The sequence below is a fragment of the Streptomyces sp. ML-6 genome, assembly GCF_030116705.1.
In the GTDB taxonomy this organism is placed as follows: Bacteria; Actinomycetota; Actinomycetes; order Streptomycetales; family Streptomycetaceae; genus Streptomyces.
This window is the reverse complement of the sequence record NZ_JAOTIK010000001.1, coordinates 400,214-861,586: the sequence shown is the minus strand read 5'-3', so window position 1 is coordinate 861,586 and position 461,373 is coordinate 400,214. Positions and strand designations below refer to the sequence as shown.

Annotated in this window: 369 protein-coding genes, 13 pseudogenes and 1 riboswitch (2 of these 383 only partly in view); of the genes and pseudogenes, 193 read left to right on the top strand and 189 right to left on the bottom strand. The window is 72.4% G+C overall.

Going from position 1 to position 461,373, the window contains the following annotated elements; translation table 11 throughout:
* Positions 1-994: the 5' portion of a DUF8017 domain-containing protein gene (locus tag OCT49_RS03730; RefSeq protein WP_283850473.1), read on the bottom strand. The gene continues 71 nt to the left of window position 1, outside the view; 994 of the gene's 1,065 nt are visible here — the first part of the coding sequence; its start codon is at positions 992-994; the stop codon falls past the left edge of the window.
* Positions 995-1,137: 143 nt separating this feature from the next.
* Here OCT49_RS03730 and OCT49_RS03725 point away from each other — a divergent pair, with 143 nt between their 5' ends.
* Together OCT49_RS03725 and OCT49_RS03720 are read left to right on the top strand one after the other, a co-directional pair.
* Positions 1,138-1,575, top strand: a complete 438-nt coding sequence (locus OCT49_RS03725; RefSeq protein ID WP_283855656.1) for a DUF4442 domain-containing protein — start codon at positions 1,138-1,140, stop codon at positions 1,573-1,575.
* A gap of 158 nt (positions 1,576-1,733) precedes the next feature.
* On the top strand, positions 1,734-2,393 hold the full coding sequence (locus OCT49_RS03720; protein WP_283850472.1) for a DedA family protein: 660 nt from the start codon (positions 1,734-1,736) through the stop codon (positions 2,391-2,393).
* Positions 2,394-2,465: 72 nt separating this feature from the next.
* Here the strand turns inward: OCT49_RS03720 and OCT49_RS03715 are convergent, their stop codons facing one another.
* A complete protein-coding gene (locus OCT49_RS03715; protein WP_283850471.1) occupies positions 2,466-2,996 on the bottom strand; it encodes a gamma carbonic anhydrase family protein in 531 nt (176 codons plus the stop codon).
* A 181-nt stretch (positions 2,997-3,177) separates the two neighbouring features.
* Between OCT49_RS03715 and OCT49_RS03710 the strand changes: the two genes are divergently transcribed.
* Positions 3,178-3,933, top strand: coding sequence for an acyltransferase (locus OCT49_RS03710; RefSeq protein ID WP_283850470.1), 756 nt, complete (start codon positions 3,178-3,180; stop codon positions 3,931-3,933).
* 68 nt (positions 3,934-4,001) lie between these two features.
* Here the strand turns inward: OCT49_RS03710 and OCT49_RS03705 are convergent, their stop codons facing one another.
* Positions 4,002-4,853 (bottom strand): AAC(3) family N-acetyltransferase, encoded by an 852-nt coding sequence (locus OCT49_RS03705; RefSeq protein ID WP_283850469.1) that lies wholly within the window; start codon positions 4,851-4,853, stop codon positions 4,002-4,004.
* Positions 4,854-4,942: 89 nt separating this feature from the next.
* Positions 4,943-5,353 carry a CoA-binding protein gene (locus tag OCT49_RS03700; protein WP_283850468.1) on the bottom strand — a complete coding sequence of 137 codons (411 nt, stop codon included), beginning with the start codon at positions 5,351-5,353 and terminating at the stop codon, positions 4,943-4,945.
* Positions 5,354-5,411: 58 nt separating this feature from the next.
* Between OCT49_RS03700 and OCT49_RS03695 the strand changes: the two genes are divergently transcribed.
* The 3 genes from OCT49_RS03695 to OCT49_RS03685 all read left to right on the top strand — a co-directional run bounded on the left by OCT49_RS03695 (position 5,412) and on the right by OCT49_RS03685 (position 10,578).
* Positions 5,412-6,038 (top strand): YigZ family protein, encoded by a 627-nt coding sequence (locus OCT49_RS03695; RefSeq protein ID WP_283850467.1) that lies wholly within the window; start codon positions 5,412-5,414, stop codon positions 6,036-6,038.
* A 224-nt stretch (positions 6,039-6,262) separates the two neighbouring features.
* On the top strand, positions 6,263-7,429 hold the full coding sequence (locus tag OCT49_RS03690) for an exonuclease SbcCD subunit D (RefSeq protein WP_283850466.1): 1,167 nt from the start codon (positions 6,263-6,265) through the stop codon (positions 7,427-7,429).
* Complete coding sequence (locus OCT49_RS03685; protein ID WP_283850465.1) at positions 7,426-10,578, top strand: AAA family ATPase; 3,153 nt, start codon at positions 7,426-7,428, stop codon at positions 10,576-10,578. Before OCT49_RS03690 ends, OCT49_RS03685 begins: the two co-directional genes overlap by 4 nt.
* On the opposite strand, the gene OCT49_RS03680 is transcribed toward OCT49_RS03685, so the two are convergent.
* Positions 10,568-10,882, bottom strand: coding sequence for an AfsR/SARP family transcriptional regulator (locus tag OCT49_RS03680; RefSeq protein WP_283850464.1), 315 nt, complete (start codon positions 10,880-10,882; stop codon positions 10,568-10,570). The two genes, OCT49_RS03685 and OCT49_RS03680, sit on opposite strands and share 11 nt — an antisense overlap.
* A 404-nt stretch (positions 10,883-11,286) precedes the next feature.
* Between OCT49_RS03680 and OCT49_RS03675 the strand changes: the two genes are divergently transcribed.
* The 6 genes from OCT49_RS03675 to OCT49_RS03650 all read left to right on the top strand — a co-directional run bounded on the left by OCT49_RS03675 (position 11,287) and on the right by OCT49_RS03650 (position 16,085).
* Positions 11,287-11,481, top strand: a complete 195-nt coding sequence (locus tag OCT49_RS03675; protein ID WP_283850463.1) for a hypothetical protein — start codon at positions 11,287-11,289, stop codon at positions 11,479-11,481.
* A gap of 87 nt (positions 11,482-11,568) precedes the next feature.
* Positions 11,569-12,108 carry a MauE/DoxX family redox-associated membrane protein gene (locus OCT49_RS03670; RefSeq protein ID WP_349632778.1) on the top strand — a complete coding sequence of 180 codons (540 nt, stop codon included), beginning with the start codon at positions 11,569-11,571 and terminating at the stop codon, positions 12,106-12,108.
* An 8-nt stretch (positions 12,109-12,116) separates the two neighbouring features.
* A complete protein-coding gene (locus OCT49_RS03665) occupies positions 12,117-12,671 on the top strand; it encodes a thioredoxin domain-containing protein (RefSeq protein ID WP_283850461.1) in 555 nt (184 codons plus the stop codon).
* Between the two features lie 130 nt (positions 12,672-12,801).
* Entirely contained in the window at positions 12,802-14,553 is a 1,752-nt protein-coding gene (locus OCT49_RS03660; protein ID WP_349632777.1) for an ABC transporter ATP-binding protein, read from the top strand.
* A gap of 17 nt (positions 14,554-14,570) precedes the next feature.
* Positions 14,571-15,239 (top strand): S26 family signal peptidase, encoded by a 669-nt coding sequence (locus OCT49_RS03655; RefSeq protein WP_283855655.1) that lies wholly within the window; start codon positions 14,571-14,573, stop codon positions 15,237-15,239.
* Positions 15,240-15,734: 495 nt separating this feature from the next.
* Entirely contained in the window at positions 15,735-16,085 is a 351-nt protein-coding gene (locus OCT49_RS03650) for a hypothetical protein (RefSeq protein WP_283850459.1), read from the top strand.
* A gap of 167 nt (positions 16,086-16,252) precedes the next feature.
* Here OCT49_RS03650 and OCT49_RS03645 read toward each other — a convergent pair whose 3' ends face one another.
* The gene (locus tag OCT49_RS03645; RefSeq protein ID WP_283850458.1) at positions 16,253-17,938 is read right to left on the bottom strand and encodes a DUF885 domain-containing protein; all 1,686 of its coding nucleotides are present in this window, start codon (positions 17,936-17,938) and stop codon (positions 16,253-16,255) included.
* A gap of 49 nt (positions 17,939-17,987) precedes the next feature.
* Entirely contained in the window at positions 17,988-18,485 is a 498-nt protein-coding gene (locus tag OCT49_RS03640) for an Lrp/AsnC family transcriptional regulator (RefSeq protein WP_148837810.1), read from the bottom strand.
* A gap of 59 nt (positions 18,486-18,544) precedes the next feature.
* On the opposite strand from OCT49_RS03640, the gene OCT49_RS03635 reads away from it, so the two are divergent.
* Positions 18,545-19,795, top strand: coding sequence for a trans-sulfuration enzyme family protein (locus OCT49_RS03635; RefSeq protein ID WP_283850457.1), 1,251 nt, complete (start codon positions 18,545-18,547; stop codon positions 19,793-19,795).
* 154 nt (positions 19,796-19,949) lie between these two features.
* Here OCT49_RS03635 and OCT49_RS03630 read toward each other — a convergent pair whose 3' ends face one another.
* From OCT49_RS03630 to pdxR, 5 genes and pseudogenes are all read right to left on the bottom strand, one after another.
* Entirely contained in the window at positions 19,950-21,446 is a 1,497-nt protein-coding gene (locus OCT49_RS03630) for a GNAT family N-acetyltransferase (RefSeq protein ID WP_283850456.1), read from the bottom strand.
* 252 nt (positions 21,447-21,698) lie between these two features.
* A complete protein-coding gene (locus OCT49_RS03625) occupies positions 21,699-24,353 on the bottom strand; it encodes a DUF6493 family protein (protein WP_283850455.1) in 2,655 nt (884 codons plus the stop codon).
* Positions 24,350-25,723: an SWIM zinc finger family protein gene (locus tag OCT49_RS03620; RefSeq protein WP_283850454.1), complete on the bottom strand. Its 1,374-nt coding sequence runs from the start codon at positions 25,721-25,723 to the stop codon at positions 24,350-24,352. Before OCT49_RS03620 ends, OCT49_RS03625 begins: the two co-directional genes overlap by 4 nt.
* Positions 25,724-25,792: 69 nt before the next feature.
* Entirely contained in the window at positions 25,793-27,373 is a 1,581-nt protein-coding gene (locus OCT49_RS03615) for an alkaline phosphatase D family protein (protein ID WP_283850453.1), read from the bottom strand.
* A gap of 229 nt (positions 27,374-27,602) precedes the next feature.
* Positions 27,603-28,946, bottom strand: a pseudogene (gene pdxR, locus OCT49_RS03610) (MocR-like pyridoxine biosynthesis transcription factor PdxR); the annotation flags it as partial.
* A 119-nt stretch (positions 28,947-29,065) separates the two neighbouring features.
* Between pdxR and OCT49_RS40020 the strand changes: the two are divergent.
* Positions 29,066-29,482, top strand: a pseudogene (locus OCT49_RS40020) (EamA family transporter); the annotation flags it as partial.
* A 495-nt stretch (positions 29,483-29,977) separates the two neighbouring features.
* Here OCT49_RS40020 and OCT49_RS03600 read toward each other — a convergent pair.
* A complete protein-coding gene (locus OCT49_RS03600) occupies positions 29,978-30,808 on the bottom strand; it encodes an alpha/beta fold hydrolase (RefSeq protein ID WP_283850452.1) in 831 nt (276 codons plus the stop codon).
* Positions 30,809-30,960: 152 nt separating this feature from the next.
* Here OCT49_RS03600 and sigJ point away from each other — a divergent pair, with 152 nt between their 5' ends.
* Together sigJ and OCT49_RS03590 are read left to right on the top strand one after the other, a co-directional pair.
* Positions 30,961-31,854 (top strand): RNA polymerase sigma factor SigJ, encoded by an 894-nt coding sequence (gene sigJ, locus OCT49_RS03595; RefSeq protein ID WP_283850451.1) that lies wholly within the window; start codon positions 30,961-30,963, stop codon positions 31,852-31,854.
* Positions 31,855-32,158: 304 nt separating this feature from the next.
* The gene (locus OCT49_RS03590) at positions 32,159-32,926 is read left to right on the top strand and encodes a GntR family transcriptional regulator (protein WP_283850450.1); all 768 of its coding nucleotides are present in this window, start codon (positions 32,159-32,161) and stop codon (positions 32,924-32,926) included.
* Positions 32,927-33,131: 205 nt separating this feature from the next.
* Here the strand turns inward: OCT49_RS03590 and OCT49_RS03585 are convergent, their stop codons facing one another.
* The 3 genes from OCT49_RS03585 to OCT49_RS03575 all read right to left on the bottom strand — a co-directional run bounded on the left by OCT49_RS03585 (position 33,132) and on the right by OCT49_RS03575 (position 36,215).
* On the bottom strand, positions 33,132-34,289 hold the full coding sequence (locus OCT49_RS03585; RefSeq protein WP_283850449.1) for an ROK family transcriptional regulator: 1,158 nt from the start codon (positions 34,287-34,289) through the stop codon (positions 33,132-33,134).
* Between the two features lie 98 nt (positions 34,290-34,387).
* Positions 34,388-35,038 (bottom strand): response regulator transcription factor, encoded by a 651-nt coding sequence (locus OCT49_RS03580; RefSeq protein WP_283850448.1) that lies wholly within the window; start codon positions 35,036-35,038, stop codon positions 34,388-34,390.
* 4 nt (positions 35,039-35,042) lie between these two features.
* Positions 35,043-36,215 carry a sensor histidine kinase gene (locus tag OCT49_RS03575; protein WP_283850447.1) on the bottom strand — a complete coding sequence of 391 codons (1,173 nt, stop codon included), beginning with the start codon at positions 36,213-36,215 and terminating at the stop codon, positions 35,043-35,045.
* Positions 36,216-36,322: 107 nt separating this feature from the next.
* Here OCT49_RS03575 and OCT49_RS03570 point away from each other — a divergent pair, with 107 nt between their 5' ends.
* Positions 36,323-37,261 (top strand): ABC transporter ATP-binding protein, encoded by a 939-nt coding sequence (locus tag OCT49_RS03570; protein WP_283850446.1) that lies wholly within the window; start codon positions 36,323-36,325, stop codon positions 37,259-37,261.
* Positions 37,262-37,263: 2 nt separating this feature from the next.
* Positions 37,264-38,001, top strand: coding sequence for an ABC transporter permease (locus OCT49_RS03565; protein ID WP_283850445.1), 738 nt, complete (start codon positions 37,264-37,266; stop codon positions 37,999-38,001).
* A 68-nt stretch (positions 38,002-38,069) separates the two neighbouring features.
* Here OCT49_RS03565 and mug read toward each other — a convergent pair whose 3' ends face one another.
* The 7 genes from mug to OCT49_RS03530 all read right to left on the bottom strand — a co-directional run bounded on the left by mug (position 38,070) and on the right by OCT49_RS03530 (position 44,725).
* Positions 38,070-38,639: a G/U mismatch-specific DNA glycosylase gene (gene mug / locus OCT49_RS03560; protein ID WP_283850444.1), complete on the bottom strand. Its 570-nt coding sequence runs from the start codon at positions 38,637-38,639 to the stop codon at positions 38,070-38,072.
* Between the two features lie 19 nt (positions 38,640-38,658).
* A complete protein-coding gene (gene purB / locus OCT49_RS03555; RefSeq protein WP_283850443.1) occupies positions 38,659-40,101 on the bottom strand; it encodes an adenylosuccinate lyase in 1,443 nt (480 codons plus the stop codon).
* Positions 40,102-40,160: 59 nt separating this feature from the next.
* On the bottom strand, positions 40,161-41,009 hold the full coding sequence (locus OCT49_RS03550) for an SGNH/GDSL hydrolase family protein (protein ID WP_283850442.1): 849 nt from the start codon (positions 41,007-41,009) through the stop codon (positions 40,161-40,163).
* Positions 41,010-41,185: 176 nt separating this feature from the next.
* Positions 41,186-42,205 carry a hemolysin family protein gene (locus OCT49_RS03545; RefSeq protein ID WP_283850441.1) on the bottom strand — a complete coding sequence of 340 codons (1,020 nt, stop codon included), beginning with the start codon at positions 42,203-42,205 and terminating at the stop codon, positions 41,186-41,188.
* On the bottom strand, positions 42,202-43,536 hold the full coding sequence (locus OCT49_RS03540; protein ID WP_283850440.1) for a hemolysin family protein: 1,335 nt from the start codon (positions 43,534-43,536) through the stop codon (positions 42,202-42,204). The genes OCT49_RS03545 and OCT49_RS03540 overlap by 4 nt, the downstream gene beginning before the upstream one ends.
* A 173-nt stretch (positions 43,537-43,709) precedes the next feature.
* A complete protein-coding gene (locus OCT49_RS03535) occupies positions 43,710-44,159 on the bottom strand; it encodes a GNAT family N-acetyltransferase (RefSeq protein WP_283850439.1) in 450 nt (149 codons plus the stop codon).
* A gap of 71 nt (positions 44,160-44,230) precedes the next feature.
* Positions 44,231-44,725 (bottom strand): transglycosylase SLT domain-containing protein, encoded by a 495-nt coding sequence (locus OCT49_RS03530; RefSeq protein WP_283850438.1) that lies wholly within the window; start codon positions 44,723-44,725, stop codon positions 44,231-44,233.
* 431 nt (positions 44,726-45,156) lie between these two features.
* Here OCT49_RS03530 and OCT49_RS03525 point away from each other — a divergent pair, with 431 nt between their 5' ends.
* Both OCT49_RS03525 and OCT49_RS03520 read left to right on the top strand, forming a co-directional pair.
* Positions 45,157-45,384 carry an antitoxin gene (locus OCT49_RS03525; protein ID WP_093551072.1) on the top strand — a complete coding sequence of 76 codons (228 nt, stop codon included), beginning with the start codon at positions 45,157-45,159 and terminating at the stop codon, positions 45,382-45,384.
* The gene (locus OCT49_RS03520; RefSeq protein WP_283850437.1) at positions 45,381-45,752 is read left to right on the top strand and encodes a fic family toxin-antitoxin system, toxin component; all 372 of its coding nucleotides are present in this window, start codon (positions 45,381-45,383) and stop codon (positions 45,750-45,752) included. The genes OCT49_RS03525 and OCT49_RS03520 overlap by 4 nt, the downstream gene beginning before the upstream one ends.
* Positions 45,753-45,964: 212 nt before the next feature.
* On the opposite strand, the gene OCT49_RS03515 is transcribed toward OCT49_RS03520, so the two are convergent.
* The 4 genes from OCT49_RS03515 to bioB form a co-directional block, all read right to left on the bottom strand.
* Complete coding sequence (locus OCT49_RS03515) at positions 45,965-46,642, bottom strand: class I SAM-dependent methyltransferase (RefSeq protein ID WP_283850436.1); 678 nt, start codon at positions 46,640-46,642, stop codon at positions 45,965-45,967.
* Positions 46,643-46,828: 186 nt separating this feature from the next.
* A complete protein-coding gene (gene bioD / locus OCT49_RS03510) occupies positions 46,829-47,518 on the bottom strand; it encodes a dethiobiotin synthase (protein ID WP_283850435.1) in 690 nt (229 codons plus the stop codon).
* Position 47,519: 1 nt separating this feature from the next.
* A complete protein-coding gene (locus tag OCT49_RS03505) occupies positions 47,520-48,824 on the bottom strand; it encodes an adenosylmethionine--8-amino-7-oxononanoate transaminase (RefSeq protein WP_283850434.1) in 1,305 nt (434 codons plus the stop codon).
* The gene (gene bioB / locus OCT49_RS03500) at positions 48,817-50,013 is read right to left on the bottom strand and encodes a biotin synthase BioB (RefSeq protein ID WP_283850433.1); all 1,197 of its coding nucleotides are present in this window, start codon (positions 50,011-50,013) and stop codon (positions 48,817-48,819) included. The genes OCT49_RS03505 and bioB overlap by 8 nt, the downstream gene beginning before the upstream one ends.
* Positions 50,014-50,155: 142 nt before the next feature.
* Between bioB and OCT49_RS03495 the strand changes: the two genes are divergently transcribed.
* A complete protein-coding gene (locus OCT49_RS03495) occupies positions 50,156-51,298 on the top strand; it encodes an 8-amino-7-oxononanoate synthase (RefSeq protein ID WP_283850432.1) in 1,143 nt (380 codons plus the stop codon).
* On the opposite strand, the gene OCT49_RS03490 is transcribed toward OCT49_RS03495, so the two are convergent.
* Together OCT49_RS03490 and OCT49_RS03485 are read right to left on the bottom strand one after the other, a co-directional pair.
* Positions 51,291-51,497, bottom strand: coding sequence for a DUF397 domain-containing protein (locus OCT49_RS03490; protein ID WP_283850431.1), 207 nt, complete (start codon positions 51,495-51,497; stop codon positions 51,291-51,293). The two genes, OCT49_RS03495 and OCT49_RS03490, sit on opposite strands and share 8 nt — an antisense overlap.
* Positions 51,498-51,521: 24 nt before the next feature.
* The gene (locus OCT49_RS03485; protein ID WP_283850430.1) at positions 51,522-52,382 is read right to left on the bottom strand and encodes a helix-turn-helix domain-containing protein; all 861 of its coding nucleotides are present in this window, start codon (positions 52,380-52,382) and stop codon (positions 51,522-51,524) included.
* A gap of 202 nt (positions 52,383-52,584) precedes the next feature.
* Here OCT49_RS03485 and OCT49_RS03480 point away from each other — a divergent pair, with 202 nt between their 5' ends.
* Complete coding sequence (locus OCT49_RS03480) at positions 52,585-53,016, top strand: ATP-binding protein (protein WP_283850429.1); 432 nt, start codon at positions 52,585-52,587, stop codon at positions 53,014-53,016.
* Positions 53,017-53,101: 85 nt separating this feature from the next.
* Here OCT49_RS03480 and OCT49_RS03475 read toward each other — a convergent pair whose 3' ends face one another.
* The 3 genes from OCT49_RS03475 to OCT49_RS03465 form a co-directional block, all read right to left on the bottom strand.
* Entirely contained in the window at positions 53,102-53,575 is a 474-nt protein-coding gene (locus OCT49_RS03475; RefSeq protein WP_283850428.1) for a C40 family peptidase, read from the bottom strand.
* Positions 53,576-53,578: 3 nt separating this feature from the next.
* Positions 53,579-53,751: riboswitch (cyclic di-AMP (ydaO/yuaA leader) on the bottom strand.
* A gap of 397 nt (positions 53,752-54,148) precedes the next feature.
* On the bottom strand, positions 54,149-54,457 hold the full coding sequence (locus OCT49_RS03470) for a hypothetical protein (RefSeq protein WP_283850427.1): 309 nt from the start codon (positions 54,455-54,457) through the stop codon (positions 54,149-54,151).
* A 7-nt stretch (positions 54,458-54,464) separates the two neighbouring features.
* Positions 54,465-55,103: an ATP-dependent Clp protease proteolytic subunit gene (locus OCT49_RS03465; RefSeq protein WP_283850426.1), complete on the bottom strand. Its 639-nt coding sequence runs from the start codon at positions 55,101-55,103 to the stop codon at positions 54,465-54,467.
* An 88-nt stretch (positions 55,104-55,191) separates the two neighbouring features.
* Between OCT49_RS03465 and OCT49_RS03460 the strand changes: the two genes are divergently transcribed.
* Complete coding sequence (locus OCT49_RS03460) at positions 55,192-55,476, top strand: type II toxin-antitoxin system Phd/YefM family antitoxin (RefSeq protein WP_283850425.1); 285 nt, start codon at positions 55,192-55,194, stop codon at positions 55,474-55,476.
* A 648-nt stretch (positions 55,477-56,124) separates the two neighbouring features.
* Positions 56,125-57,636 (top strand): alpha/beta hydrolase, encoded by a 1,512-nt coding sequence (locus tag OCT49_RS03455; RefSeq protein ID WP_283855654.1) that lies wholly within the window; start codon positions 56,125-56,127, stop codon positions 57,634-57,636.
* 63 nt (positions 57,637-57,699) lie between these two features.
* Here the strand turns inward: OCT49_RS03455 and OCT49_RS03450 are convergent, their stop codons facing one another.
* The 5 genes from OCT49_RS03450 to OCT49_RS03430 all read right to left on the bottom strand — a co-directional run bounded on the left by OCT49_RS03450 (position 57,700) and on the right by OCT49_RS03430 (position 62,900).
* The gene (locus OCT49_RS03450; protein WP_283850424.1) at positions 57,700-58,749 is read right to left on the bottom strand and encodes an NAD-dependent epimerase/dehydratase family protein; all 1,050 of its coding nucleotides are present in this window, start codon (positions 58,747-58,749) and stop codon (positions 57,700-57,702) included.
* 43 nt (positions 58,750-58,792) lie between these two features.
* Positions 58,793-59,533 (bottom strand): lysophospholipid acyltransferase family protein, encoded by a 741-nt coding sequence (locus tag OCT49_RS03445; protein ID WP_283850423.1) that lies wholly within the window; start codon positions 59,531-59,533, stop codon positions 58,793-58,795.
* 217 nt (positions 59,534-59,750) lie between these two features.
* Positions 59,751-60,410: a CoA transferase subunit B gene (locus OCT49_RS03440; RefSeq protein ID WP_283850422.1), complete on the bottom strand. Its 660-nt coding sequence runs from the start codon at positions 60,408-60,410 to the stop codon at positions 59,751-59,753.
* 1 nt (position 60,411) lies between these two features.
* The gene (locus OCT49_RS03435) at positions 60,412-61,188 is read right to left on the bottom strand and encodes a CoA transferase subunit A (protein WP_283850421.1); all 777 of its coding nucleotides are present in this window, start codon (positions 61,186-61,188) and stop codon (positions 60,412-60,414) included.
* 227 nt (positions 61,189-61,415) lie between these two features.
* Complete coding sequence (locus tag OCT49_RS03430) at positions 61,416-62,900, bottom strand: extracellular catalytic domain type 1 short-chain-length polyhydroxyalkanoate depolymerase (RefSeq protein WP_283850420.1); 1,485 nt, start codon at positions 62,898-62,900, stop codon at positions 61,416-61,418.
* A 391-nt stretch (positions 62,901-63,291) separates the two neighbouring features.
* On the opposite strand from OCT49_RS03430, the gene OCT49_RS03425 reads away from it, so the two are divergent.
* From OCT49_RS03425 to OCT49_RS03415, 3 genes are all read left to right on the top strand, one after another.
* A complete protein-coding gene (locus tag OCT49_RS03425; RefSeq protein ID WP_283850419.1) occupies positions 63,292-64,740 on the top strand; it encodes a 3-hydroxybutyrate oligomer hydrolase family protein in 1,449 nt (482 codons plus the stop codon).
* A gap of 228 nt (positions 64,741-64,968) precedes the next feature.
* Entirely contained in the window at positions 64,969-65,760 is a 792-nt protein-coding gene (locus tag OCT49_RS03420; protein ID WP_283850418.1) for a 3-hydroxybutyrate dehydrogenase, read from the top strand.
* A 68-nt stretch (positions 65,761-65,828) separates the two neighbouring features.
* Entirely contained in the window at positions 65,829-67,196 is a 1,368-nt protein-coding gene (locus OCT49_RS03415; RefSeq protein WP_283850417.1) for an MFS transporter, read from the top strand.
* Between the two features lie 241 nt (positions 67,197-67,437).
* Here OCT49_RS03415 and OCT49_RS03410 read toward each other — a convergent pair whose 3' ends face one another.
* Genes OCT49_RS03410 through OCT49_RS03390 form a run of 5 tightly spaced genes read right to left on the bottom strand, consistent with a single transcriptional unit; the run spans position 67,438 to position 77,553 of the window.
* Complete coding sequence (locus OCT49_RS03410; RefSeq protein WP_283850416.1) at positions 67,438-71,517, bottom strand: hypothetical protein; 4,080 nt, start codon at positions 71,515-71,517, stop codon at positions 67,438-67,440.
* Between the two features lie 9 nt (positions 71,518-71,526).
* A complete protein-coding gene (locus tag OCT49_RS03405) occupies positions 71,527-72,399 on the bottom strand; it encodes a carbohydrate ABC transporter permease (RefSeq protein WP_283850415.1) in 873 nt (290 codons plus the stop codon).
* Positions 72,396-73,352, bottom strand: a complete 957-nt coding sequence (locus OCT49_RS03400; protein WP_283850414.1) for a carbohydrate ABC transporter permease — start codon at positions 73,350-73,352, stop codon at positions 72,396-72,398. Before OCT49_RS03400 ends, OCT49_RS03405 begins: the two co-directional genes overlap by 4 nt.
* Positions 73,349-74,656 carry an extracellular solute-binding protein gene (locus OCT49_RS03395; protein ID WP_283850413.1) on the bottom strand — a complete coding sequence of 436 codons (1,308 nt, stop codon included), beginning with the start codon at positions 74,654-74,656 and terminating at the stop codon, positions 73,349-73,351. The genes OCT49_RS03400 and OCT49_RS03395 overlap by 4 nt, the downstream gene beginning before the upstream one ends.
* Entirely contained in the window at positions 74,653-77,553 is a 2,901-nt protein-coding gene (locus tag OCT49_RS03390) for an alpha-L-rhamnosidase (protein ID WP_283850412.1), read from the bottom strand. The genes OCT49_RS03395 and OCT49_RS03390 overlap by 4 nt, the downstream gene beginning before the upstream one ends.
* 315 nt (positions 77,554-77,868) lie before the next feature.
* On the opposite strand from OCT49_RS03390, the gene OCT49_RS03385 reads away from it, so the two are divergent.
* Both OCT49_RS03385 and OCT49_RS03380 read left to right on the top strand, forming a co-directional pair.
* Entirely contained in the window at positions 77,869-79,467 is a 1,599-nt protein-coding gene (locus OCT49_RS03385; protein ID WP_502963447.1) for an alkaline phosphatase D family protein, read from the top strand.
* Positions 79,468-79,628: 161 nt separating this feature from the next.
* Positions 79,629-80,726 (top strand): MerR family transcriptional regulator, encoded by a 1,098-nt coding sequence (locus OCT49_RS03380; RefSeq protein ID WP_283855653.1) that lies wholly within the window; start codon positions 79,629-79,631, stop codon positions 80,724-80,726.
* 128 nt (positions 80,727-80,854) lie between these two features.
* Here the strand turns inward: OCT49_RS03380 and OCT49_RS03375 are convergent, their stop codons facing one another.
* The 5 genes from OCT49_RS03375 to OCT49_RS03355 form a co-directional block, all read right to left on the bottom strand.
* Positions 80,855-81,013 carry a hypothetical protein gene (locus OCT49_RS03375; protein WP_283850410.1) on the bottom strand — a complete coding sequence of 53 codons (159 nt, stop codon included), beginning with the start codon at positions 81,011-81,013 and terminating at the stop codon, positions 80,855-80,857.
* A 66-nt stretch (positions 81,014-81,079) separates the two neighbouring features.
* A complete protein-coding gene (locus tag OCT49_RS03370) occupies positions 81,080-82,030 on the bottom strand; it encodes a cytochrome c oxidase assembly protein (RefSeq protein WP_148837868.1) in 951 nt (316 codons plus the stop codon).
* 111 nt (positions 82,031-82,141) lie between these two features.
* Positions 82,142-83,170 carry a 6-phosphofructokinase gene (locus tag OCT49_RS03365; RefSeq protein ID WP_283850409.1) on the bottom strand — a complete coding sequence of 343 codons (1,029 nt, stop codon included), beginning with the start codon at positions 83,168-83,170 and terminating at the stop codon, positions 82,142-82,144.
* 143 nt (positions 83,171-83,313) lie between these two features.
* Positions 83,314-84,042 carry a type 1 glutamine amidotransferase gene (locus tag OCT49_RS03360; protein WP_283850408.1) on the bottom strand — a complete coding sequence of 243 codons (729 nt, stop codon included), beginning with the start codon at positions 84,040-84,042 and terminating at the stop codon, positions 83,314-83,316.
* Positions 84,043-84,076: 34 nt separating this feature from the next.
* A complete protein-coding gene (locus tag OCT49_RS03355) occupies positions 84,077-85,315 on the bottom strand; it encodes a Mur ligase family protein (RefSeq protein ID WP_283850407.1) in 1,239 nt (412 codons plus the stop codon).
* A gap of 114 nt (positions 85,316-85,429) precedes the next feature.
* On the opposite strand from OCT49_RS03355, the gene def reads away from it, so the two are divergent.
* The gene (gene def, locus OCT49_RS03350; protein WP_187438754.1) at positions 85,430-85,978 is read left to right on the top strand and encodes a peptide deformylase; all 549 of its coding nucleotides are present in this window, start codon (positions 85,430-85,432) and stop codon (positions 85,976-85,978) included.
* Between the two features lie 17 nt (positions 85,979-85,995).
* Here the strand turns inward: def and OCT49_RS03345 are convergent, their stop codons facing one another.
* Positions 85,996-86,646 (bottom strand): TetR/AcrR family transcriptional regulator, encoded by a 651-nt coding sequence (locus OCT49_RS03345; RefSeq protein WP_283850406.1) that lies wholly within the window; start codon positions 86,644-86,646, stop codon positions 85,996-85,998.
* A gap of 172 nt (positions 86,647-86,818) precedes the next feature.
* Between OCT49_RS03345 and OCT49_RS03340 the strand changes: the two genes are divergently transcribed.
* Positions 86,819-88,045, top strand: coding sequence for an acyl-CoA dehydrogenase family protein (locus tag OCT49_RS03340; protein ID WP_283850405.1), 1,227 nt, complete (start codon positions 86,819-86,821; stop codon positions 88,043-88,045).
* A 143-nt stretch (positions 88,046-88,188) separates the two neighbouring features.
* On the opposite strand, the gene OCT49_RS03335 is transcribed toward OCT49_RS03340, so the two are convergent.
* The 3 genes from OCT49_RS03335 to OCT49_RS03325 all read right to left on the bottom strand — a co-directional run bounded on the left by OCT49_RS03335 (position 88,189) and on the right by OCT49_RS03325 (position 90,184).
* On the bottom strand, positions 88,189-88,677 hold the full coding sequence (locus tag OCT49_RS03335) for a glutathione peroxidase (protein WP_283850404.1): 489 nt from the start codon (positions 88,675-88,677) through the stop codon (positions 88,189-88,191).
* A 303-nt stretch (positions 88,678-88,980) separates the two neighbouring features.
* A complete protein-coding gene (locus tag OCT49_RS03330; RefSeq protein WP_283850403.1) occupies positions 88,981-89,532 on the bottom strand; it encodes a GNAT family N-acetyltransferase in 552 nt (183 codons plus the stop codon).
* A 70-nt stretch (positions 89,533-89,602) separates the two neighbouring features.
* Entirely contained in the window at positions 89,603-90,184 is a 582-nt protein-coding gene (locus tag OCT49_RS03325; RefSeq protein WP_283850402.1) for a helix-turn-helix domain-containing protein, read from the bottom strand.
* A 162-nt stretch (positions 90,185-90,346) separates the two neighbouring features.
* On the opposite strand from OCT49_RS03325, the gene OCT49_RS03320 reads away from it, so the two are divergent.
* Positions 90,347-90,778 (top strand): DUF7144 family membrane protein, encoded by a 432-nt coding sequence (locus OCT49_RS03320; RefSeq protein ID WP_283850401.1) that lies wholly within the window; start codon positions 90,347-90,349, stop codon positions 90,776-90,778.
* A gap of 24 nt (positions 90,779-90,802) precedes the next feature.
* Here the strand turns inward: OCT49_RS03320 and OCT49_RS03315 are convergent, their stop codons facing one another.
* A complete protein-coding gene (locus tag OCT49_RS03315; protein ID WP_283850400.1) occupies positions 90,803-92,248 on the bottom strand; it encodes a DUF2252 domain-containing protein in 1,446 nt (481 codons plus the stop codon).
* 208 nt (positions 92,249-92,456) lie between these two features.
* A complete protein-coding gene (locus OCT49_RS03310) occupies positions 92,457-93,161 on the bottom strand; it encodes a hypothetical protein (RefSeq protein ID WP_283850399.1) in 705 nt (234 codons plus the stop codon).
* A 68-nt stretch (positions 93,162-93,229) separates the two neighbouring features.
* Between OCT49_RS03310 and OCT49_RS03305 the strand changes: the two genes are divergently transcribed.
* Positions 93,230-93,478, top strand: coding sequence for a DUF6011 domain-containing protein (locus OCT49_RS03305; protein WP_283850398.1), 249 nt, complete (start codon positions 93,230-93,232; stop codon positions 93,476-93,478).
* A 10-nt stretch (positions 93,479-93,488) separates the two neighbouring features.
* Here OCT49_RS03305 and OCT49_RS03300 read toward each other — a convergent pair whose 3' ends face one another.
* Together OCT49_RS03300 and OCT49_RS03295 are read right to left on the bottom strand one after the other, a co-directional pair.
* Positions 93,489-94,361: an acyl-CoA thioesterase gene (locus OCT49_RS03300; protein ID WP_283850397.1), complete on the bottom strand. Its 873-nt coding sequence runs from the start codon at positions 94,359-94,361 to the stop codon at positions 93,489-93,491.
* Between the two features lie 46 nt (positions 94,362-94,407).
* Positions 94,408-96,981: a DEAD/DEAH box helicase gene (locus tag OCT49_RS03295; RefSeq protein WP_283850396.1), complete on the bottom strand. Its 2,574-nt coding sequence runs from the start codon at positions 96,979-96,981 to the stop codon at positions 94,408-94,410.
* 79 nt (positions 96,982-97,060) lie between these two features.
* Here OCT49_RS03295 and OCT49_RS03290 point away from each other — a divergent pair, with 79 nt between their 5' ends.
* Positions 97,061-97,852 (top strand): metal-dependent hydrolase, encoded by a 792-nt coding sequence (locus OCT49_RS03290; RefSeq protein ID WP_283850395.1) that lies wholly within the window; start codon positions 97,061-97,063, stop codon positions 97,850-97,852.
* A gap of 137 nt (positions 97,853-97,989) precedes the next feature.
* On the opposite strand, the gene OCT49_RS03285 is transcribed toward OCT49_RS03290, so the two are convergent.
* The 5 genes from OCT49_RS03285 to OCT49_RS03265 form a co-directional block, all read right to left on the bottom strand.
* On the bottom strand, positions 97,990-99,771 hold the full coding sequence (locus OCT49_RS03285; protein WP_283850394.1) for an ABC transporter ATP-binding protein: 1,782 nt from the start codon (positions 99,769-99,771) through the stop codon (positions 97,990-97,992).
* Positions 99,768-101,690: an ABC transporter transmembrane domain-containing protein gene (locus tag OCT49_RS03280; RefSeq protein ID WP_283850393.1), complete on the bottom strand. Its 1,923-nt coding sequence runs from the start codon at positions 101,688-101,690 to the stop codon at positions 99,768-99,770. Before OCT49_RS03280 ends, OCT49_RS03285 begins: the two co-directional genes overlap by 4 nt.
* A 171-nt stretch (positions 101,691-101,861) precedes the next feature.
* Entirely contained in the window at positions 101,862-103,316 is a 1,455-nt protein-coding gene (locus OCT49_RS03275; RefSeq protein WP_283850392.1) for a Gfo/Idh/MocA family protein, read from the bottom strand.
* Between the two features lie 450 nt (positions 103,317-103,766).
* On the bottom strand, positions 103,767-106,718 hold the full coding sequence (locus tag OCT49_RS03270) for an FAD-binding and (Fe-S)-binding domain-containing protein (RefSeq protein ID WP_283850391.1): 2,952 nt from the start codon (positions 106,716-106,718) through the stop codon (positions 103,767-103,769).
* A 77-nt stretch (positions 106,719-106,795) separates the two neighbouring features.
* The gene (locus OCT49_RS03265; RefSeq protein WP_283850390.1) at positions 106,796-107,239 is read right to left on the bottom strand and encodes a MarR family winged helix-turn-helix transcriptional regulator; all 444 of its coding nucleotides are present in this window, start codon (positions 107,237-107,239) and stop codon (positions 106,796-106,798) included.
* A 144-nt stretch (positions 107,240-107,383) separates the two neighbouring features.
* Between OCT49_RS03265 and OCT49_RS03260 the strand changes: the two genes are divergently transcribed.
* Positions 107,384-109,195, top strand: coding sequence for an ABC transporter ATP-binding protein (locus OCT49_RS03260; protein ID WP_283850389.1), 1,812 nt, complete (start codon positions 107,384-107,386; stop codon positions 109,193-109,195).
* Between the two features lie 568 nt (positions 109,196-109,763).
* Here the strand turns inward: OCT49_RS03260 and OCT49_RS03255 are convergent.
* From OCT49_RS03255 to OCT49_RS03240, 4 genes are all read right to left on the bottom strand, one after another.
* On the bottom strand, positions 109,764-110,873 hold the full coding sequence (locus OCT49_RS03255) for an NAD(P)-binding domain-containing protein (protein WP_283850388.1): 1,110 nt from the start codon (positions 110,871-110,873) through the stop codon (positions 109,764-109,766).
* A gap of 189 nt (positions 110,874-111,062) precedes the next feature.
* Positions 111,063-112,295 carry a cytochrome P450 family protein gene (locus tag OCT49_RS03250; RefSeq protein WP_283850387.1) on the bottom strand — a complete coding sequence of 411 codons (1,233 nt, stop codon included), beginning with the start codon at positions 112,293-112,295 and terminating at the stop codon, positions 111,063-111,065.
* A 342-nt stretch (positions 112,296-112,637) separates the two neighbouring features.
* Positions 112,638-112,949: a hypothetical protein gene (locus tag OCT49_RS03245; protein WP_283850386.1), complete on the bottom strand. Its 312-nt coding sequence runs from the start codon at positions 112,947-112,949 to the stop codon at positions 112,638-112,640.
* Between the two features lie 176 nt (positions 112,950-113,125).
* Positions 113,126-113,539 (bottom strand): hypothetical protein, encoded by a 414-nt coding sequence (locus tag OCT49_RS03240; RefSeq protein ID WP_283850385.1) that lies wholly within the window; start codon positions 113,537-113,539, stop codon positions 113,126-113,128.
* Positions 113,540-114,067: 528 nt separating this feature from the next.
* Here OCT49_RS03240 and OCT49_RS03235 point away from each other — a divergent pair.
* The 3 genes from OCT49_RS03235 (at position 114,068) to OCT49_RS03225 (ending at position 117,114) form a co-directional block, all read left to right on the top strand.
* Positions 114,068-115,297 carry a hypothetical protein gene (locus tag OCT49_RS03235; RefSeq protein WP_283850384.1) on the top strand — a complete coding sequence of 410 codons (1,230 nt, stop codon included), beginning with the start codon at positions 114,068-114,070 and terminating at the stop codon, positions 115,295-115,297.
* Complete coding sequence (locus OCT49_RS03230) at positions 115,281-116,051, top strand: alpha-ketoglutarate-dependent dioxygenase AlkB family protein (protein ID WP_283850383.1); 771 nt, start codon at positions 115,281-115,283, stop codon at positions 116,049-116,051. Before OCT49_RS03235 ends, OCT49_RS03230 begins: the two co-directional genes overlap by 17 nt.
* A 271-nt stretch (positions 116,052-116,322) precedes the next feature.
* A complete protein-coding gene (locus OCT49_RS03225) occupies positions 116,323-117,114 on the top strand; it encodes an SDR family NAD(P)-dependent oxidoreductase (RefSeq protein ID WP_283850382.1) in 792 nt (263 codons plus the stop codon).
* Positions 117,115-117,205: 91 nt separating this feature from the next.
* On the opposite strand, the gene OCT49_RS03220 is transcribed toward OCT49_RS03225, so the two are convergent.
* Positions 117,206-117,610 carry a hypothetical protein gene (locus tag OCT49_RS03220; RefSeq protein WP_283850381.1) on the bottom strand — a complete coding sequence of 135 codons (405 nt, stop codon included), beginning with the start codon at positions 117,608-117,610 and terminating at the stop codon, positions 117,206-117,208.
* A 455-nt stretch (positions 117,611-118,065) separates the two neighbouring features.
* Here OCT49_RS03220 and OCT49_RS03215 point away from each other — a divergent pair, with 455 nt between their 5' ends.
* From OCT49_RS03215 to OCT49_RS03195, 5 genes are all read left to right on the top strand, one after another.
* Entirely contained in the window at positions 118,066-120,333 is a 2,268-nt protein-coding gene (locus OCT49_RS03215; protein WP_283850380.1) for a serine/threonine-protein kinase, read from the top strand.
* 451 nt (positions 120,334-120,784) lie between these two features.
* On the top strand, positions 120,785-121,816 hold the full coding sequence (locus OCT49_RS03210) for an SMI1/KNR4 family protein (protein ID WP_283850379.1): 1,032 nt from the start codon (positions 120,785-120,787) through the stop codon (positions 121,814-121,816).
* A 155-nt stretch (positions 121,817-121,971) separates the two neighbouring features.
* Positions 121,972-123,234, top strand: a complete 1,263-nt coding sequence (locus tag OCT49_RS03205; protein ID WP_283850378.1) for a hypothetical protein — start codon at positions 121,972-121,974, stop codon at positions 123,232-123,234.
* Positions 123,231-124,382, top strand: a complete 1,152-nt coding sequence (locus OCT49_RS03200) for a hypothetical protein (RefSeq protein WP_283850377.1) — start codon at positions 123,231-123,233, stop codon at positions 124,380-124,382. Before OCT49_RS03205 ends, OCT49_RS03200 begins: the two co-directional genes overlap by 4 nt.
* 489 nt (positions 124,383-124,871) lie before the next feature.
* Positions 124,872-125,966 carry a baeRF3 domain-containing protein gene (locus OCT49_RS03195; RefSeq protein WP_283850376.1) on the top strand — a complete coding sequence of 365 codons (1,095 nt, stop codon included), beginning with the start codon at positions 124,872-124,874 and terminating at the stop codon, positions 125,964-125,966.
* A 52-nt stretch (positions 125,967-126,018) separates the two neighbouring features.
* Here the strand turns inward: OCT49_RS03195 and OCT49_RS03190 are convergent, their stop codons facing one another.
* A complete protein-coding gene (locus OCT49_RS03190) occupies positions 126,019-126,615 on the bottom strand; it encodes a TetR/AcrR family transcriptional regulator (protein WP_283850375.1) in 597 nt (198 codons plus the stop codon).
* 43 nt (positions 126,616-126,658) lie between these two features.
* Here OCT49_RS03190 and OCT49_RS03185 point away from each other — a divergent pair, with 43 nt between their 5' ends.
* Complete coding sequence (locus tag OCT49_RS03185; protein WP_283850374.1) at positions 126,659-127,909, top strand: oxygenase MpaB family protein; 1,251 nt, start codon at positions 126,659-126,661, stop codon at positions 127,907-127,909.
* A gap of 106 nt (positions 127,910-128,015) precedes the next feature.
* Here the strand turns inward: OCT49_RS03185 and OCT49_RS03180 are convergent, their stop codons facing one another.
* The 5 genes and pseudogenes from OCT49_RS03180 to OCT49_RS03160 all read right to left on the bottom strand — a co-directional run bounded on the left by OCT49_RS03180 (position 128,016) and on the right by OCT49_RS03160 (position 134,005).
* On the bottom strand, positions 128,016-129,575 hold the full coding sequence (locus OCT49_RS03180; protein WP_283850373.1) for a mucoidy inhibitor MuiA family protein: 1,560 nt from the start codon (positions 129,573-129,575) through the stop codon (positions 128,016-128,018).
* Between the two features lie 8 nt (positions 129,576-129,583).
* Positions 129,584-131,604: pseudogene (locus tag OCT49_RS03175) on the bottom strand (DUF4139 domain-containing protein).
* 132 nt (positions 131,605-131,736) lie between these two features.
* Positions 131,737-132,381 carry a low temperature requirement protein A gene (locus OCT49_RS03170; RefSeq protein ID WP_283850372.1) on the bottom strand — a complete coding sequence of 215 codons (645 nt, stop codon included), beginning with the start codon at positions 132,379-132,381 and terminating at the stop codon, positions 131,737-131,739.
* 143 nt (positions 132,382-132,524) lie between these two features.
* Positions 132,525-132,944, bottom strand: a complete 420-nt coding sequence (locus tag OCT49_RS03165; RefSeq protein ID WP_283850371.1) for an SRPBCC family protein — start codon at positions 132,942-132,944, stop codon at positions 132,525-132,527.
* Positions 132,945-132,994: 50 nt separating this feature from the next.
* A complete protein-coding gene (locus tag OCT49_RS03160; protein WP_283850370.1) occupies positions 132,995-134,005 on the bottom strand; it encodes an aldo/keto reductase in 1,011 nt (336 codons plus the stop codon).
* 476 nt (positions 134,006-134,481) lie between these two features.
* Here OCT49_RS03160 and OCT49_RS03155 point away from each other — a divergent pair, with 476 nt between their 5' ends.
* Entirely contained in the window at positions 134,482-135,435 is a 954-nt protein-coding gene (locus OCT49_RS03155; RefSeq protein WP_283850369.1) for an AraC family transcriptional regulator, read from the top strand.
* Positions 135,436-135,897: 462 nt separating this feature from the next.
* Complete coding sequence (locus OCT49_RS03150) at positions 135,898-136,671, top strand: SGNH/GDSL hydrolase family protein (RefSeq protein ID WP_283850368.1); 774 nt, start codon at positions 135,898-135,900, stop codon at positions 136,669-136,671.
* 190 nt (positions 136,672-136,861) lie between these two features.
* Here the strand turns inward: OCT49_RS03150 and OCT49_RS03145 are convergent, their stop codons facing one another.
* The 9 genes from OCT49_RS03145 to OCT49_RS03105 all read right to left on the bottom strand — a co-directional run bounded on the left by OCT49_RS03145 (position 136,862) and on the right by OCT49_RS03105 (position 157,836).
* Positions 136,862-138,757: an ABC transporter ATP-binding protein gene (locus tag OCT49_RS03145; protein ID WP_283850367.1), complete on the bottom strand. Its 1,896-nt coding sequence runs from the start codon at positions 138,755-138,757 to the stop codon at positions 136,862-136,864.
* A 279-nt stretch (positions 138,758-139,036) separates the two neighbouring features.
* On the bottom strand, positions 139,037-140,215 hold the full coding sequence (locus tag OCT49_RS03140; protein ID WP_283850366.1) for a glycosyltransferase: 1,179 nt from the start codon (positions 140,213-140,215) through the stop codon (positions 139,037-139,039).
* Positions 140,212-141,021: an alpha/beta fold hydrolase gene (locus OCT49_RS03135; protein WP_283850365.1), complete on the bottom strand. Its 810-nt coding sequence runs from the start codon at positions 141,019-141,021 to the stop codon at positions 140,212-140,214. Before OCT49_RS03135 ends, OCT49_RS03140 begins: the two co-directional genes overlap by 4 nt.
* 249 nt (positions 141,022-141,270) lie before the next feature.
* On the bottom strand, positions 141,271-141,609 hold the full coding sequence (locus OCT49_RS03130; protein WP_502963330.1) for an acyl carrier protein: 339 nt from the start codon (positions 141,607-141,609) through the stop codon (positions 141,271-141,273).
* Positions 141,599-146,224, bottom strand: coding sequence for a type I polyketide synthase (locus OCT49_RS03125; protein WP_502963329.1), 4,626 nt, complete (start codon positions 146,222-146,224; stop codon positions 141,599-141,601). The genes OCT49_RS03130 and OCT49_RS03125 overlap by 11 nt, the downstream gene beginning before the upstream one ends.
* A complete protein-coding gene (locus tag OCT49_RS03120; RefSeq protein WP_502963328.1) occupies positions 146,221-153,096 on the bottom strand; it encodes an SDR family NAD(P)-dependent oxidoreductase in 6,876 nt (2,291 codons plus the stop codon). The genes OCT49_RS03125 and OCT49_RS03120 overlap by 4 nt, the downstream gene beginning before the upstream one ends.
* Positions 153,097-153,846: 750 nt before the next feature.
* A complete protein-coding gene (locus OCT49_RS03115) occupies positions 153,847-154,662 on the bottom strand; it encodes a hypothetical protein (RefSeq protein WP_283850363.1) in 816 nt (271 codons plus the stop codon).
* A gap of 115 nt (positions 154,663-154,777) precedes the next feature.
* Positions 154,778-155,518, bottom strand: a complete 741-nt coding sequence (locus tag OCT49_RS03110; RefSeq protein WP_283850362.1) for a class I SAM-dependent DNA methyltransferase — start codon at positions 155,516-155,518, stop codon at positions 154,778-154,780.
* 107 nt (positions 155,519-155,625) lie between these two features.
* Complete coding sequence (locus OCT49_RS03105; protein ID WP_283855650.1) at positions 155,626-157,836, bottom strand: HelD family protein; 2,211 nt, start codon at positions 157,834-157,836, stop codon at positions 155,626-155,628.
* Between the two features lie 465 nt (positions 157,837-158,301).
* On the opposite strand from OCT49_RS03105, the gene OCT49_RS03100 reads away from it, so the two are divergent.
* The 3 genes from OCT49_RS03100 (at position 158,302) to OCT49_RS03090 (ending at position 160,634) form a co-directional block, all read left to right on the top strand.
* A complete protein-coding gene (locus OCT49_RS03100) occupies positions 158,302-159,117 on the top strand; it encodes a peptidoglycan DD-metalloendopeptidase family protein (protein ID WP_283850361.1) in 816 nt (271 codons plus the stop codon).
* A gap of 173 nt (positions 159,118-159,290) precedes the next feature.
* Positions 159,291-159,926, top strand: coding sequence for a histidine phosphatase family protein (locus OCT49_RS03095; RefSeq protein ID WP_283850360.1), 636 nt, complete (start codon positions 159,291-159,293; stop codon positions 159,924-159,926).
* Positions 159,927-160,013: 87 nt separating this feature from the next.
* Positions 160,014-160,634, top strand: coding sequence for an L-threonylcarbamoyladenylate synthase (locus OCT49_RS03090; protein ID WP_283850359.1), 621 nt, complete (start codon positions 160,014-160,016; stop codon positions 160,632-160,634).
* A 33-nt stretch (positions 160,635-160,667) separates the two neighbouring features.
* Here OCT49_RS03090 and OCT49_RS03085 read toward each other — a convergent pair whose 3' ends face one another.
* Positions 160,668-161,066, bottom strand: coding sequence for a CbiX/SirB N-terminal domain-containing protein (locus OCT49_RS03085; protein ID WP_283850358.1), 399 nt, complete (start codon positions 161,064-161,066; stop codon positions 160,668-160,670).
* On the opposite strand from OCT49_RS03085, the gene OCT49_RS03080 reads away from it, so the two are divergent.
* The 3 genes from OCT49_RS03080 to OCT49_RS03070 all read left to right on the top strand — a co-directional run bounded on the left by OCT49_RS03080 (position 161,049) and on the right by OCT49_RS03070 (position 163,661).
* Positions 161,049-162,014, top strand: coding sequence for an IMP dehydrogenase (locus OCT49_RS03080; protein ID WP_283850357.1), 966 nt, complete (start codon positions 161,049-161,051; stop codon positions 162,012-162,014). The two genes, OCT49_RS03085 and OCT49_RS03080, sit on opposite strands and share 18 nt — an antisense overlap.
* A 23-nt stretch (positions 162,015-162,037) precedes the next feature.
* A complete protein-coding gene (locus tag OCT49_RS03075) occupies positions 162,038-162,169 on the top strand; it encodes a hypothetical protein (RefSeq protein WP_283850356.1) in 132 nt (43 codons plus the stop codon).
* 178 nt (positions 162,170-162,347) lie between these two features.
* Complete coding sequence (locus tag OCT49_RS03070; protein ID WP_283850355.1) at positions 162,348-163,661, top strand: MFS transporter; 1,314 nt, start codon at positions 162,348-162,350, stop codon at positions 163,659-163,661.
* Positions 163,662-163,711: 50 nt separating this feature from the next.
* On the opposite strand, the gene OCT49_RS03065 is transcribed toward OCT49_RS03070, so the two are convergent.
* Both OCT49_RS03065 and OCT49_RS03060 read right to left on the bottom strand, forming a co-directional pair.
* Complete coding sequence (locus tag OCT49_RS03065) at positions 163,712-164,365, bottom strand: GntR family transcriptional regulator (RefSeq protein ID WP_283850354.1); 654 nt, start codon at positions 164,363-164,365, stop codon at positions 163,712-163,714.
* Positions 164,366-164,403: 38 nt separating this feature from the next.
* Positions 164,404-164,808 (bottom strand): DUF5997 family protein, encoded by a 405-nt coding sequence (locus OCT49_RS03060; protein WP_283850353.1) that lies wholly within the window; start codon positions 164,806-164,808, stop codon positions 164,404-164,406.
* A 58-nt stretch (positions 164,809-164,866) separates the two neighbouring features.
* Between OCT49_RS03060 and OCT49_RS03055 the strand changes: the two genes are divergently transcribed.
* Positions 164,867-165,697, top strand: coding sequence for a LysR family substrate-binding domain-containing protein (locus OCT49_RS03055; protein WP_283850352.1), 831 nt, complete (start codon positions 164,867-164,869; stop codon positions 165,695-165,697).
* Positions 165,698-165,878: 181 nt separating this feature from the next.
* Positions 165,879-167,366 carry an esterase gene (locus tag OCT49_RS03050; protein ID WP_283850351.1) on the top strand — a complete coding sequence of 496 codons (1,488 nt, stop codon included), beginning with the start codon at positions 165,879-165,881 and terminating at the stop codon, positions 167,364-167,366.
* 53 nt (positions 167,367-167,419) lie between these two features.
* On the opposite strand, the gene OCT49_RS03045 is transcribed toward OCT49_RS03050, so the two are convergent.
* The 4 genes from OCT49_RS03045 to OCT49_RS03030 all read right to left on the bottom strand — a co-directional run bounded on the left by OCT49_RS03045 (position 167,420) and on the right by OCT49_RS03030 (position 171,533).
* Positions 167,420-168,748, bottom strand: coding sequence for a geranylgeranyl reductase family protein (locus tag OCT49_RS03045; RefSeq protein WP_283850350.1), 1,329 nt, complete (start codon positions 168,746-168,748; stop codon positions 167,420-167,422).
* Between the two features lie 171 nt (positions 168,749-168,919).
* Complete coding sequence (locus OCT49_RS03040) at positions 168,920-169,555, bottom strand: response regulator transcription factor (RefSeq protein ID WP_283850349.1); 636 nt, start codon at positions 169,553-169,555, stop codon at positions 168,920-168,922.
* Positions 169,552-170,601, bottom strand: a complete 1,050-nt coding sequence (locus OCT49_RS03035) for a sensor histidine kinase (protein WP_349632776.1) — start codon at positions 170,599-170,601, stop codon at positions 169,552-169,554. The genes OCT49_RS03040 and OCT49_RS03035 overlap by 4 nt, the downstream gene beginning before the upstream one ends.
* A gap of 269 nt (positions 170,602-170,870) precedes the next feature.
* A complete protein-coding gene (locus tag OCT49_RS03030; RefSeq protein ID WP_283850348.1) occupies positions 170,871-171,533 on the bottom strand; it encodes a DedA family protein in 663 nt (220 codons plus the stop codon).
* 735 nt (positions 171,534-172,268) lie between these two features.
* On the opposite strand from OCT49_RS03030, the gene OCT49_RS03025 reads away from it, so the two are divergent.
* Positions 172,269-173,705 carry a helix-turn-helix domain-containing protein gene (locus tag OCT49_RS03025; protein WP_283850347.1) on the top strand — a complete coding sequence of 479 codons (1,437 nt, stop codon included), beginning with the start codon at positions 172,269-172,271 and terminating at the stop codon, positions 173,703-173,705.
* A gap of 59 nt (positions 173,706-173,764) precedes the next feature.
* Here the strand turns inward: OCT49_RS03025 and OCT49_RS03020 are convergent, their stop codons facing one another.
* From OCT49_RS03020 to OCT49_RS03010, 3 genes are all read right to left on the bottom strand, one after another.
* The gene (locus OCT49_RS03020; RefSeq protein ID WP_283850346.1) at positions 173,765-177,259 is read right to left on the bottom strand and encodes a M28 family peptidase; all 3,495 of its coding nucleotides are present in this window, start codon (positions 177,257-177,259) and stop codon (positions 173,765-173,767) included.
* Positions 177,260-177,531: 272 nt separating this feature from the next.
* A complete protein-coding gene (locus tag OCT49_RS03015; RefSeq protein ID WP_283855648.1) occupies positions 177,532-178,725 on the bottom strand; it encodes a serine/threonine-protein kinase in 1,194 nt (397 codons plus the stop codon).
* Positions 178,726-178,972: 247 nt separating this feature from the next.
* Positions 178,973-179,458, bottom strand: coding sequence for an Lrp/AsnC family transcriptional regulator (locus OCT49_RS03010; protein WP_283850345.1), 486 nt, complete (start codon positions 179,456-179,458; stop codon positions 178,973-178,975).
* Positions 179,459-179,686: 228 nt separating this feature from the next.
* Between OCT49_RS03010 and OCT49_RS03005 the strand changes: the two genes are divergently transcribed.
* The 7 genes from OCT49_RS03005 to OCT49_RS02975 all read left to right on the top strand — a co-directional run bounded on the left by OCT49_RS03005 (position 179,687) and on the right by OCT49_RS02975 (position 188,269).
* On the top strand, positions 179,687-180,691 hold the full coding sequence (locus OCT49_RS03005) for an alpha/beta hydrolase (RefSeq protein WP_283850344.1): 1,005 nt from the start codon (positions 179,687-179,689) through the stop codon (positions 180,689-180,691).
* Positions 180,684-181,844 carry an acyltransferase family protein gene (locus OCT49_RS03000; RefSeq protein ID WP_283850343.1) on the top strand — a complete coding sequence of 387 codons (1,161 nt, stop codon included), beginning with the start codon at positions 180,684-180,686 and terminating at the stop codon, positions 181,842-181,844. The genes OCT49_RS03005 and OCT49_RS03000 overlap by 8 nt, the downstream gene beginning before the upstream one ends.
* A gap of 25 nt (positions 181,845-181,869) precedes the next feature.
* Positions 181,870-183,219: a sensor histidine kinase gene (locus OCT49_RS02995; protein WP_283850342.1), complete on the top strand. Its 1,350-nt coding sequence runs from the start codon at positions 181,870-181,872 to the stop codon at positions 183,217-183,219.
* Positions 183,216-183,887, top strand: coding sequence for a response regulator (locus OCT49_RS02990; protein WP_283850341.1), 672 nt, complete (start codon positions 183,216-183,218; stop codon positions 183,885-183,887). Before OCT49_RS02995 ends, OCT49_RS02990 begins: the two co-directional genes overlap by 4 nt.
* Positions 183,888-184,149: 262 nt before the next feature.
* On the top strand, positions 184,150-185,292 hold the full coding sequence (locus OCT49_RS02985; protein WP_283850340.1) for a glycosyltransferase family 4 protein: 1,143 nt from the start codon (positions 184,150-184,152) through the stop codon (positions 185,290-185,292).
* A gap of 271 nt (positions 185,293-185,563) precedes the next feature.
* Positions 185,564-187,072 (top strand): FUSC family protein, encoded by a 1,509-nt coding sequence (locus OCT49_RS02980; protein ID WP_283850339.1) that lies wholly within the window; start codon positions 185,564-185,566, stop codon positions 187,070-187,072.
* A gap of 126 nt (positions 187,073-187,198) precedes the next feature.
* Positions 187,199-188,269, top strand: a complete 1,071-nt coding sequence (locus OCT49_RS02975) for a lactonase family protein (RefSeq protein WP_283850338.1) — start codon at positions 187,199-187,201, stop codon at positions 188,267-188,269.
* 100 nt (positions 188,270-188,369) lie between these two features.
* On the opposite strand, the gene OCT49_RS02970 is transcribed toward OCT49_RS02975, so the two are convergent.
* The gene (locus tag OCT49_RS02970) at positions 188,370-189,293 is read right to left on the bottom strand and encodes a sirohydrochlorin chelatase (RefSeq protein WP_283850337.1); all 924 of its coding nucleotides are present in this window, start codon (positions 189,291-189,293) and stop codon (positions 188,370-188,372) included.
* Between the two features lie 119 nt (positions 189,294-189,412).
* Positions 189,413-190,462 (bottom strand): N-acetylglucosamine kinase, encoded by a 1,050-nt coding sequence (locus OCT49_RS02965; protein WP_283850336.1) that lies wholly within the window; start codon positions 190,460-190,462, stop codon positions 189,413-189,415.
* A 183-nt stretch (positions 190,463-190,645) separates the two neighbouring features.
* Here OCT49_RS02965 and OCT49_RS02960 point away from each other — a divergent pair, with 183 nt between their 5' ends.
* Positions 190,646-191,323 (top strand): uracil-DNA glycosylase, encoded by a 678-nt coding sequence (locus OCT49_RS02960; protein ID WP_283850335.1) that lies wholly within the window; start codon positions 190,646-190,648, stop codon positions 191,321-191,323.
* Positions 191,324-191,593: 270 nt separating this feature from the next.
* Here OCT49_RS02960 and OCT49_RS02955 read toward each other — a convergent pair whose 3' ends face one another.
* Positions 191,594-192,685: a WD40/YVTN/BNR-like repeat-containing protein gene (locus tag OCT49_RS02955; protein ID WP_283850334.1), complete on the bottom strand. Its 1,092-nt coding sequence runs from the start codon at positions 192,683-192,685 to the stop codon at positions 191,594-191,596.
* Positions 192,686-192,866: 181 nt separating this feature from the next.
* Between OCT49_RS02955 and OCT49_RS02950 the strand changes: the two genes are divergently transcribed.
* Positions 192,867-193,583: a cupin domain-containing protein gene (locus OCT49_RS02950; RefSeq protein WP_283850333.1), complete on the top strand. Its 717-nt coding sequence runs from the start codon at positions 192,867-192,869 to the stop codon at positions 193,581-193,583.
* On the opposite strand, the gene OCT49_RS02945 is transcribed toward OCT49_RS02950, so the two are convergent.
* On the bottom strand, positions 193,571-194,164 hold the full coding sequence (locus OCT49_RS02945; protein WP_502963327.1) for a GNAT family N-acetyltransferase: 594 nt from the start codon (positions 194,162-194,164) through the stop codon (positions 193,571-193,573). The genes OCT49_RS02950 and OCT49_RS02945 overlap by 13 nt on opposite strands.
* Before the next feature lie 258 nt (positions 194,165-194,422).
* Between OCT49_RS02945 and OCT49_RS02940 the strand changes: the two genes are divergently transcribed.
* The 5 genes from OCT49_RS02940 to OCT49_RS02920 all read left to right on the top strand — a co-directional run bounded on the left by OCT49_RS02940 (position 194,423) and on the right by OCT49_RS02920 (position 198,078).
* On the top strand, positions 194,423-195,199 hold the full coding sequence (locus OCT49_RS02940) for a methyltransferase domain-containing protein (RefSeq protein WP_283850331.1): 777 nt from the start codon (positions 194,423-194,425) through the stop codon (positions 195,197-195,199).
* A 165-nt stretch (positions 195,200-195,364) separates the two neighbouring features.
* Complete coding sequence (locus OCT49_RS02935; protein WP_283850330.1) at positions 195,365-195,766, top strand: hypothetical protein; 402 nt, start codon at positions 195,365-195,367, stop codon at positions 195,764-195,766.
* A gap of 119 nt (positions 195,767-195,885) precedes the next feature.
* Complete coding sequence (locus OCT49_RS02930; RefSeq protein ID WP_283850329.1) at positions 195,886-196,983, top strand: NADH:flavin oxidoreductase/NADH oxidase; 1,098 nt, start codon at positions 195,886-195,888, stop codon at positions 196,981-196,983.
* Between the two features lie 103 nt (positions 196,984-197,086).
* Complete coding sequence (locus OCT49_RS02925) at positions 197,087-197,503, top strand: acyl-CoA thioesterase (protein WP_283850328.1); 417 nt, start codon at positions 197,087-197,089, stop codon at positions 197,501-197,503.
* Positions 197,504-197,697: 194 nt separating this feature from the next.
* Complete coding sequence (locus OCT49_RS02920; RefSeq protein ID WP_283850327.1) at positions 197,698-198,078, top strand: ArsR/SmtB family transcription factor; 381 nt, start codon at positions 197,698-197,700, stop codon at positions 198,076-198,078.
* 264 nt (positions 198,079-198,342) lie between these two features.
* Here OCT49_RS02920 and OCT49_RS02915 read toward each other — a convergent pair whose 3' ends face one another.
* On the bottom strand, positions 198,343-198,993 hold the full coding sequence (locus tag OCT49_RS02915; RefSeq protein WP_283850326.1) for a DUF305 domain-containing protein: 651 nt from the start codon (positions 198,991-198,993) through the stop codon (positions 198,343-198,345).
* Between the two features lie 197 nt (positions 198,994-199,190).
* Between OCT49_RS02915 and OCT49_RS02910 the strand changes: the two genes are divergently transcribed.
* On the top strand, positions 199,191-200,681 hold the full coding sequence (locus tag OCT49_RS02910; protein WP_283850325.1) for an LVIVD repeat-containing protein: 1,491 nt from the start codon (positions 199,191-199,193) through the stop codon (positions 200,679-200,681).
* A gap of 162 nt (positions 200,682-200,843) precedes the next feature.
* On the opposite strand, the gene OCT49_RS02905 is transcribed toward OCT49_RS02910, so the two are convergent.
* The 7 genes from OCT49_RS02905 to OCT49_RS02875 form a co-directional block, all read right to left on the bottom strand.
* Positions 200,844-201,023 carry a hypothetical protein gene (locus tag OCT49_RS02905; protein ID WP_148837920.1) on the bottom strand — a complete coding sequence of 60 codons (180 nt, stop codon included), beginning with the start codon at positions 201,021-201,023 and terminating at the stop codon, positions 200,844-200,846.
* Between the two features lie 69 nt (positions 201,024-201,092).
* On the bottom strand, positions 201,093-201,794 hold the full coding sequence (locus OCT49_RS02900; protein ID WP_283850324.1) for an HAD family hydrolase: 702 nt from the start codon (positions 201,792-201,794) through the stop codon (positions 201,093-201,095).
* A gap of 95 nt (positions 201,795-201,889) precedes the next feature.
* Complete coding sequence (locus tag OCT49_RS02895; protein WP_283850323.1) at positions 201,890-202,603, bottom strand: phosphatase PAP2 family protein; 714 nt, start codon at positions 202,601-202,603, stop codon at positions 201,890-201,892.
* Between the two features lie 32 nt (positions 202,604-202,635).
* Positions 202,636-203,571, bottom strand: coding sequence for a M56 family metallopeptidase (locus tag OCT49_RS02890; protein WP_283850322.1), 936 nt, complete (start codon positions 203,569-203,571; stop codon positions 202,636-202,638).
* 85 nt (positions 203,572-203,656) lie between these two features.
* The gene (locus tag OCT49_RS02885) at positions 203,657-204,253 is read right to left on the bottom strand and encodes a DUF5134 domain-containing protein (protein ID WP_283850321.1); all 597 of its coding nucleotides are present in this window, start codon (positions 204,251-204,253) and stop codon (positions 203,657-203,659) included.
* Positions 204,254-204,391: 138 nt separating this feature from the next.
* Complete coding sequence (locus tag OCT49_RS02880) at positions 204,392-205,216, bottom strand: phosphoenolpyruvate hydrolase family protein (protein WP_283850320.1); 825 nt, start codon at positions 205,214-205,216, stop codon at positions 204,392-204,394.
* Positions 205,217-205,327: 111 nt separating this feature from the next.
* Positions 205,328-206,581 (bottom strand): Tm-1-like ATP-binding domain-containing protein, encoded by a 1,254-nt coding sequence (locus OCT49_RS02875; RefSeq protein ID WP_283850319.1) that lies wholly within the window; start codon positions 206,579-206,581, stop codon positions 205,328-205,330.
* Between the two features lie 104 nt (positions 206,582-206,685).
* Between OCT49_RS02875 and OCT49_RS02870 the strand changes: the two genes are divergently transcribed.
* Positions 206,686-208,101: an aminotransferase-like domain-containing protein gene (locus tag OCT49_RS02870; protein ID WP_283850318.1), complete on the top strand. Its 1,416-nt coding sequence runs from the start codon at positions 206,686-206,688 to the stop codon at positions 208,099-208,101.
* Between the two features lie 21 nt (positions 208,102-208,122).
* Here OCT49_RS02870 and OCT49_RS02865 read toward each other — a convergent pair whose 3' ends face one another.
* The gene (locus tag OCT49_RS02865; protein WP_283850317.1) at positions 208,123-208,509 is read right to left on the bottom strand and encodes a VOC family protein; all 387 of its coding nucleotides are present in this window, start codon (positions 208,507-208,509) and stop codon (positions 208,123-208,125) included.
* 125 nt (positions 208,510-208,634) lie between these two features.
* On the opposite strand from OCT49_RS02865, the gene OCT49_RS02860 reads away from it, so the two are divergent.
* The gene (locus tag OCT49_RS02860; RefSeq protein WP_283850316.1) at positions 208,635-209,186 is read left to right on the top strand and encodes a GNAT family N-acetyltransferase; all 552 of its coding nucleotides are present in this window, start codon (positions 208,635-208,637) and stop codon (positions 209,184-209,186) included.
* A 12-nt stretch (positions 209,187-209,198) separates the two neighbouring features.
* Here OCT49_RS02860 and OCT49_RS02855 read toward each other — a convergent pair whose 3' ends face one another.
* Entirely contained in the window at positions 209,199-209,882 is a 684-nt protein-coding gene (locus OCT49_RS02855; protein ID WP_283850315.1) for a glycerophosphodiester phosphodiesterase, read from the bottom strand.
* Between the two features lie 284 nt (positions 209,883-210,166).
* On the opposite strand from OCT49_RS02855, the gene OCT49_RS02850 reads away from it, so the two are divergent.
* Genes OCT49_RS02850 through OCT49_RS02840 form a run of 3 tightly spaced genes read left to right on the top strand, consistent with a single transcriptional unit; the run spans position 210,167 to position 213,416 of the window.
* Positions 210,167-211,564, top strand: a complete 1,398-nt coding sequence (locus tag OCT49_RS02850) for a DUF6421 family protein (RefSeq protein WP_283850314.1) — start codon at positions 210,167-210,169, stop codon at positions 211,562-211,564.
* A gap of 26 nt (positions 211,565-211,590) precedes the next feature.
* Positions 211,591-212,358: an SDR family NAD(P)-dependent oxidoreductase gene (locus OCT49_RS02845; protein ID WP_283855647.1), complete on the top strand. Its 768-nt coding sequence runs from the start codon at positions 211,591-211,593 to the stop codon at positions 212,356-212,358.
* On the top strand, positions 212,337-213,416 hold the full coding sequence (locus tag OCT49_RS02840; protein WP_283850313.1) for a threonine aldolase family protein: 1,080 nt from the start codon (positions 212,337-212,339) through the stop codon (positions 213,414-213,416). Before OCT49_RS02845 ends, OCT49_RS02840 begins: the two co-directional genes overlap by 22 nt.
* A 155-nt stretch (positions 213,417-213,571) precedes the next feature.
* Here the strand turns inward: OCT49_RS02840 and OCT49_RS02835 are convergent, their stop codons facing one another.
* A complete protein-coding gene (locus OCT49_RS02835; protein WP_283850312.1) occupies positions 213,572-214,294 on the bottom strand; it encodes a lysophospholipid acyltransferase family protein in 723 nt (240 codons plus the stop codon).
* 218 nt (positions 214,295-214,512) lie between these two features.
* On the opposite strand from OCT49_RS02835, the gene OCT49_RS02830 reads away from it, so the two are divergent.
* The 5 genes from OCT49_RS02830 to OCT49_RS02810 all read left to right on the top strand — a co-directional run bounded on the left by OCT49_RS02830 (position 214,513) and on the right by OCT49_RS02810 (position 219,079).
* Positions 214,513-214,839 (top strand): TlpA family protein disulfide reductase, encoded by a 327-nt coding sequence (locus tag OCT49_RS02830; protein WP_283850311.1) that lies wholly within the window; start codon positions 214,513-214,515, stop codon positions 214,837-214,839.
* A 196-nt stretch (positions 214,840-215,035) separates the two neighbouring features.
* Complete coding sequence (locus OCT49_RS02825) at positions 215,036-215,542, top strand: flavin reductase family protein (RefSeq protein ID WP_283850310.1); 507 nt, start codon at positions 215,036-215,038, stop codon at positions 215,540-215,542.
* 201 nt (positions 215,543-215,743) lie between these two features.
* Positions 215,744-216,529 carry an electron transfer flavoprotein subunit beta/FixA family protein gene (locus tag OCT49_RS02820; protein ID WP_283850309.1) on the top strand — a complete coding sequence of 262 codons (786 nt, stop codon included), beginning with the start codon at positions 215,744-215,746 and terminating at the stop codon, positions 216,527-216,529.
* A gap of 123 nt (positions 216,530-216,652) precedes the next feature.
* The gene (locus tag OCT49_RS02815; protein ID WP_283850308.1) at positions 216,653-217,615 is read left to right on the top strand and encodes an electron transfer flavoprotein subunit alpha/FixB family protein; all 963 of its coding nucleotides are present in this window, start codon (positions 216,653-216,655) and stop codon (positions 217,613-217,615) included.
* A gap of 165 nt (positions 217,616-217,780) precedes the next feature.
* A complete protein-coding gene (locus OCT49_RS02810; RefSeq protein WP_283850307.1) occupies positions 217,781-219,079 on the top strand; it encodes a DUF6986 family protein in 1,299 nt (432 codons plus the stop codon).
* 27 nt (positions 219,080-219,106) lie between these two features.
* On the opposite strand, the gene OCT49_RS02805 is transcribed toward OCT49_RS02810, so the two are convergent.
* Positions 219,107-220,135 carry a LacI family DNA-binding transcriptional regulator gene (locus OCT49_RS02805; RefSeq protein WP_283850306.1) on the bottom strand — a complete coding sequence of 343 codons (1,029 nt, stop codon included), beginning with the start codon at positions 220,133-220,135 and terminating at the stop codon, positions 219,107-219,109.
* 263 nt (positions 220,136-220,398) lie between these two features.
* On the opposite strand from OCT49_RS02805, the pseudogene OCT49_RS02800 reads away from it, so the two are divergent.
* Together OCT49_RS02800 and OCT49_RS02790 are read left to right on the top strand one after the other, a co-directional pair.
* A pseudogene (locus OCT49_RS02800) lies at positions 220,399-221,319 on the top strand (ROK family protein); the annotation flags it as partial.
* Between the two features lie 814 nt (positions 221,320-222,133).
* The gene (locus tag OCT49_RS02790) at positions 222,134-223,171 is read left to right on the top strand and encodes an NUDIX hydrolase (RefSeq protein WP_283850305.1); all 1,038 of its coding nucleotides are present in this window, start codon (positions 222,134-222,136) and stop codon (positions 223,169-223,171) included.
* Here the strand turns inward: OCT49_RS02790 and OCT49_RS02785 are convergent.
* The 4 genes from OCT49_RS02785 to OCT49_RS02770 all read right to left on the bottom strand — a co-directional run bounded on the left by OCT49_RS02785 (position 223,130) and on the right by OCT49_RS02770 (position 227,771).
* Positions 223,130-223,840: an MBL fold metallo-hydrolase gene (locus OCT49_RS02785; protein WP_283850304.1), complete on the bottom strand. Its 711-nt coding sequence runs from the start codon at positions 223,838-223,840 to the stop codon at positions 223,130-223,132. The two genes, OCT49_RS02790 and OCT49_RS02785, sit on opposite strands and share 42 nt — an antisense overlap.
* Positions 223,841-223,969: 129 nt before the next feature.
* A complete protein-coding gene (locus OCT49_RS02780; RefSeq protein ID WP_283850303.1) occupies positions 223,970-225,157 on the bottom strand; it encodes a DUF1266 domain-containing protein in 1,188 nt (395 codons plus the stop codon).
* Complete coding sequence (locus tag OCT49_RS02775) at positions 225,154-226,287, bottom strand: DUF1266 domain-containing protein (protein WP_283855645.1); 1,134 nt, start codon at positions 226,285-226,287, stop codon at positions 225,154-225,156. The genes OCT49_RS02780 and OCT49_RS02775 overlap by 4 nt, the downstream gene beginning before the upstream one ends.
* A 119-nt stretch (positions 226,288-226,406) precedes the next feature.
* Positions 226,407-227,771, bottom strand: a complete 1,365-nt coding sequence (locus OCT49_RS02770; protein ID WP_283850302.1) for a dipeptidase — start codon at positions 227,769-227,771, stop codon at positions 226,407-226,409.
* Between the two features lie 184 nt (positions 227,772-227,955).
* On the opposite strand from OCT49_RS02770, the gene OCT49_RS02765 reads away from it, so the two are divergent.
* On the top strand, positions 227,956-229,170 hold the full coding sequence (locus OCT49_RS02765; protein WP_283850301.1) for a geranylgeranyl reductase family protein: 1,215 nt from the start codon (positions 227,956-227,958) through the stop codon (positions 229,168-229,170).
* Positions 229,171-229,404: 234 nt separating this feature from the next.
* Here the strand turns inward: OCT49_RS02765 and OCT49_RS02760 are convergent, their stop codons facing one another.
* Positions 229,405-229,899: a nitroreductase/quinone reductase family protein gene (locus OCT49_RS02760; protein WP_283850300.1), complete on the bottom strand. Its 495-nt coding sequence runs from the start codon at positions 229,897-229,899 to the stop codon at positions 229,405-229,407.
* A 128-nt stretch (positions 229,900-230,027) separates the two neighbouring features.
* Here OCT49_RS02760 and OCT49_RS02755 point away from each other — a divergent pair, with 128 nt between their 5' ends.
* The 3 genes from OCT49_RS02755 (at position 230,028) to OCT49_RS02745 (ending at position 232,983) form a co-directional block, all read left to right on the top strand.
* Positions 230,028-230,753, top strand: a complete 726-nt coding sequence (locus tag OCT49_RS02755; RefSeq protein WP_283850299.1) for a TetR/AcrR family transcriptional regulator — start codon at positions 230,028-230,030, stop codon at positions 230,751-230,753.
* A 299-nt stretch (positions 230,754-231,052) separates the two neighbouring features.
* A complete protein-coding gene (locus tag OCT49_RS02750; protein WP_283850298.1) occupies positions 231,053-232,321 on the top strand; it encodes a sensor histidine kinase in 1,269 nt (422 codons plus the stop codon).
* Positions 232,318-232,983 carry a response regulator gene (locus OCT49_RS02745; RefSeq protein ID WP_283850297.1) on the top strand — a complete coding sequence of 222 codons (666 nt, stop codon included), beginning with the start codon at positions 232,318-232,320 and terminating at the stop codon, positions 232,981-232,983. The genes OCT49_RS02750 and OCT49_RS02745 overlap by 4 nt, the downstream gene beginning before the upstream one ends.
* Positions 232,984-233,165: 182 nt before the next feature.
* Here the strand turns inward: OCT49_RS02745 and OCT49_RS02740 are convergent, their stop codons facing one another.
* On the bottom strand, positions 233,166-233,921 hold the full coding sequence (locus OCT49_RS02740; RefSeq protein WP_283850296.1) for a maleylpyruvate isomerase family mycothiol-dependent enzyme: 756 nt from the start codon (positions 233,919-233,921) through the stop codon (positions 233,166-233,168).
* Positions 233,918-235,207, bottom strand: coding sequence for an MFS transporter (locus tag OCT49_RS02735; protein ID WP_283850295.1), 1,290 nt, complete (start codon positions 235,205-235,207; stop codon positions 233,918-233,920). Before OCT49_RS02735 ends, OCT49_RS02740 begins: the two co-directional genes overlap by 4 nt.
* A gap of 132 nt (positions 235,208-235,339) precedes the next feature.
* On the opposite strand from OCT49_RS02735, the gene OCT49_RS02730 reads away from it, so the two are divergent.
* From OCT49_RS02730 to OCT49_RS02720, 3 genes are all read left to right on the top strand, one after another.
* Positions 235,340-236,554 (top strand): ROK family protein, encoded by a 1,215-nt coding sequence (locus OCT49_RS02730; RefSeq protein ID WP_283850294.1) that lies wholly within the window; start codon positions 235,340-235,342, stop codon positions 236,552-236,554.
* A 256-nt stretch (positions 236,555-236,810) separates the two neighbouring features.
* A complete protein-coding gene (locus tag OCT49_RS02725) occupies positions 236,811-237,101 on the top strand; it encodes an SHOCT domain-containing protein (protein ID WP_283850293.1) in 291 nt (96 codons plus the stop codon).
* Between the two features lie 228 nt (positions 237,102-237,329).
* Positions 237,330-237,788 carry a MarR family winged helix-turn-helix transcriptional regulator gene (locus tag OCT49_RS02720; RefSeq protein ID WP_283850292.1) on the top strand — a complete coding sequence of 153 codons (459 nt, stop codon included), beginning with the start codon at positions 237,330-237,332 and terminating at the stop codon, positions 237,786-237,788.
* Positions 237,789-237,954: 166 nt separating this feature from the next.
* On the opposite strand, the gene OCT49_RS02715 is transcribed toward OCT49_RS02720, so the two are convergent.
* Together OCT49_RS02715 and OCT49_RS02710 are read right to left on the bottom strand one after the other, a co-directional pair.
* Complete coding sequence (locus OCT49_RS02715) at positions 237,955-238,476, bottom strand: ATP-binding protein (RefSeq protein ID WP_283850291.1); 522 nt, start codon at positions 238,474-238,476, stop codon at positions 237,955-237,957.
* Between the two features lie 187 nt (positions 238,477-238,663).
* Positions 238,664-238,981, bottom strand: a complete 318-nt coding sequence (locus OCT49_RS02710) for a hypothetical protein (RefSeq protein WP_283850290.1) — start codon at positions 238,979-238,981, stop codon at positions 238,664-238,666.
* 194 nt (positions 238,982-239,175) lie between these two features.
* Between OCT49_RS02710 and cds1 the strand changes: the two genes are divergently transcribed.
* Complete coding sequence (cds1, locus tag OCT49_RS02705; protein ID WP_283850289.1) at positions 239,176-240,309, top strand: L-cysteine desulfhydrase Cds1; 1,134 nt, start codon at positions 239,176-239,178, stop codon at positions 240,307-240,309.
* Positions 240,310-240,352: 43 nt separating this feature from the next.
* Here the strand turns inward: cds1 and OCT49_RS02700 are convergent, their stop codons facing one another.
* From OCT49_RS02700 to OCT49_RS02685, 4 genes are all read right to left on the bottom strand, one after another.
* Positions 240,353-240,832: an SRPBCC family protein gene (locus OCT49_RS02700; RefSeq protein WP_283850288.1), complete on the bottom strand. Its 480-nt coding sequence runs from the start codon at positions 240,830-240,832 to the stop codon at positions 240,353-240,355.
* A gap of 61 nt (positions 240,833-240,893) precedes the next feature.
* Positions 240,894-242,441: an SDR family oxidoreductase gene (locus OCT49_RS02695; protein ID WP_283850287.1), complete on the bottom strand. Its 1,548-nt coding sequence runs from the start codon at positions 242,439-242,441 to the stop codon at positions 240,894-240,896.
* Between the two features lie 95 nt (positions 242,442-242,536).
* Positions 242,537-242,989, bottom strand: coding sequence for an SRPBCC family protein (locus OCT49_RS02690; RefSeq protein WP_283850286.1), 453 nt, complete (start codon positions 242,987-242,989; stop codon positions 242,537-242,539).
* 100 nt (positions 242,990-243,089) lie between these two features.
* Positions 243,090-243,926, bottom strand: a complete 837-nt coding sequence (locus tag OCT49_RS02685; protein WP_283850285.1) for a DeoR/GlpR family DNA-binding transcription regulator — start codon at positions 243,924-243,926, stop codon at positions 243,090-243,092.
* A 188-nt stretch (positions 243,927-244,114) separates the two neighbouring features.
* Between OCT49_RS02685 and OCT49_RS02680 the strand changes: the two genes are divergently transcribed.
* On the top strand, positions 244,115-246,493 hold the full coding sequence (locus tag OCT49_RS02680) for a hypothetical protein (RefSeq protein ID WP_283850284.1): 2,379 nt from the start codon (positions 244,115-244,117) through the stop codon (positions 246,491-246,493).
* Here OCT49_RS02680 and OCT49_RS02675 read toward each other — a convergent pair.
* The 7 genes from OCT49_RS02675 to OCT49_RS02640 form a co-directional block, all read right to left on the bottom strand.
* A complete protein-coding gene (locus OCT49_RS02675; protein WP_283850283.1) occupies positions 246,463-248,901 on the bottom strand; it encodes a right-handed parallel beta-helix repeat-containing protein in 2,439 nt (812 codons plus the stop codon). The genes OCT49_RS02680 and OCT49_RS02675 overlap by 31 nt on opposite strands.
* A gap of 613 nt (positions 248,902-249,514) precedes the next feature.
* On the bottom strand, positions 249,515-249,997 hold the full coding sequence (locus OCT49_RS02665) for a DUF6643 family protein (RefSeq protein ID WP_283850282.1): 483 nt from the start codon (positions 249,995-249,997) through the stop codon (positions 249,515-249,517).
* 506 nt (positions 249,998-250,503) lie between these two features.
* Entirely contained in the window at positions 250,504-251,721 is a 1,218-nt protein-coding gene (locus OCT49_RS02660; RefSeq protein WP_283850281.1) for an argininosuccinate synthase-related protein, read from the bottom strand.
* A 21-nt stretch (positions 251,722-251,742) separates the two neighbouring features.
* Complete coding sequence (locus tag OCT49_RS02655) at positions 251,743-253,122, bottom strand: KamA family radical SAM protein (protein ID WP_283850280.1); 1,380 nt, start codon at positions 253,120-253,122, stop codon at positions 251,743-251,745.
* Positions 253,119-254,984 (bottom strand): non-ribosomal peptide synthetase, encoded by a 1,866-nt coding sequence (locus OCT49_RS02650; RefSeq protein WP_283850279.1) that lies wholly within the window; start codon positions 254,982-254,984, stop codon positions 253,119-253,121. Before OCT49_RS02650 ends, OCT49_RS02655 begins: the two co-directional genes overlap by 4 nt.
* A gap of 25 nt (positions 254,985-255,009) precedes the next feature.
* Positions 255,010-257,985 carry a non-ribosomal peptide synthetase gene (locus OCT49_RS02645; RefSeq protein ID WP_283850278.1) on the bottom strand — a complete coding sequence of 992 codons (2,976 nt, stop codon included), beginning with the start codon at positions 257,983-257,985 and terminating at the stop codon, positions 255,010-255,012.
* Positions 257,986-258,094: 109 nt separating this feature from the next.
* Positions 258,095-258,859, bottom strand: coding sequence for a thioesterase II family protein (locus OCT49_RS02640; protein WP_283850277.1), 765 nt, complete (start codon positions 258,857-258,859; stop codon positions 258,095-258,097).
* A 222-nt stretch (positions 258,860-259,081) separates the two neighbouring features.
* Here OCT49_RS02640 and OCT49_RS40015 point away from each other — a divergent pair.
* From OCT49_RS40015 to OCT49_RS02615, 6 genes and pseudogenes are all read left to right on the top strand, one after another.
* Positions 259,082-259,435 (top strand): annotated as a pseudogene (locus tag OCT49_RS40015) (acyl carrier protein); the annotation flags it as partial.
* Positions 259,436-259,561: 126 nt separating this feature from the next.
* A complete protein-coding gene (locus tag OCT49_RS02635) occupies positions 259,562-262,717 on the top strand; it encodes an AMP-binding protein (protein WP_283850276.1) in 3,156 nt (1,051 codons plus the stop codon).
* 202 nt (positions 262,718-262,919) lie between these two features.
* Entirely contained in the window at positions 262,920-264,224 is a 1,305-nt protein-coding gene (locus OCT49_RS02630; RefSeq protein WP_283850275.1) for an MFS transporter, read from the top strand.
* Between the two features lie 2 nt (positions 264,225-264,226).
* The gene (locus OCT49_RS02625) at positions 264,227-268,111 is read left to right on the top strand and encodes a beta-ketoacyl synthase N-terminal-like domain-containing protein (protein ID WP_283850274.1); all 3,885 of its coding nucleotides are present in this window, start codon (positions 264,227-264,229) and stop codon (positions 268,109-268,111) included.
* Positions 268,108-269,406, top strand: a complete 1,299-nt coding sequence (locus tag OCT49_RS02620) for an ACP S-malonyltransferase (protein ID WP_283850273.1) — start codon at positions 268,108-268,110, stop codon at positions 269,404-269,406. The genes OCT49_RS02625 and OCT49_RS02620 overlap by 4 nt, the downstream gene beginning before the upstream one ends.
* Positions 269,394-270,503 (top strand): cytochrome P450, encoded by a 1,110-nt coding sequence (locus tag OCT49_RS02615; RefSeq protein WP_283850272.1) that lies wholly within the window; start codon positions 269,394-269,396, stop codon positions 270,501-270,503. The genes OCT49_RS02620 and OCT49_RS02615 overlap by 13 nt, the downstream gene beginning before the upstream one ends.
* Before the next feature lie 249 nt (positions 270,504-270,752).
* Here OCT49_RS02615 and OCT49_RS02610 read toward each other — a convergent pair whose 3' ends face one another.
* Positions 270,753-271,631: a ParB/RepB/Spo0J family partition protein gene (locus tag OCT49_RS02610; protein ID WP_283850271.1), complete on the bottom strand. Its 879-nt coding sequence runs from the start codon at positions 271,629-271,631 to the stop codon at positions 270,753-270,755.
* A gap of 1,366 nt (positions 271,632-272,997) precedes the next feature.
* Between OCT49_RS02610 and OCT49_RS02605 the strand changes: the two genes are divergently transcribed.
* The 10 genes from OCT49_RS02605 (at position 272,998) to OCT49_RS02560 (ending at position 288,589) form a co-directional block, all read left to right on the top strand.
* On the top strand, positions 272,998-273,816 hold the full coding sequence (locus OCT49_RS02605) for a thioesterase II family protein (protein ID WP_283850270.1): 819 nt from the start codon (positions 272,998-273,000) through the stop codon (positions 273,814-273,816).
* Positions 273,813-276,008 (top strand): type I polyketide synthase, encoded by a 2,196-nt coding sequence (locus OCT49_RS02600; RefSeq protein ID WP_283850269.1) that lies wholly within the window; start codon positions 273,813-273,815, stop codon positions 276,006-276,008. The genes OCT49_RS02605 and OCT49_RS02600 overlap by 4 nt, the downstream gene beginning before the upstream one ends.
* A gap of 88 nt (positions 276,009-276,096) precedes the next feature.
* Positions 276,097-279,102, top strand: a complete 3,006-nt coding sequence (locus OCT49_RS02595) for a condensation domain-containing protein (RefSeq protein ID WP_283850268.1) — start codon at positions 276,097-276,099, stop codon at positions 279,100-279,102.
* Complete coding sequence (locus OCT49_RS02590) at positions 279,102-280,475, top strand: class I SAM-dependent methyltransferase (protein ID WP_283850267.1); 1,374 nt, start codon at positions 279,102-279,104, stop codon at positions 280,473-280,475. Before OCT49_RS02595 ends, OCT49_RS02590 begins: the two co-directional genes overlap by 1 nt.
* A complete protein-coding gene (locus OCT49_RS02585; protein ID WP_283850266.1) occupies positions 280,475-280,738 on the top strand; it encodes a phosphopantetheine-binding protein in 264 nt (87 codons plus the stop codon). Before OCT49_RS02590 ends, OCT49_RS02585 begins: the two co-directional genes overlap by 1 nt.
* Positions 280,735-283,050, top strand: coding sequence for an amino acid adenylation domain-containing protein (locus tag OCT49_RS02580; protein ID WP_283850265.1), 2,316 nt, complete (start codon positions 280,735-280,737; stop codon positions 283,048-283,050). The genes OCT49_RS02585 and OCT49_RS02580 overlap by 4 nt, the downstream gene beginning before the upstream one ends.
* Positions 283,047-283,793 carry a thioesterase II family protein gene (locus OCT49_RS02575; RefSeq protein ID WP_283850264.1) on the top strand — a complete coding sequence of 249 codons (747 nt, stop codon included), beginning with the start codon at positions 283,047-283,049 and terminating at the stop codon, positions 283,791-283,793. Before OCT49_RS02580 ends, OCT49_RS02575 begins: the two co-directional genes overlap by 4 nt.
* Positions 283,794-283,937: 144 nt before the next feature.
* Positions 283,938-285,152 (top strand): NAD(P)/FAD-dependent oxidoreductase, encoded by a 1,215-nt coding sequence (locus OCT49_RS02570; RefSeq protein ID WP_283850263.1) that lies wholly within the window; start codon positions 283,938-283,940, stop codon positions 285,150-285,152.
* Complete coding sequence (locus OCT49_RS02565; RefSeq protein WP_283850262.1) at positions 285,149-287,122, top strand: elongation factor G; 1,974 nt, start codon at positions 285,149-285,151, stop codon at positions 287,120-287,122. Before OCT49_RS02570 ends, OCT49_RS02565 begins: the two co-directional genes overlap by 4 nt.
* A gap of 147 nt (positions 287,123-287,269) precedes the next feature.
* Positions 287,270-288,589, top strand: coding sequence for a TerD family protein (locus OCT49_RS02560; RefSeq protein WP_502963446.1), 1,320 nt, complete (start codon positions 287,270-287,272; stop codon positions 288,587-288,589).
* Between the two features lie 51 nt (positions 288,590-288,640).
* Here the strand turns inward: OCT49_RS02560 and OCT49_RS02555 are convergent, their stop codons facing one another.
* Positions 288,641-289,813 (bottom strand): glycosyltransferase, encoded by a 1,173-nt coding sequence (locus tag OCT49_RS02555; protein ID WP_283850260.1) that lies wholly within the window; start codon positions 289,811-289,813, stop codon positions 288,641-288,643.
* Between the two features lie 58 nt (positions 289,814-289,871).
* Here OCT49_RS02555 and OCT49_RS02550 point away from each other — a divergent pair, with 58 nt between their 5' ends.
* From OCT49_RS02550 to OCT49_RS02535, 4 genes are all read left to right on the top strand, one after another.
* Positions 289,872-290,657: a glutamate racemase gene (locus tag OCT49_RS02550; RefSeq protein ID WP_283850259.1), complete on the top strand. Its 786-nt coding sequence runs from the start codon at positions 289,872-289,874 to the stop codon at positions 290,655-290,657.
* A 59-nt stretch (positions 290,658-290,716) separates the two neighbouring features.
* Positions 290,717-291,280, top strand: a complete 564-nt coding sequence (locus OCT49_RS02545) for a hypothetical protein (RefSeq protein WP_283850258.1) — start codon at positions 290,717-290,719, stop codon at positions 291,278-291,280.
* A 146-nt stretch (positions 291,281-291,426) separates the two neighbouring features.
* On the top strand, positions 291,427-293,022 hold the full coding sequence (lnt, locus tag OCT49_RS02540) for an apolipoprotein N-acyltransferase (RefSeq protein WP_283850257.1): 1,596 nt from the start codon (positions 291,427-291,429) through the stop codon (positions 293,020-293,022).
* A 30-nt stretch (positions 293,023-293,052) separates the two neighbouring features.
* The gene (locus tag OCT49_RS02535; protein WP_283850256.1) at positions 293,053-293,532 is read left to right on the top strand and encodes an NUDIX hydrolase; all 480 of its coding nucleotides are present in this window, start codon (positions 293,053-293,055) and stop codon (positions 293,530-293,532) included.
* 84 nt (positions 293,533-293,616) lie between these two features.
* On the opposite strand, the gene OCT49_RS02530 is transcribed toward OCT49_RS02535, so the two are convergent.
* Entirely contained in the window at positions 293,617-296,007 is a 2,391-nt protein-coding gene (locus OCT49_RS02530) for an ATP-binding cassette domain-containing protein (RefSeq protein WP_283850255.1), read from the bottom strand.
* 630 nt (positions 296,008-296,637) lie between these two features.
* Here OCT49_RS02530 and OCT49_RS02525 point away from each other — a divergent pair.
* The 7 genes from OCT49_RS02525 to OCT49_RS02495 all read left to right on the top strand — a co-directional run bounded on the left by OCT49_RS02525 (position 296,638) and on the right by OCT49_RS02495 (position 306,455).
* The gene (locus OCT49_RS02525) at positions 296,638-297,726 is read left to right on the top strand and encodes a polyprenyl synthetase family protein (protein ID WP_283850254.1); all 1,089 of its coding nucleotides are present in this window, start codon (positions 296,638-296,640) and stop codon (positions 297,724-297,726) included.
* A 95-nt stretch (positions 297,727-297,821) separates the two neighbouring features.
* Complete coding sequence (locus OCT49_RS02520; RefSeq protein WP_283850253.1) at positions 297,822-298,430, top strand: PadR family transcriptional regulator; 609 nt, start codon at positions 297,822-297,824, stop codon at positions 298,428-298,430.
* A gap of 177 nt (positions 298,431-298,607) precedes the next feature.
* Complete coding sequence (gene htpG / locus OCT49_RS02515; protein ID WP_283850252.1) at positions 298,608-300,548, top strand: molecular chaperone HtpG; 1,941 nt, start codon at positions 298,608-298,610, stop codon at positions 300,546-300,548.
* A gap of 340 nt (positions 300,549-300,888) precedes the next feature.
* On the top strand, positions 300,889-302,364 hold the full coding sequence (locus tag OCT49_RS02510) for an MFS transporter (protein WP_283850251.1): 1,476 nt from the start codon (positions 300,889-300,891) through the stop codon (positions 302,362-302,364).
* Positions 302,365-302,507: 143 nt separating this feature from the next.
* Positions 302,508-303,911, top strand: a complete 1,404-nt coding sequence (locus tag OCT49_RS02505; protein WP_283850250.1) for an MFS transporter — start codon at positions 302,508-302,510, stop codon at positions 303,909-303,911.
* Positions 303,912-304,002: 91 nt separating this feature from the next.
* Positions 304,003-305,148: a glycosyltransferase gene (locus OCT49_RS02500; RefSeq protein ID WP_283850249.1), complete on the top strand. Its 1,146-nt coding sequence runs from the start codon at positions 304,003-304,005 to the stop codon at positions 305,146-305,148.
* 101 nt (positions 305,149-305,249) lie between these two features.
* Positions 305,250-306,455: an FUSC family protein gene (locus OCT49_RS02495; protein ID WP_283850248.1), complete on the top strand. Its 1,206-nt coding sequence runs from the start codon at positions 305,250-305,252 to the stop codon at positions 306,453-306,455.
* A gap of 237 nt (positions 306,456-306,692) precedes the next feature.
* Here OCT49_RS02495 and OCT49_RS02490 read toward each other — a convergent pair whose 3' ends face one another.
* Positions 306,693-308,498 carry a DUF8769 domain-containing protein gene (locus OCT49_RS02490; protein ID WP_283850247.1) on the bottom strand — a complete coding sequence of 602 codons (1,806 nt, stop codon included), beginning with the start codon at positions 308,496-308,498 and terminating at the stop codon, positions 306,693-306,695.
* 261 nt (positions 308,499-308,759) lie between these two features.
* Between OCT49_RS02490 and OCT49_RS02485 the strand changes: the two genes are divergently transcribed.
* From OCT49_RS02485 to OCT49_RS02455, 7 genes are all read left to right on the top strand, one after another.
* Positions 308,760-310,142 (top strand): extracellular solute-binding protein, encoded by a 1,383-nt coding sequence (locus OCT49_RS02485; RefSeq protein ID WP_283850246.1) that lies wholly within the window; start codon positions 308,760-308,762, stop codon positions 310,140-310,142.
* Positions 310,143-310,199: 57 nt separating this feature from the next.
* Positions 310,200-311,219, top strand: a complete 1,020-nt coding sequence (locus OCT49_RS02480) for a carbohydrate ABC transporter permease (protein ID WP_283850245.1) — start codon at positions 310,200-310,202, stop codon at positions 311,217-311,219.
* Positions 311,219-312,145 carry a carbohydrate ABC transporter permease gene (locus tag OCT49_RS02475; protein WP_283850244.1) on the top strand — a complete coding sequence of 309 codons (927 nt, stop codon included), beginning with the start codon at positions 311,219-311,221 and terminating at the stop codon, positions 312,143-312,145. The genes OCT49_RS02480 and OCT49_RS02475 overlap by 1 nt, the downstream gene beginning before the upstream one ends.
* A 174-nt stretch (positions 312,146-312,319) precedes the next feature.
* Positions 312,320-315,115, top strand: a complete 2,796-nt coding sequence (locus OCT49_RS02470) for a hypothetical protein (protein WP_283850243.1) — start codon at positions 312,320-312,322, stop codon at positions 315,113-315,115.
* Positions 315,116-315,215: 100 nt separating this feature from the next.
* Complete coding sequence (locus OCT49_RS02465; protein ID WP_283850242.1) at positions 315,216-316,190, top strand: acetylxylan esterase; 975 nt, start codon at positions 315,216-315,218, stop codon at positions 316,188-316,190.
* Positions 316,191-316,298: 108 nt separating this feature from the next.
* Entirely contained in the window at positions 316,299-317,009 is a 711-nt protein-coding gene (locus tag OCT49_RS02460) for a hypothetical protein (RefSeq protein ID WP_283850241.1), read from the top strand.
* Positions 317,006-317,647, top strand: coding sequence for a hypothetical protein (locus OCT49_RS02455; protein WP_283850240.1), 642 nt, complete (start codon positions 317,006-317,008; stop codon positions 317,645-317,647). Before OCT49_RS02460 ends, OCT49_RS02455 begins: the two co-directional genes overlap by 4 nt.
* Positions 317,648-317,676: 29 nt before the next feature.
* Here the strand turns inward: OCT49_RS02455 and OCT49_RS02450 are convergent, their stop codons facing one another.
* From OCT49_RS02450 to OCT49_RS02400, 11 genes are all read right to left on the bottom strand, one after another.
* A complete protein-coding gene (locus OCT49_RS02450) occupies positions 317,677-319,428 on the bottom strand; it encodes a serine/threonine-protein kinase (protein WP_283850239.1) in 1,752 nt (583 codons plus the stop codon).
* Between the two features lie 55 nt (positions 319,429-319,483).
* A complete protein-coding gene (locus OCT49_RS02445) occupies positions 319,484-322,498 on the bottom strand; it encodes an alpha-mannosidase (RefSeq protein ID WP_283850238.1) in 3,015 nt (1,004 codons plus the stop codon).
* Between the two features lie 120 nt (positions 322,499-322,618).
* Positions 322,619-323,332 carry a polysaccharide deacetylase family protein gene (locus tag OCT49_RS02440; RefSeq protein ID WP_283850237.1) on the bottom strand — a complete coding sequence of 238 codons (714 nt, stop codon included), beginning with the start codon at positions 323,330-323,332 and terminating at the stop codon, positions 322,619-322,621.
* Complete coding sequence (locus OCT49_RS02435; RefSeq protein ID WP_349632775.1) at positions 323,329-324,432, bottom strand: Gfo/Idh/MocA family protein; 1,104 nt, start codon at positions 324,430-324,432, stop codon at positions 323,329-323,331. Before OCT49_RS02435 ends, OCT49_RS02440 begins: the two co-directional genes overlap by 4 nt.
* A 118-nt stretch (positions 324,433-324,550) precedes the next feature.
* Positions 324,551-326,185 carry an FAD-dependent oxidoreductase gene (locus OCT49_RS02430; protein ID WP_283850235.1) on the bottom strand — a complete coding sequence of 545 codons (1,635 nt, stop codon included), beginning with the start codon at positions 326,183-326,185 and terminating at the stop codon, positions 324,551-324,553.
* A gap of 14 nt (positions 326,186-326,199) precedes the next feature.
* Positions 326,200-327,372, bottom strand: a complete 1,173-nt coding sequence (locus OCT49_RS02425; RefSeq protein ID WP_283850234.1) for a LacI family DNA-binding transcriptional regulator — start codon at positions 327,370-327,372, stop codon at positions 326,200-326,202.
* Between the two features lie 236 nt (positions 327,373-327,608).
* Entirely contained in the window at positions 327,609-328,679 is a 1,071-nt protein-coding gene (locus tag OCT49_RS02420) for a LacI family DNA-binding transcriptional regulator (RefSeq protein ID WP_283850233.1), read from the bottom strand.
* A gap of 88 nt (positions 328,680-328,767) precedes the next feature.
* Positions 328,768-330,006: a mandelate racemase/muconate lactonizing enzyme family protein gene (locus OCT49_RS02415; RefSeq protein WP_283850232.1), complete on the bottom strand. Its 1,239-nt coding sequence runs from the start codon at positions 330,004-330,006 to the stop codon at positions 328,768-328,770.
* A gap of 12 nt (positions 330,007-330,018) precedes the next feature.
* Positions 330,019-330,981 (bottom strand): D-2-hydroxyacid dehydrogenase, encoded by a 963-nt coding sequence (locus OCT49_RS02410; protein ID WP_283850231.1) that lies wholly within the window; start codon positions 330,979-330,981, stop codon positions 330,019-330,021.
* Positions 330,978-331,967, bottom strand: coding sequence for a DUF6807 domain-containing protein (locus OCT49_RS02405; protein ID WP_283850230.1), 990 nt, complete (start codon positions 331,965-331,967; stop codon positions 330,978-330,980). The genes OCT49_RS02410 and OCT49_RS02405 overlap by 4 nt, the downstream gene beginning before the upstream one ends.
* Positions 331,968-332,145: 178 nt before the next feature.
* Entirely contained in the window at positions 332,146-332,337 is a 192-nt protein-coding gene (locus OCT49_RS02400; protein ID WP_283850229.1) for a DUF6381 family protein, read from the bottom strand.
* A 130-nt stretch (positions 332,338-332,467) separates the two neighbouring features.
* Between OCT49_RS02400 and OCT49_RS02395 the strand changes: the two are divergent.
* Both OCT49_RS02395 and OCT49_RS02390 read left to right on the top strand, forming a co-directional pair.
* Positions 332,468-333,186: pseudogene (locus OCT49_RS02395) on the top strand (ribonuclease H family protein).
* 235 nt (positions 333,187-333,421) lie between these two features.
* A complete protein-coding gene (locus tag OCT49_RS02390; protein WP_283850228.1) occupies positions 333,422-334,195 on the top strand; it encodes a CDP-alcohol phosphatidyltransferase family protein in 774 nt (257 codons plus the stop codon).
* On the opposite strand, the gene OCT49_RS02385 is transcribed toward OCT49_RS02390, so the two are convergent.
* A complete protein-coding gene (locus OCT49_RS02385; RefSeq protein ID WP_283850227.1) occupies positions 334,161-334,610 on the bottom strand; it encodes an FAD synthase family protein in 450 nt (149 codons plus the stop codon). The two genes, OCT49_RS02390 and OCT49_RS02385, sit on opposite strands and share 35 nt — an antisense overlap.
* 237 nt (positions 334,611-334,847) lie before the next feature.
* On the opposite strand from OCT49_RS02385, the gene OCT49_RS02380 reads away from it, so the two are divergent.
* From OCT49_RS02380 to OCT49_RS02370, 3 genes are read left to right on the top strand one after another with little or no spacing between them, the layout of a single operon-like run.
* Positions 334,848-336,113: a glycosyltransferase gene (locus tag OCT49_RS02380; protein ID WP_283850226.1), complete on the top strand. Its 1,266-nt coding sequence runs from the start codon at positions 334,848-334,850 to the stop codon at positions 336,111-336,113.
* A complete protein-coding gene (locus OCT49_RS02375) occupies positions 336,110-337,798 on the top strand; it encodes a lipopolysaccharide biosynthesis protein (protein ID WP_283850225.1) in 1,689 nt (562 codons plus the stop codon). The genes OCT49_RS02380 and OCT49_RS02375 overlap by 4 nt, the downstream gene beginning before the upstream one ends.
* Complete coding sequence (locus OCT49_RS02370; RefSeq protein ID WP_283850224.1) at positions 337,795-339,048, top strand: MATE family efflux transporter; 1,254 nt, start codon at positions 337,795-337,797, stop codon at positions 339,046-339,048. The genes OCT49_RS02375 and OCT49_RS02370 overlap by 4 nt, the downstream gene beginning before the upstream one ends.
* On the opposite strand, the gene OCT49_RS02365 is transcribed toward OCT49_RS02370, so the two are convergent.
* A complete protein-coding gene (locus OCT49_RS02365; protein WP_283850223.1) occupies positions 339,008-340,522 on the bottom strand; it encodes a hypothetical protein in 1,515 nt (504 codons plus the stop codon). The two genes, OCT49_RS02370 and OCT49_RS02365, sit on opposite strands and share 41 nt — an antisense overlap.
* A 105-nt stretch (positions 340,523-340,627) precedes the next feature.
* Between OCT49_RS02365 and OCT49_RS02360 the strand changes: the two genes are divergently transcribed.
* Entirely contained in the window at positions 340,628-341,785 is a 1,158-nt protein-coding gene (locus tag OCT49_RS02360; protein ID WP_283850222.1) for a glycosyltransferase, read from the top strand.
* 4 nt (positions 341,786-341,789) lie between these two features.
* Here OCT49_RS02360 and OCT49_RS02355 read toward each other — a convergent pair whose 3' ends face one another.
* The 4 genes from OCT49_RS02355 to gmd are packed head-to-tail and all read right to left on the bottom strand — an operon-like array spanning position 341,790 to position 346,621.
* Positions 341,790-342,617 (bottom strand): glycosyltransferase family 2 protein, encoded by an 828-nt coding sequence (locus OCT49_RS02355; protein WP_283850221.1) that lies wholly within the window; start codon positions 342,615-342,617, stop codon positions 341,790-341,792.
* On the bottom strand, positions 342,614-343,306 hold the full coding sequence (locus OCT49_RS02350) for an Rv1352/Rv1906c domain-containing protein (protein ID WP_283850220.1): 693 nt from the start codon (positions 343,304-343,306) through the stop codon (positions 342,614-342,616). Before OCT49_RS02350 ends, OCT49_RS02355 begins: the two co-directional genes overlap by 4 nt.
* Positions 343,303-345,564, bottom strand: coding sequence for a LamG-like jellyroll fold domain-containing protein (locus OCT49_RS02345; RefSeq protein WP_283850219.1), 2,262 nt, complete (start codon positions 345,562-345,564; stop codon positions 343,303-343,305). Before OCT49_RS02345 ends, OCT49_RS02350 begins: the two co-directional genes overlap by 4 nt.
* 43 nt (positions 345,565-345,607) lie before the next feature.
* Positions 345,608-346,621 carry a GDP-mannose 4,6-dehydratase gene (gene gmd, locus OCT49_RS02340; RefSeq protein WP_283850218.1) on the bottom strand — a complete coding sequence of 338 codons (1,014 nt, stop codon included), beginning with the start codon at positions 346,619-346,621 and terminating at the stop codon, positions 345,608-345,610.
* A gap of 129 nt (positions 346,622-346,750) precedes the next feature.
* Between gmd and OCT49_RS02335 the strand changes: the two genes are divergently transcribed.
* Positions 346,751-347,737 carry a GDP-L-fucose synthase family protein gene (locus OCT49_RS02335; protein ID WP_283850217.1) on the top strand — a complete coding sequence of 329 codons (987 nt, stop codon included), beginning with the start codon at positions 346,751-346,753 and terminating at the stop codon, positions 347,735-347,737.
* A 56-nt stretch (positions 347,738-347,793) separates the two neighbouring features.
* Here the strand turns inward: OCT49_RS02335 and OCT49_RS02330 are convergent, their stop codons facing one another.
* The 3 genes from OCT49_RS02330 to OCT49_RS02320 form a co-directional block, all read right to left on the bottom strand.
* Positions 347,794-349,329 (bottom strand): exopolysaccharide biosynthesis polyprenyl glycosylphosphotransferase, encoded by a 1,536-nt coding sequence (locus OCT49_RS02330; RefSeq protein WP_283850216.1) that lies wholly within the window; start codon positions 349,327-349,329, stop codon positions 347,794-347,796.
* A 677-nt stretch (positions 349,330-350,006) separates the two neighbouring features.
* Positions 350,007-351,002, bottom strand: coding sequence for an MASE1 domain-containing protein (locus tag OCT49_RS02325; protein WP_283850215.1), 996 nt, complete (start codon positions 351,000-351,002; stop codon positions 350,007-350,009).
* A gap of 68 nt (positions 351,003-351,070) precedes the next feature.
* Entirely contained in the window at positions 351,071-351,901 is an 831-nt protein-coding gene (locus OCT49_RS02320; RefSeq protein WP_283850214.1) for a PP2C family protein-serine/threonine phosphatase, read from the bottom strand.
* A 259-nt stretch (positions 351,902-352,160) separates the two neighbouring features.
* Here OCT49_RS02320 and OCT49_RS02315 point away from each other — a divergent pair, with 259 nt between their 5' ends.
* Positions 352,161-352,460, top strand: coding sequence for a DUF1876 domain-containing protein (locus OCT49_RS02315; RefSeq protein WP_283850213.1), 300 nt, complete (start codon positions 352,161-352,163; stop codon positions 352,458-352,460).
* A gap of 172 nt (positions 352,461-352,632) precedes the next feature.
* Here OCT49_RS02315 and OCT49_RS02310 read toward each other — a convergent pair whose 3' ends face one another.
* Together OCT49_RS02310 and OCT49_RS02305 are read right to left on the bottom strand one after the other, a co-directional pair.
* The gene (locus OCT49_RS02310) at positions 352,633-354,336 is read right to left on the bottom strand and encodes an acyl-CoA dehydrogenase family protein (protein ID WP_283850212.1); all 1,704 of its coding nucleotides are present in this window, start codon (positions 354,334-354,336) and stop codon (positions 352,633-352,635) included.
* A 93-nt stretch (positions 354,337-354,429) separates the two neighbouring features.
* A complete protein-coding gene (locus OCT49_RS02305) occupies positions 354,430-355,041 on the bottom strand; it encodes a TetR/AcrR family transcriptional regulator (RefSeq protein ID WP_283850211.1) in 612 nt (203 codons plus the stop codon).
* Between the two features lie 274 nt (positions 355,042-355,315).
* On the opposite strand from OCT49_RS02305, the gene OCT49_RS02300 reads away from it, so the two are divergent.
* Positions 355,316-357,031, top strand: coding sequence for a PHP domain-containing protein (locus tag OCT49_RS02300; protein WP_283850210.1), 1,716 nt, complete (start codon positions 355,316-355,318; stop codon positions 357,029-357,031).
* 52 nt (positions 357,032-357,083) lie between these two features.
* Here OCT49_RS02300 and pgm read toward each other — a convergent pair whose 3' ends face one another.
* On the bottom strand, positions 357,084-358,724 hold the full coding sequence (pgm, locus tag OCT49_RS02295; protein WP_283850209.1) for a phosphoglucomutase (alpha-D-glucose-1,6-bisphosphate-dependent): 1,641 nt from the start codon (positions 358,722-358,724) through the stop codon (positions 357,084-357,086).
* Positions 358,725-359,009: 285 nt separating this feature from the next.
* On the opposite strand from pgm, the gene OCT49_RS02290 reads away from it, so the two are divergent.
* Positions 359,010-359,510, top strand: a complete 501-nt coding sequence (locus tag OCT49_RS02290; RefSeq protein ID WP_283855644.1) for a GNAT family N-acetyltransferase — start codon at positions 359,010-359,012, stop codon at positions 359,508-359,510.
* Positions 359,511-359,638: 128 nt separating this feature from the next.
* Entirely contained in the window at positions 359,639-359,956 is a 318-nt protein-coding gene (locus OCT49_RS02285; protein ID WP_283850208.1) for a cupin domain-containing protein, read from the top strand.
* On the opposite strand, the gene OCT49_RS02280 is transcribed toward OCT49_RS02285, so the two are convergent.
* Entirely contained in the window at positions 359,946-361,208 is a 1,263-nt protein-coding gene (locus OCT49_RS02280; RefSeq protein ID WP_283850207.1) for an MFS transporter, read from the bottom strand. The genes OCT49_RS02285 and OCT49_RS02280 overlap by 11 nt on opposite strands.
* A gap of 78 nt (positions 361,209-361,286) precedes the next feature.
* On the opposite strand from OCT49_RS02280, the gene OCT49_RS02275 reads away from it, so the two are divergent.
* The 7 genes from OCT49_RS02275 (at position 361,287) to OCT49_RS02245 (ending at position 369,577) form a co-directional block, all read left to right on the top strand.
* Positions 361,287-362,171, top strand: a complete 885-nt coding sequence (locus OCT49_RS02275; protein ID WP_283850206.1) for a LysR family transcriptional regulator — start codon at positions 361,287-361,289, stop codon at positions 362,169-362,171.
* Positions 362,172-362,299: 128 nt separating this feature from the next.
* A complete protein-coding gene (locus OCT49_RS02270) occupies positions 362,300-363,181 on the top strand; it encodes a substrate-binding domain-containing protein (RefSeq protein WP_283850205.1) in 882 nt (293 codons plus the stop codon).
* A gap of 332 nt (positions 363,182-363,513) precedes the next feature.
* A complete protein-coding gene (locus OCT49_RS02265) occupies positions 363,514-364,455 on the top strand; it encodes a carbohydrate kinase family protein (protein ID WP_283850204.1) in 942 nt (313 codons plus the stop codon).
* A 188-nt stretch (positions 364,456-364,643) separates the two neighbouring features.
* Positions 364,644-365,921 carry a beta-ketoacyl-[acyl-carrier-protein] synthase family protein gene (locus OCT49_RS02260; protein ID WP_283850203.1) on the top strand — a complete coding sequence of 426 codons (1,278 nt, stop codon included), beginning with the start codon at positions 364,644-364,646 and terminating at the stop codon, positions 365,919-365,921.
* Between the two features lie 13 nt (positions 365,922-365,934).
* Positions 365,935-367,800, top strand: coding sequence for an acyl-CoA dehydrogenase family protein (locus OCT49_RS02255; RefSeq protein ID WP_502963326.1), 1,866 nt, complete (start codon positions 365,935-365,937; stop codon positions 367,798-367,800).
* Positions 367,801-368,081: 281 nt separating this feature from the next.
* Complete coding sequence (locus OCT49_RS02250) at positions 368,082-368,357, top strand: acyl carrier protein (protein ID WP_283850202.1); 276 nt, start codon at positions 368,082-368,084, stop codon at positions 368,355-368,357.
* On the top strand, positions 368,354-369,577 hold the full coding sequence (locus OCT49_RS02245) for a beta-ketoacyl-[acyl-carrier-protein] synthase family protein (protein ID WP_283850201.1): 1,224 nt from the start codon (positions 368,354-368,356) through the stop codon (positions 369,575-369,577). Before OCT49_RS02250 ends, OCT49_RS02245 begins: the two co-directional genes overlap by 4 nt.
* Positions 369,578-369,748: 171 nt before the next feature.
* Here the strand turns inward: OCT49_RS02245 and OCT49_RS02240 are convergent, their stop codons facing one another.
* Positions 369,749-370,771: a PRC and DUF2382 domain-containing protein gene (locus tag OCT49_RS02240; RefSeq protein ID WP_283850200.1), complete on the bottom strand. Its 1,023-nt coding sequence runs from the start codon at positions 370,769-370,771 to the stop codon at positions 369,749-369,751.
* A 289-nt stretch (positions 370,772-371,060) separates the two neighbouring features.
* On the opposite strand from OCT49_RS02240, the gene OCT49_RS02235 reads away from it, so the two are divergent.
* Together OCT49_RS02235 and OCT49_RS02230 are read left to right on the top strand one after the other, a co-directional pair.
* Complete coding sequence (locus OCT49_RS02235; protein WP_283850199.1) at positions 371,061-371,777, top strand: adenosylcobinamide amidohydrolase; 717 nt, start codon at positions 371,061-371,063, stop codon at positions 371,775-371,777.
* 55 nt (positions 371,778-371,832) lie between these two features.
* Positions 371,833-372,741, top strand: coding sequence for an NAD(P)-dependent oxidoreductase (locus tag OCT49_RS02230; protein WP_283850198.1), 909 nt, complete (start codon positions 371,833-371,835; stop codon positions 372,739-372,741).
* A gap of 54 nt (positions 372,742-372,795) precedes the next feature.
* On the opposite strand, the gene OCT49_RS02225 is transcribed toward OCT49_RS02230, so the two are convergent.
* Complete coding sequence (locus OCT49_RS02225) at positions 372,796-373,776, bottom strand: RNA polymerase sigma factor SigF (RefSeq protein WP_283850197.1); 981 nt, start codon at positions 373,774-373,776, stop codon at positions 372,796-372,798.
* Between the two features lie 370 nt (positions 373,777-374,146).
* Entirely contained in the window at positions 374,147-374,824 is a 678-nt protein-coding gene (locus OCT49_RS02220; protein ID WP_283850196.1) for a TetR/AcrR family transcriptional regulator, read from the bottom strand.
* A gap of 167 nt (positions 374,825-374,991) precedes the next feature.
* Here OCT49_RS02220 and OCT49_RS02215 point away from each other — a divergent pair, with 167 nt between their 5' ends.
* The 7 genes and pseudogenes from OCT49_RS02215 (at position 374,992) to OCT49_RS02185 (ending at position 382,554) form a co-directional block, all read left to right on the top strand.
* The gene (locus tag OCT49_RS02215) at positions 374,992-376,422 is read left to right on the top strand and encodes an amidase (protein ID WP_283850195.1); all 1,431 of its coding nucleotides are present in this window, start codon (positions 374,992-374,994) and stop codon (positions 376,420-376,422) included.
* 187 nt (positions 376,423-376,609) lie between these two features.
* Complete coding sequence (locus OCT49_RS02210; RefSeq protein WP_283850194.1) at positions 376,610-377,530, top strand: NADP-dependent oxidoreductase; 921 nt, start codon at positions 376,610-376,612, stop codon at positions 377,528-377,530.
* On the top strand, positions 377,527-378,249 hold the full coding sequence (locus OCT49_RS02205) for a GNAT family N-acetyltransferase (protein WP_283850193.1): 723 nt from the start codon (positions 377,527-377,529) through the stop codon (positions 378,247-378,249). The genes OCT49_RS02210 and OCT49_RS02205 overlap by 4 nt, the downstream gene beginning before the upstream one ends.
* 270 nt (positions 378,250-378,519) lie before the next feature.
* A complete protein-coding gene (locus OCT49_RS02200) occupies positions 378,520-379,737 on the top strand; it encodes a PP2C family protein-serine/threonine phosphatase (RefSeq protein ID WP_502963445.1) in 1,218 nt (405 codons plus the stop codon).
* Between the two features lie 82 nt (positions 379,738-379,819).
* Positions 379,820-380,261: pseudogene (locus OCT49_RS02195) on the top strand (hypothetical protein); the annotation flags it as partial.
* Between the two features lie 248 nt (positions 380,262-380,509).
* Positions 380,510-381,778, top strand: coding sequence for a cytochrome P450 family protein (locus tag OCT49_RS02190; protein ID WP_283850191.1), 1,269 nt, complete (start codon positions 380,510-380,512; stop codon positions 381,776-381,778).
* Positions 381,775-382,554: an SDR family NAD(P)-dependent oxidoreductase gene (locus OCT49_RS02185; protein WP_283850190.1), complete on the top strand. Its 780-nt coding sequence runs from the start codon at positions 381,775-381,777 to the stop codon at positions 382,552-382,554. Before OCT49_RS02190 ends, OCT49_RS02185 begins: the two co-directional genes overlap by 4 nt.
* An 83-nt stretch (positions 382,555-382,637) precedes the next feature.
* On the opposite strand, the gene OCT49_RS02180 is transcribed toward OCT49_RS02185, so the two are convergent.
* Entirely contained in the window at positions 382,638-382,892 is a 255-nt protein-coding gene (locus tag OCT49_RS02180) for a hypothetical protein (protein WP_283850189.1), read from the bottom strand.
* Between the two features lie 190 nt (positions 382,893-383,082).
* Here OCT49_RS02180 and OCT49_RS02175 point away from each other — a divergent pair, with 190 nt between their 5' ends.
* Complete coding sequence (locus tag OCT49_RS02175) at positions 383,083-383,595, top strand: hypothetical protein (protein WP_283850188.1); 513 nt, start codon at positions 383,083-383,085, stop codon at positions 383,593-383,595.
* A 396-nt stretch (positions 383,596-383,991) separates the two neighbouring features.
* Positions 383,992-387,420 carry a phosphodiester glycosidase family protein gene (locus OCT49_RS02170; RefSeq protein WP_283850187.1) on the top strand — a complete coding sequence of 1,143 codons (3,429 nt, stop codon included), beginning with the start codon at positions 383,992-383,994 and terminating at the stop codon, positions 387,418-387,420.
* 238 nt (positions 387,421-387,658) lie between these two features.
* On the opposite strand, the gene OCT49_RS02165 is transcribed toward OCT49_RS02170, so the two are convergent.
* From OCT49_RS02165 to OCT49_RS02140, 7 genes and pseudogenes are all read right to left on the bottom strand, one after another.
* Positions 387,659-388,069, bottom strand: coding sequence for a PTS-dependent dihydroxyacetone kinase phosphotransferase subunit DhaM (locus OCT49_RS02165; RefSeq protein ID WP_283850186.1), 411 nt, complete (start codon positions 388,067-388,069; stop codon positions 387,659-387,661).
* Positions 388,066-388,698 (bottom strand): dihydroxyacetone kinase subunit DhaL, encoded by a 633-nt coding sequence (gene dhaL, locus OCT49_RS02160; RefSeq protein ID WP_283850185.1) that lies wholly within the window; start codon positions 388,696-388,698, stop codon positions 388,066-388,068. Before dhaL ends, OCT49_RS02165 begins: the two co-directional genes overlap by 4 nt.
* Before the next feature lie 53 nt (positions 388,699-388,751).
* Positions 388,752-389,738: a dihydroxyacetone kinase subunit DhaK gene (gene dhaK / locus OCT49_RS02155; RefSeq protein WP_283855643.1), complete on the bottom strand. Its 987-nt coding sequence runs from the start codon at positions 389,736-389,738 to the stop codon at positions 388,752-388,754.
* Between the two features lie 738 nt (positions 389,739-390,476).
* Positions 390,477-390,733: pseudogene (locus OCT49_RS02150) on the bottom strand (ISL3 family transposase); the annotation flags it as partial.
* Positions 390,734-390,778: 45 nt separating this feature from the next.
* Positions 390,779-391,531: pseudogene (locus tag OCT49_RS02145) on the bottom strand (transposase); the annotation flags it as partial.
* 23 nt (positions 391,532-391,554) lie between these two features.
* Positions 391,555-391,695 (bottom strand): annotated as a pseudogene (locus OCT49_RS40010) (hypothetical protein); the annotation flags it as partial.
* 65 nt (positions 391,696-391,760) lie between these two features.
* Entirely contained in the window at positions 391,761-392,771 is a 1,011-nt protein-coding gene (locus OCT49_RS02140; protein ID WP_283855642.1) for a glycoside hydrolase family 113 protein, read from the bottom strand.
* A 116-nt stretch (positions 392,772-392,887) separates the two neighbouring features.
* Here OCT49_RS02140 and OCT49_RS02135 point away from each other — a divergent pair, with 116 nt between their 5' ends.
* Positions 392,888-393,544 carry a TetR/AcrR family transcriptional regulator gene (locus tag OCT49_RS02135; RefSeq protein ID WP_283850184.1) on the top strand — a complete coding sequence of 219 codons (657 nt, stop codon included), beginning with the start codon at positions 392,888-392,890 and terminating at the stop codon, positions 393,542-393,544.
* Between the two features lie 377 nt (positions 393,545-393,921).
* On the opposite strand, the gene OCT49_RS02130 is transcribed toward OCT49_RS02135, so the two are convergent.
* Positions 393,922-394,851, bottom strand: a complete 930-nt coding sequence (locus tag OCT49_RS02130) for an LLM class F420-dependent oxidoreductase (protein ID WP_283850183.1) — start codon at positions 394,849-394,851, stop codon at positions 393,922-393,924.
* A gap of 331 nt (positions 394,852-395,182) precedes the next feature.
* Here OCT49_RS02130 and OCT49_RS02125 point away from each other — a divergent pair, with 331 nt between their 5' ends.
* From OCT49_RS02125 to OCT49_RS02105, 5 genes are all read left to right on the top strand, one after another.
* Complete coding sequence (locus OCT49_RS02125) at positions 395,183-397,405, top strand: NADP-dependent isocitrate dehydrogenase (protein WP_283850182.1); 2,223 nt, start codon at positions 395,183-395,185, stop codon at positions 397,403-397,405.
* Positions 397,406-397,609: 204 nt separating this feature from the next.
* On the top strand, positions 397,610-398,356 hold the full coding sequence (locus OCT49_RS02120) for an SDR family oxidoreductase (protein ID WP_283850181.1): 747 nt from the start codon (positions 397,610-397,612) through the stop codon (positions 398,354-398,356).
* A gap of 250 nt (positions 398,357-398,606) precedes the next feature.
* Complete coding sequence (ctaD, locus tag OCT49_RS02115; RefSeq protein WP_283850180.1) at positions 398,607-400,337, top strand: aa3-type cytochrome oxidase subunit I; 1,731 nt, start codon at positions 398,607-398,609, stop codon at positions 400,335-400,337.
* Between the two features lie 29 nt (positions 400,338-400,366).
* Positions 400,367-400,708: a hypothetical protein gene (locus OCT49_RS02110; RefSeq protein WP_283855641.1), complete on the top strand. Its 342-nt coding sequence runs from the start codon at positions 400,367-400,369 to the stop codon at positions 400,706-400,708.
* 131 nt (positions 400,709-400,839) lie between these two features.
* On the top strand, positions 400,840-402,201 hold the full coding sequence (locus tag OCT49_RS02105) for an NAD(P)/FAD-dependent oxidoreductase (RefSeq protein WP_283850179.1): 1,362 nt from the start codon (positions 400,840-400,842) through the stop codon (positions 402,199-402,201).
* An 88-nt stretch (positions 402,202-402,289) separates the two neighbouring features.
* On the opposite strand, the gene OCT49_RS02100 is transcribed toward OCT49_RS02105, so the two are convergent.
* Together OCT49_RS02100 and rho are read right to left on the bottom strand one after the other, a co-directional pair.
* Positions 402,290-403,288, bottom strand: coding sequence for an aldo/keto reductase family protein (locus OCT49_RS02100; RefSeq protein ID WP_283850178.1), 999 nt, complete (start codon positions 403,286-403,288; stop codon positions 402,290-402,292).
* Between the two features lie 52 nt (positions 403,289-403,340).
* The gene (gene rho / locus OCT49_RS02095) at positions 403,341-404,516 is read right to left on the bottom strand and encodes a transcription termination factor Rho (RefSeq protein WP_283850177.1); all 1,176 of its coding nucleotides are present in this window, start codon (positions 404,514-404,516) and stop codon (positions 403,341-403,343) included.
* A gap of 380 nt (positions 404,517-404,896) precedes the next feature.
* On the opposite strand from rho, the gene OCT49_RS02090 reads away from it, so the two are divergent.
* Entirely contained in the window at positions 404,897-405,778 is an 882-nt protein-coding gene (locus tag OCT49_RS02090; protein ID WP_283850176.1) for a GNAT family N-acetyltransferase, read from the top strand.
* Positions 405,779-405,833: 55 nt separating this feature from the next.
* Here the strand turns inward: OCT49_RS02090 and meaB are convergent, their stop codons facing one another.
* From meaB to mutA, 3 genes are read right to left on the bottom strand one after another with little or no spacing between them, the layout of a single operon-like run.
* Positions 405,834-406,823 (bottom strand): methylmalonyl Co-A mutase-associated GTPase MeaB, encoded by a 990-nt coding sequence (gene meaB, locus OCT49_RS02085; RefSeq protein ID WP_283850175.1) that lies wholly within the window; start codon positions 406,821-406,823, stop codon positions 405,834-405,836.
* Positions 406,824-406,835: 12 nt separating this feature from the next.
* Complete coding sequence (gene scpA / locus OCT49_RS02080; protein ID WP_283850174.1) at positions 406,836-409,037, bottom strand: methylmalonyl-CoA mutase; 2,202 nt, start codon at positions 409,035-409,037, stop codon at positions 406,836-406,838.
* On the bottom strand, positions 409,037-410,896 hold the full coding sequence (gene mutA, locus OCT49_RS02075; RefSeq protein WP_283850173.1) for a methylmalonyl-CoA mutase small subunit: 1,860 nt from the start codon (positions 410,894-410,896) through the stop codon (positions 409,037-409,039). Before mutA ends, scpA begins: the two co-directional genes overlap by 1 nt.
* A gap of 207 nt (positions 410,897-411,103) precedes the next feature.
* Here mutA and OCT49_RS02070 point away from each other — a divergent pair, with 207 nt between their 5' ends.
* The 8 genes from OCT49_RS02070 to OCT49_RS02035 all read left to right on the top strand — a co-directional run bounded on the left by OCT49_RS02070 (position 411,104) and on the right by OCT49_RS02035 (position 418,340).
* Complete coding sequence (locus OCT49_RS02070; RefSeq protein ID WP_148836071.1) at positions 411,104-411,499, top strand: TOBE domain-containing protein; 396 nt, start codon at positions 411,104-411,106, stop codon at positions 411,497-411,499.
* Between the two features lie 47 nt (positions 411,500-411,546).
* Positions 411,547-412,335: a molybdate ABC transporter substrate-binding protein gene (modA, locus tag OCT49_RS02065; RefSeq protein WP_283850172.1), complete on the top strand. Its 789-nt coding sequence runs from the start codon at positions 411,547-411,549 to the stop codon at positions 412,333-412,335.
* A gap of 106 nt (positions 412,336-412,441) precedes the next feature.
* A complete protein-coding gene (locus OCT49_RS02060; protein ID WP_502963325.1) occupies positions 412,442-414,388 on the top strand; it encodes an ABC transporter permease in 1,947 nt (648 codons plus the stop codon).
* Positions 414,389-414,703: 315 nt separating this feature from the next.
* Complete coding sequence (locus OCT49_RS02055; protein ID WP_283850170.1) at positions 414,704-415,501, top strand: tyrosine-protein phosphatase; 798 nt, start codon at positions 414,704-414,706, stop codon at positions 415,499-415,501.
* Positions 415,502-415,651: 150 nt separating this feature from the next.
* Complete coding sequence (locus tag OCT49_RS02050; protein ID WP_283850169.1) at positions 415,652-416,626, top strand: DUF8832 domain-containing protein; 975 nt, start codon at positions 415,652-415,654, stop codon at positions 416,624-416,626.
* A gap of 75 nt (positions 416,627-416,701) precedes the next feature.
* Entirely contained in the window at positions 416,702-417,106 is a 405-nt protein-coding gene (locus OCT49_RS02045; protein ID WP_283850168.1) for a DnaJ family domain-containing protein, read from the top strand.
* A 57-nt stretch (positions 417,107-417,163) separates the two neighbouring features.
* Positions 417,164-417,706: a GNAT family N-acetyltransferase gene (locus OCT49_RS02040; protein ID WP_283850167.1), complete on the top strand. Its 543-nt coding sequence runs from the start codon at positions 417,164-417,166 to the stop codon at positions 417,704-417,706.
* 112 nt (positions 417,707-417,818) lie between these two features.
* Positions 417,819-418,340 (top strand): DUF6328 family protein, encoded by a 522-nt coding sequence (locus tag OCT49_RS02035; protein ID WP_283850166.1) that lies wholly within the window; start codon positions 417,819-417,821, stop codon positions 418,338-418,340.
* Positions 418,341-418,392: 52 nt separating this feature from the next.
* On the opposite strand, the gene OCT49_RS02030 is transcribed toward OCT49_RS02035, so the two are convergent.
* Complete coding sequence (locus tag OCT49_RS02030; protein ID WP_283850165.1) at positions 418,393-419,232, bottom strand: VOC family protein; 840 nt, start codon at positions 419,230-419,232, stop codon at positions 418,393-418,395.
* Positions 419,233-419,273: 41 nt separating this feature from the next.
* A complete protein-coding gene (locus OCT49_RS02025) occupies positions 419,274-419,606 on the bottom strand; it encodes a DUF6479 family protein (RefSeq protein ID WP_283850164.1) in 333 nt (110 codons plus the stop codon).
* A 361-nt stretch (positions 419,607-419,967) separates the two neighbouring features.
* On the opposite strand from OCT49_RS02025, the gene OCT49_RS02020 reads away from it, so the two are divergent.
* The 7 genes from OCT49_RS02020 to OCT49_RS01990 all read left to right on the top strand — a co-directional run bounded on the left by OCT49_RS02020 (position 419,968) and on the right by OCT49_RS01990 (position 428,875).
* Positions 419,968-420,399, top strand: coding sequence for a hypothetical protein (locus tag OCT49_RS02020; protein ID WP_283850163.1), 432 nt, complete (start codon positions 419,968-419,970; stop codon positions 420,397-420,399).
* Positions 420,400-420,483: 84 nt separating this feature from the next.
* Entirely contained in the window at positions 420,484-421,050 is a 567-nt protein-coding gene (locus OCT49_RS02015; RefSeq protein ID WP_283850162.1) for a 2Fe-2S iron-sulfur cluster-binding protein, read from the top strand.
* Positions 421,047-422,033: an FAD binding domain-containing protein gene (locus tag OCT49_RS02010; RefSeq protein WP_283850161.1), complete on the top strand. Its 987-nt coding sequence runs from the start codon at positions 421,047-421,049 to the stop codon at positions 422,031-422,033. The genes OCT49_RS02015 and OCT49_RS02010 overlap by 4 nt, the downstream gene beginning before the upstream one ends.
* Positions 422,034-422,075: 42 nt before the next feature.
* The gene (locus tag OCT49_RS02005; RefSeq protein WP_283850160.1) at positions 422,076-424,175 is read left to right on the top strand and encodes a xanthine dehydrogenase family protein molybdopterin-binding subunit; all 2,100 of its coding nucleotides are present in this window, start codon (positions 422,076-422,078) and stop codon (positions 424,173-424,175) included.
* A 165-nt stretch (positions 424,176-424,340) separates the two neighbouring features.
* Complete coding sequence (locus OCT49_RS02000; protein ID WP_283850159.1) at positions 424,341-424,871, top strand: ATP-binding protein; 531 nt, start codon at positions 424,341-424,343, stop codon at positions 424,869-424,871.
* Positions 424,872-425,054: 183 nt separating this feature from the next.
* The gene (locus OCT49_RS01995) at positions 425,055-426,491 is read left to right on the top strand and encodes an NADP-dependent succinic semialdehyde dehydrogenase (protein WP_283850158.1); all 1,437 of its coding nucleotides are present in this window, start codon (positions 425,055-425,057) and stop codon (positions 426,489-426,491) included.
* Positions 426,488-428,875, top strand: a complete 2,388-nt coding sequence (locus OCT49_RS01990) for a phosphoketolase family protein (RefSeq protein WP_283850157.1) — start codon at positions 426,488-426,490, stop codon at positions 428,873-428,875. Before OCT49_RS01995 ends, OCT49_RS01990 begins: the two co-directional genes overlap by 4 nt.
* A gap of 47 nt (positions 428,876-428,922) precedes the next feature.
* Here OCT49_RS01990 and OCT49_RS01985 read toward each other — a convergent pair.
* Positions 428,923-429,030 (bottom strand): annotated as a pseudogene (locus OCT49_RS01985) (plasmid stabilization protein); the annotation flags it as partial.
* Between the two features lie 518 nt (positions 429,031-429,548).
* Positions 429,549-430,373 (bottom strand): endonuclease I family protein, encoded by an 825-nt coding sequence (locus OCT49_RS01980; RefSeq protein ID WP_283850156.1) that lies wholly within the window; start codon positions 430,371-430,373, stop codon positions 429,549-429,551.
* A gap of 249 nt (positions 430,374-430,622) precedes the next feature.
* Between OCT49_RS01980 and OCT49_RS01975 the strand changes: the two genes are divergently transcribed.
* From OCT49_RS01975 to OCT49_RS01945, 7 genes are all read left to right on the top strand, one after another.
* Positions 430,623-430,823: a hypothetical protein gene (locus OCT49_RS01975; RefSeq protein WP_148836055.1), complete on the top strand. Its 201-nt coding sequence runs from the start codon at positions 430,623-430,625 to the stop codon at positions 430,821-430,823.
* Positions 430,824-430,900: 77 nt separating this feature from the next.
* The gene (locus OCT49_RS01970) at positions 430,901-432,058 is read left to right on the top strand and encodes a methyltransferase (RefSeq protein WP_283850155.1); all 1,158 of its coding nucleotides are present in this window, start codon (positions 430,901-430,903) and stop codon (positions 432,056-432,058) included.
* A gap of 175 nt (positions 432,059-432,233) precedes the next feature.
* Positions 432,234-433,412, top strand: coding sequence for an acyl-CoA dehydrogenase family protein (locus OCT49_RS01965; RefSeq protein WP_283850154.1), 1,179 nt, complete (start codon positions 432,234-432,236; stop codon positions 433,410-433,412).
* Positions 433,413-433,612: 200 nt separating this feature from the next.
* Positions 433,613-434,119, top strand: coding sequence for a GNAT family N-acetyltransferase (locus OCT49_RS01960; protein ID WP_283850153.1), 507 nt, complete (start codon positions 433,613-433,615; stop codon positions 434,117-434,119).
* A 176-nt stretch (positions 434,120-434,295) separates the two neighbouring features.
* The gene (locus OCT49_RS01955) at positions 434,296-434,460 is read left to right on the top strand and encodes a hypothetical protein (RefSeq protein WP_283850152.1); all 165 of its coding nucleotides are present in this window, start codon (positions 434,296-434,298) and stop codon (positions 434,458-434,460) included.
* A 43-nt stretch (positions 434,461-434,503) separates the two neighbouring features.
* Positions 434,504-435,091, top strand: coding sequence for an SMI1/KNR4 family protein (locus OCT49_RS01950; protein ID WP_283850151.1), 588 nt, complete (start codon positions 434,504-434,506; stop codon positions 435,089-435,091).
* 456 nt (positions 435,092-435,547) lie between these two features.
* Positions 435,548-436,102, top strand: a complete 555-nt coding sequence (locus OCT49_RS01945; RefSeq protein ID WP_283850150.1) for a nitroreductase family protein — start codon at positions 435,548-435,550, stop codon at positions 436,100-436,102.
* Positions 436,103-436,295: 193 nt separating this feature from the next.
* Here OCT49_RS01945 and OCT49_RS01940 read toward each other — a convergent pair whose 3' ends face one another.
* Together OCT49_RS01940 and OCT49_RS01935 are read right to left on the bottom strand one after the other, a co-directional pair.
* The gene (locus tag OCT49_RS01940) at positions 436,296-436,958 is read right to left on the bottom strand and encodes a CBS domain-containing protein (RefSeq protein WP_283855640.1); all 663 of its coding nucleotides are present in this window, start codon (positions 436,956-436,958) and stop codon (positions 436,296-436,298) included.
* A 223-nt stretch (positions 436,959-437,181) separates the two neighbouring features.
* The gene (locus OCT49_RS01935; RefSeq protein ID WP_283850149.1) at positions 437,182-437,859 is read right to left on the bottom strand and encodes a CBS domain-containing protein; all 678 of its coding nucleotides are present in this window, start codon (positions 437,857-437,859) and stop codon (positions 437,182-437,184) included.
* 493 nt (positions 437,860-438,352) lie between these two features.
* Here OCT49_RS01935 and OCT49_RS01930 point away from each other — a divergent pair, with 493 nt between their 5' ends.
* Positions 438,353-439,057, top strand: coding sequence for a helix-turn-helix domain-containing protein (locus OCT49_RS01930; protein WP_283850148.1), 705 nt, complete (start codon positions 438,353-438,355; stop codon positions 439,055-439,057).
* Positions 439,058-439,154: 97 nt separating this feature from the next.
* Here the strand turns inward: OCT49_RS01930 and OCT49_RS01925 are convergent, their stop codons facing one another.
* Positions 439,155-440,072, bottom strand: a complete 918-nt coding sequence (locus OCT49_RS01925) for a universal stress protein (protein ID WP_283850147.1) — start codon at positions 440,070-440,072, stop codon at positions 439,155-439,157.
* Positions 440,073-440,258: 186 nt separating this feature from the next.
* On the opposite strand from OCT49_RS01925, the gene OCT49_RS01920 reads away from it, so the two are divergent.
* On the top strand, positions 440,259-441,164 hold the full coding sequence (locus OCT49_RS01920; protein ID WP_283850146.1) for a universal stress protein: 906 nt from the start codon (positions 440,259-440,261) through the stop codon (positions 441,162-441,164).
* Entirely contained in the window at positions 441,161-442,081 is a 921-nt protein-coding gene (locus OCT49_RS01915) for a universal stress protein (protein WP_283850145.1), read from the top strand. The genes OCT49_RS01920 and OCT49_RS01915 overlap by 4 nt, the downstream gene beginning before the upstream one ends.
* Before the next feature lie 625 nt (positions 442,082-442,706).
* On the opposite strand, the gene OCT49_RS01910 is transcribed toward OCT49_RS01915, so the two are convergent.
* From OCT49_RS01910 to OCT49_RS01895, 4 genes are all read right to left on the bottom strand, one after another.
* Entirely contained in the window at positions 442,707-443,324 is a 618-nt protein-coding gene (locus tag OCT49_RS01910) for a CBS domain-containing protein (RefSeq protein ID WP_283850144.1), read from the bottom strand.
* 107 nt (positions 443,325-443,431) lie between these two features.
* Positions 443,432-444,766, bottom strand: a complete 1,335-nt coding sequence (locus tag OCT49_RS01905; protein WP_283850143.1) for a nicotinate phosphoribosyltransferase — start codon at positions 444,764-444,766, stop codon at positions 443,432-443,434.
* A 53-nt stretch (positions 444,767-444,819) separates the two neighbouring features.
* Positions 444,820-445,473: a CBS domain-containing protein gene (locus tag OCT49_RS01900; protein WP_283850142.1), complete on the bottom strand. Its 654-nt coding sequence runs from the start codon at positions 445,471-445,473 to the stop codon at positions 444,820-444,822.
* Entirely contained in the window at positions 445,470-445,835 is a 366-nt protein-coding gene (locus OCT49_RS01895; protein ID WP_283850141.1) for an MBL fold metallo-hydrolase RNA specificity domain-containing protein, read from the bottom strand. Before OCT49_RS01895 ends, OCT49_RS01900 begins: the two co-directional genes overlap by 4 nt.
* Here OCT49_RS01895 and OCT49_RS01890 point away from each other — a divergent pair.
* The 5 genes from OCT49_RS01890 (at position 445,807) to OCT49_RS01870 (ending at position 452,748) form a co-directional block, all read left to right on the top strand.
* Entirely contained in the window at positions 445,807-446,328 is a 522-nt protein-coding gene (locus OCT49_RS01890) for a hypothetical protein (RefSeq protein ID WP_283856032.1), read from the top strand. The genes OCT49_RS01895 and OCT49_RS01890 overlap by 29 nt on opposite strands.
* Positions 446,325-447,095 (top strand): HAD family hydrolase, encoded by a 771-nt coding sequence (locus tag OCT49_RS01885; RefSeq protein ID WP_283850140.1) that lies wholly within the window; start codon positions 446,325-446,327, stop codon positions 447,093-447,095. Before OCT49_RS01890 ends, OCT49_RS01885 begins: the two co-directional genes overlap by 4 nt.
* The gene (locus tag OCT49_RS01880; protein WP_283850139.1) at positions 447,092-449,482 is read left to right on the top strand and encodes a glycoside hydrolase family 65 protein; all 2,391 of its coding nucleotides are present in this window, start codon (positions 447,092-447,094) and stop codon (positions 449,480-449,482) included. The genes OCT49_RS01885 and OCT49_RS01880 overlap by 4 nt, the downstream gene beginning before the upstream one ends.
* A 319-nt stretch (positions 449,483-449,801) precedes the next feature.
* Positions 449,802-450,674, top strand: a complete 873-nt coding sequence (locus OCT49_RS01875) for a universal stress protein (RefSeq protein ID WP_283850138.1) — start codon at positions 449,802-449,804, stop codon at positions 450,672-450,674.
* 328 nt (positions 450,675-451,002) lie between these two features.
* Positions 451,003-452,748 carry a sensor histidine kinase gene (locus tag OCT49_RS01870; RefSeq protein ID WP_283850137.1) on the top strand — a complete coding sequence of 582 codons (1,746 nt, stop codon included), beginning with the start codon at positions 451,003-451,005 and terminating at the stop codon, positions 452,746-452,748.
* Here the strand turns inward: OCT49_RS01870 and OCT49_RS01865 are convergent.
* The 6 genes and pseudogenes from OCT49_RS01865 to OCT49_RS01845 all read right to left on the bottom strand — a co-directional run bounded on the left by OCT49_RS01865 (position 452,745) and on the right by OCT49_RS01845 (position 458,615).
* Positions 452,745-453,494 (bottom strand): response regulator, encoded by a 750-nt coding sequence (locus tag OCT49_RS01865; protein WP_283850136.1) that lies wholly within the window; start codon positions 453,492-453,494, stop codon positions 452,745-452,747. The genes OCT49_RS01870 and OCT49_RS01865 overlap by 4 nt on opposite strands.
* A 51-nt stretch (positions 453,495-453,545) precedes the next feature.
* Entirely contained in the window at positions 453,546-454,184 is a 639-nt protein-coding gene (locus OCT49_RS01860; RefSeq protein WP_283855639.1) for a CBS domain-containing protein, read from the bottom strand.
* 499 nt (positions 454,185-454,683) lie between these two features.
* A pseudogene (locus tag OCT49_RS39800) lies at positions 454,684-455,371 on the bottom strand (transposase); the annotation flags it as partial.
* Between the two features lie 27 nt (positions 455,372-455,398).
* Positions 455,399-456,109 carry a hypothetical protein gene (locus OCT49_RS01855; RefSeq protein ID WP_283850135.1) on the bottom strand — a complete coding sequence of 237 codons (711 nt, stop codon included), beginning with the start codon at positions 456,107-456,109 and terminating at the stop codon, positions 455,399-455,401.
* 261 nt (positions 456,110-456,370) lie between these two features.
* A complete protein-coding gene (locus tag OCT49_RS01850) occupies positions 456,371-457,696 on the bottom strand; it encodes a tetratricopeptide repeat protein (RefSeq protein ID WP_283850134.1) in 1,326 nt (441 codons plus the stop codon).
* A gap of 364 nt (positions 457,697-458,060) precedes the next feature.
* Positions 458,061-458,615: a hypothetical protein gene (locus OCT49_RS01845; protein WP_283855638.1), complete on the bottom strand. Its 555-nt coding sequence runs from the start codon at positions 458,613-458,615 to the stop codon at positions 458,061-458,063.
* Positions 458,616-459,239: 624 nt separating this feature from the next.
* Here OCT49_RS01845 and OCT49_RS39795 point away from each other — a divergent pair.
* Positions 459,240-459,593 (top strand): annotated as a pseudogene (locus tag OCT49_RS39795) (FAD-dependent oxidoreductase); the annotation flags it as partial.
* A 190-nt stretch (positions 459,594-459,783) separates the two neighbouring features.
* On the opposite strand, the gene OCT49_RS01835 reads toward OCT49_RS39795, so the two are convergent.
* Positions 459,784-460,914 (bottom strand): carboxylate-amine ligase, encoded by a 1,131-nt coding sequence (locus OCT49_RS01835; RefSeq protein ID WP_283850133.1) that lies wholly within the window; start codon positions 460,912-460,914, stop codon positions 459,784-459,786.
* Positions 460,915-461,124: 210 nt separating this feature from the next.
* Here OCT49_RS01835 and OCT49_RS01830 point away from each other — a divergent pair, with 210 nt between their 5' ends.
* Positions 461,125-461,373 carry the start of a serine/threonine-protein kinase gene (locus OCT49_RS01830; RefSeq protein ID WP_283850132.1) on the top strand. It continues 2,007 nt past the right edge of the window, so only the first 249 of its 2,256 coding nucleotides appear in the window; it begins with the start codon at positions 461,125-461,127; its stop codon lies beyond the right edge, outside the window.

The window sequence follows — 461,373 nt, the reverse complement described above, 5'->3', positions numbered from 1 at the left end:
CGTCCTTGACGGAGTCGGCCCCGTAGAGGATCCAGGACGCGAATTCACCCTTCTTGTTCTTGAAGGTGAAGGCGGTGGCCTTGCCGTCGCTGTCGCACTTCTTCCGCTTCGTGACATTGGGAGCGGTGGCCGTGACGACCTGACCGGTGAGGCCCGACTTGGTGGTGTACTGCTTGGCGGGGGTGAACTTGATGGTGCTCTGCGGCATGTGCTGCGCGTAGGCGGCCCACACCCAGGTGCCGGCCTCGCTGTGCGCGTTCTTGGCGGCGTCGGTGGCGCCCTGGGCGCCCTTGGTGCCGGCGCTCGCGAGGCTCATGTCCTCCGTGCTGCCGTCCTTGTCGGGGTCGTCCACGCACCATTTCTTCTGGTAGAACGACGGCGCGGTGAAACCGATGAGGGGCGAGCCGTCACCCTTCTTGTCGTCCTCGAAGTACGAGAGCGTGCCGGGCTTCCCGACCTCCCAGTCGCCGGGCACGTCGAACCGGGTGCCCCACTTGGGGTTGGTGACGACCTTCCAGCCGGGGATGAGGGGCTTGGCGTCCTCGTCCTCACCGCGCGGGTTCGCCTCGGGGGAGGCGGACCCGGACGGCTTGGCCGGTGCCGAGGAGTTGCCGCCGCCGGCGACGTCGTCGGTCTTGTCGTCGTCCTTGTTGAGCACGACGACACCGGTCACCACGGCGGCCACGACAACCGCGGTGGCCGCGACGATCGCGACCACGGTGGTTTTCTTCCGGCCGTTGTCGCCGGGCTGCGGAGCGCCGGGCGGGCCGGGCACCGAGTACTGCGGCACGGTCGGCTGCTGGTACGGGTTCGGCTGCTGGTAGCCGGGCTGCTGGTACCCCGGCTGGCCCGGCTGCTGACCGGGCTGGCCCTGCTGCTGGTATCCCGGCTGCTGATAGGGATTCGGCTGCTGGTACCCCGGCTGCTGGTACGGGTTCTGATTCTGGTCCTGCGGGTTTTGCTCGCCCCCGGGCGGCTGCTGTCCTGGCCACATGGCGAGTAACGATAGAGGGGTGGTGGCCGGTCTGCTAAGCCCGCCCCCGTGTGCGGACGGTGAAGGATGCGTTCCGGTGGGCGGGGCCCGGGGTGGCCAAAGATTGTACTCGCAAGTAACATCCGGCCATGAGCGCTGAACAGATGTCCGTCGGCGAGATGCTCGTCGCGACGGTTCCGATGGCCCGGACCCTCAATCTCGAATTCCTGGAGACGACCGCGGAGCGCGCGGTGGTCCGGCTCCCGGACCAGGCCGGCTACCACAACCACATCGGCGGACCGCACGCCGGGGCGATGTTCACGCTGGCGGAATCGGCGAGCGGCGCGATCGTCATCGCCGCCTTCGGCGACCAGCTGTCGCGTGCCGTGCCGCTCGCCGTGAAGGCGGAGATCGGCTACAAGAAGCTGGCCAAGGGCGTCGTCACCGCGACGGCGACCCTCGGCCGCCCGGTGGCCGAGGTCGTGGCCGAACTCGACGAGGGCAAGCGCCCGGAGTTCCCCGTGGTCATCGAGATCCGGCGCGAGGACGGCGCCGTGACCGGCGAGATGACGGTCGTCTGGACGCTGCGGCCCAACGCCTGATTCCGGCCCGTTCCGCACGGGGCCGCCACACCTCCCGGAAGGGGGCGCGTGGCGGCCCTTCGCGTTGTCCGGACGAAGACCGGTACGGGTAGGCTGCCCGCCGCGCGCCGAGGAGTTGCCCGGCGGGCAACAGGACATCCGTACGGAAGGAACCGGCATTGCACATCCAGGAATGGCTGGTGACCGTCCCCGCGATCAGCGTGTACGCCCTGGTGGGCGTCGTCATCGGGCTGGAGAGCCTCGGGATTCCGCTGCCGGGCGAGATCGTCCTGGTCAGCGCGGCGCTGCTGGCCGCCGGACACGACGGGATCAACCCCTGGATCCTCGGCGCCTGTGCCTCGGCCGGCGCGATCATCGGCGACTCCATCGGCTACGCCATCGGACGCAAGGGCGGACGGCCGCTGCTGGCGTGGCTCGGCGGGAAGTTCCCCAAGCACTTCGGCGAGAGCCAGATCGCGCTGGCGGAGCGGTCGTTCCAGAAGTGGGGGATGTGGGCGGTCTTCTTCGGCCGCTTCGTCGCACTGCTGCGGATCTTCGCGGGCCCCCTGGCGGGCGTGCTCCACATGCCGTACTGGAAGTTCCTGACCGCCAACGTCTTCGGCGGCATCGTCTGGGCCGGTGGCACCACGGCCGTCGTCCACTCGGTGGGGATCGTCGCCGAGGCGTGGCTCAAGCGGTTCTCCTACCTCGGCCTCGTGGCCGCGGTGCTGATCGGCGTGACCTCGATGCTGATCCTGAAGGGCCGGGCCAAGAAGGTGGCGGCACGGACCTCGCCCGCCCCCGTGGCCGACGCGGGGATCGTTCCGGCCGCGGACTGACCGCGACCGGACGGGGGCGGGTGGCGCGGCCCGCGGGACCGGCCGCCCCGCGCCCGGTGCAGTCCCTCCCGCTCAGCCCTCGTGCGCCCGGCGGTGGGCCCTGGCCAGCTCCACGTAGCCCACCGCGTTGAACTTGATGCCCTCGAGCTCCTCCTCGGTCAGCTCCCGCTTGACCTTGGCGGGGACGCCCGCGACGAGCGAGCCCGGGGGCACCCGCATCCCCTGCGGGACCAGCGCCTGCGCCGCGATCAGCGAACCGGCCCCGATGTGGGCGCCGTTGAGGACGGTGGCGCCCATGCCGACCAGGACGTCGTCCTCGACGGTGCAGCCGTGCAGCACGGCGTTGTGCCCGACGGAGACGCGCTCGCCGACCGTGACCGGGAATCCCGGGTCGACGTGGACGCTGCAGTTGTCCTGGATGTTGCTGTCGGCGCCGATGACGATGGGGCCGCAGTCGGCCCGCAGCACGGCCTGGTACCAGACGCTGGAGCCCGCGGCCATCGTGACCTCGCCGATGACGACCGAGGTCGGCGCCGTGAAGGCGTCCGCGTCGATGTCCGGATCCTTGCCGCCCATTCCCGTGACCAACGCCCGCTCTGCCATCGCCCGTCCCTCCGTGCTCAGGTGTCGTGCGGCCGGGCCCGTACACTCCGGTCGGCCGGCCGCGGTCGTTCGACCGCTTCGGAGGAACGGTATGCGACGGCCGGGCGTCCACCGGCCGGTGGGGCGAACATCACAGGTCGTCGCGGGGATCGGGGCCGGCGCCGACGACTACCGTGTGCGGGTGCCGAAGAACAGGAACGCGTTCTCATCCCTTGCCGCCTGGCGGCGGCGCGCCCTGTCCGGGGCCGTCCACCGCGGCTGGCGATGGGTGCAGGAGGCGGGCGCGGTCACCGCGGAACATCCCGGCAGGCTGCGCTTCGGCCGGATCGGCCCCGGAACCCGGCTGGCCTTCCCGCAGGGCACGGTCTTCGGCGAACCGTGGATCGAACTCGGCGCGCACTGCATCATCGGCGAGCAGGTCACGCTGACGGCCGGCCTCATGCCCGACCTGGACCTCGGCCCCGACCCCATCCTGACCCTGGGGGACGGGGTCGTGCTCGGCCGGGGCAGCCACGTGGTCGCCGACACCACGGTGACCATCGGCCCGGACACGTACTGCGGACCGTACGTCTACATCACGTCCACGAACCACAGCTACGACGACCCCCACGAGCCGGTCGGCCGGCAATGGCCCCGCATGGAACCCGTTTCCATCGGACCCGGCTGCTGGATCGGCACCGGAGCGGTGATCCTCCCCGGCGCCAGACTCGGCCGCAACGTGGTGGTCGCCGCGGGAGCGGTGGTACGGGGCGAGGTGCCCGACCACGCGGTGGTGGCCGGTGCCCCCGCCCGCGTCGTGCGCAGCTGGGACCCGGAGAAGGGCTGGCAGCCGCCGCTGCGCACCCCGGCCCCGGTGCCGATCCCGACGGGGGTCACGCCCGAACAGCTGCTGGCCCTGGCGGAGCCGGGCGAGACCCCGGACCCGCCCGACGCCTGACGGGGCACGGGCCGCCCCGGCGGTCCCGCTTCCGCCCGTACGGTGAAAGGGGCCGCCGGAACCCGGGCTCAGCCGGGCGAGTGGCAGAGCGCCCGGGCCCGCGCGCCGCTGCGGTGCGAGGACAGCCAACGGGTCGCGAAGTCCACGGCGTGGTCGAGCCGGAAGAGCCTGCTCGTCGCCGAACCCACCGTTCCGGTACGGACGCACGCCCCCGGGTCCGACCGGACGAAGTCGGCGCCCAGGGCCGCGAAGTCGCTGTCGTCCAGGGCGACGTCCTCGTACTCCCACCACTGGCGCCGCTCCCCGGCCGTCACCACGCAGCGGTAGGCGCGCCGGGGCGGGGCCGCTACCCGGTACTCGCCGAGGTGGAAGGCGGTGCAGGTGTCGAAACCGGTGCCCAGCATGAGCACATGGGCCCTCCGGTCGTAAAGACGGGCCAGCGGCGAGGCCTCGCCGAGGTGGCAGTCGGGGGAGTGACGCGCCATCAGACAAGGGGCCAGGGGGCCGAGCGCGGCGAAGGACGTCTGCGGATGGAGACTGCGCACCGCCCCGTCGGAGAGCCGCACGGCCTCCGGGAGGACCCCCATCGACGGGGCCGCCGACGTCGCCGGGTCGAAGGGCGGCATGCTCGCCCGCACCGCCTCCCGGGCCCGGTCCGTGAGGCCGCGCACCCGGGCGAGATAGTGCGGGGAGGTGTCGGAGTTCTCCGGTGTGAAGGCGGGTACCACGAGCGTGCCGTGGCTCCCGACCGCCTCCCGCAGGGCGTCGACCACCGCGCGGACGCCCCCGCTCACCGGGCCGACCGCGCGCATCGAGGAGTGCACCAGGAGGATGCCGTTGCGTTTCACGCCGAGTGCGGACAACTGGCCCGCCAGCCCGCTCCGGGCATGGGGGAGGGGTGGCGCGGTCGTAGTGCTCACAGTGGGCCATTCTCCCAGCCCCGGGCCGAACGTGATACCGGGCACATCCGGCCGGGTGAGGCGCCGCGGCCGGATTCCGGCCGTCGGTTTCAGGCCGGCAGGGCGGGGATCTCGATGGCGGGGCACCGGTCCATCACCATGTCGAGCCCGGCGGCGCGCGTCCGGTCGTACGCCTCCGGGTCGATCACGCCGAGCTGGAACCAGACGGCCCTGGCGCCCACCGCCACCGCCTCGTCGGCCACCGCGCCGGCCAGGTCGCTGTTGACGAAGACGTCCACCACGTCCACCGGGAACGGGATGTCGGCCAGCGAGGCGTACCCCTTCTCGCCGTGGACCGGCTCCGCCTTCGGATGCACCGGAACCACCCGTTTGCCGAAGCGCTGCAGCACCTCGGCCACGTGGTGGGCCGCGCGGGACCGGTTGTTGGACAGGCCGACCACCGCCCAGGTGTCGCCACCGTCGCGGAGAATCCTGCGGATCGTCTCTTCGTCTGCGTACATGACCCGGACAACGGGCGGCGGCCCCGGACCATTCCCCTCCGGGGCATAGGCTGGCCGGATGCAGGAGCAGTACCGGACAGTCGCCCGAGCGGGCGTGCACGAGACCGAGATCAACCGATCGCGCTTCATCTGCGCGCTCGCCCCCGCCGCCACCGAGCAGGAGGCCCAGGACTTCGTCGCACGCGTCCGCAAGGAACACCCCACCGCCACCCACAACTGCTTCGCCTACGTGATCGGCGCCGACGCCTCGGTGCAGAAGGCGAGCGACGACGGGGAGCCCGGCGGCACCGCCGGCGTACCCATGCTCCAGATGCTGACGCGCCGCGAGATGCGCTACGTCGTCGCCGTCGTCACCCGCTACTACGGCGGCGTCAAACTCGGCGCGGGCGGACTGATCAGGGCCTACGGGGGAGTGGTCGGCGAGGCCCTCGACGCACTCGGCACCATCACCCGCCGCCGGTTCCGCCTCGCCACGGTCACCGTCGGCCACCAGCGCGCGGGCAAGCTGGAGAACGACCTGCGCGCCACCGGCCGCAGCGTGCGCGAGGTCCGCTACACGGACGCCGTCGTCATCGAGATCGGGCTGCCGGACGCGGACGTCGAGGCGTTCCGCGGCTGGCTGGCCGACGTCACGGCGGGCGAGGCGGAACTCGAACTGGGCGGCGAGGCGTACGGCGACGCCTGAACCGGCACAGGGGGCATTCGGTCATACGGGATGAAAGGTCACGGAACGACCCCCTGTCGCAGGGCGGATCGATCTTCCCGCCCGACGGCACCGGTGGTGATGGAAGACTGTCGGAGGCGAAGCAAGGAGCCCCGTCGACGGGGTCGCCGACAGGGCACGGCGGTATCGCGGCCGACACGGGCCCGGGGGGCGAGGAAGGGAACGATGAAGGTCGGAGCCGGCTCTTGAGAATCCTGCACACGTCGGACTGGCACCTCGGACGGTCGTTCCACCGGGTATCCCTGATCGAGGCCCAGGCCGCTTTTCTGGACCACTTGGTGGCGACGGTGCACGCGTACGAGGTGGACGTCGTGCTCGTCGCGGGTGACGTGTACGACAGAGCCGTTCCGCCCCTGTCCGCGGTGGAACTCTTCGATGACGCGCTGCACCGCCTCGCCACCGCCGACGTGCCCACCGTGATGATCTCCGGGAACCACGACTCGGCCCGCAGGCTGGGCGTCGGCGCGGGACTGATCGAGCGGGCCGGAATCCACCTGCGCACCGACCCCGCCGACTGCGCCACCCCCCTCGTCCTGTCCGACCCGCACGGCGACGTCGCGTTCTACGGACTGCCCTACCTGGAACCCGCCCTGGTCAAGGACGTTCTCGGGGCCGGGCGCGCCGGGCACGAGGCGGTGCTCGGCGCGGCCATGGAACAGGTCCGCGCCGACCTCGCGACCCGCCCCGACGGCACCCGCTCCGTGGTCCTCGCCCACGCCTTCGTCGCGGGCGGCGAACCCAGCGACAGCGAACGCGACATCACCGTCGGCGGAGTGGCCGCCGTCCCCGCCGGCGTCTTCGACGGCGTCGACTACGTGGCACTCGGCCATCTGCACGGCTGCCAGACCGTCACCGAACGGGTCCGCTACTCGGGTTCGCCGCTCGCGTACTCCTTCTCCGAGGCCCACCACCGCAAGACCATGTGGCTGATCGACCTCGGCGCACCGGGCACGTTCGCCGCCGAACGCGTCGACCTCCCCGTGCCCCGCCCGCTCGCCCGGCTCCGGGGCCGCCTCGACGACCTCGTCGAGGACCCCGCGCTGGAGCGGCACCGGGAGTCCTGGATCGAGGCCACCCTCACCGACCCGACGCGCCCGGTCGAACCGATGGCCCGGCTCGCCGAGCGGTTCCCGCACACGCTCAGCCTCGTGTTCGAACCCGACCGGGCCCCCGAGGACCCGCTCGCCTCGTACGCACAGCGTCTCAAGGGGCGCGACGACCAGCAGATCGCGGAGGACTTCGTGGCACACGTGCGGGGCGGATCGGCGGCCGACGAACAGGAACGGACGGTGCTGCGCGGCGCCTTCGACCACGTACGGGTGGACGACGCGGTGCGCGAGGTGAACCGTTGAGACTCCACCGGCTCGCCATCACCGCCTTCGGGCCGTTCGGCACCACCCAGGACATCGACTTCGACGCGCTCTCCTCGGCCGGGCTCTTCCTGCTGCACGGGCCGACCGGCGCGGGGAAGACCTCGGTCCTCGACGCAGTCTGCTACGCCCTGTACGGCGCGGTGCCCGGGGCGAGACAGAGCCCCGGCACCTCCCTGCGCAGCGACCACGCCCCGGTGGACGTCGCCACCGAGGTCCGGCTGGAGCTGACCGTCGGCGGCAGACGCCTCGAGATCACCCGGCGCCCGGCCCAGCCCCGCCCCAAGCGGAAGGGCAGCGGCTTCACGACGGAGAAGGCACGGAGCGAGCTGCGGGAACACCGCCCGGACCGGGGCTGGCAGCCGCTCAGCCGCTCCCACCAGGAGATCGGCGAGGAGATCACCCAGCTCATCGGGATGAGCCGGGAACAGTTCTGCCAAGTGGTGCTCCTGCCGCAGGGCGACTTCGCACGCTTCCTGCGCGCCGACGCCGAGGCGCGCGGCAAACTGCTCGGCAGGCTCTTCGACACCCGCCGCTTCGCCGCCGTGGAGGAGCGCCTGGCGGAACTGCGCCGTACCGCCGAGGCCCAGGTCAGGGCCGGGGACGAACGCATCGTCGGGACGGCCCAACGGATCGCCCAGGCCGCCGGACCGGTCGCCGGGACGCCGCTCCCCGACACCCGGCCCGGAGAACCCGGCCTCGCCGACGGCGTCCTGGAATGGGCCGCGACGGCGCGCAGCGGCGCCCGCGAACGGCTCGACATCGCCGCGTCCGCCCTGACCATGGCCGACAGCCGACGGGCGGCCGCCCTGGAAGACCTCGACCGGGCCCGCGCACTCGCGGCACTCCAGCAGCGCCACGAGGAGACGCTGCGCCGCTCCGCCGCGCTCGAGGCCCGCCGTCCCGGCCACGAGGAGAACCGCGACCGGCTCGCCCGCGCCCGCAAGGCGGACCTCGTCGCCCCCGCCCTGGACCTGCGCGACGAGGCCGAGCGCGCGTACCAGGCGGCCCTGGCGGCCCGCGACCGTGCCCGCGCGCCGCTGCCGGCCACCCTGGCCGACGCCGGTGCCGAACAACTGGCGGAACTGGAAGGGCGGCTGAGACAGGAACTCGGCGGCCTCGAGGCCGCGCGCGGCGCCGAGCGGCGCAGCGCCGAGATCGACGTCGAGCGCGCCGGACTGGAACGCCAGGCCAGGGACGACGACGAGCTGATCCGCGAGGCGGACGGCTGGCTGGCCGGCTGGGAGGACGTCCGGGACGGCCTGCGGGCCCGCATCGAGGAGGCCCAGGAGGCCGCCACCCGGGCCGAACAGCTCGCCGGCCGCCTGGAGCCCGCCCGTGCGCGACTGGAGGCGGCCCGCCGCCGCGACGCGCTCGCCATCCGGGTGTCGGCCGCGGCCGAGCGGCTGGCCGGGGCCCGCGAACACGCCGCCCACGCCCACGAATCCTGGCTGGAGCTGCGCGAACGACGGCTGCGCGACATCGCGGCGGAACTCGCGGCGGAACTGGTGGACGGCGAGGACTGCAAGGTCTGCGGCTCGGCCGACCACCCCCGACCGGCCCGCGCCGCCGACGGGCACGTCGACCGGGCCACCGAGGAACGGGCCCTCGACGCGTACCGGCGCGCCGAGGAGGCGCGCACCGCGGCGGACCGGGAACTGGGCGTCGTACGCGAACAGCACGCGGCCGCGCGCCTGGCCGCCCGCACGGCGGAGCCCCGGCCGGAGGACGGGGCGAAGGACACCGGTCCGGCCGGGCAGCAACGGCCCGGGACCGCGCCGGAGCCCGTCGCCCCCGATCCCACCGCCTTCGATTCCGCCGTCGATCCCACAGCCCCCGAGTCCGTTGCCGTCGATCCCACCGTTTCCGAACTCGGCGCGTTCGTCGACCGGCTGACGCGCGATCACGCCGAGGCGCACCGCACCGCGGCCAGCACGCACGCGGCGCGCGAGGCCCTCGCGGCCGCCGAGCGGGAGCAGGCCGAACGGCTCGAGGACCGGCAGCGGGCCGAGCGCCGGGCCGCCGCCCGCACCTCGCTGCGGGAAGGACTGGACCGTGAACAGGCGGTGCTGGAGGCCGGGTTGGTGGCCGCCCGCGGCGAGTCCGGCAGCGTGGCCGAGCACGCCGCACTGCTGGAGCGCCGGATCGGCCTGCTCGCCGAGGCCGCCGCGGCGGTGCGCGCGGAGGAGGAGGCCGCACAGCGCCGCAAGGAGGCCGACGACCGGCTCGCGGACGCCGCGTTCCGGGCCGGTTTCGACACCCCGCGGGCCGCGGCGCTGAACCTGCTCGACGAGACCGCACAGCGCGAACTCCAGCGCCTCGTCGACGACTGGCAGTCCGAGGCGGCCGCCGTGGCCGACCGGCTCGCCGAGACGGACACCCGGGCCGCCGCGCAGCTCCCGCCGGCCGAGGTGGCCGCCGCGCAGGCCGCGTACGACACGGCCGAACGGCTGCTGCGGGACGCCTCCGCCGTGCTGGCCGCCGCGCGCGAGCGCTGCGCCGAACTCGGCCGGCTCTCGCGGGACGCCGAGCGGGAGGTGCGCGGACTCGGCCCGCTGCGCGAGGAGTACGACCGGGTGGCACGGCTGGCCGGGCTCACCGCCGGAACCTCCGCCGACAACGAACGCAAGATGCGGCTGGAGTCGTACGTGCTCGCCGCCCGGCTCGAACAGGTCGCCGCCGCGGCCACCGCCCGGTTGCAGCGCATGTCGTCCGGCCGGTACACACTGGTCCACTCCGACGCCCGCACCGGGGGCCGCAGGGCGGGCCTCGGACTGCACGTCGTCGACGCCTGGACCGGCCGGGAGCGCGACACGGCCACGCTCTCGGGCGGCGAGACGTTCTTCGCCTCGCTCGCCCTCGCGCTCGGCCTCGCCGACGTCGTCACCGACGAGGCGGGCGGCGTACGGCTGGACACCCTCTTCATCGACGAGGGCTTCGGCAGCCTGGACGACCAGACCCTCGACGAAGTGCTCGACGTACTGGACTCGTTGCGCGAGCGGGACCGCAGCGTCGGCATCGTCAGCCATGTCGCCGACCTGCGCCGCCGCATCCCCGCCCAGCTCGAGGTGGTGAAGGAACGGCACGGATCGGCGGTCCGGCACCGCACCGCCGATCCGCTCAGCGGCTGACGGGGCACCGGGGGAGCTTCAGATCCGGTTCGGTCGCGAGTCTCTCCCGGTGCCACGGCTCGCGCAGGACGTTGAACCAAGGAGTGTCCAGATCGCCGAAGGCATCGCCGCGCCACAGTGCAAGCGCTTGTGCGAACAGCACCGCAGCGTGGCTGTCGTCCGCGGCGCGGGCCTGCCCAACCAGGCCACGAAAGCGGTGCAGGTCCACGGCTGGCGAATCGACCGTGAGGACGTACGAGCCCGATTGCCGTGGGATGCGCACCTCCTCGGCCGCCGTGGCCAGGACCCGGCGCAGGCGGGACACATGGCTGTAGAGCGTGGCGTGGGCTCGTGGCGGAGGACGGTCCCCCACCCCCGGTCCACGATCCTGGCGGTCGGGACCGGAGCATCGGCATCGACCAGCAGCCCCGCCGGAACCGACCGCTGACGAACATGGCCCAGGTCAACCGCAGCACCATCGACACGTGCCTCGATGCCGCCGAACAGAATGAAGTCCACGGACCTCCTCTCCCCCCGGGGCGAAGACCCGATGTCGGGACAACGGGACCGGCCTGCGAATTCAAGGCCCTTCCAAGGTTTTTCCAACATGCGCCAACCAGTATCTCCAACGGCCGAAGGGCTGGGCATTCTCCCTGACGCTCCGAGAGCGTAGGGGAGGGGCTCCATCGCGAGATTCATCGGGAGAACGACCGAGAGAAGGAGTCCGACGTGTTCAAGACGATCGAAGAGCTGGGAAGCAAACTGCTGGAGCGGTTCGTACCCGGGGTCGACGCCGCGGCCGCGGCCCCCTGCTACAAGTGCTTCACCGGTTCGGGCTGCGACGACTGGAACAACCACTGGTGGGCGTACAGCGACAACTGCTCGACCGGCTGGGTGTTCATGTACTGCGACGACTGCCGCTGACCAGCGTGCAACCGACCTCGCTGATCCTCTGAGACCCGGGCCGCACACGGCGGCCCGGGCCGGGACCGGCCTTGGGAAAGGGTCCTCATGGTGGACGTAGTCGCTGCCGCCTGTGCTGTATGCCTCGTGGTGGTGTTCGCGGCGGCAGCGGTCGGCAAGGTGCGTACCGCTGCCGCGTTCTCGGGGTTCTGCCGATCGCTGAAGGCCATGGGCCTCGTCCCGGATGGCTGGGTACGCGTCTGCGGTGCGGCCGTGGTGATCAGCGAGGTGTCGGTTGTCCTGCTCCTGCTCGCAACGCCGCTGGGCGACTGGGCGGGATCAGCGGGTTTTGTTCTGGCCGCTTGTCTGTTGGCGGTCTTCACCATCGGCCTGGCGCGCGCCCTCACAGGGCGGCGCCAGGCCGTATGCCGGTGCTTCGGCGCTTCGGAGTACCCGCTCGGTGCCCGGCACATCGTGCGGAACATCGTGCTCTGGATGATCGCGCTCTGCGGCGTGGCGGCCCACTCGGCTGCGGGCCATCTCAGGCCGGCCGAGGCACTGCTGGCGGCATGCTCCGGCGTGTTGGTCGGAGCGCTGGCCGTCGTCTCCGACGACCTCGTCCAACTATTCCGTCCTATAAGACGCTAGGAGGCACAATGCCCGTCCTCGCCGGACTGGTCGTGCTCGTGGGGTTGCTCTGCGCACTTGACCTGGTCCTCACGGTGGGTGTCATCAAACGACTCCGGGAGCATTCCGAGCAAATCGCCCGCGTCGGCCGGGGCCCGGCATCCTCCATCACCAAGGGTGAGAGGGTGCACCCGTTCCGGACCGTCACAACCGAAGGTCAACAGCTGGACCAGGAACAGCTCGTGGACAACACGGCGGTCGCCTTCTTCACGCCCGACTGCAAGATGTGCCGGGAGACGATGCCCAAGTTCCTGGAGTACGCACGTGCCCTCCCCGGTGGGCGCCGGCAGGCCCTGGCAGTTGTGGTCGGTGAGGAGGACGAGACGGCCGCGTACGCCGCACAACTCGCCCCCGTGGCACAGGTGGTCGTCGAGGAGCGAGGTGGGCCGATGTCGCTGGCCTTCGCCGTCATTGGCTTTCCGGCGCTGCTCCAGGTCGCCCGCGACTCGAGGGGCACGCTCGTGGCGACCACCGACAACCTGGACCTCGGTCACGCCGGTGCTGCGGTCTCCAGTGCGGCATGAGTCCGCTTGAGGACTCCACAGATTCGGTGGAAGGTGCACGCAGATGCGCGTGACCGTACGACGCGCGGCGTCGGCATGTGCGTTGACATGCAGGGCAGCACCAGGCCCGGTGGCACTCTATGCCGGGTTCATGGTCGTCACCGGAATACTTCCGGTAGCTACCGCGTGGCTGACCAAACTGGTACTGGACCTTCTGACCACGGGCGCTTCGGCAGCCAAGCTGATCGCCGTGGCCACGGCGCTTGCCGGAGCCGCCGCCACCACCAGCATCGTGCCGCACCTGGTCCAGTACGTGCGCACGGAGATGGACCGCAGAGTGGCGCTACTCGCCCAGGAGCGGCTGTTCACGGCTGTCGGGAGTTTCGCCGGACTGCGCCGGTTCGAGGATCCGCGCTTTCTGGACCAGCTGCGCCTGGCAGACCAGGCCGGCCGAAGCACCCCGAGCCAGACCGTCATCAGCATGCTGCAAATCGTCCGGTTAGCCGTCACCGTTGTCGGATTCCTCGGCTCACTGCTCCTGCTCAGTCCGCTGATGGCCCTTCTCGTGTTGCTGGCCGGGGTGCCCATGCTGCTCGCCGAGCTCCGGCTGTCGCGGCACAGGGCGCACATGTTCTGGGCCGTCGGCCCCGCCGAACGGCGGGAAATCTTCTACAGCCAGCTGCTGACCGGGGTCGACTCCGCCAAGGAGGTACGGCTTTTCGGTATCGGTGCCTTCCTGCGAGGACGCATGTTGAGCGAGCGCCGTGCCACCGACGCCGCGAAGCGGAGCGTGGACAGGCGCACCGGCCTCGTGCAGACAGGACTAGGATTGCTGGCCGCGCTGGTGAGCGGTTCCGGCCTGATATGGGCGGTGGACGCCGCGCGCACCGGAGCCCTCTCGGTCGGCGGAGTGACCATGTTCGTCGCTGCAGTGGCAGGTGTTCAGAGTTCGCTGGTGGCGCTCATCGGCCAGGTCGCCGGCACGCACCAGGCTCTCCTCATGTTCGATCACTACATGACGGTGACCTCCGCAGGCCCCGACCTGCCGGTGCCCGCCGTGCCGCGTCCGGTCCCGACCCTGCGACACGGGATCGAACTGCGGGACGTCTGGTTCCGGTACTCGGACGAGCACCCCTGGGTACTGCGCGGCGTCGACCTCTTCATCCCCCATGGGACCGCCGTGGCGCTCGTCGGCCTCAACGGCGCGGGCAAATCCACATTGGTCAAGTTGATGTGCCGGTTCTACGACCCCACCCGTGGAGCGATCCTGTGGGACGGGGAGGACCTCCGCAACTTCGACCCTGCGGAGTTGCGCGAGCGCATTGGCGCGGTGTTTCAGGACTACATGCACTACGACATGACGGCCGCCGAGAACGTCGCCCTGGGTGATCTGGCGGCGCTCGGCGACCGCGACCGGCTCCAGGGGGCGGCTCGGCGCGCGGGGATCCACGACACACTCGAAGATCTGCCGCAGGGCTACGACACTCTGCTGTCCCGTCTTTTCTTCATGGAGTCGGACAAGGACGATCCGGAGACCGGAGTCGTGCTCTCTGGCGGGCAGTGGCAACGGCTCGCGCTGGCGCGAGCGTTCCTCCGCGACCAGCGCGATCTGCTGATCCTCGACGAACCGTCCGCCGGCTTGGACGCCGAGGCCGAGGCCGAGATCCACGCCGCGCTCCGAGAGCACCGCTGCGGGCGGACCAGCCTGCTCGTCTCGCATCGCCTGGGCGCTCTGCGGGACGCCGACTCGATCGTCGTACTCGCGGACGGCCGGGTCGTCGAACAGGGCGACCATGCCGCGCTGATGGCCGCCGAAGGCGCGTATGCCCGGCTCTTCCTGCTGCAGGCGTCCGGTTACCAGGACGAAGCGGACGCCCCGGTTGTCATGGGAGGACTGACGTGACCCACGAACCACCGACAATGGGAACGCCCGTCGGGGAACCTCGCACTTCCCTGCCCGCGCACGTCCTGGCGGCGCTGCCGGCAGGGGGCACAGCCGAGCCGCGGGCCCGCCCTCCGCGTCGGCCGTGGGTGGCCCGCACCGGAGTATGCGCGGGAACGGTCGCAGCGTGGGCCGGCGCACTCGTCCTTCTCCTTGCGGGGGCCGCCGGCCCGGCCCTGACCTGCGGACTGGCAGCCCTTGCCCTCACCGTGAGGAGCGTCGCCCCGGTGTGTCTCGGGCGCAGGGTGGTCGCGGTGACCGTGCACGGGGAGAGCATGCGCCCCACCTACCGTGACGGGGACCGAGTGCTCGTACGCCGGAGCCGCACGCCCAGGCCGGGGCAGGTTGTCGTCATCGAACGGCCTACGGCCGGTGCTCGCTGGAGCACTCCGCCGGTAAGGCGCACTGCTGGGGCCTCAGCCATCGCCGACCGTAGGTGGCTGATCAAGAGAGTGGTGGCCGTCGAGGGAGACCCGATACCTCGCGATCGTGTCCCTGGTATGGCCGACTCGGCGACGGGCCTGGTGCCGCCCGGGAGCTTGGTGCTGCTCGGCGACAACCCCGTCAACAGCCTGGACTCGCAGCTGGTGGGGTACTTTCCCGCCGAACGCGTTCTGGGCACCGTGTGGCGCTCTCTCCCACACTGACGTCCCGGTAGGTCATGCGCCTTGCCGAAGCCCTGCCGGGAGCCCGGACGCCGACCGGGTTCCCGGCCCGGTTCCAGCCCACCACGGAGCGGCCGAACGTGAGCGGCAACCCAGCCGTGCACGGTACTGTGCCGGCATCATCAGCCGGCTGGAAGCTGGGCAGCCCGCCCCTGACCTCGCCGCCGATCGGATCGGCCAGGCCGTGCACGGCATCATCAGGACCGCCCGGCCCGGCAGTGCCTGGCTCTGTGCGGCGAGTTACGGAGCCCGAAGGCGGGTCACGATCTTCTCCGCCGGCCCACACCGGCGGCGTAGGCGGCCCAGTCCTCGGCTGATGCCTGCTGCCACTGGACGGCGGCCTTGATGTGGACCCCGAGAATCGCGGCGGGGAATTCGGCCGCGAGGGTGAACAGCGCGGTGGAGCGGTCCTGTTTGGGCCGGATCCCGATCTTGCGGAGGCGAGCCCATCTGGCTGTCGGTGAGGGGGCACCCCGGATGCCCTCCTGGGAGCAGCCAGGGAACGTCGTCCGGGGTTCCGATCCTGGCCTTGCCGTAGCGGACGTTGAGCGTGTCGTAGCGACCGAACTGCCGAGCCTGCGGATTGCGCCCGAAGCCGACAACATCCAGCTTGGAGGTCTCCGTCCGGCGAAGGTCCCAACCGTGGACGACCTTGAAGAGGGTGGCGTCGTGGTAGGCGGCAAGGGCGCCCGTGCACTTGGACTTCACGGGGCGGACGACCCGGTCGTCGGCGTAGTCGAGGAACCGCTGCAGTTCCTCACGGGTGAAGGGCCTGGCCTCCGGGTCGCCCTCGTAGTCCTGGAGGTGGGGAAGGCGTTCCACTCGTGAGCGCTCGCCACCGGATGGGTGCCGAAGCCTTCTTCGCGAGCCGTCCCCCACCCGTAGCGGCCGTCGATGAGCAACTCGCTGAACAGTCGAACGTCGCCCCGGTAGCTGCGGAGCGTGGACGGCACTCTCCGACCCTCTCGCCGGAAGCCGGAGGGTCGGAGGGCCGGTCAGAGAGCGGACAGCTCGTCCACGAGGTCGTCGAGCCCCAACGGCCCCTGGGACAGGGCTGCCATGTGCCAGGCCTTGGCGTCGAACGCGTCGCCGTGCGCCTTGCGGGCGTTCTCCCGGCCGAGCAGCCAGGCGCGTTCGCCCAGCTTGTAGCCGATGGCCTGCCCCGGCATCGACAGATAGCGGGTCAGCTCGCTCTCCACGAAGTCGGCGGGACGACCGCTGTGGTTGCCGAAGAACTCCTGTGCCAGATCGGGGGTCCACCGCTCACCGGGGTGGAACGGGGAGTCCGCCGGGATCTCCATCTCCGCGTGCATGCCGATGTCCACGATCACCCGGCAGGCCCGCATCATCTGCGCGTCCAGATAGCCGAGACGGCGCTCCGGGTCGGGCAGGAAGCCCAGCTCGTCCATGAGCCGCTCCGCGTAGAGCGCCCAGCCCTCGCAGTTGGCGCTGACCCCGCCGATCGACGCCTGGTAGCGGGACAGGCTGTCGGCCACGTGCACCCACTGGGCGATCTGCAGGTGGTGGCCGGGCACACCCTCGTGGTACCAGGTGGACACCAGGTCGTACACCGGGAAACGGGTCTCGCCCATCGTGGGCAGCCAGGTGCGGCCGGGGCGCGAGAAGTCCTCGGACGGGCCGGTGTAGTACGGCGCGGCGGCACCACCGGGCGGGGCGATGCGGGATTCCACCTTCCGCACCCGCTCGGCGAGTTCGAAGTGCGTGCCGTCGAGCGCCTCGATCGCCTCGTCCATCAGGCCCTGGAGCCACTCCCGGACCTCCTCGACCCCCTCGATGTGCGTCCCGTGCACGTCGAGGTGGGCGAGCGCCTCCCAGGGGTCGGCGCCGGGCAGCACCTTCTCGGCCTCGACCCGCATCTCGGCGAGCAGCCGGTGGTACTCGGACCAGCCGTACGCGTACGCCTCGTCGAGGTCCAGGTCGGTGCCGTTGTAGTAGCGCGACCAGCGGGCGTACCGCTCGCGGCCCACCGTGTCCGGCGCGCCCTCCACCGCGGGCGCGTACACGTCGCGCATCCAGTCGCGGAGCGCGGCGACCGACTCGCCCGCCAGCCGGGCGCCGTCGTCCAGATCGGCACGGAGCCCCTCCGGACCGGCGGCCACGAAGTCCTGGAAGAAGCCCGTGCCGTTCTCGCCGGCCCACTCGTCGAGCTGGCCGATGAAGGTGGCGGTGGCGCGCGGCCCGCCGTACAGCTTGCGCTCCAGGCCCAGCGCGAGCGACTCGCGGTAGCCCTCCAGCGCGGCGGGGACGGCCCGCAGCCGGTCCACGACCGCCGCCCACTCCTCGTCGGTCCCGGTCGGCGTCACCGTGAACACCTCACGGAGGCTGTGCGCCGGGGAGGACAGGTTGGAGACCGTGCGCAGCCCCTCTTCGGCGTCGTGGACGGCGAGTTCCGCCGTGAGGCGCTCGCGCAGCAGACGGCCGCAGCGGCGCTCGGCATCGTCGTCCGCGCCGGGCAGCCGCTCCGCGGCGTCGAGCTTCGCCAGGGTGGTACGGGCCAGCTCGGCGAGGGCTTCCTGGCCGGCGGGGGAGAAGTCGGGGAGACGGCGCGAACTCTCCGCGACGCCCAGGTACGTACCGGCGATCGGGTCGAGTGCGACGTAGGCGTCGACGTAGGCGTCGGCGACCTGGCGGGGCAGCGCGCTGCTGGAAGTGTCTGGCATGTGGACATCCTCGTACGGCAGGGGGCTTTCGCGCCATCGTCATTCGGCTTCAGCGGCCGGACTCCGCCGGTTCCGCGGCCGGCGGCAGCAGCGGCCCGCATTCCCACTGCTGGAAGATCAACCGGGTCTCGACCCGTGCCACTTCGCGGCGCGAGGTGAACTCGTCGAGCACGAGGCGTTGCAGATCGGCCGTGCCCGTGACCGCCACATGGACCAGATAGTCGTCCGGGCCGGTCAGATGGAAGAGCGCACGGGACTCCGGCAGCGTCCTGATGCGTTCGACGAACGGGCCGATGAGCTCCCTGCGGTGCGGGCGGACCTGCACGGAGAGCAGCGCCTCCAGGCCGCGGCCGAGCCGCGCGGGGTCCAGACGCAACTGGTGGCCGAGGATGACGCCGGTGCGCCGCAGCCTGGCCACCCGGTCCAGGCAGGTCGACGGCGCCACGCCGACCTCGGCGGCCAGCTCGCGGTAAGTGGTCCGGGCATCGTTCTGCAACAGCCGCAGAATATGCAGATCCACCGGATCAAGAACGACGGAATCAGCCATTTGGCGAACGTAGCACGGGACATTCCCGCATACACCCGGTGAATGTTCAGAGTGATGGCATGGACACCGAAACCTCGATGGCGCCCCCGACGGCAACCCGGTCCAGGGCGCTGGCCACCGAAGCCGTGCACGCGGGCCGCGACGATCTCGCGGCCCTCGGACTGCACGCCCCGCCGATCGACCTGTCCACCACCTACCCCTCGTACGACGCCAGGGGCGAGGCCGAGCGGATCGACGCCTTCGCCGCCACCGGCGCCAAGCTCGAAGGGCCGCCGGTCTACGCCCGGCTGGACAACCCGACGGCGGCCCGGTTCGAGACCGCTCTGGCCCGACTCGAAGGGGCCGAGAGCGCCGTGGCGTTCGCCAGCGGAATGGCGGCGCTCACCGCCGTGCTGCTGGTCCGGGCGAGCGCGGGACTGCGCCACGTGGTCGCCGTCCGCCCGCTCTACGGATGCAGTGACCACCTGCTCGGCGCCGGTCTGCTGGGCACGGAGGTGACCTGGACCGACCCGGCGGGAATCGCCGACGCGATCCGCCCGGACACCGGCCTGGTGATGGTGGAGACGCCCGCCAACCCGACGCTCGCCGAGGTCGACATCCGTGCGATCGCGCACTCCTGCGGCTCCGTGCCGCTGCTCGTCGACAACACCTTCGCCACCCCCGTGCTCCAGCGGCCCCTCGAGGACGGCGCGCGGATCGTGCTGCACAGCGCCACCAAGTACCTGGGCGGACACGGCGACGTGATGGGCGGGGTCGTCGCCTGCGACGAGGAGTTCGCCGCCGGGCTGCGGCAGATCCGCTTCGCCACCGGCGGGGTGCTGCACCCGATGGCCGGATACCTGCTGCTGCGCGGCCTCGCCACGCTTCCGGTACGGGTGCGGGCGGCCTCCGCGAGCGCCGCCGAGCTGGCCCGCAGACTGACCGCCGATCCGCGCACAGCCAGGGTCCACTACCCGAAGGTGGGGGGCGCGATGGTCTCGTTCGAGGTCCACGGGGACCCCCACCGGGTGATCTCGGCCGTACGGCTCATCACGCCCGCGGTCAGCCTCGGCAGCGTGGACACCTTGATCCAGCACCCGGCCTCCATCAGCCACCGCATCGTGGACGAGGGGGACCGGCAGGCGGCCGGGGTCGGGAACCGGCTGCTGCGCATGTCGGTCGGGCTGGAGGACGTCGAGGACCTGTGGGCCGATCTGTGCCAGGCGCTGGACGCATCGGCGGACGGCGTCCCGCAGGAGGCCCGGGACCGCGAGGCCCAGGACCGTGAGGACGCCCGCCGGAACGCCCTGCCCGAACAGGTTGCCGGGTAGGGCCTCCCTCCTGCACAGGTTGCCGGGCCGGGGGTCCCGTGCGGAGCACCGGAAGGGTGTTCCGTACGGGACGTCGGGCATGGTGTCCCGTGCGGACCGTCGGAGGGGTGCTCCGTGCGGACCGCCGGGCAGGACGTCCCGGGGCCGGGCGGTGTCAGCGCCCGGCCTGCTCGTACGGGGGCAGCGAGCGGACCGCGGTGGCGTCCAGCCGGGCGGTGACGACCAGGGTGCCCTCCTCGATCTGGTAGTCCAGCGGCAGGGACAGCGCGCGCATCGCGGCGACCATGCCGGTGTTGGAGGCCCGGGTGACGGCGTAGACGCTCTCGCATCCGGCCTCGGCGGCGAGCGCCACCAGGCGGCCGAGCAGTTCGGAACCGATGCCCCGGCGCTGCCACTCGTCCTCGACGAGGAGGGCCACCTCGGTCTCGTCGCCGTCCCAGAGCAGGTGGCCGAGGGCGACCAGCCGGCCGGACTCCGTTTGCGCGGCCAGGGTGCGGCCGAACCGCGGACTCAGCAGGTGGTCGAGGTACCGGTCCGCATCGCGGACCGGGCCGTGGTAGCGCAGCCGCAGCGTCTGCTCGGAGCAGCGGCCGTGCATCGCGCGGGCCGCCGGCAGGTCGTCGTGGTCCGCGCGACGGATGGTGATCTCGTTGCCCTCGGGGAGGGTGAGGACGTCCTTGCCGCGCGGGACGCGGGGGCCGAGCCGGGCATCGAGCTCGACCAGGGCGCGGACCCGGGCGAACTCGGTCGGGGTGAACGGGAGATGGGGGCGCTCGATGGTGAGGGTGCCGCCGGACGGGTCGCGCAGTCGTATCACCGTCTCCTCCAGCACTCCCTCGACCGGTGCGGTCTCATCGGTCGCGCGGCCGGTGACCGAGACGGCGGGCGACGAGCGGATGGTGCAACGGCCGAGCAACTGACGCAACGCCAGGGGGAGTTCGGCAGCATCCAGGGCCGTGCGGGTGGCGAGGCCCAGGACGCGCGTCGGGGCGTCCACCAGATCGTGCGCGTCGGCCCGTTCGATCCAGGTCGAGCTGCCCCCGGCCGCGGAGACCGCCCGGCTCAGCTGCCGGGCCGGGAGCCGGGCGGGTGCGCGCAGCAGGAACTCGTCGACCGTGCCCCGCGACAGCGGGTGCGTCTGCAGGGTGAGGATGTCGACCCGGTGCCGGGCGAGCGCGCCGCACAGCGCCGCCAGACTGCCGGGAGCGTCCCGCACGGTGGTACGCATCCGCCACAGCGCCGTGCCCTCGGCGGACGGTGCCGGAGTCGGCGCCGGGGCCGGAGTCAGGGCCGATGCGGGCCCTTCGGCGACGGGTGCGCCCGCGGGTGCTTTCCCCTCGACACCGGCACCGGTGCCGATGTCGCTGACGACCTGGAGGGAGGCTTCCGTGTCGCCCCCGTCGGGGCGACCGGAACCGGTCGGCGGCGGTGCGTGGCTGTGCCGCCGTGCCCACCAGGTGTGGAAGCCGGCCGTCACCGCCAGCACCACGGCCGAGGCGACCAGCAGGAACGGCCCGTCCGGCTGGTGCCCGATCAGATTGGCGAGGGCGTCGGCCACCGCGACCGCGGTGAACAGCGCGGCCAGTTCGGTCACGTCCCGCCGCCAGTGGTGGGAGCGGCGGACGGTCTTCGTGGAGGTCGCATCAGTCATGCATTCACTCTGACCGAGCGTTGTTGCCTGATCACGAACAGCCTGTGACCGATGGGTTAAGTGCGAATCTGATCCCTTTCCTGTCGTTTTCGGTCACTGTTGTCCCTGTCGGGGCCCCAGCCCATGGCGGTCCCGCTGCCCGTGGGCCCCGTCTCCCGCTCCGGAGCATCCACCGTGCCGGGCGCGGCGGCTGGCGCGGCGGTCCGGAACACCGCTCGTCACGGTGCCCGGGACCGCCACCCCGCCACACCGTCACACCCGTTCCGCACTCCGTTCCCAGGCGTCCTTCAGGCGTGCCGCCTGGCGCACCAGCTGCGACGTCCCGCCGCGCCCCGCCGTCTCGGCGAGCCCGGGTATCGGCTCGGCCCCCGTCGCGCCGCAGTGCTCGACGCACTCGGCGGCCACGGAGAGCAGGTCGCTCAGTCCGCGAGGCGCCTTCTCCTGCGCCAGCAGCACGGGCAGAACACCGGTCAGCATGGACAGCACCGTCCGGTACGCGCCGGTGGTGGCGGCGGTACGGGCGGAATCTGCGAGGCGGTTGGGCTTGATCAGGCCATGCCCGAGGAGCATCGCCAGCTGTTCGCCGAGCAGCGCCGCGTCGAGCTGCTGCCGGGTGGCGAGCATCAGCAGGGCGTCCACCGCCGTCAGCCGGTCCTCCGGGAACCGGGAACCCAATCCGTACGCCGCCGCCAGATGAACGGCCTCGCCCGCGGGCGAGTCGAGTTCGGCGAGCAGCAGGAGCGGTCGGATCGTGTCCCGTATCTCGTCCGTCACACCGGTCGCGATGTTCGGCAGCAGCCAGGCGGCCATCGTCTCGGCGTCCTCGGGCAGGGTGGCGACCCAGTGCTCCGGGTGCTCCCCCCAGTGGTGACAGAACTGATGTGCCGGGGTCTGGGCCCCGCCCAGGCCACGGAAGGAACGGGGGAACTCCTCCAGAACGAGCGGGCGTTCCCGGCTGGCCATCAGGGGGCGGTTCGACCGGACGACCGACTGGCCCTTCCGGGTCCTGCTCTTCAGATCGAACCGGTACACCTGAGTGAACGGCTCGTCGGCCCGCAGCCATGCCGCCAGCCGGTCGCCCTCGGGGGTACCGAGCAGGGCGGCCGCCCCGGCGGCCTCGTGCTGATCGCCGCGCCGCACTCGCAGCAGGGCCTGGGCGAAGTCGGCCTCGCCGGGCCGGATGTCCAGTTGCTGATACGTGCGCAGCCGCTCGACGAGCACGGCCGGCTCGAGCGAACCGGTGTGCCAGGTGGGGACGGCCAGCAGGAACGGGAGGCTGCCGGTCAGCATCGCGTGGGCCGCCTCCCACAGCCGTGCCTTCATGACCCCGTTCAGCGCGGCGTGGGAGCAGGTTCCGGCAGCGGTCCAGGAGGCGCGCTCCTCCTGCACGGCCCGCACCGACACCTGCCCGAACAGCGTGGCCAGGACGGTCCTGAGGCTTGCCTCCGAGCGGAGCTGCCGCTCGGTCTGCGCCTGCGGCCCGCCGCCGAGCCACCACTCACCCGTCAGCGCCTCACGCAACGCTTCGGTCAACGCCGCCCGGTCGGAGTGGGCGTGGCGCACCAGCCCGTCCAGCGCCCGCTCGAAGGCGGTGACGTCCGGCGTCGTCGATCTGACCAGGGTCACCACCTCCTCGACCAGCTCGGGCAGCGTCGCGGGTGCCGGATCGAGAGGCTGCGGGACCGGCACCGGAGGCAGCACCTCCTCGTACTTCGCCGTGCCGGGCTGCTCGGCCACCGGACCGCCGAACACCTCGGCCACCATCGTCCGGTGCGCCGGCCCCAGCAACGCGGCCGACGCGGCGAGCCCTTCCCGCACCGATGCCCCGGCGGCGGGCAGGTACCGGGCCAGGAGCTTCAACGCCCGCTCCTGGATGTCGATGTCCTCGTGCTCGAAGGCACCCCCGACGGCGGGCAGCAGTTCGTCGACCGCCGACGGATCACGGCGCAGCACCTTGCCGAGCAGCACGAGCTGGGACCGGACCAGTTTCTTCTCGGTGCGGAACAGCACCGACTCCGAGACCTCCGCCAGGGTCCGCACGGAGAGCTCACCGCGCCCGTCCAGCCGGGTGAGCACCCCCTGGGCGTGGCCGGCCACGGTGGAGATGCCGTCCGCGGCCATCCCGGCCCAGTCCGGGATCCGTTCCGCCTCCTCCTGTTCGGTCAGGTCGAGCTCCCGCAGCACGGTCAGGAAGAAACGCATCTCGCTGGAATTGCCGCCGCGCAGCAGCCGGGCCACACAGCCGTCGACGACCACCGACCGCTCCAGCAGGCCCTCCTCCGCGAGCGCGGCCAGCGTGGCGCCCCACCGGCACGGGCTGTCCGGGTCGTCGCTCCAGGGCATCTCCGGAGGAAGTTCCGTCATCTCGAAGATCCGCGGCAGGAGGTCGACCGTGTACGGATCGGCGCGGAGCACCTCGACGAGAGGCGTTCTCCGCTGCCGCTGCCATTGCGCCCTCGACACCATGCTGACCCAGCCCCGCACGAAACCCTCCGTCGTGGGCAGGGGGCACTGCGCCTTCTTGACCAGGGCGGAGATCAGCTCGTACGCGACCTCCGCCGTCGCGGTCCGGGCCGCCAGCCGGTGTGCGACGTCACCGAGCCACTCCGGATCACGGTCCGCCAGGACCGCGAGGATCAGGGGGACGGGCGGACGGTCCCAGCCGATCAGGTCCCGGCCGCCGAGCCAGGCGGCACATCCCGCGGCGCCCGTGTGGCAGCCCGCACCGGCCACCAGCAGGGCCCTGCGGACCTTGCCCTGCTTCTCCCAGCGCCAGCCCCGGACCTCCTTCCGGAGCGCCTTCAGCTCGGCCAGCGCCGCCCTGCGCTCCGCCCGGTCCATCCCGGCCAGCAGGGGCGGCACGTGGTGCGCGGGCGATTCCCGTACGGCGATGAGGAGCTCCTTCATCGCACACCCCCGGCGACCGGCGCACCACGGCGGACCATCCGGACGGCCAGGGCGTGCTTGCACGGGCCCCGCCGCCCCCGGTAGTCGACCCACCACTGGCAGGTACAGCTCAGCATTCCGTCCTTCTCCCTCACCTGATAACGGCGTTCTCCCGAGGACACGGCAGCCACGTCCCCATCGAGCACCACCGCGCCCGAACCTGCCAGTTGTCGCGCCGCCACCAGACGCGGATTGTGGCGCTCGGCCCGGTCGGCGTCGTACGGCAGCTCGCGGTGGAAGTAGGCCGCGTCGGCGAGGTCGTAGCCGACCCGGCCCGCCGTGCCCAGCCGGGTGAGCGCGGCCCGTACCCGTTCCACCGTGAGACCGGACTGCTCCGCCAGATCGGCGGGGTCGATCCGGGGCTCCCAGGCCAGCAGCACCGACACCAGCTCGGCGTCGGCCGCCGCGTCGTCGGTGGCCAGGGCGTCGAGCACCCCGCCCTCGCCCGAGAAACCGCGCGCGGCATCGGGCGAGAGCGTCAGGGTGAGACGCATGCCCGGCAGCACGACCTCCCAGGCGCTCGCGGTGGCCGCCCCGTCGGTGACCGGCCCGTACACCCGCAGCGACGTGGCATGACGCAGCACCCGCTGCAGTGCGGCGAGCCGCTCCGGGCCCGGCAGGCACACCGCACCCGCCACCGGCCGGGTCGTCGGTCGAAGCGTCTTCCCGGCGGGTATCACCCAGCGGGCGCCCCGCGAGGCGTTGCCCGACGAACGCGGCAGCGAACGCAGGAACCGGACGGCCTCGGCGGCCGGGAGCTCGGCCCGGAGATCGAAGCCGGCGGACACCACCTGCGCCTCGGCGAAGCCGCGCAGCCACCGGTCGGGCAGCGGCACCTTCTTCTCCACGACCGGACCGTCCAGCGTGGTCACGGCCATCTCGTCCGGGCCCACCCGCAGATGCAGCGGATCGTCCCCGGCCATCCGCGAAAGCGCCTGCCGCAGCGGATTGTTGACGTCCACGTTCGTGGTGCCGTGACCCGTCCGCTGACCGTCCAGACCTTCCCGCAGCACGTCGAGGCGCGCGTACACACCGCAGCAGCCGGAGAACGACTCGAAGCGCAACCGGTCTCCGTTGCCCGTCACCACCGGGTCGAGCGACGCGGGCAGCGTGCGCTGGTAGTAGCGCGTGGACGCCACGTCCGCCACGGCCAGGAGACCCTGGGCCGCGATCCTCGGCGAGGTGAGAAAGCCGGAGAAGAACCGGGGGTGGAGCTCGGCGCCCCGTGGGGTGAGGCCACCGGAGGTCTCCAGCCCGAGGAGCTGCCCCGTCTGCGAGGACTCCAGGGCGGACGGGCGCGCGTAGGCCAATGCCTGAACGGATCGGGTCATGGAAAAACCGTAGAACCCACCACTGACAATCGGCCCCCGGCCGTCACCGGGGGCCGATCGCCGACGGGTTCACTGTCCGACGCGCCCCGGCCGCAGCACCTTGCTGAACAGCACCGCCCCGCCCTGCGCCCGCAGCCGCACGGTCAGTTCGCCGCTGTCGCCGTCGATGTCCACCTGCCCGAAGTACTGCGGCGACTCCATCGGCGACACGTTCGCCCGGTCGGGAGCCCGCACGAAGACCCGGTCGGGGCCGAACGTCGCGTCGAGGGCGTTGGCCGGGAACTGACCGGCGGCCAGCGGCCCCGACACGAACTCCCAGAACGGCGCGAAGTCCTTGAACGCCGCACGCTCGGGCGCGTAGTGCTGCGCCGACGTGTAGTGCACATCGGCCGTCAGCCAGACCGTGCCGGTGATCCTCCGGTGCTTGATGAACCGGAGCAGTTCCGCGATCTGCAGCTCACGCCCGAGCGGAGCTCCCGGATCGCCCTGGGCGACCGCCTCGAAGTCCGTCGCGCCGTCGGGGACCACCAGCCCCAGCGGCATGTCCGCCGCGATCACCTTCCACACCGCGCGGGACCGGGAGAGCTCGTGCTTGAGCCACCTCAGCTGCTCGGCACCGAGGATGCCCGTCGTGTCGTCGGCCTGCCGGCCGGGCGAGTTGGCGTTGCGGAAGGACCGCATGTCGAGGACGAACACGTCGAGCAGCGGACCGTGCCGCACCACCCGGTGCATCCGGTCCTCCCCGGCCGGACCGTGCGGCGTGGACACGGGGAAGTACTCGCGAAACGCCCGCGTCGAACGGGCCGCCAGCACGTCCACGTCCTTCTCGGTGTACCGGGCGTCGTCGAGGATCTGCCCGGGGTACCAGTTGTTGCGCACCTCGTGGTCGTCCCACTGGACGATCGAGGGAACCTGCGCGTTGAACTCGCGGAGGTTGCGGTCGAGCAGGTTGTAGCGGAAGTTCCCGCGGTACTCGGCGAGGGTCTCGGCGACCTTCGACTTCTCCTCGGTGGTGACGTTGCGCCAGACCCGTCCGTCGGGCAGCGTCACGCTCGGTTCGATGACGCCGTCCGCGTAGATGTTGTCGCCGCTGCAGAGGAAGAAGTCCGGGTCCAGGCGGCGCATCTCGTCGTAGACCACGTAGCCGCTGATGTCCGGATTGATGCCCCAGCCCTGTCCCGCGATGTCCCCCGACCACAGGAAGCGCACCCCGTCCCTGCGCCGGGCGGGCGCCGTCCGGAAGGTCCCGTGCACCGGCTTCCCGCTCCGGCGCGGGTCCTGGGGATCGAGGAGCGTCACCCGGTAGTGCACCTGCTCGCCCGGCGGCAGTCCGTACAGAGGGGTCGTCCCCGTGAAGTCGCTGCCCGGGCCGAGGAGCGGCCCCTGCCAGGTGCGCGCCCGCCGGAAGGACTCGGTCGCGGAGGTCTCCACGACCATCCGCGCCGGGCGGTCCGAGCGCACCCAGACCAGTGCGGAGGACGAGGTGACATCGCCCACCTGCACACCCCACGCCGCGCGCGGCCGGCCGGAGAGCGCGAACGCGGGGGCCGAGGCGCCCACCACGGGGAGCGTGAGCGCGGCGGACGCGGCGATCGAACCGCGCAGCACACTGCGGCGGTCGGGGGACGGAACACGGGGACGGTACGACATCGAGGCGCCTCCGGGGCACTGGTCGGTGGGACTCGGGACCCGGTCCGGACGGGGCACCGGACCCACGACCGGCACGATCCGGACAGGAGGCCCCGAGGGCGGCTGGTCGGCCGGTGCCACCCTCGTGCCCGTCGGCGGCGCGCACACCAACCTCAGGTGAACACCCGGCCCCGGCCCTCCCGGGCGTCCGGCCCGTCCGGGTCCCGCAGGGCCGCCGCCAGCAGCCGCACCCCCGCTCGATCTCGGAAGGGGCCAGATGCGCGTAACCGAGGACCAGATTCACCGCACGGTCCCCGGAGGCGGTGGTTCCGGCGGCGGTGAGCGGCCGCAGGGCCACTCCGGCACGGGCCGCACGCGCCAGGAGCACCGACTCGGGGCCGTACCGTCCGGGCAGCCCGGCGATGATGTGGAGCCCGGCGGCGATCCCGCTCACCGCGGTGCCGGGGAAGCACTCCGCCAGCATCGACGTGAGCGTGTCCCGGCGCTCGCGGTAGGCGCGCTGGCAGCGGCGCAACTGCCGGTCGTAACCGCCTCCGGTGATGAAGTCGGCCAGGACCGCCTGGTCGACGGAGGGATTGCCCAGGTCCATGGTCCGCTTGCGGGCAACGATCTCGTCCGTCATGTCCGCCGGAGCCAGGAGCCAGCCCAGTCGCAGCCCGGGAGCCAGCGACTTGCTCACCGAACCGGTGTACGCGACGTGCCGCGGGTCGAGCCCCTGCAGCGCGCCCACGGGCGCGCGGTCGTAGCGGAAGTCGCCGTCGTAGTCGTCCTCCACGATCAGCCCGCCCACGGCACGCGCCCAGTCCAGCAACTGGCTGCGACGAGTGGCGGAGTAGGCGATTCCGGTGGGGAACTGGTGGGCGGGGGTGGTCACGACCGCGCGCACGCCCGAGCGCACGAGGGGCTCGACCGCCAGCCCCTCGTCGTCGAGCGGCAGACCGGTGGTGGCGAGCCCCGCGGAGGCGAACAGCGCGGAGTGTTCGTGGCTCCCGGGATCCTCGACGCCGACGGTCCGCAGCCCGCGCCCGTGCAGGACGAACCCCAGCAACGTCGTCGCCTGCGCCACGCCGGAGCACACCACCAGGCGCTCGGGATCGGCGACCACGCCACGGCGCCGCGCCAGCAGGGCGGCCAGGGCCTCCCGCAACACGGGCAGCCCCCGAGGATCGGGATAGCCGAGCGCGTCGTGCGGCAGCCGGCCGAGCACCGAGCGGTGCGCGGCGGCCCAGGCGGCACGCGGGAACAGTGACAGGTCCGGCGTGCCCGGCCGGAAGTCCACGCGTACGCCGGGGGCGCGCGGCGCGAGATCACGGACCTCCGGCGCGGCGGCCCGGACCGCTTCGCCCACCCAGGTGCCCGCCCCGCGCCCGCTGCGCAGATACCCCTCGGCGGTGAGCTGCTCGTACGCCTCGGTGACCACCCCGCGCGACACCCGCAGATCGGCCGCGAGCGCGCGGCTGGACGGCAGCCGCGTCCCCGGAACGAGCCGGCCCGAGCGCACGGCCTCGCGCAACGCCGCCTGCAGCGCGCGACCGCGCCGACGGGCGGGCTCCTCGACGGCCGGGAGCAGCAACTCCCAGGCGCCGGAGCCGACATCGGCACCGGCCGAGCGGTCCGACGGCGGATTGGTCCCCGAAGACGTCATGGAAGTGGACCTTAAACCGGACCGCCCGGCTGCCTAGCGTCGGTCCCATGAACGCCACTTCTCTGCGCGGCTCGCTTCTCGCGGCCTTCGCCTGCGTCCTCGTCGGCGCCTCCTTCACCGCCAACAGCGTTCTGGGGGACTATCCGTACGCGGGTGGCCAGGCGTTGCGCTACGGCCTCGCGGCACTGCTGCTCGTACCCGTCCTGGCCCGCGACGGCAGGGCCCGGACGGCCACCGTGCTGCGCGCCCTCACCCCGCGGCAGTGGGGAAGACTCGCCCTGCTGGCAGCCGTCGGCATGGTCGGCTTCAACCTGGCCGTCCTCGCCGCGGAACGATCCGCGGAACCCGCTGTTCCGGGGGTGTTCGTCGGCTGCGCCCCGATCCTGGTCGCCGTTCTCGTACCGCTGCTGGACGGCCGCCGGCCGACGCGCCCGGTGCTGTACGCGTCCGCCCTCGTCGCCGCCGGGGCCTTCACGGTGCAGGGCTGGGGCCGTACGGACCTGGCGGGCGTCCTCTGCTCGGCAGGGGCCCTGGCGGGCGAGGTCGGCTTCGCGGTCCTCGCCGTCCCCGTGCTGCGACCGCTCGGGCCGCGGCTGCTGTCCGCCACGGTCTGCGCCGTCGCCGCCGTCGAGTCGGTGCTGCTGGGCGTCGTCCTGGACGGCGGCGGCGTGCTGCGGACGCCCACGGCGGCGGAGGCCCTCGCGCTGGTGTGGCAGGCGGCGGTGGTCACCGTGGTCGGCTTTGTCTGCTGGTACATGGGCATGCAGCGCATCGGCGCCGAGCGCGCCACCCTCTTCTCCGGCCTGATCCCGGTTTCCGCCGCGCTCACCGCACCGCTGGTCGGCGCCGGTTCGTACGGCGTCGCGCAGGCCGGCGGCAGCCTCCTGGTCGGGCTCGGGGTCGTCCTCGGGTCGGGCGTCCTGACCCGGGGAGCGGCGGGCGGGTCCGCCGGGGCCGACTCAGCGGCTGGTGTCGAGGATCACCCGGGACACGAGGGCGGGATCGTCGTTCATCGGCACGTGTCCGCACCCCGGAAGCCGGACCAGCCGGGCGTCGGGGATGACGCGCTTGGCCCTGACGCCCTGTCGGCGCAGCAGGATCCGGTCCCGGCTGCCCCAGGCGACGGTCACGGGCAGCCCCGGTACGTCATCGGTGAACAGGGCGTCCCGGCCGGCGGCGAGCGTCTGGTGAAAACCGGTCGCCTCCCGCAGGGCGACGGTCTCGGCCACGACGGCGTCGGGTGAACGACGGCCGGGCCGGGCGTAGATGGTGCTGGTCAGCGTCGTGCGCCCGGCCGCGCTGCGCGACAGCCGCTCGATCAGCGGCACCGGCATCGACAGGGCGGCCCGCCGCATGGCCCGCAGCGTCGTGAACGCGTAGCGCCGCTCTCCCGGGGCCCAGAAACCCGCGGGCGACAGCGCCGTCACCGACCGGACGAGCTTTTCCCTGCCGAGCCCCAGCGCCAGCAGACCGCCGAGCGAGTTGCCCGCCACGTGCGGCCGGTCCACGCCGACCACCGAACAGAACGAGCCGAGCACCGTGACCACGGTCGGCAAGTCGTACGGCAGACCGTCGGGTAGCGCGGGGGAGCCGCCGAAGCCGGGGAGGTCCACGGCTATCACGTCGCGCTCCCCGGCCAGGACGGGCAGCACCGGGTCCCAGGCCTGACGGTGGTGACCGATGCCGTGGAGCAGGAGCAACGGCTCGCCGGTCCCGGTCCGTTCGTACTGCACGGACACGGTCCGGGGCCCTTGTGGTGATTCGACGCTGAACGAGACCGTGGTGGCCATGCGGTGCTCCCCGGGTGATCCGGCATGAAGAGGCCATGCCTGAAGGTGACTTAGACGTCTTGTCAACAACAATTACCGTTCGGTAGCCCGGGGTTCAAGGGGGTGGGCGATTCGCGCTGGACAGGGTGCGACGGGTCGGCTGGGATGGAGAGGTGACAGCCGACACCGCGACCGATGTCTTCGAGGACCACCGCCCCGTGCTCACCGGGGTCGCCTACCGCATGCTGGGAAGGATCGCCGACGCCGAGGACGTGGTGCAGGAGGCATGGCTGCGCTGGTCGTCCGCGTCCCGCGCGGAGGTGCGCGAACCACGTGCCTTCCTCGTCAGGATCGTCACCCGCCTGGCCATCGACCGGCTGCGACAGGTGCAGTCGCGCCGCGAGGCGTACGTCGGCCCATGGCTTCCGGAGCCCGTGGTCACCGACTTCGGACCGGCCGTGCCCGACACGGCGGAACAGGCCGTTCTGGCCGACTCCGTGTCGATCGCCGTGCTCGTCGTCCTGGAGTCCCTCTCCCCGCTGGAACGGGCCGTCTTCGTGCTCCGCGAGGCGTTCGGCTTCCCGTACGCGGAGATCGCCGCCGCCCTGGACCGGAGCGAGGCCGCGGTGCGCCAGCTCGCGGGGCGCGCCCGGCACCACGTGGAGGAGCGCAAGCCCCGCTACGACGTCGACCCGGCGCACCGCCGCGACCTCACGGAACGGTTCCTCGCCGCGGCGGCGGGCGGTGACATCGAGGGGCTGCTGGCCCTGCTCGCGCCCGATGTGCGGCTCGTCGGCGACAGCGGCGGGAAGTCCAGGGCTCCGCTGCGGGTCATCGAGAGCGCCGACAAGGTGGGCCGGTTCCTCGTCGCCGTCGCCCCCGACCCGACGGCGGACTTCGACACCAGGCTCCTGGAACTCAACGGCGGGCCGGGCCTGCTGGTGCTCCTGGACGGAAAGGCCGACTCGGTCCTCCAGGTGGACATCAGGGACGGGCTCGTCCAGTGCGTGTACATCGTGCGTAACCCCGACAAGGTCGCCCACCTCTCCGCCGCCACGACGCAGTAGCGGGCCCGGCCTTCCAGTCCCCCGGCCGACACCCGACCGGTCGGCACCGGCGGGACGGCCCGTCCCACCGGCGTCTTTGCATGAAGCCCCACGCCCCGGCCGGCGTGGGGCTTCGTGCTGCGCCCGGTGCACGGGGCCACGAACATCCTGTGAACGCTCTGCGGCAGAGTGCCGTTCCGCTGCGTGACCGACTGAGGATTGGTCTTGACCAAGGGGGTATCCCGTTTTATCGTCTCACCGTTAAGACAGGAACCTTTAATAAATAACGTCGCGGAAAAGCCGCTGGGCGATTGCGGAGGACAGGGTGGGGACCACGCAGCTGGAATCGGTGCAGGAGCCGAAGTACTGGCACCTCAAGACCGTGCTCAGTGAGGCACTCGACTCGGACTTTGCGGTGGGCGAGATCCTGCCCAACGAGCGTGAGCTCGCCGCCCGGTTCGGAGTCGCCCGAGCCACGCTCCGACAGGCTCTGGAGCAGCTCGAACTCGAAGGAAGGCTCCAGCGCCGCCGCGGCGTCGGAACCACCGTCGCCCCGCCGCGTGTCGGGGTCGCCGTCTCCACCGCGCAGCGGGACTGGTCCGGCGGCGGTACGGCCGAGGCATGGCAGCCAGTGGACTGCACGACGGCCGTCGCACCGGCGTCGGTGTCGGCCGCACTCGACGTGGACGCCGACGAGCCGGTACACATCGTGCGCCGGATCCGGGTGACCCACGGCCAGGCGGTCGCGGCGGAACTCCTCTACGTCCCGGCCTCGTCCGTGCCCGAACTCTCCGCGATCGACACCCCCTCCGGCGCCGTCCGGGCCCGCGGCGTCCTGCGCGAACTGCACCGCCTCCGCCTCGAAGGCCAGGACCGGTCGGTGGAGCTCGGATCCGCCCGGGTGGACGACGCCAAGGAACTCGACCGGCTTCCCGGCGCCCCCGTGCTCGTCGTCACCACCCGCTACCTCGCCGCGGGCGGCACCGCCGCGCTCTCCGTCGCCACGTACCGGGCGGACACCTGCCGGCTCACCTTCGGCGACTCGGGCGACCTGGAGATCAGCCACCATACCCAGCAGCGCCAGGCGTCCTGAGACCCCGCCCGGTCCCGGAGCTCCGGACCCGGGAGCTTCAGGTCATCCGGACCCGGCCCAGGAACACCGGACGCCCCGAAGCCCCGTCCCGGGGCCAAGAGCCTGTGCCGGGGACAACAGTCCGTTCCGGGAGCCCCGGGGCGAGTCCCGGCCCCGGACGCCCCGGACCTCTCACCGGGACACCGGCACGCACGGCCCGTCGCACTCAGCGGCGGGCCGTCGCCGTTCCCTCCACCGCGAAGAGCTGCTCCTCCACACGGTCGAGAGCCAGCCGCAGTGCGCCGGTGGCCACCGCCGTCTCCCCGAGCAGCGACAGTGTGACCCGGGGCGGCCGGAGGCAGTAGCGGGCCAGCTCCCGACGGAGCGGCTCCAGCACGTCGTCCAGCCCGGTGGCCCAGCCGCCCACCACCACCAGCTCCGGATCCAGCGCCAGCACCAGCGCCGCGACATCGTGCACCAGACGCTGGATGAACCGCTCGACCGCAGCCTGGGCCCGGATGTCACCCTGGCGTGCCTTCGCGAACACATCGGCCACGGCGGGCTCGTCCAACGGGTCCAGCGGCGTGCCCGTCGTGGACAGCAGGCGTTCCGGAGTGGCCTCGCGGCCCAGCAGATGCAGTGCGCCGATCTCGCCCGCCGCACCGCCGAAGCCGCGGTGCAGACGCCCGCCGATCAAGGACCCGGCACCGGGGCTCAGCCCTGCCAGGACGAAGACGACGTCGTCGGACTCGACGGCGGCGCCCTTCCAGTGTTCCGCGACCGCTGCCGCATTGGCGTCGTTCTCCACGAGGACGGGACAGCGGAAGGACCGTCTCAGCCGCTCGCCCAGCGCCAGCCCTGTCCACCCCGGCAGCGCGGTGCCGAGCCGTACCGTCCCGTCGGCCTCCACGATGCCGGGACTGCCGATCCCCACCGCCCGCAGACTGCTCCGGGCCACCCCCGTCCGCCGCAGGAGGTCGGCCACCACGGCCCTCACCTTGTCGAGCCGGTCATCGGCGCTCGCGGTCTCCGACACCTTGCGCGAGCCGGAGCCGATGATCCGGCCGTCCAGCCCGGACAGCAGGGCGGACACCCGGTGCGGGCCGATCTCGATGCCGAGCAGATACCCGGCCTCGGCCCGGAACCTGAACCGGCGGGCCGGCCGGCCCTGCCGCCGGGCCCCGGCCCCGTCGGGCACCGACTCGACGACCAGCCCGGCCTCGAAGAGCCCCTCCATCACGCCCTCGACCGTCGGCCGGGACAGGCCCGTGATACGGGTCAGATCCGTGAGAGTGGGGGAGTCGGCGCCCCGGAGAGCGTGCAGCACCACTGCGGAATTGATGCGCCGCAACAGTGACGGGTCTCCACCGGTCAGCCGGCCCACGAGGTGTCCTCCCTGCTCGAGCGCATGTCAGGCGGATGGTACTCGCTGGCCGGGTGCGGGGCGACCGTGGGCCGCGATGGACGTCCGGGACGGGGCCGTCACCCCGGAGCGACGAACCCGGACTCGTAGGCCGCGATCACCGCCTGGGTGCGGTCCCGTGCCCCCAACTTGGTGAGCACGGCGCTCACATGGGTCTTCACCGTCTCGACCCCGACCACGAGTTTGGCGGCGATCTCCGCATTCGACAGGCCGCGGGCCATCAGACGCAGGACGGCGGACTCCCGGTCGGTGAGCGCCGCCCGGTCCATGACCGCTCGCGCCTTGCTGGTGCCGTACTCGGCGGCGAGCTGCCGGACCGCCGCCGGGAACAGCAACGACTCGCCCTCGGCGACCAGGCGCACCGCGTGCACGATCTCGGCGGGACGGGAACGCTTGAGGAGAAAACCGTCCGCGCCGGCCCGCAGCGCCTCATAGACGTACTCGTCGTTCTCGAAGGTGGTGACCACCAGGATCTTCGGCGGGTCCGGCACCGTGCGCAGCACCACCCGGGTGGCTTCGATGCCGTCCATCAGTGGCATTCTGACGTCCATGGCCACCACGTCGGGGTGCAGCTGACGCAGCAACGGGATCACGGCGGCCCCGTCGCCTGCCTCGCCCACCACTTCGATGTCGGGCTGGGAGTCGAGAACCGCACGCAACCCCGCCCGGACAAGGGGTTCGTCGTCCACCAGAAGAACACGGATCGGCATCGGATCACCTCAACCCGTTCAACGGAAGACTCGCCCGCACCCGCCACTCGTCGCCGTGCGGACCCGTCTTCGCCTTTCCACCCAGCAACGCGGCCCGTTCCCGGATTCCCCGCAACCCGCTCCCCCCGCCCGGTTTGCGTGTCGTGTCCGTGAGCGGATTGGTGACTTCCAATTCCAGCCGCCTCTTCGTGATACTGATCCGCACCCGGATGGAAACCGCCCCCGAGTGGCGCAGCACGTTGGTGAGGGACTCCTGAAGGATGCGGTATCCCTCGCGGGAGACGGACCCCGGCAACTGCTCCAGCGGGCCGGACACCTCCGCGTCGACCTCCGCGCCCGAACTGCGCGCGGAGTCCAGCAGCCGGTCCGCTTCCACCAACGTCGGCTGTTGCCCCACCGGTCCTCCCGATTCACGCAGCACCCGCAGAACCCGCTCCAGGTCGTCGAGCGCGTCGCGGCCGGTCTCCTCGATCGCGGTCAGCGCCCGCTCGGTGAACTCCGGGTTCTGCGCCGCCCGGGCCGCGCCCGCCTGCACGACCGCGACCGTCAACGCGTGCCCGATCGAGTCGTGCAACTCACGGGCGATGCGATTGCGTTCCAACAACTGTTCCGTACGCTCCTCCAGCGCGGTCAGCCGCTGTACCGGAGAGAGACCGAGGAACCACCGGGCGGCCGCGGTGATCAACCGGCCGCTTGCCACGACGAGGGCGAGCAGAACCAGCAGGGGAACCGGAACGACCAGGGCGTACCACCAGTGCGCCTCCACCCCGCGGACCAGCCAGTCGCCGCTCGGACGGAATCCGGACGCGGCCATGGCGAGGTCGACCGCGGTCGCGGGCAGCCACACACTGGCCATCCCTACGACAGCGGCGAACACCAGCCGTATCTCCAGCCACGCCACGGTTCTCCAACGATCCGCCCAGGTGGTTGCGGGGCTCGCGGATATCGAGGCATCGGGCCTGCCCCGCTCGCCGGGGGTGAGCAGAAGCTGTGCCTGGACCCCCTCGGCGAGCCGCATCCCCGGCAGCAGCCCGGCCGGAACAGCGAAGAGCATGGGCGCCCACGGCGTGTCCGGTGAGATGAACATCCACACGCTGCAGACCGCACCCGGGATGACGATGTGGAGCCATCGGGTGTAGGTCACGGACGAGGCGAGCGGGCGGAGAAGACGGAACATGCCGCCATCGTGTCAGCCCGCGCAGCCCGACGGCTCCCCCGAGCGAGGGAGATCGTCCCCACTCGCGGGGGAGGCGGGGCCCGGGGCGCGACCGCGAGGCTGAGGACATGACCAACATCGACGTCCAGCAACTCACCAAGGAATACGGTGCGAACCGCGCCGTGGACGACCTCACGTTCAGTGTGGGGCCCGGACGCGTCACCGGTTTTCTCGGCCCCAACGGCGCGGGCAAGTCCACCACCATGCGACTCGTTCTCGGCCTTGACCGGCCCACCGCCGGCAGGGCCACGATCGGCGGGCGGCCCTACACCACGCTCGACAACCCGCTGCGCCGCGTGGGCGCCCTGCTCGATGCCCAGGCCGCCCACGGCTCGCGCACCGCCCGGAACCACCTGCGGGCCCTCGCCGTCAGCAACGGCCTGGGTGCGCGCAGGGTCGAGGAGGTTCTGGAGGAGGCGGGCCTCAGAGAGGTCGGCGGAGCACGGATCAAGACCTTCTCGCTCGGCATGCGCCAGCGGCTGGGCATAGCTGCCGCCCTGCTGGGCGATCCGGAGGTCGTGATGCTCGACGAGCCGTCGAACGGTCTGGACCCGGAAGGCATCATCTGGATCCGGGAGTTGATGAAGAGACTCGCCCGGGAAGGGCGGACGGTCCTGGTCTCCAGTCACCTGATGAACGAGACCTCGTCGTTCGCCGACCACCTGGTGGTGCTCGGCCGGGGCCGGCTCCTCGCCGACCTGCCGATGCGGGAATTCCTGGAGTCCCGCAGCCGGCCCCGGGTGCGGGTGCGCACGACCGAGCCCACCAGGCTGCGCGACATATTGCTCCGCAAGGGGTACGAGCCGGCGCGGGACGGTGACGGCCGCTGGACCGTGGAGGGTGCGAAGGCCGGGGAGATCGGTGCGCTGGCCGCAGCCGAGGGCATCGCCGTTCTCGAACTCGTCGATGAGCAGGTCACGTTGGAACAGGCCTACCTCGACCTCACCGCCGATGCCACGGAATTCGCATCGGCGTCCACCTCGACCACCGACCCTCGGGAGGGCTGACCATGTCGACCGCCGCAGTGCTGCACTCCGAGTGGATCAAGATCAGATCGGTGCGGTCCGTCGCCGGTTCCCTGGCCGCGATCCTTCTCGTGACACTCGCCATCACCGTGCTGGCCTTCGCCACCGTCGGCCAGGCCGAGGCGGACAACCCGGGAGCCGATCCGGTCTTCAACGCCTTCTACGCGCTGAACTTCGGTCAGATCGCGGCCATCAGCTTCGGCGCGACCGCGATCTCGTCCGAGTACCTCAACGGCGCTCTGCGCATATCGCTCGCCGCCGTGCCGCGCCGCAACCTCTTCTACACCGTCAAGATCGCGCTCATCGGAACGATGGCACTCGCCGTCGGCCTGGTCACCAGCCTCAGTTCCTTCCTGGTGGGCCAGATGTTCATGGGCGAGTACGCGATCGGCCTCGGCGAGCCGGGCGCCCTGCGAGCAGTCGTCGGAGGCGGGACGTACCTGGCCCTGATGGCTCTGTTCGCCGCCGGACTGGCAGTGGTGCTGCGCAGCGCCGTCGCCGTGCTCAGCCTGCTCATCCCGTTCATACTCATCGTCTCCTTCGTGGTCGGAGACGTCGCGGGCAGCGTTGCGCAGTATCTGCCGGACCGCGCGGGACAGCTGGTGCTCCACCAGAACCCCGAGGGAGCTCTCGGACCATGGGCCGGGCTCGCGGTGGCAGCGGCCTGGGCGGCGGTCGCGGTGCTGGCCGGCTGGTGGGCGATCAGACGCCGGGACGCGTGACCCGCCGATCCCTTACCTCGCGGAACACCGTGCGGCCGAAGGCTCCTGAGTGCTGGAGGAGGCAGGGGTCAGGGGGCTTCGGAGGAAAAGGGCTGGGGCTCGTCGTGGTCGACTGCGGCGCGGAGGCGTGCGTACTCCTCCGCCATGGTCAGGGTGGTCCAGTGGGCGTTCAGGCCACTGGGGTTGGGCAGGGCCCAGACACGGGCGACGCCGATGGTGTGGTCCTGCGGACCGATCCGGGCGGTTCGCCGGTTGAAGGCGGTGCGATACGCCGTGACTCCCACGACCGCCAGCCACCGCGGTCGCAACTGCTCGACCTTGGCGGCCAGGATCCGGCCGCCCTCGCGGAACTCCTCGGCGGACAGCTCGTCCGCCCGGGCGGTGGCGCGGGCGACCACGTTGGTGATGCCGAGCCCGTAACGCAGCAGTTCGGTCTGCTCGGCCGGTTTCAGCTGGCGGGGGGTGAAGCCGGACCGATGGAGGACGGGCCAGAAACGGTTGCCGGGATGGGCGAAGTGGTGGCCCGTGGCGCCGGTCGTCAGACTGGGATTGATTCCGCAGAACAGGACCCGCAGACCGCCCGCGACCACATCGGGAACGGTGTGGTCGCGGGCGGCGCGGAGCTCTTCGGGAGTCATCCGGCTGTGGGCGTGGCCGTCACAGGATGGAGCCCGGCGTGTACGCGGCAGCCTCGGGGTGCTGCTTGACGATCTCCTCGATGCGGGAGACCAGCGAGGCGACCTGGTCGCCGGCGGCCCCGGTGAAGGAGAGCTTGTCGGCCATCAACGCGTCCAGCTCCGCGCGGTCCAGCGGGATGCGCTCGTCGGCGGCCAGCTTGTCGAGCAGCTCGTTGCGCTCGGCGCCCTGCTCGCGCATGGCCAGTGCCGAGGCGACCGCGTGCTCCTTGATCGCCTCGTGGGCGACCTCACGGCCGACCCCCGCACGCACCGCGCCCATCAGGACCTTGGTCGTGGCGAGGAACGGCAGGTAGCGGTCCAGCTCACGGGCCACGACGGCCGGGAACGCCCCGAACTCGTCGAGCACCGTCAGGAAGGTCTCCAGCAGACCGTCGAACGCGAAGAAGGCGTCCGGGAGCGCCACCCGGCGGACCACGGAACACGAGACGTCGCCCTCGTTCCACTGGTCGCCCGCCAGCTCGCCGGTCATCGACGCGTAGCCGCGCAGGATCACCATCAGGCCGTTGACACGCTCGCAGGAGCGGGTGTTCATCTTGTGCGGCATCGCGGACGAGCCGACCTGGCCCGGCTTGAAGCCCTCGGTCACCAGCTCGTGGCCGGCCATGAGACGGATCGTCTTCGCGACCGACGAGGGCGCAGCGGCCAGCTGGACCAGGGCGGTCACCACGTCGTAGTCGAGGGAACGGGGGTAGACCTGGCCCACCGAGGTGAAAGCCTGGGTGAAGCCGAGGTGTGCGGCGATGCGCTGTTCGAGGTCGGCGAGCTTGTCGGCGTCGCCGCCCAGCAGGTCGAGCATGTCCTGCGCGGTGCCCACGGGGCCCTTGATGCCGCGCAGCGGGTAGCGGCCCAGCAGGTCCTCCAGCCGCCCGTACGCCACCAGGAGCTCGTCCGCGGCCGTCGCGAAGCGCTTGCCGAGCGTGGTCGCCTGTGCGGCGACGTTGTGGGAGCGCCCGGCCATGACCAGCTCGCGGTACTCGCCCGCCAGCTTGCCGAGCCTGGCCAGAACCGCCACCGTGCGGTCGCGCATCAGCTCCAGGGAGAGCCGGATCTGAAGCTGCTCGACGTTCTCCGTGAGGTCCCGGGAGGTCATGCCCTTGTGGACCTGCTCGTGGCCGGCGAGGGCGTTGAACTCCTCGATCCGGGCCTTGACGTCGTGGCGGGTCACCTTCTCGCGCTCGGCGATCGAGGCCAGGTCGACCTGGTCGACGACACGTTCATAGTCGGTGAGCGCGGCCTCCGGCACCTCGATCCCGAGGTCCTTCTGAGCGCGCAGCACCGCCAGCCACAGCCGGCGTTCCAGCTTCACCTTCTGCTCGGGGGACCAGAGGACGGCCAGCTCCGTGGAGGCGTAGCGGCCGGCCAGGACATTGGGGATGCGAGGCTTCGCAGACACAGCAGTCACGTGTCCGGATTCTACTGGCGATTTGTGCAGGCCAGCGCCGCGGTCCGGTTTGTGGGTTGCTACGAGAGCGGATCCGCGTCCACTCGGCGCCATCCCGCCACCGGACCGGGGTCCCGGGTGTCCTGGGGGGTGACCCAGAAGGCTCTGCCCAGTTCGGGGCTGTACTGGGCGCCCGTCCGGCCGTCTCCGGACGAGCGGCCGGTCAGCCGACGGCCGATCCACGGCATCAGGTGTTCACGGGCGAAACGGAGGTCGTCGACGCGTCGCCTCGCCCACTTCGGCGGCACTGCGGCCGACAGGGGGCTCCGCCAGTCGTCCTCCGGCGGCAGGCCCAGCGTCTGCCAGACGGCCTCGGCGACCCGGCGGTGCCCGTCGGCTGTCAGATGCAGCCGGTCCACGTCCCACAACCGGGGGTCTCCCAGGGCGGGTGCCCCGTACAGATCGACGACCACCGCCCCGTGCCGGGCCGCCAGCGTGTCGACCAGGGAGAGCAGCTCCTCCATCCGCGGCCGGAAACGCTCCATCACCGGCCCGTTCCGGCCGGGGCTCCGCATGAGCACGAGCTTCTTGCAGGAGGGGGCGAGACGCTCCACGGCCTCTTCGATCCGCCCCCGGACCATGCCCATGTCGCACTTGGGGCGCAGGGTGTCGTTGAGCCCGCCGACGAGCGTGACGACATCCGCGCCCATGGCCGCGGCCGCGTCGACCTGCTCGTCGACTATCTGGCCGATCAGTTTGCCCCGCACGGCGAGGTTCGCGTAGCGGAACCCCGGAGCGCGGGCGGCGAGCCGTCCGGCCAGGACATCGGCCCAGCCGCGGTAGGAACCGTCGGGCAGCAGGTCCGACATGCCCTCGGTGAACGAGTCGCCGACCGCGACGAGACTGTTGTAGGAGGCATTCATTTCCATGGCGATGCGATCGTATCGCGGTGGCTCCGGCCTTCCCCGGGTTCTCGGTCACCCGCAGCCCACAGCCCGCAGCTCGCGGGGCCGGAAACGGACCGGTGCCGGAAACGGACCGGGCCGGTGACGCCCCGGGGGGAGGCGTCACCGGCCCGTGCGGTGCTGGTGACCGGAGTGGCGGTTCAGCGGGCCTTGGGGCGGCCCACCAGTTCGCGGAGCACGTCCTCCATGGTGACCATTCCGGCCAGTCGCCCGTCCTCGTCGAGGACCGCCGCCAGGTGGGTACGGCTGCGCCGCAGCGCGGTCAGTACGTCGTCGAGCGGGGTGTCGGCCCGGACCCGGGCGATCGGCCGCATCGACGCCACGGGGAACGGGACGTCGCGCGGTACGGCGTCGAGGGCGTCCTTCACATGGAGGTAGCCCAGGATCCGTTCCGCGCTGCCCATCACGGGGAAGCGGGAGAAGCCGGTCTCGTACGAGAGGCGTTCCAACTGCTCCGGCGTGGTGCCGACCTCGGCGTACACGACGCGGTCCACCGGCATCACCACGTCCCGCACCGGGCGGCGGCCCAGCTCGAGGGCGTGGTGCAGTCGTTCGGCCGAGCGGTCGTCGACCAGCCCGGCGTCCCCGGCGTCCTTCACCAGGCGGGCCAGCTCGTCGTCGGAGAACGTTGCCGCCACCTCGTTTTTCGCCTCGACGCGCAGGATCTTGAGCAAGGCGTTGGCGAAGGCGTTGATCGTGAAGATCACCGGGCGCAGGGCCCTGGCGAGCGCCACCAGAGGCGGTCCCAGCAGCAGCGCGGCCCGTACGGGCTCGGCCAGGGCGATGTTCTTCGGCACCATCTCGCCGAGCAGCATGTGCAGGTACGTCGCCAAGGAGAGCGCGATCACGAACGAGATCGGATGGATCAGTCCGTGCGGCACCCCCACCGCGTCGAAGACGGGCTCCAGCAGGTGCGCGATGGCCGGCTCGGCGACGATGCCGAGCACCAGCGTGCACAGCGTGATGCCCAGCTGGGCCGCCGCGAGCAGCGCCGATACGTGTTCGAGGCCCCAGACGACACTCCGCGCCCGCCGGTTCCCGGCCTCGGCCTCGGGCTCGATCTGGCTGCGGCGCACAGAGATCAGGGCGAACTCCGCACCGACGAAGAAGGCGTTGACGACCAGGGTCAACAGTCCGATGAGGAGCTGGACGGCGATCATCGTTCGTCCTCCGTCCGCTCGTCGTCGGGCAGCGGCGCGTGCAGCAGGGCCCGCGCGACACGGCGTCCGGACGCGTCGACCACGTCGATCCGCCAGCCCGCCATCTCGACCGAATCACCCACGGCGGGAATGCGGCCCACCTCGGTGGCGACCACTCCGGCGAGGGTCTCGTAGGGGCCGTCGGGCACCCGCAGTCCGATCGTCCTCAGCTGGTCGACGCGCGCGGCGCCGTCGGCCGACCACAGGGTCCGCCCGTCGGCGTCCTCACCGGCCGGCGCGAGGTCCGGCGTCTCGTGCGGGTCGTGTTCGTCACGCACCTCGCCGACCACCTCCTCGACGATGTCCTCCAGCGTCGCGACCCCGGCCGTGCCGCCGTACTCGTCGATGACGACGGCCATCGTGAGCTTGCCGGACAACCGGTCCAGGAGCCGGTCCACGGTGAGGGTCTCCGGTACGAGCAGGGGCTCGCGCAGCATCTCCGAGACGCGCGTACGGGGCCGCTGTTCGGCGGGTATCGCCAGGACGTCCTTGATGTGCGCGACACCGATGACGGTGTCGAGGTTGCCGCGGTAGACGGGGAAGCGGGACAGGCCGGTCGCCCGGGTGGCGTTCGCCACGTCCTCGGCGGTCGCCTGCGCGTCGAGGGCGGTGACCTGGACCCGGGGGGTCATCACGTTCTCCGCCGTCAGCTCCGCCAGGTTGAGGGTGCGGACGAAAAGCTCCGCGGTGTCCGCTTCCAAGGCGCCCTCCTTCGCGCTGTGCCGTGCCAGCGCGGCCAACTCCTGGGGGCTGCGCGCCGACGCGAGCTCCTCGGCCGGTTCCAGGCCGAAGCGGCGCACGATCCGGTTCGCGGTGTTGTTGAGGTGGCTGATGAAGGGCCGGAAGATTGCGGTGAAGATCCGCTGGGGGGCCGCCACGGTCTTCGCCACGGCCAGCGGGGAGGAGATCGCCCAGTTCTTCGGGACCAGCTCGCCGACGATCATCAGGAAGACGGTGGACAGCGCGGTTCCCAGGACGAGGGCCACGGAGGATGCCAGGCTCGGCGGCAGCCCGATGGCCTCCATCGGGCCGCGGATCAGCTTCGCGATGGACGGTTCGGAGAGCATGCCGACCACCAGGTTGGTGACGGTGATGCCGAGCTGTGCGCCGGAGAGCTGGAAGGTGAGGCTGCGCACAGCCTTCATGGCGCTCGCCGCACCACGCTCGCCCCGCTCGACGGCCCGTTCCAGCTGTCCGCGCTCGACCGTCGTCAGCGAGAACTCCGCCGCGACGAAGGCACCGCAGGCGAGCGAGAGCAGGACCGCCACGAGCAGAAGAAGCACTTCGGTCATCGGTTCACCTCCGTCCCATGATCGGGCAGGGGCAGGAGGATCGCTCGGTGCCTGTGGCAACGGCTACTGGGAGGCTCGCCCATGGAAGGACGCTCACACCTTTCGGAAGGGGCGGACAGAAGGACACCCATAGTAAAGGATCGGCAAAGTCGACCACTCTTTCGGTGATCGTCTCACTCTGTGAGCGGCTTTACCCAACGTCGCCAGTGATCCTCGCGGTGGTAGCCGACCGCGGCCCATGCGTGGTGCGCCCGTTCGTTGGCCTCCAGGACCATGGCGTCGACGCGGCGCCCGCCCAGAGCGGTGAACCTCTGCTCCGCCGCCGCCATCAGTGCGGCGGCGATGCCCTGTCGGCGCGCGTCCGGGTGTACGGCCAGGCGGTAGGCGGAGCACCGCCAGCCGTCGAAACCCGCTATGACCGTTCCGACGAGCCGCCCGTCCCGCTCCGCCAGGAGCAGGGCTTCGGGATCTCTCGAAATCAGTCGGGCCACTCCGTCGTGGTCGTCGCTGATGCTCGTCCCCTCCGCAGCCTCGCGCCAGAAGTCCAATACGGCGTCGATGTCCGGGAGGCCGGCATGGCGGATGCGGAGGTCGTTTCGGTGATCGTTCCGGTGCTCGTTCATCGGGCGAGCCAAGCAGAGTGCCGGTCCGCTCGGCGAACGGTTTGTGCCGAGGGTGACCCGTGATTCGGTTGTCAGTAGGCGGAGTTGACGTTGTCGATGGAGCCGTAGCGGTCGGCGGCGTAGTTGGCGGCGGCGGTGATGTTGGCGACGGGGTCGGTGAGGCTGTGGGCGGTGCCGGGGACGTGGTAGGCGTCGAAGGTGGGCTGGATGACCTGGAGCAGGCCCTTGGAGGGGGTGCCCTTCTGGGCGTTGATGTCCCAGCCGTTCTGTGCGTTGGGGTTGCCGCTGGACTCGCGCATGATGTTGCGGTGCAGTCCTTCGTAGGTGCCGGGGATGCCCTTGGCCTTCATGACGGCCAGGGCTTCCTTGATCCAGCCGTCGAGGTTGTTGGCGTGGCCCTTGTCGCCCTGGGTGCCGGTGGCGGTGGTGGTCTTGGCGGCGGGGGCGGCCTGGGGGGTCTCGGCGGCCTGGGCGGAGGTGGAGGTGAGAGTGAGGGCGGCGGCCGCGGCGGCGGTGGTGGCGACGGTGGCGGTCAGGGCGCGCAGACGGGTGCGGGTGATCATCATGCGGGTGGGTGCTCCTGGTGTGGGGGTGCCCGGTCCCGGGCACGGGGGTGCCGGGGGGTGGGGCGGGGGCGGGTCCTGCGGTGCGGGGGTGCGGCGGCCTGGTGGGTGTCCGGCCGGTCCGGCGGTTTCCGCGATGACAGCCATGGTTAGCGGCGGCCGCGGTGGGGGTCAACGATGTGACGTACTACCCGGACCAGGAGAGATGTCCGGAATGAGAGTTTTGATGGCTGTTTGGAGCCATTGGGGAGGGTTCGCTGCTACTAAGCAGCTTGGTATGTGACCCAGCTCCTATGGGTGGCATCACATTCACGGGCCCTGACGGACCCCTCATCACGGGCCCCGACGGACCCCTCATGGGGGCGGTCGACGGGTGTACGGGGCATCGGGAGCAGCTGTTGCCGGTGCTAGCGCAAGCGCGCTAGCGTGGTTTCGTGCCCAAGACTCAGCTGAACGTGAGAGTGGACGAGGCCACCGCCGAGGCCGCGCGGCAACGAGCGCTGCAAAGGGGGATGAGTGTGAACCGCTACATAGAGGAACTCGTGCGGCAGGACGCGGGGGAGGTCGGACACACCTTCGTCGAAGCAGCGGCCGACTTCATGAAGCAGTACGAGTCGGTGTTCGCCGAGGAGTTCGGCCCGGAGCGCAAAGGTACGCGTTGAACCTCCAGATCGACCTGTCCTGGCTGCTCATGGTGGCCGAGCACAAGACCCCCGGCGATCCGCAGGTCGTCGACTGGGGTGCGCTCGTGGCCGCGGTGGCCCGTCACGAGGCCGAGATCTTCGGCAGCCCCGTCTACAGCGACCCGCACATCAGGGCCGCCGCGCTCCTGCAACTGCTGCTCCACGTCCCCGCGCTCGAACACTCCAACGCGATGTTCTCCTCAGCCGTTGCGTACGGCTACCTCGTGGCCTCCGGCCTCAAGGTCGTCACCTCGCCCGAGCAGGTACGCGACCTGGCCAGGCTGGTCAAGGAGGGCAAGGCCGACGTCCGGGCCATTGCCGACGAGCTGCGCCACTGGAGCCTGTGACTGCAGTTGCAGTGCACTGCAACTGCACTGCATGGCGGCACTGCACTGCATGGCGGCACTGCACTGCATGGCGGCACTGCACTGCATGGTGGCGCCGCACCGTACGGCGGTATCCGCGCCGCACGACGGCACGGCACGGTGGGCGACGCGCTCGCCCCGGCCCGTGACGCTGCGACGGCCGGGCGCCTCGGACCCGGAGGCGGCCCGGGGCGTCAGCCCGCCCCGCCCGGTCGCCGCGCCGTGCCCAGTACGCACGACGAGGTGGGCAGCTGGACACCCCGCTCCGGCATCCTGACCCTGCGGTAGGACTCCACCACGAACCCGGCCCCCTCGATGGCCGCCAGGGTGTCGCGCGCCGTATGGCACCCGCCCGTCAGCAGCGGCCAGACCGTACGGTCCAGCGCCCGCTGCGTCAGCGCCATGGCCCGGCCCTCGGCCCGCACGTGCTCGAAGAAGCACAGCGCACCACCGGGCCGCAGCACCCTCCTGATCTCCGCGAGCGAGCGCTCCACATCCCGTACGGTGCACAGCACCAGCGACGCGACGGCTCCGTCGAACGCCTCGCTCTTGACCGGCAGCGCCTCCGCCGTGCCCGGCACCACGTCCACCGGGAGGCCGACGCGCAGGGCGGACCGCACCGCCAACCGCCGCAGGCCACACTCGGGTTCGATGGCCACCACCTCCGCCACCCCGGGCGGGTAGTGCGCGAAGTTCAGCCCGTTGCCCGCGCCCACCTCGATGACCCGGCCGGACAGCCCGGCCAGCAGTTCCGCACGCACCGCGCCCAGCCCCGCCCTGGTCTCCGCGATCACGCTCACCCGGGCGTAGAACCGGGCGAAGACGGGGTGGTGCACCGCGTCCTGCGGGATTCTCGTGCTGCGCAGACGCATGACGGACCTCCTCGGCCGGGCGCACGAGCGAAGAGTGCGGCTCTTCTAGGATTCTTCCCGCTCCGCACGGCAAATTCTCCCCGCGCGGTCGTTCCGCCCGGCCCGGCCCGGCCCGGCCCGTTCCGCCCGTTCTGCAGCTCCCTGCCCGTTTCACCCGGCCCGTTCCGTTCCGTACGGCCCGGCCGCTCAGCCGGGCGGCCGGGTCCCGCCCAGTTCCGCGGCGAGCCAACTCCCGGACCGCGCACGGAAATCGGCGGGCGCCAGCGCGCCCGCGCCGGCCGGGACCGCGCCCAGGAGCGGCGCGCCCGTCACCACTGGTAGGTCCACCAGATTGCAGCGCGCCGCCAGGTCCGGCTCTGCGGGCATGCTGCCCACCACCAGGCCGCGGCATTCGAGCCCCCGGGCCCGCAGCGCCTCCGAGGTCAGCGCCGCGGTGTTGAGCGTGCCCAGCCCGGCGGGTGTCACGACCAGCACCGGGGCGGCCAGCAGCCGGGCCGCGTCGGCGAGGGTCGCGCCCTCGTCGTCGAACCGCACCAGCAGACCGCCCGCGCCCTCGATCAGCACGAGATCGTGCTCGGTCGCCAGCTTCTCCGCCGCGTCGGCGATCTCGTACGGCCGCACCGGAGGCAGCCCCGCCCTGCGGGCAGCCGTGGCGGGCGCCAACGGTTCGGGGAAGCGCGCCAGTTCGACCGCGGTGACATGATCGCCGGCCAGCCGCGCCGCCTCGGCCGCGTCCCCCGGCTCATCCGGCGCGAGCCCCGTCTGCGCGGGCTTGAGCACCGCGACGGACCGGTCCGGGCGCACCGCCGCCACGGCCGCCGTCACGATCGTCTTGCCGATCTCCGTGCCCGTGCCCGTCACCACCAGAACGGTCATCTCAGCCCTCCCGCGCAGCCGCGCCCACGGCACGGCAGATCCGCGCCACGTCCTCGTCGTCGGTCACGTACGGCGGCATCGTGTAGACGAGGTCGCGGAACGGCCGCAGCCACACGCCCTCCCGCACCGCCGCCCGGGTCGCGGCCGCCATGTCCACCTCGTGGTCCAGCTGTACGACGCCGATCGCGCCCAGCACCCGTACGTCCCGCACCCCCGGCAGTTCCGCCGCCGGGGCGAGGCCGTCCCGCAGCCCCGTGCCGATCCGCTCCACCTCCCGCCGCCAGTCCCGGCCGAGCAGCAGGTCGACGGAGGCGCAGGCCACGGCGGAGGCGAGCGGGTTGCCCATGAACGTCGGGCCGTGCGCGAGCACCGGCACCTCGCCGCGCGAGATGCCCTCCGCCACCCGGGAGGTGCACAGCGTCGCCGCCATCGTCAGATAGCCGCCGGTCAGGGCCTTGCCCACGCACATGACATCGGGCGACACCCCCGCGTGCCCGGCGGCGAACAGCTCGCCCGTGCGGCCGAAACCCGTGGCGATCTCGTCGAACACCAGCAGGACGTCATGGGCGTCGCACGCCTCGCGGAGCACCCGCAGGTACGCGGGGGAGTGGAACCGCATTCCGCCCGCGCCCTGCACCACCGGCTCCACGATCACCGCGGCCAGCCGGTCGGCGTGCTCGGCGATCAGCTCCCGCAGGTGCCGTGCGTACGCGGCGTCCGGTTCCGCCTCGAAACCGGCCGGGGGCGCGTCGGCGAAGACCTGCCGGGGCAGGACGCCCGACCACAGCTCGTGCATCCCGCCCTCCGGGTCGCACACCGACATCGGCTGCCAGGTGTCCCCGTGGTAGCCGCCCCGCCAGGTCAGCAGCCGCTGCTTGGCCGGTCGCCCGGCCGAGCGCCAGTACTGCAGGCACATCTTCACCGCGACCTCGACGGAGACCGACCCGGAGTCGGCCAGAAACACGTGCCGCAGCGGCTCCGGGGTGATCTCGACCAGCCGGGTGGCCAGTCGCACGGCGGGCTCGTGGGTCAGCCCGCCGAACATCACATGGCTCATCCGGTCCAGCTGGCCGCGGGCCGCCTCGTTGAGCACCGGGTGGTTGTAGCCGTGCACCGCCGACCACCAGGACGACATGCCGTCCACCAACTCGCGCTGCCCGTGGACCGGTTCGGCCAGCCGCAGCCGCACCCCGGACGCGGACTCCACGACCAGCGGTTCCTGCCGGCCCGGCATCGGGCCGTACGGATGCCAGACGTGGGCCCGGTCCAGGGCGCGCAGCTCGGCCGGGGAGAGGGACTCACGCATTGGGGGCGAGATCCGTCCCCGCGCCGCGACGGCGGACCGCCACCAGGTCCGTGCGCGCGGCCGGCGTCTCCGGGGCAGCGGCCGGGCCCTTTGCGGTCCCGGCCTCCGCGCCCGCGCTCTCCCCGGGCGCGTCGCCGCACGGCGCGCAGCCGCCCCCGTGCGAACCGCAACCGCCGCCGGGCTCCGCACGGTGCGCGGGCAGCGTCGTCGTGTCCGTCCCCTCCACCTCGAAACCGGCGTCCGCGATCATGTCCAGGTCCGCCTGGCCCGCCTGCCCCTCGCTGGTGAGGTAGTCGCCCAGGAAGATCGAGTTGACCAGGTGCAGGGCGAGCGGCTGCATCGAGCGCAGATGCACCTCGCGCCCGCCCGCGAGCCGTACCTCCACGTCCGGGCAGACGAACCGGACCATCGCCAGGATGCGCAGGCAGCGCTGCGGGGTGAGGTTCCACTCCCTGGCCAGCGGCGTCCCCTCGAACGGGATCAGGAAGTTCACCGGCACCGAGTCCGGGTCCAGCTCGCGCAGCGAGAAGACGACATCGACCAGATCGGCGTCGCTCTCACCCATACCGGCGATCAGCCCGGAACACGCCGACAGCCCGGCGGCCTGCGCCTGCTGCACGGTCTCCACCCGGTCGGCATAGGTGTGGGTGGTGGTGATCTCCCCGTACGTCCCCTCGGACGTGTTGAGGTTGTGGTTGTACGCGTCGGCGCCCGCCGAGCGCAGCCGCTCGGCCTGCCCGTCGGAGAGCAGACCGAGACAGGCGCACACCTCGACGCCCTCGTTCTGTTCCTTGATCGCCTCGATGGTCTCCGACACCCGGTCGACGTCACGGTCCGTCGGACCGCGACCGCTCGCCACCAGACACACCCGCTTGGCACCGCCGGCCACGCCCGCGGCGGCGGCCTTGGACGCCTCGTCGGGTTTCAGCCAGGTGTACTTGAGGATGCCGGCCTTCGAACCGAGCCGCTGCGAGCAGTACGAGCAGTCCTCGGGGCACAGACCGGACTTGAGGTTGACCAGATAGTTGAGTTTCACGCGCCGCCCGAACCACTGACGGCGCACCTTTCCGGCCGCGGCCACCACTTCGAGCAGGTCGTCGTCCGGCGTCGCCAGTACGGCGAGTGCTTCTTCGCGGGTCGGCAGCTCGCGCCGCAGCCCCTTGTCCACCAGCGTGTTCAGGAGGTCCATGGCGTTGATCCTGGCCTACCGCACGGCCCGCAGCCAAGGAGGAACCGGACAACAGAGCCTGTCGAGGGTGTGTGTATTGCCACACCATGACCTGTGGCGCCCGCGGTTAGGGTCTGTGAGCTGCCTACAAAAGGGATCGCTCATGCCCCTCGACCCGTTCGACTGGATCGACGACGAGGCGCGCCGCCGCGCGGACGCCGGGCTCGTCCGCACGCTCCGCCCCCGGTCCGCCGGGTCCGGCCTCCTGGACCTCGCGAGCAACGACTATCTGGGGCTGACGCGACACCCCGAGGTCACCGCCGCCGCGGCCGAGGCCGCACACCGGTGGGGTGCGGGCGCGACCGGATCCAGACTTGTCACCGGCTCCACCGCACTGCATGCCGAACTGGAACGTGAACTGGCCGATTTCTGCGGTTTCGAAGCGGCCCTGGTGCTGTCGTCGGGCTACGCGGCCAACCTCGCGGCCGTCACGGCGCTCACCGGACGCGGTTCGCTGATCGTCTCCGACGCGGGCAACCACGCCTCGATCGTGGACGGCTGCCGGCTCTCCCGCGCCGAGACCGCCGTGGTCACACACGCCGACCCCGACGCCGTGCGCAAGGAACTGCGGGCGCACGACGGCAGGGCGCTGGCCGTCACCGACTCGGTCTTCTCCGTCGACGGCGACGCGGCACCGCTGCCCGGCCTGGCCGACGTCTGCCGCGCGGAGGGCGCCGCGCTGCTCGTCGACGACGCGCACGGACTGGGCGTACTGGGGGAAGGCGGCCGAGGCGCGCTCGCCGCCGCCGGTCTCGCGGGCGGCACGGGGATCGTCGCCACGCTCACCCTCTCCAAGTCCCTCGGCAGCCAGGGCGGAGCCGTCCTCGGCCCCGCCCGGGTCATCGAGCACCTGGTCAACACGGCCCGTACGTTCATCTTCGACACCGGCCTCGCACCGGCCGCGGCGGGCGCCGCGCTGGGCGGCCTGCGGCTGCTGCGCCGGGAACCGGAGCGCGCCGGCCGGGCCCGCGAGGTCGCCACCGCCCTGTACGAGCGGCTGACGGCGGCCGGTCTGACCGCCGTGCGCCCCGACGCCGCGGTGGTGTCGGTGCGGGCCCCGTCGGCGGAGACCGCCGTGCGCTGGGCGGCCGACTGCCGTGCCGCCGGGGTCCTCGTGGGCTGCTTCCGGCCGCCGTCGGTGCCGGACGGGGTGTCCCGGCTGCGGCTGACCGCGCGCGCCGACCTGACCGAGGAGCAGATCGACACGGCCGTGGCGACCGTGCGGCGGACCGCCCCCGTCAGCTGAACGGATCCCGGCACAGATCGGAGACGAAAGAGGTCCAGGCCACCGCGGAGAATTGCAGCGGTGGCCTGGACACGTCCTTGGAGTCCCGTACGACCAGCCGCCCGTCCGTGAACGGAGCGGCTTCCACACAGTTGTTCATACCCGTGCTGCGGCTGCTGCGCCGCCACCGTAAGTCGTGTTGTGCGAGGCAATCCGACATGACGTCCTCTCGGGCGGTCCGAAGTCACCGGTCGCCGCGGTCGATCGCGGCGATGAGGTCCAACGAGTGCTCGGGCGACAGCGCGTGTGCCTGCATGGTGCGGAAGGCCGAGCCGTACGCCTCAAGGTCTTCTTTCCGCTCCAGGTAGAGGCTACTCGTCAAATGGTCAAGAACAATCACGTCGAGATCAGAAGTGTTCGGAAAGGAGAAAATAACGAAAGGGCCGGTGAGGCCGGCGTAGCCACCGACCGAGAACGGAAGCAACTGGAGTTGCACATGGGGGAGTTGGGCCACCCGGGCCAGATGACGCAACTGATCCCTCATCACCCGGCGCCCACCGACCTCCCGCCGCAGGACCGCCTCGTCGAGCACCGCGCTCAGCCGCAACGGCGGATCGCTGCTCAGCACCCCCTGCCGGGCGAGGCGCACCTCCACCAGTGAGTCCAGCCGGGCGGCGGGCAGTCCGTCCAGCGAAGCCCGGGTCACCGCACGCGCGTAGTCGGCCGTCTGAAGGAGCCCCGGCACCACCGAGGTCTCCAGGGTGCGCGCGGTCCGCGCCTGGGACTCCAGACTGATGAAATCGCGGTACTGGGGCGGGATCAGGCCGCGATAGGCGTGCCACCACCCGGTGCCGCCCCCGCCGGCCGAACCCGCCAGGGTCGCCAGGAGATCCCGCAACTGCGTGTCGTCCACGCCGTAGGCGTCCAGCAGCCGGGTCACATCGGCCGGCCGCACCCCGCTGACACCGGTCTCGATCCGACTGACCTTCGACTGGTGCCAGCCGAGTATCCGCGCGGCGTCCCGGCTGGTCAGCCCCGATGTGTGGCGCAGGCTCCGGAGCTCCTCCCCGAGCTTGCGACGCCGTACCGCAGGACCGTGCCGCATCCACGGCCTCCCTCCCTCGCCCGCCGGACGGACATTGTCGCCCGCGCACGGTTTCGCGTGAGGGGGTTCACCGCATCGAGCGACAGATATATGCATATCTTGGTGGATCACCGTTGCAGAGGGCAGCATCGGTGGCAATCTGGCGCGAAGCACGACCCGGAGCGACAGCCGGTCGGTCCGGGTGGGAAAGGGGCGGCTTGCCATGGCGGATCATCAGGAAGCAAGCGTCACTCTGCCGAGCGAGCCGGTCTCGGTCGCGGCGGCCCGGAAGTACGTGGCCATGGTGCTCACCGAATGGGGCCTGACCGCCGACACCGAATTCGCCGACGGCATCCGGCTCATCGTCTCGGAACTCGCGACCAACGCCGTTCAGCACACCTTCGGGCAGTCGCCCACCTTCACGGTGGACCTCCGGCTGGACCGGGAGGAACAACTGTCGCTGGGGGTGACGGACAGTCATCCCCGGTGGCCCCGGCGACTGCCAGCGGCCGTCCAGCAGGACAACGGACGAGGCATGGTCATCATCCGGACCCTGGCCAAGGAATACGGAGGACGGCTCGCGGTCACCCCCACCGCCGCCGGCGGCAAGACGGTATGGATCGTGCTCCCGTGGCCCGGTCCCGTGCACGCCTGAGGAGGGGCCGGACGGGCGGTGGACGCCGCCACCGCCCGTCCGGGGCACGGCCCGCGGAAGGCGGTCCCGGGCCGCTGGGCGTGCCTCAACGGACCCGCCCGTAGTAGACGCTCCTCGTCCAGATCTTCTCCAGCCGGACCACCGCGCCGGTCCTCGGCGAGTGCCAGATCTTTCCCTTCCCGGCGTAGATCCCCACGTGGTAGACGCTGCGGCCGGAGTGGAAGAAGACCAGGTCGCCACGTTGCCGGTTCGAGGCCGAGATGTGACGGGTCTTGTTGTACTGCTGCTGGGCCGTGCGGGGTAGCTTCTTGCCCGCCTTCTTGAACGAGTAGAGCGTCAGGCCGGAGCAGTCGAAACGGTGGGGGCCGGCGGCTCCCCAGCGGTAGGGCGAACCCTTCTTCGACGCGGCGATGCTGAGTGCCTTCATCGAGCGGGTCGCTGCCTGGGCCTCCGTGGTGGCACCCGGGGCGAGCACGGTGCCGCCGACGGCGGCGAGCGTCAGAACCGAGGCCGTACCGGCCCGGGCGATCAGAGACGGGACATGAACCTGCGCAGTCATGCGCAACCCTTCGTCAGCCGCCTGTGAAGGATGACCTGTCGGGTTCGGGCTGGCGAAGTTGCCCGGCCGCTTTCGGCGGCTTCACCCCGAGGGACGACCGATGTTCCGGCCGACCCGTTGTGCTCGGGTCCTCCACTCCTGCCGATCCACTTCCGTCGACCAGGCATCCGGGCGGCGGCAGGACTCGGCGTCCGCCCGGACCGCCCCGCCGCGGTGGCGGGGGCTTGTCGTCCCAGGGATCTTGACGCACTCACTGCCGGATTTCCGAGCCGAAACAGGGATATGTGAGGCTCCTCACGACTGACCCGTTCGAGTGGACGTGGCGATTCCGATGGCTGTTCGGGATATTCGGCCCGGTCCCGTACCAGGGGCGGAACAGTTGATTCCGCCCACTGGTCACGCGGAAAACGCAAGTTGGAAAGTCCCTCGCGCGAGGGACTTCCTACGCCGAACGAGCGAGGAATTTCGCCATGCGCTCCGGGCGTGTCGAGTACGGGAGTTGGGTGACGCCCGCCGCGCTCCGGAGCGGGGGAGTTGCGCACCCTCCGGCGGTCACGAAGGGGCGGGCGCCGGTCAACTCGCCGGAGCGGGCGGTACGGTGACGCGCCCGGCCCGCCGCTCCCCGTCCAGCACGCGCAGTGCCCGGGCCAGGGTGGCGGCATGGATCCGGGCCTCCCCGCGCTCGTGCATCAGCGCCAGCGCGTCCCGCAGGTCGCCGGCCCGTGAGACCAGTGCCTGCGCGGCGCGCAACGCCCCGTAGGTGTCGCTGCCCCGGGCCGGGTTGATCCGGCCCAGCTGGTCGAGGACTTCGAGGTAGCGGTCGATGAACTCCCCCTCGGCGCGGGTCAGTGCGGGGAGCGGCGGGAAGTCGGGCGGCTGCATCGGGCGTTCACCGCGCGCCGTGCGGAGGGAGCGACGCCCTGCGGCTCGTCATGATGTGGTCGACCAGGCCGTACGCCTTGGCCCCCGCCGCGTCGAGGACCAGGTCGCGCTCGATGTCGGTGGCGATGTGTCCGGCGTCGCGGCCGGTGTGACGGGCCAACAGGTCGATGAGCATTCCCCGGACCCGTTCCAGCTCCCGCGCCTCGATCTCCAGGTCGGACGGCTGGCCCCGCAGGGGCTCGGGGAGTGCGGGCTGCTGCACCACCACCCGGGCCCCCGGCAGTGCGTGGCGGCGGCCGGGGGCGCCCGCGGCGAGCAGTGCCGCCGCGCAGGAGCCGGCCTGGCCGAGGCAGTAGGTCTCCACCTCGCAGCTGAGGTACTGCATCGTGTCGTAGATCGCCGACATGGCCCCGAACGAGCCCCCGGGGGAGTTGATGTAGAGCGAGACGGGCCGGTCCGGGGCGTCGTGCTCCAGGTACATGAACTGGGCGATCAGATCGGAGGCGGCGGCATCGTCGACCGGGGTGCCGAGGAAGACGATCCGCTCGGAGAGCAGCTTGGAGTACGGGTCGAGGGTGCGGGTCCCGCTGCTGGTGCGCTCGGTGAACTCGGGCAGCACATGGCGGGCGGTGGGGCGGAACGGCATGGCGACGCCTCTCTTCCGGGTCTGCACGGTGACCTGTACATGTGTCTGTAAAAAATGTACAGGACGTACAGAAGGTTATGATGGGAGCATGGCCTATGAGATTCCGGTGACGCAAGCACGGGCTGAGCTCGCCGAACTGATCAACCGCGTCGTCTACGGCGGCGAACGTGTGGTCGTGACCCGGCACGGCAAGCCGTTGGTGGCGCTGGTCTCGGCCGCTGACCTGGAACGACTCGAGAACGACGAGGCGGCGGCCGAGGAGCGGGCGATCAGTTCCGTCTCCTCGATCGGCTCCCCGCCGTCCGCTCCCGGCGAACGGCAGCGCTTCGGCATCGCGGCGGAACACACCCGGCACCGAGGGCCGGGCAGCTGAGGGTCACGGCGGGGGCGGCTCGTCGCTTCCCCGGCCCGCGGTGCCGGAGCGGCGCCTCGCCTCGCCTCGGCTCGTGCGCCATGGCCTGCGCGCCGGTCGCACGACCATGGACCGGCAAAGGGCCGGCAACGCACTGGAAGACTTCGGCCCCGAGGTGCACCACCTCGTCGCAGGACACCCGTAGCGGGACACCCGTACGGCATTCAACGGCCTGTTGGGTGCGGCCGGTGCCCCGCTGTGCCCGGGGCCGGCCCGGGACGAGGGGAAGGAAGCGTGCGACTGACCCCGCCCGGGCAGGAACGCCTGCTCATCCACAAGGCCGCCGACGGGGCCCGGAACGCCGGGCACGCGGACTGCGGCTCCTGGACGAGGCGCTGAACACGTACGACGGGGAACCGGACGCGCACGGAGCGCCCGGGGGCTGAGCACCGGTCAGCGGGACACCGGTGTCCGGTTATCGATTCGATAAAGAAGTGGACGGGTGATCTGTTCTCAGGAACCTCACAGGCGACAGGATCCGCGAAAGGTCCCGAATGAACCGCGCCGCCACCGGGGGCGCTTCGGATCCGATGGGGGTTCCACTTGAGACGCACCGCAGTGCTCGGCCCGGCCGGCGCCCTGATCGCGGGCACACTCGTGGCGAGCGTGATGTCCACGCCCGCGGCAACCGCCGAGAACCGTCACCACCGTGGTTCGGAGGCACGTGGCGTCGAGCTCGCCGCGGCACGGGCAGCCAGGGCAGGCATCGACTGGAAGGACTGCCCGGCCGACTGGGGCATCGCCGCACCCATCCAGTGCGGCTGGGTGACCGTGCCGCTCGACTACGCCAGGCCCGACGGCAAGAAGATCCGAATAGCCGTCGACCGGCACGTCAGCACCGGCACCCCCGACGAGCGGCAGGGGGCGCTGCTCTACAACCCGGGCGGCCCCGGCGGGTCGGGCATGGCGTTCCCCAAGCGCGTCGTCACCAAGAATCCGATCTGGGCGAACGCCGCGAAGGCCTACGACTTCGTGGGCTTCGACCCGCGGGGCGTCGGCCACTCCGCGCCCATCTCCTGCGTCGACCCGCAGGAGTACGTCAGCGCCCCCAAGGCCGACCCCGTGCCCGACTCCGAGGCCGACAAGCGCGCCCAGCGCAAGCTCGCCGCCGAGTACGCGGCCGGCTGTGCCGAACGCAGCGGCGACATGCTGCCGCACATGACCACCCCCAACACCGCCCGCGACATGGACGTCATCCGCGCCGCGCTCGGCGAGAAGAAGCTCAACTTCCTGGGCGTCTCCTACGGCACCTACCTGGGCGCGGTCTACGGCACGCTCTTCCCGGACCACGTCCGCCGCATGGTCGTCGACAGCGTCGTCAACCCGGCGAAGGACAACATCTGGTACCGGGCCAACCTCAACCAGGACATCGCCTTCCAGAAGCGCTGGGACGACTGGAAGGCCTGGGTCGCCCGGAACGACGCCGACTTCCACATCGGCGACACCCCCGAGAAGGTCGAGCAGGAATGGCTGAAGCTGCGCGCCGAGGCCAAGAAGAACCCGATCGGCGGCGTCGTCGGCCCCGCCGAACTCATCGGCTTCTTCCAGCGGGCGCCCTACTACGACTCCGCCTGGGTCTCCACCGCCCGTACCTGGAGCGACTACCGGAGCGGAAACACCCAGGCCCTGATCGACGCCGCCGGCCCGGACATGTCGGACATCGCGGGGAACATCTCCTCCGAGAACGGCAACGCCGTGTACACCGCGGTCGAGTGCGCGGACGCCAAGTGGCCCACCGACTGGCGCACCTGGGACCGTGACAACACCCGGCTGCACAAGGACTACCCGTTCATGACCTGGGCCAACGCCTGGATGAACCTGCCCTGTGCCACCTGGGGGGCCAAGCAGCAGACCCCGCTGAACGTGAAGACCCGCAAGGGCCTGCCGCCGGTGCTGATCGTCCAGTCCGAGCGGGACGCCGCCACCCCGTACGAGGGCGCCGTCGAACTGCACCGGCGCTTCAAGGGCTCGCGGCTCATCACCGAGCGGGACGCCGGTTCGCACGGTGTCACCGGCATCACCAACCCCTGCGTCAACGAGCGGGTGGACACCTACCTGCTCACGGGTCGGACCGACCGCCGCGACGTGACGTGCGCCCCGCACGCCACGCCGAAGCCGTAACGGACCGCGGACACCGGCGCGGGCGGCCACGGACCATCGGCCGCCCGCGCCCCGCGCCCCTCCTCACGCCTTCCGGTCGTACGCCTCCAGCCAGGCGTCCTCCGCCGCGTAATCGAACAGCTCCCTGCCGTAGGCCCGCAGCATCTCGGGGAACACCTCCGTCCAGTCCCCCTCCGCCAGCCGCGCGGCGAGCCACTCGACCGTCTCCGGCAACGACTCCACGTAATCCGTCACCGGCCGGTACCCGAGTTCCCGCTCGGCGGCCGTCATGTCGTACACGATGGGGTGGGCGGAAGTCCACGGCGTCGAGCCGACGAAGCCCTCCCCGGGCGCGCCCGCCATCAGCACCGTCTCGGTGCTCCGGCCGAGCACCGCGTCGATCGCCGCACCGATCTCGGCGACCGTCGGCGCCTGCGGATCCCCGGCGTTGAGCACCCGCGAACCGGGCCGCAGGGCGGCGAGCCGGATCAGCTCCGCCAGGTTGGACACATGGACCGGGTGGAAGCGCGACCGCCCGTCGAAGGCGAGCACCCGGCGCGTCCGGCCGTCCAGCAGCCGCTTCACGAAGTACAGCTCGCGCGGCGTGCGGCAGTACGGCCCGTGGATCGCCCCGGCCCGCAACAATGTCACCGGCAGCGCCTCACCGGCCGCCAGCAGATCCCGTTCCAGCCGCACCTTCCGCGTCCCGTACGTCGCGTCACCAGGCTCCACGGTGCGCTGCGACTCCGGGATCGGCACGGGGTAGCACGGGGCACCGTCGGGCTCGCCCTGCGTGTCGAAGCTGCGGCCCCGGTCGTCCTCGTACACCGCACCGCTGGAGATGACCACCGCCGAACCGATCCGGTCGGCGAGTCCGGCCAACTGCCCGGCGTGGTCCGCGCCCTGCGCCACCATGTCGACCAGTACGTCGCAGCCGTCGCCCAGCGCCGCCGCGAGCGCCCCCTCCTCGTTCCGGTCGAGCGCGACCGTGCGCACCGCACCGTCCCACCGGTCGTCCCTGCCGCCGCCGAGCGAGGCGGCCGTCACCTCCCAGCCGTCCTCGACGAGCGCCCGTACGGCCACCCGCCCGATCTGTCCCGTCGCTCCCAGAACCCATGCGTGTCCCTTGGTCATGGCAGGGACGCTAGGCCGGGACCGCGACCCGGAACAGCGGAGTTCACCGAGCGCGGATCCGCCGTCGGCGTCGCAGTTTCGGGAACTTTTCCGACGGACCGGCCTGTTCGGCCTGCTCCGCCTTCACCTTGGCCGCGTACTCGTCGACGTACTCCTGTCCCGAAAGCCCCAGGATCGCGTACATGATCTCGTCGGTGACCGCCCGGACCGCCGCCTTCTGGTTCTCCAGGCCCGCGTAGCGGGAGAAGTCCAGCGGTTCGCCGAAGCGGATGGTGACCCGCTTGATGCGCGGGATGGTCTGGCCGGGCGGCTGGATCTCGAACGTCCCCACCATCGCGCACGGCACCACCGGAACCTGCGCCTTGATCGCCATGACGGCCACGCCCACCTTGCCCTTGTAGAGCCGGCCGTCGTGCGAACGGGTGCCCTCCGGATAGATGCCCAGCAGCTCGCCCCGGCCCAGTACCCCGAGCCCTTCCCGGATCGCGGCCTGTCCCGCCTCCTTCCCCGAACGGTCCACCGGGATCTGCCCGATGCTGTGGAAGAAGGCTGCGGTCAGCCGTCCCTTCAAGCCCGGGCCGGTGAAGTACTCCGCCTTGGCGAGGAAGGTGATGCGCCGTCCGAGCATCGCGGGCATCAGGAAGTGGTCGGAGAACGACAGGTGGTTGCCGGCGATGATGGCCGCGCCGTCCTGGGGGACGTGCTCCAGGCCCTCGATCCTGGGGCGGAAGAACAACCGCAGAAGTGGTCCGAGGACGACGTATTTGAGCACGTAGTAGAACACAGGGCGGCTCCTAGCTAGCTCTGCCGGGTCGGCTCCAGGGCTGCATTCTGCCAGGGCGGTGCATGCCTCCCGGGAGGGTGGTCCCGGTACAACTGCCGCCCCGGACAACCGTGTTCGAGCAGACGGCGGCACCGGGGCGCCGCCGGTCCGGTGGCCCAGGGGGCCGTCCGGAGCCCGGCGGCGACCGGTAGGAGCGCGCGTGGGGGAGAGAGCCCCCTCAGCGCACCGGTACGGCGCCGAAACCGGCCGGCACGGTCAGGTCCGCCGCCGTGGCGGCCCGGACCTCGTCGACGGTGACGCCGGGAGCCAGCTCGGCCAGGACGAAGCCCTCCGGGGTGACGTCGACGACCGCGAGATCGGTGATCACCCGCTGCACGACGGCCCGGCCGGTGAGCGGCAGGGTGCATTCGGGCACGAGCTTCGGACTGCCGTCCTTGGCGGTGTGCTCCATGAGGACGATGACCCGGCCCGCACCGTGCACCAGGTCCATGGCACCGCCCATGCCCTTGACCATCTTGCCGGGGATCATCCAGTTGGCGAGGTCGCCCGAGGCGGAGACCTGCATGGCGCCCAGCACGGCCGCGTCGATGTGGCCGCCGCGGATCATGCCGAAGGACAGCGCGGAGTCGAAGAAGGACGCGCCGGGCAGAGTGGTGACGGTTTCCTTGCCGGCGTTGATGAGGTCGGCGTCGAGCTCGTCCTCGGCCGGGTACGGGCCCACGCCCAGAATGCCGTTCTCGGACTGCAGGACCACCTCGATGCCGGGCGGCAGGTGATTGGGGACAAGGGTGGGAAGGCCGATGCCGAGGTTGACGTAGCTGCCGTCGGTCAGTTCCCGGGCGGCCCGGGCCGCCATCTGCTCACGGGTGAGGGCCATGTCAGACACCGCCTTCCCGCCGGACGGTACGGCGTTCGACGCGCCGCTCGGCCGCGGGGTCGCCGGGATCCACCCGGACCACGCGCCGGACGAAGACACCGGGGAGGTGGATCTCGTCCGGGTCGAGCTCACCGGGTTCGACGAGCCGGTCCACCTCGGCGACGGTGATCCGGCCCGCCATGGCGGCCAGGGGGTTGAAGTTGCGCGCGGACGAATGGAACACGAGGTTCCCGTGCCGGTCGCCGACCTCGGCACGGACCAGCGCGAAGTCGGTGGTGATGCCGTGTTCGAGCAGGTACGGGCGCCCGTCGAACTCCCTGGTCTCCTTGGCGGGCGAGGCCACGGCGACCGATCCGTCGGCGGCGTGCCGCCAGGGCAGCCCGCCCTCGCCGACCTGGGTACCGGCGCCCGCCGGGGTGTAGAAGGCGGGGATGCCGGCGCCACCGGCCCGCAGCCGCTCCGCCAGCGTTCCCTGCGGCACGAGTTCGACCTCCAGCTCCCCGCTCAGGTACTGGCGGGCGAATTCCTTGTTCTCCCCGACGTACGAACTCGTCATCCGGGAGATCTGCCCGCCGGCGAGCAGGATCCCGAGCCCCCAGTCGTCGACGCCGCAGTTGTTCGAGACGATGTGGAGGTTGCCCACCCCACGACGCCGGAGCGCGTCGATCAGCGTGCCCGGTATGCCGCACAGACCGAAACCGCCCACGGCGAGCGAGGCCCCGTCGGGGATGTCGGCCACCGCCTCCATCGCGCTCGCGACTGTCCTGTCCAGACCCATACGGTCCCTCTCCCTCGGGCAACCGGGACGACCTCGCAGGTCGGAGCCGGTGCCAGTACAACCGACGGGCAGTGAGCCTAAGAAGGCGCGAGGGGCACGACCATGGGTGCCGGGCACACTTCACCCGGGGAACAGGTGTTGATCACCCACTCCTTCGGCGGTGCGGCGGGGGCGGCGGTTCCGCCCGCGGCCCCGGTGCGGAACCCGCCCGGGACCGCGGGCGGGGGTCAGGCGGGACAGCCCGGGTCGGCGATCACGTAGTGGCCGGGCGAGGTCTGTTCGAGGGTGTGCGTGACGGAGGTGTTCCACAGCCCCATGGGCTGGCCGGACCCCAGGGCGTAGGTGTACCCGCCGTTGTGCCGGGCGCGTCCGGCGACCGTGTGCGCGTAGTTGTCCGCCGTGTGACACGTGGGCCTGAACCCGGTGGTGGTCGCGGTTATCGGGGCGGAGGCCGCGCCCCGCGCGCCCGAGGAGTCGACCGCGGCCACGGTGTAGCGGTACGCCGTGCCGGTGGCCAGACCGGTGTCGGTGTAGCCGGTCGACGTGGCGGTGCCCACCTTCGTGCCGTCGCGGTGGATGTTGTAAGAGGCCGCGCCGGTGACCGCGTTCCAGCTCAGGGCGGCGGTGGTGTCGGTGGTCCCGGTGACGGTCACCCCGGTGGGGGCCGGCAGTGTCCCGGGAGGCTCGCCGCCGCCGTCCAGCCCCCAGAACCGGGCGGTGCGGTAGCTGGAACAGATGGTGTCGAGGTAGTACGTGGCGGCGGTGCCGCACTGCTCGGCGCCGCTGCCGGGGTCGACCGCGAGCCCGTGGGCCATGCCCGCGACCGAGTAGACCTCGACCGCGGGTGCGCCGGAGGCGTCGTCGTAGACGCTCAGCGTGGTGCCCCCGGGCAGTTCCTCGGTGCGGGAGGGGATCTGCCCGATGCCCCACACGTCGGTCCACTGGTCGCGCAGCTCGATGGCGTTGGCGGGCCGGACGGTGGTGTCGGCGGTGCCCTGCCAGATCGCCACCCGGGGCCAGGAGGCGGTCCCGGCGGGAGCGGCGGACCGCACGAGGTCGCCCCACTGGCCGGGGGTCCTGTCGGGCGGGGCGTACATGCAGGTGTAGGCCGCGGCCACGCTGTTCGCGCAGTGTGCCGGCAGACCGGAGGCGATGGACCCCGCCGCGAAGACGTCGGGGTACGCGGCGAGCATGTTCGCGGTCATGCCGCCGCCCGCCGACAGGCCGGTGATGTACACCCGGGCGGGGTCGCCGTCGTACCGGGCGACGGCCTCGTCGACCATCTGCTTGATCGACAGCGCCTCGCCCCGCCCGCGCGTGCTGTCGCCCGGTTCGAACCAGTTGAAGCAGGAGTTGGCGTTGTTGGCGCCGCTGGTCTGCGGGAAGACCAGCGAGAAGCCGTACCGGTCGGCGAACTCCGGCCAGCCCGAGTGGGTGTAGTAGTCGTTCGCGCTCTGGGTGCAGCCGTGCAGGGCTACCACGACGGGCGCTTTGGCCGGCAGTCCGTCGGGCGCGTACGCGTACATGGAGAGGTTGCCGGGATCGGTGCCGAAACCGGTGATCTCGGTGAGGCCGGCGGCGGACGCCGACGGGGCGGCGGTCAGCAGACCCGCGGCGAGGACCAGGGCGCCCGCCGCGACCGCGAGCAGGCGGCGGACACCTCCCGTGCGGCGGCTTCTCGCGGAGCGGTGCGGGGAGTTCGGCTGTCGCATGTGGACTGCCTCCTGGGACGACGAGTACGTTCTCCGGGCCGGTACCGGGCGGGGCCGCCCGTCGGCGTGGCGCCCATCATCTGGGCGCCCGCGCCCGGGTCGGCATGGGCGCGGCAGCCAGGCTTGGCGGACCCCCTGTGTGACGGCCATCCATGGCCGCGCCCCGAACAGGCAGGTAGGGCGGCGGTGCCGGGCGGCGCCCCCTGCCCGTACACCTGCCCAGTTTCCTGACGGAGCGTCATCCGCCCTCCCTCCCGGCCCCACCGCACGGCCCGGGGTGGCGGCCCGCACCACCGCCGGGAGCCGGACGGTGGTCCGCGGACCCATGGAACCGGCCGAAGGGGCGGCATAGCCTCCGCGCGTCCCACCACACGACCCCGGAGGCAGCCCGATGCGCCGCTCCACCGACTCCCCGCCCCGCTTCTGGAAACGGGGCGCCCCGGCCGTACTCGCCCTGGCCGCCCTCGCGTTCACCCCCTCCGCGGCGACGGCCGACACCGGTCACCGCGACGGCCGCTGCGCCAACGCCGCACACCTGCGGGTCCCCGGCGCCGAACACCAGCAGACCGCCTGCCTCGACGAGTTGACCACGGCCGGCACCGTCGCCTCGGGACACACCGACGAGGCCGACTGGGCCGGGCTGACCCCGAAGGACCTGCCCGTGCCCACCGGAGTACCCGGCACGCAGATCGACGGGTACTTCCCCGACACCTCCACCACCAACACCAACCACGGCTGGAAGCACGACGCCCAGTTCGTCATCCGGCTGCCCGACAGGTGGAACGGCGGCCTCGTCGTGGCCGGCACCCCCGGCAACCGCGAGCAGTACGCCAACGACCGGGCCATCGCCGACTGGGTGCTCTCCCGCGGCTACGCCTACGCCGCCACGGACAAGGGCAACACCGGCCTCGCGTTCCACCGGGACGGAAAGGCGCCGGGCGACGCCATCGCCGAATGGAACGACCGGCTCACCCAGCTCACCAGGGCCGCCCGCGCCACCGTCGCCCAGCGCTACCACCGGCCCCCGGCCCGCACCCTGGTGACCGGACTGTCGAACGCCGGCTACCTGGTGCGCTGGCAGCTGGAGAACCACCCCGAACTCTACGACGGGGGAGTGGACTGGGAAGGCACGCTGTGGCGCTCCGACGGGCCCACGCTGCTGGACTTCCTGCCCGAGGCGATGCGCCACTACCCGGTGTACGCGGCCGGGGGCGAGGGCGCCGGGGCGGCCCGGGACGCCCTGCACGCCGCCGGCTACCCGGCGGGCTCGGAGTTCCTCTGGCCGTACCACCACCAGGTCTACTGGGACCTGACGCAGCGCATCTACCGCGAGGAGATCGACCCGGACTTCGACGGGGCACTCGAAGCGGGCACCCCGTACTGCGCGCCGGGAACACCGGCCTGTGACGCCGACTACGACTACTCGGCGCGCCCCGACGAGGTGCGCCGGGCCGTCCGGAAGATCGGGCTCACCGGACGCATCGGCAAACCGCTGATCACCGTGCACGGCACCCTCGACGTCCTGCTGCCGATCAGCCGGGACTCGGACGTCTACGCCCGCATGGTGAAGGAGTCGGGCCGCGGTTCCCTGCACCGCTACTACCGCATCGAGGACGGCACCCACACCGACTCCCTGTTCGACGCGTTCCCGGACCGGCTGCGGCCGCTGACCCCCTGCCACCGCTCGGCGTTCACCGCGCTGGAGGGCTGGCTCACCGAGGGGCGGCGGCCCCCCGCCTCCCGGACCGTGGCCCGGCCCGCCGGGGCGGACGCCGCGGCCCTCGTCGACAGCTGCTCCCTCGGCGGACGGGGAACCGGCCGTCCCGCACCCCGGACCTGACCGGCACCACCGCGCCGCCACCGTCCCGACCCGGCCGGATCGCCCTTCGCGGTCCGGCCGTCGTCGCTCCGGCTGTGGCCGATCCGCGGGAAGGACGGAACCGACGGACGGCGCCCCGCCACGCACCGCCTCCGGCCGGACTGTGGCGGAGAGCCCCATCGAAGGCCATTGCTTTGTAGCGGTCCATCACATGGGACGAACCCGGGGCGCTCCTTACTGTTTCCGGCCATGACGAACACATTTCCCACCCCGGCCCCGCTGCCGCCGCCCGCCGCGGTCGACCTGAACGGACGCACGGCCCTCGTGACCGGCGGCGGCAGCGGCATCGGCCGGGCCTGTGTGCTCGCCCTGGCACAGGCGGGAGCCACCGTGCACGTGGTCGACCGGGACGCCGCGGCGGCCGGTGCGGTGGCGGAGCTCACCGGCGGCCCGGTCCACGTGGCCGACCTCGCGGACCGGGCCGCCGTCGACCTCCTCCCCACCGAGGTCGACATCCTGGTCAACAACGCCGGTCTGCAGCACGTGGCCCCGCTCACGGAGTTCCCGCCGGAGCGTTTCGAACTGATCCAGAAGGTGATGGTCACCGCCCCGTTCCTGCTCATGCGACGGGTCCTGCCGCACATGTACGGACGGGGCTGGGGCCGGATCGTCAACATCTCCAGCGTCCACGGGCTGCGGGCCAGTGCCTACAAGTCCGCCTACGTCGCGGCCAAGCACGGCCTGGAGGGGCTGAGCAAGGTCGCCGCGATCGAGGGCGCCCCCCACGGCGTCACCAGCAACTGCGTCAACCCCGGATACGTCCGCACCCCGCTCGTCGAGGGCCAGATCCGGGACCAGGCCGCCGCGCACGGCATCAGCGAGGACGACGTGCTCTCCGACGTCATGCTGGCCCGCTCACCGGTCAAGCGGCTCCTGGAGGCCGAGGAGGTCGCCGCCGCCGTCCTGTGGCTGTGCGGTCCCCACACGAGCTGCCTCACCGGGGCGTCCCTGCCGCTCGACGGCGGCTGGACCGCCGGCTGAACCGCTTCCCGTCCCGTACCACCCCGCACCACGCCCTTCCGTCCCCACTCGTGAAACCCGGTGAATCCATGTCTGACACCCCCAGGCCGAGAGGCGGCATCGGCCGCATCGTCGCCGCGAGCCTGATCGGCACCACCATCGAGTGGTACGACTTCTTCCTGTACGGTTCGGCCGCCGCGCTGGTGTTCAACACGCTGTTCTTCCCCTCCGCCGACCCGCTGGTGGGTACCCTGATCGCCTTCGTCACCTACGCGATCGGATTCCTGGCCCGGCCGCTGGGCGGCATCGTCTTCGGCCACTTCGGCGACAAGATCGGCCGCAAGAAACTGCTGGTCGTCAGCCTCCTGATGATGGGCGGCTCGACCTTCGCCATGGGCCTGCTGCCCACCTACGAGACCCTCGGTGTCGGGGCGCCGATCCTGCTGACCGTGCTCCGGCTGGTGCAGGGCTTCGCGCTGGGCGGCGAGTGGGGCGGCGCCGTGCTGATCGTCTCCGAGCACGGCGGGGACAAGCACCGCGGTTTCTGGGCGTCCTGGCCGCAGGGCGGCGCCCCGGGCGGGAACCTCCTGGCCACCGGGGTCCTGGCGCTGCTGGCCTCGTTCCAGTCGGAAGCCGCCTTCCAGTCCTGGGGCTGGCGCATCCCGTTCCTGCTGTCCGGGCTCCTCGTGGTGATCGGGCTGTGGATCCGGGTGTCGGTCTCGGAGTCCCCGGTGTTCCTGGAGGCGCAGGCCAGGGCGGAGGCGGAAGCCGCCCGGGGGGTCAAGGAACAGGCCCCCGTCGTCCAGGTGTTCCGGCGCAGCTGGCGCGAGGTCCTCTCGGCCATCGGGGTCCGCTTCGGCGAGAACATCTCGTACTACATCCTGACCTCCTTCGTGCTCGTGTACGTCACCACGCACCTGGAACTGCCCAAGAGCACCGCGCTCAACGCCGTCCTGATCGGCTCCGCCGTCCACTTCGTCACCATCCCGGCGTGGGGCGCGCTGTCCGACCGGATCGGACGCCGCCCGGTCACCCTGATCGGCTCCGTGGGCATGGCCGTCTGGGCGTTCGCCTTCTTCGCCCTCGTCGACTCCGAGTCGTTCGCCGTGATCACCCTGGCCGTCACCGCCGGCCTGGTGCTGCACGGCGCGATGTACGGGCCGCAGGCCGCGTTCATCTCCGAGATGTTCGACACCAAGGTCCGCTACTCCGGCGCCTCCATGGGCTCCCAGCTCGCCTCCATCGTCGCCGGGGCCCTCGCACCGATCATCGCCGTCGAACTCCTCCGCGAATTCGGCTCCTCCACGCCCGTCAGCCTCTACCTCTGCGCGGCGGCCGTGGTCACCACGGTCACCGTGGCGGTCACCCGGGAGACCCTCGGCCGCGACCTCACCCGCAGCCGGGACGAGGAGCGGACGGTGAAGCGGTCCCCGGTCGCCGCGGGCGACCCGGCGTGACCCCGCCCCGTCCGTGAACCGCCCGGTCCACCGGTGGCAGGAGCCGTCCGGCGGACCGGGCCGCACCCCTCTCACGGCGCACGCCGGCGCACGGCGGGGAACACGGGTCGGCCGCAGCGGTACGGGCTGTCGCGGGGTCGCCGACCCCGCTGCCGTACGCGGCGAAGCCCGGGAGGGGACCGAACGGTTCCCGCCCGGCGCACGCCGTCCCGCACCGGGCTCTGACCGGCCCACCGCCCCGTCACCTCCCTTCCACTCGCAGCCGTACGGGGCCCCACAGTCCGCTCATGCGCTGCCCGGGGAAGACGAAATGCGTCGGGCTCGTCGCGTCCAGCCGGGGCGCCAGCGTCCCGAACACGGTGATGTCGACGGTGTGGGTGCCGGGACCGGCCAGTCCCGTCAGATCGAACACGTACGGGGAACACACCCGCACCCCGGCGGCCGCTCCGCCGATCCGCACCTCCGCCGTCCCCCGGACCCGCCCGAGGTCGAGCAGGACGCGTCCCCCGGCGGCCCCCTCGGGCACCGTCATCTCACGGCTGTAGCGCACCCCGCCGCTGTACTCGGCCAGGCCCAGGGTCTCCCAGTCGCCGAGGCGGATCAGCCCGGGACCGACCGTGCAGCGCAGCGGGCCGGCCAGCGCGGCACCGCCCTCCCGGCCGGGGCGGGTGCGCAGGCGCAGGGCCGCGGTCCGCGGTCCGTGCGGCCCGTCGGCCGGCAGCTCGACCGTCACGGTGCGCACCCCCCGCTCCCCGACGGCGCCCACCTCGGCGGCGTGCTCGACGCCGTCCACGTACACCGTGACCCCGCCGTGCACCGGCACCGCCAGCCGGGTCGCGCCGGGCGGCAGCAGGCACCACAGCCACTCCACGGCGGCCCGGTGGCCGGGGACCGCGAACCGGACCGGCACCACCGTGCCGTCGTCCGCGTCCGGGTCCAGCCAGCGGGCCCCCGGCAGCGGGTGCGGGCGGCGGCGCAGATGCAGGGCCGCGGGGTCGCCCACCGGCTCGCGGCGCACCGCGACCGGCTCGCGCCCCCGGGCTCCTCCGCTCCACCACGTGGCGTCGCTGTGCAGCGTCACCACCCGGCCCCCGGCCCCGTCGTCGAGGACCGCGTCCACGAGGACCGCGCGCTCGCCCTCGCCGGACGTCTCCACGGTGATGTCGTTGTCGCCGGGGCGCAGGGCCGCCGCCACGTCGTACCGGCGCACCCGGGGGACCGCGTGCTCGGCGTACGGGTCGAAGCCGCCCTGCCTGCCCACGAGCCGCCCGTTCACCCGCAGCGCGCAGGGCACCCGGGAGGCCAGCTGGACCACGGCCCGGACGGGGAGGACCGGCAGGCGCAGCGTCGTGCCCACCGTCCCGGGGGCGAGGATCCACTCCGGGCGCCCGTAGCGCTCCGGGTCGCGGACGAGCGCCAGGTGCGCCCGCAGCACGCAGTCCCGGTCGGGGACCAGGTCGAGGCGGAGCGGCCGGGGGCCGGCCGCCGCCCGCACCCGGCCCATCGCGAGATGACCCCGGTCGTCCAGGGGCACGGGCACGCCGTCGAGCCGGACGCTCTTCGCCGCCGCGGCCCCGACCGCGAGGTGCCCGTCGAAGTCCTCGTCGAGGTGCAGCACCGTACGCAGCCGCACCGGCTCCCCGGCGACCGCGTGGCCCAGGTGCGCGAACTCCTCGGGCACATGCCCCTTCGGCCCCAGCACGGCGCGGTGCACCGGGTCCTTGCGCACGCCCAGCGAATCGGACCATTCGAGGACCGACGGGCGGCCCCGCCCTGGGGCCCCGCGGGAGACGACCGCCCGCGGACCGAACGTCGCGTGCACCGTGGCCCGTGCCCGGCGGGCCCCTTCCGTCCCCGCCCAGCCATCCCGCACACCGTCCTCGCCCGCCGCCTCCACCCGGTGCCCGAAGGTCCGGTACTCGGTGACCGCCGGGCCGGCGCGCGGCGGACCCGTGGCGGGGCGGGCGAAGTCGCCCCAGGTGTCGTCGAGGGTCGGGACGAGCGTCATCCGCCAGTCCGCGTCCGGGGGGACCTCGACGGTGACGACGGCCGCGTCCGCACCGGACCCGGCGGGGGAGGACGGGGGCAAGGGGGCCGCCGGGGGCCCGTTCCCGGCCGGGAAGACCAGCAGCGCCGCCGGTCCCGTGTCGAAGGGGACCTCGACCTCCACGGCGCGGGCGTCGTCGGCCGAGGGCACCGCCGGCAGGGTCCGCGGCGCCCCGCCGAACGGGTCCAGCAGGACCGCGGGCCCCGCCACGTCCCGCACCCGCACCCGGGCACTTCGCGCGTAGCGGCCGGGATCGAAGTCGTAACGGGCGTCCAGCCAGCCCAGCGCGGCACCCCGCTCGTCGGGGGCGGCGACGCCCGCCCGGGTCGCCCGGGGGCTGCCCGCGGTCAGGAACACCACCGTGGCACCGTCCACCCGGCGCGCGAGCGCGGGCACCGGGGCGCGGACGGCCTGGACCGCCCCGGCCAGCGCGGCGGCCAGGGAACCCTCCGGGTCGTCCGAGGCCGGTACGTGCACGGCCCGGCCGTCCGCGAAACAGGCCCGCAGCCCGGCCGCGGTGACGGCCGCCGGACCCGGGCCGACGAGATGCTCGGGAAGCGCGCCGAGCGCGATCAGCCGACCGCCGGCCGAGGCGAACTCGACGAGCCGGTGCGCCGTCTCCCGCTCGACGACGGTGCACGCGGGCAGCACGACCGTGCCGTACGCCTCGTCCGCCACCTCCAGCCGCACCCCGTCGGGGGACCGGGAGAGCCGGGCACGGGCCAGGGAGGCGTCGTCGACGACATCGGCGTCCAGCCCCAGCCGGTCCAGGGCGCCCGGCCGGGTGCGGAACCAGGACATCTCCCCCACGAGGCCGAGATACACCGACTGGGCCTGCGCCGCCGCGTCGGTGACCCCGTCCAGGGCGGTGCCGGCCTGGGCCGTGGCGGTCGGCAGCAGGATCGCGACGTCGCACAGGTGGCGGCCCGGGCTCAAGGCCGCGCACAGCCGGGCCACCGCGTCGGCGAGGACCCGGTGGTGGCGCCAGTACGGCTGCCGCCAGTCGGTCGCGGGCGGCGCCCACTCCCACCAGCCGCCCTTGGTCGTGTAGTAGACCGCGTGCGGGTTGTAGAGCGTCGCCCCGGCCCGCAGCCACGGCAGCAGCCAGTCGAACGTCTCCTCCAACGTCCCGCCCCAGCCGGTGGAGTGGAACGCCTCGATCCAGGTGCGGGGGCGGCCGTAGAGGTGGGCGAGCGAGGAGTGGACGCGGGCGTCGCCGTGGTGGTCGCAGCCGGGGGCCGAGAACCAGCGGTGGGTACGGGCGTAGTCGGCGTACAGCCGCACGCCCCCGACGGGGTGCCCGGCCCGGGCGGGGTCCTGCTGGTCGCAGCCGACGAGCAGGCCGTGCCGCTCGTGCCAGGCGGCCAGCGGCCGGAAGAACGCCGCCTCGGCCAGTTCGGCACGGGTGTCGTGGTAGTCGCGGCGGACCCGGTGGGCGTCCGGGTCCGTGCCGTCGGTGTACAGGGCGTCGAGCCGTGCGGTGACGTCGTACCCGTGGCGGTGCAGGAACGACGCGGCGAAACCGGTGGACCAGGTGGGCAGGGCGGGCAGCTCGTCCTGGAACGAACCGACGACGACGGTCCCGAGGCGGTCGCCGAGCCGGCGCCCGAACTCCCCGTGCACTCGGTCCAGCAGCGCCGCGCACGCCTCCTCGCCGAGGTAGTCAAAACCGAGCGCGTCGTGGTGATGGAGGGTCAGGCGCCAGCGTCCGGGGCCGGGCGCCCGCACCACCCCGTCGGCCACCGGAACCGGCACCGCGGGGCCGGTGCCCCGGCCCTCGCCGTCGACCGGTTCGGCACCGCCCGCCAGGGGTCGGGCGCCGGGGGGACAGCGCAGCTGCCCGGGCCGGGCGGCCGAGGACTCGACCACGGCGCGGGTACGGCCGAGCCGGCGCCCGGCGCGGTCGGGCCGTTCGTCGACGAGACGGGCCTGGAGATCGGCGCCGGAGAAGCCGAGCTGGTCGTAGAACCAGAGCCCCACCCCCAGTTCGCGGGCGTCCTCGCACACCCCGTCGAGCAGCGCCCACCAGGCGTCGGAGAGGAAGGGCGGATCATCGGCGTCGGAACCGAACAGCGGGCCCGACGGCGCCAGGTTGAGCAGGACGAGCTGGTGCACCCCGCCCTCGGTGAAGCGCTCCAGCTGGGCCCGCAGCCGGGACCGTTCGAGCCGCTCCCCGCTCCACCACCAGATGGCGACGGGGGAGAAGGCGCGCGGCGGATCGGCGAACGCGGCCGCCAGGCCCGGCGGGAGGGGCCGGTGTCCGGGATGTGCCATGGGAGGTCCTCACCCCTTGAGGCCGCCTGCGAAACCCTTGATCACGTAGCGCTGGAGGAGCACGAAGACCACCAGGATCGGCAGGGCGGCGAGCACCAGCCCCGCGAAGACGAGGCCGTAGTCGGAGACGTACTGCCCGACGAAGGCGAAGATGCCCACCGGCACGGTCTCCCGGCCGGAACCGCCCAGGTACAGCAGCGGGGTGAAGAAGTCGTTCCAGACGAACACGGCGTTCAGGATGATCACGGTGCCGGTGATGGGGCGCAGCAGGGGGAAGACCACCCGGGCGAAGGCCTGCCGGTGGTTGCAGCCGTCGATCAGCGCGGCCTGGGCGTAGTCCTGCGGCAGCGCACGGATGAAACCGGTGTACAGGAAGACGGTGAACGGCAGCTGGATGCCGGTGTAGAAGAGCACCATGCCGTGGTACGTACCGAGCCAGCCCAGGTCGTCGACGAGTTTGTAGAGCGGGATCATGCCGAGCTGGAACGGCAGCACGATGCCCAGCAGGAACAGGACGTACAGCCCGTAGCCGAGGCCGCGGGCCCGGCGCGCGAGGTAGTGGGCGCCCGTGGAGCCGAGGACGACGAGGAGCAGCAGACTGACGGCGGTGATGACCGTGCTGCTGAGCAGGGCGGGCCCCAGCGACGCGGAGGACCAGGCGTGGCCGAAGTTGTCGAAGGTCGGCGGCGAGGGCGGTGCCAGGGGCGAGTCGGCGATCTGCCGGGGGTCCTTCATCGCCAGGGTGACCAGGGCGTACACCGGGAAGAGGAAGACGACCGCGACGGCGATCATGACCAGTTCGAGGGCGTACCGTCCGAAACGCGGGCCGCGGCCGCCGCGGGGCCGCTCTCCCACCGGTCCGCGGGCCGTTGCGACGCTCACGCGGTGACCTCCCTCGCGCGCAGGTAGCGGAGCTGTACCAGGGACACCGCGGCCACGAACAGGGCGAGGACCAGGGCCACCGCGGTGCTGTACCCGAACTTCCCGTAGACGAAGGCCTCCTTGTACAGCACGGTCGACAGCGTCTCGCTGGAGGTGCCGGGGCCGCCGTTCGTGGCGGCGTACACCTGGTCGAAGAGTTTGAGGCCGCCGATGGTCGACAGCATGAGGTTGATCGTCAGCGCCGGGGCCAGGAGGGGCCAGGTGACGTAGCGGAAGCGCTGCCAGGGGCCCGCCCCGTCGATGCGGGCCGCCTCGTGGAGCTCGGCCGGCACGCCCTGGAGTCCGGCCAGGAAGACGACCATGGAGTAGCCCGCGTACTGCCACACGACCATCGCGGCCACCGACCACAGGGCGAGCGAGGGGTCGCCGAGCCAGTCCTGGCGCAGCCCGCCGAGCCCGATCGCGCCGAGGACCCCGTTGAGCCCGGCGCCGTTGTCGGGGTTGTAGATGTACTTCCACAGGATCGCGACCATGACCGGGCTGACCACCGCGGGCGCGAAGAAGACCAGCCGCAGCACGGCACGGGACCGGATGCGGGCGTGGACGCCGAGGGCGAGCAGCAGCCCGATGCCGTTCTGGACGACGACCACGGCGACGGTCAGCAGCAGGGTGTTGCCGACGGACTCCAGGGCCCGGTCGTCGTCGAGCAGGGTGCGGAAGTTGTCCAGGCCGGTGAAGGAGAAACCGCCGATGCCGGACCAGTCGGTGAAGGCGTACATCACCCCGGCGAGGCTCGGATAGAGGACGACGACCGCGTAGACGAGGAGCGCGGGCACGACGAAGAGCCGGGGCGGGAGGGTGTGGTCGCGGCGCCGGGCCGGACGGCCGGAGCCGGGGCGCGGCCCCGGCCGCTTCCCGGCGACCGCGCGTTCCTCGGCGGAGGTGCTCGTCACAGTGCCTTCCCGTAGGCCTCGTCCATCCGGGCCAGCGCGCCGTCGACGTCCGTCTTGTCCGCGAGCAGTTCCTGCACGGCGGCGAAGTGGGCGGGCTGCACCTCGGCGTTGGGCCAGCTCTGGTCCATGAAGGGGACGGCACGGTTGTCGTCGATGAGGGGCAGGAAGGAGCCGAGGACCGGATCGATCCTGGTCGAGGAGTCGCGCTTGAACGGGATCGCGGCCACGGACTGCGCCCAGCGGTCGACGTTCTCCTGCTTCCCGAGGAACTCGACGAACGCCTTCGCCCCCGCCGACTTCTTCGACCGCGCGGAGATCCCGACCCCGACGACGATGCCCGCCGGGATCCACAGCTTCCCGGCGTCGTCACCGCCGGGGAAGGGGAACATGCCGAGGTCGTCCGGGTTCCGGGCGGCCTGGCGGAAGTTGGCGAGCACGGCGGAGACCTGGACGGCCATCGCCGCCCTGCCCCCGGCGACCATCGAGGTCTGCTGCTCGTACGTCGTCCCGTTGGGGTTGTCGTTGAAGAAACCCCGGCGCTGCAGCTCCTTGTACCTGCCCATCGCCTCGGCCCATCCGGAACCGCGGAAATGTGCCTTGCCGGAGGCCATTTCGGCGTCGAATCCGGGATTCTTCGCGTAGACGGCATTGGGGACCAGGGCGTAGGTGATCAACTGGGTCACCCAGGGGGTCTGGGCGCCGAGCGCGATCGGGATCACGCCCTTCGCCTTCAATTTCGCGCAGACGGCGAGGAGTTCGTTCCAGGTCCGGGGTGGTTCGACCTTGGCGTCGGCGAAGACCTTCTTGTTGTGGATGGCGCCGATGACACTGCTGCCCGCCGAATACAGATAGGTCCTGCCCTCGTGCCGGTAGGCGGGGTGGAAATTCTTCGGGACCTCCTCGGTCCAGCTCTGTCCGCTGAGATCGGCCAGCAGCCCGGCCCGGGCCAGCTCGACCATGGACATGGCACTGCCGCTGCCGGGATAGAGCACGTGCACGTCCGGGGCGTTGCCGCCGGCGAGCTGGGTGCGCACCACCGTCTGGACCTGGTCCGTGGGCGCGAAGGAGGTGGCGAACGAGGCGTCGGGGTGGGACGCGCGGTAGCGCGCGACCATGTCCTCCATCGGCTTCTGCTGGTCGGCGACGCCGACGACGCGCAGCTTCCCGGAGCCGCCGCCCGAATCGGAGCAGGCCGTCAGGACGGGGGGAAGCGCGGCGAGCGCCGCGGCCCCGCCGCCGATGCGGAGAAAGCCGCGGCGGCCGACCGTGCCCCGGCCCGGCCGGGGATGGGAACGCGTCGTCATGGTGTGTCCTCCTCGTGCTGACGGACGGGCGGGTTCGATGTGCCGAGGCCGGGGACGGGCGACGGCCGGACCGTGCCGGGCGCCCCGGAGAGGGCGTCCGTCGGAGCGTAGGCGGCGGTGAAGCGGTACGTGCCCGAGGACACGCGGTGGAACACCTGGCCGGAGGCGGACACGACCGGTGCGACATGGGGGTCGCCGGCCCCCGGCGCCACCCCCGACTCGCGGACCGAGCCGGGGTCCGTGGTGGGCACGTACACGTCGGCGGTGGCGCCGGGCGGCACCCGTACGCACAGGATGATCCTTTCTTCATCCCGTTCCCAGGAGACCGCGACGGTGCCGCGGACCGATTCGTGGCGGGCGCTCGCGCGGCGGAGGGGGCCGGGCCGCGGCCGGATCAGCAGCCGCCGGTACCCCGTGGAGTCCGGCGTCTGGTCCAGCCCCGCGACACCCCGGTAGAGCCATTCGCCGATCGAGCCGAGCGCGTAGTGGTTGAAGGAGTTCATCGAGGGGGCGCGGAACCCCGTCTCGGGCGTCCACCCGTCCCAGCGTTCCCAGATCGTGGTGGCGCCGTGCCGCAGGGGGAAGCGCCACGACGGCACCTCGTCGCGCAGCAGGAGGGCGTGGGCGAGGTCGGAGTGTCCGTGGGCGTCGAGGACGGGGGCGGCGAGCGCGACCCCGAGGAAACCCGTCAGCAGGGCGGGACCGGCCGAACCGACGAGCTCGGCGAGCCGGGCGGCGGCGGCACCGGTCAGGCGGTCGGGCAGCAGCTCGAAGGCGAGCGCGACGAGGTAACCGGTCTGGGTGTCCCCGGCGACGCGCACCCGGGGGCCGTCCGCCCCGGCGTCGTCGACCGTGACGAAGCGCTCGGCGAACACGCGCCGGACGTCATCGGCCAGCCGGTGGTACCGCCGGGCGGTGTCCTCGTGCCCGAGGACACCGGCGGCCTTCGCGGTGAGCCGGGCACTGTGCGCGAAGTACGCCGTGGCGATGACGTCGCGCGGGGTGGGGGTGCCGGGGGCGAGCCAGTCGGAGAAGTGCGGGCCCACCCGGTGGCGCCAGACCAGGTCGGGGTTGTGACGGCGGATCAGGTCGACCCAGGCGCACATGCCGTCCAGCGCCCGGGAGAGGAAGCGCGGATCGTCGTAGACGCGGTGCAGGTGCCACGGGACGATCACCCCCGCGTCGCCCCAGCCGGGCGCGCCCTCGTCGGCCACCCCCACGAGCCGCGGGGCGACGTTGGGGAATCCGCCGTCCGGGGTGCGGGCGTCGTCGATGTCGCGCAGCCACTTGGTGAAGAACGCGGCGACGTCCGCGTTGAGCGCGGCGGTGGGCAGGAACACCTGCGCGTCCGCCAGCCAGCCGAGCCGCTCGTCGCGCTGCGGACAGTCCGTGGGCACGCTGACGAAGTTCGAGCGCTGCCCCCACGCCACGCAGTCGTGGAGCCGCCGCAGCTCGGCGTCCGAGCAGTCGAACTCCCCGGCCCACGGGGTGTCGCTGTGCAGGACGACGGCGACCGCATCGTCCTCGGACAGCTCCGGCAGACCGCTGATCCCGGCGTACCGGAACCCGTGGTACGTGAACCGCGGCTCGAACACGACGGGCCCGCGCCCGTCCCCGACGAGCACGTCGGTCGCGGCGGCGGTGCGCAGATTCGCCGTGTACAGCTGCCCGGACCCGTCCAGGACCTCCGCGTGACGGATCGTCACCCGGGCCCCGGCCGCGAGCCCGGCCACCCTCAGCCGCACCCGGCCGGCGATGTTCTGGCCGAAGTCGACGACATGGGTGCCCGGCAGGACGCGGCGGACCGAGCGCGGGCGCAGCTCCCGCGTCGCCCGCACGGGCTCGTCGACGGACGCCACGAGCAGCCGGTGGTCGGTGTCCGTGACCAGGGCCGGGGACCAGCCGGAGTCGTCGAAACCGGGCAGCTCCCAGCCGTCGCGCGCGTGGCGCAGGTCGTGGCACTCGCCCATCAGCAGATCCGCGTGCCGCACCGCCCCGGTGGCGGTGCGCCAGGTCCCGTCGGTGACCACCGAGGCCTCGGTGCCGTCCGCACCGGTCATCCGGAGTTCCGCCAGGAACTGGGGGAACGAGCCGTAGTGGGCCCCGGCCCGGCGCGGTTCGAAGCCGACGAACCCGCTCCACCAGCCGTCGGCGAGGGTGGCCGCCAGCACGTTCTCCCCGTCGCGCAGCGACCCGGTCACGTCGTACGTCTGGTACTGGACCCGGTGGCGGTAGTCCGTCCAGCCGGGTGCCAGTTCGGCGTCGCCGACCCGTACGCCGTTGAGCCGCACCTCGTACAGCCCCCGCGCGCTGACGTACAGCCGGGCCCGGGCGCCGGCCGACGCGGTGAAGGAGCGCCGCAGGACCGGGCACGGGGCGAGCCCGTGGTCGTCGAGGGCGAACTCGCCCTCGGTGGGCGCGTCCATGACATCCACCGGGCCCGGTTCGTGGGCGATCCACGACGCCCGCCACCGGGCGGCGCCGGTGAACGCCGTCTCGAACCAGGACGTGGCCTCGGCGGGGACGTCCGTCCCGGCCCGCCACACCGACACCCGCCAGTGACAGCGCGTCAGGGGCGGCAGGGCCGGCCCGGCGTACTGCACGGCCGTCGCGCCGCGGGCTGCCAACCGGCCGGTGTCCCACAGGAGTTGGCCACCCCCGTCCAGGTCCTCGACGCGTTCGGCGACCCGGACCCGATGGGCCACGGGATCGTCGCCGCGGAGATCGGACACGAGCCGCCAGGACAGCCGGGGCGCGGCCTCGTCGATCCCCAGCGGGGTGGTGCGGTGCTCGCACCGCAGGGCGTGGGGCCGCAGCGTCGTGGTTCCGGAACGGCTGTGCGCCGCCCCTTCGAAGGGTCGGGGGACGGGCGGATCGGCTGCCGGGGAACCGGACACGAGCACGTCCTTCCGTCGCACCGAATTTCCCGATGTGAAATCTAACGTTAATTCTGTGGCGTGGAGACTATGAGTCGCCCCGGGGGGTGTCAAGGGTGTTGCCGACCTGTCCCCCGGTCGCCCCGGAAAAGGGGTGATGTTGCCCCAACTAGCCGTCTGTGAACGGTATTGCGGGCGTCGGTGGGTGGTCTTGTGGCGCGTGATTCCCTGTGATATTCACCCTGTGATTACCACATGGACGGACGTGAAATCACGTGCCGCTCCCGGCTCGTACCGGACGGAATTCCGCCCGACGAAGGGACGAGTTTCATGCAGATGGACAGTGCGTCAAGTGGTACCGGAGCATTCGGCAGACGGATGATGCTCGGCGGAACGATCGGCCTGGCCCTGGCCGCGGCCGGGGCCTCCGCGGGCAGGGCATGGGGTGACACGCCCTTCCGCGAGGACCCGTTCGCCCTCGGGGTCGCGTCCGGCGACCCGTGGCCGGACGGGGTCGTGCTGTGGACCCGTCTCGCCCCCCAGCCCCTCGCCCCCGACGGAGCCGGGGGCATGCCGCCGTACGCCGTCGACGTGCAGTGGGAGATCGCCCGCGACGAACGCTTCCGATCCGTCGTGCGCCGGGGACGCACCCGTGCGGTGCCCGAACTCGCCCACTCCGTCCACGTCGAGGTCTCCGGACTGCAGCCGGGCAGACACTACTACTACCGCTTCCGGGCCGGCGGCGTGCACAGCCCCGTGGGGCGCACCCGCACCGCGCCCCCGCCGCACAGCCGGCCCAAGGAGCTCGGCTTCGCCTTCGTCTCCTGCCAGGCGTGGTTCGAGGGCTTCTACACCGCCTACCGGCACCTCGCCGAGGAGGACGTCGACCTGGTCCTGCACCTGGGCGACTACATCTACGAGAACCCCATCGACGCCATGGGCGGCGTGCGCAACGTCCCCGTCGCCGCCGAACTGCGCCCCGAGCCGATGAACCTCGCCCAGTACCGCAACCGCCACGCCCTGCACCGCTTCGACCCCGACCTCATCGCCGCCCACCGCGCCCACCCGTTCGCCGTCGTCTGGGACGACCACGAGGTCGAGGACAACTGGGCGCGCGACAGGTCCAAGGTCGACACCGAACCCGACCAGGACCCCGCGGTCTTCCGCGAACGGGCGGCGGCGGCCTTCCAGGCGTACTACGAGCACCTGCCGCTGCGGCTGCCGAACCGCCCGAACGGCTTCCGGACACGGATGTACCGCAGCCTGCGCTACGGGCGGATGGCCACCTTCCACATCCTCGACACCAGGCTCTTCCGCGACGACCAGCCCTGCGGCGACGGCTCCAGGACCGGCTGCGCCGACCGGCTGACCCCCGGCCGCACCATCCTCGGTCCCGAGCAGGAGCAGTGGCTGTACCGCGGCCTCGGCCGCTCCGACGCGACCTGGAACATGATCTCCCAGCAGATCCCGGTGACCCAGGTCGACACCGACCCCGGCCCCGGTCAGACCTTCGTGATGGACTTCTGGGACGGCTACGTGGACGCGCGCCAGAGACTGTTCAAGGAGATCACCGACCGCAGCGTGAACAACCCGGTGGTGCTCACCGGCGACATGCACCGCCACCTCGCCGCCGACCTCAAGCGGGACTTCGACGACCCGGAATCGCCCACGCTCGGCGTGGAGTTCGTCGGCTCGTCCATCTCCACCAGCAAGGACGGGATGGACCTGGACCCCTCGGGAGCCAGGCTGCTCGCCGCCAACGAGCACATAAAGTTCACCAACTTCCAGCGGGGATACGTGCGTTGCGCGTTGACCCGGGAGACCTGCCGGGCCGACTTCCGGGTCCTGCCGTACGTGACCACCCCCGGCGCACCCGTGTCGACCCGGACCTCCTTCGTGACCGAGGCGGGCAGGCCCGGAATCCAGCAGGCCTGAGCGGGCGGCGGGCCTGAGTGGGCAGTGGGCCTGAGCGGGCAGTGGGCCGCCCCCGCCGGGAGAGCGGCGGGGGCGGCCCGGACCTGGAGGAACCGACCTCGGCCCTTGACCCTCACGTGACGTCAGGCCGCATAGTCGGACCCGTGGAAGATCACTGGACCGTGGGACGCGTGGCAGGGCTGGCCGGCGTGACCGTCCGCACCCTGCATCACTATGACGAGATCGGGCTCGTGCGCCCTTCGGCGCGGACCGCGGCCGGATACCGGGCCTACTCGGCGCGTGACGTGGAGCGGCTTCGGGAGGTGCTGGCCTACCGGCGGCTGGGCTTCGGTCTGCGAGAGGTCGCGGAACTGGTCGGCGACTCCTCGACCGACGCGGTCGCGCACCTGCGCCGGCTGCGCGGCCTGCTGCTGGAGCGACGTGACCGCGCCGATGCCATGGTGGCGGCCATCGACAGGGAACTCGGGGCACGGGCGAAGGGACTGACAGTGACACCGGAGAAGCAACTGGAGATGCTCGGTGCGCGGCTGTACGACGCGATCGGCGGCGCCTACACCACGACCCGGCGGACCGAGCCCCGGATCGCCGCACAGATCCTGGACGCGCTCGGGGACGCGCAGAGGGTGCTGAACGTCGGGGCCGGCACCGGCTCCTACGAGCCTGCCGGCCGTGACGTGACCGCGGTGGAACCATCGGCGGTCATGCGGGGACACCGGCCCCCCGGCTCGGCGCCGTGCGTGGCCGCCGCCGCGGAGAACCTGCCGTTCGAGGACCAGTCCTTCGACGCCGCGATGGCCGTCTCCACCGTTCACCACTGGGGGGACCCGCTGGCGGGGCTGCGCGAGATGCGGCGGGTGGCCCGCCGGGTGGTGGTGCTCACGTTCGACACCGACGAGCCCGGCTGGCAGGACCGGTTCTGGCTCACCCGGGACTACCTGCCCGAGTTCGCCGCCGTCCTCGCGGGATTTCCCTCGCTGGCCGGGATGGCCGACGCGATCGGCGCCCGCGCCGAGCCGGTCCCCGTCCCGTGGGACTGCGCCGACGGCCTGTTCGAGGCTTACTGGCGCCGACCGGGGGCGTATCTGGAGGAGCACGTGCGCCGCGCGATGTCGGTGTGGACGAGGGTAGGTCCGGAGGCCGAACAACGGGCGGTACGAAGCCTCGGCGACGACCTCGAATCCGGCCGGTGGGCCGAGCGCAACAGCGCCCTCGCAGACCTCGACGCGGCAGATCTCGGCCTCCGCCTGCTCGTGGCCTGAACGGCCGCCGGTCGCGCCCGGGCCCCACCGGGCCGACCAACCCCGGCAGGCGCGGGGGGGCCACCGGGCCCTCGGCGGATTTCCCGTAGGCCCCGGCATCCGGCATCCGATGGCCCCCCGGGGCCGCCTCAGGACTCGCGGGTCGCTGCCATCCCCAGCGTGATCAGGCCGAGCACGACCCAGCCGAACCAGAGCCAGCCGCTGCTCCCCAGTGCCACCGTGTACGCGGTGACCACCACCAGGGCTCCCAGCGTGAGCATTCCCATGGTCTTCGTGGATCCGGACATGCCCGCACCCTCCTCGTCGGCCGCACGGCCGTGGATGCCATCGTCACCCCTGAGGCATGCCCACCGCTACCGTCCGCGCGCCTGCAAAGAGGCGAGATAGGCGTTGTACGCCTCCAGCTCCTGGTCCCCGTTGCGCTCCGCCGCGCGGTCGGAGCGCTTCGCCGTCCGCTGCTCGGAGCGGTACCACTGGAAGACCAGCGCGATCAGCACCAGCACCGACGGGATCTCGCTGAAGGCCCAGGCGATGCCGCCCGCCCAGTTCTGGTCGCTCAGCGCGTCGATGCCGAGCGAGGCCGGCGGATGCTGGTACGTCTCCACCATCGGGGTGGACGCCATCATCAGCGCGATGCCGAAGAACGCGTGGAACGGCATCCCGGCGAACAGCTCCAGCATCCGCATGACGTAACCGGGCCGGTGCGGCCCCGGGTCGACGCCCATGATCGGCCAGAAGAACACCAGGCCGACCGCGAGGAAGTGCACCATCATCGCGATGTGGCCGGTCTTCGAGCCCATCAGGAAGTCGAAGAGCGGGGTGAAGTACAGCGCGTACAGGCTGGCGATGAAGATCGGGATCGTGAAGGCCGGATGCGTGATGACCCTCATGTACCGGCTGTGCAGCAGCATGAGCAGCAGCTCGCGCGGGCCGGTGCGGCCGCGCCCGGCGACCGGCAGCGCGCGCAGGGCCAGGGTCACCGGGGCCCCCAGCAGCAGCAGGATCGGCGACAGCATGCTGATCACCATGTGCTGCACCATGTGCACGCTGAACATGACCATGCCGTAGTCGTTCAGCTTGGTGCACATCACCAGGGCGATGCTCAGCACGCCGACGACGAAGAAGACGATCCGGCCGACCGGCCACTCGTCCCCGCGTCTGCGCAGCCGCACCACGGCGTACCCGTACAGGGCCAGGCCCAGCACACAGCCGATGAGGAAGAACGGGTCGGCGGAGAATTGAAGCCCCCGTCCCAGCGTGAACGGCGGCAGGTCCATGTTCATGCCGTGCCCGCTGTGGTCCATCTGTTCACTCCCGCTGGGGACGTCCCCGTTTCGCGCCGGTTGTCCCGACCAGAGTAGAACCGCCCCCGGCCGCGGTTGCGGCCGGGGGCGGTTCCGGGGACGGGGCGGCGCTCAGAGCACGCACTCCGCCTCGGCGTACCGCTCCGTCGGAACCGTCTTCAGGGTCTCCACGGCCTGGTTCAGCGGCACCATCACGATGTCCGTGCCGCGCAGCGCCGTCATCATGCCGAACTCACCGCGGTGCGCGGCCTCCACCGCGTGCCAGCCGAAGCGCGTGGCGAGCACCCGGTCGTACGCGGTCGGCGTGCCGCCGCGCTGCACGTGGCCGAGGATCACCGGGCGGGCCTCCTTGCCCAGGCGCTGCTCCAGCTCGGTGGAGAGCCGCGTGGCCATGCCGGCGAAGCGCTCGTGCCCGTAGATGTCCTTGCTGCCCTGCTCGACCTCCATGGACGAGCCCGCGCGCGGCTTCGCGCCCTCGGCGACGACCACGATCGCGAACTTCTTCCCGGCCGAGAAGCGCTTGCCGACCACCTCGGTCAGCTCGTCTATGTCGAAGGGGCGCTCCGGCACCACGATGGCGTGCGCACCGGCCGCCATGCCCGAGTGCAGGGCGATCCAGCCGGTGTGGCGGCCCATGACCTCGACGATGAGCACCCGCTGGTGGGACTCGGCGGTGGTCTTGAGCCGGTCGAGCGCCTCGGTGGCGACACCGACGGCGGTGTCGAAGCCGAAGGTCACGTCGGTGGACGCGATGTCGTTGTCGATGGTCTTGGGCACACCGACGATCGGCAGTCCCGCCTCGGACAGCAGATGGGCCGCCTTCAGCGTGCCCTCGCCGCCGATCGGGATGATCGCGTCGAGACCGAGGTCGGAGACGTGGCCCCGGGCCTGCTCGACGCCGCCGCGCAGATGGGCGGGCTGGACCCGGGAGGAGCCGAGGATCGTGCCGCCGCGGGCGAGGATGCCGCCGACCGCGTCGAGGTCGAGCCTGCGGTAGTCGCACTCCAGCAGGCCCTTCCACCCGTCGTGGAAGCCGATGACCTCGTCGCCGTGGTCGACCACCGCGCGATGTACGACGGAACGGATGACGGCGTTGAGGCCGGGGCAGTCGCCGCCGGAGGTGAGAACACCAATTCGCATTGCCCGGGAAACCTTTGCAACGTGGGCCGACGACCGGACCCCGTCGTCCGGCTGGTTCCCCGCCACCCTACCGGCGCAGGGTGGCGGGACCGAACCGGGCGTCCACCTGCTGGAATCCGCTCAGACGAGCGAATCGGGCCTCATCAGGCGGGCTGGGTCGCGGCCGCGATGCGCTCGGCGCGCAACGCCTCGTACCAGCGGTCGTCGGTCGGCGGCAGGGCGTTCACATCGAGGGCCAGCTTCAGCAGCAGGTCCGCGATCTGCGGGTTGCGCGCCATGACGGGGCCGTGCATGTACGTGCCGAAGACGGTGTCGTTGTACGCGCCCTCGGTGCCGTCACCGGTGCCGTTGCCCCGGCCGAGCTTCACCCGGGCGAACGGCCGTGCCGTCGGGCCGAGATGGGTGACGCCCTGGTGGTTCTCGAAACCGGTCAGCGGCGGCAGGCCGAGGTTCGGGTCGATGTCGGCCAGCACGTCACCGACGCACCGGGCCCCCTCGCCGCGGGTGGAGACCACGTCGAGCAGCCCGAGGCCGGGCTCGCGCTCGCCGAGGTCGTTGATGAACTCGTGCCCGAGGATCTGGTAGCCGGCGCAGACCGAGAAGATGATCGCGCCGTTGGACGCGGCCCGGCTGAGCCCGCCGTCGCGGCGCAGCCGCTCCGCGGCGAGGCGCTGCGGCCGGTCCTCGCCCCCGCCGATCAGGTAGATGTCGCCGGACGTCGGCACCGGCTGGTCGCTGCGCACGTCGACGCGCTGCACGTCGAGCCCGCGCTGCCGGGCCCGGCGTTCCACCACCAGTGCGTTGCCCTGGTCGCCGTAGGTGCTGAGGAGGTCGGGGTAGACCCAGACCAGACGCAGACCGTTGTTGCTCATGCTTCGTCCTCTCCGGAGATGGCCGGGCCCGGGGTCAGTTGCCGACACGACGGCGCAGATCCTGGAAGGCGGTGTAGTTGGCGATGACCTCGATACGGCCGGGCGGGGCCTGCTGCACGGCCTCGTCGAGGGTCTCGCAGACCCGGAAGTCCAGACCGGCCACCTCGAGGCGGACCGCCAGGTCCAGCTTGCGGTCGCCGAGCACGAAGATCGGGTGACCGGCGAGCTGGGTGTAGTCCACGTCCCACAGCCAGGAGGTGTCCGTGCCGTCCGCGCCGCGGGCGTTGACGGAGAGGATCACCGGCGTCGGCGGCGGGTCGATCAGGGAGAACGTCTCCAGCCAGCCCGCCGGGTTCTTCGCCAGCAGCAGCCGCAGCTCACGGCCGAGGAAGCTCACCACGTCGTAGCGGCCGGCGACGGCCTGCACCTGGTACATCCGCTCCAGCGCGACCTGCGGCGGCACACCGAAGACGGCGGCCACGGCGGCGGAGCTGGTGGCGTTGGCCTTGTTGGCGCGGCCGGGCAGCTGGAGGTGGATCGGCCACGCCGAGCCGTGCGGGTCCAGCACGTAGTCGCCGTGCAGCACCCAGCTCGGCGCGGGGCGGCGGAATCCGCACTCGCCGCAGAACCAGTCGTCGCCCGGACGCTGCATCACACCGCCGCAGGCGGGGCAGGACCAGGCGTCGTCCTTCCACGCCTGACCGGCCGCCACCCACACCACGTTGGGGGAGGAGGACGCCGCCCAGACGATCAGCGGGTCGTCGGCGTTGGCGACGATCACGGCCTTGGAGCCGGACAGTCCCTCACGCCACTTCTCCGCCAGCATCCGGGTCTCCGCCGCGCGGTCCAGCTGGTCGCGGGAGAGGTTGAGCAGCGCGATCACCTTGGGCGTCGTGTCGCGGGCGACCCCGGCCAGATACTTCTCGTCGACCTCGATCACGCCGTACTGCGCGTCCGAGCCGCCGGCCAGCGCCGAGGTGATGCCCGCGGGCATGTTGGCGCCGAGCGCGTTCGACACGACCGGGCCGGCGGCCCGCAGTGCCTCGGCGATCAGCCGGGTGGTCGTCGTCTTGCCGTTCGTCGCCGACACGAGGATCACGTCCAGGTGCTGCGCCAGCCGCCCCAGCAGGTCGGGGTCGAGCTTGAGCGCCACCCGGCCGCCGATCACCGATCCGCTGCCGCGCCCCGCGGCGCGCGACACCGCCGCCGCGGCCCTGCCCGCCGTCACGGCCAGCTTGGCCCGTGGCGACAGCGGCTCCGTGTTGCCTGCCATCGTCCTAGATCCTCCTTGCATCGGTCCGTGCCCAGCCTATCGATGTCCGGCGCGACGACCGCACCCTGGCACCGCCGGAGAGGCCGTGGCCACGCGGAACGTACGATTGCGGCCATGCGAAACCGCCCGATCCCCGGCAGTTCCGGCCTGATCCGCGCCATGAGCCTGCTCGGCGATCCGGTGCTGCACGGCGCCTGCGAGCCCGTCACGGACTTCGGCCCCCCGCTCGCCCGGCTCGTCGAGGACATGTACGCCACCATGTACGCGGCCGAGGGGGTCGGCCTCGCGGCCAACCAGATCGGCGTTCCGCTGCGGGTGTTCGTCTACGACTGCCCGGACGACGAGGACGTCCGCCACCTCGGACATCTCGTCAACCCCACGCTCGTCGAGGCGGACGGCATCACCGTACGCGGCCCGGAGGGCTGTCTGTCGCTGCCCGGCCTGGAGGCCGGCACCCCGCGCTTCGACCGCGCCGTCGTCGAGGGCTTCACGGTGGAGGGCGAGCCGGTGCGGGTAACCGGCACCGGTTTCTTCGCGCGCTGCCTCCAGCACGAGTGCGACCACCTCGAAGGCACCGTCTACACCGACCGGTTGACCGGATTGCGCCGTCGTAGGGCGCTGCGCGCGGCCCGCCGGGCGCCCTGGGCGCGCACCGCCGGCTGAGCGGCCGTCGGCCGGCCTCAGAAGCCCGGCCCGCCGGGCCGGTCCTGCGCGGCGGACAGCCGGCCCCACAGCAGGTCCGCCAGGCTGCGCACCAACTGCTCGCGGGAGCAGGGGCGTTCACCGAGCCACCAGTCGCCGGCCGCGTGCATCATGCCGACGATGCCGTGGCCCCAGATGCGGGCCGTGGCATCGCTGTCCGGGCCGAGGTCCACCCGCTCGGCGATCACCAGGGCGAGTTCCTCGCCGAGCCGGCGCAGCAGCGGCGCCGAGTGCCGCCCGACGTCGAACCCCTGCTCCGTCGCGGGGGCCGCGTCCTCGGCGGGGTGCATCAGGAAGCGGTAGACCTGGGGCCGGGCCTCGATCGCCGCGAGATAGGTGTCGAGCGTCGACTCGACGCGCTGCCGGCGCTCGGCGGGGGCGTCGAGCGCGGCGCGCAGGGCGATCAGCAGGGCGTCGGTGTGGCGCTTGGCCAGGGCGCGGTAGAGACCGCCCTTGTCGCCGAAGTGCCGGTAGAGGATGGGCTTGGTGATCCCGGCCTCCGCCGCGATGGCGTTCATCGAGGCGCCGGGACCGTCCCTGAGCACCACGCGGTCGGCGGCTTCGAGCAGCTCGCGACGGCGGTTTTCGGCCGCCGTCCGCTGCCGCTCGGCCTGTCGTGTGGTCTCCATGTCGCTTCTCCCCGCCCTGCCCGTGCCATTACGTCCTGCCTGCGCAACGTAACACTCTGCCCAGGGGAGCGCGGATCGGAAGCAGTGTGGTTGACAGTGGCTACTTGTCGGTAACAGACTGCGGTTACCGCAAGTAACGAGTGGTTTTTCACGGCAGTACCTGGAGGGGAACATGGCGGAGTTCACGCTCGAACTCAACGACGACCAGAAGCAGGTCCGTGACTGGCTTCACGGCTTCGCCGCGGACGTGATCCGGCCGGCGGCCTCCGAGTGGGACGAGCGTGAGGAAACTCCCTGGCCCGTCATCCAGGAGGCGGCCAAGGTCGGCATCTACTCCCTCGACTTCTACGCCCAGCAGTTCTTCGACCCCACGGGCCTGGGCATCCCGATGGCGATGGAGGAACTCTTCTGGGGCGACGCGGGCATCGCCCTGTCGATCGTCGGAACGGGCCTCGCGGCCGTGGGCGTCCTGGCCAACGGCACCGAGGAGCAGATAGGCACCTGGATCCCGCAGATGTACGGCGACGCCGACGACGTCAAGGTCGCCGCCTTCTGCTCCTCCGAGCCGGACGCGGGCTCCGACGTCGCCTCGATGCGCACCCGCGCGGTGTACGACCGGGCCAAGGACGAGTGGGTGCTGAACGGCACGAAGACCTGGGCGACCAACGGCGGCATCGCCAACGTCCACGTGGTCGTCGCCGTGGTCGACCCGGAGCTGGGCTCCAAGGGACATGCCTCGTTCATCGTGCCGCCGAACACCCCCGGCCTCTCCCAGGGCCAGAAGTTCAAGAAGCACGGCATCCGCGCCTCGCACACCGCCGAGGTGGTCCTGGAGGACGTCCGCGTCCCCGGCCACTGCCTGCTCGGCGGCAAGGACAAGCTCGACCAGCGCCTGGCACGGGCCCGCGAGCGGGCCGCGTCCGGCGGCGAGCGGGTGAAGAACGCCGCGATGGCCACCTTCGAGGCGTCCCGGCCCGCGGTCGGCGCCATGGCCGTCGGCACCGCCCGCGCGGCGTACGAGGTCGCGCTGGACTACGCGAAGACCCGCACCCAGTTCGGCCGGCCGATCATCGACAACCAGGGCGTCGCCTTCCAGCTCGCCGACATGCGGACCCGGATCGACGCGGCCCGGCTGCTGGTCTGGCGCGCCTCGTGGATGGCGACCACCGGAAAGCCGTTCACCTCGGCCGAGGGCTCCATGTCCAAGCTGTACGCGAGCGAGACGGCGAAGAAGGTCACCGCCCAGGCCGTCCAGATCCTCGGCGGCAACGGCTTCACCCGCGAGTACCCGGTGGAGCGGATGCACCGGGACGCGGCGATCTACACGATCTTCGAGGGCACGAGCGAGATCCAGCGCCTGGTCATCGCCCGCACCCTGTCGGGCATGCCCATCCGCTGACCCGGGAGGGAACGGGGCGGGGCGGACGGCCCCGCCCGTCGGCCGCCGGGGACGGGACCGCCGTCGGGCGGGTCCGCCGTCGGGCGGGTCCGCCGTCGGGCGGGTCAGGCCGAGAAGCCCGGCCGGACCCGCGACGGCACGGGTCAGGCGGGCAGCAGGGCCTCGATGGCGGCGACGAGTTCCGGGGCCTCCGGCTCCACGCGCGGACGCAGCCGGGCCACCGGCACGCCCGCCGGGGAGATGAGGAACTTCTCGAAGTTCCACTGGACGTCGCCCGCCTCGCCCTCCTCGTCCGCGAGGGCGGTCAGCTCGGCGTAGAGCGGGTGGCGCCCCTCACCGTTCACCTCGGTCTTCTCCAGCAGCGGGAAGCTGACCCCGTACGTCGTCGAGCAGAAGGTCCGGATCTCCTCCGCGCTCCCCGGCTCCTGGCCGGCGAACTGGTTGCACGGGACGCCGAGCACGGTGAACCCGCGTTCCTGGTACGTGTTCTGGAGCCGCTCCAGCCCCGCGTACTGCGGGGTGAGTCCGCACTTCGACGCGACGTTCACCAGCAGGACCGCCTGCCCGGCGTACTCGGCCAGGGAGGTGGGTTCGCCGGTGAGGGTGCGCAGGGGGATGTCGTGCAGCGTCATGAGGGCCTCCTCGTAGATGTGGCTACCGGCGGCCATTGTCGCGCCCCGGCCGGCCGGCACGAAACCGGTGGCGGGACCGTTCGAATCCCGCGCACGCCGCCGACCTGCGGGAGCCCGGCCCCGCACCGGACGGGGCGTGCCACCGACGGGCGACCCATGACCGGATAAGACCCGGACCGCCGGGCGGCTTCACGCGGAGGGAACGTCGCCGGACGGCTTCCCGCGGAGGGAACTCCTCCTGCCGGTCGGAGGGTTGGCCGCCCGCCCGGACCGCGCGCGACGGTCCCGCCCGGCCGGCCCGGATCATGCGCCCTCCTGCGGGAGTTCCGGCCGGGCGGGGCCGATGGCCTTGTAGTAGAGCGTCGTCGGCTTCAGCACCCCGGCCGGGTCGCCCGCGTAGTCCGGGATCGAACCGCACCGCGTCCAGCCCGCCGAACGGTAGAGCCGCTCGGCGGGGCTGCCGCTCTCGGTGTCCAGGACCAGCAGCGTGACGCCCGCGTCGGCGGCCGACCGCTCGGCGGTGTCGAGCAGCGACCGGCCGAGCCCCCGGCCGCGGGCCGACGAACGGACCATCAACTTGGCCACCTCCGCGCGATGACGGGCATTGGGCAGCCGGGCCCGGGCCAGCGTGATGGTTCCGACCACCCGCTCCGCGTCGCGGGCGATCCAGACCTGGAGGAGACCGGCGTCGACGGCCTCGGCCTGCTCCCGCCACCAGGCGGCGGCCACGCCCCGGTCCAGCGGCGCGAGGAAACCCACCGACGCACCGCCGTCCACGGCATCCACCAGCAGGGCTGCCAACTCATCGGCGTAGGTGACCAGTTCGGGCCCGGACGCACAGACGATCGCGGTCATGGGCGGAGTCCCTTCACGGTGTTCACAAAGGTCACGGGCTTCTTCCCGGCCGTCGAGGCCGTCGGTGCGGTCACGGCAGGACGATCATCAGGGCGTAGCGGACCGGCTCCGGCCCGGGGCAGTGGAAGTGCGAGGGGCCGTGCAGCCGGAAGCGGAGACAGTCGCCGCTGCGCACCGTGTGCGCGGTGCCGTCGACGGTGATCTCGACCGTTCCCTCCAGCACCCAGACGTGCTGCTCCATCCCCGGCACGGGCGCGTCCTCGTAGGCGATGGCGGCCCCCGCGCCGAGGGTGCCCTCGACGACCTCCGCGCGCAGACCGGCGTGCGGAGGTGAGACCGACCGGCGTACAAAGCCCGACGCCTCGTCCCGCCACACCGGTTGCCGTCCCGCGGGGACGAGTTGCGGAGCCTCCGCCTCCACCTCCAGCAGCAGCCGGGACATCGTCCGTCCGTAGACCGTGCACAACGTGTTGAGCAGGGCCGCCGTCGGGCTCAACTCGCCGCGCTCCAGCCGGGACAGCGTGGAACGGCTCACCCCGCTGCGCCGCGAGAGTTCGTCCAGCGACCAGCCGCGCTCGGCACGCAGCCCGCCCAGCCGGGTGGCGAGCCGGGCATCGACGGAGCCGGGCCCCGTCTCCTCGGTTTCTCTCATGATGGAGACAATATCCCGGTCTTGAGACGGATCGGGTCGTGGCGGCGCAGCGCGCCCCGGCCGTTCTGCCGAACGAGTGGTGACGTGCCAGGCTTGTTCGAGGGAGGTCCCGGTGGCCCGCCCCGGGCCTGCCGGGCTGCTCTGCTACTCGAGGAGGTCGCAATGGCCAGTACCGGCCACGCACCGAGAGCGGCGCCGGACGCCGCGAGCTCGAACCACCCCTTCCGGATCGGCTGGGCCGCTTTCGCGGCGGTCCTGATGATCTTCGGCGGGGCGATGATGATCTTCGAAGGCATAGCTGCCATCGCCAAGGACGACGTGTTCGTCGTCGCGCGCGACTACCTGTTCCGGTTCAACCTCACCGGCTGGGGCTGGATCCACCTCATCCTGGGCATCGTCATCCTCATCGCGGGCTGCGCGCTGTTCACCGGCGCCGCCTGGGCGCGCGTCGTCGGCATCGTGATCGCGGGACTGTCGGCACTCGCCAACTTCCTGTGGCTGCCCCACTACCCGTTCTGGGCGCTGGTGCTCGTCGCCATCAACGTCTTCATCATCTGGGCCCTGTGCGCCCCGTACAAGGAGAGAACCACTTAGGTCGGAGGAGGGCGGCCGGGCGTCTCAGGACGCCTCGGCCGCCGGGAGCCGGCCCGCGCGCACCGCGTCGACGAGCGCCCGGTGGTCCCGCTCGTTGCGGTCGGCGTACTTCTCGGCGAAGCACGCCACCGCACGGTCGAACGCGGGCCCGCGCCCCAGGTACGCGGCGATGGCGATCCGGTCCCCGGAACGCGCGTGGGCCCGTGCCAGCGTGGCGCCGCACACCTCGCCGAACACCCGCATGCCGGACGGCACCATCTCCTCCGGCTCGGCGATCCCCTTCCAGTCGCGCAACTGGCGCACGTAGAAGTCGCGACGCCGGCCGTCCAGCCCCTCCACCCGCTCCCAGCCGAGGAAGATGTCGCTCGCCGCCTGCATCATCCGCTGGCCCGAGACCACGCGCTCGCCCTGGTTGTCGCAGGAGGAGGCGCCGAGATGGGGCGCGAGGACCGAGACGCCGGCCTCCTTGGCCTGGAGGAGGAGCGGGTCGTCGCCGTCCCGCCCGAGCATGAGGATGATCCAGCAGCGCGTCCCGACGCTGCCGACCCCGACCACCTTGCGCGCCATGTCCACGAACCGGAAGTCCGAGAGCAGCGCCCGCCGGTCCGAGGACAGACTGCGTCCGTAGCGCGTGATCAGCCCGCGGAACAGCTGCTGCACCGCGTCGCGCTCGACGTCCGGGAGCAGATCGGCCACCGGCACCAGCAGCGGCGGGTCCGCCGCGATGCGCGGCCGCCCGTCCACCGTCTCGGTGAGTTTGCCGAACGCCTGCAGACTGTCCCGGGTACGGGCCTTCGCCGCGGCCCGGTCCAGCCGTGCGCGGCCGCGCTTCGCCAGCTGCCCGGCAGCCAGCTCCTTGAGCCGGCCGATGTCGATCCGCGAGTACCAGACGTCGAGATTGCGCATGCCGGCGAACCGGTGCATCGCCTCCCGGTACGACCTCAGCGTGGTGAGCACGATGTCCGCGCGCTCCTTGTCCGTGAAGCCGTTCGCCCGCCCCGCGATGACGAAGCTGGTCGCCAGGCGCTTGACGTCCCACTCCCAGGGGCCGGGCAGCGTCTCGTCGAAGTCGTTGATGTCGAACAGAAGGTTCCGTTCCGGCGAGGCCAGCAGCCGGAAATTCAGCAGATGGGCGTCCCCGCACAGCTGGGCCCTGATCCCGCTGTTCGGGGTGGTGGCCAGGTCGGAGGCCATGATCGCGGCGGCGCCCCGGTAGAAGCGGAACGGCGACTCGATCATCCGCCCGTAGCGGATCGGTACGAGTTCGGGCACCCGGGCGGCCGACTGGGTCTCGAGGATGCCCAGCGGATCGGGCCGGTCCACCGGTGGTACGAACTCGGCGTGGCTCGAACGCGGGGAGGCCCGCCTGGCCGCCTTGCCGCGGGCCGCCCGCTGCTCGGGCGTCGCGTGCGGCGCCGTCCGGAGCAGCCGGCCCGGGTCCTGGGGCGTCGAGCCCGGCTCCTGGGGCATGGGGACCCTCCTGCCGCTGTACGGGCGCCGCGCCGTACGGCGCCGGGGCACGGGTCCGCGGGACGGACGCCTTCTCGGCAGGTGCCCGCGGCCCCGAGTCCGATCATCGCGGTTCGACGGGCTCCCGGCACTCCGGGCCTCCCGCCTGCCGCTGCCGGGAGGCCCGACGGCGCGACGACGTCATCGGGGCGGCACCGCGCGGCCCGGCTCAGTTCCGTTTGTCGTCCCAGGGCGTGCCCAGCCAGCTGTCGAAGGTGGGGATCAGCGCCGCCAGCGCGGCCGCCAGCCGCCAGTCGACCCAGGGCGCGTGGACATGGACCTCGTTGTCGTCCGAGAGGAACTCCAGCGGAACCTCCCGGCCGGCCCGCCAGATGATGCGACGCGGCCCGCGCGCCACGTCGCCGCCCCCGCTCAGGACACTGCCCACACCGATGGCCGTCTGGAGGGGCAGCAGCAGCCACCACACGAACCACCAGAAGATCCGGCCCTTGAAACCGACCGCCTCCGGGCAGCCGGGCTGCGCCACCGTCCACCGGGTCCGCAGCCCCTTCCCGGAGAGGGCCTTCTCCCGCACGAGCACGCCGATCGTCTCGCCCCCCGCCCCCAGCACCCGGTAGACGCAGACGCCGTCGGACGCGGACTCGGTGACCAGCGTGGCCAGCCGCTCCCGGCGCTCCGGATCCGCCCACAGCACGAAGGAACGCGCCCCCGACTTGCGGGCCGCCAGATACGCGGACACACCGCCCGGCGGCAGCTCGCGCTCCACGTGCGCCACCTCCCGGCGCCCGCCGTCGGCCTCGTCGGTCGCCTCGACGACATGACCGACGGGCACGACCGCCCCCGGGACCGCGGCCCTCGCCCCGCCGCCCTTCCCGGGCCGTACCACCGGCTTCATCGCCAGTACGTTGCTCACCGGGCAACCCCCTCCGTCATGTGCTCGGAAGTCGCACAGTAGACGGGCGCTCTGGAAAGATCGATTCCGTGGTGTCCGCCGAACTCTTCCCCGAGCCCCTCCCCGCCCCGGCCCCCGGCGCCGAGCCCGCGCCCGGGGACGGCCCGGCCGCCCGGCGACGGGTGGTGCGCTGCCGCCTGTGCGGCCGTCCGCTCACCGGTACCGAATCGCGCCGCACCGGCCTCGGCCCCGCCTGCGACGCCAAACTGCACCCCGCGCCCCCGGACATCCGCACCCGCCGCCACGAGGTCGAGCAGGACCCGCTGCCCGGCGTCTGAAGAGGTACGGCTACGAGCCCAGGGCCCGGAACAGCCCCTCCTGCACCACGGACACCAGCAGATTGCCCGCGCGGTCGTAGATCCGGCCCCGGGCCAGCCCCCGACCACCGGTCGCGATCGGCGACTCCTGGTCGTACAGGAACCACTCGTCGGCCCGGAACGGCCGGTGAAACCACATGGCGTGATCCAGGGACGCCATATCGAAACCGCGCGGCCCCCACAGCGGCTCCACCGGGATGCGGACCGCGTCCAGCAGCGTCATGTCACTCGCGTACGTCAGCGCGCAGGTGTGCACCAGCGGATCGTCACCCAGCGGGCCGACCGCCCGCATCCACACCGCGCTGCGCGGATCGGAGCCCTTGACCTCCTCCTTCGTCCAGCGCAGCCGGTCGACGTACCGAATGTCGAAGGGCTGCCGCCGAGCCATCCTCTCCAGCGCCTCCGGCAGCACGCCCAGATGCTCGCGCACCTCGTCGGCGACGGTCGGCAGCCCCTCCGGGTCCGGGACCTCCCGGGCCGGCGGCAGCTGGTGCTCGAACCCCGCCTCCTCCGGCCGGTGGAAGGACGCCGTCAGATTGAAGATCGTCCGGCCCTGCTGGACGGCCGTGACCCGGCGCGTGGTGAACGACCGGCCGTCCCGGACGCGCTCCACCTCGTAGACGATCGGCACCCCCGGCCGCCCCGGACGCAGGAAGTACGCGTGCAGCGAATGGACCGGGCGGTCGCCCTCGGTGGTCCGGCCGGCCGCGACCAGCGCCTGCCCGGCGACCTGCCCGCCGAAGACCCGTTGCAGGGACTCCTCGGGGCTGCGCCCCCGGAAGATGTTGACCTCGATCCGCTCCAGGTCCAGCAGGCCGACCAGGCGATCGGCAGGGTTCGTCATGCGGTTCTTCCCCACTCTCGCTGCGGTGTCCCCACGGCGGACGCCCTCACAACTGGCCCACGGAGGTGACCTTGACGACGGCCCGGCCCTCCTCGTCGGAAGCGGCCAGGTCGATCTCGGCGCTGATGCCCCAGTCGTGGTCGCCGTTCGGGTCGGCGAAGGCCTGCCGGACCCGCCACAGCCCGTGCGCCGGGTCCTCCTCGATCTTCAGCAGCTTCGGACCGCGGGCGTCCGGGCCGGTGCCCAGCTCGTCGTACTCGTCCCAGTAGGCGTCCATCGCCTCGCCCCACGCGTCCTCGTCCCAGCCCGCGTCGCCGTCCAGCTCGCCGAGCTCGCCGACCCGGTCCAGCGCGGCCAGCTCCACCCGGCGGAACATCGCGTTGCGCACCAGCACCCGGAAGGCGCGGGCGTTCGCCGTCACCGGCTTCACCTCGTCGGCCTTCTCCTGCGCCTGCTCGGCCGTCTCGATCTCCGGGTTGGCCAGCTGCTCCCACTCGTCCAGGAGACTGGAGTCCACCTGACGGACCAGCTCGCCGAGCCAGGCGATCAGATCCTCCAGGTCCTCGGACTTGAGATCGTCCGGAATGGTGTGCTCCAGCGCCTTGTACGCGCTCGCCAGATAGCGCAGCACGATGCCCTCGGTCCGGGCCAGCTCGTAGTGCGAGGTGAACTCCGTGAACGTCATGGCGCGTTCGTACATGTCACGGATCACGGACTTCGGCGACACCGGGTGGTCGCCCACCCACGGGTGGCTCCTGCGGTACACGTCGTACGCGTGCCACAACAGCTCGCTCAGCGGCTTCGGGTACGTCACTTCCTGGAGCAGCTCCATCCGCTCCTCGTACTCGACCCCGTCCGCCTTCATCCGCCCGACCGCCTCGCCGCGCGCCTTGTTCTGCTGCGCCGCGAGGATCTGCCGCGGGTCGTCCAGCGTCGACTCGACGACGGAGACCATGTCCAGCGCGTACGAGGGGGAGTCCGGGTCCAGCAGGTCGAACGCGGCCAGCGCGAAGGTGGACAGCGGCTGGTTGAGCGCGAAGTCCTGCTGGAGGTCGACGGTGAGCCGGACGATGCGGCCCTCCGCGTCCGGCTCGTCGAGCTGCTCCACCACGCCGCCGTCCAGCAGCGAGCGGTAGATCGCGATGGCCCGGCGGATGTGCCGCAGCTGCGCCCGGCGCGGCTCGTGGTTGTCCTCCAGCAGCCGCCGCATCGCCTCGAAGGCGTTGCCGGGGCGCGCGATCACGGACAGCAGCATCGTGTGCGTGACCCGGAAACGGGAGGTCAGCGGCTCCGGATCGGACTGGATCAGCTTGTCGAAGGTGGTCTCCGACCAGGCGACGAAGCCCTCGGGGGCCTTCTTGCGGACCACCTTGCGCTTCTTCTTCGGGTCGTCGCCCGCCTTCCTGACGGCCTTCTCGTTCTCGATGACGTGCTCGGGCGCCTGGGCCACCACGAAGCCCGCCGTGTCGAAACCGGCCCGGCCCGCCCGGCCCGCGATCTGGTGGAACTCACGGGCCCGCAGCGTCCGCACCCGGGTCCCGTCGTACTTGGTGAGCGCCGTGAACAGCACCGTGCGGATGGGGACGTTGACGCCGACGCCGAGCGTGTCCGTACCGCAGATCACCTTCAGCAGACCCGCCTGGGCGAGCTTCTCCACCAGGCGCCGGTACTTCGGCAGCATGCCCGCGTGGTGCACCCCGATGCCGTGCCGCACGTAGCGGGAGAGGTTCTTGCCGAACTTGGTGGTGAAGCGGAAGTTGCCGATCAGATCGGCGATCTTCTCCTTCTCCTCCTTGGTGCACATGTTGATGCTCATCAGCGACTGCGCCCGCTCGACGGCCGCGGCCTGGGTGAAGTGCACGATGTAGACCGGCGCCTGCCGGGTGTCCAGGAGCTCGGTGAGGGTCTCGGTGATCGGGGTCAGCCGGTACTCGTAGCTGAGCGGCACCGGCCGGGTCGCTGAGCGGATCACGGAGGTGGGACGGCCGGTGCGGCGGGTCAGGTCCTCCTCGAACATCCGGACGTCGCCGAGCGTGGCCGACATCAGGACGAACTGGGCCTGCGGAAGCTCCAGCAGCGGGATCTGCCAGGCCCAGCCGCGGTCCTGCTCGGCGTAGAAGTGGAACTCGTCCATCACGACCTGGCCGATGTCGGCGTACTTGCCGTCGCGCAGCGCGATGGAGGCCAGCACCTCGGCCGTGCAGCAGATCACCGGGGCGTCGGCGTTGACCGAGGCGTCGCCGGTGAGCATGCCGACGTTCTCCGTGCCGAACAGCTTGCACAGGTCGAAGAACTTCTCCGAGACCAGCGCCTTGATCGGCGCGGTGTAGAAGGTGACCTTGTCCTGGGCCAGCGCGGTGAAGTGCGCGCCCGCCGCGACCAGGCTCTTCCCGGAGCCGGTCGGGGTGGACAGGATCACGTTCGCACCGGAGACCACCTCGATCAGTGCCTCCTCCTGGGCCGGATAGAGGGAGATGCCCCGGCTCTCGGTCCATGACGAGAAAGCCTCGAAGAGGGCGTCGGGGTCGTCGGTCGGGGGCAGCTGATCGATAAGGGTCACGCCCCCATCTTGCCTGCCTTCCGCCCGGATGAGGGAACCGGACGACCGTATGAAGATCATGGGCGATACGCTGCCCACTCAACTCGGCCGTGCCACAACGGCAAACGGCGGCAGGACGATTTTGGGGGCGGGAAGCACCATGATGGGACCGGCACACTCGCTGTCAGGGGCGGCGGCCTGGCTGGGGGTGGGTGCCGTGGCGGCCGCCACGGACCACGCGATGCCGTGGCCCGTCCTCGTCGTGGGCGCGCTCATCACCGCCGGAGCCGCGCTCGCCCCGGACCTCGACCACAAGTCCGCGACCATCTCGCGCGCCTTCGGACCGGTCTCCCGCGGGCTCTGCGAGATCGTCGACAAGCTCTCGCACGCCGTCTACAAGGCGACGAAGATGCGCGGCGACTCGCAGCGCAACGGCGGTCACCGGACCCTGACGCACACCTGGGTCTGGGCCGTCCTGATCGGCGCCGGGGCCTCCGCCGCGGCGGTCACCGGCGGCCGGTGGGCGGTCCTGGGGATCCTCTTCGTCCACCTGGTGCTGGCCGTCGAAGGACTGCTGTGGCGGGCCGCCCGGATGTCCAGCGACGTCCTGGTCTGGCTGCTCGGCGCGACCAGCGCCTGGATACTGGCGGGCGTCCTGGCCGAGCCGGGCAACGGCTCCGACTGGCTGTTCACCGCCCCCGGCCAGGAGTACCTGTGGCTCGGGCTGCCGATCGTGCTCGGCGCCCTCGTCCACGACATCGGTGACGCGCTGACCGTCTCGGGCTGCCCGATCCTGTGGCCCATCCCGATCGGCCGCAAGCGCTGGTACCCGGTCGGCCCGCCGAAGGCCATGCGGTTCCGGGCCGGCAGCTGGGTGGAGCTGAAGGTGCTCATGCCGGCCTTCATGGTGCTCGGGGGAGTGGGCGGGGCAGCGGCGCTGAACATCATCTGACCGCCGGGGCCGGGACACCGCACAGTGCCCCGGCCCCGACCGCTCCACAGCCCCCCGCCGGGACCGCACGCCTTCCGGCCGGGGGATTTTCATCGCCCCGGCCGGAAGGCGTGCGGTCCCTCGGCCGCGGTGGTCCCTCAGCCGTGCCAGGACCGCCACAGCGCCGCGTACGCGCCGTCCGCCGCCACCAGTTCGTCGTGGTTGCCCAGTTCACTGATCCGGCCGCTCTCCACCACCGCGATCACATCCGCGTCGTGCGCGGTGTGCAGCCGGTGGGCGATCGCCACGACCGTGCGCCCCTCCAGCACCCGGGCCAGCGACCGCTCCAGGTGCCGGGCGGCCCGCGGGTCCAGCAGCGACGTCGCCTCGTCCAGCACCAGCGTGTGCGGATCGGCCAGGACCAGCCGGGCCAGGGCGATCTGCTGGGCCTGGGCCGGGGTCAGCGCCAGACCCCCGGAACCGACCTCGGTGTCCAGCCCCTCCTCCAGCGCCCTCGCCCAGCCGTCCGCGTCGACCGCTGCGAGCGCCGCCCACAGCTCCGTGTCCCCGGCACCCGCACGGGCCAGCAGGAGGTTGTCCCGCAACGAACCGACGAACACATGGTGCTCCTGGTTGACCAGTGCCACATGCGCACGCACCTGCTCCGCCCTCATCCGGGACAACTCCGCCCCGCCGAGCGTCACCTCACCCGCGCGCGGCGCGTAGATCCCGGCCAGCAACCGGCCCAGCGTGGACTTGCCGGCGCCCGACGGGCCGACCAGCGCCATCCGGGTGCCCGGCGCCACGTCCAGCGACACCCGGTGCAGGACGTCCAGCCCGGCGCGGTAACCGAAGCGCACCTCGTCGGCCCGCATCTCCCGACCGTCCGGTACCACCTCCGCGTCGCCCGCGTCCGGCTCGATGTCCCGTATGCCGACCAGCCGGGCCAGCGACACCTGGGCGACCTGCAACTCGTCGTACCAGCGCAGGATCAGGCCGATCGGATCGACCATCATCTGCGCCAGCAGCGCACCCGTCGTCAGCTGCCCCACGGTCAGCCAGCCCTCGATGACGAACCAGCCGCCGAGCATCAGCACCGCGCCCAGGATCGTCACATAGGTGGCGTTGAAGACGGGGAAGAGCACGGAACGCAGGAAGAGGGTGTACCGCTCCCACGCCGTCCATTCCTTGATCCGCCGGTCCGACAACTCCACCCGGCGCGCGCCCAGCCGGTGCGCCTCCACGGTCCGCCCGGCGTCCACGGTCTCCGCGAGCGTCGCCGCGACCGCCGCGTAACCGGCAGCCTCCGAGCGGTACGCGGACGGGGCCCGCCGGAAGTACCAGCGGCCGCCGACGATCAGGACCGGCAGCGCGACCAGCACCGAGAGCGCCAGCGGCGGGGCCGTCACGGTGAGCGCGCCCACCAGCAGCCCCACCCACACCACACCGATCGCCAGCTGCGGCACGGCCTCGCGCATCGCGTTGGCCAGCCGGTCGACGTCCGTGGTGATCCTGGACAGCAGATCACCCGTCCCGGCCCGCTCCAGCACCCCCGGCGGCAGCCTCACCGACCGCACGAGGAAGTCCTCGCGCAGATCGGCCAGCATCTCCTCGCCGAGCATCGCGCTGCGCAGCCGCATCATCCGGGTGAACACGGTCTGCACCACCAGCGCGAGCGCGAACACCCCGGCCGTGCGCTCCAGATGCAGGTCCCGGACCCCCTCGGAGAGATCCTCGACCAGCCCGCCCAGCAGGTACGGGCCGACGATCGAGGCGATCACCGCGACGGCGTTGAACGAGATCAGCACGGCGAACGGCCCGCGATGGCGCCGCAACAGCTCCCGCACATAGCTCCGCACGGTGGCGGGAGTACCCACCGGCAGGGTCGTCGCCGATTCCGGCGCGGCCGGGTCGTACGCCGGTTCCGCGACGCCGATCATGCCCGTTCCTCGATTTCCTCGATCGTCCTGAACGCGTCCCCGGCACCCGGGGCGGCGATCTCGTCGTCCGTCTCGCGTGTCACGACCGCCCGGTAACGGGGCTCCGTGCGCAGCAGCTCGCGGTGCGAACCGACCGCGACGACGGTGCCCCGGTGCGCGAGCACCACCCGGTCGGCCAGGTCGAGCAGCAGCGGCGACGAGGCGAGCACCACGGTGGTGCGGCCCCGGCGCAGCTCCTTGATCCCGGCGGCCACCCGGGACTCCGTGTGCGAGTCGACGGCGGAGGTCGGCTCGTCGAGAACCAGCACCTCCGGGTCGGCCACCAACGAGCGGGCCAGGGCCAGGCGCTGGCGCTGGCCACCCGAGAGCGAACGGCCGCGCTCGGTGATGCGCGTGGTCATCGGATCGCCGCCCGCATCGGCGGACGCCTGCGCCAACGCGTCCAGCACATCGCCGCACCGGGCGGCGGCCAGCGCGTCCTCGGCGGCCACCAGACCGGACGACGGCACGTCCAGCAGCTCGCCCAGCGTGCCGGAGAGCAGCACCGGGTCCTTGTCCTGGACGAGCACGGCGGTACGGGCGGTCTCCAGCGGGAGTTCGTCCAGCGGTACGCCACCGAGCAGGACGGACGGGACCGTTTCCGGCTTCGGCACGGCTCCGTCCGTCCCGTCCTTCGCCGTACCCCCGTCCCCGTCCTTCGCCGTACCCCCGTCCCCGTCCTTCGCCGTACCCCCGTCCCCGTCCGTGGCCGGGCCGGGCTCCGGCTCCGTCTGCGCGTGCCCGCCCAGGCGCTCGGCCAGCCGCCCCGCCTCGTCCGGGTCGCCGCAGACCACCGCGGTGAACAGGCCGGCCGGGGCCATCAGCCCGGTGACCGGGTCGTACAGATCGCCGGCCGGCGCGGTGTCGAGACTCGCGGGCCGGTCCGCGCGACTCAGCGACAGCACACGCACCGCGCGCTTGGCGGAGGGCCGGGAGAAGGAGTACGCCATCGCGATCTCCTCGAAGTGGCGCAGCGGGAACAGCAGCAGCGCCGCCGCGCTGTACACCGTGACCAGTTGGCCGACCTCGATCCGGCCGTCCCTGGCCAGCGCCGCCCCGTACACGACCAGCGAGATGAGCAGCACACCGGGCAGCAGCACCTGGATCGCCGAGATCAGCGACCACATCCGCGCACTGCGCACCGCGGCCTCGCGGACCTCCTGCGAGGCGTGCCGGTAGCGGTCGAGGAACAGCTCCTCGCCGCCGATCCCGCGCAGCACCCGCAGCCCGGCGACGGTGTCCGAGGCCAGCTCGGTCGCCCGGCCCGCCTTCTCCCGCTGGAGGTCGGCGCGCCGGGTGGCCCGGGGGAGCAACGGCAGCACCGCCAGGGCCAGCAGGGGCACGGAGAGGGCCACCAGGAGGCCCAGCGACGGCAGGTAGAGCAGGAGCCCCGTACAGATCAGCACGAGGGCGGCGGCGGCCGAGACGAAGCGGGACAGCGCCTCGACGAACCAGCCGATCTTCTCGACGTCGCCGGTGGACACGGCGACGACCTCGCCCGCGGCGACCCGGCGGGTCAGCGCGGAGCCGAGCTCCGCGGTCTTGCGCGCCAGCAGCTGCTGCACGCGCGCCGCGGCGGTGATCCAGTTGGTGATGGCGGTGCGGTGGAGCATGGTGTCGCCCAGGGCGATCAGCACGCCCAGGACCACGATCAGACCGCCCGCCCACGCGAGCCGGCTCCCGGAACGGTCCACGACGGCCTGTACGGCGAAACCCGCGGCGAGGGGGAGACCGGCCAGCGAACACTGGTGCAGCAGGCCCCAGGCCATCGACATGAGCTGTCCGCGGAGTTGATTGCGGCCGAGCCAGAGCAGAAACCGTGGGCCCGACCGGATATCGGGGTCGCCGGGATCCGAGTACGGAAGATCGCGAATCTGCATGACGTCCCATGGTTCGATGTGCCGGTTCGTGCAGCGAATGCCGCGAACCGTCCCAGGTTCGCCCCCGAACGTCAGTCGGAGCAATTGATTTTCTGGACGATCCGGACGGGGCCGCGGTGTCCGGAACGGTTCGGCCGAGCAGCACCGGACCCACGGCCCCGACCTGGGACGTCAGGCCTTTTCCGGATTCTCCGAGTCCATTCCGGGGCGGGCCTTCTTCCACTCGCCGCGGGTGAAGTCGGGGATCTGCTGCGGCGCGCCCTTCGCCTTGATCGACAGGTGGCTGAGCGGCACGGGCGCCGTCCACGTCGCCGCGTCGTACACGTCGAAGTCGGGGACGAGACCGAGCCGCATGCACTGCATCAGCCGGAACACCAGCATGTAGTCCATGCCGCCGTGCCCGCCGGGCGGATTGGCGTGCTCCTTCCACAGCCAGTGGTCCCAGTCCTGGTATGCGGAGAAGTCGCCCCAGCTGTCGTTCGTGTGGTCGGGCTCGATGTAGATGCGCGCGGGATAGTCCTCGAAGACGCCCCTCGTCCCGCCGAGGCTGTTGATCCGGGAGTAGGGGTGCGGGGTGGACACGTCGTGCTCCAGCCGGATGACCCGTCCCTTGGCGGTCTGGACGAGGCTGATCGTCCGGTCGGACTCGATGTAGGTCTCCTTCCAGCTCGGGTCACCGGCCGGCATGTGCTTCTCGCGGTACTCGGCGAGCCCGAGCGCCGGGGATCCGACGCTGGTGATGCTCACCGCGCGGTCACCGCGGTTGATGTCCATGTAGTTGGCGACCGGCCCGAAACCGTGGTTGGGGTAGAGGTCGCCGCGCAACCGGGTGTGCCACAGCCTGCGCCAGGGCCCCTCGTAGTAGTCCGGGTCGAACATCAGGCCGCGCAGATCGTGGTTGTACGCGCCCGCGCCGTGCAGGAGGTCGCCGAAGAGCCCGGCGTGCGCCATGCGCAGCACCCGCATCTCGTTCCGCCCGTAACAGCAGTTCTCCAACTGCATGCAGTGGCGTCTGGTGCGCTCGGAGAGGTCGACCAGCTCCCAGAGCTGATCGAGCCGGAGCGCGATCGGACACTCCACACCGACGTGCTTGCCGTTCAGCATGGCGGTCTTCGCCATCTGGAAGTGGGAGTCCCAGGGCGTCGCCACGTAGACGAAGTCGATGTCCCCGCGCCTGCAGAGGTTCTCGTAGTCGTCCTCGCCGTTGGTGTAGACGGCGGGCGCCGGCCGGCCCGCCGCGGTCACCTTCGCCGCGGCCCGCTGCGCCTTGTCCTTCACCGGGTCGCAGACGGCGACGACCTGCACGCCGCTGACGGAGAGGAAGAGGTCGATCATGCTGCCACCGCGGTTGCCGAGGCCGACGATGCCGACCCGGACGGTGGAGCGCCGGTCGAAGGGCACGCCCGCCATGGTGCGTCCCTGGCGCTTGGGGACGGACGTCTGTTCCGCGGCGGTGTCCTCGGGGCCCCGGGCAGGGGTGGCGGCGGAGGCGGTACCACCGGCGAGGGCGCCGAGCCCGAGCCCGGCACCGGCCACACCTGCGGTCGTGCGCAGGACCGAGCGACGGCTCATCGAGCCCTCGTCGCCGCCCTGAGTGCCGTCGTCCTGCTGTGCTGCGTCGTTCATCGATCCTCCGGAAGGGGGTCTGACGTGCGCGGCTTCTGAATGAACCTCGGTAAGGACCTTGGTAGTTGGCACTGTTGGTGCGCAAGGGGAGTGATTGGACTCCTGCTTTGAAACCATGGACTTTTGTGCGCGCAGGAAGGACTTTTCGTGCACGTGCGAACTTTCGTGCGCGCATGCACTTCCCTGTACCCGGACCTGCCCGCACACGAACCTGCCCCGTGCGCGGTCCTGCCGCGGGCGCGAATCTGCCCTGTACACGGCCCTGTCACGGACACGGCCCTGCCGCGTACGCGGTCCTGCCCGTACACGAATCTGCCATGTACGCGGAGCTGCTACGCATGCGAACTCTTCGCGCCCACACGGAAAAGCCGGACGGGCCCGACAGCACAGGCCCGTCCGGCGGGTCGGTCCGCGGGTTCGCCGCCTACCGCTGCCCGGGGTACGGGGGCGTCACCGCCCGACCGGCCCCGGCCGCGTCGCCCGTTCCAGCTCCATCAGGACCGAGTAGTACGAACGGCCCGTGGCCCGGTCCATCCCGATCTCGCACATCCGGTTGGCCGAGAGATGGGCGTCGTACTCCCGCTGCTTCACCTCGGCGGCCTCCTTCGCCGTGGCGGACTGCGTCAACTCCTTGTGCAGCATGCCGCGGTCGCCCGCGAAGGCGCAGCACCCGGCGTCGTCGGGGATCACGACCTCCTCCGCGCACGCCTCGGCGACCGCACGCAACTGCTCCACATCGCCCAGGTGTTGCATGGAGCACGTCGGGTGCAGCACCGCTGAACCGGTCTTCCGCAGCACGGTCAGCTCCGGGAGCAGTTCGTCGGCCGCCCAGACGAGGGAGTCGACGACGGTCAGCTCCCGGTGCAACTCGAGGTTGTCCTCGGTGAGGTACGGCACCACCTCGTGGGCGATGCCCAGGGTGCACGAGGAGGCGTCCACGACCAGCGGCAGCTTTCCGCCCGCCGTCCAGCCCCAGGCGGCCTCCACGATGCGGTTGGCCATCACGGTGTTGCCGTCGTCGTACCCCTTGGAGTGCCAGATCGTCGCGCAGCAGGTCCCCGCGACGTCGTCAGGGATCCACACCGGCTTTCCCGCACGGGCGGAGACCGCGACGACCGCCTCCGGCAGCGACGGGCCGCGATGCCCGTCGGGCCCGCCGAAGATGCGGTTCACGCACGCCGGGTAGTAGACGGCGCTCGCCCCGGTGCGGGAGGTGCGGGGCAGCTGCCGGGCGGCGGCGCCGGGGATCTCGGGCAGCCACTCGGGCACCAGATCGGGGCGCACGGCCCGGCGGGCGAGCCCGGTGATGGTCTCCAGCGGCCCGTCGCCGATGCGGTCGCCGATCCGGTCGGCCGCGGCGACCGCGAGCCGGGCCGCGGCCTCCACCGCCTTGAAGTTCTTCGCGGTGAGCGCCGCGATCCGCTCCTCGCGGGGCGAGTGCCGGCGGTGGCGGAAGTCCTTCATCATGGCGCCGGTGTCGATGCCGACCGGGCAGGCGAGCTTGCAGGTCGAATCGCCCGCGCAGGTGTCGACGGCGTCGTAGCCGTACGAGTCGAGCAGCTGCGTCTGCACGGGGGAGCCGTCCGGCTGCCGCATCATCTCCCGGCGCAGCACGATCCGTTGGCGCGGCGAGGTCGTCAGGTCGTGGCTGGGGCAGGTAGGTTCGCAGAAGCCGCACTCGATGCAGGGGTCGGCGACCGGCTCGACCTCGGGAATGGTCTTCAGTCCGCGCAGATGGGCCCTCGGGTCGCGGTCGAGCACGATGCGGGGGGCCAGCACCCCGTCGGGGTCGATGACCTGCTTGGTGCGCCACATCAGCTCGGTCGCCTTCGGACCCCACTCCAGCTCCAGGAAGGGGGCGATGTTGCGACCGGTGGCGTGCTCGGCCTTCAGCGAGCCGTCGAAGCGCTCCACCGTCAGGCGGCAGAAGTCGTCCATGAACGCGGCGTAACGGTCCACGTCGGACGGCTTCGCCGCGTCGAAGGCGAGCAGGAAATGCAGATTGCCGTGTGCGGCGTGGCCCGCCACGGCGGCGTCGAAGCCGTGTTCCTCCTGGAGCGCGAGCAGGGCCTCGCAGGCGTCGGCCAGCCTGGAGGGCGGCACCGCGAAGTCCTCCGTGATCAGCGTCGTGCCCGAGGGCCGGGAGCCGCCGACCGCGGTGACGAACGCCTTGCGGGCCTTCCAGTAACCCGCGATGGTCCCGGCGTCACGGGTGAAGCCATTGGTCACCGACGCCACCGGGGCGACCAGGTCGAGCTCCTCGACGACGGTCGCCGCCGCCCGCTCGTACGCCTCCTGACCGGCCTCGTCCGGGGCCCGGAACTCCACCAGCAGAGCCGTGGTCTCCTTGGGCAGCCCGGCCCAGTCCGCGGGCACGCCCTGAACGCTCACCGACGCGCGCAGCGTGTTGCCGTCCATCAGCTCGACGGCGATCGCCCCCGCCTCGTTGAAACGGGGCACGGCCGCCGCGGCGGCGGTGAGGGACGGGAAGAACAACAGGGCCGTCGAGACATGGCGGTCGAGCGGCAGGGTGTCGAAGACGACCTCGGAGATGAAGCCGAAGGTGCCCTCGGAACCGACCATCAGACCGCGCAGGATCTGCACGGGCGTGGCACCGTCCAGGAAGGCGTCGAGCCGGTAGCCGTTGGTGTTCTTGATCTCGTACTTGGCGCGGATCCGGGCGGTGAGCCCGGCGTCCGCCTCGATCTCCGCCTTCAGCGCCATCAGCGCCTCGCACAGCCGGGGTTCGGCGTGGGCCAGTTCCTCGTCCGCTCTCGGGTCGCCGGTGTCGACGACGGTGCCGCTCGGCAGCACGAAGGTGAGGGAGGAGACGGTGCGGTAGGAATTGCGGGTCGTGCCCGCGGTCATCCCGGAGGCGTTGTTGGCGACGACCCCGCCGATCGTGCAGGCGATGGCGCTGGCCGGGTCCGGGCCCAGCAGCCGGCCGTACCGGGCGAGGGTGGCGTTGGCCCGCAGGACCGTCGTGCCCGGGCGGATGCGGGCCCGCGCGCCGTCGTCCAGGACCTCGATGCCCGCCCAGTGGTGGCGCACGTCGACGAGGATGTCCTCGCCCTGGGCCTGCCCGTTCAGGCTGGTGCCGGCGGCCCGGAAGACGACTTCGCGGCCCCTGCCGTGCGCGTACGACAGGATCGCGGAGACGTCGTCGATGTCCTCCGGGACCACGACGACCTGGGGGACGAACCGGTAGGGGCTGGCGTCGGAGGCGTACTTCACCAGGTCGGAGACCTTCCACAGCACCTTCTCCGGCCCGAGCAGGGCGACCAGTTCGTCGCGCAGCGCATCGGGGGTGCCCGGAGCCTGGCGGGCGGGAACCCTGTCCACGGAGGGCGTACGCGGCACCTCGGGGCGGAGTGTTTCCGGCTTCGGCTCCAGCAGTGGCATGTCGGGTTCTCCTCGGCGGTTCGGTCGGTACGGCGGCGGACACGCCCGCGCCCGGCGGGCGCAGCACGGCCGCAGGTCTAGCAGCGGCGCTCCGGCATCCCGTTGACCAGGGCGGTCAGCAGTCCGCCGAGCACCTCGCGCTGATCGGCGGTCAGTGGAGCCAGGATCTCCTCCGCGGCGGCCCGGCGCGCGTCGCGCAGCGACCGGAGGGTGGCGCGGCCCTCATCGGTCATCTCGATCCGGACCACCCGGCGGTTGTCCGGATCGGGGGCGCGGCGCACCCGGCCGCTCGCCTCCAGGCCGTCGACCAGGCTCGTCACGGCACGCGGGACCACGTCCAGGCGCTGGGCCAGGTCCGCCATCCGGGGCGGGCGGTCGTAATGCGCGACGGTGCGGAGCAGGCGGAACTGCGCGGGGGTGATGCCGATCGGCTCCAGCTGGCGGCTCTGGATCCGCTGGAGCCTGCGGGTGACCCGCAACAGCTGCTCGGCGAGGACGCCGTCGGCGTCGGAGGAGTCCATGGGGGAACAATATCAGGACCTTGTGCATTGTGAGCGTAGGTAACAATGAGCTATGCTCCCAAAAGTCCTGACCGGTCGATCCCTCGGGGTCGAGCCGCCGCTGCCGCACGACCGGCGGCTCTCGCACGCCCGACGAAGGAGCCCATGAAACCCGACGAAATCAACTGGACGCCCCCGCCGCGGGACGGGGAGCGCCCACCCGCCGAGGTGCGACGCATCCTGCGCCTCTTCCGTCCCTACCGCGGCCGGCTCGCGCTGGTCGGACTGCTCGTCGGCGCCTCGTCGCTGGTGTCGGTCGCCTCGCCGTTCCTGCTGCGCGAGATCCTGGACACGGCCATTCCCCAGGGGCGTACGGGGCTGCTGTCGCTGCTCGCCCTCGGCATGATCCTCACCGCCGTGATGAACAGCGTCTTCGGAGTCCTGCAGACCCTGATCTCCACCACGGTCGGCCAGCGCGTCATGCACGACCTGCGCACCGCGGTCTACGCCCGGTTGCAGCGGATGTCGCTCGCCTTCTTCACCCGGACCCGCACCGGTGAGGTGCAGTCCCGCATCGCCAACGACATCGGCGGCATGCAGGCGACCGTCACCTCCACCGCCACGTCGCTGGTCTCCAACCTCACCGCGGTCGTCGCCACGGTCGTCGCCATGCTGGCGCTCGACTGGCGGCTCACCCTGGTCTCGCTGCTCCTGCTGCCGGTCTTCGTGTGGATCAGCCGCCGGGTCGGCCGGGAACGCAAGAGGATCACCACCCGGCGCCAGAAGCAGATGGCCACCATGGCGGCCACGGTCACCGAGTCGCTCTCCGTCAGCGGCATCCTGCTCGGCCGGACGATGGGCCGCTCGGACTCCCTCGTCAAGAACTTCGCCGAGGAGTCCGAGAAGCTCGTCGACCTCGAAGTGCGCTCCAGCATGGCCGGGCGGTGGCGGATGTCGACGATCGGCATCGTCATGGCCGCCATGCCCGCCGTCATCTACTGGGCGGCGGGGATCGCCCTGCAGTCCGGCGGACCGGCGGTCTCCATCGGCACGCTCGTCGCCTTCGTCTCGCTCCAGCAGGGCCTCTTCCGGCCCGCCGTGAGCCTGCTCTCCACCGGGGTGCAGATGCAGACGTCCCTCGCACTCTTCCAGCGCATCTTCGAGTACCTGGACCTCGACATCGACATCACCGAGCCCGAGAAGCCCGTCCGGCCGACGGAGATCCGCGGCGAGATCCGCTTCGAGGACGTCGACTTCGGCTACGACGACAAGAGCGGGCCCACGCTCGGCGGCATCGACCTCACCGTCCCGGCCGGCAGCAGCCTGGCGGTCGTCGGACCGACCGGATCGGGCAAGTCCACCCTCGGCCACCTGGTGCCCAGGCTCTACGACGTCACCGGCGGCAGGGTCACGCTCGACGGCGTCGACGTGCGCGACCTGGACTTCGACACCCTGGCGAGGGCCGTGGGCGTGGTCTCCCAGGAGACGTACCTCTTCCACGCCTCGGTCGCCGACAACCTGCGCTTCGCCAACCCGGACGCCACCGACGAGGAGATCGAGGCGGCGGCCCGCGCGGCACAGATCCACGACCACATCGCGTCGCTCCCCGACGGCTACGACACCCTCGTCGGCGAGCGCGGTCACCGCTTCTCGGGAGGCGAGAAGCAGCGTCTCGCCATCGCCCGTACGATCCTGCGGGATCCGCCCGTGCTGGTGCTCGACGAGGCGACGAGCGCCCTGGACACCCGCACGGAGTTCGCCGTGCAGGAGGCGATCGACGCACTCTCCGAGGGGCGCACCACCATCACCATCGCGCACCGGCTCTCCACCGTCCGCGACGCGGACCAGATCGTCGTCCTGGACGGCGGCCGGATCGCCGAGCGCGGCACCCATGAGGAACTCCTGGCACAGGAGGGCCGCTATGCCGCCCTGGTCCGCCGGGACACCCGGTTCACCCCCGCCCCTGCCACGGGCTGATCGGGACGGGAAGGTCCCGCCCCCGCTCGCCCGGCCTGTCCCGCCCGCCCGCACCCGTGGCTCGGTTCCACCGCTCCCGATTGCGCTCCGTCCGGAAACGCGGCGACGCCGCCGCTCCCGTGGGACGGGGAGCGGCGGCGCCGGGCGGAGCGATGGTCAGACGAGCCAACCCACGAAGTGGACGATGCCGGCGAGCAGGTTGGTGATGACGTTCATTCGGTGTTTCTCCTTGTACGTGTGCATATGTGGGACAGCGCAGTCGCGGTCTGCAGCCCGTCGCTTGCGCCCTGTAATCATCCTGCGTCGCAGGTGCCTCGGGCAACGAATGACGAAACGATCACGCGTTCCAGCGAACACCCGATCCCTTGTTCGTGTGTTCTGTTTTCAGGGTCGAGGTCATGTCGTCCGGAATCCGTGCCGTTCGAAGCCCGTGCAGCCCGGGGCGCGCGCAGTCCGGGGGTAGTGCGGTTCGAAGTTCGTGCCGCCCGGGGCTCGTGCCGCCCGGGGCTCGTGCCGCCCGGGGCTCGTGCCGCCCGGGGCTCGTGCCGCCCGGGGCTCGTGCCGTCCCTCACGGCGTGGCAGGTGCGAATTCCTCATCGGTCCGCGCCGTGGCGTCCCGCCCGTCCAGCAGTCGGGTGATCTCGTGCACCGCGGCCCGCCCCGCCCGGTTGGCGCCGATGGTGCTGGCGGACGGCCCGTAGCCGACGAGATGGATGCGGGCGTCCCGCACCGCCCGGGTGCCCTCGACCCGGATGCCGCCGCCCGGCTCGCGCAGCTTCAGCGGTGCGAGATGGTCGATGGCGGCCCGGAAACCGGTCGCCCAGAGGATGACGTCCGCCTCGACCGTCCGGCCGTCGTCCCAGGCGACCCCGTCGGGCGTGATGCGGTCGAACATCGGCAGCCGGTCGAGCACTCCCTGCTCGCGGGCGCGCCGGACGGCGTCGGTGAGCGGCAGCCCGGTCACGCTCACCACGCTCTGCGGCGGCAGCCCTCGCCGGACCCGCTCCTCCACCATCGCCACCGCGGCCCGGCCCCGGTCCGCGTCGAACGGGCCTTCCCGGAAGACCGGCGGCCGGCGCGTCACCCAGTACGTCTCGGCCGCCACGTCGGCGATCTCCATCAGGTGCTGCGTACCGGAGGCGCCCCCGCCGACCACCACCACGCGCTGTCCGGCGAACTCGGCCGGGCCCGGGTAGTTCGCGGTGTGCAGCTGCCGCCCCCGAAAGCTTTCCTGGCCCGGGTAGCGCGGCCAGAACGGCCGGTCCCAGGTGCCGGTGGCGTTGATGAGGGCGCGGGTGGCGTACATGCCCTCGGACGTCTGGACGAGCAGCCGCCCGTCCTCGCCCTCGCGCACCGCGCTCACCTCGACAGGGCGGTGGACCCGCAGGTCGAAGGCGTGCTCGTACCGTTCGAAGTACTCGCCGATGACCTCGGAGGAGGGGCGGTTGTCGTCAGCCCCGATGAGTTCCATGCCCGGCAGGGCGTGCATGCCGTGGACCTTGCCGTAGGTCAGCGAGGGCCAGCGGAACTGCCAGGCGCCGCCGGGGCGCGGGGCATGGTCGAGCACGACGAAGTCGCGATCGGGTTCCAGGCCGGTACGTCGCAGATGGTAGGCGCCGGACAGTCCCGCCTGTCCGGCGCCGATCACGACGACATCGACCGCACGTGTCGCAGCCACCCCAAAATCGTTCACGTTTCTACTAACCGTCGCGGAGGCTCGGATCTTCCCGGGACGGTACGGAGGAGAATCTCCCGGGACGGTACGGAGGAGAACCAAGGGGCCAGGAGATGTCCAGCCTCCTGCCCCCGGCTCCGCCCTCCCCTTCCCGGCCCCGGGCTTCCCTCTCCTGCCGTCGGTGGAGAGCCGTTACCGGGCGACCGGCCGCAGGCGAACGGGCAAGGACATGTGGCCGTTGCTGATCAGGGTCGGCAGAGGTCGCAGTTCCGTGGCGGGCACCGCGAGCCGGGCGTCGGGAAAGCGCGTGAACAGCAGGCGCAGGGCGGTGGCGACTTCGAGACGGGCGAGAGGGGCGCCGAGACAGTAGTGGACGCCGTGTCCGAAAGCCAGGTGGTCCTTGGTGGCCCGGGTGGCGTCGAAGAGGTCGGCGTCGTGACCGTGCCAGTCCGGGTGGCGGTTGGCGGCTGCGTAGGAGGCGAGGATCGCCTCCCCGGCCCGGATCGTCCGTCCGTCGGGCAGGGGTATGTCCTCGAGCGCGTAGCGCATGGGCAGGTGCTTGATGGCCGGCTCGTGGCGCAGTGTTTCCTCGACCACGTCGTTCCAGTCGCACCGGCCGGCGCGGACGTGGGCCGGCTGTGCCGGATCGGTCAGCAGGGAGGTGATGGCCTGGTCGATGAGGTTGAGGGTCGTCTCGTACCCCGCGCTGATCATCAGCACGAGGGTGCCGCGCAGTTCGGCGTGGCTGAGGGCACTGCCGTCGCCCTCCTCGTCGCGGGTGGCGATCAGGAGGGAGGTCATGTCGTCGCCGGGCGAGGCCTGCTTCATGGCGATCAGCTCGTCGAGGAGCTGGTAGAGGGTGGCCGTGTTCGCGGCGGCTTCGTCAGCGGAGAGGGTCGTGTCGAACACCCGGTCCACCACGGTACGGAGCCCGTTCAGCCGGGTGGAGGAAAGGCCCAGCATCCGGCCGATGACCGCGATCGGCAGTGGGTAGGCCAAGTGCTCGCGCAGGTCGACGACTTCACCGGCCGGGAGGGCGTCCAGGTCGTCGAGGATGCCGGTGACGAGGTCCTCGACGACGGGTGCCAGGGCGGCGACCCGGCGGGCCGAGAAGGCCGGGGCGATCAGACGGCGCAGGCGGCGGTGGTCGCTCCCGTAGGCGGTGAACATGTTGTCGACCGTCACCCAGAGAGCGAGCGGCCAGGTGGGGGCGGTGTCGGCGAAGGCGGGCCAGTGCGCTCGGGCGTCCTTGGAGACGCACGCACGGGTCAGGAGGTGCTTCAGGAGGCCGGGATCGGATACGGACCACGCGGTCACCCCGAGGATGTCCACGGGCGTGGCCGCCCCGCGGGCGCGCAGGGCCCGGTCCTCGGCGTGGTGGTCGGCACCAGTGGGGTCGAGAACGAGCGGCTGGTCATCGGGCATGCCCGGGGTTCCTTTCTGGTGGGTGCGGTACGGACTCCCGACGGAGCGGGTGGCACGTGCGGCGAGTCGCGATGACCTCGGAGGCCCGGGGAGGAGGAACCCGCCTGCGGGCCGAGGCCGTCACTCCATGGACCGAGCAGCTGACGGATCTGTGACACGCCCAAGGACCTGTCCTCCCGACAAGCGCCCGCAGGACGGAGCCGGGACGGGCGACGACTGGGGCGGCTCCCTCCCCAATGTCTGCTTCGGCCGTCTTCTTCAGCCGTCTGTTTCGCGCACGTTCCACCGATCGCATCGGTCAACATGCCTGATACGGCGACGGGCGGCCGCCTCCGCAACGTTTCAGAAACCGGCCAGGCACTTGTCGAGCACTCCGCCCAGTGCACCGTAGATGCTGCAGCGAATCGAGTGTTTTGCCCTGCGGCGCAGCCCGAACCCCACGAGGAACGACAACACGAAGAGCCCGCCGAGGGCCATCGCTGCGACCGGGTTGTAGAGGAAGTACACGAGGCATGCGACCCCGGCCCAGACCAGGATCGGCAGGAGCGAGCCGCGCAACACCGTTCCGAACCCGATCTGCTCCGGCCCCGGCGGCAGGACACGGTCATGCCATACCTCGATGTGGTTCCTGGTCGCACAGTACTCAGGTCGCATGAAGCCATCACACCACCGACAGCCCGGGCCTGATGCGGTGACCGCAAGAAACCGCCCGGGGGACAAGCAACGCAACATTGCCGAGTGGTGCGTCAATCGTCTGCAGCGGTGGCGCGAACCGGTCTCTTGATCTGGTCAGCCCGCTGACCGATGGGGTCAGTTGGTGGTTCTGGTGTTCAGCCCGGGCCTTCTGCTCCGAGCGATTCGGTGAAATAGCGCATGTGCTCAGGTGCGCAGGCGACCACGAAGCCGACGTGCCCGTCGTGGCACTCGGCGACGCTCCAGAAGGGGCGGATGATCCGGGGGTCTGATCGGGTCCGTCTGTGGATCTGGCGTATCGCGAGGTGTTCGGTCGGCAGAGCCCGCCGTGCGAGCGACTTCACCTCGGTGGGCGATACGTGCAGAGCAGTCCTGGAGGCTGCGAGGAAGACCACGCCCGGACTGCAATACGGGCGTTCGCCGAGGACGCACGCCTCGAAGAGGACCTCACCCCCCTCGGCAAAGGTGCGAGCCTGAGCCCTCGCCCGCCGTCTCCCACCGACATCGGGGACCAAGAGGTTTCCCGCCCCATCGATCAGGAAGGTGATCACCTGGGCACCCACTCCTGGTTCGCGACGCTGCTCGCCGAAAGCGAAGACCAGAGCCCTTGTGCAACATATTCGCCCTCACCTTCGTCTGATCGCAAGGCTCGTGCCTGAGTACGTGTTCGGTCAAGCGCCTGACTGCACCCCTCCCAGTCACACCTGATGACTCGAACGAAAAACGTCCGGTGCCGTGGCCGAGAGCGTTCACCGGGTCGAGGCGGGCCAGGAAACTGGGAGTGTGCTGTGCCAGCCCGGGTGTCAGGACGGTGGCGCTGTGACCAGACCCACCAGTGGTGCTCCGGTAGCAGCCAGTCCAGGGCACACCGGTCGGCGGAGTGGGTGATCACCGGGATTCGGCAACCGGACCACGGCAGAACCTCGTTGCCCGTGGTCGAGCCCCGTGAGAGCATCGAGGTTCTCGGTGGTCCGTCCCCTTTCGTTCGTGCCTCGCACCGCGAATGAAAGAGTGCGGACCATTGCCATGTCCAAGGTTTGGGTAATTCATCAAGATCTGTGAACTGCGAGGGCTGTTCGATGGACACAACAGAGCTGGCGGAATCCTGTATCGAGGATGCGGACAACGTCCTGGTCGCGCCTTCGTCGTTGCAGGATGATGAACTGGGCAGGGACTTCTTCGGGTCCACGATCACGCCGGAGGAACTTGCCTTCGGTTCGTCCGGCCTCGCGCAGAAGTCCGTCTATCTGTGCGGTGACATATCCGGGATCAGTGACCGCCAATTGCGCGATGCCGCCCGGGTATACGTGGTCCGGGAGCTTTCGCACGGCTACCACGAGGGGGTCGGCAACCCTTGGACCCTCGTCGATCTCGGCCGGGTTCCCGTACGCGTACACGGCGTCGGCGTGTACTACCGCCGGTTCTTCGGGCCCGATGACGATCACTTCGGACGGATCCGTGCTGAGCACGCTTTCCAGTCCCTGACGGAATCCACCAAGCCCGGGACGGCGCATCGCAGCGGCATCTATCTGACGCCCGTCACGCAAAGTGGTGACGAACTGCATTTCCGCCTGCTCCGGTGCTCCACGAATCTCTCGGGGCCGACCGAGAGCTTTCGCCCGACCGACACGCGCATCGTCGAGGCATTGAACCGCGAGGCCGCCACCGTCTTCCGGAACCATGCACCGCTGAATCACGTTCTTGCCCAGACCTATCACAACACCTTTGCCACGACCGAGCGCAAGCAGTCCAAGGCCAGGATCTCGGCCCATGCCGACAAGACCAAGGACATGCCCGTCAATGGGATCATGGCCTTCTGTACTTTCTATGACCGGCTCGAAAATCTGCAACCCCTGGCCGAAGACGCCTTCGACTACGGTGTGAAGCGGACCAGCGGGCTGACCAGACTCCAATTTCGCCTCAAGGAGCCAGCGGAGGAATACGGCGGGGGCGCGCTCCCGTCGAAGTTCGCCCTGACTCTCTATCCCGGCTCCGTGTTCTTCATGCCGCTGTCCACCAACCGCCTGTACACGCACGAGATCCGGCCGTCGACGTTGGACGCCGAGTTGCTCCCGACCCGTCTGGGATACGTGGTGCGCTGTTCGAACACCGAAGCCGTTCACAAGAACGGCCGGACGTTCCTCAAGAGGGCCGGAGGTCTGGTGGAGCTCGAGGCGCCCACACCAGCCGGCATGGATGATCTGCGCAGGCTGTACGCCGAGGAGAACAGGACCTCGTCCTTCATCGATTACGGCGAAAAATTTCTCTTCAGCATGAACACGGGAGACTACGTTGCCCCTCGGATCTAGGATCTCGGACGAGATCCTTTCCTGCGCTTTGTCGACCGAGGAGAACCTTTTCGCGGAGCTGTCCGCGTCGGCTCGTCTGGAAGACGTGGGAAAGGGTCGGCGAGGCGCCGTGCTTGCCAAGATCGACGAGGCGGGTGGTGTGCCGCTCGTCCGTACCACCACTCGATACGGCAGCCCAACGCAGCGTTTCCGGGCGGTGCACGAACGGCTGGCGCAGCAGATCCAGGAACGTGCGGCGTTTCCGGTCGGCTTCAACAACGCTCTCGTCGAGAGCTACACGAATGTCTACGCAACCATGGGCAGTCATTCCGACCAAGCGCTCGATCTGGTCGACGGATCGTTTATTGCCATCTTCTCCTGCTATCAACATCCTGGAGTCGGCCTGTCGAGGAAGCTGATCTTCGAATCAAAGGAATCCGAAGATGAGAAGTTCGAGATTCCCCTTGTTTACAACAGTTTTGTCGCCTTCTCCCTCGACACGAATCGGCGGCTCAAGCATAAGATTGTGTTGGAAGCGGCTGCCCGGGCGACGGAGAACCAATGGTTGGGCGTGACTTTCCGGACCTCAAAGACTCTCGTCCGGTTTCGCGACGGGCACGCATACCTCCCGCAGGGTTCGCGTCTCATGGCGGCCGACGATGAGCAGAGGCGCGAGTTCTACCAACTGCGGCGCCGTGAGAACAATGAGACGGACTTCCGCTACCCCTCGCTGGTCTACACCATCAGTGAGAGCGATCTGATGCCGCCCGCGTAGGTGGGGGATCATCGCCTCATGGGCTTCTACGGCGTCATCCTGACGATCCATCAGTGAAGAGCAATGCGCAGAGGCAGGTGGCCGGAGCCAGGGGGCGGAGTCCTCGTCATGTGGTTCGTCGGTGCCTCAAGCAGTAGACACAGCAGGTCAGTTGGGGCAGCCCAGGGCGGAGGCACCCTCGACCGAACGTGTCGTGGTCGTGGCCCGGCTCGGTGAACACTCGTGCAGCAAAATCCGTGTGACGGAACGACACTTCAGGTTTACTCGCGTCATGAACGATCGAACAGCCCCAGCACACAGCACCGGTCTGCTGACCGGCAAGACCGTGATGATCACCGGAGCGTCGAGCGGCATAGGCGAGGCCGCGGCGCGGCTCTTCGCCTCCGAAGGCGCGGCCGTCGTCCTCATGGCCCGCCGCGAGGACCGGCTCAAGGACCTCGTCCATGAGATCGAGGCATCCGGTGGGCGGGCGGCGTGCAGCGTCGGCGACGTGGCACTGGTCGACGACGTCGAGCGCGCCGTCGCAACGACCGTCGAACGCTTCGGCCGCCTCGACGGCGCCTTCAACAACGCCGGTTACGCCGGTTCCACCTTCGGCCGGTCGCACGAGCTGCCGGAAGAGGATTTTGACCGCGTCATGGATGTCAACGTACGCGGCACATGGAACTGCCTGCGCCGTCAGATCCCCGTCATGCTGGAAGCCGGTCACGGGGCGATCGTCAACACCGCCAGTTCGGCAGGTCTCATCGCCACCGGCGCACCCTCCCCCTACGTGGCGGCGAAGCACGCAGTCCTGGGCCTGACGAAGGCCGCGGCCGCTGAATACGGGGCGTCGGGCATCCGCGTCAACTCCTTGATCGTGGGCACCACCCGGACGGAAATGATCAATGCGGCGGTGACGGTCGAACCGGCTCTGGAGGAGGCGTTCGTCGCACGCCAGATCCAGAAGCGGATGGCCGAGCCGCGAGAGGTGGCGGAAGCGGCCCTGTGGCTGCTGAGCGACCGCTCCTCGTTCGCCACCGGCAGTCATGTGGCGGTGGACGGCGGCATTCTGGCCATCTGAGCGGGCAGGGGCCCGGGGCGGCCGGATGCCACCGGGCCCCACGTACGAGCGCCGCCGGCGCCCGTGTGCGAGTGCCGCCGCTACGGGGGCATCACTGAGCCGGTCCGACGACCCGGTCGCGGAACTGCTGAAAGGCGTGCCGGCCCGACGACCGCCCCGGAGCGAGCAGCTCTCCGTCGGTGCAGTCGAGCACCCCGCACCGCAGGGACTCGGCCAGCCGGAAGACGGGTGCCAACACGTCGTCGCCGGAGCCCCGGATGTGGAGCATGATCGAGTCCACCGGGTCCTTCGAACCGATGTTGAGTTCGATCGACCACGTGGGGCCGGAAAGGACGCCCCAGCCGGGGTCCGAGAGGTCGGCTTCGGGAACGGCCCGGGCGACAGTCGCGAGTACGTCGTGCCGTCGGCCGAGCGGGGCCGGGGTGTGATCGGCGGGGATCCCCTGCACCGACGTGATGTCGTCGGGCAGGCGGAGGAGGAGCACGTCCCAGCTCATGGCGGCCTTCCGGGCAGGGGGCATTGTTGACCGGGGCATCCTGACAGAGGTCACTGACAGCAGCCGCGAAGGCCGGGGGATGCCCGTGTGCGCCTCGGGCGGCGTGGCCCGGGGAGGAAACCCGGACGGTCCCGGCCGTCGGCCCTTCGTGCTCTTCGCGGAGCCGGACGAGCCCGACGAAGAGCACGGGGACGTGCCGTCGTGACGGGCAGTTCGGCGATCGGTCGTGCCCCTTTCGGGTGTGCCGGGCGCCGACGAGAGTGGCCACCCGGTGAGATCCCGTGGACGAGAAGCCGCTGCCGCCCACCGGGCGGGTCCGGACGCCGGTGGGGGCGGCTCCGGCGTCGGCCTCACCCGCTTTGCCCTGCCCCACTGCCCTGCGGCTAGTTTGTGTGCAGAAAAGATACGCAGGCCCGTGGCGACAGAAATGCACGGGAGATGGGAGGTCGGGAAGAGTGTCGCTGCGCGGAGGTGATCCGACCGAGATCGGCGGCTACCCGCTTGAGGCTCGGCTCGGCTCGGGTGGCATGGGCACGGTCTTCCTGGCCCGTACGAGTTCGGGGCGGCCCGTCGCGATCAAGCTGATCCACCAGCAGTTCGCGGGGGACGACGAGTTCCGCATCCGCTTCCGGCAGGAGGTGGCGGCGGCGCGGCGGGTGAGCGGCGCGTTCACCGCCGCCGTGGTCGACGCCGACCCCGAGGCCGAGCAGCCGTGGATGGCGACGGCCTACATCGAGGGGCCCACGCTCACCCAGCACATCACCACGAAGGGCCCACTGGACGGAGCGGAGCTGAGGCGGCTCGCCATCGGGCTGGCCGAGGCGCTGCGCGACATCCACCGGGTGGGGGTCGTCCACCGTGACCTGAAGCCCTCGAACGTCGTGCTCTCGCCCGAGGGCCCGCGCGTCATCGACTTCGGCATCTCGCGTGCCGCGGACCAGGAGACGCTGACGATGACCGGGCGGGTCATCGGCACGCCGCCCTTCATGTCACCGGAGCAGTTGCAGGCGCCGCGCCGTGTGGGACCGCGGTCCGACGTCTTCTCGCTGGGGACACTGCTGGTGTACTCGGCGACCGGCCGCGGCCCCTTCGACGCGGACAGCCCCTACATGACGGCGTACCAGGTGCTGAACGAGGAGCCGTCGCTGGACGCCGTACCGGCGGCGCTGCGCGCGGTCGCCGAACTGTGCCTGGACAAGGAGCCCGACAAGCGTCCCTCGGCGGACGAACTCCTCGTGCTGCTGCGGGACCTGCCGGCCGACCTCGGGGGGACCGACGCGGGCGGGGCCGATGCGGGCCGCACCCGCGACGTGGTCACCGAGCACGACTTCGCGGCGCGGGCCACCCCGGCGCCGGCCGTCCCGGTCGTCGCCCCGGCCGGTCCCGACACGGGAAGCACCGGTACGGGAACCGCCGACACGGGAACCACCGGCACCTCCGCCGGGCGCCGTCCGGGGCGCCGGCGGGCCGTGCTCGCCGCCGCGGTCGCGGTGGCGGCGATCGGTGGGGGCGTGGCCGTGCTGAAGGTGGCCGGCACCGGGGGGAACGGCGGCGGCAGCGGTGACAGCATCGTCACGCCGGGTGCCGCGCTTCCGGTCGGCTTCGAGCCGTGGCACACGACCGTACGGGGCGGCCGTCCGGAAATCCCCGACGAGCTGCGCTGTGTCGCGCGGGGCGACGCGCTGTTCTGCGGGGGCGGCAGCGTTGTCGCGACCCGTATCAAGGTCACGGACGGCTCGCCGGAGTGGACGGTGAAGAGCCCGGGCGTCCCCGTCCGGGGCGTACACCTCGTGGGCGCCACCGACGACACGGTGCTCGGCTACCGCTTCGCTGCCGAGAACTTCCCGCAGGACCCTCCCAGCGAGGTGGTGGCCCTCGACGCGGACAGTGGCCGGGAGCTGTGGTCCGCACCGTCCGGCGCCCAGTCGCAGGCCGTCACCGGCCGGAGCCAGGACGCCCTGGTGCTCGGCTCCGCCGTCGTGATGGTCGACGCCTTCGACTCCCAATTGGAGTCCCGGGACGCGCACAGCGGTGAGATCGCCTGGACGACGCCGTTCCCCGCGGACACGCAGTGCGCCCCCGTCCCGGCGGGTTCGCGGCTCTTCGCGATGTGCGCGCCGAAGGCGGAGATGGACGCCGTGGAGGTGCGCCACCCCGTCCTGTACCCGGTCGACCGCGCCTCGGGGGCGCTGGGCAGGCCCATCGCGGTCGACGGCCCCGCCGTGCCGATGGGCGTCGCCGACGGGAGGCTCGTACTCCTCCAGATGCACACGGAGGGACCGGCGCTGACCGGTTACGACGGGGTGGCGCGGGTCGACCCGGTCTCGCGGAAGGTCACGTACTCCCGACTGGCCAAGACGTACGAGGGGACGCCCGGCATGGTGAACGGCACCCTCTACGTGAGCGGGCAGACCGGTCGCATCACGGCGCTCGCCCCGGCGACCGGCCGGGAGAAGTGGTCGCGGCAGACCAGCGTGGAGGGGGCGTCGGGTCCTGCCGCGGGCGGCGACGCGCTGTACTTCAGCTCGGCCACCGGCCGGGTGGTCGCGTTGTCGTCGCGCGACGGCAAGACCCTGTGGACGACGGACCCGCAGGCCGATGGCCTGACGGGCGAGATCGGCGCAAGCCCGCGCGTGACCGTTGCGGGGGGTGCGGTGATCGTGGCCGCGGCCAAGAACACGCTTTTCGCCTTCGACGGGCAGGAGCCGCCGAAGCAGAGCTGATCCGGGCCCGGCCCCGCCGCCCGCCAGGACCGGAGGAACCGGAAGGCCGGAAGAGCCGGAAGACTGGGAGGCTCGGAAGGACCGGACAGCGGCCCGCATCGCCCCCGTACGGCCCCGGCGACTCCGGCAGATCCGGTGGGAGGTCCCGCCGCCCTGGACCGGGCGCGGCACGGCTCGGTTCGGTTCGGCTCGGCTCGGGTCCCTGCCGGAGGGACGGATTCCGCGACGGTCCCGGAAGGTCCAACCCCCCGTTTGTCAGTGGTGGTCGTCATCATGGGGGCATGACCGGTCCGGGCCCGGCCACCGGCGGAATCCGGCGGAACTCGACGGGGTCCGGCGGGATCCGGCAGGGTCCGGCGGTTTCAGCACGGTGACCGGGGGAGGGCGGCACGGCCGATCGGGTCCGGTCGCGGAACGTACGCTCGCCGGGCGAGCGGCCAGGGAGGGCGCAGTGGAACATTTCGAGGGCTTCGACACGGCCGGGTTCTGGGACGACTCGGCGTACGCGCTGAGGGAGTACGTGGAGGAGGCCCCGCCCACGCGGGAGTTGATCGCGTCGGTGGAGGAGGAACTCGGCGGGTACCGGCTGCCCGGCTCCTACATCGCGCTGATGACCGCGCACAACGGCGGCGTTCCGAGCCGGGACCACTTCCCCATGACCGAGCCGACCTCCTGGGCCGACGACCACATCGTGATCAACGGCATCAAGGGCGTGGGACGGACCAGGTCGCAGTCGCTCGCCGGCGAGTTCGGCAGCCGGTTCTGGATCGAGATGTGGGAGTACCCGGACATCGGGGTCTACTTCGCCGACACTCCGTCGGCCGGCCACGACATGCTCGCCCTCGACTACCGCGCGTGCGGCAGACACGGCGAACCGGCCGTGGTGCACGTCGACCAGGAGGACGACTTCGCGATCACCCCGGTCGCGGAGAGCTTCGAGGCCTTCGTCAGGGGCCTGGTCGACGAGTCCGTCTACGACACCTCGGAACAGGACCGGATCGACGCCCTGGAAACGGTGCGCGACGGGAGTTTCTCCCCGGTGCTGGTGCGTGCCTTCCGGGAGGTCGCCGACGTTCTGCCCGACGCGGACCGGCGGATGCGGGCCCTCGCGGAGGCCGTCGTGCACGACAAGGGGTTCTTCGCGCTGCACGCCGACGCGCGCTCCACGCTGATGTACGACTACCTGTTCTGGCTGTTCACCGGTTTCAACCGGGTCGAATCCCTCGACCGGTACCTGAAGGCGCCCGCGGGACACGAGCGTTCCTACGCGGTACCGGATTACGAACTCATGATCGTTTTTGCCCTCGTGGCCGAGCCCTACGGGTTCAGAACCGGCGGGTACGCCCCCGGCTTCCTCGAGGACTGGTGGGAATCCCGTGTCGCCTCGGGGCGCATCGCCGAGACCGCCGACGGCTACCGGATGACCGATGCCGCCGTCGCCACCCTGCTCGACGAGCTCGCCGCCACGGTGGACGACCGGTAGCCGCACTCGCCACCGGACCGGAGGAGGGGGCCGCCGGGTTCGGCAGCCGCCGCCGGGAGCGCCCGGTCGGGCCCGGTCGGGCCCGGGGCGCCCACGGGGCGGGGAGCCGGGGTTCTGATACGTTCCAGGTTTTGATCCATCGGTGAGGGGGCTCCGTGGACCGGGTGCCGTTGTGGTTACGCAAGCCGCTGTTCGTAGGGGTGCCGGTCGTGGCGGTGGTCGCCGGGGCGGTGTTCTTCCTCGGCGTCGACCGGGCGGACGGCGGCGGGCATGCGGCGGCGAACCGGGCGCAGTTGAAGCGTGCCTGTACGGGACTGCTGCCGTACGAGGAGCTGCGGGACCGCGTGCCCGACGAGGTCGCCGGTGAGGTGAACCAGTACGGCACCGTGCTCGATCCCGGTGAGGAGAGCCGCTCCCTGGTGAACTGCTCCGTCACCTGGCCGGGGCACGGGTCGGTGCGGGTGCGGGCCGTCGCGCTCGTCTCCCGGATGCCGATGACGGTGCGGGCCGAGGACATCCTGCCCGGCGGTGAAGACGAGGGGCACGAGGCGCCCGGAGTCACCGGCAGGACGGACTCGCGCGGGCGGACCTGGGTGGTCGCCGAGTGCCCCGGCGGGCTGGAGGGGCGGTTCCGCGAGGTGTCCGGGATGTACGTGACGGCCGACGTCGACCTGGCCGGGCCCGACAAGGGCGAGCCGGCCGAGTACCTCGCCGATTTCCGTACCGCCGTCCGGGTCGCCAACGGGATCACCGCCGCTCGGAAGTGCGGTGGCTCCCCGCTGAAGATGCCCACACGGATCATCGACACCCATGAGGTCCGTTTCGCCGAGGACACGGACGGGACCGGGACGAGGATCGAGAGGATCGACGAGCCGGGGCGGGGCGTGAAGAAGTGCCGGGGGCTCGGCGGGCGGGCGGGCTTCCCCGGCAAGTGGACGGTCAGTGGTGATCTGCAGGACTCCCGGCTGCTGAGCGTCTGCCACGCCGCCGTCCTGGACCGCGAGGACCGGATGGCCACCGATCCGGAACTGTCCGACGACGCGGTGGCGGAAGTCTCGGCGGCGAGCTGGGCCGGGCCGATCGGAGATGTCGTCGACGAGCAGTACGACCGCACAGGTGACAGCTTCAATTCCCCTGGCAAGGAACGGACGAGGTACATCCCCGAGTCGGCGCCGCACGAACTCGCCCTGTGGGCACGGTCGCAGTGCGCCGCGGGCACCACTTACCACCGGGTCACCGTCCGTACGAAGGACCCCGAAACCAACTCGCGCACACTGCTCGACGAGGCCGAACGCACCAGGTTCTCCAAGGATGTCCGCAAGCTGATGGACAGTTATCTCGCCGATCCCGACGGCTGGCCGGGACAACAGCGGTGCCACGACACCGAGATCCTCTCGGAGGCGGAGGGATGGAGGTGAGGAGGATCCTCCTGCGCGTGGTCGCGGCCGTGGTCGCGACGGCCGTCGTCGTCGCCGGGTACCTCCTGGTGCACGGCGACTTCCAGCGCTGGAGCGACGAGGCGGCGCTCGACGGAGCCTGCGACGGCCTGCTCGACCGGAACACGGTGCGCGATGTCCTCGGGCCGGGAACCGTCGAGGTCGAGGACGCGATCCACGACCTGGACAGGAGAGCCGCCGAGGTGAGCGGTACGGACCTGATGGGCTGCGAGGTGCGCGTCCAGGGCGGCGGAGCCGCCGAGATCAGTGTCCTCGACACCACTCGCGTCGGACGGAGGCTGGAACACTTCTACTACCGGAGTACGTCGAGCGAGCTCGCCGTACCGGTCGGCCACGGCTGGACGGGACTCTTCGGCGCGATCCCGGACGACTCCGGAACGAGGAACGCCTTCAGGGCCGACGGGAACGGGAAGGCGACCACGCTCCTGGTCCTCCAATGCACCGGGAGGAACGGCGTCGACAGCCTGTTCGTCACTGTCAGGACCACCCTCGGCAAGTCCCCGGACGACCCGGCCGCACGACCGGAGTTCACCAGGATCGCCACCTCCACCGCGGCCAGGGTCTCGAAGGCCCGGAACTGCGGGGCCGGACTCGGGAAACCCGTCGGCAGCCTCGGTCTGCCGGTGCACGAGAACGAGTACGAGCCGATCGGCACGGCCGACGGGACCTGCTCCGGCATTTCCGCCGCACGCGGCGTGACGACCGCCACCGAGACCGCGCGCGGAGGGGCGCCGCACGAGATGTGTCTGCTCGGTGACGCCGACGGCACGGCACGCTACTCGCTGGAAGCGGACTACGGCCCCTACGCACAGGAGAAGTTGTACGGCTACGAGGCGGACCGGCTGCGCCGCGGCAAGGAGGGCACACCGGACGACGACACCCCCGCGCACCACCGGGACGGGGAGGGCCGGATGAGCTGGACCACGGCCAGGTGCGCGGACGGCCGGGCCCTGTTCACCCTGCACCCCGTGTATGAGAGATACGAGAGGGGGGAGCGCGTCGGCCCCCCGGCCGGTGAGGCGGACCTCGCGTACGAACGCGCCGTGCTGAAGGTCTTCGCCGAGCGCTCGGCGAAGGCCCGTGGCTGCTCGGCCCCGGCCGTCCCCTGAGACCGTTCCGGGCGAGGAGCCGCGCACCGGCTCCGTGAGCGCCGCGCTCACGGAGCCGGGGATGTCGGCGGCCGGCCTCCGAGTGCACGCCCCGGAGGCCGGGGGTAACGTCGGTACCACCCGACGTCAGTGGCGGGGCAGCGGCAACGGCATCACGCCCCCGGAACCGGCGTCGCCGCACGTACGGTCGCGGGACCACCGCCGACGCCCTGCCGTGGCGGGCGGGCGCCGGGATCCTCGCCGTGGACGGGGCGGGTTCGGCCGGGGCCGGGAGGCGACCGCCGCACGAGCCGCCATGCTCGTCCGCGACGCCGTCGAGGACCGCACCTGGTCGATTCCGGGCGGAGGCCGGGGCGACGGAGGGAAGCGGCGGCCCCGCATTCGAGCATCCGAGCGGCACCCCGGAGCGGGGCCCGGGAGGGAGCGGCGCGGAGCAGGACCTCGGGCCCGTACCGACGGTTCCCACCGAACCAGCAGGAAGGCTTTTCCATGAACCCCGTGCTCAGTGGTGAGGTGCTCGCGGAACTCCGCCGGCCCCGTCCGTACCCGGCCGTCTCGCTCGTGATGCCGACGCACCGCCGCGAACCCGACAACGCCCAGGACCAGGTGCGGCTGCGCAACCTCCTCACCGAGGCGGAGAAGGCGCTCACCCAGGACCCCGACGTGCCGCGCGAGCGACGGGTCGACATCCTGGACGAGCTGGGACGGGCCGCCGCCGAGGTCGACCTCGTGCACGCGGAGGACGGCCTGGTGATCCACGCGGCGCAGGGCGAGCACCAGGTGTGGTCGCTGCCCCGGGCCGTTCCGGAACGGGTGGTTCTCTCGGACACCTTCCTCACCCGCAATCTGGTCGCGGCCGCCGCCGCGGAGCGGCCGTACTGGGTGCTGGCCGTGGCCGCCGACCGGGTTTCGCTGTGGAGCGGCGATCCCGAACGCGTGGTCGAGGCCGAACGCGACGGCTTTCCGCTGACCCGCAGCCTGGAGGACCCGGACGCCGAGCGGAAGGAACGCATCGGCGACCTGCCCAGCACCTTCCGGGACGAGGCCACCCGGCAGTTCCTGCGCGAGGCGTACGAGAAGCTGCGTGCCGTCCTGGCCGCCGAACCCCGCCCGCTGTACGTCCTCGGCTCCACCGAGGCCCTGGCCCTGCTGGAGGAACTCGGCCCGCCGGCCCCGGAGACGGTCATGGTGGAGCACGGCGGGCTGGCCGACGGTCCGGCCACCGCGGTGCACCGGGCCGTCGAACCCTCGCGCACCGCCCGGGAGGCGGCCGCCGTCTCCGCCGTCGTCACGGAACTGGACGAGGCGCGCGGCAGACGGGAGTTCGCGGGCGGCATCGACGAGGTGTGGCCGGCCGCGAAGGAGGGCCGGGCCCGCCTGGTCGCGGTCGAGGACGACTACCGGACGGTCGTGCGCGAGGAGGGCGGCCACCTGGAACCGGCCGGCCCCGGCGAACCGGGCGCCCGCGACGACATGGTCGACGAGATCGTCGAACGTGCCCTGGACACCGGGGCCGAAGTCAGGTTCGTCCCCACCGACACCCTTGCCGACGAGGGGCGGATCGCCGCCGTCCTGCGTTACTGAGCACGCCCGCCCCGGGCGTCCTGCGGCGCCCGGGGATCCGGACGCCCCGTCGTCAGGCCGGGTCCGCGCGGAACATGTAGTTGGTGACGAGCGCGGTGAGTTCCTCGATCAGCTCGTCGCGCCGGATGGCGGGCCGGTCGAGGATCCAGCGTACGCTGAGCGCCTCCATCGCGGCCACGAGCACCCAGGCACGGGTGGCCCCGTTCCGTTCCTCGGGCGCGCGCCCCGCGAGGTACGCCGAACCCAGGTCCTGGATGCGGCGCCGGATGTGGTGCAGATGGTCCTCGTGATAGCTCGGCGGCACCTCCTCGATCACGACGCGAAGAAGTTGCGAGTCCTGCTCCAGGGCGGACAGCAGCGCCTCGATCACATTGGGGATCAGCCGCTCGGGCGGGTCGGCGAGATGGTCGGCGAGCGACGCCGCCACCCGGTCGCCCGCCTCCGCCCAGTACCGCTCCATGAGCACGGTGAGGAGCTCTTCCTTGTTCCGGAAGTACTGGTAGAGGGAACCCGGACTGATGCCGGCCGCGTCGGCGACCCGGGTCGTCGCGAACCGTGCGTAGCCATCGCGTGCCAGGACCGCGCGCCCTGCGTCGATGATCCGCTCGACCATCTCCCGCGACCGCTCCTGACGGGGCGTCTTACGCATAAGCGAATTGTATGCGAACAATTATTCGCATTACAACGGTCGTATGACGCAGAGCAGCGAGGTCCGTGCCATCGGTCCGTTTCCGAGCCGCTTCCGGGAGGCCGAGCGACGCGGCCGCCGGATCGCCCGTCCGCTCTTCCTCCTCGCCGGCATCGACAAGGACGTCGACGAGACCCTCATGGAGCGGCTGGGAGCCGCTCTCCTCCAGCGCGACGAACTGGGCGCCGCCCTCACCGGGGCGATGCGCCTGCCGGCCGGTGACCCGGCCCGGGTCACGCGCTCCCTGCTCGGCAGGGCACTGCACGCGGCCCCCGACGTGCCCCAGGACCTGCCGCCCGCGCTGCGGGCGTTCCTGGACCACGCGACGACCGTCCCCGACTGGGTCGACTGGGACCGGATCGAGCGCGGCGCGGCGGCCTACCGCTCCCTGGGCCGCAACAGCGGCGACGTCCTCACCCTCCTCTCCCTCGTCGGTGGTTACCGCTTCGGCGGACCGGCCGACCTGCTGGTGCTCACCGGCGGCCTGGGCGGGGGCGAGACGCTGCGGCGCCTGGGCGAGACGGCCAAGTGGTCCCATGCCGTCACCCGCCCCGGCGGCCTGCGCCCGGGGGCCGAGGGCTGGCGCCTCACCGTCCATGTGCGCGCCATGCACGCCCTGGTGAACGCGCACTTCGAGCCGCGCTGGGACTCCGGGCGCTGGGGCCTGCCGATCAACCAGGCCGACCAGGCGGCCACCCTCGGACTCTTCGACGCGACCGTGATCATCGGCTGCCTCGGGCTCGGGGTGCGCCTGACCCGTCGGCAGCGCGACGACCTCATGCACCTGTGGCGGTACGTCGGCCTGCTGATGGGTGTCGCGCCGGAGTGGCTGACCGATGTCGAGGACGTCCGGCACCGATGGAACTACCACATTCTGCTGTCCGCCGCCGGGCAGACCCAGGCCGGCCGGGACCTTGCCCGCCTGACCATGGACGCCCAGGCCGAACGCTGCTTCGGCCACGACAGCCCCGTCGTCGAACGGTTCCACCGGCGTTACGAGCGCGCCCGGCAGATGAGCCTGCTCACCGCCTTCGTGGGCCCGGCCGGGATGCGCGAACTGGGGCTGCGCCCCAGCCTCCCGTGGGGGCCGGCCCTCGCACTGGTCACGAACACGTTCCGGTACCGGGTCCTCGGTGTGCTGCCCGGCGGCCGGGAACGGCTGGAACGGCACGGCGCGCGCGTGCAGGACAAGCACCTGGCCTCGATGTTCCACGACGGCCCCGCCACCGTGGCCCGCCTGCCGGAGGCGGGGTGAGCGGGACCGCCCGGACCCGGCCGGGGCGTCGGCGTGCACCACGGTCCGGGAACGGCCGGGTGCCGCCGCCCGGTTCGCGCGGGGCGGCGGCCGGTACGGGCCGGGCTCAGAGACCGGTGACCTTGGCGCTCGCCGACAGCTCGTAGACCAGGGTGATCGTGCGGCGTCCACCGGGCGGGAGGGGGATCTCCCAGTGGACGATGCCCTCGGCGTCGACCGCGTCAGGGGCCGGGGAGCAGGAGTCCTCGCGCAGGCGCACCTCCACCGCCGAGACCTCGGAGACCGGGATCCGCTCCCGCAGGACCACCCGCTGTTCGCCGTGTTCCCCGGGGGCGGAGAACCGGGACAGGTGCAACTGGACCGTGCGGGTCACCACGGTCCGCTGGGTGATGCCGGTGGTGTCGCGGGATTCCTCGGTCCGCCGGACCACCCGGTAGTCGTCGCGGCTGCCGAAGGCCAGCCGGGCGGGGGCGCCGGGGGCGGTGAAGTCCAGGGTGCCGCGCCCGCTGAATCCGCTGTCGCGGACCAGGTCCACGGGACCGGCGAGCAGCGCGTGGCCGGACAGGTTGTCGAACCGGACCACCTGGGTGACCAGGGGGGACAGCTCCGGTGCGCAGGTGTGCTCACTGGGCGCGGCCGTGGTGAACGAGGAGAGCGGCACCCGGTGGGCGCGGCCGTCGCAGGGCACCGAGACCGGCGCGGGGGACCTCAGCACCCGCGCCTCGCCGCCGTCGTCCACCCCGGGCAGACCGAGCACCGGGGCCGGTCCGAGGACCCCGATCTCCTCCTCGCGCAGCTCGACGTCCACCGTGCGGCGCTCCGCCGCGGAACGGTCCCGGAGCGTCAGCCGGTCCTCGTCCAGCCGCGGCGGGTCGGTGGCCAGCGCCGAACGGGCCGTCGACAGGGTCAGCCGCACGTCCGACCAGTCCTCCCCGGTGCGCTGCCAGACCATCGCGTCGGTCTCCAGCGTCAGGGAGTCCCCCTCGAGCACGGCCCGGTAGGCGGGCCGCCACAGCGCGCACGGGACGAGATGACTCAGGCGCAGCCCGACCGGCCCGGCGGCCCCGGCCTCGACGGTCAACTCGATGTGGCCGACCAGCTCGGCGGGTTCCTCCTCGGAGAGGAGCAGGGCCTGTCGCGCCTCCCCGAGTTCGTCGGCGAGGGTGCCCAACCGGGCTTCCGCGGTACGCAGTTCCTCGCCGTGCGTGTCGCGCTCGCCGTCCACCCGGTCCAGTTCGCGGGCCCAGCGGGACCGGTCGGTCTCCCCGGAGCCGGCGCCCTCGCCGATCTCCCGCAGCAGGTCGGTGGCGAGGCGGCCGAGCAGGTCGAGGCGGGCCCGCAGCCGGTCGCGGTGCTGCTCCAGGGCCAGCCGTTCCTCCTCGAGGGCGTGCACGCGGTGGCGCAGGGCGGAGTCGTCGGCGGACGGCCGCGGGTCGCGCGGCGTCCAGTCGCGGACGATCCGTACGTCGAGCACGGTCGCGGAGTGATCACCGGTCAGTTCGGCGTGGAGGGTCCGGTCGACGGCCAGCGCACTGACCGGCCCGAGACGCAGCCGCTGGACTCCGGCCTCCAGATCGAGCACGACGGCACGCTCGACGTGGGCGCGGTCCTCCAGGCACGTGACGGCGGTGACGGGAAGGGCGATCGGCTTCGGGGCCGTGGACATGGCTGGTGTCAGCTCCTGCGGTTGCCGCCGGCCAGGGCCTTGCCGGCCGGGATGCGGATCTCGTAGCCGCCGTCGAGGGCGGCGGTGGCGCCTGCGGGCAGGTCCAGGCGCCAGACACGGGTGCCCGGCGCGTGCCGGTCGGGCCCGGTGTCCTCCCCGGGCGCCGTCCAGTCGGCCCGTTCCTCGATCCGGACGTCCGGTTCGGAGGAGACCGGCACCCGCTCGCGGACTTCCACGGTGACGGGCCGCGCGAGCCGGTTGGCCAGCTCCACGTGGACGCGGTGGTCGAGCACGGTGGTGTTGTTGCGCAGGCCCACGGTCGACTCGCGCAGGTTCGTGCGGCGGGTGACCCGGATGCCCTCGGCCGGCCCGAGCCCCACTCGGCGGACTCCGCCGGGGGCGAGCGTGGGCAGTGCGGCGGTCAGCAGGAAGTCGTCGTCCACCACGACCTCCACCGGACCGGCCAGCAGCGCCTGATCCGTGGCGTTGGAGAGCACCAGCGTCGCGTACACGGTCTGCTCCACGGACGGGACGCAGAGGTACTCGGTGCGCAGACCGACCGGGATCTCACCGACGGTGACGGTGTGCCAGGTGCCGTCCGACGGGATGTCCGCGCGGGCGGCGGCGTCGAAGCGGTGGTCGAAGGACCCCGCCGACTCGCGGGGGCGCACGGCCTGTCCGGGCAGCGGCAGCGCGGCCACCGCCTCGGCACGGCGACGGTACTCGACCGCCACCGGGTCGAAGGGATCGCCGGGGAACAGCCGGCCCCTGCGGTCGCTCCGCTCGTCGGGACCGCACAGGACGAGGGCGGCGTAGTCGAGCTCGTCACCGCTCGGCTGCGGCGGACCGGTCACCGGCGCCGGCGGCGCGGCCCGGCCGGGGCCGCGGGCGCCCCGGCGCCCCTTCGCGGACGGGCCGACCGCGGGCGGTCGGGCATCTGGCCGCCGAAGGCCTCCGGGGGAGCCCCGTACCCGCCACCGGGCGCCGGAGGGGGCGGACCGCCGTAGCCCTGCGGCGCGGGCGGCGGGGGCGCCGGAACGGGATCGGGCGCGGAACCGGCCCCCACGGCCATGGCCGCGGGTATGGCGGCCGGGGCCGGTGGGGGGCCTGCCGCGTCGTATCCGGAGAACAGGCCGGCGAGCCCGGCGGGGGGCTCGCGCCAGCCGGAGGGCGCGGGGACCGGCTGACTGCGCCCGACCCGGATCGAGCGGAGTTCCGGCAGGTCGGTGCGGCGCCGGAGGTCGGCGGTGGCCAGGGCGACGCGCACACCGGTCCAGTCCTCGCCGGTCCGCTGGGCGACCGAGGCGCGCAGCACCAGACGGCCGCTGCCGTCGCCCTGACGGTGGGTGAGCCGGTAGGCCGGCACCCAGACCGCGCCCGGCACCCCGTATTCCAGCTCCAGCTCCAGTTCCGTCCCCGGGTCACCGGTGCCGTCGAGGGTCAAGGCCGCGCAGACCGTGGTCTCCACGTGCGCGGACGGTGCGTCGGTGGAGGCACGGGTGAGCCGGTCGGCGGCGACGTCGAGCTCGTGCTCGACGTCGCGCAGCGCCTCCTCCAGCTCGACGAGGTGCCGGTGCAGTCCCGTCAGCCGTTCGTCGACGAAGTCGGCGAGCTCCAGCCACGCGTCGACCGGGGTGCGGCGGTGCGGGTCCTCGCGCTTGCGGGCGGGCGGGACCGGGCGGAGGGCGCCGACCTCCGCGATCAGCCCCAGCTGCCGGTCCCGGCGGCCCCGCGCCGCAGCGCACTCGTCGCTCAGCCGCTCGACCTCGCGCTGCAGGCCGTCCGGCGCGTCCGCGGCCGGAGGCTCGGCCTCGACCTCCACCCGGGCCCCGGTGACGCGCACCCCGGGGGCGCCCAGGACCCGGGCCCGCAGCGAACCGGGGTCCAGCGAGCGGGGCAGCCCCGTCACCCGCACCCGGCCGTCGGGGGGTACGTCGCCCCGGGCCAGGCGTCGGCAGACCGCGCCCTGCGCGTACACCACGACCGAATCGAGGGTCGATCCCCACCGCTGCGCCGGCTCAGTCGCCATGTGCTCCATCCCCCCGCCGTGTTCATGCTGAGCGCAGCTTACGCCCGGCCGGTCCGCGCGTCCGGGGCGAGCCTCGGGAGGAGCGGGGTGGCGGACGGGACGGACGGGGCGGGTGGGGGTGGTGACGCCGGTTCAGGTACCGGCGGTCATCGTGGTGAGCACCCGGTGGTGCACCCGTTTCAGTGCGGCGACGAGCACGAGGAGGATCGCGTCCAGGACCAGTACGGAGACCAGCGGCGGGAGCCGGACGGCCGCGACGCCGACGGCCGCGACGCCGACGGCCGCACAGGCCAGGCAGGCGAGGAGGCGGGCGCCCCAGGCCTGCCGGGTGGAGGTGTGGTACCACCACGCCTGGGTGATCACGTAGAGGACCGGGCCGCCGGAGAGGAGGAGGCCGAACGTTGCGCTGCCGGGCCCGGTGGGGTGACCGATGGCGAGTTCGGCCCCCACGGCGAGGGCGACCAGGCCGGCCAGGGTGGGGTACTGGCCGCTGACGGCTCGTCGGACGGGGACCAGCGAGTCGGCCGTCGTGGCGACGTGCCGGGCGAGGATGTCCTCGCCCCCTCTGAAGTAGCTGGCGCACAGGCACACCAGTGCCACGAACACGCCGGGACCGACCGTCGCCGTCGCCGCGTCGACCGGGGCCGCGGAGATCGCCGCACCGATGGTCAGGACCGTCTCGCCGAGCTGGATGATGAACAGGCGGCGAAGGGCGCGCTGCTCACGTCCGCTCGCCGCTCGACCGCCCGGTGGGACTCGGCATCGGCATGGGTTCACGATCCGTCGGTGCGACAGGATCCGCAACGAGGGAGCGGTTGGGCGCACCGCGGCCCGGGCACGCGTGGGGCGTGTCCGGGCCGTGCGGTTCGGTTGCGGCTTCCGGGCCGTGGTGGGCCGGGAGACCGGGGGTCGGTGACGGGTCAGGAAGTCAGGGTCTGGTGGAGGGCGTCGAGGCCGTCGGTGTAGATGCCGGTGAAGAGGTCGGTGACTTCCTGTTCGGTGGCGTTGTGGGGGTTGAAGCGGCCGGACCACTGGACCTCGGCGACGTCGTCGTGGCCGGGGACGGTGTGGACCCGGAGGGTGGAGACGTAGCCGTTGACCGGGAACGGTGCCTGGAGGATGGCGTAGCTGTAGTGGCGTTCGGTTTCGTTGAAGTCCACGAGGCGTTCGATGATGACGTCGCCCTGGGGGTTCTTCAGGCGGCGGACGCGGCCGCCCTCGGCGGGGGTGCTCTCGGGGATGTAGGGGAGCCAGTCGGGGAGGGCATCGAAGCCGCCGATGAGGTTCCAGACCTTGTCGGGGGAGGCGGGGACGATGCGGGAGACGGAGGTGGAGGCCATGGTGGTTCTCCTGGATTCTGGTGCTGGGGTGGGGTTTTCGGGGTGAGGGGTCAGGCGCCGTCGGGGAGGGGGGCGGTGGGGCTGACCAGGCCGGCGGTGCGCAGGTCGTGCCAGAAGGCGGCCGGGACGGTCTCGTTGAGGGCGGCGGTGTCCTCGGCGATGCGGCTGGGGCGGGTGGCGCCGGGGATGACGGCGGCGGTGGCGGGGTGGGCGAGGGAGAACTGGAGGGCGGCGGCCTTGATGCTGGTGTTGTGCTTTTCGGCGAGGGCCTTGAGCTTTCCGACGCGTTCGATGATCTCCGGCGGGGCCTGCTGGTATTCGAAGTGGGTGCCGCCGGCGAGGATGCCGGAGCTGTAGGGGCCGCCGACGACCATGTCGACGCCCTGTTCCTGGGCCGTGGGCAGCAGGCGCTGGAGGGCGTGGGCGTGGTCCAGGAGGGTGTAGCGGCCGGCGAGGAGGAACCCGTCGGGGCGGGGTTCGTCGAGGGCGAGGGTGAGTTCGATGGGTTCGGTCTTGTTGACGCCCAGGCCCCAGGCCCTGATGACGCCCTCGTCGCGCAGGCGGGTCAGGACCCGGAAGGCGCCGGTGCGGGCCTCCTCGAACTTGCTCAGCCATGCGTCGCCGTGGAAGTCCTGGGCGATGTCGTGGACCCAGACGATGTCGAGGCGGTCGGTGCGCAGGCGCCTGAGGCTGCCCTCGATGGAGCGTTCGGTGGCCTCGGCGGTCCACTCGTGGAGCATCTTGTTGGGGTTGCCGTGCTCGAACAGGCCGCCCTTCTCGCCGAGGTCGCGGGCGCCCTCCTCGGGTTCGTCGAGGATGACGCGGCCGACCTTGGTCGACAGGACGTACTCGTCGCGGGGCCTGGCGGACAGGACCTCGCCCAGGCGCTGCTCGGCGAGGCCGGCGCCGTAGAAGGGGGCGGTGTCGTAGTAGCGGGTGCCCTGGTCCCAGGCGGCCTCGACGGTGGCGCGGGCCTCGTCGTCGGGGATAGCGCGGAACATGTTGCCGAGCGGGGCGGTACCGAAGCCGAGACGGCCGGGAAGGATGTCCTTGAGGGTCATGATGATGCCTTTGTGGGGGTGGGGGTGGTTGCCCGGCGGGCCCCGGCTCCGGGGAGCCGGGGCGCCGTGGGGGAGGGCGGTCCACCGGTTGTGCGGGCCCACATCAGATGCAAGCGCGCCTTACATGCAGAGACAATACTTGCATGCGCGCACTAATGCAAGAGGTGATATTCGGCGTCTGCCTCGTGCCTGTTTTGTGCCCTTGCTTCGCGCCCCGGGCTCCTCGCTCCCCCTTCTTGGTGTGCCGCTCAGGCCGTGGTGCGGAGGGTGGCCGAGGTGTACTCCCGGAGTCGGTCGGCCGCCTCCGGGTCGAGGGCGGGGCGGCCACGCCGTCGATCACCTCCTCGGCTGAGGTGCGGGCGGTGAAGGGGGTGGTCAGGAGTGTGTTCGTCATGACCGCCACGTTAGGGAGCCCTGAACGGACGGACTATGGTTTGCAGTCCTGGTCCCTTTAGTGAGCGTCCAAAGGGGTGGCGATGGATCCGCTCGAAGACGTGCTGACCCTGCTGGAGGTGCGGGCCCGGCTGTCCGCGGCCCTGGTGGCCGGCGGGCAGTGGGCCGTGCGGTTCGACGCCCCTCCGGGGGTGAAGTTCAACGCGGTGCGGCGCGGCTCCTGCCGACTGGAGGTCGACGGGCTCGACGAGCCGCTCGATCTGGCGGAGGGCGACTGCTACCTCCTCACCGGCCCGCACCGGTTCACCCTCCGCGGCGACTCCGAGGCCCTGCCCGTCCCCGCCGCGCCCCTCTTCGCCCGGGCCGAGAACGGCGTCGCCCGGGCCGGGCGGGGCGACGGCACCCTTCTCGTCGGGGGCTCCTTCTCCTTCGGGGACCGCGCCCGCGAACTGCTCCTGGACCGGCTGCCCCCGGTGATCCACATCCCGGCCGGCACCCCGCACGCGGAGACGGTGCACTGGGCGCTCGCCGCCATCGAGCAGGAACTCGCGGACCGGCCGATGGCCTTCACTCTCGTGGCGGAACACCTCGCGATCGTCATGCTCACCCACGCCCTGCGCCTGCACCTCGCACGCGCGCCGCACACCGTCCAGGGGTGGCCGGCCGGCCTCACCGACCCCCTGGTCGCCACCGCGCTGACCGCACTGCACCGGGACCCGGCCCACGCCTGGACGGTCGCCGGGCTGGCCCGCGCCTGCGCCGTCTCCCGCTCCACCCTCGCCGCGCGCTTCAAGCGCGCCGTCGGGCAAGGGCCTCTGGAGTACCTCACCCGCTGGCGCATCGAACTCGCCGCCCAGCGGCTGCGGAAGAACGACGCCACGCTCGCCGCCATCGCCCGCTCCGTCGGCTACGGCTCCGAGAGCGCGCTCAGCGTCGCCTTCAAGCGCGTCCTGGGCGTACCGCCCGGCGACTACCGCCGACGCCCCACCACCGGGACGGTCCGGGAACGGGTGGCACACACCGCGCCGCCCGGATGACCCCGCCCGCCGACTGGAGCCCGCTGCCCGTCGGCCGGAAGCCTGCTGACCGGAACCCGCCGCCCACTGACCGGAGTTCGTTGACCGGAATCCGCCGCCCGCCGGTCGGAACCCGCTGACCAGACCCCGCTGCCCGCCGGTCGGAACCCCGGCCCGTGCCGAAGGTCGCCCCGGCGCCGGGCTTTCCTCGTACGCGGTATCTCCCGGTGCGGTGTTCCTCGCGCCGTTTTTCCTATGTGGCGTATTTCTGGGCGGCGGTCGTCTCCGTATCTCCTGACCCCACTTGGTCCGCTTTCATCTGTTTCTTCCGGCGGTCGGCGCTTTTTGGGCGGACGTCATCGGGAGTTTCGAATTTTTTCGAGCAGCGGGTGTTCCGCCGCATTCATCAATGGTATTTCATTGGGGTCGGTAATTTCGTTCATCGGAGAGGACTCCATGAGAACCTTGAAGATCTTTCTCGGTATGGCTTCGGCCTTATTGCTCGGCCTGACATTAGCCACCCCGGCACATGCCGCGGGCGGCAAGTACGTGGCGCTCGGCGACTCCTACACCGTGGGCGTCGGCACGCGGACGTACGACAACCCCGACGACGCGTGCCGCAGGGGGCCGCTCTCGTACACCCGGCTGTGGGCGGCCCAGCACCCGAGCTACTCCTTCGTCGAGGCGGCCTGCTCCGGTGACACCACCACGGAGCTGCTGGCCAACCAGGTGCCCCGGGTGACGGCGGACACCACCCTGGTGACCGTCCAGATCGGCGGCAACGACGTCGGCTTCGTCGAGGTGCTGAAGAACTGCATCCTCACCATCGACGACAAGGACTGCATCGAGGGCGTCGAGGCCGCCAAGGCCGCCGCGACCGGGTATCTTCCGGGCCGGCTCCAGCAGGTCTACTCCGCGATCCGGGCCCGCGCCCCCCAGGCCCGGGTCGTCGCCGTGGGCTACCCGCGCCTCTACACCATCGGTGGCAACTGCGGCATCTTCGGGCTGAGCGACAAGGAGCGCGCGGCGCTCAACTCGGCGGCCGACACCCTGGCCGGGGTGCAGTCGGCGGCCGCCTCCGCCGCCGGACTCACCTACCTCGACCCGCGGGCCGCGTTCGACCCCCACACCCTCTGCTCGGGCGGCTCGGAATGGGTCACGAGCCTGGAGTGGAGCAAGCTCAACGAGTCCTACCACCCGAATGCGGCCGGTCACCGCGACGGATATCTCGCCCAGCTCAACAGCATTACCGGCTGAACCGGCCGGCAGTAATTGTCCCGGACGGAGGTCCCGAAAAGGCATGGGGAATTCCGCACCCGCGAAAAAGGGAAAGGAATTCCTGGAACCTCTGTCGGGGAAAGGTGGGGACGAGGGCGTTCGGCCGGAAAGTCGGGCGCCCTCGTCCCGGCCCGGGAAACGTGGGGAACGACGCCCCGGAAATGATTGTTCAGCCGGTGGGGCCGCTCCGTTCCGCTCCCGCGGGCAAGTGCCCGCCGGGGCCGTCGGCGTTCGTATCCGCCAGGGACGACGGGTCCTCCACCTCCGGCACCAGCATCTGACTGGCCGCCAGCTCGCGGTACAGACCGTCGGAGGCGACCAGCTCCGGGTGGCTGCCGCAGGCCCGCACCAGCCCGTGTTCGAGGACCACGATCTGGTCCGCCTCCGTGACCGTGGAGAGCCGGTGCGCGATCAGGATCACCGTGCAGCGCCGCGCGGCCTGGTCGACGGCGTCCCGCAGGGCCCGCTCGTTGTTCGCGTCGAGCTGTGCCGTGGCCTCGTCGAGCAGCAGCACCTCCGGGCGGCGCAGCAGGGCGCGCGCGATGGCCAGGCGCTGGCGTTCCCCGCCGGACAGTGTGACGCCGCGGTTGCCGACCTCGGTGCGCAGTCCCTCGGGCAGCCGGGCGATCAGCGAGTCGAGTCGAGTCAGCCGCAGCACCTCGGCGATGTCCTCGGCGGTCACGTCCTGCGCCGCGTACCGCAGGTTGTCCTCCACGGTGCCGGCCATCACGGGCGACTCCTGCTCCACGTACGCGATGCGGCGGCGCACCTCGGCGCGCGGCAGCGTCGCGATGTCCACGCCGTCGATCCGGATGGCGCCGGAATCGAGTTCGTGGAAGCGCTGGAGCAACGCGAACAGGGTGGTCTTGCCCGCCCCCGACAGACCCACCAGCGCGGTCCGGGTGCCGCCGGGCACCGTGCAGGAGATGCCCCGCAGGGCGGGCTCGCGGCCCGGGTAGGAGAACCGGACGTCGTCGAACTCCACCGGGGGAGCGCCGCCCTCCGCGGGCGCGCCGGCGGGCGGCACGTCCACGTCGTCCTCGGCGGGCATGTGGCGCACCTGCTCGATGCGGCCGATCGCGCCCAGCCCCTGCTGGAGCGTGCTGAGCCCCGCGACCAGCGAGCCGATCGGACTGGCCAGGTAGAACACGTACAGCAGGAAGGCGATCAGGGCGGAGACCGCGAGGCCGCCGGAAGCCACCAGGGCGCCTCCGACCCCGAGCACGGCGAGGAACGCCGCCTGGATGGACACCCCGGACAGCACCTTCACCCAGGCCACGTAACGGGCCCCGGTCAGCCCGGCGCGGTAGGCCTCCTCGACGGCGGCCTCGGCGCGCAGGGTCTCACGGCCCTCGGCGCCGTTGGCCTTGACGGTGCGGTACGCGCCCAGCGTGCGGTCGAGGGTCGCCCCGATCGCCCCGACCGACTCCTGGGCCCGCGCCACCGCCTTCCGGATGTGCGGCAGGATCAGCCCCATCACCACGGCCACGGCCACCATGACGGCGGCGGTCACCCCCAGCAGACCCGGATGCACCACACCCATCAGGACGATGGCGCCGAGGATGCTCAGGACGCCGTTGGCGACCATCACCATGCCCTCGGTGGCGGCGTTCTGCACCAGGACGCTGTCGGAGGTGACGCGCGCGATCAGGTCGCCCGGCGAGCGGTGCTCCAACTCGGGTACCCGCAACCGGATCAGACGGTGCACCAGTTCGGTGCGGATCTGCCGGACCACGCGTTCGGAGGTGCGCTGCTGCCACCAGGACTGGAGTCCGGTGAGCGCGGCGCCGAGGACGACCAGCGCGGCGAGCAGCGCCACCGGGCCCAGGACGCCGCGCCTCTCGCCCAGCCCGTCCAGGACGTGCTGGGCGACCAGGGGCTGGACGAGCCCCGAGGCGCTGGCGGCGAGCACCATCAGGAGGGTGGCGCCGAGCACCGCGCGGTGCGGACGGGCGTAGCGCAGCAGGATCCGCAGCGGCGACGCCGCGGGAACCGTGCCGGGCGGTGCCGTGCCGGGCGGTGCCGGGGCGGTGGCGGGAACCTCGTCCCGTACGGGGTGTGTCATGGGAAACCCATCGAGGAAGGAGAGCGGGGCGGGCCGTCGGCCCGGTGGTGCTCCGTGCGGTTCGTGCGTGTTCGGGGCGGTGCGGGTGTGCTTTCGGGGCGCGGGACGCGGCCGGTCCCGTGTTCCGCGCGGCGCGGACCGGCCCGGACCGTGCCGCGCGGCCGTTGTCCGGTACGGGGCGGCCCCGTGCCCCGTGAGCGTACGCACCGGACGGCACTTCCCGGCCGGGCCCGATCCTGTCCGACCCGACCCGGAACGACCCGGACCGGCCGAAAGGTCCTAACCGTGTACGGGTGTGCCGGCCGCGACGTGTTCCACGAGGTCGGCCGCGGCCCGCCGGCCGCCGGCCGCCCGCAGGGAGCGGCCGATGGCGCGGGCCGCGGTGCGGTGCCCCCCGGTGTCGTCCAGCACGGTCTCCAGCGCCGTCCGCAGCCGGGCCGCGTCGACCCGCCCGAAACGGACCCGGACGCCGGCGCCCGCCGTGACGACCTGCTCGGTGACGATCGGCTGATCGTCCCGGATCGGTGCCAGGACCAGCGGCAGCCCGTGCCACAGCGACTCGCAGACGGTGTTGTGCCCGCCGTGCGACACCACCGCGGAGGCCCGCGCCAGCAGGTCGAGCTGCGGCACGTACTCCCGTACGAGGATGCCGTCCGGGACATCCTCCAGCAGGCCCCCGGGGTCGACGACCACGCCCTGGACCCGGTCGCGGAGCGAGTCCAGGGCGGTGACCGCTTCCCTCAGGAAACGGCCCCCGGCGTCGGTGTTGGCGGTGCCCAGCGAGACCAGCACCAGTTCGCGGTCCCCGTCCAGCGCCTCCCAGGGGAAGCCGCCGTCGCCGGGGCGCGGCGCGATGACCGGGCCGACCAGCCGGACCCGGTCGTGCGGCAGCGGCGCGTCACCGATCAGCTCGCGCCCGGTGAAGGCCACCACCCCGTACGGGGAGAACCGCGGGTCGCCCTCGGCGCGGGGATCCCCGATGCGGTGGCGCAGCCCGTTCATCAGCTCCCGCAGCCACGCACCGATCTTCGGGAACGCGGCGAGCGGATCGACGAGTTCGGCCGAGGTGCTGGCCGAGGTGACGTGCACGACGCCCCGCCGCTCCGCGGTGAGCGAGCCGGCCAGCGTGTGCTGGTCGGTGAGGACGAGGTCGGGCCGGAAGTCCTCGACGGCGGCGTCCACCCCTGGGGCCATGGCGTCGGCCAGGGGGACGAAGAAGTTCTCCCACAGGAACCGGAACGCGGCCGGGCCGGTCAGCCCCGGGGGCCGGACCATGTGCTCGTCGCGCGGCATCGGGCAGTCGTAGATCCGGGCGCCCCCGCCCACGAGTCGTCCGAGCTGCTCGGCGTTCCCGCACCAGGCGACGTCGTGCCCGCGCCCGGCCAGCTCGTCGGCAACCCCGACCAGCGGGTTGGTGTGACCGACCAGCGGCGGTACGACCAGCAGGAAACGCGTCACCGCAACGCTCCCGCCGGGGTGTGCTCGGCGATCCATTCCAGGACGAGATCGCGGGTGACGGCGGGCTGTTCGACCAGGACCGAATGGCCCTGCTCCGGCAGGATCACCGTGCGGCAGCCGGCCACCCGCTTCTCCAGGTCCGGCGCCTGGGCGCTGAGCCCCGACTCGTCGCCGAAGACGGCGAGCAGCGGGCAGGTCAGCGCGGACAGGTCGTCGTCGATGGTCCGGCTCAGCGGCACGTCCTCGGCGAGCGTCGTCGTCCGCAGGATCCGGCCGGCGTTGCGGGACAACCGGGCGGTGTGCGCGCCGTGGTGGGCGGCGATCCAGCTGAGGGACTCCTCCAGCACCAGGTGCGTCCTGGCGTCCGCGAGCCCCGCCGCCATGTGCTCGTTCCACAGGGCGACCGGCGGCTCGGACTCGATCATCGTGATCGTGGCCACCCGGTCCGGGTACCAGGCGGCGAAACCGGCGGCCACCGTCCCGCCGAAGGAATTGCCGACCAGGTGCACCCGGCCGGTGATCTCCAGGCCGTCCAGCAGCGCCGCCAGGTCGTCGACGAACGCCTCCAGCCGGTAGCCGGTGCGCGGCCGGTCGCTGCGCCCGTGGCCGCGCAGGTCGTACATGACGACGTCGTGCCCGGCGGCGGCGAAGGCGGGGCCGAGCGTGAAGTAGTAACTGGCGAGGCTGTCGGTCAGCAGCCCGTGCACGAAGACGACGACCTGGGGCTCACCGCCGTGGGCGGGCGCGGCCGTGGCCGGTAAGCGCTGCACATGGGTGACGATCTCGCCGGTACGGATCTTGGACATGGGGGGTCGGGCCCTTTCGTGGGTGGCGGCGGGCACCCGGGAGGTGCGCCTGCCGCGGGGACGGCCGAACGGGTGCTTGACGGGGCGATCACACGGAGGGGGAGGCGCCCCGGCTTACGGAGCGGACCGGTTCACAGAGCGGACTGGTCACGGAGCGGACCGGTTCATGGAGCGGACCGGTTCATGGAGCGGGCCGGCGCATGAAGTACCCCGGCTCATGAACCGGACCGGCTCAGGGAGTGTCCCGGTTCATGAAGCGGCCCGAAGCGATTCCGTCACGTAGTCGACGAGCTGCCCCACTGTCAGGGCGATGATCTCGTCGAGTTCCAGATCGGCGACGAACAGGGCCACGTTGACCTTCTCGCCGTAGTGCTCGCGCAGCGAACCGGCGAGCGTGACCAGGTCGATGCTCTCCAGTTCGAGGTCGTCGTGGAACGTGGTCTCCCGGTCGATCTCGACGTCGTCCAATCCCTCCTCGGCCAGCAGGTCGCGGAGCATGCCCGCGATGTCGGCGAGGGTCCTCTCCCACAGTTCGTCCCCCGGAAGGGTGGCCGTCGTGGAGGGCCGCCCGATTGCTTCAGTGCTCATCCTGGATTCCTGTCGTTTTGTCGTCCGCCGTCCAGGCGACGACGTACCGCCGCCCGTCCGGCTCCCGTGCACCGCCGGTCATTTCGGTGCTCTTCACCTCGTAGGTCACGCCCTCGGCCACGACCTCCAGCCGTTCGGAGGTCGCGGACACCACCCGGAAGTCGGCGGGTCGGCCCCGCAGCCCGGTCCCGAGCCGCTTGGAGACCGCTTCCTTGGCCGTCCAGAACCGGGTGAACCAGACCGCCCCGCCCTCCCCGTCCGCCGCCACCAGCCCGTCGAGAAGGGCCAGTTCCGCTGGATCGCAGGAGGCCGTCACGGTGCCCCGCGGGCGGTCGACGACCTCCTCGACGTCGATCCCGCAGGGCCCCCGGCGGGCGACGGCCACACCGATGTCCCCGCAGTGCGCGAGCGACACGACCAGGCCCTCGCCCAGCTCGCACCCGTACACCCCGCGGACCAGTGGCCGGCCGGACGCGGCGTTGTGCACGGCCAGCTCCGCCGGATAGATGTCGCCGCGGCCCTCCTGCCACAACAGGGTGCGCACCGCGTCCTTGGCGGCGATCCGGCCGAGCAGCCAGCGGCGGCGGACCATGGGCTTCAGCCCGTCGTACACCTCGCGTTCCGCGCCGCCCAGCATGTTGCGCATCACCAGCTCGCGGGTGGCCAGGTCGGGCCAGCGCTCGTGGACCGACAGCCAGCCGCCGGGGCGCGGCTCGGAGAGGGTGTTGCGGCCGGGGAAGCGGTCGACCGCGCGCATCGTCGCGTCGTTGTCGAAACGCCGGTCCTGCCAGCCGGTGAACTCGGCCCACACCCGGCCCTCGTGACTGAGCTGCATGTCGGCGGTCAGCGTCGATCCGGTCACATCGGTGATGCGGATGGCGCAGGTCAGCCGGGTGCCGGGGGCGGGATGGGGGCCGAAGAAACGGATCCGTTCCATGGCCACGGGGAAGACCGTGGTGCGCTCGTCGAGCTTCGACATGATCCAGTAGCCGAGCAGCTGACCCACGTTGTCCAGCAGCGCGCCGGGGGCCTCGGGAGTGGTCAGCACCCCCCGTACGTAGTGGTCGGCCTCGGCCGTCAGTTCGCTCACCCCCTGGAAGCGGGGGCCGTGGAACATCCACCGGTCCGTGTACAGCTGTTCCGCGCGCAGCTCGGGCCGCCGCTCCGCGGCCGGGTCGGTGGGCCACACGGCCGGGGCGGCGGTGTACTGCGGGGCCAGCTCGACGACCGCCCGGGAGTAGGCGCTCAGGGCCACCTCGACCCGGTCCGGCGCCACGTCCCGCACCTCCACCGGCACCCGCACCGACGGGATCGCGGCGATCCACTTCAGCAGCCGCACGTCGTGGACGGCGACCGCGCGCGTCCCGGGGCGGGCCCGTTCGGCGAACTCCATGAGGTGGGTGATGACCGTGGTGGCGGGCACCACGGGCCAGCGGTCCCCCTCGTCGGGCCAGCCGGGACGCTGCCGGAAGAAGCAGTGGTCCAGCAGGTAGGGCATCTCGGCCACGTCCACCCGCAGCACCTGTTCCGCCCCGGCCGGACGAACCGAAGGTGTCGGACGTGTTGGGGGTGCCGGACGTGCCGGAGGGGTTGAGGGAGCCGGAGAAGTCGGGGGAGCCGGGACCCCGGCGGACGGCGGGGGACCCGCGGGGCGCCGGACCGGCGCCCCGCGCCCCGGCCGGGCGGCGGGGGCGCGACGGGCGAGAGCGCGGGCACCGATGAGTTCTCTGGCCACCGACGCGGTGTCGTCGAGCAGCGCGGACAGTTCGGCGCTCAGCGGGTCGCCCGGCGTACCGGGAACCGGCGCGGCGACACCGGCCCCGAGACCGGCCCCGAGACCGGCACCGAGACCGGCCCCGGAGGTCCGGGCGAGCAGGCCGTGTTCCCGCGCGGGCAGCGACACCAGCGCCCCGCCGAGGTCCAGCCGCACCCCCGGACGGCCGGGGCGCGCGGCGCGCACCGCCACCGGGGCACCGGCCCCGGCCGTGCCGGGAGCGAGCAGCGGGGTGACGTCGGGGGCGGCCCCCTCCGTCCACAGCGCGGTCACCACCCGGCGCAGCTGCGCCAGGCTGTCGTGTGAGGTGGAGTGCGCGGAGACGACCAGCCGGTCCCGCCCGGCGAGGGTGTCGTCGATGAGCGAGCCGAGCTGGCCCGCGCCGAGCTGCACGAAGGCCCGGAACCCGGCCTCGTGCAGTGCGAGCACCGTCTGCCGGAAGCGGACGGGCTCCAGCAGATGGCGTACGAACAGTTCGCGCACCGCGTCCGCCTCGGCCGGGAAGGGCGCGGCGGTCGTCGCGGACCAGACCGGGGTGGTCTGCGGGTGCAGCGAGTAGCGTTCGGCGGCCGCGCGGATCGGCCCCAGGTACGGTGCGAGCAGCGGGGTGTGGAAACCGGAACGGAAGGGCAGCACCTGGCAGATGACCCCCTGGGAGCGGAAGCGGTGCACGAGCTCGGCCACCGCCTCCTCGGGGCCGCAGATCATCGACTGCTGCGGCGCGTTGTCGTGCGAGAGCACCACGTCCTCGCGGTCCCCGAGCTCCTCCAGCACCCGCTGCGCGGACATGCCCAGCACCCCGAAGGCAACGCCCGGCACGCGCAACGCGTCCGGATCGAAGGCCGAGAGGAACGCGTCGACCTCGTCGGCCGCGTGGATGCCGCCGCAGGCCATCGCCGTCCACTCGCCCACGCTGTGCCCGGCGACGGCGTCCGGGACCACGCCCACCCGGCGCAGCGCGGTGTCCAGCAACCGGCCCAGCTGGAAGACGGCGGTGCCGTGCCGCCCCACGTCACCGACGCGCGCGTCGGAGCCGAAAGTCCAGGAAAGTCCGAAACGGGCGGCCAACTCCTCGACACGCGGGGTGAATTCGGCCTCCAGGCCGGGGAAGACGAACACGGTCCGGCCGCCGGCCCCCAGCACCGGACGTGGAGTGAACCACACGTCGGTACGGCCCCGCCAGGGCACGCCCTTGGCCACGGCCCGGCGGGCCAGCTTCAGCCTGCGCCCGGTCGGGTCGACGATGCCCAGCCGCACCGGACCGCCGCCCGGGGCCCGCTCGTCCCGGCCCGCGGCCAGGACCGAGGCGTCGTCGGCGGCCAGCAGCCCGGCCAGTTCGTCGACCGTGTCGGCGGCCAGCCGCAGCACCCGCTCCGGCTCGCTCACCGTCACCCGGCCCGCCGTCCGGGGCGCGGCCGTAGCCGGCTGCTCCAGCACCACGTGGGCGTTGATGCCGCCGAAGCCGAACGCGTTCACCCCCGCCCGGCGCGGCGCACCGCCCGCCGGGTCCTGCCAGGGGCGCGCCTTCGCCAACGGGGCGAACCGGGTGTCCGCGAGCGCCGGATGCGGGTCCTCGCAGTGCAGCGTCGGAGGCAGCACCCCGTGGTGCACCGCCAGCGCCGCCTTGATCAGACCGGCGATTCCGGCGGCGGGCATCGTGTGCCCGATCATCGACTTCACCGAGCCGATGACCGCCCGCTCGCCCTCCCCGGAAGGGCCGAACACCTCGGCGAGCGTGGCGAGTTCGGCCTTGTCTCCGGCCGGGGTCGCGGTGCCGTGCGCCTCCAGCAGACCGATCGAACCGGCGGCCCGGGGGTCGAGCCCGGCGGCCTGCCACGCCTGGCGCACCGCCCGGACCTGGCCGCCCGGGTCCGGGGCGAGCAGACTGGCCGAACGGCCGTCGCCGGCCACCCCGGTGCCGGTGACCACGGCGTAGATTCGGTCCCCGTCCCGTTCGGCGTCGGCGAGCCGCTTCAGGACGACCACCCCGGTGCCCTCGCCGATCAGCACCCCGTCCGCGCCCTGGTGGAAGGGGCGGATCCGCTCGGAGGGGGAGAGCGCCCCGAGCTGGTTGAAGACGCTCCACAGCGTGATGTCGTGGCAGTGATGCACCCCACCCGCCAGCATCAGGTCGCAGCGCCCGGAGACCAGTTCGCGCACCGCGTGGTCGACCGCGATCAGCGAGGACGCGCACGCCGCGTCGACCGTGTACGCGGGTCCGCGCAGGTCGAGCCGGTTGGCGACCCGGGAGGCCACCAGGTTCGGCACGAGCCCGATCGCGGACTCCGGCTGCTCGGGGCCGAGCTGCTCGGTGAACGCCGCCCGCACCCGCTCCAGCTGGTCGGCGCCGAGCTGCGGGGCGAGCTCGCCCAGCGTCCGGACCAACTGGTGCGCGGTGCGCACCCGTTGGTCCAGGCGGACCAGGCCGGGCGTCAGATAGCCGCCGCGGCCCAGCACGATCCCGGCCCGTTCCCGCGCGGACGGCAGCACATCGGTGCCCCCCGCGTCCTGGAGCGAGCGGTGTGCCACCTCCAGGGCGATCAGCTGGTCCGGCTCGGTGCCCGCCACCGACGACGGCATGATCCCGAACCGGGCCACGTCGAACTCGGCCGTCCGGTCCACGAACCCGCCGCGCCGGCAGTAGATCCGGTCGCTGCGCCGGTCCCCGCCGGTGGCGCCCGGTGCGTAGAAACCGGCGTCCCAGCCGTCGTCCGGCACCTGGGTGATGGCGTCCACCCCGCCGACGATGTTGCGCCAGTAGGCGTCCAGATCGGTGGCGCCCGGGAAGAAGGCGTCCATGCCGACGATGGCGACCGGTGTGCGTGCGCCCACGCCTGTCACCAGCCCGAGGCGGTGTAGACCGTGGCGTGCGTCTCCGGCAGGCCCCAGGCCAGTTCCCGCAGCAGGCTCAGCGGGCCCTCGTCCGGGTCGATCAGCTTGATCCCGCGGGCCGCGTACGAGCGCATCAGTTCGGGGGTCACCATGCCGCCGCCGGTCTCCGCCGCGGCCCAGGGCCCCCAGTGCACGGTGAACCCGCGCCGGCCGGGCCTGGTCCACCGGCGGCCCAGCTCCTCCAGGGCGTCGTTGGCCGCGGCGTAGTCGCACTGGCCGCGGTTGCCCAGGGCCGCCGCGATGCTGCCGAAGAGCACCGCGAAACGGGGCCCGGAGGGCAGCGAGTCCACCGCGTCCAGCACGGCCCTGGCCCCCTGCACCTTGGTGGAGAAGACCCGGTCGAAGGAGACGGCGGTCTTCTCCGCGATCAGCTTGTCCTCGATGACACCGGCCGCGTGGACGACCCCGTCCAGCCGCCCGTACTCCCGGTGCACCTCCTTCACCGTGGTGCTGACGGCCTCGGTGTCCAGCACGTCCACGCAGTGGTACCGGGCGTCGCTGCCCAGCTCCCGCAACTCCCGCAGTGTGTCGCGCACCTCACGGGCCGACAGCAGGGAGTTCAGCCTGCGCTCGATCTCGGCGGGCTGCGTCAGCCCCGTCGCCAGCAGCGCGCGGCGCAACGCGTCGCGCCCCTGCGCGGACGCCGTCGCCGGGTCCTCGGCCTCCGACGGCACCGGGGTGCGGCCCATGAGGACCAGCCGGCAGCGACTGGTGGCGGCCAGTGTCCGGGCGAACCGGGCGGTGATGCCGCGCGCGCCGCCCACCAGCAGCACCACGGCCTCCCGGTCGAGACCGACGGCCTCCGCCTCCGCCACGCCGTCCCCGGCGGGGCCCGCCCCGGTCTCGGCGAGCGCGCCCAGCCCGGTGGGGGTCAGCCGCAGCGCGCGCCGGACCGTTCTGTCGGTGAGCACGACCGGCTCCCGGTCCGTGGCCGCGGCCTCGACGAACAGGGCGTCGGCGACGGCCCCGGCGTCGGCACCCTCCGCCACCTCCAGCAGGGTCGCGGCGCATTCGGGGTACTCGCGGGAGACCGTACGGAAGAAGCCGCGCAGACCACTGGCCGCGCCCACGGTCCGCCGCTCCACCGCGACCAGCCGGGCGGGGGTCGCCGCGAGCACCTTCTGGAACAGCGGCAGGGCGTCCGGCAGCGGTGGGGTGTCGGCGTCCAGGGCGCCCAGCCAGTACACGGTGCCGGGGATCTCGTCGGGCACGTCGTCGGAGATCACCGGCTCGGCGCCCGCCGCCCGCAGCCGGTCCGCCAGCGCCTCGGCAAGCGCACCGCCGCCGAGCAGCAGCACCCGGGCCCCGGCCGGCACCGCGGCGGTCACCTCGGGCAGCACCTCCTCGGTGAACTCCAGCCGCACGGGGGCGATGATCTCCGGCTCGACCGCCTCGGGCCGGGCCGGCGCGGGAGCCGACGCAGGAGCCGGTGCGGGGGCCGCCGACCCGGCCCCGGCCTCCGGCGTACCGGCCCCGAGCGCCTCGACGAGGAGACCGGTGAGGGCGGCGGCGGTGCGGGCGGAGCTGAGGCGGTCGAGCCCCTCGGGGGTGTCGGTGGGCAGACCGAGCCGGGTGGCGAGTTCGCCCGCTATCTCGGCGCGCTTGATGGAGTCGACGCTGAGGTCGGCCTCCAGGTCCAGCTCGGGCTCGATCATGTCGACCGGGTAACCGGTGCGGTCCGCGACGACACCGAGGACGGTCTCGAGCACGCTCTCCCGGTCCGTGGCGGGCGCGGGAGCCACGGCCACCGCCTCGGGGGCGGCGGGAGCCGGGAGCGCAGGGGCGGGCTGCGCCGGCTCGTACGCCACGGTCTGCGCGTACACCGGGGCGGTCGGCACCGGGGGCGCCGCCGCGTGGCCGGTGTCCGCCCCGCCCAGATAGCGCAGCAGCACGTCGCGCTGGGCGGCGACCATGTCCCGGCTGCTGCGGAGGAACTCCGCGATCAGGGCGTCGGGGCCGGACAGGGAACCGTTGTTGTGGAAATGATCCGACACGACCGACTCCGATATCTGGGTGGGGGGATGGAGGGCGCCCGACGGGATGGTGCCGTCGGCGCGGCGCAGCAGATGGCCGTCGACCGTCCAGCCCGCGGCGCGCGGCGCGGTGGCGGTCTCGGGGTCGACGGTGTCCCGGCCCTGGACGAGCCGGGCGAGGCGCACGTCGACGCCGAGGACCGCGAGCCGGGCCAGGGCGTCGAGCAGTCCCCGCAGACCGCCCCGGTGGTCGGCGGCCACGGGTACGGTGCGGTGCGGCCGGTCCTTGAGGATCGTGTCCACCAGCCGCGACATCATCCGGCCGGGGCCGACCTCGGCGAAGACCCTGGCCCCCGCCTCGTACATGGCCTCGATCTGCTCGGTGAACCGCACCGGGGCCTCGATCTGCGCGGCCAGCGACGCACGGATGTCCTCGGGCGCGGCCGGATAGCGCGCGGCGGTCCGGTTCGCCCACACGTCGAAGGCGGGCGGATGCAGCGCGACCCGTGCCAGGTGCCCGGCGAAGGCGTCGCCCGCGCCCGACAACACCGGACTGTGGAAGGCGCAGGCCACCTGGAGCCGCTTGGCCGAGCGGCCGGCGTCCCGCAACGCGGCACAGGCCGCCTCCACCGACTCGGTCGGGCCCGAGATGACGGTCTGCCGCGGCGAGTTGTGGTTGGCGGTGACGACGTCGCCGTGCAGGCCGGCCAGCCGCAGCACCTCCTCGATCCGCTCCGCGGAGGCGTTCACGGCCGCCATCGCCCCCGGGTCGCCGCCGTCGACCGCGCCGAGGATCGCCGTGGCGCGCGCGGCGCTCGCCGCCAGCAGGTCCTCCGGCGCGAACACCCCGGCGGCGCCCAGGGCCGCCAGCTCGCCGTAGCTGTGCCCCGCCGCCATCGCGGGCCGCACCCCCAGGCTGCCGAGCAGATCGGCCGCGGCCAGCTCCACGATGCCGAGCGCGGGCTGCGCCACGGCCGTGTCGGTGATCCTGGCCAGCTGCCCGGCCTTCGTGTCCGCGTCGAAGGCGGTGGGCGGATGGAGCGCCCCGGCCCACTCGGCACCGAGGTGGAGGTAGCGGTGCAGCTCGGGGAAGGCGACGAAGAGGTCCGCCAGCATGCCCGGCCGCTGGCTGCCCTGGCCCGGGAAGAGGAACGCCAGCGCCTCGGCGGGGACGGTCCCCGCGCCCTCGTACAGGCCCTCCTGCTCCCGTGCCGCGACGAACACGCCGTCCTCGGGGGCGTGTTCACCGGAGACGGCACGCCCCAGCAGGCCGGGCAGCGCCTCGAGCGATTCGGCCACCACCGCGTACCGGACGGGCTCCCCGTTCAGCGCCGCCCGGTCGGCACGGAGCGCGGCGTGCCGGGCGTGGTCCCGCAGCCGCCAGGTCCCGCCCCGCTCCAGCAGGTCGAGCAGGCGCCGTACGGAACGGGCGGCGGTCTCCTCGTCCCTGCCGCGGAACACGAACAGCTCGGCGGGCCAGCCGTCCAGCGTGTGGGGCGCCGGCGCCTGCTCGTGGGCGCGCAGCACCACGTGGAAGTTGGTGCCGCCGAAACCGAAGGCGCTGACCCCGGCGATCCGCCCGGCCGGCTCCACCGGCCACGGACTGGCCTCGGAGTGGAAGAAGAACGGGCTCGACTCCTTCTCCCAGGCCGGGTTGGGCTCGCGGACATGCAGGGTCGGCGGCCTGATCCCGTGGTGGAGGGCGAGCGCCGTCTTGATCAGACCGGCCATGCCCGCCGCGCACTTGGTGTGCCCGATCTGCGACTTGACCGAACCGACCGCACAACTGCCGGGCAACGCACCGGACTCGGTGAAGAACTTGGTGAGCGTGGTGAGTTCGGTACGGTCGCCGACGACGGTGCCGGTGCCGTGCGCCTCGATGAGGCCGACCTCGGCGGGGGAGACGCCCGCCCCCGTGTACGCCCGCTCCAGCGCCGCGCGCTGGCCCTCGGGGCGGGGCGCGGTCAGCCCCAGGGCCCGGCCGTCGCTCGCGCTGCCCACCCCGTCGATGACGGCGTAGATCCGGTCGCCGTCGCGCTCTGCGTCGGCGAGCCGCTTCAGCGCCACGCAGCCCACGCCCTCGCCGAGCGCGATGCCGTCGGCGGAGCTGTCGAAGGTGGCCGAGCGGCCCGAGGGGGAGAGCGCGTGCACCGAGGAGAACAGCAGGAAGTCGTTGATGCCGTTGTGCAGGTCGGCACCGCCGCACAGCACCAGGTCGCTGGTGCCGCCGACCAGCTCCTTGCAGGCCGCGTCCACCGCGGTCAGCGAGGAGGCGCAGGCGGCGTCCACCGTGTAGTTGGTGCCGCCCAGGTCGAGCCGGTTGGCGATGCGGCCCGCGATGACGTTGGCCAGCATGCCCGGGAAGGAGTCCTCGGTCAGCTTCGGCAACTGCTCGTCGAGACCGGCCGGGACGCTCCCGGTGTACGCGGGCAGCACCGTGCGCAGCGTCGTCGCGTTGGACAGGTCGCTGCCCGCCTCCGCCCCGAAGATCACCGAGGTGCGGCGGTGGTCGGTGCCCGGCGCGTCGTACCCGGCGTCCACCAGCGTCCGGCGGGCCGCCTCGAGCGCCAGCAGCTGCACCGGTTCGATGCTGGTGAGCGAGGCCGGCGGGATGCCGTACACCAGCGGGTCGAAGGGGATCTCGGGCAGGAAACCGCCCCAGCGGGACGGGGTGCGTTCGCCGTCGCCGTCCGGCGCGTAGTACACCTCCGGGTCCCAGCGGTCCGCCGGGACCTCCGACACGCAGTCCTCGCCGGACAGGACGTTGGCCCAGAACTCGGTCAGATCGGCCGCGCCCGGGAACATGCCGGCCATGCCGATCACCGCGATCCGCAGCGGCGCGGGCTCCTCGGCGGGCGCGTCGGGAACGGTGGAGCGCTCCCGCAGCAGACGGTTCGCGCCCTCGGTCACCGAGGCGTGCAGGGCCGCCACGTCGGTCGTGCCGTGCCGCAGCACCACCACCTCGCCGGCCATGAACATGCCCTCGTGCGCCTGGCGGTCCTCGTTCACCGTCAGCAGTTCGTCGCCGACCCGCTCGATGCCCTTGGACGCCAGCCGCAGCCGGCCCACGTTGAACCGCTCCAGCTGCTCCCAGGCCTCCCGGTCGGGCACCCCCTGCTCGCGCAGCCCGTTCTTGAGGGCCGCGAAGTCCCGGGTGATCGCGGAGTGCGCGCAGCGGGTGGCGTGCCCGGGAGCCGTCTCCAGCAGGTCGGTGCGGTCCGCGGCGATCACCTGGCGCTGGTACAGCGGCTGGATCGCCCCGGCGGTCACGGCCTCCTCGGTGAACAGGTACGCCGTGCCCATCAGCACGCCGAAGCCCACCCCGGCCCGGGTCAGCGGGGCGGCCAGGGCCGCCGCCATCGCCGCCGACCGCTCGTCGTGGATGCCGCCCGCGAAGAGCACGGTCAGCTCCTGCGCGCCCCGTCCGCCGGACTCGGCCAGGAAGTCGAGCAGCACCTCGGTCTGCGCCTGCCACAGCGGGAAGCTGCCGCGCGGGCCCACGTGACCGCCGCACTCCGAGCCCTCGAAGATGAACCGGCGCGCCCCGGCCGCCAGGAACTGCCGCAACAGCCCCGGCGACGGCACGTGCAGGAAGGTGGTGATGCCCTCGGCCTCCAGGGCGGCGGCCTGCGCGGGCCTGCCGCCCGCGATGATCGCGTGCGAGGGCCGCAGCTCACGGACCACTTCCAGCTGGGCGTCCTTCACGGCGTCGTCCGCGAAGCCCAGGATGCCGACGCCCCAGGCGGCGCCCCCGAGCAGGGAGCGGGTCTCCTCCAGCATGGCGCGGGTGCGCTCGGGCCCCGCCAACGCCAGTGCCAGGAACGGCAGTCCGCCCCCTGCCGCCACGGCCGCGGCGAACGCCGGCTGGTCGCTGACCCGGGTCATCGGGCCCTGGGCGACGGGCAGGTCCGTGCCGAGCGTCCGGGCACCGGGCGAGCCCGCGGCCAGCGCGGCGCCGGGGGAGCCGTCGGCCAGCGCCTCGGCCACGGCGCCGCGGACCGCCCGCAGCGCCCGGGAGACAGTGGCGTAGCGTCCGGCGAACGACCCGGCCAGGTAGGCGTCCTGCCCGACCGGCAGGAACTGGCTGCGCAGATCGTCCGAGCCGATGCGGGAGGCGAACTCGTCCGGATCGTCGGGGAGTCGGGGAGCCCCCGGCCCCCGGCGGCGCAGCACGCGCCGACCGTGGTGCACCACGGTCTCGGAGCCGTCGAGTCCGCGCAGGGCGTCCGCGATCCCGGCGGGCAGCTCGGCCTCGTCGAACAGCGCCAGCTGCGTGTCGAGCACCACCCCGGCCGCGCCCCCCGCGACGGCCGCCGCCGCACTGTGCGGCCCGATGCCCCCGCAGGCCCACACGGGAAGCCCCAAGGCCCCGTCGGCCAGGACCTGTTGCAGGAGGATGAACGTGCTCAGTTCGCCGACCCTGCCGCCCCCCTCGTGGCCCCGCACCACCAGGCCGTGCGCACCGGCCCGGGCCGCCTCGTGGGCTCCGGCCAGATCGGTGACCTCCACCAGGACCCGGCGGCCGGGGAAGTCGGCGGGGTGGCGGGCGGAATCGGCCAGCAGGACGGTGCCCACGCCCTCGGGGAGCGAGTCGGCGGTGTCGCCGTCCGGCAGTACGCAGCCGGGGCGGAGCCGTACGCCGAACGGTGCCCGGGTCCATCGGTCCGTACGGGCCAGTAACTCCCCGGCCCCGCGCGCGTCCCCCGTGGGCAGCTCCAGTACACCGAGCGCACCCGCCCGGGCCGCCGCCGCGGTCAGCCGGGGGGAGGGGCGGTGGAGCGGATTCACCGCGATGACCAGGTCCGGCGCCGACGGCACGGAGGGCGCGCCGGATAACGGCATCGACATGAAGTCTCCTGATTCGAGGGTCCGTTGGGCGTGATCTGCGGTAGTTAACTGGTGGGGCTCTGTGCGGTCAACAGGTCCCGTTGCTCCGTCCGGCCGCCGATGTCTACGCGCGTTAAGCGGGTGTGAACCGCAAAGACCCCGAGGTGCGGCAATCCGGACCTCCTCGCGCGGGTGTGCACCGGCCGTCACCTGCAAGTCATGGCCATGACACGTGTATGACGTGTGTTCGAGCGGCGCGAAAAGGTCGATGTGTCGAAGATCACAGTGTCTCGGAGGGGGCTGAAGCCCTCACGGAGCGTGGCTGCACGGTTCCAGGCGCCGGACCCGAGCGCGCTGTGCCGCAGAGGCGCCCGCGACCGACGGTACGCGGCCCGGTCGTGCCGTCCGCCCATCGCCCGGACCGGTTGGCGGCCCCGGTGCTGCCCGCCCCGTTTTCCCGTCCGGTTTGCCGTGGCCGGCCCCCGCCCCGAAGATCCCGTCGATTGACCGGCTTGAAATCGCTCCTCCGGCCCGCGCCCGTACCCCGTGCCGTGACATGTATTCAGCCACTTCGGCCACGGCGACGACACGGGTCCGTTCCTCGGCATCCCGCGCGAAGGACCGGAAAACCCCTCCGGCGGTTCTCCCGCGCGGCCGAACGGGAAACGGTACGCGCGGGCCTTCACGCCCCCTGCCGCCGGACAATGACGGTCCCGGACCCCACGGACCGGGGGAGAAGGATGCGGCCACGACCGGGTGCGGGCGGACGGGTTACGGGGCGAACGGACCGGCGGCAGGCCCGGCGACTTCGCGCCACTCTTCATGACACCGGGAAGACGGGGGTTCCGCCTGCGCGGCGGCGCTCCAGCGGGCGATTTCCTTTCGGTGGGAGCCGGTACGGGTCGCCCCGGCGACGGCGGCTTCCGCTCCCGCGGCTGTCACGTCGGCACAGGCGCGGCGGGTGAGCAGGACGAGGGGCCAGACGGGTTCGTGGGGCCCGGCGCCGTCGAAGGGGCACCAGTCCCACGGGCCGTCGAAGCGCCAGGCCCGGCCGGTGCTGTCGGCGACCTCGTCACCGGGTTCCAGGAAGGCGTACGGGCGGAGGACCGGAGCGAAGGAGACCGGGATGTCGTCGTCGGGGTCGAAGCTCTCCCCCTGTTCTTCCAGGCGGGAGTCGTACGAGCGGCCCGCGGGCAGGACGACCACCAGCCGGCTGGGGCGCGGCAGCCGGCCGGTCTCCTGGGGCGGGTCGTAGTGGGCGACGTCGATGACGTGGACGAGGGTCGGAGGGATGCCGACGCGGCACGTGTCGCCGGTGGTGAGCAGGTGAGGTGCCGGGTCGGTGCGGAACAGCCCCCGGCCCCCCGCGTCCGGCCCCGTACCGCCGTCGACGACCACCGCGCCGTTCCAGCGGAACCACGAGCAGTCCGGGTCGGGCGACCACCAGGGCCACCGGAGGGTCACCTCTCCGTCCGGCCGCCACCCCTCCGCGACCAGGGCCTTGGTGAACGGGCACGAGATCCTGACGACGTCGCCCACCCGCAGATCTCTCCCGGGCCCCGGCCCCCATGCCTGAAGTGATGCCATGAGAGGCGACCGTACCGTGCGGGTGCGACCACCGGACCGGTCGCGGTGCCCGGTCCTGCCGGACCGGGCCCGGCGTCCTCATGTCCGGTCGGCGGGCGGGGCCGGGAGGGGAGGCTCAGACCGGCTTGCGCCACACGGAGACGTGCTTCGTGGAGTCCTGGGTGAACGGCGCCCCGTCCCAGTCCGCGACGCGCCGCTCCGGTTCGAGCCCCGCGAGCCGGGCCATCAGGTCGAGCTCCGCCGGCCACGCGTACCGGTGCCGGGAGACGTCGCGGCGGTAGCGGTCGTCGTCGCCGTCACGGGTGAGGTGGTGCGAGAGGAGGATCTGCTCGACCAGGTCGAAGGTGTCGAAGCCGAGATGGTGCTCGGAGACGTCGAACGGCACCGCGACCTGTCCGGGCGGCAGGAACCGCAACGGCGGCACGCCCAGCTCGATGACGAAACGGCCGCCGGGCGCCAGATGGCGCCCGGCGTTGCGGAAGCACTCGACCTGCTCGTCCTGCGTGAGCAGGTTCGTGATGGTGTTGTAGACGAGGTAGACCAGGGCGAACTCGCCGGGCACGGTGGTGGTGGCCATGTCCCCGATGGCGACCGGGAGCGTGTCCTCGTCGACCTTGCGCCGCAGGACCGCGGCCATGTGCTCGGACAGTTCGATGCCCACCACGGGCACACCGCGTTCCCGAAGCGGGACGCCCACCCGTCCGGTTCCGATGGCGAACTCCAACGCCCGGCCGTCCCCGGCGAGTTCGGCGAGGAAGTCGAGGGTCGGTCCGAGAACGGCGGCCGAGGACATCTCCTTCTCCTCGGCGTCGTAGCGGTCGGCGGTCGCACGGGTCCACATCTCACTGCTCGTCATGGTCGGCCACTCTGCCGGGCCCGACAGACGCTGTCGACGCGATTACACCGTTTCCCGCCCCACGTCTCTCGCCCGGGATGCGGTTTCCCTTCCCCTCCCCGCTCCCGTCAGCGCAGCGCCCCGGGCAGCTCCTCCCGGTGGACGATGCCCAGGCGCTGGGTGGCGCGGGTCAGGGCCACGTACAGGTCGCTGGTCCCGAATCGGGCGGGCTCCACGACCAGCACGTGGTCGAATTCGAGCCCCTTGGCCTGGCGCGGGCCGAGCAGTACCACCGGCCGGGTCAGATCCGGCTCGGCCCCGGCCGTGATCCCGTCCAGCGGGGCCGCGATCTCCTCGTGGAGCTCCCGCGGCGCGATCACCGCGAGGCGCCCCTCCCCGGGCGTCAGCTCCGCGGCAGCCCGTGCCACGGCACCCGCCAGGTCCTCCCCGGCGTGCCGGGTCCACGGCGCCTCGCCGGTGGACCGCACCGAGCCGGGCGGCCGGAAGTCGGGGTGCTCTGCCCGTACGACCCCGGCGGCCAGCTCCATGATCTCGGCGGGCGTGCGGTAGTTGACCCCGAGCCGGACGTGCTCGAAGCGGTCACCGACGTACGGTTCCAGGATCTTCTCCCACGAACCGACGCCGGCCTCCTCGGAGGTCTGCGCCGGGTCGCCGACCAGGGTCATCGAACGGGTCGGCGAACGGCGCATCAGCAGCCGCCACATCATCGGCGACAGCTCCTGCGCCTCGTCGACGATGATGTGTCCGAACGCCCAGGACCGGTCCGCGGCGGCGCGTTCGGCCGCACTGCGGTGGTCGGCCTCCTCGTGCCGCTCCGCCATCCGCTCGGCGTCGACGATGTCGTGGGCGGCGAGGACCTCGGACTCCTCGTCCTCGAACTCGTACGTCTCCGAACCCCGCGAAAGCTCCAGCACGCCCTGCGCGTACGCGATCCGCTCCTGGCGCTCGGCCTCGGCGGCGGCCCGTTCGGCGCTGTCGTCGACCCCGAGGAGCTCCGCCGCCTCGTCGAGCAGCGGAACGTCCGCGGGGGTCCACGCCCCGTCGCCGGGTGTGCGCCGGACGGCTCCGGCGTCCTCGTCCGGGATGTGCACGGGATCGGACAGGTAGTCGGCGAGGAACCCCTCCGGGGTGAGGGCCGGCCACAGCTCCTCGATGACGGAGTGCACCTCCCGGCTGGCCGCGACCCCCTTGCCGAGCTGGGCGATGTCGTCGGGGCCGAGGAAGTTGGGACCGCCGTACGGGTCGGCGCCGATCCGCTCGGCGAGCTGCGCGGTGAGGGCGTCGATGATCCGGAAGGCGAAGTGCGGGCGGGCGAGGTTGTGCGGCAGCCGGGTGTCCCGGGCCGCCTGCCGGGCCTCGCGGGCGGTCTCCCGGTCGAGCACGAGGTCCCCGTCGTCGTGCGGGACGACCAGCGGCGCGCCGGGTTCGGGCAGTCGCTGCCGGTCGCGGACGGCGAGGGCGAGCGCCCGGGCCATCCCCGCCCCGCCCTTGACCGCGGCGGCGCGGGGCGTGTCGGTGCCGTCGGCGCGCACCCCGGGGAAGAGTTCGGCCTGCGTGGCGAGCAGGACGCCGGTCTCGCCGAGGGCGGGCAGCACCTCGCCGATGTAGTGCAGGAAGGCGGGGTTGGGGCCCACGATCAGGACGGCGCGCCGGGCGAGCAGCTCGCGGTGCTCGTACAGCAGGAAGGCCGCCCGGTGCAGCGCCACCGCCGTCTTTCCGGTGCCGGGGCCGCCCTCGACGACGAGGACCCCGCGGTGCGGGGCGCGGATGATGCGGTCCTGCTCCGCCTGGATGGTCCGCACGATGTCGCCCATGCGGCCGGTGCGGGCGGAGTTCACGGCGGCGAGCAGCACGGCGTCGCCGCTCGGGTCCTCGAAGCCGGTGCGTTCCCGGTCCCGGAGGTCGAGGATCTCGTCGTGCAGTTCGGTGACGGTGCGGTTCCTGGAGGTGATGTGCCGGCGCCGGCGCAATCCCATGGGCGTGTGACCGGTGGCGAGATAGAAGGGCCGGGCGACCGGTGCGCGCCAGTCGATCAGCAGCGGAGTGCGTTCGGCGTCGTCCTCGCGGATTCCGACCCGGCCGATATGGCGCGCGGTGCCGTCGCGGAAATCGATGCGGCCGAAACACAGCGAGCCGTCCACCGCGTTCAGGGCGGCCAGCAGACCTGAACGTTCGGCGACGAGCACATCGCGTTCGAGACGGGCCTGCAAGCCGTTCCCCACCGGTGTCAGCGCGTCCTCGACGCCCTGGGCGGTGATCCCGCGCAGGACGTCGACGCGGTCGTGGAGCCGGTCGACGAATTCCTGTTCCTTCTGCAATTCGGTGCTTTCCCGATTTGACAAAATGGCTCCCTGTCGGATACGCTGTTTCTTAGTGACCCCCATTGTGGGGCTTTTTCTGTGGGCACACAGAAACACTCAATATACCCGGGAAAATCCCCGGACCGCAATTGCGGTCCGGGGATTTCTCATGCCCTCGGCATGGGTCTCGGTCTCATGCGGTCCTGGTTGATGAAGCGGCTGGAGCCGCGCCAGGAGTCGGGGCCCATCACGCCGTCGATGGGTCCGGTGCGGCCGGACTCGATCCGCAGCCGGTTCTGCGCATGTCTCCTCCGGGGGCGGGTTTCATGACCGCAGAATGTCATGTTCCTATCAAAATCTATGCGCGTAGGCTACCGTGGCTCCGCCCGTCAGGACGAGTCAAGTCGCAGTGAAATCAAGGGAGTTGATGTGTGCGGAAGTCGTGGATCCGATGACGGTCGGAAGGATCGGTCGCAGACCGGAATGAGCCGGCGTACGCTGCTGCGCGGCTCGGCCGCCACATTCGGCCTGGCCGCCGGCGGTGTGCTGTTCTCGGGAAGCCCCGCCCAGGCACTGGACATCTACAACCCGTTCAGCGGCTACCCGATGACGGACGGCTGGTGGGAGCACATCAACCGCGGGTCCTTGGGCGGAATCGACTACGCGATGGGCGTCGGCACCGCGCTGCCGGCCGCCGGCGCCGGGGTCGTCACCAACATCCCCTACAACGGCACCGGCGGGCACACGGTGACCATCACCCACGGCGACGGGTACCGGACGCAGTACATGCACCTGTCGGAGTTCCGGCTGTCCGACGGCACCTCGGTCGGCCGGGGGGACGTCGTCGGGTACTCCGGCGGCGCGGCCGGGGCCCCGGGCTCGGGAAGCTCCACCGGTCCGCACGTGCACTGGCACCTGATCACCCCGGGCGGTACCCGGGTCAATCCGCTGGATTACCTGGGCGGCGGCGGTGGCGGGTTGCCGAAGACGACGACGGAGCAGGACGGTGTGCCCGGTCCCGTCATGTGGAAACGTACGCAGAACTGGCTGCGGATCGAGTCCGGTTACACCGGCCCGATCGACGGTGTCCCGGGCCCCCACACCTACGCCGCGCTCCAGCGGAACATGCGCGGCTGGGGCTACACCGGACCCATCGACGGTGCCCCCGGCCCCCGCACCTGGGCCGCCGTCCAGCGACTGGCCGCCGCACACGGTTACACCGGACCCATCGACGGCGTGATGGGCCCCAACTCCTGGCGCGGCTTCAGCCGCTTCATCAACCAGGACCGCTGGGACTGAGACCCGCACACGGCGCGCACGGACGGGCCCGGCCCCCGCGGATCGGTGCTCCGCCGGGGCCCGCCGCCCTCGGCCCCGGCGGCGGGCTCCCGGACGGCGGTGGAACCGCGTGGTGCGGACCGGCGTCCGTCCGGATGTTCACAAGATCGCGAACGGTGCCGGAGGACTCGCCCATGCCCGGAACAGCTGCCCGCTACCTCTACCTCGCCCGGCACGGCGAGGCCACGGCGGACGAGAGCCGTCTGACGGCCAACGGCCGCCGGCAGGCACTGCTGCTCGGCGAGCGGCTCCGGAACGTCCCGCTCGCGGCCGTCCACCACGGCCCGCTCCCACGGGCGGCACAGACCGCCCGGCTGATCTGCGACCGGCTCGACGGCGTGCTTCCGCAACCGTCCGAACCGGCCGGGGACTACCTCCCCCACCTGCCGCAACGAGAAGAACTCCCCGTGGAATGGGCCGACTCCATGCTCGCCCGCCTGTCCGGCTTCCCCGCCGAGGAACGCGAGTGCGGACCGGGACCGGCCAGGGAGGCCCTCGCCCGGTTCACCGGACCCGTCGAGGGCGACGAACCCCGCCACGAACTGGTCGTCACCCACAACTTCCTCATCGGCTGGTTCGTCCGGGACGCCCTCGACGCCCCCGAATGGCGCTGGATGGGCCTCAACCACGCCAACGCCGCACTCACCGTCATCCGGTACGCGCCCGACCGCCCCGCGTCCGTGCTCCTCTTCAACGACACGGGGCACCTCCCCGGGGAACTCCGCTGGACCGGCTTCCCGCCCGAACTCCGCGTCCCGCTCTCCGACTGAGGGTCGCCGCGCCGCGAACGGCACCCGGACGGGCGAAGCGACCGCCGATGGGCGGACCGGACCGCGAACGGGCCTAGACTCGGTGAAATGGCGAAGTACTACGACGTACACCCCGTGAACCCCCAGCGACGCACCATCAGCAGCGTGGCCGAAAGCATCCGGTCCGGCGCGCTCGTCGCGTACCCCACGGACTCCTGCTACGCACTGGGATGCCGGCTCGGCAGCCGGGACGGCATCGGCCGGATCAGATCGATCCGCAACCTCGACGACCGCCACCACTTCACCCTCGTCTGCCAGGACTTCGCGCAGCTCGGCCAGTTCGTCCACATCGACAACGACGTGTTCCGCGCGATCAAGGCGGCCACGCCCGGCAGTTACACCTTCATCCTCCCCGCGACGAAGGAGGTGCCGCGCCAGCTGATGCATCCCAAGAAGAAGACGGTCGGGGTCCGGATCCCCGACCACGTGGTCGCCCAGGCACTGCTCGCCGAACTCGGGGAGCCGCTGCTGTCCAGCACCCTGCTCCTGCCCGACGAGGACGAGCCGATGACCCAGGGCTGGGAGATCAAGGAACGGCTCGACCACGTGGTGGACGCCGTCGTGGACTCGGGCGACTGCGGCACCGAGCCGACCACGGTCATCGACTTCTCGGCCGGCGAACCCGAGATCGTCCGCCGCGGGGCCGGCGACCCCGCACGATTCGAGTAGGACCCGCCGCCCCGTAACCCTGCCGGCCCGCCGTCACAGGGACCGGGCCGGCTCCCCGCACGCCTCGTCGAAGCGTTTCAGCACCAACCGCGCCACGTCGGGGTGCGCGCCGAGCGGGGCCGAGACGAGACAGCCGCCGGCGCCGTCCGCGCGGCGGGCGAAATCGCCGGGGGCCATCAGGTACCGGGCCACCGCCACCCGCCGGTGGCCCGCCGCCCGCAGCGCCCGCACGGCCTCGGCCGGCGTCGGGGAACTCGCGCAGAGATGGGCGGGAACGACCGGACGCCCGAGCCGCCGCCGGAGCAGGTCCGCCATCGCCGCGGTGTCGGTGCGGGCGGCGGGATCGGTGGAACCGGCCGCCGCCGGCACGACGGCGTCCGCCCCGACGACGGCCTGGACCTCCTGGCCGAGGTCATGCGCCGCACCGGTCACAGCACCGCCGCGGTCACCGACGACGGGACCGCGAACGGCCGCCTGCTCGGCCTGGTGACCTCGTGGGACTTCCACCCCCAGCGCCACGGCCTGGACGGACCGGTGAGCGGCCGGATGACCGCCGTCGCCGACCTGGCCCTCGCGGGCCCCGACATCACGCTCTCCGAGGCCAACGCGCGGCTGTGGGACGAACGGCTGGACTGCCTCCCGGTGCTGGACGACGGGGGCCGCCTCCAGCACCTGGTGTTCCGCTCCGACTACGCGGACAACAAGCGCTTCCCGAACCAGCTCGTGGACGCCGCCAAGCGGCTCCGCGTGGGCGCGGGCATCAACACCCACGACTACCAGGAGCGCGTTCCGGCCCTGCTGGAGGCGGGGGCGGACGCGTTGTGCTTCGACTCGTCCGACGGCTACAGCGACTGGCAGGCGCAGGCCCTGAACTGGGTGAAGAAGCACTACCCGGAGATCCCGGTCGGTGGTGGCAACGTGGTCGACGGCGAGGCGTTCACCTTCCTCGCCGAGGCGGGGGCGGACTTCGTCAAGGTCGGGGTGGGCGGCGGCTCCATCTGTATCACCCGCGATCAGAAGGGCATCGGCCGCGGCCAGGCCAGCGCGGTGCTGGACGTCGCGGCGGCCCGGGACGCCTTCTGCGGACGCACCGGCGAGTACGTGCCGATCTGCTCCGACGGCGGGCTGGTGCACGACTACCACGTGGCCCTGGCACTGGCGATGGGAGCCGACTTCGTCATGATGGGGCGGTACTCCGCACGCTTCGACCAGGCGGCCGGCGCCAAACTGCCCACCCGTGACGGCTTCGTCAAGGAGTACTGGGGCGAGGGCTCGAACCGGGCCCGCAACTGGCAGTGCTACGGGCAGGGCGGCCAGGCACTGGTCTTCGAGGAGGGCGTGGACGGCTACGTCCCCTACGCGGGCAAGAACTCGCCCTGACCACGGCCAAGCTCAGGACCACGATGGTCTCCTGCGGCCCCACCACCCTGCCGGAGTTCCGTTCCACGGCCCGGATGACCCTCGTCTCGGACCAGAGCTTCCAGGAGAGCCACGTCAACGTCACCCTGCGGGAGGCCCCGACAACGGCCTCCTGACCCGTCAGGTCACCGCCCGGCTCCCCCTCGGATCGATTCAACCGGCAACCATTATTGGTATACCATTTTTCCGGTGACTGTCCTCCGGGGCGGCCGTCTCGCACCGGGGGAGGGGGCGGCGACTTCGCGTACCCGCGGACGGTCCGAGCGCCGGGGCGCCGTACGAGGAGGGAACGCGTTGTCGCAGGAGGAGCCGGGGGAACGGACGGACGTCGCGAAACGGGGCGGGAGGTCACCGCGGCCCGCACCGCGGGAACCGGGGGCGGCCGGCGCCCGGCACGCGCTGACCTCGCTGCGGAGCAGCCCGGGATTCCGCCTCCTGTGGGTCTCCAACCTCTTCTTCTACGGCGGCGCGTGGACCCAGACGATGGTCCTGGGCTGGCTCGTCTTCGAGACGACGGGCTCCGAGTTCCTGCTCGCGGTGTTCACCGCGGTCCGTCTCGCCCCGATGCTCCTGGGCCCGTTCGCCGGGGTGCTCTCCGACCGGTACGACCGGGTGCGCCTGCTCGTGATCGCCTGCCTGTGGGCCCTGGCCGCCGTCGTCGTCGTGGCGGCGATGGCGTCGTCGGGCCTCGTCTCGTACGGGGCGCTGGTCGCCGGCGGTCTGGCGATCGGCCTGGCGCAGTCTCCGTCGCAGCCGGCGCGCGCCTCGCTCGTGCTCGACCTCGTCGGGCGGGAGAACCTCAGCAACGCCAACGCGCTGAACGCGCTGGCGATGAACATGACGCAGGTCATCGGCCCGGCGGTCGGCGGGGCGATGATCAGCGCCTTCGGGGCGCCCGCGGCCCTGTGGATCTCGGCCACGTGGTACGCGGTCTCGCTCGTGGCGATCTGGCCGCTGCGCGGCGCGGGGCGTACGGCACCGCACCGGCCGGAACCCGTGCTGAAGATGCTCACCGGCGGCTTCCGCACCGTCCTGACCAGCCGGCTCGCCGCGGCCGTGCTCCTGGTCACCCTGGCCGCCAACGTCCTGCTCTGGCCCGTCTACCAGGCGTTCATGCCGGTGTTCGCGGACGATCTCGGGCTCGACGCGGCGGGCCTGGGATGGCTCCTGACCTGCAGCGGCCTGGGCGGTCTCGTCGGCTCGCTCGTCATAGCCATGCTCGGCGACTTCCGGTTCAAGGGCGGCCTCTTCGTGCTCGGGACCGCGGCGTGGGGCGCCCTGTGGTCGCTGTTCGCGCTGTCCCGGACGGTCCCGCTCTCGTTCGCGCTGATGGCGTGCATCGGCCTGATGAGCGCCGCGTTCGGCGTGCTCCAGACCACGCTGCTGCTGATGACGACCGAGCCGGAGGTGCAGGGCCGGGCCCTCGGCCTCCAGGAACTCGCGATCGGCGTCATGCCCTTCGCGTCGCTGGGGCTCGGCGCGGCCGCCGGGTCGGTGGGTGTCGGCACCACCGCGTTCCTGAGCGGACTCCTGCTCGTCGCGATCCTGCTGACGCTCGCGCTCCGGGTGCCCCAACTGCTCAGGTACAGCGGCTTCCCCACTCCCTGACCCGCCCCGGCGCCGCCGGGCCGGACGGGCCCGGCAGCGCTTCCCGTGGCTCAGGAACCCGGCGTCCCGCGCCGCCGCGCCGCGACGGCGCGGCGGCTGTTCACCAGGTGCTCCGTCACCAACTCCTCCACCCGCTGGACGTCACGGTCGGCGATCGCCGCGTAGAGCGCCTCGTGCTCCTTCGCGACCCCCACGAGGTCGTCGTGCTGGGCCAGGAACCACCGCATCCTGCTGCGGAGCGTGTGCTCCAGCTCGCGGAGCAGGTCGTTCCCGGCCAGCGAGGTCACCGTCTGGTGGAAGTCGGCGGCGGCCCGCCGGGCCCCCACCGCGTCACCCGCCAGAGCGGCGGACAGTTCGGAATCGAGGTCCGAGCGGAGCCGTTCGAGACCCGCGCGGGTGTGCCGCTGGGCGGCCAGCCGGAAGGTGAGCAGTTCGAGCGCGCTCCGGATCTCGTCCAGATCGGCGATGTCCGAGGCGGTGAACTCCCGTACGACCGCCCAGGTCCGGGGCCTGGGGGTGACCAGACCCTCGGTCACGAGTGCCTTGAGGGCATCGCGCACGGGCACCCGGCTCACGCCGAGCTCCGCGGCGATCTCGCGTTCGACGAGCTTGCTGCCCGGCAGCCGGACCCCGTCGAGGATGTCGTCCCGCAACTGCCGGGTCACACGCTCCGACTCCGGCTCGAAGGGTTCGGACTCTGTCATGACCGATGATTCCTCCGTCACGGCGGGGACGGGGGACGTCAGGAGCGGGGGCTGTCGGCCCGGTCCTCGCGCGCCGCGTTCTTCTCCTTGATCCGCGCCGCTTCCTTGCGGACCTCCGCCTGGGTGGCCCGCTCCTTCAGGAGCCACTCGGGGGACTCCTGCTTCAGCGCGTCGATCTGCTCCGTCGTGAGGGCCTGCGTGATCCCGCCCCGGGCGAGACCGGAGATCGAGACGCCCAGCTTCGCCGCGACCACCGGGCGGGGATGCGGGCCGTTGCGCCGCAGGTCCTGCAGCCACTGCGGGGGATCGGACTGCAGGGCGTTCAGCTCGGTGCGCGAGACGACACCCTCCTGGAACTCGGCGGGGGTGGCCTCTAGGTACACGCCCAGCTTCTTCGCCGCGGTCGCGGGCTTCATCGTCTGGGCGGTCTTGTGCGACGTCATGGTGTCCAGGGTATCGAGCATGTGAGCTACCTCCGACCAGGGCCGGTAACCTGGCGGGGTGACATGTTCGGAAGAAACCCCCTCGTTCCGGCTCGCCTACGTCCCCGGGGTGACCCCCGCCAAGTGGGTGCGGGTCTGGAACGAGCGGCTGCCCGACGTCCCGCTCACCCTCGTCGGGGTGTCGGCCGCCGAGGCACCCGACATGCTGCGGGACGGTGGCGCCGACGCCGGTCTCGTACGGCTGCCCATCGACCGGACGGCCCTCAGTGCGATCCCGCTCTACACCGAGACGACCGTGGTCGTGGTGCCGAAGGACCACCTCGTGGCGGCGGTCGACGAGGTCACCACGGCCGACCTGGCCGACGAGCTCGTGCTGCACCCCCTCGACGACACGCTCGACTGGGAGCGGCCCCCCGGCCGGCCGGCCAATGAGCGCCCCGCCACGACGGCGGATGCCGTCGCGCTGGTGGCGGCGGGCATCGGGCTGCTCGTCGTACCGCAGTCGCTCGCCCGCCTGCACCACCGCAAGGACCTCACGTACCGGCCGGTGACGGACGCCCCCGGCTCCAGTGTCGCGCTGTCATGGCTGGAGCTGGAGGACGGGACCACCGATCTGGTGGAGGAGTTCATCGGGATCGTCCGCGGGCGGACCGTCAACAGCACGAGGGGCCGGGCCAAGCCCCCGGCCCAGGACCGGTCGGCGAAGGACAAGCGCGCGGAGACGGGCGGCGCGCGGCGCAAGCCCGCGGCCGGCGGCAGGTCGGCGACGGGCCGGACGGCCGGCCGGTCGACGGGGAAGAAGACGGACGGCAGGTCGACGGGGAAGAACCCGCGCGGCGGTTCCGGCGGCAGGTCGGCCGGTCGGGGCAAGCCCCGCCGCCGCTCGTAGCCGCCCCGGCCCGGTACGTACGGCGGGAATCAGTCGTACGGGTGAATCGGCATATGCGTCCCCCGGTTCCGTACAACCGTTTCGCCCCATGTGCGGTCGAACGGTGCGTCGGGAGGGAACGGGCCCTTTCCGGCCGTCGCCCCCGCACTCGCCCGGCCATCCTTGGACCAAGGAGCCGCTCGTGCGCACGTACCGTTCGGCCGCCGTCGTCGCGGCATCGTTCCTCCTGACCGCGGGGGTCGGCCTCGCCGCCCCCGCCGCGTACGCCGGTACCCCCGGCGGAACGCACGCAAGCGACCGCAACAGCGATTTCAACGGCGACGGCTACGAGGACGTGCTCGTCGGCGCGCCCGGTGCCACCGTCGGCGGAAAGAAGGGCGCGGGATACGCGACCGCGCAGTACGGCGGCCCGACGGGCATGGGCACCCGCCGCGCCGTGGTCCTCACCCAGTCCACCACCGGAGTGCCGGGCGCCCCCGAGGCGGGCGACGGCTTCGGCCGGGCGCTGGCCACCGGAGACCTCGACGCGGACGGCTACGACGACGCGGTCGTGGGCATCCCCGGCGAGGACGTCGGCACGGTCGCGGACGCCGGCGGCGTCACCGTCCTGTGGGGCTCGCCACGCGGACTGACCGGCGCGGACGCCGACTGGCTGGAGGCGGCGGAGCCCACGGCGGGGAAGCGGTTCGGCAGCGCCCTCGCCGCAGCGCACTTCAGCGCCGACACCCCCGGCGACGAACTGGCCGTCGCCGACCGCGAGGACCTGGAGCTGTACCTCTACGACAGCGCCCCGCAGCAGCGGTCCGCCCCGCTGCGGCGCACCGCGCCCGACCGCCCCGCCGCCTCGGCCCAGCGGCGGATCCTGCCCAGGTCCCTGACCACCGGCGACTACGACGACAACGGCTACGCCGACCTCGTCGTCTCCGGCGTCACGACCGGCGACGAGCCGGGCCACGGCTGGTCGGCCCTCCTCTCCGGACGGGCCGCGGGCCTGGTGTACGCACGCGATCTGCGCGGCGGACCGGTCGCCGCCTCGGGCGACATCGACCACGACGGCTACGACGACCTCGTCACCGGCGAACCGAACGGCCCCGACGACGGCGGCGAGACGACGACCGGCGGCCTCGTCGGCGTGTACCGCGGCAGTCCCGACGGCCCGCTCGGCGCCGACGGCGCGGACGGTCCGCCGCAGTGGTGGACCCAGGACACGCCCGGCGTGCCGGGGACGGCCGAACGCGGCGACGGCTGGGGCACGGACCTCTCCGTCGGGGACACGGACGGCGACGGTTACGCGGACGTGGCGATCGGCGCGGCCGGCGAGGACATCGGCTCGGTGAGGGACGCCGGAGCGGTGTGGGTGCTGCGCGGCACGGCGGACGGGCTGACCGCGACGGGCGCCAGGTCGTGGGACCAGAGCTCCGCACAGGTCCCGGGTACCGCCGAGAAGGGCGACCGCTGGGGCGGCCAGGTCCGGCTGACCGATCCGAACCGGGACGGCCGCCACGGCCTGCTGGCCTCCGCCCCGGGCGAGAACACCGGCGACGGCGTGGTGTGGGTGCTCTCGGCCGGACCGGGCGGAATCACGGCCACCGGCTCGTGGACGTACGGCGGCGGTTCGCTGAACGCGCCGTCGTCGGACGCGGGGTACGGGGCCGCGATCGACGAGTAGCCGGGGGAGTGGCGCACCGGGAAACGCCCGGTGCGCCGTCCGCACCGCCGCGCTCAGCGCCCGCGGCGCACCCGGGGCTCGGGCACCAGGCGCACGACACCGTTCAGCAGATGGTCGATCAGGTCGTGCGAGGGCTTGTCCGTGAGATTGGTGAGCAGCCGGGCCAGGGCGTCGAGCAGGAACGGCGAGCCCATGACGTAGCGGTTGAGGACCGGCTGGAATCCGGACCGGCTGAAGACGAGGTCGGCGGCCTTGTTGCCGAGACGGTAGTAGCGCCCCCAACGCCGGTTCATCTCCAGGGGATAGCCGTGCAGCACCTGTTCCCGCCGGGGACCCCGGGGCAGGGCGAGGGCCAGCGCGACGGTCTCGGCCGCGACCTCGCCCGCCTCCATGGCCTGGCCGATACCCTCGCCGTTCCAGGGGCTGATCATGCCCCCGGAGTCGCCCACCAGGAGGAGCCCGCGGGTGTACAGGGGGTGGCGGTTGAAGCCCAGGGGAAGGGCCGCGCTGCGGACGGGGCCCTCCGCGTTCTGCTCGCGCAGCCCCCACTCCTCGGGGGTACGGGCCAGCCACTCGTCCAATGTGGCGCGCAGATCGGCCTTCCCGTGCCGGCGGTGCGGCAGCGCGCCGAGACCGACGTTGACGCGGCCGTCGCCCATGGGGAAGATCCAGCCGTAGCCGGGCAGGTAGTGGTCGCTCCCCGGGAAGCGGAGGTCGGCCCACAGCTCCAGGTACTCCTCCTTGGAACGCTCCGGGCTGTGGTAGTAGCGGCGGGCGGCCGTGGCGATCTGCCGGTTCCTGTCGCGCTGGAGTCCCATGGCGAGGGCGAGCCGGGCGGAGGCGCCGTCGGCGGCGATCACGACCGGGGCGCGGAACTCCAGGGGCTCTTTCTCCCCGGTCACGGCGGTGACGCCGGTGATGCGGCCGGCCCGGTCGGTCAGCGGATGGGTCACCTTCACGCCGGGGCGCAGCCGGGCCCCGGCGGCCACGGCGTGCCGGGCGAGGATGTCGTCGAAGTCGTGCCGGCTCCGGGAGAGACCGAAATCCGGGTAGCGCCCGAGCGCGGGCCAGTCGATGTGCACCTGATGGTCCCCGGCCACCCAGCGCATTCCGCGCGACCGCGTCCACCCCGGCGCCTTGATGTCGACGCCCATCCTGATGAGCTGGTGCACGGCGCGTGGCGTCAGCCCGTCCCCGCACACCTTCTCCCGGGGGAAGTGGGACTTCTCCAGGAGCAGGACGTCCACGCCCGATCTGGCGAGGTGGAAGGCCGCGGCCGAGCCCGAGGGCCCCGCCCCCACCACGATGACCTGGGCGTCCTGGTCCGGCCCGTGGCCGGACCGGGCGTCGGCCGGTGACCGCTCTGGCGTCGTCTCCCGCATCGGGGAACCCCTTCCTGGAACAGCCGGTGCCGTACCGGGGACGGCATCCCGGGCATCATCATCGATCAGGAAGGGGCCGGGCGGAACCAGGCCCGGCCGTCCGGCGGCCGGTTGACGCGACGTCGGTCCGGTGCGCGGCGTCTTCGGCCGTGGTTGCCGGACCCGCCCCGCCTACGACTCCAGATAGCGCAGGACCGCCAGCACCCGCCGGCTGTAGCCGGTGGCACGCGCCAGACCGAGCTTGTCGAAGACGGAGTTGAGGTGCTTCTCGACCGAGCTGACCGAGAGGTGCAGCTGTTCCCCGATGGCCGCGTTGGTGCGGCCCTGCGCGACCTGCTCCAGCACGTCGCGTTCCCGGGGCGTGAGCCCGGCCAGCGGGTCGGTGTGCGTGGTCCTGACCACCAACTGCCGCACCACTTCGGCATCGATGGCCGCGCCGCCCGCGTGGACCCGCTCCAGCGAGTCCAGGAACTCGTCCACCTGCGCGACCCGGTCCTTGAGCAGATAGCCGATCCGCTCCGCGTTCGCGGACAGCAGCCGCACGGCGTAACTGCGCTCCACGTGCTGGGAGAGCACCAGCACACCGATGCGGGGCAGGCGCTCGCGGATCTCCAGCGCGGCCCGCACCCCCTCGTCGGTATGGGTGGGCGGCATGCGGATGTCCACCACGACGATGTCGGGCGGGTCCGCCTCGACCGCCCGGACGAGGGATTCCCCGTCGCCCACTGCGGCCAGGACCTCGTGTCCCTCCTCGGCGAGCAGGCGGACCAGGCCCTCCCTGAGCAGGGTCGAGTCCTCTGCGATCATGACACGCACGGCAGCTCCGCGACGATGGTGGTGGGTCCCCCCGAGGGGCTGTCGACGGACAGGCGGCCGTCGAGGGCGTTCACCCGGCCGCGCAGCCCGGCCAGGCCGCTGCCGCTGGGGTCCGCGCCGCCGGTGCCGTCGTCCCGCACCCGCACGGATACGCCGAGCCCGTCGCTGCTTACGCTGACGCGGATGTGCGTCGCGCCGGAGTGCTTGGCCGCGTTGGTCACGGCCTCCGACACCACGAAATAGGCGGCCGTCTCCACGGGCCGGGGCAGCGGCAGCGGCACGTCGAACGCGATGTGCAGGGGAATGGCACAGCGCTGCGCCACCCCGGTCAGCGCCTCCTCCAGGCCCAGCTCGTCCAGCGCGGACGGATAGACCCGCCAGGCCACTTCCCGCAGTTCGGTGAGGACTTCCCCGGCCTCCTCGTGCGCCTGCCGGAGCAGCGCGGCCGCCTGCTCGGGCGTCCGGTTGCGACGCGCCCGTCCCAGCAGCATGGCCAGCGCCACGAGCCGCTGCTGCACCCCGTCGTGCAGATCGCGTTCGATGCGCCTGCGTTCCGCGTCGACGGCCCGGAGCACCTCGGCCCGGCTGGCGGCCAGCTCCGCGACCCGCAGCTCCAGCAACTCCCGTTCGGAGGGGCCGAAGTGCTCGCGCGCCTGCCGGGCGTCGAGGGCGCAGAGGGAGACGAGCCCCTGGAGGCCGAGGAAGAGCAGGAGGCCGCCGAGGAGGGCCTGCGCCAGCAGGGCGAGCGGCCCCGACGAGGAGTGGGGCAGCCGGGCCGCCAGCACCACGGCCAGGACGACCCCGTAGGCGAGCAGCGCGAGCACGGCACCCGTCAGCACACCTGCCCAGGTGCGCACGGCGAGGTGGCGGAGCACTTCCGGGTCGGAGGCCCGGCGGGTGGGGAACCGGTCGCCGAAGAAGAAGCCGCGGCGCCCGCGTTCGAGTTCCACGAGCCGTCGCGCACCGGCGCTCAGCACGGTCCGCGCGCGCCGACGGGTACGGGGCCACAGGAGGAACGGGCCCGTCAGCGCGCCCACGACGGCGAAGTAAAGGAGTCCCGCCAGAGCGGTGCAGCAGCCCAGAAGGGTGCCCGCGGTCCGGAGGAGCCGAGGGGACCTGCGTACCACCGGTCCTCTTTCCCCCTCGCGTTCCGGGCCGACCGGCTCCGGACCGCGCCCGTCCGTACGCTCCTCGGTGTCCCCCTGCACGGACGCCGAGGCTAGCCGCACGTCACGGGCGCGGCAAGCCGGTTCCCGACCGGGGCCGGGAACGGGGCCGGGGCGGGCGGGGGACACGGGCCGGGGGCTCATGCGGCGCCCCGGTGCCGGCCCCGCTCCCGGGCCCCCAGGCGCAGCCACACGTATCCGGCGACCGCCACCAGGACCAGGGCGAGAACGGCCTTGGACAGGACCCCCACATAGGTCTCCACCAGGTCCCAGCGGTCACCGAGCCAGTACCCGGCCATCACCAGCACCGTGTTCCACAGCAGGCTGCCCACGGCGGTCAGTGACACGAAGAGCGGCAGCCGCATGCGTTCCACCCCGGCGGGCACGGAGATGAGGCTCCGGAAGATCGGCACCATGCGGCCGAGGAGGACGGCCTTGGTGCCGTGTCTGGCGAACCACCGCTCCGTACGCTCCAGATCGGACGCCTTCACCAGGGGCAGCTTCGCCCAGATCGCGTGCATCCGGTCGCGGCCGAAGAGCATCCCGATCCAGTACAGGGCCACCGCGCCCACCACGGAACCGAGCGTGGTCCACAGGAGCGCGGAGGCCAGGGAGATGACGCCCTGCCCTGCCGCGAAACCTGCCAGCGGGAGGATGACCTCGCTGGGCAGCGGGGGAAAGAGGTTTTCCAGGGCGATGGCGAGGCCGGCTCCCGGACCTCCCATGGCGTCGACGAGATCGGCTGCCCAGTCCGCGATGCCCCCCGCGGGTTCCTGCGGAAGGCCCAACTGCACGAAATCCATGACCTGACTCCCGGCCGGTGGTGACGGGCGCGAGAAGTCCGTCGCGCCTCACCGGCAACGCTAGGAATCGGCGGTCGCCCCCGGTACGCGGATCACCCCCGAACCGGGGGCGGCCCTCCGCACCCACCACCCTGCGGTTTTCCTCAATCGTGAGGTCACGAGGTCATGAGGTCACGAGGCAGCCAGGCCACGGTGCCGTCAGGTCATGGTGCCGTCAGGTCATGGTGCCGCGCGGACACGACGGCCGGGGAAGTCGTCCGCCGCCCCCGGCCGGGGGCGGCGGTGTGCCGGGCCCGTGCTCAGTACGGCAGCGGGCGACCGGACGGAGTCCGCAGATCGAGGGGCGCCGGCCGGGACGGCGTTTGTGGACGTCGGACGATCCTGATGCGGCCCATTGCCATCACCTCCTGATCGGTAACCCGTCATATGCCCGGTGCGCGACCCACTCATGCGGATCTTCCGGCACTCTTCGCGAGGGGACGGCGCATCCGCCCTTTCCGTCCCACCACGCATGCGCCACAAGGAACATGACGATGCGTGAGGAACCGGTCGCGCACCGGCGCCGACGTGTCTTGCGCGGGACGGAACGGGAGGCAACGGGAAGACGCCATCTTTACCTCGCACAGGGGACAGCGGGCGCGCCCGCTCGCTATTCTTCCCGACCATGAGCCATGAGCGTGGCACGGGTGGGGAGTTCGACGGGGTCGCGCGGAGTTCCGGGTGATCACCGAGGGCATGGGCCCTCTGCCGGAGGCCCGTACCCCGGAGGTGTGGCAGGACTTCGGGACCAGGCTGCGGCAGTGGCGCAGGCGCGCCGGGTTCACCCAGGCCCAGGTGGGCGCCCGCGTCGGATACGACCACACCGCCATCAGCAAACTGGAGCACGGCACCCGCAGGACGCCGCTGCCGCTGGCCCGCAGGCTGGACGAACTCATGACGGCGGGCGGCGACCTCCTCGCCGCCTGCGAGGCCGCGGCCCGGGCCGAGAGCGCGGCGGGCCAGGGCGAGGAAACCGGGGGAGCGCCGCCCGCGCCGGCCCCCGCCCGCACCGGCCCGCTCCCCGGAGAGCCCGTCGGCGGCTCCCTGCTCGCCATGCTGCCGCCGGACACCGCACTGCCCCGGAGCCTGCCCGCCTACGGACTGGTGTGCCCGGTGCACGGCCGCGACGGGTGCGCCGTTCCCGCGCTCGACGACGTGGTCGCCCTGCACACGGCCTTCTGCGCGCTGGACCCGGCCACCGCGTCCCGCCCCGCCCTGGACACCGACACGGTGCACGCCCTGACGGCGCTGCTCGCCGTCTGTCTGCGGGCCGACGAGGAACGGGCCTGGCCCGGAGCGACCGTCGTGGTCGAGCGCACCCTGCACGCGATGCTTCGCTGGATGGCCCTGCCGGCGGCGCCCCACCAGCGCCAACTGGCGCCGCTGGCAGCCGAGTACGCGCAGTCGGCCGGTTGTCTGAGGCTGCTGTGGGGCCGCAACGCGACGGCGATGGCCTGGCTCGACCGGTCACTGGTCTGGGCCGGACTGGCCGGGCACGTCGGGACGGAGGTGGCCGCGCTCGGCGACATGAGCACCCTGGCCCGGCTGGAGGGCGACGGCCTGTCCGCCCTCGCCTACGGGGGCGCGATCCGGCAGGTGGCCGCCGGCCGGTACTGGGCGGCGGCCCTGAGCGACCTGTACCAGGCCCGCGGCCACGCCGTCCGCGGCGACGCGCGACAGGCCCTGGACCACATCGAGCACGCCCGGTCGGAGCTGGACCGGGTCGGCGAGCGGGACGAGACCGAGGCGCCCTGGCTGTCCGTCGCCTCCGTGCGCCTGCGGGTGGAGTCCGGTGCCGCGGGGGCGCTGCGGGACCTCGCCGCGGCGACCGGCGACCGCCGGCTGGCGCTGCGCGCGGTCGGGGCGTCCCGCGCCGCGCTGAACCTGCTCCCGCCCGGGATGCACTCGACGCGGAAGCTGTTCCTGGTCCGCATGGCGGACGCCCACGCCTGCGCCCAGGACCCGCAGGCCGCCATCGCCATTGCCCGGCCCGTGCTCGACACCACCGAGATCACCGCCTCGACCCTGCTCGGACAGGAACTGCGCGGCCTGCACGGCAGATTGGCGTCCCGGCGGGACGACCGGCCGGAGACCGAGGACTTCATCCGCCGGCTGGCCGCCGTCGTGCGCTGAGACGGCGGAGGGGCGGGGCGTGTGCGCACGCCCCGCCCCGGTGGTTCACCGACGGATGATCAGCCGGCGTTCAGCTCGACGTCGTCCACGACGAAGCTGGTCTGCAGATAGGCGTCCTCGTTGCTGGTGAAACCGAGGGTGACCGTCTGGCCGGCGAACTCACCGACGTCGAAGGTCCGCTGGACGTAGGAGCCCGTGGCGTCCGTGTTGGAGTACGTCGCGAGCGTCTTGGTGCCCAGCTTGACGGTGAACGTGTCGTACGCCGTCGGGTCGCTCGCCGACTCGGCGGTGTCGGTGCGCAGGTGGAACGACAGCTTGTAGGTCGAGCAGCCCGACGGAACGGTCAGCGACTGCGAGATCGTGTCCGAGTGGGTGGAGCCCCAGCCGCCGAGCCACGCCGTGTACGAGCCGCTGTGCGCGGGCTTCTCGGACGTCCGGTTGTTGATCACACCGTCCGTCTGCGTCCACGGGGTCACCCCGTCCTCGAAGCCGCCGTTGACGACGACCTGCCGGGCCTGGCAGCTGCCGCCGCCACCGACGACGAGGGAGTACGTGGTGGTGTGGGTGGCCTTGCCGGTCCCGGTCACCGTGAGGGTGTACGTGCCCGCCGCGGTCTGCGCCCCGGCGGAGACGGTCATCGTCGAGGAGGAGCCCGACTGCACGGACGCCGGGTCGAACGAGACGGTGACACCGCTCGGCGCGCCGGAGGCGGACAGCTGCACGGTCTGCGCGGAGCCGCCGGTGGTCGCGGTCGACACGGTCGCGGTGACCGAGCCGCCCGGCTGCACGTTGCCGGTGACCGGCTTCACCGAGACGGAGAAGTCGTCGCCGGGGGCGGTGGTGCCGACGGACGTCTTCCAGAGTGTGTGGGCGATGCCGTCCGCGCTGCGGTCGAGCGCGGTCGCGTTGATGTTGGCCGTGGTGTCACAGGACGAGTGGTAGCACGGGTCGTAGGAACGGCCCGCCGTGCCGCCCCACTTGGCGGCCTGCGCCGACGTCTTCGTGGCGCTGGCGCCGGTGGCGTAGCCCGAGGTGGGGATGCCGGCCCGCTGGAAGGAGTAGTCGTCCGACCGTCCCCGGCCCTCGACGTTCTCCTCCGGCGAGAGGCTCAGCGAGTCCCAGTACTCCTTCATCGGGGCGGACGCGGCCGAGTTGAGGTTGTTGACGAAGTAGCCGGCGTTGGTCGAGGCGACCATGTCGAAGTTGTAGTACGCCTTGATGGCGCTGCGCTGGGCGGAGGTGAGCTGGCCGACGTAGTACTCCGAACCCTGCATGCCCTGTTCCTCGCCGTTCCACCAGGCGAAGCGGACGTGCTTGGTCATGGTCGGGTTGCGCTGGGCCAGGGCGAGCGCGTTCTCCAGCAGGGCGGCCGAACCGGAGCCGTTGTCGTTCATGCCGGGGCCGGCCGAGACGCCGTCCAGGTGGGCGCCGAACATGATGGTCTGGTCGGACGGGCCGCCCGGCCAGTCGGCGATCAGGTTGTTGCCGCGGTAGGTGCAACCGGTGCAGGTCTGCTCGGTGACCGTGTATCCGGCGGCCTGCAGCTTGCTCTTCACATAGGCGACCGAGGCGGTGTAACCGGCGCTGCCCGCCCGGCGGTTGCCGCCGTTCTGCGAGGCGATGGTGTTGAGCTGCGTGAGGTGCGCCTGCACGTTGGCGACGCTGATGTCGGGCGCGTCACCGCCCGGGGTGCCACCGCCGCCGACGGTCAGGGTGTACTGCGCGGTGTGGCTCTGGGTGCCCTGGCCCTTGACGGTGAAGGTGTACGAGCCGGGCGTGGCACCGGAGGACGCCGACACGGTCATCGTCGAGGAAGCGCCGGACTGCACCGACGACGGGCTGAACGAGGCCGTGACCCCGCTCGGCAGACCGCTCGCCGTCAGCGCGACGGCCTCCGCACTCCCGGAGCTGACCGTGGTGCGCACCGCGGCCGTCACCGAACTGCCCGGCTGCACCGAGCCCGACGACGGGTCGAGGGAGATCGAGAAGTCGTTGTTCCCGCTCGGCGTGCAGACCGGGTCACCGCTCTGCGCCGGGACGCTGATGGCGTCCCACGCTGCCTTGGTGCGGTTGTAGAGCGTGCACCCGGCGTCGAGGTTCTTGGCGGCGGTGAGCGTGGCCGTGCGGTAGCGCTTGTACGTCATCCCGCTCGTCTTGAGCAGCATGCCGCCGTAGAAGACCTTGCCGGCGGTCTGGATGCCCACGCCGGTGATCGAGGAGTTGTTGCACGTGGGGCTGGACGGCTTGCCGCCGCCCGGGTTGGAGCCCTCGGCCAGCAGGTAGAACCAGTGGTTCATCGGGCCGGCCGCCGCGTGCTCCTCGGTGTTGGGTATGGAGGAGCTGTAGCAGTTCGGGTCCCCGGTGCGCGAGGGGTCGTACATGACCCGGATCGGCCCGTTGCCGACCAGATTGATCTTCTCGCCGACCGTGTAGTCGGGGTCGTCGTACGGGGCGGGCTCATTGGCGTACGCCTCGGTCAGGGCGCCCATGATGTCGCCGGTCGCCTCGCCGAGCCCCGACTCGTTGTTGGCGCCGCCCGGCGTGTGCTGGTCGATGCCGTGGCCGAACTCGTGGCCCACCACGTCCATCGCGCCGATCCACTGGTTGGCGTTGTTGTGGCCGATGGAGACCGACGAGCCGTCCCAGTAGGCGTTGACGGCGTTGAGGCCCACCTTCACCGGCCAGCTGCGGCCGTTGCCGTCGTGCCCGTTGCGGCCCAGCCAGTCCTTGAGCATGTTCCACTCGTGCTGTGCCCCCCACATGACGTCGACGCAGCCGGTCTCCTTGCTGGAGGCGTTGCCGTTGCCCCAGGAGTCGGTCGACTTGCTGAAGACGCTGCCCGTGCTGTAATCGGCACAGCTCAGGCCGGGCCGGTTCGGGTCGCGCAGCGAGAAGCCGCTGCCCGACGCGGTGGTGTCGATGGCCAGTGGGGACGGGCCGTTCCACTGGCTGTTGCCGGTGCCGGCCTTGACGTCGTCGTAGCTGTCGAGGACCTTGCCGGTGCCCGCGTCCACGAAGACGTGCAGCTTGCTGGGGGCCTCGGCGGTACGTCCGGAGAGCACCGTCTCCCAGGCCAGCCGGGAGGTCTTCTCGGTGGCGCGCACCACCAGCCGCCGCGATTCGACCCGCCGCACCTCGCGGAGTTCCTTGCGGGCGGTGGCCTCGGCCTTCTTCGCGGAGACGGTCGGGACGGTCGGCACGTTGATCCGGCGGGAGACCGCCGACTGGGTGCCGCGGACCCGGCCCTTGGAGTCGGCCACCACGACGGCGTCCCCGCCGACGACGGGCAGACCGCGGTAGGTGCGCTGGTACGCGACGGAGTACAGACCCTTGACCCACGGGGTCACCATCTGCCGCTCGTACCGCTCCTCGGGCCCCTTGGCCAGGGTGTCGAGGCCGCTGGCGGCGGCCCGGTCGGCGGCGGACACCGCGGCCGAGAGGGCGGACGGGGCGGGCGGGGACGGTTCGGCGGACGCCGACTGGCCGCCGGTGACCACCAGCATTCCGGCGAGGACGGCCAGGGTGGTCCCGGCCGTCAACGGTCTGCGTTTCATCGAGGCTCCTTGAGTCGGGGGGTCCTCGATCGCGGACAGCAGCGCACGGCGACGCGACGGCGGCGGCCGCCGGCTTCCGGCGCCCGTGATCGAGCGACCGAACACTCACACGTCGCCATGAACTCGTCAATGAACTGCGCCGACTGCCGGGGGACTTGGCAAGTTTGGTCAAGCCGCGGTGGTGCGATCGCACGACAGCCGGGAACGGGGCCGAGGCGGCCGCCCCGGCCCCGATGCGCGGCCGTTCTGCCCGGAGCCGGGCCGACGCCCGGTCAGGGAGCCGGTGTCACGGGCCCGGTGGTCGCGGTCGAACCGGTCTCGGGGGTGTCGTCCGGCCCGTCGTCCGGGGAGAACAGGGCCATCCCCAGGTAGACCGCCGCGATGAAGGCGATCGTGCCGGCGATGGCGCTCGCCACCCGCGGGCGCCGCCTGATCGCCTCGCGCGTACCGGTGAGCGGCGCGGACCGGTCCGGCGCGCCCCGCCGGCCGGACGCCGGCCGTTCGGCCGCGCGCCGCCGGTGGCCACCGGTCTGCTGCGGCAGGCGGTACGTCGCCGAGCCCCCGGCCTGCGGGTCGGGGCCGGGCGTGGGCGCGAACGCGGGTGCGGGCGCCGAGAGGCGAGGGACGCCCGCGCCCGGCGGCGCGGTGCGGGGAGCGCCGGTCGCCGCCGGAGGCGCGGGGGAGTACATCGGGAGCGGCTCGGGCTGCCCCCGCCAGGCACCGCTCTGGAACCAGTCGGCGACCTGCTGCGCACTGGGCCGGTCCTCGGGCTGCTTCGCCAGCAGCCCCAGCAGATAGGAGTCGAAGGCCGGGGACAGCTCGACGCCCTGCTGCCGCAGCGGCACCGGCGGGGTGTCGACATGTTGATAGAGCGTCGCGGTTGCCGTGTCCGAACGGAACGGCGGCCGCCCCAGCAGGAGCTGGTAGATCACGCAGCCGAGGGAGTACATGTCGGACGCCGAGTCGGCCGTGCGCCCCAGGGCCCGCTCCGGGGCCAGATAGAGACTGGTACCGACGATCTGCCCCGTGGTGGTCAGCGCGGCCGAGGGGTCGTCGACGAACTGGGCGATGCCGAAGTCGCCGATCTTGACGGACCCTTCGGCGTCCAGCATCAGGTTCCCGGGCTTGATGTCGCGGTGCACGATGCCCTGGCGGTGGGCGGCGGCGAGCCCGGCGGCCGCCTGGCCCGCGATCCGGGCGACCTGTTCGGCGCCGAGCCGTTCCTCCGCCGCGAGCAGATCGCCCAGGCTCCTGCCCTCGACGAGCTCCATCACAAGGAAGAAACGGTCCTCCCAGGCGCCGAAGTCGAACACGGCCACCAGATGGGGATGGCTCAGCCGGGCCGCGGTCTGCGCCTCCAGGCGGAACCGGGCGGTGGCCGACTCGTCGGCGTGGTCGCCCAGCAGCAGCTTCACCGCGACCGCCCTGCCGAGCACTTCGTCGGCGGCACGCCACACCTCCCCCATGCCGCCGCGGCCGATGGGGGATATCAACCGGTACCGACCAGCTACCAGCACCTGTGCACCAATCTCGGATCGTGGACCGCTTCTGCTGCCACGGCGACGACCCGATGGGATCGGGGCGAGGTGGGGGGCGCGCGGCAAGATCAGGATATCGGTCCGCCGAACCCCGTCCCGCCCCGTCCCGCCCCCGCGCGGGACGACCGGCCGGCCACCCTGCGGACCCGGGCCCCTCGGCACCCCGGACCGGCGATCACTTCCGGCCACCAGCAGCCGCGTGCCCCACCGACTCGACGAGCGGCAGCAGCCGGTGCGCGACCCGTTCGCGCAGCGCCACCTCGGTACGGGTCCTGACCACGCCCGGCAGCCGGATCAGCCGCTGGATCACGTCCTCCAGGTGCCCGTTGTCCCGGGCCACCACCCGCGCCAGCAGATCGCCGCCCCCCGTCGTCGAGAACGCCTCGACGATCTCCGGCACCGCGGCGAGCGCCTCGCCCACCTCGTCCAGATGCCCCTGGGTGACCTCCAGATGAACGAAGGCCAGGACCGGATGGCCCAGCGCGGCCGGGGACAGCACCGGCCCCGTCCCCGTGATCACCCCGTCCCGCTCCAGCCGGTCGATCCGGGCCTGGAGGGTTCCCCGGGCGATCGAGAGGATGCGAGCGTACTCGCGGACGCTGGTGCGCGGCTGCTCGATGAGCAACCGCAGGATGCGGGTGTCGAGGGCGTCCACCGCCATGGTTCCGTCGGTCTCTTCCTGATGGATCGGTCGGGGCTGCGAATGTACCAACGGGAGGAAAGGCGGGCCTGACGGACATGTCCGGCCCGGCTCGATGCCGCCTCATACCTGTAGTCCCTCAGAGCTACGAAGAAGGTTCACACCCCGGTGGGACGCCGACTACACGGCGCCGTCCATAACTTCTGTACCCCAAGCCCCAGCCGACCCGGTACGGAAGGATCACCCCTCATGCCGTCCCCTCCGCGCGGAACCCGATCGCGCCGCGGCCTGCTCGCCGCACTGGTGGCCGCCTCGGTGGCCGTGCCGGTCTCGGGCGCGGCGGTTCCCTCGGCCGTGCCCGCGCCCGCCCCGGCCGCACACGCACCGCTGCGCACCGCCGACCCCGGAGCCCTCGCCGAGCGGTACGCCGCGACCCGCGCCGACATCGCCGCGGCCGGACGGGCGGCGGCCCGGCACAAGGACCACGGACGGGCCGCGGCGCTGCGCGCGATGGCCGGACCCGGCCGCCACTTCCTCTCCTTCGACGGACGCGACGGGGGCCGCGGCGTCGAGGTCGTCGGCGACCTGGCCCGCGCCGAGCGGATCGCCGTACTGGTCCCGGGCGCGGGCGTCGACCTCGACCACTACTGGCGGCTGCGCAAGGGAGCGCTCGCGCTGCGCGAAGAACTGGGCGGGAGGTCGGCCGTGATCGCCTGGCTCGGCTACCGGACGCCGGCCACGGTGAGCACGACCTCGCTGACCTCCGGGCGGGCCGCCGAGGCCGCCCCCGGACTGCGTTCGTTCATCGGGGAGTTGAGAAGAATGAGACCCACGGCCCGGACCACCCTGCTCTGCCACTCCTACGGTTCCGTCGTCTGCGCGCGGGCCGCGCACGGTCTGCGGGTCGCCGACATCGTCCTGTACGGCAGCCCCGGCACCGGCTACGGGAACGCCGCGGACCTGCACGCCCGGGCCACCGTCTGGGCGGGCCGCGGCAGCGGCGACTGGATCGCCGACGTGCCCCACGTGAAGCTCCGGCTGCCCTTCGCGGACATCGGGTTCGGGACGGACCCGGTCTCGTCCGGCTTCGGCGCCGAGATCTTCGCGGCGGGCTCCGCCGGTCACAGCGACTACCTGCGAAGCGGCTCCGAATCGCTGAGGAACATGGCCCGGATCGTGACCGGGGAGAAGCACGCGGACGGCGGGGCCGCGGACGAGGCGTCCGCCCCGGGCCGGGGCGGACGCCGTGCGTGACCTCGTGCGGCGGATCGACGCCGCCACCCCCGCCGACCGCGACCGCGCCGTCGACGCCCTGCGCGCCGTCGCCATCCTCGGAGTGGTCCTCGGCCACTGGCTGGTGACCGCCCTGGTGGCGGACAGCGGCACCCTGCGCGGCGCGAGCCCGCTCCAGCACATGCCCGGACTCGTACCGGCCTCCTGGGTCCTCCAGACCCTCGCGCTCTTCTTCCTGGTCGGCGGGCAGGTCGCGGCCAGGAGCCACGCCGACACCCTGGCCCGGGGCGGGAGTTACGGCCCATGGCTCCGCGCCCGCATGACCAGGCTGCTGCGCCCGGTGGTCGTCGTACTGGCCGTGTGGGCCGTGGCGGCGTGCACGATGCTGGTCTCCGGAACGGACCAGGACACCGTGCGGGCCCTGGGCAAACTGGTCTGGTCCCCGCTGTGGTTCCTGGCGGTCTTCGGGGCGCTGACGGCGGCCACCCCGCTGGTGGCGAGGCTGCACCCGCTCTGGCCGTTCGCCGTCGTGCTCGTCGTCGACCTGTACCGGTTCGGCCTGGACGCGCCCACCGCGTTCGCCCCGGTCAACGTGGCGGCCGGCTGGCTGGTGCCGTACTGCCTGGGCGCGGCGTGGGCACGCGGTGAACTGCGGAGCCGCCGGACCGGCTGGACCCTGCTGCTCGGCGGGGCCGCGGCCACCGCCGGACTGGTCGGCTGGGGCGGCTACCCCGCCGCCATGGTCGGCGTGCCCGGCACGGAGGTCTCCAACCTCGACCCGCCGACCCTCGCCGTGGTCACCTTCGGCCTCGCGCAGTGCGGTGCGGCGCTGCTGTTGCTCGGCCCGCTGCGCCGGGTGCTGCGACGCCCCGCCCTCTGGGCGGCGGTGGCGGTGCTGAACCTCTCCGCGATGACGGTGTTCCTGTGGCACCAGACCGCGATGATCGCGGTCACCGCGCTCGGCCTGTCGGCGGGCGGCGCCCTGACGGGTCTGCACACCGTCCCCGACCATCCCGGCTGGGTGCTCGCCCGGCTGGCCTGGCTGCCCGTGTTCGCCCTCGCGCTGACGGTCTGCTGGGCGGCGTTCCGGGGCCACGAGCAGGGACGGTCGCGGAGGAAGAGCCTGGTCGTCCGCGAGGGAAGCCCCCGACGAACGGTGGCACGAGGTGTTTAAGGTGCCACCTGTGAAACGGGGAGACATGACGAAGCGGTCGGCGCGGGTGCTGCGGGAGCTGCCCCGCACCCTGCACAAGGACCTCATGACATCGGCAACCGACCCGAACGGGCGTCACGGGCAGCCGCGTTGGCTGGAATGGCGACCGGTGATCATGGTGCCGCTGGTGCTGCTCGCGGTGTTCCTGCTCGTCGCCAACACCAACCAGTACACCTTCGAACTCGGGACGGGCCTCCTGCTCGGCCTCCTGTTCGCCGGGATCCAGTCGGCGGCGTTCGTCGTCACCCTGTACCGCCCGGTCCCGGCCTGGTGGACGTCGCTGCTCGTCATGGTGGTCGTCACCCCGTTCGCCACGAAAGCCGGCTCCGGCCAGATGCTGTTCCTCCGGGAGGGAAGCGCCGGGATCACTGTTCCCGACCATGTGGCGTTCCCCTGGAACGCGGCCCACATCGCGGTGCAGGCCGGTGTGCTGTTCCTGCTCGCCCTGCGGGTACGCCCCCGGATCACCGCCGAGGCGCTGACGATCACCGTGCTGGTGGGATCCGCCTGCGCCTCGGCCGTCCCCTGGAGCACCGGCCCCGGCACCGCTTTCGCCGCCGCAGTCCTCCTGGTCGCCGCGGTGATGGGCGCCGCCCTGCACGGCCTGGCCGTGGCCCGCACCCGACTCGTCGTGCAGGAGGAACTCACCGCCGAGGAACGCGCCCGGCGCACCCTGCTGGAGGAACGCAACCGCATCGCCCGGGAACTGCACGACGTGGTCGCCCACCACATGTCGGTCATCTCCATCCAGGCGCAGGTCGTCCCGCACCTGGTCGACAACCCGTCCGACGAGTTGCGAGAGAACGTCGAGGGCATCCGCCGCAACGCGGTCGACGCCCTCACCGAACTGCGCCGCGTCCTGGGCTCCGAGGACCCCCTCCCGCAGGCCGCCCGGCACGCCCCGCAACCCACCCTCGACCGGCTGGACGAACTCATCGGCAACGCGCGGGGTGCCGGCGTCACGGTCACCGCCGAGACCACCGGGGAGCCGCGCCCGCTGTCCCCGGGTGTCGAACTGTCCGCCTTCCGCATCGTGCAGGAGGCACTCAGCAACGCGATGCGGCACGCCCCGGGCGCCCGGGTACGGGTGGAGATCGGCCACGGTGCGTCCGAGGTCACCGTCCGGGTCACCAACACCGCCCCCGACCGGGCGGTGCCGCCCTCGCCGGGCGCGGGCCACGGCCTGCTCGGCATGCGCGAGCGCGCCGCGATGCTGGGCGGCGAGATCGTCACCGGACCCACCCCCGAGGGCGGTTACGAAGTCGCTGCGATACTGCCCGCACAGCCCCCAGCGGGGCACACCGCCCCCGCCGACCCTGCCGAGGACAACCGATGACGGCCATTCGCGTTCTGATCGCCGACGACCAGATGATGGTCCGGCAGGGTTTCACGGTGCTGCTCAACGCGGAACCCGGCATCGAGGTCGTCGGCCAGGCGGTGGACGGCGTCGACGCCGTCGAGAAGGTGGCCGAACTCGACCCGGACGTGGTCCTGATGGACGTCCGCATGCCCCGGCTCGGCGGGATCGAGGCGACCCGCACCATCACCGGACGCGACGGCGCCACGGTCAAGGTCCTCGTCCTCACCACCTTCGACCTCGACGAGTACGTCTACGAGGCGCTGCGCGCGGGCGCGTCCGGCTTCCTCCTGAAGGACGCATCGGCCGACGAACTCGCCCACGCGGTACGGGTGGTGGCGGCCGGGGAGGCCCTGCTCGCCCCGAACATCACCAAGCGGCTGATCGCCGAGTTCGCCCGGGTGAGCGCCGCGCCACGCCCCCCGGCGAAGGGCCGGACGGGCGACCTGACGGAACGCGAGACCGAGGTCCTCTCCCTGATCGCACAGGGCCTGTCCAACACCGAGATCGCCGTACGCCTGGTGGTCGCCGAGCAGACCGTGAAGACCCATGTGGGCCGGATACTGCTCAAGTTGGGGCTGCGCGACCGGACCCAGGCCGCGGTCCACGCCTACGAGACGGGACTGGTGCGCCCGACCGGTTACTGATCCGGCGCCGCCACCCGCCCCACACCACCACCCCTACCACCCACCCGCACCGTCCGCTTCCGCCTGCCCGGAAACGGCCGCCCGTCCGGAGACATCCGCCTGCCCGGAAACGGCCGTGCGGCACCGAACCGTGCCGTGCGGACCGCGCCCGGCCACCCGTCATCACGGTGCGCAACAGCGTCGCCACGGTGCGACACCGCATCCGCCCCCCGCCTCCCCGCGGACCGACCGATCCCGTCCAGCCGAAGGAACCGACACACCCATGGGCTCCACCCTCGTCATCACCAACGACTTCCCGCCCCGCCAGGGGGGCATCGAGACCTTCGTCCACGCGATGGCCACCCGCGTGCCCGACGACGACGTGGTCGTCTACACCTCGCACGAGCCCGGCGACACCGCCTACGACGCGCAGCTCCCGTTCCCCGTCGTACGGGACCGCAGCCGCATGCTGCTGCCGACCCGCCGGGCGACCCGCAGGGCCGTCGAGATAGCCCGGAGCCACGGCTGCGACCGGGTCTGGTTCGGGGCCGCCGCCCCCCTGGCCCTGATGGCACCGGCCCTGCGCCGCAGCGGCGTGCGGCGCATCGTGGCCACCACGCACGGCCACGAGATCTGGTGGGCCAGGACCCCCGGCGCGCGCGGGCTCATCCGCCGGATGGGCCGCGGCGTCGACGTCGTCACCTACCTGGGGCAGTACACGCGCGACCGGATCGAGCCCGCCCTCGGCCCGGGAGTGCGGATGAGCCGGCTGGTGCCCGGTGTCGACGCCGAGGTGTACCGGCCGCCCGCCGGCGCCGCGGCGGACCTGCGGGCCGGGCTCGCCCCGGACGGGGCGAGCATCATCCTGTGCGTCGCCAGGCTCGTCCCCCGCAAGGGGCAGGACACACTGATCCGGGCCCTGCCGCTGATCCGGAGCAAGGTGCCCGACGCGGTGCTGGTGGTGGTCGGCCAGGGCCCCGACGAGGCCCGGCTGCGCAGACTGGCCGACCGCCACGGCGGGGGAGCCGTCCGCTTCGTGGGCGGCGTGTCGCACACCGACACACCCTCCTACTACGCCGCGGCGGACGTCTTCGCGATGCCGTGCCGCACCCGCAGGGCCGGACTGGAGGCCGAAGGGCTCGGGATCGTGTTCCTGGAGGCGGCGGCGAGCGGGCTGCCGGTGGTCGTCGGCGACTCGGGCGGCGCCCCGGACACCGTGCTCGACGGCAGGACCGGCCGGGTCGTGGACGGCACCGACCACACGGCCGTCGCCGAGGCGCTGACCGGAATGCTCCTCGACCCCGACCGGGCCGCGATGGGCGCCGCCGGCCGTGCCTGGGTCGAGGAGACCTGGTCCTGGGAGGCCTCGGCCCGCCACCTGACCCACCTCCTGGCCCCCGTCGAGGAACGGACGCAGGCGCGCTGACAGGCACGGCCCCCGCTGCGGGAGCGCCGTCCCGTCGCCGCCGGTCCGCAGGGCGACGGGACGGCCCGGACGCGGTGCGCCGCCGGTCCGTTGGCTTAGCCGTGGTGCACCGGAAGACCGGTTCACTGGGCCAATGGCCCATCACTTTCGTACCGAGTTGAGCCATGGTTCGGAAAGATGCTGTGATGTACCCGTCGATGGCGCTGCGGATCTCCGCGGCGCCTTTTTCATGCCGGTGCACGGAACCGGTGCGCTGAAGCGGGAGCATGCGGTGCTGAAGAGGATGTTCGTTTCACCGGACCCGGGCCGGGCGCGGCTGCGCGGCGCCCTCCGGGCCGTCCTCGGCATCGGAGGGGCCGTCGCGCTGTGCGGCCTGGCCGGCCATTCGCTCGTCGCGGCCATCACCGGCGGGCTCGCCGCGCTGCTGGCCCTGTTCACGGTGCTGGACACCACCGTGCGGGGCCAGGCGGTCACCACGGCCCTGCTGCCCGTCGTCGGTTTCCCCGTGCTCGCCCTCGCCGCGGGACTGCACGACCACCCGGTGGCCCGCGACGCGGCCTTCCTCGCGATCGTGGGCGCGGGCGTGTACGCCCGGCGCTGGGGGCCGCGCGGCCACTCGCTCGGCGTGTTCGCGTTCATGGCCTTCTTCACCGCGCAGTTCCTCCACACCCTGCCGGGACAACTGCCCGAGCTGTACACCGCGATCGTCCTCTCGCTGCTCGTCTCGTCGACCGTCCGCTTCGGACTGTGGTGCTACGAACGGCGGCAGCCGCCCGCCGTCGCGCTCGCCCCGGTGACCGGCCGGGGGCTGGCCAGGGCGACCACCCGCCAGGCGGTCCAGGCGACCGTCGGCGGCGCCCTCGCCCTCATGGCGGGACTGCTCCTCTCCGAGGAGCGGTGGTACTGGGCCGTGGGCGCCACCTGGTGGGTGTTCGTGAACACCGCATCGCGCGGCGAGACGCTGGTGCGCGGCTTCCGCCGGATCCTGGGAACGCTGATCGGCATCCCCATCGGTCTGGTCCTCGTCGTCCCCCTGCACGGGGCGCCCGTGCCCACCGCGGTCCTCGTCGCCGCCGGGGTCTTCGGCATCTTCTACACCGCCGCGGTCTCCTACACCTGGATGGTCCTCTCGGTCACGGTGATGGCCGGCGCGCTCTACGGACTCCTCGGCGTACTGGACCCGGCGCTGCTCGCGCTGCGGCTGGCGGAGACCGGGGTGGGCGCGCTCGGCGCGATGCTCGCGGTGCTCCTCGTCCTGCCCGTCACCACGCACGCCACGACCGACGCCTGGATCCAGCGGGCCCTGCGCTGCGTGCACGCCTGCACCGCGGAGGCCGCCGCCCGGCTCTCGGGATCGCCCACCGCGGATCCGGCGCCCCGGATCGCCGAGCTGGAGGCGCTCCTGGGCCGGGTACGGCTGTCCCTGGCCCCGCTGGTCCACCCGCTGAGTCCGCTGCGGGCCCGCCGGGTCCGTGCCGGGCAGGTGCTCGCGCTGCTGGACGACTGCGCCCGCGAGGTGCGCGGCCTGGCCTCCGTCGCCGCCGACCCGGAAGCCAGCCATGACGCCCGGCTCGCCGCCGCCTGCTGGCGCGTGGAGGCGTCCGTGGAGGCCCTGACGACCCCGAAGCCGCCGCACGGGACGGACCCCGCGTCGAGCCTCCCGCCGCACCCGGCCGCGGCCGGCCCCGCGCTCGCCCATCTGCACGGCCTGGAACGGGCCCTCGCTGAACTCGCCGCACCGCTGCGCTCCCACCCCCGGGCGCCGCTGGTCGGAGCGTGAGACGTCCCGCCGCACCGGCCGATGACCGAGGCGCTGGTCCGTACCAGGGCGGTCACTGCTACCGTCGCCCCGGAAGATCACGGCGGTACCCGCGGCCGTGATCAGTCGGCTGAGAGGGGCAGTGCGATGGGCAACGACAGCGGTGCGACACGGGCCTTCATCGGCTCGTTCACCTCGGCGGGCGGACCGGGAATCACCGCCGCCGCCGTGGACGGGGAGTCCGGGGCGCTGACCGCCCTCGGCACCACGGACGCGGTGCCCGACCCCTCGTACCTCGCCTTCGGCCGGGGCCCGGGGCCGGACGGGGGCGTGCTCTACGCGGTCAGTGAGACCGAGGACGGCGCGGCTGCCGCGCTGGACGTCACCGGCGACGTACCGCGGCCGATCGACGGAACCCGGCCGGTGGACGGCGGCGGCCCGACCCATCTGGCGCTCGCGGGCGGCCACCTGCTCACCGCCAACTACACCTCCGGCAGCGTCACCGCCCTGCCCGTCCGGGCGGACGGCTCGCTCGGCCCGGCCGCGTCCGTGCTCCGGCACGTGGGCAGCGGCCCGAACCCCGACCGCCAGCGGTCCCCGCACGCCCACCAGGTGCTGCCGGACCCGTCGGGGAACTGGGTGCTGGCCGTGGACCTGGGGACCGACTCCGTACGGATCTGCGCGCTCGACCCGGCCACCGGGGCGCTGCGGCCGCACGGCGAGACGCCCCTGCGGCCGGGCACCGGCCCGCGCCACCTGGCCTTCCACCCCGCCGGCGGCCACGCCTACGTCCTGAACGAACTGGAAACCACCGTCACCACGTGCCGGTGGAACGCCGCCGCCGGAGTCCTGGAGCCGGTCGGGGAGACGCCCGTGCTGCCGGACGGGGCGTCGGCGGACGACGACATGGTGACGTACCCGTCCGAGGTGGTCGTCTCGCACGACGGACGGTTCCTCTGGACCGCCAACCGGGGACACGACAGCATCTCCGTCCTCGCCCTCGACGGCACCGGCGAACGGCTCACCCCGGTCACGACCGTGGACTGCGGCGGGCACTGGCCGCGCGACCTCGCGCTCGACCCCACCGGGCGACGGCTGTACGCGGCCAACGAGCGGTCCGGGAACGTCACCTGGTTCGACATCGACCCGGCGACCGGCGTCCCGGAGCGCGTCGGCTCACTGGACGTCCCCGCCGCCTCCTGCGTGATCTTCGGCTGACCACCGCACCCCGCACACGACACGATCGCCGGACGGGACCGGTCCTCCGGTCCCGTCCGGCGATCGCGGACGGCTGGGATGCCGGGAACCCGGCACCGGGTCAGTGCGCCTGGGCACCCTGCGGCGTCACCGGCGTGATCCCGAGCGTCGTCATGTACATCGACAGCACGAGCTTGCCGATCGCCGGGTACGCGCCGAGCGGCTCGGCCGTCGCGCAGCCGGCCTCCTTCGCGGCGGCGTCCAGCAGCCCCTCGGCCACCTCCGGACCGACCAGGTACGGCGCCACCGCGAGCTGCACCGAGCCGGACGCGGTGAGCTGCTCGGCGATCGACGCGACGGAACCCTCCACGTCGAGCGCCGCGGCCATCACGGGCACCGCCAGCCGGGCGGCCAGCAGCATGCCGGTGATCCCGGCGGCCTGCACGGCCTCCTCGCCGCCCACCGTGGCCAGCACGATGCCGTCGGCGGCCGTGGCCACCGTGAAGAGCCTCGCCCGGTCGGCGCGGGCCAGCCCGGCCTCGGAGAGACGCACGTGCAGCGCCTCGGCGAGCAGCGGGTGCGGGCCCAGCACGTCGGTCAGATCGGCCTGCGTGCCGCTGTCCATCACCGCCTGCCGTATCCGCCGGATCAGGGCGCTGTCGGGCCCCGCGAGCAGCGGTACGACGACGGCGGACGGCCCCTCGGGCTCGGCGACCTCACGGCCCGCGGCCTGCGCCTGCTCGTAGCGCGCGACGCGCTCGGCGGCGCAGTGGGCGAGCACGGAGGAGAGCGTCGGGTACTCGGCCTCGTCGCCGTCGAGGTAACCGATCCGGGCGTTGAGACCGGGCAGCTCGGAACGGGCGATGCTGATCACTTCCTCGGCCAGACCGCGGATGGCCGAGGAGGGGGTACCGGGGACGGCGAGGACGAGCGCGGCGGCGCCCTCGGGTGCGACCACGGGCTCCGGGCGGCGGTGCCGTCCGGACTGGCGAGGTCGCGGCATTCGTACAGGCAGGCCGGAAGCGGGCCCAGTGGGGGTGCTCATGGCGCCGCATGCTACTGGTTTTGGGTGCGCCTCTGTTCGGGGAGGGCCCGGACGGGCGACATCTGTCCCCTTTTATCCGATGAGTGACGTACCGGTCGACTGTCCCGCTCTGTCGTCCCCTATCCGACTCCTCGCGCGGGCCCCTCACCAGGCACGCCGAGCAGCGTCGGATGGCGGGGCAGCAGCAGCCCCCCGGTCGCCAGTGCCCGGGCGATGACGAGCGCGCCCGCCAGCGGATCACCCGAACCGGGGACCACCCGTGCCCGCGGAAGCCGGTGCGCCAGCTCCGCGCGCAACGGCCGCAGCAGCGGCTCGCCCATCCGGAACAGGCCGCCCGTCAGCGCCACCTCGCACGGCTCGCCGTCGGCCCCGGCCTCGGGGCACACCGCCGCGGCCGCGTCCGCGACGTGCCCGGCGGCCTCGCGCAGGATGCCCGCGGCGACCGGGTCGTCCCCGGCGCACGCCGCGACCTCGGGCGCGAACGAGGCCAGCACGGCAGGCCGGTCGGTACGCGGATAGAGCAGCCCCGGCAGTTCCGGCGCCGGTCCGAACACCGCCTCCAGCCGGGCCAGCAGCGCGGCGGACCCGCCGCGCCGACCGTCGTGGGCGCGCATGGCCGCGTCCAGCCCGGCCCGGCCGATCCAGGCACCGCCGCCGCTGTCGCCCAGCAGGTGCCCCCAGCCGTCGGCCCGGCGCCAGCTCCGCAGATCCGTACCCAGCGCGATCATGCCCGTGCCACCCGCGACGACGGCGCCCGGCCGCTGGCCGACCGCTCCCGCGTACGCGGTCACCGCGTCGGCGGCGAGGGCCAGCCGCCGTACCCCGAGCGCCTTCTCCAGGGCCGACGGCAGCTCCGCGCGCAACTGCCCGCCGAGCGTCGCCATGCCGGCGGCACCGACCGCCACGGCCCCGATCCCGCGGTCGTCCGCACCGCCGTGCTCCTCCAGCAACCGGCGGGCGACGGGCAGCAGTTGTTCCAGCAGATGGCCCGCGTCGATCCCGGCGGGGCCGGTGCGCACCGGCCCGGCACAGACCGCCGTCGCCACCGGACCGGACGCGTCGACCGCGCCCAGCGCCACCCGCAGCCCCGAACCACCCGAATCCACGCCGAGCACGTACGGCCCCGATGCCGCAGCGGTGCTTTCCGGCGAACGCCTGGCTGAGCTCATGGACCGGCTCCAACGGGGAAGGGATCACGACGGCGGCAGCCTATCCCCACCCCTGAGGACCGGAACCGGGGGAGCGGCCGGCACGCCTCCGCGGGCGGCTCCGGGCCGATGCGGGGTGATGCGGGCCGGCGCGGGTGGGAACGGAGCGGGAGTTGTCCGACTACGCCGGTAGAGTGATCCACCGTGGCACCACGACCCTTGAATGAAGTAGTAGAGCCCGGTTGGGCCGAGGCACTCGCCCCCGTGGCCGGACGCATCGCCGCGATGGGCGACTTCCTGCGGGCGGAGGTCGCGGCGGGCCGCACCTACCTGCCGGCCGGGGCGAATGTCCTGCGCGCGTTCCAGCAGCCCTTCGACGAGGTACGCGTCCTGATCGTCGGTCAGGACCCCTATCCGACACCCGGAATGGCGATGGGGCTGAGCTTCTCGGTGGCCCCCGAGATCCGCCAGGTGCCCGGCAGCCTGGAGAACATCTTCCGGGAACTCCACACGGACCTGGGCCTGCCGCGCCCGTCCAACGGCGACCTGACGCCCTGGACGCGCCAGGGCGTGCTGCTGCTGAACAGGGCGCTCACCACGGCCCCCCGCAAGCCGGGCGCCCACCGGGGCAAGGGCTGGGAGGAAGTGACCGAACAGGCCATCCGGGCACTGGTCGCGCGCGGCAAACCCCTGGTGTCCGTGCTGTGGGGGCGCGACGCCCGTAACCTTCGTCCGTTCCTCGGCGACTACCCGGCGATCGAGTCCGCGCACCCCTCGCCCATGTCGGCGGACCGCGGTTTCTTCGGCTCGCGCCCGTTCAGCCGCACCAACGAACTCCTGCTCGGCCAGGGCGCCCCGGCGGTGGACTGGCGACTGCCGTAGCGCCACCGCCCGCGGTCCGGAACGGAACGGCACCGGCTCCCCCGGAGGAGCCGGTGCCGTTCCGCCACCAGGTTCGGCGCCTCGGGCGCAATCGGCGCTTTCCGGGCTCGAGTCGGGCCGATGACCGACAGGAACAAGCCATGCACGGGCACCTGGATACCCCCAGGACGGGGCCGGGCCCGGCCGACCGCCCCAACGAAATCGGCCGAGGGGACCGGTCGTACGGGCCGGCCGAGGGGACCGGTCGTACGGAGCGGCTGATGCTGGTGGTCAGGTGCCGATGACCGCCGCCCGCACGCAGAGGACGTCCGGCAGGTGCGAGGCGAGCTGCCGCCAACTGTCCCCGTCGTCCGCGCTCGCGTACACCTCGCCGTTGCGATTGCCGAAGTAGACGCCCGCCGGGTCGGCGTCGTCCGTGCACAGGGCGTCCCGCAGCACCGGGCCGTAGTGGGCACCGTCGGGCAGACCGGCCGACAGCGGCTCCCAGGTCCCGCCCGCGTCGTCGGTACGGAACACCCGGCAGCGGTGCTCGGCGGGTACCCGGTCGGAATCGGCACTGATCGGGAAGACGTACACCGTGTTCGGGCGGTGCGGGTGCGCGGCAGCGGCGAAACCGAAGTCCGAGGGCAGGCCCTGACCGATGTCGGTCCAGTTGTCCCCGGAATCGTCGCTGCGGAACACGCCCCAGTGGTTCTGGAGATAGAGCCGGTCGGGGTCGACCGCGTCCCTGGTCACCTTGTGGACGCACTGGCCGAACTCCGGATTCGGATCGGGCAGGAAGACCGCCGACACCCCTTTGTTCGACGGGGTCCAGCTCGCGCCGCCGTCCTGGGTGCGGAACACCCCGGCCGCGGACACCGCGACGGTCACGGCGCGGGCGTTCCTCCGGTCCGTCAGGACGGTGTGCAGCCCCTCCCCACCACCGCCGGGCACCCACTGCGAACGGGTCGGGTGCTCCCACAGCGGACGGACCAGCTCGAACGACTCCCCGCCGTCCTCGGAGCGGAAAAGTGCGGCGGGCTCCGTCCCCGCGTACACGACGTCGGGCGCCTCGGGGCCCGCCGGGTGCAGCTGCCAGACCCGCTCCAGCGAAGCCCCGGTGAACCGGGGGAACTTCACGGCCGGTTGCCGCGGCTCCACCCACGTCCTGCCCAGGTCGTCGGAGTGGAAGACCGAAGGGCCCCAGTGCGAACTGTCGCCGCCGACCAGCAGCCGGGGGACCTTCCGCCGGGTGTCGATGGCGACCGAGTAGATCGCCTGCGCATTGAAGTGCGGCGGGCCGTCGAACTCCCACGCGCCATCGTGCCTGCGCCCGATGAAGAGCCCCTTGCGGGTGCCCACGGTGAGCAGTACGTCGGTCATGACCGAACCTCCCGAAACGCCGTTGTGTCGGATAAGGGCCAGTCTGCACCCCGCCACTGACACCGGCCCGCGGGGTGGCAGCGGCATCCGGGGTCTGTCGCGGCCGGGGAGGTGCGAGTACGGTACGGACAGGCGTGGAAAGCGCTTGCCAAACGTTCGGACGGAAAGCGGAGGAGCGACTGTGCCCACCTTCGAGGGGCTGCCCGGCGCCGTCGCGGTGTCCCACCTGCGGGTCTACGACTGGCCCACCGCGGACGGCCTGCGCGGCGGGACGCCGCATCTCCACCTGACCTGCTCCGAGGGGTATGTGGTGGTCGGGGGCACGGGCTCGGTGCAGACCCTCACCGCTTCGGGGTTCCGGGAGACACCGCTGTCGCCCGGCGCGCTGGTCCGGTTCGCACCGGGCACGATCCACCGGCTCGTCGCCGAGGACGGACTGCGCGTCGTCGTCCTGATGGAGAACAGCGGGCTGCCCGAGGCGGGCGACGCCGTGCTCACCCTGCCGCCGGACCGCCTGACGGACCCGGAGACCTACCGGGTGGCGGTCGCCCTTCCCGTCGACGGCTCCGGGGCGGAACAGGAACGGGCCGCCCGGGCGCGCCGCGACCTCGCGATCGAGGGCTTCCTCGCCCTGCGCGCCTCCACCGAGGCGGGCGACCCCGCACCGCTCGCCGCCTTCCACCGGGCCGCGGCCGCGCTGGTGCGCCCCCGGATCGAGGACTGGCGCGGCCGCTGGCGGCGGGGAGCCGCCGCCGCTTCCGCAGCGACCGGCGACCGGCTCGACGCACTGGAGCGCGGGGACGGCGGTTACCTCGCCGACGCCCGCGTGCACGCGGAACGTCCCTCCGAACACGGGAAGTTCGGCATGTGCGGCTATCTGGACGTCTACCGGGGCTGACCGTCCGGGACTCCGGGCCGGGTGGCAGACGGAGGTCGGACTCGTGCGTCGGTGCCGGCGCCGGCTTCGGGGCGGGACGGGGCGGAACGGGTCAGCACCCGGGTCGTGCTGCCGTCGTCCTCCACCACGTCCCGGACGTGCCGGAACCCGATTCGGCCCAACAGGGCCAGGGACGCGGTGTTCTCGGCGGCCACCGTGGCGTGCACCTCGGGGAGCCCGAGCGTGCCGAAGCCGTAGCCGGTCAGAGTCTCCGCGATCTCGGTGCCGAACCCGCGCCCCCACGCGGTGACGGCCAGCGCATAGACGATCTCGTGGCCGCCCACCTCCTCGGACGGCTTGATCTCGGCGTGCCCGACGAACCGGCCCTCGTGCCGGACCGCCCACACGTCGAACAGGTCCCGCGCGTACACCTTGCTGAAGATCCGTCCGAACAGGGCGCGGTCCTCGGCCTCGGTGCAGGGCCCGTTCCCCATCCAGCGGGAAACCCGGACGTCCTGGAAGAGCGCGACGAATTCCTCCTCGTCGCCGGGCGTGTACGGATCCAGACACAGTCGTGCGGTGCGCAGGGCAGGGGTCGTCATGGTCGGTGACGCTACGCAGGGAAGCGACCGGCCCGCAACGGACATTTCTCGTGGCCGGCGGGCGGACGTCCGTGACGTCCGCCGAGGAGGCCCCGGGCGGAGGACGCTCAACGCGTCGCCCCCGCCCGGTGCCGCCAACGGCGCGCACGGTGAGTGGTACTCGGAGAACCGGCCATGGAGCGATCCGGGTTGCCCCCATTCTGTCCCCCCGACGTTTCCAGAAAGGCGTGGAAGCACGGGAGTTGGTTGACTGGGCCCATGAACTCATCCTTATTCGAAACCACGGTCCCCAATCCGATCGCCTACCTCGACCGGGTCGCGGCCACCGACCTGGGCCGGTCCTACAAGAAGCGGATGCTCGACGAACTCGGGGTCGAGCCGGGGCGAACGGTGGCCGACCTCGGGTGCGGTCCCGGCACCGATCTCGGTGCGCTGGCCGACGCGGTCACCGCGACGGGGGCCGTGATCGGCGTCGACCACGACGAGTCCGCGGTGGCGACCGCCGGGGAACGTACCGCAGGACGGGACAATGTGACCGTCCTGCTCGGCGATCTCCATGAACTCCCGCTGCCGGACGGCAGCGTCGACCGGGCCCGCACCGACCGGGTCCTGCAGCACGTCGCCGATCCCGCCCGGGCGCTCCGTGAGGCGCGGCGGGTGCTTCGGCCCGGCGGGCGGCTCGTCATGGGGGAGCCGGACTGGGGCACGCTGACGGTCGACCACCCGGACGGCGAGTTGTCGCGGGCCTACACGCGGTACGTCACGGACGAAGCCGTCCGCAACGCCCGCATCGGCAGCCAGCTGCCCCGGCTGGCGGCGGACGCCGGATTCGCGGTGCCGACGGTCCTCCCGATCACCTCGGTGTTCCGGGATGTTCGCGCCGCGGACGGGATCCTCGGCCTGGAGCGCACCACACGGCGGGCAGTCGAGGCCGGACACCTCACCGGGGAGGCGGCCCGGCGCTGGCTGGACCACCTCGCCGACGGCCCCTTCCTGGCGGCCGTGACGTTCTACCTCGTCGTGGCCGAGCGCTGACCGGGCGGCGGCGGAACACCCGGGTGCTGAAACCCGTGTGCTGAAATCTGGATGACCGGCCCGGTGCGCACGCCGCGGGCCCCGGCGATCGGCGCCGGGGCCCGCCGAAGGACGCCGGGCCGCACCGGGCCGACCGGCGGACCGGGCGAGGAACGGAGAGCGGCGATGACGGGCGGACACGGCAGCGGGTTCGATGACGGCGATGGGCGCGGGGCGTCCCTGGAGGTGGCTCCCGCCGGGGTACGGGTCGGGCTCAGGGCTTCGGCGCCGTCGGGCGAACTCGCGCTGAGCTGCACCCCCGACCGGGCCCGGGAGCTGGCGGCGGCCCTCGTCCGCGCGGCGGACGAGGCCGAGAGGGCCCGACCGGTGGAGCCCGTCACCGTCAGGGCGCGCGAGCTGCGGCGCGGGGACGTGCGGCACGGCGACCGGGCCATGACGGTGGAGGAGATCAGGGTCGACGGGGCCACCGCCCATGTCACCTGGAGGTCGGGCGCCGGACGCAGCTGGACCCAGGCGTACGACGCGGACGCCGGCATCGCGCTGCGGCAGCGGGCCGGAGGCAGGTGACGGGGGCTCGGGGCCGCCAGGCCCACCCTTGTACGAGAGGTATCGTAATTTGACGGACGCCGTAGTACGGTGTGTATCGTACTAACGATTTTTTCGTACCCGTCGAAACGGAGCCCGACGTGAGTGCCCTCTTCGAGCCCTACACCCTGCGGTCGCTCGTCATTCCCAACCGGGTCTGGATGGCACCCATGTGCCAGTACAGCGCCGCTCCCGTCGGGCCGGACGCGGGCGTCGCGACCGACTGGCACTTCGCCCATCTCGCGGCGCGGGCCATCGGCGGCACCGGGCTCATCCTCACCGAGGCGACGGCCGTCAGCCCCGAGGGCCGGATCAGCCCCGCCGACCTCGGCATCTGGAACGACACCCAGGTCGCCGCCCTCCGCCGGATCACCGACTTCATCAAGGGGCAGGGCTCCGTCCCCGGTATCCAGCTCGCACATGCCGGGCGCAAGGCGTCCACGGCGGCCCCCTGGCTGGGCGGTCACCCGGTCGGACCCGAGGCGCACGGCTGGACGCCCGTCGGCCCCAGCCCGCTGCCCTTCGGCGACGGCCACCCCGTGCCGCACGAGCTGACCACCGGGGAGATCCGGGGCATCGTCGACCAGTTCCGCGAGGCGGCGCGCCGCGCGGTCGAGGCGGGGTTCCAGGTCGCCGAGGTGCACGGCGCGCACGGGTACCTCATCGGCGAGTTCCTCTCCCCGCACAGCAACCGGCGCACCGACGAGTACGGCGGCAGCTTCGAGAACCGCGCCCGCCTCGCGCTCCAGGTCGTCGACGCGGTCCGTGAGGTCTGGCCGGAGGAACTGCCGGTCTTCTTCCGCGTCTCCGCGACGGACTGGCTCACGGAGAACGAGGAGGACGAGCGCGAGGGCTGGACCGTCGACGAGACCGTGCGGCTGGCCGCGGAGCTCCAGGCGCACGGCGTCGACCTGCTGGACGTCTCCAGCGGCGGCAACGCCCCGCGCGCCCGCATCGAGACCGGGCCCGGGTACCAGGTGCCGTTCGCCGAGCGGGTCAGGAACGAGACCTCGCTCCCCGTGGCGGCGGTGGGCCTGATCACCGAGCCGCAGCAGGCCGAGAAGATCCTCACCGAGGGGCGGGCGGACGCGGTGCTCCTCGGGCGCGAACTGCTGCGCAACCCGTCGTGGGCCCAGCAGGCGGCCCGTGAACTGGGCGCTGGGAGCCGTACCCCGGACCAGTACCTCCGGGCGGTCTGACCGGTCCCTCCGGCCGATTGCCCCAAACGAGGCGGTGGGGGCGGGGGAACGAGGCGGCGGGGAACGGGGGAATGGCGGAATGCGTCGCGGGGTTGGGACGTCCATGACCTTCCATGTGGACGTGACCGTCCGAGGCTACGAACTCGACACCCAGGGCCATCTGAACCAGGCCGTCTATCTGCAGTACGCCGAGCACGCGCGCTGGGAGCTGCTGCGCGCGGCCGGTCTGCCGCAGGACAAACTGCTGGCCAGTGGCGTGGGGCCGGTGGCGCTCGAAACGACGGTGAAGTTCCTGCGGGAGCTGCGCGGCGGTGATCGGGTGCGGGTGACCTGCCGGTTCGTGTACACCGAGGGGAAGACGTTCACGGTCGCGCAGCAGGTCCTCAAGGAGGACGGCACCGTCGCGGCGGAGGTCACCGGCGTGGTCGGGATGCTGGACCTGGCGGCCCGCAAGCTGATCTCCGACCCGGCCGGACACCTCGCCTCGCTCGCCGAGAACCCGGACCTGCTCACCGGCTGACCCGGATCTGCTCGCAGGCTGACCCGGACGGCCGGGCCCGGGGTGCCCGGCGCCGGGGGCGGTCCTCGACGGATGCCCCCGCGGCGGCCTTCCGGTCTCGAACTACGATGAGTCTCGTAGTATGGGGAGCGGGCCGGGGCCGATCACGGGAGACCGGCCGCGGAAGGCCGGGACAGGCCAGGAACGGAGCAGTCGTGACCCCTCTCAGCGCCCCTGCCGCAAGCGCCGCCGAGGCCGGCGGACGCGTGCTCGACCATCCCGCGCGGGACGAGATCCGCGTCGAAGGAGTGCTGCACGCGCTCTCCGATCCGATGCGGCTGCGGGTGGTCCGCGAACTGGCCGCCGCCGAACGGGAACTCAGCTGCTCCTGTTTCGACCTTCCGGTGTCCAAGTCCACCTCCACGCACCACTTCCGAGTGCTGCGCGAGAGCGGGATCGTCCAGCAGACCTACCGGGGCACGGCCAAGATGAACGGGCTGCGCCGCGATGACCTGGAGGCGTTGTTCCCCGGGCTCCTCGACAGCATCCTCGACGCGGCGAACCTCCAGGCGCGGCGCATCGGCGAGGAGCGTTAGGGCGTTTCCCGGCGCCGGCTCCGGTCAGCGGCGTCTCGACGGCGGACATGATCACTCCACGGCCAGGCCGTTCAGGGCCGTAATCATCCGCGGATCGTAGCCACCGTGGCAGCCGTCGTCCACGGAAAGCGCCCGGAGACCATCCGCGCCCCCGCGCCCCGCACCCCCATGTCCCCAGGCCGGTGAGGTCGTGGTCCGGGGACGCGGGCGGGCGGTGGCGGAGAACACGGGCAGGACGGGACGGTGGCGCGGGGCCGGGCCCGGTCAGGGCATCATGGTGCGCATTCTGTTGATCTCCACCGTCTGCTGTGCGCCGACGTCCCCGGCCATTTCCTCGATCTGCACGTCGTTCCCCTCCGCGAGGGCCTCGGTCGCCATGGTGACCGCCCCCTGGTGGTGGGTGATCATCAGCTTCAGGAAGAGTTCGTCGAAGGCGGTGCCCTTCGCCCCGCGCAACCGCTTCAACTGGGCGGGGGTGGCCATGCCGGGCATCGCCGCGTGGTCGTGGGCGGTTTCGCGCTTCTTGCCGCCGTGGTGCGTGAGCCATCCCTCCATTGCGCCGATCTCCGGCTTCTGGCCCGCCGCGATGCGCTCGGCCAGCCGTTTGACCGCGGTGGATTCGGCGCGGGCGGGGACGAGACCGGTCATCTCCAGTGCCTGGGCGTGGTGTTGGATCATCATCTGCGCGTAGCGGAAGTCGGCTGAGTTCGCCCGGTCGTTCCCGGCGGCCTTCGCGGCCTCCTGCGCGGACAGGGTCCGGGCGGGCTCGCCCGGCTTTCCCGGCGCCACCACCGAAGGGCCCCCGCCCGCCCCCGCCCCGGCGGCACGGTCCCCGCCGCCGTCCGCGTCGCACGCGCTCAGGGCCAGGGCCGCGGACAGGACGACCGCGACGAGCGCGGGCCTGCGTACACACATGGTCTGACGGCAGATCAACAAGTGGACCTCCATTGCCCCATGGGTCGGTTGTGGCCGTGCTGACACGCTTCCTCGTGACGGCGACCGGAAACTTTCGGCACGTCTCCGTCGCCATCTGTCGGGATCATCGCGGGAAGGACCATACTGCCGGGGACCGTGAACCGTTCAACTACGTTCGGACACATGGGAGGACGCAAGTGATTTCGTTGCGTACGAACCCGGCACGGCGCAGACAGCTGGGTGTGGTGGCGGCGGCCGCCGGCCTGCTGGCCACTCTGCTGACGGCCGGACCCGCGGCCGCCACGCCCGACCCCGGTGACACGTCCACGGCCCGCACCGATGCCTCCACCGCCCAACAGGCCGAGGCCGAGGCCGCCATCAGGAGCGGCGAGGTACCCGGTGTGGACGAGGTGATCCACAGCGGCAACATCACCCACCTCGCCAACGTCCCCAAGGACGCGCTCAAGGGACTGAACACGGACCTGGCCTTCCAGGGGAAGTACGCCTACGCGGGGAACTACGACGGCTTCCGGATCTTCGACATCAGCAACCCGAAGTCCCCGAAGACGGTCTCGCAGGTCCTCTGCCCCGGCTCGCAGAACGACATCTCGGTCTCGGGCGACCTGCTCTTCCTGTCCACCGACTCCTCGCGCAGCGACGACTCCTGCACCAGCACCACCCAGCCCGCCACGGAGAAGTCCTCATGGGAGGGCATGAAGGTCTTCGACATCAGCGACAAGCGCAACCCGAAGTACGTCGCCGCGGTCGAGACCGCCTGCGGCTCGCACACCCACACCCTGGTGCCCGAACGCAGGAACGTGTACGTGTACGTCTCCTCGTACTCGCCGAGCGAGACGTTCCCGGACTGCAGGCCCCCGCACGACGGGATCTCCGTCATCAAGGTGCCGCGCCACGCACCCGAGAAGGCCGCGGTCGTGAACTTCCCGGTGCTCTTCCCGGACGGCGGCAACCCGGGCGCCCCGACCAACCCGGGCGTCTCCAGGACCACCGGCTGCCACGACATCACCGTGCTGCCCTCGAAGGACCTGGCCGCCGGTGCCTGCATGGGGGACGGCCTGCTGTTCTCCATCGAGGACCCGGAGAACCCGAGGATCATCGACCGGGTGCAGGACAACGTGAACTTCGCGTTCTGGCACTCGGCGACGTTCAACCAGAGGACGGACAAGGTCGTCTTCACCGATGAGCTCGGCGGTGGTGGCGCGGCCACCTGCAACGACGAGGTCGGCCCGGATCGCGGAGCCAACGGGATCTACGACATCGTCGGCCGGGGAGACCACCGCAGGCTGGTCTTCCGCAGCTACTTCAAGATCGATCGCCCCCAGGCCGACACCGAGGTCTGCGTCGCCCACAACGGCTCGATCATCCCGGTCAAGGGCCGCGACCTGATGGTCCAGGCCTGGTACCAGGGCGGGGTCTCGGTGTGGGACTTCACCGACTCGTCGAAGCCGAAGGAGATCGGCTACTTCGAGCGCGGCCCCGTCACCACCGACGCCGTCACCACGGCCGGCCCCTGGTCGGCGTACTACTACAACGGCTACATCTACTCCAACGACATCGCCAAGGGCCTCGACGTCCTGAAGCTCGACGACCGGCGGACCGACCCGGCGAAGCGGGTGCGGCTGGACGAACTCAACGTCCAGACACAGCCGGACTACTTCGACCGCTGACCGACGGCCACGGGCCGACCGGTCGGCCCGGAGGAACCGTTCGGTTCCCCCGCGTGACCGAGGCGTGCCGCAGGGAACTCCCGCCCGGCGGCACGCCGACGGCCACCGCGGGGCCGCCGGGCGCGGCCGGGGCCGTACGCCGTCGCCGCCGGAAGGGCGGGATCAGGCGGCGGACCGGGTGCTTCCGTGCGTCGCCGCGGCCCACTCCACCAGCAACCGCTGGTACTGCTCCTCGTCCTCCGGGGACAGACAGCCGCCCGAGCGCTGCCAGAGATCGCGAATTTCTTCGTTCACCACGGCGGCGGTACGCGTGGAATCGGAGGAGCATGGAGAACGGGACATGCATACAGGCTAAGGCCACGATGTGTTAATCCGACCCATTGGGCGTCAGGGACATCTCTCACATGTGTGTCAGGCAACGCCCGGTACCAGTTCGAGCGTCCGCAGTCCGTCGGGCCGCTCCTCCACCGGCAGATGCCGTACGAAGCGTACGTCACAGCCCAGCGCCGCCGCCCCGCCGTCCGCGTGCCGGTCGTCGCCGACCATCACCACATCCGTCGGATCCAGTCCGAGAAGTGTGCAGGCGGTGTGGAAGAGTCGTGGGTCCGGCTTCTGGATGCCGTGCTCGTACGACAGGACGTACGCGTCGACCGGGGCGTCCAGCCCGTGGGCCCGGAAGACCGGCCGCAGGTCCCAGCCGATGTTGCTGACCACGCCGATCCGGACCCCGGCGGCACTCAGCGCGCCGAGCACCTCCGCGGCGTCCGGGTAGGGCCGCCAGGCATCGGGCGACCTGTGCCGCTCGTACAGCGCGTCGTACAGCCCCGGATCCGGCAGGTCCACCTGCCGGGCCAGGGCCGTGTACACCTCCCGGTGCAGTTCCGCGCTCTCGTCGCGGGCGGCCCACCCGGCCGCGAGCCCGGCGGGGACGTGCCGGGGGGACGGGCCGCCCGGCAGCGCTCCGGCGGCCTCCAGCTCCCGCACGTGCCGCTCGAAGTCGGCCTCGTCCACCGTCACCCCCCGCTCCACGAGGACCGCGCGCAACCAGGAACGGACCGGCTCGATACGGAAGAGGGTCCCGGAGAAGTCGAAGAGCACACCCTTGATCTGCATGAAGGCGATCCTCCCCGGTCGGGGAGTAACGCGACAAGGCGGCCCGGGGCGGCGCCGCCTCCCGGCCCCGCGGCCAGGGGCGGTGCGGCACGGCTTCAGAAGCGGTGCCGCAGGGCTTCATGAGCGGCGCGGTCGCGGCGCTCATGGCGTACGAACCCGGCGATCGAGAACCCCACCAGGGCCACTCCCAGCAGCCACCCGCCCAGCACGTCGCTCATCCAGTGCACACCGAGGTAGAGCCGGGTGAGCCCCACCCCGATCACCGAGACGGAGGCCACCACCAGCGCCGTCCACCACGGCCCGCCCCCCGTCCCGTGCCGGTGCAGCAGCCAGAGCAACAGGCCGCAACTCACCGTCGCGGTCATCGCGTGGCCGGACGGGAACGCCGCGTAGTGGGCACTGTCCACCGGATCGGGCCACTGGGGCCGCTCCCGGCCGACCGCGGCCTTCAGCCCCTGCTGGAGCAGGGTGGACAGCAGGCTCGTCACCGCCACCCAGCCCGCGAGCAGCCGCGCCCCCTGCCACCACAGCGCCACCACGGCCACCGCGATCAGGATGCGCATCGTCCACGGATCCCACACCCAGTCGCTGAGAATCCGGTTCACGTGGACGAGCCCGGGTTCGGCCACCGCTCTGCGGTGCAGCGAGACCGCGACCGTACGGTCCGCCCCCATCAGCGGCGACCAGCGGGCGGCGACGAGGACCAGCAGCGCCAGGCCGAGGACCGCGCAGACCGCGCCGACCGAGAAGGGTGTGACACGAGGACGCTTCCCGGCGGACCGGGCGGGCGTCGGGGTTGCCGTCGACATGGGGCGATCTTCGCGGAAGAACGGCGTCCGGGCTATCCCAGGGCGCTGAGTCCCGGCAGGAAGGCCACCAGCAGCGGAACCGCCGGTACCAGCGTGGCCGCTGCGGTCAGCCGGAGCCGGCGGCCGGCCGTGAGCCGCTCCACCGGGGTCAGCAGACGGTTCACCCGCAGCGGCAGCTCGGCGTCCGGCGCCGGGCCGGGGCCGAACACGCCCCGGTCCTCGTTGAGTTCCACCAGGGCGAGCGCGACCGTCAGCCGTCCGAAACGCCGCGACGCCACGTCGTCCGCGGCCAGTTCGACCAGCCGGTGCATCTCGTCCCGGAAGGCCGCGAACACCGGCACCTGCGGAAATCCGGTCGCGAGCGCGCCGGAACAGTGCAGCAGCCAGTCGTGCCGGGCCTTCGCGTGCCCCTGCTCGTGCGCCAGCACCGCATCGAGCTGATGGCCTTTCAGGCGGCTGAGTGCCGCGGTGGTGATCACCAGTTGGGGCGCGGCACCCGGCAGCCACCAGGCGTCCGGACGCTTCCCCTCCAGCACGACGAGACGGCCGCTGCCGGGCTCCTCGCCGGGCAGCAACGGGGCCCGCAGCCGCAGTTCGGCCCGCCGCTGCCGACGACGCGCCTGGGCCCGGTGGATCTCCCGGGCCAGCATCACCGCGGACCACACCCCGCCGAGCGCCAGCAGCACGGCCATGACGGCGGACCACTGCCCGTGTCCGCCCAGTGCGTACGCGTCCACCACGGCCCGCGGCGCCGGTGCGAAGACATGGCCGCGCACGGCCTGCCAGGCCGCCGCCGCGCTGAACGTCATGGCGAGCGCGAAGGAGAGCAGCACCCCGGCCACCACGCACTGCCACACCCACAGCGCCACCACGGGCTCGCGCTCCGGCCACCGGGCCCGCGCCATCAGCCGCGGGGTCAGGACGGCAGCCAGTGCACCGAGCGACAGCAGCACCAGGGAGACCAACATGGCGTCAGCCTATGAGGGCGCGGTACCCACGGGTATGGCTCTGCACGGCAAGTGACGCACGCCACGGTTTGCCGCGTCCCACGTCTCACAGAGCGAGCAGCATCGCGAACATGGCCATCCCCATCGCCAGTCGGCAGGCGAGCGCCAGTTCGGGCCGTGCCCCCCATCCGCCCTTCGCCGGACCACCGCCGTCGCCCCCGCCCGACGCGGCGGCCACGGGTATCAGCCGGGCCCCCGACCGCACCACGTACACCGCGTAGTAGGCCAGCAACAGCCCGGTCAGCAAAGGAATTCCACCCGCCGCGGCCGCTGTGCCGTGGCCCGCGTGCCCACCGGGCCCGCCCTGCGCCGCCGCCCCGCCGGGCGCCATCGTCAACGCCATGTAGACCATCGCCGCCGAACCCACCAGATGGTGCCGGTGGTGCCCGCGGTGCCGGGAGAACCACAACGCGCGCAACGACGCCGCGCCGAACAGCACCGCGTACACCGCCCATCCCCACGCGGGCGGTGGCACGACGGCCGCGGGCACCGCCATGGCGGCCATGCCGAAACCCATCAGCGCCTCCGCGCGCGCCGCCCTGAGCCCCTCCCCGGTCTCGTTGCGGGTGCGCAACAGGCAGGACGCGCCCGTCAGGGCGCACAACGCCATCAACAGCCACCCGGACATCGCCGGTCCGTGCACAGCGCACCTCCCCCTGGACGTACGACGTGGTCCCCCTGGTCGATGCCCGGCCCGGGAACGCCGTACGCGGCGCACTGGGGTGTACGGGAGCGCGCGGAGGTGGTGTTCACCGCCGCGCCGTGTGCTCCCGTGCCTCGCTCAGCCGACCGTGAGCGACTTGAAGGCGCGTGCCTGCTCGGTGATGGCGCGCTCCGTCGGCAGCCGCTCCATGGACGAGGCGCCGAAGAACCCGGCGATGCCGGAGGTGTGCTCCAGGATGTAGCGGGCGTCCTCGGGCTCGGCGATCGGGCCGCCGTGGCAGAGCACGACGATGTGGGGATTGACGAGCTTGGCGGCGTCGTGCATCTCCTGCACGGCGGCGGCGGCCTCGTCGAGGGTGAGCGCGGTCGAGGCGCCTATGGACCCCTTGGTGGTCAGCCCGACGTGCGGCACGAGGACGTCGGCGCCGGCCCGCGCCATCTCGGTGGCCTGCTCGGCGTCGAAGACGTACGGCGCGGTGAGCAGATCGCGTTCGTGGGCCTGGCGGATCATGTCGACCTCCAGCCCGAAGCCCATGCCGGTCTCCTCCAGGTTCTCGCGGAACTTCCCGTCGTACAGGCCGACCGTGGGGAAGTTCTGCACGCCCGTGAAGCCGACGGCCTTCAGCTGGTCGAGGAAGTTGCCCATGATCCGGAACGGGTCGGTGCCGCACACCCCGGCGAGCACGGGGACGTCCCGCACCACGGGGAGGACCTCGCCCGCCATGTCGAGCACGATGGCGTTGGCGTCGCCGTAGGGCAGCAGGCCCGCCAGCGAGCCCCGGCCGGCCATCCGGTAACGGCCGGAGTTGTAGATGATCAGCAGGTCGACGCCGCCGGCCTCCGCGCACTTGGCGGACAGACCGGTTCCCGCGCCCGCGCCGATGACGGCCTTGCCGGAGTGGATCTGCTTGGTCAGGCGGGCCAGGGCCTGGTTTCGGTTCACGGTGGGGCTCCTGTTCGGTCGTGGTGCGGACGGCCGGGGCGTGGGCCGTCCGCTCGGTATCGGGTGGCCGTTCGGTATCGGGTGGCCGCTGGGTATGGGGTGGCCGCCCGCTCAGGCGGATGCGGCCGGGCGCCCGTGGGCGCCGATCAGGCGGTGCAGGTGGTCGGCGGCGGCGACGGCGAACGCCGGGTCGTTCAGATGGGCGTCCAGCTCGCGCAGCTCGACGGCGCTGTCGCGCAGGGCGGTGCGCAGGGCCGCCAGCCCGGCCGCGTCGGCCTGCGGGTCGTGGAAGGGACCGCCCGGGGCGTCCACGGCGGAGACCCCGCCCAGCGGCCACAGGACCGCCGTCGGCCCCTGCGCCGCGGCCAGCTTCCGGCCCATGGACCCGCCGAGCTCCGCCATCTCCTCGGTGGTGGTGCGCATCAGTGTGACGGTGGGGTTGTGCACGAGGAGGCGCCGCTCGGCGAAGCGCTCGGGCACGGTCTCCCGGGCACCGAAGTTGACCATGTCCAGCGCGCCGGGCGCGACGACCTGCGGGAGACCGGCCCGGCCTGCCGCGGTGAGCCGGTCGGGGCCCGCGCTCAGCACGCCGCCGACCAGGTCGTCCGCGAGTTCGGTGGTGGTCAGGTCCAGTACGCCGGCCAGGAAGCCGCCCGCGGCGAGCTTCTCCAGCGCCCGGCCGCCCGCACCGGTGGCGTGGAAGACCAGGACCTCGTAGCCGAGTTCGTCCAGCCGCTGCCGCGCGGCGTCGACCGCGGGGGTGGTGACGCCGAACATGCTGGCGCCGATCAGCGGGCGCCCGTGGCCCTGCGGCTCGTCCGGGCTCCGCTCGTGGTGGAGGGCCATGCCCGCCGCCGCGGCCACCGCGTTGCCCAGGATCCGCGAGGACAAGGAGTTGATGCCCGCCACGTCGACGACGCTGTACATCATGGTGATGTCGCTGCTGCCCACGTACGGCGACACGTCCCCGCCCGCCATGGTGGACACCAGCACCTTCGGGACGCCCACGGGCAGGGACCGCATCGCCCGGGCGGCGATGGACGACCCGCCGCTGCCGGCCACCGCCAGCACCGCGTGCAGCCGCCCCTCCCGGTGCAGGTCGCCGACGACCAGCTCGACGCCCCGGGCCATGGCGGCCACCGCGGCGCCCCGGTCCCCGGCGGCGCGCAGCGCCTCCAGGTCGTACCCGGCACGGCGGGCGACGGTCGTGGCGTCGACATCGCCCGAGGGGGTGCCCGCGGGCGGGAGCAGCACTCCGGCGTCGACCAGCACCACGTCGCACCCCGACGCGCGCAGCCGCTCCGAGAGCCACGCGTACTCCGCCCCCTTGGTGTCCAGCGTCCCGACGAGCACCACGGTCGCCATGTTCTGCTCCTTTGCAACGGCGTTCCCCCGATCATGGGACGGGCACCGGAGGGCGGCAAAGACCACTTGACGGCAATTGGCCTGGGGCGGGCCATGATGGGGTCATGGACCGGATTCCTCCCACCCGCCTGTCGCGTCTGCTGACCGGATGGTCCAGGGGCGGCCCCGGTCCCCTGCCGCAGCTGCTGGCACAGGCACTGCGCGAACTGGCCCGGCGCGGGGACGTGGCGCCGGGCACCCTGCTCCCCTCGCAGCGCGCCCTCGCCTCGGCCCTGGGGATCAGCCGCAGCACCGTGACCGCCGCGTTCGGGATGCTGGAGGCCGAGGGCTGGCTGGAGAGCCGGCAGGGCAGCGGCTCCCGACTGCGGGGCTCCGGGGCGATGGGCGGACCCGCGACCGAGGGGCGGCTGGCCAGCTTCGGGACCCGGGACGGCGGCATCGACCTGTCCAGCGGCGCGCTGGACGGCCTGCCCGCCGTCGCGGAGGCGGTCGGCGACCTGTCGGTCCACGACCTCTCCGCGGCGCTGACCGGTGACGGATACCTGCCGTACGGGCTGCCCGAGCTGCGCGAGGGGATCGCCGACTACCACCGGGCCGCAGGCCTGCCGACCTCCCCGGAGCAGATCCTGGTGACCGCCGGGTCCCAGCAGGCCGTCTGGCTGATCACCCAGGGGCTGGTCGAACCGGGTGACACGGTGATCGTGGAGGACCCGACCTACCGGGGCGCCCTCGAAGCGCTACGGGCCCGCGGCGCCCGGCTGGTCCCGCTGCCCGCGGACACCGCCCCCGGCGACGCCGCCGCCCTGGCCCGGCTGGCCCGTCACGTCCGCCCGCGCCTGGTCTACCTGCAACCGGCCGTCCACAACCCCACCGGGCGCGGCATGACCGAGCACACCCGCCGCGCCTGGGCCGCCGTACTGGCCGAACAGGGCCTGTACACCGTCGAGGACAACGCCTACGCGGAACTGGCCCTGCACCACGACGCCGCACCGGTCTCCCTCGCCGGGCTGCTGCCGCCCGCAGCCACGGCCACCCTCGGCACCCTGTCCAAGCTCTTCTGGGGCGGCCTGCGGCTGGGCTGGATCCGCGCCTCCACCACCGTCATCCGCCGCCTGGCGGACATCAAGCGGTCCGTCGACCTGGCCTGCCCGGTGGTGGACCAGATGGTGGCCGTGCAGCTGCTCCGGCAACTGCCCGAGGCCCGTGCCCTGCGCCGCTCCCGGTTGCGCGAACGCCTGGCGGAGACCGAACGGCTGCTGCGCGACCGGGGGACCGGCTGGCGGTGGGAACGGCCGGCGGGAGGCTCCGCCCTCTGGGTGGAGATCCCCTGGGCGGACGCCGAGGCCACCGCCCAGCTGGCCCGCCGCGCGGGCGTGCTCATCGTCCCCGGCCCCGCGTTCTCCGCCGTGGACGGCTTCCGGCACCACCTGCGCCTCCCGTTCGCCGACCACGACGGCGGCCTGGAACGGGCCCTGCCGCTGCTGGCCGACTGCGCGGAACGCAGCCGCACCACGCACTGAGGGCCCGCCGGCCGCGAGGGCTCAGGGCCGGTGACGCAGCGGATGGTCCGCCGGTACCTCCACCACGACGATCCGGTGCCCGTCCGGGTCACGGATCCACATCTCCACCAGCCCCCACGGCTCGCGCACCGGCGGCCGCAGCACCTCGACACCGCGGGCCGACAGCTCCTCGTGGGCCGCCTGCACGTCCGCGACCTGCAGCCACAGTTCGAGACCGGGCACCGGGGGTTCGGCGGCGCGCCCGGAGACCTCCAGGAAGCCGCCGCCGAGGAAGTAGACCGTGCCCCGTTCGGGGCCCGTGCCGAACTCCCGGTAGACGGGCAGCCCGAGGGCCTCCCCGTAGAAGCCCCGGGACCGCTCGGGATCGACCGGACGCAGCAGAATCCGACTGCTCAGCACATGGACCATGCCCCGACCCTAGAACCGTCCGCACGCTCCCGCCCGTCCCGCGGTGGACACCGCCCGTCGGTCCGCGGCACGGGGGTTACCCTGCTCCGGCACGGCCACAGCAGAGAATTCGGAGAGCCATCGCCATGGACATAGCCCCTGCCCAGGACCTGGGACAACTGACCTTCCGCGACGCGGACGAGGCGGATGTGCCCGCGCTCGTGACGCTGATCGAATCGGCGTACCGCGGGGAATCCAGCCGGGCCGGATGGACCACCGAGGCGGACATCCTCCAGGGGCAGCGGACGGACCCGGACGGGGTCCGCCAGGTCGTCGAGGCCCCCGGCAGCCGACTGCTCGTGGTGGAGCGCGACGGCGTCCTCGTCGCCTGCTGCCAGCTCGAACACCGGGGCGAGGCCGCCTACTTCGGGATGTTCGCGGTCCGCCCCGAGCTGCAGGGGGAGGGGCTCGGCAAGGTGGTCATCGCCGAGGCCGAGCGCGTGGTCCGGGAGAGCTGGGGAGCGGCCGAGATGCACATGACCGTGATCTCGGTGCGCGACGAGCTGATCGCCTGGTACGAGCGGCGCGGATACCGCCGTACGGGAAAGCTCACCCCCTTCCCGTACGGCGACGAGCGCTTCGGCATTCCGCAGCGCGACGACCTCGCGTTCGAACTGCTGGTCAAGGACCTGGTCTGACCGGCCCCGTCCTCATGCGGTGAAGCGGCCGGCGCGGCGGATCTCCGGGTGGTCGGTGGTCGCGCCGTCCAGCCGCAGGGCGCGGGCCAGCCGCAGGTGGTCCTGGGTGTTCACCACCCAGCCGATGACCTTCAGCCCCTCGGCGTGCGCCCGCTCGACCACCTCCAGGGTGAGGCGGCGGATGTTCAGGGCCAGGGTCGCCGCCCCCACCGCCTTCGCCCGCTCCACCACGTCGCCGCCCCAGCGGCTCGCGATGAGCACGGTCCGCACGCCCGGCACCAGCCGGGCGATCTCGGCGACCGCCCCGTCGTGGAACGAGGACACCTCGACCCGGTCGACGAGCCCGCGCCGCAGCATCACGCCGGCCAGGACCCGGGCCGCGTCCGCGTCCTTGATCTCCGCCTGCAGGGGGGACCGCACGGCGTCGAGCACCTCCTCGAAGACCGGTACGCGCTCGCCCAGCCCGGCATCGAGCGCACGCAGCTCGGCCAGGGTCTTCAGGGCGATCGGCCCGGTGCCGTCGGTCGTGCGGTCGACCTCGGCGTCGTGCATGACGGCCAGCGCGCCGTCCTTGCTCAGATGGAGGTCCAGCTCGATGGCGTCCATCCCGGCCCGCTCCGCGCGGACGAACGAGCGGAGCGTGTTCTCCGGCTCGACGCCCATCACCCCGCGGTGACCGATGGTGAGAAAAGACAAGGCAACCCGCTTCCGTCGACGGCCTCCTGCGTGTGCGACTCCTACCCGCGGGACGCCGGGGCATCACGGTGCAGTGGGCGGGAACCCGGTACGGGCGGCCTGCCGGCCCGGTGCCGGGGGGAGGGGCCTGGCCGACGGAAGCCACCGCTGACGCGGTTTCACACAGGAAAAATCGCGGTGACCATGGGGGTGAGGCAGGATAATTTACTGAGGGACCACTTGTCCGGAGCAACCGCACATGTATACGGTTGCTTGACGCGAGGTTCTCCTGTGGAGGAAGTGTTATGACGGAAATTCTTGTGCAGGACGCCCCCACGGGTGACATGGCTACGGATCAGCGGGTGATCGACCACCCTGCCTGGCCGACGCTCAAGAGCGCCGTGGAGGAGATCCGCCCCTGGCAGTCGAAGGACGGTTCCATCGACTTCGAGGCCGAGGGCGCGCCCACCCCGGAGGCCGCCCGGGCAACCCTGGACCGGGTGATCTCCGCGGTCGAGGAGCTGTCCCCGCTGCTGCCGCACGACGCCGCCTACCACCGCGCCCTCGTGACGGACCTGCGCCGCTGGGCCACCGACGGTTTCGGCGTGCCGGACTTCCTCGACTCGCTGCTCGCCTTCCAGCCGGCCGCGGACCGCGCCGACGGCCTCCAGCACCTGGTCGTCTTCGCGATGTACACGCAGAACGGCAACCCGGACCGCAACCTCGAAGCGGTCGTGCTGCGGATGGTCTGGCCCGAGTGGCTGGCCGAGCTCGAGGCCACCCGCTACGACAACCCGCTGTTCTGCGGCATCACCTTCGAGGACTTCACCTCGGGTTACGACACCAACTCCGCCGTGCTCTTCCCGGAGACCATCGCCGTGCGCGAGGCCCCCGAGCGCTTCAGTTGGGGCGGCATCTTCTGCGACCGCGAGGCCGCCCGCTTCCGCCGGGTCACCGAGGCGTCGGTCGAGCTGCTCGGCGTCGAACTGCCCGAGGACATCCAGGAGATGGTCGGCGACCAGCAGCGCTGCGAGCAGGCCTTCGTGCTCTGGGACATGGTCCACGACCGGACGCACAGCCACGGCGACCTGCCGTTCGACCCCTTCATGATCAAGCAGCGCCAGCCGTTCTGGATGTACGGCCTCGAGGAGCTGCGCTGCGACCTCACCGCCTTCAAGGAGGCCGTGAAGCTGGAGGCCGACGGCTTCGCCCAGGGCCGCGACGTGCAGTACGCCGTGCTGTTCGACCGGATGTTCCGCTTCCCCGTCACCGGCGAGCGCGTCCGCAACTACGACGGCCTCGGCGGCCAGCTGCTCTTCGCGTACCTCCACAAGCACGACGTGATCCGCTGGACCGACAACAAGCTGCGGATCGACTGGGACCGCGCCCCGCAGGTCACCAACCAGCTCTGCGGCGAGATCGAGAAGCTCTACCGCGACGGCATCGACCGCCCCAAGCTCGTCCACTGGTTCGCCGCGTACGACCTGGTCTCCGCCTACCTCGCCCCGCACCCCGGCTCCCGCTGGGCCAAGGGCCCCGAGGCGCTGGACCTGTCGCAGCCGCCGCGTAAGCTCGTCGACGACGTGCTTCCCGACGAGTTTCCCCTGAGCATGTTCTATGAGGCGCTCGCCAAGAAGCTGAAGAACGTGATCGCCTCCACCAAGGGGATCACCGCTGCGGACGCCGAGAAGGCAGCCGCGTGAGCGCCGGATCCGAGGAGGCGGTGGCCATGAACGCAAACGGCAAGGGCAACGGGAGCGGTGCTCTCGAAGGTGCCGTGATCGCGGTCGCCGGGGCCGCGGGCCCGGCCGGCCGGGCCACCCTGCTGCGGCTCGCCGAGGCCGGTGCGACCGTCGTCGCCTCCGACGCGGACGCCACCCGCCTGGCCGAGGCGGTCGACGCGGCACGCTACGCCCACGGCGGCGCCACCGTCACCGGCGACACCGTCGACCTGCTCGACCTCGGGGCCACCCGGGAATGGGCGGACAAGACCGAGAAGGAATTCGGCCGGATCGACGGACTGGTCCACCTCGTCGGCGGCTGGCGCGGCAGCAAGACCTTCGCCGAGACCGACCTCGCCGACTGGAACCTGCTGGAGAAGCTGCTGATCCGCACGGTCCAGCACACCTCGCTGGCCTTCCAGGAGGGGCTGCAGCGCAGCGACCGGGGCCGCTACGTGCTGATCAGCGCGGCCGGGGCGAGCAAGCCCACCGCCGGGAACGCCGCCTACGCCGCGTCGAAGGCGGCCGCCGAGGCATGGACCCTCGCCCTCGCGGACGCGTTCCGCAAGGCGGGGGGCGAGGAGGGGCCCAGGACGGCGGCTGCGATCCTGGTCATCAAGGCACTGGTGCACGACGCCATGCGCGCCGAGCGCCCGAATGCGAAATTCGCGGGTTTCACCGACGTCAAGGACCTGGCCGATGCCATCGCCGGCGTCTGGGACCGGCCCGCCCCGGAAGTGAACGGAAAGCGCCTGTGGCTGACCCCACAACCGTAAGGACCGACGCGCGACGTCACCACGACCCGCAGGTACGCGGCTTCGCCAGTGACAACTACGCGGGCACGCACCAGGAGATCCTCGCGGCCATCGCCCTCGCCAACGGCGGTCACCAGATCGCCTACGGCGAGGACGTCTACACCGACCACCTCCAGCGCGTCATGCACAGCCACTTCGGCCCCACCGCCGAAGCCTTCCCGGTCTTCAACGGAACCGGCGCCAACGTCGTCGCCCTCCAGGCGATGACCGACCGCTGGGGCGCGGTGATCTGCGCCGAGTCCGCCCACATCCACGTGGACGAGGGCGGCGCCCCGGAACGGGTGGGCGGCCTCAAGCTGCTCACCGTGCCCACCCCGGACGGCAAGCTCACGCCCGAGCTCATCGACCGGCAGGCGTACGGCTGGGACGACGAGCACCGGGCCATGCCGCAGGTCGTGTCGATCGCCCAGAACACCGAACTGGGCACGGTCTACACCCCCGACGAGATCCGCGCCATCTGCGACCACGCCCACGGACACGGCATGAAGGTCCACCTGGACGGGGCCCGGATAGCCAACGCCGCGGCGTCCCTGGACGTGCCGATGCGCACGTTCACCAACACCGTCGGCGTCGATGTCCTGTCCTTCGGGGGCACGAAGAACGGGGCGATCTTCGGCGAGGCCGTGGTCGTCCTGAACCCGGACGCCGTCCGCGCGATGAAGCACCTGCGCAAGCTCTCGATGCAGCTCGCGTCGAAGATGCGCTTCGTCTCCGTGCAACTGGAGGCACTGCTCGCCGGGGACCTCTGGCTGCGCAACGCCCGGCACGCCAACGCCATGGCCCAGCGGCTCGCGGAGGGGGTGCGCGCGGTGGGCGGCGTCGAGATCCTCCACCCCGTCCAGGCCAACGCGGTCTTCGCCCGGCTGCCGCATGCGGTGAGCGAGCGGCTGCAGAAGCGCTTCCGCTTCTACTTCTGGGACGAGGCCGCCGGCGACGTGCGATGGATGTGCTCCTTCGACACCACGGAGGAGGACGTCGACGCGTTCCTCCTCGCGTTGAAGGAAGAACTGGCGAGGTAGCCCCCGCCGGACCGGCATGCGCAGGGCCGGGAAGTCACCGACTTCCCGGCCGTCCGCATGCCCGGGGACCGGACCCGTCCGAACGGGCTCCGGGGAGCGGCGGGCCGGTGCCCACTGCTCCCCGGAGTGACGTTTCGGCGTCGGAACCGGCCGCGTCAGCTCTTCTCGCGCAGCTCGGCGGGGGACGGCGCGGTGCCGCCGAGGTGCGCCGGCACCCACCAGGTGTCGCTCGCGTCCTTCGGGCGCACCGGATGGGCGCGCTGGGCCGCCTCCAGGAGCTCCTGGACCCGCTCGCGCAGCCGCCGGGTGATCGCGCCCGCGTACTGGTCGGCAGGCGCCTCCACGGGCTCGCCGACCCGGATCGTCACCGGGAAGTGGTTGCGCTTGAAGTTGCGCGGACGGCCCTTGGTCCACAGCCGCTGCGTCCCCCACAGCGCCATCGGGATCAGCGGCACGCCGGCCTCCTGGGCCAGCCGGGCGGCGCCCGACTTGAAGCCCTTCAGCGTGAACGACTCCGAGATCGTGGCCTCGGGGAACACCCCGACCACCTCGCCGGAACGCAGCGAGGTGAGCGCGTGGGCGTAGGCGTGCTCGCCCTGCTTGCGGTCGACGGGGATGTGCTTCATGCCGCGCATCAGCGGCCCGGAGACCTTGTGCCGGAAGACCGACTCCTTCGCCATGAAGCGGACGAGCCGCTTCTGCGGCAGCGCCGCGAGCCCGGTGAAGATGAAGTCCAGATAGCTGATGTGATTGCTCACCAGTACCGCGCCACCGGTCTTCGGGATGTGCTCGGAACCCTGAGTGTCGATCTTCAGGTCAAGCGCCTTGAAAAACGTGAGGGCGGCGCCGATGACCGGCCGATAGACGAGTTCTGCCATCTGGAGAAGACCCTTCTTCAGCGCCTGAGGAGGGTTCTCCCGGCGGAAGTTACGCAGCCGTAGGTTTTCGGCATGGCGCCGATCGTGCCCCATGTGGGACGCGGTGGCCAGTCTCAGAGGGCTCGGGGCGCGAGATTCTCGTCACGTGGAACCGGCGGGAATGTCCCGCCGGCCGGTGGCGCTGACCACCTGCGGGGAGTTCCGACAGGAGGTCGAAGGTGGACGGGCAGGAAATCGGGGGCACGCTCGACGCGGCCCGAATCGGCGCGGAACTGGGGGAGCGGGCCACGCTCGTGCAGTTCTCCAGCGCGTTCTGCCAGCCCTGCCGGGCGACCCGCCGCACCCTCGCCGAGGTGGCGCGCATGGTGGACGGCGTGGCCCACGTCGAGATCGACGCCGAGGCGCATCTCACTCTCGTGCGGGAGCTGGGGATCAGCCGGACACCGACCGTCCTGGTCCTCGACGCCGGCGGCAGGATCGTCCGCCGGGCCCCGGGACAGCCGCGCACCGTCGATGTGGTCGCCGCCCTGGGGCAGGCGTGGTGACGGACCGTGATGCATCTCCCACATCGCGGAACACCCTTGACTGCACCCACCACGCATCGCCAGTCTGACGCTGTGCCGCCTGAAATCCTTCTTTACGGCCGGGTCCACGTGGACCTCGCCCGCAACGCGAGTGCGCGCTGTCCGGGTGCCTGAGCAACCACGGCCCCGTACGCACTCCTCGCAGAAGGACATCTCCATGACGGCTTCCCCCGGGCTCGGCGCTCCCCGCGCGGCCTCCCCCGAACTTCTCCGCTCCGTCTTCCGGCAGCACGCCGCCGGAGTCGCGGTGATCACCGCGGCGGGCGACCGGCCGGTCGGCTTCACCGCCACTTCCCTCACCTCCGTCGCCGCCGAACCCCCGCTGATCTCCTTCGGCGTGGGCACCTCGTCCTCCAGCTGGCCCGTCGTGGCCGAGGCCGAGCACGTCGGCGTTCACATACTCGGCGAGCACCAGCAGGAGCTGGCCGCCACCTTCGCCCGCAGCGGCGCCGACCGGTTCGGCCCGTCCACCTTCTGGCGCAACGGGCCCGAGGGCGTGCCGGTGCTCGACGGCGTGTCGGCGTGGCTGGTCTGCCGCGTGGCGGCACGGATCCCGGCCGGCGACCACCACATCGTGATCGCCGAGGCCGTGGTCGGGGACCCGGCCGGAGGCGGGCGTCCGCTGCTCTACCACCAGGGCCGTTTCACCACCCTGCGGGACTGAGAACGGCCGGGCGGCCCAAGGGCTCCGGGCGTAGGCCAGATCACAGCTCCGAGCGCTTGCCCATCAGGGGGCCGCTGGGTGTACTGACTAGTAATATTTCGTTCGGAGCGCCGGTCACCCCGACCGGAAGCCGCCCCATCAGGCGCCTATGCTGCGTGCAACAAGGCAGCCCGGAAAAGACGATGCAGTAGGAGAGCCGGCGTGAGCTTGAGGATCGTTGTCTGTGTGAAGTACGTGCCCGATGCCACGGGTGAGCGGCGTTTTGCCGATGATCTGACGGTGGACCGTGAGGATGTGGACGGTCTGCTGTCGGAGCTCGACGAGTACGCGGTGGAGCAGGCGTTGCAGATCGCGGACGGGGTGGAGGGTGCGGAGGTCACCGTGGTGACGGTGGGTCCGGAGGATGCGCGGGACGCGTTGCGCAAGGCGTTGTCGATGGGTGCGGACAAGGCGGTGCATGTCGAGGACGAGGATCTGCACGGTACGGATGTGATGGGGACGTCGCTGGTGCTGGCGCGGGCGGTGGAGAAGGCCGGGTTCGACCTGGTGGTGTCGGGGATGGCGTCGACGGACGGGGCGATGGGGGTGGTGCCGGCGCTGCTGGCGGAGCGGCTGGGGGTGCCGCAGGTGACGCTGTTGTCGGAGGTGTCGGTCGGGGGCGGTGTGGTGTCGGGGCGGCGGGACGGGGATGTGGCCTCGGAGCGGTTGGAGGCGTCGTTGCCGGCGGTGGTGTCGGTGACCGACCAGTCGGGTGAGGCGCGGTATCCGTCGTTCAAGGGGATCATGGCGGCGAAGAAGAAGCCGGTGCAGTCGTGGGATCTGTCCGATCTGGGGATCGGGGCGGAGGAGGTCGGCCTTCAGGGTGCGTGCACCGTGGTGGAGTCGGTGGCGGAGCGTCCGGCGCGCACGGCGGGCACGGTCGTGAAGGACGAGGGCGAGGGCGGGCGGCAGCTGGCCGGGTTCCTGGCGGGTCAGAAGTTCATCTGACCGGGGTCGTCGGTGACCGCCGCCGCTGGTGGGGTGGTGGGCCGGTGTGGCCGGTGGCTGCTGGTGCGGTGGCCGGTGTGGGTGTTGTCGTTCCGTCTTTGATTCGCAGGAGGTTGGGGTTCCATGGTTGAGGTTCTGGTTTTTGTCGATCACGTGGACGGTGCCGTCCGCAAGCCCACGCTGGAGCTGCTGACGCTGGCGCGGCGTCTGGGTGATCCGGTGGCGGTGGCGGTGGGTGCGGGGGCCGCGGACACGGCTGCGGTGCTGGCCGGGCACGGTGCGGTGCGGGTGCTGGTGTCGCAGGCCGCGGAGTTCGGTGAGTATCTGGTGGTGCCGAAGGTGGAGGCGCTGCAGGCGGCGTGCGAGGTGGTTGCGCCGGTGGCGGTTTTGGTGGTGTCGTCGGCGGAGGGCAAGGAGGTCGCGGCGCGGCTGGCGCTGCGGCTGGGGTCGGGTGTGATCACCGACGCGGTGGACCTGGAGGCGGGTGCGGAGGGCCCGGTGGCGACGCAGTCGGTGTTCGCGGCGTCGTTCACGACGCGTTCGCGGGTGGTGCGGGGGACGCCGGTGATCACGGTGAAGCCGAACAGTGCGGCGGTGGAGGCGGCTGCGGCGGCGGGTGCGGTCGAGGAGCTGGCGGTGGAGTTCTCGGCGGCGGCGACGGGCACGCGGGTGACGGGGCGCACGGCGCGGGAGTCGACGGGGCGTCCGGAGCTGACCGAGGCGGCGATCGTGGTCTCGGGCGGGCGCGGGGTCAACGGGGCGGAGAACTTCGCGGTGATCGAGGCGCTGGCCGACTCGCTGGGGGCGGCGGTGGGTGCCTCGCGCGCCGCGGTGGACGCGGGCTGGTACCCGCACTCCGCGCAGGTCGGGCAGACCGGCAAGAGCGTGTCGCCGCAGCTGTACATCGCCTCGGGCATCTCCGGCGCGATCCAGCACCGGGCCGGGATGCAGACGTCCAAGACGATCGTCGCGGTCAACAAGGACGCCGAGGCCCCGATCTTCGACCTCGTCGACTACGGCGTCGTCGGCGACCTCTTCCAGGTCCTCCCCCAGCTCACCGAGGAAATCAACACCCGCAAGGGCTGACTTCCGGCGGAGAGTCCTGACGGCCCGGGGCCGCGCGGTGTTCCCACCGCGCGGCCCCGGGCCGTTTCCGGTCACCATTGACGCGGATACGGCCGCCTTATAACTTCACTATACGGATTGTTGATTCCGGTAAGCGGAAACAACGTGACTGTGGAGGGTGTGGAAATGGGTCAGCAGGAGAAGGTGGCGACGAGCCTCGCCGGTGCGGTCAGCGAGGAGATCAGCGCTTCCCTCACCGCGGTCGACGCCGAACTCGCCCGCCGCTACCCCGGAGACCCCGGCACGCGCCAGCCGGTCCACACGGTCTACGTCCCCGGCGACGTGTTCGCCGCGGGCACCCTCCGCTCCTGGGGCGACCAGGCGCTGGCGGCCCTCGACGAACACGCCCCCGACGCCGCCTCGTTCGCCGCCGTCCTCGGCATCCCGGACGAACTCGCCGGACCCGTCCACGACCGGGTGCGCGCCAAGCTGGAGCGCGAACCGGTCGAGGACCTGCGCATCGACTTCGAGGACGGCTACGGCCCCCGCCCCGACGCCGAGGAGGACGAGGCCGCCGCCCGCGCCGCCCGGCTGGTCTCGGAGGCGTACGCGAACGGCACGGCGGCCCCGTACACGGGCATCCGGATGAAGTGCATGGAGGCCGCCGTGCGCGACCGGGGCATCCGCACCACGGACATCTTCCTCACCGGCCTCATGCGGGCGGGCGGCCTCCCCGACGGGCTGGTCCTCACCCTGCCCAAGGTGACGTACCCGGAGCAGGTCACCGCCTTCGTACGGCTCCTGGAGGCGTTCGAGGAGGCCCACGGCCTGCCCGCCGGGCGGCTCGGCTTTGAGATCCAGATCGAGACCAGCCAGTCCATCCTCGCCGCCGACGGCACCGCCGCCGTCGCCCGCATGATCGACGCCGCCCGGGGCCGGGCCACCGGCCTGCACTACGGCACCTTCGACTACAGCGCCTGCGTCGGCGTCAGCGCCGCCTACCAGGCCAGTGACCACCCTGCCGCCGACCACGCCAAGGCCGTCATGCAGGTCGCCGCCGCGGGCACCGGCGTACGGGTCTCCGACGGCTCCACCAACGTCCTGCCGGTCGGCCCCACCGACCGGGTGCACGAGGCCTGGCGGCTCCACTACGGCCTCACCCGCCGGGCCCTGGCCCGCGCCTACTACCAGGGCTGGGACATGCACCCGGGCCACCTGCCGACCCGTTACGCGGCCGTGTACACCTTCTACCGCGAGGGTCTGGAACAGGCCGCGGCCCGTCTCGCCGCGTACGTGGCCAAGGCCGGCGGGGACGTCATGGACGAACCCGCCACGGCCAAGGCGCTCAGCGGCTACCTCCTGCGCGGCATCGACTGCGGCGCCCTGGACACCGCCGAGGTGGCCCGCCTGACCGGGCTGACCCGTGCGGACCTGGACGCGTTCGCGTCGCCGCGGCGGGCCGGGCTCACGGTGACCGCGCCCTGACGGCCGGCCGCCGGGGAGCCCTGCGGCTCAGACGGGCGGCAACTCGCCCGAACCGCGCGGGATGAGCGTGGTGGGCAGCTCCACCCGGGCCGGGGCGTGATCGGCGCCGTCCAGACGGCGGAAGAGGTGCTCGGCGGCGGTGCGCCCCACGGCGGCGGCGTCCTGGGAGATGACGGTGATGCCGAGCAGATCGGCGAGTTCGATGTCGTCGAAGCCGACCAGGGCGATGCGGCGCTCCTGCTCCGCGAGGACGCGCACCGCCGTCACCGTCACCCGGTTGTTGCCCGCGAAAATCGCGGTGACGGGCTCGGGGCCGGAGAGCATCCCCTCGACGGCGGCCCGGACCCGGCCGGGTTCGGTGGAACCGAGGGAGACCCAGGCGTCCTCGACCCGCGTCCCGGCGCCCGCCATCGCCGCGTGGTAGCCGCGCAACCGCTCGGTGGCCGTGTGGATGCGCGGCCGGTCGCCGATGAAGCCGATCCGCCGGTGGCCGTGCGCGATCAGATGCGCGACGCCCTCGCGGGCACCGCCGAAGCTGTCGGAGAGGACCGTGTCGGCGGCGACCCGGCCCGCCGGGCGGTCCACGAAGACGGTGGCGACGCCCGCCTTGATCTCCGGTTCCAGATAACGGTGGTCGTCACCGGCCGGGATCACGATCAGCCCGTCCACCCGGCGGGCGCACAGCGCGAGCACGAGCTCCTGCTCGCGCTCCGGGTCCTCGGCGCTCGACCCGTTGATGAGCAGGGCGCCGTGGGCCCGGGCCACCTCTTCGACCGCGCGGCTCAGCGGACCGTAGAACGGGTCGGCGAGGTCCTCCAGGACCAGGCCGATCGAGGCGGTGCGGCCCTTGCGCAGGACCCGCGCGCTGTCGTTGCGGCGGAAGCCGAGCGCCTCGATGGCCTCCTGGACCCGGCGCTCGGTGTCGGGAGTGACGCCCGGCTCGCTGTTCACCACGCGGGAGACCGTCTTGAGGCCCACTCCGGCGCGGGCGGCGACATCCTTCATGGTCGGCCGGTTGCCGTAACGGGGCTCGGGGTGACGGGCGGTCTCGGCCACGATGCGCTGTCCTGTCCTCGGGGGCGGGCGGTCCGGCGGGGTTCCGCGGGCGTCGCCACGGGGTCGGCCGGAGACTGTGCGGTCGAGCATAGGCCCTGGACAACGTTGTCAGATGCGGGGAGAGCGGGCAGACTGATCCCTGAACCCCGGGATCCCTCGTCCGGGCCGGACCGGACCGGCGCGCGTGCGCGAGGCCTCGCGAGCCCGGCATGATCCGGACGGGAAGTCCCAGGCCCCCGCCGCCTACTCACGGAGCCTCACCGATGCATACCGACCTCGTCGCCGCACTGGACATCGGCGGTACCAAGATCGCCGCCGCGCTGGTGGACGGCGACGGCGGGCTGCTCGTGCGGGCCCAGCGGCCGACCCCCGCCCGGGAGGACGCCGAGATGGTGATGGCGGCCGTGGAGGAGGTCCTCGCCGAGGTCTCCGCCGCCCCGTCGTGGGACCGGGCGAGGGCGGTCGGGATCGGCAGCGCGGGGCCGGTGGACGCGTCGGCCGGCACGGTCAGCCCCGTCAACGTCCCGGCCTGGCGCGACTTCCCGCTGGTGGAGCGGGTCGGTAAGGCGACCGGCGGACTGCCCGTCGAACTGGTCGGCGACGGGGTCGCGATGACGGCCGCCGAGCACTGGCTGGGCGCCGCCCGGGGGTACGACAACGCGCTCTGCATGGTGGTGTCCACGGGGGTCGGCGGCGGGCTGGTCCTCGGCGGCAGGCTCCACCCCGGCCCCACGGGCAACGCCGGACACATCGGCCACCTCAGCGTGGACCTGGACGGCGACCCGTGCCCGTGCGGTTCGCGCGGCTGCGTCGAGCGCATCGCCAGCGGCCCGAACATCGCCCGCCGGGCGAGGGAGGCCGGCTGGCGGCCCGGCCCGGACGGGGACGCCTCGGCCGCCGCGGTGGCCGCCGCGGCGCGCGCCGGGGACCCGGTCGCCCTCGCGTCGTTCGAGCGCGCCGCGCAGGCCCTGGCCGCCGGAATCGCGGCCACCGCCACGCTCGTCGAGATCGACATCGCGGTGATCGGCGGGGGAGTGGCCGGTGCGGGCGACATCCTCTTCGGCCCGCTGCGCCGCGCCCTGCGCCAGTACGCCACGCTCTCCTTCGTCCGGCAGCTCAGGGTGGCCCCGGCGGTGATGGGCACCGACGCCGGGCTGGTGGGCGCCGCCGCCGCCGCCGCGGCGGCGGCGCGGGCGAGATCGGGCGGCGCCGCGGACCCCGGGACTGACGGACGCCGGGGCCCGACGGGGGCGATGGACGCCGGGCCCGACGGGCACCGGCCGGCGACCCCGCCCCGGGCTGCCGCTACTCGCAGCCGATCCCGTCCCCGTCCCGGTCGAGATGGCGGCCGTAGCCGGGCCGGTCCACGCGGATGGGGTCGGCGCCGGCCGCGCGCACGGCGCTGCAATTGGCGTACGTGGTGTCCCCGCCGCCCCCGCCCGATCCGGACCCGCCGGGAGGTCCCGTCGTCCTCGGCCGCGGGCGGGACGGTCACCAGGACGATCCGGGTCTTCGTGACGGTCGGCGCCGGCTCCGGGCTCGCGGTCACCGCCTCGGTGACCGACGGCGCCGGTGCGGCCGGCCCCACGGCGGCTGCTGACTTCGATACATATGTCCCCCCTGGTACGGCTCATGGAGGGATGAACGTAACTGCCCCGCCGAACGCCCAGGAGCCGTATGTTCCGTTGGTGATTCAATTGTGATGGAAAAGTGGAAGGTTGGTGTCGGGGTGGGGGTCGCGGCATCCGTCGGCAGGTGCGCCGCCGCCCGGCGACGGGCCTGCCGCACCCGGTCGGGCGGGGACGTTTCCCGCCCTCGTCTCCGCTTCGACTCCCTTTGCGCGCCCCCGTACCGGCCGTGGGGCCGGCCGGAGTCGTGCCGCGGGCGCGCACGCCGGGCGGCCGTCGGTTCCGTTCGGGCAACAAGCATCGCCACGGCCTGGTTTTCGCGGCAGGGTGTTGCGGGCAAGCCACATGGGGCTACGGAAGAGGGGGAACCGTGATCATCTGGATCAACGGTGCGTTCGGCGCGGGCAAGACGAGCGCCGCGCGCGAACTGATCGATCTGATCCCGAACAGCACCTTTTACGACCCTGAACTGATCGGCGCGGGGCTGCGCCATCTGCTGCCCCAGAAGCGACTCGCCGAGGTGACGGACTTCCAGGACCTGCCGATCTGGCGGCGCCTGGTGGTGGACACCGCGGCGGCCCTGCTCGCCGAGGTGCCAGGGGTTCTGGTGGTGCCGATGACGCTGCTGCGCCAGGAGTACCGCGACGAGATCTTCGGCGGGCTCGCCTCCCGGCGCATCCCCGTGCGCCATGTCCTGCTCTCGCCCGAGGAAACGATCCTGCGCAAACGGATCGCCGACCGGGTGGAATTCCCCGACGACCCGGAGCGCAGCGAGCGGGTACGGCAGTGGGCCCACCAGCACATCGAGCCCTACCGGGCGGCGTTGCACTGGCTCACCCGGGACGCCCACGCCATCGACACCGGCGCGCTCACCCCGTCCGAGACGGCCGGGCGCATCGCCGAGGCGGTCAACAGCGGGGCGGCGGCCCCGTGCGAGATCGTGCAGACGCCCGAGCCGACCGGGGAGACCGTGGCGGCCGGCGTCCTGCTCTTCGACGAACACGACCGGGTGCTGCTCGTCGATCCGACGTACAAGCCCGGCTGGGAGTTCCCCGGCGGGGTGGTCGAGGCCGGGGAGGCGCCCGCCCAGGCCGGCATCCGCGAAGTGGCCGAGGAGATAGGCATCCACCTCGACCGGGTGCCGAAACTCCTCGTCGTCGACTGGGAGGCGCCCCGCCCGCCCGGCTACGGGGGGCTGCGGCTGCTCTTCGACGGCGGACTGCTGACCGGTGCGGACGCCGGACGGCTGCTGCTGCCCGGCTCCGAACTGCGTGGCTGGCGGTTCGTCACCGAGGAGGAAGCGGCCACCCTGCTGCCCCCGACCCGCTACGAGCGGCTGCGCTGGGCCCTGCGCGCCCGTGAGCGGTCAATCGTGCTCAACCTGGAGGCCGGAGTCCCGGTCGGCTGAGGCGAGCATCGCGGCGGCGGCGTCGGTGGTGAGCGGATCGCCGTGGCCGAAGCAGACCGTGGTCGGCTCCAGTGCCGCCAGCCGCCGGAAGGAGGCCACGGCCTGCTCCCGGTCGATGTTGAACACGCCCAGCATCACCCGGTCGACCCTGGCCACGCAGTCCCCGGTGAACAGCACGCCGTGCTGCGGCAGATGGATTCCGATGGAGCCCGGCGTGTGGCCCGGCGCGTGGACCACCCGGGCCCCCGGGCCGAAGCCGAGCTCGTCGCCGTCGGCCAGCTCGCGGTCCACCCGGGTCGGCGGGGCGGGCGGAACGGTCCGCGCGTGCTCCCACAGAGGGCGTTCCCAGTCGAGCAGGACCGGGTCGGCGATCTTCTCCTCGTCCCGGATCGCCGCCGCGTCCAGGCCGTGGGCGAGGATCTCGGCACCGTACCGGTCGGCGAGCTCCTGCGCGGCGCCGTAGTGGTCGCAGTGCCCGTGGGTGATCACGATCCGCGAGATGCGGGCCGGGTCCAGGCCCAGGCCGCGCACCCCGTCCTCGATCGCGGCCGCCGCGTCGATGTCGCCCGCGTCGATCAGGGTGAGGTCGGTGCCGTCGCGCCACAGGTACGCCTGGCCGATGCGGAAACGGAACATGTGCAGCTGGGGGAGTACTTCGACGATGTCCATGCTGCGAACGTACGCGGACGGCCCGCCCGGAGTCGCCGTTCTACGCTCTGGGCGAGCTTCGCTGAACGCGTAGCGGCGCCGCGCCCGCGCGACCGCCCCCGGGGCCCGCGGGAGGGACACGAACCGGGGTCAGCGCCAGGGGATGTTCCGCCACGGACTGCCCTCGTCCCCGGCCAGGAGATGGTGGGCGGTGACGTTCTGCTCGTAGTACGTGCCGTACTGCTCGTCGTCGAAGCGCAGCACCCGGCCCAGCGTGTATGCGGCGGAGAAGCTCTCCCACGAGGTGTAGGCCGACCTGCTCAGCGCTCCCGCGTGCACGATCGCCTGCTCGGCCTCGTGGGGGTGGCAGAACCGGGCGGACAGCCCCCAGCGGGCCAGGTTCACGGCCCGTCCGTAGTCGTAGGCGACCGTGGTGGTGACCGCCCCGTCCGGCGCCAGCAGTCCGTCGGCGCGGAACCGCGCCTCGTACCGGACGATGCGCCGCACCAGCTCCTCGACGCGCAGGACCGTGTCATGGCCGAGCCCGAGGTCCTGGGCATGTCCGGCGGCGGTCTCGCGCCACAGGTCGACGGGCGGCGGCCCACCGAGAGAGGCCCGCAACCGCTCCCGCACCCGGAGCGCGAAATCGGGCTCCGGCGGACTGTTCCGGCCGTCCAGCAGGTAGTTCAACTGCTCCTGCCAGCCGGTGCGTTCGGTGATGCCCCACGCTTCGCGGAGCAGTTCGAGCTCGTCGGAGTACCCGTGGTACACCGCACCGACCTCGTTCCACGGCACGCCGTTCCCGATCGCCAGATGCGCGCCGCAGGCCAGGCCGTGGGCGAGCGGCCCGTGCAGCGCGCCGTGCCGCAGCGCGATCAGCCGGCCCCCGGACGGCCGGTCATTCTCCGCGTAGCACCGCAGCCACATCGCACGATGCTGTGCGGTGGTGGGAAGAAGGACCTGCACCGGGCTGCCGGGGTTGACCACCAGCGACTCCCGCGGGTCGGACCAGCCGAACTCGGCGACCCACTTGAGGGAGACCCGGTGGAACACCCACTCGGGATGCCAGGGCGGCAGCATGCCGTGGGTGAGCACCTGGCGCCAGGAACGCCCCGCCCCGTCGCGGGCGGAGCGCCAGACCACCATGTCGGGGTCCGCGTCCACCTCCGCCTTCGGCGCCAGGATGTGGAGGCCTGCACCGGCCAGTACCCGCAACTGTGCCTCCACGTCGCCGCGCGCCCCGGCCTCGTGCAGCAGGTGCTCGATCGCGGTGGGGGCGGCCCAGGCGACCGGGTGCGCCGGGCCGCCCGGGAAGTGCGGATGCGGATGCGGGTTCATGACCACGGGATGTTCCGGTAGGGGCTCGTGGGGTCCTGGGTGAGGACGCGGTGCTGGGCGAGCGACTGCGCGTACTTCTCCTCCACCCCGTCCTCGCCGTCGAACACGATCATCCGGGTCAGGGCGTAGCCGAGAGAGAACTCCTCCCAGGAGCCGTACGTCCCTCGCGCCAGCTCACCGATCCGCACGACGGCCCGCTCGGCCTCCTGCGGGTCGCAGTAGCGCGCCCCCAGCCCCATCCGTACGACATTGACGGCGCGGCCGTGGTCGAAGGCGGACAGCGTGTCGATCCTGCCACCGGGGGCGAGGACGCCGTCGGCGCGGAACCGCTCTTCGTACCGTGTCACGCGCCGGAGCGCCTCGTCCGCCTCCGTCAGCTCGGTGGCCGACGCGCCGCGTCGGCCCAGCGCTCCGGTGGCGCCTTCGGACCACTCCTGGAGGGAGGGCGTCCGCCCCAGCCGACCGGCCAGCGCGCGCCGGATCCGGAGCACCGATTCATGGGTGCGGCCGACGAGGCGGGCGGCCATCAGCGCGTCGAGGGTCTGCCGGTGGCCGGCGCGGTTCTCGACCCCCCACGGGTTGCGCAGCCACGCGCGATCCGACTCGTAGTCCGCGTAGGCGGCGCCGAGCCGGTTCCAGACGAGGCCGTTGTGCACGGCGAGATGGGCGCCGACGGCCAGGCCGTACGCGACCGGGCCGTGCAGCGGGCCACCGCCGTCCGTGAGCAGCCTGCCCGTCGGCGGACCGGCGGACCGCTCGTCGGCGGACAGCCACACCCTGCGGTTCTTCGGGCGGGCGTCGAGGGTGAACGCGCCCGGCGTCGCGAGGTTCACGCCGAGCCGCCACCTGTTGTCCGGCCAGCGAGCGGCGAGTTCCGTCAGCGTCGTCCGGCGGAACACCCACTCCGGATGCCAGGGCGGCAGCATGCCGGACGTCAGCACCGGGACGCACATCCGGCCGGTCACGGGGTCGTGCTGCGAGGGGAACGGGGCGATGTACCCCGGGGCGTCGGCGTGCAGCCGGGCGACCATCACATGGAGCCGACAGCGGGAGAGGGCGTCGAGCACCACCCCCGGATCCCCGCTCGCCCCGGACTCCCGCAGCAGCCGTTCGGTCTCCGTCGGTGGCATCCAGCCGGTTTCCGTCCCCCTGGTCACGGACCGATCCTACGGAACCGGGCCCGGACCGACCCGTGGCGGGTCGGTCCGGGCCGGGCTCGCCGGAACCCGGCGTGAGCGCTGACGGCGGATCAGGACTTCTTGGAGTCCGCGTAGTTGAGCAGGAACAGGGCCTCGGCGAGGGACAGCTGCTCCAGCTCCTGGGGGGACACGCTCTCGTTCACCGCGTGGATCTGCGCCTCCGGCTCGCTCAGGCCGATCAGCAGGATCTCCGCCTCCGGGTAGAGGGCGGCGAGGGTGTTGCAGAGCGGGATCGAGCCGCCCATGCCGGACGTCTGCATCTTCTCGCCCGGGTATGCGACCTCCATCGCCTGCGCCATGGACGTGTACGCGGGGCTGGAGGTGTCCGCGCGGAACGGCTGGCCCTGGCCGACCTGTTCCACCGTGATCCTGGCCCCCCACGGGGTGTGGGCCTTGAGGTGCGCGGTCAGCAGCTCGGTCGCCTCGGCGGCGTCCTGGCCCGGCGGCACCCGCAGGCTGATCTGCGCGCGGGCGCTCGCCTGCACCGAGGGCGTCGCACCCAGGACCGGCGGGCAGTCGATGCCGATGACGGTGACGGCGGGCCGGGCCCAGATGCGGTCGGCGACCGTGCCCGTGCCGATCAGCCCGACGCCGTCGAGGACCTTGGCGTCCTGGCGGAAGTCGGCCTCGGGGTACTGCAGCCCCTCCCACTCGGTGTCCGTGGCCAGCCCGTCCACGGTCGTGGTGCCGTCCTCGGCGCGCAGCGAGGCCAGCAGCTGGATCATCGCGGCCAGGGCGTCCGGGGCGGCACCGCCGAACTGTCCGGAGTGCAGGTTTCCTTCGAGGGTGTCGAGCGTGACCCGCAGCATCGTCATGCCGCGCAGCGTCGCGGTGACCGTCGGCAGGCCGACCCGGAAGTTGCCGGTGTCGCCGATGACGATGGTGTCGGCGGCCAGCAGCTCGGGGTGCGCCTCCGCGTACCGCTCCAGGCCGCCGGTGCCCTGCTCCTCGGAGCCCTCGGCGATCACCTTGACGGAGACCGGGACGCCGCCGTTCGCCTTGAGGGCGCGCAGGGCGAGCAGGTGCATGATGAAGCCGCCCTTGCAGTCGGCCGAGCCCCGGCCGTACCAGCGGCCGTCGCGCTCCGTCAGCTCGAACGGCGGGGAGAGCCAGGCGGACTCGTCGAGCGGCGGCTGCACGTCGTAGTGCGCGTAGAGCAGTACGGTCGGGGCGCCGGCCGGGCCGGGCAGGAAGCCGTAGACCGACCGCGTGCCGTCGGGGGTGTCGAGAAGGGCGACGTCCTGGAAGTCCTCGGCGCGCAGAGCGTCGGCGACCCAGTCGGCGGCCGCCTCGCACTCGCTCTTCGGGAACTGCGCGGGATCCGCCACCGACTGGAAGGCCACCAGCTCCGTCAGCTCCGCCTTGGCGCGGGGCATCAGCGAGGCGATGGTCTCGGAAATCGGACGGGCGGTCATGGGCACGCTCCTCGTGGGTGCGACGTTATAGGTACGAATCCGGCTACATGCACACCCGGGTGTGCGGCGGCGCATGCAGGACGGACATGCGGTCGATCCTCCCACAGCGGGGTCCGGGACCGGCGCGCCGTAGGATGCCGTGAGCAGCATGGGCCACTGGTGGGATCGGGAGCAGAAGCACATCGTGAGCAGCGAGAACGCAGACGCCGTACATGAGCACGAAGAACCGGCCGTGTGGGACGTGGTCGTAGTCGGCGGCGGACCGGCCGGAGCCTCCGCTGCATACGCGGCGGCGGTGGCCGGCCGGCGGGTGCTGCTCCTGGAGAAGGCGGAACTTCCCCGCTACAAGACCTGCGGCGGCGGCATCATCGGCTTTTCGCGCGATTCGCTGCCGCCGGGGTTCGAACTGCCGCTGCGGGACCGGATCCACGCGGTCACGTTCTCGCTCAACGGCAGGCTGGCGCGGACCCGGCGCTCCAAGCGGATGCTCTTCGGGCTCATCAACCGTCCCGAGTTCGACGCGGGCCTGGTCGAGGAGGCGCAGAAGGCGGGCGCCGAACTCCGCACCGGTGCGACGGTGACGAGGGTCGAGCAGCACGGCGCCTCGGTGCCGGACCGGCGCACGGTCGCCGTGGTGCTGTCCGGCGGCGAGACGATCCTGGCCCGCGCGGTCGTCGGCGCCGACGGCAGCGCGGGGCGGATAGGAGCCCATGTCGGGGTGAAGCTCGACCAGGTGGACCTCGGCCTGGAGGCGGAGATCCCGGTTCCGCCCACGGTCGCGGAGGACTGGGCGGGACGGGTGCTGATCGACTGGGGCCCCATGCCCGGCAGTTACGGCTGGGTGTTCCCCAAGGGCGACGTCCTGACCGTCGGCGTGATCTCGGCCCGGGGCGACGGCGCGGGGACCAAGCGGTACCTGGAGGACTTCATCGCCCGGCTCGGTCTGGCCGGCTTCGAGCCGAAGATCTCCTCCGGGCACCTGACACGCTGCCGCAGCGAGGACTCCCCGCTGTCGCGCGGGCGGGTGCTGGTGTGCGGCGACGCGGCGGGGCTGCTGGAGCCGTGGACCCGCGAGGGGATTTCCTTCGCTCTGCGGTCGGGTCGGCTCGCCGGCGAGTGGGCGGTCCGGATCGCGGAGGCGCACGACGCGGTGGACGCCAGGCGCCAGGCGCTGAACTACGCCTTCGCCATCAAGGCCGGCCTGGGCGTCGAGATGGGCGTCGGCCGACGCATGCTGAAGCTCTTCGAGCGCCGCCCGGGAGTGCTGCACGCGGTGCTGACGGGATTCCGCCCGGCCTGGAACGCGTTCGCCGGAATCACCCGGGGGACGACCTCGCTCGGTGAGCTGGTCCGTACGCATCCACTGGCGCAGCGGGCCCTGTCCGCGATGGACCGCTAGGGCGTTCCCGGCCGGGCGGGACTCTCGAAACAGGCCCTGGGGCCTTTCGTCTGGATCATGCCGGCGGCACGCGAGCCCGGCATGATCCAAGCGAAAGACCCCAGGGGCTTCGGGTTCCGGCCCGATACGTGCGGGGCGGACCCGGGGGATGAGCGGCCGGGGGTTCGGCCCACGGCGCGGCGGGTGCGCGGGGGTTCGGCCCACGGCGCGGCGGGCGCGGGGCGGGCTGGATGGTCAGCCCCGCACGGTGAACCGGAAGACGGGGTGGTCCGGGCAGGCGGCCAGGATCTCGGCGTCCGTGGACTCCGCGGTGACGCCATTGAAGTACTGGTTGACCTGCCAGCCCCACTGCTCCAGGTACGCCCGGACGACCTCCGCCTTCTTCGCGTCGTCCGCGATCTCCACGGCGTCGAAGACCCGGACCTTCCTCCCCACCCGCAGCTCGCCGCCGCCGGCGACCCGCATGTTGCGCACCCACTGGGAGTGGCCCCGGGCGGAGACGAGGTACTGCTCGCCCTCGTAGGTGTGCGGGTTCACGGGGATGCGCTGCATCTGCCCGCTCTTGCGGCCGCGCACCGACAGTTCGGCCGAACCCTTGAAGCTGATGCCGTGCCGGGCGAGCCAGCCGATGACGCCGTTCATCCGGACGTTGAAGGCGTTGGCCTGGAGGTAGTACGGCTGGGCCGCGGCCTGGGTCTGCGCCTGGGTCTGGGGCTGCGCCTTGGACATGGGTGCTCCTTCACGTTTTGAGAGCGGTGCTCTCGCTTGAGATCAGTGTGCACGAGAGTGCTGCTCAAAAGCAAGAGCACTGCTCTCGTTGGTGGTCGGTGCTCTTCTCTCGTGGCAGACTGGCCGGCATGAGCACAGTCCGAGGAGTCAGGGAACGGGCCCGTATCGAGATCACGGCAGCGATCAAGGACGAGGCGAAGAAGCAGCTCGCGGCCGAGGGTGCCGTGAAGCTCTCGCTGCGCGCCGTCGCGCGGGAGCTGGGCATGGCGTCCTCCGCCCTCTACCGCTACTTCCCCAGCCGTGACGAACTGCTGACGGCCCTGATCGTCGACGCGTACGACGCCGTGGGCGAAACGGCCGAGGCCGCCCACCGCGCCGCCGTGGCCGAGGGTGCCCCGCACCTCGCGCGCTGGACCGCCGTGGCCCGGTCCGTACGCGCCTGGGCCCTGGCCCACCCCCATGAGTACGCCCTGATCTACGGCTCGCCCGTGCCCGGCTACACCGCGCCCCGGACGACGATCGGTCCCGCGGCGCGCGTCGGCCGGGTCCTGATCCAGGTGGTCGCGGACGCCTACCGTTCGGACGGCCTCGCCCTGCCGCCGCTCGCCGAGGACCTGCGCGCGGAGGCCGAGCGGATGGTCGCCGAGATCGCCCCCGAACTCCCCCCGGAGGCCGCAGCCCCGCTGATCGCCGCCTGGTCGCAGCTGTTCGGCCTGCTCTCCTTCGAGATCTTCGGCCAGTTCCACCGGGTCGTGGAGGACCGCGAGGTCTTCTTCCGGGAGGCCGTCACCGAACTGGCCCGCTCGGTCGGCCTGCTCGACAGCCGCCGGGGCCGGGACTCCTTCCGCCCCTGAGGAGCCACCACCCGGCACGGACGGAGGAGGAGGCGGAGGGGCGCTCGGGGGCGTACCGGCAGGGGACGCGCGGTTCGGGTGCCTTGCCGGGGACGTGCGGCCCGGAGTGCCTGCCTGGGGTGTGCGGGCCCGGGGTGCCTGCCGGGGCGTGCGGTGGGGAACGTACCTGCCAGAGATGCGCGATCCCCGGAGGGAGCGGGCGTCGCACCGGATCCGTACGCCGTACTCCGACGGGAGTAAGGGCGATCACCACGCCCGGCTGACGTCTCCGCCGGGGCCCTCGGTCTAGCGTGACCGGCATGGAAGAGCAGCGCTCACGCAGCCGCGGCGGCCCCTTCCGGCCGCCCGGCGAGCCGCCCCGGTGGCTGACGGGCGAGCGGGGGGACTCGGCCGCCCGCCTCCCCTGGGCCTCGACGATCCTGATCGGCGTCCTCGTCATGGTCGGATCGACCGTCGCGGCCCGGTGGCAGGTGGGTGAGCGGGCGCCGCTCGACCCCTTCGCGCGGCTGCTGCTGCTCCTGGCCGTCGCCGTGCTCCTGCTGCGCCACCGCCACCCCGTGGCGGCCGTCTTCGGCACTTCGGCCGCGGTGATGGTCTACCTGGCGGCCGGCTATCCGTACGGGCCGGTCTTCCTGGCCGTCGCCGTGGGCTGCTTCGGCGCCGTCGTCGCCGGGCACCGGAGGGCTGCCTGGGCGGCTGTCGGCATGGTGTGGCTGGGGCACGTCGTGATGGGGCACTGGCTCTACCGGTGGCTGCCGCCCTCCGGTGACCACGCCTCGCCCTGGGGGCAGGAACTGGGCATCGCCGCCTGGGTGCTGGCCATCGTCGCCGCCGCCGAGTTCGTACGCGTACGGCGTGAGCAGTGGGCGGACCGGCGGGCGGAACGGGAGGCCGCGGAGCGGCGGCGGGCGGACGAGGAACGGCTGCGGATCGCACGCGAACTGCACGACGTCCTGGCGCACAGCATCTCCGTCATCAACGTCCAGTCGAACGTCGGGCTCGCCCTGCTGGACTCCGATCCCGAACAGGCCCGGGCCGCCCTGACCGCCATCAAGGCCGCCAGCAAGGAGGCGCTGGGCGAGGTCCGTCAGGTCCTCGACACCTTGCGCACGCCCGGGGACGCCCCCCGGGCCCCGGCCCCCGGACTCGACCGGCTCCCCGAACTCGTCGAACAGGCGGCGAGCGCCGGACTGACCGTCACCGTCGAGACCGACGGCGTGCGCCCGGCGGTACCACCGGGCGCGGACCTCGCCGCCTTCCGGATCGTGCAGGAGGCGCTGACGAACGTGGTCCGGCACTCCGGCTCGCGCACCGCGCGGGTCGGGGTCGGCTACCGGCCCGATCGCATCCGGCTCCGCGTCGACGACGACGGACCCGCCACCGGCAAGGACGCGGGCGGCAGCGGCAACGGCCTGGCCGGGATGCGGGAGCGGGCCGCGGCCCTGGGCGGCACGATCGAGGCGGGCCCCGGGGCCGACGGCGGCTTCCGGGTCCGGGCCGAGCTCCCGCTCCCGCCCGCCCCGCCCGGGCCGTACGATGCGACGGCCCACGAGGAGGAGACACCGTGATCCGCGTACTGCTCGCCGACGACCAGCTGCTGGTCCGGGCGGGCTTCCGGGCCCTGCTGGACGCCCAGCCCGACATCGAGGTGGTGGGGGAGGCCGCGGACGGCGAGGAGGCCGTGCGCCTGGTGCGCGAACTGCGCCCCGACATCGTGCTGATGGACATCCGGATGCCGCGTCTCGACGGCCTCGCCGCGACCCGCGCCCTCGCCGGGGACGCCGCGTCGGCCGACGTCAAGGTGGTCATGCTCACCACCTTCGAGCTCGACGAGTACGTCTTCGAGGCGATCCGCTCCGGGGCCTCCGGCTTCCTCGTCAAGGACACCGAGCCGGACGAACTGCTGCGCGCGGTACGTGCGGTGGTGGACGGTGACGCGCTGCTCTCGCCCGGGGTCACCCGCCGCCTGATCGCCGAGTTCGCGGCCCGGTCCAAGGAGCCCGCGGCGGCGACGGGCCTGGACGGACTCACCGAACGGGAGAGGGAGGTGATGATGCTGGTCGGCATGGGGCTCTCCAACGAGGAGATCGCCCGGCGGCTGGTCGTCAGCCCGCTCACCGCCAAGACCCACGTCAGCCGCACCATGGTCAAGCTGGGCGCCCGCGACCGGGCACAACTCGTCGTGCTCGCCTACGAGTCGGGGCTGGTGCGCCCGGGCTGGCTCGGCTGACCGAGGTACGGCGGAGAGCCGGGCGCACCACGCCGGGGCGGCGCCGCCGCAAAGGGGCGGTACCGGCCCGGCCGCTGGAAGGCCCGGCCGCGGAAGGACCGGCCGAGACGCCGGGAAGGCCGTATCCCGGACGGGTCGGGGCGCGGGGCGGCGGGCCGCGACACCGCTGCCCCGGCCTGTCGTCAGGACCAGGTGATCCCGGAGTTCTCGCGCCAGATCCGGGCAGGTTCCGGGTCGCCCGTCACGGTGACCGCCGTGAACGGCAGCCGGTTCCAGAGCGTCAGATAGAGGTTCTCGGCCGACGCACTCACCTCACAGTCCACCGGCTCCTTAGGGGGAGCCCCGTCCGTCCGCTCGGTCTGCGGCGGTTCCGACGAGAGCCGGACGGTCCAGGCGGCACCGGTGTCCGTGGCCCGGACCCGCAGCGAGTACGGCGTGTTCGTGCGCACCCGGCTCTTCGGGCGGCTGTGCATCTTGAGCAGCAGTTCGTCGATCCCGTCCTCCGCGTGATCGGCCCCGACCGGTGACGGCCGCCCGCCGAGGGCCGACTCCGCGTCCACCCGGTGGATGGTGGTCTCGTGGGCCTGCCGCCGGGCCCAGAAGGCCAGCGGCGAGGGGGCGGGCAGGAAGGTCCAGCACTCCAGTTCGGCCGGGGCGGCCTCCAGCGCGGCGACCAGGAGGCCGTGGCCCTCGCGGAACCAGTCGAGGAGCTCCGCCCCGTCCAGATCGGGCTCCCCGCCGTCGGGGTGGTACGAGGTGTGGCCCTCGGCGACGAACGCGGTCGCCCAGCGGTGCACCATGCCGGTGTGCCGGAGCAGGTCGCGCACCCGCCAGTCGGGACAGGTCGGCACCGGTGCTCCGGTGCCCGCCCGCTGCGCGGCGTCCGCCAGCAACTCGCCCTCGGCGGACAGCGAGCGGATGTGATCCGTGATCTTCATGCCCCGATTGTGGCAGCGTTTCGGGCCTCCCGGTGCGACGCGACCGGTTCCTCCCGCGACGCGACCGGCCGGCCGGTCGCGGTCGCGTTGCGGGCCCCGTACCCCAGCGCCGCGGCCGCGACGGCCAGCAGCGCCACCGTGGTCAGGGCGGCGGGCAGGGAGAACCAGTCCGCCAGGAAGCCGATCGCGGGCGGCCCGAGCAGCATCCCGCCGTAGCCGAGCGTCGAGGCGGCGGCCACCCCACCGGGGCCGGCCAGTTCGCCCGCCCGGCCGACCGCGACCGGGAAGATGTTGGCCAGGCCGAGGCCGGTGACGGCGAAACCGATCAGGGCGGCCCAGGCGGAGGGCGCGAGCGAGCCGAGCAGCATCCCGGCGGCGGCCGTCGTACCGCCCACCACGAGGGTGCGGGTCTGGCCGAGCCGTTCGAGCAGGGTGGTGCCGGTGAGCCGGCCCGCCGTCATGGCCAGCGCGAACAGGGAGTATCCGGCGGCGGCGACCCCGGGGTGGGCGTGGAGGTCCTGCTCCAGGTGGAGCGCGCCCCAGTCGGCCAGCGCGCCCTCGCCGTAGGCGGTGCAGAGCGCGATCACACCGAACAGGATTACCAGCCGACGGGCCCTGCCGTCCGGCCGCCGCGGCTTTCCGGCACCGTCCGTCCCGGACCCGGTGACGGGGGCCGGATGGCGCAGCAGCACCGGCCCCGCCACGGCGGTGACCAGGAGCCCGGCCCCGGTGAGGGCCAGGAGGTGCGCGGCGGGGGAGAGGCCGCCGGCGACCAGTCCGCCGAGCCCGGCGCCGATCATCCCGCCCAGGCTGAACGCGGCGTGGAAACCGGGCATCACGGGGCGGCGCAGGGCGGCGACCAGATCGACCGCGGCGCTGTTCATCGCCACGTTCATCCCGCCGTACGCGGCGCCGAAGACCAGCAGCACCAGGCCGAGCGCGAGCGCCGAATGCGTCTGCGCGGGCAGGGCGATGGCCAGGGAGAGCAGGACGCCGCAGACCACGGTCACCGGATGGCTGCCGAAGCGTCGGCACAGCCGGCCGGTGAACATCATGGTCACCACGGCCCCGGCGGACACACCGAGCAGGGCGAGGCCGAGGGTGGTGGCCGAGGCGCCGGTCTGGTGCTTGATGGCCGGGATACGGACCACCCAGCCGGCGAAGAGGAATCCGTCGAGGGCGAAGAACACGGTCAGGGCGACACGGAGACGGGCCGACGGGGCTGTGGCGGTGTTTCCGCCCGGTCCCCCCGACAGTGCCGTCCGCAGTTTGTTTAGTTGCGGCACAAACTCAGCATAGGGGCGCCGGGACAGCGGGTGCAAGACGGATGCGCCCAGGCGAACACGCGGGGACGCAAGGGGCGCGAGCACGCCACCGGGGCGTCGAAGGCACCTCCGGACCATGGGAGACTCGCCCCCATGAACGGCAAGGTGTCCACCACCCGGACAAAGCTGGAGAGGGGCCGCAGCGCGCTCGGGCCCGCGCTGGAACTGATCCACACCGGACGCGCGCCCACCCGCGCGGTCCTCACCTCCGAGCTGGGGGTGACCCGGGCGACGGCCGGTGCGGTCGCCGCGGAGCTGGAGGCGCTCGGCCTGATCAGGGTCGATTCCCGGCCAGGTTCCGCCGCCGGCTCGCAGGGCCGGCCCTCGCACCGGCTGGCCGTCCGGGAGTCCGGCCCCGTCGCCATCGCCGCCCAGGTGCACGCCGACGGGTTCCGGGCCGCCCTCGTCGGTCTCGGCGGCCGGCTGGTGGCCACCGCCCCCGGCTGCGTCACGGTCACGGCGGACCCGGCGCAGGTCATCGGCGAAGTGGTCGACGCCTGCGTCCGGTTGCTGCGGGAGAGCGGACTGCGCTGCGTCGGCGCCGGTCTCGCGGTTCCGTCGGCGGTCGCCGAACCGGAGGGCAACGCGCTCAACCCGCTCCACATCGCCTGGCCGGCCGGCGCCCCGGTGAGCGAGATCTTCGCCACCCGCGTGCGCGAGGCGGGCGTCACCGGGCCCGCGTTCACCGGGAACGACGTCAACCTCGCCGCGCTCGCCGAACACCGGCACGGGGCCGGCCGGGGCGCCCGGCACCTGCTCTGCGTGGCCACCGGCCACCGCGGCGTGGGCGGTGCCCTGGTGCTCGACGGCCGCCTGCACACCGGGAGTTCGGGGCTCGCGCTGGAGGTCGGCCATCTCACGGTGAACGCCGAGGGGCGCCCCTGCCACTGCGGCGGCCGCGGCTGCCTGGACGTCGAGACCGACCCGCTGGCCTTCCTCGTCGCCGCCCGCCGCGAACCCGGCCCGGAGGAGTCCCTGCTCAAGCAGGCCTGCGATCTGCTGCGCACGGAGTACGAGGACGCGGCGGTGCGGGGCGCCGCCGAGGCACTCACCGACCGGCTCGGCCTCGGACTCGCCGGACTGGTCAACATCCTCAACCCGGACCGCATCATCCTCGGCGGACTGCACCGCGCCCTGCTCGACGCCAACCCGGAGCGGCTGCGCGCGGTGGTGGCCGACCGCAGCCTGTGGGGACGCAGCGGCAGCGTGCCGATCCTGCCCTGCACCCTCGACCACAACAGCCTGGTGGGCGCGGCGGAACTGGCCTGGCAGCCGGTCCTGGACGACCCGCTGGCCGCCCTCGCCTGAAGTCCGGGCGCCCGGCCGCCGCGCGAGGAGGGGCGGCCGAGGCGGTGCCGGGAGCAGTGAGGGAGACGCCGCGTAACTCCCGAGGAGGCCGCGTACCGCCGAGGAGGCCGCGTACTCCCGAGGAGGCGCCGCGTACTCCCGAGGGGGTATGCACACGGCCGCCGGTCGCACGACGACCCGGCCCCCCTGCAGGGGCCAGTCTCGGAGGTGTCGGGAAAACCTGGACACGAACCCCCGAACGAGGGAGCTGACCGAGATGAACACCCTGGCGCACAACGGTGGACCCGGGCCCTGGATCCTCCTCTTCCCACTCCTCTGGGCAACCGTCGTCATCGGCGGCGTCACCCTGCTGCGCAGGACCTTCCGACGCGGCGGCCGCGCCCCCTGGCAGGCCCGTACCCCGGGAGGGGCGCCCGCCGAGCCGTCGCCGATCGCTCTGCTCGGCCGCCGCTTCGCGGCCGGGGAGATCGACGAGGACGAGTACTGGCGCCGGCTCTCCGTCCTGGACGAACACTTCGGCCGCGGCGGCAAGGAAGCGGGGATCTGAACGCCCTTCCCGCCCCGGGCCGCGGCGAAAAGGCGCCGTGACGGCGGAGTCCCCTGGCGGGCGGAGCCCCATAAGCGAGGGTGCTGCTCGCGAGAACCACTGGCTCTTGGACTTCCGCCGGGGGCTCCGGGAGGCTGGTGATCATGATGGCCGCGGCCGGGGAAACCCGTGCCGCGACCGCGGGCGAACGGCGCCCGGAACGGGACGGCCGAGGGGGAAGGCGACGTGATGGAGTACTCGCACACCGACGAGGAACTGGTGAACCAGCCGATCGGGTACTGGACATGGGCCGCGAACAAGGTGCTCGCGGCGTATGTCAGGGGGCGGCTCGCGGCGATCGGGATCACCCAGCCCCAGTGGTGGGTGCTGCACCAGGTACTGCACGGCGAGTCCGGCGTCACACGGGAGGAGGTGACCGCCGCCCAACAGGCCAACCTGGACGTCGGCGCGGGGCTGGCCCCCGACATCGACCTCCTGGTCGAGCGGGAGCTGATCATCGTGGACGAGGCGGGCCGGCTCCGGATCACCGACGAGGGCCGGGCGCTGCACCGGCGGGCGGCGGAGACCCAGCGGGCCAACCGGGCGAAGGTGCACGCGGACATCCCGGACGAGGAATACCTGATCGCCCTGAAGGTGCTGCAGCGCATGATGCACAACGCGGGAGGGACCGTGTCGCAGTCGGCCTGAGGGCCGGCCGCGACACCCGTCGGAACCGCACCGGACGCTTCGGCGGTGCGACGGGCGGCCGTCCGGCCCGAGGGCGACTGCCTCGGGCCGGTCCGCCGGTCCGCGGAGACGGCCGGCGGGGCATGACCGGGGCCGCGCCCCGGTCATGCCCCGCCGGACAGGGGCCTCAGCCGACCACCGCGGACCGTGCGACGGAGGGCAGCCCGAGCTCCAGCTCTGTGACGAGGTCCGGCTCGAACGGGCCGTCGGTGGTCGCCCCGTACACCGAATGCGGTGCCGGTGCGACGCACCGGGGAGGAGCCGGAAGAGTGAACCAGACGACCTTGCCGGCCCCGCCCCTCGGACGGACCCCCCAGCTCTCGCTGACCGCGGCGATCAGCGCGAGTCCGCGCCCCGACGTACTGGACGTGCTCGCCTCGCGCACGGTGGGCAGCCGTGGGTCGTGGTCGTGGACGGACACCGTCAGCCGTTCGAGCAGCAGCTCGATCTCGACGGTGCATGACTTGTCCGGCTGGGCATGCCGGTGAACATTGGTCAGCAGTTCGGTGACGCCGAGCGCGGCCGGGTCGATCAAGGGATCGAGATGCCAGTAGCGCAACTGCGCCGAAATGATTCTGCGGACCTGACCGATCCGCGACGGCAGGGCCTGGAGCTCCACCGTGCAGTGCCTGCTTGGCTCGCTGATCACGGCTGCGACTCCCCGAAATAGGTCCGGAAGAAGACGGAGTGACGGACGCGGCAGCCGACTGGCTGCCGAATCCGGTCCGGCGGCGCTTATCACAGTGTCACCGCCGGTGAACCATGAGTGATGCGTGTCCAATGTCACCCAGGGGTCGCGGCTCCGCAACTCGCGGTGTTCCGGTGGCGGCGCCGGATCAGGTCGTCCGCCCGCCCGCGCTGCGCAGCGTCTCCAGGAAACGGCGGGCCGGTCCCGTCCGGTCCGGATCGTGATCGCGCTGCCCCATCGTCAGCCGGTACCGCGTCCCGTTGAGCCGGGCCACGGCCGCCCCGGCCCCGGCGAACCAGGGCCTGCCCGCGCTCACCGCCCCCACCGGCGCGCTGTCGATCTCCCGTCCGTTACTGGTCAGCAGGGCCAGCCTGCCGTCCTTGACGATCACCTGCCCGGCCCGCGTGAGCGAGCGGGCCCAGCGTTCGATCCGTACCCCCGTGGCACTGAACTCCGTTTCCGGCATGACGGCTTCGCCCCCTTCGTGATGCTTCTGATGGGAAGTCTGCACAAGCCGGGGCCGACGCGCCAGGCCGCGTCCCCGACCGTTTGCCCCCACGGGGCCAAGGCCGGGCTATGGAACATCAAAGTAAACGTTTGTGCAGGTGGGGGGAATATCGTGGGGTCAGGGAGTCCGGCCTTACGAGGAGGAGCGCGCTGATGGGCATCGTGGGACACAGGGGCGACGGGCGTGTCGCGAAGACCGTCGACATCGACCGTTCCGACGCCGACTACCGGGCCTGGCTCAAGGAGGCCGTCCGCAAGGTCCAGGCCGACGCCAACCGCTCCGCCGACACCCATCTGCTGCGCTTCCCGCTGCCCGAGGCGTGGGGCATCGACCTCTACCTGAAGGACGAGTCGACGCACCCCACCGGCAGCCTCAAGCACCGGCTGGCCCGCTCGCTCTTCCTCTACGGGCTCTGCAACGGCTGGATCCGGCCGGGCAAGCCGGTGATCGAGGCGTCCAGCGGTTCGACGGCCGTGTCGGAGGCGTACTTCGCCAAACTGATCGGCGTGCCGTTCATCGCCGTGATGCCCCGCACCACGAGCCCCGAGAAGTGCCGGCTGATCGAATTCCACGGAGGGCGCTGCCACTTCGTGGACGACTCGCGGAAGATGTACGAGGAGTCCGCCGCGCTCGCCGAGGAGACCGGCGGGCACTACATGGACCAGTTCACCTACGCCGAGCGGGCCACCGACTGGCGCGGCAACAACAACATCGCCGAGTCGATCTACCAGCAGCTGAAGCTGGAACGCTACCCGGAGCCGACGTGGATCGTCGCCACGGCGGGAACCGGCGGCACCTCGGCGACCATCGCCCGCTACGTGCACTACATGCAGTTCGACACCCGGATCTGCGTGCCCGACCCGGAGAACTCCTGTTTCTTCGACGGCTGGACCCGGCACGACCCCCTGGCCACCAGCGACTGCGGCTCCCGGATCGAGGGCATCGGCCGGCCCCGGATGGAGCCGAGCTTCGTGCCCGGGGCCGTCGACCGGATGATGAAGGTGCCGGACGCGGCCAGCGTCGCGGCCGTGCGCGCCCTGGAGAAGGCCATCGGCCGCAAGGCGGGCGGCTCCACCGGGACCGGGCTGTGGAGCGCGTTCAAACTGGTCGCCGAAATGGTCGGACAGGGCAGCACGGGCAGCGTCGTCACGCTGATCTGCGACCCCGGCGACCGCTACCTCGACAAGTACTACTCCGACAGCTGGCTCGCCGAGCAGGGCCTGGACATCGCCCCGTACGCGGCGACCATCGAGTCCTTCCTCACGGACGGGAAATGGCCCTGCTAGGGCGTGGTCCGAGAACCACATCCGGCCGGGGACGCCGAGGAGTTCAGGCCGCCGGGTCGGCCAGCCGCCGGTCGAGATTGCGCACCGCGGTCCGGAAGGCCCGGCCCAGCCCCGGCCGGCCCAGCCGCAGGGCCACCCGGAAGGGCGCGGCACCGTCGGCGGCGAACGTCCACCGCACCCGGGTCCCCGTCCCGGCCGGGGTGAGCCGCCACTCCTCCAACAGGGCACGCACTCCGGGGGCGTTGGCCTCGTCGACCCGGTAGGCGTACCGCTCGCCGGGCTCCGCCGCCACGATCGTCTCGCGGAGCGCCCCGCCCCCCTTGAGCCGGATCTCGCGGCCCGCGCCGCCCTCGGTCGGCCGGGCCGCCGTCACCGCCGTGAACCAGGCGGGCCAGCCCGGCACGTCCTCGGCGAGCGCGCGGTAGACGGCGTCGGCCGGGGCGGACACCTCCGCGGCGAAGACCAGCCGCAGCGGGGCGGAATCGATGAAGTCGAGCCCCACGGAACGGAGTCGGCGTGACACGGAACGCACCTCCCGTGCGATCGGCGGCGGACGGACCGCGCACACCATAGCTGGCGTACCGTCAGATGTCTTCGTGCGCCCGGTGGCCGGCCGGAGGACCGGGCGGAGTGTCGCGCGGGACGCTCCGGGCCGCCGCGGTGATGTTGCGGGCCATGCCGCCGAACACCACCGCGTGGAACGGCCACACGCTCCACCAGTAGGCGTGGCCCAGCAGCCCGCGCGGATGGAACAGGGCCCGCTGCCGGTACACCGTCCGCCCCCGGTCGTCCCGGCCCACCGAGAGGTCCAGCCAGGCCGGACCCGGCAGCCGCATCTCCGCGCGCAGCCGCAGCAGCTCGCCCGGCACGATCTCCTCCACGCGCCAGAAGTCCAGCGAGTCCCCGACCCGCAGCCGCTGCGCGTCCCGCCGCCCGCGCCGCAGCCCGACACCCCCGACGAGCCGGTCCAGCCACCCCCGCACGGCCCAGGCGAGCGGGAAGGAGTACCAGCCGTTCTCACCGCCGATGCCCTCGATCACCCGCCAGAGCGCCTCCGGCGCCACCGGCACCGTCAGCTCCCGCTCGTCGCGGTAGAGGCTCCCGCCGGCCCAGTCGGGGTCGGTGGGCAGCGGGTCGCTGGGCGCGCCCGTCACCGCCGCGGACGACCAGCGGGTGTCCACCCGGGCCTCCTTGACCCGCTGGAGGGCCAGCCGCAGCGCCCGGTCGAAACCGATGACGCCGTCCGGCGGATCGGGTACGTACCGGGTGATGTCGTGCTCCCGGCAGACCACCTCGTGGCGCAACGACTCCGCCAGCGGGCGGGCGATGGCGGGCGGCACCGGGGTCACCAGCCCGATCCACAGACCGGAGAGCCCCGGCGTGAGCACCGGGACGGGCAGGATCAGCCGCCGCGGCAGCCCGGCGACCCGGGCGTAGCGCCGCATCATGTCCCGGTACGTCATGACGTCCGGCCCGCCGATGTCGAACGTACGGTTCACCTCGGCGGGCAGGGTGGCACAGCCGACGAGGTAACGCACGACGTCCCGCACCGCGATCGGCTGGATCGAGGTGCGCACCCAGCTCGGGGTGATCATCAGCGGCAGCCGTTCGGTGAGGTGGCGCAGGATCTCGAACGAGGCCGAGCCCGACCCGATGACGACCGCGGCCCGCAGCACGGCCGTCGGCACCCCGGAATCCAGCAGGATCCGCCCCACCTCGGTCCGCGACCGCAGATGCGGCGACAGCTCCCGCTCGGGCACCCCGGCCGGGGTGAGCCCGCCGAGGTAGACGATCCGGCCGACCCCCGCCGCCCGCGCCTGCTCGCCGAAGATCCGGGCCGCCTCCCGGTCCCTCTCCTCGAACCCGGGCCCGGACCCGAGCGCGTGCACCAGGTAGTACGCCACGTCCACGCCCGCCATCGCCGCCCGCACCGACGCGGCGTCCCCCACATCGCCCCCGACCACCTCGACCCGGTCCGCCCACGGATGGTCCCGCAGCTTGCGCGGGGTCCTGGCCAGCGCGCGCACCCGATGACCGGCGTCGAGCAGCGCGGGCACCAGCCTGCCGCCGATGTACCCGGAGGCACCGGTCACCAGACAGCGCAGCCGCGTGTCACCGGAGGAATCGCCCACCTGCCGAGTCTCGCACCGATCACCGCGCCGGGCGGGCGCAGGCCCCCGAACGGCGGCACCCGGCCACCCGCCCGGCACGATCCGGCCGAAAGGCGCTACGGCCGTCGCCGGACCACGGGCTCCAGCATGCTGTCGAGCACCCGGCCGAAGACCCGGCGGCCCGCCCCGGCGATCAGCGGATCACCCCACCGCGGCAGCAGCCGGACGGTCAGTTCCTCCACCCACACCACATGCGATCCGGAACCGGTCGGATACACATCGATCGAGGCCCGGCCCCGGATCAGCCGGCCGCGCTTCTCCAGCCTGCACAGCCCCGCGCGCCCGGCGGCGGGCGGGGTCCACCGCACCACCTCCATCGGGTCGTCGAACCCCAGCGGACCCACCCCCGTGCGCGCCACGAAGACCGTCCCGACCGAGGTGGGCAGCCCCGTGGGCACGGTGATCCTGGTCAGCGGAACCTGCGCGGCATGCCGCTCCCAGTCCGTGACGCGGCGCCAGGACTCGGCCGCGGTCAAGGAACTGAATCGCTCGATCCGGAAGACTGCCACCCCACGATCCTAGGGTGTGTCCGACAAATACCGCCCGGCCCGCACCACCCGGCCGCCCCTTCGGGAGAGGACAAACGGAATCCACCGGTGGTCCGTCGGCTCAGGATTCGCTCTCCGCGCCCCGCCCCGCCACCACCAGGCCCGGCAGGTGTTCCTCGATCTCCGCACGGACCGCGGCCGACAGTCCGTCGTCCGTCACGAACGTGTCGACCTGCTCCAGCGACGCGAACGAACTCAGGCCCACGGTGCCCCACTTGGTGTGATCCGCGACCACCACCACGCGCCGCGCCGACTGCACGAACCGGCGGTTCGTCTCGGCCTCCGCCAGATTCGGCGTGGAGAGCCCGGCCTCCACCGAGATCCCGTGCACCCCGAGGAACAGCACGTCGAAGTGGAGGGAGTCGATCGCCCGGTCGGCCACCGGACCGACCAGCGAGTCCGACGGGGTCCGCACCCCGCCGGTGAGCACCACCGTCGCCGCCCCGTCCCGCGCCCCGGACGCGGCCCCCGCCCGCTGGGCGGAGTGGAACGCGTCGGAGACCCGGACCGAGTTGGTCACCACCGTCAGATCCGGTACGTCCAGCAGTCGTTGGGCGAGCGCGTACGTCGTCGTGCCGCCGGAGAGCGCGATCGCGCTGCCGGGCGCCGCCATGGCCGCCGCCGCCCGCGCGATGTCCTCCTTGGCGGTCAGCTCCAGCGCCGACTTGGCCTCGAAACCGGGTTCGTGCGTACTGGCCCCGGCCACCGGGACGGCCCCGCCGTGCACCTTCTCCACGACCCCCATCCGGGACAACACGTCCAGGTCCCGGCGCACGGTCATGTCGGAGACGTTCAGCCGCCGGGTCAGCTCGTTGACCCGGACCCCGCCGCGCCTGCGCACCTCGTCGAGGATCAGGGCGCGCCGCTGCTCCGCGAGCAGATGCTGATTCTCGCTCAACGCGGGGTCCCGTCCTTTCCTCCGGCCGTGCGGCAGTCCCTGCGAACGGGGTCATCCTGCCACGCGGTGTGGCCGGCCGCCGCACCGGGGAGATTCGGCGGAGGGGCTGCGGACACCACCCCTCTTCCCCGATTCTGGTGACACCGCATCAGCACTTCCCCCCACGACCAAGAGAGCGAGCCCCTTCAGTGCCACCTGCCACCCCGGCCCCACAGAGCCCCGGGCCCGCGCTGGAACTGCTGGTCCACGGCGTGGGCGGCGCCACCCCCCAGGAGATGCTCGACGACCCGTCCACGGTCAGGATCACCGGCGACGCGACCGCCGCCATCTACCGGCGCGCCGACGACAGGGAAGCCGAACAGCACCCCGAGCGCTACCGGGACCGGCCCATCGCCGAGGCCTACTGCTGGTCCAACCTGACCTCCGGGAACGGCTCCCGCGCCCTGTGGCTGCTGCTCCTGCCGTTCATGGTGGTCAACCTCGCCCACTGGATGCGCCCGACCGCCAGGAGCCGCACCCGCGCGGTGCGCCTGTACGGCGTCCTGGTCCGGCTCCTCGCGCTCAGCCTCACGGTCCTGCTGACCGCGGCGGTCTGCGAGGTCGCGCTCGACCTGGTGGCCTGGCAGTGCGCGGGCGTCCCGGAGTGCTCGAACCAGCGCTCCTGGCTCGGCTTCCTGTCCACGGCCCAGGGCGGCTGGTGGTCCCAGCCGGGCCGTCGGCTCGCCCTCGCCGCCCTGGTGCCCACCGCCCTGGTCGTGCTGCTCTGGTTCCTGTCCAACCGGACCTGGAGCGCGTACGAGTCCCAGCGCCCCCTGGCCGGGTCGGAGCCCGAGGACGACGCCCTCACCGAACCGGTCGCCGAACCCGGCGGCCGTCCCGCCCTCGGCCGCCCCGGATTCTGGTACGGCCGCCGCCTGGTCGCCCGGCTGCGCGCCGCCCACACCGCCGCCGGGTTCCTGACGGTCGCCGCGTCGGTCGCGGGGGCCGCCGCACGCCACGACCGCGCGGTCCCCGGACCGGTGCCGGACCTCGTCGGCCGCCTGATCGAGGCGGCGCTGGCCGCGGGCGCCCTCGTCGTCCTCTGGGTGGTCTGCCGCCGCGGCCGCAGCGAACGGCGCCTCGACAACCGGCTCGACCGCGCCCTCATCGCCTACCTGCCCGGCGCGGCCCTGGCCCTGCTGCTCCTCGCCGTGGGGTACGCCTCCTGGTCCCGCCCCGACTGGACCTCCTCCGGCACCCTGCCCGGCGACTTCGCCTTCAGCGCCATCGCCCTCGGGCAGGGGGCACTCGTCGTCGTGCTCGCCGCGGTGGCCCTGAGCCTGTACCGCCGCACCCCCGAACCCCGCACCGTCATGCACGGACTCGGCGGACCCGTGGTCGCGATGCTCGCCTGCGCCCTCGGCGGCGTCATGAGCGGCGGGGTCTCCCAGCGCGTCGCCGACTGGCTCGACGGCCCCGGCACCCCCGGCATGGGCAGGAGCTCCGTCATCGAGGGACCGCCGGTGCTGCTCAGCTGGCAGGCGTCCGTCATCCCCGTCCTCCTGCTGCTGCTGGCCGTCCCCGCCCTCCTGCTGCTCGTACGGACCTGGCTCGCCGCCCGCGCCCTGCAACCCGTGATCGACCAGGAGTACGAGCAGGAGCGGCCGGACCCCGCCCGGACCCGGCAGATCGCCCGCATCCGGGCCACGGCCGCCCTCACCGACTCCGCGCCCTGGATCCTCGGCCCGGTCTGCGCGGCCACCCTGCTGCTCGGCGCGGGGGCGGTCGCCGGGGCGTGGGTGAGCGGAGAGGTGCCGGGGCTCGCGATGAAGGGCAGCGGCCCCTTCGTCGAATCCCTCGCACAGGCCGCCCAGTCGACCGGCTCCTGGATGGTCGGCCTCGGCTTCATACTCTTCGTCACCTGGGGCCGGCGCGCCTACCGCGACGCCTCCGCCCGGCGCACCATCGGCATCCTCTGGGACGTCGGCACCTTCTGGCCGCGCGCCGCCCACCCCTTCGCACCCCCCTGCTACGCCGAACGGGCCGTCCCCGACCTGGCGTCACGGATGTCCGGCTGGACCGCGCTCACCCGGGGCAGGCTCGTCATCTCCGGGCACTCCCAGGGCAGCGTCCTCGCCGCGTCCGCGGTCTGGCAACTGCCCGCCGGCACCCGCGGCCGGGTCGCCCTGCTCACCTACGGCTCGCCGATCGAGCGACTGTACGGGCGTTGGTTCCCGGCCTACTTCGGCCCCGTACCGCTGGGGGCGCTGCACCGGTCCGTGCACTGCTGGCGCAACCTGTGGCGGGCCACCGACCCGATTGGCGGCCGGGTCCGCCTCGACCAGGGGCCGGGGCCCGAGGTGGACCGGGGACCGCTGAAGGACCCCCTGGTCTACGGGCGGACCCGGGAACACCCGCTGCCCGAAGCCGTGCTGGGCCACTCCGACTACCAGGCCGACCCGGTCTTCGCCCAGGAACGGGCCGCGCTGCTGGACCGGCTGGCCCCGGTCCTGCCCCACCAGGCCGACGGGGCGGGCGACACCGGATCCCCCCGTGCTCAGGGGAGTTCGGGCAGGTCCTCCGGGTAGAGCAGGCTGAGGTCGTCCGTGCTCGGCTCGGCGAGCTGGGCGACCCGGCCCGCGTGCCGCTCCACCATCGACTCGAAGGTCTGGCGCGCGGTGCGGCCGTTGCCGAACGCGGGCCCCTTGGGCAGCTCCGTGAAGTACTTCAGCAACGCCTCCCCGGTCCCGGGCGCCAGACTGTACTCGTGCTCCTCGGACTGCTGCTCCACGATCCGCAACAGTTCGGCCGGTTCGTAGTCGCTGAAGGTGATGGTCCGTGAGAAACGGGACGCCACACCGGGGTTGACGGTGAGGAACCGCTCCATCTCGTGGGTGTACCCGGCGACGATGACGACCACCGCGTCCCGGTGGTCCTCCATCAGCTTCACGAGCGTGTCGATCGCCTCCCGGCCGAAGTCCCGGCCGGAGTCCTCGGGCGACAGGGCGTACGCCTCGTCGACGAACAGCACCCCGCCGCGCGCCCGGTCGAACGCCTCCTGCGTGCGGATGGCGGTCGAACCGATGTGCTCACCCACCAGGTCGACGCGGGACACCTCGATCAGATGGCCCCGCTCCAGCACCCCGAGCGAGGCGAGGATCTCCCCGTACAGCCGTGCCACGGTGGTCTTGCCGGTGCCGGGGGAGCCGGTGAAGACGAGATGGCGCCGGACCGACGCGGCCTTGAGCCCGGCCTCCCGGCGCCGGCGGCCGACCTCGATCATGTCGGTGAGGGCGCGCACCTCCCGCTTGACGCTGTCCAGGCCCACCAGTGAGTCCAGTTCGCCGAGAACCGCGTCCGCCGTACGGGCAGGTTCGGCGGCGGGCGGCTCGGCCGGGGCGGGCTCCACGGCGCGCTGTCCGGGCACCCCGCCGAGCAGCCCGGGGGCCGACTGGGTCGCCGTCAGCACGGTGGGGGCCGGGGGCGGTGCGGGGGAGCGCAGCGCGCTCTCGTCGCTCGTGCAGTCCTCGACCACCGGACCGGCGCCCTGGCCGTCGCCGTGCGCGCCGCCCTCGGCGAACTCGTAACCCCCGCGCGAGCACCGCTCGGTACGGCAGCGGGTCAGCGTCGTGCGGCAGCCGTCCATCACGTGGAAGCCGTAGCCGTCGCTGCCGGTGACCCGGCACTGGCGGAACGTGCCCCGGCCCTCGGCGGAGACGTAGAAACCGGCCTCGGCGGTCGAGGTGACCGTACAGCGTTCGATCGTCGGGTCGGCGCCCTTGGTGACGATCACCCCGGTCTGCACCGCGTCGACGGTGCAGTTGTTCAGCGTGCCGCCGCTGCCGTGGTCGCGGAACCACGCGCCGGTGGACGCCTCGCGGATCCGGCAGTCGTCGAGCTGCGCGGTCGCCCCGTCGCTCACCGACACCGCGGTGTTGCGCACCTGGGACAGGTCGCTGTCCACGACGTCGGCACGCGAGCCCCGGTCGAGCACGAACAGGGCGTCCGGCACGTCGTGGACCCGGCAGGAGTCCAGCACCACGGTCGCCCCGTCGCTCACCCAGACCGCGGGGTAGTCGCCCGTGCTGTCGTGGATCTCGCACTGGTTGGCGTCGACCCGGGTGCCCGGGTCCCAGACGGAGAGGCCGTTGCGGCCGAACCGGCGCACCGTGGAACGGGTCAGGGTGAGCACCGAACGGGAACGCAGGTCCACCGCGTTCTCCGGGATGTCGTGGATGTCGCAGTCGGCGAGCGTCAGCACGGCGTCGGTGTCGAGCGTGATGCCGTCCGCCGAAGTCCGGTGCACCGTGCACTCGCCGAGGTGGGCGGCGGCCCGGGCGGTCACCTGGACACCGCTGCCCTTGACCTCGTACACCTCGCAGCCGACCCCCTCCAGACCGCTGCCCTCCCCGGTGACGCTCAGCCCCGCGCCCGAGGCGTGATGGACCCGGCAGCGCTCCAGGCGGGGGTGCGCGCCGTCGCGCACCGAGACCCCGGCCTGCCCGGCGGAGACGACCTCGCACTCCTCGAACACCCCGCCCGAGCCGTCGAGCACGGCGATGCCGACCCCGGCCGGGTTGTCGACGGTGCAGCGGCGCACGGTCGGCCGGGCCGCACCGCGCACCTCGATCCCGGCGGCGGAACGGGTGACGATCCGCAGATCCGCGATCTCCGGCGCGCCGTCCTCGACGAGCAGCGCCGGGACGGTCGAGTCCTGGCCCTCCACGTGCAGGTCCGAGACGACGGCGGAGGCGCGGACGGTCAGCGGCACGCCGTCGACCGGGGCGATCCGCACGGAACCGACGGAACCCTCCGGGCCCCGCAGGGTCACCGCGCGGTGCAGGACCAGGTTCTCCCGGTACGTGCCCGGTGCGACGGTGAGGACGTCGCCGTCCGCCGCGGCCTCCAGGGCTGCGGTGAGGGAGGCGTATTCGCCTGTGCGGCGCCGCCACCGCGATGTGCCGGTGTGCGTCACCTGGACCGTGCCCTGTGCCATGGCGCTGTTGTGCCCCCACCTCGTGCGTGCGTGATGCCCGGACCACCGGTCTTCCGGCAACGGCGGACCCCGGGCGCCCCCGCCGGGAAAGCGGGCGGGCCGGTCCACCGTAGCGCGCGCGGCGGGCGGGAGTTGTCCGGATCAGGAGGTGATCAGCTGCGGGTCCCGGTCCTGCCCCGGTCCGGACCGGCCTCGGCCCGGGCCCGGTCGATCCGGGCGTACCGCCTGGGTGTCATGGACCGGACAGCCAGTCGGCGACCGCCCTCGACGGGTCCGGCGGTGAGCAGGGCCATCCCGGGACCGGCCCGCACCGCGTGGGCGCGGGCGGTCGGGCGTCCATGGGGTGCGGCGCGGCGCGGCCGTCGGGACCGGTCCGGAACTCCACCTTCGAACCGAACCTGACGCCGTGTGAGGAGGCCGTGACCCGGTACGGCCCGCTCCGGGCGCCGAAGGCCGAGGAGCGAGCGACTTCACCCGGTCGGTGCGGGGGTCGCCTCGCGGGTTCCCGCGCGACGGGCCGGGCTGACGGACCGTCCGCCGCCGGAACCTCGGGGCCGCCGTCGAGTCCCCATGGCTCGACGACGACCCCGTGCGTTCGTGCGCGACCGCCGGCTCAGTACCCCCGGCCCTGGTACGGGCGGTTGTACGGGTCCTCGTGGGGCGAGGGGGCCGGGGCGGGGCGCGGCGCCGCCGGACGCATCGCCTCGTACCCGGTGCCCGGTGCGGGCCGCTGGTACTGCTGTTGCGGCGACGGGGGCGGCTGGTAGCCGCCGCGGGGCGCGGCGGGCTGCTGCGGGATGTACGGCGCCGGGGCGTGTTGCAGCTGGGCGGGCTGCATCGGCGCGTAACCCTGCTGGGCCGCCGGCTGCGGGTAGCCGTACGACGGACCGGGCTGGGAGGGTGCCGCGGGAAGAGCCGGCAGGGCCGCCGGGAGGGCCGGCAGATAACCATTGCCGGTGTCATAGGCGGCAGGCACTCGGATCGGAGCGATCTGAGGGGTACCCCGCTCCGCGACCAGGGAGTCGTAGATCGGAGTTTCGGGGAACGACGAGGTGGCGTAGTAGCCACCGCCGAAGGTGGAGCGAGGGGAGGTCATGGCACCTAAGTTAAGCCCACGATGTGCTGGTTGGGGAGACCTCATCTCGGGGGTATCCGTTTTATGTCGGTTCTGGCCGCCTGACCTGCTGGAACATTGATAAAGGTCCTGTTAGTAACGGGGCCTTTTCGAGGGTGGTCCGCATGGTTGACGAGAAGTTACGGACGGACTGCAAAGGGCGACATCCGCATGGCGCTCTCCGGAGCCGGAGGGTATTTCGACTCCGGGTGTCCGAAACCTTATGGCTATCAGGAGCTCGCCGACGACGGGCGGGCGACAAGGACTTGACCGAAGCGCGTCCTTGGAGGGGTCCGCCGGGAGCCCGGGGTGCCGGTGCGCGCCCTTCGTGGGTGCCGCGATGTACGAACGGCCGGCGGCGACCGGCGCGCACGTGGACCGGTCCGGCTTTTCGTGCGGTTGAGCCCGGCCCGGTGGTCGGCCGGGGTGGGTGCCGTCCTTCCGGGGTGCCCGAGTGCGGGTTCCGGGCCGGGCCGTACGCGTCGGGGTCAGTGGACGATCGGGACCGGCCCCGACGGGCTCCGGTGACCGTCGACCTCGGATTCCACGCAGCTGCGCTCCCAGGCCTCCCGGCTCCTGATGTAACGCGGGGACTCGGCCAGGATTCCACAGGTCTCGGCGGTTCCGGAGGACAGCCTCCAGGTGACTTCCCCGGTGACCCGCGCGGCGCAGCTCTCGATGAAACTCTGGCCGGCCCGGCGCAGCTCGCCGAACCAGCGCCCTTCCAGCGCTTCGCGGGTCCAGATCTGCTCCATGTGCATCTTTTCCCGGATGGTCTCGGCCTCCAGGACGGCTGTTTCCAGATGGCGCGCGGTGCGCATCAGCAGGAAAGCGGCCGGCATCTCACGTATTTCGAGCACCTTTTCGCCCTGCGCGAGATGCTCCAGTCCGCTGAAGCGGCCGATTCCGTGCGCTCCCACGAGGTGGTTCAGCCGGGTTATCAGTTCCGCCAGCGGAAGTTCGCGACCGTTGACCTCGGTGGGGGTGCCGGCCCTGAACCCGATGCGGACGGTCTCGGGGGACGGGGCGGGCCGTCCGGAACGGGTCCAGCGGTAGAGGTCCTCCGGCACGGGGTGGTGCTCCGGGTCGTCGAGACTGCCGGACTCGAACTCCCGGCACCACAGATTCGAGTCGATGCTCACCGATCTTCCGGACAGACCATGAAGCCCAGCACGGTCCAGTTCCTCGATCTTGCGGTCCCGGTCCACGGGTTCGAGCTCGTAGGGACTTCCGAAATTTCCCGGGAATCCGAGCAGGCCGAGCGCGCCGTTGAGCCGACGAAGCGTGTTCTGCGATCGATTGGCCGTATGGAGCAGCGTGCGGGCTCCGATCTCCTCGGCCACCTTCATGGCTATCCTTGCGATCAGGGGCCGGCTGAGCGACGAGCTGATCGGGTGCGTGCCGAGATAGACGGACTGAGCGGCTATGGCCGGTCTCAGGTATTCTTCGGCGAACTGGTCCCGGCCGTCGACGATGTGCAGTTTGACGCCGAATCGGTCGGCGATCCGCTGCTTCTCGTCGGTGGTCTCCTCGTCGCCGATGTCCACACTGACGGCGTGCACCTCCGGAGAACCGATCGCATGCAGGCGGTACAGCAGGTACGAGCTGTCCAGGCCCCCGCTGAAGAGTGTGACCACCGGGAAGTCCAGCGCCTCGGTTTCCGTGCCCAGGTCACGGAAGGAGCGTATTCTCGCCTGGTTGACCATGGGTGCGTCGCCTCCGGTATCTCAACTTGTGTGGACCGCGTCGTCGTGCTTCTCCCACCACAGCTGCCCTTCCGTCGGCAGCGTGTGGATCGGATCGTAGAACTCGTGGAGTTCCTCCTTCGGGAAGGCGCAACCCCCCTCCACGGCTATGTGGTGGTTCATCGCCCAGTGGGAAATCCCGCTGACACGGTCGTAACCGATCGCCTGGTGCACCCAACGCTTTCCGACGTACGGAACGTCACACACGATTCGGGGCGTGGCGAATCCGGGCAGGTATCCCATGATGCGGTCCTGCACGTCGCGGGCTTCCCAGAGAGCCATCCTCCAGTGCTCGCTGCAGGGAACCATGTCGCACTGGTAGAAGTAGTAGGGCATGATGCCGGCCTCGTCCAGCAACGCGAAGCAGAGGTCCAGGACCTCCTCGGCGGTCCCGTTGACGCCGCGCATCAGAACCCCTTGATTGCGCACGTCCCGAATTCCCGTAGCCAGTACGGCGCGTGCTGCCTGCGCCACGAGCGGTGTGACCGAGGCGGCCGCGTTGGCGTGGGTGTGCAGCGCGATCTGCACACCGCGGCCGGCCGCGATCTTGGCGAGCCGCTCCAGCCCGGACAGCACTTCACCGCTCAGCCAGTACTGGGGGAGACCCACCAACGCCTTGGAAGCGAGCCGGATGTCCCTGATGCCGGGGATCGCGATGAGCTGTTCGACGAACCACTCCAGCCGTGGCCAGGCGATATTGGCGACATCCCCGCCGGACACCACGACATCCCGCACCTCGGGGTGCTGCCGCAGGTAGCCGAGCATGGTCTCCATACGCGGACGCGACCCCGTCCGGAACCTGCGCTTGTCCACCTGGGGCGTGGAGGCTCCCACCAGGTCCATCCGCGTGCAGTGCCCGCAGTACTGCGGGCAGGTGGAGAGGAGCTCCGCCAGGACCTTCGTCGGGTACCGGTGGGTCAGCCCCTCGACGGCCCACATCTCCTGCTCGTGCAGCGAGTCGCGCCGGGCCCTGGGATGGGAGGGCCAGTCCGCGCGGCGGTCCGAGAAGACGGGGAGCATGTAACGCCGGACCGGATCTTCGTAGAAGGCGTCGGTGAGACTCCCGGGGCCCGTGGCGGGGACGCGCGCGGCCATGGTGTTCAGCATCTGGGGTGTGAGCAGCAGAGACATCGTGGCTCGCTGGAGACGGTCGCGGTCGAGATCCGTGTAGAACGAGTCGTCCACGGTGTCACCCAGCACCGAGCGGAGCTGCCGGGGATTGCGCACGCTGTTCCTGCGCTGCCAGTTCGGCGATTCCCATTCGGCCCGGGTCACCTTGCCCCAACCGGGGAACCGGCGCCAGTCCGGTTCCACCAAGGGCGTGCCGCGGTATGTGTACGGCTGCGCGATGCGCCGGTTCACGGCTGCTCGTTCGTTCCCGCGGGGGCCGCCGCGAAGTCGTTTCCCGCGCCGGCCGAACCGAGGTGTTCCCGCAGCAGCGCGGAGAAACCGTCCAGCGTCGGCTGCTGGAAGATCAGCTGTACGGGTACGTCCACCCCGATTTCGTCCCGCAACCCCCGTGCCACCTGAATCACCTTGAGCGATGTGCCGCCGACGTCGAAGAAGTCGTCGGTCCGCCCGATCGCGGGTACCTCGAGCACATCGGACCAGATCCGCGCGACCGTGGCCTCCAGGGCGCCGACGGGCGGTTCGCTGCGCGCGGTGGTGGCGGGCGTCACGGACCCGGCCCGTTCCAGCAGCTCCTGACGGTCCAGCTTGCCGTTCTTCGTCAGGGGCAGCCCTTCGACCAGCGAGATGGCCGTCGGCACCATGTAGGCGGGAAGCGTGGCACCCATTTCCTCGCGCAACCGGCGGGTGAACTCCGCAGGATCCTCCACGGAGTCTTCCCGGGGGACCACGAAGGCCACGAGCTGCGACGCGTTTCCCGTCCCCCGCGCGACGACGGCGGCATGCCGGACCAGGGGAGAACGCCGTGCCGTCACCTCGATCTCGCCGAGTTCGATCCGGTATCCCCTGACCTTCACCTGCTCATCGACCCGGCCGAGGAACTCCAGCCCCCTTCCGGGGACGGAGCGGACCAGGTCCCCCGAGCGGTAGAGGCGGCCTCCCGAACCACCGAGGTGGTCGGGCAGGAAGCGTTCCTCCGTCAGTTCGGGCCGGTTGAGGTATCCGAGGGCCAGCCCGGTGCCGCCGATGTACAGCTCGCCCGGTTCCCCCTCGGGCACCGGTCTGCCCTGCTCGTCGAGGATCCACAGCGGGGTCTCCTCCACGGCCTGCCCGATGAGTACCGTGTCGGGGTCGGGATCCCGGGGGCACAGCCAGGCAGTGCAGTAGATGGTGCACTCGCTCGGACCGTAGAGGTTGGTGAGCGTCGCCGCGCACCGCCCGTGGAACTCGCGGACGAGCTCGGGGCTCAGCGGTTCACCGCCGGTGAGGACCTGGCGCAGGGTGGGGAAACGCCGTTCCGGCGGCTGGGCCTCCAGGAAGATCTCCAGCAGTGACACCACGCAGTAGAGCGTGGTGACGGAGTGGCGCCGGATCAGCTCCGCCAGGTACTCGCCGTCACGCCGGCGACCGGATTCGGCGAGCACCACGGTGCACCCGTTCAGCAGCGGCCAGTACACCTCGATGAGGAACATGTCGAAGCTGTAGGCCGTGTGATGGATCATCCGGTCGTCCGGGCCCAGGGGATGGGTTCCCTGGAGGGAGGCCAGCCGCCTCGTGAGGGCACGGTGACTGATCAGCGAGGCCTTCGGGCGCCCCGTGGAACCGGAGGTGTAGATCGCGACCGCCGGCTCGTCGGTGAGATCCCCGACGGGCCGGAGCGGAGGACCGGAACGGGCCGGGTCTTCCCGCTCGGCCTCTTCGATGGTGAGCACCCGCGTGCCGCGGACGTCGCCCAGCCCGTCGGCATGGGCTTCCCCGGTCAGCACCACCCGGGGCCGGCAGTCCTCCAGCATGTACGCGACCCGTTCCACGGGATCGTTGACGTCGATGGCCACATGCGCTCCGCCGGAAAGAACCACGGCGAGCAGGGCGATGACGGACTCCGCCGACCGCTCCATGCGTACGGCCACCCGGTCGCCGGGGCGCACCCCCGCTCTGCGCAGGGCATGAGCGACCGCAGCCGCCCGGGTGTGGAGGCTGCCCGCACTCAGCGTCCGGTCGCCGTCGACGAGCGCGGGACGGCCGGGATCTTCGAGCAGTCGTGCGGTCAGGAGGGTGTCGAGCCGATGTGCTGCGGCGGGGGAGTCGCTGGCCATGAGTTCCCTTTCCGGCAGGTGAGGTTCATGGTTGGGATGCGCGGAGTTCGTCGATGAGGCGGTCGGCGAGGTCGGGCAGCACCGAACGGCCGACGAGCGTCGGGTCGCACTGCAGACGTACGTCCCAGCTTCCGTCCGGCCGCGGCCAGATCTGCAACGCCAACGGCATCGGTGCCGCGGGCTGCGGAACATCGATCCTCCGCACTTCGTGCCCGGCCAGGAGGAGTCTGCTCTCCGGTGTGTTCTGGAAGGCCAGGGCGGCCTGGAAGACGGGGGGCAGCCCGTAGCGCGGAGGGCGCGGCGCGAGATCCGAGAGGCCGTCGAGAGCGAGTGGGGGCTGGGCAATGGCATCCGCCCAGTGCCGTTGGGCCCCGGCGGCGACCACGCCGGGCGACGGGTTCCCCCGGAAGTCGAGCGTCACGGGCACCGGCCGGACGAAGTAGCCGATCGCGTTCTCGTCGGCATCCTCGCGTCCCGCGAAGTACGACCCGATGGTGAAGCGGTCGCTGCCGGTGAACCGATGGAGGGCCAGGCCGTACCAGGTCAGGGCGGCCAGGTGCGGGTCCCGACCGGTCATCTCCCGGAGCCGCTGGACGTCGGTGACCGATGCCTCCAGACGTTGTTCCTCGAGCCGGTGTCCGGCCGCGGGGTCGCCCGGAGGCAGGGCGAGCGGCCTGGTCCCGTCGAGGCGACGACGCCAGTGGGCGCGTGCCCGTTCGCGTTCCGCCTCCGACGGCGGCGGCCGGTGGCCGGTGCGCACCGTCGCGGAGGGGGCCCCGGCCCCGTTGCGGGCCGCGTCGTAGGCGGCACCGATCTCGGAGAGGAAGACGTGCTCGGACCAGCCGTCGTAGGCGATGTGATGGATGACCAGCGTCACCTTCGATCCGCCGGGGACCGGTGTGACGAAGCAGCGCGCCGGTGCGTCGTGCGCCAGGTCGAACGGCGCGAGCCACTCGGGGGGACACCGGTTCGCGCCGTCCGCGCTTCCCGGAGCGGCGGGTGTGGTCCTGAGCGGGATGTCCGCCTCGGACAGCGGCTCCGTGTGCAGGCGGGAGCCACGGAAGCGATAGCCGGTCCGCAGAGCCGGGTGACGTGCCGTGAGGGAGTCGAGTGCCGTGCGCAGTGCCCGGCGGTCCACCTCGGGACGGGTCTCGAATGCGGACACGATGAGCTGGGCCGGATCCCCGGGACTGAACTGCTCGCGCAGCCAGAGGTCCAGACGGCTGTCGGTGACTTCGGTGGTGTGCGCATCGGCCGGAACCACCGCGGCGACCGGCTCGGCCCGTGCCGCCATCGCCCGCGGAGTCCGGCACTCCTGGACGGCGCGGAACGGAATACGCAACATGTGCCGCCTGGCCAGCCGGCTGACCAGGCGCATGGTGAGAATGGAATCTGCGCCGAGCGCGACGAGGTCGTCGTCCGGAGCGAGTTCGCAGCCCAGCAGCTCCCGAGCCTCGGCCAGACACGCCGCCACCGGGCCCTCGCAGGAACCCTCGTCCGCCGCCGCCGGCACCGGGCGGGCCCGCGCGGCGGTGGTCATGCGCTCAAGGGCCCGCACATCCGCTTTGCCGGTGCCGGTCAGCGGGAAGGCGTCATGGAAGAGGATCTGGCGCGGCCACATGTAAGGGGGCAGTTCACGCGCGCAGACGGCGTGCACGTCGTCGACGGAGACGCCGTCCGGGGCCAGGCAGTGGGCCGCCAGACCTGTCGGCGTCCCGCCCGGGTCGCGGATGACGGTGACGATCGCGCGCCGCAGTCGCTCCATGCCTTCGAGGCAGTGTTCCAGTTCCTCCGGCTCCACACGCTGTCCGCGGATCTTCACCTGCCGGTCCTGGCGCCCCCCGTAGAGGAGGACACCGTCACGATGCCACCGGCCGACGTCTCCGGAGCGGTAGACCCGTTCTCCCGAAGCCAGTGTGACGAAGTGCGTGCGCGTCAGCTCGGGCCGCCCCAGGTATCCGAGGGAGGTTCCCGCCCCGCCGATGCAGATCTCGCCCGGCTCCCCGGGGGGACTGGGGACGCCCTGCGGGGTGAGCACGTGGACCGACGTGTGCGGCAGAGGCGTGCCGAGCGGGATCTGACCGTACCGCTCGGCGTCGTCGTCCGCGATGTCCCGTGTGGTGGCGAAGACAGCGGTCTCCACGGGGCCGTATCCGTTGACGAGCCTGGGCTCGGGGTTCACCTCCCGGAATCGGCGAATGTGCGGTGGGGAAAGCTTCTCGCCGCCGGTGAGCACTTGCCGCATGCCGGAGAAGCACCCGGGATCGTCGTCGACGACGGCGTTGAACAGGGCGGCGGTGAGCCAGAGCGTGTCCAGGCCGTCGGTCCTGACGAGCTCGCGCAGCAACTGGGGTGTGACGACGCGGTCCTGGTCCAGCAGCAGCGAGGTTCCGCCGTTCATGAGCACCGACCACAGTTCGAGCGTCATGGCGTCCCAGCAGACGGGCGCCGCCTGAAGAATCACCCGGCCGGGCCCGAAGTCCGCGTAGGGGACATCGGCGAAGCGGTGCACGATCGCTCGATGTGCGGTCACCGAGCCCTTGGGCTCGCCCGTGCTTCCCGAAGTGAAGAAGACGGTGCAGGGCGCGGTACCTGCGACCTCGGGCAGGGAGTCCGTGTCTGTGCCGGACGAGGAGAAGTCCGGTGCCAGCCGGCTCCGGCCCGCGGCCGGCAGCAGCGGGAAGAGGGACTCCTCTCCCGGCCCGGTCAGCAGATGGGCCCCGGCGGTGTCGATGATGTGCTGCACCCGTGCAGGTGGCCAGTTCCAGTCCACGGCGATGTAGGCGGCTCCCGTCTGCATGATGCCGAGGAGGGTCGCGACCAAGGCGGGATCGCGTCGCATGCGGACGACGACGTACTGCTCCGGGCCCACGCCGGCGGCCCGCAGACGCGAGGCGAGCCCGCACGCCCGGTGGTGCAGCTCGGCGTAGGTCAGTTGCTCCCCTTCCGTGGAGCGGACGGCCGGGGCGTCCGGGCGCAGGACCGCCTGCCGCGCGAACATCCCGTGCACCGTACCGGTGTGCGGACCGGGGGAGGTGCGGTCCGGTGGGCCGGCCGCTACCGAAGAGAGTCTTGAGGACGAAGGCACTCGATCTCCTTGCTGCTCCGGATCAGGAGGAGGACAGGAAAGGGGGACCGAAGCGGGGCAGCGAATCCAACAGGGCGTCGGCGAGTTCCCCGGGGCCCGAGCTGAGGTAGTCGTGGTCCCGTTCGAGCACGACGTGGTGGAAACCGTTCCGGGTGCGGGAGCCCCACGCAGCCGCCGCCGAAGGGGGGAAACGGTCGTCCTGACGGCCGTGCACCACGAGGACCGGCACATCGAGCACGTGGTCCGACGGCCGGTAGGCCTCGTACAGCTGGAGGTCGGCCCGGAGGGTGGGCCTCAGCATCTCCCACAACGGAGGGGTGGCGAGGACTTCCGGGGGAACCAGGTGGTGCTGCTCGACGTAGGCATGGAACTCGTCGGGGGACATGGTGTGGGTCCGCACCGGCGCGAAGCGCTCGGGCGCCACCTGGGCGGAGACCACGAGCCCGCCCAGCCCCTGGTGACCGGTGAGCCGGGCCGCTGTCTCATAGGCCAGCAGGGCCCCTGAACAGTGCCCCAGAACCAGGAAGCTCTCCTCCCCGGAATGGGCCGAGATCTCTTCGGCCAACGTGTCCGCGAGCGAGTGCAGGGAACCGGGAAGGGGATCGGCCAGACGGGATTCACGGAAGGGAAGGCGCACCGCGACGGTGGCGAGGCGGGGCTCCAGGGCACGCCGCAGGGCGGTGACCGGAGCGGCACCGCCGCCCGCCTGTGGAATGACGTAGAGCCGTGCCCCCTTCGGTGTGCCGCTGTTGAACCAGGCGCTGCCCGAGGCGCCGGTAGCGTTCACTGCGATTCCCCCTGGCTTTCCGGTTCCCGGGTCGACCGAACCGCGGGAGTGCGTCCAACATCACCGTTCCGTCAGACTACGAGCTGCCGGCCCGGGCGAGACACACCTGTTCAACTGGACGACACGGGCACTTGAACGGCACCGGACGCACTGGCCCGGCCGGGCGCGGGACGGTCGTGTCCGGTCCGTCGCCGGCCGCACGGCGGATGACCGGCCGTCGCCATGGGGGTGCGGAGAGCGCACCGGTCCCCACCGGAAGGGCATGAGCTGAACGACCGCCCGATCGAACAGTGTTCAAGTCGTGGCGCGCGTTCGTTGGCACCATGGGCGGAGTGCGTGACCTTGGAGCTCTGTTGCCGAGCCGAAGTGGGGCAAGAGGATGCGGGGTATGACGTGAGCATCGAGAATCGAGTACTCCGCACCTGGAAAGAGGTTCTGAGGAACGAGGGGATCTCCCCGGATTCCAACTTCTTCGAAGTGGGCGGGGATTCCGTTGCCGCGTTGCGCGTGGTGAACAGGCTGGCGGAAGACGGCCTGACGATCTCACTGCTCGACTTCTATCTCGGGGCGACGCCTGCCGGACAGGCCGGGCGGGTAGAGGAAGAGACGACACCGGACAGCTCAACCGCCCTCGGCCGGAGCCCTGTCGGGCCCGAAGGCCGGGTCCCTGCACGGCTGGGGCTCACTCCGTTGCAATCGGTCATGGCTGTGGAGGCACTGCGCCGGCCGGACAGTGAGGCGTACTGGCTGGTTCTTGCCTATGCACTGCCCGAGTGGGCAGGACCGGAGGAGGCACGGGCCGCTTGGCAGGAGACCGTGCGGGCCAACCCCGCGCTGCGGACGCGCATTTACCTCGACGGCTCGGGGCCCTTCCAGGTGATCGAGCCGGAGGGGCCGGCCTTGCGGGAGGTGCCCCCCGGGGAGCCCGGCCGAGGGGCCGACTTCGCCCTGTGGTGCCGCGCACGTTCGGCGGAACTGCGGGGCCGGTTCCTCCAGGAACCCCTGCGCGCCCACTACGTGCCGGGAGTCCCGGGAGACGCGCACACCGGTGACCCGGCACTGGTGGTGATCAGTCACCACGCCCTCATGGACGGCTGGTCCATGGAGCAGTGCATGGGAGATTTCCACCGTCGCCTCGCCGCCCCCGGCGAACCGCTGACGGAGCGGGCCTCCGGAGCGGGCTACTTGTCCTGGCTGGAGACGGCCGGCGTGCTGGAGAAGTGCAGGAAGTTCTGGGCGGAGCAGATGCGTGGTGCGGAACCCGCTCCCGAACTGCCGTTCACGAAGCGGCGGGAAAGCCCGGGCGCCGACGATCACCCCGATCCCCGGAGCTGCGAGAAGGAGCTCTCCCGCGATGCCGCACGGGGACTGTCACGGTTCGCGAGACGCAACGGACTCACCAGGGCCGCGGTCTTCACCACGCTGTGGATGCACATCCTGCGCCAGTACCAGGAACATCCCGACGTGAGCATCGGGCTCACCGTCAACAACCGCCCGGCAGCCGCGCTGCCCGGCATCGGCGAAGCCAGTGGTTTCCTGCTCAACACACTGCCCCTGCGTCTCGAACTGTCCGACGACTTCGCCGCGGACTGCGCGCGCGTGCAGGAGAGGACCGTCACCGTCACCGAGCATGCCCACCTGCCGTACTCCGAGGTGGTCGAGGCGACAGGGCTGCCGGGCATGACCCGGCTGTTCACCTCCACACTGGTTTTCCAGAACTTCCGCCGTGCCGCCGGGGCCGCCGCGGCCCCGATGAGGCCGGTGCTCGCACTGGGCTCCAGCGCCGACGAGCTGAGCCTGACAGTGGACCTGGAAGCGGACGGCGTGAAGATCGAACTCGCCTGGGACGCAGAACTCTACGGGCGGACGGCTGTCGAAGCACTGGTCCGTGACCTCGAACACTGGCTGGCCCGTCTCGAAGAGGTCGACCCGACGGCCGGGCTGGTCACCCCGCTCGACCTGTCGCACGGCCTCTCCGGTACGGCTGCCCCTCCCCGGCCCTGGTGCCCGGGCCGGCTGCTGGAAGCAGCGGAGCCGGACCGCATCGCCGTGGCACACGGGACGGGCACGCTCACCTACGCCGAGCTGCGCCGACGCGCCGCCGCCCTGGCGGACCGGCTCGTCACCGAACACGGCGTGGGCCCCGGCGACGCGGTCGCCCTGGTCGGCGGACGCGGCATCGGCGCGGTCGTGGCCATGTGCGCCGTCTGGTCGCTGGGGGCCGCCTGGTGCCCGGTGGATCCGTCGTGGCCCGCCGAGCGACGAGAACGAGTGCTGCGCAGTCTGCGTCCCCGAGCCGTCGTCGCACTCGCGGACACGGACGGACCGACGGCCCCCGGGCGGGCGCCGGACCCCGAGCACGTACGGCGGCTCACGGCCCACACCATGCCGCCCGACGCGGTCGCTTACTACGTGCCCACCTCCGGCAGTACGGGAACGCCCAGACTCGCCGTGCTCTCCGCAGGAGGACTCCAGCCCGTCATCGACGCATGGCTGACCCGTTACGGTCTGGCCGGTACCGGGCAGCGGATCCTCCAGTTCGGCAGCTGGACCTCGGACGTCTTCCTCGGCGATGTGCTCAAGACGCTGGCCACCGGGGGAACGCTGGTGATCTGCCCGGACGAGGCACGTGTGGACCTGGAGCAGGTGGAGGAACTGGTACGCCGGTGGCGGATCACCCTCCTGGAGTCCACCCCCGTCGTGGTGGCCGCCCTGGTGCGACGGCTGGCCCGGTCACGCACACCCCCCGCCGAACTCACCACACTCATCGTGGGAGCCGACACCTTCCGCGTGCACGAGGCGGAGGAAACGGTCGCGCTGCTGTGGGAGGGCGCCACGCTGTACAACGGATACGGACTCTCGGAAGGCACCGTCGAATCCCTCGTCCAGGAGTGCCGTCCCGGACTGGACTCGCGCTCGGGGCTCTGCCCGATCGGCCGGCCGCTGCCCGGCACCGGCATCGCCGTCCTCGATGCGCGGGGACGCCCACTGCCCTACGGCGCGGTGGGCGAACTGGTCATCACCGGCGCGCAGGTAGGACTGGGCTACCTCACCGAGGAGGGCCTTTGTGCGGCCGACCGGTTCACAACGGCCCAGGGGGTGCGCAGTTTCCGCACCGGAGACCTCGTGCGCTTCGGGGACGGGGGCCGGCTGGAGTTCCACGGCCGTCGGGACGGTTTGACGAAGATACGTGGACACCGGGTCGAACTCGGTGAGGTCGAGGACTGTCTGCTCCGGCTTCCGGGCGTCGAGGAGGCATTCGCGTTCCTGGCCGACCGGGCACTGCAGCCCGAACTCGTGGCGTTCGTGGGCGGGAGCGGGATCGATGAACGGACCGTGCGGGAAAGGCTCCTGCGGATGCTGCCGGAGTACGCCGTACCCGGCCGGATCGTCGTCGAGCATGCCCTGCCGCGCGGGGACGGCGGAAAGCTGGACCGTGTCCTGATGCGCGGCCGGGCGATCGGGAGCGGACCGGTGCGGGCCGACACACCGGTCCGTGCCGGGGACGACCTGGCCGCCCGGCTGACCGACCTGTGGAGCGAGGTGCTGGAGCGTCCGGTCAGCCCCGACCGCAGCTTCTTCGACCAGGGCGGGAACTCGATCCTCGCCATGACCCTGCACGCACGCATGGGTGAGTTGCTTCCGGAACACGAGTTCCCGATCGCGCAGCTCTTCGCGCACCCGACGATCACGGCCTTCTGCGAGTCGCTGCGTGCATCGCGCCCGCCGTCGGAAGGACCTGCGGACCGGAGCTCGCCGACCGGTGAACTCGAGGTGCTGAAGGCTTTGGAGCGGGGTGAGTTGGACATACGGGCGGCGATGCGGCTGCTTCGTGAGAACCTGGGGGACCGACCGTGAGCGGACCCCTCGGCACGGTGGCGATGGCCCGGACCGCCCCTGCCCGTCCGCGGGACACGGCGTCCGGGGCCACCCGGCGGGATCCGTTCGCCGCACCGGTCGGCCACAGGTGAAATCCGACGACGCATGACACCCACAGGGGAGGAACCCGTTGCTTGCCCAACTCCGTTCAAGGTTTGGGGCTTATCGCCTTTATCTCCTCATGGAGTTCGGGATCGGCGTCTGCCTGGGCACGGTCTACGCGACCATCTTCGTCTACCGGGTCGAAGACGCCCATCTCAGCCCGCTCGACCTGGTGCTCCTCGGCACCGTGCTGGAGACCGCGTACTTCATTCTCCAACTGCCCACGGGGGTACTGGCGGACGCGGTGAGCCGCCGGCTCAGCATCGTCATCGGCTGTGCCGTGCTGGGCGGTTCGTTCGTCATGGAGGGGATGCTGCCCTTCTTCATGGGGATCGCCGCCGCACAGGTGGTGGGTGCGTTGGGCTTCGCACTCGTCACCGGGGCGCAGGAAGCCTGGATCGCGGACGAAGTGGGCGAGGAAGGCCTGACCCGTGTCTTCCTGCGGGGTTCGCAGGCGGGGTTGGTCGGCACACTGCTGGGCACCGTGGTGAGTGCCGGCATCGCCACCATCGGCCATGAACTGCCGCTGATCTACGCGGGGGTGGCGCTCGTCCTCATCGCCGTGCTGCTCTTCCTGACCATGCCGGAGAAGCCCCAGGAGCGCCGGGCCGGTTCCGGTGACGGTGACAAGGCCGCGGCCTCGTCGCGGAGACTGGTGCGGGACGCCACGGACAGCATCCGCGCCGTGTTCGCCCTCATTCGCTCCGGACGCGGGGTGCTGATCGTCCTCGTCGTGGTGATGCTGATCGGCATGTGGCACGAGAGCCTGGACCGGCTCTGGGGCGCGCACTTCCTGGAGAGCTACCCCTTCCCGGACTTCATCGGGCTCAACTCCGTGGCGTGGTTCAGCGTGATGTCCTTCGGCGCGACACTCCTCGGGCTCGGCGCCACCCAGGTGGTGACCAAGTTCGTCGGCGAGACCACGGAATCCCGCAGCACCCTCCGGATGCTCGGCTTCCTCGTCGTGCTGCTGATGGGCACCACCTTCGCCTTCGCGTTCGCGGGCGAGTTCTTCCTCGCGCTCGCCGCGTACTGGGCGGCCACCGCCCTCCGGCCCGCGTACGCTCCACTGCTCAACGCCTGGCTGGTCGAACGGACCGAAGCACGGGCAAGGGCGACCATGCTCTCGGCCAAGGACCTGTTCGACTCGACGGGCCAGTTCACCGGCGGTCCGGCCATCGGATACGTCGGCTCCGCCGTCTCGCTGCGCGCGGCCCTCGCGACGGCCGCGGCCGTACTCGCGCCCGCTGCGGCGCTATTGGCGTACGCCATGTCCCGCCGCGCCGCGGAGCCCACCCCGGTCGATTCCGCACCGGGCGACAGCACGGTCCCGGGGCCGGGCCCCGCACCGGATGACAAGACAGCCTCGGAGGTGGAGCAGTGACCATGGGGAGCGACTCCCGGCTCGCCGAACAGATCGTGTCGTTGGTGGCATCGGGGCGCTTGGGGGCGGAGGACGCCGCGCCGTTGCTACGAGCCGCCCACCGGGCCGGTGCGGCCACCCCCGTCGCGTTGACGGCGATGGCCTGCCGCCTGCCGGGCGCCCGCACACCGGATGAGCTCTGGCGGCAGCTGAAGGCCCGGTACGACGCGGTACGCCCCTTTCCGGCCCGGCGCTTCGACCTGGTGGGCGGCATCGACGCGAACGTCGCCCGCGAGTACGCGGCCGCGCGATCCGCCCCGCAGGACGACCCCCGTTCGTGGGGGTCGTGGCTGGAGGACATCGAGCAGTTCGACCCCGGGGCCTTCGGACTCGGAGCCTTCGAAGCCGAATTCCTCGGGCCCGCCGAGCGGCTGTTCCTCCAGGTGGCGCACGAGGCACTGGAGGCGGCCGGGACACCCGTCGGCGCATTGCGCGGCTCCCGCACCGGCGTGTTCGTCGGCTACACACCGGAGCCCCCGATGGAGTACCTGCGGCTGTACGATGCCCCCGACGAGCGTTCCTTCATCAGCAACATCCCGGCCAACCTCGCCTACCACCTGGCGTACCTGGACGACTTCCGCGGGCCCGTGCTGACCGTCAACACCACCTGCTCGTCGTCGCTCAGCGCCCTGCACCTGGCCAAGAGGGCCCTGGAACGCGGCGAGTGCGATCGCGCGGTCGTCGCCGGGGTGAGCCTGAAGCTCTTTCCCTACTGGACCGACGCGCCCGATTACGTCATACAGAGCCCGCGCAACCGTTGTGCCGCCTTCGACGCCTCGGCGGACGGCATCGTCTACGGCGAGGGCGTCGTCGCGGTGGTGCTGAGACGTCTCGACGACGCGGTCGACGACCGCGACCCCGTCCGCGGCGTTGTCACCGGTGCCGCCATGAACAGCGACGGGGCGTCCAACGGCATGCAGGCGCCCAACCCCGAGGCCCAGGCCGCGGTCATCCGCAGCGCCCTGCGTGAGGCGGGGGCGAGGGCCGACCAGATCGGATACGTGGAGGCACACGGCACCGGCACCAAACTGGGCGATGTGGTCGAGGTCGACGCGCTGACCCGTGCGTTCCGGGAGGACACGCAGGGCGTGGGTTTCTGCCGTCTCGGCTCCATCAAGTCCAACCTCGGCCATCTCGGTGACGCGGCCGGCCTCGCGGGGCTGATGCAGGCGGTCCTGTGCCTCGAGCACGGTGAGTTCCCGGGGCTGGCCCGGCTCGAAGAACCCAACCCCGTGATCGGGTTCGACCGGACACCCTTCGTCGTGAGCGCGCACGGCGCGCGCTGGCCCGGGCCCGCCGACGGCGGGCCCCGCCGCGCCGGGGTCAGCTCTTTCGGTATCAGCGGCACCAATGTGCACGTCGTCCTGGAGGAGGCACCCGCCCGCGCGGCCCCGCGCCCGGAGGACGAGGACCGGGGCGCACTGCCGGTGCTGCTGTCGGCCGGATCGCGTCGGGCGGTGTGGGAGCTCGCCGACGCTGTCGCGGCCTGGCTCGAATCCCGGCCCGGCGCGGACCTCGCGGACATCGCCCACACCCTGGGCGCACGTCGTGCCCACGGCACCGCACGCATCGGTGTCATCGCGAAGTCCACCCAGGAACTGGCCGATAAACTGGGGCAGTTGCTTCAGGTGCGTGCTTTCGAACGAGTGCCTGACGCCCTCCTCGAACAAGGCGTCTTCATCGCCGACGACGAGCGGGCCAGGGAAGCCGGACTGGCGGGCCTGGAACGCTTCGGGCCGACGGTCGGCGAAGAGGTCCGGGACCTGGTCGCCTCCTTCATCGCCGGGGACGACGAACCCGCACCGATCCAGTGCATTCCACGGGCGCAGACCCTGACGATGCCCACCACCCCGTACACCGACCAGAGGATCTGGCCGGGCGGAGAGGGAAACGTTCGGCGGGATGTCGACGATCTCTTCTTCGACATCGACTGGGTCGAGCAGCCGCACGTGGAGACCGACGAGGAATCCCTCGGCACCGGCTCGACCTGGGTCCTGTTCGCCCGCCCCGGCCAGCGGGCCCTGTTCCTCCTGGCGGAGAGAATGCGAGCGCTGGGGCTGCGGCCCGAACTCGTCCGTGTCGGCGGCCGTCCGGACGAGGAGCCGCAGGCCGACCGCACGATCCCGGAACTCACGCCCGAGGCCCTGGACGCGCTGTGGGACGGACTCGGCGCCGAACGTCTCGGAGCGCTCGGCGGGATCGTGCACGCCGTGACCTGTGCGCCGGTGGATGACGCCATGAAGAGTCCGGAAGGGCTCGACCGGGCCCAGAACGAGGGCGTGCACTCCCTCTTCCACCTGGCGCAGAGCCTCATCCGGCGAAAGGTGCCCGGCCCGCTCAGGCTCGCGGTGGTCAGCAGCCGGACCGAGCGGGTGATCCCGGCGGAGGAAGCGGTCCCCGCCCGGGTGACGGCCTTCGGTTTCACCCGGGTCTTCTCGCAGGAATTCCCTGCGGTCACCGACATCGCCATCGATCACGACCTGACCGGCACACCGGACGAGGTCGCCCGGGACATCATCGGCGAACTCGCCGCCACGGCCGGAACCGCCCTTCCGCTCGTTGCCTATCGCGACGGCAGGCGTTACACCAAGGTGGTGGAGCGCCAGCGGGACGAGAAGGGCCGGGAGATCCCCGTCCGGCCCGGTGGCACGTACGTTCTCGCCGGGGGCACCGGTTACCTGGGGATGCAGATCGGCCACTACCTCAGCGAGCGAGGGGCCGGCACGATCGTGCTGCTGTCCAGGAACGGGGTGCCGGGGGACCGGGCCGGGGACGGCGGAACCGAAAGCGCTCCGAAGCGTACCTATCAGCAGGAATGGATCGCCCGGATGGAGGCCGGTGGCGCCCGTGTGGTGTCACTCCTGTGTGATCTCACGGACCCCGGGGCGGTGCGGTCCGTGTTCCACCGCATCCGCGAGGAGCACGGACCGGTGCACGGGGCGTTCATGCTCACCAAGGAGCTCTTCCACCTGTGGATCGAGGACCTGGACCTCGGCCGATTCCGGGCCGGGATCGACAACCGGGTACGTGGGGCATGGCTGTTGCAGCAGGAGTTGCGGCTCGACGCCCCCGACTTCCTGGTGTTGGTCTCCTCCATCTCCTCCCTGTCCGGCACGAAGGGCGCCGGGGAGTGCTGCGCCGTCAACCAGTACCTGGACGCGGTGGGGCCGTGGTTCTCCGACGAGGGTGTCCCCACTCACACGCTCAACCTCACACTCGTGCTGGACGAGAGCGGTGAGTTCGACAGCAGGAGCCCGATTCCCCCCATCGACTTCACCGAGTTCCGCGGGGCGCTGGACCGCTTCTTCCGGAACGGGCACCAACTGGACATGGTCGCCCGTCTCGACCTGGCGGAGGTCGGCTACCTTCAGCCGGTACTGCGCATTCCGTTCGGACCCGGCGTCCGGGAGGAGGCACGGGCCGCGTTCCGCCGGAGCAGGGGCATGCCGGCATCGCCCGACGGCGGAGAGCCGGTCGGAGGGGCGGGCCCGGACGCCGGGCGGATCCGCCAGGGGCTCGACACGGTGTGGCGAAAGACCCTGGGAACGGCGGCCCCGGACGAGACGGCCGGCTTCTTCGCCTCGGGCGGTACGTCCCTGAGCGCACTGCGGTTCGTCCATTTGATCCACCAGGAACTCCCAGGCCTCGAATTCGACGTCGCGGAACTCTACGGAAACCCCACCCTGGGCGCCCAACTCGACTATCTGACAGCCCAATTGGAAACACCCTCCCCGGGCGGAGCACCGGAACCGGACTCGATGGACGCGATCCTGGAAGCGGTGGAGAACGGAACTCTCGCCCCGGATGCCGCCGCCCGGCTGCTGGACGGAAGGAAGACCGGATCGTGACCGCAGAATCCGCTCCGCGCACGGCGCTGGTGTTCCCCGGCCAGGGCTCCCAGCTCCCAGGGATGGGCCAGGAACTCGCCCAGGTGTTTCCGGCGGCACGGGAGGTGTACGAGCGGGCTTCCGGAATCCTGGGCTACGACCTGCTGGCCGCGTCACGCGACGACCACGGCGAGCTGTCCGACACCACTGTCGTCCAGCCCGCGATCCTGGTCCACAGCGTCGCCTCCTGGCATGTGCTTCGGGACGAGTCGCAGGGCTTCGGGGAAGTCGTGGCCCTGGCCGGGCACAGCCTCGGCGAGATCTCCGCGTTGGTGTGTGCGCAGGCGCTGGACCTGGAACGGGCCGTCACCCTCGTGCAACGACGGGCACGGCTCATGGCCGAATCCCCGAGCGGTGGCATGCGGGTGGTGTTCGGGCTCGGGCCGGACGAGGTGGGACGCGCCTGTGCGCGGGTTTCCCGCCCCGGCCATGTGGTGGCCACGGCGAACGTGAACTCCGACGAGCAGACCGTGATCAGCGGCCATCGACCGGCTCTGGAGGCCGTGTCGGCACGGTTGCAGGACATGGGCGGCGTCGTGCGCGGGCTGCCGGTGAGTGTCGCACCCCACAGCCCGCTCATGGAGGCGGTCGCCGCCCCCTACGCCGAGGCCGTCCGGGCGGCGGAGCCCGGCGACTGCGTCGTTCCCGTCGTCTCCTCGACCGACGGAGTGTCCTACCGCGGCGGCTCCGAGGCGGCCGAGCGGCTGGTGCGGCAACTGACCGAATGCGTCTCCTGGCCCGCGGCCGTCCGGGGGCTGCTCGGACACGGTGCCCGGATCGTCGTGGAGCTGGGGCCCAAGACCGTGCTCCGCGACCTCACCCGGACGATGGCGCCCGGGCTCACGGTGCTGTCCTGCGGCGATCCGGGAACCGTCACCGCGGCGAGCCGATTCCTCGCCTCCGCACGACGGCGCCCGGCGAACGTCCCGGTGAACAGGGGGACCGCGGAGAACTTTCTCACCGGCTGTCTTCGCCTGGCCATCGGCACCCCGTTCCCGCACCTGGCCACGGAGGAGGAGTTCGAGAACGGCGTCCGCGAACCCTACGAGGAGCTGCGCAGGACACTCGCCATGGTGCGGGCGCGAGCCGCCGGAGCCGCGGACGGAGCCGGGACCGACGTCCTGACCGGGGCCGCACGGCGTGTCATGGCGCTGCTGGAGGCCAAGGGCATCGAGGAGGAACTGCGCCGCGAACTGGTCGGCGACCTGGCCGTGGCTGCCGGAGTCGGGGACGAGGTCATGGCATGCCTGGTCTAGGGGACGGGGAAGTCGTCCACTACGGCGAGCTCGGCTGCTGGGTGGTGGCCGATCCGGATGCCGTACGAGCGGCGCTCTGCGAGCGGAGGCTGTCCTCGGCGAGTCTCGCCCGCTGTCTCGACCTCTACATGAGCGAGGCGGCGAGGGCGCGGAACGGTTCTCTGGAGGAGATCCTGACGCGCTGGCTCGTCCAGCTCGACGGCACGGACCATGCCGAGCTGCGCAAACAGATCGGCCCCGCGCTGTCCCCGGCCCGAGTGCGCGCACTGGAGCCGGAGGTGGAACGAATCGTCGACGACGCACTCGACCAGCTGGAGGCCGCGGAGGAGCGGGACGCCGTGGCGCTCGTCTCCGACGTCGTTCCGGCACGGGTGATGGGGCGGTTGCTGACGCTGCCCGAGGTCGATGTGGCGATGCTCTACCGCTGGACGCGAGCCATCTCCGCCTTTCTCGACGGCGTCTACCGCCAGGACGCCGCCGAGGAAGCCCGACGGGCCCTGGGCGAGATGTGTGACCGGCTCGCCGCCGCGGGGGCCGACCGGGAGCGACCGGGCGGCATCTGGGACCACCTGGGCGACGAGAAGTACCGACTGGCGACCGCGTCGATGATGCTCTTCGGCGGACTGGAGACGACGGCGTCGCTGCTCGGCAGCGTGCTGCATCATGTGGTCACGGTTCCCGGGGCGGCCGCCTCCGTCCGGGCCGAGGGCGACTCGGCGGCACACGCCATCACCGAGCAGGTCCTGCGCACGCACCCTCCCCTCAGCCATGTGGCGCGCGTCGCTGACAGCGATCTGGAGATCCAGGGGGAGCGGGTGCCGGCGGGCGGTCTCGTCCTCCTGTCACTCAACGGCCGCGACGTCATCGGCGAGCCGCACGCCCCGGCGCTCGGCAGCCGGTACACGCATGCCTTCGGCCACGGGGCCCACTACTGCCTCGGGGCCGCGCTGGCCCGCACGGAGGCCGTCGTGCTCCTGAGACGCTTCTGCACCCGCTTCCCCCACGCCGCTTCGGAGGAGGCACGGCTCGCCCGGCACGAGAACTCGACGTACCTGCGCCTCGCCGGTCTGCGGCTCGTACTGGGGGCGGCTGGATGAGTGCGGAGGCCCAGGACCGTTCCGTCGTCCCCGGCGGGCGCGCGGATGCACCGGCACCTCGCCGCGTCGCCGGGGCATCCGGACACCCCCGGACGCGGACGTCCCTTCGTCCGGTGACGTACCACGTCCGAAGCCGGGCACGGGACTGCCGGGCACGACGGGACGGCCCTCGGTTCGCGCGGGCGGCCCCGCCATCGGTACGGGTGGTGCGGCCGGGCGAGCGCGGCACCGCACCACCGAATGACGAGGTCATGACATTTGTAATTCCTGGGCGTTGTCCTCCCGGCGGAGTTCCTCGGCGAGCTGTCGCCATGCCTCGGCGTATCCGTCCGCGAGGTGGGTGATCAACTCCCGGCAGTGGGCGGGTGCATGGGCGGTGAGCCAGCTCCGGTCCTCCGCGATCAGCCCGCACATCTCGAAGAGCCGGAGCATGCTGCGGCCCGATTCGCTGAAACGGAGCGACGGATCGCGATACAGGGAGTGGACGATCTTCTTCAACACGGCGGAGGACGGGGCGCTTCGGGTTTCGCCCGGGAGGCCGCCCTGCTGGGCCGCCCGGTTTCTCCGTTCGGCCGGGAGCCGGTCGAACTGTTGGGCCGGCTGCGACTGCGTCGTGCCGTTCTCCGCCATCAGGGGGCGGAGTTTGGGCGGGACGGGATCCTCGCCGCGCCTCATCCGGGACCGTACGTCGGCCACGGTCGCCGGAGCGATTCCCGCCCGTTTCGCTATCTGACGCAAGGAGGCATCCGGATTCATCCTGATGAGTTCGCTGGCCAGTTCGCGGCCGCGAGCGGCGTTGAGGGGCCGGATGCGCCCGTCGCGGCCGACCCGGAAGCAGGCCGAGTCTCCCCCTTCGGCCGTGTCCCGCCGGACCTGGGCCACCTTGGACCGCGACAGCCCCACCACCGCCGCGACCGCCCGGTCCGACCAGTGGGGGTGCGAAAGGAACGTGCGCTCGGCGGCCGCGGTCCGTTCCGCCAGGGAGAGCGGGCGGCCCTGGGCCACATTGAGGGCGACGGCGAGGAGAGCGGCGTCCTGCTCGCTTCCGTCGAAGAACCGAACCGCGATGACCCCATGACCCCTCACCCGGGCCGCACGGAGCCGGTGGGCGCCGTCGATCACGGACATGGTCGGTCGGTGCACGAGGATTGGCGGCAACTGCGCTTCGGCTTCAGCGAGTTGATACACGTATTCCGCATCCTCACCGCCGGAGCGCGGCGTGGAGGTGACGGACAACCGGTCGACGGCCACGAGCACCACGGGCGCTTCCCGAAGGCCCTTGTCCCGGAGCCTGATCAAGTATTCCGAACCATCGTTCCCGATTCCTTCGGGATCGACTTCCTTGCTCACGGTACCCTCACCCCTTGAATTACTTATGAGCATGGTCAATTCAATAGTGAGTCAATTTTTGAAACCGAGGAAGCGGAGCTTCCACTCCCGTGCAGGCGGTGTGTGTGAAAGGGAGCCAAGAGGCCGGAACCTTGTCGGGCCCTTGAGGAGTTGCCATGCGGCGCACGCCACGAAACGGGAGACGGAAGGGTGAAGAACCGGCCGCTGCTGTGCCCTTTGTCGCTTTCCCGGAACTTTCCTGCTGCCCGCCCCCGTTTCTTCCCGTTCTGTCCGGAAGTATGCACGCCGGGTCCGTCACCGTAATTTCTCACGAACTCCAGGGATCACGGAATGGCTTGACGCAACTGCTGTTCGCCGCACCCTACGGCAGGCATGGCGGTGGCCAAAAGGGGGCGGTCGCCCGAGAGGGGTTCGGCCCCGGCCCCGCCGATGCCTGCGTGGCGTCGCGGGAGCCCCTCGGTAAAGCTGTGACCAGGCATTGTGCAGGGCTCCGATCGACCGCGGGCCTGGGGTGCGGACCGCTCGTCGTGCGAGTGGGGGCGCCGGAACAGGGCCCGGAATCCAGTGGTCCGTAAGATAAATCCGACAGGAATGTTTCCTCAAGTCCGAGGGTGGATAACGGTGTTACGGAAGCGTGCACGATCATGGCGAGAAGCGGTGGGTGCATACGGCCGTTCGTGTCCGATCGCTGCTCCGCCGACCGAAATGTTCCGGACCGGACGGGCCGCCGCACCAGGCCTGGTCATGGGCCATATGGGCGACCCGAACGGCGTTATCGATAACGCGAGTTGCTTGCGGCTGCTGATGTCGGTGAGGTAGACGTTGAAGCATCCATCCGGGGGGCGACCGATGTCAGGGGCACTGCCGCCCGGACAGGACGAGGTGTCAGGGAGAATCTTCATGTTTCTCGCACGATGGAAAAGCGGCAGCGGAGTCGGGCAAAGCCTCTGAGGGGGCAACCCGCGCCGCGCACATGCATTCATTCCTATTCGATTCCCAGCTCATAGCCGTCCACTTCCGCCCAGAATTCCGTCACCCGGCCGTCTGATACGGGCCGGGGTGGTCGCACGCCTGTCACGGGCACGATGCGGTGGAGCGAACCGACCGTTCAAGAAGGCGCCCAGAGGGACAAGGAGCTATCTCGGTGAGTTCGAACCTGCGGGTCGAAATGCGCAACGGGTACCTCACGGCCGGCTCCGCGCGCGAGCCGGGACTTCGTGTGTTCTTCTTCGCGCACGCCGGGGGCTCGGGCATCTCGTTGCTGCCGCTCGCGTCGGAGCTCCCCGACGGGGCCGAGTCGGTACTGATCGACCTGCCGGGGCGGGGAGCCCGCGACGGCGATGCGCCGTTCGCCACCTTCGACGAGGCACGCCGTGCGGTCGCCCGGCAGGTGGAACCGCTGCTGGACCGCCCCACGATCTTCTTCGGGCACAGCCTCGGCGGCCTGCTGTGCGACTCCGTGCTCCGGAGCCTGCCGCGGGGCCGGCGCGACCACGTGAGGAAAGTGATCGTGTCCAGCGCCCCCTCGCCCCGCAGGGCCGCTGCGGCGGCTGCCGCCCTTCCCGCACCGCCGCTGCGACGATCCCGGGAGACTCTGTTGTCACACCTGACCGGTTACGGCGGAACCCCGGCGGCGGTCCTCGACGATCCGGAACTGCTCGCGGGCGTGATCAGGACGTTCGGCGACGACATGCTGCTCATGGACTCCTACCGTCTGGAGGCGACGCTTCCTGTTCCCGAGGCGGACTACGAACTCTGGAACGGGCGGGAGGACACTTCCGCCGAGCCGGACGAGCCGGAGGAGTGGGCCGAGGCGCTCGCGCACCCCGTGCGCGAACGGGTGTTCCCGGGCGGGCACTTCTATCTGACCGAAAGGACCGAGGCCCGCGCCACCCTGCGGCACATCGCGGAGACCCGACTGCGTGGCGAACCCTCCCCGTCGCACCAGGAGGCACTGACATGACCGATCTCATGACCTCCGTCATGGGGCTCCTCGCCCGGGGGCACATCGATCGCCGGACCGCGCAGGAACTCCTGGACGCGGTCGGGTCCGCCGGCGCGGAGAAACAACCGGAACCCCGGCCCTCCGGTGATGTCGCGGTCATCGGTGTGGCCGCCCAGTTGCCCGGCGCCGCGACCTACGAACGGTTCTGGGACGTCCTGGTAGCGGGTGAGGACCGGGTGGAGCCCGCCCCCGCCCGGCGCCGCGAGCTGTGCGAGCCGGTGCTCACCGGCACGGACACGGAACCCTCCTTCCTCCACGCCGCATGGCTGGACGACATCGACCGGTTCGACGCGGAGCTCTTCGGCGTCACCCCGGCCGACGCCCGCCTCATGGACCCGCAGCAGCGCCGTTTTCTCCAGGTCGCCTACCACTGCCTGGAGGACGCGGGACGGGCCGGACGCATCCGCGGAACCCGTACGGGGGTGTATGTCTCCGCCGCCCTGGGCGACTACTCCAGCGACCTGATGGAGATCACGCCGTCGGCGGTGCCGGGCATCCTCCCCTCGTTCGCCGCGTCGCGGCTGTCCTTCCTGTTCGACCTGCGGGGCCCGGCGTTCGTCTCCAGCGCGACCTGCGCCTCGTCCCTCCTCGTGCTGCACGAAGCCTGCCTCGGCCTGCGCAACGGCGACTGCGACACGGCACTGGTCGGTGGCGTCAACATCTTCTCGCTGCCGCTCGCGTCGGAGGGCCGGCTCATGGACGCGGCCGGGATCACGTCCGACGACCACCGCTGTCGCCCGTTCGACCACCATGGAACGGGCATCGGCCGCGGCGAAGGCGCCGTGGCCGTTCTGCTGAAACCACTGGAACACGCCGTGCGGGACGGGGACCGGGTCCGGGCGGTCATCCGAGGCTCGGCCGTCAACAACGACGGTGCGTCGGCGATGATGACCGCGCCGAACCCGAAGGCGCACACGGAACTGCTCCTGGACGCGTGGCGGCGTGCGGGCGTGAGCCCCGAAGCCCTGTCGTACCTGGAGACGCACGGTACGGGCACCGCCCTGGGCGACCCGATCGAGATCCGTGGCATCACGGACGCGGTGCGACGTCACACCGGGCGACGTCAGTTCATCGCCATCGGGTCGGTCAAGGGCAACATCGGACATCTGGTCGACGGCGTTGCCGGACTCTCCGCCCTGGTGAAGACCATGCTGGTACTGGAGCACGGATCCGTTCCCCCGACAGTCAACCTCCAGGAACCCAACGGGCACATCGACTTCCTCGACTCACCCGTCTTCGTGCCGACCACGCGGTGGAACCTGCGTACCGGTGCCCGGTCCCGGGAACCGTTGCGCGCCGGAGTGAGCTGCTTCGGGTTCAACGGCACCAACGTCCATGTGGTGCTGGAGGAAGCGCCGCGCCAGGAGACCGAATCCGTCGCGGAGACGCCGGGCCGCGACTCCGGTGTGCTGGTGTATCCCGTCTCGGCGCGTACGCGGGCTTCCCTGCGCGCGCTGATGGCCGCCCACGGCGGTCACACCGGTGCCGGCCACTCCCGCGACCTCGCCTTCAGCCTGTGGAACGGACGTGAGCACCACCGACACCGTGTCGCGATCCTCGCCCGCGACCGCGCGGAGTTCGCCCGCACCTGCCGGACCCTGGCCGGTACGGACAACCGTGCGTGGGCGGAGCTGCCCGGTGTCCGGGTCGCAGAAGGGCCGTGCGGCGACCCCGACTCCCCGGAAGAGGCCCTGGCGTACGCGTACGTGACCGGCAAGGAGGTGCGATGGCACGACCTGTTCGAAACCGGCCCGCCCCCCGTTCTCGTCGGCCTCCCGCTGTACCCGTTCGACGAGGACTCGTTCTGGTTCGGCGCCCCCGTCGGCCGGCCGCTTCCGTCCGGCCCCGCGGACGACACCCTGACCGCGCTGCTGGCGGTGGTGGGCCGGGCCCTGGGATACGAGGACGTGACCGCGGCCGACTCCTTCATCGGCTTGGGCGGCACCTCGCTGTCGGCCATGCAGATCCAGACCGAGCTGTTGCGCGAACACGCTTGGAAGGTCGACGTGGCCGACCTCCTCGGGGCGGAGGACTTCACGGAACTCGCCGCCGTTGTCGACGCCGCGGCCGCCCCCGCGACGGGGGCCACCGAAGCACCGACGGCCCCGCAAGCGACCGGTGGGACACCCGGTCCGACGGCCACCACATGATCGTTTCGTACTCGCTCGGGCGCCGGATGCCCGGCTCTGCCGGACGGCAGGAGCAACGATGTCCGCCCGCGACTCTGAGGACCTACGCATGCGAAAACCCGAACCTGCGGCGGAGCGCGTCCATCCGCTGACCCGTGCCCAGGAGCGCCTGTTCTTCCTGCACCAGTTGGACACGGACGCGGGCATGTACCTCTTCCCCGTGCACCTGAATCTCCGGGGGCCACTCGATGTCACGGCGCTCCGGGGCTCGTTGGCCGATGTGGTGAACCGGCACGACATCCTCCGCTCGACCATCGAGGTCCGTGGACAGCGACCCGTCCAGATCGTCGGGGACACGGGCTTCGAGCTGCGATGGCTCGACCTCGGCGACTGCCCGGAGCCCGAGCGTTCGCGTCGGGAGCGCGAGGCCGTCGAGCGGGAGACGAACGCCCCGTTCGACTTCGGGACCGGCCTCGCCCGCGGTCTCCTGGTGCGCCGCGGCGACGAGGACCACCTGCTGCTACTGGGTTTCCACCACATCATCTTCGACGGGTGGTCGTGCGGGGTACTGCTGGGGGAACTCGACCGGGGATACCGCCGGCACCGGGGCGAACCGGTCGATCCCGTCGAGCCGCTCGCCGTGCAGTACGGCGAGTATGCCGAGATCGAGGCGCGAAGGGAGCCCACCGCGGCCTCGGGGGCGCAGGAGGAGTTCTGGAAACGGACCCTGACGCCGGTGCCCCCGAACCTCCGGCTTCCCACCGACCGGCCACGGCCGACGGCCCTCAGCGGCAAGTGCAACCGCGTGTGGACCTATCTGGACGCCGAGTCGACCACCCGCCTCGGCCGGTGCTCGCGACAGCAGCGGGCAACCGTCTACATGTTGCTCCTGGCCGCCTACCAGGTCCTGCTGGGACGCCTGGGCGGACAGACCGACTTCTGTGTGGGAGGCGCCACGTCGGGCCGCCACGACCCGGTGACGCACCCCATGATCGGCACACTGGTGAACGAGTTGGTGTACCGGTCGGACTACGAGCCGGGCATCACCTTCGTCGAGTTGATCGCCCGGGTACGCCGACGCGCTCTGGACGTCTACCGGCACGACCGGCTGCCGTTCGAGCGGGTGGTCGAGGTGGCGACACCTGCCCGGAGCCTGTCCCACCACCCACTCTTCCAGCACGCGGTGACGCTGCAACCGCAGGGACCTGAGTTCGAGCCGGAAGGCATCGAGGTCCGCACCGTCGACTCGGGTGCCGAGGGCAGTGCCCTGGACATCGCCACGTCGTTCCACGAAGAGGGGGACCGCCTGGCCTGTGTCGTGGACTTCTCCGCCGACCTGTGGGAACAGTCGTGGGGCGAGGCGTTCGCCGCCGATCTGACGGCGATTCTCCGGGCGCTGGCCGATGACCCCGCACGACCGGTCGACGAGGTCGAGCTGAGCTGCGCCGTCCGGCAGGCTCCGGCCCGGCCCCGGCGCGCGGACACGGTGCAGGCGGCGCCTGCGGCCGTCGCGCCCCCGGAGGAGCTGGAGCAGGCCAAGACCGTACTGCTCGACATCTGGAAGGAGACGCTCGGAATCCCGTCGCTGGATGCGGACGAGAACTTCTTCGACATCGGCGGGGACTCCCTGGTAGGTCTGCGCGTGGTGGCCGCCGCGCGGCGGGCCGGCTACTCCATGCGGCCCCGGCACATGTTCGTGGCACAGACCGTGACCGACCTCGCGGCACTGCTGGTCGCGCAAACGCCCGGCGGACCCGGCCGGAGCGGCGCGGCACGGACGGATTTCACGGCTGCCCGCGTGATGGGCAGGGCCCCGCTGCTGCCCATCCAGTCATGGTTCCTGACAGGGCCCGCACCGGAAGCGGGGCACTACAACTACAGCAACCTGTTCGATGTCGCCCCCGACGTGGACGAGGCGCATCTGAGTACCGCGATCGACACGGCACTCGCCCACCACGACGCCTTCCGGCTGCGGTTCCACCGCTCGTCCACGGGCGAGTGGGCACAGTCCTACGACGCGGCACCACCGACTGGCGTCATGCGGGTCTTCGACTTCTCCAGGATGACACCGCAACGGTCGGAGTCGGCCTTCGACCGTGCGGTGAAGACCTGCCAGTCCTCGATCGGTCTGGTTGACGGGCCGCTGGTGTCCTGCGCGCTGTTCACCCTGCCCGGAGGACACCGAAAACTGCTGATCGCGGCCCACCACCTCATCATGGAACCGGCTTCCATGGGCATCGTCGCCGACGACATCTCCACCGCCTGCGAGCAGTTGGCCCGGCAACAGGAGATCGAGCTCCTTCCACAGCACTCGTCCTACCGGGACTGGGGCATGGCACTGGAGGAAGTCGCCGTCTCGGAAGAGACACGGTCCGACGCCGGTTACTGGCGGAAGGTCATGGAGTCGGCGTCGAGCCGAGTACGGGTCGACCGCCCCGACGGCAGGAACGACGTCGCCTCGCAGACGACCCTGGCCGACTCCCTGGACGAGGCCACCACGCGTTGTCTGCGCTTCGACGTCACCGCGGCGACCGGGGCGACACTCACCGAGATCGTGCTCGCCGGAGCCGCGGCCGGGCTGCGGCCGCTGACCGACGGGGAACCCCTGCTGGTCGACTTCGAGACCCACGGCCGCGAGGACATCGCCGAATCGATCGACCTGTCCCGGACGGTCGGCTGGTTCGCCGCGTTGTTCCCCGTGACGCTGCCGGCTCCGGATCCCGTGCCGAGACGGGGGCTGGAAGCGGTGGGTTCCGTTCTGCGAAGCGTGCCCGGGGGCGGACTGGGACACGGACTCCTCACGTTCATGACCCGGGAGCTGCCGTTGAGCCGCAATCGCGTGGGTGTGACATATCTCGGTGCGGTCACCTCCGGCGAGCGCCCGGGAACCGCCCTGAGGTTCGCGGGATTCCCCGAACACGACCGTGCTCCGCGCATGCCTCGCCCGCACGAGCTGGAGATCGGCGCGATGGTGACGGGCGAGGAGCTCCGGTACTCCATCACCTACAGCACCGACCGGTACCCCGAGAGCCGCATCAGAGAGCTTCTCGCGGCCATGCGCGGGTATTTCGAGCGGCTGGCCGCCGAAGGCCGCCCGGCATCGGAGATGGCGTGATGACCGCCGACGGGCCGGGCGACGGCCCGGAGTTCTGGGCCCGTCTCCTCGCCTCCCACCCCCAGGTGGCGTCGGCACGGGTGGTGCCGGGACCGGAGGTGCGGATCGAGGTGGTCCCGGAGATATCCGTGACCGAGACGGTGGAAGGGTGGTCGTATCTCTTCGAGGACCTCTACGACTCGGGGGCCGACCGGGGAGGCGACTGCGGCGCCCCGCAGCTCGTCGGCTGGGTCGACGGCCTCACCGGCGAGCCGGTACCGGCGGAGCAGATGCGGGAATGGGTGCTGGCGACGGTCGGTCGTGTCAAGGCGCTCCGACCGCGCAGAGTGCTGGAGATCGGCGCGGGGACCGGCCTGGTCATGGACGAGCTGCTGGCCGGTGCGGACCTCGACGAGTACGTCGCCACCGATCTCGCGCTCGCTTCGGTCGAGGTGCTGCGGTCCCTGGGGGAGCGGCGCGGGTCACGGACGCGGGTGCGCGTCCACCACGGTGCCGCGCACGAGGAGCTCCCGGCTTCGGACGGACCCGGTTACGACACGGTCGTCCTGAACTCGGTGGCCCAGTACTTCCCGAGCACCGAGTACCTGGAGGAGGTGCTTTCCGCAGCGATCGGGCTGATGGCTCCCGGGGGACACATCTTCCTCGGAGACCTGCGCGACGCCACTTTGATGCCCTCCTACTACCGGCGGCGTTCGGGGGAGACGAAGGCGGACTTCGACCTCGAACGGCACCAGCGACGGGACTTCGAGTTGAGCCTGTCACCGGACCACGTGAGGTCCCTGGCGAACACGTTCGACGCGGTGACGGCCGTCGAGGCCGCGCCCAGGAGGGGCCGTTACCACAACGAGATGTCGGTCTTCCGCTTCGACGCAGTTCTCCACCTGGGCTGCCGGCCGCCCGTGCCGGGTCCGTCGGAGCCGGGCGGCAGCGGCCCACCGGCCAAAGCGGTCGCCCGGCACATGGACGCGGGAGGAGGCCCCGCGGTGTGGCGGGGCCTGAGCAACTCCCGGCTGGCCGGACCGGGTGGCGACTCCGTCGACCCGGAGGCGCTGTGGGACCTGGGCGCCCGCCGCGGATGGAAGGTCCGGGTGGGGTGCGAACCGGGGATCGGCTCCGCCGCGCTGGAGGTGTGGGCCGGCCCGGCGGACGCCCAGGACGGTCACTTCGGGCTCTCCCTTCCCGGCGGGGAGGGTTCGCAGGAGCCGAGGCAGCTGTCACTGCCACCCGGCCGGACATGGACCTTGCTGGACGCCCTGAGGACCCATCTCGGGCCGGAGGCAGAGAAGTTGGAGTCCGTCGCCGGTGGCGTACGCCTCCCGATCCGGCTCGCCCCGCGAAACCTCGGCAGGACCGCACAGGAAGGGGACCGCTGATGACCGAGCAAGTGGAACCGGACACCGGTGAACTGACGTCGATGGTGCACTCCGCCTGGGAGACAGTCCTCGAACACTCGGACTTCGACCCCGACTCCGACTTCTTCGCCGTCGGCGGCAACTCCTTCCTGGTGGCGAAGGTCATGGCCGACCTGTCGAAGCAGGTGGGGGTTCGCCTGCCCCTGCGTCTGTTCTTCGCCACTCCCACCGTCCACGGCATCGCGCGGGCTGTCGCGGAACAGGCGGGGAGCAGGTGTCGATGATGCGCCCGGACCCGAAATGGAACGAGACCTTCGCGCCGTTCCCCGACCATGTCACCGTCCCCGACCTGATCCGTGCGGCAGTCGACCGGAACCCCGGTGCCCCGGCGGCCGGCGACGCCCACGGGCGGACGCTCACGTACCGCGAACTCGACACCGCGTCCGACCGCCTGGCCACACTGCTGTCCTCCGTCGGGGCCGGCCCCGGGCAGTACGTGGCGCTGTACAGCGGACGTGACGTCTGGGCGGTGGTCGCCCTGGTCGCCGTCCTGAAGACGGGGGCGGCTTATGTGCCGATCGACCCCCAATGGCCGCGAATACGGGCGGAGCGGCTGCTGAGCGAACTCGACGTCATGTGCATGGTCTCGGGACCAGGACAGCAACGGGCCGCACAGCGCCTTGCCGCCACCGTGGCCTCGGTCCGCGGCGTGGTCTGCCCGGGAATGCCCGGTGAGTACACGGCCGGGGCCGCGATCGACGAACCGCCGCTGGTCGATCTGTTCGACTACATAGCGGAGGACCCGGACCGCCTCCGTGCCGCCGGGTTCAACACCCGCGGCACGGTCGCTTACGAACTCTCCGACCTGGAGGCGTACCGGCAGCACGTGGCACGACTGGTCTGCGCCGGTGCCCCCGGGCGCCCGTCGGTCCTGGAGATCGGCTGCGGCTCCGGCGAGCTCGTGGACGAGCTGTCCGGAGCCGTCGGCAGATATGTCGCCATGGACATCTCCCCGGCATCGGTGGGAAGAGTGCTGGCCCGCCACGGCGAGGACCGCCCGTGGCTGGAAGGTGTCGTCGGCCCGGCCCACCGGGTCGGTGAGTTGGTGAGCGGCCGGTTCGACACCGTGGTGCTGTCGAGCGTCGTCCAGTTCTTTCCCGACGTCGAGTACCTCTACAGCGTCCTGGAGCAGGCAGCCGGGCTGCTGCTGCCGGGCGGCCGGATGGTGCTGGGCGACCTGATCGATCCCGACGAGGAGGACCACGCGGGCCTGGCGCTGCCGCGCACCGCTTTCCGGAACATCGCCGAGGTGCTTCCGGCGGTGTCCCGGGTGGCCGTGCACAACAGGGACGCAGAGGTGCTGAGGGGCGCGCTGCGCCACCGCTTCGATGTCGAACTCACCGTGGACGACCCCGAATCCCCGGCCCGGACGCGGACGTTCTGGTCGGGAGCGGACATCGACGCCCAACCGGCACGGCCCCCGAGAACCCCGCCGTCACCGGACTCGGTCGCCTATGTCATCTTCACCTCCGGCTCCACGGGAGCACCCAAGGGCGTCACGGTGCAGCACCGCCCCCTGGTGAACCTCATGACGTGGTTGCGGCGCGTGTACGGGGTCGGGCCCCATGACCGGGTGCTCGCGGTCTCCTCGTTCTGTTTCGACCTGTCCGTGTTCGATGTGTTCGGCACCCTCGCCGCCGGTGGCTACGTACGGGTGGCGGGCGACGCGGAGCTGCGCGAACCGGATGTGCTCCTCGACCTCCTGGCCGGGGAGCGGATCACGATGTGGAACTCCGCCCCGGCGATGCTGGGCATGATCACGCCGTTCCTCAAGCTCCGCGACGACCTCGACGGCGCCCCGCTGCGGCTGGTGCTGCTGAGCGGGGACTGGATACCGCTGACACTGCCGGGCGAGGTCAGGGCCGCGTTTCCCGGCGCGGACGTGGTGGCGCTGGGAGGGGCGACGGAGTGCACGGTCTGGTCGAACCACTTCTTGGCCGACGAGATCGACCCGGCCTGGCCGAGCGTGCCCTACGGCGTTCCCATGGACAACGCGCGCTACTACGTCCTGGACGAGGAACTGTCGCAGTGCCCGGTGGATGTGCCCGGCGACCTCTACATCGGAGGCGAATGCGTGGCCCTGGGCTACGCGGGGGACCCCGCGCTGACCGCCTCCAAGTTCCTGCCCGACCCCTGGTCGCCGGAGCCGGGCGCGAGGATGTACCGGACCGGGGACCGGGCCAGGTGGTGGCGGAACGGCCTGATCGAGTTCCTCGGACGGCTCGACGACCAGGTCAAGATCCGCGGCCACCGGATCGAACTGGGGGAGGTGCGGAGCGTCCTGATCCGGTTCGACGGTGTACGGGACGCGGTGGTGCTGGCGGTGCCACGCCCGGGTGGGAAACGGCTTGCCGCGTTCTACCTCGCCGATGGCGTCGGCGAGCGGGCGTTGCGTGACTTCGCGGCACGCAGGCTTCCCGGCCACCTGGTGCCCGACGATCTCGTCGAGGTGTCCTCGTTCCCGTTGACCCCTGTGGGGAAAGTGGACCGGGCCGCGCTGGCGGAACTGGTCGCAGGCCGGAAAGGACGTTCATGACCAGGATGGAGCGCAGCCCGTGGCTGGTGGAGATGTCCACGTCCCCGCCCGCCCGGAACGAGGTGTTCTACGCGGTGCCGCACGCCGGTGCCGGTGCGGCGGCCGTCCGCGATCTGTGCCGCCGGATCGGGCGGTTCGCCCTCCCCGTCGCGGTGAGGCTGCCGGCGCGGGAGGCCAGACTGCACGAGAAACCCCTGCGCGACGTGCAGGTGATCGCGGATCAAGCCGCCGAAGCGATCTCCGCTCACGCCCGGGGGCGTGGCATCACCGTCTACGGACACTGCTCGGGGGCCATCGTGGCCTTCGAGATCGTGCGCCGCCTCCGGGAGGCCGACGTGCGCGCGCTGTTCCTGTCCGCCCACGAGCCTCCCGACCGGATTCCCCGGAACGGGGTGTGGCGCTATCCCCTCGGCCCGTTCATGAAACGGGTCGCCGCCGACGGGTACGTGCCCGACTTCGTCCTCCAGGACGACGAACTGCTCGAACTGCTCGTTCCCGCGCTGCGTGCCGACTACGAGGCGATCGAGTCCCATCGGTGTGCCGAGGGCGCTGTGATCACGCCCGCCATCGTGGGAATCCTCGGAGCGGCCGACTCGGCGATCGACGAGCGGGACTTCGGGGCGTGGTCCGGGTTCACCGAAGGCGGATTCGAACTCCACCGGCTGGCGGGTGGCCACAACCTGTTGCTCGACCACACCGACGATGTCGCCGATGTCATCACCTCCCGGTCGGGATGGCACTGATGCGGGCGGTTCCCGGCCGCCGCGGGCCGGCCTCACCGCGGCGGCAGGCCCCCGTTCGTTCCGGCCCCGGCCAACGGCACGGAACACGAACCGCGGACGCCGTGACCACGGTGCCGGAGAAACCGATGGAGAACGGCACTGCCCATGTATGACGTCGTAGTGATCGGTGCCCGCTGCGCCGGTGCGGCCACCGCCCTGCTGCTGGCCGAATCCGGGCAGCGTGTCCTGATGGTCGATCAGGCACGTTTCCCCTCGGACACGATGTCCACGCTCTACATCCATCAGCCGGGTGTGGCCAGGCTGCGCGACTGGGGGATCCTGGACCCACTGCTGGAGACCGGGTGCCCCCGTCTGGTCGGTCTGTCCCATACGGTCGGGCCCGTGACGGTTTCCGGCCCGCTTCCCGCGTACGAGGGCATCGACTTCGCCGTCGCGCCGCGCCGCCGGGTGCTCGACCAAGTCGTGGTCGACGCGGCCCGGGACGCCGGGGCCGAGTTCAGGGCCCGGACGAAACTGGTCGATGTGGTGCGGCGCGACGGGCGGGTGTCCGGTGTGCTGCTGCGCGGCCCCGAGGGGGGCGTGACGCAGGAGACGAGCCGCGTCGTCGTGGGGGCGGACGGCATGCGTTCGGCCCTTGCCCGGCTGTGCGGCGCACGGACGACGACCGAGGACGCGCGCCGGACCTGCGTCTACTACTCCGGGTGGCACATCGGCGGGGACCAGGTGCGGCTGGTGGAGGCCCAGGACGCCTACGTGGGCGTCATCCCGACCCATGACGGTGTCTCGCTCGTCTCGACCTTCGCCCCCCAGTCCATGTTCGAGCATGCGCGCACCGACCCCATGGCGTTTCATCTGGAGATGATCGACGCGCTCGCACCGGACCTCGGCGACCGGTTGCGGCAGACCGAGCCGGTACTGCGCCTGACCGGCACCGGGGACCAGCAGAACTTCTTCCGGGAGGCGTCCGGCAAGGGGTGGGCGCTGGTGGGCGATGCGGGACATCACAAGGACAGCATCACCGCCCGTGGGATCACCGACGCGTTCCTGCAGGCCGAACTTCTGGGGCAGGTGCTGGCCGGGCGGTGCGGATCGGACCGGTCGGTGGACACCGCACTCGCCGAATTTGCGCGGCGCCGGAACGGGCTGCTCAGGGAGTCGTACGCGGCGACGCTCACCGCTGCAGGTCTCGGGGTGACGGACAGCCGTCTCGCCCTTCACGAGGAAATCGGGAACTCCGCGACCCTCACCCAGGTTTATCTCGGTGTGCTGGCCGGCATGAGATCGGCCGAGGAACTGGTGTGCGTCGAACCGGACACCACGGGGCCCAGGGGTGAATCGATGTCGGGGCGGTTGGTGTGACGAGGCCTGACGAGCGGGACGACACGCGGGGCGACATCGGCAGTGTGCTCAACCTGGGTGTGCTCGCGCATGTCGACGCGGGAAAGACGAGCCTGACGGAGCGGCTGCTGTTCGAGTGCGGTGCCATTCGGCACATCGGCAGTGTCGACGAAGGAACGACACAGACCGACTCGGACGCGATCGAGCGCGCCCGGGGGATCACCGTCCGGGCGGCTGTGGCGTGCTTCCGGGACAAGGACCGCCAGTTCAACCTCGTCGACACTCCCGGACACGCCGACTTCGTTGCCGAGGTCGAGCGCGGTCTGATGGCTGTGGACGCGGTGATCCTGGTGATCTCGGCCCCCGAAGGAGTGCAGCCGCAGACCCGGGCGTTGTACCGCGTCGTCGAACGGCTCCGGCTCCCGGTGGTCGTGTTCGTCAACAAGCTCGACTGTGTCGGCGCGGCGGGCCTGGAAGTACTGGACGAACTCTCCGGCAAACTCGGCCTGTTGCCGCTGGCGATGGGAGTCCCCGTCGCCCCGGGAACACCCGCGGCGGGCTTCGCCCCGGCGGAGCTGTCCAGCGCCGACGTCCGGCGGCAGTGGGCCGAACGCCTCGCGGAGAACGACGAGAAGCTGCTGGAGCAGCTGGTGGCCGACAGATGTCCCGACCGTACGGAACTGCTCGGAGTCTTACGGGCCCAGACGAACGCCGGCCTGGTTCAGCCGGTCGTGTTCGGTTCCTCCATCACCGGTGCGGGCATGGACGGACTGCGGACGGTGCTCCGGGAGCTGCTGGAGCCGCCGTCGCACGGACCGGAGCTGTCCGCCTCGGTGTTCGCCATCGGACGGAACGAGCGCGGGGAGAAGAACGCCCTCGTCCGCTGCTTCGGCGGGACGCTCACCGAGCGGCAGCAGGTGGACGTCCACCAGGCCGACGGCTCCTTCTTCCGCGACCGGGTCCGGAATCTCCATGTGGTCGCGCCCCATGGCGAAGAACACCCCCGGCTCACCGCCGGCCACATCGCGATGGTCGGAGGCCCGGCGGAGCTGCGGATCGGAGACCGGCTGGGGAGCGGAGCGGCCCCGTCGAGGAGTCGTCAGTTCCCGCCGCCCGGCCTCGAGGTCGTGGTGCGGCCGACGGACCCCAGGAACGCACCGGCACTGCGCGCGGCGTTGCTCGCCCTGGCCGAGCAGGATCCGATGATCCGCGCGGACCTGGGACCCGGAGGGGAAGCGGTCGTCCACCTCTACGGCCATGTGCAGCAGGAAGTGCTCCAGCAGACGTTGGCGGACGATTTCGGCATCAGGGCCGGGTTCGAGGTGCCGGACGTCGTCTACCTGGAGCGCCCCGCGGGAAGCGGTTCCGCCGTGGAGATCATCGGGAACGGTTTCTTGGCGACGGTCGGACTGAGAGTGGAGCCGGGCCCGGGCTTCAGCTATCGGCGCGAGGTCGAATCGGGAGCCCTGCCCGCCGCGTTCCACGACGCCGTCGAAGAGACGGTGCAGTCCGCACTGTCCCAGGGGTGTCACGGCTGGCGGGTCGTCGACATCCGGGTCACGATGACCCACTGCGGGTTCTGGGCCCGCCCCTACTCGGCCGCGGGGCACTTCCGGGACGTGACCCCCCACGTCCTGATGCAGGCGCTCGCGGAGGCCGGAACCGAGGTGTACGAGCCCATGCACCGGTTCTGGGTGGAAATCCCCGAGGAGCACTTCGGGCCGGTGATCAACCATCTGAACAGACACGAGGCCGAGGTCGAGGCGTGCCGGGAGGCGACCGACCTGTGGGTGATCGAGGGCCGGCTCCCGCTCCGCACGCTGGCCGCGGTACGCCGTCGGCTCATGCCGCTGACGAACGGCATGGCGTTGTGGACGTCCTACGCGGATGGTGACAAGGCAGTTGCCGGTGTCCCCCTGCCGAGCCGTGCCCGGACCGATGGAAATCCCTTCGACCGGGTCGAGTACATGCGCTTCCTGGCCCGTCGCTGAAGGCGTGACGCGGGGCGGGTACCGCGTGTTTTTCCTGTGGGTCCCGCGCGTTCGAGGTTCCCTGTGGGTCCCGCGCCGGTCGGGGGATTAGGTTGTCGGGGAAAGGTTTTCGGGCAGCCGGACTCGTGATGGGGGCGAAACATGACCATGCCTAAAGGAGCCAATGTTCCGGTGACGGCTCAGGCCGTGCGGGTCGAGCTGGGGTGGCACACCTCCCCGGGGGCCCCGGACGTGGACGGCTCCGCGCTTCTCCTCCTCCCGTCGGGAAAGGTGCGCGACGACGCCGACTTCGTCTTCTACAACCAGCCCTCCCACGCCTCCGGAGCGGTGCGCCACGAGGGCAAACGGAGCACCGGCACGGGGACGACGGACAGCCTCGCGGTCGACCTGGCACGCATCGAGCCGGTCATCGACCGCGTGGTCCTGGCCGCCTCCGCGGACGGCGGCACCTTCGGCCGGGTGAGCGGGCTGTACGTGCGCGTCACGGACGCCTCGAACGGCAGGGAGATCGCGCGCTTCGACAGCACGGACGCGACGGTCGAAACCGCGTTCATCCTCGGCGAGCTCTACCGGCGCCAGGGCGCCTGGAAGTTCCGCGCCGTCGGCCAGGGGTACGGATCCGGCCTGGAGGGGCTCGCGACGGACTTCGGCATCTCCGTCGACGAACCGCAGCAGCCGCAGCAAGCCCGACAGGCCCAGCCGTATCACCAACCTCGGACCCCGCAGCAGCACCAGGGCGCCACGCGGGCCGACCACCGGACACCGGCCCAGCCCGTGTTCCCGCCCACCCCGCCGGCCACCCCGCCCGCACCCCCCGCCCCCGCACCCGTCCGGCTGACCAAGGTGACCCTCACCAAGGACGCCCCCTCGGTCTCCCTCGCCAAGCAGGGCGGCACTTCGGGAGCGCTCCGGGTGAATCTCAACTGGGAAGTGCGCAAACAGTTCAAGGGCTGGGGAAGCAAGCTCGGCCGGGCCGTCGCCCAGCACGCGGACCTCGACCTCGACCTCTGTGCCCTCTACGAACTGACCGACGGACGCAAGGGAGTCGTCCAGGCGCTGGGGAACGCGTTCGGCGCGCTCCAGCACCCCCCTTACATCCATCTCGACGGGGACGACCGCACCGGCGCCGTCGCCACCGGTGAGAACCTCACGGTCAACCTCGACCACAAGAGTGAGCTGAGACGCGTCCTGATCTTCGTCACGATCTACGAGGGCGCCCGGAGCTTCGCCGACCTCCACGCCACCGTCACCCTCCAGCCCCAGCACGGCGCACCGATCGACTTCTCGCTCGACGAGTGCACCGTCCCGTCCACCGTCTGCGCCCTCGCGCTCCTCACCAACAACGGAGGAGACCTCACGGTGCAGCGCGAGGCCCGCTACCTCGTCCCCGAACGGGGAGTGAGCCCGCAGCGCACCATCGACTACGCATACGGGTGGGGCATGAACTGGACACCCGGCCGTAAATAACCCCCCGAAGGTCCGGCCGGCCCTGCGACCCCCGGCCGATGACCCCTGCGTTCACCGGTCGGGCGCGGCCTCGGGACGGGCGTAGGTACGCCCCTTCCAGGCCGCGCCCCGGCCCCGGTGGTGCCGCACCGCCGAATCGACCGTCATCAGCAGGTACAGCGCGGCGGTGAACGGCAGCAGCGGCGCCCACCAGGGCGACTGCCGGTAGTGGGCCAGCATCGGCAGGTACGTCCCGGTCATCACCGCCCACGCGCCGCCGCCCGCCCACGCGGCCACCGGATCGTCGCCCAGCAGCCCCGCGACGAGCGTCACCGGCGGCGCGAGATAGACCAGCGCGAGCCCCAGCACCGTCCCCAGGAGCAGCGCCGTACTGTGCCGCAGCTGCGCGTACGCGCTCCGCGACACCATCCGCCACAGATCCGCCAGCCGCGGGTACGGCCGCACGCTGTCCACCCGCTCGGCGAGCCCCAGCCAGATCCGCCCGCCGCCGCGCCGCACCGCCCGCGCCAGCGACACGTCGTCGATCACCGCCTGCCGGATCGACTCCGGAACCTGCGCCCGCAGCGCCGCCCCGGTCCGCAGCAGCACACAGCCACCGGCCGCTGCGGCCGTCCGCGCCCCGGCCCGGTTCACCCACCGGAACGGGTAGAGCTGCGAAAAGAAGTACACGAAGGCGGGCACGACCAGCCGCTCCCAGCCGCTCGACACCCGCAGCCGGGCCATCTGCGAGACCAGGTCGTAGTCGCCCGTCACGGCCGCGGCGACCAGCTCCCGCAGGCTGTCCGGCTCGTGCGCGATGTCCGCGTCCGTCAGCAGCAGGTACTCCGGCTCCCGGGTCCGGGCCCGCTCGATGCCGTGCCGCACGGCCCACAGCTTGCCCGTCCAGCCGGGCTCCGGCTCACCGGGCGACACCACCGTCACCGGCAGCCCCCCGTACCGCACGGACAGCGCGCGGGCCACGTCCCCGGTGCCGTCCTCGCTGCAGTCGTCCACGAGGAAGACCTCGGCCCGGCCCGGGTAGTCCTGCGCCAGCAACGACGGCAGGCTCACCGGCAGCATGTCGGCCTCGTCCCGCGCGGGGACCACGATCGCGACCGACGGCCAGCGGTCGGGGACGCCCCGACGGGGCAGCCGCTGGTCGGTCCGCCAGAAGAACCCCCGGCCCAGCAGCAGCCACATCCACGCGGTCAGCGAACCCACGGCGATCCAGGCAACGGCACTCATTCGCCGCAGTCTGCCCCACCCGGACAAAACCGCAAGGGCGGTCGACTATGGTGACCGGGTGAAGATCGCGCTCATGGACTCCGGAATCGGCCTGCTCGCCGCGGCCGCTGCGATACGCCGACTGAGGCCCGACGCGGATCTGGTGCTCTCCTCCGACCCCGACGGCATGCCCTGGGGCCCCCGTACGGCCGAGTACGTGACCGACCACGCGCTCGACGTGGCCCGCGCCGCCGCCGCCCATCGGCCGGACGCGCTGATCGTCGCCTGCAACACGGCCTCCGTCCATGCCCTGCCGGCGCTCCGCGCCGCGCTCGAACCCGGGCTGCCGGTCATCGGCACGGTTCCCGCGATCAAGCCGTCCGTCGCGGGCGGCGGCCCCGTCGCGATCTGGGCCACGCCCGCCACCACCGGCAGCCCGTACCAGCACGGACTCATCCGCGAATTCGCCCGGTCCGTCGAGGTCACCGAGGTTCCCTGCCCCGGTCTCGCCGACGCCGTGCAGCATGCGGACGAGGCCGCGATCGACCGGGCCGTCGCCGCTGCCGCCGCGCTCACCCCCCGCGACGTGCGGGCCGTCGTCCTGGGCTGCACCCACTACGAACTGGTCGCCGAACGCATCCGCGCCGCCGTGCACCGGCCCGGCCTGCCGCCCGTCGAACTGCACGGCTCGGCCGACGCGGTCGCCGCCCAGGCGTTGCGCCGGATCGGTGCCCGACCCGCTCCGTCGGCCGAACCCTCCACCGGTCTCACCGTGCTCCTCAGCGGTCGCTCCACCGACCTGCCGGAAGCCGCCCTGGCCTACGCCGAGGGGCGCCTGCTGGGAGCCGTCAGCCCCGCCCGCTGACCCCCTCGGGGCCGTCGCTCCTCCTCCCGGCGTGCGGAATCCTGAGTACGCTGCTTGACATGAGGGATCACCTCCGTACACCCCCGCACACCGGCCCCGACCCCCGCCCCGACGTCTGGACCGGCCGGGCCACCAACCGGGCCCAGTGGGTGTTCGCGGTCGCGGGCGCGGCCTGTCTGGCGCTGGGCGTCCAGCTGGCCGTCAGTTCGAACTGGACCTCGGGAATCGTTCCCCTGCTGATGTCCGTGGTCGGCTGCGTCGCCGCCGGGCTGCTCATGCTGTTCGGAACGCTTGCCTTCGTGAACGTGGCCGTCCGGATCGACGGCGACGCCCTGGAGGTGCGCTGCGGCCACATGGGCCTGCCGCGCCGCCGGATCCTGCTCACCCACGTGGTGGGTGCGGAGTTCGTACCCCGGGTCACCCCGCGCCAGTGGGGCGGATGGGGCTACCGCTGGCGCCCCGAGCAGGGCACCGCCGTGGTCGTCCGCAGGGGGGAGGGGCTGGTGCTCCGCCTCGGGGACGGCAGGACGTTCACGATCACGGTCGACGACGCGGAGTCGGGCGTGCGCTTCATCCGCGAACGCCTGCACCTGTCGGCGAGCGGCGCGGCGACCGGGGCCTGAACCCCCAGGACCCGCACCCGCGCCGGACGGGCCCGGCGGGGCGGGTGCCGGCGCCCGGGGAAGCGCCGGAACGGCCCGGGGGAGCGGACCACTCCGGGCGGGCGGGGGCTGCCGGACCCACAGCCGCCCACCGTAGACTCCGCCGGGTGAGCGCCACCATCACCCCAGTCGACGCCCCGCAGCCGGTGCCTGCGCCCGCGTCCCGGAAGTCACGCCTCGTACTGCGGCCCGCCGCCGCCGTGCTCTCGGGCGCCCTGCTGTACCTGAGTTTCCCCCCGCGCCCCCTGTGGTGGCTGGTCCTGCCCGGCTTCGCCCTGCTCGGCTGGGTGCTGCACGGACGCCGGCTCCGCGCCGGCTTCGGACTCGGCCTGCTCGCCGGGCTGGGCTTCATGCTGCCGCTGCTGCACTGGACGGGCGAGGAGGTCGGCCCGGTGCCGTGGCTGGCGCTCGCCGCGGCGGAGGCGCTGTTCATCGCGGTCGGCTGCCTCGGGATCGCCGCCGTCTCCCGGCTGTCCTGGTGGCCGGTGTGGGCCGCCGCGGTCTGGGTGCTCGACGAGGCGTTCCGGGCCCGGGCGCCGTTCGGCGGCTTCCCCTGGGGGAAGATCGCGTTCGGGCAGGCGGACGGCGTGTTCCTGCCGCTCGCGGCGGTCGGCGGCACCCCGCTGCTCTCCTTCGCGGTCGTGCTGTGCGGCTTCGGGCTCTGCGAGGCGGTGCGCCAGTTCCTGGCCCGCCGCGGCACCGGACAGGTGTCCCGGACGGCCGTCGCGGCCGCGGCCGTGAGCGTCGTCGTCCCCGTCGCCTCCGCCTTCGCCGCGCTGCCGCTCGTCGACGACTCGGCCGAGGACGGCACCGCGACCGTCGCCGCGATCCAGGGCAACGTGCCCCGGCTCGGACTCGACTTCAACGCCCAGCGCCGCGCCGTCCTGGACAACCACGTGCGCCGTACGGAGCAGCTGGCCCAGGAGGTGAAGGAGGGCAAGGTCCCGCAGCCGGACCTCGTCCTGTGGCCGGAGAACTCCTCCGACCTCGACCCCTACCGCAACGCCGACGCCCGGATCCTGATCGACGAAGCGGTGCGGGCGATCGGCGCGCCCACTGTGATCGGCGCGGTGCTCGAACCCGAGTCCGACACCGCCAAGCTGCGCAACACCCTCATCGAGTGGGACCCGCGGCGCGGCCCGGTCGACACCTACGACAAGCGGCACATCCAGCCGTTCGGCGAGTACATGCCGATGCGGTCCGTCGCGCGGGTCTTCAGCTCGGACGTGGACCGGGTGCGGCGCGACTTCGGACCCGGCGAGAAGGTCGGCGTCTTCGACCTGGCGGGCACCGAGGTGGGGCTCGTGACCTGCTACGAGGCCGCGTTCGACGACGCCGTCCGCGACACGGTCACGCACGGCGGACAGCTGATCGCCGTGCCCAGCAACAACGCCACCTTCGGCCGCAGCGAGATGACCCACCAGCAGCTGGCCATGTCCCGGGTGCGGGCGGTCGAGCACAGCAGGTCCGTGGTCGTCCCCGTCACCAGCGGGGTCAGCGCGATCATCCGCCCGGACGGGAAGGTCGTCAAGCAGACGAAGCTGTTCACCCCGGACGCGCTCGTGGACGAGGTGCCGCTGCGGTCCTCGCAGACGCCCGCGACCCGGATGGGCGCGCTCCCCGAGGGCGTCCTCGTGCTGATCGCCGCGGCCGGGCTCGGCCTGGTCGCCCTCCGCGCGGTGCGGCAGCGGCGCAGCAGGTGAGCGGTGTTCCGGCTCGCGTAGGGTCGGCCCATGGCCATTCCTGAGTTCATCCGTGAGATCCGTGCCACCGCGGGCCGGCAGCTGCTCCTGCTGCCGGGCGTCACCGCCGTCGTCTTCGACGACGAGGGCAGAGTGCTCCTCGGCCGCCGCGCCGACACCGGCAAGTGGTCGGTCATCGGCGGCATCTGCGATCCGGGCGAACAGCCGGCGGCGACGGCGGAGCGCGAGGTGTACGAGGAGACCGCCGTGCACTGCGTGGCGGAACGGGTGGTGCTCACCCAGGCCCTGGAACCGGTGGAGTACGCCAACGGCGACCGCTGCCAGTACCTGGACGTCACCTTCCGTTGCCGGGCGACGGGCGGGCAGGCGCGGGTCAACGACGACGAGTCGCTGGAGGTGGGCTGGTTCGAGGTGGACGCGCTGCCCCCATTGCACGAGTTCGCGCTCTTCCGGATCAAGAAGTCGCTGGCGGACGAACCCACCTGGTTCGAACCCACCGGACAGGGATGAACCCGGGGCCGCCGTCCGGACCGGACGGCGGCCCCCGCCTCGTGCACCGGCCGCCCGGACCCGTTCCGGACGGCCGGTCCCGGTTCAGCCGCCCACGTAGGCCGCGAGGTGCTCACCGGTGAGGGTGGAACGGGCGGCGACCAGGTCCGCCGGGGTTCCCTCGAAGACGATCCGGCCGCCGTCGTGACCCGCGCCGGGGCCGAGGTCCACGATCCAGTCGGCGTGCGCCATGACCGCCTGGTGGTGCTCGACGACCACCACCGACTTGCCGGAGTCGACGAGCCGGTCGAGCAGACCGAGCAGCTGCTCGACATCGGCGAGGTGCAGACCCGTGGTCGGCTCGTCGAGGACGTACACGCCGCCCTTCTCGGACATGTGCGTGGCCAGCTTGAGCCGCTGCCGCTCGCCGCCGGACAGGGTGGTGAGCGGCTGGCCCAGACCGAGGTAGCCCAGACCGACGTCCACGAGGCGTTCCAGGATCCTGTGCGCCGCCGGAACGCGGGCCTCACCCGTGCCGAGGAACTCCTCCGCCCCGGTCACCGACATCGCGAGCACCTCGCTGATGTCCCGGCCGCCCAGCCGGTACTCCAGCACCGATGCCTGGAACCGCTTGCCCTCGCACTCCTCGCAGGTGGTGGCGACGCCGGCCATCATCGCCAGGTCGGTGTAGATGACTCCGGCGCCCTTGCAGTGGAGACAGGCCCCCTCGGAATTGGCGCTGAACAGGGCCGGCTTGACGCCGTTGGCCTTCGCGAAGGCCTTGCGGACCGGGTCGAGCAGCCCGGTGTACGTCGCCGGGTTGCTCCGCCGGGAACCGCGGATCGGGCTCTGGTCGATCGACACCACGCCCGCACCGGCCGGGATCGACCCGTGCACGAGCGAGCTCTTGCCGGAGCCCGCGACACCGGTGACGACGCACAGCACCCCGAGTGGGATGTCGACGTCGACGTCCTGGAGGTTGTGCGCCGTCGCGCCGCGGATCTCGAGCACGCCGGTGGCCGTCCGCACCTTCTCCTTGAGGCGGGCGCGGTCGTCGAAGTGCCGGCCGGTGCGGGTGCCACCGGTCCGCAGCCCCTCGACGGTGCCCTCGAAGCAGACGATGCCGCCTTCCGTACCGGCACCCGGCCCGAGGTCGACCACGTGGTCGGCGATCGCGATCGTCTCCGGCTTGTGCTCCACCACCAGCACCGTGTTGCCCTTGTCCCGCAGCCGCAGCAGCAGGTTGTTCATCCGCTGGATGTCATGGGGGTGCAGCCCCGCGGTGGGCTCGTCGAAGACATAGGTGATGTCGGTGAGCGGGGAGCCGAGGTGGCGGATCATCTTGACGCGCTGCGCCTCGCCGCCCGACAGCGTGCCCGCGGACCGGTCGAGCGAGAGATAGCCCAGCCCGATCTCCACGAACGAGTCGAGGGTTTGTTGCAGCGTGGCGAGCAGCGGCGCCACCGACGGCTCGTCGAGCCCGCGGACCCATTCGGCCAGGTCGCGGATCTCCATCGCGCACGCGTCGGCGATGCTGATCGCGCCGATCCTGGAGGACCGGGCTCCCTCGCTGAGCCGGGTGCCGTCGCACTCGGGGCAGGTGGTGAAGGTGACCGCCCGCTCCACGAACTCCCGGATGTGCGGCTGCATCGCCTCCTTGTCCTTGGCCAGGAACGACTTCTGGATCTTGGGGATGAGCCCCTCGTAGGTGAGGTTCACGCCCTCGACCTTCACCTTGGTCGGCTCCCGGTGGAGGAAGTCCCGCACCTCCTGCTCGGTGAACTCGCGGATCGGCTTGTCCGGGTCGAGAAAGCCCGACTCGGCGTAGACCCGCACGGTCCAGAAGCTCTCCGACTTCCAGCCGGGGATGGTGAACGCGCCCTCGGAGAGCGACTTGGAGTCGTCGTAGAGCTGGGTGAGGTCGATGTCGGAGACCGAGCCCCGGCCCTCGCAGCGCGTGCACATGCCGCCGGTGCGGCTGAAGGTCGCCTTCACCGCCTTCTTGGCACCGCGCTCGACGGTGATCGCACCGCTCGCCCGGACCGAGGGGACGTTGAAGGCGTACGCGCCGGGCGGGCCGAGGTGCGGCTGCGCGAGCCGGCTGAAGAGGATGCGCAGCATCGCGTTGGCGTCGGTGGCGGTGCCGACCGTGGAACGCGGGTCGGCGCCCATCCGCTGCTGGTCGACGATGATCGCGGTGGTCAGCCCCTCGAGCACGTCGACGTCGGGCCGGTCCGGGGTCGGCATGAAGCCCTGCACGAAGGCGCTGTAGGTCTCGTTGATCAGCCGCTGCGACTCCGCGGCGATCGTGTCGAACACCAGCGAGCTCTTGCCCGAGCCGGAGACGCCGGTGAACACCGTCAGCCGGCGCTTGGGGATCTCGATGCTGACGTCCCTGAGGTTGTTCTCGCGCGCGCCGTGCACGCGGATCACCTCGTGGCTGTCGGCGGCGTGCGGGGCGGGCGACGGGGTGTCCGTCCTCGTGGCCGTGCTCATCGTGTCTCCATCTGTCGCGGGACCGCCCTCGCGGCCCCGTGGGTGTCGTACGGCCCGAGCGGTTCCGGGCGGTGCGTCCCGCCGCCGCGCCGGTGCGGGCGCGGCAGCGGGTGGTCGTCCGTGTGATCGGTGGTGCCGGCCGGGGCGGGGCCCGCGGCCCGGCCGTGCGGTACGCCCCGGGGGCCGGACCGGGCGACGGCCCCGGTGCGTCGTGCTCGCGGCCGGGCGGCCCGTTCGCCTCGTGCCCGGAGGAGCTGCGGCGCGGGGCCGGCGGCAGAGTAACACCCGGTCGGCGGCCTCCGGTTCGTGAACCGGGACTCACGGTCCGCGACGCCGGACGGGTACCGCGGCGCGGCCACCGACGGCGGTGCGGTGCCGCGGGAGTTCGATGTCCATGTGCCTCACGCTACGGGCGGGGGCGACGAGGCCGCTTCTCCATTCCTGACCGATCGTGCCCCGTCCCCCGCCGCTCGTCCCCGCTCCCGGCCGCTCGTCCCCGTGCCCCGTCCCCGGCCGTCGCCCGGTGCGCCTCCTGAGACAATCGCGTCCCCGACGCACGCGCCGTCGTACGGCACTCCCGCGCGTCCGCGCGCGCCCGTCACCCGCCCCTCACGCAGGAGAACACCCGTCATGACCGACACCGCCGGCTTCGGCGAGGTACTGAAGCGCGCCGCCGGACACGAGCGCCGTTTCACCGCGCTCTTCGAGGAGTACTTCGACACGTTGGGCACCCGGCTCGACGCGCCGTCGTTCAGCCGCTTCACGCCGGAGTGCGTCCGGCTGCTGCGGGACCTCTCCCTGCGCGGCGGCAAGCGGATGCGGGTGGTCCTGCTCCACGAGGCTGCCCGGCTGGTGACCCCTGAACCGGTCGAGGGGCTGGACGCCGCCGCGCTGAGCATCGAACTGCTGCAGACCCACGGCCTGGTGCACGACGACCTCATCGACGACAGCCCCACCCGCCGGGACGGCCCCTCCACCTACTACGCCTACCGCGAGCGGTTCCCCGGGCACCCGCAGGCGGCGATCGGGCTGACCGTGCTCGCGGGCGACCTGGCCCTGGCCCTCTCCCTGCGGGTGCTCCTGGAGGCCGAACTGCCCGTACCGGTACGCCAGGCCATGGTCGAGGTGCAGACGCGGGCGGCGGCCGACACCTTCGTGGGCCAGATCGTCGACCTGGAACGCGACTTCACCACCACCGTCCCCGACGAGGACGTCCTGCACGGCGTGGCCGACTACAAGACCGCCCGCTACTCCCTCCTCGCCCCCCTCCAGCTCGGGCTCCTGGCGGCGGGGGAGCGGCCGGAGCGCTTCGAGGAGGAACTGCGCCGCTACGCGCGGCTGGTCGGGATCAGCGGGCAGATGCGCGACGACTACCTGGACCTGTTCGGGGACGCGGCCGTCATGGGCAAGCCGACCGGCACCGACATCCGGGACGGCCGGCGCAGCTACACCGTCGGCGCCCTGCTGTCCGCCGCCGACGGCGCCGACCGGGCCGTGGTGGAGGCCGCGCTCGGTGACCGGGCCTGCACGCCGGAGACCATTGCCGCCGTCCGGGAGATCGGCGAGCGCAGCGGGGTGGCGGCCCGGATGCGGGCGGACATGCGGCGCCACGCGGAACAGGCGTCCGAGGTGGCCGCCGGCTGGCGGCCCCGGTGGCGCGAGGAGGCGGTCGCCTTCTTCGAGCGGCTGCCGGTGTGGAGCGTCGAGCGGGCCATGTGACCGGCGAAGGCGCAGGTCCCGTCGCCCGGGTGAGTCGCGTCTCACCCGGGCGGCCCGACTTGTCCATGCAACGAGTTGCATAGAAAGATCGGGGCATGGCGATCGAACACGCGATCCTGGTGTCCCTGCTGGAGAAGCCCGGCTCCGGCTACGAGCTGTCCCGGCGGTTCGAGCGGTCCATCGGGTACTTCTGGACCGCCACCCACCAGCAGATCTACCGCGTGCTCAAGCGCATGGAGGGCGACGGCTGGGTCGAGGTCCGGGAGGTGCCGCAGGAGGGCCGCCCGGACAAGAAGGAGTACTCCGTCGCCGCCCCCGGCCGGACCGCCCTCTCGGAGTGGCTGCACGAGCCGATCGAGCCCGAGAGCGTCCGGCACGACCTCGCCGTGAAGATCCGGGGGTCGGCCTTCGACGACCCGGCCGCGCTGATCCGCGAGGTGCGGCGGTACCGGCAGGTGCACGCCGAGCGGCTCGCCCACTACCTCGCGGGCGAGGAACGCGACTTCGCGGGCCCGCGTACGCCCGACCCTGCCTCTCCCGAGACGGCCCCGTCCGACACCGGTTCATCCCACACCGGTCCGCTCGACGCGGGGCGGGAGCTCCAGCACGTCGTGCTGCGCGGCGGCATCGCGTACGAGCGGATGACGCTCGCCTGGCTCGACGACGTGCTCGCCACGCTCCACCGGCTCGGCCCCGAGCACTGAACCCCCGCGACCCGCTGCCCCGGCCCCGTGCACCCGCACGCCCGGCCGCGCCGCCACCCCGCTGAGTACCGGAGCGGTTCCGCGGGTTCCCGCGGATCGCCCCTGGGAGATCATCGGCTGAACTAAAGTTCTCAGGTCCGGATCCCAACCAAGCGGACCTGAGAAGGAATCACGGTTATGCCCACTGAGACGTTCGAGTTTCAGGTGGAAGCTCGCCAGCTTCTGCAGATGATGATCCACTCGATCTACTCGAACAAGGACGTGTTCCTGCGCGAACTCGTCTCCAACGCCTCCGACGCGCTCGACAAGCTGCGGCTCGAAGCACTGCGCGACGACTCGCTCGACGCGGACGTGTCCGACCTGCACATCACGATCGAGACAGACCGGCAGTCCCGCACGCTGACCGTGCGGGACAACGGCATCGGAATGTCTCACGACGAAGTGGTCCAGCTCATCGGGACCATCGCGAACTCGGGTACGGCGAAATTCCTGCGGGAACTCAAGGAGGCCGAGGACACCGCCGCTGCCGAGGGGCTGATCGGCCAGTTCGGCGTCGGTTTCTACTCCAGCTTCATGGTGGCCGACGAGGTCACGCTGCTGACCCGGCGCGCGGGCGAGAGCCAGGGCACCCGGTGGACGTCCACCGGCGAGGGAACGTACACGATCGAGACCGTCGACAGCGCCCCGCAGGGCACCGCGGTCACCCTCCGGCTCAAGGCGGAGGACACCGAGGACCGGCTCTACGACTACACCTCCCCGTGGAAGATCAGGGAGATCGTCAAGCGGTACTCCGACTTCATCACCTGGCCCGTGCGCATGGCCCCCGAAACCTCCGGGGCCGCGGACGGCGCGGACGACGCGGAAGGGACCGACGACACCCCGCGCGAGCCCGAGACCCTCAACTCCATGAAGGCCCTGTGGGCCCGCTCGCGCGAGGAGGTCACCGACGACGAGTACCACGAGCTGTACAAGCACATCAGCCACGACTGGATCGCCCCGCTCGAAACCATCCGCCTCCAGGCGGAAGGCACCTTCGAGTACCAGGCGCTGCTCTTCATCCCCTCGCACGCGCCCCAGGACCTGTTCATGCAGGGCTACAAGCGCGGCATCCAGCTCTATGTGAAGCGCGTCTTCATCATGGACGACTGCGAAGCGCTGATGCCGCCGTACCTGCGCTTCGTCAAGGGCGTCGTCGACGCGCAGGACCTCTCGCTCAACGTGTCGCGCGAGATCCTTCAGCAGGACCGCCAGATCCAGCTGATGCACCGGCGCCTGGCCAAGAAGGTGCTGTCGACGGTCAAGGACATGATGTCCGCCGAGCCGGAGCGGTACGCCACGTTCTGGCGGGAGTTCGGCCGAGTCGTCAAGGAAGGGCTGCTCAGCGACTTCGAGAACCGCGATGCCATCCTCAACGTCGCCTCCTTCGCCACGACCCACGACAAGGACGAACCGACCACGCTGCGGCAGTACGTGGAACGGATGAAGGACGGCCAGGAGCACATCTTCTACCTCACGGGCGAATCCCGGCAGGCCATCGAGAACTCCCCGCACATGGAGGCGTTCCGGGCCAAGGGCGTCGAGGTGCTGCTGCTGACCGACCCCGTCGACGAGGTGTGGGTCCAGGCGGATCCGGAGTTCGACGGCAAGAAGCTGCGTTCGGTGGCCAAGGGCGAGGTCGACCTCGGCACCGAGGAGGAGAAGAAGGAGGCCGCGACCGAGCGCGAGAACCGGCAGCAGGAGTACGCGGACCTCCTCGGCTGGATGACGGAGCGGCTGGGCGAGACCGTCAAGGAGGTGCGGCTCTCCTCGCGGCTCACCGTCTCGCCCGCGTGCATCGTCTCCGACGCGCACGACGTGACGCCCGCCCTGGAGAACATGTACCGCGCCATGGGCCAGGAGGTCCCGCACGTCAAGCGCATCCTCGAACTCAACGCGGAGCACCCGCTGGTCAGCGGCCTCAACCGGGCGTACGCCGACCGGGGCGAGGAGGCCGGCACCGGCCTGGAGGAGACGGCCGAGCTCCTGCACGACCTGGCGCTGCTCGCCGAGGGCGGCGAACTGGCCGACCCCTCGCGCTTCGTCCGGCTGATGGCCGACCGCCTGGAGCGCACCCTGTGAGAAGGGCCGCCGCGCCCCGGCCCGTACGGCACCGCCCGCCCGCGGCCACCGGGGTGCCGGCCCGGCCGTGACGCGGGGAGCCGGTGCGACCGGCCCGTCACCGTTGCCTTCGCACCGGTGACGGGCCGGTGGCGGGTACCGCCGCACGGACAGTCGGTGCGGGGGCGCAACGGGCGGCCGGGCACCGGCCGTTGCCCGTACGGGTCACCTCCGCCGCCTCCGGCCGAGAGCGGAGTGAACGGCCGCGACGGACTGCTAACTTGCGTCGAGCGACTGAACCAAACATGTCCGGCCATGTGACGCCGCTCGCGTCGGCGCGTCCCCGACGGAGGTCTCCGTGATGTCCAGTGCCCAGTCCCGGGCCGGGAGCAGTCCCCCCGCGACCCCGCCGGGGGAGGGGCGCGGCCTGGTCGCCGTACTCGCCCTCGCCGGCATCGTCGTCTCCCTGATGCAGACGATGGTGATCCCGCTGGTGCCCGACCTGCCCCGGCTGCTGCACGCGTCCGCCTCCGACGCGACCTGGGCGATCACCGCCACGCTGCTCGCCGGGGCGGTCGCCACCCCGGTCATGGGCCGGCTGGGGGACATGTACGGCAAGCGCCGCATGCTGCTGAGCGGCCTCTGCCTGCTGGTGGCCGGTTCCGTGATCGCCGCGCTCGGCGGGGGACTGGGCCCGATGGTCGTCGGCCGTACGCTCCAGGGCCTGGCCTCCGGTGTCATCCCGCTCGGCATCAGCATCATGCGCGACGAACTGCCCGCCCACCGGCTCGGATCGGCGATCGCGCTGATGGGCGCCTCGCTGGGGGTCGGGGGAGCCCTGGGCCTGCCCGCCGCCGCGTTCCTCGCCGAACGGGTCGACTGGCACGTGCTGTTCTGGGTGTCGGCCGGCGCGGGGGCGCTGGCCACCGTCCTCGTCCTGGCCCTGGTGCCCGAATCGCCGGTGCGCACCGGCGGACGGTTCGACCTGGTGGGTGCCGCCGGGCTCTCCGTGGCCCTGGTGTGTCTGCTGCTCGCGATCTCCAAGGGCGCCACCTGGGGCTGGGGCAGCGCGTCCACCCTCGGCCTGATGGGCGCCTCGGCCGTCGTGCTGGTGCTGTGGGGCCGGTGGGAACTGCGGACCGCGCAGCCGCTGGTCGACCTGCGGACCACCGCCCGCCGCCAGGTGCTGCTGACGAACATCGCCTCGGCCGTCTTCGGCTTCGCGATGTTCGCGGTGCTGCTCGTGCTGCCCCAGGTGATCCAGCTGCCGGAGGCCACCGGATACGGCCTGGGCGCCTCGCTGCTGACCGTGGGCCTGGTCCTGGGGCCATCCGGACTGGTCATGATGGCGGTCGCGCCGCTGTCGGCACGCATCTCCCGGAACCAGGGGCCGAGGACCACCCTGATGGTCGGCGCGGCGGTGGTCGCCGCCGGGTACCTCCTCGGCATCGGCCTGATGTCGGCGATCTGGCAACTGGTGCTGGTCTCGGCCGTGATCGGGGCCGGGATCGGACTGGCCTACGGGGCGATGCCCGCGCTCGTCATGGCCGCCGTGCCCGTCTCGGAGACGGCCGCCGCCAACAGCTTCAACACCCTCACCCGGGCCATCGGCACCTCGGCCGCCAGTGCGGTGGCGGGAATGGTCCTCGCCCAGATGACCACCTCGTTCGGCCCGCTCACCGTGCCGTCGCGGAACGGCTTCCGCACCGTCATGGCGATCGGCGCGGGCGCGGCGCTGGTGGCCCTGGTCTTCGCGTTCCTCCTGCCCCGACGGCACTCCGCCACACCCTCCTCCCGGCCCGCGCCGGAGCCCTCGCCCGCACCCGCCGAGGGCTGAGACACGACCGCCGCCGACGCCGGCGGTCCGCCCACCGAAAACCGGTGGACCAGACCTTTGCGAGCCGCATAGCTTGTGCGGCCGTGACTGATGCCCAGCAGTGTTCAGCGAGTGACTCGTCCACGACGGCCACGGCCCCGGCCATGACGGCGAAACCCCCGCAGGGGCTGTTCTCCGGGCCGTACGCGTCGGCCACCGCCGTCTTCGCCACGGTGATGTTCCTGACCGGACTCGCCGCGCTGGCCGTGGTCCCCACCCTGCCGACGGCCGCCCAGGACCTGGACGGCGTGGCGCTCTTCCCGCTGGTGGCGGGATGTTTCGTGGCGGCGAGCCTGCTGGGCGGGGTGCTGGGCGGCCACTGGGCGGACCGGTCGGGGGCGCACCGCCCGCTGGCGGCGGGCATGGTGCTGGCCGTGGTCACCCTGGTCGTCTCGGCCGCCAGCACCTCCGTCTGGCAACTGGCGGCCGGACGCTTCGTGGACGGAGTGGCGGGCGGAATGATCGCGGTGGCGGTCAACGCGGCGATCGGCCAGGCGTACCCGGAACGGCTCCGGCCGCGCGCCCTGGCACTGATGAGCGCCTGCTGGATCGTTCCGTCGCTGGTCGGCCCGCCCCTGGCGGGGCTGGTGGCCGAATGGTGGTCCTGGCGGGCGGTGTTCTACGGACTGGCCGCCCTCACCGCGCTCCCGGCCCTGGCCGTGGTGGCCCTGCTGCGCGGCCGGTTCCGGACGGCCGGGCCGGAACCGTCGGAGGACGCCGCGCCCCGCCCCGCGCTGCTGGTCGCGGTCGCGGTGAGCGTGGGTGCGGCCCTCGGCCAGTACGGCGCGTCGGGCTGGGACACCCGCCACCTGCTGTTCGCGGCGGTGGGCCTCGCCCTGCTGGCGGTGTTTGCCACCCGGCTGCTGCCGTCCGGCACCGTGCGCGCCGCGCGCGGTCTGCCCGTCACGGTGCTGCTGCGCGGCCTGAGTTCGGGGGTGTTCTTCACCCTGGAGGCGCTGGTGCCGCTGATGCTGATCACCGACCGGGACGTGGCCCCCGTGGTGACGGGCCTGGCCTTCACGGGCGCCGCCGTGGCCTGGGCCGCCTCCTCCTGGGTGCAGGGCCGCCTGCCGGAGCGGACCCCGCGCCACCGCCTCGTCGTGATCGGTGCCCTGATCCAGGTGGCGGCGGTCCTGGTCGCGACAGCCGGTTCGGTGCCCGGCACGCACCCGGCCGTCGCCGCCTCCTCCATGGTCGTCGCGGCGGTCGGCATGGGCCTGCTCGCCCCGTCCCTCACCGTGCTGTCGCTCTCCCACGCTCCGGCCGGCCGGCAGGGCTACGCGAGCAGCGCGATGCAGACCACCCAGAACCTGGGCCAGATCCTGGTCCTGGGCGTGGCGTCCGCCGTGTTCCACGCCTTCCTGACCCTCGGGCCGAGCGAAGCCGTCGGCTACGGCGCGGCCTTCGCGCTGCTGCTCGTACCGGGTGCCCTGGCCGTCCTGCTCGCCCCCAGGTCGGGTAACGTGCCGGGCACGGGCCTGGTCGACCGGGACGGCTGCCGGACCTGACGACCGGGCGCCCCACAAGCGACGAGGAATGCGCAGAAATCGGCGGAAAGCCGTCCTGTGGGCAGAGGGTGGACATCTCTAGGCTCGCCCCATGCGTGTACTTTTCGCCTCGACCCGTGGTTCGGGGCACTTCCACCCACTTGTTCCCCTCATCGACGCGTGCACGGCGCGCGGTGACGACGTCCTGGTCGTCGCGCCGCCGGCCCTCGAAGCGTTACTGGCGTCCCGGAAACAGTCGTACCGCATCGGCCGGGACCCGGACCCGGAGGAACTCGCGGAAACCATGGCGCGGGTACTGGCGGCGGCCCCGGACGACGGAGTCTCCCTGATGGTCGAGGAGGTGTTCGGCCGGCTCTGCACCGCCGCGATGCTCCCCGCGATGGAGGAGGCCTGCCGCGACTGGCGGCCCGACCTCGTCCTGCACGAGGCGTTCGAGTTCGCCTCGGTGGTGGCCGCCGAGCGCCACGGGATCCCGCACGCCCGGGTCGCGATCTCGGCCGCGGGCTTCACCGGGTCCACCGACCGGCTCCTGACCCCCGTGCTCGACCCGTACGGCCCCGGCCTCGTCCGCCGGCTCGTCGAATCCCCGTACCTGACCCGGCTGCCCGCCTCCCTGGACCCCTCGCCGTACGCCACGACCCACCGCTACCACGAAGAACTCCGGCCGCAGGCACTGCCGGACTGGTGGGGAGGGGCGACGGAACCGCTGGTCCACGTCACCCTCGGCACCGAGGCGGGCGCCCTGCCGGCCGCGACCGGCCTGTACCGCGCGGTCCTGGACGCGGTGAGCGGACTGCCGGTGCGCGTCCTGCTCACGACGGGGCACCACATCGACCCGGCGGCCCTCGGCCCACTGCCGCCCCATGTCCACGCGGAGCCGTGGGTGCCGCAGGCGGACGTCCTGCGCAGCGCCTCCCTCGTGGTCTGCCACGGCGGTTCGGGAACGGTCTACGGCGCCCTCGCGGCCGGCGTCCCCGTCGTCTGCGTCCCCCTCTTCGCCGACCAGCCGGCCAACGCCCGACTGGTGACCGGTTCAGGGGCGGGGGAGTCCGTCACCCCGACCGGGGACCCGGAGGACGAGGCGTCGGTCCTGGGCCCCGACGACGTACGGAACATCCGCGAGGCCGCCGAACGGGCCCTCGAACAGCCCTCGTACCGCGCGCGGGCCCGCGCCCTGGCCGACGAGGTGCGGACCACCCCCACGGCGGCGGAACTGCTCGCCACCATCGAACCCTGACCCCGGGGCACGACGGGACCCACCGTACGCCCGTACGCCCGTACGGTGGGTCTCGCCGGGCCCGGGTGCTTCCGTGGCGCACGGGCGGGCAGGGGAAGGGGATGGCACGAGTATCCGCACCCGTGATCGAGCTCGTCCGGCGCACGACCGAGCCCGCCGCAGCGCAGACCCTGCGTTCCACCGCGGCCTCCGTCATCGCCTACGTCGTGGCGGTATGGGCCCTTCCGCACCCGGCGCCGCTCACCGCCCCGCTCACCGCCCTCCTCGTCGTGCAGGTCACCCTCTACGCGACCCTCACCACGGGCATCCGCAGGGTGAACTCCGTCGTGGTGGGAGTGCTCATCGCCAGTGGGCTCAGCTCGCTGGTGGGCCTCAACTGGTGGAGCCTCGGCCTGACGATCTTCGTTTCGCTGATCATCGGGCGGCTGGTGCGGGTCGGCGAGTTCGTGCCCGAGGTGGCGATCAGCGCGATGCTCGTGCTGGGCGTCTCGCAGGTCGCCTCGACCGCCTGGGACCGGGTGCTGGAAACCCTGATCGGGGCGGGCGTCGGGCTGCTGTTCAATCTGCTCCTGGCCCCTCCGGTGTGGGTGCAGCCGGCGGGTGCCTCCATCGACGGCCTGGCCCGTGAGATGGGCGGGATGTTCCGGGCGATGGGCGAGGAGGTGAGCGGGCACGTCTCCGTCGAGCAGGCGGCCGAGCGGCTCCATGCGGCCCGCCGCCTCGACCACGACATCGTGGAGGTCGACGCCTCGCTGCGGCAGGCCGAGGACAGCCTCACCCTCAACCCGCGCGTGAGACAGGGGCTGCTGCACCGGGTCGTGCTGCGCACCGGCCTGGACACCCTGGAGATCTGCGCCGTGGTGCTGCGGGTGCTCTCCCGGACCCTGACCGACCTGGCCAAGGCCCGTACCGAGGAGGCGCTGTTCCCCGCCGACGTGGCCGAGGCTCTGACGGAACTGTTCGGGCAGATGGCCGGTGCCGTCGAGAGCTTCTCGGAGCTGATCACCGCTTCGGTCGCGGAGAACGCCGAGGAGGCGGAGGACCGGCTGGCCCAGGCGCTCGCCGTCAGCCGCGAGACCAGGGACCGGGTGGCCGACCTGCTCCTGGAGGACGTCCAGGAACATCCCCGGCAGTGGCAGCTGCACGGCGCCCTGCTCGCCGAGGTCGACCGCATCCTGGACGAACTCGACATCGACAAGCGCACGGAACGGCTGGGCAAGGAGCTCGACCGGCGCTCGGCACAGCTCCACGAACGCCACCCCTGGCTGCGCGCGGTCTCCCGGCGCCTGGAGGGCGGACGCAGCTGAGGGGGAGAACCGGGCCGCGCCCCATGGCGCAGCCCGGACGGCGAGGCGTCCTGCCGCAGCAGGGTCTGTTGCGGGCGCCGGTCCGCGGCCGGTTCGCGCGGGGCGTCGGCGCGCGGGGCGGGGCTGGGCGCTGGCGCACGGGGCGGGGCGTCGGCGCGGGGCGGGGAAAAGCGTCCCGGCGGGATGTCGTGCGAAGGGGAGGGGAAAGGGAAACGTCCGCCCCCTCCGCACCACATGTCAGGGCGTCAGACGGGAGTCCGAGAGGCGGGGGGAGGGCGGCGGGGCGCCGTCCAGCGTCGCGGAGTGCAGCGCGGCGTGTTCCTCGCGGGAGACCACGGACCGGCCGCCGCGCACCACGAGCCGGTGACCCCGCGGGGTCGTCCAGCGCACCTCGGCGCAGTCACCGGCCACGGCCACCTCGGGGACCGGCCCGGTGTTCCGTGCGGCGCCGGACGGCACCAGGGACAGGGTCCCCGCCGCGAAGGCGTCACCCACCTGCGCCCAGTCCAGCTCGACCGGGGTGTCGCTCTCGAGGAGCACCACCTCGATCCGCACCCCGTCGGCGCGCGGGACCAGCCGGGTCGTCGGAGTGCGCCCCGCGAAGGCGCCCCCGGCCGTCCGGAAGTCCAGCCGGGCCGTTCCCAGGTCGAGTTCGACGCCGCCGTCGACCGCCGTCACCCCCGCGAGGGGCGGCGCGCCGATCGCGTCCACCACCAGGCGCAGCGACCGCACCCGGAACCGGTCGCCCGGCCCGATCATGTCGAGGTGGTGGTGCCGGTCGCCGGCCGGGCAGGCGAACCCCGCCAGCCAGGCCACGTGCGGGCCGCTCTGTACGGTGGAGAGCACGCCCGAGGCGAAGTCGAAGTCCTCCGCCCCGTCGTCCTTCACCAGATGGACGTGCAGATGACCGGCGGTCCCGTCCGGGCGCACCCAGTGGCCGAACAGCGGCCGGCGCTGCAGCCAGGTGTCCTGGTGGTTGATGCTGCCCAGGGTGGTGACCGGATCGAGCCAGGTGGTGCCGGTCTCCGGGGCCGGGCCGGCGGTGAACAGCTCCCGGTGCTCGTGCCCGCCCTCCAGTTCCGTCAGCCGGGGCAGGACCCAGTCCGGCATCCGGTAGTCCACGCAGGAGTCCACCCCGGTGGTCATCTCGCCCCGGACCGGGCGGGGTTCGGGCGCACCGAGCAGCCCCCCGACCGCCTTCGCCAGGGCGGGCGGCACCCCCAGGTCGTTGCTGTAGCAGCGGGCCATGGGGCCGGAGAGCTGACGGGTCGGCGGGTGCCAGCGGGCGAGGAAGTGCAGCCAGAGCCGGTCGTGCAGCCGCTCGTTGAGCTCCCGCACCTCCTCGTCCCGGACGTGTTCCCTGATCAGGGTCAGCGTCTGGAGCACCACGCCCCAGTAGGACGGGCTGTTGAACTCGGCGAAGCTGCCGGTGCCGTCGATCGCCGCGCACAGCCGCCCCATGCGGTCCCTGCCGTACGCGAACAGCGTTTCGTCGTCGAGGACCTGACCGGCGGCGAGCGTGACGAAGGTGCCCATCGCGGCGACGTTGGTGTACCCCATGGGGACGTTCCGGCGGACGATCGACGACGCCGCGTGCCGCATCGACTCCCGGACCTCGCCCAGCACCGAGGGCGGCAGCCGGTCGCCGTGCCGGGCGTGGATGAGCAGCAGCTGGATGCCGAGGAAGTCCGCCCAGTTCCAGTCGGGCGGGTCCATCTCCGCCGCCGGCTCCTCGGCGTAGTAGCCCCAGATGCCGTAGGTGGGGCTCTCCACGGACCGGTCCTGGAGGGCCGCGATGCGCAGGATCGCGGCGTGGGCGCGCTCGGCGTCGCCCTCGTCGCCCCGTTCCAGCAGGAGCAGGGCGTACTGCAGGGAGTTGCGGGTGGGGTGCGCGGGGCCGCCCTTGATGCGGGTGTGGATGGGGTTGTAGGGGGCCTCGACCTGCAACAGGCCCGCCCCGGCGTCCCAGCAGCGGTCGCCCTCGGCGAGAGCCGTTCGCAACAGGACGCGGTCGTATGCGTCGGCGGACCAGACAGGGTGCATGGGAAGTCCTCCAGCTCGCGATCGTCGGTCCGACGATCTCCGGAAACGCTTGGCAAACGTTTTCCAGAGGCTAGGCCGACGTCAACGGTCCGGCAAGGGGTGCATGTGGGGTTCCCGGTCGGAAATCGCCCGGGTGCTGGTCAGGGGAGCGGGGACGAACCGGTGTTCACCCATTGACGCGGCCATATCGGCCGGTGCAAGGTGACCCCGGCTGGAAAACGCTTTCCGGCTGATTCCGGTCCGCCCCTGAATGGAGTCCCGATGAGACCCTCCCTGCGCACCGCCCTGACGGGCGTCACCGCAGGTGCGCTCGTCTGCGTGCTTGCCTCGTGTTCCGGTTCCGGCAGCGACACCGCCGCCGACGGCACGGTGACCATCACCGTCTCCGGGCGTCCGCCCGCCACGAACGCGGCCGCGCTCAAGACGTTCGAGGCGCGGGTGGCGGAGTTCGAGAAGGCCAATCCCAAGATCAGGATCAGGACGAACGAGTACCAGTACGACCAGCAGAGCTTCCAGACCAAGGTGGGCGGCGGCAGTCTGGAGACCGTCGTCCGGGTGCCGCTGACCGAGATGTCGGGGCTGATCAAGCGCAGGCAGGTCGCCGACCTCACTGCGGACTTCGGGAAACTGAAGCACAGCGACGAGTTCAACGACGTCGCGCTCGGGGCCGCGAAGGGCGCGGACGGCAAGCTCTACGGCATCCCCACCGAGGAGTACGCCCTCGGTCTGGTCTACAACCGCGACCTGTTCGAGAAGGCCGGGCTCGACCCGGACGAGCCGCCGGCCACCTGGGCCGAGGTCCGCACGGCGGCCAGGACGATCTCCGAGAAGACCGGTGCCACCGGCTATGCCCAGATGACCAAGGAGAACACCGGCGGCTGGATGCTGACCGCGATGGCGTACTCCTTCGGCGACAGCATGCAGGCGGAGAAGGACGGCAAGTGGGCCAACACCTTCGACCGTCCCGGCAGCGGCGCGGAGAAGGCGCTGAAGACGCTGAAGGACATGCGCTGGACGGACGACTCGATGGGCCGGAACCAACTGCGCAACCTGACCGACCTGGAGAAGGACTTCTCCGCCGGGAAGATCGGCATGGCCATCAGCGGACCCAGCGTCATCGGTCACTACATCCAGCAGTACAAGGGTGACCGGGACGCCATCGGACTCGCCGCCATGCCGACCGACGGCAGCAGCAGGCGGACCCTGGCCGGCGGCACCATCGCGGTGATCAGCCCCCGCGCCACCTCCCAACAGCGCGAGGCCGCGGCGAAGTTCATCGACTTCTACTACCTCTCCACCAAGTACGACGTCGCCCTCGCGGAGAAGGACGCGCAGGCCAAGAAGAAGGACGGAGCCGTCATCGGCGCGCCGACCGTCCCGTTCTACAAGCCGTCCATCGCGGACCCGGTCCGGGCCGCGGTCGACAAGCAGGCCAACGTGCCGGTCGCGCACTTCGCCCCGTACACCGAGGCGCTCGGCGACTACGAACTGGCCATCGAGCCGCCCGTCGAGGCGCAGAACGTCTACAAGGCCCTCGACACCGCCGTCCAGGCCGTGCTCACCCGCGAGGACGCCGACCCGGCCGAGCAGTTGAAGAAGGCCGCCGCACAGGTCAGGTCCCAGGTGGAGCGGGCGCAGAACTGACGGCGGTCCGGCCCGTCGGACAGCCGGCACAGCACGAGGAGAGGCGAGGAGACGACGATGAGCAGGTCGCAAGTGCCTGGGGCGGCCACCGGCAACGACACCCGGGACGGCCGGACGGGAGAACAACGCGCCGCGGACCGGCCACGGACCGCCGACGGGCCGTCACGGACCGCCTCCCCGCACCGCGGCGGTCCGGCGGAACGCCTCGTGCGCTGGGTCCGGCAGGGCGGGATCACCACCATCCTGTTCGGCCTGCCCATGGTGTTGTGCTTCGCCTACTTCTCCTGGTGGCCGATCGTCCAGAGTGTGCGGCTCAGCTTCCAGCAGACCAATCTGGTCGACCCCGCCACCTGGGTGGGGCTGGACAACTTCCGGCACGTGCTGGACGACCCGCTGCTGTGGAAGGCCGTCGGTAACACCGCGCTGTTCGCCGTGCTCGCCCTGGTGATCGGCTTCCCCGTACCGCTCTTCCTGGCGGTGCTCATCGCCGAACTGCGGCGTGGCGGCACGCTGTTCCGCATCCTCGCCTACCTTCCGGTGGCCATCCCCCCGGTCGTCTCCGTGCTGTTGTGGAAGGTGTTCTACGACCCGGAAGCCGGCCTGTTCAACCAACTGCTGGCCCAGGTGGGCCTCGGCCCGTACCCCTGGCTCCAGTCCACCGACACCGCGATGCTGTCGATCGTCCTGGAAGCCACCTGGGCGGGCTTCGGGTCCACGGTGATCATCTATCTGGCGGCGCTCGGCTCCGTACCCACCGAGCTGTACGAGGCCGCCGAGATCGACGCCGCGGGCATCTGGCGCCGCGTCCGGCACATCACCCTGCCCTCGCTGCGCGGCGTCATCCTGATCATGCTCCTGCTCCAGATCATCGGCACCCTCCAGGTCTTCACCGAACCCTTCGTGATGACGGACGGCGGCCCGGAGGACTCCACCATCACCGTCCTGATGCTGATCTACAACTACGCCTTCCGGAACGGCGACTTCGGCGCCGCGACCGCGCTCAGCGTGATGCTGGCCCTCGTGCTCGGCGCGCTCTCGGCGATCTATCTGCGGGCGACGAGGAGCTGGAGCAACTGATGGCCGTACAACCCCCCCTGCGCACCCGCCGCCGCAACCGCCCCGAGGAGAACGGACGCGGACTCATCTCCGCCGCCGACCGGCGGCGGACCTCCGTACGCCTCTCGCTCGGCTCCGTCCAGACCCTCTCGCTCCTGCTGCTGCTCGCCTTCGGCGCCGCACCGCTCTACTGGACCTTCAAGGCCGCGGTCTCGCCGACCCAGGAACTGCTGCGTCACCCGTTGGCACTGTGGCCGGACCACGCGCAGTGGGACAACCTCTCCCGCGCATGGAACGAACTCCAGGTCGGCCAGTACCTCTGGAACACCGTGGTCCTGGTCACCGGCTCGGTGATCGCCCACCTCGTCATCGCCACCACCGGCGGCTACGTGCTGTCCGTGCTGCGCCCCAAGTGGGCCGCGCCCGTGCGGTGGATGGTGCTCGCCACCCTCTTCCTCCCCGGCTCCATCTCCCTGGTGGCGCTCTACCTCACCGTGCTCGACCTGCCGGGCCTCGGGATCTCGCTCGCCAACAGCCCCTGGGGCGTCTGGCTGCCGCACGCGGCCAGTGCCTTCACCGTCCTGATCGTGATGAAGTTCTTCGACGGCATTCCCCGCGAACTCTTCGAGGCGGCCAAGGTCGACGGCGCCGGGCCGTTCGTCGTCTTCCGCCGGATCGTGCTGCCCATGTCCCGGCCGATCCTCGCGGTGGTGACCCTGCTGACGGTCATGAACTCCTGGAAGGACTTCCTCTGGCCCCTGATCGTCATCCCGGACACCGAGAAGCAGCCCATCTCCGCCGCGCTGCCGCGCCTCGCGGAAACGGCGGAACAGTCGCTGCTCATCGCCGGGATGCTGCTCGCCATCCTGCCCCCGGTCGTGCTGTTCCTGATCTTCCAGCGGCAGATCGTGCGCGGCGGGGGAGGCTTCACCGGCCTCAAGGGATGAGTTCCACCCGGGAACACGCGCGGACCCGGTCCGCGCGGCCGACGGCGGCAGCGGTGCGCGCCGACGGCACACGGACCGGTGTGCTCCGCCGGGGTACAGCCGACGGAGCACACCACCGCCCGGGAGACCCGAGGACGCACCGCGCCGATCCGATCGAATCGAGAGGAAGCCTCGATGGAACAGAACGACACGATCCGGCCGGGCCCCGCGGCACCGGCCAGAGTAAGGGGCCGTTCCCGGCGGCCCGCAACCCGGGGCGGCGCGGCGGCCCTGCTGGCCTGCCTGCTGGCGGCGGCGCCCCTGCCCGGTACGGCACCCGCCGCCCACGCGGCCGGCACCCTCACCGTCACCTCGCCCGACCTGCTCTTCGTCAAGGGCCGGGCGAGGATCACCCTCGCCTCCGACCAGGCGTCCGTGGCCTGGAAGGCCATCGACCACCAGGGCCTGACCGTCGCGTCGGGCACCGCACCGGTCTCGGACGGCACCGCCACCGTCGACGTCACCGGCCTCGGCAGCGGCCACTACACGCTCACCGCGACCGCCGGCACCACCACCCGCAACGCCGACTTCGGCGTGCTGACCGCGCTGACCGGCAAGGAACAGCGGGACCGGCGTTTCGGCACGGGCATCCACTACGGGTGGAACGGCGGCGACGACCAGAAACTGCTGCGCGCGGTCAAGCTCATGGGCATGCACGGCATCCGCTCCGACATCAACTGGGGCGCCATCGAGAAGACCCCCGGCGAGTACTCCTGGAGCGCCTACTCCACCGACCAGCACATCCCCTACGCCAAGTCGCAGGGGCTGACCGCCCTGCCCATCTCCGGCTACCGCAACGCCAATTACGACGGCAACCGCACCCCGGCGTCCGACACGGCCCTGGAGGCCTACGGGAAGTTCACCGCCGCAGCGGTGGAGAAGTACCAGCAGTCCTCGAAGGAAATCGAGATCTACAACGAGTACAACTCGACCGGCTTCAACAACGGCACCTGCGGCATCACCGCCGACTGCTACCTCGAGCTGCTCAAGGCCAGTTACGGCAAGGTGCACGCCAAGGTCCCCGACGCCACCGTCGTCGGCGGCGGCCTGGCCGGCCTCCAGGCCGACTGGCTGAAGCGGCTGTACGCGATCGGCGGCCTGAAGTACATGGACGCGCTCAGCGTCCACCACTACGGCTACCCGAACCCGCCGGAGACCGCCCTGGCGAAGCTGCCGCAGGTGCGCGCCGACCTGGACGCGGCGGGCGGCAAGGACTTCCCGCTCTGGATCACCGAGAACGGTTACCCGACCCACAGCGACGGCGTCACCCCCGCCCAGCAGGCCGCGTACGTGCCGCGCGCCCAGATCTTCTCCTTCGCCTCCGGCGTCGACCGCTACTACTGGTACGACCTCACCAACGACGGCACCGACGTCACCAACAAGGAACACAACTTCGGCGCCTTCAAACGGCCCACCGCGGATGTCAGGGCCTGGCAGCCCAAGCCCTCCGCCGTCACCGAGGGCGTCCTGATCCGCCTGCTCGCCGGCCGCGCCTACGCGGGCCGTGACGACGCCGGTTCCGACGAGATCCGCTCGTACCGCTTCGGCACCGGGAGCGAAACGGTCCGGACCCTGTACACCACCGCGGACACCCCGAGGACGGTGGAGCTGAGGGCATCCGGCCCGGTCACCACCACCGACCAGATGGGCCAGGAGAAGACGTACCTGCCGACCGGCGGCAAGGTGCAGCTCGGCATCGACGGCAAGGTGCTGTACGTCAAGGGCGCGGTGAGCGCGGTCGAGGCCGTGACCGGCCCGGTGTTCTCCCTCGGGCTGCCGCAGCACTCCAACACCGAGGAGACCGTCGACGCGGAACTCCGGGTGGACGGCACCAAGGGCCGTACCCCGCTGCCGGTGCGCTACGACTTCCGGATCGCCGGGAAGAAGTACCGGGTGACCGCAAAGCCCGGCGAGGTCGTCCGCCAGAAGGTGGAACTGCCCACCTCGGCCCTCACCGGCCCGCGCACGGTCAGCGGCACGGTCGGCCTCGGACCGCTGAACCTCGCCCGGCTCACCGCCGACACCGAGGTGCTGCCCCCGACCCAGGTCACCTTCGACCCGGTGGTCAGAAAGGCGGCCCCGTTCGCCGCGGCGATGAAGATCACCGTCACCAACAACCGCGTCCGCGGCCCGCTCGAACTCACCAAGCTGGAATGGCAGGTGAACGAGGGCAACGCCTACCTGGACCGGGGCACCATCGACGGACCGATCAGGGTCGGAGCCGACTCCAGCACCTCGTACACCGTGGACGCGCGCAACGTGAAGCAGTGGAAGCGCTACTGGACGGCCGCCCACCTCACCACCCCCGACGGCACCAGGACCGCCGTGGGCACCTGGAACGGCTGGGGCGCCGTCCAGCCGGCCGGTACCGACACCACCGCACCGATCGACATCATCGGCCACGGCACCGTGAACTACAGGAGCGGCTACAACGGCGCGGCCGACCTGTCCGGCACCGTCCGACCCCAGTACACCGACGCCGGGCTCGTGCTCAAGGGCGCGATCACGGACAACGCCCTGGCCCAGCCCGCCACCACCGCCGAGAACATGTGGCAGGGCGACAGCATCCAGTTCGCCGTCACCCCCCGGGCGCCGGGCCGCAGCAAGCAGTACGTCGAGGTCGGCGCCTCGCTCGTGGGCGGCAGGGCGCAGGTGCACACCTGGCGGGCACCGGCCGGCCAGTCCGCCGGCCCCACGCCGGGCGCCACCGCGCGGATCACCCGGGACGGCACCACCACCCACTACACCGTGACGGTGCCGTGGGCCTCGCTCGGCCTCGCCGGCAAACCCACCGAATCCATCGGACTCGGCGTCGTCGTCAACGACAGTGACGACGACGGCCGGGCGCGCGGCTGGACGGAGTGGGGCGGCTCCATCGCCAACAACTCCAAGAGCGCCGCCGGCCTGCGGGCCGTCCAGCTGACCGACTGATCCCTCCCCCGAACAGGCGGGGCCGGGCGCACCTGACAGCGCCCGGCCCCGCCGCGCCACCCCGCACCACGCCCGGCCCCGCCGCGAGGAGAACGCCCCCATGGCCCTGTTCGACCTGCCGCTCCACGAACTCCGCGACTACCGGCCGCGGATCGACGAACCGGAGGACTTCGACGCCTTCTGGGCGAAGACCCTGGCCGAGACCCGCGCCCACGACCCCGCGGTCGCCTTCGAACCCGTCGAGACCGGACTGACCGGCATGCGCACCTGGGACGTCACGTTCGCCGGCTTCGGCGGCCACCCGGTCAAGGGCTGGTTCAACGCCCCCGCGCACGCCGAGGGACCGCTGCCGCTCGTCGTCCAGTTCCACGGCTACAACGGCGGCCGCAGCCTCCCGCACTGCTGGGGCATGTGGCCGCTGGCCGGCTTCGCCCACTTCGTCATGGACGTACGCGGCCAGGGCAGCGGCGGCAACGCCGGCGACACCCCGGATCCGGTCGGCTCCGGCCCCTCCCACCCGGGCTTCATGACCCGGGGCATCGAGGACCCGGAGACCTACTACTACCGCCGGGTCCACGCCGACGCCGTGCGCGCCGTCGAAGCGGCCCGCTCCCACCCCCTCGCCGACCCCGCCCGCACCGTCGTCCTCGGCGGCAGCCAGGGCGGCGGCATCACCCTCGCCGTCGGCGCGCTCGTCCCCGACCTGGCCGCGATCGCCGTCGACGTCCCCTTCCTCTGCCACTTCCGACGGGCCGTCACCCTGACCGACGCCGACCCGTACGCCGAGATCGTCCGCTACCTCAGGATGCACCGGGGCAAGGAGGGGACCGCCCTGCGCACCCTGTCGTACTTCGACGGGGTGTCCTTCGCCGTCCGGGGCCGCGCCCCCGCGCTCTTCTCCGTCGCACTGATGGACCGGACCTGCCCGCCCTCCACGGTCTTCGCCGCCCACAACGCGTACCCGGGGGAGAAGGCGATCGAGGTCTACCCGTTCAACGGGCACGAGGGCGGTGCCATGTTCCAGGAGGCCGTCCAGCTCCGCTGGGTGCCGAAGGCGCTGGCCGGGGCGGTCTGACCCGCCGTCCGCCCGGGTGGCGTGCGTCACGGACAAGGTGTGGACAGCACGTATATGGTCCACCGGGGTGATCCACAACCCCGCGAACGGCAAGGACGAGGGCGGACGGTGCGACACAGGGTCTACGCGCAGGCGATGCGCGTCATCGCGTGCGCGCTGATGACATGGCAGGTCTGGACGATGTGGTACATCTCCAGCCACGAGGCGGTGGGGGTGAAGTGGTCCTGCGACCTGACCGGGGAATGTGCCAGTGACCAGCTCGCGGCGATGTCCCCGATGCTCGGGATCGCCTTCGCCGCCGCACTCGGCCTGCTCAGTGCCCGGTACCTGCACCGGGCGGCCCCGGGCGCGATGATCGCGCTCTGTGCCGTCGCGGCCGTGGCCGGCTGGTACGACGCGCTGGCGGAGGGCCTGGTCGAGCGGGACACCGTCACCAGCTTCCACATCCTTTTCCCGATCGGTGACTTCTCCGTCTCCACCTGGCTCACCTTCCTGTGGTCCGTCGCGGGCGCGGGCTGCCTCGCCGCCTGGTGGGGCGCGGCCGTCAGCCTGCGGCGCACCGGCGGGCTGCGCCGGTTCTCCCGCCGCTGCCGCACGGCCCCCGCGGTGCTGGAGGGCTGGCGGTCGGTGGGCCGCAAGTACGGTGAGGTCACCGTGGTGTTCGAGGACGAGGACGGAGGGCGCCACGAGGTCCCGGCCGTCGTGGAACGCATCGCCCTCAAGCGGGACGTCCTCGCCCTGTACGACACCGACCGTCCCGCCGACCCGGACCGCACCCGGGTCGTCCTTCCCCGCCGGAAGCTGCTGCGTCTCACATGATCACGCCGAACTCCTCCCCCTCCTCCCCGCGCCGGTTCTTCGGTTTCTTCGGCGTGGTGTCCGCGCTCGGCACCGCACTCGTCCTCACCGCGGTGGTCGAGGGCGCCGTGGACGGCCCCCGCTGGCTGCTGTTCCTCGCGCTCCCCGTGGCGGCCCTGGTCCTGACGGCGTTCGGCAAGGTCGCCGAGAGCGCGGCCTCGGGCGTGGCCGCCCCCGGGCTGCGGGCCGGCGGCCCGCGCGCCTTCGCGCCCGCCGTGGTCAACGGTGTGAAGGCCGTCGACCGGGCCGACGGCCGCGCGGTTGTCGACGGGCGGGCGGCGAACTCGGTGTTCGTCTTCGACCTGACCGTGGTGGCCGACGGCCTGCCCCCGTACCGGGTCGAGGTCCGCCACCCCCTCGACCTCCAGGGACTGCTGCACAAGTCCAGGGCGGTCGTCGAGTACGACCCGGAGCAGCCCTGGCGGGTCGTCCTCCCCGACGCCCCGCCGCGCGAGTGGCTGGCCCGCGCGCACGTCCTCACCCCGCCCACGGACGAGGTGAGGAGTCCGGGCGGCGCCTTTCCGGCCGGCTCCCGGACCCTGGCGGCGGGCGTGGCGCTCGCGGCCGTGCCGGTGGTGCTGATCCGGGTGCTCGGCTGAGGGCCCGTCGGGGCCGGGCCGCCGCGGGTTCAGCTGTCGCGCGGGTACTTCCTGAGCACCTTGCCGTTGACGTCGGCCCGCAGGTAGGCGCCGCCGTACTCGTCCGAGACGTAGACACTGATCGTCGGCTGGTAGTCGTCGAACGGGGACGCCGGGTCGATGTCCACGTAGTGGCTGGTGGGTTCGGCGACGCCGAGTTCCTTGTCCGCCCGGCGTATCAGCCCCGGCAGGACGTCCCAGTCGAACTTCTCCAGGTCCACGGACCTGGCGCCCGACATGAGGGTGCCGCCGGCCCGTTCACGGGTGGCCCTGCCGTCCCGGTAGGCGTAGACGTCGTACAGCTTCTTGTTGTTCCTGAGCGGGGCCTCGACGCTGGCGTGCTCCTCATACAGCGTGAACGAGGTGATCCGGGTGCCGCCCATCACCGGTTCCAGCGCGGCGATGACGGAACGCACCCCCTCGGGCGTCAGCAGGTTCTCCGGCTGTTCCGGAGCCGTCTCCTCCGGCTCCGTGGCCCCCGCCGTCTCCTTCGTTCCCGTCGTGCCCGCCGCTTGTCCCGCCGCGTCGCCGGCGGCGGAGGAACCGCGGGTGGCCCCGGCCGAGGCGGACGGGGAGCGGTCGGCGGCCCGGTCGTCCGCGTCGGGCAGCAGCGACCACACCAGGGCCCCGGTCAGGGCCGTCCCGGCGAGAGCGGTGGTGACCGCGACGGCGCGGCCCCGTCGGACCCGGCGGCGCGCCTCCCCCGCCCTCAGCGGCCCGGGCGGGGCGGGCACGGGCGTGCCGCTCCCCGCGCCGGGCACCGGGGACGGTCCGGGAGGGGCGGACAGCACCGCGGTGGGGCCGCCCGAGGGCACCGAGTCCTGCAGGGTGAACGACGGCTGCGGGCGCGGCGGCCCGGCGTCCTGCGGGGCGCCGGGCTCCTGCCGGGGCGGCGTCGCCGCGGACGTGCCCACCGCCGCCAGCATCCGGTCCAGCTCGTCGGCCCCGGGCCGGGTCGCCGGGTCCCGGGCCAGCACCGCCTCCAGCACCGGGGCCAGCGGACCGGCCTGCCGGGGCGGCGGGATCTCCTCGTCGAGCACGGCCGCGAGCGTCGCCAGCGTGGTGGCCTTGCGCAGCGGGTGCCGGCCCTCCACGGCGACGTACAGCATCATGCCGAGCGACCACAGGTCGGAGGACGGGTCGTCCTCGTCGCCCCGGATGCGCTCGGGCGCCATGTAGTCGGGGGAGCCGATGATCGAACCGGTCGCCGTCAGGCTCGTGGACTCCCGGATCGCCGCGATGCCGAAGTCCGTGAGCACCGGGCTGCCGTCCGTCCGCAGCAGCACGTTGGCCGGCTTGACGTCCCGGTGGAGGATTCCGGCGGCATGGGCGGCGCGCAGCGCGGACAGCACCCCGCGCCCCAGTCCGGCGGCCTCCACCGGGGAGAGGGCGCCCTCGGCCAGCCGCTCCGCGAGGGAGGCGCCGGGCACCAGCTCCATCACGATCCACGGGTACGTCCCGACGCCGCCGTCCACGATGTGGTGGACGGTGACGACGCCCGGGTGGTCGAGCCGGGCCAGCGCGCGGGCCTCGCGCAGCACCCGCTCGCGCAGCAGCCTCGCCGACTCCGGGTCGTTCTCGGCGAGCGCCGGGTCCGGGGGCCGCACCTCCTTGAGCGCCACATCGCGGTGCAGGGCCAGGTCACGGGCCCGCCACACCATGCCCATGCCGCCACTGCCGAGCCTGTTCACCAGTTCGAAACGGTCGTCGATCACACGGCGCACAGGCCCCCCAGCGTTCATGGAAAAGAGGGTACGGGGCAGGCCCGCGGCGAAACGCACCCACCCCGTACGCGGCTCAGGGCCTGCCGTCCGGCGTCAGCCGCAGCGTCACGATCTGGAACGGCCGCAGCGCCAGCCGCACCACGTCACCCGTCACCTCGACGGCCGTCCCGTCGGCGAGCGGACGCTCCAGCAGGTCCGTGACGCTCGCCCCGGCCAGCGCGAAGCCCGCCGTAAGCCGCGCCGAGACCCGCCCGCCGTGCGCCTCGTGGAGCCGGACCACCACGTCCCCGCCGCCGTCGTCCGCGAGCTTCACCGCCGTCACCACCACCGCGTCGTCGTCCACCGAGACCAGCGGCGCCACCGCGGCGCTGCCCGGCACCCGGCGCTCGGGCAGGGCGAACCGCCAGCCCTCACGGACCGCGTCGCCGACCGTCGCCCCCGGCAGCAGCGCGTACCGCAGCCGGTGCACCCCCTGATCGGTCTCCGGGTCCGGGTAGCGGGGCGCCCGCAGCAACGACAGCCGCACCGTGGTCGTGGTGGAGCCGTCCTCGCGGACCGTACGGGTCACGTCGTGCCCGTACGTCGAGTCGTTGACCAGCGCCGCGCCCCAGCCCGGCTCGCCCACGTGCAGGAAGCGGTGCGCGCAGATCTCGAACTTGGCCGCCTCCCAGCTGGTGTTGGTGTGCGTCGGCCGTCGGACGTGCCCGAACTGGGTCTCCGCCGTGGAGTGGTCGGCCCGCACGTCGATCGGGAACGCCGCCTTGAGGAACTTCTCCCGCTCGTGCCAGTCGACCTCGGTGTCGATGTCCAGCCGCCGGGCCCCCGGCCGCAGCGTCAGCAGCTGGGTGACCCGGGACGCCCCGAAGCTGCGCACCACCTCGACGCCGTCACCACTGAGCCGCACCGAGTCGGCCCCGGTCAGATCGGTCACCGTGTTGCGGTAGAAGGCATCGACGTCCCAGGCGTCCCAGTGGTTGGGCAGGTCCGGGTGGACCTGGAGCAGGTTGGCCGCACCGCCCGGCGCGACCGTCTCCCGCCCGGTCACCAGATCGACGACCGAGACCACGAGACCCCGCGCGTCCACGGTCACCCGCAACAGCCCGTTGTCCAGCCGGAAACCGGAGCCGTGCGCCGTCACCTCCACCGGCGCCTCCCGCCGGTCCGGCGCGGGCACCGCACCTCCCGCGGCCACCCCGTCCCGCTCGTGCGGAGCGGAGTTGAAGACGACCGTGCCGCCGTTCCGCGGAGCCCCGGCCAGCGCCCGCTGCGCGGCGTCGATCACCGCTTCGAGCTCCTCGGCGATCCGGGCGTACGCCGCCTCCGCCTCACGGTGCACCCAGGCGATGGACGAACCCGGCAGGATGTCGTGGAACTGGTGCAGCAGCACGCTCTTCCAGATCCGGTCCAGCTCCTCGTACGGATAGCGGAACCCGGCCCGCACCGCCGCGGTCGCCGCCCACAGCTCCGCCTCCCGCAACAGGTGCTCGCTGCGCCGGTTGCCCTGCTTGGTCCGCGCCTGCGAGGTGTACGTGCCGCGGTGCAGCTCCAGGTACAGCTCGCCCAGCCACACCGGCGGCCGCTCGTACTCCGCCTCGGCGGCGGCGAAGAAGTCCGCCGGCTTCTCGATCGTCACCCGGGGCGAGCCCTCCAGATCCGCCAGCCGCCCGGCGCGCGCCAGCATCTCGCGGGTGGGGCCGCCGCCCCCGTCCCCCCAGCCGAACGGGACGAGCGAGCGCGTCGCACGGCCCTTGTCCCGGAAGTTCGCCTCGGCGTGCGCGAGTTCCTGACCGGACAGCTCGGCCACATAGGTGTCGACCGGCGGGAAGTGCGTGAACACCCGGGTGCCGTCCAGCCCCTCCCACAGGAAGGAGTGGTGCGGGAACGGATTGGTCGTGTTCCACGAGATCTTCTGGGTCAGGAACCAGCGCGAACCGGAGAGCGCCACCAGCTGCGGCAGCGCCGCCGAGTACCCGAACGAGTCGGGCAGCCACACCTCCTCGGTCTCGACCCCGAACTCCTCCAGGAAGAACCGCTTGCCGTACACGAACTGCCGGGCCAGCGCCTCCGAGCCGGGCATGTTGGTGTCCGACTCCACCCACATCCCGCCCACCGGCACGAACTGCCCGGCCGCGGCCTTCTCCTTGACCCGCGCGTACAGCTCCGGCCGGTGCTCCCGCAGCCAGTCCAGCTGCTGCGCCTGCGACATCGCGAAGACGAACTCCGGATGGTCGTCCATCAGCGCCACCACGTTGGAGGTGGTGCGGGCCACCTTGCGCACCGTCTCCCGCAGCGGCCACAGCCACGCCGAGTCGATGTGCGCGTGACCCACCGCCGACAACCGGTGCGCCGAGGCGTGCGCGGGGGAGGCCAGCACGCCCCGCAGCCGCTCCCGGCCGGCGGGCGCGCTCGCCCCCACGTCGTCCAGGTCCAGCGCGTCCAGACAGTCCTCCACCGCACGCAGGATCTCCCAGCGGCGCGCCGAGCCCAGCGGCAGCTGCCGCATCAGCTGGTCGAGCACCTCCAGGTCCTGGACCAGCTCCCACACCTCCCGGTCGAAGACCGCGACGTCCATCCGCCCGACGCGGTACAGCGGTTCGCTCCCCGCGGTCTCCCGGTCGCCCAGCGCACCGGCCCCGCCCAGGATCTCCGGATTGGCGGCGGCCTCGAGCAGGTACGTGAACTCCTCGCCGCCCGCCACCCGTTCACCGATCCGCAGCCAGGTGTTGCGCGGGTTGAGCGCCTTGACCACACTGCCGTCCGGCCGGTGGGCCAGCGCCTCCGCGGAGAAGCCGGGCCGGTCCTTGGCGAACCCCAGGTCGATCACCGCCTCGACGGCCTCCCCGGCCCAGTCCTCCGGCACCCGGCCGGTCACCCGGAACCAGCTGGTGCCCCAGGCCGGCCCCCAGGGGTCGCCGACGGCACCGGGCTCGTAGGGCGCGGCCACCGCCTCGGCGAAGGGCACCGGTTCGCCGGGGGCGTGCCAGACTTCGAACGCCAGCGGAACCGTACGGGGGTGGACGGCGGGGCGGATGCGCTCGCGCAGGACGCGGTCGAGCCGTTCCTCGGTCAGTGTGCGGTCGTCATGCATGGGTGGGAAGGGCCCCTCTGGATCGGAGGTGGGGTGATCGAAGGCGTGCTGATCGGGGTGATCGGACGCGTGGTGATCAACGAGGTGGTGAGCGGCGGAGTGGTGCGACGGGGGAGTGGTTCACGGGAGCTCGTCGAAGCCCACGCAGGGCAGCGACAGCCCGGCGGCCAGGGACAGCAGAGCCTCCAGCCGGGCCGGGGTCACGTGGTTGGCGGGATGGGCGTCGGCGACGCAGTGGGCGTAGAGGGTGCTCACACCGCCCTCGTCGGCGGTCCGGCGCAGCGCTGCCTCGACACCGCCCAGGTCGTCCCCGTACGCGACGGCACCGCGCCCGCTGTCCACCGAGCAGCCCGGCAGGACCCGCCGGGCGGTGAGGTCGCGGGCCGGTACGCGCAGTTCGTCCGCGAGGGCCGGATCGGCGCGACGGCCGACGGGCACCCCGCCGCGCAGCCGCTCGAAGAGGGTGAGGAGCAGCCGGTCGGTGTCCTCGTCCCGGGCACTGCACGGATAGGCGAAGCTCCGGGCCGGAAAGCCGAGGCGGCGCAGCCGCTCCAGGGCGGGCACCACCTCCCGGTCGAGATAGGCGGCCGGTCCGTGGGCGGCGACGAACTCGGGTGCGCGTTCGTGCCGCAGGCCGTGGCAGCCGATGCTGTGGCCGTCGTCCGCGAGCCGGCGCAGCAGCCGCACCTCGTCCCGGTCGAGCCGGTCGGGCTCGCAGACGAAGAAGGTGACCCGTGCCCCGTACGAGGCGAACAGCGGTGCGACGGCGGCCCACTCGCGCACGTGCCGGTCGTCGAAGGTGAGCAGCAGGGCCCGTTCCACGCGTCCGGTCATCGCCCGGCCCCTTGCGGTGCCCAGCCGGGGACGGAGCCGTGCAGCACCGTGTGGAAGGGGTCGCCGGGGACGATCTCGCCGGCCCGGACCGTGCGGCCGGTGAGCGCCGCCTTGTACATCGCGGTGATCAGCTCCAGGGACCGGCGGCCGTCCCCGGCGCTCGCCCGGGGCCGCCGGCCCGCCCGCATGTCGGTCAGGAGCGAGCGGAGCTGGGCGTCGTGCGAGCTGGGCACGTCCTTCGCCGGGGAGGTCCAGCGGGCCACCCGGTCCGGATCGACGCCGGGGGCCGGGGTGTAGGTCCAGTCGTCGTTTCCGTACCCGTAGAGGTGGTTCAGCTCGATCGTGGCGTCGCGCAGGTCGATCCGCAGATGGCTCGACTGACGCGGTGAGAGGGCGCTGTTGACCACGGTGGCCAGGGCGCCGGAGGCGAAGCGCACGGTGGCGGTGGTGACGTCGTCGGTCTCCACGTCACGGGCCAGCCGGGCGGCCATGGCCCGGATCTCCGCCCAGTCGCCGAGCAGTTCGAGCAGCAGGTCGATCTGGTGGATGCCCAGTCCCATGGCGGGACCGGCGCCCTCGGTGGCCCACTTCCCGCGCCAGGGGACCGCGTAGTAGGCGTCGTCCCGGTACCAGGTGGTCTGGCAGTGGGCGACCAGCGGCGCCCCCAGCTCACCGGAGGCGATGAGGGCCTTGGCGTGCTCGGCGCCCGAGCCGAAACGGTGCTGGAAGACGATCGGCGCGTACGGGCCGTCCTCGCCCTCGGCGGCGGTCATGGCGTCGTACTCCGCGAGACTGAGCGCGGGCGGCTTCTCGCACCACACCCACGCCCCGGCGGCCAGGGCGGCGACGACCTGTTCTCGGTGGACGACGGGTGGCGAGGCGATGACGACGAGGTCGGGACGGACCTCGCGCAGCGAGGCGGCGAGGTCGGTGGAGTGGTGGGGCAGCGAGAAGTCGGTGGCGAACGAACGGGCCGCCGCGGGGTCGGCGTCGACCGCGCCGAGCACCGCGAAGTCCGTGGGCAGCCGGAGGAACGCCGGCATGTGGACGGCGCGGGCGATGTTGCCCGCGCCGACGAGCAGTACACGAAGGGGAGTCACAGTCACAGGGAGCCGTCCGGGCCGAGGGCGTAACCGCCGAGGTTGGTAAGCGTTTTCCAGAAGGTCGGGAAGAAGCCCTTCCGAAGGAAGGGCAGGAGCGAGGGACGGAGGCGGGGGGTCAGAGAGTGGCGTAGAGCGCGTCGGCACCGGTCACCGGTCCGGTGCGCAGCCGGTGCGGCCATTCCAGGGCGAGACCGAGCGAGTCGCTCAACCGGTCCTGGAAGGAGGCGAGCCGGCGTTCGTCACCGCGCACCGCGCGCGGCGGCAGCCGGTGTTCCAGACAGTACGAGACCAGCGCGCCGACCGCCTCGCCGATGCTCCACTGGCCCGCGTGGCCGCCGACCGCCGGCGCGCTGAGATGCGTGGCGCCGATGTTCCGCCCGGCCGGGAGCAGGTTCTCCACGCGTACGGGCAGCAGCGCGCCCAGGGGCAACTGGAACGGCAGGCACTCCAGGTCCAGGCCCGCGCCGCCGCCGGTGCCCGGGTGCAGAGTGATCCGGGAGCGCAGGGTGCCCACGCTGTCCGTGAAGGTCTCGGCACCCGGCGCCCCGGCCCGTGCCGCGACGGTCAGATGGTGCTCCAGCAGGGTGAACTCGGCCCGGATGCGCCGGGATTCACGTACGTGCGGTGCCTTGGCGAACCCGTCGGACGTGCCCGTGGCGTCGGGCCTCAGCCGCAGCTCGGGGTAGCCGTGGCCGCCGTCGTGCCGGGGCGCCCGGGTCTGCATCCAGTACAGGAACGACAGCGCCTGCTCCCGCGCCTCCCGCTCGGCACGGGCCCGCACCTCCCCACCGGCCCCGGCGAGCGGCAGCCCGGTGTAGGCGGTCTGCTCCCAGTCGACCAGGGTGAGGTCGCTGTCGAAGGTGCCGGGCAGGTACCGGCTCCGGGCGAGCGCCCGCAACCGGTGCCAGCGGTCGTTGGGCGGCGCGCCCCAGGGCGGGACCTCGTCCGGCTCGTGCAGGAAGAGCGGCACGGTGCGGGCCGGGCCGCCGCCGGGCTCCGCGGTTTCCCAGGAGAAGGCGCCGGACCACCGGTCGTAGTCGGCCGGCCGGTCCACGGTGTGGTCCTCGCCGGGGCGGTGGTCCAGGGCGAAGGCCCAGGAGACCGGCTGCTGGTCCAGCGGGTCGGCGACCGCCGCCGCGTGCGGCTCACCCGTCTCCTCCCGGGACTCGGCGCCGGTGACGTGCTCGACGCCCGCGAGGTCGAGCAGCTCGCCCAGGTCCGTCGCGTCGACGATGTAGGGGGCGGCGACCGTCAGCCGCTCTCCGTCCGCGGCCTCCAGGGTGACCGAGGAGACCCGGTCCCCGTCCGTCCGGGCCGCGACCGGCCGGTGGCGGAGCAGCAGGGTGAGCCGGCCGGCGGCGAGGTGCGGGGCGAGCAGTTCCTGGACGACGGCGAGCGCCGCCCGCGGCTCGTGGCTGAGGTGGCCGGTGGTGCTCAGCCCGGGATCGAGCAGGGGATCGGCGAACGGCCCTGGGCACAGCGGGTAGTTGCGGCGGTAGAAGTCGCGGATCCGTTCGCGCAGGTCCCGGTAGCCGGGGGAGACGGGGTCCAGCTCGATGCGGTGGCCGTCGGCCAGCGGCACCACCTGCGCGGTGAACAGCCCACCGGGCCAGTCGGTGGCCTCGGTGAGCACGACCCGGTGTCCGAACCGGGCGGCGGTCAGCGCGGCGGCCAGACCGCCGAGGCCGGCACCGACCACCAGGACGTCGGTCCCGAGTTCGCGGGTACGGGGGGTGGGGGCGGCGAACACAGGAGTCTCCTCCCTCAGGGCCGACGGGCGGCGACGGTACGGAGCCGGACCGGTACGGACTCGCGCGTCCTGATCCGGACGGGGAGCACGATCTGCTCGGCGTCGCGGTACGGGTCCTCGCCCGCCGCGCGCTCCGCGATCCGCTTGACCAGCTGTTCGACCGCGCGGCCGCCGATCTCCCCGGCGGGCAGCCGGGCGGCGAAACTGGTGAGCGGCAGCAGGTCGTAGGGGCCCGCGTCGTCCATGCCGGCCAGCACGATCTCGTCGGGCACGGCGATGCCGAGCGAGGCCAGGTCGGCGGCGGCGGTGGCGACGGCGAAGCCGTGCGCGCACAGCAGCGCGGTCGGCGGCTCGGCGGAGGCGAGGAGCTCGGACAGCAGCCGCTTGCGGTCCTCCTCGGGCAGCGCCGTGTACGAGCGCAGCGCGGTGAACCGGGGGAGCAGCGGCTGGTCGTGGGCGCGCAGCGCCTGCTTGTGTCCGGTCATCCGGTCGTGGACGCTGGTGCACTGAGTCTCGCCCCAGAGCGTCGCTATGCGGGTGTGGCCGTCGGCCAGCAGGTGCTCGGTGAGCCGGTAGCCGACGTCGTAGTTGTCGGCGGTGACCGCGTCGACGGCGAAGCCGGGGAAGTACCGGTCGACCAGCACCATGGGGATGCGCAGGCGCCGGAGCTCCTCCAGCACACCGGGGTCGGGCGAGCCCTGGACCGGATAGAGGATGATCCCGTCGACCCGGTCCTCGGCGGCCTGGCGCAGCGCCTGGTCCTGGCGGGCCAGGGACGCCGCGTGGTCGGCGTGCCCGGTGGCCGTCATCCGGACCGCGGAGTCGGAGAAGAACAGCCGCAGCCCCCGATCCGAACAGCCGGACTCGATCCCGCGCAGCACCTCGGACTGGTAAGGGCCCTGGCCGCTGATGATGCAGGCCACCACACCGGAACGCTGCGCCGGTCCGGGCTCGTCGCTCCGGCCGTCCCGGTCGGCGACGAAGGTGCCCAGACCGCGCCGACGCACCAACAGCCCTTCCGCGACGAGGTCGTTGAGTGCCCGCACGGCAGTGGTGGAACTGACCCCGAAGCGCTCGCGCAGCTGGTTCTGGGTGATGAACGGAGCGCCGGCCTCGTACTCGTCGCGTGCGACCTCGGCCCGCAACTCCTCCTTGATGCGCTGGTACTTGGGTCCTGACGTACCCATCCAGCCACCGCCTTCCCAGGTTTGACGCGTCAAATGGCGTTGGCGTCAGTGTGGCGGCGATTGACGCGTCATTTCAAGAGTATTTCCGCGAAAAATTGATTCAATTAGCGCGTCAAAGAAGGTGGTTGTCGCTTCGACGCGTCAAAGGAAAGGCCCGGACGAAGGCTCCCGGGCGGGGAGCCCCTCGTCCGGGCTCGGGGCTTTCGTCGGGCCGGGCCGTCGCGGCCCGTACCGGCTCAGCCGGTCGTGCGGGGCGGCGGCGCGGTGCTGGCCCGCACCACCAGGCGCGACGGCACGGCCAGCGTGCGCGGCGAGGGCGTCGCGTCGCCGAGGGCCAGCAGCAGCGCCCGGCGGCCGATCTCCTCCAGCGGCAGCCGCACCGTCGTCAGCGCGGGCGTGACGTCACCGGCCACCGGCAGGTCGTCGAAGCCCACGACGGAGACGTCGGAGGGCACGCCCCGCCCGAGGTCGTCCCGGAGCGCCGCGAGCGCCCCCAGCGCCATCGCGTCGTTGAGCGCGAAGATCGCGGTGATCCCCGGTGACCTGCGAAACAGCCGCACCGTCGCGGTCCGTCCGCCGTCCCGGGTGAAGTCGGCCTCGACCCGGTGCCGTTCCTGCACGACGATGCCCAGCTCGGCGGCCCGCTCCAGGAAGCCGCGCAGCCGGTCCTGCACGGAGACCAGGGCGAGCGGCCCGCAGACCACACCGATCTCGGTGTGCCCCAGCCGGGCGAGGTGCTCGGCCACGGCCCGGCCGCCCTCGTGGTTCCCCGGCACGATCGTGTCCACCGGCATGCCCTCGTGCGCGACCGCGGTCACCCGGCCGCCCTGGGCGGCGAAGGACTCCAGCTCCTGGACGAGCGAGGGGCTCCTGCCGGTGAATCCCGAGCCGGCGAGGACCACGGCCCGGGCCCGCTGGGCCCGCAGCCGCGCCACGTACTCCGCCTGGAGCTCGGGCTCGTGGAAGGTGCCGGCCAGCATCACGAGGAGCTTGTGGTCGCGGGCGACCTCCATCACGCCGGCGGCGATGGCGGAGTAGTACGCGTCGTTCACGTCGTGCACGAGCAGGCCGACGATGGAGGTGGTGGACCGCACGAGCGCGCGGGCCGGCGCGTTGGACACGTAGCGGAGCCGGGCCGCCGCCTCCAGGACGCGCTCCTGCAGCTCCTGGGTGACGTTGCGGTCGCTGTCGCCGAGGACGCGCGAGGCCGTGGCGAGGGACACCCCGGCATCCTGCGCGACCTGCTGGAGCGTCACGGCCGACGACGGGCGGGGACGGGCGGAACGTCGATTGACCTGGCTCTGCATGAGGCTACGATAGCCGCCCTGAAAGCGTTTTCCCATCGCGCAGGCAAGCGGATCCGGCGCTCGGCGGTGCTCTCCTCCCATGCCCCGCTCAGTCTGTCCTCCATCGGCCGGGCTCGGCCGCCGGCATCCTGGTCGGGCAGCGGTAGACGGCATCGCCGCGGAAGGCGAACCGCCGTTCGGTCTCCGGAGTGAGCCGGACGCCGAGTCCCGGTGCCCGCGGGGCGAGCAGCCGGCCCGACTCGATGCGGAACGGCTCGACCAGCAGCTCGGACCGCAGGGCGTATGCGGGCAGCGGCCACTCGGCCAGCCGACCGCCGCCGGCGAACGCGGCGTGGTAGTTGGCCGCCTGGCACACCGCACTGCCCCAGCAGTGGACCACCGGGGCGACACCGTGTTCCGCGGCCCCCGCGAAGACGGCCAGCGTCTGTCGTGGCCCGCCGACGACCGTGGCGTCCGGCTGGACCATGTCGTAATACCCCGCAGCCACGCGCTCCAGCAGCTCGCGCGCGGTGGTGACGGTCTCCCCGCCCGCCACCGGGCAGCCGGCCGCCCGCCGCAGGGCGGGGTACTCATGCGCACGGGCCGGTCCCAGGGGCTCCTCCAGAAAGCGCACCGGCTGCGGTGTGCCCGCCCCGACCGCGTCGAGGAACGCGAGTGCGTCCGCCGCCGACTGGCCGGGGTCGTCGAGGTTCTGTGCCATGTCGACCGCGACACCGACTCCGTGCGGGGCCGCGTGCTCCAGCGTCCACACCACCTTGTCGGCCTCGTGGCCCCGTGCCCTGATCTTGAAGGTGTCGATCCCGAGCGAGGCGACGGCGGCGATCTCGGTGCTCATGGCCGACGGGGACGCCGAGTCGCCCCCGCTGGCGTAGAGCCGGATCCTGTCCGTGCGACGGCCGCCCAGCAGCTCGTACGCGGGCACACCGGCCCGCTTCCCCAGGGCATCGAGCAGGGCCGCCTCCACGGCGGAGACGACATGACGGGCCGCTCCCTGAAGACTCCAGTACCCCGTGACGAGCACCATGTCCCGGTACCGTTCCGCCAGGTCGCCGGCCGGGCGCCCGACCAGGTGGGGGACCAGCAGCTCGACCGTCGACACGAAGACGTGCGGTGCGAACACGGCGAGATACCCCTCGCCCAGCCCGGTCGTCCCGTCGTCCAGGGTCACCTCGACCAGTCCCGTCGTGCGCCACCCCGTGGGCAGCGCCACGCGCACCTCCAGATTCTCCGGGTCGGCGTACGGGGCGCTGAGCAGGACCGGCCGGACCGCCGCGATCCGTGCTCCGGGGTCGAGCGCACCCATGTGCGAGGAAGTGTGTTCGGCCATGTCGTCGCGTCCTCAGAATCCCCTGGCCCACTGCACGGGGTTGCGCAGCGGGACGTCGGTCTCGAAACGGCGCAGGTTCTCGGCGAACAGGTCGATCACCCGCGCGGTCTCGTCCGTCGAACCACCCGCGGTGTGCTGGGTGAGAACGACGTTCGGGCAGGTCCACAAGGGATGTCCGGCGGGCAGCGGCTCCTGTCCGGTGACGTCCAGCACCGCACCGCCGAGCCGCCCGGAGGACAGCTCGGAGATCAGCGCCTCCTCGTCCACCAGCGATCCCCGGCCCGCGTTCACCAGGACGGCCCCGGGCCGCATCCGGGCCAGGCGCCGCGCGTCGAGCAGCCCGCTCGTACCGGGCGTCCCGGGCAACAGCCCCACCACCACGTCGAAGTCCGGCAGTTGCACATCGAGCTCGGCCGGGGTGCGGATGTCGCCCGAGCCGCGCGCGAAGTGCGAGATCGGGCAGCCGAACGGCCCGAGCAGTTCGGCGAGCCTCCGGGCGATCGACCCCCGGCCCAGCATCAGGACCCGGGCCCCGGACAGCAGCCGCAGTCGCGGTCGGACGACGGACTTCGCCCAGGTACCGCGGGAGCGCAGCCCGGAGAGCTCGTCGATGCCGCGGTGCAGTGCGAGTATGCCCGCCAGGCACGACTCGGCCACCGGGTCGGCGAAGACATCGCCCAGATTGGTCACGGTCAGCCGACGGCCGAGAACCGGCCAGTCCAGGCCGAGATAGCCGTCGATCCCGACCGAGGCGAGCTGCAGCCACCGGAGCCGGGGCGCCTCGGCCACCCGGGCGGCCTCGGGGTTGCCGAGTGCGATGTCGGCGTCGGCGAGGGCACGGTCGTCGGCCGCGGAGACCATCCCCGGCTCGGCGAACCACACGGGCCCGGAACCGAGTTCCCGCAGGCGGGCGCGGCCGGACTCGTCGAGCGGCAGCTCCACGTACAGGCCGGGGCGGTGATCGCCCGCGTTCACCACGGGTGCTCCGCGAGGTACTCGGTGATCCGGTCCCGGTCCCAGGCCCCGTCCGCGACGGTGATCCGGTAGCGGCGCGCGAGGGTGTCGCCCGGGGCGAGCTCCAGCTCCTCGTGGAAGGCGAAGGAGGGGGCGACGGCGGCGAACGGCTCGTTGCGCACGAACCAGTGGGCCGGGTGGGTGCCGCCCGCTCCCGAATGGTCGTTCTCCGGGGCGTGCCGGAAGATCAGCGTGGCGTGTCCGTCGGCGCCGTCGTGCTCGCCGCTGTAGGCCAGCCAGGGGGCCTGCGTCCCCATCAGCCCGGGTCCCTCCCCGTCCGGGCCGATGATCCGCCCGCCGCGGAAGGCGCGCGGACCGCGCCAGAAGAGGCCGGTGTAGCCCGCGGCCTCCCGGCCGTGGGTGGTGGGGCTGCCGAAGCGCAGCGGCTCGGAACGCCGGTTGGTGACGGCACTCGACCAGGTCAGTGTCCAGCTCCCGCCGGCCCCCGGTCCGGCGGGCCCGGCGTGGTGTCCGGCCTCGTGCCCGCCCCCGCGTTCGACCTCGTGCTCGACGTCGTGCAGCTCGATCCGGCGCATCTCGTCCGCCCAGTGCGTGCCGTCGTGGTGGCGCCAGCTCAGCCGTTCCGTGATGACCGCGCGCCCCTCCTCCACCGCCACCTCGTCGAAGCCGAGGTGCGCCATCGAGCCGACCAGCTCGGGCAGCGGCTGATAGTCCTGCCCGTGCACATAGGTGTTGCCTCCCCACAGGTTCTGCCCGGAGAGGTGGGAGGCCGTCATCTGGAGGCCCTTGTGCCAGCGGTGATCGTTGGGCCGGTAGTCGCTGACAACGTTATCAGCCAAGGTGCGCAGGGGGTGTACGTACGGCTTCGGGGCCTCCCAGGCCGCCTCGGGGCGGTAGACGTAGCTGATCAGCTCGATGCCGTGGCGTTCCTCCGTGACCGTGACCCGGTCCCCGTGGACGTGTGTGATGCGCAGTGGACCGCTCATGTCCCCAAAGTCTCCCGATGCGACTGGAAAGCGCTTACCGCACCGTAGGGGCCATGGCCGGGGAACGTCAACAAGCGGTACGCACGGGAGGGGCGGGCCGCAACAACGGCCGTGCGACGGCGACGGCCCGCCGCCCACTCAGGGAAGGGCGACGGGGCGTCGGCCGGCGACGGCGGGTCTACCGGGTCGGGCGGATGTCCTCGCCACCCATGGTGCCCTGCCGGTCGCTCTGCTCCCGCAGCAGCCGGGCCTTCTCCTGGAGGCGTCGGCGCTGTTCGGGGTCGGTGGTGCGCTCGGCGGCCTCGGTCATGTGCCGGGCCTTGTCGCGCAGCTGCTGCGCACGGTCACCGGATTCACGTGCAACGCTCATCATCGCTCCTTGATGCGTCGGGGAAGAGCGGGCCCCCTCAGAGAACCAGCGCCGCGGGACCGCCGCACCTCGAATCGTCACTCAGCGTCACGGCTTCGTGGGGGGATGCGGCGCTGGCATGATCGGGGGCATGAACGAAAGCATCATCGCCGCGTGTGACGGGGCGTCGAAGGGCAATCCCGGACCTGCGGCCTGGGCGTGGGTCGTGGCCGACGCACAGGGGCGGCCGCAGCGCTGGGAGGCCGGGCCGCTGGGCACAGCCACCAACAACGTGGCCGAACTCACGGCGCTGTGTGAGCTGTTGGAGTCAACGGACCCGACCACCGCGATCGAGGTGCGGATGGATTCGCAGTACGCGATGAAAGCGGTGACCACATGGCTGCCGGGGTGGAAGCGCAACGGCTGGAAGACGTCGGCCGGCAAGCCGGTGGCCAACCGTGACCTCGTGGTCCGGATCGACGACCTGCTGACCGGTCGGTCGGTGCGCTTCACCTACGTCCCCGCCCACCAGGTGGACGGCGACCCGCTCAACGCGCTCGCCGACCAGGCGGCCAGCGAGGCCGCGGTGGCGCAGGTGCCCGCAGGCACCGCGCACGGTGCCACGGAGCTGCCGACCCCCGCCCCCGGCCGGGCGACCGAGGGCGCCGCGGCGGAGCGGCGGCGAAGCGGAGCGGCGGCACGGCGGCGCGGAAGGCGGGCGGCGCGACGCGCACCGCGCGTTCCGGCGCGACCATCAAGGCCCGGTTCGCCGGCCGCTGTCACTGCGGGAAGCCCTACGCGGCCCAGGACCCGATCGCCAAGAACCCCAACGGCTGGGGCCACCCGGAGTGCCGCACCGCCCCCGCCTGAGCCGACGCCGCCTCCTTGCCACCCCGCACGGGCCGGCCTGCCTCCCGGCCGGACACGGACCGGTTCCCGCCCCGGCCCGTGCGGGCCGGTTCCGGACACGACCGGGTGCCGTTCCCCGGCCGGAGCGGGCGAGTGGCCGCGCGGGGCCGGGGCGGCGTGCCATGATGCGGCTTCGGTGGCGGTGGCCGGGCGGCTTCCCCGGCGCCGCCGGCAACGGCTGCACGCTGGGGGGCGTATGGGAACCACGGGCACGGTCATGCGTGAGCTGCGCGGGGCGCAGAAGACGGCCAAGGGGGTCTCGCTCTACTCGCGGTACGTGAACCGTCCGGCCGGCCGGGTCCTCGCGGCCGGGGCGTACCGCATCGGCATGACGCCCAATCAAGTCACCTTGCTGAGCGCGGTGTTCACCTTTTCCGCCATCGCATCGGTGGCGCTCGTCCGGCCGTCCTGGGGCCTGGCCGTGCTGGTCTGGGGCGGTCTCGTCGTCGGCTTCGCCCTCGACTCGGCCGACGGGCAACTGGCCCGGCTGACCGGCCGGGGCGGCCCGGACGGCGAATGGCTCGACCACGTCGTGGACTGCGCCAAGATGATCCTCGTGCACACCGCCGTGCTGATCTCGTTCCGGCGGTTCTTCGACCTGCCGTCCGAGGGCTGGCTGCTGCTGCCGCTCGGCTTCCTCTTCGCGGCCGTGCTCACCTTCTGCGCCGGACTGCTGCGCGAACAACTGGGCAAGGCACAACCGGGCAGGACGCAGCCGGGAGGGGCCCGACCGGCCGGGGCCGGCGCCCCATCCGTCGCGGGCGGCACGGCGGCCCCGGTCTCCCGGCTCCGGGCCGTGGCACTGCTGCCCGCCGACTACGGAGTGTTCTGCCTGGTCTTCCTGCTGCTCGGCGACCCCACCGCGTTCCGCCTCGGCTATGCGGTGCTCGCCGCCGTGCACGCGCTGTTCCTGGTGATGTTCCTCGCCAAGTGGTTCAGGGAGCTGAGATCGCTCCGGACTGCGGACTGACGAGCGACTCCAACGCCCGGCGCAGTTGGGTGCTGGACGTGTGCACCGTGTACGGGAAGTAGACGACCTCCACACCGACCTCCGCGAAGTCGCGCTCCAGCCGTCTGCCCTTCTCCGTGTCCCGCCAGTCGTCCCCCTTGAAGATCACGTCGAACCGCACCTGCTGCCAGGTCTCGACCTTGTCGGGCACCGTCTCGACGAACGCCGCGTCCACGTAGCGCACGCTGCGTACGATCTCCAGGCGCTCCGGCAGCGGGATCACCGGTCTGTGGCCCTTGGCGAGCGCCGCCATCTCGTCCGAGACGACCCCGGCGACGAGGTAGTCGCACTGACTGCGGGCATGCCGCAGGATGTTGAGGTGCCCCACATGGAACAGGTCGTAGACCCCCGGCGCGTAGCCGACCCTGTGCGCCATCCGCTCTCTCCCCCCACGGTGAACGCGACATCCGTCTTCCGTGGCCGTTGTCCGGACATGGCGTCCGGTGCCATGGGATATCGGTATCGGTATTGATGGTGCAACGACCCTACTGTGAAGACCACTTGCGCATCTCGTGAACGGATAAGCTCGCTTTTGGGGCTGTTCCTCGAGGGCGTTTCCCGACGCTGTTGCTTGGGGAGCAGGGATTGTTCCGGGGGGGAAGGACGGGCGTCCATGTCCGATGCAGACCATCACGAGCCGTTCGGGGGCCGCACCTTGCTGGTCGTCTCGACGAACTACGCGCCGGAGCTGACCGGCATCGGCCCGTACGCCGCGCAACTCGCCGAGCACTGGGCCGACTCCGGTGCCGAGACGCACGTACTGACCGGCATGCCGCACTACCCGTCCTGGCGGACCGACGCGGAGTACCGGGGAGTGTGGCGGGTCACCGAGAAACGGGCCGGAGTCACGGTGCACCGGCGAAGACATTATGTTCCGCCCCGTCAGACCGCCCTGCGCAGAGGGCTGTTCGAGGCAACGGTGCTCGGCCACACCTTGCTCTCCCCGCCCACGACACGCCCGCCGGACGCCGTGGTCGCCCAACTGCCCAGCCTCGCCGGCGGTGTCGCCGGCGCCCGGCTGGCCCGCCGCCACCGGGCCCCGTACATACCCGTCGTGCAGGACCTGATGGGTGCCGCCGCCGCACAGAGCGGCATCCGGGGCGGGGGCAGGGCCGCCGCCGTCGCCTCGGCCGCCGAACGGTACGCGCTGCGCGCCGCGACCCTCGTCGGCGTCATCCACGAGAGCTTCGTCCCCCGCGTCACCGCGTACGGGGTGGACCCGGACCGCATCCGCCTCGTGCCCAACTGGTCGCACGTGCGGACCCCTTCGGCCGACCGGGCCGCCACCCGGGCCCGGATGGGCTGGGGCGAGGGCACCCCGGTGGTCCTGCACTCCGGGAACATGGGACTCAAACAGGGCCTGGAGGTCCTCGTCGACGCGGCCCGCCTCGCCCCGGAGGTCCGGGTGGTGCTGATGGGGGACGGCAACCAGCGCGAGGAACTGCTGCGGCGCGCGGCGGGCCTGCGCAACCTCGACATCCTGCCGCCCGCCGACGAGGACGCCTTCACCGACGTCCTCGCCGCCGCCGACGTGCTCGCGGTGACCCAGCGGGCCTCCGTGCTCGACATGAGCGTCCCGTCCAAACTCACCTCGTACTTCGTCTCGGGCCGTCCCGTCGTCGGCTCCGTCGCCCGGGGCGGGGGCACCGCGCAGGAGATCCAGCGGTCCGGCGCCGGCCTCCTCGTCGCACCGGAGGACCCGGCGGCCCTGCTGTCGGCCGTGCGCAAGCTCGTCGAAGCACCCGCCGAGGCGGACCTGCTCGGCGCCAACGGACCCCAGTACGTCAAACGCCACCTGAGCCGGGAGGCGGGCCTGGCCCGTTTCGACGCGCTGCTCACCGAGGTCCTCGCGGACACACAAGGGAGACCACGCCGATGAACCAGCCGATCCGTGCCCTGGAGGACCAGGACGAACCCGCGCTGCTGAGGGACCAGTTCCGCCAGCTCCTGCGCTACCGGGCGCTGCTCGCCTCCGGCGTGGTCGTCGGCCTGCTCGGCGGCGGCTGGCTCGCCCTGAGCGGCGAGGAGACCTACACCTCCACGGGCGAGGTCGTCGTGCGCTCCGCCACCTCGGACCCCTTCGCCGCCGGAGCCTCCGCGGACAAGGGCATCAACATCGGCTCCGAGCGGCAGACCGCCGTCAGCGACACCGTGGGCACCCTGGCCGCCGTCGTCCTGGCCCGGCAGGGCGACCGGGTGGAGGTCGGACCGCTGCTCTCCGGCCTCCAGGTCACCAACCCGCCCAACACCCTCGTGCTCCGCTTCGCCTACACCGGCCGCACCCCCGACCTGGCCAGGGGGCGGGCCCAGGCACTGGCCGACGCCTATCTGGAGATCCGCAGACAGCGCACCGAGAACAGCATCGCCCACATGGTCCAGGGCTACCGCGCCCAGCTGACCCCCCTCACCGAACAGCGCGACCAACTGGCAAAACAGACCTCCGGCGGCAACGACGTGACCAGCGCACGGGCCAACCTCGTGGTCGCGATCTCCGAACTCAACCGGAAGATCTCCGAGTTGCGCGCCCTGGACACCACCCCCGGATACCTGACGAAGAAACCCGCCGCCCCCACCGAACCCACCGGCGCCGGACTGCCCCTGCTGCTGGGGCTCGGCGGCGTCGTCGGCCTCGCGCTCGGGCTGCTCCTGTCCTGGGTGCGCCTGGTCTTCGACCCGGCCGTGCGCTCCACCCGCGAACTGGTCCGCTCGCTCGGCGCCCCCCTGCTCGGCACCCTGCCCAGGGAACGCGCCACCGCCGGCACACTGCTGGCCGTCGGACGCGGCGGGAGCCGGCTCGCCGAGGAGTACCGGGCGGTGGCCTTCCGGCTCGCCTACGACCCGTCGTTCTCCCGGCGCCGCCGGCTCCTGGTCACGGCCCCGCGCGGGGACGGCGCGGCGGCGAAGGCCGCCGCGGTCAACCTGGCCGCGGCCTTCGCCGAGATGGGACGCGACGTCATCCTGGTCGAGGCCGACCTGCGCACCCCCTGCCTGGCCTGGGACCTGGGCCCCGCCGTGCAGGGCGCCCACCCCCGGTGGGCGGCGGAGGACGCACGGGCCTGGCCCTCGGACAGCCGGATGAACGTGGACGTACCGGGGTCGGGCGCCTTCACCCTGATAGCGGGCCGCCGCACCGGCAACGTGCCCCGCGCCCTGACCTCGGCCCCCCTCGGGCGGATCATCGCCGAGGGCGACCGGCCCGGCGCTGTCGTGATCGTGCTCGCCCCGCCCGTGCTGGCGTACGCCGACGCCGTCGCGCTCCTCGACCGGGTGGAGGGCGTCGTCGTGGTCTGCGACCCGCGCGACGTGCGCCGCAGCGACCTGGAGCGGATCCGCGAGATCATCGAGGCGGCCGACGGCTCTGTGCTCGGGGCCCTGCTGCACCCCGCCCGCGGCCGCTACGAGCGCCGGGCCCTCCGGAAAGCCGGGAAACGCCGGGCGAAGGTCGCCCGGTACGACTCCGCCCCGGGCCCCGGCGGCAACGACCGCAGCGGCCCGGAGTACACCGGCGACCCGGCCGAGACCCTGGGCCTGCGCACCTTCGACTCCACCGCGGGACACGGATGAGGGCACGCACCGCGATCGTCTGCTCGGTCGCGGACCAGGGCGTGGCGGCGCTCACCAACATCCTGGTGCTGGTCACGGCCGCCCGCCTGTCCACCGTGGCCGAATTCGCCCGCTTCTCGGCGGTCTACCTCGTCTTCACCGTGCTGCTGGGGGCCTTCGGGGCCTACGCCGGGCAGCCGCTGGTGCTGCGCCGGGGCGACGCCGGCGAGGTGCACGGCGCCTGCCGCTCGGCGGTCGCCTTCACCCTGCTCGCGGCGACGGCGCTCGGCGCTCCGACGGCCGCCGTCTGCCTGTCGCTGCCCGGCGCCACCGCACAGGCCCTGATGGCGCTGGGACTCGTCCTGCCGGTCGTCCTGGGCCAGGACACCATGCGCTACGCCTTCTCCACCCTGCACCTGCCGCACCTGGCGCTCACCGGCGACCTGCTCAGACTCGGCTGCGCACTGGGCGCACTGCTCGCCCAGCCGCACGGCGCCCCGGCCGCCCGGCTCCTCACCATGTGGGGCCTGTCCGCGCTCCCGGCCCTGCTGCTGTCGGCCGTCCTGCTGCACCGCAGGACGGCCGGCGCGCCCCTGCACCCGGGAAGCCTGCTGCGCCGCGACCACCTGGGGCGGCGCTTCGTCGTGGAGTTCGGGGTGGGCAACGCCACCGGCCAGCTCTCCGTCCTCGGGCTCGGAGCGGTCGGCAACCCCCTGGTGGTCGGAGCCCTGCGCGGTGCGACCACCCTCTTCGGGCCGCTGAACGTGCTGTTCACCTCGGCCACCGGATTCGGCCCGCCGCTGCTGGGCCGCATCCCCTGCGAACGACGCCGCACCCGGGCCGCCGCAGGGCTCGCCGCCGTCCTGGCCGCCACGGCCGCCGCCTGGGCCACCGCACTGGCCCTGCTGCCCGACGGCGTCGGCCGCCGGCTGCTCGGCGACACCTGGCCCACGGCCGCCGCCCTCCTCCCGGCGACCGGCAGCCAGTACGCGGCGATGGCCGTCGGTACCTGCGGGCTGCTGGCCCTGCGGATGCTCGACCCCCGCACCACCCTCACCGTCCAGGTGGTCTTCTCGCTCGCCGCCGCAGCCTTCCTCATCGGCGGATACGCCCTCGGCGGGGTGCCGGGCGCCGCCTGGGGCCTGTGCCTGGGCTCCGTCTGCAAGGCGGTTGCCACCTGGACCAGGGTGGCCCGGCTGGGGCGCCGCACCTCGGCGAACCGGCCGCCCGTCAGCGCGGACGCCGCTCGCCCCGCTCCCGGAAACTCGTGACCAGCAGCAGACAGAGTGCCGCGACGGCGAGCTTCCCGACGGACTGCAACAGCGGCCCGCGCAACAGGATGAAGGCGTACCCGGCGAGCAACGGCACGGCGACGGCCGCCACACTGCCCGGCCCCGGCCCGTCCCGGGAGACGGCGCGCGCGTAGCGCCGGTCGGTGCGGGCGGCGGCGTACCCGACCAGGGCGAAGGCCCCCGCCATGCCCGGCGCGCCGAAGTCGACCCAGAACTCGGCCCACAACGGCGACGACAGATTGGTCATCCGCATCCCCATCCACTGGCCGACGCGCACCCCGGTGTCCTCGGGCTTGCCGTCCCACACCGACCGGGGCACGAAGAACAGCGCGGAGCCCGCCAGTTGGCGCCCGTAGCCGTGGCCCCGGGTGTCGACCCAGGTGATGGCGTTGGCGAACATCACCGTCTGGTCGTAGTCCTTGGTGGCCAGCGGCTCGAAGACCGACGACGACTCCACCGGCCGGTACCCGTCGCCGTCGTAGCGGAACCGGTCCGCGTACGGGAACACCACCAGCGCCCCCACCACCCCCAGCGCCAGCACCGAGCGGTACATCGCCGGACTGCTCGGGAAGGCGGTGAACAGGAGCGAGACCAGGACCGTCAGGAACCAGTAACGGGCATTGGACACAGGGTTGTTGACGATGACATTGAGGACCAGCAGCGCCCCCCAGGCCAGCACCGTCGACGGGGAACGGCGGGCCCGGCGCGACGTCACCAGCCGGCGCGTGCAGAAGAGCAGTCCGAGCAGCGCGGGCACCGTGCCGAAAGCCTTGAGGAAGGCCGGCCCCACCTGGGACCCCTCCGTCACCACCCCGCTGGCCGCGACCGAGGCGCTGATCTCCTGGCGGCTGGTGAAGAAGACGGCGGGGCCGCCCACCTTCATGACGTAGTAGCCGCTCGCCGCGAAGGCCAGCAGCACCAGCACCCTGAGCCGCCCCCGGTGCACGGTGGCCGGACCGGTCCCGAAGCGGGCGGCGGCCCGTCGGCGCAGGGGCCGCCGGTTCGCCAGCAACGCCCCGAGGTCGAACGCGGCACAGCCCACCAGGACCAGCGCCACGGCCGTCACCAGATCCCCCCGCGGCCCCACCACCGGGGTGGGCGTCTGCCCGATCACCGCCTGCGCGAACGGCGCCACCCCCATCGCGATGTACACGAACATCCAGAAGATGCCCTGCAGCAGCCGCCGCCGGGTGGACAGGATCATCGTCGCGAGCCGGGCCCCCGCGTAGCAGGCCAGCACCAACTGGAGCCAGTACGCGTTGTCCCGGACCCCCGAACCGGGCTGGGCGGCGATCACCGCGGGCAGGAAGCACACCAGGCCGAGGATCAGCGGCACGGCCAGCGCGCGCGACAGCATCGCCCACGACATGGGCTCCGCCGACGGCCGGACCGGTTCGCGCGGAACGTGCCCCGGTGCGGGCGCGGACGGTTCCGCCTCGTGCACGGACGTCATGCGCCCCCCGTTCCGTGGACCTGTGAACACTCTAACGAATCAACCCACTTGGGGCGGTTCGGCTGGCTAGTCTGGCGGGGTCGGCCGAGGGCGAGGGGAACCCTGGTGAAGATCCTGCACGTCGTCACGCTCCACACCCCGGACCACGCCTTCGGCGGTCCGACCCGGGTGGCGCTCAACCTGTCGAAGGTGCAGCGGGCCGCGGGCGACGACGCCCGGATCATGGCACTGGGCGACGGCTTCGACGGACCGCTGCCGCGCGAGGTCGAGGGGGTGCCGGTCCACCTCTTCCAAGCCCGCCACCTGCTTCCCGTGTTCGAGGTCAGCGGCATCACCTCCGGGGCCCTCCTGCTCACCGCCCGCCGCATGATGCGCGGGGCCGACCTGGCCCACGTGCACCTGATGCGCGACCTGGTGACCCTGCCCGCCGCACTGCTCGCCCTGGCCACCCGCACCCCCCTGGTCGTCCAGACCCACGGCATGGTGGACCCCACCGAGAACCGGGTCGCCAGGCTGACCGACCTCCTCGGGGTGCGCACGGTGCTGCGCCGCGCCGACGCCGTACTGCACCTGACCGAGACGGAACGCCTCGATGTGAACGCCGTCGCCGCACCGGTGCCGCTCACCCGCACCGTCCGGCTGGTCAACGGGGTGCGCCCGCAGGAACGCAAGCCCGCCCGGCAACCGGGCCGGCCGCCCACGGTGCTCTTCCTGGCCCGCATTCAGGAACGCAAGCGCCCGGAGGACTTCGTCGCCGCGATGCCCGCGGTCCTGGCCCGCCACCCCGACGCCCGCTTCGTGCTGGCCGGACCCGACACCGGCGCCCTGCGCGGCACCCTCGAACTCGCCCGCCGGCTGGGGGTGACGGACTCGCTCGACCACGTGGGGCCGCTCGACCACGAAGCGGTCCTGGCGGCGGGACGGCAGGCCGACGTGTACGTGCTGCCGTCGATCGAGGAACCCCTGGGCGTGTCCGTCCTGGAGGCGATGTCGGTCGGCACCCCCGTGGTCATCACCCGCACCTGCGGCCTCGCCCCCGACGTGGCACGGGCGGGAGCGGGCCGGGTGATCGACAGCCGGGTCGGCCAGGACGCGAGGAACGCGCGCCGGGTCGCCGACGCCGTACTGGAACTCCTCGAACCCGAGGCCAACGACCGGGCCGGCCGGGCGGCCTGGAACCTCGTCAACGAGGACTTCACCATCGGGGCCGTGACCGGCACCCTCCGGCGGACCTACGAAGACGTGGTCCGCCGGAGGACATGAGGCGTCAGACCACCCTTCCCTCACGGGACTTGAGACCGATCTGCCAACGGTAGAAGCTCATCGCCAGGGCGAAGTCGAACCCCGCCCGACCGTCGAGGAACCCCCGCCGGTACACGTACATGTACACGAACGACACCAGCGGTTTGAACGGTGCCTTGTGGAACAACTGCCCCTGGCGCGACTTCACCCTCCGCACCTGCTCCTTCACCTCGGGGTGGTGCTCCAGCCACGCCTCCCAGTCGGAGTAGCGGTTGTGCCGCTCGAACCAGGCGGTGACCGGGTCGAGGTCCTGGTGCTCGATCGGATTGCGCAGGGTGCCGACCGACTCGGCGACGGGCTGGTAGTGCCCCTCGACCTCGCCGATGCCCGGCGCGTCGAGGTCCCCCACCTCCGGGTACCGGCAGCGGGTCCGGTCGGTCAGCGACCGTTTGCGGATGGTGTAGCCGTGCCGCAGCCGCTTCCCGGAGAACCAGTAACCGAGCGGGATGTCGTACGCGGCCGCCCCGGGCCCGCCGGGGGCGGAGAAGAGCTGCCGCAGCTCGGCCAGCAGGCCGGGGCCGATCCGTTCGTCCCCGTCGAGCAGCAGGATCCAGTCCAGGTCCGTGCGGACGTGGTCCAGGCACCACTGCTTCTTGCGGGGATGCCCGCCGTCCCAGGTGTACGTGACCACCTCGGCCCCGCACTCCGCGGCGATCTTCGCCGTGTCGTCCGTGCTGTGCGAGTCGACGACCACGACCGCCTCGAAGTGGCCGAGCACCGAGCCCACCGCCTCGGCGATGTTGAGCCCCTCGTTCTTCGTGGGGATCACCACGGCTATCGGCAGCTTGTTCATCGGGAGTCTCCTTCGGGCAGCCAGGCGTAGCAGCCGGTCGAGGTGAAGGCGCGGGCCGACGCGGGCACGGTGATCCTGCTCCGCTCCCCGGCGGCGGCCGGGCCCGAGGCCAGGTCCCGGCCGTCCGCGCCGGTGATCCGCCAGCTGCAGTTCCCGGTGGGGGAGACGCTGCGGTAGCGGCCGGGCCGGACCCCGTCGCCCTCGTACGTGCCGTCCGCGTACCCCCGGGCGGCCTCCCTCAGCAGGTCCCGGTGCCGGGCGCAGAGGTTCTCCACGGCGGGTTCCGCGTCGGGGATCTCGCCCGTCACGATCCCGCCGACCGCCACGTCCCGGTCGGCCTTCACCAGGTAGTCCAGCCTGTCGCAGGTCTCCTGCCCGGTCTGGAGCACGGCCGCCGGGTCCATGCCCCGGGGCACCCGGTCGGTCAGGTACTTCTTCTGCTCCTTCGTGAAGGAGCCGGTGGCCGGGGTGAGTTCGGCGACGGGCAGCTTCGGCGGTTCGCTCGTCCGCGGGGCCGCGGGGGTGCCGGACGCGGGGGCGCCGGGACCGGACGACGGGACCGCGAGCGGTGCCCGGCTCGCCGCCGGCCCGGCCACCCGGTCCGCCTCCCGGTCGGAGGAGGACGAGCCGCAGGCGGCCAGCACCACCGCCAGTACGGCGACGGCACCGGCCCGGAACGGATACCTCATCCACCCGTCCTCAGCGCGTAGTGGGCACTGACCTGCGCACCGCTCAGCGCGGTCGGGTAGACGGCGGTCTCGTCGATCTGCCCGGCGAAGAAGTTGCTCGTCGGCCTGCTCGGCCAGCCGTTCAGATTGTCCCCGCCGACCCGCCAGTAGCCGTCGTACTTCTCGTTGCCGGTGTACAGGGCGGACGAGGCGCGGAGCTGCCCGTCCACGTACAACGCCATGCCGCCGGGGCCCTGCGTGGCGACCACGTGGTGCCAGGCGCCGTTGTTGTAGGCGGAGGGCGTGGTGATGGTCCGGACGCTGCCGCTCTTCACCCCGAAGACCAGCCGGCCGTCGTTCCGCATGTACACGTGCTTGTCGTACTGGGTGCTGTTCTGCATGGTCAGATTGGAGAAGCCGATGATCCTGCCCCCCTTGGTGGTCGTCGTCCTGATCCAGGTCTCCACCGAGAACCTGGCCGGCTGCGGGTGACGCCGGTTGCTGTACGCGTACTCGTCCGAGCCGTTGAAGCCGATCGCGGTCGACGGGCCCGCGACGGCGGCCGGAGTCTGGCGGTAGGCGGGGGAGTTGCGCAGGAACCCGTTGTCCAGCCCCGGGCCGGTGTCACCGGCGAAGGTCGAGGACGCCTCGTCGTACCGCCAGTAGAGCGAGGCGCCGTCGGCCAGCACCCTGGCGGGGTACTTCTCGGCCGCGGACGTCACGGTGGCGGACACGGCGGCCGATTTGGCACTGGTGTTGGTGCCGTCGCTCGCGCTGATCCGGTACGAGTGGGTCTCGCCCGGCGCCACGTCGGTGTCGGTCCACCGCAGCTGCGGCCGGTCCCAGAACAGCGAGTACCCCGTCGTGGTGTGCACGGGGGTGCTCGCGCCGTCCTTGTAGATGCGGTAGGTGAGTTCCCCGTCGTCGGTGTCGAAGCTGGTCTGCCAGTTGACCTCCACCTTGCCCGGGGAGACCGTGGACAGACTGACGTTGGGCACCCACGGGGCCCCGGTGTCGGGACCGTCGGCGAACCGGGTCAGGCCCTGCTGGGCGGAGCCGTTGACGGTGGTGAACTCGCCGCCCACCCACAGGTAGTGGTGGCCGTCCTTGTCGGTCTGCGTCATCACCCGGGGCCCGACCGGTTCCCCGATCCCGTCGTTGGTGTCCGGGAACCAGGGGAGCAGCTTCGGGTCGTCGACGGACTGGGCCAGCAGATGCTTGCGCGGCTGGTTGGGGAACGCCCCCATGCTGGCGCAGTCGTGCGCGTGACTCCCGCTGTACAGCACGCCCTCGTGCACCAGGACGGCCTGGGTGGCGCCCAGGCAGGTGTCCCGCCAGCGCTGCTCGAAGTCGCTGAGGTCCAGTGCGATCCGGCCGTCGAACACACCGCCCCCGGTGCCCTCGTTGGCGGTGTAGAAGCCGGTGGCGTCCGTGGTGAGGTCCTGCACCGTCGAGGCGTTGGGAATGAACCCGGCCGGGTAGCTCTTCTTCACCGCCCCGCTCGTGGCGTCCACCACCGCCAGCGCGTGCGAGGTGGTGCCGTTGACGGTGAAGAAGTCACCGCCGAGCAGGACGTGCTTGCGGTCGGGCGTCAGCTCCACGGCCCGGCCCACCTCGTCCGCGTCGGCCTTCCACGGCTTCAGCACGCCCGCCGTGGTGACCGCGGCGAACATCTTCCGGGTCTGTCCCGCGACGCTGGTGAAGTCGCCGCCCAGATAGACGGTGTCGGCGGTGACGGCCAGGGCCCGGACCGTCGCGGACACGGCGAACTTGAAGTCCTGGCGCGGGGTGCAGGTCGCGACGTCGATCGCGACGATGTTGCTCACCCCGACCCCGTTCACCGACCCGAACCGCCCGCCGGCGTAGAGGGTCTTCTGGTCCGGGGAGAGCACCAGGGAGCGCACGGTCGCGGTCCCCGACGAGACCGTGAACGACAGGCTGCATCCGGTCGGCGCGCCCGTCGCCGCGTCGAACGCGGCGAAGTTCACCGCGGGCTGCTCCGAGGTGCCGGGCGCGGCGTCCGGCGGCCGGACCGTGGAGAAGGTGCCGCCGGTGTAGACGACCCCGGCGTCCGAGGCGGCCATCGACCAGACGATGCCGTTGGTCTGCCAGGTGGGGAGGTCGTCCGCGGTCAGGGCGACCGGCGGGGTGAGGGCCGCGGCCGGGCCGCCCCCGGACGCGGCGGCGGTCAGCGCTCCGGCGAGCAGACAGAGGGCCGCGACCGCCGCACGCGCCCGGCCCCCCCTGAGGGGTCTGCGCCCCGTGGTCGGTTTCATCATTCGCTCCGAAGGTGAGAACGGTCCGCGGCCCGGGGGCCGCGCTTCATCGGTCCACCCGCACGGAGGCCCCGGCGAGCTGGTCGGACAGCTGGCGGATGTCCGCCTCGACCATGATCCTGGCGAGCTCCCGCGAGCGCACGGCCGGTTTCCAGCCGAGCAGTTCCTCGGCCTTCGTGGCATCCCCGATCAGCGCGTCGACCTCGCTGGGACGCTCGTACTTGGCGTCGTAGCGGACGTGTTCGTGCCAGTCCAGGCCCGCGTGCGCGAAGGCGTACTCCAGGAACTGCCGGACGCTCACGCCCTCGCCGGTGGCCACCACGTAGTCGTCCGGTTCGTCGCACTGGAGCATCCGCCACATCGCGTCCACGTACTCGGGGGCGTAGCCCCAGTCGCGCACGGCGTCGAGGTTGCCCAGATGGAGATGGGTCTGCAGACCCGCCTTGATCCTGGCCACCCCGCGGGTGATCTTCCGGGTCACGAAGGTCTCGCCGCGCCGCGGCGACTCGTGGTTGAAGAGGATTCCGTTGACCGCGAACATCCCGTACGCCTCACGGTAGTTGACCGTTGCCCAGTACGAGTAGACCTTCGCGACACTGTACGGGCTGCGCGGGTGGAACGGGGTCTTCTCGTTCTGCGGGGGCGGGGTGGCGCCGAACATCTCCGACGAGGACGCCTGGTAGATCCGGGTGTCGATGCCGCTCGCCCGTACCGCCTCCAGCAGCCGGATGGTGCCGAGCCCGGTGATGTCACCCGTGTACAGCGGCGCGTCGAACGAGACGCGCACGTGCGACTGAGCGCCCAGGTTGTAGACCTCGTCCGGCCGGATGTCGCGCAGCAGGTTCACCAGCGCGACCCCATCGGCGAGGTCGGCGTGGTGCAGGACGAACGTGCGGTTCTCCTCCTCCGGGCCCTGGTAGATGTGGTCTATGCGCTCGGTGTTGAAGCTCGACGAGCGACGTATCAGTCCGTGGACCGTGTACCCCTTGTCGAGCAGCAGCTCGGACAGGTACGAACCGTCCTGTCCGGTCACGCCGGTGATGAGCGCGGTCTTCGCCACGTCTCCCCCTATCTGTGGTCGGCCGGGAGGCTGTTGTTCCCCGCCGGGAATTTCTCACCGAAACATCGGATTCGGGCGATCTGCGGCACAACGTCACCGCAGGCCGCGACTGCTGGCAGAATCCGGGCCATGACGACTGATTTCCCCGGCTCTCCCCAGGAATCCGTCCACCCCCTCCTCCTGCGGTCCGGCGCCCGCGTGTTCGTCGCGGGGCACCGGGGTCTGGTCGGCTCGGCGGTGGTGCGCCGCCTCGCCGCCGAGGGGTACGAGGTGATCACCCGCGACCGTGACCGCCTCGATCTGCGCGACGCCGCGCGCACCGGGGCCTTCCTGCGCGGGACCCGTCCGGACGCCGTGGTGCTGGCCGCCGCCAGGGTCGGCGGGATCATGGCCAACAGCACGTACCCGGTGCAGTTCCTGGAGGACAACCTGCACATCCAGCTGAGCGTCGTGGCCGGGGCGCACGCGGCCGGTGTCGAACGGCTGCTCTTCCTCGGCTCGTCCTGCATCTACCCCCGGCTCGCCCCGCAGCCGATCCCCGAAAGCGCCCTGCTCACCGGTCCGTTGGAGCCGACCAACGAGGCGTACGCGCTGGCCAAGATCGCCGGAGTCGTGCAGACCCGGTCCTACCGGCGGCAGTACGGCGCCTCGTACATCAGCGCCATGCCCACCAACCTCTACGGCCCGGGCGACAACTTCGCCCCGGAGACCTCGCACGTCCTGCCCGCACTGATCCGCCGCTTCCACGAGGCGCGCCGGGACGGTTCGCCCGAGGTCACGCTCTGGGGCTCCGGGAGCCCCCGCCGCGAATTCCTGCACGTGGACGACCTGGCCGCCGCGTGCCTCCTGCTGCTGGAGCGCTACGACGGCGACGAACCGGTCAACATCGGCTGCGGCGAGGACTTGACGATCCGCGAACTCGCCTCTGTGGTACGGGAGGTGACGGGCTATCCAGGAAAAATCGGGTGGGATCCGACGAAGCCCGACGGCACCCCGCGCAAGCTGTTGGACGTCTCCCGGCTCACCGCGCTCGGCTTCGCACCGCGGATCGGGTTGCGCGACGGCATCTCCGGCACCTACGCGTGGTGGCTGGAACAGCAGGACGCGCGGGGCTGAGCCCGGCTGTGCCCGGCGGTTGCGTTCCCTCGTCCTCCGCATCGGTGGCCGCCCCCTCAGTACGCTCCGCGGCCGTCGGCGACGGCGCGCAGCGTACGGGCCATGAGCCCCATGTCCGTGGCCACCGACCAGTTGTCGACGTACCACAGGTCGAGCGAGACCGTCTCCTGCCAGGACAGGTCCGAACGGCCGCTGACCTGCCACAGGCCGGTCAGCCCGGGTTTCACCGCGAGCCGCCGCAACTCGCGCTCGTCGTAGCGGGAGACCTCCTCCGGGAGCGGGGGCCGCGGGCCGACCAGTGACATGTCGCCGCGCAACACGTTGAGCAGTTGCGGTAATTCGTCGAGGGAGGTCCGGCGCAACAGGCGCCCGATCCGGGTCACCCGGGGGTCGCGGCGCATCTTGAACATCGGGCCGTCGATCTCGTTCGCCGCGGCCAGTTGTGCCTTGTGGTGTTCGGCGTCCACCACCATGGTGCGGAACTTCCACATCGTGAACGGCCGGTTGTGCCGGCCCTGCCGGGTCTGGCGGTGGAAGACCGGCCCGTCGGAGGCGAGCCGCACCGCCGCCCCGATCAGCAGCAGCAGGGGGGCCAGGACCAGCAGGCCGAGGGCGGCGCCGGCGCGGTCCACGACGGCCTTGAGGAACGGTTGCGGCCCCCGGCGCAGGGGCGGTGCGACATGCAGCAGGGTGAGCCCGGCCGCGGCGACGGGCCGGACCCGGCCGGCCGCGACGCCGGAGAGCTCCGACAGCACGGACAGCGAGAGCCCGCCGTCGTGCAGGCCCCAGAAGAGCCGGCGCAGCCGGTCCTCGGAGAGCTGCGGCCCCGGCACCACCAGCGCCAGGTCGGCCTCCTGGGCGAAGGCCCCGCCCAGCACCGTGGACACGTCGTCGTCGGCCGGTGCCGGTGCGAGCCGGCCCGGTACCGGCACCCCGCACTCCAGCGGCGCGTCGCCCACCGGTATCGCGGCCACGACCGAGTACGGATGACCCGCGCGGGACGCGAACGAGCGGACGACCCGGTCCACCCCGGCGGCCTCCCCGACGACCAGTACCCGCCGGACCGCCCGCTTCCGGCGCCCCGGCCACGGCAGCCGCCGCGCCGCCTGCGCCGCCACCCCCACCAGCAGGCCGGGCAGCAGGGCCACGACGGCCGTCGCGGGATCGGCCGAACCACCGGTCACGGTGCGCAGCACGGCGAGCGCGCCCAGGAGCAGCAGCCAGTCGCCGGCCGCACCGGACATCTTCGGCGGCCGTTGCGCGTACCGGCCGCGCACGGCCCGTACGACGCCCCACACCAGGGTGGCCGCGACGGCGGCGAACACACTGCGCGGCTGCCCGTCGGTCCACAGGACGAACCACGCCGGAACCCCGAGCCCCAGCAGTTCGGCGCCGACGACGACCGGCAGGAAGCGGACCGCTCTCCGCTTCGCCGAGGCCGGTCCGCAAGGATCGTGCGGTACGACCGGTGCCCTCCACAACTCGTCAAGTCCGTTGCCGCGAGGCCGATTCGGAACGGAGCGGGGGCGCGGTGTCCCCACCAGCCCCACGAGTCCCGATCGGTCCGAATCGGGTAGCTCGACATGCCCCATGAACCCCCCAGTCACAGTTGCATCGCCATAAACGGGGCGCATCCGCCGATCCCATGGACTGACGGATGCGCCCTCGCTCGCTGCACGATATCCACAGACGTGCCATTTCGCTGGAGTTCTCGTGAAGTTCAGACATGCGCACTGACTCAGATCTCGTCCCGTTCCGCGCCGAATCCTGTGGTCTGTGGGCGACTGTTGGCATTTGGAAGGCACCTGAATCGGGTTGTGTGCGGACATGTACGCCATCGACTGCGTGGCCCCTCCACCAGGTTCGTCCGCGACCGTGCGGTGCCGGGAGACCTTCCCCGGCCAACAAACGAATGAACGGGCGCGAGGTGGCGCCCCGGGGGAGAACGGGGCCGGAATCTCATGTTCGGGGCGCGGTGGCGGCATATGCCGCAGCTCTGCCGCGGCCGTGGGAGGGGGCGGTGGCCCGGGGCGCGGGACCGCCGGGAGGGGCGGACGGCGACAGTCGATGGCCGGATCGTTTCGGCCTGGACGATCGGGCCCGTGCGCCGGTGGCCGCGCCCGCGCCCGGGTCCGTGCGCCCGCGTTCGGGGCCCCGCCCCTCCCGGGGCGTTCCCGGCGCGCGACCATGTTTGTGCGCGCCGGCATGCACGGGCCCGGGGCGCCGGGGGCGTGCGGTCGTCGGGTGCGCGCCGGGGCGGCACGACGGGTCAGTGGTGGTCGAGCTTGTTCCCGGACCGGGGCGGCCAGGCTGCCGTGCCCCGTCCCGGCGCCAGATGCTCGACCACCTCGGCCAGTTCCTCGCAGGCCCGCTCGATCCTGGACCGGACGTTGTTCTGCTCGGTCACCACCGCCGCGAGCAGGAGCGCGGTCAGGGCCACGGAACCGTTGAACACGGTGAGGTCGACCATCACGTGCAGGATGCTCCGGCCCGCGAACGGGCCCACTCCCTCCGCGGCCGCCACGGCGGCCAGGACCGACACCAGGAAGGCGCAGGGCGCGCTGCCCGCCAGCTGGAAGCGCAGGGCCGCCCAGATGAGCAGCGGGAACACCAGATAGATCAGCGCCAGCGAGCCCCTGGTCGCCGGCAGCGCCACCGCGGCGGAGACGGCCAGCAGCGCGCCCGCCTCGATCCACCGGTCGGTGGCCCGCGGCATCCGCGCCCTGCGCAGCACGAGCAGCAGGGGAGCGACCACCAGGACGCCCATCGCGTCACCCGCCCACCACGCCGCCCAGACCGGCCAGAACCCGTCCAGGGGCAGTTTGCCGTCCAGCACCAGCATGCCCGTGCCCACGGTCGCGCTGATGACCATTCCGCCCAGTGCGCCGAGGAAGACGAGCACCACACCGTCGCGCAGCCGGTCCAGCTCCCTGCGGAAACCGGCCCTGCGCAGCATGAGGTACGAACAGAGGGGGGCCAGGGTGTTGCCCGCCACGACGGCGAAGGTGGAGGGCGTGACCGAGCCGCTGAGCGTGGCGACCACGAGGAGCGAGCCCAGGGCGATGCCGGGCCAGACCCCCGGTCCCAGGCAGAGCAGGGCGCCCAGCGCGATGCCGGTCGGCGGCCACAGCGGGGTGACGACCGCGCCGTGGACGGACACCTCCTGGATCAGGCCGAGCCCTCCGGCCGCGTAGTAGGCAGCGGCGACGGCCAGGTTGCGCAGGGCGGCCGCGGCCGCACGTCCGGTTCTCTCGCTGCGGATCACACATCTCATCAGACACCGCCCGGACGGGTGGCGGCCGTGTGACACGCGCGGCCCGGCGGGTCCGGGCCTCACTCCCGGCCGGGAACGGCCCCGTGCCGGACCACGAGAACGGCGGCGTCGTCCTGGTGCCCGGTCTGCTCCGCCGCTCCCAGGACCGCGTCGGCCAGCTCCCCGGCGTCGGCGCGCACCCGGGAGAGCACCAGCCGGGCCACCGCGTCCAGCCCCTGGTCGATCGGGAACGAGGGCCCCTCCACCACACCGTCCGTGAGCAGCACGAACGCCCCGGAGTCCGCCAGCCGCCGCCGGGTGACCGGGTAACGCTCGCCCGGCTGGATGCCCAGCGGCAGACCGCCCTCGTCACTGGTGACGCCGAAGCGCCCGTCGGTCGTGGCCCACACCGCCGCGACATGCCCGGCACGGGCGCTGTGCAACTCCCGCGACTTCGGGTCGAGACGGACGAACGTGCAGGTCGCGAAGAGGCCGGAGTCCACCGATACGAGCAGGTCGTTGGTCCGGCCCACGATCTCGCCGGGGTCCGCCTCGGTGGTGGCGATGGCCCGCATGGCGACGCGGATCTGGCCCATGAACGCGGCCGCCTCGACGTCGTGGCCCTGCACGTCCCCGATGGTGAACGCCAGCGAGCCGTCCGGCAGCACGAATCCGTCGTACCAGTCGCCGCCGATGTCCAGCCCACTGCGGGCCGGGGTGTACCGGGCGGCGGTCCGGAGCCCCGGCCGGGCGGGCAGCGAGGCGGGCAGCATCTCCCGCTGGAGGGCCTCCGCCAGTTCCACCCGGGCCTGGTGCAGCTCCACCTCGCGGCGCGCCCGGGACGTCAGCTGCTGCAGGGTGGTGAGCAGCTCCTGGGCGCTGGCCGAGCGGGGAGGACGACGCCGGTTCATGGGCCGCTCCCCCCTGCGTCTCGTCCGCGGAGCGCGGCGCGGGTCCTGCCGCAGGGCCTTCCGGGACATCGCCGGACCGGCGCCGTCGGTCGGCCCTCGCCCGTCTCCGGCGGATTTCGGTTCCCTGCATACTACGGCGGAGGTGCGATTCGCGCAGGGCGAGCGGGAACGGGCAGAGGCCCCGGAACGGGTGGATCCTGGTGACAGGACCGCGTCGAGGCGGTGCACGGGACCGGACGCGGTCGCAGGGAGGTGCGCGATGACCCGCACACTGGAGTGGCGGCTCCGCCTCGGGCTGACCGAGGACGACGGGACGACCAGGGCCGAGGCGGTGCTGGACACCGGCGCCATGAAGCTCACCGGGCACGGGGTCGCCCGCTGCAACCCGCAGGACGTGGACGTGCCCGCCATCGGTGACGAACTCGCGGCGAGCCGCGCCATGAAGGACGTCGCCGCACAGCTGATGAGGGTCGCCGACAAGGACCTGGAGACCGTCGGGGCCGGACCCGCGAGCGGACCCGTCTCCCCGCCGTACGCATGGTCCGACACCACGGGCTGAACCCGGGCCCGGACGCCCGGCGGTGGCCCCGGCGCGGCGATGGCCGTGGGGCCGGGCGGCGAGGTCGTGGGCAGCCGCCTCGTGACGGCGGTGCGCGACCCGGCCCTGGGCGAGGCCGCCCCGGCGCCCGGGGCCGGAACAGCCGCCCGCACGCCGGGGGAGCACCGGCGGATCAGCCGGCGGCGCCGAAGTGCCGCTCCACGATCGCCGCCGCGTCGGTGCCGCGCGGCAGGATGCCGTACTGGTGGCCGCGGCCCTCGCCGAGCCGGGCGGCGACGAACGCCTCGGCCGATCCCGAGGGGGCGTGCCGGAGCATCAGCGAGGCCTGCAGGGCCAGTGCCATGCCCTCGACCGTGGCACGGGCCCGGGTCTGCGCGGCGAGCGGGTCGCCCAGGTCCTCCGCGAGTTCCCGGCGCACCCGGCGCACATGCGCGTCCAGCACGTCACTGGCGCCCGCCGTGGTGTCCAGCTCGGCCCAGAAGGCGTCCAGCGACTGCGGGGTCCTGGCGATCCCCCGGAGCACGTCGAGGGCGATGACGTTGCCGGACCCCTCCCACACCGCCATCACCGGCTGCTCGCGGTAGCGGCGGGCCAGTGGCCAGTCCTCGGTGTAGCCGTTGCCGCCCAGGCACTCCAGCGCCTCGTAGGCGTGGTGCGGACCGCGCTTGCAGATCCAGTACTTCGACACGGCGGTGGCCAGCCGGCGGAACATCGCCTCGGACTCGCCGCTGTCGCTCTCGTACGCGTGCGCCAGGCGCAGCGAGGTCCAGGTCGCCGCCTCCGTCTCCAGCGCCAGGTCGGCCAGGACCGCCGCCATGGCCGGCTGGTCGGCCAGCCGGGCGCCGAAGGCGCTGCGGTGGCGGGCGTGCCAGATCGCCTCGGACACCGACTGGCGCATGCCCGCGGTGGTGCCGAGCACACAGTCCAGCCGGGTGTGGTTGACCATCTCGATGATGGTCGGCACACCGCGGCCGGGCTCGCCGACCCGGACCGCCCAGGTGCCGTCGAACTCCACCTCGGAGGAGGCGTTCGACTTGTTGCCGAGCTTGTTCTTCAGCCGCTGGACGCGGATGGTGTTGCGGGTGCCGTCGGGCAGCACCCGCGGCACGAGGAAGCAGGTGAGCCCGGCCTCGGCCTGGGCCAGGACCAGGAAGGCGTCCGACTGCGGGGCGGAGAAGAACCACTTGTGGCCGGTCAGCAGATGGGCCCGGCCCTCGGGGTCGGAGGCCAGCGCAACGGCCCGGGTGGTGTTGGCGCGGACGTCGGAGCCACCCTGCTTCTCCGTCATCCCCATGCCGAAGGTGAGCCCGGACTTCTCGCCCGGGGCGATCGTGCGGGGGTCGTACGAACGGCTCAGCAGCCCCGGCAGCCACTCCCGCCCCACGTCCGGATCGCGCTGCAGGACCGGGACCACGGCGTGAGACATGGACATCGGGCAGGCGTGACCGGGCTCGACCTGGGCGAACAGCATGAACGAGGCCGCCCGCCCCACCGCCGCGCCGGGCTTCGGGTCGGCCCAGCCCGCCGTGTGCGTGCCGTGCGCGACGGCCGCGCCGATGATCTCGTGGTACGCGGGGTGGAACTCGATCTCGTCGACGCGGTGCCCGTATCGGTCATGGGTGCGCAGGACGGGCGGGGAGGTGTGGGCCAGTTCCGCGTCGGTCTGGAACCGCTCGGAGCCGACCAGCGTGCCGATCTCGTGCAGCCCGGGTTCGTGCCGGGCGGCCCCGAAGGCGCGGACGGCCTCGACGAGCGGCGGGTTGGTGCCGTACTCGTCGAGACCGGTCCTGGGCGGAGCCTGGTTGGTGACCTCGTGGGTGGGGTGCGGCGCGGGGGCCGTGGCCCCGGGGCCGGTCCGGTGTGCGGTGACGGTCATGTCGGTCCTGTCCTGGGTCGACGGGGGTGGGCGGCGGCCGGTCCGGTTCCGGAACCGGCCGGGTGGCCGCGTCGGGGGCCACCCGGCGGGCGTTCAGGCGCTCCTGGCGCCGACCGCCCTGAGGCACAGCATCGTGATGCCCTCCACGACCGGCGCCGGGTCGGTCCGCACGCCGACCGGCGACAGCGGGCCGATCAGCGCCTCACCGACCGCGCCGATCACGGCGGCGGCCGACAACCGGGCGTCCTGCGGGGGCAGTTCACCCGAATCGACACCGGCGACGATGATCGTCTCGGCGAGGTCGTGATAGCCGCGCCGGTAGGTCAGCCGCTCCTCCTCGACGAGCGGGTCGACCGGCTCGGCCAGCAGCGCCCAGGCCGTACGGGGAGCGCGCAGGGCACGGTACGAGAAGACCTCGACGAGGGCGCGCAACTGCTCGGCGACCCCCTCCCGGGCCCGTACGGCCTTGCGCACCGCGTCGAGCTCGTGGCCCGCGACGTGCCGGAAGACCGCGGCCAGCAGCTCCTGCTTGGAGGCGAAGTGGTTGTACACGCTGCCGGTGGAGACGTCGGCCCGCCGGGCGAGCGCGGACACACTGGCCGCCGCGTAGCCACCCTCGGCCAGCAGTTGCCGTGCCGCGTCGAGCAGCCGCTCGCGGTGCGCGAGCCGGGTCGCCTCCGTACGGGCGGTGGGTCGGTAGGCCACGATGATCTGAACCTCGATTCATATCTTCAGTTCTCCACTCAACCACTGGCGCCCCCTCGGCGCAATGGTTTCCGTGGTGGATGGAGGGGAAGCGGACGCGGCCCCGGCCGGGCGGGGCCTTGCGGCGGGCCCGGCACCGGTGTGCCCCGGGGGTGACCCCCGCATTTCGGCCCGGGTTCACCGGGTCGTTCCGGAATGAGGGAATCCTCTTCGTGGCGGCGCCGAGGCCCGGACCGCGGAACACCGCCGCCCCGTACGAAGGAGAACCACACCCATGTACCGCCCCGTGCCCGAATGGGCCGACCCCCAGGTGCCCGCGGAATCGCTCGACCCCCAGGGGCTCAGCCGGCGAGGGCTGATGCGCCGCGCCGGCCTGTTCGGAGCGGCCTTCGCCGCCGCCTCGCTGCCGCTGCCCGCACTGGCCAACGGGCGGGGAAACCGGCCCCACGGAAACGGCAACGGACAGGGGAACGGCAACGGGAACGGCAACGGGGGAGGCAACGGGCAAGCCCCCAATCTGGTCTACCTGGTCGGGGACCACCACAACCACTCCGTCTACAGTCACGACGCCAAGTACACCTTCTCCCAACTCGCCTCGGCAGGACAGAAGTTCGGCCTCGACTGGATGGTATTCACCGAGCACAGCAACATCGGCCACGCCGAGCGCGGCGCCGCGCTCGAACACCGGGAGATCCTGCGGGCCCGCGCCGAGAACAAGCGCATGCTGATCTTCCAGGGACTGGAGTGGTACATCCCCGGCGCCGAGCACTGCACCGTCTTCTCGCCGCCCGGACGGCACGAGGTCGACCTGCTCACCCGCTTCGAGGAGGCCTTCGACGGCAAGCTGCTCGGCTACACGGCCGGCGCCCCGACGCACCCCGACACCCCGCGCAACGAGGCGCACGCGATCAAGGCCCTCAAATGGCTGGCCGAGCAGCGCCGCACCCGGTACGTCGACGACGTCCTCGTCCTCGCCAACCACCCCATGCGGCTCGGCATCGACTCCCCGCACGAGATGCGCGGCTGGCGCGACGCCGCCCCCGAGATCATGATCGGCATGGAGGGCGCCCCCGGCGCCCAGGCCGGTGCGATCCCGGGCTGGCATCCGGACACCAACGTCCGCGGCGAGTACAACAACTCGCCCTCCGCCGACTCCTGGCCCGGCTACCCGCGCCAGGCGTACGTCACCTACGGCGGCTTCGACTGGGCGACCGCGACCGTCGGCGGCCTGTGGGACGCGATGCTGGCGGAGGGCAAGCTCTTCACCATCACCTCCAACTCCGACGTCCACCGCGTCGCACAGGACACCTGGGCCAACGGCGCCTGGCCGCCCGGCCAGGACTTCGACGACACCGGCCGCCTCCCCGACCCGTACGACACCAAGGAGCCGCAGCCCGGCGGCGACTTCTGGCCCGGCCAGTTCAGCCGCACGCACGTCGGCGTCACCCGGTACGGCTACCGGCAGGTGATGGAGGGGCTGCGGGCCGGCCGGGTCTGGGTCGACCACGGCCACCTCGTCGACGGCATCGACGTCAAGGTGCGCGGCGAGCGCGGCCACAGCGCCACGCTCGGCGGCCGGCTGCGCGCCCGGCGCGGCGAGCGGCTCACCCTCACCGTCACGGTGACCGCGGCCTCCCGCCGCAACCCGTACGGCGTGCTGCCGCGCCTGGAGCACGTCGACGTCATCCGCGGCGCGGTCCGCGGCCCGGCCGCCGACCGCGACGACTGGCACGCCCCGGACACCCGGGTCGCCCACACCTCCGACGTGTCGGGCCGCCGCGGCACGTACACCCTGCGCATCCCGCTCGGGCGCGCGGACGAACCGTTCTACCTGCGGCTGCGCGGCAGCGACGGCAGGCGCAACGGGGCGGGCTTCCTCGGTGCGGCGATCGACCCGCACGGCCCGCAGCCGCACGAGCCCGGCAAGGGCAACCCGTGGCTCGACACCTGGTTCTACACCAACCCGGTCTTCGTGGACGTGGTGCGCTGAACCCGCCGGACGGCCGGGGCGGACCGGGGAACCGGGCCGCCCCGGCCGGGGCTCAGGCCTCCAGCGCCGCGGAGACCACGGCCTTCGCCTCCTCCTGGACCCGGGCGAGGTGGTCACCGCCCAGGAAGGACTCCGCGTAGATCTTGTAGACGTCCTCGGTGCCCGAGGGACGGGCGGCGAACCAGGCGTTCTCCGTGGTCACCTTGATGCCGCCGATCGGCGCGCCGTTGCCCGGCGCCTCCGTGAGCACGGCCGTGACCCGCTCGCCGGCCAGGGTGTCGGCCGTGACCTGCTCGGGGGACAGCCGGGCGAGCACCGCCTTCTGCGCGCGGTCGGCGGGGGCGTCGATCCGGGCGTACGCCGGTTCGCCGAACCGCTCGGTGAGCGCCGCGTAGCGCTGGGAGGGGGACTCGCCGGTCACCGCGAGGATCTCGGAGGCGAGCAGCGCCAGGATGATGCCGTCCTTGTCGGTCGTCCACACCGAGCCGTCCCGGCGCAGGAACGACGCACCGGCGGACTCCTCGCCGCCGAAGCCGAGCGAGCCGTCCAGCAGTCCGTGCACGAACCACTTGAAGCCGACCGGCACCTCCACCAGTTCGCGGCCGAGGTCGGCGGCGACCCGGTCGATCATCCCCGACGAGACCAGCGTCTTGCCGACCCCCGCGGAGGCCGGCCACCGCTCGCGGTGCGCGTACAGGTAGCCGATGGCGACGGCGAGGTAGTGGTTCGGGTTCATCAGCCCGGCGTCCGGGGTCACGATGCCGTGCCGGTCGGCGTCGGCGTCGTTCCCCGTCGCGATCTGGAACCGGTCCCGCTGCTCGATCAGCGAGGCCATCGCGTACGGCGAGGAGCAGTCCATCCGGATCTTCCCGTCCCAGTCCAGCGTCATGAAGCGCCAGGTGGGGTCCGTCAGCGGATTGACCACGGTCAGGTCGAGCCGGTGCTCCTCGGCGATGCGGCCCCAGTACGCGACGGAGGCGCCGCCCAGCGGATCGGCGCCGATGCGCACCCCGGCCGAGCGGATCGCGTCCAGGTCGAGCACCGACGGCAGGTCCGCCACGTACGCACCGAGGAAGTCGTACGTCCCGGTGGTCGACGCCGCCCGCGCACGGGCGTACGGCAGCCGGCGCACGTCCTTCATGCCGTCGGCGATGATCTCGTTGGCCCGGTCCTGGATCCAGCCGGTGGCGTCCGACCCGGCCGGTCCGCCGTTCGACGGGTTGTACTTGAACCCACCGTCGCCGGGCGGGTTGTGGGACGGGGTGACGACCACGCCGTCGGCGAGCCGCGAGGTCCTGCCCCGGTTGTGGGCGAGCACCGCGTGCGACACCGCGGGCGTGGGGGTGTACCCGTCCGCCGGGTCGACGAGCACGGTCACGTCGTTGGCGGCGAACACCTCCAGGGCGGTGACCCGGGCCGGCTCCGACAGCGCGTGGGTGTCGGCCCCCAGGAACAGCGGACCGTCCGTGCCCCGGCTCGCCCGGTACTCGCTGATGGCCTGGCTGGTGGCGGCGATGTGGTCCTCGTTGAACGCGGTGGCCGCGGACGAACCGCGGTGGCCGGAGGTGCCGAACGCCACCTGCTGGTCCGGTTCGGCCGGATCCGGACGCAGGGCGTAATACGCCGTCACCAGCCGGGCCACATCGGTGAGGTCCTCCGGCCGGGCCGGCTGTCCAGCTCGTTCGTGCGGCATCTGCCCACTCCTCCGTATCGGTCGGTCGTGATCTTCCCCCGCCCTATCTTCGCGGGTGGCCGGTGCCGTGCGACGGCCGCCCCGCGGGCCGGGGCGGCGCGGGGACGCCCGGCGGCGGGCCGGCCCCGTGGAGCCACCGGGCCGTCCCGGCATATGTTCGTCCACGCCGACGGACGGTTCACCGCGCACCGTACGACGTGGCGGAATTCAAGCCGGACCAGGAGGGGCGAGATGACGACGACGGACGAGACGCCGACGACGGCGGACGAGACGGCGACGGACGGGATGACGGCGGACGGGCACGCACGGGACGGTGGCGTACGGCTGCGCCGGGCCACCACCGAGGACGCCGGTCCGCTCACCCGGCTCTTCCTCGCCTCCCGCGCCGCTGCCATGCCCTACCTGCCGAAGGTGCACAGCGACGAGGACACGCTCGCCTGGATGACCCATGTCGTCCTGCCCGGGACGACGGTGTGGATCGCGGAGGCCGGCCCCGGGAACGGGACGGGGCCGGGGGAGCCGCTGGGGTTCGTCTCCGTCGACGGGGCCGAGCTGGAGCATCTGTACCTGCGTCCCGACGCGCGACGCCGGGGCATCGGATCGCTGCTGCTGGACCGGGCGCGCCGCTCCTCGGCCGGCGAGCTCACGCTGTACGTCTTCCGGCGCAACACCGACGCGCGGGCCTTCTACGAACGGCACGGCTTCACCGCGATCGCGTTCGACGACGGCAGCCGCAACGAGGAGCGGGAACCGGACGTCAGGTACCGGTGGACCGCGAACGGCTGACGACGCCCGTGCCCCGCAGTCCGGCGGCCCCTCCGCCCCTCGCGCCGCCGGTACGGAGACGCCGTCCGGCGGCGCCGCGGGGCCGCGTCAGGATCGCGGCGGGCCGGGGGCTGCGGCACAGTGGGCACATGGACGACCTGAATGCCCTCGCCGACGAACACCTGGCCGCGGCCCGCGACTCCGCGCACGGCCGCAGCGCCCACCGCCTGCTGCACGAGGGGCCGCTGCGGCAGACCGTCATCTCCCTCACCGCGGGCTCCGCCCTCGACGAGCACAACGCCCCCGCCGCGGCCTCCCTCCAGGTGCTCCGCGGCAGGGTCCGGCTCACGGCCCCCTCGGGCGACGCGGAGCTGGGCGCCGGAACGCTCCACCCGATCCCGCAGGAGCGGCACGGGCTGCTGGCGCTGGAGGACGCCGTGGTGCTGCTGACCGCCGTCAACGAGTGACGCCGGCCCCGGCACGGGCTTCGGCGGCAGCCCGCACCCGCTCCAGGATCCACAGCACCAGGCTGCCCGCGGCGAGCGCCCCGCCCAGCAGGGAGATCCCGTTCCAGCCGGCCCGCGACCACACCACCGAGGCGAGTGCGGCCCCGGCCGCCCCACCCATGAAGAACAGCGTCATGTAGGCGGAGTTGATCCGGCTGCGGGCCTCCGGACGGAGCGCGTAGATCACGTGCTGGCCGCTGTTGAGCCCCGCCTGCTGGGCGATGTTCAGCAGGACCACCCCGACCGTCAGCCACAGCAGCGACGACCCGCCGGCCAGCATCGGCAGCCAGGAGAGCGTGAGCAGCACGGCCGCCGCCCCCGACACCGCCTGCACCCGGCCCCGGTCGCTCAGCCGGGCCGCGATGTTCATGCCCACCACCCCGATGACGCCCACCAGCCCGAAGAGCCCGATGGCGGCGGCGCTCCAGCCGAAGGGATCCCGGGCCAGCAGGAACGTCAGCGCGGTCAGCTGCACGCTGTACGAGGCCATGGAGAACGCGCCGATGACCGCCCGCCGGCGCAGCACGGGTTCATGCCGCAGCAGGGACAGAGTGGAGCGCAGCAGCCCGGTGTACGACATCGCGGCCGCGTCGCCCGTCCGGGGCAACCGGGGCAGCCGACGGTGCAGGAGCACCGCCATGACCGCCATGAGCAGCGCGTTCACCCAGTACACGGTCCGCCAGCCGCCCAGCTCGGACAGCGCGCCCGCGGCCAGCCGCCCGAACAGCCCGCCGAGCAGCACCCCGGACATGACCACGCCGACGACCCTGCCGCGCTCGGCCGGGGCCGCGAGGGCCGCCGCGAACGGCACCACGACCTGCGCCCCGACGGAGGCCAGCGCGGTCAGCAGGGTCCCGGCGATCAGCAGCGGGCCGGCCGGGGCGGCGGCCGTCACCAGGAGGAAGAGGGCGGTCAGCGCGAACAGGCCCACGGCGAGCCGCCGGCGGTCCAGGACGTCCCCGAGCGGGACGAGCAGGATCAGCCCCAGCGCGTACCCGGCCTGTGCGGCGGTCACGACCATCCCCGCCGCGGTGGTCCCGATGCCCAGGTTCACCTCGATGAGGTCCAGGAGCGGCTGCGCGAAGTAGTTCCCGGCGCAGGAGAGACCGGCGGCGACGGCCATCAGCAGGACCAGGCCGCGGCTGAGCACGGGCGGTTCGGGAAGGGCGCGGGCGACGGCCCGGCCTCGGGTCACACGGGTGGAAAGAGCCATGCGCCCAGCCTCCGGGAACTCCATCCATGAGTCCAACACATGTTTTTCATTTCATCGATCGTGGTTCACGATGGATGGATGGAACTCCAGCAGATGCGGTACGTGGTCGCGGTGGCCGAACTGGGCAGCTTCACGCGCGCCGCGAAGAGGTGCCTGGTCGTCCAGTCCGCGCTGAGCCATCAGATCGCCCGGCTGGAGAAGGAGTTGGGGGCCCGGCTCTTCGACCGCACCAGCCGCCGGGTGCGGCTCACCGCGGCGGGCGAGGTGTTCCTGCCGGAGGCCCGGCAGGCGCTGGACGCGGCGGAGCGGGCCCGCTCCGAGGTCGCCGCGGCGGCGGGGGAGGTCCGCGGCCGTCTCGCGGTCGGCGCCATCCCGACCATCTCCGCCGTCGACATCCCGGCCGCGCTGCGGGCGTTCCACCTCCACCACCCGAAGGTGCGCATCCTCCTGCGGGACGGGGCGAGCAAGGACCTGGTCCAGGAGGTGCGGGACGGGACGCTCGACGTGGCGTTCCTTGGCGTACTGCCGAGCTACCGGCCGAAGGGGGTGAGCGACCACGAGCTGAGCACCGGCGAGCTGGTCGCCCTCGTCGCCCCGGCCCACGCCCTGGCGGAGCGGACGGAGGTGGGCCTGGACCGGCTGGCGCAGGAGACGTTCGTCGACTACCCCGACGGCACCGCCGCGCGGGCGCAGTCGGAGGAGGCGTTCGCGGCGACGGGGCTCTCCCGCGAGGTGGCGTTCGAGGTCAGCAGCACCGACTTCATCGTCCGGCTGGTCCGCAGCGGGCTCGGCATCGCCATGCTGCCGGCCGCCTTCGCGACGGGACTGACCGGAGTGCGCGTGCTGTCCGTCCGCGACGCGCCCGCCCGGACGGAGCGGCTGGTCTGGAGCCGGTCCCGTCCCACCCCGGCGGCCGCGGCGTTCCTCACCGGCCTCGGCATCGACCCGGACGCCGGTTCCTGAGGGACGCGTCCCCACCGTCCCCCGCCGGGGAGCGCTCGCCGAGGGATGCCCAGGCAGTCCGCTGGGCAGGTACAGGTGTACGAACCCGGGACAGGAGGCGGACCGGGCGGCGGCGAGGAGCGTATGACGTGAGGGAGCAGGCCGTGTGGCAATTCTCGGACGACCGGGGGCAGTTGGCGACCGCCGATCGCCGCCCGGAACGGATCCTGGCCTATGTGCAGGCCGGGGCGACCCTCTGGGACCACGGGATACGTCCGAGCGGGTTGTTCGGCTCGGACCACGACGACCACGCCGTGCCGGACCCCGCGAAGACCGGGTCGCTGCCGCCGGACGGGGTCGCCTACCTCGGGGCCGGCAGCGCCCTGGACGTGGACACCCTGCTGAGCGACGGGCCCGACCTCGTGGTCGCCGTCAGCTACGGCGCCGGTCATGTCTACGGGCTCGCGCCGGAGACCGCCAAGCACCTGGAGGAGCAGGTCCCGGTCGTCGTCATCGACGTGGGGCAGGCGCGCACCTTCGCGGAGATCGGCGACCGGTTCGCCCGGCTGGCCCACTCGCTCGGCGCGGCGGAGCCCGCGACGGCGACCCGGGAACTGGACGCCGCCCGGGACCGGCTGCGCACGCTCACCGCCGCCCCGTCCGGCCCCCGGGTCCTCGCCCTCTCCCCGGCCGGGCAGGAGCAGGCCCACCTCGCCCGCCCCCGCATGTGGCCCGAGCTGCGGGTGCTGGCCGAGCTGGGCGTCGACGTCGTGGAACCGGCCGAGGGGCCCGGGGCGAACTGGTCCACGGTCGACTGGGCGCAGGCCGCGGCCCTGGACCCGGCCGTCGTGCTCGCCGACATCCGGTCCAACGCCGCGCCGCTCGACGGACTCCGGACGAACACCCACTGGGCGGCGATCGAACGGGCCGCGCGGGTGGTGCCGTGGAACCCCGAACCGGTCTGCAGCGCGCGGGCCCACGCGCACTTCCTGACCCTGGTGGCCGACGCGCTGGAGGCCGCCCGGCACTGAGCACGGCCCACGCGCGCGCCGCCCCCTGCCGGGGGCCGCGCCGCCCCGTACCGCGCAGCCCGAGTCACCCCCGTACCGCGGCCCGTACGGCCCTGGACCGCGGCCCGGACCGTGGCCCCGGACCGGGTTCCCCGGCCCCCGAAGGGCCGGGGGACGCGGGGATTCCGCCTGCCGCGCCCCGGCACCGCCGGCCGTCCCTCGTTGCGCGGGACGGCCGTCGGCGGGTGCCGTGACCGGCGCCCCTCGCGCACACGGCAGGATCGGACCCGACGCGTCCGGGCCGCACCGTCCGCCGGGACGCCCCGCCCCCCGCACTCCAGGAGATCCCCCTCATGCTCGACAGAATCGACCCGCTGGTCATCGGCGAATGCGTCGCCGACATCGTCCGGCTGCCGGGCACGGCCGACCGGGTCCACCCGGGCGGCAGTCCGGCCAACGTCGCCCTCGGCCTGGCCCGGCTCGGCCACGACACCACCCTGCTCACCCAGCTCGGCCCGGACGACAACGGGCGGCTGATCAGGGACCACCTGACCGGGGCCGGCGTCGAGGTGCGCACGGACGGAGCCACGGCCGCCACCCCGTCCGCGGCCGTGACCCTGGACGCCGGGGGCCGGGCCGAGTACACCTTCGAGATCACCTGGACGCTCGGCCCGGTCGCCCCGGACCGGACCCCGCACCACGTCCACATCGGCTCCGTCGCGACGGTGATGGAACCGGGCGCGGCGACCGTCCTCGGCGCCGTCGAGTCGCTGCGGGCGTCCGCGACCGTCAGCTACGACCCCAACGTGCGGCCCGGACTGATGGGGGAGCACCGGGACGCCGTGCGCAGGGTCGAGCGGTGCGTCGCGCTCGCCGACGTGGTCAAGGCGAGCGACGAGGACCTGGAGTGGCTCCACCCGGGCCAGGACCCCGGACGGGTCGCGGAACGGTGGCTGGCCACCGGCCCGGCCCTCGTCCTGGTCACCCGGGGAGGCGACGGCGCGCTGGCCGTCCTGCCCGGTGCGCGGGTGACGGTCGACGCCCTGCCCGTCGAGGTCGTGGACACGGTGGGGGCGGGCGACGCCTTCATGTCGGGCACCCTGCACGCCCTGGCCGCGCACGGGCTGCTCGGCGCCGACGGCCGGGAACGGCTGCGCGCGACGGACCGGGACACGGTGGCCGACGTCCTGCGCCATGCGGTGGCCTCCGCCGCCGTGACCGTCTCCCGGGCCGGCGCCAACCCGCCGGACGCGAGGGAGTTGGCGACGGCACTCGATCGGACCGCCCGGGCCTGACACACCCGGGCGCCACCGCACTCCGCCCCTGCTGCGGCCGGGTGGGAACACCTCCTCCATGACACGCGCAGCCGTTCGACCCGTCGGGGGTGTCAATGACCCGTTCGGGTAATCGGCCGCATCCTCTCCGGGGCTACTGCCGTTCGACAACCGGTAGGCGTGATCGATTACGGAGGAGGGGGCGGAACATGGCGCGGGTCGGCATGGGGGTCGCGGTGACGGGACTGGGGCTGGTGACGCCCGCGGGCGCGGAGGAGCAGACCTTCTGGGAGGGGCTGTGCGCCGGGGTCTCGGTGGCCCGGGGCTGCGACGAACTGGCCGGGCTGCCGGTCGACTTCGGCTGTCCGGTGGACGGGATCGACCTGGACCGGGCCGTCGGCGGGCGGACGGTCTGGCGCATGGCGCGGTTCGTGAAGATGGCGCTGGTCGCCGCCCGCCGGGCGGTGGCGGACGCCGGCCTCTCGCCCGAGCGGTGGGACGGCGACCGGGTCGGCGTGGTGCTCGGCGTCGGGGTGGGTGCGGTCTCCGTCCTCGTCGACAACGTGCGCCGGCTCGACGGCGGCGGACCGGACGCGGTCTCGCCGCTCCTGGTCCCGATGATGATGCCCAACGCCGCCGCCGGGGAGGTGGCCATCGCCCTGCGGGCGCACGGCCCCAGCCTGGCCCCGGCGACCGCCTGCGCGTCCGGGGCGACTGCGCTCGCCGTCGCCCGCGACCTGCTGACGAGCGGCCGGTGCGACGTGGTGGTGGCCGGCGGCGCGGAGTCCGTGCTGACCCCGCTGGTGGTGAGCGCCTTCGCGGGGATGGGCGCGCTCTCCCTGCGCGGGGACGACCCGGCGGGGGCCTCGCGGCCGTTCGCCGCCGACCGGGACGGCTTCGTGATCGGCGAGGGCGCCGCCGTGCTCGTACTGGAGCGCACGGACGACGCGCTCGCCCGCGGCGCCCGCCCGCGCGCCCTGCTGACCGGTGCGGGCGCCGCCACCGACGCCCACCACCCCACGGCCCCGCCGCCGGACGGCGGCGGGGCGCGCAGGGCCGTCGAGTCCGCGCTGGCGGAGGCGGGCTGGGCGGCCCACGAGGTCGACCACATCAACGCGCACGGCACGTCCACGGTGCTGAACGACGCGATGGAGACCACCCTGATCTCGTCGCTCTTCCCCCACCGCCCGTCGGTGACCGCCCCCAAGGGGGTACTCGGACACACCCTCGCCGCGGCCGGGGCGATCGAGGCGGCCGCCACCGTACTGACCCTGGAGCACGGCCTCGTACCGCCCATCGCCAATCTGGACTCGCTGCCCGACGGGTTCGACCTGGACTGCGTGGTCAAGGAGCCCCGCCTCCAGCACGTCGAGCGGGCGCTGAGCCACTCCTTCGGCTTCGGCGGGCACAACGTCGTGCTCGCCTTCCAGCGGTTCTCCGGGGACGGCCCGCCGCGCACGGAACCGGGTGTCCTCGCCATTGCTTGATCGTTATATTTTCATGACCGCAACGATCGACAGCCCTTCCGCCGAACGGTCCACGGATCTGCTCACCGGTGTCCTCCTCGGCGACGACTTCCGCCGGGAGCACGGCTTCTGGCAACGGATGATCAGCACGGAACCGTTCCGCCGCCCGGACCTGCGCACCCCCGACGAGCGCCTGGCCCTCGTGTACGAGCGGCTGCGCGTCCTCAACGAATGCCTGGACAGCGGCGCCCGGCTGGCCGCCGACGCGCGCGCCCTCGCGGCCCTGCACGAGTGGCTCGGCCCGGTCGACCCGGCGCTCGCCACGGTGGCCGGAATCCACTACAACCTCTTCCTCGGCAGCCTCCTCGACCACGGGGGCGACACCTCCCGCGACCTCTCCGACTTCCTCCGGCTGCGCAGCGTCGGCACCTTCCTCTGTACGGAGGTGGCGCACGGCAACGACGCCGCGGCCGTCGAGACCACGGCCGCCTACGACCGCGGACGCGACGGGTTCGTGCTGCACACCCCGCACGCCGGGGCCCAGAAGTTCATGCCCAACACCAGCCCGGTCGGCGGCCCCAAGACCGGACTGGTGGCGGCCCGGCTGATCGTCGAGGGGGACGACCACGGCGTCTTCCTCTTCCTCGTGCCGCTCACCGACGCCGAACGGGCCCTGCCCGGCATCCGGGTGCGCCGGCTGCCCGCCCGCACCGGCAGTCCGGTGGACCACTGCCTGACCTCCTTCGACCGGGTCTTCGTGGAGCGCGCGGCGCTGCTCGGCGGGGAGCACGGACGCATCGATGACGACGGGGAGTTCAGCAGCGCCGTGGCCAACCGGAGGCGCCGCTTCCTGGCCTCGATCGGCCGGGTCACCTCCGGCAAGATCTCGATGACCGCCTGCGCGGTCGGCTCGGCCCGCGCGACGCTCGCCGTCGCCGTCCGCTACGGGGGGCACCGGTACATCTCGGGCCCCCGCGGCTCGCGGCCGGTGCCGGTGATCGCCCACCGCAGCCACCACGGCCCGCTCGCCCACGCCATGGCCACCGTCTTCGCGATGAGCCTGCTGCACCGCAGGGCCCTGGACCGCTGGGAGCGGGAGGGGCCGGGGGAGGGGCGGGAGGAGGCGGAGCGGCTGGTCGCCGTCGCCAAGGGATGGATCACCTGGCGGGCGAGGTCCGTGATCGTCGAGTGCCGGGAACGCTGCGGGGCCCAGGCGCTCCTGGAACACAACGGCATGAGCGAACTGGTCACGGGGGTGGAGGGCGCCATCACCGCCGAGGGCGACAACGTGGCCATCCACGCCAAGGCGGCCGCCGAGATGCTGTTCGCCGCCCCGCCGGCCGGGTACGACGATCCCCCCGCCGCGACCACCGGCGCGCTCGACGACCCCCGGTTCCTCGGCGGACTGCTCGCGGCCCTGGAACGGATCTGGTTCGCGCGGGCCGGGGAACGGATCGCTCTCGCCCCGCGGGGCGACCGGCTGGCCCGCTGGAACGCGGCGGCCGGGCCCGCGCTGCGCGGCGTCGAGGCGCACGCGTGCAGCCAGGCGGCCGAGGCGTACGCGGAGGCGGTGGCCGCCCTGCCCGAGGGACCCGCCAGGGACCGGCTCGACGAACTGCAACGGCTGTTCGCGCTCGACGTCGTCGCCCGCAACAGCGGTGATCTGCTGGCCGCAGGGTATTTGACGACCGGTCAGGTCAAGGGGCTGCCGGACGCGGTGGAGGAGCTCGTCACCGCCGTCGCCGCCCGGCTCCCGGACCTCGTCGAGTCCTTCGCGCTGCCGCCGCAGGTGCTCGCCGACTGGCCCATCGCCGGGGCCGACTACCTGGAGGCGTACGACGATCCGGCTGCCCCCTGGCACACGGACGGGGAGCGGACGACGGCTGCGGAGGAGCAATGAGAACCCCGGGGGAGACGGGAACGCCTGTGCGTCCCCGCCGGGTCCGGGAGGTTGCCGGGGCCCTCGGGACCCGGGTTGTCCTGCTGGCTTTCTGGGGGACGACGACGGTTCTGGCCCGATGCTGCGCGGGGCGTGGGGAAAGTGGTGCCGAATCGGTTCGGCACAAGGCGTAACTGGAGGCACTCCGCCCAGTTGATTCGACGTCGGGACGATGCTCCGCCGGGCCCGGCAGCCGGACCGAAAGACGGCCGGACGACGGCCGAACGACGAAGAGGAAGATCATGAGTGCGATTCATCCCAAGATCACCGAGGTGCTGACGCACACCTTCAAAGTGCCCGTCGGCGAGATCCGCCCGGACTCCACGATGGACAGCCTGGAGATGGACTCCCTGGCCGCCGCCGAGTTCGCCGTCCTCCTCAGGGAGACCGTCGGCGGCGACCAGGACTTCGACCGCCTCCCCAAGAACGCCACCCTCGCCGACATCACCCGGTTCATCGAGGCGACCGACGGCGGGGCGCTGGTGGGCGGCGAGAGCGCGATGAGCGGCGCCCGATGAACAAACCGGCCATCGCCGTCACCGGCCTGGGCATGATCACCCCGGTCGGCAACGACACCGAGTCCACCTGGAACGGCGTGTGCGCCGGTGTCTCGCCGGCCCGGACCGTCGCGGAACTGGACGGGTGCGAGATCGACTTCGCCTGCGTCGTCGACGGCATCGACCTGGACGCCGCGATCGGCGGCCGTGCGGCCTTCCGCATGGGGAGATACGTGAAGTTCGCCGTCCTCGCCGCCCGGGAGGCGGTCGCCGACGCCGGACTCGACCCGGCCCGGTGGGACGGCGGCCGGGTCGCGGTGGTCGTCGGCACCAGCAGCGGGGGGTCGGCCTCACTGACCGAGCAGGCCGTGGTGCTCGAACGGGCGGGGGCCGGGGCCACCTCCCCGTCGGGCATCCTGCTCACGATCCCGAACATGCCCGCCGCCGAGATCGCGATCCAGATGAAGGCCACCGGACCCAGCCTGGCGCCCTGCACCGCCTGCTCGTCCGGCGCCACCGCGCTGTCCGTCGCCCGCGACCTGCTGGCCACCGGGCAGTGCGACATCGCCCTCGCGGGAGCCACCGAGTCGATCGTCTACCCGGTGGCCATGGCCGGGTTCGCCCGGTCCGGGGCCGGGGCCCGGAAGGACGGCGACCCCGCCCTGCTCTGCCGGCCCTTCGCGGCCGACCGCGCCGGGCTGGTCATGGGCGAGGGCGCCGCCGTCATGGTGCTGGAACGGGCGGACGACGCCGATGCCCGGGGCGCCGCGCCCCGGGCCCTGCTGGCCGGCACCGGCGCCACCACCGACGCCCACCACCCGATCCGCCCGCATCCGTCCGGCGCGGTCGCCCAGGCGGCGGTGGAGGCCGCGCTGCGCGACGCGGACTGGGCGGCCGAGGACGTCGAACACGTCAACGCCCACGGCACGGCGACCCCGGCCAACGACGCCACCGAGGCCGCCCTCATCGCCCGGGTCTACCCCCACCGGCCCCCCGTCACCGCGCCCAAGGGCGTGCTGGGGCACTGCATGGGGGCGGCCGGGGCGATCGAGGCCGGGCTGACGGTCCTCACGCTCCAGCGCGGTGTCGTACCGCCGATCGCCAACCTGGACGCCCCGGCGCCCGGGTTCGACATCGACTGCGTCACCGAGCGGCCCCTGCACCGGACCGTCCGGCGCGCCGTCAGCCATTCCTTCGGATTCGGCGGGCACAACGCCGTGCTCGCCCTCCAGCGCCCGTAGGCCGCGGCGGCGCCCACCGGCCCCGGCCCGGCCGACGGCCGCGGTGCGCGAGGCCGTCCCCGGGCCGTCTCCGTGGAGTCCCGTACGGCCCGCGGCGCCCGGCACACGCCGGACACCGCGGGCCACGCCCTGCGGGCGTACGGCGGGATCTCGCGGACCCGGCCCGGGAGGTCAGCGGTGGCGTCCCCGGCCGAATTCGCCTCCCATGTCCTTGCCACCGGTCTGCGTGTCGTCCGCGTAGTCGATCTGCTCCTTGCGGAGTTCGGCGGAGACCTCCTTCTGCTCGGTCACCCTCCTGGTCTCCATGCGCACCCGCTCCACGGGCACGGTCTCCTTGCGGGTGGTGGCGCGCTCGGCGTGCAGGGTGACCTCGACGTCCTGGTCACGGATTTCCGCGCGCCCCGCAGGCCGGTCGCCGGGCTGCAGCGGTTCGCGGACCAGGCGTACCTCCTCGTGCGTCACGGGCACGGTCCGGGTGACGTTCTCGGTGACCACGTACTTGTGCAGCCGGGCCTTCCCGCTCTCGTACTCCTCGGTGCCGACGTGCAGTTGCTCCTCGCAGCGGATCATCTCCTCCTTGCCGCCCAGGTCGGCGGCGGACCGCTCGGAGCCCGCCCCGGCGCCGACGAGCGGACGGGCGGTGCCGGCCGCCCCGGTCTCGCGGCGCCCGCCCTTCCCCATGCCGGTGCCGGACATGCCGGACGAGGTGGTGCGGGCCGTTCCCGTGCCGGAGGCGGTGGTGCCGGGCATGGGCGTCCGCCCGGGTCCGTCGGCGCGTCCGGTGCCGGCAGCGCCCATGGCGCCGGTTCCGGCCGCTCCCGCCGTTCCCGTGGTGCCCGTTCCCCGCCGCTCGCCGAACGAGGTGGCGGTGTTCCTGGGGAGGCCGTAGTGGTTGTAGAGCTCTTCCTCCTCCGCCACGGACAGATGCGCGTCCGCGTCCACCCGCGGCGCTTCCTTGACCCGTTCCTTCGAGTGCGAGATGTGCAGGTCGGACCCCACCCGCCGGGCTCCGGCCAGCGGGACGAAACTCTCCTTCATGCCGAACAGTCCGGTCTTCACCGTGATCCAGTCCGGACGGCCGGTGTTGTCGTCGACGTACACCCGGCCCACACTGCCGACCTTCTCACCGTCGGTGTCGTACACCGTCAGGCCGTCGAGTTCTCCGGAATCCGTGAAACCGTCAGCGGCTCCCATGACCGATTCCTCCTCGCCCGGGCGCGTCCTGTGGCTCGGTCCATCAGGTGAGGCGCGTCCGGATTCCATCGCGCCTCACCCGGATGGACGCTGCAACCTCCCGGCCCCCGGCAGCCGACTGCCGCACCTGTGGCGGTTCGGCGCTGACCGCCCGCCGCGGCGGTGCACACGCCCGCCCGGGATTAGGCCGATCGGGTGATGTGGGGGCGGGCCCGGGCCGGGAGTCCGGCGCCGCCGGCACGGTACGACCGCCGCGGGCGGCCCGCCCGGCCACCGGATCCCGGCACATATGATCGACGGGCCACAGCCGACCCCGTCCAGCCGCGCCACCGGAGGTGCCCCCATCGGTTCCGTACGCATCCGGCTGCCCGAGCAGCGCGGCGAACTGCTGGCCCGGCACGAGGACGGCGCGGACCTCCACCATCTGATGTGGCGCCTCGGCCCGGGGTGGCGGGTGTGCTCCAGCGCCGTGCTCGGCGGCGGCCCGCGCGAATGGATCCTCAACGCCCAGGTGCCCGGTGGCTACCCGCGCCTGGACCCCGACCGGCACCTCGCGGAGATCGCCGCCGCGGAACGCCTCACCGGCCCCGGCGCGGGACTGATGACCGCCGCCGACGTCACCGCGCACACCCGCGCGAGCGACGGGGGAGCGACCGCGACCGCCACCTGCGGCCTGGGCGTGCGGGGCTGGGCGGCCGCCCCGGCGGAGGGGACCCAGGGGCCGCCGCCCCCGGGCACGATCAACATCGTCGTCACCCTCCCCGTCCCGCTCTCCGACGCCGCGCTCGTCAACGCGGTCGCCACGGCCACCGAGGCCAAGGTCCAGGCGCTCCTGGACGCGGGCCTCGACTGCTCGGGCACCCCCACCGACGCGGTGTGCGTCGCGGCGCCCGCCCCGGGGCCCCACCCCGCCGAACCCTTCGCCGGGCCGCGTTCCCGCTGGGGCGCGCGACTCGCCAGGGCCGTGCACGCTGCCGTGCTCGAGGGGGCGCGGCGGCAATCCTGAGCACCACGGCGCCGCGCACCACCCCCGGGGCGCGGCCGACGGAAGGAGCTCACGCATGACCCCAAGCGCCGCCGACACCGCCCGGGAACGGCCGGTCGTCGCCGTCCTCGGCACCGGAACCATGGGCTCGGGCATGGCCCGGAGCCTGCTCGGGGCCGGACTCGACGTCCGCGCCTGGAACCGTACGCACGCCAGGGCGGTCCCGCTCGCGGACGACGGCGCCACGGTCGCGGAGACGGCCGAGGAAGCCGTGCGCGGCGCCGACGTCGTCCTCACCATGCTCAACGACGGATCCTCCGTGGCCGCCGCGCTGGACGCCGCCGCCGGGGGGCTGCACGCCGGTCAGGTGCTGCTCCAGAGCACGACGGTCGGACCCGACGCCACCGCCGATCTGGCCCGGCGCACGGCGGAGCTGGGACCGGTCTATCTCGACGCCCCGGTCTCCGGTACGAAGCAGCCCGCGGAACAAGGCGCGTTGACGGTCTTCGTCGCGGGCCCCACGGCCGTCCGGGAGAAGGTCGAACCCGTGCTGGACGCGATCGGGCGGCGCACGGTCTGGGTCGACGAGACCCCGGGGGCGGCCTCGCGGCTCAAGCTCGTGGTCAACACCTGGGTGATCACCATGGTCAACAACATCGCCGAGTGCCTCAACCTCGCCGAGGCGCTGGACGTCGATCCGTGGACCTTCCTCGACGCCATGAAGGGCGGCCCGCTGGACACCGCCTATCTGCAGGGGAAGTCCGCCGCGCTCCTCTCCGGCGACCTCGCCCCGAGCTTCGCCCTGTCCACCGCGCTCAAGGACACCCGGCTCATCCTGGACGCGGCGCGGGCGACGGGGGTGCGGCTGGACCTGGTCGAGGCGTCGGCCGCACGCTTCGCACGGGCCGAGGCGGCGGGACACGGCGGCGAGGACATGATCGCCACGTACTACGCGGGCCGCGCCCCGGGCGCCACCGCCGGCTGATCCCCGGCGCCCGGGGCGCACGGCGCCGGGTGCCCCGGGCCGTCGCGGCGGGGGTCATTCCTCCACGAACATCCCGCTGCGGAGCTTGTGGAGGATCCGGCCGATCAGCCGGGACACGTGCATCTGCGAGATGCCCAGCTCCTCGCCGATCCGGGCCTGCGTCATCTCCTGGCCGAAACGCATGTCGATGATGCGTCGTTCCCGGCTGTCGAGGCAGCTGATGAGCGGCGCGAGCGTGTGCAGGTTCTCGACCGTCTCCAGGGCCGGGTCCGGGCCGCCGAGGACATCGGCGAAGGTGCGCCCCTGCCTGCCGGCCCGCCCCGGGCCGGACGGGTCGGCCGGTGTGTCCAGCGAGCCCGCCGCGTACCCGTTGGCCGCCACGATGCCCTCGGTGACCTCGTTCTCGCTCAGCCCGAGCCGCTCGGCGAGCTCCGGGACGGTGGGGTCGCGGTCGAGCGTGGTGATCAGCGACTCCTTGGTCCGGGCGATGTCCACCCGCAACTCCTGCAGGCGGCGCGGGACGTGCACCGCCCAGGTGGTGTCGCGGAAGAATCGTTTGATCTCCCCGGTGATGTACGGGACCGCGAAGGAGGTGAACTCGACCTCGCGGGAGAGGTCGAACCGGTCGATGGCCTTGATCAGCCCGATGGTGCCGACCTGGACGATGTCCTCCATGTCGTCGCCCCGGCCGCGGAACCGCCCCGCGGCGAACCGGACGAGGGAGAGGTTCATCTCGATGAGGGTGTTGCGCGCGTACTGATGGGCGGGGGTCCCCTCCTCCAGGACCCGCAGCCGCTCGAAGAACAGCCGGGACAGCTCGCGCGCGTCGGCCGGGGCGACCTTCCCCGCGTCCTCGATCCACGGCAGTCCGCCGTTGTCCCCGGCCGTCCCCGCGGCCGGTGCGCCCCCGTCGGGCTCCGGGCCGGCCGCCGGATCCGCGTCGGTGCCGGCCGGTGCGTCGTCCGGTACCGGTCGCGCGCGGTCCGTGCTCCCGGCCCGCTCGGCACCGGCGGTCCGCGCAGTGTGCGCCGTCATCTCGTCACGCTCCCCTGGTCGAAGGCCATGAGGTGTGAGCGCCTGCCCCGGGAGGGAGAACCCATGCGGAGAAACGGGAAGTCGGTCGGGTCGCGCGGCGGCAATGGCCGGGAATCGCCGTGATACCCCGTCACATCCGCACGTGAGGAAGGCGGGACGGGCGGGCGGGACGACCGGGACGGCAAAACCGCCCCACCGGTACGGGGGAGCCCGGTGGGGCGGTCTCCCTCAGACTGCCACAGCCACCGGCACAATGGGGATCGATCGGCGCATATCCAACGGTAGTTGAGTCGAAATCGACGGTGCGGCACCCCATGGATCCCGGCCGCCGGTCACTGTACCGACCGTGCCCGCTATGCCTGATGATCAGTCAGGATGCGGTGCGGGCAGGCCGGGAGAGGCGTTCCCAGAGGTTCTCCAGGTGGGTGTGGACGACCTCCCGCGCCTCCTGCGGTGCGAGATGGCCGATGAGGACGTGTGCGGTGAGGCCGTCCGCGAGGGCGAGGAGCGCGCGGGCCTCGACGAGCGGATCGAACGGCGCGGCGCCGTCGGCTCCCTCGGCGGTCCCGGCGTTCTCGCCGTCCTCGGTGCTCCCGCCGTCCTCGGCGCTCCGTGCGGCTTCCGTGGCGAGACGGACGAACGCCCCTTGCAGGGCCGCGTAGTTCGACCGGAGCGTCCGGGCGAGCGACTCGTCCACGGCGGCCTGCGCGAGGAAGGCGAGCCAGACCCTGGCCTCGGCGTGGTGCTCCTCCTCGAGCAGCGAGACCTCGGTGACCGCGTGCCCCAGGGCGGTACGGGCCGACTGGGCCGGGCTCCTGACGAGGCGGGCGCGCACCCGCTCGCCCACCCGTTCGCCGATGTGCCCGAGCGTGAACACGAGCATCTCCTCCTTGGTGCGGAAGCACCGCTGGACGGCGCCCATCGACACCTGGGCGCGGGCGGCGACGTCGCGAAGGGTCACGCCCTCCAGCCCGCGTTCGTCGGCGAGGCGGCAGACCGCCTCGGCGATGAGGTGACGCCGACCCGCGTGATCCACCTGCTTGGGCATGTCCGGCCGCCTTCTGTCCGTGTTCCCCGGTGACTCCTGTCCGGGACGCAGTTTATTCGATGCGTTCGTATCGGTTCCGGGGTACCGTTCCGATACGGACGCATCGGAACGTGTGTCCGAGGAGACCGCGTGCCGTTCGGGCGCGCGCCGGGGAGGAAGGAACCGCCGTGCGGGACCCCTTGTGGAAGATGTCCGCCACCGAGCAGGCGGAGGCGGTGCGCACCGCCGGGATCTCGGCCGTCGAACTGATCGACAGCCACCTGGAGCGCATCGCCGAGGTGAACCCGCGGGTGAACGCGGTCACCCAGATCCTGGCGGAGCGCGCCCGGGCGGACGCCGCGCGGACGGACCGGCGGCGAGCCGCGGGCGAGGAGCTGGGGCCGCTCGCGGGCGTGCCGTTCACGGTGAAGGAGAGCACCCCGGTCGAGGGCGTGCCGACCACGTTCGGCGCGGAGCGGTTCCGCGATCTGGTCGCCCGGGCCGACGCGCTCCCGGTGGCGCGGCTGCGCGCGGCCGGGGCCGTCCCCATCGGGCACAGCAACATGCCGACCCTGATCCTGGCGGGGATGCACACGCGGAGCGAACTGTTCGGCGACACGGCCAACCCGTGGCACCCCGGCCTGACCCCGGGCGGCTCCAGCGGCGGCGACGCGGTGGCCGTCGCCACGGGCATGGCACCGCTGGGACTCGGCAACGACTCCGGGGGATCGGTGCGCATCCCGGCCCAGTTCTGCGGCGTGGCGGCGCTGAAGCCCTCCACGGGCCGCTTCCCGGCCGACCACCGCATCCTCGGCCCGGACGACCCGGGCCCGGCCTCCCAGATGCTGGTCACCGACGGCCCGCTGGCCCGGAGCGTGGCCGACCTCCGGCTGGCGTACGAGGTGCTGGCCGGGACCGACCCGCGCGACCCGAGGGCCGTGCCGGTGCCCCTCCGCGGCGAACCGCTGCCCGGCCCGGTGCGGGTCGCGGTAGTGGCGGACCCCGGCGGGCACGGCGTCCACCCCGCCGTGCGCGGGGCCGTCCAGGCCGCCGCCGACGCCCTTCGCGACGCCGGGTACGAGGTGTGCGAGGTGGAGGACGTGCCCCGGCTCGACGAGGCGCTCGACGCGTACGGCCGGATCACCGTGACCGAGTTCGCCCCCACCTGGCCGGTGGTGCGCAAGCTGCTCGGCGACGGCGGGGACCGCTACATCGCGGGGGCGATGGAACGGACCCCGCCCGCGAGCGCGGACGAGTTCATGAAACTGATGGGCACCTGGATGAGCATCCGCCGCTCCTGGGCCGAGTTCCTCGACGCGTACCCGCTGCTGCTCGGCCCCTCGTTCACCGAACCGCCGGTCGAGCCGGGACTGGAGTCGCGTGACGAAGCGGGCCGGGCCCGGGTCGGTTCGGGCATGCGCCTGTGCACCGTGACCAGCTTCGTGGGCGTGCCCGCCGTGGCTGTTCCCACGGGCCTGGCCGACGGGCTCCCCTGCGGGGTCCAGATCGTCGGACGCGCCTTCCGGGAGGACCTGTGCCTGGACGCGGCCCGGGCGGTCGAGGACCGGCTCGGAGTGCTCACCCCGGTCGACCCCCGCCCGGCGGGCCCGACCGGCTGACCCCGGACCGCCCGGCCGCGGCGCGTGCCGGACCCGCGGGCCCGGCACGACCCGGACGGGGCCCGGTCGTTTCGGATCGATGAACACCTCGTTCCCGGGGAATACCCGCAGGCACGCGGGCTTTGCTGTTGCTGGAGCGGCCGGTGACCGGCCCGGCCGCCGGTACCGGGAACAGGAGAGGGAACCCATGCCCCAGGCGTACGTGTTCACCCGCAACGGCGGACCGGAGGTGGAGGCACTCGTCGAGCGGGAGGTGCCGGTGCCGGGGCCGGGCGAACTGCTCGTCGCGGTCCGGGCGGCCGGGGTCAACCCGGTCGACTGGAAGCTGCGCACCGGGTACGTCCGGCCGGGCGGCGAACCACAGCCGTTCCCCACCGTCTTCGGCAGCGAGGCCGCCGGGGTCGTCGAGGCCGTCGGACCGGGGGTCGAGGGCTTCGCGGTCGGGGACGAGGTCTTCGGCAACCCGGTGGCCGGCGGGTACGCCGAGTACACCCTGCTGCCCGTGGGGGTGACGGCGCACAAGCCGGCCGGGCTGTCGTTCGTCGACGCGGCGGTGCTCCCGGTCGCGGCGGCCACCGCGTACGACGGCATCCGGCAGCTCGGCCTCGCCCCCGGCGCCACCCTCCTGGTCACCGGGGCCGGGGGCGGGGTGGGAACGGCGGCGGTGCAGCTCGCCCGGCACGCGGGTGTCCGGGGCATCGGCCTCGCGAGCGCCGCCAAGAAGGACTTCGTCGAGTCGCTCGGCGCGATCCACGTCGCATCCGGTCCCGGCTTCGACGAACGGGTCCGGGCGGCGGCCCCCGACGGCGTCGACGCGGTCTTCGACCTGGTCGGCGGCGACACCCTCAGGACCGCGGCTTCGCTGCTCGCGGACCCGGCCGCACTGATCAGCGCGGGCGGCAAGCCGCTGGCCGTGGAGCTCGGCGGGGCGGCCGTCGCACGGGCCCGCAACTCCGCCGTCCTCGAAGCGGTGGCGGACCTCGCCGTTTCCGGCGTCCTGCGGGCGCGGGTGGCCCGCACCTTCCCGCTGGCCGAGGCGGAACGGGCGCTGCGCGCCGTGGAGGACGGGCACGCGCTCGGCAAGATCGTGATCGAGGTGGCCCGGTGAGCCCCCGGCACCCCGCCGCCGCCCCGCACCCCCTGGACAACCCGGTCCGCGCCGCGCTGACCGGCCCGCACGGCCACTTCGCCGAGCGCCGCGGCCGCATCCTGCGCTACCCGGTGGACGTGGCCCCCTGGGTCGCCCTCCCGGAGGAGCCGGAGGCCGAGGACTGGGCCGACGCCGCGGCGCTCGCCGGACCCGGGGGAGCCATCGCCATCACCGCCTTCCGGGAGCCGCCGCCGGAGGACTGGGAGGTCTTCTTCGACGCCGAGGGCGTCCAGCTCGTCGACGCCGGCGTCGCGGCCGCCCCGTTCCCGCAGGCCGTACGGCTCGGGCCCGCCGACGTGCCCGACATGCTCGCCCTGGTCGAGCGCACCCGGCCCGGGCCCTTCCTGCCCCGCACCGTCGAGCTGGGCACCTACCTCGGCGTCCGGCGCGAAGGAGTGCTCGTCGCGATGGCCGGCGAACGGCTGCGCCTGCCCGGCTGGAGCGAGATCAGCGCCGTCTGCACCGACGAGTCGGTACGCGGCCAGGGGCTCGGCACCGGCCTCGTGCGCGCCCTCGCCCACGAGATCAGGCAGCGCGGCGAAACGCCGTTCCTGCACGCCGCGGCCTCCAACACCGGCGCCGTCCGGCTCTACGAATCGCTGGGATTCGTGCTCCGTCGCCGGACGTCCTTCCTCGGGGCGCTCGTACCGGAACACGCCGGGGCCGCCGCACACTGACCCCGGACCGCCGCGCGCCTCGCGGACCGCCCCGACGGCACGACGCCCGCCGGTCGGCATCCGTCGCCCCGGTCCCGGCCCCCGGGGGCGTCCGGTGAGGGACCTTCGGCCCGGAACACCCGGGCCGAAGGACCGTACCCGTCGCGCACGGGGACCTTCGGCGGGGTTCCACAGGCCGTAAGTCTCGTGACCCGCCCCCGCCGGACCGGGTGGACTGGGAACGGACACCGGCACGGAGCCGGCCGCGCGCGGGAGGAGTCAGTTGTGACGATCGGGCGTCGTCGGCGTCGGCGTGCGACACGTGGAGCGGCGCTCCCGGGCACCGCGGACGCGGGGGAGGCCGCCGCACGCGCACCACGGGTCGGCACCCCGGCGCTGTTCGCGGGGCTGGCCCTGCTGACCGCCCTGGTCCTCCTCCTGGACATCGAGACCGGCGAGGACCTGCACCTCGTACCCCTGCTGGTGGTCGTCCCCGCCTTGGTCTCCGTCTTCGGGACGATCCGGCAGACCGTGGGCGTGGCCACCTGGACCATGACCGTCGTCGTCTGCTCGCGCCTGGTCACCAGCGGGACGTTCTGGGACGTCGCCATCAGCGTCGCCTTCACCGCACTGGCCTGCTTCCTCGGCGTCGGCTCGTGCGCGCTGCGGATCCGCCACGCCACCGAGATAGCCAGGCTGCGCTCCGCCGCCGGCGCGCTCCAGCGCCAGATCCTGCGCCCGCTGCCGATCCCGACCGGGCAGATCCTCGCCCACGGCATCTACACGCCGATCGAGGAGGACGGCCTGGTCGGCGGTGACATCTACGAGGTCGTCGAGTCGCCCTACGGGACCCGGGTGATCATCGGGGACGTCCAGGGCAAGGGGCTTGCCGCGATCGGGGCGGGCTTCGCCGTGCTCGGGGCGTTCCGGGAGGCGGCCATCCGCGAGCCCGACCTGACCGGGGTGGTCGACGCCCTGGAGGACGCGGTCGCCCGGCACAACGTGTTCTCCGCCCAGACCGGCGAGACCGAACGCTTCGTCACCGCCCTGGTGCTCGGCTTCGACGGGAGCGACCGGGTCCGGGCCGTCAACTGCGGCCACCTGCCGCCCCGGCTGCTGCACGAGGGCACGGCCCGCGCGCTGCCGCTGCGCCGCACCTCCGTCCCGCTGGGCATGGCGGAACTCAGCCCCGAGGCCCGGGCCTCGGAACCGCTGGACTTCCCGCCCGGCGCCACGCTCCTGCTCTTCACCGACGGGGTCACCGAGGCCCGCGACGCGTCCGGCGCCTTCTACCCGCTGGACACCCGGCTGCCCCGCTGGACGGGACGGGAGCCCCACGAGGTCCTGGACGCGCTCCACGCGGACCTGGAGGCGTTCTCCGGCGGCGTGCGGCGGGACGACATCGCCGCGCTCGCCCTGAGCCGGACGACGACGGCGGCCGCACCGCACCGGACCGGGGAGCCGGGGCACGGCGCCCGCCGGGCCGCCGAGGTGTTCGGCGCCCGGTGACCGCCGGACCCGGAGGACCGGCCGCTCCCGGGCCCCGCGACCGTTCTCCACGGCACTTCGCGCCGGACACCCCGGCACGGCCGAGGAGGTCGCCGTACCCGACCCGGAACCGGGCCCCGGCCAGGTGCTGCTCGAGGTGACCGCCGCAGGCAGGGAGAACCACTGCCTGCGCGCCGGGGAACTCGGCATCATGCCGCCCGGACCCGGCCCGCCCGGCGCCATGGCCGAGTACATGATCGTCGACGACCCGCGCCGTCTGGTGCCGCTCGGCGGCCATCGACTCCGACGCCACCGTCGTCGGCCCCGGTGGCGGGGCACTGCCGGTCGGCTTCGGCACCCTGCCGTACAACACGACGGTGACCTCCCCGTGCCGGGGCTCGCGCGCCGAACCCGCCGAGGTGCTCGAACTCGCCCCCTCCGGAGCGGTCGAGGTGGACATCGAGACGTACGGTCTGGACGAGGCGCCGCAGGCGTACGAGCGACTCCACCAGGGCAGGATCAACGGTCGTGCGGTCGTCCTCCCCCCCACGGCTGAGCGGACCGGATCCGCCTCTTTGCGGCCGATGCCCACGACCCGCCCGCGCTGCCCGCTGCCCGCCGTACGGCCGGGCCCGCCGGTCACCGCATCGCCACCCGGGGGCGCGCGGGCCGCCCGCTCGGCCGCTGCGCGCCGTCGCACGCCCTTCCACGCTCCGTCGCGCTACCCCGACGATGAACTCCTGTACCGCAGACACCCGTTCCGGCCGTGCCGCAACGCAGACGGGAGATCTCCATGGGACAGCAGCCGATCGTCATCGACCCCGCGGGCCGCGACATCCACGGCGAGGCGGCGGAGCTCCGGCGCCACGGACCCGTCGCCCCGGTCGAACTCCCCGGCGGGATCAGGGCATGGGCCCCCACCGGATTCGAGGTGCTCAGGCAACTCCTCACCGACGACCGCGTGTCCAAGGACCCGAACCGGCACTGGCCGGCCTGGCAGGAGGGAAAACACCGGGACGGCTGGATCAACACCTGGGTGGGCGTGACCAACATGTTCACCGCCCACGGCGCCGACCACCGACGGCTGCGCGGGCTCGTCGCACCCGCCTTCACCAAACGGCGGACCGACGCGCTGCGGCCCCGCATCGAGGAGATCACCGCGACGCTGCTCGACCGGATGACCGCCGCCCCCGACGGCCGGGCCGACCTGCGGGCCGCCTTCGCCCACCCGCTGCCGGTGGCCGTCATCTGCGAACTCTTCGGCATCCCCGAGGACCGGAGGACCGACAGCGCACGCCTGGTCAGCGAGATCTTCGACACCACCGCGGCGCCGGAGGCGGCCCTCGCCACCCTGCACGAGGCGTACGCACTCCTCGCGGGCCTGGTCGCCGCCAAGCGCGAACGGCCCGCCGACGACCTCACCAGCGCCCTGATCGCCACCCGCGACGAGGCGGGCTCCCGTCTCACCGAGGACGAACTCGTCGACACCCTCCTCCTGGTCGTCTCCGCCGGCCACGAGACCACCGTCAACCTGATCGGCAACGCCGTCCACGCCCTGCTCACCCACCCCGAACAGCTCGCCCGGGTACGGGACGGCGAGTTCTCCTGGAACGACGTCATCGAGGAGACCCTGCGCTGGTCCCCGCCGGTCGCCAACCTGCCGCTGCGCTACGCGGTCGAGGACATCGAGCTCCCCGGCGGGGTCACCCTCGCGCGCGGCGACGCGATCCTGGCCACCTACGCCGCAGCCGGCCGGGACCCCCGACGGCACGGCCCGGCCGGGGACCGGTTCGACCTCTCCCGCGCCGACAAGGAGCACCTCTCCTTCGGCCACGGCGTCCACTTCTGCATCGGCGCCCCGCTGGCCCGGCTGGAGGCGTCGATCGCCCTTCCCGCCCTGTTCGACCGCTTCCCCGGCCTGTCCCTGGACGACGGGGCGGCACCGGCCGAGCCGCTGGAGACCTTCATCTCGTACGGCTTCGCCACCCTTCCGGTGCGTCTCGCCCGAAACGCCCACCCGGGTCCTGGCGCCGTGGACGTGCCCTCTAGGGTGCGGACATGACCTCGCAGCGCTATCTCTCCGAACTCTTCTCCCTGGACGACCGGGTCGCCGTGGTGACGGGCGGCAGTTCCGGGATCGGCCGTGCGATCGCCGGGGCCCTCGCGAGGGCGGGGGCGCGCGTCGTGATCGTGGCGCGCAAGGAGCCGGAACTGGCCGCCGCGACCGACGAACTGGTCGCGGAGGGCTGCCGGGCGGCCTGGGTGAGCGCCGATCTGAGCACCCGGGACGGAGTGCGTGCGGCCGCGGAGCGGGCGGTGGAGGTGTTCGGCGAGCCCGACATCCTCGTCAACAGCGCCGGAATCAACCTGCGGCCGCCCATGGACGAGCTGGACGAGGACGTGTGGGACGCCACGATGGCGGTGAACCTGGAGGCGCCCTACCTGCTGGGGCAGCGGTTCGGGCCCGGCATGGCCGAGCGGGGCTTCGGGCGGATCATCCACGTCACCTCCCAACAGGCGCACCGGGCGTTCGTCCAGAGCGGCGCCTACGGGGTCTCCAAGGGGGCGCTGGAGTCGCTGGCCCGCTCCCAGGCCGAGGCGTGGTCGCCGCACGGCGTCACCTGCAACACGCTGGTACCCGGCTTCGTCATGACCCCGCTCAACGCGCGGCTGTCCTCCGACCCGGAGAAGGTGGCCGCACTGGCCGCGCGCACGATGATCGGCCGCAACGGCCTGGCCGAGGACTTCGCCGGAGCGGCGGTGTTCCTGGCCGGCCGCGCCTCCGGCTACGTCACCGGACAGGCGCTCTTCGTCGACGGCGGCCTGTCCGTCCACTGAACCCGACACACCGTCAGGACCGGGCCGGCCGGTCCGCGGGGACGCCTCCACGACGGTGCGTGGGGGCATCCCCGCGGGCGTGATCAGGCGGAAGCCGGCCAGGTATCGCCCTGCTGACGGCACAGGTAGACGCGGTTCGCGTGCACCGGAACGGCCGGGTAGGCGGCGGCTATGGCGGCTCTGTAGGCCTCGGCGGCGGCCTGCGCCGCGGCATCCTCGTGCGGCAGCTGGGACGGGGACGAGCTGAGTGGGATCTCGAAGGTGGTGCCGATCTCGACGTTGTCGGAGTAAGCCGTGAACGTGAACTGAACAGCGTAGGCACCTGCGGGAACGGACATGCCTGATCTCCTGACGTAAAGAAACTTGCACAAGTTGCAGCCAAGTGAGACTAAAGTAAACGATGTTGATCGAACTTGGCGCGAAGGTGAAGAAAAAGCCTGACCCGGACTAGCCGGGGCAAACCGGGAGGGGCTGGGCGGACCCGCCGGTGCGGCCTCCGCGGGTGCGGGCCCGGCCTATGCTGGGCGAATGCCCGCCGATGAAGTGCCGCCGAACGACCGGGACAGCGAGAAGCCCGGCTCCGGCGCGGAGTTGCCCGCGACCCTGCACATCGCCGGGCTCGCCCTGAGCCTGGTGGAGAGCCCGCCTTCACTGGCCTGCTGGAGCGGCGGCTTCCCGGTACCGACGGGCGCCGACCCGGTCGGGGTCAGCCTGGTGATCGAACCGTCCGCCCCGCCGCCGCCGGCCACCCTCCGGCGCGCCCACGACGTCGTGAGCCGGTTCGACATCCTCGTCGCCCGGGCCGAGGAGTACTGCCGCACCCGGCTCCGGGAGGAGCAGTACGGACTCACGGCCGAGGAACTGGACCGGCTGGACCTTCCGGAGCCGCCGTGGGGACTCCCCGAGGCAACGGTGTGGACCGACCGGAGCTGGATGATCCGCTTCGCCGAGAGCGGGCTCCGCATGGGCGACCCGTACGGAATCCTCGTCACCTTCGACGGAACCCGGCCCGTCGACGTGCAGGGCACCGACGACGAGTGACGAACCGTCGGCCGGTCCGTTTCCCCGCGTGACACCTCGATCCGCCCCTGCGCGAAGACCCCCGGGAACGCCGTCGGGGAACACGCCCGGCCGGGCGACGAGAAGCTCTTCCCGGCCTCCCGGACGCCCCTCCCACGAAGATCGTTGTCGTCATCGGACCGACGTGCCCTGTTCGCCGTGCGGTTCCCGATGCCCTCTGGTGCGCGGCGGTGTGCACGGCCATGCTGTCCGCCGACAGCGTGCGCCGCCCGTACGAAGGGCCGCGCAACCCGCGTGATCCCAGGAGGATTTGTGGTTCTTGGCACAGCCGGCCGGACAACCGGGTCGCGAAGGAGGGCCGCGCGCGGGCGCGGGACGGCGACAAGATCGCTCGTACTGCTCGCGACCGTGTCCGCGATGACCGTCGGCACGATCGCCCCCGCCCTCGCCGACCCGGGCCCCGATCCCCGCCCCCGCACCGCCGCCGAGGCACTCGAACCGGTCGCCCCGCCGCCCGCGAGCAACCCGGCGGGGGAGCCCCGCTCGGTCGCGGACGGCGACGGCATCGAGACGGCACGCACTTCCCGCCCGATCGCCCCCGGCATCCGCCTCGACTCGTACGACCGGCTCGAATCCGACAAGTGGCTGCGGGTCGACCACCTCTCCGTCGACCTGGCCGGCAGCGGGGTACGTGCCGACTACCTCTCCTCCGGCAAGGTCTCCGACCGGCGCACCGTCTCCGAACTCGCCGCCGGCCACGACCCGGGCCGGGGCCGCCGCACCGTCGCCGCGATCAACGCCGACTTCTTCGACATCAACCAGACCGGCGCACCCGAGGGGATCGGCGTCAAGGACGGGGCCCCTGTCCAGTCGCCCGCCCCCGGCGTCAACCGGGCCGTCGGCATCGGCCCCGACAGCGCGGGCCGCATCCTGAACCTGTACTTCGAGGGAACGCTCACCCTGCCGACCGGGAAACGGCCGCTCACCGCGTACAACGCCGCCAACGTGCCGCCCGGCGGAGTCGGCGCGTACACCTCCGCCTGGGGAACCGCCGACCGCGCCCTGACCGTGGACAACGCGAGCCCGGTCGCCGAAGCGACGGTACGGGACGGCAAGGTCGTCTCCGTCTCGCACACCCCCGGATCGGGCGCGGTCCCCGACGGCACCACCGTCCTGGTCGGCCGCGAGGCCGGAGCCGCCGCACTCGACGCCCTGGAGCCCGGCGACCCGGTCTCCCTGACCTACCGGGCCCGCACCGACGCCGGGTCCGTGCCGCGCACCGCCGTCGGCGGCCGGGAACTCCTCGTCGTCGACGGGGTCGCGCAGAACCACGACGGCGAGGGCAACAACACCGCCGCGCCCCGCACCGCCGTCGGCTTCTCCGAGGACGGCCGGACCATGCAGGTCCTCACCGTCGACGGACGACAGGCCGACAGCGGCGGCGTCACCCTCACCGAACTCGGCCTGATGATGCGGCGCGCCGGTTCGTACAGCGCCCTCAACCTGGACGGCGGCGGATCGTCGACCCTCGTCGCGCGCGAACCCGGCAGCGACGCGCTCCGGGTGGAGAACAGCCCGTCCGACGGCAGCGAACGCACCGTGCCCAACGGCCTCGCCCTCACCGCTCCCGACGGCAGCGGCCGGCTCAAGGGCTTCTGGGTGCAGCCCCGCACACCTGCGGCCACCGCGCCCGGCGTCGACCCCGTCAAGGGCGGCCACCCCGACCGGGTCTTCCCCGGCCTCACCCGACGCCTCACCGCGACCGGGTACGACGAGACGTACGGCCCCGCACGGGGCACCCCGCGCTGGCGCACCGCACCCGCCTCGGTCGGCACGGTCGACGGCGGCGGGCTCTTCACCGCACGCCGCGGCGGCACCACCACCGTGAGCGCCGCGAACGGGCCGGCGCGTGGCAGCACGACCCTGACGGTCCTGGACGAACTGGCCCGCATCCAGCCCACCACGCAGCGGGTGGGACTCGCCGACGCCAAGGCCACCGGCACGTTCGGCATCGTCGGACTCGACGCCCACGGCACCAGCGCCCCCGTCGAACCGCGCGACGTCGTACTCGACTACGACCGCGCGCTCTTCGACATCCGCGACGACGGCCAGGGCTCCTTCACCGTCACCTCGCGCACCGGCTCCGGCGCCGGACTGATCAGGGCGACCGTGGCGGGCACCACCACCGTCCTCGCCGCCAGTGTCGGCCTCACCGAACAACCGGTCTCCTCCTTCGACGACGCCGGGTCCTGGAAGTTCAGCCAGGCCCGCGCGAGCGGATCCCTGGAGGCCACCCCCGACGGCCGCACCGGCACCGGACTGCGGCTCCGCTACGACTTCACCGGTTCCACCGCCACCCGCGCCGCCTACGCCACCCCGCCCGAGCCGGTCACCGTGGACGGCCAGCCCCAGTCGTTCAAGCTGTGGATCAAGGGCGACGGCAAGGGCGCCTGGCCGACCCTGCACCTCAAGGACGCCGCGGGATCGGACCAGTTGCTGCGCGGCCCGTACGTCACCTGGACCGGCTGGCGGGAGGTCACCTTCGCCGTGCCGCAGGGAGCCGCCATGCCGCTCTCCGTGCACCGCTTCTACCTCGCCGAGACCGGGGCCGCCCAGCAGTACACGGGCGACATCGTCATCGACGACCTCACCGCCCAGGTGCCGCCCCCCGTCGACCTGCCCGAACAGGCCGCGCCCGCCGACGACCTGATCGACACCGCGGCCGTGACCGGGCGCCGGGACTGGCGGTTCGCGGTGATGTCCGACGCCCAGTTCGTCGCCCGCGACCCGGACAGCGCGATCGTCGCCCAGGCGCGTCGCACCCTGCGCGAGATCAAGGCGGCGGCTCCCGACTTCCTGGTCGTCAACGGAGACCTCGTCGACGAGGGCGCACCCGAGGACCTGGCCTTCGCCCGCCGCGTCCTCACCGAGGAACTCGGCGACGCCCTGCCCTGGTACTACGTACCGGGCAACCACGAGGTGATGGGCGGGAAGATCGACAACTTCGTCGGCGAATTCGGGCCCGCCCAGCGCACGTTCGACCACAAGGGCACCCGCTTCGTCACGCTCGACACCTCCAGCCTCAGCCTGCGCGGCGGCGGCTTCGCCCAGATCCGGCAGCTGCGCGCCCAGCTGGACGCGGCGGCGAAGGACCGCGCCGTCGACTCGGTCATGCTGATCGAGCACGTGCCGCCGCGCGACCCGACCGTGCAGAAGGGAAGCCAGCTGGGGGACCGCAAGGAGGCGGCCCTGGTCGAGCAGTGGCTCACCGACTTCCGCCGCACGACGGGCAAGGGCGCGGCCCTCATCGGCAGCCACGTGGGGGTCTTCCACGCCTCGCACGTCGACGGGGTGCCGTACCTGATCAACGGCAACTCCGGCAAGGCTCCGGCCGGGGCCGCGGACGAGGGCGGCTTCACCGGCTGGTCGCTGGTCGGCGCCGACCGCGTCACCGCGGGCGAGCAGGCCGCCGCACGCCTGCGGCCGTGGCGGGGCGGACCCGACTGGGTCTCCGTGCAGACCCGGGCGCACGTCGACGCGCTGGACATCGACGCGCCCCCGGTGCTCGGCGCGGGAAGCCGTACGAAGGTGACGGCGACGGTCACCCAGGGCGCCCGGGCCGTCCCGGTCGGCTTCCCGATGGCCGCGGACTGGACCGGCTCCCCGAACGTCCACGTCGGTGACCTCAGCGGCGTTCGCCCCCGGCACACCGCGGTCCTCGACCCGTCCACCGGAACGCTCACCGCGCTCCGGCCGGGCACGATCACCCTCGCCGTGACGGTCAACGGCACGACGCAGCGGACCCAGCTCAGGATCACGGCGACCGGGACCGCACCGGCGGCCTGACGGCCGAGGCCCCACCGGCGGCCCGACGCCGTCCCGCGCCCCTGATCCGGCGCGGGCGGTACCGGGCCGCCCGTACGACGGCCTTCCCCGCGCGACGGCGTGCAGGAAGCCGGTCGGCCCCGCGACGGCGTACGGGCGTACCGGGCCGCACCCGCCCTGCCCCGCCCCGGCACGACGGACAGGCGGGCTGCACCCAGGACACCCGGTGCGGCCCGCCCGTCGCGGGTTTCCGTCCGCCTCACACCTTGCGGTAGCCGTACGCCTCCGCCGCCGCGGCCTCCACCGCCGCGATGTCGCCGCCCGCCGAGGCAGTGACCACCGCGGCCACCGCGCCCTCCACGAACGGCGCGTCCACCAGCCGCGAGCCCTCCGGCAACTCGTCGCCCTCGGCCAGCAACGACTTGACCGTGAGCACCGCGCTGCCCAGGTCCACCAGCAGCGCGACACCCGCACCGGAGTCCACCGACCTGGCGGCCTCGGTGATCAGCTCCGCGCTCGTCCCGAGACCGCCCGCGGGAGTACCGCCGGCCGCCGCCACCGGCGCCGTCGCACCGCCCGCCGCGAGCCCCCTGGCCAGCTCGGCGACGGACTCGGCCACCGGCCCGCTGTGCGAGACCAGCACGATCCCGACCTGTTTCCCCTCGCTCATGCCCGCTCCCCGTCCGTCTTCTCCCCGTCCGTCTTCTCCCCGGCGTCGGCCAGTGCGGCGATCAGCAGGGCCGAGGACGTCGCCCCCGGGTCCTGATGGCCGATGCTCCGTTCGCCCAGGTAACTCGCCCTGCCCTTGCGGGCCCGCATCGGCACCGTCGCCGCGGCCCCCTTCTCCGCCGCCTCCCGGGCCGCCCCGAACGAGGTGCCCAGCGCCTCGGCGGCCGGCAGCAGCGCGTCGAGCATCGTCTTGTCCCCGGCCTGCGCCCCGCCCAGCTGCGCCACGGCCGCCACCCCCACCCCGAAGGCGTCCGCCAGCTGCTGCGGCGTCACCTCGGGGGCATCGCCCAGGGCCTTTCCGGTACGGCGCAGCAGCGTCCCGTACAACGGGCCCGAGGCACCGCCGACCGTCGAGATCAGGTTCCGGCCGGCGAGCATCAGCACGGCGCCCGGCGTCCCCGGCCGCTCCTCGTCCAGCACGGCGGTCACCGCGGTGAACCCGCGCTGCATGTTGCTGCCGTGATCGGCGTCCCCGATCGCCGAGTCGAGCTCGGTGAGACGGGCCGCCTCACGGCCGACCAGGGCGGCGGCCCCGGTCATCCAACGGTGGAAGAAATCGGCGTCGAGCACATGATCTCCTTGTCGCTGCGGCACGGTGGAATGCGGAATGCGGTACGGACGGATCAGCGGCCCCAGCGCAGCGCAGGTGTCTCCACCGGCGCGTCCCAGAGCCGCAGCAGTTCCTCGTCCACCTGGCAGAGCGTCACCGAACAGCCCGCCATGTCGAGCGAGGTCACATAGTTCCCCACGAGCGTACGAGCTGCCACCACACCCCGCTCGGAGAGCACCCGATGGGCCTCCGCCCCGAACCCGTACAGCTCCAGCAGGGGCGTCGCCCCCATGCCGTTGACCAGCGCGATCACCGGCCCGGTCGGCCGCAGGTCCTCCAGCACCGTGTCCACCGCGAAGTCCGCGATCTCCCCCGACGTCATCATCGGCCGCCGCTCCCGCCCCGGCTCGCCGTGGATCCCGATGCCGAGCTCCAGCTCGCCCGGCGGCAGGTCGAAGGTGGGGGAGCCCTTGGCCGGTGTGGTGACGGCGCCGAGGGCCACCCCGAAGCTCCGCGACGACTCGTTCACCCGCCGGGCGACGGCCGCCACCCGGTCCAGCGGGGCGCCCTCGTCGGCCGCCGCCCCCGCGATCTTCTCGACGAACAGGGTCGCTCCCGTGCCCCGCCGGCCGGCCGTGTACAGGCTGTCGGTCACCGCCACGTCGTCGTTGACGAGCACCTGGGCCACCTGGATCCCCTCGTCCTCGGCGAGCTCGGCGGCCATCTCGAAGTTCAGGACGTCACCCGTGTAGTTCTTGACCACGAACAGCACCCCCGCCCCGCTGTCGACCGCGGCCGCCGCCCGCACCATCTGATCGGGCACGGGCGAGGTGAACACCTCCCCGGGACAGGCCGCGGACAACATGCCGGGGCCGACGAACCCCGCGTGCAGCGGCTCGTGCCCGGAACCCCCGCCGGAGACGAGCGCCACCTTCCCGGCCACGGGCGCGTCACGCCGCACGACGACCCGGCTCTCGACATCCACGGTCAGCTCGGGGTGAACCGCGGCCATACCGCGCAGCGCGTCCGCGACAACGGTCTCGGGAACGTTGATCAGCATCTTCACGGATACCTCCTGGTGAGATTGGCAGGCAAGCTGCCCAGCTGGGTCTTAGCAGGGCAGAGTGGATGTATCGATTTCTTGATCTTGGCGCTCCATGGTGCTGGGTGGCGGTTCCGCGCGGTACTGATGCTGACCGAATGCTGAGTTTCCTGATGAAGTGTCATGGCCGAGTTGGTGCGGACAGCCTTTGCGAATGCGCATCACGGCGCAATTATCGATGGAAGGGGGCGGGTGCGCACTGGTGCGACATCAGCGGGATCGGGGCGATCTCGGGCGCTCCGAGTCCGAGGGCGCAGGGTCGGAGAGGGAGGGGACCTGCGCGAGCGGGGGCGGCGGCTGTGTGATGTCGTTGTGGTTTCCGCCGGTCAGGGATACAGCGAGTGGAATGCCCCGCCCGTCGAGGAGGATGTGGTGTTTGCTGCTCGGCCGTGCGCGGTCGACCGGGCTGGGACCGCTTTTGGGCCCTGCCGGGCAGTCCGGACATGACCGGAGCCGGTCACCGCCCTCGGTTGGTCCAGCTGCTTCGCCGCCGAAGCTTCGTCAGTAGGGCCGCGTGGAGCCGGTCCCGCACCCCGGCCTCGTTCCGTGCGGCAGGCCGCCGCCGGCACGTCATGCCTGAGCCGAAGCCGGGCTCCTGGGGCAGGTACTCCCACTGGATGCCGGTGCGGAGCACGAGCAGAATCCCGCACAGGGCCTGCTGGCCAGGAACCTGCGGCCTGCCCGGGGACAGGCCCCGAGGTCGAATCCTGCTCGGCCGTGCATCTGCCGCATGATCTTCTTGGTTCGGGTATTGACGCCTTCTGTCCGGCCGTGGTGGTGAGGCCGGCGTTCACGGCGGCGCGGTCGGGTTCGAGGCCGTTGCAGAAGCTGTGCAGGTGGGGCAGGCCAGCGGTGCGGACCGTGAGGATCCACTGGGTGAGCTTGTCGTCGTTGGCCTGGGCCGGGGCCAGTAGCGCGGCGAACTCGCCGGTGAGCCGGGCGAGGGAGACGGTGGATTTCGAGTCCTGGAAGCCGTCCTCCACCTTCCATCTCATCCCGGCGATCTTGACCAGGTCGGTCAGGGGGCAGGGATGGTCCTTGGGTGCGTGGGCGGAGAAGTACGCGATCCCGCTCGGGTCGGCGATGGAGCGGCGGATGAGCAGCCATCGGCGCGGGTGGTCGGTGGCGATCCAGGCCCAGTCGTAGTGGCGAGGGCCCTTTGCGCCCGCTCCCCACGAGCGGCGGTTCCACCCATTCGGCTCGACCAGGTGCAGTGCCTGGTCCGCGCGCATGCGTCCGCCGCCGGAGGTGGTGACCTGGCGGTTGGCGGGCACCGCGAACACATGGCCGATGCCTGCGGCTTCCAGGAACTCGCGCAACTCCCGGCTGCGTCCGTACACCTCGTCCCCGGTCGCCCACTGCGGTCTGATCCCGGCGGCCAGTGCCCGTTTCGCCTGCGTGAGGGCGAGCGCCGACTTGGTGGCGAATGCGTGATCCTCGGGGAAACCCGTCGTCGCCAGCCGCGCCGGATCGTCGAACCAGTCGGCCTGAACGTACAGGTCCCGGTCGATGAGGGCGTGGCCCGCTTGGTCGCGTACGTCGTGTACACCGCGACGATCACGTTCTCGACCCGGCCCATCGTGCCGGAATGCTGCCGCCCCACGGCCGCGGTCTTCGTCCCCTTCTTCGACTGCCCCGTCTCGTCGAAGGTCAGGACCCCGCCGTCGGCGCCGAGATGCCGGGTCAGGAACGCGCACCACGTCTCTCGCGGTGTCCTCCTCCCAGCGGGCGCGTTCGAGCAGGTGGTGCAGGCGATATGGCCGGCCCGGCCGACTGCCTCCGCGATCGACCAGCAGTTGCCCGCAACGTCCGGCATCAGTGACCCGCGCAGGTACAACACTCCGTTGGCCCGCAGGTCGCGGCGGCGGTGGACCGGCGCGAGGTCTGCGGCGAGTTCGGCGAATACCGCGTCCATGTGCTCGGGATCTGCACTGCGCCGCAGTGCAGATCCCGAGCCGTGGTCACCGTGCGTGGGGCCTGTCACCTCCGATACTGCTGTGCCACTGCCGTGAAGGCGGCCTTGGGTTCCCATTCCATGTCGGGGTAGGTCTGTCCCCGGCGTCCTTCGAGGAGTTTGACGATGCCCAGGCCGGCCCGGTCCAAGTCGTCCCTGGGGTCGCCGTCCGGGCGGTGCGGGTAGCCGGGCAGGGCGAACAGGAACACGAACGCGCTGTCCACGCCCTCGGTCTCGAAGATCTCCAACAGTTCACTCAGATACGCGGCCTGGCCGGCCTCGTCACGCTCGTATGTGCCGTTCAGCCGTACCGGGGCCTTGGTCGTCGGGTCGTGCTCGACCACTTCCATCACCCGCCCACCGCGGTCTCCAGCGCCGCGGTAGGCCGCGGTGCCGAACCCGGTGATGGCGAGCGGCTTCGGGCCTTGGGCCAGGGTGCGCACCGCGTCCCGGAACCGGTCGGCGACCTCGGTGGAGCGGATCAGCTCGAACGTCACCATGTCGAAGGGAGTCCAGTCGACCTGCTCGAACTGGATGGATGCGTAGGTGAGCCTGCCCTGGAAGCGCTCGCGGACCGTGGCCGCGGCATCACGGAGGAATGCGTTCATGCGCACGCCGAGCTCGCGCATCGCTTCGGCCCGCCGCTCGGGTTGGCTCATCAGCTGCTCGACCCGTTCCTCGGGGCTCTCTCCGGGCAGGAACCCGCGGTTCATCACGCTCAGCTCGACCCCCGCGACGAACACGACTGAGGCCCCCTGCTGCCGGAGCCGTTCCGCTCGCTCGGCGCAGTCGCGGAAGAGCATGAGGATCTGCTCCGGATCCAGCTCCAGCGGATAGGGCGAGAACCAGACCTCCAGGCCGAGCTCGGCGGCGGCGCCGGCGGCCAGCTCCAGTCGGTCCGGGTCGCCGCCGATGATCTGGACCGCGTTGCAGTGGAGGTCGTCGCGGATGATGGCGAGCTCGCGCCGGACCACCCCGGGGTCGAAGTGCTCGTGGGAGATCTGGCCGTGCACGACGAATCCGGTGTCGTAGGTCATTCCTCTTGCTCGCATGGTGACGTCCTCTCTGCCGGTCTCGGGAGGGTCGAGACTGACAGGAAAAGTGCGTGCGCGCAAGTTTGCGTGTGCGCAATCCTGTGTGGAATCCTGGCACCGTGACGACACCACCATCAGGGCTGCGGGAGCGGAAGAAACAGGCCACGCGCGAGGCGCTTCGCGAGGCGGCCCTGCGCCTGGCTGTAGAGCGCGGAGCGGACCAGGTGCGGGTCGAGGACATCGCCGAAGCGGCTGGGGTCTCGCCTCGCACCTACAACAACTACTTCGCCAGCCGCGAGCAGGCGATCGTCTCCGCTGTCACCGCGGACCGGGAGGCGCGCATCGCGGCTGCGGTCGCGGCCCGGCCCGCAGGAGTGCGCCTGGCCGACGCCGTCACCGAAGCAGTGGTCGAGCAGTACGCGAACACCGGCGAGCGCGAACACAAGGCGCTGCTGCTGATCACCGCCCGGACCGCGCTGCGCGACGCGTTCCTCGATACCACCGCCGGCATCGAGCCCCCTCTCACGGCGGTGATCGCCGAACGCCTGGGTGATGCCGGAGCGCACACGGCCCGCGTCCTCGCGGCAAGCGTGGCCGCGGCAGTTCGCATCGCGCTGGAGGGCTGGCTCCGGCCGGCCCGGAACGCAGAGGTCGCCGAGAGTTGCGCCGCCGGAGGACTGGTCGTGCCCTCCGGCTCACTGCCCGACCAGCTCCGCACGGCGCTGGCCCCGCTCGCGCCCGCGTTCGACGCCGCCGAGCAACACGCCCAGCCGTGAAGTCGACCCAACTGGGGCGTCCGCTGAACAAACAACAGATCCGGAACGTGTCGATGCACCCAGCCACCGTCCCCGGTAGCCGATTCAACATAGATGACGCTATGTCAGGTCGCGATCTGCGACTGGAGTATTAGCCTGGCCCGGTACGTGTCCTGGTGCGGTGGCGAGAGGGGAGCATGCGGATGAAACGGGGTCCGGCCTGACGGCTCGGCGAAGGCCGTGGCCCCTCTGGCCCCTCTGCGCCGGATGCGCCCGGGCCGCCCGGAGCGAGACGCCAGCCCGTCCGACCCCGGCGCCGGACGGGAGGAGTGCCCGGACCCGGAGGGGAGAAGCGCCGGGCCCCGTACGTACGGCGCCCGCACTCGGTGCAGTGCCGGTCAGACGCCTGCCGCGCGGGCCGCCGCGTACACCTCGGCCGCCACGTCGATCAGTTCCGCGGCGTCGCGCGTCGTGCCCTGGAGGTCGATCAGGAACTCCGGGACGCCCGTCGCGGCATGGGCCGCCAGGTCCTCGACGATCTGGGCGACATCGCCGTGGAACGCCTCGCGGCCCGCCCCGGCGACCGGCTCGGCGCTGTACCTGGCGTTGACCCGCACACAGACGTGGAGCGGCCGCTCCCGGCCGCGCTCGGCCGCCAGGTCCTGGACCTGCTTCCACTGCTCGGCCAGCCGGGCGGCCCCCATCGCGACGGGCATCCAGCCGTCCGCCCGGTCGACCAGCCGGCGCATGGCCCGCGGACCGGTCGCCGGCAGGTAGACCGGAATGGGCCGTGCGGGCTTCGGGCCGACCTCGGACGGGACGATCGTGGTCAGCTCGCCCCGGTAGGAGACCGGGTCCGGGCCCCAGACGGCCGCGCACACGTCCAGCAGTTCGTCCAGGACCGCGCCCCGCTTCTCGAAGGGGGCCACGGAGGCCGCCGCGTACTCGTCGAGCGACCAGCCCGTGCCGATCCCCGCAACCACCCGGCCGCCGCTCGCCGCGTCGAGCGAGGCCAGCGAACGGGCCAGCTGGAACGGCAGGTGCAGCGGTGCGACCAGGACACTGGTGCCCAGCCGGGCCCGCTCCGTCGCCCCGGCGGCGAGCGCGAGCGTGACCAGCGGGTCGGCGACACCGCGGTACTGGTCGGGCCACGGCAGCCCCGGTACGCCGTACAGCCCCTGCGTGGGGGCCTCGGGGAAGATGATCCGCTCGAAGACCCACAGGCTCTCGTAGCCGGTCTCCTCCGCCGCGCGCGCCACGGCGGCCACGTCGCGGCCGATGTCGTACTGCTTCATCTGCGGAAGACCGAGACCGATCGGGACAGGCATGTGCGCACTCCTTCGGGCAGGCAGATGGGACAACCACCGTATGACACTTGCCTGTTGAGCGGTCAACATGTTGTCCGGAGTGGCGCGGGAGGCCGGGGCCGCCGGTCCGGACCGCGCGGGGCGCGAGGGGGCGCGGCGTGGAAGCGGGCGCGCGGGCCGGGCGGGGCGGCCGGTGACGGGCCCGCCGGTCCGGAGCGGGGCGGTCCGGACCACCCCTCCAGGCAGGGGTGACGTGGGTCGTCGGCCCGGGGGACGGGGTCCTGTCGAGTCGGGGGCGCTCACGAGATATCTTGATGTCAAGCAATGTTGTAGACGTGGAGCGGAGCACAGGGTGACTGACTCGACCATCATCTATACGCACACCGACGAGGCCCCGGCCCTGGCGACCTATTCGTTCTTGCCCGTGGTCCAGGCCTACGCCTCCACGGCCGGTGTCAACGTCGAGAGCCGGGACATCTCGCTGGCCGGGCGCATCATCGCGGGCTTCCCCGAGCGCCTGGAGGAGGGCCAGCGCATCGAGGACGCGCTCGCCGAGCTCGGCGAGCTGGCCAAGCGGCCCGAGGCCAACATCATCAAGCTGCCCAACATCTCGGCGTCGATCCCGCAGCTGAAGGCCGCCATCGCCGAGCTCCAGGCGAAGGGCTACGCGCTTCCGGACTACCCGGACGACCCGCAGACCGATGAGGAAAAGGACGTCCGCGCGCGTTACGACAAGGTCAAGGGCAGCGCGGTGAACCCCGTGCTGCGCGAGGGCAACTCCGACCGCCGCGCCCCCGCCTCGGTCAAGAACTACGCCAAGGCGCACCCGCACCGCATGGGCAAGTGGTCCCCCGACTCGAAGACGAACGTCGCCACCATGGGCGTCGACGACTTCCGTTCCACCGAGAAGTCCGTGGTCATTCCCCAGGACGGTTCGCTGCGCATCGAGCTCGCCGGTGACGACGGCAGCACCACCGTGCTGCGCGAGTCGGTGCCGGTGCTCGCGGGCGAGGTCGTGGACGCCGCGGTCATGCGCGTCGCCGCCCTGCGCGAGTTCCTCACCGCGCAGGTCGCCCGGGCCAAGGCCGAGGGCGTGCTGTTCTCCGTCCACCTCAAGGCCACCATGATGAAGGTCTCCGACCCGATCATCTTCGGCCACGTGGTCCGTGCCTTCTTCCCGAACACCTTCGCCAAGTACGGCGACGTGCTCGCCGCGGCCGGCCTCTCCCCGAACGACGGCCTCGGCGCCATCCTCAAGGGCCTGGACGACGTGCCGCACGTCGGCGCCGAGATCAAGGCGGCCTTCGAGGCCGAGCTCGCCGAGGGCCCCGCGCTGGCCATGGTCGACTCGGACAAGGGCATCACCAACCTGCACGTGCCCAGCGACGTCATCGTCGACGCCTCCATGCCGGCCATGATCCGCACCTCCGGCCACATGTGGGGCCCCGACGGCCAGGAGGCCGACACCCTCGCCGTGCTGCCCGACAGCAGCTACGCGGGCGTCTACCAGGTCGTCATCGACGACTGCCGCGCCAACGGCGCCTTCGACCCGTCGACCATGGGCTCGGTCCCGAACGTCGGCCTGATGGCGCAGAAGGCCGAGGAGTACGGCAGCCACGACAAGACCTTCGAGATCCCGACCACCGGTACGGTGCGGGTCCTCGACGGCAACGGCGACGTCGTGCTGGAGCAGGCCGTGGGCGCGGGCGACATCTTCCGCATGTGCCAGGCCAAGGACCTGCCGATCCAGGACTGGGTCAAGCTCGCCGTCACCCGGGCCCGCGCCACCGGCGCCCCGGCGGTCTTCTGGCTCGACGAGGACCGCGCCCACGACGCGCAGCTGATCGCCAAGGTCAGGACCTACCTCGCCGACCACGACACCGACGGTCTGCAGATCGAGATCATGTCGCCGGAGAAGGCGACCGCCTTCTCGCTGGAGCGCATCCGCCGCGGCGAGGACACCATCTCGGTCACCGGCAACGTGCTGCGCGACTACCTGACCGACCTGTTCCCGATCCTGGAGCTGGGCACGAGCGCGAAGATGCTCTCCGTCGTCCCGCTCATGAACGGCGGCGGCCTGTTCGAGACCGGTGCCGGCGGCTCCGCGCCCAAGCACGTCCAGCAGCTCGTCAAGGAGAACTACCTGCGCTGGGACAGCCTGGGCGAGTTCTTCGCGCTCGCGGCCAGCTTCGAGCACCTGGCGACGACCACGGGCAACGCGCGTGCCAAGGTCCTCGCCGACACGCTCGACCGCGCGACCGGCACCTTCCTCAACGAGGACAAGTCGCCGAGCCGCAAGCTGGGCGGCATCGACAACCGCGGCAGCCACTTCTACCTGTCCCTGTACTGGGCCCAGGAGCTGGCGCGGCAGACCGAGGACGCGCAGCTCGCGCAGGCCTTCGGCGAGCTCGCGAAGACGCTGGCCGAGCAGGAGCGGACCATCGTCGACGAGCTGATCGCGGTGCAGGGCTCGCCGGTCGACATCGGCGGCTACTACCAGCCCGACCCGGCCAAGGCCGCCGCCGTGATGCGCCCCTCGGAGACGTTCGTCCGGGCCATCGCCTCCATCGGCTGACGGAACGACCGCGGGAACGACCGCGGAAGGGGTGCGGCCGACGCGGCACCCCTTCCCCCGCCCCGGCCGGCACCACGCCCGGCCGGGGCGCTCCCGTGTCCCGGGCCGGTGCCGGGCGATCCGCGCGAACCGGGTACGAGGAGCCGCCCCGGCCGGTAGGTTCGCAACCCGGACCGACCGGACCACCAGGGGAGGGCAGGAACCGTGCCAGCAGGGCTGACAGGCAAGAACGCCGTGGTCACCGGAGGATCGCGGGGCATCGGACGCGCCGTCGTCGAGCGGCTGTGCCGCGACGGGGCGCGCGTGGTCTTCAACTACGCCACCGACGACGAGGCGGCCGAGGAGGTCGTCCGCACGGTACGGGAGAACGGCGGCGAGGCGCGGGCCGTCCGGCAGGACCTCGCGGACCCGGACGGCGCGGAGCGCCTGATGGCGGTCGCCGAGGAGGAGCTCGACGGGCTGGACATCCTGGTGAACAACGCCGCCCTCTGCCCCATCCCCTCCCTGATCGTGGACACCGACCCGGAACTCTTCGACCGGGTGATTGCGGTCAACACCCGGGCGGTCTTCCTGACGATCCGCCACGCGGCCCTGCGGATGCGCGACGGCGGACGCATCGTGAACATCTCCACGGCCAACACCGTGCGACCGGGCCCCGGCATCTCCGCCTACGCCGCGGGCAAGGGTGCGCTCGAACAGCTCACCGCCGTGGCGGCCCACGAACTCGGCGCCCGCTCGATCACCGTCAACACCGTCTCGCCCGGCGCCACCGACACCGACATGCTGCGCGCCGCCAACCCGCCGCAGGCACTGGAGGCGGTCGTCGGCATGACGCCCCTGCGCCGGCTGGGGGAGCCCGCCGACGTGGCCGACGTGGTCGCCTTCCTCGTCGGCCACGACGGGCGCTGGCTCACCGGCCAGAACCTGCGGGCCACGGGCGGACTGGCCTGAGCGTCGCCCGGGAGGCCGGTGACGGCACCGGTCGCGGACACCCTGGACACCCCGGACACCCCCTGCGTCCGGCGGCGCCCTGATGGGTGAAAGTCGCGCGACGGCGGGCGCAGGGCCGCGCACAGCCGCCGCACGGCTGATTTGCTGCACCTGGAATCCGGGGTGACGCGCGTGGGCCGGTCCGCGGGCCGGCCGGGCGCCCCTGCCGGGTGCCCGGCCCACCGTGCACGACGATCGAAGGAGCGTCCCAGTGACGACGACGGGCACAGCAGGGGAAACCGAGGCGGAGGAGGCGTACGCGAACGAACTCCCGGTCCACGCCAAGGAACCGGGGAACGTCGTCGTCAAGTGGCTGACCACCACCGACCACAAGACGATCGGCACGCTCTACCTGGTGACGTCGTTCGCCTTCTTCGTCCTCGGCGGGGTACTGGCCCTGGTCATGCGCGCCGAACTGGCCCGGCCGGGAATCCAGACCGTGTCGCCCGAACAGTTCAACCAGGCGTTCACCATCCACGGCACGATCATGCTGCTGATGTTCGCGACCCCGCTGTTCGCCGGATTCACCAACTGGATCATGCCGCTGCAGATCGGCGCGCCCGACGTGGCGTTCCCGCGGCTGAACATGTTCGCCTACTGGCTGTACCTCTTCGGTTCGATCATCGCGGTGGCCGGCTTCCTCACCCCGCAGGGCGCGGCGGACTTCGGCTGGTTCGCCTACTCCCCGCTCTCGGACGCGGTCCGTTCGCCGGGGATCGGCGCCGACATGTGGATCATGGGTCTGGCCTTCTCCGGCTTCGGCACGATCCTCGGTTCGGTCAACTTCATCACCACGATCATCTGCATGCGCGCCCCCGGCATGACGATGTTCCGCATGCCGATCTTCACCTGGAACGTCCTGCTGACCGCCGTCCTGGTCCTGATGGCCTTCCCGGTCCTCGCCGCGGCCCTGCTGGTGCTGGAGGCGGACCGCAAGTTCGGCGCCCACGTCTTCGACGCCGCCAACGGCGGCCCCCTGCTCTGGCAGCACCTCTTCTGGTTCTTCGGCCATCCGGAGGTGTACATCATCGCCCTGCCGTTCTTCGGCATCGTCAGCGAGATCATCCCGGTCTTCAGCCGGAAACCGATCTTCGGGTACGTCGGCCTGATCAGTGCGACGATCGCCATCGCGGGCCTCTCCGTGACCGTGTGGGCCCACCACATGTTCGTCACGGGCGCTGTGCTGCTGCCGTTCTTCTCGTTCATGACCTTCCTGATCGCCGTACCGACCGGTGTGAAGTTCTTCAACTGGATCGGCACGATGTGGCACGGTTCGCTGTCCTTCGAGACCCCGATGCTCTGGTCGATCGGCTTCCTGGTCACCTTCCTGTTCGGCGGCCTGACCGGGGTGATCCTGGCGTCCCCGCCGATGGACTTCCACGTCTCGGACTCGTACTTCGTCGTCGCGCACTTCCACTACGTCGTCTTCGGCACCGTGGTCTTCGCGATGTTCGCCGGATTCCACTTCTGGTGGCCCAAGTTCACCGGGAAACTGCTCGACGAACGGCTCGGAAAGATCACCTTCTGGACGCTGTTCGTGGGCTTCCACGGCACGTTCCTGGTGCAGCACTGGCTCGGTGCCGAGGGCATGCCGCGCCGCTACGCGGACTACCTCGCGGCGGACGGCTTCACCGCGCTGAACACGGTCTCGACGATCTCCTCGTTCCTGCTCGGGCTGTCGATGCTGCCGTTCTTCTACAACGTGTGGAAGACCGCCAAGTACGGCACGTACGTCGGCACCGACGACCCGTGGGGCTACGGCCGCTCGCTGGAGTGGGCGACCTCCTGCCCGCCGCCGCGGCACAACTTCCTCACCCTGCCCCGGATCCGTTCCGAGTCCCCGGCCTTCGAGCTGCACCACCCCTCGCTCCGCGAACTCCACAAGTCCTTCAACCGCCCCGGCGGCGCACCGGCCGACCTCCCGGGGGACGACCGGACGTGAGCACGGCGTCCCGGGACGGGGAGGAGCGAGTGGACCCGGGCGAGGACACCGCCCGCGGACTGGCACAACTGCAGGGTTACCTGTTGTGGAGCGCCGAGATCGAGGAGGCCCGCCGCCGGGCGGCCCGCTTCACCGACGGGCTGCCCTGGCTCACCACCGCTCAGCGGGAGGACGTGGAACGGGCCTACACGGCCGACCGGCTCGCCGCCTCCCGGGCCGCGCTGACCCGGATCGCCACCAGGTCCACCGCGCTGCGCGGCGAGTACGAGGCGCGCTACCGCAGGCTCAGGACGCGCTGCGTGGCCACCGGGGTCGTGCTCGTCGGCGCGGCCTGCGGCACCTGCGCGGCGCTCGCCCTGCTGTCCCGCTGACGCGCGGTGTCGTCCGTCCGCCGCCCCCAGCAGGCGAAGTCCGCGCCGACTCGTCAGGATGAGTGACGACGGGCGCGTGCGACGTGGCAGGCGAACGGACGACCGTGCAGGCCCGAGAAGGGACGAAGACCGTGGCACGACCCAGAATTCTCGTTGTCGGCGCCGGATTCGCCGGAGTGGAATGCGTACGCCGTCTGGAGCGCGGCCTCATTCCCGGCGAGGCGGAGATCGCGCTCGTCGCCCCGTTCTCGTACCAGCTCTACCTGCCCCTGCTGCCCCAGGTGGCGGCCGGTGTGCTCACCCCGCAGTCGGTCGCCGTCTCGCTGCGCCGCAGCCAGAAGCACCGCACCCGGATCATTCCCGGCGGGGCCGTCGGGGTGGACCCCGAGGCGAAGATCTGCATCATCCGCAAGATCACCGACGAGATCGTCTACGAGCCCTACGACTACGTCGTGCTCAGTCCCGGCAGCGTCACCCGCACCTTCGACATCCCCGGCCTGCTGGACCACGCCCGGGGCATGAAGACCCTGGCCGAGGCCGCGTACGTGCGCGACCACGTGATCGCCCAGCTCGACCTCGCCGACGCCAGCCACGACGAGCACGAGCGGGCCTCGCGCCTGCAGTTCGTGGTGGTCGGCGGCGGATACGCGGGCACCGAGACGGCCGCCTGCCTGCAACGCCTCACCAGCAGCGCGGTCAAGCACTACCCCCGGCTCGACCCGAAGCTGATCAAGTGGCACCTCATCGACATCGCCCCGAAGCTGATGCCCGAGCTGGGGGACAAGCTCGGCCGCAGCGCCCTGGAGGTGCTGCGCAGCCGGGGCATCGAGGTGTCGCTCGGCGTCTCGGTGGCCGAGGCCACCGCCGAGACGGTCACCTTCACCGACGGCCGGGTGCTGCCCTGCCGCACCCTGATCTGGACGGCCGGGGTCACCGCCAGCCCACTCGTCGCCACCCTCGACGCGGAGACGGTGCGCGGCCGGCTCGCCGTGACCGCCGAGATGAGCCTGCCCGGCTTCGACGGCGTCTTCGCGCTCGGCGACTGCGCGGCCGTGCCGGACCTCAGCAAGGGCGACGGGGCGGTCTGCCCGCCCACCGCGCAGCACGCCATGCGCCAGGGCCGCCGGGCGGCCGCCAACCTCATCGCGACGCTGCGCAACCAGCCGCTGAGGCCGTACGTCCACAAGGACCTCGGCCTCGTCGTGGACCTCGGCGGCAAGGACGCCGTCTCCAAGCCGCTCGGCGTCGAGATGCACGGGATCGCCGCGCAGGCCGTCGCCCGCGGTTACCACTGGTCGGCGCTGCGGACCAACGTCGCCAAGGCCCGGGTCATGACCAACTGGGTGCTGAACGCCGTCGCGGGCGACGACTTCGTCCGCACCGGCTTCCAGTCCCGCAACCCGGCCAAGCTGCGCGACTTCGAGTACACGGACGCCTATCTGACCCCGGCCCAGGTCCGCGAGCACACCGCCGCGCTGCACACCGGCACCTGAAACCGCGGCCCGCCGTCCCGGCGCCTGAAACCGAGGCCCGTCGTCCCGGCGCCGGCCGCGATTGGCGCCGGGACGACGGCCGATCCGGTCAGCTGTCGCCCGCGTGCCCCGCCGTCAGCGCGGGATTCCGCTCCACCACCGGGTCCAGGATGTCGTCGATCCCCTTCAGCAGCTCCGCGTCGAGCGTCACCCCGGCCGCCCCGACGTTCTCCGTCACCTGCTCCGGCCTGGACGCGCCGATGATCGCGGCGGAGACGTTCGGGTTCTGCAGCACCCACGCGACCGCGAGCTGGGCCAGGCTGAGACCGGCACCGTCGGCGAGCGGCCGCAGGCGCTGGACGCGTTCCAGCACCTCGTCGCGCAGCCAGCCGGCCACCATGTTCGCGCCGCCCTTGTCGTCCGTCGCCCGCGAACCGGCCGGGAGCGGCGCGCCGGGCCGGTACTTGCCGGTGAGGGCGCCCTGGGCGATCGGGGACCAGACGATCTGGCCGATGCCCAGTTCCTCGGACGCGGGCACCACGTCGCTCTCGATGACCCGCCACAACGCGGAGTACTGCGGCTGGTTGGAGATCAGCGGCACCCGCAGCTCGCGGGCCAGCCCGTGCGCGGCGCGCAACTGATCGGCGGTCCACTCCGAAACGCCGATGTAGAGGGCCTTCCCGGAGCGGACGACGTCGGCGAACGCCTCCATGGTCTCTTCCAGCGGCGTCGAGTGGTCGTAGCGGTGGGCCTGGTACAGGTCCACGTAGTCCGTCTGCAGGCGGCGCAGCGAGTTGTCGATGGATTCCATGATGTGCTTGCGGCCGAGCCCCCGGTCGTTGTGTCCGGGACCGGTCGGGAAGTAGACCTTGGTGAACACTTCGAGGCCCTCGCGGCGTTCGCCCTTGAGCGCCCGGCCCAGGACGGCCTCGGCCCGGGTCTCGGCGTAGACGTCCGCGGTGTCGAAGGTGGTGATTCCGGCGTCCAGGGCGGCGCGGATGCAGGCGGCGGCCGTGTCCTCCTCCACCTGGGAGCCGTGGGTGAGCCAGTTTCCGTAAGCGATCTCACTGATGGTCAGGCCGCTGCGGCCGAGCCGGCGGAACTCCATGTGACTGCTCTCCCTGCGTTCGTGGGGCGCGTCGTGCGATGGCCCGGCCATGTTATTGCGCCGGTCCGGTGCCTTCCGGGTGGACCCGGGTGCCCGGGACGGTGCGGTGGACGGCGCGGAGGAACGCGGCGTTGTCCGGTGTGCGGCGGAGCCGGTCGAGCAGTGTTTCGAGCGCGGTCCGCGGGTCCCTGGTGAGCAGCGCGCGCCGCAGCCCCCGTACCGCCCGCAACTCGCTCTCCGGTACGAGGAGTTCCTCGCGCCGGGTGCCGGAAGCGGGGATGTCCACGGCCGGGTGGATCCGCCGGTCCGCCAGGGCGCGGTCGAGCCGGAGCTCCATGTTGCCGGTGCTCTTCAGCTCCTCGAAGAAGTAGTCGTCGGCGCGGGAGCCGGTCTCCACCAGCGCGGTGGCCAGGACGGTGAGGGAGCCGCCCTCCTCGGCGAGTCGCGCGGCGCCGAAGAGCTGCTTGGGGCCGAGCAGGGCGGCCGCGTCGACACCGCCGCTGAGGGTGCGCCCGCCCGCGGCGGAGGCGTTGTTGTGGGCGCGGCACAGACGAGTGAGGGAGTCGAGCAGGACGACGACGTCCCGGCCCTGCTCGACCAGCCGCTTGGCGCGCTCGACCGCGAGTTCGGCGAGGGCGATGTGCTCCTTCGCCGGCCGGTCGAACGTCGAGGCGAGCACCTCGCCCCGTACGGACCGGCGCATGTCGGTGACCTCCTCGGGGCGTTCGTCGACCAGCACCACCATCAGGTGGCACTCGGGATGGTTGGCGGCGACGGCGGCGGCGATCTGCTGGAGCAGCACCGTCTTGCCGGTCCTGGGCGGCGCGACGACGAGCCCGCGCTGCCCCTTGCCGATCGGTGCGAGCAGGTCGACGAGACGCATCGCGGCACCGCCGGACGGGGTCTCCAGCCGCAGCCGCTGCCGGGGATGGAGCGGGGTGAGGTCGCGGAAGCGCGGCCGGCCGCGAAGCGCCTGCGGGGGAAGGCCGTTGACCCGCTCCACGGTGGACAGGACGCGGGGCCGGTCGCAGTGCCCCTGGACCACGTCGCCCCGGCGCAGGCCGTGGTGACGGATCAGGGCGGCCGGGACCACCACGTCGCCGGGGGAGGGGAGGCCGCCCCGGACGCGCAGCGCGCCGTTGCCCTGGTCAGTGGTGTCGAGGACGCCTTCGGCTTCCTCGGTGGTCGACTCCCGGTGCAGGAGCGGGTGTTCAAGAGTGCTGGTCATGGAGGGCGGTCCTTTCGCGGACATGGCGAACGAAGGTGCCGGACGGCGCGGGCGGAAGGGATCACGCCGCGCACGACGGGCGGGAAAGCTCGGACGGGGAGAACCGGGTCCGAACTGGGTGAGATGAAACGAAAAGCCGGATCGCCGGTCGGAAGAGGACGGGCGCGGCGGCTCCGGAGAGGTGAATCGGCACCGGTGCCTTGAAACGAGGCATACACGTGTGCTGATCGCACGATAGCACGACGTTCGGGTGTGAGGGGAGGCAAGGGGGATCGGGCCCCGATATCCGGTTGCCGCGGCGTTCGCGAAGTGATGTGGTTCTCCGGGCCACTCGCCCGTACACCCGTTCCGACCGGCGCCCCGGGCGCGGAGGCCTCACCTTGTCGCTACGCATCACTGCACTGACCGACCCCGACCGGTCCGGTGGCAGCCACCGCCTGGCCTGGCTCGCCTCCGACCCGGAAGGCGGCCCGGTCGGCTCGGCGTTCCTGCGCGTCTTCACCCGCGAGGGCCAGGGCCACCTCGCCGAACTGGAACTCCACGTCCACCCGGCGGAGCGCCGCGGGGGAGTCGGCTCGCGGCTGTTCGACGCGGCGGTCGCCGCCGCCCGCGAGGAGGGGAGGCGCAGCGTCATCGCGCAGACCGGGGCCGGTTCCCCCGGCGACCTCTTCCTGCGGGCCAAGGGGATGCGCAGGGTACTGACCCTCACGTACGTCCGGCTCCCGCTGGCGAGCACCGACACCGGGGCCTTGCGCCGGACCGTCGGGCAACCGCATCCGGGCTACCGGCTCATCTCCTGGGACGGCACCGTCCCGGACGGACTCGCGCCGACGTTCGCCGCGTCTCGCCGGGCCATGGACGACATGCCCATGGACGACACCGACTTCGGCACGGTCGTCTGGGACGTGGAACGGGTCAGGTCCGCCGCGGCGGCCGTAGCCGCACGCGGCGACCTGCTCCACACGGTCGCGGCGGTCGACGACTCCGACGGCACGATCGTGGGCTTCACGGAACTCGTCGTCCCGGGCGACGGGAAGGGCGACGCCCAGCACTACGGCACCGGAGTCCTTCCCGAGCACCGGGGGCACGGCCTCGGCCGGTGGATGAAGGCCCGGTCCGTGCTGTGGGCCCGGGAGAGCCACCCGGACCTGGAGGGGCTGCTGGCGGACACCGCCGACAGCAACACGCACATGCGGCGCATCAACGACGAGTTCGGCTACGAGCCGACGCACACCTCGATCGAGTACCAGCTCGATCTGTAGGGGCCGCCCGTCCGGTGGCCGGGGCGGGGCCCCGGCCACCGGACCGTCCTCCGGATCAGGCCGTGCCCCGGAACGCGTCCAGGATCTGCTCGGCCGCGAGCGTGGCCGTCAACTCGCCGTCCCGGACCCGCTGTTCGAGCTCCGGGGCGAGCGAACGCACCGCCGGATGGCCGCGCAGGCTCTCCAGCAGCTCGTCCCGCACCATCGTCCACGTCCAGTCGACCTGCTGGTCGCGCCGCTTCGCGGCGAGCCGGCCGGTCGATTCGAGCAGCGCGCGGTGCTGCTCCAACCGCTCCCACAGGGTGTCGAGACCGGTGGACTCGCGCGCGCTGCAGGTGAGCACCGGCGGCTTCCACGCCGCGTCCGCCGGGTGCATCAGCCGCAGCGCCCCGGCCAGTTCGCGCGCCGCCGCCCGCGCGTCGCGTTCGTGCGGACCGTCGGCCTTGTTGACCGCGATGGCGTCCGCCAGCTCCAGGACGCCCTTCTTGATGCCCTGGAGCTGATCGCCGGTACGGGCCAGGGTCAGCAGCAGAAACGTGTCGACCATGTTGGCCACCGCCGTCTCCGACTGGCCGACGCCGACCGTCTCCACCAGCACCACGTCGTACCCCGCGGCCTCCATCACCACGATGGACTCCCGGGTCGCCTTCGCCACCCCGCCGAGCGTGCCGGCCGTGGGGGACGGGCGCACATACGCCGCCGGGTCCACCGCGAGCCGCTCCATCCTGGTCTTGTCGCCCAGGATGGAGCCCCCGGTACGGGTGGAGGAGGGGTCGACGGCCAGCACCGCGACCCGGTGCCCGAGCCCGGTGAGCATCGTGCCCAGCGCGTCGATGAAGGTGGACTTGCCCACGCCCGGCACCCCGCTGATGCCGATCCGCCGGGCCGCACCGGAGTGCGGCAGCAGTTCGCGCAGCAACTGCTGGGCCAGCACCCGGTGATCGGGGCGGGTGGACTCGACGAGGGTGATGGCCCGCGCGATCTGCGCGCGCCTCCCGTCGAGCACCCCCTTCGCGTAACTGTCGATGTCGATCTTCACGGCCATCGGGTCAGCGGCTCACAGCTCGTGGCCGAGCTCGGTGCCGAGCCGCGTCACCAGGTCGTACGCGGCGTCCGGGATCACCGTGCCGGGCGGGAACACGGCCGTGGCACCCGCCTCGCGCAGCGCGTCCACGTCCTGCGGCGGAATCACCCCACCCACCACGATCATGATGTCCTCGCGCCCCTCGGCCGCCAGCTCCTCGCGGAGCGCCGGGACGAGCGTGAGGTGCCCGGCGGCCAGCGAGGAGACGCCCACGATGTGCACGTCCGCCTCCACCGCCTGCCGCGCCACCTCGGCCGGCGTCTGGAACAGCGGGCCGACGTCCACGTCGAAGCCCAGGTCAGCGAAGGCCGTCGAGATCACCTTCTGGCCGCGGTCGTGACCGTCCTGCCCCATCTTGGCGACCAGGATGCGCGGACGGCGCCCCTCGGCCTCCTCGAACCTGTCCACCAGCGCCCGGGTCCGGTCCACGGAGGGGGACTCACCTGCCTCGTTGCGATACACACCGGAAATCGTACGGATCTGGCCGGCGTGCCGTCCGTACACCTTCTCCAGGGCGTCCGAGATCTCGCCCACGGTCGCCATCGCGCGGGCCGCATCGACGGCCAGCGCCAGCAGATTGCCGTCGAGACCGGGGCCGGGGTCACGCCCGGCGGCGGCCGTCAGCGCCCGCAGCGCCGCCTGGCACGCGGCCTCGTCGCGCTCCTCGCGCAGCCGGCGCAGCTTCTCGATCTGCTGGGCGCGCACCGAGGAGTTGTCGACCTTGAGCACCTCGATCTGCTCGTCGCTCTCCACCCGGTACTTGTTGACCCCGATCACCGGCTGGCGCCCGGAGTCGATCCGCGCCTGGGTGCGTGCCGCGGCCTCCTCCACCCGGAGCTTCGGGATGCCCGCGTCGATGGCCTGCGCCATGCCGCCCGCCGCCTCGACCTCCTCGATGTGCTGCCAGGCCCGGCGCGCCAGGTCGTACGTCAGCTTCTCCACGTACGCGCTGCCGCCCCACGGGTCGATCACCCGGCCGGTGCCCGACTCCTGCTGGAGCAGCAGCTGGGTGTTGCGGGCGATCCGTGCCGAGAAGTCCGTCGGCAGGGCCAGCGCCTCGTCGAGCGCGTTGGTGTGCAGCGACTGGGTGTGCCCCTGGGTGGCGGCCATCGCCTCCACACAGGTCCGGGTCACGTTGTTGAACACGTCCTGCGCGGTCAGCGACCAACCGGACGTCTGCGAATGGGTGCGCAGCGAAAGGGACTTGGCGTTCTTCGGCTCGAACTGCCCGACCAGCTTGGCCCAGAGCAGCCGGGCCGCCCGCAGCTTCGCGATCTCCATGAAGAAGTTCATGCCGATCGCCCAGAAGAACGACAGCCGCGGCGCGAACGCGTCCACGTCCAGCCCCGCCTCCCGCCCGGCCCGCAGGTACTCCACCCCGTCCGCCAGGGTGTACGCCAGCTCCAGATCGGCCGTCGCACCCGCTTCCTGGATGTGGTAGCCGGAGATGGAGATCGAGTTGTAGCGCGGCATCTTCTGCGAGGTGTACGCGAAGATGTCGGAGATGATCCGCATCGAGGGCTTGGGCGGATAGATGTAGGTGTTGCGGACCATGAACTCCTTCAGAATGTCGTTCTGAATGGTTCCGGCCAGCTTCTCCGGCCCGACGCCCTGCTCCTCCGCGGCCACGATGTACAGGGCGAGCACGGGGAGCACCGCGCCGTTCATCGTCATCGACACCGACATCCGGTCCAGCGGGATGCCGTCGAAGAGCTGACGCATGTCGTAGAGGGAGTCGATCGCCACGCCCGCCATGCCGACGTCACCGGTCACCCGCGGGTGGTCGCTGTCGTAGCCGCGGTGGGTCGGCAGGTCGAAGGCGACGGACAGGCCCTTCTGACCGGCCGCGAGATTGCGGCGGTAGAAGGCGTTGGACTCCTCGGCGGTGGAGAAACCGGCGTACTGCCGGATCGTCCAGGGCTGGTTGACGTACATCGTCGGGTACGGGCCCCGCAGGTACGGGGCGATGCCCGGGTACGTGTCGAGGAAGTCGAGCCCTTCCAGGTCGCGCCCGGTGTACAGCGGCTTGACCGCGATGCCTTCCGGGGTCTGCCACAGCAGGTCGTCGTCCGACCCGCCGGAGGACTCCTTCAGCGAGGCACGCCACTGGTCCTCGGACACTTCGGCGGCATCGCCCGGACCGAGGTCGATCCCGGAGAAGTCGGGGATACGCATTACGCCACATCCATACGGTCGAGGAGGGAGGAGAGCACGGCCACCACGTCGGAGCCGGCGAAGACGTACTCGTCGACACCGGCGTGCTCACCGGGCCGGCCCGCGAGGAACACCCGCTGCGCGCCCGCCGACCGCAGCGCCCCGGCGACCGCCGCGGCCTGCTCGGCGTAGAGCGCGTCGCTGGAACACAGGCACGCCACGGTGGCCCCGGAGGCGGAGAACGCCCCGGCGGCCGTCGTCGCGTCGACGGTGACCGGGTCGTGGACCGGCTCGATGCCGCCCGCCCGGAACAGATTGGCGGCGAACGACGCCCGCGCGGTGTGGGCCGCGGCGGGCCCGAGCGCGGCGAGGAACACCTTCGGCCGCTGCCCGGTCGCCGCGAGGTGCGCGTCCGACCGGGCGCGCAGCGCCTCGAACGCCTCGTCGCGACGGACCCGGGGCAGACCGCCCGGGGCCACCGGATCGGCGGGGGCGGCCTCGCGCTCCACCGGACGCTCCGCCAGCAGCGGGAACTCGCTCACCCCGGTGATCGGCTCCTTGCGGCGCGCCAGGTCCTTGCCGCGCGCCGCCCAGGTCGCCGCGAGGCGCTCGCGGATCATCCCGGAGCGCAGGGCGGCGGCCTGACCGCCGGAGCGCTCGATCTCCTGGAAGAACGACCACGCGGCATCGGCGAGTTCGGCGGTGAGCCGCTCCACGTACCAGGAACCGCCGGCCGGGTCGATCACCCGGGCCAGATGCGACTCCTCCAGCAGGATCGTCGACGTGTTGCGGGCGATGCGCCGGGCGAACGCGTCCGGCAGCCCCAGGGCGTGGTCGAACGGCAGCACGGTGACGGAGCCGGCCCCGCCGACCCCCGCGCCCAGACAGGCCAGCGTCGTCCGCAGCATGTTCACCCACGGATCGCGCCGCGTCATCATCACCGGGGACGTCACCGCGTGCTGGCGCTGCGCACCGGACCCGGCGGCCCCGCACACCTCGGCCACCCGGGACCACAGCCGTCGGGCGGCCCGCAGCTTGGCGATGGTCAGGAACTGGTCGGCGGTCGCCGCGTACCGGAACTCCAGCTGCCCGCAGGCCTGCTCGACCGTGAGACCGGCCTCCGTCAGGTCCCGCAGGACGGCGACGCCGGTCGCCAGCGAGGCGCCCAGCTCCTCGGCGGCCGAACCGCCGGCCTCGTGGTACGGCAGCGCGTCCACGGTCAGCGCCCGCAGCCCGGGGAACTCCCGCGCGCACCGCAGCGCCCAGCGGACCGCGTCCGAGGTGTCGGGCTCGGTGCCGCCGCGGGCCGCCAGGGCGAACGGGTCCGCGCCGAGATTCCCGCGGAGGGTCGGGGCGCCGACCCCGCGCTCCGCGGCGATGCGCAGCAACTCCGTCGCGGCGGCGTCGAGTTCGCCCCCGGCGTCGAGAACCACGGGGGCCAGGTCGAGGAGGACGCCCTCCAGCGCCCTCGCCAGACCGGACACCGGTACGCCCCCGGCGCCGCCCACGGTCAGCCACAACGAGGTGACGCCGTTCTCCAGGTCGGAGAGCACCGCCTCGTTGAGCCGCGCGGGATCCGCGAGGGTGTGCCGCTGCCGTACGTCCCAGCCGCCCGCCGCGTTGCCCTCGGCCGTGCCGCCGCGGGTGAAGGGGGCGAAACCCGGATATCCGGCATCGGGCGCGCTGTCGCGCGAAGTGTAGAGAGGGCGGGTGATGAGCCCGTCCTCCACCGTGGTGGACAGTGCTTCCTCGGCGGCCGTCCCCGCGGCCTCCTTGCCCGACTTGCGCAGCACGCCCTCGACGAGGCGTTGCCACTGCTCATGGGCAGGGGCGGGGAATTCGGCGGCCAACGAAAGCCCGTCGGCAGGCAGGACCGTCATGCCCAGATGCTAGGTCAGGTCGCTATAGGGCAGCATGGGTTCCGCTTGTGACCTTGCACTCTGCCGACCGCACTTGATCCTTCACGCACCGTGGCGTAGCCCGGTCGCCGCAGACGCCCGTCGGTTCCTCCAGGGCTCCTGGCATTTGCCCCACAGAACGCCACAGTGCGTTGCAGATGCAAGATTAATTCGAATATCTTGTCGCACATGCAGTCCTACACCATCGGGCAGGCGGCGCGCCTGCTGGGCGTGAGCCCCGACACGGCCCGCCGCTGGGCGGACGCCGGAAGGGTCGCCACCCACCGCGACGAAAGCGGCCGCAGGGTCATCGACGGCCGCGACCTGGCCGCGTTCTCCATCGAGGTCGGCCAGGGCGGCGGGGGCGAGGACGAGCCCTCGTACACCTCGGCCCGCAACGCCTTCCCGGGCATCGTCACCGCGGTGAAGCTCGGCGACGTCGCGGCACAGGTCGAGATCCAGGCGGGCCCGCACCGGCTGGTCTCCCTGCTCACCCGGGAGGCCGTCGAGGAACTCGGGCTGGAAGTCGGCATGCGGGCCACCGCCCGGGTGAAATCCACCAACGTGCACATCGACCGCGTCTGACCACGCACGCCCAGGACACGCCCCCTTCCCAAGGAGCCACCGTCACCATGACGACCACCCCCGGCAGGCGCCGCGTCGCCGCCGCGACCACGACCGCCGCCCTGCTGCTCCCGCTCGCCGCCTGCGGCAGCAATGAGGAGCAGCCCGCCGGGAAGTCCGCGCCGTCCTCCGGCGCCCGGCTGACGGTGCTCGCGGCGGCCTCCCTCACCGACGTATTCGAGACCGCGGGCGCCGCGTACGAGAAGGAGCACCCGGGCACGAAGGTGACCTTCTCCTTCGCGGGTTCCCAGGAACTGGCCGCCCAGGTGAAGCAGGGCGCCCCCGCCGACGTACTGGTCACGGCGGACACCAGGACGATGGACGGACTGGGCGACGAGACCGGGACTCCCACCGTCATCGCGAAGAACCGCCTGGTCATCGCCACCGAAGAGGGGAACCCGAAGAAGATCGGCGGCCTGGAGGACCTGACGGACCCCGGCCTGAAGGTCGTCCTGGCCGCCCCCGAGGTGCCGGTCGGCCGCTACAGCGAGCAGGTCCTCGACGCCCGGAAGCTCACCGTGAAACCGGTCTCCCAGGAGCCCAGCGTCCGCGCCGTCCTCAGCAAGGTCGAACTCGGCGAGGCGGACGCGGGCATCGTCTACCGGACCGACGCGGCCACGGTCCCCGACAAGATCGACGCCGTCGACATCCCCGACGCGCAGAACGCCGTCGCCTCCTACCCGGCCGCCACCCTGCGCCAGTCCGGTGACGGCAAGGCCGCGACGGCGTTCGTGAAGTGGCTGAGCACCCCCGCCGCCCAGAAGATCCTCCGGGCGGCGGGTTTCCAGCAGCCGTGACCCGCCGCGGCCGGCCGTCCTGCCGATGTGCCGACGGCGCGACGGCCGGCCCGTCCGGGGGAGCCAGGTTCCCCGTACCCCGTACCGATCCCTCCAGGGAATGCCGATGAGAGCCCTCCGCAGCCGTGTGCCCGGCGTGCGCACCCCCGTCGCCCTGGCCCTTCCCGCCCTGCTCGCCGTCGCGTTCCTGCTGGTGCCGCTGATCGGCATCCTGGCCCGCACCCCCTGGGCCGACCTCGGCGCCCACCTGACCGATCCGGACGTCACCCGGGCGCTCAGGCTGTCCCTGCTCGTCTCCTTCTGGGCGCTGGGACTGTCCCTGCTGCTCGGGGTGCCGCTGGCCTGGCTGCTGGCCCGGGTCGACTTCCCCGGCAAGGCGCTCGTCCGTTCCCTGGTCCTGCTGCCGATGGTGCTGCCGCCCACTGTCGGGGGCGTGGCCCTCCTCCTCGGCTTCGGCCGACGGGGGCTGCTGGGCCCCTGGCTGGAGGACGCCTTCGGCATCACCCTGCCCTTTCACACATCGGGCGCGGTGGTCGCGGCGACCTTCGTGGCGATGCCGTTCCTCGTCATCAGCCTCGAAGGGGCACTGGCCGGCCTGCGCCCCGCGTACGAGGAGACCGCGGCCTCCCTCGGGGCCCCGCCGGTCCGGGTGTTCCGGACCGTCACCCTTCCGATGGTCGCCCCCGGCCTCGCCGCCGGGGCCGCCCTCACCTGGGCGCGCGCACTCGGCGAGTTCGGGGCGACCATCACCTTCGCAGGAAACCTGCCGGGCACCACGCAGACGCTGCCCCTCCAGGTCTATCTGCTGCTCCAGGAGTCCCCGGAGGCCGCCACCTCCGTCTCGCTGCTGCTGCTCGCCATCGCCATGGCCGTACTCGTCGCCCTGCGCGGGCGCTGGACCGGAACGCCGCGCGACCGCTCGCGCGCCCCCGGCCCCGTCCCGGACGACCCGAAGGACCCGGCAGCGACGGAGCCCCCGGCCGACCGGGAGGTGCCGTCCCCCGCCCGGCAGGAGCACTGGTCGCTGCATGCCGAGGTGACCGGCTTCAACCGGCTGACCCTCGACGCCGGAGCCGGCACCACGATCGCCGTCGTCGGCCCCAACGGCGCGGGCAAGACGACCCTGCTGCGCGCCCTGCTCGGCCTGACCCCGCGCGCCCGCGCCCGGCTGCGCCTCGGCGACACCGACGTCACCGCACTGCCCCCGCACCGCCGCCAGGTCGCCTGGGTGCCGCAGGACGGCGCGCTCTTCCCGCACCTGAGCGCGCTGACGAACACCGCGTACGGGCTCCGCGCCCGCGGCGTCCCCCGGGCCGAGGCCCGGCGCGAGGCGCAACGGTGGCTCGACCGGCTGGGCGTCGGCCACCTCGCCCACCGCAGACCCGCCCAGCTCTCCGGCGGCCAGGCCCAGCGCGTGGCCCTGGCCAGGGCACTCGCCGCCCGCCCCCGGCTGCTGCTGCTCGACGAGCCCCTCGCGGCCCTCGACCAGACCACCCGCGCCCACGTCCGGCGCACCCTGCGCACCCACCTCGCCGGGTTCGGCGGCGTCTGCCTGATCGTCACCCACGACCCCGTCGAAGCGGCCTCGCTGGCCGACCGGGTGCTCGTGCTCGACGAGGGCCGCACCCTCCAGTACGCGACCCCGGCCGAGGTGACCCGGCACCCGCGCTCGCCGTGGGTCGCCCGGATGCTCGGCCGCAACGCCTGGGCGGGCACCGCGGCCGGTGACGGCACCCTCGCCCTCGCGGACGGCGGCCGGCTGGTCGTCGCGGACGCGCCCGCCGAGGGGACGGCCGTCCTCGCGGTCATCGCCCCGGAAGCGGTCGCGGTGCACCGCGACCGGCCGGCCGGGAGCCCGCGCAACGTCTGGCCCGGCATCGTCCGCGAACTCACCGCCGTGGGCAGCCGGATCAGGGTGGCCGTCGTCCTCGACGAAGCACCGGACCTGGTCGCCGAGATCACCCCCCAGGCGGCGGCCGAGCTGGGCCTCGGCGAGGGAACGGCCGTGTGGGCGAGCGTCAAGGCCACCGAGGTCACCGTCGTCACCCGGTGAACGGACCGGCCTTGATCCGGACCGGACGCGTACGGCAGGAAAAAAAGGGGGCGGAAATTCGATTCTCTCCGGCCGACCCGTACGGCAAAAGGGTGGAAGGTCGACCGGGAGGTCTGGGAAAGAGTTGCTTTTCCCTGTGAAAACGCTCCTGACCTGGGCATGCAAGGGGTTGATTTCACATTTCCTTTATCTCCATAGGGGTTCCCGATCGCCGCCGCCCGGCGTTTTACTTTGTCGATTCACCGGGCGCGTGCGACGTTTGACCGGCCAGGCCGAATCAATGCGCACACGCGTCGGGAACAGGGGAATTTCATCGTGCAGACCGCCAGGGCCGTCCCGGCATCCACCGTTCTCAACCTGCGCGACCTGGGTGGTATCGCCCTGGGGCGGGGGCAGCGGGTGCGGCCCGGGGTCGTACTGCGCTCCGGTCAGCTCAGCGGGCTCGACGCGGCGCAGGACTCGGAGGTGGCCGCGCTCGGCATCCGCACCGTCGTCGACCTGCGGACCGCCGACGAGCGCTCCGCGGCACCGGACCGGCTGCCTCCCGGGGCGCGGCTGTTCGTCGCCGACGTGCTCGGGGGCAACCCGGGGGTGGCGCCCGCCCGGCTGCGCGCACTGCTCGCCGACCCCGTCGAGGCCGAGCGGCTGCTGGGGGGCGGGAAGGCGGAGGAGATGTTCGCCGGGACCTACCGGCAGATGGTCCTCTCGCCGGGTGCCGCGGCCGCCCACCGGGCCTTCGTCGAGACGGTCGCCGACGACCGGGCCCGCCCGGTGCTCTTCCACTGCACGGCGGGCAAGGACCGGACCGGCTGGGCCACCGCCCTCCTCCTGATGGTGCTCGGTGCCTCGCGCGAGGCCGTCCGGGCCGAGTTCCTCGCGGTGAACCCGGTGGTGCGGGTCGCCTTCGCCCCCTACGTGCAGGACTTCCTCGACGCGGGCGGCGACCCGGACATCGCGTCCGCGATCAGCGAGGTCCGGCCCCGGTACCTGGACACGGCGCTGGACGCCATGGACGAGCGGTGGGGCGGGCTGGAGGGCTATGTGCGCGACGGCCTGCGGATCCCGCAGGCCGCGCTGGAGCGGCTGCGCGGCGGACTCGTGGTGCCCGCCTGAGCCGGACGCCCCGGCGCGTACCGGCGGACCCCGCCTTTCGCGAGGACGGGGGACGAAGCCGCCCTCCCGGGTTGACTTGATACCCCTAGGGGGTATCTTGTGGTGTGTCGGGGGGCGCGGCCTCCCGGTCCACCCGAGGAGGAAACCGTCATGAACAACGCCCTGAGGATCACCGCCTTCGCCGCCGCACTCGCCGCGACCTTCGGAACCGCGTACGGCGTGGGCAGGAGCGTCGACCCGCTGGTGGCGGCCGAGGACCGCCCCGCGCAGCACGGCGGCCACGGCGGGGGAGAGGGGGCGGGCGGGGGGGAGGAGAAGCGGAAGGCGGCGGACCATGCGGCCGGTGGCCTGGGGATATCCGACGGCGGATACACGCTGGCGCTCGAGAACCCGGTGATCCGCGCCGGGGCCCGCAGCGAGATCCGGTTCACCGTCAAGGACGACAGCGGACGCAAGGTCACCGCCTACCGGCGCGAGCACGGCAAGGAACTGCACTTCATCCTCGCGTCGAGCGACCTCACCCAGTACCGGCACCTGCACCCCGTCCGCGCGGCCGACGGCACCTGGTCGACCTCCGTCGACCTGCCCGAGGCCGGTGGCTACCGGGCGTTCGCCGACTTCACCCCCGCCGCCCCGGGGGCCGGGAACCTCACCCTGGGCGCGGACCTGGCCGTCTCCGGCGCGTACCGCCCCGCCGCACTGCCCGCCCCGCGCGCCACCGCCGGGACCGACGGATACGACGTCGCGCTCGACGGCGACCTCCGGGCCGGCCGGTCGGGCGAACTGAAACTGACCATCAGCCGGAACGGCCGCCCCGTCACCGACCTCCAGCGCTACCTCGGTGCGTACGGGCACCTGGTCGCCCTGCGTTCGGGCGACCTGGCCTACCTCCACGTCCACCCGAACGAAGGGGGCCCGGGCCCCGAGGTGTCCTTCACCGCCACGGCGCCCAGCGCGGGCACGTACCGCCTCTTCCTCGACTTCCAGCACGAGGGCAAGGTGCGCACGGCCGCCTTCACCCTCCGGGTGCCGGCATCCGCCGAGAAGGGCGGCGACCACCAGGAAAGCAGGAGCGAGGGCGGGAACAAGAGCAAGGACGAGGGTGGCGCCGGGCACGCGCACTGACCCGGCCGCCCCGGCCGCGTACCGGCCCCGGGTATCGTGAAAGCACGGATTACGAAACTCCGGAAGGGGCGTACGTTGACCGAGCGCAAACCCCCGAACGTCAGCTTCGAGTCATGGGTCGACAAGCAGATCCGGGAATCCGAACAGCGGGGAGACTTCTCGCAGTTGCCGGGTTTCGGGAAGCCGCTCGACAGCGTCGAGGCCCCCTACGACGAGAACTGGTGGATCAAGCGGAAGATGCAGCGCGAAGGGGTGTCGGTGCTCCCCCCGGCGCTGGCCCTGCGCAAGGAGGCCGAGGAGGTGTCCGCGGCCGTTCCCGGGGTGCGCACGGAGGCCGAGGTGCGGCGCATGCTCACCGAGGTCAACGAGAAGATCCGGGCGGCCATCAGGCGGCCGCCGTCGGGACCGCTGCTGAACCTCCGGCCGTTCGACGTCGAGGCCGTGGTCGAGGAGTGGCGCGCCGCGCGCGACTCCGCGTGAGGGCCTGCCGGGCGACGGCCGTCCGGCCCCCGGGCCCGGATGAGTAATACTCGGCCCATGACATCGAGCATTACGCGTCCGGGCGGGGTATCGCGCCGGGCGGCCGTGCACGTCAGGCGGGCGACCGCCCGGGACGCGAAGCGGCTCACCCGACTGGTCAGGACCTCCAGCGCCTACGAGGGGCACTACGCCGCGATGGTCGCCGGCTACCGGGTGGGCCCCGACTACATCGAGACCCACCGGGTCTTCGCGGCCGTCGAGACCGGCACCGACCGGCTGCTCGGCTTCTACTCGCTCATCCTCTCGCCGCCGGAACTCGACCTCATGTTCGTCGCCGACGACGCGCAGGGGCTCGGCATCGGACGGCTCCTCATCGGGCATCTGCGCGGCGAGGCGGGCCGGGCCGGGCTGAGCGGCGTCCGCGTCGTCTCGCACCCGCCGGCCGAGGGCTTCTACCGGAGCATGGGCGCCCTGCGCACCGGCATGTCGGCGGCCCGCCCGCCCGCGGTGATGTGGGACCGGCCCGAGCTGCTGCTGCCGGTCGGGGCGCCGGGGGAGGCAACCGGCCCGGACCGCGGCGCGGATCCGCGCGAGGGGTGACCCCGGCGCCGTGCCGCGGGCCGAGGGGCATGAACATGCTCGCGCCCGCCGCCGGGTCTACGGTGAGGGAGGAGGGGGCGCGTACGGCCGGGTATTCGGACGGAGGCTCCTGGTGACCCCGACAGCAGGCCCCTTCGGCGGTTCGGGCCGCCACGAGACCCCCGAGGAACGGGCGGACCGACGGTGGACGGACCTGCTCCAGGAGCTGCGGGTGGCCCAGACGGGCGTCCAGATCCTGTTCGGCTTCCTGCTCGCCGTGGTCTTCCAGCCACGCTTCGCCGAGCTCTCGGACACCGACCGCAACATCTACGTGGTCACCGTGATGCTGGGCTCGGCCACCGCCGCCGCCCTGATCGGACCCGTCTCGTACCACCGGCTGCTCACCGGACGGCGGCTCAAACCGCAGACGGTCACCTGGGCGTCCCGGATGACCTTGCTCGGGCTCATCCTGCTGTTCTGCACCATGTGCTCCGCCCTGCTGCTCATCCTCCGGGTGGCCCTGCACGACTCCGTGGCCCTGTGGCTGGTGGGCGGCATGGCGGCGTGGTTCCTGGCCTGCTGGTTCGTGTTCCCGGCCTGGGCCCTGGTCCGCTCCTCGTCGCCCGGTGGGGAGGAGCGCCCCGGGCCGGAATGAGCCGGCCCGGGGGAGCAGCGGGAACGGGGCAGGGTGCGGGGCACGACCACGGTCACGATCGCGGGGGACGGTCCTGGGCGCGTGCGGTCCGGTCGGCGGGGTCCGCCACGGCGATCTCCGGGACGTCCGTGACCGTGAAGAGGGCCCCGTCCGGGTCCATCAGGGTCGCCTCGGAGCCCCCGTCCAGCGGCCGCCGCTCGACCAGGGCGCCGCCGTTCTCCCGCGCCGCGGCGACCGTGGCCGTCACGTCGGCGACCGGGAAGTACACCTGCCAGTGCGGGCGGAGCATCGGATCGGGCGCCGCCTCCACCGCCCCCGACCCGATGCGGGCGAGCCGTCGGCCGCGGCAGTCGACGACGACCTCGTCCTTCTCGTACGACACCTCGCAGCACCCCGGGCGCCCGCTCGCCCAGCCGAGTACCTCCCCGTAGAAGATCGCGGCGTCGAAGGCGTTCCTGGTGTGCAGCCGGAGCCAGGCGTGCGAGCGGTCGTCCGGCGCGGGCGGCGAGGCCGCGGCGGGCTCGGTCCGCTCCCATACGCCGAACACCGCGCCGTCGCGGTCCGCCGCCAGGGCCCCGCGCCCCTCGCCGAGCGCCAGCGGTCCCACCGCGACCGTGCCGCTGCGTTCCCGGATGCGCGAGGCGGCCGCGTTCGCGTCGGGAACGGCGAAGTAGGGCGTCCAGGCCACGGCCACCCGGTAGGCGGTCGCCATCGCGCCGATCCCGGCGACCGGTACGTCGCCGCGGCGCGCGACCGAGAACTCCTGCCCCAGTTTGCCCGGCCGGAAGGACCACCCCAGCACGGCGCTGTAGAACTCCTGCGCCGCCCCCAGGTCGCGGGTCATGAGGTTGACCCAGCAGGGCGCCGCCGCCCCGGTCAGCGGCGCCGGCATCGGTGCGCGCCCGGGGGAGCCGTCGTGAGGGAGCCCGGGGTTCATTCGCGGCGTTCGTCGCCGTTGCGGCGCAGGACCTCGTTCCCGTGGTCCCCGAGCTCGTAGGGGGAAAGCCCCCTGCCGTCGGGCGGGAAACTGTCGTCCCCGTGCACGTCATGCGCCTCGACGTGGCTCCGGTGATCCGGCTGCGGTGGCTGTTCCTCGGGTTTGGGCGGTGGCAGCTCCTGGTCCCGGCGCCGCTTGCCCAGCCAGAAGCCGCCGATCAGCATGCCCACCAGCGCCACCCCGACGACGCCCATCACCACTCCGGTCGCGCCCCGGCCGTCGGCGAGGGTGGAGGCCAGCGCATTCAGGTCCATCTGCGATAGATCCATGTGTGATCCGTCCATATGTGCCGGATACCCCGAGGCGGGTCCCGCACTCGACAAACACTATGAATTCATATTTTAAGTGGATATGGGGCGAAAAGTGTTTCGCTTGAGGGTCCGGGCAGGCCCCCGCGGGCGGCACGGGGCGAGGGCGGCGGGCCCGCCCGATCGGCGGGTTCCGGCGGGCGGAGGAGCCCGCGCCGACGGGGCCCTCGTGTCGCTGTCGCGCCCTCGCGGAGCGAGGCTGGAGACAGCCCCCGGATCGTCAAAGGGGCCTGAGCGGAATGACGGGCGCCGGATCCGCCCGGCCGGTGGGCCGGCCCCGGCGCGGGAACGTGCGGCGCCGCACCGACCGGAAGGAACCGCGGTGAACACGATCAAGGAGAAGCAGACGGCGGCGAGCGGATACGGCCAGGAGGTGTCGGTCGTCATCAGCGGGTGCGGGAAGGACGACGCGCGGATGGTCTTCGACGTGCTGCGGGCGGCGTTCACCACCGACCGGGCCTCGGCCGACGTCCCGCAGCACCTCGCGGGCAAGCGCCCCACGGTGTGGGCGGTGACCGTCGACGTCACCGAGGCCAGGGTGGTCTCGGGGGCGGTCGCGCTCGAAGCGCCCGTGAGCGTCGACGTGCAGGGCGGCTACTGGGCGGTCGAACGGCTCAGGCAGAGCCTGGCGCACGCCTTCGACGTCCAGGTCGTCGGCGCGGTCTCCGGCGACCAGGAGGAAGAGGTGCGCCTGCGCCTGCGGAGCCGGTCGGGCGACCGTCCGGCGGGGCACGGCCCGGGCGCGGGGCAATGAACCGGGAACACGCTCCCCGTCTGGTAGAAAACGGACCATCCATGAGGAAACACCCGGAAGTCACCCCTTGAAAGGTGCGAGTGAGTGGACCCCTCCCACGGACGGGACGACGGCGCCCGGCAGCAGACGGCGACCGCCGACCGTTCCACCCTGACGCTGCGGGTCAACGGAACCGCGCGGACCCTCACGCTCGACCACCGCACCACGATCCTGGACGCCCTGCGCGAACACCTCGGACTGACCGGCGCCAAGAAGGGCTGCGACCACGGCCAGTGCGGGGCGTGCACCGTCCTCGTCGACGGCCGGCGCGCCAACAGCTGCCTGCTGCTGGCCGTCGTCCACGACGGCGCCGCCGTCACCACCGTCGAGGGCCTCGCCGACGGCGACCGGCTCCACCCGCTCCAGGCGGCGTTCCTGGAACGCGACGCCCTCCAGTGCGGCTACTGCACCCCCGGCCAGCTCTGCTCGGCCGTCGGCATGCTCGGCGAGGCGGCGGAGGGCTTCCCGTCCCACGCCACCGGGCGCACCGCCCCCGTCGCCGTCCCGGCCGCCCTCGACGCCGCGGAGATCCGCGAGCGGATGAGCGGCAACCTGTGCCGCTGCGGCGCCTACCCCCGCATCGTCGAGGCGATCGAGGACGTGGCGTCATGAAGCCCTTCGGCTACCTCCGGGCCCGGTCCGCCGAGGAGGCCGTCCGCGAGCACGCCGCCCACCCGGGCGCCGGTTTCCTCGGCGGCGGCACCAACCTCGTCGACCTGATGAAACTCGGCGTCGAGACCCCCACCCTGCTCATCGACGTCAGCCGGCTGCCGCTGGACCGGGTGACCGACACCGACGACGGCGGACTGCGCATCGGCGCCACCGTGCGCAACAGCGACCTGGCCGCCCACCCCGCGGTGCGCACCCGCTACCCCGCCCTGTCGCAGGCGCTGCTGTCCGGCGCCTCCGGGCAGCTCCGCAACACCGCCACCACCGGCGGCAACCTGCTCCAGCGCACCCGCTGCCCCTACTTCCAGGACACCTCCAAACCCTGCAACAAGCGGGAGCCCGGCACCGGCTGCCCCGCCCGCGAGGGCGCCCACCGAGACCTCGCAGTGCTCGGGCACTCCGAGCACTGCGTCGCCACCCACCCGTCCGACCTGGCCGTCGCCCTGTCCGCCCTCGACGCCACCGTCCACCTGCGCGGACCGGACGGCGAACGGACCGTGCCCGCCACCGGATTCCACCGGCTGCCGGACGACACCCCGCACCGCGACACCGAGGCCCGGCCCGGCGAACTCGTCACCGAGGTGCTCCTGCCCCCGCCCCCGGACGGTGCCGCCTCCCTCTACCGCAAGGCCCGCGACCGGGCCTCCTTCGCCTTCGCCCTCGCATCGGTGGCCGCCGTGCTGAGCGTCCGCAGCGGCCGGATCGAGCACGTGGCGCTGGCCTTCGGCGGGCTCGCCCACCGGCCCTGGCGCGCGCACACCGCGGAAGCGGCGCTCCGGGGCGCCCCGGCCCGCCCCGAAACCTTCGAACAGGCCGTGGACGCCGAACTCGCCGCGGCCCGGCCACTGCGCGACAACGCGTTCAAGGTGGGCCTCGCCCGCGCCCTGGCCGTGGACGCGCTGGCCGAACTCGCCGCCGCCAGCTGAACCGCACCGCACCGGCCGACCCGCAGAGGTGAGGATCCCGTCATGAGCCAGGCCCCGTCGCCACTGGGCACCCCCGTCGTCCGCCGCGAGGGCCGGGACAAGGTCACGGGCGCCGCCCGGTACTCCGCCGAGCACACCCCGCCCGGCTGCCTGTACGGGCGGCCCGTCCCCGCCACGATCGTCCGCGGCCGGGTCACCGCCGTCCACGCGGACGAGGCGCTGGCCCTGCCGGGCGTGCGCGCCGTGCTCACCCACGACAACGCCCCCCGGCTCGAGGAACCCGACGACCCGACCCTCGCCGTCCTCCAGGACGACCGGGTCCCGCACCGCGGCTGGTACGTCGCGCTCGTGGTGGCCGACACCCCCGAAGCCGCCCGGGCCGGGGCCGGGGCGCTGCGGATCACGTACGAGAGCGCCGGGCACGACGTCGTCCTGACCGAGGACCACCCCGGCCTGTACGTCCCCGCGACGGTCAACGGCGGCTACCCCGCCCTCCGCGAACGCGGCGACACCGACCGGGCCCTGCGCACGGCCCCCGTGCAGATCGACGCCACGTACACCATCGGCCCCCTGCACAACCACCCCATGGAGCCGCACGCCACGACGGCGTGGTGGGACGCGGACGGACACCTGACCGTCCACGACTCCAGCCAGGGCTCCACGGCGGTGCGCGACGCCCTCGCCGCCGTGTTCGGGCTGAAGCCGCAGCAGGTCACCGCGGTCTCCGAACACATCGGCGGCGGCTTCGGCTCCAAGGGCACCCCGCGCCCCCAGGCCGTCCTCGCCGCCATGGCCGCCCGCAGCACCGGACAGCCGGTCAAGATCGCCCTGCCCCGCCGCCAGATGGCCGCCGCGGTCGGCCACCGGGCCCCCACCGTGCAGCGCGTCCGGCTTGGCGCCGGACTCGACGGCATCCTCACCGCGGTCGACCACGAGGTCCTCACCCACACCTCCACCGTCAAGGAGTTCGTGGAACAGGCCGCCGTACCGGCCCGGGTCATGTACGGGTCCCCGGCCGGCCGCACCGTCCACCGGGTGGCCGCCCTGGACGTGCCGAGCCCCTCCTGGATGCGCGCGCCGGGCGAGGCCCCCGGCATGTACGCGCTCGAATCCGCCATGGACGAACTCGCCTCCGCCCTCGGCCTGGACCCCGTCGAACTGCGCATCCGCAACGACCCGGCGCACGAACCCGACTCCGGCCTGCCGTTCAGCAGCCGCGGCCTCACCACCTGCCTGGAGACGGGCGCCGCACGCTTCGGCTGGTACGACCGCGACCCGCGCCCCGCAATCCGCGAGGAGGGGCCGCTGCTCATCGGCACGGGCGTCGCCGCCGCCACCTACCCCGTGTACATCGCCCCCTGCGGCGCCTCGGCCCACGCGGCCCCCGACGGCTCGTACCACGTCCGGGTCAACGCCACCGACATCGGCACCGGCGCCCGCACCGTGCTCGCCCAGATCGCGGCCGACGCACTGGACACCCCCCTGGACAACGTCCGGATCGACATCGGCAGCAGCGATCTGTCCGACGCCCCGGTGGCCGGCGGCTCCGCGGGCACCGCCTCCTGGGGCTGGGCCGTGCACAAGGCGGCCACCCTCCTGCTGCGGCGACTGGGCGAGCACCCCGGCCCCCTCCCCGCGCCGGGCCTCACGGCCACCGCCGACACCCGGCAGGAGACCGCCGGGAAGTCCCCGTACGCCCGGCACGCCTTCGGCGCGCACTTCGCCGAGGTCGCCGTCGACTCCCGCACCGGAGAGGCCCGGCTGCGCCGGATGCTCGGAGTCTTCGCCGCCGGACGCATCCTCAACCCCCGCACCGCGCGCTCCCAGTTCATCGGCGGCATGACCATGGGGGTCGGCATGGCCCTGACCGAGGGCAGCACCCTCGACCCCGTCTTCGGGGACTTCACCGAGAGCGACCTCGCCTCCTACCACGTGCCGGTCTGCGCCGACGTGCCGGAGATCGAGGCGCACTGGATCGACGAGGACGACCCGCACCTCAACCCGATGGGCAGCAAGGGCATCGGCGAGATCGGCATCGTCGGCGCCGCCGCCGCGGTCGGCAACGCGGTCCGTCACGCCACCGGAATCCGGCTGCGCGACCTCCCGCTCACCCCGGACAAGCTGCTGCCCTACCTGTTGTGAACATGCCGGGCGGGACCGGCCGGCACCCTCTCGTGTTGCGCGCCGGGCCCCGCCGGGCCACGCTGTCAGTGACCCAGAAGAGACATCTGCTCACTCTTCGAGTTCTCGGGGGTCGTTGGTTCAACGGGGCGAAGCCAGTGGGCCTCGATGTGAGGAGCCTCGACGATGACCGTTCCACTCGACCGGCACTATCTGGTCGAACTCCAGGTTTCGGCAGAGCGCGTGTCCCAGCTGCGGCGAATAATCGCCGCGCACCTGCGCCACTGGAGTCTCGAACTCCATATCCGGCCGGTGTGCCGCGGTGTGGAGGAGCTGTTGACCAATGTCCACCGGCACGTCGGTGAGGACAACAACTGCGTCGTCGAACTCCGGTGGTCCGGACGACATCTGACGGTCTCCGTCGCCGACAACGGCTCCGGCATGCCGCGGCTGCTCAGCACCGGCGGCGGGGGACTGAGCCGGATCATGGCCCTGAGCGACAGCTGGGGCACCTGCCGCACCGACGAGGGCAAGGTCGTCTGGTTCACCCGGTACGCGAAGGAACCGAACCGCGTCGATCTGGTGCCGCTGTCGCCGATGCCCGGCGTGGACGAATTCCGCCGCCCGCCCGTCACGACCGCCGACCTCCCCGGCTCCGCGACCGCCGACGTCCTCAGCACCGCGACCGTCCCCGAGCCCGACGCCGCCCTCGTCTGAGACGGCCGCCGCACCCGCCCCGCGGGCCCCGCGCCCGCCGGACGTCCCATCCCTTCCGGCGCGGACGGCGCGCACCTGCGCACGTCCCGTCCGCGCCCGCCGGGCACCCGCCCGGCGGGCCCGCGTTGCGGCGCGGCGCGGGGCACGGCACGGTCGAAGGACCCAGGCAAGGAGGACCCAGCCATGCCCATCGCGACGGTCAACCCCGCGAACGGCGAGACCCTCAGAACGTTCGACGCGCTGGGGGAGGCGGAGATCGAACGCCGGATCGCGGCCGCCGACACCGCGTTCAGGCAGTACCGGACCACCGGATTCGCCGAACGGGCCCGGCTGATGGAACAAGCCGCCGAACTGCTCGACGAGGACCGGCAGGACATCGCGCGCACCATGACCGTCGAAATGGGCAAGCCCATCACCGCGGCCCGCGCGGAGGCCGCCAAGTGCGCCAAGGCGATGCGCTGGTACGCGGCGCACGCGGAGGAACTCCTCGCGGACGAACACCCCTCCCCGGACGACGTGCGGGACTCCGGCGCCTCCCGGGTCCACGTCCACTACCGGCCGCTCGGCGTCGTCCTCGCCGTGATGCCGTGGAACTTCCCGCTGTGGCAGGTCGTGCGGTTCGCCGCCCCCGCACTGATGGCCGGGAACGTCGGCCTGCTCAAGCACGCCTCCAACGTCCCGCAGACCGCGATGTACCTGGAGGGCCTGTTCCGCCGGGCGGGATTCCCCGAGGGCTGCTTCCAGACCCTCCTCGTGGGGTCCGCCGCGGTCGAGTCGATCCTGCGCGACCCCCGGGTCGCCGCCGCCACCCTCACCGGCAGCGAACCGGCCGGCCGCTCGGTCGCCTCGATCGCCGGCGACGCGGTGAAACGGACCGTCCTGGAACTGGGCGGCAGCGACCCGTACCTCGTCATGCCGTCCGCGGACGTCGTCCGGGCCGCCCGCACCGCCGTGACCGCCAGGGCGCAGAACAACGGACAGTCCTGCATCGCCGCCAAACGCTTCATCGTGCACGCGGACGTGTACGAGGAGTTCGCCGAGCGGTTCACCGTCGGCATGCGCGACCTGACGGTCGGCGACCCGCTCCACGAGTCCACCGACATCGGCCCCCTGGCCTCCCGGCAGGGCCGCGCCGACCTGGAGGAACTGGTGGACGACGCGGTACGGCAGGGCGCGGACGTGCTGTGCGGCGGGGGCCGCCCCGAACGCCTGGACCCGGAACTGAGGGGCGGCTGGTTCTACGCCCCCACCGTCCTCACCGACATCACCCCCGCCATGCGCATCCACCGCGAGGAGACCTTCGGCCCCGTCGCCACGCTCTACCGCGTCGAAGGGCTCGACGAGGCCGTGGACCTCGCCAACGACACCCCCTTCGGCCTCAGCTCCAACGTATGGACCAGGGACCCGGACGAGGCCGGCCGCTGCGTGCGCGACCTGCAGGCGGGCGGGGTCTTCTTCAACGGCATGACGGCGTCCCACCCCGCCCTGCCCTTCGGCGGCGTCAAGCACTCCGGCTACGGGCGGGAACTCGCCGGTCACGGCATCCGTGAATTCTGCAACGCCACCACGGTCTGGTACGGCCCCGACCCCGTCGGCCCCACGTTCCGGGAGACCGCATGAACGACGGCGCCGGCCCGGCCCACGTACCGGGCCCGTCCGACGAGGAGATCGCGGCACTCGACGCGCACTGGCGGGCCGCCAACTACCTGACCGTCGGCCAGATCTACCTGATGGACAACCCGCTCCTCACCCGGCCGCTCGCCCCGGAACACATCAAGCCGCGGCTGCTCGGGCACTGGGGCACCTCACCCGGACTGAACCTGGTCCACACCCACCTCAACCGCGCCATCAAGTCCCGCGGCCTGCACTGCCTCTGCGTCTGGGGGCCCGGCCACGGCGGCCCCGCCGTCCTGGCCAACTCCTGGCTGGAGGACAGCTATTCGCAGACGTACCCCGACATCGGGCGCGACGCCGAAGGCATGCGGCGGCTGTTCCGGCAGTTCTCCTTCCCCGGCGGCGTGCCCAGCCACGTGGCACCGGAGACCCCCGGCTCCATCCACGAGGGCGGCGAACTCGGCTACGCCCTCACCCACGCCTACGGCGCCGCCCTCGACCACCCGGACCTGCTCGTCGCCTGCGTCGTCGGCGACGGCGAGGCCGAGACCGGGCCGCTCGCCGCGTCCTGGCACTCCAACAAGTTCCTCGACCCGGTGCACGACGGGGCGGTCCTCCCGATCCTCCACCTCAACGGCTACAAGATCGCCAACCCGACCCTGCTCGCCCGCCTCCCGGAGACCGAACTCGACGCGCTGCTGCGCGGCTACGGGCACGACCCCCTGTACGTCGGCGGCGACGAACCGCTCAACGTCCACCGGGCGATGGCCGCCGCGACGGACCGGGCCGTCGACCGCATCCGGGAGATCCAGGCCGCCGCCCGAGGCGGCGGCGACACCCGGCGCCCGCACTGGCCGATGATCGTGCTGCGCACCCCCAAGGGCTGGACCGGCCCGGCCGAGGTCGACGGGGTGCCCGTCGAAGGCACCTGGCGTTCCCACCAGGTCCCGCTCTCCGGAGTCCGGGACGACCCCGACCACCTGCGGCAACTGGAGGAGTGGCTGCGCTCCTACCGGCCCGAGGAACTCTTCGACGCGTCCGGACGGCCCCGCCCCCGGGTGCTCGACTGCGTGCCCGAGGGCGATGCCCGGCTCGGCTCGACCCCGTACGCCAACGGCGGCCTGCTGCTGCGGGAGCTGCCCCTCCCGCCGCTGGACGACCACGCCGTCGAGGTCCGGGCCCCGGGCACCGCGCTCCACGAGCCGACCCGGGTGCTCGGCGGTCTGCTGGAGGCCGTCACGGCCGCCACCGCCGAACGCCGCGACTTCCGGGTCTTCGGCCCCGACGAAACCGCCTCGAACCGGCTCGGCGCCCTCTACGGGGCCACCGCCAAGAGCTGGCAGGAACGCATCCTGCCCACCGACGAGAACCTCTCCCACGACGGACGCGTCATGGAGGTGCTCTCCGAGCACCTGTGCCAGGGCTGGCTGGAGGGTTACCTCCTCACCGGCCGGCACGGCCTCTTCTCCTGCTACGAGGCGTTCGCCCACATCGTCGACTCGATGGTCAACCAGCACATCAAATGGCTCAAGGCCTCCCGCGCACTGGCCTGGCGCCGCCCCGTCGCCTCGCTCAACTACCTGCTCACCTCCCACGTCTGGCGACAGGACCACAACGGCTTCTCCCACCAGGACCCGGGCTTCGTCGACCACGTCCTCAACAAGAGCCCCGAAGTCGTGCGGGTCTACCTGCCCCCGGACGCCAACACCCTGCTCTCGGTCGCCGACCACGCGCTGCGCAGTCGTGACTACGTCAATGTGATCGTGGCCGGCAAGCAGCCGGCCTTCGACTGGCTCACGATGGACCGGGCCCGCGCGCACTGCGCCCGCGGCGCCGGGGTGTGGGAGTGGGCCGGGACGGAGGACGGCAGCCGCGAGCCCGACGTGGTGCTCGCCTGCGCCGGCGACGTGCCCACCCTGGAGACCCTGGCCGCGGCGGACCTGCTGCGCGGGCATCTGCCGGAGCTGGCCGTGCGGGTGGTCAACGTCGTCGACATGACGCGGCTGATGCCCCACGAGGAGCACCCGCACGGCATGCCGGACGCCGAGTACGACGCCCTGTTCACCCGGAACACCCCGGTGGTCTTCGCCTACCACGGCTACCCGTGGCTGATCCACCGCCTCGCCTACCGCCGCGCCGGCCACGCCCACCTGCACGTGCGGGGCTACAAGGAGGAGGGCACCACCACGACGCCCTTCGACATGGTGGTCCGCAACGACCTGGACCGCTACCGGCTGGTCATGGACGTCATCGACCGGGTGCCCGGCCTCGGGGTCCGCGCCGCGGCCGTGCGCCAGGCGATGGCGGACGTCCGCACCCGCCACCACGCCTGGATCCGGGAACACGGCACGGACCTGCCCGAGGTGGCCGACTGGACCTGGGGCGGCTGACCGGAACTGGGACGGCTGGCCCCGTCCCGGCCCCGCGCGAAGGACGTTCAGCGGCCGACCGCCCGGGCCAGCTCGGCCTTGGTCATGGTCGACCGTCCGTGGACGTTCTTCCGCCGCGCCTCCTCGTAGAGCTGGTCGCGGGTCGGGCCCGTGGCGGGGAGCCGGCCGCGGTCCGGGGCCCCGGCCCCGCCGTGCCGCGCGGACGAGGGGTCCGTGGCGGACGCGCGGCAAGTGGACGAGGGGTCCGTGGTGGACGTGCGGCGTGCGGACGACGGGTCTGTGACGGATGTGCGGCGTGCGGACGAGGGGTCCGTGGCGGATGCGCGGCGTGCGGACGGCGGGTCCGCAGTGGACGTGCGGCGCGCGGCCCTCGCCGTGCCCGTACGGAAGTGGTCCCCGCCGGCCGTGCGGGCCGCGATCCCCTCGGCCCGCTCCTCGCCGACCCCGCGCTCCTGCGCGCTCTCCTTGATGTGCTCGTACTGCCGATGCCGTTCGGCGCCGGATCCATGCGACATGGTGCGGTCACCCCTCTCCCCGGCACCCGCCCCCGGGTCGGCACGGGGTCCGGCCGGGACCCTTTCCAGTGTCCCAGCGCCCGAGGGGGCCCGCACTCCTGTCACGCACCGTGCCGGGCGGCACCGGGACGCCGTGCGGCGCCCCGGTGCGCCACCGGCTACCAGATGGACTCGACCCACTCGGGGTGGTCGATGAACGGGTTCCGGTTGTGCTGGTACTGGTCGAATATGACGTCGTTGCGACGCTTCTCGAAGCTGTCCGGCGGGTCCTCCTGGCTCCACGCCTTCAGCACCGACAGCCGGCCGATGTACGGGGCCGAGCCGTTGGACACCCGCTCGTTGGGCTCCAGGTCGGGGAAGCCGTCGGTGCCCTCGTAGCGCACGGCCATGTAGAGGATCATGCGGGCCACATCGCCCTTGACCGCGTCGCGCGGCTCGAAGGAGTCGCTGTCGGTGTAGTTGCCCGGGGCGCCGCTGACCGAGCTGCCGCCGTTGTCGAAGTCCTTGTTGCCGCGGATCGAGTTGACGACGACGTCCTCCGGGCGCAGGTGGTGGATGTCGGTGCCGGGGCCGGTGGCGGTGCCGAAGTCGCCGTGGGACTTGGCCCAGACGTGCTCACGGTTCCAGTCCCCGACCGAGCCGCCGTTGGAGTTCTTGGAGATGGAACGGCCGGTGTAGAGCTCGATCACGTTCGAGCTGTTGGAGGGGTCCTCGTCGGTGTCCTTGAGGGCTTCCCAGACCCGGCTGTAGGAGAGCTTGGTCTGGTCGCTGATGATGTCGTGCAGCGCGCTCTTCAGCTGGGACCCGCTCTTGCCGAGGGCGTCCTGGTAGTAGGTGTCGTCGAGTACCCGGAGCGGGGTCGTGGCGGTCGGCGCGTCCTGGGGTGTGGCGGCCGGTGCGGCGGCCGCGGTGCCGCCGAGTACCGCGAAGGCGGCGAGGGTCGCCAGCAGCGGGCGCCGGTGGCGAGGGTGACGACGGGACATGTGGGGTGTCCTCTCCGGAAATACGTGCGCCGCGACACCACCACGTGGTGGGGTGGCGCCGCGGCGATCGTGTGCTATGTGGTAAGCGGGAGCGTGCCACACGCACCGTGACCAGGGAGTGAACGCTCCGTACCTATCATGTGCAGGTCAAGTGATGATCCGGCCTCCGTGTCGGAAAAGGGTGCATGGGTCTCGGATGCGGCGCGTCGGGTGCGGGGCGAGAATGTCCGAAAGGGACGAGGAGGCGGCATGAGCGACGAGCCCGAATCCGTATCCGCAACTCGGGGAGTGACCCCCGACAGCCTCTTGCACACGGGTGGCAGCGACCATCCGTCGGCGGAGGACCTGGTGCTCGCCTCCGGGCGGGACCTCACCCCGGAGAACCTCCAGTGGGCGGAGCGCAGGCTCGCCCGGGAGGGCCGGTCGGCGATCGACAAGGCGCTGCCGTAGCGGGCGCGTCCGCCCGGAGGCCGGGCCGCGGGAAGTGTTGTGGGCACTCCCCGCGGCTCGGCTAGCCTGGGTGCACAATGAACCGTTTGACGACGTCAGGGGCCGGGTACGAACTGGCCCGCTTCCCCGAGAACCCGCGCGACCCGTTCCGCGCCTGGGATGCCGCCGACGAGTACCTGCTGCGGAGGCTGGAGGGGGAGGACGGGGCGGAACCCGTCGACCTGTCCGGCACCGTGGTCGTGGTGGGCGACCGCTGGGGCGCCCTGAGCACCGTACTGGCCGGCCACCGGCCCGTGCAGATCACCGACTCCTACCTGGCCCGGCGCGCCACCCTGGCGAACCTGGCCCGCAACGGCGCGGACGCGGACGCCGTACGCCTGCTGTCGGCCAGGGACACCCCGCCGGACCGCATCGACGTCCTGCTGGTACGCGTGCCGAAGAGCCTCGCGCTGTTGGAGGACCAACTGCACCGGCTCGCGCCGGCCGTCCACGCGGGCACCGTCGTGATCGGCACCGGCATGGTCCGCGAGATCCACACCTCCACCCTCGAACTCTTCGAGCGGATCATCGGCCCGACCCGCACCTCCCTCGCGGTGCGAAAGGCCCGGCTCATCTTCTCCACCCCCGATCCCGGCCTGGCCCGGACGCCCAGCCCCTGGCCCCACCGCTACGAACTGCCCGAAGGCGTCGGCCCGGTCTCCGGCCGGACCGTCGTCAACCACGCGGGCATCTTCTGCGCCGACCGCCTCGACATCGGCACCCGCTTCTTCCTCGGCCACCTCCCCGCACGCAGCGGTCCCGACCGGGTCGTCGACCTCGGCTGCGGGAACGGCGTCGTCGGTCTCGCCGCGGCGCTCGCCAACCCCGAGGCGTCGGTCACCTTCATCGACGAGTCGTACCAGGCGGTCGCCTCCGCCGAGGAGACCTTCCGGGCCAACGCCGGCCCGGACGCCGAGGCCGAGTTCAGGGTCGGCGACGGGCTGGCGGACGCACCGCCCGCCAGCGTGGACCTGGTGCTCAACAACCCGCCGTTCCACTCCCACCAGGCCACCACGGACGCGACGGCCCGCACCATGTTCCACGGGGCCCGTGCCGCGCTGCGGTCCGGCGGCGAACTCTGGGTCGTCGGCAACCGGCACCTCGGCTACCACACCCAACTCCGCCGCATCTTCGGCAACTGCGCCACGGTCGCGGGCAACCCGAAGTTCGTCGTCCTGCGCGCCGTCAAGCGCTGACCCGTACGAGAGGCGCCGGCCTGCCGCGACCCCGGTCTGCCGCGGCCCCCGGCCGGCCGCCGGGATCACACGCCCACCCGCACGAGGGCACCGGCCCTTCCGGATTCCTGCAACACGTTCTACTGTGTGCGCCGCCGCACACGGGCGACGCGAACGCGAGACTCCTGGAGGGGCCGTGCACCTCGAATACACGCCTGAACAGCAGCAGTTGCGCGCCGAACTGCGTACCTACTTCGCCGACCTGGTGCCCCCCGACGCCCACACGCGCCATGCCGCCCCCGAGGAACAGAAGCGCTTCTACCGGGAGACGATCCGCCGCCTCGGCACCGACGGCCGGCTCGGCGTCGGGTGGCCGACGGAGTACGGCGGACAGGGGCTGTCCGCGATGGAGCAATTCATCTTCTTCGACGAGGCGGCCCAGGCCGGCGTGCCGCTGCCGCTGATGGCCCTCAACACCGTGGGGCCGACGATCATGCGGTACGGCACCGACGAGCAGAAGGCGTACTTCCTGCCGAGGATCCTCAGCGGCGAGATCGACTTCGCCATCGGCTACAGCGAACCGGAGGCGGGCACCGACCTCGCCGCCCTCAGGACCCGGGCCGTGCGCGACGGCGACGACTACGTCGTCAACGGGCAGAAGATCTGGACGACCAACGGCGACACCGCCGACTGGGTCTGGCTCGCCGTCCGCACCGACCCGGACGCGCCGCCGCACAAGGGCATCACCATGCTGCTCGTCCCGACCACCGACCCCGGCTACTCCTGCACCCTGATCAACACCCTCGCCTCGCACGACACCACCGCCAGCCACTACGAGAACGTCCGCGTCCCCGTCACGCACCGAGTCGGCGAGGAGAACCGGGGCTGGCGGCTCATCACCAACCAGCTCAACCACGAACGCGTCACCCTCGCCGCCCACGGCACCATGGCCATCCGCGCCCTCCACGACGTCCAGCGCTGGGCGGTGGACACCCGCCTCGCCGACGGCCGCCGGGTCGCCGACCTCGGCTGGGTCCGCACCCTCCTGGCCCGCACCCACGCCAGGCTCGACGCCATGAAACTGCTCAACTGGCGCATGGTCTCCGCAGTTCAGGACGGCACCCTCACCCCGCAGGACGCCTCCGCCGTCAAGGTCTACGGCTCCGAGGCCCGCCGCGACGCCTACGCCTGGCTCATGGAGATCGTCGGCTCGGCGGCCCCCCTCAAGGAGGGCTCGGCGGGCGCCGTGCTGCACGGCGAACTCGAACGCGGATACCGCTCCGCCGTCATCTTCACCTTCGGCGGCGGTAACAACGAGATCCAGCGGGAGATCATCTCGTGGATCGGCCTGGGGATGCCGCGGGTCCGACGCTGAGCGCGTGCGACCACAGATTTCTATTACCGAATACCGGGAGTGTGGGCTGTCCCGTGAAGAATCTTCGGGCGGGGCAGGCGCGACTGGCTGTGTACGCGAGCGAGAACGGGTTCTGGTCCGCTTCCTGCGGTGTACGCAACGTGGGGAGACGTTGCACGGACTACCCGGCTCGGTCGGCGGCGAGATTTATGCTCGGACGCATGATCGAGACCGAGCGGCTGCTCCTGCGACCTCTGCGTGTGTCCGACGTCGACGCTTTCGTCGAGCTCCATGCCGATCCGAAGGTCAACAGCTTCGTGGGGTCCTTCTCACGGCAACAAGCACGGGAACGCCTCACCGCGATCGAGCGACAGTGGGCCGAGCGAGGCCATGGTCTGTGCGCGATCGAGCTGAAGCCGAGCGGGGAGTTCATCGGGCGAAGCGGTTTGCAGTACTGGGAGCAATTCGACGAGGTGGAACTGGGATGGACCCTCCGAGCAGAGCATTGGGGGCGCGGGTACGCGACCGAGGCTGCTCAAGCATGCCTGGACTGGGGATTTGCCACGCTTGACGACGACTACTTCACGGCTCTCATGCGGCCGGGCAACGAGGCGTCAGTGAGGGTGGCCGAGCGCCTGGGGTTCGCGCCGCGTCGAGAGGACCATCTGAAGGGCCGTCCAGTCACGGTGTATGCCGTGGACCGTCCCGCCAAGTTGCTTGTTTGTTGATGTTCCATGTGAGTCACGACAGCAGGGCTCTCCTCTTCAACAGGGCGAAGCCGGCGCGACCGGACATTTGACGATTGAGCATCTTGATGCGGTCGACGTGTCCCTCGACGGCCCCCGAGTTCCAGGGTTGTGCGAGGGCGGCGGCGAGGTGACCGGCAGCGAGGAGCGCGTGGACGGTGACGATGGACGCACTTCTCGGCGGCCTCTCCCAGGTTGTGCCAGAGATGCCACCGGGCGGCGATCTGGATTGCCGGCGGGCCCCGCGCGTGGCGCCTTCGGCGGAGAAATTCGGCCGCGCCGGCTTCACTTTCCTGCGGAAGAGGGTTCTTCTGGCCGGCTGACCCCAGCCACCCATAGGGTGATGGGGGCAAGAGAAGAGGCACAATGGATCCCCGCATACCCCGCTTGCGCCGCAAGCTGGCCGCGATCCCGTTCCAACCACTGCGCAGCCACTCCTTCGGGGAAGAGCAACACGAGTTTCGCCTTGGTCCGAAGCTGACGGAAGCACGCGTCGCTGCGTTTGAGGCCGAGCACGACATCGCTCTGCCTGATGCCTATCGACAGTTCCTCACGCACATCGGCGGCTCAGGCGCGGCGCCGTTTTACGGCCTCATGCCGCTGGAGCGGTGTTCCCTGCTGGTCATGGATTCGCGCGGGGAACCAGGGACACCTCGCGGCTTCAACGGCACAGGATCCGGGACCCACGAACGCGACCTCTTCCTCCACGTCATCGAAATGGGCTGCACCGACGTATGCGTCATGGGGGTGACCGGTCCCCTCACCGGCCGCGTCCTCATCGGCAACAGCGACGGGTTTTGGGGCCCCAACGTTTCCTCCGCCACCGACTTCCTCGGCTGGTACGAACGCTGGCTCAACCACATGAGCGCCGGATGTGACAACCGGGCCCTGGAGCTCACCTCACCCCGGCTTCGTGCCCATCCAGACCGCTATCGCATGGCCCCGAAAATCTGATTCTCCGTAACCACTCCACGGAAAGTAAGCCAGAACCCGAAGTCATGAACACCGAATTCGTGGCTCTCGAGGTGCCTCCCGCTCTCATGGCCAAACGACGGCGCAACTCGGCTGCGTACTGGAATTGATGGGGTGACGTCGGGGAGTTCGGCTGAGCGTTGAGTCCTGTGAGCTGTACGACTTGCGTGGTGAGGTACGAGCAGGGCGGTGGTCCGACTGAGACCGAGAGGGGCTGCCCGCTTGAGCGCGACGGTATCCAGGTCGGCGGCCCTCTGCCCGGCCGGGCCCGATACGGCGTCCTGGGCGGCGCGGGCCCTCTTTACCCGGCCCCGCCGCCACTCCGAGCTGATGCCGGGCTCCCGGGCAACCTCGGTTACCGTCCGCCCGGATGCCCTCACGAGCTCGATCGCGGACCCGGACGGAATACCCTTGCGCGGCGGCCAGTTGCACCAGGGCATGCGATGTGACCAGAAGCTGCTCGGCGGCATTCACCCCCTGTTGGCCGGACGGTTCAGCCCCTACCGGTTCGACCCGTCGGCCACCGTGGACGACCACTCCCTGGGCCTGCTGCTGGAAGCCGCGCGGTGGGCACCGTCCGCCGGGAACTCCCAGCCCTGGGGCTTCTTCACGAGTCGTCCGGGTGAACCGGAGCACGAGCGGGTGGTCCGCCACCTCGCGCCCAGCTCGGCCCGGTGGGCGACGGACGCCGGGTTGCTCGTCGTCACGTCGGCGCGCCGTCACGTGGACGGCACGGAGCTGCTCTACTCCGAGTTCGCGGACTACGACCTCGGCCAGGCCATCGCCCACATGACCGTCCAGGCCGAGGCGATGGGACTGGCTTCCCACCAGTTCAGGGCCTTCGACCTGGAGGGCCTCACCGAAGAACTGCGCCCCAATCCGGGATGGGCGATCGTCTCCATGATCGCGTTGGGAAAGGCCGCCGGAGAACTGCCGGCGACTCGCGACCGGCGCAGCATCGCCGATCTGCTTTCCGCGCCCTGGGAGCCGTGAGCGAAGCGCTCCGTCCGGGCAAGCCGGTCCGAGGTCCGGCCGCCCACCGACGCCGACAACGAGGCCGGGGCGCCGTTCTGGCGCCGTGAACACGCTCGTATCCGTACCGGGAAGGGGCTTCACCGGGCTGACCGGCCAGACCCCCTCCCACGGTCCGATCGGTCGGCCCGGCGAACCTTCGCGGCCACGGGGTTCAGGCCGTGTCATCGGTGGCCGGGGCAAGACGGACCGAGGAGACCGAGACCACTCCGTCGACCGTCGCGCACATGCGCTCGATGGCCGGGATCATGCCGCGGGACGGCAACTTCCCGCCGAGCTCGACCCGGCCCCCGCGCACCTCGACGGTGAGCAGGGCCGGGTCGAGGCGCAGGGCGCCGACGATTACGTCGTCGATGATCTCGCGGCGGATGTCCTCGTCCTCACGGAGAAAGATCCGCATCAGATCCCGGCGGCTGACGATTCCCAGGAGCCGGTCCTCGGCGTCGACCACGACGAGGCGTTTGATGCCCTGGACCTCCATCAGCCGGGCCGCCTCCGCCACCGTCCACTCGGGGCGGGCGCACACGGCGGGAGCCGACATCAGTTCCTCGGCGCGAGTTCCCTCGGCCTTCGCCAGCTCCCACGCTTTCAGTCCGGGCACGGGGGGCGGCCCGCCCGGAGTGGCGGCCCGGTCGGCGGCCTTGCGCAGCAGGTCCCCTTCGGAGACCACGCCGAGCACCCGGCCCTCGCCGTCCACCACGGGCACCGCGGTCAACCGGTGCCGTGCGAGCACCCGCGCGATCTCCTTGAACGGGACGTCGCCATGGACGCTCACCACGTCATGGGTCATCAACTCCGCGATCCGGCTGTGACGCATCATCCATTCCTTCCTCCGCGTGCGGGTGTCTCCGCCGAGGTCAGCAGGCGGGCGACGCAGCCGTGCCAGGTGTCGAGGGCCGTGCAGCCGTCCCGCCCGGCAGCCCGGCAGCCCGGCAGCCCGGCAGCCCGGCGGGCCGGCGGGCCGGGAACGCCCGCGCCGTAGGGAGAACGCGGCCCGGGCGTCGGCACGGCCGGGCCCGACGGGGCCACCCACAGGGCGTTCATCGCGGCGGCTCCACGTCGAGGGCGAGGTTGTCGTAGGCGTAGTCGAGGGACTCGTGCAGGGCGACGACCCCATCGACGGAACGGCACAACCGCACGATCACGGGAATGTCGGCGCGCTCCTCGACACGGCCCGTCAAGGTCACGACCCCCTCGGCGACAGCGACGCGGAGCGTGTCGGGGGCGAGCCCCAGGGCGCCGGCCAGGACGTCGTGCTCGATCTCGGCACGGATCGCGGAGTCGCTGCGGAGGAACGGGCGCAGCAGATCGCTGCGGCTGACGATCCCGACGAGCCGACCGGTCTCGTCGGTCACGGGAAGCCGCTTCACTCCCTTGTGGTGCATCGTCCGGGCCGTCTCGACGAGATTCCACCCCGGCTGCGCCGTGACGGCCGGGGAGGCCATCAGCTCGGCCGCCGTCTCGGCGTCGGGCAGTCCGTGCTCCTGGGACAGGACCTGGACGCCCGCCCAGCGCCCCTCCAGGTCGGGGAGTCCGGCGGTGGCCCGCAACAGGTCGGCCTCCGAGACCACACCCAGCAGGCGTCGGTCCTCGTCCACGACGGGGACCGCCGAGATGTCGTTCTCGGCGAAGAGACGGGCGATCTCCTTGAACGAGGCCGAGGGAGCCGCGGTGACGACGTCGTGCGTCATCACTTCGAAAACCGTTCGATGCTGCATGACGGTCCTCCTCACGGGGGTGCGGGGTCCCGGCAGGCTCCACCCTGCTGCGCCGGTGCAGCGGGCGGGCAGTGCCGAACGGTCCCCTTCCGGGACCGATGGCCCCTATGAGGGGAAGCCGACCGGGCGCAGGGTGGGTTCGGGAGCACGGGCCGCCCGAGAACGCGACGGCCCGGCGACCCGCGGCGATCGGGAGAAGGCCATGACTGGGACCGGGACCCGGCACGGCCCGGGGGAACCGCGTGCCGGCCTGGGGGCCCGGCAGGGCGATCGGCTGATCGTGGGTGAGGCCACCCTCGGGGACGAGGGCCGGGGCGGCGAGGGGTCCGCGCGCAGGGTACCGACCGAGCGCCCCGCCGCCGGTCCGTTGGTCGGCGGGGCACGCCGCCGTCGGCCTGTAACGCGGCAGGGCGGCCCACCGTGCCCCGCACCACGCCGCGTGTCCCGTCGCCGTCGGGCCGCAGCACCGAGTGACCGTCGAGGGAGAAACCTGATGAACACCGCAGACGGACACCACCGGAGCGATCTCGGCCGCCGCGTCGCGACGAGGCGCCGGCAGCTCGGCCTCTCCCGGGAGGACGTGGCGGCCCGGGCCGGCTCCACCCCCGGCTACATCGCCTACGTGGAGGAGCGGCTGCCCGCCCCCGGGATCGAGTTCCTGGTCCGGCTCGCGAACGCCCTGGAGACGACGGTCCAGGACCTGACGGGTCTCACGGCCGGTTCCCCGCAGGGCGAGGGGCCGGCGGGGAACCGGCCGAGGCCGGAGGCGCTCGACGAGAAGGAGTGCTGGGCGCTGCTCGACGACCACGGCGTGGGCCGGGTCGCCGTGGAGGCCGCGGACGGGCTGGACGTCTTCCCCGTCAACTATCAGATCCTCGACGGGAAAGTGCTCTTCACCACCACGTCCACGTCCGCGCTCGCGCTCGCAGCGGCGGCCGGGGCCGAGATCGCCTTCGAGGAGGACCACCTGGACGAGGCATTCCGCCAGGGCTGGAGCGTGCTCCTCGTCGGCCCGGTGCGCACGGTGTCCGACCCCGTCGAGGCACAGGCCCTCCGGGACGCCGCGCACTCGCAGCCGTGGGCCGGGGACGGACGGGACACGGCCGTGCTGCTCTCGCCGCACCGCGTGACGGGGCGGCGGATCCTGGTGCCGGGCGCGCCCGGCACCGCCGACGGGTCCGACGGGCGGGAGCCCTGACATCCGGGTGCCGGTCCATCCGGGCCCGGGAGTCCTGGCACCACACCCGTCTGCCGGTTCATCCGGCTCATTCGGTTCATCCCGCCCCGGTTCCGGCTCATCCCGCCCCGGTCGGCTCACTCGGGGGAACCGCCCCCGTGGGCTCGCTCAGGGGAACCACCGCGACCGGAGCGGGGCTGTGGTGGAGGACCGCGTGGGCCACGTGGCCGAGACGCGTCCCGACGGGCAGCCGGGGCGTCCGGCGTCCCACGATCACGAGCTCCGCGTCCTGTGACGCCTGCACCATCTGGTGGGCGGCGGAGCCCGGGATCGCCCTGGCCGTGGCCTCCACCCCCGGGAATCGCCCGCGCCAGGGCTCCAGCAGGTCCTCGAGGTCGCCGAGCAGGTCGGCCCCGAGCTCTTCGCCGAGCCCCGGGTCCACGACGGACGCGTAGCCGTAGGAGGCGGGCAGCGTCCAACTGTGCAGGAATCGGAGAGGTACCCGCCGCCGCGCCGCCTCCGCGAACGAGAACGCCAGCAGGGATTCGCACGGGTGGTGGACGTCGACGCCCACCACGATCCCGTCGCGGGGGGCCGTCGGCCCCGCATGCCGCCCCGCCCCCTCCGCACGCACGAGGACGACCGGCTTACGTGCCGAGCCGACGACGGGGAGGGAGACCGAGCCGACGACGAAGCCGAGGACGCCGCCGAGACCCCGTGACCCGAGCACCATCAGATCGGCCTCGTCCGCCGCGGCCGTCAGCACGTCCGCCGCCCGGCCGCACGTTCGCCCGGTGAACACTTCCAGGCCGGGATGCTCCTTCCGCAGACGGTCCGACTCGTCCCGCAACAGTTCCTCGGCCCGTTCGGCGAGAGTCCGGGCGTACGGAAGCGGCACCTCGGGCGTGTTCGGCCATTCCTCCACGTGCACCAGCCGGAGCGGGACCTCGCGCAGCACCGCTTCCCCCGCCGCCCAACGAGCCGCGGCGAGGCTTTCGTCCGAGCCGTCCAGACCCACGGTGACCTGGGCTGTCATCACTGCCTCCTCGGCCGTGCCGGTCCACGGCTCCAGGCTCGTACCGGGCCTTCCCGGGGAGAGAGGGCCGGGCAGGTCTCGATCGGGGCCGAACGGCCCATGCCGGTGGGGCCCGCAGGGGTGCGAGCGTGAGGAGTGTCGTCCTCGGGGACGTGCGCGGACCCCGGGCGGACCGAAGGAGGAACCATGAGCAGCGAGATCCCCGTCCGGCCCGAGCTCGCCACCGTCGTCGTGGGGATCGACGGATCACCTTCCGCGCGGACGGCCGCGCTCTGGGCCGCGGCGGAGGCGGACCGGCGGTCCCGACCCCTGCACCTCGTCCACGCCGCCGACACCGACCGGCGCGCCTACTGGAGCGACGCGGAGACGATCCAGGCGGTGCGGGAAGCCGGCCGCGATCTGCTGATCGAGACCGCGGACGCCGTCCGGGAGCGATTCCCGGGTCTCACCATCACCAAGGAGCTCGGCCGCCAGGAACCGGTCGCCGGACTCCTGGCCGCCGCCGGCGGCCGGGGAACGATCGTGGTCGGCAGCAGAGGGCTCGGAGGTTTCTCCTCCCTCCTGCTCGGCTCCGTGGGACTGGGAGTGGCGGCCCGTGCCGAGGTGCCCGTGATCGTCGTACGGGGGGAGGCGGAGCGCCCCGAGTCGGGCTCGGTCACCGCGGCCGTGCACGACTCCACGGACCTGGGGTGGCTGCTCCTGGCCGCCGCGGAGGCGGACGCCCGCAAGGCGGCACTGCGCATCGTGAGCGTATGGAACGTGCTCACCCACGTCGGTACCGTCGCGACCATGCTCGACGACCTCGACGAGATCGCCCAGCGGCGGGTGCAGGACATGAAGGCGCTCGCCGACCGCGTCCGCGAGCGGTATCCCGACCTGATCGTCGGACATCATGTGGAGACCGGAACGAGCACCCCCGGAATCCTGATCGAGGCGAGTGCCCACACCGACCTGCTCGTGATGGGCCGGGGCCGCCACCCGCTGGGGGTGGGACCGTCCCTCGGACGGGTCGCCCATGCCCTCCTCCACCACGCACACTGCCCCGTGGAGATCGTTCCGCCGGGCTTCGCGAGCGGGGACGGCACGACATGAACGACCTCCTGTTCGGTGTCGACCCGAAGGGACCGGCCGTCCCGGCCATCGCCTGGGCCGCCGCCGAGGCCGACCGCAGACGACTGCGGCTGTGCCTCGTGGTCGCGTTGCCCCCCGTCCACGACCGGCTGTGGTACGACGCCGTCGGCCACGGGAGCGCCCTGCGGCTCCGGGCGGAGTCGGCGCTCGCCAACGCGGAGGACCTCGTACGGGAACTGCACAGCGACGTGAGGACCTCGGCGGAACTCATGGACGGGGCGCCGGCCACGGTGCTGCTCGACCGGGCGGCCGATGCCGACCTGGTCGTCGTGGGGTCACGCGGTCTCGGCAGGGCCGCCGAGCTGCTCGGTGAAGGTTCGGTGGCCGTCCCGCTCACCGCGCGTGCCCCCTGCCCCGTCGTCGTGGTCCGCGCCCCGGAACACACCGCGGTGCATCCACCGACCCTCGTCGTCGGCGTGGACGGCAGCGGGTCGAGCCGGGAGGCCATCGGGTTCGCCCTCGAGGAGGCGAGCCTGCGCGAGGCACGACTGCGGGCGGTCTGGGTCTGGCCCCGCCCGGTCCTCGCGCACGACGACACCGAGGAGGGGCTGTCCGAGCGGCGGCGCCTGCTCGCCGAGTCCTTGGCCGGCTGGGCGGAGCGGTACCCGGACGTGGACGTCTCCGCAGAGGTCTGCCGGGGACACCCGGTCGAACAACTCGCCCTGGCCGCGCAGTCCTCCCTCGCCCTCGTCGTCGGACGCACGGGGCGGGGCGGTTACACGGGCATGCGCCTCGGCTCGACGGTCCACGGTCTGCTGCACCACGCCGACTGCCCGGTGATCACCGTCCCCTCCGCCGGACGGGAGGGGCGAAACGGCACCCCCGCACGGGCCCGAAGGCCCCGCCTCCGCACGACCGGCCGACCCCTGTCGCGCTGACCCCCGCCGCGTTGATCCGCCCGGCGCCGGGAGGACGCGCGCGAGGAGACGTTTCCCACCGCCCCGGAGAGGTGAGCACCATGGAGCGCATCCGGATCAGTACCAGACCCGGCCGACCCCGTGAGCGGCCCCCGCTCGACCTGCGCACCCCGTCCGGCCGCCCCCTGCCGTACTGAACCGGGGACCGGACGGCTTCGCCGCGGTCGAGCGGCACGTGGCCGGGGCGGGGGCGGTCCTCGACGCGAACACCGGAGAAGAGGGATGACCATGCCCCGCAGGACACGACGCCGCCCCGCCCACGAACCGAGGCCGTTTCGGCTCGAGCGCCGGGACACCGCGAGCGATGTGCCACCCATGGCGAACCGACCCCTGCCGCATGGCCCGACGACGACCGGACGGCCTCGGCGCCCAGTGCACACCGTCCGGGTTTCCGCCGCCTTTCTCTGATGCCCCGGACGGCGGGGACAGGGCCGCCGCCACGAAACCCCTGCCCCGACTCCGCCGCGGACGCGCCACCGATCCGGACGGACAGCCCGGACGAGCTGCGGCGCGCCCGGCGCCGCCGACGGCCCCGCCCGTCACCGGGCCCGTGCGGGCGGTGCCTCGGGAGAGCCTGCGGTGAGTGTCACTTCCCGGTGGTGGCGTCGTCGGTGGCGTCGTTCTCGTGATGGAGCCGGTCGACGACTCCCACGACACCATCGACACTGTTGCAGAGCCTGAGGAGGACGGGCACGAGTCCGGCGCGCCGTACCGTGCCGCTGAGGGTGACCCGGCCGTCCTGGACGTCCACCGAGAGGTCCGACGGGTTCAGTCCGAGGGTGCGGGTCACCACGTCCTCGACGATCTCCTCCTGGATCGCCCGGTCCCTGCGGAGGAACAGCTGGATGAGGTCGCTTCGGCTCAGTACACCCACGAGCCGCCCCTCGTCGTCGACCACGGGCAGGCGCTTCACCCGGGACCGGTCCATCACGCGGGCGGCTCGCACCACGCTCCATTCGGGCCGGGCGACCACGGCGGGGCTCGACATGAGCGCTCCCGCCGTGTGGAGCCCGGAGCCGACGGCGCGGGGGCGTACGAGATCGGCTTCGGAGACGACGCCGAGCGGCCGGTCCGTCTCGTCCACCACGCAGACGGCGGTGATGTCGAACTCGTCCAGGAGCCGGGCGATCTCCTTGAAGGGGGTGCCCGGCACGACACTGACGGCCGTGGGCGTCATCAACTCGGCGACACTTCGATGCCTCATCCCGGTCCCTTTCCCATGCCTCGGTCCGCCGGCTTCCCTCTCTCATGATCGCCCGCCCCCGGAGGCCGGGGGAGGGCCGACCGGCCCTCGGGGACACCGTCGCCGTTCTACGGTGCGGTCCCGGTCCTTTCGGCGATCCGGCGCCGGACGGTGGCCGTCAGGGCGGTCAGCCGGGCCGACACCGAGGGTACGGGTGCCACCGGGGCCGCGATGCGCCGTGCTTCCTCCGGCAGGGCCGAGAGATCGGCCTCGAAGCGGCCCCGGGCGGCCGTCGGGGTGTCGGGGGGCTCCGTCCGCGATCCGTCGCGCATCACGGTCCGCAGCAGCGGCTCCGTGCCCTCGGGCGGCGCCTCGTCGGCCAGGCCGATCACGTCCCGGAACCCCGGGCCGCGGAAGACCTGCTTCGGCCCCGGTGCGGTGACCTTGGCGGACGAGAGCTTCATGACGGGTTGGCCGTCGTATTCGACGAGTTTGTACGCCGCGTCCAGGTAGGGGGCGTCGGCCGCCGTGCCGACCTTCGTACCGACGGCGTAGACGTCGATCGGCGCGCCCTCCCTCACGAACCGGTCGACGCCGTACTCGTCCAGGCCGCCGCTCGCGATGATGCGGACATCGGCCAGCCCGGCCGCGTCGAGTGCGGTACGGGCCCGGCGGGCCAGTACGCCCAGATCACCGCTGTCGAGCCGGATCGCGCACCCCGCCCCGAGTCCGAGGTCCGTGAACACGCGCGCGGCCGTGGCCACTCCGCGCTCCGTGTCGTACGTGTCGACCAGGAAGGTCACCGGACCCGGATGGGTGCGGGAGAAGGCACGGAACGCCTCCTCCTCCGAGGGGAAGCTCTCGATGTACGAGTGGGCCATCGTGCCGACGGCGGGAATGCCGTACCGGCACGCGGCGGCGACGTTGCTGCTGCCCGCGAACCCGACCAGGGCGCACAGCCGTGCCGCCTGCATGCCCGCCTCGGGACCGTGGGTCCGGCGCAGCGAGAAGTCCACCAGGGGCCGTCCGGCGGCGGCGAGCACGCACCGGGCCGCCTTGGAGGCGACCGCCGTCTGATGGCACAGCAGGGACAGCAGGTACGTCTCCACCAGCTGGGCCTGCGGCAGCGGGGCGGTGACCTCCAGCAGCGGTTCACCGGGGAGGACGATCCGGCCCTCCGGCACGGCCCGGACCCGACCCTCGAAGGAGAGGCCGCGCAACGGCGCGAGGTCCGCCACGGGGCGCCGCATCGCCTCCGCGAACTGCTCCGCGTCCGAACGGCCCACTCGGAAGCGGGAGAGGAAGTCGAGCGCCGGTTCCAGCCCAGCGGCGACCAGGAACCCCCGCCTCGGGGGCAGGGCGCGCACGAAAAGGCTGAACGTGGCCGGCGCCCGCATGTCCTCCCGCAGGTACGAGAGCGCCATGGTGACCTGGTACAGGTCGGTGGACGTCACTTCGGGCACGCCCCGGGGACGCGTGGCCGCCCCGCGTTCCGTACGGGGACGGCGCGCCCCGGCTACGCGTCGGCGTCCGCGGTGAGCTCGCATCGTACGTCCACCACCCCTTCGACAGCTCGTGCCGGCCGGTCCGCGACCGGGACGGGCGTGCTGTCGCACACGGTGCCGGTCAGCGTGATGACACCGGCCTCGGCGCGGACGTCGACCTGGTCGCGCGACAGAGGGAACAGGGGTGCGACGACATCGTTCCGGACCTCGGCGGCGAGTTCCTCGTCCGGACGGAGGAAGACCTTGAGCAGGTCGGCACGGCTCACGATGCCCTGGAGCGTGCCGTGGGTGTCGACGACCGGCAGCCGTTTGACGCGTCGGGTGGCCATCAGCCGGGCGGCCTGCGGCAGCGGGGCGCCGGGACCGACGGTGACGGCGGGCGAGGCCATCAGGTCCTCGGCCCGGGCGGAACCGGCCTTCGTGGTGGCGTCGGGCCTCCGCAGCTGCTCGATGAGGCCGAGGCGGTGGTCGTGGAACTCCTCCTTGAGGATCAGATCGGCCTCGGAAACGACTCCGACGACCCGACCCTCCCCCTCGACCGCGGGGAGCGCGGTCACCTTCCACCGTTCCATGGCGGCGGCGATCTCCTTGAATTCCGCGCCGGGCCGGACGGCGACGACCTTCTTGGTCATGACGTCGGCGACGGTGAACGGCCGGGGGGTCATGGCGGTCTCCTTCGACGGCACGAGCCGGGTTCCGGGCCGACGCCCGGCCGGTCCTTCTCCCCCCAGGCTCTCGTGGGAGGTGCGGAGCCGGGGAGGGCCGCGCAGGTCACACCGAGGGGCCGAAGGGCCCGGGTCGACGGACCAGAACGGCTCACCCGAGCGGGCACGACGGCCGCCCGGCCCCGTTCGTGATCGATACGGTCGTGCGGGGCCTCGGACGCGGCCGGTTCGCCGTGCACGAGGCACGAGACACGTGGGGCGATGGGCGGGGGCCGGGCGCCTCGGAACCAGTCGACGACCTGTCCCGCCTCGGCACGGGCGCAGAAGTGCGATATGCCGGTGACTTCGGCCCGTACGGGCACGTACTCGCCGGACGTCTTCGGCGTACCCGGGCACCGACCAGGACGGCACGCCGCCCTCGCGCAGCCCCGTCAGTTCGTGCGGGACGACCGCGGCGCGGACATCGGCGGCGTCACGGGCCAGGGGTTCCCAGTTGCGTCGGCGCGGGTTCGCGAAACCCTGGAAGGGACCACAGTCGAGAAGGAGTCGCACGTGGCCGCTCTTGCCCAGGAACGTGCTGCCGGTGACCGTTCCCGCCCCGCCCAGGAAGCCGAGCAGGGCAGGAAGAGGTACGGCGGCCGCCGGGCCCGGGACCGTCCCGGACACGGCCGGCCCTCCTCTGAGACCGGCCGGCCCCCGGCCGCGGAACCGGTCACCCACCGGTTCGAACCCGGGCAGATGGAGGAGGCGTACGACGTCTTCGGCCGCGCCGCGGGGACCGGGACGATCAAGGTCGCGCTCGGCGGTCCGCAGCCCACGGCCGTCGAGGCCGCGCACTTCGCGGGGGCCGGATGAACGGCCGCCCCGGCTCCCCGCCGCCGCGGGGCGTCGTCCTCGACACCGACGGCGTGCTGCTCGCCTCCGCCACCGTCCACGCGGCGGCGTGGAAGACCGCGTTCGACGCCTGCCTCGCGGAGTGGACACCCGGGGAGCGGGGCCGGAAGCCGTTCGACGCCGACGCCGACTACCGCCGGTTCGTCGATGGCAGGTCCCGCTACGACGGGGCCGAGGCGTTCCTGACGGCCCGGGGCATCCGCCTTTCCCCCGGTGCACGCGATGACCCTCCTGGCTGCGACACGGTCCGGGCCGTGGCAGCGCTCAAGGAACAGGCGTTCCAGGACGCCCTGCGCAGGAACCCGGTCGTCCCCTTCGAGGACGCCGGGCGGGCGCTCACCGCCCTGCGCTCCCTCGGCGTGCCGTGCGCGGCGGTCTCGGCGTCCCGGCACGCCCGGGCCCTGCTCACCACCGCCGGACTCGACCGGCTCCTCACCGTTGTCGTCGATGGCGAGGACATCGCCCGGCTGGGCCTCGCCGGCAAACCGGACCCCGCCCTCTTCCTGCACGCCGCCGGTCTCCTCGGCACCCGTCCCGAGGACGGCGCGGTCGTCGAGGACGCGCTCGCCGGAGTCTCGGCGGCCCGCGCCGGCCGCTTCGGGCTCGTCGTCGGCCTCGACCGCACCCCCGACCGGCACCACACCGCAGCACTGCGCGAACAGGGCGCCGACCTCGTCGTCGCCGACCTCGCGGAACTGCTGGGGACCGTGTGGGGAGTGCTGCCATGACCACGGCACGGATCTGGCGGTACGACACATACGATCCGGCGCGGGAACGGCTGGTGGAAGCGCTCTGCACGCTCGGCAACGGCAGATTCGCCACCCGCGGCTCCGCCCCGGAGTGCACCGCCGACGCGTTCCACTACCCGGGCACCTACCTCGCCGGCTGCTACGACCGGCGCACCTCGCTCGTCGCCGGCGAGCAGGTCGAGAACGAGGATCTCGTCAACCTGCCGAACTGGACCCTGTTGCGCTATCGCTGCCTCCCCGACGACAGCCCTCCGGGAGACTGGCTCACCCCCGACTCCGCACAACTGCGCCACTACGACGTCCAGCTCGATCCGGGCCGGGGAGTCCTCACCCGGCGCCTCTTCTTCCAGGACGTCCGGGGGCGCGCTCTGCGGGTCGGCCACCTGCGGATCGTGCACATGGGAGACTCCGGGCTCGCGGCCCAGCTCACCACCTTCCACGCGTACGGCTGGACCGGTGCCGTCGAGGTCGAGGCAGCCCTGGACGGCGCCGTCACCAATGCCGGCGTCGAGCGCTACCGCCACCTGGAGAGCCGCCACCTCCTCGGCCATCGCAGTGGTTTCGAGCCCGACGGGACCGCCTTCCTGTCCTGCCGCACCAGCGACCCGGGCCACCTGATCGCCCTGGCCGTACGCACGGAAACCTGTCCCGAGCGCCCGGTCCGGGCGATCACCACACCGACCGGCACCGTCCAGACGTACCGCCTGCCCCTGGGCAGGGGCCGTTCGGCGAGTGTGGAGAAGACCGTGGCCCTGCGCACCTCGCTGGACCGCCCCCCGGGCGACCCCCTCACCGAGGCCGTCGGGGCCGTCACCCGCGCACCGGCCTTCCCTTCGCTGCTCGCCACGCACCGGGCCGCCTGGCAACGGCTCTGGGAGGAGGGCGAACTGTACGTACCGGGAGAAGCGGGCCACATCCTGCGGCTGCACCTGTTCCATCTGCTGCAGACGCTCTCCCCGCACACGGCGGAGCTCGACGTGGGCGTTCCCGCCCGCGGCCTGCACGGGGAGGCGTACCGGGGCCACGTCTTCTGGGACGAACTCTTCGTCCTGCCCTACCTCGACCTCCACTTTCCCGAGGTGGCCAGGGCTCTGCTCGTGTACCGCCACCGCAGACTGCCGGCCGCCCGCGCGGCGGCCCGTCGCGCCGGTCAGCAGGGCGCCATGTACCCCTGGCAGAGCGGGAGTTCGGGGAGGGAGGAGACGCCGGAGCTCCACCTCAACCCGCGGTCCGGACGCTGGCTGCCCGACCGCTCCCGGCTCCAGCGGCATGTCGGCTCGGCCGTCGCGTACAACGTCTGGAAGTACGTGCAGGCCACCGGGGACCAGGGTTTCCTGCATGCCGAGGGCGCCGAGATCCTGCTGGAGATCGCCCGCTACTGGGCCGGTTCCGCCACCCTCGACCCGGCCTCGGGCCGCTACCGCATCCGTGGGGTGGTGGGACCCGACGAGTACCACGACGCCTATCCGGACGCCACGGTTCCGGGCATCGACGACAACGCCTACACGAACGTGACCGCCGCCTGGGTGCTCGCCCGCGGCCTCGACCTGCTGGACGAACTGCCCGTCGCACGGCGGGCGGAGCTGCGCGAGCGACTCCTGCTCGACGACGGGGAACTCGACCGCTGGGACGAGGTGTCCCGCCGCCTCCATGTGCCGTTCCACCAAGGTCTCGTGAGCCAGTTCGAGGGCTACGGAGAACTGGCGGAACTCGACTGGGAGGCGTACCGGGCCCGTTACGGGGACATCCGCCGGCTCGACCGCATCCTGGAGGCCGAGGGCGACACCGTCAACCGCTACCAGGCGTCGAAGCAGGCCGACACCCTCATGCTCGGCCACCTCTTCCGGCCCGAGGAACTGTCCGAACTGTTCACCCGGCTCGGATACCGGCTGGACGACGAGATCTGGCGGGCCACCATCGCCCACCACCTGCGGCGCACCAGCCACGGTTCGACCCTCAGCAGCCTCGTCCACGGCTGGGTGCTGACCCGGCAGAAGGGTCCCGACGCCTGGCGGTACTGCGAGGAAGCGCTGGTCACCGACGTGGCGGACGTCCAGGGCGGCACGACGGGCGAGGGCATCCACCTCGGGGCCATGGCCGGCACGGTCGACCTGGTCGAGCGCGGGATCACCGGCCTGGAGGCGGGACCGGACGGGTTGCGGGTGGCACCGGTGGCGTTGCGCCAGCTCCCCGGGTTCGCCTTCACCCTCTGCTGCGGCGGTCACCGCGGTGTACGTCTGCGGATGCTGCCCGGCCGGCTGGGGATACGGGTCCCCGCCTCGTCGAGGGGGCCGCTCGCCGTCGTGCTGCCGGAAGGACGGCGGACCACCGTCGCACCGGGGGAGGAGCGGTGGTTCCGGCTGTGACCGGCCGTCCCCCTGGGACCTTTGGCCCCACCTGTGCCCCCAGCGGACCTCCGGACCCCGGGCGGCCGGGTGCGAGGGTGGAAACCGAGGGTGGAAACAGCCCCGGCGGACCGACGGGGGAACCCCGGCCGGAATCCACGGCGGCCGAGGCACCGGAACGGGCTTTGCCGGTGCGGACGGAGCACCGTCGCGAGCAGCACGAGCGTGGTCGGCCGACGGGTCCTCGGACGCCTAGGACCGGCACCCGGCCGGACCTGCGGCACGCCCACCGCCCGGTGGAGCCCGTTCCCGGGCACGGACCCGGAGAAGGGAGCACCTCATGACCTCCGGCACGGAACGCCGAGACATCGTCGTGGGCATCGACCCCGTCCGTGCCGGGCACCTCCCCCTGGCCTGGGCGGCCGACGAGGCCCACCGGCGCCGACTGGCGCTCCGGCTCGTCGTCGCCGTACCACCACCGCCGCCGCACGAAACCCGGCGTGAGGGCGAAACCCCCGGGCACCGGGCCCGGACACAGGCGGGGAAGGACGCGTTGCGGGCCGCGGCCGACTGGGCACGGGCCCGGCAACCGGCTGTGGACGTCGAGGCCGTGCTCCGCAGCGGCTTCCCGGCCCCCGTGATGGCCGGACTGTCACAGGAGGCCGCCATGGTCGTCCTCGGTTCCCGCCACCTCAGCCGCACCGAGGAGTTCCTGAGCGCCGGCTCCCTGGTCGTCCCCGTCACCGCACAGGCACGGTGCCCCGTCGTCGTGGTGGGCGACGCGGAACACAGCACACAGGATCCGTCACACCTCGTCGTCGGCGTCGACGGCAGCGAGTCCTCCCGGGCAGCCCTGGCCCTGGCCTTCGAGGAGGCGGACCTCAGACACTGCGCGTTGCGTGCCGTCGCGGTCTGGCAGCCGCCCGTGTTCTCCCCGCACAGGAGCGACACGCTGTTCCACGCCGAGCGCCGCCTGCTCGCGGAGACCACCGCCGGATGGGCGGGGAAGTACCCCGACGTCCGGCTCACCCACGAAGTGCTCGTCGGCTCGCCCGTCGAGACGCTCGCGGAAGCCGCCGAGCACGCCCTGGCCGTCGTCGTCGGGCGTCGGGGCCGGGGCGGCTACACCGGGATGCGGGTCGGTTCCGTCGTCCACGGGCTGCTGCACCGCGCCCGCTGTCCCGTGATCACCGTTCCTTCTCCCACCGGCTGAGAGCGCGACACCGACGCCCTCGCCCTCTCCCCGGTCGTCGCCGCGAACACGACCGTCGCCGCGAACACGACCGTCGGCGTGAACACGACCGTCGCTGTGAGCACGACCGCCGCCGTGAACATGGCCGTCGGCGTGGCGCAGGAGATCCACGCGGACGACGCCGTCACCACCCGATCGGCCCTGAGTCGCGCCGCACGCGCGGGCGCGGCGCGACTCGTCCGGACCGCGTTCCGGCGGACGGGTCCGGCAGGAACGGCCGGGGCATCCGGACTACCGTGAAACCGGGTGCGGCAGATGCTGCGCGTGCCGGATGCGACCGGAGGTTTTGATGGGTCGGGAAAGAGCCGGATCCGCGGACCCACGGCTGCCGCGACTCCGGCTCGACGAACTGCTCGACGAGCTCCAGGTCCGCATCGACGAGGCGAGGGGCACCAGGGACCGCCTCAACGGACTGTTCGCGGCCGTCATGTCCGTCGGCCGTGAACTCGACCTGCCGCAGGTGCTGCACAGCATCGTCCAGGCCGCGGTGTCCCTCGTCGATGCCGAGTACGGGGCGCTGGGCGTCATCGGCGAGGACCGGAAGCTCTCCGAATTCCTTCCCGTCGGCATCGACGACGACCTGCGACGGCAGATCGGAGACCTGCCCTCGGGACACGGCATCCTCGGCGAGCTGATCCGCAACCCGGAGCCGCTGCGCCTGGCCGAGCTGTCCGAACACCCCGCCTCGTACGGCTTCCCGGCCCACCACCCGCCGATGCATTCGTTCCTCGGCGTCCCCATCCGGGTCCGCGACGAGGTCTTCGGCAACCTCTACCTCACGGAGAAACGCGGAGGAGCCGAATTCGACACCGAGGACGAGGCCGTCGTGACCACCCTGGCCGGTGCCGCCGGTATCGCGATCGAGAACGCACGGCTGTACGAGAAGGGCCGACGCCGACAGCGATGGCTCGCCGCGAGCTCCGACTTCACCAGCGCCCTGCTCTCCGGCACGGAGGAGACAGAGGCCCTGGACGGGATGCTGGAGCGGGCGGTGGACATCCTCGGCGCCGACACGGGGATCTTCTACCCGGTGGGCGCGGACGGCGAGTTGCGGGGCGCGCTGGCCCGGGGCGAGGGCGCCGACGTCCACCGGGGCCTCGCCCTGCCGGGCGGCGAGGGCACCCTGGCGGCCGTCGTCCTGGCGCAGGGGGAGGGACTGGTCACGGTGGCGGACGTCGGGAGCGACGAGCGGGTGACGGCACGGCCGGACCGCTGGAAGGGCTTCGGGCCGGTGGTGGCGGTCACGGTGGCCACCGAGGAACGGCTGAGCGGTGTGCTGGTCCTCGCCCGGCGCGGTGGACGGGCGCCCTTCACGGAGGCCGAGACCGCCGCCCTTCCCGGATTCGCGGGACAGGCGGCCCTGGCCCTCGAACTGGCCGCCCGCCGCCGTGACGCCGAACGGGCGACCATCCTGGAGGACCACGACCGGATCGCCCGCGACCTGCACGACCTGGCGATCCAGCGACTCTTCGCCACCGGCATGAACCTGCAAAGTGCCCGGCGGTTCGTCAAGCATCCGGAGGCGAGGGGCCGGCTGACCCGGGCGATCGACGACCTGGACGCCACCATCAAGATCATCCGGTCGACCATCTTCGGCCTCCGGGAACACGACGAGCCCGGCACCGCGCCGAAACTCAGGAGCCGCATCGTCTCGGCGGTCGATTCGGCCGCACCGGTCCTCGGGTTCGCCCCGGCCCTGCGCATGGAGGGGCTGCTGGACACGGACGTGCCGGTCGAGGTGGCCGATGACGTCGTCGCGGTGATCGGTGAGGCGCTCACCAATGTGGCCCGGCACGCCGGTGCGTGCGCGGCCGAGGTCACCGTCCTCGCCGGGGAGGGGAGCCTGGTCGTGACGGTGGGCGACAACGGAGTGGGCATCCCGCAGGACCGGACGGACCGAGGTCTGCGCAACCTCTCCGAGCGGGCCGGGCGACTGGGCGGTTCGCTGTCCGTCCTCCCCCGGACGGAACCCCCCGGCGGCACCCTGCTCGAATGGCACGTCCCCCTGCCGCCGGACCGGAAGGAAGGACGCTAGGTCCTCCCGTCACCTCCCGCCACCTCTCGTCGGCCTTCCTCGGCGTCGTGCTCATGGCCGTCGTGCGCATGGGCCTCGTGTCCATGGGCCTGTGCCGCGATCACGGCCGCCTGCACCCGCCGTTCCACCCCCAGCTTCCCGAGCAGCCGCGAGATGTGGTTCTTGACCGTCTTCTCCGACAGGTAGAGCCGCTTGGCGATCTGCCGGTTGGTGAGCCCCTCGCCGATGAGCTCCAGGACCGAACGCTCGCGCTCGGACAGCGCGGCGAGGCGTTCGTCCTCCGGGGGCTTCGCCGCTTCGGGCTCCCGCAGGGAGCGCATGAGCCGGGCGGTGGTGGCCGGATCGAGCATCGACTGCCCGGTCGCCACGGTGCGCACCGCCGAGACGAGGTCGGAGCCCTTGATCTGCTTGAGGACGTAGCCCGCCGCCCCCGCCATGATCGCGTCCAGGAGCGCGTCCTCGTCGTCGAACGAGGTCAGCATCAGGCACGCCAGGCAGGGCATCCGTGAGCGCAGCTCCCGGCACACGGTGATCCCGTCGCCGTCGGGCAGCCGCACGTCGAGGACGGCCACGTCCGGCCGCAGGGCAGGCCCCCTGGCCAGGGCCTGGGCCGCCGTGGAGGCCTCGCCCGCCACCCGCATGTCGGGCTCGTCGTCGATCAGGTCCCGGAGACCCCGCCGCACCACTTCGTGGTCGTCCACGAGAAAGACCCGGGTGGGAGTATCGGCTGCCGTCAGATCGGTCATGGCGGTCCCTGCGGTCGATGGGCACGTAACCGCCCCCACAAGGATTGTCCGTCATGGGGCGTCCTCATGGGCACCGAGTTCCATCCGGGCGTCCACGACCCCCTCCACGGCCCGCACGGCGCGGGCCAGGAGCGGCACCAGCGAACGGTCGGCGAGCGTTCCCCGCAGGGTGGCGACCCCTTCCCGCACGGAGACGTCCAGCCCCGCCGCGGCAGTGGGTCCGCCGAGCACGCAGCGGCGGATCTCCTCCTCGATCTCGCCGTCCGTGCGCAGAAAGACCTTGAGCAGGTCGCTCCGGCTGACGACCCCCTCCAACATGCCGACACCGTTCACCACGGGCAGGCGCTTCACCTTCCGCGTGGCCATGATCCGTGCCGCCTCGGCGAGGGTGGCGTCCGGATGGACGGTCACGGCCGGACTCGACATGAGTTCCCCGGCCCGCAGGGCCCGGGCCTTGGCCTCGCGCGCGAACCGGCCGGAGTGGGGATCGTCGTGCCGGAACTCCTCCTTGGGCAGGAGATCGGCCTCGGACACGACTCCGATCACACGTCCTTCTCCTTCGAGGACGGGCAGGGCGCTCACCTTCCATTCGTCCATGAGGGTGACGATCTCCTTGTAGGACGCGTCATGGCCGACCGCGACGGGGGTATGGCTCATGACGTCGCTGACGGTGCGAGGGGCGCCAGGCAGGGAAGACATCGGGGACCTCCTCTTCCGCAGTTCCCACTCTCGCCCCGGGCGCGGCGGCGGGGGAGGGCCGGACGGTCCCTTCTCGTGGGAACCGGGCCCGGACCGCCGTCCGGCGCGGGCGCCCCGCCCGAGGGGGCGGTGACCGGGGCCGCCGCGGCGATCGGTGCCCCGACGCCACGAGGGAGGCGTCCCATCCGCGCCGCGGGACGGAACGCCGGGCACGGGCCAGCCGCTCGTCCCGGTTCGTCGGCGCGGTGGCCCGCGGCGGAACCGTCGCCGTACCGCGCCAGTACGGCGGTCTCCTCGGCTGCGGTCATGGGCTGCTCCGGAACGGGTGGGGCGGCGGTCGGTACGGAGCCGGTGACCGGACTACGGGAGGCACGCGGGGACGGGGCGTATCCCCTGGTTGGCGTAGTCGCCAGACGTCGCGCACCCGATCGGAGAAGGAGCGCAACGTAAGTGAACGAGCAGTTCCGTGATTCCCGAACCATTCAGCTACCGCCCGGCGCCGCCGAGGTGGTTCACGGTCGGAGCCCCTGTGCTTGCCTTCGCGTTCGGCCCACGGCCGGCCCGGGGGGCGGCATCAGACCGAGGAGGCCACACCCGTTCATGCAGAAGATGACTTCGGGCTCGCCCTCTTCGGGTATGACCTCTCCGTCGGCGATCGCGTAGAGGTGCTCGACGGGGCCTTTTGGCCGTGTAGTCCGGATCCTGGGAGGTCTCCCACGTCTTCAGTCGTTGAAGGAGATGCCTTCCTCGCGAAGCAGGATGCGCAGGCCCTCGTGGCTGACGTCGTCGCCCACCCTCTCGGCGATCAGGAAGTCCGTCGGCTTGGTCGGACTTCAGGTCGAGAACGGCAGCTCGTGCTCGGTCGGCTTCGACTTGGCGATCTTCTTGATCTCGCGCTGCCCGGTCGGCGTGAACGTGTCCTCGTGCGGCTGCCGGAGTACTTCGGATACAGCGAGCCGAAGCCGCCGACGTTGAAGGGGTGGATCACGTCTCGGCCCCGGTCTGCGCTTGTGAAGGTGACCTCGGCAATCTTTGTCACACCCATGCCCTGAGCGGGCAGCAGTACCAGCTGGGCCCGCCTGCCAGTTCACTACCGAACCGGTGCCGCGGCGGACGGTTCGCAGCAGCCACCTGTCCTCGGCGTCATTGATTTCGCGAACCCGTACACGCCCTGGCATCCGCATAGGATCCCGCTCAAGGCGCGATCACACGGGAGCCCCAGGCGGTGCGTAGTGATTCAAGTAATCCTGCAGCCGCGGCTCGAGCAATGGCAGTTCACGGTCGTCGACCGCATGCCAGAGGCGGTTCTCGATCCAGAACCGATGGGCAAACTCCTCGAACGACGGCGCACACCACAGGATCGCGGCCCTCTGCTCCTCCGCATCCCCGAGATCGGTCTGTGTCTCTTCCCCCTCACGCCATGCCTCGTACTCAAACTCGTAGTCGAGATGGGAGTACACCACGAACACCTCGCTCATCGGGCGGAGGTAGAGGTACCAGATGACGCAGTCCTGCTGATCCCGGAAAAACCGCACCAGGAAGGCACCAGGCTCGACCGGACTGGGCAGCGGGTCCGAAATGCTCGTCCAGCACCCAGTCACCGAAACCTCGTCCAGCGAGCCGTACAGATTCTCGGTGGTCTGGAACGTGACGAAATCCCGAGGCAAGGTGAGGCCCCTGGCAGCCAGGTCCCTTGCCAGGCCGTTGAGCTTCCTGACCTGCCGCGGGATGGGGGCGCCGGCGTCCCCGAGCCATCGAAAGACACCCGTGAACTGGCTGGAGTCCAGCGGCGGCAGGCTCTCGAGGGAGTAGTACTCGTAGGTGTATCGGCAGGCACGGTACTTGCCGAGGTCAGTGGCGCACCAAGCGGCGTCGAAGCCGGACGGAGGCAGGAGGGAGCCTGGCTGTTCACTCATCGAGACCTCCGGTTGATCACTGCGAGCGGAGTGGTCGGCGCCAGCATCGCATCGGTCACCGACAACGCCTGCCCGGGGATGGGTGTCTCCGGTTCCTCGTGGCTCGGTCGAGGGGGCGAGCGTTGCCCGGTACGGCACCGGAGACGCCGGCGGAGGCCGTGCATCGCGGCCTCATATGTGCCAGGTCCAAGAGCTGAGCGGTGTCGACGGCCCGGACCGTACGGGGACGGGTTGTCTCATCGAAAATTTGCATGATCGGCGCTACCCCCACCGGCTGGCTGCGCGCAGATCGGCGATGGAGGGCATGCTGTCAATCGCTTCGTCTGCACGTCCGTGCCTGACGAGGAGCGCGGCCGCCTCCCACGCCTCCACGTCGGCATCTGCCCGGAGCAGGTCGAGAGCCTCTTCGACGCGTCCCGACTGCTCCAGGATCCACGCGGTGCTGGATGTCAGTCCGTACAGGTCCGTCGGCAGGGTCTTGGCGTGGGCGAGGGCTTCCTCGTACCGACCTGCCTCGCCCAGTAGTCCTATCCGGTTCGTGTGGAACCAGGATGGGTGCTCGTCGATGAAATCGGCATCGCGCTCGTCGAGAATGGTCAGGGCCTCGTCGAAACATCCGGCCTCGGCAAGAAGGTGGATGACGCTTTCGAGAAGGCAGGCGTCGTGGTGGTCGAACGTTGGTCGTCCCACCTCGACGGCTTCCTCGAGCCGGCCCTGGCGCCCCAGCAGTTCGATCAATGGCCAGCGGAAGCGGCCCCACTCGTCGGCCGCGATGAAGCGTCGCAGGACGGTCTCGGCCTCATCGGTCCGACCGCGGTCTTCGAGGGCCCTGGCGTAGTACGGCAACCCGACATGCGCGTGCTCCCCGGTGCCCAGTTCGCGCAGTTCTTCCATACGATCGTTGCGCTGGAGGAGTTCGGCATAGGCGGTGAGTGTGTTCTGGACCAGGAAGCGGTCGGCGGCTATGTCTGCACCGAGTACCCGGACGGCCTCGTCTACGAGGCCCGCGCGCTCCAGAACCTGGGCCTGAAGGTCCTGCGCGTTACTGGCCTCGAGGTTCCATCGTTCTTCCCCGCGAGCGTTACGGGCCCGCTCGGCCTTCGGTGCGAGCAGTTCCAGGACCCGCTCGTCCCGGTTCTGTCCCTCGGTCAGCTCGACCAGGACGGACAGTAGCCACCCCCGGTCCAGGTGCGGTGTGAGGACGGTGATCGCCTCATCCACCTGCCCCGCCTTGACCAGCAGCTCCGCGAAGTCGCGGCACACGTGCTCCGACGCCGACCCCACATCGTCCGGGCGGACCCGCTCCAGCGCCTGCTGCACCCGTCCCGACTGCAGCACGATGTCGGCAGCCGCCCAGCGTGCCGGCTCCCAGCCAAGCTCGACAAACGGCTCCAGTACGCCCAGAGCCCGCTCGAACTCCGCTGTCTTGCACAGCTGGCGCGCGGCCGCCCTCGCGCAGGACCACGCTCCTCTTGAAGCCGCCCGGACCAGCAGCTCTACGTCCCCCTGCTCCATCAGTAGATCGACCAACACGGGCGGGTATCCACCGAGACCCCGTGACTGCCACTCAAGATCATCAATATTCACGGGCCGAGCGTACGGCCGCTCACTGACAGGCCGGCGGCACCATACTCCGGTTGCTCAGCAAGCCGATCGTCGACAACGCGCCTCACTTACTGATCTTTTCGTAAGTTCGGTGGGTGGGGTGGGTGGACGGTCAGGCCGGTGCGGCGGTGTCGTAGCTGCCGGACTCGAGGTGGAAACGCGGTCGGGAGCCGCGGTCGGGGCCGGGCGTGATGACCGAGGGCTGCGGCCGTCGATGCCCGTTTCCAGTTCGGCAAGCCGCTCCGACGCTCCGTGACTGCGACGGCTTGACCGGTGCGCGGCGAGGCATCGCATCACGACAAGGCAAAAGTTGCCTGATACGGCACTGGGCTTGGGCGCTCGAAGCTCAGGGAGCGCCCATCGACGTGTCGACGGATGCTGCGAAGGCCGCGAGGGCAGTGAAGTCGTCGTTCCGCAGGCCAATCCGTGGATTGACGTGGTGGAGCAAGGCGGCTGCGTGGTGATGGGCAGCCACGTGTGCATGATCCGCTTTGCTCTGTTCGTCGTCCACCCAAGCGAACGGTCGGCCGTTGGCGTACTCCACCAATGGCTCCACCTTCCAATGAACGCCATCGGGGCGCTCGTTGAGCAGGGCATCACCGAAGTCCACGAACGGCAGCTCAGGCAGCCCGAGCGTAGGTCCGATCCACTTGTTCGCGTCGCTCATCCAGGTGGTGGCCCAGCAGATCTCGTATCCGAGAGCCAGCAGCGCCGGCCCGTGATCAGGGCTGAGCCATACCCGTAGTGGCCTCATGCGGGTCCGCAGCATTCCGTGCCTCCCAGCTGCCCCGCTCTCCTGGGGGACACGAAGGGTGGTGTAACCCTCGGGGCGCTTCTCGGGCTTCGCCGCATACGGATTCAGGGGCCCGTCGACGTCGAGGAACAGCAACGGCCGACTCATGGCACCCCCGATTTGCGCCCCAATCCACCGAGCCACCGAAGCATATCCGGCGTCACGCGTCGCTGGAGCGTCCAGCGGTCGACGTGAAGCCAGGCGCATCCCGAGATCGACCGCCGCGGCCGTGCGGGTTGTGATGGCGTCCCTCTGGGCGAGCTTGTCCTCGGCATCGGCGAGGCCGACTTTCAATCCTTCGGCTTCGCCGAGGCAGCCCTCACGCTCGGCCGCAGCGATGCGGGCGACGAGGTTGTCGCGGATCTCCTCCCACCGGCCGCGCCGGGCCCGGCCGGAGGAGCGAGCAACGAATGCAAGCGTGTTCATGAACACAAGGGCTCGAAAAGGCGTGAGCACAGGTGCCGATGGACACTTTGTGCTTTTCGAAGTGCGCCGGGAAATCGCCCCATTCCTCCTCGATGGGTGTTCGATACTCATCGCCGGGTCGGGTGGCCCTGCGGCGGGCGATGAAGAAGCGGTGGGCCTCGACGCCGCCACCGCCAAGCTCGACAGCCTCAGTCGTGCCCCGGCCGACAGGCCACCCCAACTGGTCGAACCTGGCATGTCTGTCTTCACCGACCACGCTCCGCTGCCCATCCCGGAAGCGGAACTGCCCCAGCACCGGATGGAACCCTGCAAAGCCAACATGGTGGCCCCGACTGGGGGCGGGGGTCACCACGCAGTGACACCCCGCCTACTAAGGTCGGGGCATGGCGGACCGGGTGGTTCCCGAAGGCGGATGGCGGCGCTCAAGCCCACGTCCGGCGGGGGACCGCCGACCCCGCCCGGCTCGCCCGGGGGCTGAGGCGGGCCCGACTCGACCTCGACGTCCGGGTCTACGGGCACACGCCTGCCACCGAGCTCGACGAGCACGGTGCGGTGATCGCTGTCCGCGCCCCCTGCGGCCGCGTCACCGCCAGCAGGGTCGCGCTCGCCACCCACGCGTATCCCTCCCCGCTCCGGCGCCACCGCCCGTACACCGCCCCCCTGTACGACTACGCGCCGCTGACCGAGCCGCTCACCGAGGAGCAACCGGCCGCCGTGGGCCGGCGAAACCGCCAGGGCCTCTCGGACCGCGTCAACAAGTTCCACCACGTGCGGGCTCTCCGCCGACAACCGCGTCCTGGGGAAGCGGCTGCGACGCGCTCTGCCACTACCGGGGCCGGCCCCGTCCCGGTCAGCGCGGTTCGACGGCCGGATCCCGCGTCGCCAGGGCGTCCACGACGTCGACGAGCGAACCCCGGCGGGCGTGGACGGCGCGCTGGCGGTCGGCGCCCGTTCCGGTGGCCGTCAGCCGTTCCAGCAGCGTGGTGACGGTCTCCCGGTCACCGGTCTCCTCCAGCGCGGGGCCGATGTGGCGCAGCAGGGACGGCAGGCGGTCACCGGCGGGCGACAGCCGTCCCGTGTGCGGGTCCATGTCCCGGCCGCGCAGGCCGTCGCGGGCCGCCCGCCAGCACGCGGCCCGCAGCAGCTCGGCGGGCGGCCGGGGGCAGGGGCGTCCCGCCTCGACGTCCCGCAGGGCGGTGATGGCCAGCGCCCGCACCAGCACGGCCAGCAGGGCGCTCTCCCCGGCCGTCACGGGGACGTCGGCGGCCCGCACCTCGATGGTCGGGTAACGGGAGGAGAGCCGGACGTCCCAGAACAGCGTGCGGTGGTCCGCCAGGGTCCCGCCGGCGGTCAGGCCCTCCAGGAGGGCCTCGTACTCGTCGTGGTCATGGAAGTACGGCGGGGGCCCGGAAACCGGCCAACGCTGCCACATCATGTGGCGCCAGCTGGCATAACCCGTGTCCCGCCCGCAGAAGAACGGGGAGTTCGCCGACAGCGCGATCAGGAGCGGAAGCCAGGGACGCAGGTGGTTGCTCACGAGCACGGCGCGCTCCCGGTCCGGGACGCCCACGTGCACATGGGCCGCGCAGATGAGGTGCTCGTCGACCAGGCCCCGGTAGTCCCGCAACTGCTCCTCGCAGCGGGGCCCCTCGCTGACCGGCATCGGGACCGGGGAGCCGAGCACGACCGCGCCCACCGGCACCGCCCGGGCCCCCATGGCCTCGGCGGCGTCCCCGACGGCCTCCCTCAGGCGCCGCAGTTCCCCGTGCAGTTCGCCGAAGGTGCGGCACGGCGGGGTCTTCGTCTCCACCTGGCACCGGCCCAGTTCCCGGGAGACCAGGTCCCCCAAATCCTCCGCGGCCTTCCCTACCACCTCGGCCGCGTACGGGACGACTTCACGGGTGACGGGGTCGACGAGGAAGTACTCCTCCTCCACTCCCACGAGTGGTGCGGAAGCGTTTAATCCGGTCGTATCGGCCATGATGGCAACCCTAGGAGGAACGGCGCGCGCCCCGCAACGGAGCCTCCCCGGGCGGGCCCGGCCCCGCCGACACGCCCGGCGTCACCGCGCGACTCGCCCCCGGCGACGGCCCCACCCCGTACAAACCGAGCAGCCGGGCAGCCATACTGGACGGGCCGGGGAGGGCGCAGCAGCGGGCGGCAGGCGGAACGACGGGGGCGACAGCAGGCGATGGCGGACACCAGGCTGATCCAGAGCCGGTACCGGCTGCTCGAACTGATCGGGCGCGGAGGCATGGGCGAGGTGTGGCGCGCCCGGGACGAGTCGCTCGGCCGGCACGTCGCCGTCAAGTGCCTCAAGCCGATGGGGCCGCAGCACGACCAGTCCTTCACCCGCGTCCTGCGCGAACGCTTCCGCCGCGAGGCCCGCGTCGCCGCCGCGCTCCAGCACCGCGGCGTCACCGTCGTCCACGACTTCGGC

Excerpts from the sequence above, each read along its gene's own strand:
- OCT49_RS02845 (WP_283855647.1), top strand. The coding sequence starts at position 211,591 with ATGAACGCAAACGGCAAGGGCAACGGGAGCGGTGCTCTCGAAGGTGCC.
- OCT49_RS02315 (WP_283850213.1), top strand. The coding sequence starts at position 352,161 with ATGACCCGCACACTGGAGTGGCGGCTCCGCCTCGGGCTGACCGAGGAC.
- OCT49_RS02575 (WP_283850264.1), top strand. The coding sequence starts at position 283,047 with ATGACCAGGATGGAGCGCAGCCCGTGGCTGGTGGAGATGTCCACGTCC.
- OCT49_RS02975 (WP_283850338.1), top strand. The coding sequence starts at position 187,199 with ATGGGCAACGACAGCGGTGCGACACGGGCCTTCATCGGCTCGTTCACC.
- OCT49_RS03655 (WP_283855655.1), top strand. The coding sequence starts at position 14,571 with ATGGGAACGCCCGTCGGGGAACCTCGCACTTCCCTGCCCGCGCACGTC.
- OCT49_RS02940 (WP_283850331.1), top strand. The coding sequence starts at position 194,423 with ATGAACTCATCCTTATTCGAAACCACGGTCCCCAATCCGATCGCCTAC.
- OCT49_RS03335 (WP_283850404.1), bottom strand. The coding sequence starts at position 88,677 with ATGACGCTGCACGACATCCCCCTGCGCACCCTCACCGGCGAACCCACC.
- OCT49_RS02905 (WP_148837920.1), bottom strand. The coding sequence starts at position 201,023 with ATGTCCCGTTCTCCATGCTCCTCCGATTCCACGCGTACCGCCGCCGTG.
- OCT49_RS01980 (WP_283850156.1), bottom strand. The coding sequence starts at position 430,373 with ATGTCCCGTCGTCACCCTCGCCACCGGCGCCCGCTGCTGGCGACCCTC.
- OCT49_RS01960 (WP_283850153.1), top strand. The coding sequence starts at position 433,613 with ATGATCGAGACCGAGCGGCTGCTCCTGCGACCTCTGCGTGTGTCCGAC.
- OCT49_RS03100 (WP_283850361.1), top strand. The coding sequence starts at position 158,302 with ATGAGCCGGCGTACGCTGCTGCGCGGCTCGGCCGCCACATTCGGCCTG.
- OCT49_RS01835 (WP_283850133.1), bottom strand. The coding sequence starts at position 460,914 with ATGGCCGATACGACCGGATTAAACGCTTCCGCACCACTCGTGGGAGTG.
- OCT49_RS03545 (WP_283850441.1), bottom strand. The coding sequence starts at position 42,205 with ATGATCGCCGTCCAGCTCCTCATCGGACTGTTGACCCTGGTCGTCAAC.
- OCT49_RS02645 (WP_283850278.1), bottom strand. The coding sequence starts at position 257,985 with ATGTTCGCGCGGCAGGCGGTCCTGCGCCCGGACGCCCCGGCCGTCCGC.
- OCT49_RS02560 (WP_502963446.1), top strand. The coding sequence starts at position 287,270 with ATGCCTAAAGGAGCCAATGTTCCGGTGACGGCTCAGGCCGTGCGGGTC.
- OCT49_RS03325 (WP_283850402.1), bottom strand. The coding sequence starts at position 90,184 with ATGAGAGAAACCGAGGAGACGGGGCCCGGCTCCGTCGATGCCCGGCTC.
- OCT49_RS02710 (WP_283850290.1), bottom strand. The coding sequence starts at position 238,981 with ATGCCGGAAACGGAGTTCAGTGCCACGGGGGTACGGATCGAACGCTGG.
- OCT49_RS02650 (WP_283850279.1), bottom strand. The coding sequence starts at position 254,984 with ATGGCCAGCGACTCCCCCGCCGCAGCACATCGGCTCGACACCCTCCTG.
- OCT49_RS02730 (WP_283850294.1), top strand. The coding sequence starts at position 235,340 with ATGAACGGCAAGGTGTCCACCACCCGGACAAAGCTGGAGAGGGGCCGC.
- OCT49_RS01970 (WP_283850155.1), top strand. The coding sequence starts at position 430,901 with ATGAACCGTTTGACGACGTCAGGGGCCGGGTACGAACTGGCCCGCTTC.
- OCT49_RS03420 (WP_283850418.1), top strand. The coding sequence starts at position 64,969 with ATGACGAACACATTTCCCACCCCGGCCCCGCTGCCGCCGCCCGCCGCG.
- OCT49_RS03160 (WP_283850370.1), bottom strand. The coding sequence starts at position 134,005 with ATGACCCTCAAGGACATCCTTCCCGGCCGTCTCGGCTTCGGTACCGCC.
- OCT49_RS02490 (WP_283850247.1), bottom strand. The coding sequence starts at position 308,498 with ATGCACCCTGTCTGGTCCGCCGACGCATACGACCGCGTCCTGTTGCGA.
- OCT49_RS01990 (WP_283850157.1), top strand. The coding sequence starts at position 426,488 with ATGAACGACGGCGCCGGCCCGGCCCACGTACCGGGCCCGTCCGACGAG.
- OCT49_RS02595 (WP_283850268.1), top strand. The coding sequence starts at position 276,097 with ATGCGAAAACCCGAACCTGCGGCGGAGCGCGTCCATCCGCTGACCCGT.
- OCT49_RS02375 (WP_283850225.1), top strand. The coding sequence starts at position 336,110 with ATGAACCAGCCGATCCGTGCCCTGGAGGACCAGGACGAACCCGCGCTG.
- OCT49_RS03440 (WP_283850422.1), bottom strand. The coding sequence starts at position 60,410 with ATGGCCCTCACCCGTGAGCAGATGGCGGCCCGGGCCGCCCGGGAACTG.
- OCT49_RS01945 (WP_283850150.1), top strand. The coding sequence starts at position 435,548 with ATGCGATGTGACCAGAAGCTGCTCGGCGGCATTCACCCCCTGTTGGCC.
- OCT49_RS02345 (WP_283850219.1), bottom strand. The coding sequence starts at position 345,564 with ATGATGAAACCGACCACGGGGCGCAGACCCCTCAGGGGGGGCCGGGCG.
- OCT49_RS01950 (WP_283850151.1), top strand. The coding sequence starts at position 434,504 with ATGGATCCCCGCATACCCCGCTTGCGCCGCAAGCTGGCCGCGATCCCG.
- OCT49_RS03275 (WP_283850392.1), bottom strand. The coding sequence starts at position 103,316 with ATGAACGACGCAGCACAGCAGGACGACGGCACTCAGGGCGGCGACGAG.
- OCT49_RS02860 (WP_283850316.1), top strand. The coding sequence starts at position 208,635 with ATGGACATAGCCCCTGCCCAGGACCTGGGACAACTGACCTTCCGCGAC.
- OCT49_RS02780 (WP_283850303.1), bottom strand. The coding sequence starts at position 225,157 with ATGAACCCGCATCCGCATCCGCACTTCCCGGGCGGCCCGGCGCACCCG.
- OCT49_RS03615 (WP_283850453.1), bottom strand. The coding sequence starts at position 27,373 with ATGTCGTACCGTCCCCGTGTTCCGTCCCCCGACCGCCGCAGTGTGCTG.
- OCT49_RS01845 (WP_283855638.1), bottom strand. The coding sequence starts at position 458,615 with ATGAGTCGGCCGTTGCTGTTCCTCGACGTCGACGGGCCCCTGAATCCG.
- OCT49_RS02230 (WP_283850198.1), top strand. The coding sequence starts at position 371,833 with ATGACCCCAAGCGCCGCCGACACCGCCCGGGAACGGCCGGTCGTCGCC.
- OCT49_RS02875 (WP_283850319.1), bottom strand. The coding sequence starts at position 206,581 with ATGGCGACCGTGGTGCTCGTCGGGACGCTGGACACCAAGGGGGCGGAG.
- OCT49_RS01925 (WP_283850147.1), bottom strand. The coding sequence starts at position 440,072 with ATGACAGCCCAGGTCACCGTGGGTCTGGACGGCTCGGACGAAAGCCTC.
- OCT49_RS01915 (WP_283850145.1), top strand. The coding sequence starts at position 441,161 with ATGAACGACCTCCTGTTCGGTGTCGACCCGAAGGGACCGGCCGTCCCG.
- OCT49_RS03025 (WP_283850347.1), top strand. The coding sequence starts at position 172,269 with ATGGGCCCTCTGCCGGAGGCCCGTACCCCGGAGGTGTGGCAGGACTTC.
- OCT49_RS03095 (WP_283850360.1), top strand. The coding sequence starts at position 159,291 with ATGCCCGGAACAGCTGCCCGCTACCTCTACCTCGCCCGGCACGGCGAG.
- OCT49_RS01995 (WP_283850158.1), top strand. The coding sequence starts at position 425,055 with ATGCCCATCGCGACGGTCAACCCCGCGAACGGCGAGACCCTCAGAACG.
- OCT49_RS02665 (WP_283850282.1), bottom strand. The coding sequence starts at position 249,997 with ATGACCTCCCCTCGCTCCACCTTCGGCGGTGGCTACTACGCCACCTCG.
- OCT49_RS03645 (WP_283850458.1), bottom strand. The coding sequence starts at position 17,938 with ATGCCAGACACTTCCAGCAGCGCGCTGCCCCGCCAGGTCGCCGACGCC.
- OCT49_RS02390 (WP_283850228.1), top strand. The coding sequence starts at position 333,422 with ATGGGAACCACGGGCACGGTCATGCGTGAGCTGCGCGGGGCGCAGAAG.
- OCT49_RS02535 (WP_283850256.1), top strand. The coding sequence starts at position 293,053 with ATGGCCATTCCTGAGTTCATCCGTGAGATCCGTGCCACCGCGGGCCGG.
- OCT49_RS02865 (WP_283850317.1), bottom strand. The coding sequence starts at position 208,509 with ATGGTCCATGTGCTGAGCAGTCGGATTCTGCTGCGTCCGGTCGATCCC.
- OCT49_RS03195 (WP_283850376.1), top strand. The coding sequence starts at position 124,872 with ATGAACCCCGTGCTCAGTGGTGAGGTGCTCGCGGAACTCCGCCGGCCC.
- OCT49_RS02890 (WP_283850322.1), bottom strand. The coding sequence starts at position 203,571 with ATGTTGGTCTCCCTGGTGCTGCTGTCGCTCGGTGCACTGGCTGCCGTC.
- OCT49_RS03345 (WP_283850406.1), bottom strand. The coding sequence starts at position 86,646 with ATGGAGACCACACGACAGGCCGAGCGGCAGCGGACGGCGGCCGAAAAC.
- OCT49_RS03395 (WP_283850413.1), bottom strand. The coding sequence starts at position 74,656 with ATGACGACGCGTTCCCATCCCCGGCCGGGCCGGGGCACGGTCGGCCGC.
- OCT49_RS02555 (WP_283850260.1), bottom strand. The coding sequence starts at position 289,813 with ATGAGTGCCGTTGCCTGGATCGCCGTGGGTTCGCTGACCGCGTGGATG.
- OCT49_RS02925 (WP_283850328.1), top strand. The coding sequence starts at position 197,087 with ATGACCTTCCATGTGGACGTGACCGTCCGAGGCTACGAACTCGACACC.
- OCT49_RS02100 (WP_283850178.1), bottom strand. The coding sequence starts at position 403,288 with ATGGAGTTCCGCCGGCTCGGCCGCAGCGGCCTGACCATCAGTGAGATC.
- OCT49_RS02965 (WP_283850336.1), bottom strand. The coding sequence starts at position 190,462 with ATGAGCTCAGCCAGGCGTTCGCCGGAAAGCACCGCTGCGGCATCGGGG.
- OCT49_RS03485 (WP_283850430.1), bottom strand. The coding sequence starts at position 52,382 with ATGCGGCACGGTCCTGCGGTACGGCGTCGCAAGCTCGGGGAGGAGCTC.
- OCT49_RS03115 (WP_283850363.1), bottom strand. The coding sequence starts at position 154,662 with ATGGCATCACTTCAGGCATGGGGGCCGGGGCCCGGGAGAGATCTGCGG.
- OCT49_RS03365 (WP_283850409.1), bottom strand. The coding sequence starts at position 83,170 with ATGCGAATTGGTGTTCTCACCTCCGGCGGCGACTGCCCCGGCCTCAAC.
- OCT49_RS02170 (WP_283850187.1), top strand. The coding sequence starts at position 383,992 with ATGACCGTCGGCACGATCGCCCCCGCCCTCGCCGACCCGGGCCCCGAT.
- pgm (WP_283850209.1), bottom strand. The coding sequence starts at position 358,724 with ATGCCGCACGAACGAGCTGGACAGCCGGCCCGGCCGGAGGACCTCACC.
- OCT49_RS02040 (WP_283850167.1), top strand. The coding sequence starts at position 417,164 with ATGACATCGAGCATTACGCGTCCGGGCGGGGTATCGCGCCGGGCGGCC.
- OCT49_RS02525 (WP_283850254.1), top strand. The coding sequence starts at position 296,638 with ATGACCGACACCGCCGGCTTCGGCGAGGTACTGAAGCGCGCCGCCGGA.
- OCT49_RS02625 (WP_283850274.1), top strand. The coding sequence starts at position 264,227 with ATGGGGAGCGACTCCCGGCTCGCCGAACAGATCGTGTCGTTGGTGGCA.
- OCT49_RS03265 (WP_283850390.1), bottom strand. The coding sequence starts at position 107,239 with ATGGACTCCTCCGACGCCGACGGCGTCCTCGCCGAGCAGCTGTTGCGG.
- OCT49_RS03530 (WP_283850438.1), bottom strand. The coding sequence starts at position 44,725 with ATGATGATCACCCGCACCCGTCTGCGCGCCCTGACCGCCACCGTCGCC.
- OCT49_RS01940 (WP_283855640.1), bottom strand. The coding sequence starts at position 436,958 with ATGCGTCACAGCCGGATCGCGGAGTTGATGACCCATGACGTGGTGAGC.
- OCT49_RS02630 (WP_283850275.1), top strand. The coding sequence starts at position 262,920 with ATGGAGTTCGGGATCGGCGTCTGCCTGGGCACGGTCTACGCGACCATC.
- OCT49_RS03015 (WP_283855648.1), bottom strand. The coding sequence starts at position 178,725 with ATGGGGGAGGTGTGGCGTGCCGCCGACGAAGTGCTCGGCAGGGCGGTC.
- OCT49_RS03010 (WP_283850345.1), bottom strand. The coding sequence starts at position 179,458 with ATGGCGGTGGACGCCCTCGACACCCGCATCCTGCGGTTGCTCATCGAG.
- OCT49_RS02285 (WP_283850208.1), top strand. The coding sequence starts at position 359,639 with ATGGACGACCTGAATGCCCTCGCCGACGAACACCTGGCCGCGGCCCGC.
- mutA (WP_283850173.1), bottom strand. The coding sequence starts at position 410,896 with ATGACGGTCCTGCCTGCCGACGGGCTTTCGTTGGCCGCCGAATTCCCC.
- OCT49_RS02660 (WP_283850281.1), bottom strand. The coding sequence starts at position 251,721 with ATGGTCAACCAGGCGAGAATACGCTCCTTCCGTGACCTGGGCACGGAA.
- OCT49_RS02970 (WP_283850337.1), bottom strand. The coding sequence starts at position 189,293 with ATGAGCACCCCCACTGGGCCCGCTTCCGGCCTGCCTGTACGAATGCCG.
- OCT49_RS02300 (WP_283850210.1), top strand. The coding sequence starts at position 355,316 with ATGTACCGCCCCGTGCCCGAATGGGCCGACCCCCAGGTGCCCGCGGAA.
- OCT49_RS02330 (WP_283850216.1), bottom strand. The coding sequence starts at position 349,329 with ATGGGGCATGTCGAGCTACCCGATTCGGACCGATCGGGACTCGTGGGG.
- cds1 (WP_283850289.1), top strand. The coding sequence starts at position 239,176 with ATGGGCATCGTGGGACACAGGGGCGACGGGCGTGTCGCGAAGACCGTC.
- OCT49_RS03355 (WP_283850407.1), bottom strand. The coding sequence starts at position 85,315 with ATGGCAGGCAACACGGAGCCGCTGTCGCCACGGGCCAAGCTGGCCGTG.
- meaB (WP_283850175.1), bottom strand. The coding sequence starts at position 406,823 with ATGGCCGTGAAGATCGACATCGACAGTTACGCGAAGGGGGTGCTCGAC.
- OCT49_RS02895 (WP_283850323.1), bottom strand. The coding sequence starts at position 202,603 with ATGTCGACGGCAACCCCGACGCCCGCCCGGTCCGCCGGGAAGCGTCCT.
- OCT49_RS02235 (WP_283850199.1), top strand. The coding sequence starts at position 371,061 with ATGATCGACGGGCCACAGCCGACCCCGTCCAGCCGCGCCACCGGAGGT.
- OCT49_RS02810 (WP_283850307.1), top strand. The coding sequence starts at position 217,781 with ATGGGTCAGCAGGAGAAGGTGGCGACGAGCCTCGCCGGTGCGGTCAGC.
- OCT49_RS02915 (WP_283850326.1), bottom strand. The coding sequence starts at position 198,993 with ATGTGTGTACGCAGGCCCGCGCTCGTCGCGGTCGTCCTGTCCGCGGCC.
- OCT49_RS02720 (WP_283850292.1), top strand. The coding sequence starts at position 237,330 with ATGGAGTACTCGCACACCGACGAGGAACTGGTGAACCAGCCGATCGGG.
- OCT49_RS03250 (WP_283850387.1), bottom strand. The coding sequence starts at position 112,295 with ATGCCCGATGACCAGCCGCTCGTTCTCGACCCCACTGGTGCCGACCAC.
- OCT49_RS02900 (WP_283850324.1), bottom strand. The coding sequence starts at position 201,794 with ATGCAGATCAAGGGTGTGCTCTTCGACTTCTCCGGGACCCTCTTCCGT.
- OCT49_RS03295 (WP_283850396.1), bottom strand. The coding sequence starts at position 96,981 with ATGATCTTCATACGGTCGTCCGGTTCCCTCATCCGGGCGGAAGGCAGG.
- OCT49_RS01870 (WP_283850137.1), top strand. The coding sequence starts at position 451,003 with ATGGGTCGGGAAAGAGCCGGATCCGCGGACCCACGGCTGCCGCGACTC.
- OCT49_RS03670 (WP_349632778.1), top strand. The coding sequence starts at position 11,569 with ATGGTGGACGTAGTCGCTGCCGCCTGTGCTGTATGCCTCGTGGTGGTG.
- OCT49_RS03155 (WP_283850369.1), top strand. The coding sequence starts at position 134,482 with ATGGATCCGCTCGAAGACGTGCTGACCCTGCTGGAGGTGCGGGCCCGG.
- OCT49_RS02580 (WP_283850265.1), top strand. The coding sequence starts at position 280,735 with ATGATGCGCCCGGACCCGAAATGGAACGAGACCTTCGCGCCGTTCCCC.
- OCT49_RS02000 (WP_283850159.1), top strand. The coding sequence starts at position 424,341 with ATGACCGTTCCACTCGACCGGCACTATCTGGTCGAACTCCAGGTTTCG.
- OCT49_RS03535 (WP_283850439.1), bottom strand. The coding sequence starts at position 44,159 with ATGAACGAGCACCGGAACGATCACCGAAACGACCTCCGCATCCGCCAT.
- OCT49_RS03080 (WP_283850357.1), top strand. The coding sequence starts at position 161,049 with ATGCGCCGCACCGGTCACAGCACCGCCGCGGTCACCGACGACGGGACC.
- OCT49_RS03700 (WP_283850468.1), bottom strand. The coding sequence starts at position 5,353 with ATGTACGCAGACGAAGAGACGATCCGCAGGATTCTCCGCGACGGTGGC.
- OCT49_RS02770 (WP_283850302.1), bottom strand. The coding sequence starts at position 227,771 with ATGACCGCCCGTCCGATTTCCGAGACCATCGCCTCGCTGATGCCCCGC.
- OCT49_RS03135 (WP_283850365.1), bottom strand. The coding sequence starts at position 141,021 with ATGTCCAAGATCCGTACCGGCGAGATCGTCACCCATGTGCAGCGCTTA.
- OCT49_RS03540 (WP_283850440.1), bottom strand. The coding sequence starts at position 43,536 with ATGACCGAAGTGCTTCTTCTGCTCGTGGCGGTCCTGCTCTCGCTCGCC.
- OCT49_RS02590 (WP_283850267.1), top strand. The coding sequence starts at position 279,102 with ATGACCGCCGACGGGCCGGGCGACGGCCCGGAGTTCTGGGCCCGTCTC.
- OCT49_RS03360 (WP_283850408.1), bottom strand. The coding sequence starts at position 84,042 with ATGAGCAACAACGGTCTGCGTCTGGTCTGGGTCTACCCCGACCTCCTC.
- OCT49_RS02635 (WP_283850276.1), top strand. The coding sequence starts at position 259,562 with ATGGCTGTGGAGGCACTGCGCCGGCCGGACAGTGAGGCGTACTGGCTG.
- OCT49_RS02405 (WP_283850230.1), bottom strand. The coding sequence starts at position 331,967 with ATGAGCGGTCCACTGCGCATCACACACGTCCACGGGGACCGGGTCACG.
- OCT49_RS02180 (WP_283850189.1), bottom strand. The coding sequence starts at position 382,892 with ATGTCCGTTCCCGCAGGTGCCTACGCTGTTCAGTTCACGTTCACGGCT.
- OCT49_RS03370 (WP_148837868.1), bottom strand. The coding sequence starts at position 82,030 with ATGGACCACAGCGGGCACGGCATGAACATGGACCTGCCGCCGTTCACG.
- OCT49_RS03320 (WP_283850401.1), top strand. The coding sequence starts at position 90,347 with ATGGCCAGTACCGGCCACGCACCGAGAGCGGCGCCGGACGCCGCGAGC.
- scpA (WP_283850174.1), bottom strand. The coding sequence starts at position 409,037 with ATGCGTATCCCCGACTTCTCCGGGATCGACCTCGGTCCGGGCGATGCC.
- OCT49_RS02335 (WP_283850217.1), top strand. The coding sequence starts at position 346,751 with ATGACGACTGATTTCCCCGGCTCTCCCCAGGAATCCGTCCACCCCCTC.
- OCT49_RS03635 (WP_283850457.1), top strand. The coding sequence starts at position 18,545 with ATGGACACCGAAACCTCGATGGCGCCCCCGACGGCAACCCGGTCCAGG.
- OCT49_RS03550 (WP_283850442.1), bottom strand. The coding sequence starts at position 41,009 with ATGGAAATGAATGCCTCCTACAACAGTCTCGTCGCGGTCGGCGACTCG.
- OCT49_RS03340 (WP_283850405.1), top strand. The coding sequence starts at position 86,819 with ATGGCGGAGTTCACGCTCGAACTCAACGACGACCAGAAGCAGGTCCGT.
- OCT49_RS01875 (WP_283850138.1), top strand. The coding sequence starts at position 449,802 with ATGACCTCCGGCACGGAACGCCGAGACATCGTCGTGGGCATCGACCCC.
- OCT49_RS03290 (WP_283850395.1), top strand. The coding sequence starts at position 97,061 with ATGATGGGACCGGCACACTCGCTGTCAGGGGCGGCGGCCTGGCTGGGG.
- OCT49_RS02165 (WP_283850186.1), bottom strand. The coding sequence starts at position 388,069 with ATGAGCGAGGGGAAACAGGTCGGGATCGTGCTGGTCTCGCACAGCGGG.
- OCT49_RS01910 (WP_283850144.1), bottom strand. The coding sequence starts at position 443,324 with ATGAGGCATCGAAGTGTCGCCGAGTTGATGACGCCCACGGCCGTCAGT.
- OCT49_RS02485 (WP_283850246.1), top strand. The coding sequence starts at position 308,760 with ATGAGACCCTCCCTGCGCACCGCCCTGACGGGCGTCACCGCAGGTGCG.
- OCT49_RS02310 (WP_283850212.1), bottom strand. The coding sequence starts at position 354,336 with ATGACCGTCACCGCACACCGGACCGGCCCCGGGGCCACGGCCCCCGCG.
- OCT49_RS02005 (WP_283850160.1), top strand. The coding sequence starts at position 422,076 with ATGAGCCAGGCCCCGTCGCCACTGGGCACCCCCGTCGTCCGCCGCGAG.
- OCT49_RS01890 (WP_283856032.1), top strand. The coding sequence starts at position 445,807 with ATGCCGGTGACTTCGGCCCGTACGGGCACGTACTCGCCGGACGTCTTC.
- OCT49_RS03425 (WP_283850419.1), top strand. The coding sequence starts at position 63,292 with ATGCGCCGCTCCACCGACTCCCCGCCCCGCTTCTGGAAACGGGGCGCC.
- OCT49_RS03130 (WP_502963330.1), bottom strand. The coding sequence starts at position 141,609 with ATGAGCACTGAAGCAATCGGGCGGCCCTCCACGACGGCCACCCTTCCG.
- OCT49_RS02050 (WP_283850169.1), top strand. The coding sequence starts at position 415,652 with ATGAACAACGCCCTGAGGATCACCGCCTTCGCCGCCGCACTCGCCGCG.
- OCT49_RS02480 (WP_283850245.1), top strand. The coding sequence starts at position 310,200 with ATGAGCAGGTCGCAAGTGCCTGGGGCGGCCACCGGCAACGACACCCGG.
- OCT49_RS02265 (WP_283850204.1), top strand. The coding sequence starts at position 363,514 with ATGCTCGACAGAATCGACCCGCTGGTCATCGGCGAATGCGTCGCCGAC.
- OCT49_RS02210 (WP_283850194.1), top strand. The coding sequence starts at position 376,610 with ATGCCCCAGGCGTACGTGTTCACCCGCAACGGCGGACCGGAGGTGGAG.
- OCT49_RS03565 (WP_283850445.1), top strand. The coding sequence starts at position 37,264 with ATGTCGACCGCCGCAGTGCTGCACTCCGAGTGGATCAAGATCAGATCG.
- OCT49_RS02025 (WP_283850164.1), bottom strand. The coding sequence starts at position 419,606 with ATGGATCTATCGCAGATGGACCTGAATGCGCTGGCCTCCACCCTCGCC.
- OCT49_RS03060 (WP_283850353.1), bottom strand. The coding sequence starts at position 164,808 with ATGACGTCGCACAAGACCGCCCAGACGATGAAGCCCGCGACCGCGGCG.
- OCT49_RS01865 (WP_283850136.1), bottom strand. The coding sequence starts at position 453,494 with ATGACCGATCTGACGGCAGCCGATACTCCCACCCGGGTCTTTCTCGTG.
- OCT49_RS03375 (WP_283850410.1), bottom strand. The coding sequence starts at position 81,013 with ATGTCCGGATCCACGAAGACCATGGGAATGCTCACGCTGGGAGCCCTG.
- OCT49_RS03180 (WP_283850373.1), bottom strand. The coding sequence starts at position 129,575 with ATGTCCACGGCCCCGAAGCCGATCGCCCTTCCCGTCACCGCCGTCACG.
- OCT49_RS02675 (WP_283850283.1), bottom strand. The coding sequence starts at position 248,901 with ATGGCACAGGGCACGGTCCAGGTGACGCACACCGGCACATCGCGGTGG.
- OCT49_RS02290 (WP_283855644.1), top strand. The coding sequence starts at position 359,010 with ATGACGGCGGACGGGCACGCACGGGACGGTGGCGTACGGCTGCGCCGG.
- OCT49_RS03110 (WP_283850362.1), bottom strand. The coding sequence starts at position 155,518 with ATGACGAGCAGTGAGATGTGGACCCGTGCGACCGCCGACCGCTACGAC.
- OCT49_RS03020 (WP_283850346.1), bottom strand. The coding sequence starts at position 177,259 with ATGAAACGCAGACCGTTGACGGCCGGGACCACCCTGGCCGTCCTCGCC.
- OCT49_RS03330 (WP_283850403.1), bottom strand. The coding sequence starts at position 89,532 with ATGACCGCGATCGTCTGTGCGTCCGGGCCCGAACTGGTCACCTACGCC.
- OCT49_RS03150 (WP_283850368.1), top strand. The coding sequence starts at position 135,898 with ATGGCTTCGGCCTTATTGCTCGGCCTGACATTAGCCACCCCGGCACAT.
- OCT49_RS02510 (WP_283850251.1), top strand. The coding sequence starts at position 300,889 with ATGTCCAGTGCCCAGTCCCGGGCCGGGAGCAGTCCCCCCGCGACCCCG.
- OCT49_RS03480 (WP_283850429.1), top strand. The coding sequence starts at position 52,585 with ATGGCGGATCATCAGGAAGCAAGCGTCACTCTGCCGAGCGAGCCGGTC.
- OCT49_RS02995 (WP_283850342.1), top strand. The coding sequence starts at position 181,870 with ATGACGAAGCGGTCGGCGCGGGTGCTGCGGGAGCTGCCCCGCACCCTG.
- OCT49_RS02280 (WP_283850207.1), bottom strand. The coding sequence starts at position 361,208 with ATGGCTCTTTCCACCCGTGTGACCCGAGGCCGGGCCGTCGCCCGCGCC.
- OCT49_RS03090 (WP_283850359.1), top strand. The coding sequence starts at position 160,014 with ATGGCGAAGTACTACGACGTACACCCCGTGAACCCCCAGCGACGCACC.
- OCT49_RS02500 (WP_283850249.1), top strand. The coding sequence starts at position 304,003 with ATGCGTGTACTTTTCGCCTCGACCCGTGGTTCGGGGCACTTCCACCCA.
- OCT49_RS03075 (WP_283850356.1), top strand. The coding sequence starts at position 162,038 with ATGGTCTCCTGCGGCCCCACCACCCTGCCGGAGTTCCGTTCCACGGCC.
- OCT49_RS03695 (WP_283850467.1), top strand. The coding sequence starts at position 5,412 with ATGCAGGAGCAGTACCGGACAGTCGCCCGAGCGGGCGTGCACGAGACC.
- bioB (WP_283850433.1), bottom strand. The coding sequence starts at position 50,013 with ATGGACCTCCTGAACACGCTGGTGGACAAGGGGCTGCGGCGCGAGCTG.
- OCT49_RS03065 (WP_283850354.1), bottom strand. The coding sequence starts at position 164,365 with ATGACAGAGTCCGAACCCTTCGAGCCGGAGTCGGAGCGTGTGACCCGG.
- def (WP_187438754.1), top strand. The coding sequence starts at position 85,430 with ATGCGAAACCGCCCGATCCCCGGCAGTTCCGGCCTGATCCGCGCCATG.
- OCT49_RS02610 (WP_283850271.1), bottom strand. The coding sequence starts at position 271,631 with ATGTCCGTGATCGACGGCGCCCACCGGCTCCGTGCGGCCCGGGTGAGG.
- OCT49_RS02475 (WP_283850244.1), top strand. The coding sequence starts at position 311,219 with ATGGCCGTACAACCCCCCCTGCGCACCCGCCGCCGCAACCGCCCCGAG.
- OCT49_RS02825 (WP_283850310.1), top strand. The coding sequence starts at position 215,036 with ATGACGGCTTCCCCCGGGCTCGGCGCTCCCCGCGCGGCCTCCCCCGAA.
- OCT49_RS03475 (WP_283850428.1), bottom strand. The coding sequence starts at position 53,575 with ATGACTGCGCAGGTTCATGTCCCGTCTCTGATCGCCCGGGCCGGTACG.
- OCT49_RS02615 (WP_283850272.1), top strand. The coding sequence starts at position 269,394 with ATGCCTGGTCTAGGGGACGGGGAAGTCGTCCACTACGGCGAGCTCGGC.
- OCT49_RS03185 (WP_283850374.1), top strand. The coding sequence starts at position 126,659 with ATGACGCAGAGCAGCGAGGTCCGTGCCATCGGTCCGTTTCCGAGCCGC.
- OCT49_RS03715 (WP_283850471.1), bottom strand. The coding sequence starts at position 2,996 with ATGGCAGAGCGGGCGTTGGTCACGGGAATGGGCGGCAAGGATCCGGAC.
- OCT49_RS02255 (WP_502963326.1), top strand. The coding sequence starts at position 365,935 with ATGACCGCAACGATCGACAGCCCTTCCGCCGAACGGTCCACGGATCTG.
- OCT49_RS03220 (WP_283850381.1), bottom strand. The coding sequence starts at position 117,610 with ATGAGCTGGGACGTGCTCCTCCTCCGCCTGCCCGACGACATCACGTCG.
- OCT49_RS02465 (WP_283850242.1), top strand. The coding sequence starts at position 315,216 with ATGGCCCTGTTCGACCTGCCGCTCCACGAACTCCGCGACTACCGGCCG.
- OCT49_RS02415 (WP_283850232.1), bottom strand. The coding sequence starts at position 330,006 with ATGGCCGAACACACTTCCTCGCACATGGGTGCGCTCGACCCCGGAGCA.
- OCT49_RS02530 (WP_283850255.1), bottom strand. The coding sequence starts at position 296,007 with ATGAGCACGGCCACGAGGACGGACACCCCGTCGCCCGCCCCGCACGCC.
- OCT49_RS02245 (WP_283850201.1), top strand. The coding sequence starts at position 368,354 with ATGAACAAACCGGCCATCGCCGTCACCGGCCTGGGCATGATCACCCCG.
- OCT49_RS02835 (WP_283850312.1), bottom strand. The coding sequence starts at position 214,294 with ATGGCAGAACTCGTCTATCGGCCGGTCATCGGCGCCGCCCTCACGTTT.
- OCT49_RS02545 (WP_283850258.1), top strand. The coding sequence starts at position 290,717 with ATGAGGGATCACCTCCGTACACCCCCGCACACCGGCCCCGACCCCCGC.
- OCT49_RS01935 (WP_283850149.1), bottom strand. The coding sequence starts at position 437,859 with ATGCAGCATCGAACGGTTTTCGAAGTGATGACGCACGACGTCGTCACC.
- OCT49_RS03260 (WP_283850389.1), top strand. The coding sequence starts at position 107,384 with ATGAAACCCGACGAAATCAACTGGACGCCCCCGCCGCGGGACGGGGAG.
- OCT49_RS03630 (WP_283850456.1), bottom strand. The coding sequence starts at position 21,446 with ATGACTGATGCGACCTCCACGAAGACCGTCCGCCGCTCCCACCACTGG.
- OCT49_RS03415 (WP_283850417.1), top strand. The coding sequence starts at position 65,829 with ATGTCTGACACCCCCAGGCCGAGAGGCGGCATCGGCCGCATCGTCGCC.
- OCT49_RS02520 (WP_283850253.1), top strand. The coding sequence starts at position 297,822 with ATGGCGATCGAACACGCGATCCTGGTGTCCCTGCTGGAGAAGCCCGGC.
- OCT49_RS03005 (WP_283850344.1), top strand. The coding sequence starts at position 179,687 with ATGCCGTCCCCTCCGCGCGGAACCCGATCGCGCCGCGGCCTGCTCGCC.
- OCT49_RS02190 (WP_283850191.1), top strand. The coding sequence starts at position 380,510 with ATGGGACAGCAGCCGATCGTCATCGACCCCGCGGGCCGCGACATCCAC.
- OCT49_RS02990 (WP_283850341.1), top strand. The coding sequence starts at position 183,216 with ATGACGGCCATTCGCGTTCTGATCGCCGACGACCAGATGATGGTCCGG.
- OCT49_RS03640 (WP_148837810.1), bottom strand. The coding sequence starts at position 18,485 with ATGGCTGATTCCGTCGTTCTTGATCCGGTGGATCTGCATATTCTGCGG.
- OCT49_RS02470 (WP_283850243.1), top strand. The coding sequence starts at position 312,320 with ATGGAACAGAACGACACGATCCGGCCGGGCCCCGCGGCACCGGCCAGA.
- rho (WP_283850177.1), bottom strand. The coding sequence starts at position 404,516 with ATGACCAGCACTCTTGAACACCCGCTCCTGCACCGGGAGTCGACCACC.
- OCT49_RS01930 (WP_283850148.1), top strand. The coding sequence starts at position 438,353 with ATGAACACCGCAGACGGACACCACCGGAGCGATCTCGGCCGCCGCGTC.
- OCT49_RS03465 (WP_283850426.1), bottom strand. The coding sequence starts at position 55,103 with ATGCCGTTCCGCCCCACCGCCCGCCATGTGCTGCCCGAGTTCACCGAG.
- OCT49_RS02250 (WP_283850202.1), top strand. The coding sequence starts at position 368,082 with ATGAGTGCGATTCATCCCAAGATCACCGAGGTGCTGACGCACACCTTC.
- modA (WP_283850172.1), top strand. The coding sequence starts at position 411,547 with ATGACGACCACCCCCGGCAGGCGCCGCGTCGCCGCCGCGACCACGACC.
- OCT49_RS03725 (WP_283855656.1), top strand. The coding sequence starts at position 1,138 with ATGTCCGTCGGCGAGATGCTCGTCGCGACGGTTCCGATGGCCCGGACC.
- OCT49_RS03385 (WP_502963447.1), top strand. The coding sequence starts at position 77,869 with ATGGACAGTGCGTCAAGTGGTACCGGAGCATTCGGCAGACGGATGATG.
- OCT49_RS02450 (WP_283850239.1), bottom strand. The coding sequence starts at position 319,428 with ATGAACGCTGGGGGGCCTGTGCGCCGTGTGATCGACGACCGTTTCGAA.
- OCT49_RS02225 (WP_283850197.1), bottom strand. The coding sequence starts at position 373,776 with ATGACGGCGCACACTGCGCGGACCGCCGGTGCCGAGCGGGCCGGGAGC.
- OCT49_RS03235 (WP_283850384.1), top strand. The coding sequence starts at position 114,068 with ATGGACACAACAGAGCTGGCGGAATCCTGTATCGAGGATGCGGACAAC.
- OCT49_RS02775 (WP_283855645.1), bottom strand. The coding sequence starts at position 226,287 with ATGCCACCGACGGAGACCGAACGGCTGCTGCGGGAGTCCGGGGCGAGC.
- OCT49_RS02320 (WP_283850214.1), bottom strand. The coding sequence starts at position 351,901 with ATGAACCGGCGTCGTCCTCCCCGCTCGGCCAGCGCCCAGGAGCTGCTC.
- OCT49_RS03460 (WP_283850425.1), top strand. The coding sequence starts at position 55,192 with ATGGCCTATGAGATTCCGGTGACGCAAGCACGGGCTGAGCTCGCCGAA.
- OCT49_RS02760 (WP_283850300.1), bottom strand. The coding sequence starts at position 229,899 with ATGTCCAAGGCGCAGCCCCAGACCCAGGCGCAGACCCAGGCCGCGGCC.
- OCT49_RS03045 (WP_283850350.1), bottom strand. The coding sequence starts at position 168,748 with ATGCGGGAGACGACGCCAGAGCGGTCACCGGCCGACGCCCGGTCCGGC.
- OCT49_RS02785 (WP_283850304.1), bottom strand. The coding sequence starts at position 223,840 with ATGGACATCGTCGAAGTACTCCCCCAGCTGCACATGTTCCGTTTCCGC.
- OCT49_RS02400 (WP_283850229.1), bottom strand. The coding sequence starts at position 332,337 with ATGAGCGTTGCACGTGAATCCGGTGACCGTGCGCAGCAGCTGCGCGAC.
- OCT49_RS01920 (WP_283850146.1), top strand. The coding sequence starts at position 440,259 with ATGAGCAGCGAGATCCCCGTCCGGCCCGAGCTCGCCACCGTCGTCGTG.
- OCT49_RS02815 (WP_283850308.1), top strand. The coding sequence starts at position 216,653 with ATGGTTGAGGTTCTGGTTTTTGTCGATCACGTGGACGGTGCCGTCCGC.
- OCT49_RS02570 (WP_283850263.1), top strand. The coding sequence starts at position 283,938 with ATGTATGACGTCGTAGTGATCGGTGCCCGCTGCGCCGGTGCGGCCACC.
- OCT49_RS03300 (WP_283850397.1), bottom strand. The coding sequence starts at position 94,361 with ATGACGAACCCTGCCGATCGCCTGGTCGGCCTGCTGGACCTGGAGCGG.
- OCT49_RS02420 (WP_283850233.1), bottom strand. The coding sequence starts at position 328,679 with ATGCAGAGCCAGGTCAATCGACGTTCCGCCCGTCCCCGCCCGTCGTCG.
- htpG (WP_283850252.1), top strand. The coding sequence starts at position 298,608 with ATGCCCACTGAGACGTTCGAGTTTCAGGTGGAAGCTCGCCAGCTTCTG.
- OCT49_RS02935 (WP_283850330.1), top strand. The coding sequence starts at position 195,365 with ATGACGGGCGGACACGGCAGCGGGTTCGATGACGGCGATGGGCGCGGG.
- OCT49_RS03625 (WP_283850455.1), bottom strand. The coding sequence starts at position 24,353 with ATGAAGGAGCTCCTCATCGCCGTACGGGAATCGCCCGCGCACCACGTG.
- OCT49_RS02355 (WP_283850221.1), bottom strand. The coding sequence starts at position 342,617 with ATGAACAAGCTGCCGATAGCCGTGGTGATCCCCACGAAGAACGAGGGG.
- mug (WP_283850444.1), bottom strand. The coding sequence starts at position 38,639 with ATGACTCCCGAAGAGCTCCGCGCCGCCCGCGACCACACCGTTCCCGAT.
- OCT49_RS02455 (WP_283850240.1), top strand. The coding sequence starts at position 317,006 with ATGATCACGCCGAACTCCTCCCCCTCCTCCCCGCGCCGGTTCTTCGGT.
- OCT49_RS01855 (WP_283850135.1), bottom strand. The coding sequence starts at position 456,109 with ATGAGTGAACAGCCAGGCTCCCTCCTGCCTCCGTCCGGCTTCGACGCC.
- OCT49_RS03270 (WP_283850391.1), bottom strand. The coding sequence starts at position 106,718 with ATGCCACTGCTGGAGCCGAAGCCGGAAACACTCCGCCCCGAGGTGCCG.
- OCT49_RS03410 (WP_283850416.1), bottom strand. The coding sequence starts at position 71,517 with ATGGCACATCCCGGACACCGGCCCCTCCCGCCGGGCCTGGCGGCCGCG.
- OCT49_RS03225 (WP_283850382.1), top strand. The coding sequence starts at position 116,323 with ATGAACGATCGAACAGCCCCAGCACACAGCACCGGTCTGCTGACCGGC.
- OCT49_RS03600 (WP_283850452.1), bottom strand. The coding sequence starts at position 30,808 with ATGGCCACCACGGTCTCGTTCAGCGTCGAATCACCACAAGGGCCCCGG.
- OCT49_RS02850 (WP_283850314.1), top strand. The coding sequence starts at position 210,167 with ATGACGGAAATTCTTGTGCAGGACGCCCCCACGGGTGACATGGCTACG.
- OCT49_RS02725 (WP_283850293.1), top strand. The coding sequence starts at position 236,811 with ATGAACACCCTGGCGCACAACGGTGGACCCGGGCCCTGGATCCTCCTC.
- OCT49_RS02425 (WP_283850234.1), bottom strand. The coding sequence starts at position 327,372 with ATGGGTACGTCAGGACCCAAGTACCAGCGCATCAAGGAGGAGTTGCGG.
- OCT49_RS03665 (WP_283850461.1), top strand. The coding sequence starts at position 12,117 with ATGCCCGTCCTCGCCGGACTGGTCGTGCTCGTGGGGTTGCTCTGCGCA.
- OCT49_RS02060 (WP_502963325.1), top strand. The coding sequence starts at position 412,442 with ATGAGAGCCCTCCGCAGCCGTGTGCCCGGCGTGCGCACCCCCGTCGCC.
- OCT49_RS03580 (WP_283850448.1), bottom strand. The coding sequence starts at position 35,038 with ATGCCGATCCGTGTTCTTCTGGTGGACGACGAACCCCTTGTCCGGGCG.
- OCT49_RS02260 (WP_283850203.1), top strand. The coding sequence starts at position 364,644 with ATGGCGCGGGTCGGCATGGGGGTCGCGGTGACGGGACTGGGGCTGGTG.
- OCT49_RS02370 (WP_283850224.1), top strand. The coding sequence starts at position 337,795 with ATGAGGGCACGCACCGCGATCGTCTGCTCGGTCGCGGACCAGGGCGTG.
- OCT49_RS03435 (WP_283850421.1), bottom strand. The coding sequence starts at position 61,188 with ATGGGTCTGGACAGGACAGTCGCGAGCGCGATGGAGGCGGTGGCCGAC.
- OCT49_RS02440 (WP_283850237.1), bottom strand. The coding sequence starts at position 323,332 with ATGACCGGACGCGTGGAACGGGCCCTGCTGCTCACCTTCGACGACCGG.
- OCT49_RS02185 (WP_283850190.1), top strand. The coding sequence starts at position 381,775 with ATGACCTCGCAGCGCTATCTCTCCGAACTCTTCTCCCTGGACGACCGG.
- bioD (WP_283850435.1), bottom strand. The coding sequence starts at position 47,518 with ATGACCGTTCTGGTGGTGACGGGCACGGGCACGGAGATCGGCAAGACG.
- OCT49_RS03315 (WP_283850400.1), bottom strand. The coding sequence starts at position 92,248 with ATGCCCCAGGAGCCGGGCTCGACGCCCCAGGACCCGGGCCGGCTGCTC.
- OCT49_RS03515 (WP_283850436.1), bottom strand. The coding sequence starts at position 46,642 with ATGCGTCTGCGCAGCACGAGAATCCCGCAGGACGCGGTGCACCACCCC.
- OCT49_RS02955 (WP_283850334.1), bottom strand. The coding sequence starts at position 192,685 with ATGACCGACGTACTGCTCACCGTGGGCACCCGCAAGGGGCTCTTCATC.
- OCT49_RS02365 (WP_283850223.1), bottom strand. The coding sequence starts at position 340,522 with ATGACGTCCGTGCACGAGGCGGAACCGTCCGCGCCCGCACCGGGGCAC.
- OCT49_RS01975 (WP_148836055.1), top strand. The coding sequence starts at position 430,623 with ATGAGCGACGAGCCCGAATCCGTATCCGCAACTCGGGGAGTGACCCCC.
- OCT49_RS03120 (WP_502963328.1), bottom strand. The coding sequence starts at position 153,096 with ATGTCGATGCCGTTATCCGGCGCGCCCTCCGTGCCGTCGGCGCCGGAC.
- OCT49_RS03145 (WP_283850367.1), bottom strand. The coding sequence starts at position 138,757 with ATGACACACCCCGTACGGGACGAGGTTCCCGCCACCGCCCCGGCACCG.
- OCT49_RS02275 (WP_283850206.1), top strand. The coding sequence starts at position 361,287 with ATGGAACTCCAGCAGATGCGGTACGTGGTCGCGGTGGCCGAACTGGGC.
- dhaK (WP_283855643.1), bottom strand. The coding sequence starts at position 389,738 with ATGCTGATCAACGTTCCCGAGACCGTTGTCGCGGACGCGCTGCGCGGT.
- OCT49_RS02740 (WP_283850296.1), bottom strand. The coding sequence starts at position 233,921 with ATGAAGATCACGGATCACATCCGCTCGCTGTCCGCCGAGGGCGAGTTG.
- OCT49_RS02870 (WP_283850318.1), top strand. The coding sequence starts at position 206,686 with ATGGACCGGATTCCTCCCACCCGCCTGTCGCGTCTGCTGACCGGATGG.
- OCT49_RS02945 (WP_502963327.1), bottom strand. The coding sequence starts at position 194,164 with ATGACGACCCCTGCCCTGCGCACCGCACGACTGTGTCTGGATCCGTAC.
- OCT49_RS02030 (WP_283850165.1), bottom strand. The coding sequence starts at position 419,232 with ATGCCGGCGCCGCTGACCGGGGCGGCGGCGCCCTGCTGGGTCAACCTC.
- OCT49_RS03030 (WP_283850348.1), bottom strand. The coding sequence starts at position 171,533 with ATGGATTTCGTGCAGTTGGGCCTTCCGCAGGAACCCGCGGGGGGCATC.
- OCT49_RS01880 (WP_283850139.1), top strand. The coding sequence starts at position 447,092 with ATGACCACGGCACGGATCTGGCGGTACGACACATACGATCCGGCGCGG.
- OCT49_RS02140 (WP_283855642.1), bottom strand. The coding sequence starts at position 392,771 with ATGACCTACGACACCGGATTCGTCGTGCACGGCCAGATCTCCCACGAG.
- OCT49_RS02750 (WP_283850298.1), top strand. The coding sequence starts at position 231,053 with ATGGAAGAGCAGCGCTCACGCAGCCGCGGCGGCCCCTTCCGGCCGCCC.
- OCT49_RS03450 (WP_283850424.1), bottom strand. The coding sequence starts at position 58,749 with ATGACCAAGGGACACGCATGGGTTCTGGGAGCGACGGGACAGATCGGG.
- OCT49_RS02070 (WP_148836071.1), top strand. The coding sequence starts at position 411,104 with ATGCAGTCCTACACCATCGGGCAGGCGGCGCGCCTGCTGGGCGTGAGC.
- OCT49_RS02010 (WP_283850161.1), top strand. The coding sequence starts at position 421,047 with ATGAAGCCCTTCGGCTACCTCCGGGCCCGGTCCGCCGAGGAGGCCGTC.
- OCT49_RS03650 (WP_283850459.1), top strand. The coding sequence starts at position 15,735 with ATGCCCTCCTGGGAGCAGCCAGGGAACGTCGTCCGGGGTTCCGATCCT.
- OCT49_RS02755 (WP_283850299.1), top strand. The coding sequence starts at position 230,028 with ATGAGCACAGTCCGAGGAGTCAGGGAACGGGCCCGTATCGAGATCACG.
- OCT49_RS03620 (WP_283850454.1), bottom strand. The coding sequence starts at position 25,723 with ATGACCCGATCCGTTCAGGCATTGGCCTACGCGCGCCCGTCCGCCCTG.
- OCT49_RS01900 (WP_283850142.1), bottom strand. The coding sequence starts at position 445,473 with ATGACCCCCCGGCCGTTCACCGTCGCCGACGTCATGACCAAGAAGGTC.
- OCT49_RS02585 (WP_283850266.1), top strand. The coding sequence starts at position 280,475 with ATGACCGAGCAAGTGGAACCGGACACCGGTGAACTGACGTCGATGGTG.
- OCT49_RS02445 (WP_283850238.1), bottom strand. The coding sequence starts at position 322,498 with ATGCATGACGACCGCACACTGACCGAGGAACGGCTCGACCGCGTCCTG.
- OCT49_RS02495 (WP_283850248.1), top strand. The coding sequence starts at position 305,250 with ATGGCACGAGTATCCGCACCCGTGATCGAGCTCGTCCGGCGCACGACC.
- OCT49_RS03165 (WP_283850371.1), bottom strand. The coding sequence starts at position 132,944 with ATGGCCTCCACCTCCGTCTCCCGCATCGTCCCCGCCTCCCCCGACAAG.
- OCT49_RS02385 (WP_283850227.1), bottom strand. The coding sequence starts at position 334,610 with ATGGCGCACAGGGTCGGCTACGCGCCGGGGGTCTACGACCTGTTCCAT.
- OCT49_RS03505 (WP_283850434.1), bottom strand. The coding sequence starts at position 48,824 with ATGCGTGAGTCCCTCTCCCCGGCCGAGCTGCGCGCCCTGGACCGGGCC.
- OCT49_RS02240 (WP_283850200.1), bottom strand. The coding sequence starts at position 370,771 with ATGGGAGCCGCTGACGGTTTCACGGATTCCGGAGAACTCGACGGCCTG.
- OCT49_RS02380 (WP_283850226.1), top strand. The coding sequence starts at position 334,848 with ATGTCCGATGCAGACCATCACGAGCCGTTCGGGGGCCGCACCTTGCTG.
- OCT49_RS02505 (WP_283850250.1), top strand. The coding sequence starts at position 302,508 with ATGACGGCGAAACCCCCGCAGGGGCTGTTCTCCGGGCCGTACGCGTCG.
- OCT49_RS02350 (WP_283850220.1), bottom strand. The coding sequence starts at position 343,306 with ATGAGGTATCCGTTCCGGGCCGGTGCCGTCGCCGTACTGGCGGTGGTG.
- OCT49_RS02220 (WP_283850196.1), bottom strand. The coding sequence starts at position 374,824 with ATGCCCAAGCAGGTGGATCACGCGGGTCGGCGTCACCTCATCGCCGAG.
- OCT49_RS03660 (WP_349632777.1), top strand. The coding sequence starts at position 12,802 with ATGGTCGTCACCGGAATACTTCCGGTAGCTACCGCGTGGCTGACCAAA.
- OCT49_RS03040 (WP_283850349.1), bottom strand. The coding sequence starts at position 169,555 with ATGATCGCAGAGGACTCGACCCTGCTCAGGGAGGGCCTGGTCCGCCTG.
- OCT49_RS02130 (WP_283850183.1), bottom strand. The coding sequence starts at position 394,851 with ATGCCTGTCCCGATCGGTCTCGGTCTTCCGCAGATGAAGCAGTACGAC.
- OCT49_RS02985 (WP_283850340.1), top strand. The coding sequence starts at position 184,150 with ATGGGCTCCACCCTCGTCATCACCAACGACTTCCCGCCCCGCCAGGGG.
- OCT49_RS03490 (WP_283850431.1), bottom strand. The coding sequence starts at position 51,497 with ATGTCGGATTGCCTCGCACAACACGACTTACGGTGGCGGCGCAGCAGC.
- OCT49_RS02175 (WP_283850188.1), top strand. The coding sequence starts at position 383,083 with ATGCCCGCCGATGAAGTGCCGCCGAACGACCGGGACAGCGAGAAGCCC.
- OCT49_RS03470 (WP_283850427.1), bottom strand. The coding sequence starts at position 54,457 with ATGCAGCCGCCCGACTTCCCGCCGCTCCCCGCACTGACCCGCGCCGAG.
- OCT49_RS03280 (WP_283850393.1), bottom strand. The coding sequence starts at position 101,690 with ATGCAGATTCGCGATCTTCCGTACTCGGATCCCGGCGACCCCGATATC.
- OCT49_RS01885 (WP_283850140.1), top strand. The coding sequence starts at position 446,325 with ATGAACGGCCGCCCCGGCTCCCCGCCGCCGCGGGGCGTCGTCCTCGAC.
- OCT49_RS02600 (WP_283850269.1), top strand. The coding sequence starts at position 273,813 with ATGACCGATCTCATGACCTCCGTCATGGGGCTCCTCGCCCGGGGGCAC.
- OCT49_RS03575 (WP_283850447.1), bottom strand. The coding sequence starts at position 36,215 with ATGTTCCGTCTTCTCCGCCCGCTCGCCTCGTCCGTGACCTACACCCGA.
- OCT49_RS03430 (WP_283850420.1), bottom strand. The coding sequence starts at position 62,900 with ATGCGACAGCCGAACTCCCCGCACCGCTCCGCGAGAAGCCGCCGCACG.
- OCT49_RS03455 (WP_283855654.1), top strand. The coding sequence starts at position 56,125 with ATGTCCACGCCCGCGGCAACCGCCGAGAACCGTCACCACCGTGGTTCG.
- OCT49_RS03285 (WP_283850394.1), bottom strand. The coding sequence starts at position 99,771 with ATGATCGGCGTCGCGGAACCGGCGTACGACCCGGCCGCGCCGGAATCG.
- OCT49_RS03495 (WP_283850432.1), top strand. The coding sequence starts at position 50,156 with ATGCCCCTCGACCCGTTCGACTGGATCGACGACGAGGCGCGCCGCCGC.
- OCT49_RS03570 (WP_283850446.1), top strand. The coding sequence starts at position 36,323 with ATGACCAACATCGACGTCCAGCAACTCACCAAGGAATACGGTGCGAAC.
- OCT49_RS03190 (WP_283850375.1), bottom strand. The coding sequence starts at position 126,615 with ATGCGTAAGACGCCCCGTCAGGAGCGGTCGCGGGAGATGGTCGAGCGG.
- OCT49_RS03245 (WP_283850386.1), bottom strand. The coding sequence starts at position 112,949 with ATGCGACCTGAGTACTGTGCGACCAGGAACCACATCGAGGTATGGCAT.